Source organism: Sphingopyxis sp. H050 (assembly GCF_001468265.1).
GTDB lineage: Bacteria > Pseudomonadota > Alphaproteobacteria > Sphingomonadales > Sphingomonadaceae > Sphingopyxis.
On record NZ_LNRZ01000002.1, the window covers coordinates 169,174 to 622,836 of the forward strand.

Sequence of the window (453,663 nt, forward strand, 5' to 3'; positions counted from 1 at the left end):
GCCCGCGATCTTCACCGCCAGCGGTTCGGGGCGCAGCCGCGCGCCGTGGCACGTTTCGCACGGCTGCGCGGTCTGGTACTTGCCCAGTTCCTCGCGCATCCACGCGCTCTCGGTCTGCAACATCCGGCGGTTGAGGTTGCCGATGACACCTTCGAACGCCTTGTGCGTCGTATAGGTGCGCTTGCCGTCCTTGAAGGTCAGCTCGACGGGCATCCCGCCGGTGCCGAACAGGATGATCTGCTGCACCGCGCCGGGCAGCTCCTGCCACGGCGTGTCGAGGCTGAAGTCATAGGCTTTGCCCAGGCTTTCAAGCACTTGCATATAGTAGGGCGAGGGCGGGTTAGATTTCGCCCACGGCACCACCGCGCCCTTTTTCAGGCTCAGCGCATGGTTGGGGACGACGAGTTCGGGGTCGAATTCCAGCCGCTCGCCCAGGCCGTCGCACGCGGGGCAGGCGCCCTGCGGCGCGTTGAAGCTGAACAGCCGCGGCTCGATCTCCGCGATCGTGAATCCCGACACGGGGCAGGAGAATTTCTCGCTGAATATCAAACGGTTGGCGGGTATGCCCGCGCCCTTCATGGCGCCCCCGGCATCCTCCTCCTCGCGCCCCGGCACCGCCCCATCGGCCATGTCGACATACGCGACACCTTCGGCAAGTTTCAGCGCCGTCTCGAAACTGTCCGCGAGCCGCGTCTCGATCCCCTCGCGCACGACGATACGATCGACAACGACCTCGATGTCATGCTTGTATTTCTTGTCGAGCGCCGGTGCATCCTCGATCTCGTAGAATTCCCCGTCGATGCGAACGCGCGTGAAGCCTTCCTTCTGCCACTGCGCCAGTTCCTTGCGATACTCGCCCTTACGGCCGCGCACGACCGGGGCGAGCAGGTAGGCGCGCGTCCCGTCGGGCAGTTCCATCACGCGGTCGACCATCTGGCTGACATTCTGCGCCGAAATCGGCTCGCCCGTGACGGGCGAATAGGGGATGCCGACGCGCGCCCAGAGCAGACGCATATAGTCGTATATCTCGGTCACGGTCGCGACGGTCGAACGCGGGTTCCGCGACGTCGTCTTCTGCTCGATGCTGATCGCCGGCGACAGCCCGTCGATATGCTCGACATCGGGCTTCTGCATCATCTCGAGGAACTGGCGCGCGTACGCCGACAGGCTCTCGACATACCGCCGCTGGCCCTCGGCATAGATCGTATCGAAGGCGAGCGAAGATTTGCCGCTGCCCGACAGCCCGGTGATGACAATCAGCGCATCGCGCGGCAGGTCGACGTCGACGCCCTTGAGATTATGCTCGCGCGCGCCGCGCACTTTGATGTGGGTCAGACTCATGGGAGAGATTTGTTCCAGATTTGTTCTATTGGCGCAAGAGGCGGTTTCGCGCCGGTTCTGCGTCAAGATAGGGTGCCGGATGCCGCATCGCAATGCGGTGGCTTTCCACCAACATCCCAAAGGCTTCGACCAATGCCCCGTCCGCCGCTTGACGCTTTCCCGCGTTGGGCGGACAACAATGTTACATGCGCCGCCACCGACCCGGCGGACCGGGGAATCAGGAGACTGGGGAATGAAGACGCTTTTTGCAGGAGCCGCCGGGCTGGCAATTGCCGCCGTATTGGCTGTGGCGCCCGCTGTAGCGCGTGAAGCTGCACCGAACGCAACGTTGGTCGCCCAGGCCGACGGGGAAGTCCCGGCCAAGGATGACGGTTCGCTGAAGGCGCTGACATTCGGCGACTGGGGCGTCGACCTGAACGCCCGCGACACGAGCGTCAAACCCGGCGACGATTTCGACAAATATGCCAACGGCGGCTGGTTCGCGCGTACCGAAATCCCGTCGGACCAGGCGTCGGCGGGCGTCGACTATGACGTCTACAATCTGACCCAGCGCCAGCTGCGCCAGTTGGTAACGAGCGCCCCGGCGACGAGCCAGGTCGGCGGGCTTTACCAAAGCTTCCTCGACGAGAAACGCGTCGATGCGCTCGGCGCCAAGCCGGTGATGGCCGATATCGCCGCAGTCTCGGCGATCAAGGACAAGAGCGCGATGGCGCGATTCATGGGCACGACGCAGGGCGGCTTCGGCGCATCGATCGTCAGCGGTGGCCCCTATGCCGACACCAACGATCCGACGACCAACGTCCTGTGGCTCGGTCAGGCCGGGCTCGGGCTGCCGGAAAAAGACTATTATCTCAACGACAGCTTCAAGGCGCAGCGCGACGCCTATCGCGCTTATATCTCGCGGACGATGAAGATGATCGGCAACGCGGCGCCCGAAAAGGCGGCCGATGCGATCATGGCGTTCGAGACCGAGATCGCCAAGGTCAGCTGGGCGATCGCCGACCGCCGCGACATCGGCAAGATCAACAATCCGATGTCGTCAGACGAACTTGCGGCCTATGCGCCGGGGCTCGACTGGAAGGCCTGGTTCGCAGGCGCCGGGATCGCGCCGCAGAAGCGGATTATCGTGAACGAGAATACCGCAGTGCGGGACATCGCGGCGCTCTATGCCAAGGCCCCGCTCGACACGATCAAGCTGTGGCAGCAGTTTCACGTCGCCGACAATGCGGCGCCCTATCTGTCGAAGCCGTTCGTCGATAGCCGATTTGAATATACGAAGGTGCTGAGCGGGGTCGGCGAGCTGCGCCCGCGCTGGAAGCGTGGCCTGACGCTGGTCGACGGCAGCCTCGGCGAGTTGGTCGGCGAAACCTATTCGAAGCAATATTTCCCGGCGAGCGCGAAAACGAAGATGGAGACGCTCGTCGCGAACCTGAAGCTCGCGATGGGCGACCGCATCCGGGCCAACAGCTGGATGGCGCCAGAGACCAAAGCAGCGGCGCTAGACAAGCTGTCGAAGATGGATGTCATGGTCGGCTACCCCGACAAATGGCGCGACTATTCGGGGCTGAAGATCGATCCCGCCGACCTCTATGGCAATGTGAAGCGCAGCGCGGCGTTCGAATATGCCTATTCGCTGTCGGACCTGAACAAGCCCGTCGACCGCAAGAAATGGTCGATGAACCCTCAGGAGGTGAACGCCTATAACGGCGGCCTCGAGAATAAGATCGTGTTTCCGGCCGGCATCCTGCAGGCGCCGTACTTCAGCGAGAGCGTCGACGATGCGGTCAACTATGGCGCTATCGGCGCCGTGATCGGCCACGAAATCACGCATGGCTTTGACGATCAGGGACGCAAGATCGACGCCAATGGCGCGGTGCGCGACTGGTGGACCGCGGCCGATGCGGCGCGCTTCGAGGCGCAGGCGAAGGCATTCGGCGCGCAATATGCGACCTATGAGGCGGCGCCCGGCGCCTTCATCAACCCCGACCTGACGATGGGCGAGAATATCGCCGATCTTGCGGGGCTGGAGATCGCCTATGACGCATACCACCGCTCGCTGAACGGCAAGGAAGCGCCCGTGATCGACGGGCTGACCGGCGACCAGCGCTTCTTCCTCGCTTTCGCACAGGCTTGGCGCGACAAGGCACGCGAGGATTCGATCAAGCAGCAGGTAGCGAGCGATCCGCACAGCCCCGCGCGCTGGCGGATCATCGGCCCAGTGCGCAACGTCGATGCCTGGTACAAGGCATTCAACGTCACCCCTGACAGCAAATATTATATCAAGCCCGAAGACCGGACGAAGATCTGGTAATCATTCAGAAATGATGGGGGCGGCCGTCGGTCGCCCCCGCACCGTCATCACCGCGAGCGACAGCGCCGCGCCGATAATCACGAACAGCGCGGGCGCACCCCCCAGCACCGACATCATGCGGATGCCGTCGATCCCCGCCGAGGCGACGAGGACGACCGCTACCAGCCCGACCGCGATACCCCACACGCTCTGGACGCCGAACGGCGCTTCGGGCGCATCGGGCGTGATGCCGTGCGTGGACAGCGCGCTCATCGCCGAGACATTGGCGTCCGCTCCAGCGACGTAAGAGAGAAAGATCGTGAACAGCACGATCCCCGTCACCAGCGGGCCGCCGCCGAGCGCGTCGAACAGACGGAACAGCACGGGATCCGGCCCCTGCGCCGACAGGATCGCATACAGACCTGCGCCGCTCTGCTGATCGAATGCGATGGTGGCGCCGGCGATTGCGGTCATCCAGACCGCGCCGAACAGCGCGGGCAGGATCAGGTTGAAGAGGATGAAAGCGCGGACGCTGTAACCCACCGCGAGCCGTCCGAGGAACAGCGCGGTGACCGGCGCCCAGGCAAACCAGTTTGCCCAATTGAAAATCGTCCATTGCCGGTGCCAGTCGCCATCGACGTCGAGTCCCAGATTGCGCGGTACAAAGGTCCGGACGTAGTCGGCGCCGCCATGAAGCGACAGACCGACCATCTCCGCAGTCGGCCCGGCGACGAGCACGAAGACGATGATGCCGAAGAACAGCCACGTGTTGAGCACCGACAGCCCGGCGATGCCCTTTTGCAGGCCGGTCGCGGCTGACATCAGGAAACAGGCGACGATCAGCGCCGCGATGGCCCAGCGCAGCGGCATGCCGCCGCTGAAACCGCCGAGCCCTTCGACCCCTCCGGCCAGCGCCAATATGCCAGCCCCCATCGATGCGGCCATTCCGGCGACGAGCGCATAAAGGCAGATGATATCGATCCCGGTTCCGACCGGCCCGTGCGCACGCGGACCCAGCAAAGGCACGAACAGCGACGACAGGCTGAACGGCTCGCGGCGATTATAATAGACGAGCGCGAAGGCGAGCGCCGCGACGGTGTAGATCGCATAGGGTGTCAGCGTCCAGTGCAGGAACATCGTCGACATGGCGAAGGCAGCGGCTTCGCTGCTGCCCGGCTTCAGTCCCAGCATCGCCGGCGGGGCGTTAAGGTGGAACAGCGGCTCGGCCGCGCCCCAGAACAGGATGCCGGTGGCGATCGTCGTACAGAGCATGACCGCAAACCAGCGCCAGCGATCGAGGATGGGCTTCGCTTGCGGCCCGCCGATGATCGTCTTGCCAAGCGGCGACAGCGCGACGGCGGCGAGCAGGAGCAGGAATGCCAAGCCCGCGACCGCGAACACTGGCCCCAGTCGCAGCAAGATCCAGTCGTTGACCGCCGTCTCGGCCGCAAGGAAATCGGCGCCGAGCCAAAGGCTGCCGATCAGCGCCGCCGACAGGATCGCGAGCGGGACGAAGAAGACCGGGCGATTGATCGGATGGCGCGGTTGGGTTGGCAAGAGCTCCGCCGTTCGAGCAAGAGGAGAGGCGGTCAGCATGGCGGTCGATCGCAGCGCCGTCAAACGCGGAACGCGTTGCGCGATGAAACGTTGAAGGCCCAGGATTTCCTATTGAAGGAGTGACGTCGATGACCAGGATGATTTTGACCGCCGCAACGGCCCTTGCACTGTTCGCTGGCGGGCAAGCTGCGGCGATGCAGAAGCTGCCCGACGGAACGACCGCCGAGGAGCGCGCAAACACCGCGCGCCTCAACGCCGAGCAGCAGGCGAAAGCGAAGGCCGAGCAGGACGCCTATCAGGTGCAGGTCGCCGCTGCCGCGCAGCAGGAAGCCGCCGCGCAGGCGACCTTCGCTGAAGAAACTGCGGCCTATGAGGCTGAGAAAGCACGCGTCGCAGCGATGGGTGCCGAAGAACGGCAGAAGTGGGAAGCCGACGTCGCAGCATGCAAGGCGGGCGACGCCACACGCTGCGCGCCGCCGCCGGCCAAACCCAAGAACTGATCGCTTCCGTTCGCTAGAAAAACGGCTTCGGCGGCTTGCCGGAGCCCTTTGCTATTGCGCCGGCGCTTCGGTCTTTCGGAGCGCTGTTTGGGGCGGCGGCGGAGCGTCCGGTTCAGTGGGCGACGCCTGCGGCGGTGGTACGACGGCCACCGGCGGGACCATCGCGATAGGCTCGGGATCGGGGAAGCGGCCGCCATAACGATAGCCATCGTCTGCCGTATCGATCGGCGCTGCGTCGATATCGACTTGGCCAAGCCGCCGGAACGGTTCGTCCATTCGGCTCCCGCGCTCGGTGCGAAGCTGCAAACCCACACCATAGCTATCGGCGCAATCGAGACAGGCGGGCTGCGGCGAGGAGCCGTCGGCGGCAAGAGCATCGGGATTGGCGCTGAGATCGGCAAAAGAAGCAGGCGCATCGCCTTTGCCGCGAAGACCGCCACCGACGACGATCGCGCCGAGCAACGCGCCGCCCGCAAGACCGGCGACAGCGAGCAGAAGGCCCAGCGTCCAGCGGCGCGTAATGATATTACGACTCACAGGCGGTTTGCGCTTCTTGACCATGCGTCAACAAGGCCATGATGAACGCCAGATTACAAGCGTTCGGCCACTCGTCGGAGCGAGGCCGCCGTTCATCCGGTCAATCGACACGCTTTCCAGCCCTGTCGAACCTTGCATGCGCCCGGCGTCGGAAAGCGGCATTGAGGACCTGCGGGATGCGGGAGGGCTTGATCTTCCCCGGTTTCGACTCCCTCGTGTCCCGCATCATCCCCCCGATGAGAGAGGACTCCCCATGTCGAAACTTTCCCTGACCCTAGCCGCCGTCGCGGCCAGTACCACCTTCACGCCTGCCTTTGCGCAAGGCGATGACGTGCCGCGGGTCGCGGTGCGCTATGACGATCTCAACCTGGACAGCGCCGGCGGCCGCAAGCGGCTCGATCTGCGCGTTCGCGTGGCGATCCGCGATCTGTGCGATACCCGCGCCAATCGCGACCTGAAATTTCGCGCTGCATCGCTCGAATGCGAAGCCCAGGCGAAGCGCAGCATCGAGCCGCAACTGGCCGCGCTTTACAACGGCGCCAGCGCGAAATTCGCGAGCGACAAGCCGCCGGTGGTCGCCGCTCCCTGACGGCTATCGGTTCGATGGTGGCCCACGAGCAGGGGGCGCCACGACGGAGGCGGTCATGCCGGGAACGGCATGGCCGCCTTTTTGGTCAGCCCTGCATGATCGCCTTGACGTCGTGCAGATAGGTGCGGCCGATGCGGTGCACGCCGCCCTCGCCGAGGTCGACGCTCCACGCACCGTCGCCATGGTGTTTCAGGCCGACGATGCCTTCGCGGCGGATCATCTTCGACCGGTGGATGCGCATAAACTGGTCGGGGTCCATCCGCGCCTCCAGCGATTTGATCGTCTGGTGGATCAGCCAGCTTCGTGCGCCGACGTGGAGGCGCATATAGTCGCGCTCGGCCTCGATCAGATCGACCTGGCCGGCGTCGATGCGCAGCATCTCGCCGCGGTTCTGGACCCAGAATTCGCTGATCCACTTGCTCTTTTGCTTGGGGGATCGGTCGGTCGCGCGCCATTCGCGCACCCGCGTCAGTGCCCGGCCAAGGCGATCGGGGGAGACGGGCTTCAAGAGATAATCGACCGCAGCGACGTCGAACGCCGCGACCGCATATTGGTCGAAGGCGGTGACGAAGACGACGGCGGGTGGATTGTCGAGCTTGTCGATCGCCGCGGCGACATCGAGGCCGCTGAGCCCGGGCATCGCGATGTCGCACAGCACGAGATCGGGCGCGAGGGCATCGACCATGCGGAGCGCCGAGGCGCCGTCGCTGGCGGTGCCGACGAGCGAGATGCCGTCCTGCTGGCCGGCGAGGATCTGGAGCCGCTCGATTGCGAGTGGTTCGTCGTCGACAATCAGCGTGCGGAGCGTCTGGAGCATCAGCATCCTTCCTGGGCGAGCGGCAGCCACAGTGACACGAAAAAGCCGCCGGTGTCCGATGCTCCCCATTCGCAGCCCGCGACGGGGCCATAGCGCGTCAGCAGGCGCTCGCGCACATTGCCGAGGCCGAGGCCGGTACCCGATGCGGGAACGGGCGCTTTCGGGTCGATGTCATTCTCGATGCGAACGACGAGCAGGCCATATTCGTTGGTGGCGGTCAGGCGGATCGCGATCGTCCCCTTGCTGGGCGCAACGCCATATTTGATCGCATTCTCGATAATCGGTTGCAGGATCAGTACCGGGACGCAGGCGTTTTTGAGCTCGTTCGGCATATCGACCTCGACCTGCAGCCGGTCGGGGAAGCGCGTTTGCTCGATGTCGAGATAGAGCCGCTGGAGCGCGATTTCCTCGTCGAGGCTGACGAGCTGTTCGGGATCGACCGCGAGGCTGGAGCGGAGGAAGGAGGAAAGGTTCATGATCATCGTTTCTGCCTCGCTCTTCGATCCCTTGAGGACCAGCGTCGACAGCGAATTCAGCGTGTTGAACAGGAAGTGGGGATTGACCTGATAGTGAAGCGCGCGCAGCTGCGCGGTCTGCGCCTCGATCCGGAAATGGTTCGCGCGTCGTTCGACCGCGCGCATCTCGTTGGCATAGCCGAAGGCCACATACAGCGCGGCCCAGACGGCGAAGAAGAAATACCAGCGGATTGAGCTGTCGAGGATCAGCATTGTTTCCCAGGCGACCGGGAATTTCGACTGCACCTCCTTGATGATCTGTGCGGCGTCGGGCGCGGGAAACCAATAGAAGAAGACGAACAGGTTGATCGTTGCATAGACGATGACGAGCGGCACCGCCGCCCCCAGGGCGACGGCAAGGCGGGCGCCGAAGCTGCGCGGCTGAACGCGCTGGATGAGCTGGTAAAGCACGAAGGTGCAAAGGATGCCGGCGACGACGACGATCGCGCGGCGTCCCGCATATTCCCATTGCTCGGCGCCGGCGAGCGTGCCGAGCCCCGTGGTGATCAGGAAATAGAGCAGCCACATCGCCAGGATCGAGCCGATCGCGACGCGCGGATTGACGCGCACATCGGCGGCGCGCCAGTCGGGGGCCGCGGCCAGCATCTTAGCCCGCTGGTCGCGTAGCGCCTCTTTGCGAATGGTCGTATTCATTGGGGCTGCTTTAGCGTCCGTCATCGGGGCAATGCTAGCAGACGCCGGACCGCCAGTCGAAGGGGCGGACGCTTTGGTCGAAGAAAATCGTCATGCGGCGACCGGCTGGGCGAGCGTGCGGCGCCAGTTGCCGCGCTTGTAGACGAACCAGCCCATCGCGAGCGAGGCCAGCGAGGAGAGCGGGAAGCTCCACCACAATATGTCGCTGCCGATCAGCGGATAGCCGAAATAGTAGATACCGAGGCGGATCGGGAACATCGACAGGAACAGGATGACGAGCGGCGGGATGACCGATCCGTTGGCGCGCAGGGTACTGATCAGGACGATCGTCGTGCCGAAGGGCAGGAAAGTCCAAGTCGCGATATATTGGATGTTGCGTGCGACATCGATCGCCTCGCTGCCGCTGCCGAGGAACAGCGCCAGCGCTGCGCGATCGAAAATGAGGAGGAGAATGATCAGCACGCCGGTCATCGCGAGGTTGATCGCGATCCCGCTGTTCGTGACGCCGGCGACGCGGTCCCAGCGTCCCGCGCCGATATTCTGCGCCGCCATCGAGCTGACCGCGGCGCCGACCGCGAGCGCGGGCATCTGGATATAGTTCCATAGCTGGAGCGTCGCACCATAAGCGGCAGCGGTAACCAACCCCTCGCGGTTGACGAGTCCGACCATCACGAGCCCGGCGCCGGAGATCACGAGCATCTGCGCGCCCATCGGCAGGCCGCGGCCGATGATGAAGCGAAGCTCGCTCCATTTCGGGATCAGATAGGTCAGCTCGCGGCCGCGCAGGCGCAGCACGTGATTCTTCACGTAGAACCAGATGATCATTCCGGTCAGGCTGATTGTGCCGGCGAGCGCGGTTGCAAGCGCGCTGCCCGCAATGCCAAGCTGCGGAAAAGGACCGAGGCCGAGGATCAGCACGGGGTTGAACGCGATATCGAGGACAACCGCCAGGATCATGAACCGCAGCGGCGTCATTGCGTCGCCCGCACCGCGTGAGGCCATCATCAGCGTGATCGAGACCATCGAGGCGGGTACGGCAAGGAAGGTAACGCGAAGATAATCGTGGGCGAGCGCGAACGCCTCCGGCGGCGTCTTGAGCCAGTGCAGGATCTGGTCCGACGCGAACCAGCCGAGGATCGCGATCACGATAGAAAAGATCAGCGCCAGCCCGATCACGCCGCCGGTTGCACGGCGCGCCGCGTCAATATCGCCGCGGCCCATCGACTGGCCGATCAACACGGTCGCCGCCATGCCGAAGCCGAAGAAGGCGCCGAACATCAGGAACATGATGATGTTGGCATTGGCGGTCGCGGCGAGCGCGCTTTCACCGAGGAATTGCCCGACCCACACGGAGTTCACCGATCCCGAGAGCGTCTGGAGAATGTTCGAGGCGAGCGTCGGCAGCGCGAAGAGGATCAATGTTTTAGCGATCGGCCCCTGCGTCAGGTCCATCCGCCCGCCGCCACGCGCTGTCTGGCGCGGCGGGACCGGGCTCGCTGCTGGATCGGCAGCGGCCGCGACGGGCGTCGGCGTGACGGGGATTTCGCCATCGCTCACCCCAAGCGCGCCAATGCCGCGGTGAGGCGGTCAGCCTCGGCTTCCTTCGCGGCATGATCGGCGCGGGCCTTTTCAACCGCTTCGGGCTTGGCGCGTTCGACGAATGACGGATTGTTCAGGCGTCCGGCGAGGCCGTCGCGTTCCTTTGCCGCGGCGGCTAGTGCCTTGGTGAGGCGGTCGCGTTCGGCGGCGATGTCGATTACGCCTTCGAGCGGGACGGTGATCGTCTCGCCCTCGACGACGAGCTGCGCCGAGGCGCCCGCAGGGGCGGGTTCGAAGCTGACGGTTTCGAGGCGCGCGAGGCGATCGAGCTGCGCCGCGAGCTTATCGGTGCGGCCTTTCAGCGAAGCTGGGAAATGCGCGGCCAGGCGCGCGCCCGGCGGCAGGCCGAGTTCGGCCTTTGCGGTGCGCAGTTCGCTGACCAGCTTGATCAGCCAGTCGATATCGGCGCTGGCATCGGCATCGCGCTCGGCGCTCGGCGCGGGCCACTTCGCGGTGATCAGCGGATAATCGGCGCGGTCGCCGAGGCCCGTCCACAGCTCTTCGGTGATGAAGGGCATGAAGGGGTGGAGCATGACGAGGATCTGGTCGAGCACCCAGCCCGCGACCGCCTTGGTCTCGTCTTCGATCGCGCCTTTGATGAGCTCAAGATACCAGTCGCAGAAGCGGTCCCACGCGAAGCTGTAGATCGCGTTGGCCGCTTCATCGAAACGATAGGCGGCAAACGCCGTCTCCATCGCCGCGACGGTATCCGCGAGCTCGCCGATGATCCAGCGGTTGACCGGCAGCGTCGCGGCAGGTGCCTCGAAGCTGGTCGAGGCCGCAATGCCATTGGCTTCGCAGAAACGCGCGGCGTTCCACAGCTTGGTCGCGAAGTTGCGATAACCCGCGAGGCGCGCGTCATCCATCTTGATGTCGCGGCCCTGGCTTTCCATCGCCGCCATGAAGAAGCGCAGCGCGTCGGCGCCATATTGGTCGATCAGCCCGAGCGGATCGACGACATTGCCCTTCGACTTCGACATCTTCGCGCCGTCGGGCGCGCGGACGAGGCCGTGGAGGTAGAGCGTCTTCCAGGGCACGTCGCCCATGAACTCCATCCCCTGCATCGCCATCCGCGCATCCCAGAAGAAGAGGATGTCGAAGCCGGAGATAAGGACGTCGTTGGGATAGTGGCGCTTGAGGAGGTCGGTGTTCGCGGGCCAGCCGAGCGTCGCGAAGGGCCAGAGCGCGGAGGAGAACCAGGTGTCGAGGACGTCTTCGTCGCGGGTAAGCGCGACGCCTGTGCCCGCTTCGGCTTGCGCTTCCTCTTCGGTCTCGGCGACGAAGATACGACCGTCTTCGGCATACCAGGCCGGAATCCGGTGGCCCCACCAGAGCTGGCGCGAGACGCACCAGGGCTGGATATTCTCCATCCAGTTGAAGAAGGTCTTTTCCCACGTCTTGGGGACGATGTTGATCCGCCCATCGCGCACCGCCGCCATCGGCGGCTGCGCCAGCGTTTCGGCGTCGACATACCATTGATCGGTCAGCCACGGCTCGATCACCACGCCGCCGCGGTCGCCGAACGGGGTCTGGATCGTGCGCGGCTCGGCGTCATGCTCGCCGCCGTCCTTATCGGTGTACGGGATCAGGAATCCGAGTTCCTTCATCCGCGCTACGACCAGTTCGCGCGCGCCATCGACACCGTCGCGCTTGAAGCGGTGGAGGCCGAGATACTCGTCCGGGATCAGCCCGTCGCTCGTCTGGATGACGTTCGCGTCGCCGTCGAGCATGTTGAGCATCTCGCCGGGCTTGAACCCCGCGCGCTTGCCGACGTCGAAGTCGTTGAAGTCGTGCCCCGGGGTGATCTTCACCGCGCCGCTGCCCAATTCGGGATCGGCATGTTCGTCCGCGACGATCTTGAAGCGGCGGCCGGTGATCGGCTGCAGGATATCCTTGCCGATTACGCTCTTGTAGCGCGCATCGTCGGGGTGGACCGCGACCGCCATGTCGGCGAGCATCGTCTCGGGGCGCGTCGTCGCGACCTCGATATAATCGCGTGCCCCCAAAGGATTATTGGCGTCGAGCGTCACGCCGTCGGCGAGCGGATATTTGAAGTGCCAGAAGCCGCCTTGGACCTCGTGCGTCTCGACCTCGAGGTCCGAGATGGCGGTCTTGAGCTTCGGATCCCAGTTTACGAGACGCTTGTCGCGGTAGATCAGGCCCTTTTTGTGCAGGTCGACGAAGACCTTGACCACCGCTTTGGTGAAATGCGGGTCCATCGTGAACTGCTCGCGCGACCAGTCCATCGAGCAGCCGAGACGGCGGAGTTGGCCGGTGATCTGGCCGCCGCTTTCGGCCTTCCACTGCCAGACCTTCTCGACGAACTCTTCGCGCGTATAGTTCGTGCGCTTGTCCTGCCGCTCCTCGAGCTGGCGCTCGACAACCATCTGCGTCGCAATCCCGGCATGGTCCATGCCGACGACCCACAGCGCATCCTTGCCGCGCAGCCGTTCGTAGCGGATGAGCACGTCCTGCAACGTGTTGTCGAGCGCATGGCCGATGTGCAGCGCGCCGGTGACGTTCGGCGGCGGGTTGACGATCGTGAAGGGGGTGGCGTCGGGACGGTGCGGGCGAAACAGCCCGCGACTTTCCCACTCAGTGGCCCATTTCGCCTCGATTGCGGCGGGATCGAAGGTTTTTTCCATCGGCATAGCCGGGGGGCTTTGCCAGCCGGGGCGCGAGGCGGCAAGGGGGAACGCGTCTCGTTCCCGTTCGCATCGAGCGAAGTCGAGATGCCCGTCATTGGGGCACGCCTTCGGTGTGTCTCGACTTCGCTCGACACGAACGGGATTTGAAAGCTCCCTATTTCTTCAAATAGCTGTCCAGCCAGTTGAAGACCGTCTGGTGCCACTGCACGCTGTTCGCGCCCTTCAGCACCCAGTGATTTTCGTCAGGGAACACAAGCAGCTGCGACGGCACGCCACGGCGCTGGAGGGCGGTGAAGGCTGCGAGCCCCTGCGTGTAGGGGATGCGGAAATCCTTTTCGCTGGTGATGACCAGCATCGGGGTCTTCCACTTGGCGACATGGTTGACCGGGTTCCATTTCTCGAACTCTTCGGGAACCTCGAAATAGGGACCGCCATGCTCCCATTCGTCGAACCACAGCTCCTCGGTTTCATAGGCCATCGCGCGCGCGTCGAAGACGCCGTCGTGCTGGACGAGGCATTTGAAGCCGTCGGTCCACTGGCCCGCGATCCAGTTCATCATATAGCCGCCGTAGGAGGCGCCGAGCGCGCAGGCGTTGGCGATGTCGAGTTGTGCGTCCTGCTTGCCCGCCGCGGCAATGCCGAGCTTCAGATCCTCGAGCGGCTTGCCGCCCCAATCCTTGTTGATCGAGTCGGTGAAGGCTTGGCCATAGCCGGTCGAGCCGTGGAAATCGACGCTGACGACGCCATAGCCCTGCTGCGCGAAGAGGCGCGGATTCCAGCGCGTCGACCAGCCATTGCCGAAGCTGCCCTGCGGCCCGCCATGGACGATGAAGGCGACCGGCAGCTTCGCGGTGGCGTTCGCGGGTTTCAGGATGATGCCCCACACCTTGTCACCATTCGCGCCGGCAAATTGCATCCGGTCGAACTTGACCGGATCGAATTCGGCGAGCGTCGCGGCGTTGACGGCGGTCAGCTGTTTCACCTTGCCCTTTGCATCGCGGGTGTAGAGATCGGTCGGAAGCAGTGCGCTGTTGCGGGAATAAAGGAGGGCCCCGCCCGGCAGCACGGTCACGTCATTGATCGTGCCGTCGAAGGCTTCGGCCGAGGCCTTGAGCTTCTCGACCTTGCCCGTCGCGGCATCGACCTTGAACAGCGGATGGTCTAGCACGTCCTGCGCAGTGACGAACAGCGACTTGCCGTCCGCCGCCCAGCTGATGGAATCGACCGAGCGGTCCCAGGCGTCGGTCAGCTTCTTCGTTTCGCCGTTCTCCAGATTGCGGAGCATCAGCACCTGGCGGTCGGCTTCATAGCCGGGGCGCGCCATCGCGACATAGGCGAGCCACTTGCCGTCGGGCGAGGGGGTCGGGAGGGTATCGGTCGCCTGATTGCTCTCCGTCAGGTTGACCGGCATCATCCGGCTGTCGACCAGCCAGCTATAGATGTCGAGATTGGTCGAGGTCGGCTCGTGGCGGTCGGCCTTGCGCAGCGTGAAGAAGACGGTGCGGCTGTCGGCGCCCCATGCGAGTTCCTCGCCGCCGCCGAAGGGTTTCGACGGGCTGTCGCCGATCAGGCCGGCGTCGACGGGGCGCGCGGCGCTCGCCTTGCCACCGTCGAGATTGAACACGAACGGGCGGCTATAGGTGCCGGGGGTTTCCCAGGCATCCCAGTGGCGGACGAAGCCGACGCCGTCCTTGTAGAGCCGGCCGCTGCCGGGGCCGACCAGCGCCCCCTTGTCCTTGGCATCGCAGCCAAAGTCGGTGCATTCCTTCGGAATGTCGCCCCACGCGAGCAGTTTCTTGCCGTCGGGCGAAATCTTGAAACCGGAGACATCGGCCTGGGTGTCGGTGACCTGCGTTGCGGCGGTGCCCGCCGTAAGGTCGATGCGCCAGATCTGGTCCTTGCCCGATGCGTTCGAGAGGAAATAGAGGCTGCCGTCGGGCGCGAAGGCAGGCGAGGTTTCATTCTTGCCGGCGACGTCGGCGATCTGGGACGGCTTCGCATCCTTGGCCTTGCGGTCGATCAGCCACAGGCCGGTCGAGCGCTTGTAGCTCTCCTTCTCGGTATCGGTCTGCTGGAAGACGACCCAGCGTCCGTCGGGCGAGGCCGTCGGCGCGGCGACGCGCTTCAGCGTCGCAAGATCGACCTCGGTCATCGGGCGGGCGAGTGCCGGGGAGGAAAGGGCGGCGGTGAGCGCGATCGCGCTGGTGAGGAGCATGTTACGCATGGCGGGGGTTTAACGTTGCCGCGCCGGCTTGCAAGTCACCGAATGACGGTGCCGCCCTTCATCACATGGTCGATCCTTTCCAGCGACCGTATGTCCTTCAGCGGATCGGCCTTTACCGCGACCATATCGCCATAGCGGCCGGGAACGATCGCGCCGATATCGCCGCGGCCCATTTCCTCGGACGCGCGGCCGGTCGCGGCCTGGATCGCCTGCATTGGGGTCATGCCGTATTTGACCATATAGGCGAACTGTCGGGCGTTCAGGCCATGCGGATAAACGCCGGCGTCGGTCGCGAAGCCGATGTTCACGCCCAGCTCGACCGCGCGTTTGAAGGCCGCGCGCTGCGCGTCGGTCGTCTCGCGGTTCTTGCGCAGATATTCCTCGGGCCAGCCCTCTTTGGTGCCGACATCATCGATGTAATCGCCATTATAGATGTCCATCGCGAGCCAGGTGCCATGCTTCTTGGCAAGCTGGAGCGTCGCTTCGTCGGCGAGGCTGGCATGCTCGATGCTGTCGACCCCGGCGTTGATCGCGTTCTGGATGCCGATCGCGCCATGCGCGTGTGCGGTGACGCGCTTGCCGCGGGCATGCGCGACCTTGACGATCGCGGCAAGCTGTTCGGGCGTGAGTTCGGGCGCGCCCGGTTCGGTGCCGATCGCGAGGACCGCGCCGGTCGCGATCGTCTTGATGAAGTCGGCGCCATGATCGAGCAGATAGGCGGTCTTTTGCGCCGCTTCCTCGGGCGTGGCCGCGACGCCGAGCCGCATGTCGGGCGGCAGTTCTTCGTTGGGAACGACGCCGTTCAGTTCGCCGCCGCCTTTCGGAATCGTCAGATAGGCCCCGGCCACCCACATGCGCGGGCCCGGAACATCGCCGCGATCGATCGCGTTGCGCAAGATCACATCGACCAGCCCGCGATAGACGCCGACGTCGCGCACGCTGGTGAAGCCCGCCTCGAGCGTGACGCGCGCATTATGCGCCCCGACGAGCGCGGTTTCGGCGGGCGAGGCCTTCATCGGCGCCGCAACGTCGGCGCTCTGGCCGAGGTCGGCGAGGTGCGTGTGGAGGTCGATCAGTCCCGGCAGCACCGTAAAGCCCGACCAGTCGACGATCGTCGCGCCGCCGGGCGCCTTGCCGCACGGACCGACGGCCTTGATATGCTCGGCCTCGATCGTCACGCACTGGCCGGTGCGCACCTCGTTCGAAATCCCGTCGATCAGCCGTCCGGTCTTGACATAGACGACCTGCGCCGCGGCCGGGAGCGCGGCGAAGGCCGCTGCGGCGATCAGAACGACGCGTTGAAGGTGTCGCACTGGCGCGGGTCCCCCGTTTGCAGGCCGCGGCGCAGCCAGGTCATGCGTTGTTCGCTCGTCCCGTGGGTAAAGCTTTCGGGGACGGGGCGCTGGCCGGCCGCGCGCATCAGCGTGTCGTCGCCGATCGCATTCGCCGCGCGCATCGCTTCTTCCATGTCGCCGGGCTCCATGACGGGCTGACCGTCTGCGGTCTTAGCGCGCGCGGCCCATACGCCGGCATAGCAGTCGGCCTGCAACTCCATGCGCACCTGCAACTGATTGCCTTCGCTCTGCGAGCCGCGCTGCTGCGCCTGCCGGACCTGGTCGGAAATACCGCTGATCGTCTGGATGTGATGGCCGACTTCATGCGCTACGACATAAGCCTGCGCCGCATCGCCTGCTGCGCCGAAACGACCCGCGAGTTCGGTGAAGAATGCGGTGTCCAAATAGACACCTTGATCGGCGGGGCAATAAAAGGGACCCATCGCCGATTGCGCGGCGCCGCATCCCGAGCGGTTTTGGTCGGTGAAGAAATTGAGCGTCGGCTTCTGATAGTTGGTGATGAGGCTGCCCCACACCTGATGCGTCGAGCCGAAGACGTTGCAGGCGAATTTCTCTGCTGCCGTGTCGCAGGCGATGCCCTGTTGCGAGCCGCGGCTGTCGGCCATCGGGTCGGTTGTACCGCCGCCGGTCAGCATCTGCGCGCCTCCGCCGAAGAAAACGAAGGCGAGCACGCCGAGCAACAGGATCGTCCCGCAGCCCATCTTGCGCCCGAGCAGCATCGGCAGCAGGCCGATGAGCAGGCCGCCCATGCCGCCGCCGCCGCCGCCGAAACCGCCGCCCCCGCGCCCGAGGTCGCGGATGTCGTCGCCGGGATCATAATCGTCGAGGCGCATCGGGGTCCCTCCAGCGCTAAGTGCCTGTCTCCGCCCGATAGTGGCAGCAGGGCGAGGCAATTGAAAGGGCCTTCGCGCGCACTTCATACCGTTGGTTGACTTGCAATCTTTCCTGTTGCGGTGCACAAATGGCGTGCGGGTGCCGACCGCAGAGAAGGATCGTTTCGACTCCATGCCTCGCCGTGCCGCCCGTGCTGCCCTGCCGCTTCCCGATCTCGTCGTGCTTGTCCTGCAAGGCGGGGGCGCGCTCGGTGCGTTTCAGGCCGGGGTTTATGAAGCGCTGATCGATCTCGGCATTGAACTCGACTGGGTTGCGGGGATTTCGATCGGTGCCATCAATGCGGCGATCATTGCGGGTAATCCGCGCGACGAAGCCGTGGGCAAGATGCGCGAGTTCTGGGATGGCGTGTCATCGGCGCTGCCGTCGCTGCCGCTTGTCGACAATGACCTGATCCGCGAATGGACACATCTGGGGGCCGCCGCTCAGGTAACGACCTTCGGCGTGCCCGGCTTTTTCGTACCGCGCATTCCGCCGCCGATGTTCGCCGAGCGGCAGACGCCCGCGGCCGTCAGCTTCTATGACACCGCGCCGCTGGTGGCGACGCTCGACCGGCTGGTCGATTGGGACCGGCTCAACAACGGCAAGGTCCGCCTGTCGGTCGGCGCGGTCGCGGTCGAGACGGGCAATTTCCGTTATTTCGACACGACCACCGACCGCATCGATGCACGTCACATATTGGCGTCGGGCGCGCTGCCGCCGGGGCTGCCGCCGGTCGAGATCGACGGGGTCTGGTATTGGGACGGCGGCCTCGTGTCGAATACGCCGCTCGAGCATGTCGTCGAGAGCGCGAACGAGGACATGCTCGTCTTTCAGGTCGACCTGTTCCCCGCGCGCGGCGAGCGGCCGCACGATCTGGAAGAGGCGTGGTCGCGCGAGAAGGATATCCGCTATTCCAGCCGCACGCGCCGGATTTCGGACGGGCTGGTGCGGCGGCGCAAGGAGCATCGGCTGATCGACCGGATGTTGGCGAAGTTGCCGCGCGACGTGCGTGACCTGCCCGAGGTGAAGGCGGTCGAGAAGATGGTCGACTGCAAGGCGCTCAACGTTGTCCAACTGATCCATCGGCCCCCCGCCTGGCAGACCGGAGCGCGGGATTTCGAGTTTTCGCGTTCGACGATGGAGGTCAACTGGGCGCTCGGCCGCGATGCGGTCGAGGCGGCGATGAAGGAGGGGCACTTGCTCGCCGAAAGTATCGTCGAGGGGCGGTCCGACAGTTTCGCCGTCCAGTCGGACATGCTGCGCCCCAAAAGCGGCTGAATCTCCCCGCAAATCCCCCCGCCTGAAAGGAAATATCATGCGTCTCCAAGGAAAGACCGCCCTTGTTACCGGATCGACCTCCGGCATCGGCCTCGGCATCGCGAAAGCTTTCGCGGCCGACGGGGCGAACATCATCATCAACGGCTTCGGCGAGGCGGCCGCGATCGAGGCGGAGCGAGCGGCGCTGGAAGTGCTGAACGGCGGCAAGGCGGTCTATGACGGCGCCGACCTCACCAAGCCCGACGAGATCGAGGCGATGTTCCAGCGCGCCGACAAGGATCTCGGCGGGGTCGACATTCTCGTGAACAACGCCGGCATGCAGTTCGTCTCGCCGGTCGAGGATTTTCCGACCGAAAAATGGGACATGATCATCGCGCTCAACCTGACCGCGGCCTTCCACACCATTCGCCATGCGGTGCCCGGAATGCGCAAGAAGGGCTGGGGGCGCATCATCGCCACCGCCTCGGCGCACTCGCTGGTCGCCTCGCCGTTCAAATCGGCCTATGTCACCGCCAAGCACGGGCTTGCCGGGCTGACCAAGACCGTCGCGCTGGAAGTTGCCGATGCGGGGATCACGGTAAACTGCATCAGCCCCGGCTATGTCTGGACGCCGCTCGTCGAAAACCAGATCCCCGACACGATGAAAGCGCGCAAGATGACGCGCGAGCAGGTGATCAACGACGTGCTGCTGGCGGGCCAGCCGACGAAGCAGTTCGTGACGGTCGAACAGGTCGCGGCGATCGCAAGCTTCCTGACCCGCGACGAGGCGGCGAATATCACCGGCGCGAACCTCAGCGTCGATGGCGGCTGGACTGCTGCCTGACAGACGGGTGGCTGACAGGATGCCTTGAGCATTCTCCTTGTCCCTCTTAAGGTTAATCAAAGACCGAACCAGGAGGGACGGAGAATGCGGGGTCGCATCCCAATGATTTCCACGCTGGCGCTGGGGCTTGCCCTTGGCGCCTGCCAGCCGGTGCCGGCGGTGCCGCCTTCGGCCGCCGACCCGCCGCCGGCCGAGGCCGCGCCTGCGGGGAGCTGGCGCGCCACGGCGACCGAGCAGGACAAGGAACGCATCCGGAACTGGTATTCGAGCTGGACCGCCGCGTTGGCCGATGCCCGAGCCAAAGGGTTCGGCGCAAGCATCGACCGCGAGGGCGCGTTGCTCCAGCCGGCCGCGGCGCTGCCTAATCCGCATCTGCCCGCGGGCGAATATCGCTGCCGCACGATCAAGGTCGGCGCGCAGGGTCGCAGCACGCTGGCCTATATCGCTTACGGCTGGTTCCGCTGTAGCGTTTCGGCCGAGCAGGGGCTGATGAGCCTCACCAAGACGACCGGCTCGCAGCGGCCGGTCGGGCTTGTGTTTCCCGACAATCTGAAGCGGCAGGTGTTTCTGGGTACGCTCGTGCTCGGCGATGAATCGCTGGCGGTCAGCTATGGCAGCGACCGGATGCGCGACATGGCGGGCCTCGTCGAGCGTATCGGCGACAATCGTTGGCGGCTGGTGTTGCCGTCACCGGCTTATGAATCCTTGCTCGACGTGATCGAGCTCGTTCCGGCCAGCTAAACAGGGGAGTTTGAAGATGCGGAGTTTGTGGACGGGCGTCGCTGCCCTCGCAATGGCTGTGCCGGCGATGGCGCAGGACATCGGCGGCGAAGTGCAAAAGCAGATGCCGTCGCTGATGACGATCTATCAGGATCTGCACGCCAATCCCGAACTCAGTTTCATGGAGGTGCGTTCGGCGGGCATCCTGGCGGCCGAGGCGCGGAAATTGGGGTTCAAGGTCACCGAAAAGGTCGGCGGGACGGGGATCGTCGCGGTGATGGAGAATGGGCCGGGTCCGGTCGTTCTGGTCCGCGCCGACATGGACGCGCTGCCGGTGGTGGAGCAGACCGGGCTGCCCGGCGCATCGAAGGTGCGCGTGACGACCAAGGAAGGCGTCGAGACCGGCGTCATGCACGCCTGCGGGCACGACACGCATATGACGGCATGGGTCGGGGTCGCGCGGATCATGGCGGCGAACAAGGACAAATGGTCGGGGACGCTGGTGATGATCGGTCAGCCCGCCGAGGAGCGCGGCGCGGGCGCGCGCATGATGCTCGCCGACGGCCTGTATACGCGCTTCCCGCGGCCGCAATATGCGATCGCCTTCCACGATGCGGCTGGCTTTCCGGCGGGAATGATCGGCTACACGCCGGGTTATGCACTCGCCAATGTCGACAGCGTCGACATATTGGTGAAGGGGCTGGGCGGGCACGGCGCCTATCCGCAGGCGACGAAGGATCCGATCGTCCTCGCGAGCCGGATCGTCACGACCTTGCAGACATTGGTTTCGCGCGAAATCAGCCCGCTCGACAGCGCGGTGGTGACGGTCGGCAGCTTCCATGCGGGCGCGAAGCACAACATCATCTCCGATGAGGCGCGGCTGCAACTGACCGTGCGCAGCTACACCGACGAGGTGCGCGCGAAGCTGCTCGACGGCATTGCGCGGATCGCGAAGGGCGAGGCGATCGCGGCGGGAGTTCCCGAGGATCGCATGCCCGAGGTGAAGATCGAAAAGGACGAATTCACCCCCGCGATGTTCAACACGGTCGATTTCACCAACGAAATGGCGGGCTTCCTCAAGACCCGCTTTGGCGAAGCGCGCGTCGTGCAGCAGCCGCCGGTGATGGGCGGCGAGGATTTCAGCCGCTTTTCGCGCGAAGAGAATAAGGACATCAAGAGCTTGATCATCTGGATCGGCGGCGTTCCGCAGGCCGAATATGATGCGGCGAAGAAGGAAGGGCGGACGTTGCCGAGCCTGCATTCGCCGTTCTGGGCGCCCGACGCGCCCGCGGTCATCTCGACCGCGACCGAGGCGCTGACGGCGATGGCGATGAAGCTGATGCCGAAGACATAATGGCAGGCGCCGAACCCGGTGGGGCCGTCAGCCGCTTTGCCGGGCCGCGCCGCCGCGTCCCAAATAAATTGGGATGGACCTGTTCGCGGCGCTGTGGTGAGCAAACGACATGCCTGTCCATGACCCTGCTGTCGGCCTTTCTGCGTGCCTCACCGACCGGGAAAAGGAAATCCTGCGCCTGTTGGCCGCCGGGCATACGGTGAAGACGATCGCCGCGCATCTGGATCGGTCGGAAACGTCGATCAACGAGCGTTTGCGCTCCGCCCGCCGCAAGACGGGCGTCGGCAGCAGCCGCGAACTGGCGCGGCTGCTGGACCTCCAAAAAACTTGTGACGAAAATATCGGTCTTTCGAACCTGCGCGCCGCCGGGAAGGATCCGGGGCACGCCGCGGCCATCGGGGTTCGCGGATCGAAAGGAATGATCGTCATGCTTTTTGCACTACCCATGGCCGCTGCCGGATTGATGCTCGCGGTCGCGCCGTCCGCCGATCCGGCCGCCAAGCGGGACACCGTTTACAGCACGGCGTGGCGGCGGCCGCCGCTGGCCGGACGCTGGTCGCTGGACGCATCGCAGTTGCCGGAGGACGAGCGCCCGCAACGGGTGACAATGACCTTCCACGCGTCGCAGGATGGCAAATGGACGACGCGCGTCGAAATCGTCGCGCCCGACGGCTCCAGCCGTCATGCGGAATCGACCGCTGCCCTGGACGGCGTCCCGGTGCCGGTCACCGGAAATATGGACTTCATCGACAGCGTTGCGCTGCGGCAGCCGGCGCCGAACACGCTGGTCATGACGCTGGGAAAGGCGGGCGCGCGGGTGTCGACGCGCGTCTACACCGTCGCCAAGGATCGAAAATCGATGACGGAAACCATCGTCTGGTCGGGCGATAGTCGGCAAAGACTGGAAACGACGCATTTCAATCGGGTTGATTGATCGCGGGCTGTTTTTGCCGTCGGCATGTGTGATCGGTCGGGCGATGCGGTGATGGATGGCTGCTGAGGACCGGTTACAGACCCGCACGCCTACCTAACCCGTTCGCATCGAGCGAAGTCGAGATGCCCCTCAGTCGTGCATCCCTTCGGGGTGTCTCGACTTCGCTCGACACGAACGGAGATAGGGGACAGTCTGAAAACGACTGGTTGCTGTCATCGTGATCCCCGGCGAAAGCCGGGGCCCAGAGCGGCGCAACTCTGCGCTTGCTTGAGACGTCCCTGGACCCCGGCTTTCGCCGGGGATCAGGGAGAGACGTCAGTTTCCCACCCCTTAGTCGCCGCTCTCATTCATTGTGCAAAGCTGCCGCCGCGGCCCGCGCCCTCGGTGAAGCGTTTGGCCCCCGCCGCCGCGCCCTCGCGAAGCGGCGCGACGCCGGCGTGCGCTTCGTGCGCGAGCGCCGCTTCGAGGTCGAAATCCCACTGGCGATAGGCGCTGAGCCGGTCGCTGTTCATGCAGACCTGCGGGAAAGCGGCGATCTGCTTTGCAAGCTCGACCGCGGCCGCGCGCGCCTCCCCGTCGGCCACCACGCGGTCGGCAAGGCCGATGCGCTGCGCCTCGTCGGCGGCGACGGGCCGGCCGGTCAGGATCATGTCCATCGCGCGGCCCTGGCCGACGATACGCGGCAGGCGCACCGTGCCGCCGTCGATGAGCGGGACGCCCCAGCGGCGGCAATAGACGCCGAAGATGGCGCCTTCCGCCGCGACGCGCATGTCGCACCAGAGCGCGAGTTCCAGCCCGCCCGCGACGGCGTGGCCCTCGACCGCGGCGATCACCGGCTTTTCGAGCAGCATGCGCGTCGGGCCCATCGGACCCGGACCGTCGGGGTCATAGCGCGACGTGCCGACCGCGCCGAGGTCGAACCCCGCGCAGAACTGGCCCGAACTGCCGGTCAGGATGGCGACGCGCGCGTCGTCGTCCTTCGCAAAGGCGCTGAAGGCCTCGCGGAGAGCCAGCGCGGTGAGCGGATCGACCGCATTGCGCTTGCCCGGCCGGTCGATGGTGACGATCGTCACCGGGCCGTCATGGTCGATACGGACGGTCATAGTCTCTCCCCATTGCCCGGCGATCCGGTGCCTTGCCCGGCTAGCACGATGAAAGGGGTAGGGGCAAAGCCTTGCAACGCATCCGCCGCCATCCTATATAGCAGCTATGCGGGCCGGGCCCCTCTGGCGTCGGCGGAAGTCTCTTCCGCCACGTGATGTCGGACCGCATCGGGTGACACCGATGCTTGGCCTACCTCCCCCCTCAATCCCGGGTCCGGCATCGGCGTCACCTGCTTGATTTCATCAATCAGGAGGCCCTTATGACTTTCAAAACGCGCTTTTACCGGCTGACCGAACTGCATCGCCAGATCGATGATGCGCTGCGCCGCGAGAACCACCGCCGCGGCGCCGATCCGTTCCGGCTTTTGCGATTGAAGACGCTGAAGCTCGCGGTGCGCAAGCGCCTCGCGAGCCTGTCGCGCCAGCCCGCGCTGGCGATCTAATCCACCACAAGACAAAGCCGGAGACGCTGCCCCGCTTCCCGCAATGGGAAGGGGCGGCGCCTTTGGCGCATCCCAGGGATCATCATCATGGAATTTCTGTTCGCCGACTGGCTGGGAACCCCGGTCTGGTTCTGGCTCGCCTTCATCAGCCTTGTCGTCGCGCTGACCGCGTTCGACCTCGGGATTCTCCACAAGGAGAATAAGGAGATGGGGATCGGCGAGAGCCTGAAACTCTCGGCGCTCTACATCACGATCGCGCTCGCGTTCGGCGCGTGGATCTGGATCGAGAAGGGCGGCGAGGCCGGCCTGCAATATTACACCGGCTTCTTCATCGAGAAGGCGTTGTCGATCGACAATATCTTCGTCATCTCGCTGATCTTCGCGACCTTCGCGATCCCGCCGCGCTACCAGTATCGCGCGCTCCTCTGGGGCATTGTTGCGGTGATCGTGCTGCGCGGCATCATGATCGCGGGCGGCGCGGCGCTGGTCACCGAATATGGCTGGTTGCTCTATGTGTTCGCCGCCTTCCTCGTCTTCACGGGCATCAAGATGCTGTTCGCGGGCGAAAAGCCGATGGACGTCGCGGGCAATCCGGTCGTCAAATGGCTGTCGCGCCACATCCCGATCACGCACGAACTGCACGGCGAGAAATTCTTCGTGCGCGTGCCCGATACGAAGACCGGCAAGCTCACGCTCGCCGCGACGCCGCTGTTCCTGGCGCTGGTCGTCATCAACCTTGCCGACCTGGTGTTTGCGGTCGACAGCGTGCCCGCGATCTTCGCGATCACGACCGACACGTTCATCGTCTATACGTCGAACATCATGGCCATCCTCGGCCTGCGCGCGCTTTACTTTGCGCTCGCGGCGATGGTGCACCGCTTCTATTACCTGAAATATGCGCTGGCGCTGGTGCTGGTCTTCATCGGATCGAAGATCTTCGTCGCCGACTTCATCCTCGGCGGGGACAAGTTCCCGCCGCTGATCAGCCTGGGCGTCACCGTCGCGCTGATCGCGGGCGGGGTGATCTGGTCGCTGGTGAAGACGAAGGCGGAGGAGCCCTCGGCGGCCTGATACGAGGGGCGGGCGGAAACGCCCGCCTCTTACACCGCCATCAGCAGGACGTCGTCGTCGCGCGGAGCCGCGGCTTCGAACGAGGGCAGGGGCTCGAACTCTTCTTCCTCGACCTGCGCGGCGCCAAGCCCGTCGAGCTTGAAATGGCCGAGCCGGCGCTCGTCGTCGGAGCGCCACGCCTTGTCGAGATTGAGCGCGCTGATGAACAGCGCGCCGTGGCGTTCGAACATCTGGTGCGGGGCCAGCGTCATGCGCGTGCCGTTATACTGGGCGGTGACCCGCCGACGGCGCGCGATGGCTTCCATCACTTTCAGCCGAGTTTCGTCCATGAGAATTGCCTTGGGGAGGGGGTATTGTGCGTTGCAGCAAGAATGCACATTCCACCTTGGGCGGGCAAGTGGAAAACGTTCCCATACACGCAGCTTTCCTTTTCCCCTGCCAATAAAAATGTCCGCCGGAGGCCTCTCGGCTTCCGACGGACAGGCTTTCCTCCCCAGGAAAGCTCGGGAGGCGCGGGGCTTGGGTCGCAAGGGCCCCGCGCCAAGAAAGGTGACGCGAGGGGGTGCAACGGGCCCCTCGCGCCGAACTCGTGTCAGGAGGCGAACGGTTCCCCCCCCCCCCCCCCGCGGCTTTTATGCGGCGAACTGGTTCATCGTATTGTCCTTGCCCGCGGCCTTGAGGGCCGCTTCGCCGGCGAAATATTCCTTGTGGTCGTCGCCGATGTCGCTGCCGCTCATATTCTGGTGTTTCACGCAGGCGATACCCTGGCGGATTTCGGCGCGCTGGACGCCCTTGACGTAGCCGAGCATCGCTTCGTCGCCGAAATATTCCTTGGCGAGGTTGTCGGTGCTGAGCGCCGCGGTGTGGTAGGTCGGCAGCGTGATGAGGTGGTGGAAGATGCCCGCCCGCTTCGCCGCGTCGCGCTGGAAGGTGCGGATGCGGTTGTCGGCCTCTTCGCCCAGCGGCGTCGCGTCATAATCGGCGCTCATCAGCTTGGCGCGGTCATAGGCGGTGACGTCCTTGCCTTCCTTTTCCCAGGCGTCGAACACCTGCTGGCGGAAGTTGAGCGTCCAGTTGAAGCTCGGCGAATTATTATAGGCGAGCTTGGCATTGGGGACGACTTCGCGGATGCGGTCGACCATGCCGGCGATCTGTTCGATGTGCGGCTTTTCGGTCTCGATCCAGAGCAGGTCGGCGCCGTTCTGCAGGCTGGCGATGCAGTCCATGACGCAGCGATCCTCGCCGGTTCCGGGGCGGAACTGATAGAGGTTCGAGGGCAGGCGCTTCGGGCGCATCAGCTTGCCGTCGCGGTTGATAAGGACATCGCCGGGGTTGCCCGCGCCTTCGACCTCTTCGCAATCGAGATAGCTGTTATACTGGTCGCCGAGGTCGCCGGGTTCCTTCGAGAAGGCGATCTGCTTGGTGAGGCCCGCGCCGAGGCTGTCGGTGCGCGTCACGATGATGCCATCCTCGACGCCGAGTTCCATGAAGGCGTAGCGGCAGGCGCGGATCTTCGCGATGAAATCCTCGTGCGGCACGGTGACCTTGCCGTCCTGGTGGCCGCACTGTTTTTCGTCGGAGACCTGGTTCTCGATCTGGAGGGCGCAGGCGCCGGCCTCGATCATCTTCTTGGCGAGCAGATAGGTCGCCTCAGCATTGCCGAAGCCCGCGTCGATGTCGGCGATGATCGGCACCACGTGAGTCTCATGATTGTCGATCGCGGCCTGGATCTGCTTGGCCTTGAGCTCGTCGCCCTCGGCGCGCGCGGCGTCGAGGTCGCGGAACAGCATGCCGAGCTCGCGGGCGTCGGCCTGGCGCAGGAAGGTGTAGATTTCCTCGATCAGCGCCGGGACGCTGGTCTTCTCGTGCATCGACTGGTCGGGCAGCGGCCCGAATTCGCTGCGCAGCGCGGCGATCATCCAGCCCGAGAGATAGATGTAGCGGCCCTTGACCGTGCCGAAATGCTTCTTGATCGAGATCATCTTCTGCTGCGCGATGAAGCCGTGCCAGCAGCCGAGCGACTGGGTGTAGTTCGCGGGATCGGCGTCATAGGCGGCCATGTCGGCGCGCATGATGCGGGCGGTGTAGCGGGCGATGTCGAGGCCGGTGCGGAACTTGTTCTGGGCGCGCATGCGGGCGATGCTTTCGCCGCTGATGCCGTCCCACGTGCCGTCATAGTCGCGGATGAGGCGACCCGCCTGTGCCATGTCTTCCTGATAACCCATCGTCGTATCCTTGTGAGGAGGTGATGGGGGGATGTTGGAGAGATTGCCCCGGAAAGTGAAAAGCTTTGTCAATAATATTTGTGAAATATCGGCATCAGGTGTAAATGAATATGTAAAGCTGTAAAGAAAGTGACAAGAGTGATGGGGGAACGGCGGGTGTTTGCGGGGCCGGCGGTGCGCAAGGTGCGGCGCGGGGCAGGGATGACGCAGGCGGCCATGGCCGAGGCGCTCGACATTTCGCCGAGCTATCTGAACCTGATCGAGCATGGCCAGCGGCCGCTCAGTGCCACGGTGATCGTGCGGCTCGCCGAGCGGTTCGGCTTCGATGCGGCGAAGCTCGGCGCCGACGAAGTGCCGGGCGGGCTTGCGGGGCTGCGGCGACGGCTCGCCGATCCGCGCTTTGCCGATCTGGGGATCGGTTCGCAGGAGGTCGAGGAGTGGTTGCAGACCGCGCCGGCTACCGCGGCGGCCTTTGCGCGATTGTTCGATGCGGCGCCCGAGGGGCGCGCGGAAGGGGAAGGCGATGCGCCCGAAGTTGCCGCGGTGCGCCGTGCGATCGAGAAATGGCGCAACCATTTCCCCGATCTGGACGCGCGTGCCGAGGAATTGGCGGACGAACTGCGGCTGGCGGGCGGCGACCTTTACGGCACGATTTCCGAGCGTTTGCGCACGCGGCACCAGCTCGGCATCCGGATTTTGCCGAGCGACGTCATGCCCGATCGGCTGCGCTGGCTCGACTGGCACGCCCGGCAACTTATGCTGAGCGAATTGCTGCGTCCCGCGTCGCGCACCTTCCAGGCGGCGGCGACGCTGGCGCAGGTCGAGGCAAAGGGTGAGATCGACGCGCTGGTCGCTGGCGCCGAGTTTGCCGAACCCGCCGCCGCGCGCCTGTTCGAGCGCCATTTGATCCACTATTTCGCCGCCGCGCTGATGATGCCCTACGGCCGCTTCCTGCGCGCCTGCGATGCGACAGGCTATGATCTGTTGCTGCTCCAGCGGCGGTTCGGCGCGGGCTATGAGCAGGTCGCGCACCGGTTGACGACGTTGCAGCGGGTGGGCGCGCGCGGGCTGCCCTTCTTCATGCTGCGCATCGACCGCGCGGGGCAGGGGAGCAAGCGCTATGCCGGGGCGAGCCAGTCGCCGCTGGTCGACGGGGACGCGCGCTGCCCGCTGTGGGGCGTCCACGAAGCGTTCGCGCGGCCCGGCGAAGTCATCGCCGATCTGGTCGAGCTGGAGGACGGCTCGCGCTGGTTCACCCAGTCGCGCAGCGTCGCGGCTCCGGGCGCAACGGGCAGCGGGACGCCGGCGCGCTTTGCCGTGTGCGTGGGCGTCGATGCCAAGGTCGCCGCACCGCTGATCGCGGCGCGCGGCATCGACCTGATGCGGAGCGCGACGACGCCGATCGGGCTCGGTTGCCGGCGCTGCACGCGCACGGGCTGCGTCCAGCGCTCGATGCCGCCCTTGGGGCGTCCGCTGCGGTTCCGCGAGGGCGAGCGGGGAATGAGTGCGTTCGATTTTGCAGGGGATTGAGGGGTTTTTTGGCTATTTTGGGGATGGATTCCAGACATTCCTGCTCCAACCCTCGTCATGCTGAACTTGTTTCAGCATCCATGGCCTGAGCTCGAATTAAACGCGGCGCCGAAGGAAACGGTCGACCATGGATCCTGAAACAAGTTCAGGATGACGAAGAAAGACCATGGATCCGGAAACAAGTTCAGGATGACGAAAAAAAGAGCGCATCTCATGTGATCCCCGGCGAAAGCCGGGGCCGGAGTAAGAACGCAAACCTGTTCGATTTCGCCCTGGGCCCCGGCTTTCGCCGGGGATCACATCAAGCATAGCCGAAACCGGTCGCGTTCGGACACCGCCGCATTTAAGAAATCCGTTTCAATGCCGTAGTTTGACGAGGGCGGTGGGCGCTATTGAACTTTGGGACCGTTTTAGAGGATGCTGGTTCGGATCAAACCGGAGGACGCCGCGATCGGCATGTTCATCCACGCCTTTGAAGGGTCGTGGTTCGATCACCCGTTCTGGACGAAGCATTTTCGCATCGAAACCGCCGAACAGCTTGCGCGTATCCGCAGTTCCAGCATCGACGCCGTCGTTATCGACCAGTCGCGAAGCGAGGTGACTCCGGTCGACGAGCCTGCCGCCGAGCCGGCCCCGATCCGGTTCCTGCGCGCCGAACGGTCGCCGCGGCCGATCCGCAGCGAGCCCGTTGTGTTCGGCAACCCGTCCGGCCCGCCCCGCGACGAACCGCGGTCCCGACCCGGCTATGACGCGGAACGACGGCGCGCGGGGCAGATCATCGACAAATCGCGCATTGCCGTGGTCGACATGTTCGAAACGGCGCGACTCGGCCGCGCGATCGAGGCGCGCCGGATGGCGCCGCTGGCCCGCTCGATCGGCAAATCGATCGAACGCGACGCCCGCGCGCTGATCAACCTCGTCCGGCTGAAAGAGAAGGACGAATATACCTATCTCCACTCGGTCGCGGTCTGCGCGCTGATGATGAATTTCGGCCGCCATCTGGGACTCGACGAGGATGTCGTGCAGGATCTGGGCGTCGCCGGCCTGCTGCACGACGTCGGCAAGGTCGCGATCGCCGATGAGATATTGAACAAGAATGGCGGCCTGTCGGCGGGCGAACTGCATTCGGTGCGCGGGCATCCCGATGCCGGGCGCCAGTTGCTGGAAAGCTCGCCGGGGGTGCCCGACGCGGCGCTCGAGGTCAGCCTGCGCCACCACGAAAAGGTCGACGGCAGCGGCTATCCGGGCGGTCTGAAGGGCGACGAACTGTCGCTGTTCGCGCGCATGGGTGCGATCTGCGACGTCTATGACGCGGTAACCTCCGACCGGCCTTACAAAAATGCCTGGGCGCCGTGCGATGCGCTGACCGAGATGCAGTCGTGGACGGGGCATTTCGACGAGCCATTGCTCGCCAAGTTCGCCGACAGCCTGGGCATTTATGCGATCGGCACGCTCGTCCGCCTGTCGACGGGCGAACTCGGGATCGTGATGGGCAATGCGGGCGAGGCGTGCGAAACGGTGGTCGTCCGCGTCTTCTTCGATTGCGAAACGCTGCTCGAATGCGAACCCTTTGACCGCCCTATCGCGCCGTCGGCAGAAAATCCCCGCATTACAGGGCGTGACAGTCCGACCTTCTGGCGCTTTCCCGATTGGGACGCGATGCGGTTTCGCGTGATGGCGGCGCAGCTGACATAGCGCCGAGCGCGCTTATTCCCGCGCCTTTGCGGCGGCGCGCACATCCTGGCAGCGCGACAGCGGGATGACCAAAATATCGTCGCCGTCGACGATCACCGCGACATCCTCCATTCCGACGAGCGAGACGCGCTTGCCGCCTGCGCGGACCAGATTGCCGCGGCTGTCGTGCAGGAAAACGTCGCCTTGTGCCGCGTTTCCGGCGCTGTCCTTGTCTTCGGCGAGCGCGTGGACGCTGTGCCAGCTGCCGAGGTCGGACCAGCCCATCGCGACCGGGACTACGGCAACGCGGTCGTCCTTTTCCATCACGGCATAGTCGATCGAATCCGACGGCGCCTTGGCGAACTCGATCGCGTCGGCGTGCAGCGCATCGCCGTCGCGCATCCCGGCGGCCACCGCGGCGTCGGCGGCTTCGAAGATCGCGCGGCAATGGTCGAGCATCGCCTCCCGCATCCGCCCGGCGCGAAAGAGGAAAATGCCGGCGTTCCAGCTGTAGCCGCCCGCGGCGAGCATCCGCTCGGCCTCATCGAGTGGCGGCTTTTCGACGAACCGGGCGACGGCGAAGCCGTGCTCCAGCGCTTCGCCGCTCGCTATGTAACCGAATCCGGTGTCGGGACGATCGGGGGTGATTCCGAACGTGACGAGCCAGCCCTGCTGCGCCAGCAGCGCGCCCTTGGCGATGGCGGCATGGAAGGCCGGAACATCGGCGATCACATGGTCGCTCGGCATGACGAGCAGCAGCGTGTCGGCGTCGGCCTGCGCGACGGCAAGCGCGATTGCAGCGGCGGTGTTTCGCGGCATCGGTTCGACCAGCAGCTGCGCCTCTTGCGCGCCCATCTGTTCGCGCACCTGGCCGACATGTCCGTCGCCGCAGATGACGACCGGCGGCGCGAAATGCTGGCCCGCCGGGGTACGCGCGACGGTCTGGCGGAAGAGGCTTTCGCGGCTGTTGAGGGCCAGAAACTGTTTGGCGCGCGTACCGCGCGAGGCGGGCCAGAGCCGGGTGCCGGCGCCGCCGCACAGAATGACGGGCTGAATCATCAAGGTCATGCAGTGGCTCTATAGCCTCTCTAGGCGCTGGTCATCCCTCGAATAAGGGCAATAAGTGAGTGTAAAATTAACCGACAGTTGACGCCTGACGACTAGGATAAGTTCCGAAAGGTGCAGGCGCTTCGAATGTTCCGGTTGTTCAAACATTATGTGCCGCACGCCGTCGTCTGGCTGGCGCTGATCGAGTTCATCGCGCTGCTCGGTTCGGCCGAGGCGGCCTGGCATCTTTACGCCCATTTCGCCGATTTCGATGCCGGTGCGCTGCGCGACCGCTGGCTGCCGCTGACGACCTTTGCGGTGTCCAACTCGCTCGCGATGATGGCGACGGGAATGTATGGGAACGAGGCGCTGCGGTCGATGAAGTTCGCGACCGCGCGCCTGCTCGCGGCGATTTCGCTCGGGGTCATATTCCTTGCGGTGGTCGGCTTCCTGCTGCCCACGGCGACCCTGTGGCGCGTCAACAGCCTTTATGCGATGGCGCTGGCGATCGCGGCGCTGTTCGTGACGCGGCTGATCCTGACCCAATCGGCGGGCGCCGAGGCGTTCAAGCGGCGCATTCTCGTGCTTGGCGCGGGAACGCGCGCGGCGCGGCTCCAGGCGCTGGCCGATGCGTCCGGCAGCGGCATCGCGATTGCGGGCTTCGTCGCCATGTCGGCGAGCGAAAAGACGATCAAGGGCGCGGTGCCGCGCGATGCGCTCGCGAATCTGTCCGACCATGTCGTCGCGCTGGGCGCGGGCGAGGTCGTGTTGGCGATGGAGGAGCGGCGCGGATCGCTGCCACTGGCCGACCTGTTGCGCGTCAAGACGACCGGGGTGCATGTCAACGACATCGCGAGCTTTATCGAGCGCGAGACGGGGCGGGTCGATCTGGCGACGACCAACCCGAGCGCGCTGATCTTTTCCGACGGCTTTTCGGCCGGGCAGCGCATCTCGCGCGTCGGCAAGCGATTGTTCGACATCCTCGCCAGCCTGGCGGTGCTGATCGTCGGGCTGCCGCTGATCCTGATCGCGGGGATCGCGGTCAAACTCGATAGCCGGGGGCCGCTCTTCTATCGTCAGGCGCGCGTCGGCCTGTATGCCGAACCCTATCAGATCTGGAAGATCCGCTCGATGCGCACCGATGCCGAGGCGGGGGGGCGGGCCGTGTGGGCGGCGGAGAACGACCCGCGCATCACCCGGGTCGGCAGCATCATCCGCAAGGCGCGGATCGACGAACTGCCGCAGCTCTGGTGCGTGCTCAAAGGCGATATGAGCATCGTCGGGCCGCGGCCCGAGCGGCCGAGTTTCGTCGAGGAACTGGAGCGCGAGCTCCCCTATTATGCCGAGCGGCACATGGTGAAGCCGGGGCTGACCGGCTGGGCGCAGATCAACTATCCCTATGGCGCGTCGGTCGAGGATGCGCGGGTGAAGCTCGAGTACGACCTTTATTATGCGAAGAATTACTCGCCTTTCCTCGACCTGCTGATCCTGCTCCAGACGGTTCGCGTCGTGCTGTGGCCCGAGGGGGCGCGCTGACCGTGGCGCTGGCGACGCTGTCCCAGATCCTCTCGGCGCTCGCGCTTGCCGCTTTTGCGGGCGTGACGCTGTGGCTGGCCGCCCGGCCGCGCCAGCGGATGGCGGTGCTGATGCCGTCGCCGCGCTGGCTGGTCGGGGCGGCGGCCGCGGCAACCGGCTGGTGCGCGGCGCTTTACGCGTTCGGCGCGGGGTCGCCGCATGTTCTCGTCGCGCAGGCGCTGCGCGACGTCGCGATGCTCGGCTGGCTGGGCGCGACCTTCTGGTCGCCGCAGGCGCCGATGTCGCGCCCGCTGCACCTGATCTGGCGCCTGCTCGTCGCGATCAGCCTGGTGACGCTTGTTGCGGGCGGCGCGGCGCCTTGGCGCGAGGGTTCGGCGGACATCGCGCCCGCGCTGGCCATTTCGGCGATGATCGTCGCGATCGGCGGGCTGCTGATCGTCGATGGCGCGGTCCGGCGCGGGGGTGCGGGGCTGCGGATGCCGGTGATGGCGGTCGCGGGCGGCTTTGCGATGCTGTGGGCGTATGAGCTCAACGTTCAATTGATCGGCGCGCTCACCGGCAAGCCCGCGTCGACGCTGATCCTGCTGTTGCCGGCGGTCGCCTTGATGCTGCTCCCGACGTTCGTCGTGGCGGCGATGGACATCGGGCGCGAGCGGATGCGGCTGTCGCGGACCGCGGCGATGCGCACGCTGATTCTGCTCGGCGCCGCGATCTACCTGATCCTGATCGGGCTCGCCGGCGCCGTCGCGCGGCTCGTCGGCGGCGATTATGGCGAGCTGGCGCAGGGCACGTTCCTGATCGTCGCGCTGGGTGCGGGCGGGCTGCTGTTGCTGTCGGCGCGAACCCGGGCGTGGCTGTCGGTGATGATCTCGAAGCATTTCTTCGAGCATCGCTACGACTATCGTGCCGAGTGGATGCGCTTCACCGCGACGCTGGCGCAGGGGGACGTCGGCGACGGGGGCGAGGACGACCGCAATTTGCACCGCCGCGTCGCCAAGGCGCTGGCCGAGCTGACGGGCAGCCCGGGCGCGCTGCTGATGCTGCCCGATGCGATGGGCGCCTTTCGCGTCGCCGAGCAATGGCGCTGGCCCGCGGGAATCGAGGAGGACGCGGAGCTGTCGCTGCGTTCGGCGTTCATGTTGCAGGAAACGCGGCATATCGTCGACCTCGACGCCGAGCGCCGGGGGAAGCGGCAGGGCGAGCAGGATCTGGCGATCCCGGAATGGCTGATCGCGGACACGCGCGCCTGGGTGGTGGCGCCGGTGCTGCATTTCCAGCGGATGATCGCGGTGGCGGTGCTGCACCGTCCATCGGTGTCGCGGGCGCTGGATTGGGAAGACCTGGACGTGCTGCGCATCGCGGGGCAGCAGGCAGCGAGCTATCTGGCCGAATCGCAGAGCCAGGCGGCGCTTTCCGAAGCGAAGCGCTTCGACGAATTCAACCGCCGTTTTGCGTTCATCATGCACGACATCAAGAATCTGGCGAGCCAGCTGAGCCTGCTTGCCAGTAACGCCGAGCGCCACGCCGACAAGCCGGCGTTCCGCGCCGACATGATCGAGACGCTGAAGATTTCGTCGGGTCGGCTGTCCGACCTGCTCGTCCGCCTGTCGCCACGCGAGCGGGGCCAAACGGTGGAAGCGAGCCGGTCTTTCGTCGAGCCGCTGCTCAACAGTATTGCCGCCGAGGTGAAAGCGCGCCGCGCGCTGTTTGTCGGTTGTCAGGCGGGGCTGGCGGCATGGGGCGAAGCGGGATCGATCCGGCAGATCGTCCAGCACCTCGTCGCCAATGCGATCGACGCTTCCGCGGCCGACACGCCGGTTCAGCTCATTGCGGTCGCCGAGCATGGCCGCGTGCGGATCGATGTCATCGACCAGGGCAGCGGCATGAGCCGCGCCTTCATCCGCGACGAGCTGTTCAAGCCTTTCGTGTCGACCAAGGAAGGCGGCTTCGGCCTCGGTGCGTTCGAGGCGTTGCAGTTGGCGCAGGCGATGGGGGGATCGATCGAGGTTGCGAGCGAGCCCGGCAAGGGCAGCAATTTCACGCTGTGGCTGCCGCTCGCCGACGCCCATGCCGATGCCGCAGACCGGATGATGAAAGCAGGATGACGATGAGCGAGGGCGGGACCGACATGCGCAAGCTGCTGGTGGTGGAAGACGACCCCGGGCTGCAGGCGCAGCTCAAATGGGCCTATGACGGCTATGAGGTGCTGATCGCGGGCGATCACGACAGCGCCATCGACCTGCTGCGCGCCGAGGAGCCCGCGGTGGTGACGCTCGACCTGGGCCTGCCGCCCGATCCCGACGGGACACGCGAAGGCTTCCGCATATTGAAGGCGATCCTGGAGCATAAGCCCGACACCAAGGTCATCGTCGTGTCGGGGCACGGCGAGCGGACGAGCGCCCTGGCGGCGATCGCCAACGGAGCCTGGGATTTCTACCAGAAGCCGATCGACATCGAGGAGCTGGGGCTGATCGTACGGCGCGCCTTTCACGTCCGCGAACTCGAAGTCGAGAATGCGCGGCTCGCCGACCAGGGCAGCGGCGACAATCGCGTCCTTGGCGGGATGATCACCGGCGCGCCCGAGATGCTGAAGGTCGCGCGCACGATCGAACGCGTCGCGAACCTGGACGTTTCGGTCATGCTGCTCGGCGCCAGCGGCACCGGCAAGGAATTGCTGGCGCGCGGGCTGCACGAGGCGAGCGGTCGGCGCGACGGCGCGTTTGTCGCCATCAACTGCGCCGCGATCCCCGAGAACCTGCTGGAAAGCGAATTGTTCGGGCATGAAAAGGGTGCGTTTACCGGCGCAGTAAAGACGACCGAGGGCAAGATCGAACTCGCGCATGGCGGCACCTTGTTCCTTGACGAGGTCGGCGACATCCCGCTGCCGTTGCAGGTCAAGCTGCTGCGGTTCCTGCAGGAACGGACGATCGAGCGCATCGGAGGGCGCAAGGCGATTGCGGTCGATACGCGCATCGTCTGCGCGACGCACCGCGACCTCGACGCGATGATCGCCGAGCAGAGCTTTCGCGACGATCTTTATTACCGCCTCGCCGAGATGGTGGTGAAAATCCCCGCGCTCGCCGAGCGGCCGGGCGACGCGGTGCTGCTTGCCCGCCATTTCCTTCACCAATATGCGCCCGAGATGAACCCCGCCATGCGCGGTTTCGCGCCCGACGCGCTGCAGGCGATCGACGAAGGCCGCTGGCCGGGCAATGTCCGCGAGCTGGAGAATCGCATCAAGCGCGCCGTGATCATGGCCGACGGCAAGCTGGTGATGAAGGCCGATCTCGATCTTGCGGGCGGCCAGGACGGCGAGGGCGAGGATTATCTGAACCTGCGTGCGGCGCGCGAGGCCGCCGATCGCGTCGCGATCCGCCGCGCGATGACGCAGAGCGAAGGCAATATCTCGCTCGCGGCGAAGCTGCTGGGGATCAGCCGTCCGACACTCTATGACCTGCTCAAGCAATATCGGATGCAGGCCGCCTGAATGGGCCTCGGTCGACCTTTTATTTTTCGTCATGCTGAACTTGTTTCAGCATCCATGGCCGGTGCTCTCAGCGCGCGCTCCGTGTTGGGAGACGCCGGGCCATGGACCCTGAAACAAGTTCAGGGTGACGAGAGATGAAACATTTTGTGTTGGCGGTGCTCGTGGCGGCCGCGGCTTTGGCCGGGTGCGACGCACCGCCCCCCGAAAGGGCGCGGGCGCAGCTGCAGGAGCGCCGCGCCGAGCTGCAACAGGCGATCGCCGCCGACCCGAAGGCGATGGAAGCGCGCGTCGAGCTGGCGCGCATCTTTATCCGGTTGGGCGACGGGGTCAGCGCCGAAAATGCCGTGCAGGGCGCGCTCGCCGCCGGCGGGAACGGCGACTATCTGCGGCCTTTGCTCGCGCGCGCTTATGCCTTGCAGGGCGAAGGAGCCCGGGCGTTCGAGACGATCGACGCCGGCCCGATCGCACCCGAGATGATCGGCGAGGCGGCTTGGGTCGCAGGCGACGTCCATCTGTCGAACGGCGATCTCAATGCCGCGCGCGATGCCTATGATCGCGCCGTCCGCGAGCTGCCGCGCGAATCGATGCTGTGGGTCGACGTCGCGCGCTTTCGCGATGCCAATGCCGATACGATGGGCGCGCGCGACGCGATCGACTATGCGATCGAGCTCGACGGACAGAATAGCGCGGCGCTGACCTATAAGGCGAACCTCGTTCGGACCGAGGAGGGGCTGACGGCCTCGCTGCCCTGGTACGACAGGGCGCTGGCGGCCGATCCCGACAACGCCGGCGCGCTGATCGAGCAGGCCGCGACGCTGGGCGATCTTGGCCGCTATCGCGACATGCTGGTGGCGGTGCGTCATGCCGCGACGCTGGTCCCGCGCGAGCCGCGCATCTATTATCTGCAGGCAGTGGTCGCGGCGCGCGCCGAAAATTACGGGCTGGCGCGCAGCCTGCTCCAGCGCACGCGCGGCGAACTCGACAACGAGCCTGGCTTCATGCTGCTGAGCGCGATCGTCGAGTTGCAGCTGGGCGGCGAGGCGGTGGCGGCGACCTGGGCCGACCGGCTGCTGGTCGAGCAGCCGAATAATCTTACGGCGCGCCGGTTGCTGGCGGTCGCCGAGTGGGCCGATGGCGACGCCGATGCGGCGGCGGCGGCGATCGCGCCGATCGCCGACCGCGCCGATGCGGACAGCTGGTCGCTGCTGCTGGCAGCGCGTGTTGCGGCCGAACTCGGGCGCAACGCCGAATCCGCGGCTTATGAGGCGCGGGCGGCGGCGCTGTCGCCGGGCGAGGCCGCGCCTTTCGCGGCGAACAACAGCTACGGCCTGGTGTCGATGGAGGCGGACGCCGAGCCGCTCAATCCGGCAAAGGCGATTCCGGCGATCTCGGCGGATATCGCGAGCGGCAATACGGCCCGTGCGATCGAGCGCGCCACCAGGCTCCGCGACGCCAACCGGGGCGTGGCCGACGCGCATATCCTGCTCGGCGATGCGGCGCTGGCGGGCGGCCGCTATGATCTGGCGGTGCAATCCTATCGCGCCGCGCGCGATCTCGACGCAGGAGAACGCACGACGTTGCGGCTCGCCAATGCGCTGTTCCGTGTCGGCGATGCGGCGGGGTCGGGCGCCGCGATCCTGGCGCTGCGCGACAGCCAGCCGTCGAGCATCGCCGCCGACCGGCTTGCCGGGCATCTGGCGATGGATATCGAACATTGGGATCAGGCGATCGCGCATTTCGAGCGCGTGCGACGGCGGATCGGCAACCGCGATGTCATTGTGCTCAGCGAACTGGCGCGCGCGTGGGCGGCGAAGGGCAGGGCGGACCGCGCGCTGCCGCTGATCGCCTATGCCTACCGGCTACAGCCGCTCAACGCCGAGATCATGGAGCGCTATGCCGAACTGCTCGATAGGCAGGGCGACCGGCAGGGTGCAGCGGATCTGCGGGATAAGGCGGCGCAGATCGGGCGATAGAAATTCCGCCCTGCGGCGAAGGCGTTGAGAGGGACCGCGCGCGGAGTGCGTGGTGGAGGGGCCGCTTCATTGCCCCTCGGTCAGCGCTTCGCGCTGCCACCTCCCCATCGCGGCGCGACAGGGGGGCGCAATTGTCACGCCTCGGTGAGGTCGAGCAGCGTCCGCGCGTCGAGACCGACGCGCTTCATCTGCTGCGCGATCGGGGGCCAGACGTTGGTCAGGAAATCCTGGCGCATCAGGTCGCGGAGGCGATCGGTCGCGCCCTCGGCGACGAACATGCCGACGCCGCGCTTGACCGTCACCAGCCCTTCGTCCTGAAAGGTCTGATAGGCCTTCGCCACGGTCAGCGGATTGGCGCCTTCGTCGGCGGCGAGCGATCGGACCGACGGCAGCATGTCGCCGTCGCGATAGGTGCCGTCGAGGATGGCGCTGGCGATGACATCGCGGAGGCGCTGGTAAACGGGCTTGGACTGATCGAGCATGCCGCCTTAATGCCATAAGACAGCAGCACAGTCAAATCCGAAAAATTATAAAATTAGCAGCCGGATTGAAATTAAATGTCCCAGGCTCGGACGACGTCGTTATATTCGGGGCGCGGACGTTCGGACAGCTGGCCCTTCGCGGTGCCGAGGAAGAAATATCCTACAATCGTGTCGCCGTCGCCCGCGCCAAATGCCTTGGCGACGTCGGGGCTGTAGGCCGCCCAGCCGGTAAGCCAGCTGCCCACATAGCCATGGGCATGCGCGGCGTGGAGCAGGTTCATGCCAAGCGCGCCGGCCGACATCTGCTGTTCCCAAATCGGGATCTTGCTGCCCGCGACCGGGGTGGAGATCAGCACGAGCAAGGTCGGCGCCTGATGCGCGAACTGGTCGAGCGCCGACAGGTCCATCCCCGCCGCGCCCGGATTTTCGGCGACCCAGGCGTCCTTGAGCAGCGTCGCGAAGGTCCCGCGCTGGTCGCCTGCAACCGTGACGATCCGCCAGGGGGCTAGCTTGCCATGATCGGGGGTGCGCAGCGCGAGCGCGATGATCTGGCGAAGCTCGGCGTCGTCCGGGCCGGGCGCCACCATGTCGCGCGCCTTGCCCGAGCGGCGGGTGGCGAGGTGCGCGCGAAGCGAGCTGGTGTCGTTGAACATGCGGGCCATTTGGCGGCACGGCGCGGCGCACGCAACCCCTGCAATTGCGCCCGGCCGATGGTTTCTGACGCAATTAGATTCTTCCCATACGCAATTTTCGCGCTAGGTTGCCCCATTCGCGCGGCGGACGGCCGCGGACAAAAATATCCGGGAAAAGGGACGCATTTACATGAAAGATATGGCCTCTTGGGACGAGGGAGACTGGATCGCAGTTATCGCGCTGCTCGTCCTTGGTGTGTTTCTGACGATCGGCGCCTTGATCGCCGGCAGCAAGAAACCCGAGTTCGCCGGGCACCCCAAGGGCCTCTACATGCTCTTCTTCGCCGAGATGTGGGAGCGCTTCTCCTATTACGGCATGCGGGCGCTGCTGATCTTCTACCTGACGCAGCACTGGCTGTTTTCGGACGGTAAGTCGAACCTGATCTATGGCGCCTATACCAGCCTGGTCTATATTACCCCGGTGCTCGGCGGCTATCTCGCCGACCGCTATCTGGGGCAGCGCAAGGCGGTGCTGTTCGGCGGCGTGCTGCTCGCGCTCGGCCATTTGTTCATGGCGTTCGAGGGCGTCGGCGGACAGGAAGACGCGACAATCAACGTCTTCTGGCTCGCGCTCGCGCTGATCATCGTCGGTTCGGGCTTCCTCAAGGCCAATATCTCGGTGATGGTCGGCCAGCTGTATCGCCTGACCGACATGCGCCGCGACGCCGCCTACACGATCTTCTACATGGGGATTAATGTCGGCGCGGCGCTCGGCACGATCCTTGTCGGCTATCTCGGCCAGAAGATCGGCTGGGCCTATGGCTTCGGCCTCGCGGGGATTGGCATGGTCGCCGGCCTGATCGTCTTCGTGCTCGGCAAGAAGGTGCTGCTTGGCGCAGGCGAAGCGCCGGCGCCGCTGTCGAAGCAGAAGGAAACGACGATTTATGCGATCGGCGTCGGCGCCGTCGCGGTGATGTGGGCGCTCGTCCAGTATCAGGATATCATCCAGAACCTGCTGATCGTCTCGGGCCTCGCGCTGCTCGGCTATGTTCTCTACGAAAGCTTCAAGCTCGACAAGGAACCGCGCGAGCGCATGTTCGCGATCCTGTTCCTGATCGCCCTGAATCCGCTGTTCTGGGGCCTGTTCGAACAGGCCGGCGGCAGCTTCAACCTCTACACCGACCGCTATGTCGACAAGGGCGGCGTGCCCGCGTCGGTGTTCCAGTCGATCAATCCGATCTACATCATCCTGTTCGCGCCGATCTTTGCCGCGCTGTGGCAATGGCTCGGCAAGAAGGGGCTCGAGCCTTCGGCGCCGGCGAAATTCGCGCTGGCGCTGGCGCAGGTCGGGCTCGGATTCCTCGTCTTTGTCTGGGGCGCGAACAGCGTCGGGCCCGAAGTCGCGACGCCCGTCCTCTTCGTCTTCCTGCTCTACATGCTCCACACCACCGGGGAGCTTTGCCTGTCGCCCGTCGGCCTCAGCGCGATGAACCGGCTGGCGCCGAGCTACCTCGCGTCGCTGATCATGGGCGCCTGGTTCTACATGACAGCGGTCGGCAATTTCGTCGCCGGCAAGATCGGTGAAGCGACCGGCGGCGAGAGCGGCAACATGACCAAGGAAGCCACGCTGGGCATCTATTGGGAAATCGGCCTCATCACGATCGGCGTCAGCGTCGTCGTGCTGGCGCTGTCGCCGATCGTGAAGAAGTGGATGCATCTCGACACGCTGCGCGACCGGGAAGAGATTCCGGGCAAGGAAGAGCTGGGCGAGCCGCAGGCGGCGGGCACCCATCCGCAGGGGGTTTAAAACATGGTCAGGGGGATCAAGAGCAGCCTGCTGGCTGCGGCGTCGCTGGCGCTCGTTGGCTGCGCGGCTGGCGGCGGGGAAACGGCGTCGGCAGGTGACAAGCCCGCGCCCACCGAAAAGCCGGTCAAGTTCGACAAGGATCCCTATCCCTCGACCTACAAGGGATATCCCACGACGCTGACGGTGGTGAAGAATGTCACCATCTTCGACGGCGAGGGCGGGCGGATCGACAATGGGTCGGTCGTGCTGTCGAGCGGCAAGGTCGACAGGATCGGCGGGCCCGACATGGAGTTGCCGACCGACGCCTATGTCGTCGACGGCACCGGCAAGTTCGTCACCCCCGGCGTGATCGACATCCACAGCCACCTCGGCGACTATCCGTCGCCCTCGGTCGATGCGCATTCCGACGGCAATGAGGCGACCTCGCCGACGACGCCCGAAGTGTGGTCCGAGCATAGCGTGTGGCCGCAGGACCCCGGCTTCAGCCGCGCGCTCGCCAACGGCGGGGTGACGACGCTGGAGATATTGCCGGGCAGCGCGAACCTGATGGGCGGCCGTTCGGTCACGCTGAAGAATGTGCCCGCGCGGACGATGCAGGGGATGAAGTTCCCCGGCGCGCCCTACAGCCTGAAGATGGCGTGCGGCGAGAATCCGAAGCGCGTCTATGGCGCCAAGGGCCGCATGCCCTCGACCCGCATGGGCAATCTCGCGGTCAACCGCGCGACGTGGCAGAAGGCGGCGGCGTACAAGAAGAAGCTGGACGAGGGGAAAGCGGTCGACCGCGACCTGGCGATGGAAACGCTCGCGGGCGTGCTGTCGGGCGAAATCCTGATCCAGAATCACTGCTACCGCGCCGACGAGATGGCCATCGTCATCGATATGAGCCACGAGTTCGGATACAAGGTGTCGACCTTTCACCACGCGGTCGAGGCGTACAAGATCGCCGACCTGCTCAAGAAGGAAGGCATTTGCGCCGCGATGTGGGCCGACTGGTGGGGCTTCAAGATGGAGGCCTATGACGCGGTGCCGGAGAATATCGCGCTGATGTTCAAGGAAGGCGCGTGCACGATCGTCCATTCGGACGACGCGAACCAAATCCAGCGGCTCAATCAGGAAGCGGGCAAGGCGCTCGCCGCGGGCCGCCGCATGGGGATGCAGATCAGCGACGAACAGGCGTGGACGTGGCTGGCGATCAACCCTGCGCGCGCGCTGGGTATCGCCGACAAGACGGGGAGCCTGAAGCCGGGCAAGATGGCCGACGTGGTGCTGTGGAACGGCAATCCGCTGAGCGTCTATAGCCGCCCCGAAAAGGTCTGGATCGACGGCGCGCTGATGTTCGACGCGATGGATCCGAAACGGCGTCCGGTGAGCGATTTCGAACTGGGCCAGCCGGGTGAAGGAGACGTGAAATGAGTAAGTGTTTCACGGCCTCCCTTTTCCGTTCGCATCGAGCGAAGTCGAGATGCCAATCGTCCATACGCGCCTTCGGGGTGTCTCGACTTCGCTCGACACGAGCGGGGCTGGGAGGGGCGCTTGCAGCCGTCGCGCTGGTGGCGCTTCCGGCCGCGGCGCAGGACGTCGCGATCACCAATGCGAAGCTCGTCATCGGCGACGGCAGCGCGCCGGTCGAGGGCGGCACTGTCGTCGTCCGCGGCGGCAAGGTCGTCGCGGCGGGCCGCGGCGTTGCGGTTCCGGCGGGCGTCGAGCGCATCGACGCGCAGGGCCGCTATGTGACTCCCGGCATCGTCGCGGCGTTCAGCCGCGTCGGCCTGACCGAGGTCGATGCCGTCACCGGCACCAACGACCGCTCGGCGACGCGGTCGCGCTTTTCGGCCGGGCTCGACATCGCCCCTGCGCTCAACCCGATGGGCTCGCCCGTCGCGGTGAACCGCGCCGCCGGCGTCACGCGCGCGATCGTCGCGCCGGGCGCCAGCGGCAGCCTGTTCGCGGGCCAGGGCGCGGTCGTCGATTTGGCCGACGACAACGACATGGTGACGCGTCCGCGCGCGCTGCAATATGTGGCGTTCGGCGAGGATGGCTCGGCGAAGGCGGGTGGCAGCCGGGCGGCCTTGTTCCTGCTGTTCCGCGAACAATTGCTGGCGGCGCGCAGCTATGCCCGCAACCCCGCGACGCTCGCCGAATGGGGCAGCGATGCGCTGATCCAGCGCGCCGACGCCGATGCGCTGGTGCGCGTGATCAATGGCACGACTCCCTTGTTCGTGCGCGTCGACCGCGCGGCCGACATCCTAAACGTACTGAAGCTGAAGGGAGAGTTCCCGGCGCTGAAGCTGGTGCTCGTCGGCGCGACCGAGGGGTGGCTGGTCGCTGGCGACATCGCCGCGGCGAAGGTGCCGGTGCTCGTCTCGCCGCTCACGGACCTGCCGGGCAGCTTCGAACAGCTCGGCGCGACGCAGTCGAACGCAGGCCGTCTGAAAGCCGCCGGCGTCGACGTGTCGGTCGGCGTGTTCGACGACGATGATGCGCACAAGATGGGCTATGCGACGCAATATGCCGGCAATCTCGTCGGCCTGTCGAAGCTGCCGGGCGCGAGCGGGCTCAGCTGGGATCAGGCCTTCGCCTCGATCAGCAGCGTGCCGGCGAAAGCGGTCGGCATGGACGGCGCGATCGGATCGCTGCGCGCGGGACGTGCCGGCGATATCGTGATCTGGGACAATGACCCGCTCGAACTCGGCAGCCGCCCGACGGCGATCTGGATCGACGGCAAGCGTCAGTCGCTGGTCACGCGTCAGGACCGCCTGCGCGACCGCTATCTGACGCCGACCGAAGGGGCTTTGCCCAAGGCATATGACAGGTAACGGCCGCGCCTGACCAAAAGCGGTCGACGGGGAAAGGAGAGGGCTCCATGCAACCGCTGTCGCTTTTGATCACGACCTGCGTGTTGTTCGTCGGCACGCATTTCGCGCTGTCGCATCCGCTGCGCGCCGGCCTTGCCGGTCGGCTGGGCGAGCGCGGTTTCCTGATCGTCTATTCGGTGGTCGCGATCGCCACCTTTGTGCTGATCGTCCAGGCGTGGCGTGGAATGCCGCCCGAGCCGCCCTTATGGGCGGTCGACGACCCCCTGTGGATGCTGGCCTCGTTGCTGGTGCTGTTCGCCAGCATCCTCTTCATGGGATCGCTGATCGGCAATCCCGCGATGCCCGCGCCGAACGCTGCCGAGGCGGCGCAAGCCGCGCCGCGGGGGGTCTTTGCGATCACGCGCCATCCGATGATGTGGGGCTTTGCGCTGTGGGCGCTCGCGCATGCGCTGGTGATGCCGACGCCGGGACAGATCGTGCTGTCGTCGGCGATCGCCTTCCTCGCGCTCGTCGGATCGGCGGGGCAGGATGCGAAGAAGGCGCGGTTGATGGGCGACAGCTGGCGGCATTGGGCGGCGCGAACCAGCTTCCTGCCCTTCGGCCGCCAGATCGCCGGCGTGACGCCGTGGGGGGACACGATCCCGCGTGCGCATGCATTAGTGGGTGGGATCGCCCTGTGGCTGATTGCGACCTGGGCGCATGGCGCGCTGGGCTTTATGGTTGCGGGAATATGGCGCTGGGTGGGATAGAAAGGGCATGTCCGCCGATACCCACCTGACCGACCTGTCGCTGCGTCTGCTCGGGCGCGCCTATGACCAGCTCGATCCCGAGGAGTCCCGTGTCGTGCGCGCGGTCGCCGAGCGGGCGCTGACCAGCCGCGATGTCGCCGACATCGACGACGCGCAGGCCTCGCGCGGCGACCGGCTCGCCGATCGCGTCGCCGCGGTCGGTGGCTCGTGGGGCTTCATCATCGTCTTCACGCTGGTGCTGTTCGGCTGGATGCTGCTGAATTCCGAAGTGCTGCAGCGCTTCGGGCTGGCCTTCGATCCTTATCCCTTCATTTTCCTGAACCTGATGTTATCGACGCTGGCCGCGGTGCAGGCGCCGATCATCATGATGAGCCAGAACCGGCAGGCGGCGAAGGACAGGCTGACCGCGAGCGTCGATTATGAGATCAACCTGCGCGCCGAGCTGGAGATCATGCGGCTGCACGAGAAGCTGGACCAGATGCAGTTTCACGAGCTGCGCGAAAAGGTGGAGGAGCTTTGCGATCGGCTGGACGGAAAAGGGTAGGCGATAGGTCGCTTTTGGGGTGGTGAGCGGACATTGCCGATCCTCCCCGGCACGGGGAGGGGGACCATGCGAAGCATGGTGGAGGGGCACGTGCAGTCTGGCGCGGCCTACGGTCTCCCGTGCCCCTCCACCACCCTTCGGGTGGTCCCCCTCCCCCTGCGGGGGAGGCTCTTCGCGTCCGCTTCCGGTCGATTCCGTCGCCCTACAACCGCACCATCCGCATGCCCATTTCGCCATAGCGCGGCCCGCTGGTGCCGCCGCGCGGCGCGGCGGCGTCGATGGCGGCGAGGTCGTCGGCGGTGAGCGTTACGTCGACCGCGGCGACGCTGTCCTCCATCGTCGCGCGGCGCTTGGTGCCGGGGATCGGGACGATGTCGTCGCCCTGCGCGAGCAGCCAGGCCAGCGCGACCTGCGCGTTCGAGACGCCGTGCTTCGCGGCGACGTCGGCAATCGCATCGACGATCGCGAGATTGGCGGGCAGATTCTCCTCCGAATAACGCGGGTCGTTACGGCGCCAGTCGTTCTCGGCAAGCTCGTCGCGGCTGCGGATCGTGCCCGCGAGGAAACCGCGGCCGAGCGGCGAATAGGGGATGAAGCCGATGCCGTTGTCGCGGCAGACGCCGAGGATTTCTTCTTCGATATCGCGCTCCCAGATCGAATATTCGCTTTGCAGCGCGGTGATCGGCGCGGCCTTGGCGGCGCGGCGGATCGTCTCGGGACCGGCTTCGGACAGCGCGATGTGGCGGACTTTGCCTTCCCGGACCAGCTCCATCATCCCGCCGACGGTCTCCTCGATCGGCACCGAGGGGTCGACGCGGTGCTGGTAGAAAAGGTCGATGGTGTCGATGCCGAGCCGCTGGAGCGAGCCTTCGCACGCGCGGCGCGCATTCTCGGGCGTGCCGTCGACGCCGACGATCTGCTTGCCCTCGAACTTGAAGCCGAACTTGGTCGCGATGACGAGGCCGTCGCGTTTGCCCTTGATCGCCTCGCCGACCAGCTCCTCATTGGTGAAGGGGCCATAGATTTGCGCGGTGTCGAAGAAGGTGACGCCGAGGTCGATCGCGCGGTGGATCGTGCGCGTCGATTCGTCGAGGTCGGCCGCCTCGCCATAGAGGACGTTGCCGCCCTGGATCATCGGCATGCAGCCGATGCCGATTGCGGACACCTCGAGGCCGTGGCCGAGGGTGCGATATTTCATGGCGTGACTCCTGCCGAGGGGGCATCGTCTTCTACACCATCGGCGGCGAATTTGGTCGCGGCAACGTCGCCGACGACATTGCCGAGGGTGCGGAAGATGTCGGGGAAGGTCTCGACCGCGACAAGCAGGCCGAGCGGCGCGACGGGGACGCCCATCGAGATCGCGATCGGTGCGATCGAGGTGACGAAGCTGATCGAGCCGGGCAGGCTGACCGAAGACAGCGCCGCGGCGAGCGCGACCGCAAGGCCGACCGCCATTTCCCACGGGCTGAGCTCGATCCCGAACAGCCATGCGACATAGACGACGACCGCGAGGTTCATCGCCGGGCTGGTGAAGCGGAACAGCGCGACCGCGAGCGGCAGGACGATGTCGGCCTTCTTCGGATCGACGCCGAGATCGGCCGAGGATTTCAGCATCGCGGGCAGGCTGGCGAGCGAGCTTTGCGTGCTGATCGCGACCGCGAAGGTCGGCACCATCGCGCGGACGAAGCGCGGCAGCGGCACGCCGACGACGAACACCGCGAGCAGCAGACCAAGGATGATCGTGCAGGCGCCGATCGCCGACAGCATCAGCACATAGTGAAGCAGCCCGCCGAAGGCCGCGACGCCGGCCTTCACGGCGAGGGCATAACCCAGGGCAAATACGCCGATCGGCGCGAGGGCGAGGACCCAACCGATGACGACGAGCATCGCGTCGCCGAGCGCCTTGAAAAAGCCCGAGAGTGTCGCGCGCTCATTCGCCCCGACGCGCGTGATCGCAAAGGCGAAGATGGTCGTGAAGACGATCAGCGGCAGGATCGCGGTGTCAGCGGCGGCGGCGACCGGGTTGGTCGGGATCAGCGACAGCAGGAAGTCGGCGAAGGTCGGCGACGGCGCCGTCTCCGTCGTGCCGCCGAGCCCATGGCGCAGCCCCTCGGCCGCGCCCGCCGACAGCGGAAACAGACGCAGCAGCAGCGGCAGGACCAGCAAAGTCATGAGCCCGGCAAGCAGATTGGCGCCGAGGAAGGTCGCGACCGCGCGCCCGGCGAGCTTGCCGGCGCGCGCCGCATCGGCCGTGGCGGTGATGCCGGTGACGAGCAGCGCGACGACCAGCGGCACGATCGTCATCTTCAGCGCGTTGAGCCACAGTAATCCGATCGGCTCGACATAGGGCAGCGACGCCGTGCCCCAGTCGACCGAGATCATCTCGACCCCGATGCCGAGCAACATGCCGGCGATCAGCGACGAGAGGATGATCCATGCCGATTTCAACTTCGTTTCTCCCCCGGACGCGCCCGCCAACTTGCCAAGCAAATATGTGTGACATAGAGCAGTTTCGGCGCGAAACGGAAACCCGTTTTCGGGCGGGGAATCGCTCCGCGGGAGCCATTCCGGACAGGGGTTTCGCCCCAGGAATCAGATAGCAGAGGTTTCATGCGCAAGTTTTTCGGCACCGACGGCATCCGCGGGCTGACCAACAAGGTTCCGATGACCGCCGAGACCGCGATGCGCGTCGGCATGGCGGCGGGCGCGCATTTCCTGCGCGGCGACCACAAGCATCGCGTGGTCATCGGCAAGGACACGCGCGTGTCGGGCTATATGCTGGAAAATGCGCTGGTCGCCGGTTTCACCAGCGTCGGCATGGACGTGGTGCAGGTCGGCCCGATGCCGACCCCTGCGGTCGCGATGCTGACGCGCTCGATGCGCGCCGACCTTGGCGTCATGATCTCGGCGAGCCACAATCCGTTTCACGACAATGGCATCAAGCTGTTCGGTCCCGACGGGTACAAGCTCTCGGACGAGGATGAGCTGCAGATCGAAAGCCTGCTCGATCAGGCGCCGCGGCTTGCCGCCCCCGCGCAGATCGGGCGCGCCAAGCGCATCGACGACGCGCGCGGCCGCTATATCCACGCGGTGAAGCAGAGCCTGCCCGAGTCGGTGCGTCTCGACGGGCTGAAGATCGTCCTCGATTGCGCCAATGGCGCCGCCTACAACAGCGCGCCGACCGTGTTCTGGGAGCTGGGCGCCGATGTCGTTGCGGTCGGCGTCGAGCCGAACGGCCTCAATATCAACGACAAATGCGGTTCGACCGCGCCGGGCCTGCTGCAGGAGACCGTCGTCGCGAGCGGCGCCGACATCGGCATCGCGCTCGACGGCGACGCCGACCGGCTGATCGTCGTCGACGAAAAGGGCAGACTGGTCGACGGCGACCAGATCATGGGGCTGATCGGCGCCAGCTGGGCGCGGCAGGGATTGCTCAAGGGTGGCGGCGTCGTCGCGACGGTGATGTCGAACCTCGGGCTCGAGCGCTTCCTCGCAGGCGAGGGGCTGCGGCTCGAGCGCACCCAAGTCGGCGACCGCTATGTGCTCGAGCGGATGAAGAGCGGCGGGTTCAACGTCGGGGGCGAACAGTCGGGGCATATGATCCTGTCGGACCATGCGACGACCGGCGACGGCACGCTGGCCGGACTTCAGGTGCTTGCCGAGTTGGTGAGCGCCGGCAAGCCGGCAAGCGAATTGCTCCACCAGTTCGATCCGGTGCCGCAGCTGTTGAAGAATGTCCGTTTCGCGGGCGGCAAACCGCTCGACAACGCCAATGTCCAGGCGGCGATCGCAGAGGGCGAACATGCGCTGAACGGCCGCGGCCGCCTCGTCATCCGCGCCTCGGGCACCGAACCCGTGATCCGCGTCATGGCCGAGGGCGACGATGCGGGCCAGGTAAACCAGATTGTCGACATGATCTGCGACGCGGTGCGCGTCGCGGCAGGAGAATAGATATGCTTGAAATGCGACCCGATTGCGAAAAGTGCGGCCGCGACTTGCCCGCGGACATCCACGGCGCCTTTATCTGCTCGTTCGAATGCACCTTCTGCGCGGACTGCGCCGACAAGCTCGACGAGCGTTGCCCCAATTGCGGCGGCGACCTGCTCGACCGGCCGCTGCGTGAAGGCGCGGCGCTGGCGAAATTCCCCGCCTCGACGGAGCGAAAGTTCAAGCGTTGACCGCACGCGTCCTGATCATCGCCGGTTCCGACAGCGGGGGCGGCGCGGGAATTCAGGCGGACATCAAGGCCGTCACCATGCTGGGCGGCCATGCGATGACCGCGGTCACCGCGATCACCGCGCAGAATACGCTGGGCGTGCAGGGCGTTCACCCGGTTCCGACCGACATGGTGATCGCACAGATCGACAGCGTGGCGGCCGATATCGGCGTCGATGCGGTGAAGATCGGGATGATCGGCAGCGCCGAAACGGCGGCGGCCGTGGCCGTGCGGCTGACGCGGCCCGACCTGGCGCAGGCGGCGGTGGTGTTCGACCCGGTGATGGTCGCGACGAGCGGGTCGGTGCTGGCCGATGACGCGACGATTGCGGCGTTCAAGGCGCTGCTGGACCGCGCAATGGTTGCAACCCCGAACCTGCCCGAACTCGCCGCGCTCGGCGGCGAGGAGGCGGTGCTGGCGCATGGCTGTTCGCTGCTGGTCAAGGGCGGGCACGGCGAGGGCGAGACGGTGATCGACCGGCTGCTCGAAACCGGCGAGGGCGAGGTTGCGCGCTGGGAGGCGCCGCGCATCGACACGATAAGCACGCACGGCACCGGCTGCACGCTGGCGAGCGCAATCGCGACCGGGCTGGCGCAAGGGATGCCGCTGGAACCCGCGGTCGCGCGGGCGCGCGATTTCGTGCGGCTGGCGCTGCTCGATGCGCCCGGGCTGGGGAGCGGGCATGGCCCGATGGGTCAGCAGTTCGTGCGCAACGACGGGCTGTTCACCGGGCCGGCGCTCAATCAGATCACCTTGCCGGCGAACGACTATGCGGTGTCGGTCGCCTTCTACAAGCAGCTTGGCCTGACGCAGATCGTCGATAGTCCGGGCGCTGAAGGAGTTGGGGGCTATGCGCGCTTCGAGGCCGCGAACGGCGTGACGCTGTCGATCCATGTCGGTGACGGCGCGGCGGGCGGGGCGGCGACCTATTTGGAGAGCGGGGCGCTCGATGCATGGGTCGCCTATCTGGCGCGGCGCGGGGTGCCGTTCGAGCAGATGCCGAAGGACGAGGAATGGGGCTGGCGCGAGGCGCGGCTCAGCGATCCGGCGGGCAATCGGCTGTGCCTCTATCAGGCGGGCGAGTATCGCCGGTATCCGCCGTGGCGGGTATGATTTCGCAAGGCGCCCTCTCAGTCCGTTCGTGTCGAGCGAAGTCGAGACACCCTTCGGCGTGGCGCGCCATCGAGGGGCATCTCGACTTCGCTCGATGCGAACGGAAATGGGGTTTCGCCTTGTCGGAGAAATGCACGTGATCGTTGGCGTCGACGAGGCGGGGCGCGGCCCGCTCGCCGGGCCGGTGGTCGCGGCGGCGGTGCTGCTCTGCGAGGGCGGTATCGCCGGTCTGGATGACAGCAAGAAGCTCACCGCGAAACGCCGCGGCGAACTCGAAATCGAGATCAAGGCGCGGTGCCGCTGGGGCGTCGGCGAGGCGAGCGTTGCAGAGATCGACCGCATCAACATCTTGCAGGCGACCTTGCTGGCGATGACGCGCGCGGTCGAGGCGCTGGGGTTCGAGCCGCACGAGGTACTCGTGGACGGCAATCGCCTGCCCAAATGGCGCTATACGGCGCGCGCGATCGTCGGCGGCGACGCGCTGCATCCGTGCATCTCGGCGGCGAGCATCATCGCGAAGGAGCATCGCGACCGTTTCATGGTCGGCGCGGCGCGCGATTATCCCGGTTTTGGCTGGGAGACGAATATGGGCTATGGCACGGCGCAACATCTCGCGGCGCTGCGCAAGCATGGACCGACGCCGCATCATCGCACCAGCTTCGTCCCGGTCGCGCAGCTGGCATTGATCTGACCGACGGGAGACGGACATGCGCAGCGGATTCACGGCCGATGATGTTGCGCAGCAGACCGGACGGCGGTTCCTGATCACGGGCGCCAATGCAGGGCTGGGCTTCGAAACGGCGAAGATATTGGCGGCGCGCGGCGGCCATGTCGTGCTGGCCTGCCGCGACGAAGGCCGCGCCGAGGCGGCGATGAACCGCATCCGCGTCGATGTGCCGAACGCGGAGCTGTCGTTCCAGCCGCTCGACCTCGCCGATCTCGATCAGGTGCGCGACGCGGCCAAAGCGGTGATCAAGGGTCCGCGGATCGATGTGCTGGTCAACAACGCCGGGGTGATGATCCCGCCGAAGACGCTGACCAAACAGGGGTATGAGCTGCAATTCGGGGTCAACCACCTCGGCACCTTCGCCTTTACCGGGCTGGTGCACGGCCATGTCGACGACCGCATCGTCGTGACCGCCAGCATCGCGCACAAGAGCGGCACGATGGACTACAGCGATCTGTCCGCCAGCCGCAGCTATCACCATTGGGCGCGCTATCAGATGAGCAAGCTTGCGAACCTGCTCCATATGTATGAGCTCGACCGGCGGCTGAGCGCCGCGGGCCGCGCGACGCAGGCGATCGGGTGCCATCCGGGCGTCGCGCTCACCGAATTGACGCGGCACCTGCCGCTGCCGTTCCGCACGATGACGCCGCTGGCGGCGCCCTTTTTCAACAGCGCGGCGCAAGGGGCTTGGCCGACCTTGCAAGCGGCGACGGGCGCGAACGTGCAGGGGGGCGACTATCTGGGGCCACAGGGGCTCGGCGAAGTGTCCGGACGATCGGGCCCCGCACGCGCGACGCGCGATGCGCGCGATCCGAAGCTGGCGCGCGAGTTGTGGAAGCGTTCGATCGAGCTGACGGGGGTCGATCCCGGGCTGTAGTTCCTCCCCATGGCTTCGCGGCAGGGAGGATCAAATATTTTTTCCGCGGTGAGTCTTCGCGGCCACACCACCACCGGTTGAGTCCCCGATTCGCGGCAGACTCCATATGGTGTGGCAGACTCGTTTCGTTCCTGCGGCGTTAACCATTGCGATACCCGGAATCCCTAGAATCCGTGACTTGACGGCGGACTCCGCCGGACTCATCAAGGGCTTCTTTCGATCGAGGACGGGGTGGCGACATGGGTGTGATGGAACGGGTCAAGGCGCCCGCGGCGAAGCAGCGTGCGCCTAAAGCGGCGCCGGTCGACCTGCCGCTAGACCGCATTTTGCAGGGCGATTGCGTCGAAATGATGCGCAGCTTGCCGGCAGCGTCGGTCGACATGATCTTCGCCGACCCGCCGTATAATCTCCAGCTCGGCGGCGACCTTCATCGTCCCGACGGCAGCCAGGTCGATGCGGTCAACGACGAATGGGACAAGTTCGACAGTCTGGCGACCTACGACCGTTTCACCCACGCCTGGCTTGCCGAGGCGAAGCGCATCCTGAAACCCGGCGGCAGCATCTGGGTGATCGGCAGCTATCACAATATCTTCCGGGTCGGAGCTGCCTTGCAGGATCAAGGCTATTGGATCCTCAACGACATCGTGTGGCGCAAGGCGAACCCGATGCCCAATTTCAAGGGCACGCGCTTTACCAATGCGCACGAGACGCTGATCTGGGCGTCGATGGGCGAGAAGGCCAAATATACCTTCAACTATCGTGCGATGAAGACGCTGAACGACGAGCTTCAGATGCGGTCGGACTGGCTGATCCCGATCTGCGGCGGTCAGGAGCGGCTCAAGAAGGGCGGGACGAAGGTCCATCCGACGCAGAAGCCCGAAGCCTTGCTGTATCGCATCCTCCTTGCCTGCTCGAACCCCGGCGATGTCGTGCTCGATCCCTTTTTCGGCACCGGCACGACAGGCGCGGTCGCGAAGCGCCTGGGCCGCCACTTCATCGGGATCGAGCGCGAGGATGATTATATCGAAGCCGCCCTCGAGCGTATCGAGATGGCGCTGCCGCTCGACGAAAGCGCGGTAAAGACGATGATGGCGCCCCAGGCCGCGACGCGTGTCGCGTTCGGCACGCTGGTCGAAGGCGGCCTGATCGCGCCGGGTTCGGTGCTCACCGACGCCAAGCGCCGCTGGAAGGCGGTCGTGCGCGTCGACGGATCACTCGATTGCGCAGGGCAGCCCGCGGGATCGATCCACAAGGTTGGTGCAGGCGTGCAGGGCGCGCCGAGCTGTAACGGCTGGACCTTCTGGCACGTCGACGACGGCAAGCAATTGCGCGTGATCGATGCGGTGCGGCAGGATTGGCTGCTGGCGAACGAGGCGTAGCATTTCACAACCGTTTGCCCTGAGATTGTCGAAGCATGTCCTGAGCGACGCCGCAGGCGGCGTCGAAGGGGCCGTCTTGTTCTTCGAGGCAGCACAGGAAGACCGGTGCTTCGACAATCTCAGCACGAACGGATAAGGGAAAGCTGATGTTTGCACCCCTGACCAAGCCCGACTTCGGCAAGACGTGGGAAGATGCACGCGTCTATCTGCGTCCGGCATGCTTCGTCGACCGGCCGCACGAGCTGGACGATGACTGCCTGCGCATCGCCGACACGATGGTCTGGTTTGCGGCCTGGCATCTCAGCCTGCGCGATAATGACGGGGTCAAATCGGCGATCGTGCCGGTTCCCGAACTCGATGGCTGGATCGCGGCGATGCCCGATCGGCTGGCGGACGCGGCGAAGATGCAGCGCGCGGCGGTGATGCGCCCGCGCGGCGCGCTGCAACTCGGTGAGCGCACCGTGCGGCTGAACGAGCCGCAGCTCATGGGCATCCTCAACGTCACGCCCGACAGTTTTTCGGACGGCGGCAAGCATGTCGACACCGCCGCCGCCAGCGAGGCAGGCTATGCGCTCGCTTCGGCGGGCGCCGCGATCATCGACGTCGGCGGAGAATCGACGCGGCCCGGCGCGCCGCTCGTCTGGGAAGGCGACGAAATCCAGCGTATCGAGGGCGTCGTATCGTCCCTGGCGAAGGGCGGCGTCGCGGTGTCGATCGACACGCGCAAGGCCTCGGTGATGGAAGCCGCGCTCGCGGCGGGGGCGAGCGTCGTCAATGACATTTCGGCGCTGCGCTACGACGAGCGGGCGATGGAGGTCGTGGTGCGCGCGGGCTGCCCGGTCGTGCTGATGCATGCACCGTCGGCAAAGAGCGATCCGCACGAGGGCGGCGGTTACGCCCATGTCCTGTTCGACGTCTATGACATGCTCGCCGATCGCGTCGCGGCGTGCAAGGCGGCGGGGGTCGACTCTGCAAAGATCATCGTCGACCCTGGGCTCGGCTTCGGCAAGGGCGTCGCCGACAATCTCGCGCTCATCAACGGACTGGCACTCTTCCACGCCCTTGGCTGCCCGATCCTGTTCGGCGCGAGCCGCAAGCGGATGATCGGCGCGCTCGACAATGAAGCGCCCGCCGACCAGCGGCTCGGCGGCAGCGTCGCGCTCCACTATCAGGCGGCGACGCAGGGCGCGCAGTTGCTGCGCGTGCATGACGTGGCGGAAAACCGGCAGGCGCTCAGGGTATGGCGCGGGCTGCGCGATGCGGCGCTGACGGCCTGATCATAAATATGTGTCCCCGCGAAGGCGGGGATCCATCTTCGGTGGGTTCAAGATGAAGTTGGCAGGAGATGGGCCCCCGCCTTCGCGGGGGAACACATCTTATATTGTGCCGGTGGTTCAGGCCGCCGTATCGATCCCCAGATCGCTCAATTTGCGGTAGAGCGTCGAGCGGCCGATCCCCAAGCGGCGCGCGACTTCGCTCATGCGGCCGCGGTAGTGGCCGATCGCGAGGCGGATGACGTCGGCCTCGATTTCCTCGAGCGGACGGAGGTTGCCGTCGGGCAGGTACAGCGTGACGCCAATCGCTTCGCCGTTGATCGCGACATCGTCGCTGCCGCCGGGCGTGCCGCCGCCGAGCGCAGCTTCGATCGCCTTGAAGTCGGCGCTGGTGAGCACATCGGTCTTGCTCGCGGTCGCGGCGCGGAACAGCACGTCTTGCAACTGGCGGACGTTGCCGGGCCAGGCATAGGCGGCGAGGAGGCGCAGCGCATCGTCGGTGACGCCGATCGGACCCATGCCGGGCAGGCCGCCGATGCGCGCGAGCAGATGGCGCGCGAGCGGACCGACGTCGCCGCGGCGTTCCGACAGCGAGGGCAGGGTGAATTGCGCGGTCGAGAGCGCGTAGAACAGGTCTTCGCGGAAGTGGCCCGCCTCGATCAGCTTGTCGAGCGGGCTGGCGCTGGTCGCGATGATGCGGACATCGACGCTCTGGCGGATCGTGCCGCCGATCATCTGGACTTCGCCGCTGTTCAGAAATTCGACGAGCTTCGCCTGCGTCTCCAGCGGAATGCATTCGACATGGTCGATGATGATGCTGCCGCCGTCGGCCTGGACGAGCCGGCCGACCTGCCGGTCGAAGGCGCCCGGAAAGGCGCCGCGTTCGTGGCCGAACAGGCCCGAGCCGATCAGGCCGGGGGAGACCGCCGAACAGTCGACCATGACGAGCTGGCCGCGGGCGCGCGGGCTGGCGCTGTGGATCGCGCGGGCGAAGACTTCCTTGCCGGTGCCGGGCTTGCCGTTGATCATCACCGGCACGCGTGCGCGCGCGGCCTTGGCGGCGATCGCGAGCGCACTGCGGAAATTGGGGCTCGACCCGATGATCTCCTCGAACGCCAGCGGCGCGCGGAGCTTTTCGGTGAGCGGGCGAAGCTCGCCCTGCGGGCCGCCTTGCGATACGATGCGGTCGAGCGCCTCGAGCAGGCGGTCGGGGGCGATGGGTTTCTGGACGAAATCGCTCGCGCCGGCGCGCATCGCGGCGACCGCGACCTCGACGCCGTTGCGCATCGTGACGACGATCAGCGGCAGCGCGGGGCGCCAGCGGCGGAGTTCGGCGACGAAATCGGCGATGTCCATGCCGGGGGCACCCTGGTCGACGAGGACGGCGTCGAGCGCCATGCCTTCCTGTGTGCCGAGCTTGGCGAGGGCGGTATCGGTGTCGGCGGCCACGATGCTGCGCCATCCGCCGCGCGACACCAGCGCCGACAGGAAGCGCTGCTGTGCGGACTCGCTGTCGACGATCATCACTGTTCGCGTATCGCGCGTGCTGGCCATAATCCCGATTCTGCCCCGTGGTTCGGCGCCGTAGTGCCGTTTCGTCCGCTCAAGCGCAGTGATGTAAGGCACATGGGTAAAGGGGCGATTAAGGCCGTTCCCCTTTTGCCGCGGTTCCGCATGATTTCGGGCACAGCGGCCTTGAGCATGGCGCAAGGCGTGTCTAAGACCTCACCGATGCCCGATTCTGGGTGCGCGGGCGCGCGCTTCGGGCCACAGGCAAAGGGGACAGGTCATGGCAGAACAGGAAATGACGGCGGCGAATGAAACCTATTCGGGTTTTCTCAGCCTCCTGAAGGTCGGATCGATCATTACCGCGATCGTGACCGTCTTCGTCGTCCTCATCATATCCTGACCGGCCTTCCGGCATGCGCATCGCTGTCCTGAAGGAGCTCGCCGCCGGCGAGACCCGCGTCGCCGCGACCCCGGAAACCGTGAAGAAATTCATTGGCCTGGGCGCTGAAATTGCCGTCGAGACCGGGGCAGGAGAGCAGGCGTCGATCGCCGATGCCGACTATGCCGCCGCGGGCGCGAGCGTCGCCTCGCGCGCCGATGTGCTGAAGGGCGCGAACATCATTCTCGGCATCCAGGGACCGGACCCGCAAAGCCTGAGCGGCTTTGCCGACGGCGCCTGGCTCGCCGCGGGCCTCAATCCCTTCGGGGAGCGTGCACGCGTCGACGAGTATGCAAAGCTGGGCCTCGAAGCGCTCGCGATGGAATTCATGCCGCGCATCACGCGCGCGCAGTCGATGGACATTCTTTCCAGCCAGGCGAATCTTGCCGGGTACAAGGCGGTGCTGATGGCGGCGAACGCCTATGGCCGTGCCTTTCCGATGATGATGACCGCCGCAGGCACCGTCAGCGCCGCAAAGGCGTTCATCATGGGCGTCGGCGTCGCCGGGCTTCAGGCGATTGCGACCGCACGCCGCCTCGGTGCACAGGTCAGCGCGACCGACGTGCGCTCGGCCACCAAGGAACAGATCCTGTCGCTCGGCGCCAAGCCGATCTTCGTCGAAAGCGTCGCGGGGATCGAGGGTGAGGGATCCGGCGGCTATGCAACGGAAATGTCAGAGGAATATCAGAAGGCGCAGGCCGAGCTGGTGTCCTCGCACATCGCCAAGCAGGATATCGTCATCACCACGGCGCTGATCCCGGGGCGCCCCGCACCGCGGCTGATCAATGACGCGCAGCTCGCTACGATGCGCTCGGGCAGCGTGATCGTCGACATGGCGGCCGAAAGCGGGGGCAATGTCGAGGGATCGGTGTCGGGCGAAACGAAGAAGATCCACGGCGTCACCGTCATCGGCGCGAAAAACATCGCGGCGCTGATGCCCGCCGACACCAGCGCGCTGTTCAGCCGCAACCTCTTCAATTTCCTTGCGGCCTTTTGGGACAAGGAAGCGGGGAGGCCCGTACTCGACGAAGAAATCGGCAATGCCGTGCGCCTGACGCAGGGCGGGAAAGTGGTGAACGAGCGTTTGCTCGGCTGAGGCCGGCGACGGACAGGGGGCTGTAATGGATTTCATTTCCATCTTTTCGATTTTCATCCTGGCGTGTTTCGTCGGTTATTTCGTCGTCTGGTCGGTGACCCCGGCGCTGCACACGCCGCTGATGAGCGTCACCAACGCGATTTCGTCGGTGATCATCGTCGGCGCGCTGATCGCCAGCGCCGCCGCGGGATCGGCGACGTCGAAATGGCTCGGCCTCGCGGCGGTCGTGATGGCCAGCATCAACATCTTCGGCGGCTTCGCCGTGACGTCGCGCATGCTCGCGATGTACAAGAAGAAGGAGCGCTGAGATGGACATACAGGCCATTCTCTCCGCCGCGACGGGCGGCCATGGCGCGGTAAATCCTTACGCCGCCATCGCCTATCTGGTGGCGGGCATCCTTTTCATCCTCGCGCTCCGGGGGCTTTCGAGCCCCGAGACGGCGCAAAGCGGCAACCGCTTCGGCATGATCGGGATGACGATCGCGGTCGTCACCACGCTGCTGACGCATGTGCCGGTTACCCTCGAAGGCGGCCTAGACACGATCGGGCTTGGTGAAATCCTTATCGCCATCGGCATCGGCGCGGTGATCGGTATCGTCATGGCGCGGCGCATCGCGATGACCGCGATGCCGCAGCTCGTCGCGGCCTTCCACAGCCTCGTCGGCCTCGCCGCGGTCGCGGTGGCGGCGGCGGCCTATCTCAATCCGCTTGCCTTCGGCATCGCCGATGCGGCGGGGCAGATCCATGTCGTCAGCCGCGTGGAAATGGGGCTCGGTATCGCGATCGGCGCGATCACCTTCTCAGGCTCGGTCATCGCCTTCCTGAAGCTCAACGGCAATATGTCGGGCTCGCCGATCATGCTGCCGGGGCGGCATATCATCAATCTCGGCACGCTCGCCGCGATCATCGCGCTGACTGCGTACTTCACGCAGGACCAGTCGCCGTGGGTGTTCTGGACGATCACGGGCCTCAGCTTCGCGATCGGTTTCCTGCTGATCATCCCGATCGGCGGCGCCGACATGCCGGTCGTCGTGTCCATGCTGAACAGCTATTCGGGCTGGGCCGCGGCGGCGATGGGCTTCACGCTCGGCAACACCGCGATGATCATCACCGGCGCGCTTGTCGGCTCGTCGGGTGCGATCCTGTCGTACATCATGTGCCGCGCGATGAACCGCAGCTTCATCAGCGTGATCGCCGGCGGTTTTGGCGCCGACGATTCGGGGGGCGCTGCAGGCGGTTCGAAGGAACAGCGCCCGTGGAAGCCGGGCAGCGCCGAGGATGCGGCCTTCCTGATGAGCCAGGCCGAAAATGTCATCATCGTCCCTGGCTACGGCATGGCGGTCGCCCAGGCACAGCACGCGCTGCGCGAGATGGCCGACCAGCTGAAGAAGGAAGGCGTCAACGTCAAATATGCGATCCATCCGGTCGCGGGGCGCATGCCGGGGCACATGAACGTGCTCCTGGCCGAAGCGAACGTTCCCTATGACGAGGTCTTCGAGCTGGAAGACATCAACGGCGAATTCGCGCAGGCCGACGTCGCTTTCGTCATCGGCGCCAACGACGTGACCAACCCGGCGGCGAAGACCGACAAGTCGTCGCCGATCTATGGCATGCCGATCCTCGACGTCGCCAATGCCAAGACGGTGCTGTTCGTGAAGCGCTCGATGGGCGGGGTCGGCTATGCCGGCGTCGACAACGACGTCTTCTATATGGACCAGACGATGATGCTGCTCGGCGACGCCAAGAAGATGGCCGACGACATCGTCAAGGCGCTGAGCGGTAGCGGGCACTAGACTCTTACCGTCGCCCCTGCGAAGGCAGGGGCCGCTATCAAGCGTTTGCCCCTGCGGCCGCGTCCAGAGTCACGTGCCTCTGAACGCCCTTCGCAGGGGCGACGTGTTTTAAAGAGGGACCATATGCGCAAAATCGGCCTGATCGGGGGAATGAGCTGGGCATCGACCGAGCTATATTACCGCCATCTCAACAAGGGCGTGCAAAAGCGCATCGGAACCGCCTGCTCGGCGCCGATCATCCTCGAAAGCCTCAACTATTGCGATCTGTCGCGGATCACCACGGCTGAACAATGGGCGCACGCCAAGGACGTGCTGATCGCGTCGGCGAAGCGGCTCGAGGATGCGGGCGCCACCGCGCTGATGATCGCCGCCAATTCGATGCACAAGGTCGCCGAGGATGTCGCGGCGGCGATCTCGATCCCGCTGGTTCACATCGTCGACGAGACCGGCGAGAAGATGAAGGCCGACGGGGTCAAGTCGGCGGCGGTGATCGGCACGCGCAACGTGATGACCGAGCCCTGGTTCCGCCAGCGTCTCGTGCGGCACGGGCTGACGCTTGCGCCCTATGACGCGGGCCGGGCGGAGGCGATCGACAACATCATCTACGACCAGCTGATGCAGGGCAAGGTGACCGAAGACGCGCGCCGCCAGATGCGCACCTTCATCACCGACATCGCGAAGCAGGACGTGCAGGCGCTCGTCCTCGCCTGCACCGAACTGGTGATGATCGTCGATCCCGACGCGAACGTCCTGCCGATCTATGACACGACGCGCATTCATGTTGCGGCGGGGGTCGACTGGATTTTGGGCGACGCGTCCTGACGCTTCCAGATTGGCGCTTTCAACCGACAGAAAATTATCCACTCGATAATCTTCGAGGCGTAGATTCCGTTGCGGAGGGGGCTCTTGGAAACGGCCATCTTCCGCTGGAATTTTCTTTCTTAGCGGGTGGTTATGCGTTTGCGAATCGAATGGTTACCCATCGAGGTACGGATCGCGGCGACGATGCTGGCACTGATGCTGCTGTTGTCAGCGCATTACGGTATGCCGATCGTCTTTCCAAGCGGCGGCAGCGCGCGGTTCGTCGGCATCCATTATGTCTATCCGCTGATCGGCGTCGCGCTGCTCGGAGGCGGGTTGGCACTATTCGGCCATCGCCGGGTTGCGTCGCAATATCTCCTTGCTTTTCCGTGCTATACGGTAGTCCTTTTTGCGCATTTCAACATGAAGCTGTGGGTTCCGCACATCAATCCGTTGCACTTCGACGCCTTTTACTGGCGGATGGACATGGCGGCGCGGCCGCTCGTTGACCTATGCTTTTGGCTGCGCGAATCCATGCTGTGGTTGATCCCTTACGACGCAAATTTCTACATGATTTCGTTCATCGGCCTCTTCTATTGTTCTTTCCTCTATCATGCGCTGCGCACGCCCGATCATTTCGGCAAGCTCGTCGTCGCTGTCCTGCTCTTTCAGTCGTTCGGTGCATTCGCCTACCTGATCGCTCCCGCCGTCGGGCCCTTTCTTTATGAACCAGGGATCAATCCCCTAGTCACCGAGAACCAGCGCGCAATGCTGGCCTTTTACCAGCATTCCGTAACAGGCGGCCCGGACTGGATCGCCCGGCATGGCGGCGAAGGCTTCACAGCGGGGCTCGCGGCGATGCCGTCGTTGCACGCGGGGGGCGCGTTTCTGTTCTTGCTGTTTGCCTGGCGGCACGGGCGCTTGCTCGTGCCGCCCTACGCGCTGCTGTTCTTGTTCATCGTCGTCGCAGCGGTGGCGAGCCGCTGGCATTATCTGATTGATATACCGGCCGGAATATTGCTCGCCTGGATCAGCTTCGCCGTCGCTGCCAAGGTGGTGCCCATTCGCAAGGACCAATTATCGGAGGATGCGCCGCTTGCGGGACAAGCCGCGACGGCCTAGACGATCCGTGTCCAGGTGACCGTGCGGCAGAAGACCGCGACGCAGCCCTTCATCGTCAGCTTGTTGCCGTTCACGCGCAGGTGCGCGGTGTAATAGCGACCGTCTTCGGGGCTGTAGCCGGGGCCTTTCCAGCCGCCTTCGTGGGGCACAAGGTCCCAGTAGATTTGCAGGCCGGTGACCGGGCGGCTGCGCTTCTGCTTCTCCGGGTTGCGCTCGTCGAGCTGTCCGCCTGCCGGTTGTTTGATCAGCAGGCGCTCGATCTTGCCGCACATTTTCGTGCCGCATGGCGCCATGGTGACGATGCCCTTGCCGTCGTCGGTTTTCCAGCGTCCCGTCAGCGAAGACGGCGCGGCGGCCATCGACGGCACCGCGGCAAAGGCGGCCAGCGCCAATCCCAATCTATAAATCACTGCGACCCCTCTCCGGTTCTATTAGCTACACCTATGTCAGCAACCCGCTTGGCATCCGTCAAGTCTTGCCGCATGGTTTCAAGAAAACAAGGGAGAGACTTATGCGATTCCCCGGCCTCCGCCACGCGGCGACGCTTTGCATTGTCGCAGCTTTCACAGCCGGTCCGGCTGCCGCGAAAACGATCAGCGTCAAGGCAGGAACGCCCGACGCGAACGAAAAGCTGCAGGAGGCGCTGATCCTGGCCGAACCGGGCGACACGGTGCAGCTCGGCGCGGGGACGTGGACGCTGACCGACGGGCTGTCGCTCGACGTCGCCAATGTCACTGTGCGCGGCGCCGGAGCGGGCGAAGGCGGATCGATCCTCGACTTCTCGGGCCAGCAGGGGGCGGGCGAGGGCCTGCTCGTCACGTCCGACGATGTGCTCCTGACCGACTTTGCGGTGATCAACACCAAGGGCGACGGCATCAAGTCGAAGGGCGCCGACCGCATTGTCTATCACCAGCTGCGCGTCGAATGGACGGGCGGCCCCAAATCTACGAACGGCGCCTATGGCGTCTATCCGGTCGAAAGCACCGACGTGCTGATCGACAGCGTCTTCGTGCGCGGCGCGTCGGACGCGGGCATTTACGTGGGCCAGTCGAAGAATATCGTCGTCCGCGATTCGATCGCGACCGAGAATGTCGCGGGGATCGAGATCGAAAACAGCTTCGACGCCGACGTCCACGACAATATCGCGACGCGCAACACAGGGGGCATCCTGGTCTTCGACCTGCCCAGCCTGCCGCAGCAGGGCGGGCATAATGTCCGTGTCTTCGAGAATGTCGTCAACGACAACAACACCGCGAATTTCGCGCCCGCGGGCAATATCGTCGCGAGCGTGCCGACCGGCACCGGCGTGCTGGTGATGGCGAACCGCAATGTCGAGGTGTTCGGCAATGTGTTCGACCAGAACGGCACCGCGAACGTCATGATCGTCGGCTATCGCTATGAGCATAAGGACCCGAAATACCAGCCGCTGCCGAAGGCTATCGTCGTGCGCGGGAACCAGCATGGCAAGGCGGGTTATGCGCCGGCGTTCGAGGGCGGCGGCATGATCGCCGCGGCGATGGGCGGCGCGATCCCGCCGGTGCTGTGGGACGGGGCGGGCGATGCGATTGTCCTCGACAAGGTCGGGGTGCTGTCGCTGAACCTGCCCGACGTGAAAACGCCGCGGAGTGAAGCGAAGCCCACGCCCGTCGACCTGTCGAGAGCGACGCCGCCAGCCGCGCTGCCGGCGATCAATTTGCCCGACAGCATGGAGGCCAAGGTCAAGTGAGGCGCATCGCGGCAGCACTTGCCGCGGCGCTGCTTTGCGCGGGCGGCGCGTCGCCCGCGCCCCATTTGTTGCCCGATCAGGCGGTGATCGACGGCCCTGCGATGCCGGCCAAACTATCGGCCTTCGGGTTGTTCAAGCCGGGGACGAGCGAGCCGCTCCCCGCCTTGCTGCCGTACAGCCTGCACACGCCGCTGTTCAGCGATTATGCCGAAAAGCATCGCGCCATCTGGATGCCGCCGGGCGCCAATGCGCCGGTCGGCCGCGACGGGGTGCCGGACTTTCCGGTGGGGACGGTGATTGTCAAAAGCTTCGGCTGGCCCGACTGGAACGGCGGGCGTCCGGTCGAGACGCGCCTGCTGATCCGCCGCGCGAGCGGCTGGACCGCGCTGCCCTATATCTGGGATGCCGACGGCAAGGATGCCTCGCTCGCGATCGCGGGGCGGCGCATTCCGGTGCGTTTCAAAAGCCCCGACGGCACGTCGTACAGCATCAACTATGCGGTGCCGAACAAGAACCAGTGCAAGGAATGCCACAGCCTGAAGGGCGAGATCGTGCCGATCGGGCCCAAAGCCAATAACCTGGACTTCAATGGCGCCGATTCCTCGCGTTTCTTCTCGTATCCGGCCATGCGCATCGCTCCGATGCCCAGGTGGGATGATCCGAAGAGCGGGTCGTTGCACGACCGCGCGCGCGCCTATCTCGCGGTTAATTGCGCGCACTGTCACAACCCCGAGGGGAGCGCGTCGAACAGCGGATTGTTCCTGCGCTGGACCGATCCGGTGAACGTCAATTACGGCATCGGCAAACGCCCGACCGCGGCCGGCAGGGGCAGCGGCGGCATGGATTTCGCGGTTGCGCCGGGCGATCCCGCGCACAGCTTCCTGCTCTATCGCCTCGAAAGCCTGGACCCCGGGATCGCGATGCCCGAGGTCGGTCGCTCGACGGTGCATAGAGAGGGCGCGGCGCTGCTGCGGCAATGGATTGCGGAGATGCCGAAAGCATCGCATTAGGACGCGCATGACAAGCCTCGTCCTCCATGATTATTTCCGCTCCTCGGCCAGCTTCCGCGTTCGGGCCGCGCTGAACCTGAAGGGGCTCGCCTATGAGCGCGTCGAGGTCAGCCTGATCGCGGGCGACCAGCGCAGCGACGCCTATCTGGAGCAGAATGCACAGGGCTTTGTCCCGATGCTCGTCGTCGATGGCGAGCCGATTATCCAGAGCCTGGCGATCATCGACTGGCTCGATCGCGCCTATCCCGAACCGCGGCTGATCCCCGACGATCCGATGCCGCGCGCGGTCGCGCTGGCGCAGGCGCAGGTGGTGGCGAGCGACATCCATCCGCTCAACAATCTGCGCGTGCTCAAATATCTCACCAAGGATCTGGGGCTGAACGAGCAGACAAAGGATCGCTGGATCCACGAATGGATCCTGCAGGGCTTCGATGCGCTCGAGGCGATGGCGGGTGAAGGCAGATATCTCGGCGGCGATGCACCGGGGATCGCCGACTGCTGCCTGGTGCCGCAGATGTACAATGCGCGCCGCTTCGAGGTGCCGTTAGACAGCTATCCGCGGCTGGCCGCGATCGACGCGGCGTGCATGGAACTGGACGCGTTCCAAAGGGCGCATCCCGATGGGGTGAAGCCCGCGTGATCCGGCTGCTCGCGGGGGCCGCGCTGCTGGCGGTGCCGGCGGCGGGGATAGCGCAGGAACCTGTTGGTCCGGCCGAAGACGATGATGGGTATTGCTGTATTCCCACAACGCGGCCCAAGGACGTAATAATTGTGAATGGTAGCGGTCAGCTGCCAATCGTCGATGCCGACAAGACGCAGGGCCGGACCTTGATAACCGACATCAGGCCGGGGCTGGGCAATCGAGTCGAGAATATCCTGCGCGACGAAGCCGGTTTGGTTCAATTCCGCCGCTCCGATGGTCGCAGCGCGCATCCGACCAGCCAAGGCATCACACTGCGCGGGCTCGGCGGCAATGCGTCGAGCCGCGCGCTGGTGACGCTCGACGGGATACCGCAGGCCGATCCGTTCGGCGGATGGGTCGCCTGGTCGGCCTATGACGCGATCAACCTGGGCGGCATCATCGTGACGCGCGGCGGCGGGAACGGAGCCGACGGCCCCGGCGCACTCGGCGGCACCATTGGGCTCTATTCGACGATGACCGACGGCATCGACGCCAGCGCGGCCTATGGCAGCCGCGGCAGCTGGGATGTGACGGGCTCGGCGGGCGGTCAGGTCGGGAGCGGGCAGGTCGCCGTCGACGGCCGCTACAGCCGCGGCGACGGCTTCATTCCGATCGCCAAAGGCCAGCGCGGCAGCGTCGACCGCGCCGCGCCCTATGAACAGGGTGGGCTCGGCTTGCGCCTCCGCTTCGACGCAGGCGACGACAGCCGGGTCGAGGCCAGCCTGCGCGGTTTTTCCGACCGGCGCGATCGGGGAACCAACTTCACGCAAAGCAAGGTCGACGGGGCTGACGCCAGCATCCGCTTCGTTCACGATCCCTACGGCGAGACGCGCTGGCTCGCGCTGGCCTATGTCCAGCTCCGCGATTTCGATACCGGCTTCGCCAGCGTCGCGGCGGGGCGCGACAGCGTCGTGCCGGCGCTCTTCCAGCGCGTTCCGGCGACGGGGCTCGGCGCTCGCGTCGAGGTGCGCCCCGGAATCGAGGGCGAAAACCCGCTCCGCGTCGGCGCCGACTGGCGGCGGACGGTCGGCCGCACCGAGGAGGATTTCTTTTTCACCGGCCTCGTGCCGGGGCGCCATCGCAGCGCGGGCGGTAGCAGCGACACCGTGGGCGCCTTCGCCGAATGGACGTCGGGCGACGCCAGCGACGGGCTGCTCTGGACGCTGAGCGGACGGATCGACCGCTGGTCGCTCGGCGAAGGATACCGGCTCGAGCGCAATATCGGCGGATCGACCATCACCAACCTGCGTTTCGCAGCGCGGCAAGGGTGGGAAGGCAGCGGGCGGGCGGGCGTGCGCTGGACCGTGGATGACGTCGCACTGCGCGCCGCCGGCTATCGCGGTTGGCGCCTGCCGACGCTCAACGAACTTTATCGACCTTTCCGCGTCGGGGCGGAGGTGACCACTGCCAACGAGGCGTTGGAGCCCGAACGGCTGTGGGGCGGCGAGGTCGGGGCCGACTGGGAGCGCAGCGATACGAAACTGTCGGTCACGCTGTTCGCAAACCATTTGGCGAATGCGATCGCCAATGTGACGCTGGCCTCCAATCTCAACCAGCGTCAGAATCTGGACGAGATCGACAGCAAGGGCGTCGAAGTCAGCGCCGAGCAGCGGATCGGCCCGGCGACGCTCCGCGCGACTTATGCCTTCACCGACGCCAAGGTCGACGCGTCGGGAATCGCGGCGACGCTTGACGGCCGCCGCCCCGCGCAGATCGCCAAGCAGGCCGGCAGCCTTTCGCTGCGCAGCGACGGTGGCGGGCCGCTCGGCGGTTTCGCGACGCTGCGCTATATCGGCAAACAGAATGAGGATGATCTCGGGCTGTTGCAGCTGGACGATGCGCTGACGCTCGACGCCGGACTGACATGGCGGCTCGCCGATGCCGTCAGCATCGAGGCGCGCGGGGAGAATATCACGAACGCGCTGGTCCCCGCGGCCATCTCGTCAGCGGGAATCGTCGAGCGCGCGACCCCGCGCACGCTCTGGCTGGGCGCGCGCGTCACATTCTGACCTTCACAGCCGCGGATTAGGCGATAGGGTGCGTGCGGCCGGGGATGGCGTCAGGGGGTGTCGAAGGCATGGCTACGAAGAAATTGAATCTCGACAATTTCCTGCCTTATCGCCTGTCGATCGCATCGAACGCGTTGTCCGAGCGGATCGCCACCGAATATCAGAGCCGCTTCGGCCTGAAAATTCCCGAATGGCGGCTGATGGCGGTGCTCGGCGAGGGCAAGCCGCTGACCCAGCGCGAGCTCGTCGCGGCGACGCGCATGGACAAGGTGACGGTCAACCGCGCGGCAAAGGCGCTCGCCGATCGCCAGCTGATCGCGCGCCTCGCGCACGCGGCGGACGGACGCTCGCATCATCTGGAGCTGACCGAGACCGGGCGCTCGCTATATGATGCGATCGCGCCGACCGCGCTTGCGAGCGAAGCGCGGCTGGAGGCCAATATCACCCCCGAGGAACGCTCGACGCTGCTCACCATTCTCGCCAAGCTGACCGCCGCCGCCGAAGATTATGGCTGACCCGGCCTACCGCGCCGCGCCCCCCGACGCGCTGCGCATCGAGGCGCTGGGCGAACTGACCGCGATCTTCGACCGCCGGTCGATGCAGACGCATCTGGTCGTTGCGCCGATGCCCGAGATATTGGCGGCGATGGGCGAAGGGCCCAGCAGCGCCGCGACGCTGGCCCGTCGGCTGGCGGCGGCGTTCGACCTCGACGCGCAGGGTGACGCCGCGGAGATCGTCGCGGAGCGGCTGCGCGAACTGGCGGCGATGGGGCTGGTGGCGGAGGCGTGAGGCACAGCACGCGAATCGCTGTCGGCCCGGTCCAGTTTCGCATCGGCAGCGACTGGCGCGAGCCGATCACCGCGCTCGAACGCCTCTATGCCGGCTATCCCAAGGACGAGGATCGCCCGGCCGACGCCACCGTGCGCCTGTTCGCGGCGCGGCCGTGGCGGCGATGGCTGCGCCCGTCGGTGCATATCGGCGGCGATTTCGTCGTCCCCGACGCGCTGCCGCTGCCGCTGTCGATGGGGCTGCTCGCGGCCGAGATGGGCATGAACCTGCAGGTTGCGCTCGGCTGGCGGCGGCACATGCTGCTGCATGCAAGCGCGGTCGCGCGCGATTGGCGCGCGGTCATCCTGTCCGGCGAATCCGGGTCGGGCAAATCGACGCTCGCGGCGCTGCTTGGCGAGGGCGACTGGCGGCTGATGGGCGACGAGTTCACGCTGATCGAGCCAGCCAGCGGCGATGCGCTGGCTTTTCCGCGCGCGGTCAGCCTGAAGAACGAGGCGATCGCCGAGATGACGGCGCGCGTCGATGCGGCGCGGCTGGGGCCGCTACTCGCCGGGACGCCAAAGGGCAACATCCGCCACCTGGTCCCGCGCGCCGACGCGATCGCGGCGATGCACGAACCGGCGCGCCCGGCGTTGATCCTTTTCCCGCGCTTCGGCGGCGAAGCGGCGATCGAACCGATGGGCGCGGGCGAAGCCTTCGTCCGGCTGACCGAAGCGTCGACGAACTATACAGCGCTCGGCGAGGCTGGTTTTGCGGCGCTGACGCGGCTGGTGCGCGAGGCCCCCGCTTTCGGCATCGCCTATCCCGACAGCGCGACGGGCATGGCGCTGGTCGAGCAGCTTTGGGCGGAGGCGGCACGGTGAGCGCGCTTCGCACGCTTGTCGATCTGCTGGCCGGGCGAGCCGATGCGGCGGCACTGGCGCCGCGCGATTGGGACGGCGTGATCGGGGTAGCGCGCGCCGAGGCGATGCTCGCGACCCTGGCCCATCACCTCGCCGATGCCGACCTGCCCGAGCCGGTCGCCAAGTTGCTCGCCGATCAGCGCGCAGCCGCTGCGGTGGCGCAGGCGCAGGCGCTGTGGGAAGCCGAAATGGCGCGCCGCGCGCTCGCGCCCGAAGGGATCGAGTTTGTTCTGTTGAAGGGCGCGGCCTATGCCGCCGCGGGCTTGTCGTGCAGCGCGGGCCGCCAGATCGGCGATCTCGACATCCTCGTTCTCGCACATGACATTCGCCGCGCCGAAAATGAGCTGCTCGAAGCCGGCTGGGAATGGGTCAAGTCGGACCCCTATGACGATTTCTATTACCGCGAACATATGCACGAGCTGCCGCCGCTCATCCACAAGGCGCGCGACCGGATGATCGACGTCCACCACACGATCCTGCCCAAGACGCACCGGATCACGCCCGACGCGCTGGCGCTTATGAGCGATGCGGTAAGGGCGGAGGGGGGCTTTGCCGTTCTCAATCCCGAAGACATGATGTGCCATTGCGCAGCGCATATGCTCGCCGATGGCGACCTGCAGGGCGGGCTTCGCAATCTGTGGGACTTCCATTGCCTGACGCGCGATTTTGCCGCAGCGGACGCGGACGTCTGGGGCAAGCTCGATGCGCGCGCCGATTTGCACGGGCTACGCGCGCCGGTGCATCGAGCGGCGCGGCTTGCGCGCGATCTCTATGGCGCGCAGCTGCCGTCGGGATGGAGCCGGCAGGATGCGGACGACATATGGTATCGCCGCCGCCTGCTCGCGCGCGACGATTGGGGCCGATCGACGAACGTCGCGCTGCAACAGGCCTTCTATATCCGCTCGCACTGGCTGCGCATGCCGCCGCTGATGCTCGCGAAACATCTGTGGACGAAATGGCGGAAGGGTTAGAGGCGTTCGAGTAGGGGAACCAGCTCGTCATAATGGCCGATCACATGATCGGCGCCGAACTCCTCCGCGGGGCGGTCGAGGAAGCCGAAGCCGACCAGGATGCTCGGCACGCCTGCCGCCCTTGCGGCCATGACGTCGTAGATGCTGTCGCCGACAAAGGCGGCGCGGCCACCACCGCTTTGCTCGATCATCGCCAGAATCGGTTCGGGGGAGGGCTTGCGCGCGCCGACCGTGTCGCCGCCGACGACCGCCGCGAAGCGGTCGGCGAGGCCGAGCTCGGTCAGCAACTGGCGCGCCAGCCCTTCGGCCTTGTTCGTCGCGACGGCGGTGCGGACGCCCAACTCGTCCAGCTGGTCGAGCGTTTCGATGAGGCCGGGGAAGGGGCGGCTGTATATCGCGATATGCGCGGCATAGAATTGCAGCAGATCCGGATAGAGCCGCTCGACCGCGCCGTCTGGAATCCCGCCGGTCGCGGTCAGCCCCTGTTCGAGCATATGCCTCGCCCCGAGCCCGATCATCGGCCGCACCTGGGCTTCGCTCAGCGGCGCGCGATCGAGCCGCGCGAGCGCGTGGTTCACCGCCGCGGTCAGGTCTCCCGCGGTATCGATCAGCGTGCCGCCGAGGTCGAAGCCGACAATGCGGAAGGGGAAATTCATGCGCAAATATATCCTGCCGTTCGGGTCGGGGGAAGTCGAGACACCCATCGATCAAGCCCGCCTTCACGGCATCTGGACTTCGGCCAGTGGCCGAAGTTTATCCTTAGCGCCTGTCAAGGCAGTCGAAGGGCTCGACGCGAACGGGGTTGTGGAAGCGCATGGCGCGATGTGCTGGAAACCGCAATGATTTGCTGGCATGGCGCGGGCATGAGCAATCCCATCGCCGCCATCATCCTCGCCGCGGGCAAGGGCACCCGCATGAAGTCCGACCTGCACAAGGTGCTTCACCCGATCGCCGGGCGACCGATGCTGCTGCACCTGATGGCGGCGGTCGATGCGCTGGCGCCGGCGAGGAAGGTGGTCGTCGTCGGCGACAAGGCCGACCAGATCGAGGCGGCGCTCGCGGGCAGCGCCGATCTGGCGGTGCAGGAGCCGCAGCTCGGCACCGGCCATGCCGTGCAGCAGGCCGAGAGCGCGCTCGCCGGTTTCGACGGCGATGTGCTGATCCTTTACGGCGACGTGCCGTTCGTGCCGACTGCAACGATGCAGGCGATGATCGACCGGCTCGGTGCCGCCGACGCGCCGGCGGTCGTCGTGCTCGCCTTCGAGCCCGCCGATCCGCTGCAATATGGCCGCGTCATCACCGATGGCGATTACGTGACCAAGATGGTCGAGCACAAGGACGCGACAGACGCCGAGCGCGCGGTGAAACTGTGCAATTCGGGGCTGATGGCCGCGAAGGCGCGCGACCTGTTCGCGCTGCTCGCGCGGGTCACCGACGACAATGCGGCAAAGGAGTTTTACCTCGTCGACATCGTCAATATCGCGAACGCCGACGGGCGCCGTTGCGCGGTCGTAAAGACCGATCCCAATGATGTCGCGGGCATCAACAGCCGCGCCGAACTCGCGCGGGCGGAAGCGCAATGGCAGGAATTCCGGCGCGAGGAGGCGATGGCCGATGGCGCGTCGCTGCGCGCACCCGAAACGGTCTGGTTCTCCTGGGACACCGAGATCGGCCGTGACGTGACGATCGAACCGAATGTCTTCTTCGGCCCCGGCGTGAAGGTCGCCGACGGCGCCACGATCCGCGGCTTCAGCCATATCGAGGGTGCGACGATCGCGACCGGATGCGAAGTCGGCCCCTATGCGCGGCTGCGTCCCGGCGCGGTGCTGGAGGAAAAGGCGAAGGTCGGCAATTTCGTCGAGGTCAAGAAGGCGGTGTTGGGGAAGGGCGCGAAGGCGAACCATTTGAGCTACATCGGCGATGCGACGGTCGGCGCAGGGGCGAACATCGGCGCGGGGACGATCACCTGCAATTACGACGGCTATTTCAAATATCGGACCGAGATCGGCGAGAACGCCTTCATCGGATCGAACAGCGCGCTCGTCGCGCCGGTGAAGATCGGCCGCGATGCGATCGTCGCCGCGGGCAGCGCGGTGACGCGCGACGTCGCCGACGGCGAGCTTCGCCTCGTGCGCGGCGAACAACTGGTCAAGCCGGGCTGGGCCGACCGTTTCCACGACGCGATGCGCAAGAAGAAAGCGGCGGAGAAGAAATAGTCGCATGGACGCGCCGACGCTGAACACCGCACGGCTGGTGCTGCGCCGGCTGCGCGCCGACGAGGCCGATGCCATCGCGCTGTTCGCGGTGTTGTCGGACCCGGAGGTGATGATCTGGTGGTCGAGCGGTCCGCACGAGTCGCTGGCCGAAACGAGAGAATATCTGGCGCGCAATGCGGCCGACGAGCAGGATTGGCTTTGCTGGGCCATCACGGTGGGCGACGACGTCGCGCTGGGCTGGGTGATCCTGATGGATCGCAGGCCGGGGGTTGGCGAGATCGGCTATATCCTGCATCGCGACCAATGGGGCAGCGGCATCGCGCGCGAGGCGGTGAGCCGGGTGATCGCCTATGGTTTCGACGATCTCGGTTTCCGCCGCATCTTTGCCGACACCGATCCGGAAAATGTCGGATCGATCGCTTTGCTGGAACGCCTCGGGTTCCAATATGAGGGGCGGCTTCGCGATGAATGGGAAACGCATATCGGCGTCCGCGATTCGCTGATCTATGGTTTGTTGCGCGACGAATGGAACGCGCGGACAGGAGAGAGATGTTGAGTGACCGCTACGAGGCCGCACCCTTTCTGCGCTATGTCGACGCGTGGGTGCTGAATGCGATCGGCCACCTCGACGAGCCAACCCGCGCCTATTGCGCCGCGATGGAGCCGACGCTGCGCCAGAGCCTCGGTCTGACGGGCAGCTGGACGCAGATCGTCGCGACGCAGATGAAATTCGCCCCCGACCTTGCCGGCCAGATTCGCAAGATTTGGGAAGAGGGCAAAGTGCGCTTCGAGCAGGGCAACGGCCGCCCCGCCGATCCGGTGCAATTTGCGATGACGTTCGTCGACAGGAATTTCGGCAGGACTTGATCTGATATCATGATATGATATCATACATTCATGCGCTTTCTCGCCGACCTTCCCGATTCCGACGTCGAGTGGCTCGACGCGCTTGCGGCCGAGCAAGGCGTTTCGCGCGCCGAGCTGGTGCGCCGCGCGGTCGCATCCTATCGCGCCGATGTCTCGGGCGACGCGATCGATAATGCCTTCGGCATATGGAAGGGCCGCGAGGATATCGGCGACGGCCTCAAATATCAGCGGCGCCTCAGGGGCAAGCGCGAATGATCGACGCGCAGTTCGACAGCGACATCCTCATCGATGCGCTCAACGGTATCGAGGCCGCGCGCGGGGAAATCCGCCGGGCGGGGCGCAAGAGCATCAGCCGCGTCAGCTGGACCGAGGTGATGTCCGCTGCCGATGCGCAGAGCCTGAAAGCCGTCGAGGCCTTCCTCGGCTGTTTCCAGGTCGAGGAGATCGGCGACGCTGTCGCGCGCCGCGCCGCTGCGCTCCGCGCCGAGCGCAAGGGCTTGACCCTTGCCGACGCTTTCGTACTGGCGACCGCGCAGATCAGCGGACGCATCCTCGTCACGCGCAATATCAAGGTGTTTCCGGCGTCGATGCCGGGTATTCGCATTCCCTACACGCTCTAGAAGAAAGCATAGCCCCCATGTGCGGAATTATCGGAATCATCGGCAAGGACCAGGTGGCGGACCGGCTGGTCGATGGCCTCAAGCGCATGGAATATCGCGGCTATGATTCGGCGGGCGTGTGCACGGTCGAGGGCGGGCAGCTGATCCGCCGCCGCGCCGAGGGCAAGCTCAATAATCTCGTCAAGGAACTCGCGGGCAACCCCGCGCCCGGCACCGTTGGCATCGCTCACACGCGCTGGGCGACGCACGGCGCGCCGACGACGAGTAACGCGCACCCGCACGCGACGGGTGAGGTTGCGCTCGTCCACAACGGGATCATCGAGAATTTCAAGCCGCTGCGCGAAGCGTTGCAGGCGCGCGGGCGCACATTCGAGAGCGAGACCGACACCGAGGTCGTCGCGCATCTCGTCAGCGAACAGGTCGAGGCGGGCAAGTCGCCGCAGGAAGCCGTGCAGGCGGTGCTGCCGCAGCTTCGCGGCGCCTTTGCGCTCGCCATCGCCTTCCGCCAGCATCCCGATCTGCTGATCGGCGCGCGGCTCGGCTCGCCGCTGGTCGTCGGTTACGGTGAGGGCGAGACCTACCTCGGCTCGGACGCGCTCGCGCTCGCGCCGCTGACACAGAAGATCGCCTATCTCGACGAGGGCGACTGGGTCGTGATCACCCAGGGCGGCGCACAGATCTACGACGCCGCGAACAACCCCGTCGAGCGCGAGATCACGACCAGTGGCGTTACCGCGGCGGCGGTCGAGAAGGGCAATTACCGCCACTTCATGCAGAAGGAGATTTTCGAGCAGCCGACCGTCGTCGCGCAGACGCTTTCCTCCTATATCCGCCCGCTCGAACAGACCGTCGCGCTGCCGCAGATGGATTTCGACCTGAGCAAGATCGAGCGCATCACGATCGTCGCGTGCGGCACCAGCTTCTACGCGGGCATGGTCGCGAAATATTGGTTCGAGACCTTCGCGCGCGTCCCCGTCGACATCGATGTCGCGTCGGAGTTCCGCTACCGCGACCCGGTGCTTGCACCCGGCGGGCTCGCGCTCTTCATATCGCAGTCGGGCGAGACCGCCGACACGCTCGCGGCGCTGCGTCATTGCAAGGCGAACGGGCAGACGATCGCGGTCGTCGTCAACGTTCCCACCAGCAGCATGGCGCGCGAGGCCGACCTGCTGCTCCCGACGCACGCAGGCCCCGAAATCGGCGTCGCTTCGACCAAGGCGTTCACCTGCCAGCTCGCGGTGCTCGCCGCGCTCGCGGCGCACCTCGCGCTCAGAAAGGGCAAGCTGACCGCGGCCGAAGAGCATGAGATCGTGAAACACCTGATCGAAGCCCCCGCCGCGCTCAACGCCGCGCTCGCGCACGACGAAGAGATCGCCAAGATGGCGCACCTCGTCGCCCCGGCGCGCGACGTGCTCTATCTCGGCCGCGGCCCCGACTATCCGCTCGCGCTCGAGGGCGCGCTGAAGCTCAAGGAAATTTCCTACATCCATGCCGAAGGCTATGCGTCGGGCGAGATGAAGCATGGGCCCATCGCGCTGATCGACGAGGCGGTCCCGGTGATCGTCCTCGCGCCCAGCGGCCCGCTGTTCGAAAAGACCGTCAGCAACATGCAGGAAGTCATGGCGCGCGGCGGCAAGGTCGTGCTGATTTCGGACGCCGACGGCATTGCCGAGGCGGGTGACGGCTGCATGGCGACGATCGAGATGCCCAAGGTGCATCCGTTGATTGCGCCGCTGGTCTACGCGGTGCCGGTGCAGCTCTTGGCATACCATGTGGCGGTGGCGAAGGGCACCGACGTGGACCAGCCGCGGAATCTGGCGAAGTCGGTGACGGTGGAGTGAGCTGGGAAACAAACTGCCACTGCGGCTCCGTCACGGTACGGCTCGCCAAGGCGCCCGAGGAACTCGCCGAGTGCAATTGCTCGCTCTGCTTTTCGCACGGCATCCTGTGGGCCTATTATTCGCCGCGCGATGTGGTGATCGAGGGCGAGACGCGGACCTATAACCGCGCCGACCGGCCGAACCCCAATTCGGACCTGCATTTCTGCGTCATCTGCGGTTGCTCGACGCACTGGTCGGCCACCCAAGGCCTGATCGAGCGGATGGGCGGCGCGGTCGATCTGATGGGGGTCAACATGCGCCTGTTCGCGCCGGAGCGGCTCAGCGGGATGAGGCTGAGCTTCCCCGACGGCCGTCGCTGGTCGGGCGAGGGGGCCTGGGGCTATGCGCGCGATGCCGGGGTCATGCCCTGACCGGCGCGGCTTAAGCGGCCGCGTTGGCCTGCGCCAGAATCGACGCGGCGACGTCCTCGATCTTGCCTGCGACCAGCAGCGGCGCGCCGCCGACCATGCCGACCTGCGTCTGGCCATTTTCATAGTCGCGAAGCCAGGCGACATTCTCGGCGACGACCAGGTAATTGCCGCCGCGCGAGTTTAGGGTAATGAATTTCATCTTGCTGTCTCCTGACCCAACCGCCTCTAGGCGCCAAATATGAAGATTGTTGGTTTCCTATGAACCCCGCCGCCATCATCTTCGATTTCGACGGCGTCATCGCCGACAGCGAGGTGCGCGCGAACATGTCGCTCGCCGAGAGCCTGACCGCGGTCGGGATGCTGACGACCTATGACGAGTGCCTGCGCGACTATTACGGCCACAACTGGCAGGAAACGCAGCGGCGGATCGAGGCGCGGTTCGGGCGCGCGCTGCCCGCCGATTTCCGTGAGACGCATCGCACCCGTGCCCGCGTGCGCTTCATGGAGGGGTTCGACGCCGTGCCCGGCGCGGCCGCTTTCCTGGACGCGCTGGGACCGACACCGCGCGCCATCGCATCGTCGAGCCGCGCCGAATATATCGACTGGGCGCTGGGGCTGTTCGGCCTGCGCGATCATTTCGGTGATCATATCTACAGCGCCGACGGCTGGGATCGCGGCAAGCCGCATCCCGACATTTATCTCGCCTCCGCGAAGGGGCTTGGCGTCGATCCGGCAGTGTGCCTCGCCATCGAGGATTCCCCAACCGGCGCGCAGGCTGCGCTTGCCGCAGGGATGACGGTCGTCGGATTCTGCGGGGCGGGGCATATCGTCGACCGCGCTGCGCATGGCGAAATGTTGCACAGCATCGGCGTGCATCATGTGGCGCACAGCTACGACGAAGTTGCTGCCCTGACGCTTGCGACCAGCTGATCCTCCCCATGGCTTCGCCACGGGGAGGATCGGGTGCAAAAAGCGCTGTCCTACATTTGGCTGCTCGGTTAGCCTGATGCTTGAATTTCGCCGGGGAACCCACCGCGCGATGCGAATTGCGAGTGAAGTTACGCAGTTTTCTGCGCATTTCGAAATCAGACGATCGAGGAGAGAGCCATGTGCAATGACATCACCGAAGCCGATCTCGACCGCGCGGGCATCCCCGTAAACCGGCGGAGCTTTGGCACCCTGGTTGGCGCGGGCGCGCTGGCGTCGATGCTGCCCGTATCGGCCGGCGCCGCCGGGCCGGTGAAGGGCCGCGATGTGGAAATCCGCACCGCGGAGGGCGTCGCCGACGCCTATTTCGTCGCGCCCGCGAGCGGCAAGCATCCGGGCGTGCTCGTGTGGCCCGACATCCGCGGCCTGCGTCCCGCCTTCCGCCAGATGGCCGACCGGCTGGCGGGCGAAGGCTATGCGGTGCTGACCGTGAATCCCTTTTATCGCTGGCAGAAGTCGCCCGTCGTCGATGCCGCCAACGACTTCAACGATCCCCCGATCCGCGAGAAACTGTTCGGCTATCTGAAGCAGCTGACCAAGCCGCTGGTGACGACCGATGCGACCGCGCACCTTGCCTTCCTCGACGCGCAGAAAGAGGTCGATACGCGGCGCAAGCTCGGCACCACCGGCTATTGCATGGGCGGGCCGATGACGATCTATACAGCGGCGCTGAAGCCCGACCGCGTCGGGGCGGCGGCGAGTTTCCATGGCGGCGGGGTCGGCACCGACAAGCCCGACAGCCCGCACCTGCTGATCCCCGGGACCAAGGCGGGCTATCTGTTCGCGATCGCCGACAATGACGACAAACAGGATCCCGAAGAGAAGAACCGGCTGAACGCCGTCCTCAACCCCCGCAAGCAATGGCACGAGGTCGAGGTCTATGAAGGCGCGATGCACGGCTGGTGCCCGCCCGACGGCCGCGCCTACAACGAGGCGGCGGCCGAAAAGGCGTGGAGCCGAATGCTGGAGCTGTTCAAGGCCAGCCTCTAGGCAGCCGCCGCGGCCTTAATTGGAACTGCGGGCGATCCCCTCGGTCAGCCCATTGGGTAGAGGATGTCCTTGCCGACCTTGTGCAGCGCCTTCATCAGGTCGTCGCTCAGCACCAATTCCTTCGCGGCGAGGATCGGGTCGACCTGATCATAGGCGCTGACGCCGACGATCGTCGAGGCAACGAAATCGTGCTGCTTCGACCAGGCGGTCGCCATCGTCACCGGGTGCAGGCCATGCTCCTCGGCGATCTTCAGATAGCGCGCGGTCGCGGCGAGGCTTTGGTCGTTGACGAAGCGGCGGCCCATCGCAGCCTGCCGACCCTCCATGCCGAGATAGCGCGAGAAGCGCGCACCCTCGGGCCGGGCGCCATCCTGATATTTGCCCGACAGCACGCCGCCGGCGAGGGGGGAGTAGGGGATCAAGCTGACGCCTTCCTGCCGGCAGACCTGCGCCAGCTCGTCCTCGAAGCGGCGATTGTTCAGGCTGAAGTTGTTCTGGATCGTATGGTAGCGCGCCACGCCGAGGCGTTCGGATGCGGCGATCGACTTCATCAGTCCCCAACTCGTCTCGTTCGAACAGCCGAGGATGCGCACCTTGCCCACGCGGACGAGTTCGTCGAGCGCGTCCATCATCTCATCATAAGGCGCATCATGGTCGGGCCAGTGCGTCTGGTAGAGGTCGACATAGTCGGTCTGGAGCCGCGTCAGGCTGTCGTCGATGGCCTGGAAGATATTCTTGCGGTCGAGCGCGGTCATGCCGCCGCGGCATGGCGACTTGAACCAGACATGGCTCGGCCCCGATACTTTGGTGGCGAGGATGATCGCGTCGCGGTTCTTGGTCTTCAGCCAGCGACCGACGATCTCTTCGGTCCGGCCGACCCATTTGATGTCGGGCGGCACCGGATAGCCCTCGGCGGTGTCGTAGAAATTGATGCCCTCGTCGAAGCAGCGGTCGAGGATGCGGAATGCTTCGGCCTCATCGGTCTGGCTGCCGAAGGTCATCGTCCCCATGCAGATGTCGGAGACGTGGATGGCGCTTTTTCCAAGGCGGCGGCTTTGCATGGCTCTCTTCTCCAATGAGGGGAGCGCCGTCTTTAGGTTGCGGATCGCAACCTTGCAATCGGGTCAGATAAGGAGCGCGAGCGATCCGACGAGCAAGGCGGCCATCGTCCAGTTGAAGGCGCGCAGGCGGGCGGGGCTCGACAGCCAGCCGCGCAGCGACACGCCCATCACCGCCCACAGGCTGGTCGAGGGGAGGTTGATGATGCCGAAGACCACCGCCACGAGCAGCACGGCGGCAAAATTGCGATCGGGCGCGTAAAGCGCGATCGCCGACAATGCCATCGACCAGGCCTTGGGATTGACCCACTGGAACAGCACCGCCTGCAGGAAGCTCATCGGCTTCGCGCGGGCGCCGCCGTCGGTGTCGGGCGCGCCCGCGTTGGCGATCTTCCACGCGAGCCAGAGCAGATAGACGACGCTCATCACCTTGAGCACGATGTTGAGGACGGGAAACATGTCGAACAGCCCCATCAGCCCGACGCCGACGAGGACGATCATCAGCGTGAAGCCGAAACCGACGCCGAGCGCGTGCGGCACCGTGCGGCGCAAGCCGAAGTTGGCGCCCGAGGCCATGAGCATCATATTGTTCGGTCCCGGCGTGATCGACGAGACGAGCGCGAAGGCGGAGAGCGCGGCAAGCGTGGTCTGGTTCATGGCGCGCAATATAATGAGTTACCAAGCGCGACAGGTTGCAAAGATACGTAGTCATCGGATAGATTGTGCAATCCATGATCAAGATCGATGCCATTGGCCGCAAGATATTGCAGGAATTGTCGCGTGATGGGCGAATCTCCAACCTCGAACTCGCCGAGCGGGTGGGACTGTCGCCGTCGGCCTGCCTGCGCCGCGTGCAGGAACTCGAACGCAGCGGCGTGATCAAGGGCTACCGCGCGGTGATCGATCCCGCGAAACTGGGGCTGACCTTCCTCGCCTATGTGACCGTCGGCCTGTCGTCGCATACAAAGAAGTCGCAGGCCGATTTCGAAGCCGCGATGGCCGATGCGCCCGAGGTGCGCGAATGCCACAACCTGACCGGCGCGATCGAATATCTGCTTCGCGTCGAGACCGCCGATCTCGCGTCGTACAAGCATTTCCACACCGAAGTGCTGGGCGTGCTGCCGCAGGTGCATGCGATCACGACCTATGTGCTGATGGAATCACCGAAGGACGAGCGGGCGTGATAGCCCGTGGCCCCGACGATGGCTTCTTGAACCCCGCTCGTACCGACCGCATATCGGTTTCATGACGAAACTCTCCTTCCTCGACCTCGTGCCCGTGACCGACACCGGCACGGTGACCCAGTCGCTCGCCAACGCCGCCGATCTCGCCCGGCACGCCGAGGCGCTCGGCTATTCGCGCTATTGGGTGGCCGAGCATCATGGCATGACGGGGATCGCGAGCGCCGCGACCGCGGTCGTGCTCGCGCATCTGGGCCACGCGACCGATCATATTCGCATCGGCTCGGCGGGGATCATGCTGCCCAATCATGCGCCGATGGTGATCGCCGAGCAGTTCGGAACGCTCGAAGCGCTGTTTCCCGGCCGCATCGACCTGGGCCTGGGCCGCGCGCCGGGATCGGATCAGCGGGTGGCCCGTGCGCTGCGCCGGACGCTCGCCAGCGACGAGCGCCAGTTTCCGCAGGACGTGCTCGAGCTGCAGGCGTTTCTGGCCGGCGACGAACAGCTTGGAATCACAGCGGTGCCGGGGGCGGGCACGCATATCCCGCTGTGGATATTGGGGTCGAGTACCTTCGGCGCGCAGCTCGCGGCGGCGCTCGGATTGCCCTATGCGTTTGCAAGCCATTTTGCACCCGATGCGCTTGACGAGGCGCTCGACATCTATCGCCGCCAGTTCAAGCCGTCGGCACAATTGTCCGAGCCCTATACTGCCGCCGCTTTCAACGTCTTCGCCGCCGATACGCGCGAGGAGGCCGAACTGCTGGCCTCGTCACAGCAGCAGGCGTTCGTCGCGCTGCGCACGGGCAATCCGGGCAAGATGAAGCCGCCGGTCGAAGGCTATAAGGACAGCCTGCCGCCTAACGCGCGCGCGATCCTCGACCATGTGCTGCAATGCTCGGCGGTCGGGACGGTCGACGATGTCGCGGCCGGGCTGAAGGCCTTCAAGGCGCGCACCGGCGTCGACGAGATCGTCGTTGCGTCGTCGATGTACGATCACGAAGCGCGGAAGCATTCGGTCGCGCTCGCGATGGAAGCGGCGAAGTCGCTCTAGGCTGGAGGCTCGCGCGGATCGGGCCGAAAGCTCAAACTGGCGAGCCGCCAGGCCAGATCGTCGCCCATCAATTCGGCCGCGGTCGGAACGTCTGTCGGCGTCGCGCAATCGACCTCGGCGGCGATGTAGCGGCCGGTTTCGCGCAAGCGGACGTCAACTTTGCCGAAGCGCGTGCGAAGCACGGCGATCAACTGCTTCGCATCGTCGGCCAGTTCGTTCGAATCGAGCGCGCGCGGCGTGCCGTCGAGCAGTTCGGCGATCGCCTGCTTTAGCGCGCCCACCGCGTCCTTGATGATCGAAAGCGAGATGAACAGCGCGGCCGTGGCGTCCGCCCACCACCAACCGAGCCCGATACCGATGATGCCCGCCATGCCCGCGATCCCGGTCTGCCAGTCGGCTTTCTGCATCAAGGCGTCGGTATGAAGCACCTTGTCCTTTATCTTCTCCGCCACCGGCTGCTTGAGCCGCCCCAAGATGACGGGTGGGACGACCGAATAAGCAAGCGCCGCAAGCATCAGCCAGCCGAGCCAGATCGTGTGGCCGAACAATGTGATGCCGCCGACGCTCGGATGCTCCTGCTTCACAAGTGTCGTGATGCTTTCATAGGCCAGAAAGGCGCCGACCGAGAGCAGTGCGGTTGCGGCGACGAGGAATGCGAGGCTGTTCGCGCGGCGGTAGCCGAAGGGAAAACGCCGGTTCGGCCGCCGGCGCTCCCAATGCGTCGACAGCAGGAAAACGACCGCGGGGACGAGGCTTAGCACGTCTTCGATGACCGCGGCCTTCATCGCCTGGCTCGCCCCCATGACCAACCACATGACGAGCACGACGCTCGCCATCCAGCCGAGGGTCCAATATTCGAGCCGCTCGCCGCGCCGGACATCGGCCGCGATCGCGCGCGGAATGCCGCCGTGAAGGCTCATTCTTCCCGCTCCGCAACCGCGCGATCGATAGCGAGGATCAAGGCGTTTTCGCCATTGCGCCGGGCGATACGCAGCACGGGCTGCTTCCCGTCCGCTGGCTCGGCGCGGCCGATCGCTTTCGACAGCGAAATATCGGCCATCCATGGTGACGCCTTGGCGAAATGGCCGACGACCGCGTCGAGCCGGCCGTCCTCCAGCCAGTGCGGGGCATGTTCGCCATGGACGGCGATTTGCACGACGCGCGCGCGGTGGTGTGCGGCATAAGCGCGAAGCAGTGTGAGCGCGGGGGCGGCATCGGGTGTCCCGGGGAGCACCGCGACGCGCATCATGCCGCTGCGTTCGATGCGTTCGGTCGTGCCCGACGCGTCGCGGGGCAGGGCGTCGCAGGCGCCGAGCGTCAACGGCAAAGACAGAAGGAAGGCGCGAAGCATCATCGCTGCGAACGCGGCCGGGCGGCTATGGTTGCGCCCATAGGCCCTGTGTTGACGCGGCTCCGCGAGCGGCGGTATAGGAGCGGCCCCACCAAGGGCGGCCCGTCGGGGTCGCCTTTTTACTTTTATCGTTCTGGAAAGGTGCCTGACATGTCGATCACGCCGCTGATGCCCGTTTACCCCCGGTGCGGCGTGCGTCCGGTGCGAGGCGAAGGCGCTTATCTGATCGGCGAGCGCGGCGAGCGCTATCTCGACTTCGCGAGCGGCATCGCGGTCAATTTGCTCGGCCATGGCCACCCGCATCTGACCAAGGCGATCGCCGAACAGGCCGCGACGCTGATGCATGTGTCGAACCTCTACGGCAGTCCGCAAGGCGAAGCCTTCGCGCAGCGGCTGGTCGACAATACATTTGCCGACACCGTCTTCTTCACCAACTCGGGCGCCGAGGCGGTCGAGTGCGCGATCAAGACCGCGCGCGCCTATCATTCGAGCGCGGGCAATGCGCAGAAGCACACGCTGATTACCTTCAACAACGCCTTCCACGGCCGCACGCTCGGCACGATTTCGGCGACGAACCAGGAAAAGCTGCGCAAGGGTTTCGATCCGCTGCTGCCGGGCTTCGCCTATGCGCCGTTCGACGATCTCAACGCAGCGCTCGATCTGGTCGATGACAACACCGCGGGCTTCCTGGTCGAACCGGTGCAGGGCGAGGGCGGCATTCGTCCCGCGTCGCAGCCCTTCCTGCAGGGTCTGCGCGACATCTGCAACGAGCGCGATCTGGTGCTGGTGTTCGACGAGGTCCAGTGCGGCGTCGCGCGCACCGGCAGCCTCTATGCCTATGAGCAGTTCGGCGTCGCCCCCGACATCCTCGCGAGCGCGAAGGGTATCGGCGGCGGCTTCCCGATGGGCGCGTGCCTTGCGACCGAAAAGGCCGCGCGCGGGATGGTGATCGGCACGCACGGTTCGACCTATGGCGGCAATCCGCTCGCGATGGCGGCCGGGCAGGCGGTGTTCGACGTGATCCTGGAGGATGGCTTCCTCGATCAGGTCAAGACGACCGGCGAGCGGCTCCGCGGCGCGCTCGAGCAGCTGATTCCGAACTACGATGCTTTGTTCGAAAGCACACGCGGTCTGGGCTTGATGCTGGGCCTCAAGATGAAGAGCGACAGCCGCGCCTTCGTCGCGCATCTGCGCGACAATCACGGGCTGTTGACGGTGGCGGCGGGCGACAATGTCGTGCGCATCCTGCCGCCGCTCAACATCGAGCAGGCGCATATCGACGAATGCATCGAGAAATTGTCGGCAGGCGCGGCGAGCTATACGCCGCCGGAATCCTGATGCTTTCCGTTACCGTGCAGCGGAGGGTCTGATGCGGCACTTCCTCAACCTGTCCGATGCGGGCGGGGATGCGGTCGCGGCGATGCTTGCCGACGCGATCGATCGCAAGGCGGCGCGCGTGGGTTGGCCGAAAGCGAAGCCCGACGCCGACGCGCCGCTCGCCGACCATGTGCTGGCGATGGTGTTCGAAAAGAACTCGACCCGCACGCGCGCTTCGTTCGACATCGCGATCCGCCAGCTCGGCGGCGTGCCGATGATCCTCGACGCCGGGACGACGCAGCTGGGTCGCGGCGAAACGATCGCCGACACCGCACGCGTGCTGTCGCGCTATGCCGACGCGATCATGATCCGCACCGATCATCATGACAAGATCGAGGAGCTCGCCGAATATGCGAGCGTTCCGGTCATCAACGGCCTGACCGACCTGTCGCATCCGTGCCAGATCGTCGCCGACCTGCTGACGATCGTCGAGAGCGGCAAGGCGCTCCCTGGGCTCGAACTCGCGTGGCTCGGCGACGGCAACAATGTGCTCGCGTCGCTCATCGAAGCGGCGGGCCTGTTCGGCTTCAACGTTCGCGCGGGCGTACCGCAGGGCTATGAGCCAGAGGCGCGCTTCGTCGACGCCGCGCGCGCGAAAGGCGCGCGGATCGACATCGTCCGCGATGCGCGCGAAGCGGTCGCGGGCGCCGACTTGGTGGTCACCGACACCTGGGTGTCGATGGGACAGGATCATGCGCACAACAAGCTCGCGGCGATGGCGCCCTATCAGGTCGACGAGCGGCTGATGGGCCAGGCGAAGAGCGACGCGCTGTTCCTCCATTGCCTGCCGGCGCACCGCGGTGAGGAAGTCGTCGACGCCGTGATCGACGGGTCGCAGTCGCGCGTCTGGGACGAGGCGGAAAACCGCGTGCATGCGCAGAAATCGATCCTGTTGTGGGCGCTAGGCAAGTTATGAGCGAGACGATCGAAACCTGGTTCGACCAGCCCTTGGTCTTCACCATCGCCGAGCGCCATGTGCGCGGGCGACTGGTGCGGCTTGGCCCGGTGCTGAATACGATCATGGCGGCGCACAGCTATCCGCCGGTGGCTGAGAAGCTGCTGGCAGAGGCGCTGGTCCTGACCGTATTGCTCGGCTCGACGCTCAAGACCGAAGGCGGTCAGCTGACCCTGCAGGCGCAGACCGGCGGCGGCCCCGTCGAATTGCTCGTTTGCGACTACCGGGCCGGCGAGCTGCGCGGCTACCTGAAGTTCGATGCCGAGCGCCTCGTGGGCGTCGGCCCCGATCCGACGCTCTTCGCGTTGTTCGGCGAAGGTTTCTTGGCGATTACCTTCGACCAGGAAACCACCGGTGAGCGCTACCAGGGGATCGTTCCCCTCGAAGGCTCGTCGATCGGCGATGCCGCCGAACATTATTTCGAGCAGTCCGAGCAGATCCCGAGCCTGATCAGCCTCGCCGCGCGGCCCGATCATGAAGCCGGGTGCGTCGCCGGCGGTCTGCTGCTCCAGCATCTGCCCGAGGGCGAGGTCGGGCGCGACCGCCTGCACGTTCGTCACGATCATCCCGAATGGGAGCATGCGAAGACGATCGCGGCGACGCTGAAGGATGAAGAGCTGACCGATCCGGCCACTTCGCTCGAAACGCTCGCCTGGCGGCTATTTCATGAGGACGAGGTGCGCGTCGAGCCCGGCGCGATTGTTTCGCGCGGATGCCGTTGCAGCGTTGATTATTTCGCGGGCGTGCTCGCGCAATTCCCCGAGGCCGAGCGCGCCGATATGGCCGACGATGGCAAGATCGTCGTCGATTGCGCCTTTTGCTCGCGGTTCTTCCCGATCCCGCTCGAAGAAATTGCCACGCACCATCGCGCCGATTGAGCGCTGCAAGCCGCAGTTGCGGCGATGAAGTGAGCCATTCCAGCGCCAAGCGGTTGAATTCGCGTTCGGCGCTTGCTACCTATGGTCAAACAGGGTCGCAAATTTGCTCGCTTGCGGGCGGCCGATGGATAGGTGGAATGGCGATCTTCTCTCCCGTAACTCGACTGTCGTTGATTGCGTTCGGCTGCGCCGCCGCAAGCGCGGTGCCGGCGCAGGCGCCGACGCTGGCCATGCTCGACCGGCTTGAAAAGGGCAGCTGGCAGCTGCGCGAGCGCGGCAAGGACGGCGTGCTCCAGACCATGTGTCTGGGCGATGCGCGGCGGATGATCCAGATCGAGCATCCGCGGGCGAGTTGCTCGCGTTATATCATCGAAGACACGCCGAGTTCGGTAACCGTGCACTACACCTGTCCGGGCGCGGGCCACGGCCGCACGACGATCCGCAGCGAAACCAACCGGCTGGTCCAGATCGATACGCAGGGCATTGCCGAGGGCCGGCCTTTCTCGCAGGCGATCGAGGCCCGTCGCATGGGCGCCTGCTCCTAACCGGTTGTTAACCATTCTTCGCTAGACGGGAGTCACGACGCACCGATGTGTGTCCTTCTCCCTAACGGCTTTATGCCGAACTGGGCCGTGCAGCCAACGCCGCGCGGCCCGTTTTCTTTGGTGCGGTGCAGCACTTGCGCGCCCGGCGGCACGGGCCTATCTGGCGCCGATGCAGCAAGTTTCCGGAAAAACGGTGATCGTCCTCCTGTCGGGCGGGCTCGACTCGATGGTTTGTGCCGGGCTGGCGCGTGAGGCCGGCGCGCGGATCGTCGCGCTGACGATCGACTATAACCAGCGCCACCGGGTGGAACTGGAGTCCGCGGCGCGGATCGCCGCCACGATCGGCGCGGGCGAACATATCGTCCTGCCGCTCGACCTTCGCCGCTTCGGCGGGTCGGCGCTGACCGACGACATCGACGTGCCGAAGGACGGCGTCGGGCCCGACATTCCCGTCACCTATGTGCCCGCGCGCAACCTGATCTTCCTGTCGTTGACGCTCGGCCTCGCCGAGGCGCGGCAGGCGCGGGACATTGTGATCGGGGTGAACGCGCTCGACTATTCGGGCTATCCCGACTGCCGCCCCGAATTCATCCAGGGCTTCGAGAATTTGGCTGCGCTGGCAACGCGCGACGGGGACAAGGGTGTCGATTTCCATATCCACGCGCCGCTGCAACATATGACCAAGGCCGACATCGCCGCCGAAGCTGCGCGCCTCGGCCTCGATGCCGGGATGAGCTGGTCCTGCTACGATCCGACGCCTGAAGGACTGCATTGCGGCTCCTGCGACAGCTGCCGTCTGCGCAGCAAGGGCTTTGTCGACGCGGGACTGCCCGATCCGACGCACTACGCATGAGCTACGCGGTCAAAGAGATTTTCCTCACGCTGCAAGGCGAGGGCGCGCAGGCGGGCCGCCGCGCGGTGTTCTGCCGATTTGCCGGCTGCAACCTATGGACGGGCCGCGAGCAGGACCGCGCGCAGGCAATCTGCAAATTCTGCGACACCGATTTCGTCGGCACCGACGGGACGCTTGGTGAAAAATACAGGACGGCTGAAGCATTGGCGGCGACGATCGCCGAGAGCTGGGGCTCGGGCGCCGACGACCGCTATGTCGTGCTGACCGGCGGCGAGCCGATGCTGCAGGTGGACGAGGCGCTGATCGACGCGCTCCATGCCGAAGGCTTCACCATCGCGATCGAAAGCAACGGCACGCAAGTCGTGCCGCGCAGCATCGACTGGATCTGCATCAGCCCGAAGGCAGGCAGCGCGTTGATTCAGAAGAGCGGTGACGAACTCAAGCTCGTCTGGCCGCAACCGGGCAGCGATGTCGAGGCGCTCGCCGAACTCGACTTTGCGCATCGTCTGATCCAGCCGCTCGACGATCCGAACGCGGCCGCGAATGTGCAGGCATGCATCGATCTGGTGATGGCCGATCCGCGCTGGCGCCTGTCGCTGCAGACGCACAAAAGCCTCGGGCTGCGCTAGATCACTCGCCTTTCTTGGCGGGCGTGTCGGTCGAGATTTTCGCAGTCAGCGGTGGCGCGGACTCGACCGCCTTCATATCGTCGGCCGCTGCACCTTCGTCGGCCGCATCGGCATTTTCTTCGGACTTCGTGGCTTCCTTCTTGGTGCCATCGTCCGGAACGCTGTTGTCGACCGCTGTACCGTCGCCCGCAGAATCGTCGAGGATGATCATCGAATCGCTGATCGTACCCGGCTGCACCTCGACCGAATCAAGCTTGGTCGTCGATTTTCCCGAAGGTTCGTTGCCGCAGGCTGTCAGGACAAGGAGGGGCAGGGCGATGAGGAATGTCCGCGTCATGGGTCGTTCCTAATCGCTTGGCGAAAGCTTGTCGAGAAAGGCGGGGAGCGTCTGGGCCAGCGCCTTGTCGACATCGGCGAAGCCCGCTGGATTGCCCAGCGCGGCAAGGCTCGTGACAGGAAACTCGGCAATGCCGCAGGGTACGATTCCGGTGAAATGCATCAGGTCGGGATTCACATTCAGCGAAAAGCCGTGAAGCGTTACCCAGCGCTTCACGCGCACGCCGATGGCGCCGATCTTGGCCTCCCGGCCGCTCTGGTCGTCGGTCCAGATGCCGATGCGTCCGTCGGCGCGGCGCGCCTCGACGCCGAGGACGGCGAGCGCGTCGATCACCCAGCCTTCGAGCGCGGAAACATAAGCGCGCACGTCGCGGCCGCGCTTCGAAAGGTCGAGCTGGACATAGCCGAGGCGCTGGCCCGGGCCGTGATAGGTATAGCGCCCGCCGCGCCCCGCATCGAAAACCGGGAAACGTGGGTCGAGCAGTTCGGCGGGATCGGCGCTCGTCCCTGCCGTATAAAGCGGCGGATGCTCGAGCAGCCAGATGCGCTCGTCAGCTTCACCCGCATGGATCGCGGCTGCGCGCGCTTCCATATCGGACAGCGCTGCCTCATAATCGGTCAGGCCGGGCGAGGATTTCCATTCGGGCGCGGGGAGAGCGGGCATTTCGGCGGCTTCCTGCCCGCTTCAACGCTTCGGCGCAAGAGCGCCGGTCGCGGGGTAACAAGGCTGGACTTTGTGATCGAACAAGGTCAGGTTCGCCGCGCCGGGAAAACAACGGGGTATCAATGGCAAAATTCGACATGGGTGCGGCCTGGGAAGACAGCGTCGTACTGCTCAAATCGCACATAGCGCTGACGGGCACGATCGCGGCGGTTTTCCTGTTCCTGCCGGCCCTGGCGGTCGCTTGGTTCGGCCCGACGCCGATCGAGCCGACGAGTACGGCCACTTTCGAACAGGTCATGACGGCCTTCCGCGAATCCGCGCGGCAATCGCTGCCTTATCAGTTGCTGGTCAGTCTTGTCGGCGCCATCGGCGGTATCGGCATTCTTCGTTTGTGGCTCGCCCGGACCGGCACCAGCGTCGGCGATGCGCTCGGCTTTGCGTTGAAGATGGTGCCCACCGTGATCGCGGTCCAGATCCTCATGGCTTTGGCGATCGCATTGATGGCGTTGGTGCTGATCGTACCGGGCGCAGCGGTGGGTGGCGCGTTCGGGGTGCTGCTGGTGGTGATCGGCTTGCTGTTTTTCATCGGTCTTTGCGCTTATTTGTGGGCACGCTTCTCGACGACTTCACCGGTCATCGCCGATCGCACGCTCCATAATCCCATCGCCGCGCTCAAGGAAAGCTGGGCACTGACGCGCGACAATGGCTGGCGCATATTTCTGTTCATCTTCCTGGTGTTCGTGGTGATCTTCATCGCCGCGCTGCTGCTCGGCGGCGCCGCTTATGCCGTTTTCGGCAACACCGAGGGGACGGGGCGGATATTGTCGGGCCTGATCGAGGCGGGGATCGGCGCCTTGGGCAGCCTTGTATCGCTGGCGATCACGGCGGCGACCTATCGCCAACTCGCGGTTCGCGGCGGCACTGACGTTTTCAACTGATGGCCATGGGGTCGCAACCAGCAGATTGAACGAAGAGGAAAGACTGCACGCTTTACAAAAGGGGGAAGGGACATGAGCAAGATGAGCATCGGTGCGGCCTTTTCGGAGACGTTCGCGTTTCTGAAGGCCAATTGGACGCAAATGCTGGGATGGACCGTGGGCGCGGTCGTCGTGCTGGGGCTGCTCGGCTATTTGTTGCTCGGATCGACGTTCACGGCAATGGCGATGTCCGCCGGGGACCCGTCAGCCGTGATGAGCGGTATCGGCAGTATATTCCTGTTCGCGCTTTTCGCTGCCATCCTGCTCTACGCCGTCAGCATGCTGATCTGGCGCGGCGGGCTTCACCCTGGGGAAGCGCCGAATTTCGGCTGGGCCCTACAGGCCGGACCAGCGTTCGCCTTTGGCATGCTGGTCGTTTTTATTGCAGCCTATATCGTCATCATGATCATCATGTTCGTGCTCGTGCTGATCTTTGGCGCAGCTTTTGCCGGGGCGGGCGGCTTTTCGCCGAGCGCGCTGCAGTCGGGCGCCTTGGGCGGCGGCGCGGTCGCCGTGGTGATCCTGTTCTACATCGCCGTTCTGGTCTTCTTCGCGTGGCTCTTTGGCCGCCTGTCGGTCGCCGGGCCCGTGATGGCCGACCGGCTGACGCGCAACCCATTGACGGGTATTACCGAATCGTGGCGGATCACCGCGGCGTCGCAATGGTCGATTGTCGGCTTCTACATTCTGATCGTGATCCTCTCGCTCCTATATGGTTTTGTCGTCGGCATGATCCTCGGCGGCATCCTGGGCGGGATGGCCTCGGGCGGTTCGGCAGTCGGCGCTGTTATCTCGCTGATCGTCGCGGCGCTGGTGGTCTATGTGCCGCAGCTGCTGCTGTCGTTCGCGATCCCGGTGGGCATCTATCGCGCCATCGCGCCGCGCGCTTCGGGCGACGTCTTCGCCTAATCGCGCGATCCTGAAACAAAGAGGGCGCTCCGGGGACGGGGCGCCCTTTTCCTGTCAGCTCCACTTGGCCAGCGGCGGCAGGCTCATCAGGATGGCGTCGATGTTGCCGCCGGTCTTTAGCCCGAAGAGCGTGCCGCGGTCGTAGACCAGGTTGAATTCGGCATAGCGGCCACGCCAGATCAGCTGCTGTTCGCGCTCGGCTTCGGTGAAGGGCAGGGCCATGCGCCGGCGGACGAGCTGCGGGAAGATATCGAGAAAGGCCTCGCCAACCGCCTGCGTGAACCGGAAATTGCGGTCGAACTCGGCATCGTCGCCGCATTCGAGATGGTCGTAGAAGATGCCGCCGACGCCGCGATGGACGCCGCGGTGCGGTATGTAGAAATAATCCTCGGCCCATTTCGCATAGCGTTCATAGACGTCGGGACCATAAGGCGCGCAGGCGGCTCGAAAGCGCGCATGAAAGGCGTCGGTGTCCTCCTGATAGGGGATCGGCGGGTTGAGATCGGCGCCGCCGCCGAACCAGCGTTTGCTTGTCACCAGCAGGCGCGTGTTCATGTGCACCGCGGGGACGTGCGGGTTCGCCATATGCGCGACCAGGCTGATGCCGGTGGCGAAAAAGCTGGGGTCGTCGCCCGCGCCGTGGATCGATTTTGCGAACTCGGGCGCGAACTCGCCGCCGACGGTCGAGACGTTGACGCCGACCTTTTCGAAGACTTGGCCCGTCATGACGCCCCGGACGCCGCCGCCGCCTTCGCCCGGCGCAATGCCCTCGGCCTCGCGGTCCCATGCTGTATAGGCAAAGGCGGCATCGCTTCCCGCTTCGCGTTCGATGGCCTCGAACGCGGCGCAGATGCGGTCGCGGAGCGATTCGAACCAGCTGCGTGCGGCTTGCTGCTGCGGGTCGAGCGGGATCATGCGGGAAAGCCTTTCGTTTGGCGGAGCGCTTCGGCGAGCGCGATGCCAGCCGCGACCGCGACATTCAAGGATCGAAAGCCGGGCTGCATCGGAATCGCGACCCGCGCGGCGACGGTCTCGTGGACGTGGTGCGGCACACCGGCGCTCTCCGACCCGAAGAGCAGCACATCGTCCCGATCAAAATCGAAGGCGGGCAGGGGCGTCGCGGCCGCGGTCGTCAGCAGCACGATCCGCTGACCGCCGATCTGCGACCATTGCCGGAAGGCGTCCCAGCCCGGATGACGGCGCACATTGGCGCGTACCGCATAGTCCATTCCCGCGCGCTTCAGCGCCGCATCGCCGAACGGGAAACCGCAGGGCTCGATGATGTGCGCCGGCGCGCCGAAGCAGGCGGCGGTGCGCAGGATCGTGCCGACGTTCCCCGCGATGTCGGGTTGAAACAGGGCGATTTCCATGCGCTCGCCATAAAGAGGATGTGGCGGAGAATCGAGAGGCTTGGCGGGCATGCTACAGCCGGGCGAAGGAAGCGGAAATTGCCTGTTGGCAAGCCCGGACAGTGCGGCTATCAGGCCCGCAATTCCCGGAGGGGCCGCCGGGCTGCGCCACTATTCGTGCGCGCAATCGGGGCGGGTCACTCCTTCGAGAACTATTGTCAATTCACCCATGCAAGGGCAGTCGAATGGCCAGTGAAACCGATACTACCGCCGGCATCGAAGATGGCGTGCGGCGCCGGGACTTCATCAACATCGCAGCAGTGAGTTTTGCCGGTGTCGGTGCGGCCGCGGTGGTCCTCCCGCTGGTCAACCAGATGAACCCGTCGGCCGACGTCCTCGCGCTGTCGACCACCGAGATCGACATTTCGGCGATCCAGCCGGGCCAGGCGATCAAGACCAGCTGGCGCAAGCAGCCGGTCTTCATCCGCAACCTCGTCGCCAAGGAAATCGCCGAGGCCAAGGCCGTTCCGCTCGGCGACCTGCGCGATCCCGAAACGATCGACCAGCGCACCAAGCCCGGCAAGGAAAACTGGCTGATCACGCTCGGCGTCTGCACCCATCTGGGCTGCGTGCCGCTCGGCGCGGCCGAAGGCGAGAACAAGGGTGATTTTGGCGGCTATTTCTGTCCGTGCCACGGTTCGCACTACGACACCGCGGCGCGCATCCGCAAGGGTCCGGCGCCCAAGAACCTGGTCGTGCCGCCCTATGAATTCAACAGCGACACCGTCGTGACGATCGGCTGAGGAGCGAGATAAGATGAGCTTTCCCTGGGCCAAGAACTACGAGCCGCAGCATCCGCTGATGAAATATTTCGACGAGAAGCTGCCGCTGCCGCGTCTCGTCTATAATGCCATCGGCGCCGGCTATCCGGTTCCGCGCAACCTCAATTATTTCTGGAACTTCGGCGTCCTGGCGGGCGCCGCGCTCGTCATCCAGATCATCACCGGCATCGTGCTGGCGATGCATTATGCGGCGAATGCGGGTGTCGCCTTCAATTCGGTCGAGCATATCATGCGCGACGTGAACGCCGGCTGGTTCATCCGCTACGCGCATATGAACGGCGCGAGCATGTTCTTCATCGTCGTCTATCTGCACATCTTCCGCGGCCTCTATTACGGGTCGTACAAGGCGCCGCGCGAGATGGTGTGGCTGCTCGGCGTCGTGATCTTCCTGTTGATGATGGCGACCGCCTTCATGGGCTACGTCCTGCCGTGGGGCCAGATGAGCTTCTGGGGCGCGCAGGTGATCACCGGTTTCTTCTCGGCAATCCCGATCGTCGGCGAGCCGGTGCGCGAATGGCTGCTCGGCGGCTTCGTTCCCGACAACGCCACGCTCAACCGCTTCTTCTCGCTGCACTATCTGCTGCCGTTCGTGATCGCGGGTGTCATCATCCTGCACATCTGGGCGCTGCACATTCCGGGATCGAACAACCCCACCGGCATCGAGGTGAAGGACGAACAGGACACCGTCCCGTTCCACCCCTATTACACCGCGAAGGACGGGTTCGGGCTTGGCGTCTTCCTGCTTGTATTCGTGGCGCTGACTTTCTTCAGCCCGAACACGCTCGGTCACGCTGACAACTATATCCCGGCGAACGCGCTTTCGACGCCGGCGCATATCGTGCCCGAATGGTATTTCCTGCCCTTCTACGCGATTCTCAAGGCCTTCACCTTCAACTTCCTGTGGATCGACGCGAAGCTGTGGGGCGTCATCGCGATGTTCGCATCGATCGCGCTGCTGTTCTTCCTGCCATGGCTCGACAGTTCGCCGGTGAAGTCGTCGAGCTATCGCCCGCTGTACCGCATCTTCTTCTGGATTCTCGTCGCCGACGTGTTCCTGCTGGGGTGGTGCGGCATGCAGCCTGCGGAGCAGCCTTGGGTGATCCTCAGCCAGCTGGGGGCGATCTATTACTTCGCTCACTTCCTGGTGATCCTGCCGATCGTGTCGCGGATCGAACGTCCGCTGCCGCTGCCAAACTCGATCACCGAGGCGGTTCTCGCCAAGCATGCCGACAAACCGTCGGACGCCACGGCCTGAGCGCCGGACTTTAATAGGAGCTGATACAGCCATGGTTCGCCCGCTCGGTTTTCTCGTCGGCCTCGGTTTCATTACTGCGCTGGTGCTCGCGATCCTCACGACGCCGCTCAGCAATGAAGAGAATGTCGCCCATTCGTTTCACAAGCATCCGCGTCACCTGAAGCTCGCCAGCGACGGCCTGTTTCCGCACTGGGACAAGGCCCAGCTGCAGCGCGGGATGCAGGTGTACAAGGAGGTCTGCTCGGCCTGTCACAGCCTGCACCTCGTCGCCTTCCGCGACATTGCGGACCTCGGCTATACCGAGGGGCAGATCAAGACCTTCGCGAAGGGCTTCCAGGTGCCGTCAATCAACCCCGATACGGGTGAACCGGCGACGCGCGACGGCCTGCCTTCCGACTATTTCCCGTCGCCCTATGCGAACGAAGTCGCGGCGCGTGCGGCAAACAACAATGCGCTGCCGCCCGATCTGTCGCTGATCACCAAGGCGCGCGAAGGCGGCAAGGACTATGTCTATTCGTTGCTGACCGGCTTCCAGAATCCGCCAGCCAACCTGCCGAAGGAGCTGCAGCCGGGGACGGGGCTTCACTACAACCCCTATTTCGCGAACCTCAACCTCGCGATGGCGCCGCCGCTCAAGGATGGTCAGGTGACCTTTGCCGACGGCAAGCCTTCGACGGTCAAGCAGATGTCCGCCGACGTCACGGCCTTCCTGGTGTGGACCGCCGAGCCGAAGCTGGTGAAGCGCGTGCAGGTGGGCTGGGCGGTGTTCCTGTTCCTGCTGATCTTCACCGGCCTGACCTATCTGTCGTACCGGAACATCTGGGCCGACAAGAAGCATTGAGGCTGTAGGGGAGGGCGATTGCCTGGATGATCGCCCTCCCGCCTCGACCGGATCTCGACCTTGCGTCGCTCGTCCGCACCATCCCGGACTTTCCCAAGCCGGGCATCCAGTTTCGCGACATCACGACGCTGATCGGCGATGCCGGGGGCTTTTCGGAAAGCGTGCGCCGGCTCGCCGAACGCGCCGCGGCGCATCACCCCGATTATATCGTCGCTGTCGAAGCGCGCGGCTTCCTGTTCGGCGCGGCGATGGCGACCGCGATGGGCGTCGGGCTGGTCCCCGTGCGCAAGGCCGGCAAGCTGCCCGGCGTCACCATCGGCGTCGACTATGAACTCGAATATGGCGTCGACCGCCTCGAACTGCACGAAGGCGCGGTGACCACGGGCCACCGCGTCGTGCTCGTCGACGATCTGTTGGCGACGGGCGGCACGATTCTCGCCGCTGCGCAGTTGATGCGTAATGTCGGCGCCGAAGTGGCTGCAGCGCTGTTCGTCATCGATTTGCCCGACCTCGGCGGCTCGCAGCGGCTCGCGGCGGCGGGTCTGGTTTGCGAGACGCTGATCGCCTTCGACGGCGATTAGGTCTTCAAGGCAACCGCCAAAGAACGCGCAAAGAAAAAGCCCGCGCCCGAAGACGCGGGCCGTTCGCCCCTTTTATCCGCCGGGCCTTAGAAGGGGACCCAGTTCTGCTTCTTGCGGAACTTCATATAGCCGACGTTCGCGCCCAGCCGCGCACCGACGCCGACACGGATCGGGATCAGCACGACATCGCCGCGGCGCAGGTAGGAGGCGTTGAAGCCGCCGACCAGATAGGCCGCGCCCTCGCCCGCCGGATAGCGCTTGTAGAGATCGTTGCTGTCGAAGAGGTTATAGACGAGCACGAAGGTGTTGGCGGCATTGGCGCCCGCGTCGAAGCCGACCGACGGCCCGGTCCAATAGGCCGGCATCTCACCCTCGATCTTGTGGAAGAGCGTTCCCGAGCCATAGCGGACGCCGAGCACCAGCGCACCGCCCGCTTCGCGTCCGACGATGTAAGCGTTGGGCTCGCCCTGCTTCTTGAGGATATCCTCGATCAGTCCGGCAAGGCCCTGGGCGCCCTTGCCGAAAACGCCTTCCGCGGCGCCGATCAGATCGTCCTTCTTGTAGGTCGAGCCGGCAGGCGCGGCTGTCGCGGCCGTTTCGGGCGCGGTGGTCGTGCCCGTATCGGGGGTTGTCGCATATTGCTGGTCGCCGGTCGCGAGATCGCTGTCGAGCGACGGGTCGCTGTAGGTTGGCGGGGGAGGCGGCGTCTCGGCACGCGGATTGTCGAGATCGGCATCGATGGCGGTGTTGGGATCGACCGACGTCATTTGCGCGCTCGCAGCGACCGGCGACAGCATCAGGCCGAACGACGCCAAAGCCGTCACGGCGAAAGTGGTGAGCGTCTTACGCATAATTCCCCCAAATCGGCGGGCGCAAGGTGCGCCGCGCGGGTTGATCATGACTCCTATGGTGAATCGCAGGCAATGAATGGGCGATGACTTGAGTCGATTTTGCGCCAGACCGAATCATTTTTGCTGCAAGCCGCGCAATCGAACATCAAAAAAGGACAATGTTTGGCGTTGCGGGGTGCGAAACGCATGGCTATAGCGACCCGCCTAGGCCAGCCTGCCGTTAGCGCGGTAGACCATGCGGAGACGTGGGTGAGTGGCTGAAACCAACGGTTTGCTAAACCGTCGTACTGGTAAATCCGGTACCGAGGGTTCGAATCCCTCCGTCTCCGCCACCTTCTTCCTTCGACTGTAAATCTGCCACGACCGACGCCGCGGCCCGCTGGCGCAATGTGTCACAAATGCTGCCTTTTTTATTGTAATTGCGAATCGTTCTCGATAATGGCGAGCAATCCTTTAAGATTGACGCTCTCCCTATGCACGCACCCCACACAAAGCGACCGGCGACGAAAAAGAGCCGCAAGGCCTTCTGGCTGAAGCAGCTGCACATGTGGCACTGGATGAGCTCGGCGATCAGCCTGATCGGGCTGCTGCTGTTCGCGATCACCGGCTTCACGCTCAATCATGCCGCCGACATCGAAGGGTCGCCCGTCGTCACCGAAAAGGCCGCGCAAATGCCGGGCGCGGTGCTTGGCCAGCTCGACGCTGGTCCATCCGGCGGGAAGGGCGCCTTGCCGAAACCCGTCGCGACGTGGGTCGAGGAGAATTTCCCCGTCAAGGCCTCGGGCGCGGCCGAATGGTCGGCGGACGAAGTCTATCTGCCTGCGCCGCGTCCCGGCGGCGACGGCTGGATCGCGATCGACCGCGCCAGCGGCGAGGTGACGAGCGAAATCACCGATCGCGGCTGGATCTCCTATCTGAACGACCTTCACAAGGGTCGCAACTCGGGCGGCGAATGGAGCCTGTTCATCGACGTCTTTGCCTTCGCCTGCCTCGTCTTTGCGGCCACCGGCCTGGTGCTGCTCTGGCTGCACGCGGCCAAGCGCAGGAGTACTTGGCCGCTCGTCGGCGCCGGGCTCGCCATTCCCGCCGCCATCGCCATCATCTTCATCCACTAGGGAGACCGCCGCCATGTCCATGCCTTATCGCGTCCTGCTGTCTGTCGGCACCGGCGTGTTCGCCGCAGTGCCGGCTGCACTGGCGGCGCCTGCCACGATGGACGTCACCGTCACCATTCCGCAGCTGAAAGTCGCCGAATATCACAAGCCCTATGTGGCGATCTGGGTCGAGAAGGCCGGCGCGCCCGCCAAGACCGTTGCTGTCTGGTACGACCATGACATGAAGGCCAATGAGGGCACCAAGTGGCTGCGCGACGTGCGGCAATGGTGGCGCGCCTCGGGCCGCTCGCTGAAATTCCCGGCGAATGGCATCACCGGCGCGACGCGTGCGCCGGGCCCACAGAAAATCTCGTTCACCCGCGCGCAACTCGGCGCCACCGCGCCGGGCGACTATGTACTTGTCATCGAGGCGGCGCGCGAGGTGGGCGGCCGCGAATTGCTGCGCATTCCCTTCACCTGGCCGGCGAAGGCGGGTGCGGGCGGGCGCGCCGCGGGCAAGACTGAGCTGGGGGCCGTTTCGGTTTCCTTCCGCTAACGGCCAGAAAGGGCAGGAAGATGAAGAAGCGATTTTTGGGTTTCGCGGCTGTTGCCGCGCTCTCGGTCCTCGCCGTATCGCCGGCGAGCGCGCATCGTCAGTGGATGATGCCGTCGTCGACCGTCCTTTCGGGCGATGATGTCTGGGTGACGGTCGACGCCGCGGTGTCGAACGACCTCTTCTATTTCGAGCATCAGCCGCTGCGTCTAGACGGAATGAAGGCGTGGGCGCCCGACGGCACCGAAGTGCCGATCGAGAACAAGGCGACCGGTCGCTATCGCAGCACCTTCGACGTTCATCTGACGCAGCAGGGCACCTATCGCATCGCCTCGATCGCCGACGCGCTGATGGGTAGCTATGATCTGAACGGCAAGACCGAGCGCTTGCCGCGCGGTACGACCGCCGCCAATCTGGCCGAACGCATTCCCGCCGGTGCGACCAATGTGAAGACGGCCGAAGCGAACAATCGCAACGAGCTGTTCGTAACGGTCGGTGAGCCGACGACCACCCTGTTCAAGCCGACCGGCAAGGGGATCGAGCTGGTTCCTGTCACGCACCCGAACGATCTGGTCGCGGGCGAAGCGGCGACCTTTCAATTCCTGCTAGACGGCAAGCCCGCCGCCGACCTGCCCGTCACGATCATTCCGGGGGGCATCCGTTACCGCGACCAGCTCGGTCAGATGGACCTGAAGACCGGCGCCGACGGCAAGGTCGAGGTGACATGGCCCGAGCCCGGACTATATTGGGTGAACGTCACGACGCCGCAGCCGGGTGGTGGCGAGGAAGGCGCGCCGCCGCCGATCGCGCGCCGCGCGAGCTATGTCACGACGCTGGAAGTGCTGGCGCCCTGACCGATCGCATCCTGATCCCCCGCGCGCTGACTCCTGCTGCATTCGCGGCACGGGACGGCGCAGGCGCCATCCGGCGCTTCGCCGGCGAAAGCATGGGGACGAGCTGGTCGCTGCAGGCGGTATCGCCGCCGGCAGAGGCGCCGGCCTGCGTAGAAGCGGCGCTCGACCGCGTCGTCGCGCAGATGAGCCAGTGGGAGGCGGATTCCGACCTCTCGCGTTTCAATCGCGCGCCGGCGGGCGAGTGGCGTGCCATTCCGACCGAGTTCGCCGATGTCGTGGCCGCAGCGCTCGACATCGCGCAGGCGAGCGGCGGGGCGTTCGACCCGGCGCTTGGGGCGATCACCGAACGTTGGGGTTTTGGCGCTTCGCCGGCTGGCGCCCCGGTTGAATGCGGGGATCGGGCGGGTCGAACTATCGAATTCTCACCCGATCCGCCGCGCATTCGCCGCAGCGAAGGGGCCGCGCTCGACCTCTCGGGTATCGCCAAAGGCTATGGCGTCGACCTTGCCGCGGACATGCTGCTTGCGTCTGGCGTCCGGCATTTCCTGATCGAGGTCGGCGGCGAACTGCGCGGCGAGGGCGTCCAGCCCGACGGCCAGCCCTGGTGGGTCGACGTCGAAATGCCGCCCAGCTCGTCGGTTGCCCCCTATCGCGTCGCGCTGCACGATTTGTCGATCGCGACGTCGGGCAATTACCGGCGGCGCGTCACGATCGACGGCAAACATTATTCGCACAGCTTCGACCCGCGCACGGCGCGCCCGATCGCGCACGGTGTATCGTCGGCGACGGTGCTGCATCGCCGGTGCATGATGGCCGACGGATGGGCTACGGCGCTGACCGTCCTCGGCGCGGAACAGGCGATGGCGGTTGCCGACGCGCAGGGCTTGGCCGCATGCCTGATCGCGGGGAATCGCGAATATTTGTCGCGCGAATGGCGCGCGATGCTGGATTAGCTGTCGGCCCAGCGGCGCAGCAGATTGTGATAGACGCCCGTCAGGCGCACGACGGTCGCGTCGCCCTGACCTAGCGCCATCGCGGCCCCTTGGACGCCCATGTCGAGGTCGAAGAGCAGATTGCGCTGCCCCTGATCGCGCACCATCGACTGGATCCACATGAAGCTCGCCACCCGCGTCCCCGCGGTCACCGGCTCGACCCGATGCACGGTGGTCGAGGGGTAGAGCAGCATATGGCCGGCGGGCAGCTTGAGTCCCGGCGCTTCCGTAAAGCCCTCGACGACAAGGCCGCCGCCGTCATAGCTGTCGGGGTCGGCAAGGAAGAGCGTTGCCGAAAGATCGGCGCGCATTCGGAAATCGCTGCCGCGGCGCATCCGGATCGCGTTGTCGATATGATCGCCGAATGTGTCGCCGCCCGAATAGCGGTTGAAAAAGGGGGGGTAGATTTTGAGCGGCAGCGCGGCCGCAATGAACAGCGGCGTGCGGCCGAGCGCATCCAGCACGATGCGCCCGGCGTCGGCCGCCGCTTCACCGAATTCGGGAAGCTGCTGGTTGCGCTTGGCCATCGCCGCCTGCGGTCCGGAGGTCTCGTTGCCGTCGATCCAGTCGGCGGCGTCGAGGATAGCGCGGAGCTTGGCGACGCCTGCGGCGTCGAGCACGTCGGGGATGATGCGGATCATGGGCCGCTTCTAGGCTGAAAAGGGCGGGAACGGCAATCGCCGCGCCCGCCGCTTCGGATCAGAAGTTGTAGAACAGGCTGAACACCGCCGAACGCGAGTCGCCGGGGGTCGCCCAGCCGCCGCTGACGGCGCCCGTCGTCGCGTTCACATTGTTGCGGACGCCGGTGTAATAATCCTCGTTCGTGAAGTTGGTCACGTTGAGCTGCGCCACCAGGCCGTTCTTGAAATCGTACGACACGAAGGCGCGGTGGATCAGATAGTCGTCGACGATGAACTGGGTGCGCTGCAGCAGATTGCGCTGGTTCGTCGCGAACTTGCCCTGATAGGTCAGGCCGTAGCCGACCTGAAGTCCGAACGGAAAGGCGTAGGTGGTGAAGAGGCTGCCCGAATGCTTCGGGGTCTGGATCAGCCGGTCGCCCGCCTGCGGATCGACGATCGCGGCGCTGTTTCCGCAGCCGGTTGCGCCCGGCGTGCGAAGACAGAAGTCCGAGACGCTCTGCCGCACTTCGCTGTCGAGATAGGTGTAGTTGGCGAAAATCGCCCATTCGGGCGTCACATTGCCGGTGATGCCCAGCGCGACGCCGTCGACGCGCGATTCGCCGTCGAGAACCTGCAGCGAATTGGGCTGCGCCGGATCATTCGAGGGTGTGCGGAAATTGCTGCGTTCGTTGCGGAACAGCGCTGCGGTCAGCAGCAGCTTCTTGCCGAGAAGCTCGGCCTTTGCACCGACCTCATAGGTGCGTGCCTTCTCGGGCGCGACGGCGCACGGGTCGGCCGCACCGGCGGCCGGGATCACGCCGCAGCCGAGGCGCACGGTCGCCGACGACGGCGTCTTGGCATTGCCATAGGCGGCATAGAGGCTGACATTCTCGATCGGGTGGAACACCGCGCCGAAACGGTAGGAGAAGAGGTTCTCGTCGCTGATCTGCGGCGCCTGCTGCGCGGGCGTCAGCGCCGTCGTGCCCGGCGGGACCACGAGCAGCGGGATGTTGCGGAAGCGCGCGCGGTTGCTTTCGTAACGGACACCCGCATTCAGCTCGAACATGCTTCCCAGTTCGAGCGTGTCGAACGCATAGATGGCCTTGTTGTGGCTGTAGCCCTTGGACCGCGCGGTGACGGTCAGATTGATCGGGCCGGTATAAGTGGTGTCGGGGTTGAACAAGCTGATTGGCGGCAGGGTGACGGCCGATCCGTTGGGGTTGCGCGCCAGCGACGCGGTCGTGATCTCATAATCCTCGCGGCTGAACGATGCGCCGACGACCAGCGTATTCCGCGTGCCCCCGGCCTCACCCATGGTGACGGTCAGGTCGGTCTGATTGTGGATCAGGTCGTTGACCTGATCGCGGACCAGCCCGCGCGGACCCGATGGCAGATACTGGCCGGGCGCGAGACCCGCCGGGCAGGCGATGCCGACCGTCGAGTTCGGCCCCGATCCCACCGGCTGGAGACCGTTCGCCAGGCAGAAGGTGCCCTGCGGCGCGCTCGTCTGGCTATACGCGCCGACGCGCTGCCAGCGGGTCAGGTTGCGGATCGACACATTCTCGCTGAACGCATGGCGGAAGGTCGCGGTGAGGCGGTCGACCTTGGTCTTCTGCTCGTCGAGATTCACGATGCCGAAATAGTCGCTGTCGTCGACGCCGGGCAGCGGGCCGTTGTTGACCGTGCTCAGGAAGAAGGGAACGCCATAGATCGGCGTATTGTCGTCGTCCTGATGAATATAGGCGAGGGTCAGGCTGGTGTCGCTTTCGACGCCGATCGTGATCGACGGCGCGATGCCCCAGCGCCGGTAGGATTCGACGTCGCGGCCCGGTACGTCATTCTCGTGGTACATGGCGTTGAGGCGCACCGCGATCAGGTCGCTCACGCGCCAGTTGCTGTCGACCGAGGCACGGTAATAATTGTCGGTGCCTACCGCGGCCTGCACCGTGCTGGCGTCGCGGCCGAAGGGGATCTTGCTGACCAGGTTGATCGTCCCGCCGACGCTGCCCGATCCGTTGAAGACCGAGTTCGCGCCGTTGTAGACCTCGATCTGCTGCAGGTTGAAGGGGTCGGTGCGGCTGTATTGGGCGCTGTCGCGGATCCCGTCGAGGGTGAGGTCGTTGTTCGCCGAATAGCCGCGCAGATTGATCGAGTCGCCATAACCGCCGCCGCCTTCGCCCGCGCCGAAGGTGATGCCGGGAATGGTCGTCAGCGCGTCGCGCAGGGTGAGGAGATTCTGCTGACGAAGCTGCTCTTGCGAGATCACCGTGATCGTCTGCGGCGTATCGACGATCGGCGCGGTCGATTTGGGCGATTCCACCTCGGTCGCGAGCGTGCCGGTAACGACGATGTCGCTGCGGCTGCCGGGCGCATCTTGCGCTGCGTCGGTTTCGGCGGCGAGCGCCGGGGCGCTGATCAGGCTGCCGACGCAAGAGAGCGCGAGGAACGAGGTGGACGAAGTTTTCACGAGTAACCCCTTTTTGGTTTGGTTGCCCGTGCCGCTATTGAGAGTCGTTCGCAGAGTCAACAGATATTGATAATCGTTCGCGATATTGTCGCAAATTATGGCGATGTCGAATGTGGCGCCGCGGCGTTCAGTTGCGCCGTTCGAGCCACCAATTCTGGCGCCAGCCATATTGGCTGGGGACTGGCCGCCCTGCCGCGTCGGTGGCGGGCTTGAAACGGAAGCGCTCCTCGATCAGCCGGCATGTCGTGGCATCGAGCGAGGCATCGCCGCTGGACCGCGATACGCGGCATCCGGACACGCGCCCTGTGGCTTCGATCCTGAAGCGCACCTCGACCTCGCCCCCGATCCGGGCACGGCTGGCGTCGCGAGGGTAGTCGCGGTCCCGGATCGCGCCGCTCCGCCAGACGGCCTTCGTGCCGCCGCCGGTTCCGTTTCCGGCCCCGCCGGCCCCCGTGCCGTCGCCGCGTCCTCCCGCTCCCGATCCGGGGCCCAAGGTCGGCGTCGCGCCGGCCGAGGCGTCGCTTCCTAGTCCGGGTTTCGGTGCGGCGGGCAGGGGCAGCGGTTTCGGCGGCGGAATTTTGGGCTTTGGGGCCGCGACGGGCGACGCCTTGGCGTGCTTGTTCGCGGCCGACGCCTTTCCGCTGGCCTGCTCATCTGCTCTTTCCTTGGGTGCGGGCTTCTCTTGCGGCGGCGGCGGAGCGGGCAGGGCGATCGCTTCGATCGCCTCGCTAACGCTGCGGACGACCCTCAGGTCGAGTCCGTTGACGAGGCCAAGCCCGACCCCGAGTGCGGCGAACGCAGCGGCCGAGCCCGCCAAACCACGCTCGCGCGTCGACAATTGCCCCGAATAAACCATGCGTTCGTCCCCGGCGCGCGCGTGTCACGCGCTTCGTTCGCCAGTTTAAAGGAAATCCTCTAACGTGGACATGAACCGGTCGAACTGATCGTGGTGCAGCCAGTGGCCCGCGTTTTCGAACTCGATGATCTTTGCGGTATTGAAATGGACCGCCCGGCCGTCCTCTTCGGGGTTCGAAGCCCAACTATTCGCGCCATAGAGCAACAGCGTCGGACAGGTGATCGCGCGCCAAAGCGCCTCGATATCCTCTTGCGGCAGGTCGACCGTCGGCCAGACGTTCAGATAATTGTCGAACTTCCAGCTCCAGCTGCCGTCTTCGTTACGGTTGATGCCGTGGATCGTCAGGTGTCGCGCCTGTTCCGGCGTGAGATAGCTGTTCTCCGCGGCCATGCGCGCCAGCGCATCGTCGAGCGTGGCATAGCGCTTCGGTTGGCGCCCCGCCGCCTGCCGCTTGTCGTCGATCCATTTGCGGAAGCGCTCGGCGAAGGGCGTTTCGGCCCGCTGAGTCAGAACCTTCGGCGAAGGCCCGAGACCCTCGATCGCGACGAGCGCTTTCACATTCTCCGGATAAAGGCCGGTGTAACGCAGCGAGATGTTGCCGCCCATCGAATGCGCGACGATCGTCACCGGCGCCAGGTCGAGCTGGTGGATCAGCTGCGCCAGATCATAGACGAACGCGCCCATCTCGTAATTGCCGTCGGGCGCCCAGGCGCTATCGCCGTGACCCCGCAGGTCGGGCGCAATGACGTGATAGCGGTCGGCCAGTTTCTCCGCGACCCAGTCCCAGCTGCGGCAATGATCGCGCCCGCCATGGACTAGCAAAAGCGGCGGTGCGCCTTCATTGCCCCAATCGGCATAGTGGAGCTTCAACCGCTGCGAGATGAAGCTGTGCGAGGTGGGGCCGCTTGCCATTATTCTGTCCTTGCTGTCTGATCGGGTTTCAAAAGGCGACCGAATGGCATCCGTCAAGCCCGGTCGCGGCCATCATGGGAAAGGACGAAGGCGCATGACGACGTTTCGGGACAATCTGCTCGCGGGAAAGACGGCCTTTGTCGCAGGCGGCACTAGCGGCATCAACTTGGGGATCGCGAAACGCTTTGCCGAGCTCGGCGCGAAAGTCGCGGTCGCGGGACGCGATCCGGAGAAAGCCCAGCGCGCCGCCGCGGAGATCGGCTCGAGTGCGTTGGGCCTGTCGGGCGACGTCCGCGACTATGCCGCGATTCGTGGTGTGATGGAGACGGTCGCCGACAGACTGGGGCCGATGGACATCGTGATCTCGGGCGCCGCGGGCAATTTTTTGGCGCCGGTGCTCGGCATGTCGGCCAACGCCTTTCGCACCGTGGTCGACATCGATCTCAACGGCACCTTCAACGTCTTTCGCGGTTGCCATGACCTGCTCAATCGCCCCGGCGCGTCGCTGATCGCGGTCACGGCGGGGCAGGCGATCAACGCCTCCGCGCTGCAGGCGCACGCCTGCGCGGCGAAAGCGGGGATCAACCAGCTGATCCGGGTGCTCGCGCTCGAATGGGGGCCCGAAGTGCGGGTAAATGGCATCTCACCGGGTCCGATCGCCGATACCGAAGGCATGAAGCGCCTCGCGCCCGACGCCGAGACCCGGCAGGCCCACTATGACCGCATCGCAATGAAGCGCTGGGGCAAGATCGAGGAGGTCGCCGAATCGGCGGTTTTTCTTTGCTCGCCGGCCGCCGCTTACATTACCGGGACAATCCTCGATTGCGACGGCGGCAGCCAGATCGGCGACGCTTCGCGCGGCGACCTCGCGCGGGGGATGGCCTGAACGCAAAAACGCCGCCAACCCACTGGGTCGGCGGCGTTTTTAATGGTGGGCGTGGCAAGGATTGAACTTGCGACCCCTGCGATGTCAACACAGTGCTCTACCACTGAGCTACACGCCCATCCCTTGGGGTGACGCGCCCCCTAATCCGCTCCGCGCGGCTTGGCAAGCCCTTCGCGCGAAGATGCGTCGTTATTGTTGGCTCGACCGGTCGGCGCGCCCGAACATGGTATCGACCTCGCGGACAAGATCCTTGAGATGGAACGGCTTCGACAGCAGCTTGGCCTGCGGGACATTTTCCTCGGCACGCAGCGACACGGCGGCAAAGCCGGTGATGAACATCACCTGCGTCTGCGGCGCAGCTTTGGCTGTATGTTGGGCGAGCTCGATTCCGTCCATCTCGGGCATCACGATGTCGGAAAGCAGCAGGTCGAAGGTTCCCGAATCGATATAGGGGACCGCCGCCGTGCCGCGGTCGACCGCGGTCACATGATAGCCGGCGCTGGTCAGCGCCCGCGCCAGATACTCGCGCATCACGTCGTCGTCTTCCGCGAGCAAAATGCGAATCATGCTGAAATACGCCCCTTGGTCCCTCGCTGCGCCGGTTCCGGCGGCGCCGCTCTTATATGGTAAAGCCGCCATATAGCATCAGAGATTTAACAAATTCCCGCGCGGCTGGATTCGGGTTCGTTTTTTTGCCACGCTGACGCCATGGCTCCCCACAGCATCCCGTCAGCCGCCATCGCTGTCAACCGGCCCGCGACGCGCGGCCCCGTCGTCGTGTCCGTGCCGCACGCCGGGCGTATCTATCCGCCCGAAATACTGGCGGCGGCGCGCGTGGGTCGTGCAGACCTTGAACGGTTGGAGGATGGCTGGTGCGACCTGATCGCCGCGGGAGCGGTCGATGCGGGGGCAACGGTGGTGCAGGCGCTGTGGGCGCGCGCGGTCTCCGACTGCAATCGCGGCGAGGGTCAAATGGCTCCCGGCGAAGTCGCGCCCGCGATGCGCGCGCAATTTTCGGCGCCCGGGCGCAAGGAACGTGCCGGACTCGGCGTGATCCCGACGCGGCTGTCCGACTGCGGTCCATTGTGGAAGCGGCCGCTCGACGCGGCGGCGATGCATTGGCGGCTCGAATCGCTGCACCGCCCCTATCATTGGGCGCTTGCCGCGGAACTGGCGGCGGCGCGCGATCGCTTCGGCCATGCGATCCTCATTGACCTGCACAGCATGCCCTCGATCCCGCCGGCCCAGCCGGGTCACGGTGCGCGGATCGTCGTCGGCGACCGATACGGAGGCACGGCGGGCGAGTGGCTCGTCGACATGGCGATGGATGCGGCGGAGCGGCTCGGCGAGCCCGTGTCGCGAAACCAGCCCTATGCCGGAGGGCATATCGTTCGCACCCACGGACGTCCTGGCGAGGCGATTCACGCGATCCAGATCGAAATCGACCGCGCGCTTTATCTAAGTGTAGACCGCGCACCCGATGCCCAGCGGCTGGAAAGGCTGAACGGCTGGTTCGCCGCACTTGTACGCCGAGCGGCGGCGCTACGGCCCGGCGACGATATGGTTTTGCTCGCAGCCGAATAAAAAACCACCCCGTACCGAAGTACGAGGTGGCCAGGGTCCAGGGAGGACGCGCCCGCGTCATACGACGGGGCACTCACCGCGATGGAAAGGGGGAAAACCATGGCGGCGTGACACCAATTTAGGTGTTCCGCGTCCAGGATACAAGGGCTGATGATTGCAAAAGAAACTGGTCGGGGAGAGAGGATTCGAACCTCCGGCCCCTGCCTCCCGAAGACAGTGCTCTACCAGGCTGAGCTACTCCCCGACCGATCTTTGCGCCGGCGGGCCGGCGCGAAGGCAGGGCGGTCCTCTAGACGTCCATTTTGCGAACATCAAGCGCCAATCGGCATAGCCCTGACGATTGTTCGGGCTAGATCAACTGGGCATTGCGGAAGCTGAAATGTCCGCTTTCGACGAATATCAGATGGTCCGAGAGATCGATGCCGATGAGGCGGAGGAACTGGCCTGCTTCGCGCGTACACGCGAGGTCGGCCTCGCTCGGCTTCGCGATTCCCGAGGGATGGTTGTGCGCCATGATGATGGTCGCGACATGGCGGCGGAGCAGACGGTTCCAGCATTGCGGCGTGATGACGCAGCGTCCGGTGGCGTCACCCTCTGCGCATTCGAATCCGACGAGGCGTTCATAAGCGTCGAAGCCGGCAAGCAGCATGATCTCATGGTCGCTTGGGAAAAGCGGGCGAAGCAATTGGCGCGCAAGCGCCGCCTCGCCCTCGCGCGACACGAAGCCTGCGGCTACAGCGGATTGCGGCAGGGTGGCTATGGGCTGGGACAGAGGCATTGTCATGGGTGATGCGCCTGCCGCGCATATAGCGAAAGCGGGGACTGCGCCGTATCGGACCCTTGCCGCCCGCCCCTTGTCGCGCCCGGCCGCGCGGCCTAGCAAAGAATGTCCCAGCGAGGAGCGAGTCTTGCCCGATTCCATCCATTATGAACTGCAATATCTCGATCTGATGCGACGTATCTGGGTCGAGGGCGACGAGCGCGTCGATCGTACCGGCGTAGGCACGCGCTCCTTGTTCGGCGAGACGATGCGCTTTTCGCTGCGGGACGATGCGATCCCGTTGCTGACGACCAAGCGCGTCTATTGGAAAACGGCGCTGCGCGAGATGCTGTGGTTCCTCACCGGCGATACAAATATCCGGTCGCTGGTGGCGCAGGGCGTGAAGATCTGGACGGACTGGCCGCTCGACAAATATCGCCGCGCGACGGGCGAGAATATCAGCGCTGAGGATTTCGAGGCGCGGATCATCGCCGACGAGGCGTTTGCGGCACAGTGGGGGGATCTTGGTCCCGTGTACGGGCATCAGTGGGTCAACTGGCCACGCTACGAACCCGTCGGCGACGATCTGTTTCGCCGGGCAGAGCAGGGGCACAACCAGATTGCGGCGCTGATCGATTCGCTGAAGAACAACCCCGGCTCGCGCCGCCATATCTTCACCGGCTGGAACGTCGCCGATCTCGACCGCATGGCGCTGCCGCCGTGCCACATGACCTATCAGTTTCACGTCCGCAGCGACGGCGGGCTGTCGTGCCTGTTGTTTCAGCGTTCGTGCGATCTCGGGCTCGGCTTTGCCTTCAACATCTTCGAAGCGGCGCTGCTCACGCGGATGGTCGCCGATCAGACGGGCCTCCACGCGCACGAGGTGGTGTGGACGGGCGGCGACGTGCATCTGTATCTGAATCACGCAGAACTGGTGGAACAGCAACTCCAGCGCATTCCCGAGGGGGCGCCGAAACTTCGCATCCTTCGCCGGCCACCCAGCATTTTCGACTATAAGTTCGAGGATTTCTCGGTCGATGCTTACGTTCCGCAAGCGCATATTTCGGCGCCTGTGGCGGTCTGATCGCCGCCGTTGCATTCGTATGGCGACCGTAATAAAATGTCGCCAAGTTGAAATATAACTAGGCGCGCGATTCGCGCTCAGAGGGAAGAAGATATGCCTGAGTCGGATAGCCGACCGGCGAGCAATCTGCCGCCGTTGTCGCTTCATATTCCCGAACCGCGTTATCGCCCGGGCGACACGCCCGATTTCGGCAATATCGAGGTTCCGTCCGTCGATGCCACCCCGCGGCCCAGCGAAACGACCAAACCCGACGCGATGCGCGAGCTTTGCTACGGCCTCGTCCGGGTGCTCGATTTCGACGGCGTGGCGAAGGGACCTTGGGACCCGAAGCTCAGCGCCGAACGGCTTCGCACGATGCTCCGCTACATGATGCTCGTCCGCGCCTTCGACGACCGCATGTTTCGCGCGCAGCGGCAGGGCAAGACCAGCTTCTATATGAAGTGCACCGGCGAGGAGGCGACGTCGGTCGCGTCGACGATGGCGCTCGATCGCGGCGACATGTGCTTCCCCAGCTATCGCCAGCAGGGCATCCTGATCGCGCGCGACTATCCGCTGATCCAGATGATGAACCAGATCTATTCGAACCGAGGCGACCATCTGCTCGGCCGCCAGTTGCCGATCATGTATTCGGCGCCCGAGCATGGCTTCTTCAGCGTGTCGGGCAATCTCGCGACCCAATATCCACAGGCGGTGGGCTGGGCGATGGCTTCGGCGTCGAAGGGCGACACGCGCATCGCAACCGTCTGGTGTGGCGAGGGCTCATCGGCTGAGGGCGACTTCCATTCGGCGCTGACCTTCGCGACCGTCTATAACGCCCCGGTCATCTTCAACGTCGTGAATAACCAGTGGGCGATTTCGAGCTTCTCGGGCTTTGCGGGCGGCGAGCGCACGACATTTGCTGCCCGTGCAGTGGGGTACGGCATCGCGGGTCTCCGGATCGACGGCAACGACCCGCTCGCGGTTTATGCTGCGACGCAATGGGCCGCGGACCGCGCGCGGACCAACAGCGGTCCGACGCTGATCGAGCATTTCACCTATCGCAGCGAAGGCCACAGCACGTCCGACGATCCGAGCGCCTATCGCCCGTCGGACGAGCCGACGGTCTGGCCCTTCGGCGACCCGATTGCGCGTCTCAAACAGCATCTGGAAGTGCTTGGCGAGTGGGACGACGAGCAGCATCAGGTGCTGGCAAAGGAGCTCGACGAGCTGGTGAAGACGACGCAGAAACAGTCGGAAAAGCTCGGAATTCTTGGGCATGGCATGCACCAGCCGTTCGAAACGATGTTCCAGGATGTGTTCGAGGAGATGCCCTGGCATCTCAAGGAACAATGCGCGCAGATGCTCGCCGAGCAAGAGGCCAAGTTCGGCCCGAACTGGAAGCCCGAATGATGAGCTCCGATACCAAGACCATGAACATGATCGAGGCGATCAACAGCGCCATGGATGTCATGCTCGAACGCGATCCCAACACGGTGGTGATGGGCGAGGACGTCGGCTTTTTCGGCGGCGTCTTCCGCGCGACCGCGGGCCTGCAGAAAAAGCATGGCAAGACGCGGGTGTTCGACACGCCGATCAACGAATGCGGCATCATCGGCGTGGCGGTGGGGATGGGCGCCTATGGCCTGCGCCCGGTCCCCGAGATCCAGTTCGCCGACTATATCTATCCGGGGCTCGACCAGCTCGTCAGCGAGGCGGCGCGGCTGCGCTATCGCTCGGCCAACGACTATATCTGCCCGATGACAGTGCGCACCCCCTTCGGGGGCGGCATCTTCGGCGGCCAGACGCACAGCCAGTCGCCCGAAAGCATCATGACGCATATCTGCGGCGTGAAAACGGTCATCCCTTCAAATCCTTATGATGCGAAGGGCCTGCTGATCGCGGCGATCGAGGACAACGATCCCGTCGTCTTTCTCGAGCCCAAGCGCATCTACAACGGCCCGTTCAGCGGCTATTACGACCGTCCGGTCGAGCCCTGGTCGAAGCATGATGCGAGCGCGGTGCCCGAGGGCTATTACCGCATCGACCTCGGCAAGGCCGCGACGGTGCGCGAGGGCGAAGCGCTGACCGTGCTCGCTTATGGCACGATGGTCCATGTCACCAAGACGATCGTCGAGGAAATGGGCATCGACGCCGAAATCATCGACCTGCGTACGCTGCTGCCGCTCGATATCGACGCGATCGAAACGTCGGTGAAAAAGACCGGCCGCTGCCTGATCATCCACGAAGCGACACGCACCTCGGGTTTCGGCGCCGAACTTGCCGCGCTGGTGCAGGAACGCTGCTTCTATCATCTCGAGGCGCCGGTCGAACGCGTGACCGGTTTCGACACGCCCTATCCGCACAGTCTTGAATGGGCCTATTTCCCAGGTCCCATCCGTATCGCGACTGCGCTGACCAAGATTTTGAAGGACTGACGCCATGGCCCGCTATTCATTCCGTCTGCCCGACATCGGCGAAGGCATCGCCGAGGCTGAAATCGTCGCCTGGCACGTGCGTGTAGGCGAGCGCGTCGAAGAAGATGCGCAGCTCGCCGACATGATGACCGACAAGGCGACCGTTGAAATGGAGTCGCCCGTTTCAGGGATCGTCGTCGAACTGGCAGGCGAAGTCGGCGACCTGATTCCGATCGGGTCGACGCTGGCGGTGATCGAGACAGACAGCGACGGCGATGTCGAGGCGCCGCCTGCCGACATGCCGGTCGAGGAAGAAATCGTCGCGGAAACGCCGGGGGCTGAAGAAATTGCTCCCCTCCCGCTTGCGGGAGGGGCTGGGGGAGGGCCTGTCGAACCCACTCCTACGCCGGTTGTAACCGAAACAAGCCCTCCCCCGACCCCTCCCGCAAGCGGGAGGGGAGAAGAGGCGAAAGTCCTCGCTTCCCCCGCCGTCCGCGCGCGCGCCAAGGATCTCGGCGTCGACCTCGGCCAGGTGCACGCCGAGGGCGACCGCATCCGCCATTCCGACCTCGACGCTTTCCTCCGCTACAGCGGCGGCCAGGGCTATCACGCCCCCGGTGCCAGCCGTGCGCGCGCCGACGAGCCGATCAAGGTCATCGGCATGCGCCGCAAGATCGCCGAGAATATGGCGGCGTCGAAGCGTGCGATCCCGCACTTCACCTATGTCGAGGAAATGGACGTCACCGCACTCGAAGAGATGCGCGCCGATTTGAACGCCAATCGCGGCGGGCGTCCGAAGCTCACGATGCTGCCCTTCCTGATCGTTGCGATCTGCCGCACGATCCCGCAGTTTCCGATGATCAACGCGCGCTACGACGACGAAGGCGGCGTGGTCACGCGCTACGGCGCCGTGCATCTCGGCATGGCGACGCAGACCGATGCGGGGCTGATGGTTCCGGTGATCCGCGACGCGCAGGACAAGAATGTCTGGCAACTCGCGAGCGAAATCACGCGCCTTGCCGAAGCTGCGCGCGCCGGCAAGGCGAAGGTCGAGGAATTGACCGGCGGCACGTTGACCGTCACCTCGCTCGGCCCGCTCGGCGGCATCGCGACGACGCCGGTGATCAACCGGCCCGAGGTGGCGATCATCGGCCCGAACAAGATCGTCGAGCGTCCGGTTTTCGACGGCGACGACATCCGCCGAGCGAAGCTGATGAACCTGTCGATCAGCTGCGACCACCGCGTCGTCGACGGCTGGGACGCCGCCAGCTATGTCCAGGCGCTCAAGAAGCTGATCGAGACGCCGGTCTTGCTGTTCGCGGATTGAAAAGAGCCGTCGCCCCCGCGAAGGCGGGGGCCGCAATCGGCTTAACGCGAGGTCTCCAGCGGCCCCGCCTTCGCGGGGGCGACGGTTTTTATAGCCCCAGGCCGGCAAAGCTCGTCTGATCGAACTTCAACTTGAAGGTGACATAGACGCCCGAGCGCGAAAAACGCGCGTCTTCGAAGTCGCGGTCGTGGAAGCCCGCGAAATTATAGCCGAAGGTGATGTTGGCGTTCTTCATCGGCGCCAGCGTCACCGTCGGCCCGCCAGCCCACGCGACGGTATCCCCGCCGGTGCCGATCCGCGCCGTGCCCGAAGCGCCGATATCGATAGTCTCGGTCAGGTTGAAGCGCAGGTCGGCGCCGAGCAGGTTCGACCAGCCCTTGACATCGTCCGCGCCGAAGCGGTCGAAATTGTAGCGCGTGCCCCAGAACAGGCCGATTTCGGCGCGTTCGTACCAGCCGTCGCCGCTGCCGATGCCGCGGTCACCGAGCGGTGTCCAGCCCACCGACAGGCTGTTGAGCAGGCGGCGGCTGGTTGCGTCGCCGTCAATCGTCAGCGGGATGTCGCCGACGGGGCCGGCCTGACCGGCGATGGCGTCGCGAACCTTGTCCGAACGGAACTCGCTCTTGTTGAGCCACGCGACCCGTGATTCGGCCGGACGATGCGCCCAGCTCGCCTCGAAGGTGATGACTTCCGTCGTCGGCGTCGTGCCCGCGCCGCTCGCCTTGGCATAGGTGAACAGCGCGCCGAGCGCTTCGCCTTCGCCGAGCTGGCGGAGGCCGCCGAGCGTCAGACCATAGCGGTTGGTCAGTTCGCCATCGCGATATTCGGCGCGGCCCGTGATCGTCCAGCGCTGGGTGCGATAGGTTGCGCCGGCGCTGATCGCGGTGAAATCCTCGCTCAGCGTACCATTGTCGCCGAGGAAGCCCCCAGACGCGACCGGCTGGTCGGCGTTGAGCACGTCGCCGGCGCGGATGCCGCCGAGCGTGCGGTTACCGTCGAGCGACAGGTCGACCGACCAATGCTCGTCGAGCTTCAGCGACTGCGACAGGCCATAGGCGGCGAAGCTGCGTGGGCCATATTCGCCAAGCTCCTGTTGGTTCGCGGTCGCGAGGATGCGGCCGCCGGCCCAGGGCGTCAGATCGAAGCCGAGGCGCGCGGTGCGCGCGCGAACCGTGTCGCCGTCGGCGATTTCATAGCTGCCGACCAGATTGACCTCGCGCGTCACCGCATAGCGCGCGCCGATGCGGTGACGGGTCGGGAAGTCGATGCTCGCGTCCTTGCCGCCAAGCGCGAACTCGGTCTGCGCGTCGAGTTCGAGCTTCTTGTCGAACAGCCGCTGCGTCGCGCCGAGCTGGACGATGTTCGAGATATTGCGCGACCCGTCCGACAGGCGGTCGTCGGCGTGCGTCAGCCCGGCGCGCATCAGCGTGGTGCCATTGTCATATTCGACCAGCGCGCGCGCAGCGCGGCGGCGCGCATCGACGTCGAGATAGTCTTCCTGCCAGGCGCTGCCGGTCACCGACAGGCTGCGCGTCGCGCGCAGGCGCGCATCGACGCCGAACTTGCGCGTGCCGTCTTCGCCGCGATTGAGCTGGCCGGCGCCGAAGCCCGTCTCGCGCTCGCGGATATAGGCGAGGAAGTCGGCATTGCTGCTGTGATGCTCGGCCTCGATCAGCCACGCCTTCGCGGTGCCCGCAGCGGCGGTGGCTGAGCCATTCTTGGCCTTTGCGTCGCTCACCGCATATTCGGCGCGCACTTCGGTGTCGGCATTTGGACGATAGCGCGCGTCGACACCGCCGAGGTTGGTCTTGGCGTTGCTGTCCTCGTCGTGGATGAAGGTCGCGCCGACGCGGATCTTTTCGTCATTCGACGACAAGCTGACGCGACCGCCGGCGTTGAGCACGCGCTCGCCGACGCCATCGACCTCATATTCGGCGACGATGAACTGTGGGTCGAGGTTCGACGAGCGGCTGAGCACCGGCGAACGGAAGCGGATCGTGCCCGCCAGATAGTCTATGTCATAGTCGACATGACGCGTCAGGCTGACGCTCTCGACGATGCGCTCGCTGTGCAGCCGGTCGCGCGTTTCGATGAGGATCCGCTCGCTGTTCGGTAGGATATCGCGCGCGCCGAGCTGGTACGGTCCGGTCAGGCCGTTGCCCTGAATCTCGTCGCGGCGGAAACGGTATGGCGTGTCGGCGACGAACGCCGTCGCGGCGACGTTACGGCCGCGATATTCGGCCTTGCCGCCGTTGAGGGCGCGCTGATAGCGGGCGAGCTCCGGTTCCGAAATGCCGGTCTCGATATCGCCGAACATCGCATAGAATTGCGGGCGTTCGAGGCGCAGGTAGAGCTTGCGCACCGACGCGGCGTCGTAGCGCGTCTCGTTGCGGTCGGCATAGATGGTATAATAGGCGCGCGGATCGATCACGCCGCCGAAACGGGCGTCGTCCTTGTCCTTGTCGCTGTCGTAGGACAGCGTCATCAGCCATTTGCCCTGCACGCGGCCCTTTGCGTAGAGCGCGAGGCGGGCGTCGGCGTTGAGGTCGTCGAGAGTCTCCGCCACGGGCTCCATGCGGTCATCGAGCGTGTTGTAGCCGATCGTGCCCGCAGCAAAGCCGACGACGGTCCACGGACGGTCGCCCGGATCGAGCCAGGTTTCGATCGTCTGCCGGCGCTCGACCTTGTCGTCGCGGAAAGCGAAATCCATCGTCAGCGTACCCGATGCGGTCGTCGGTTCGAGTTCGATATAGGCGATGCCGTCGTCGCCATCGACGCGCCACACGGGCTGCGCGCGCTCGAGGCCCGCAAGCTGGCGCGCCTGCTGGGCATCGGCTTCGACGGCGGGATAGTAAGGTGCGGGGACGCTGAAGTCGCCGGTCAGGCCCGAGCGGACCGGCCTGCCGTCGCGGTCGGTCAAGCGCACCGCGATCACCGGGCGCGTCACGCCATCGGCGATCAGCACCGACTTTTCGCGGATCAGCGCCGCGCGCATCGGGATGTTGGCGTAGTGGACGATGCGGTCGAGCGTCTCGACCACCGCGCCATTTTCGTCCTTCACCTGCGCGACCAGCTTGTTGTTGCCTTCGCCGAGCTCGATGCCGCGCCACAGGCTGACGGCGATCTGGCCGTCCGCGGATTTGCTGACGCCATCGAAAGCGAGCGGATCGACCGGCTTGCCGTTGATCGTCAGCGCGACCGTTTGGCCCGGGGCATGCTTGATCGCGGCGCGCACCGCCTTGGTGCGCGGATTATGATCGACGTCGGGGAACAGCCAACCGATGCCCGGCGCCTGGCCCGCCAGCCAGTCGCGGTTCGCGCCCGCCGCGTCCGGCCCGCCAAGCGGCATGGGCGCCGCGAATTTCGCCTTGTCTGGCGCGGTGCGGGGGGCAGCGGTCGTAGCGCGGAAGTCGGCGCGCTTCAGCGAACCGCCGCGGCCCTCGACGAAGCGCGAGATCGGGCTGCCTGCGCTCGCGGTCGAGCGGGCGCAGTCGATGGGCGCGCGGTCGAGCGGCATCGTCGACGGATCGATCTGGACGACGTGCAGGCCGGGGCGGACGCCCTCGAAATGATAGCGGCCGTCCTCGTCGGTGACGGTATAGCTGCCGTCCTGCAGCATGACGCGGACGCCCGCGACGCCCCGCGTCTTGCCCGGATCGACACCGCATCCGCCGTCGGTGATGCGGCCGATGATCGTCATGCGGTCGCCGAGCTGATCGCGTTTGATCGAGATCGTCGCCTCGGCGATGTTGCTCTGGCTGCCGCGATTGTCGGCGGCCGAGGCACGATTGAGCGCGTTGCCGGGCTGCGCCGATACAACGACCTCGGCCAGATAGGTGAGCAGGACCGTGCCGGAGGGCGCGATCGAGGGCAGGGTGACGGTGAAGTCGCGTCCGTTGGGGTTCAGGGCCGCGTCGATGCGCGTGCCGTTCGCACGCACGGTATCGGCGCGCAGGCGCATGCCGAACGGCAGCGTATCGCTGACCGTCACCGCGCCGGTCGTGCGCCGCGCGTCGCCGTTTGCGACCTCGATCCGATACTGCACGACGTCGCCCGGCACCGCGACCACGGTCGAGGTCGTCTTGCGCAGCGTCAGCGGCAGGCCCGGCTTATCGACGGGAATGTCGACGCGCACGGGTGCAGGGCTGTCGAGCGTGAAAACGCGGCCATAGCTGGCGTCGATGATGGTGAAGGGCAGGCCGTCGTCGGGACGGCGCAGACCCGCGAGATCCGCTGCGCTCGATGCCGAGGGCGCGGTGTAGGGCGCGGGCGGCTCGACCACCAATCGGTAGGAGCCGGGCGCCACAAAGGGGAAACGATAGTCGCCGGGGGGAAAGCTGTAGACCCGCCCGCTCGCGTCGGTGACAGTCTGCCCCGTGACGACCGTCGAGGGATAGGCGGACACGCCGTCGTCGCCGAACACCTGCGCGGGCTGCCCCGTCGCAGTGTTGATCAGGGTAACGCGGCTGCCCGGTACGGCCGCACCATCGCCGCTGTCGAACACGATGCCGAAAGGATCGACGAGGAAGTCGATCGTCGCGATCGCGACCAGGCTGGCGTTCGCGCGGTCGGTCACGCGCAGCTGGATCGGCGATCCCGGGTTGACCGACAGGCGGCAATCGCCCGCCACGACCGGCGGCGGCACGCCGATCGTATTGATGAAGCCGACGAATTCGTCGCTGTTGGTGGCGGTTTCAGTCAGAGTTATCTGCTCGCTGTCGCCGTTGGCGAGGTCGAGCGTGACGGCCAGCGCGTCCCGCGCCTGCGAATCGACGTTGGCCGATGCGAGCGTGACGCCGACGACCAGCACCTCGCCGGCGCGGAACGAATCCGCACTCTGCAGCGAGGCCGGGCTAGTCGGCATGCCGGCATAGGGGCCGGCGAGTTGAATGAGATTGCCGCTGCTGGCGGCCGAAAGGCCCCGCGCCGCGATAACCGAGCCGCCGCACTGCGTCGGCACGAGCGGGACGGACTTGTCGCCGCCGTCGTTCAGCAGGCGATAGGTGCGGATGACGGGCTGTTCGGGCGGACGCGGCCGGACGGTCACGTCGACGCGGTTCGACAGCGTCTGGGCCGGCTGGCCGTTGTCCGTCCATTGCGCCGCGGCGGTATTGGAAATCACTTGGGCAGCCGCCGGCGCCGCAGGCAGCGAAGCTGCCGCGAACAGCGCGGTCATGAAAGACAGATATGCCTGGCGGAGCTTCATGCTGGTCCCGAAGAGGGCAGCGGGGGTGCGCTCTTCACGCTTGCCCTCGCTGCCCCGTTACTCCGTCAGGTCAGTTGACCGTCGCGCGGAACACGAGCGTGCGCGTTGCGCCCGCTGCGATCGTTGCAATGGTGCCCGACACGTTCGGCGCCACATAGCTGCCGCCCGCTGCGCCATCGGCATTGCAGGTGCCGGCGGTGACCGTGCCGTTGAGCAGGATCGTACCGGTGCTGAAGGTCAGCTGGCCGGGAACCGGGTCGTTGATCACGACCGACGTCGCGGCAGCGCCGCCGGTATTCGCCACCTGGATGCAATATTCGACCACTGCCCCCGGGATCAGCTTCGGATTCGTCGTGATATTGAACGGATCCGAAATGACACGGCTGGTCTTGGTGACCGCAAGCGTCGCCGTCTGGACGGTATAGTCGTCGTTATCGCTGTGCGAACCGTCGCGCGCCGCATCGCCCGCCACGCCCGCCGTATCAGCAAAGACGGTGTCCTTGCCCGCGGTGTTCGCGCCGGTTGTTTCGGTGATCGCCGCGCCCTGCGTGCCCGCCAGGCCGCCCTCGCGCGCGGTCGCGCGGAGCGTGACGCCCGAAATCTGCCCGTTCGTCGGCGCGCCGGCGCCGCCCGGTACGTCGGCGACGATGAACAAGGTGACCGACGCGTCGGCCGCCAGTTCATCGATATAGGTCACCAGTGTGTCCGCAGCGTCCCAGCTGCCGACCGTGCCGGTGGTCGCATCGCGATAGATCCGGACGTTCGTCACGTCGAACGCGTCGGTGCCGCCGTGCGCGGGCGTGCCGCCGGTCGCGAGCTGCGAGGCGACGAGCGCGAAATCGAGCACTTCGTTCGACGTGTTGGTCAGCGAGAAGGTCGTCACGGCGTTGGTCTGGCCCGGCACGACCGTGGTCGTGGCATTGCCGGTTTCCGCAACCGTCAGGTTGATCTTGCGGTCGACCGTGAAAGTGTTCGTCGCCTGCTGCTGCGTCTGCGCGACGCCACCGACCTGATAGTCGACGGTGGCGGTATTGGTAATCGAGGTGCCCGCAGTCGTCCCGGCGGCATAGGCCGGGGTGGCAGCGGCCATTGCAACCGCTGCCAAACTGATGGCACCCAAGTAAGTCAGCTTGCTGGTCATAGCTGAGCTCCTAGGCTTGGTTGGCTGCCTGTTTCCCCACCGCTGGCAACCGTTAAGCGGCTTTATTCAAAGGACTATTTTACTACTCCCCGAAACATGAGTTTGCCCGAACCGCCGACGGGAATGGGCTTTTGAAAAGCCCAGCGAATATGCGTGACGTCGGCGGGCTGCGCGGCGCGGCGTGTGCCGTCGGCCGAGGCGATGGTCAGCGTATCGAGCGTGCCCCATTGTTTGCCGCCATCGACCGAAACGACCGGGCCGTTCCCCGCGTCGGCGAACCGGACCGCGGCGGGCATCGGGTTCGTGATCACGAACTTGTCCGCCGGCTGGGCGCCCGCGTTGCGATAAGCGAGCACGAACACCAGCTTGTCGCCGGGCACGACGACCGTCGGCTCTTCGAGCAGTATCCGCTCTTTGCCGTTGGCGTCGGTCGAGACGCGCTCGACGAAGACGCTGTTGTCGAGCGCGACCTGATCGGCCGCGACTGCGGGTGCTGGCGCAAGCGCCGCGAGCAGAAGGAGAAGGAGCTTGCGCATCAGTTGATCCTCGTGCGGAAGGTGACGGTGCGGGTCTGGCCGCCGGCGACGGTGCCGAGCTGCACGCGGATGCGCGAGCCGTTGTAATCGCCGGCATCGGCATCGGCCGCGTCGGTCAGCGGACTGCCGCCGAGCGTGATCGAACCCGTGGCATAGGCGGTATCGGCGGGAATATTGTCGGTGATGGCGAGGCCGCTGACCGATCCGGTGCCGGCGACGGTCGCGGTGATCGTATAGGTGATCGTCGCGCCCGGAACCGGCTCGCTGCCACCGAACGGATCGACAATACTCGCCGATTTGACGAGCGAAACGGTCGCGGCCGCAACCCGATAGGCGCCATTGTCCTGCCCGTCGGCGCCGGTCGAACCGACGACGGCATCGCCGCCGCCTTCACCTTGGCCCGCAAAGCTGGTGCCGGGCGCGCCCGTGCCGGTCTTCGCGGCGGCGACGAGCGTCACGATACCGCGATTGCCGTCGGTGACGGTGCCGGGCGTCGTCGAAAGCACGAAAATGCGCGCGCTCTGGTCCGGATTAAGCACCGGATCGTTCGCGCCGGGCGTATAGAGCGTGTCGGTGCTAGCGTCGAAGACGCCGTCGCCATTGTCGATATAGAGCTGGGTGACGACGGGATCATAATCGTCGCCGCCGACGTTCGCGATCGTGCTGAGCCCGAAGGCTTCCTGGCCGTTGCCGGTGTTGGTCACCGTATAGGTCAGGACCTGTCCGGTCGCTCCCGGCGTCGTCGGGACATCCGACGGGTTGCCGGTGGCGACGGTGACGTCGAGCAGCTCGTCCACGCGCAGGTCGACGCGGTTCGAATCGATCGTTTGCGGGCCGCCGCCGGTGTCGTAGCTGGCGCTGGCCGTATTGCTGATCGTCGTCCCCGCGCGCGTGCCTGCGGCGTAGGCTTGTGATGGCGAAAGGAGCGCTATGGCGAGCGCAAGGGCGGTCGAAGAGGGAAGAAGAAGCTGATGATGCTTCGCGCCCCCCACAGGCGCTTTCATCATGATGTCTGACTCCGATAGCTGGTCTGTGCGCCAGCTTTCGGAGAAAAAGGGTAATTTCCGGTTAAAATACCGGTGCAACACGGCATTTTGCCCCATAAGGGGACAATCGGGCCCCCCGGTTCGGCGCACCAGCGGCGGGCTGGCGCGACCGGTAAAGGTCGCGTAAGATGAAGCGGTTAACCGGGGAGGGCGTTCGAGTGGCTGAAGACAGGGGACGAAAGGACGCCCGCGACGCGCGCGACGATCCCCTGCGCCGGATCGAGATCGACGATTTCCGGCGCGACCGGTTGCTCGCCGCCATGGCGCTGATTTTCGGTGCGAGTTTCTGCCTGGGGCTGCCATTCGCGCTGAAGGCCGGCGCCGAATTCTTCCTGCCGCTGACCGCCGCGATCGTCATTTCGATCGCGCTGGTGCCGCCGCTCGAATGGCTCGAGCGGCGCGGAGCGCCGTCGGCACTGGCCGCTTTCTTGGCGCTGGCAGGGTTTCTGGCGATCGTGAACGCGGCGCTCGCGATCATCGTGCTGCCCGCAACCGGTTGGTTTGCAAGGATTCCCGAATCGATTCCGCGTATCCAGAGCAACCTCGCGCCGCTCATCGACTTCTATTCGAGCCTGCAGAAATTTGTCGACCGAACCTTGATGTCGGTGGCGTCGGGGACCGAGGCCACGGCGCAGGCGGTCGCGGCGCAGGCGCCGTCGTCGGTCGTCGACTATTTCATCTCGGCCGCGCCTGCCGCCGCGATCCAGCTTTTTTTCGCGGTGCTGGTGATCTTCTTCTTCCTCGCCGGCTGGACGCGGCTGCGCAAGGGCACGATCCGCCGTCGTGGCAGCTTCGACGGCGCGCTGCAGACCGCGCGCGTGATTCAGAATGTCGTCGATGCGACCGCCGACTATCTGGCGACGATCACGATGATCAACGCTTTCCTGGGGCTGATCGTCTCGCTTTTGCTCTGGGCGCTGGGCATGCCGTCGCCGTTCATGTGGGGCGGAATCGTCTCCCTGTGCAATTTCGTGCCTTATCTGGGCCCGATCGTCGCCGCGGCGCTGCTCGGGCTGGGTGGGCTGATGACCTTCGACGCGGTGGGAATCGCGCTCCTGCCCGCGCTGATCTTCATCGGCGTGCATCTGGTCGAGGCGAATCTCATTACTCCCCTTGTGCTCGGCAAGCGGCTCACGGTGAATCCGCTGCTGATTCTCGTCTCGCTGAGCTTCTGGGGATGGGTGTGGGGAACGCCCGGCGCCTTGCTTGCGGTGCCGTTGCTGCTCATTCTCCAGACCGTGCTGGCATCGACGGGAACCCCGGATTTGGCGGGTTTCCTTTTCGAGCGCGGAACGCTGACGACGACCGACGAGATGCGCGACCGATTAAATCGCGCAAAGGAAGACAGCGACGGTTGACAGGCCGAAGCGCGGCGCATATTGGCGCTGCTCCCAAGCACACGCGGGTGTAGCTCAGTTGGTTAGAGTGCCGGCCTGTCACGCCGGAGGTCGCGGGTTCGAGCCCCGTCACTCGCGCCATTTCCTGCCCTTTCGGGCGAAATGGCCACCGCAGCTTGGGACCATGCATCAATGGAATATTGCGGGTTGGCGCGGCTTCTCAGCCGCGCCACCGCCCAAGCTCCATCCAGCGCAGCAACGGCTTCAGCGGCAATATCCAGACGATGCCGGCGATGAGGTAGAAGACTGACTGGACGAGGATTGGCCAGCTGCCGACCCACGGCGACAGCGCGACGACGCCCGCGGCCCAGATGCCGATGAGCGCCAGGATCAGAAAGATACCCGCTGGCTTGCGCCAGCTTGGTGGCGGATCGGGCGGAAGCTGGCTCACAGTCGGTCTCCGGTCAGGATATATTCTTGTTCGGTGAGGATCGCGTCGAGCGCGATGTCGGTCGGTCCGGCAGGAACGGCATCGACTTCCTGCACCGACCAGGCAACCCCGATCCGAGGAATGTCGGGATGAAGGGCGAAATAACGGTCGTAATGGCCGCCGCCCTGGCCGAGGCGGCCGCCGCGTCGGTCGAAACCGACGAGCGGGCAGAAGATGAGACCGGGGTTTGCGGCGTCGGCTGTATCGACAGGCTGCCGGGTGCTCCACGGACCGCTATCGAGCGCATCGCCGGGGCTCCAGAGGCGGAAATCCATCACGTCCCCTCGGTGTTGATGATGCGGCAGCGCCAGCGCCGCTTGATCGGCGAGCATCGGAAGTACGTCGGGTTCATCGCCCCAGGCAACATAGGCCGCGACGGGGGTGCTCGATTCGACGATCTCGGCGAGCGCCGCGGGCAAGGCGCGAAACGCCGTCAACTTCGCCAATGGATCGAGGTTTGCGGCGAAATGCTTGCGTCGAAATCGCAATTTCTCACGGAAAAGCTGCTTTTGCCGGGCGAGGTCGTCGGAACCCATATTTTTCCGGCTCCTCGGACGGCAAGTGGCGGGTGGCGGGACCACCGTGGGTCGTTTGCTGGAAGATCCTCTGACGCCAGTAACGTCAGGTGGGGACCATATACGTCGGACCAGGGTCCGGGCAGGGACAGCCCCCTAGGATGATGTATCGCCTCAGGGATTTTCGCAAAAGCTCGTACCGGGCAGTGCCCGCCGCCTCCTATGTAGGGGCGCAGGCGCTCCGCCTCAAGGGATTTGCTCGACCTTCTCCGCCAGCGCCTCGATGCGATCGGCGATCTGGATCAGCGCGCGGTCGTGCGAGGGACGCGGTGCGGCGTTTGCCGGAGCCGCCTTCTTGAGCGCCGCAAGCTCGGCGAGCGCTTCCTTGAGCTCGTCGCGCGCCTGCGCTTCGCGGCTTTCGGCGAGCGCCACGGCGGCGCGGAGTGAATCCGACTGCGGTTCGGCCTTGTCGACCTTGCCCTTTGCGTCTTGCGCTTCGTCGGCAAGCATCAGCGCCGCGAAGAGCAACTGGCGGATTTCGGTGCCGCCGGGCATGCTGCGTACCTTTTCGTCGACGACCGCTGCGAGCTGCACCAGCTGCGGTTCCTGTCCGTCGGCGCAGTGAACATCGTAGACGCGGCCCGCGATGTTGAGTTTGACGTCAGCCATTCTTCGCCTCCGCGATCAGCCGGTCGAGTTCGCCGATAACGGCGGCGACTTCGGCTTTCAGCGCCGACTGGTCGTTGGCGGCGGGTGCGGGGGCGGGGTTCGCCCGTTCGGACAGGGCCTTTTCGATGCGGCTCAACGCCCGTTCGATACGGCCGATGGCCAGGCTGGATTCGTCGAGATCGAGTTCCATGGCGAAGGGGTAGCAGCGCCGGCGGGGGCGTGCAATCGCCTCTCAGTGCCGAAATGCGTGCTAATTTGTGCCGCGGGCGGTTGACTCCTGACCCCGTCACCGCAAAGGGCTGTCCCCACCGCATCCGGCCACCTTCACATGCTTTTCCGGGGGACTAATGACACTGCCCGAACGTCAGCTCGCCAACGCGATCCGCGCGCTTGCGATGTACGCCGTACAGGCCGCGAACAGCGGTCATCCGGGGATGCCCATGGGCATGGCCGACGTCGCCACGGTGCTTTATTCGGATTATCTGAAGTTCGATCCGACCGATCCGAAATGGGCCGATCGCGACCGATTCGTCCTGTCGGCGGGCCACGGCTCGATGCTCGCCTATGCGACGCTGCATCTTGCGGGCTATGCGCGTCCGACGATCGGGGACATTCGCAATTTCCGTCAGCTCCACAGCCCCTGCGCCGGGCATCCCGAGAATTTTGAGCTCGAGGGCGTCGAAACGACGACCGGGCCGCTGGGGCAGGGTCTTGCAACGTCGGTCGGCATGGCGATTGCCGAGCGGCATCTGAACGCGCTCTATGGCGACGACCTCGTCGATCACCGCACCTGGGTGATCGCGGGCGATGGCTGCCTGATGGAAGGCATCAACCACGAAGCGATCGGGCTTGCCGGCCACCTCGGCCTCGGTCGCCTGACGGTGCTGTGGGACGACAACAAAATCACCATAGACGGATCGACCGACCTGTCGACGAGCGAGGATATCGCGGCGCGCTATGCGGCGACCGGCTGGCATGTCGAAAGCTGCGATGGGCACGATCCCTCGGATATCCGCCGTGCGATCGATGCCGCGCTTGCCGATCCGCGCCCTTCGCTGATCGCTTGCCGCACCGTCATCGGTTTCGGTGCCCCAAACAAGCAGGGCACGTCGGCGACGCACGGGTCGCCGCTGGGCACCGAGGAAGTCGCGGCGGCGCGCAAAACGCTGGGCTGGACCGCCGAACCGTTCGTGATTCCCGCCGATATTGCTTCGGCATGGGCGGCGTTTGGCGAGAAGGGCAAGGCGCTTCATGCCGAGTGGAATGATCGCCTTGCAAGCAACGAAAAGAAAAAGGAATTTGAAGATCGTCTGAGCGGCAAGATCGTTCCGGGCGACGCGTTCAAGGCCTATCTCGACGGGCTCGTCGCCGAGCCGCCGACGGTCGCGACGCGCAAGGCGTCAGAGAACGCTCTTGGCGCGCTGACCGCGGATATCGCCGCCCTCGTCGGCGGCAGCGCCGACCTCACCGGCTCGAATAATACTAAAACTTCGTCGACCAAAGCTCTGACGAAGAATGATTATTCAGGGCGCTATATCTATTATGGCATCCGTGAGTTCGGCATGGCCGCCGCGATGAACGGTATGGCGTTGCATGGCGGTGTCGTTCCCTATGGCGGCACATTTCTGGTCTTTGCCGACTATTGCCGCGCCGCGATCCGCCTGTCGGCGCTCCAGCGCCAGCGCGTCGTCTATGTGATGACGCACGACAGCATCGGCCTCGGCGAGGACGGTCCGACGCACCAGCCGATCGAGCATCTCCAGTCGCTGCGCGCGATGCCGAACCTGCTGGTGATGCGTCCCGCGGACGCGGTGGAGACCGCCGAATGCTGGGCGCTGGCGCTCGCGCAGGAAGATCGGCCGTCGCTGCTCGCGCTGACCCGCCAGAACCTCCCGCCGCTGCGTCATGACGTCACGGAAAATCTTTGCGCCAAAGGCGGTTACCGTATTCGCGAGGCCTCGTCCGCACGTAAGGTCGTGCTCGTCGCGACGGGTTCCGAAGTTTCGCTCGCGCTGGAGGTCGCCGACAAGCTGGAAGCCGCCGGGCAGGGCGCCGACGTCGTTTCGATGGTCTCAACCGAGCTGTTCGACGAACAGGCCGCAGCCTATCAGGCCGACATCCTGCCCGACGACGCGCTGATTGTCTCGATCGAGGCGGGCACGACCTTTGGCTGGGAACGCTACACCGGCCGCCACGGCCTGCGCTTCGGCATCGACAGCTTTGGCGCGTCGGCGCCGATCGAAGACCTATTCAAGCATTTCGGCCTTACCGCCGATGCTATCGCACCCCAGATCCTGGCACGGCTCGGCGCGTAAGCCCAAGCCTCCACACGCAGAAAGGACAGCTCCAAAATGGCAGTGAAAGTCGCAATCAACGGTTTCGGACGCATCGGCCGCAATGTGGCGCGCGCCATTCTGGAGCGTACCGACCATGATCTCGAACTGGTGTCGATCAACGATCTAGCCGACGCGAAGGCGAACGCCCGCCTGTTCCAGCGCGATTCGGTCCATGGCCCGTTCAACGGCACCGTCGAAGTCGACGGCAACGACCTGATCGTCAACGGCAAGCGCATTCAGGTGACCGCTGAGCGCGATCCCGCCAAGCTGCCCCATGCTGCCAACGGCATCGACATCGCACTGGAATGCACGGGCTTTTTCACCGACCGCAAGGGCGGCCAGGCGCATCTCGACGCCGGCGCCAAGCGCGTCCTGATCTCGGCCCCCGCCAAGGAAGTCGACCTGACCGTCGTCTATGGCGTGAACCATGACAAGATCGGCGCCGAGCATGTGATCGTCTCGAACGCGTCGTGCACCACCAACTGCCTCGCCCCGATGGCCAAGGTGCTGCACGAGAAGATCGGCATTGAGCGCGGCCTGATGACCACGATCCACGCTTACACCAACGACCAGAAGATCCTCGACCAGATCCACTCGGATCCGCGCCGCGCCCGCGCCGCCGCGATGTCGATGATCCCGACCAGCACCGGTGCGGCGGTTGCCGTCGGCCTCGTCCTGCCCGAACTCAAGGGCAAGCTCGACGGTTCTTCGATCCGCGTCCCGACCCCCAATGTCTCGGTCGTCGACCTGACCTTCACGCCCAGCCGCGACACGACGAAGGAAGAGGTCAACGCGTTGCTGAAGGAAGCCGCCGAGGGCGAACTCAAGGGCGTGCTCGGCTTCACCGACGAGCCGCTGGTTTCGATCGACTTCAACCACGATGCGCACAGCTCGACGATCGACAGCCTCGAAACCGCGGTCATCGACGGCAAGCTGGTACGCGTGCTCAGCTGGTACGACAATGAATGGGGCTTCTCGAACCGCATGATCGACACTGCGGGCGTGATCGCCAAGTTCCTCTGAACCAAAGGAAAGCAGCGATGACCCCGTTCAAGACCCTCGACGACATCGGCGACGTTATCGGCAAGAAAATACTGGTGCGCGTCGACCTCAATGTCCCGATGATCGACGGCGCGGTCGGCGACAAGACGCGGATCGAGGCGGCGATGCCGACGATCCGCGAGCTTTCCGACAAGGGCGCGATCGTCCTGCTTCTCGCCCATTTCGGGCGGCCGAAGGGCGCGAAGAACCCGACGCAATCCTTGAGCCTCGTGATGGGCGGGGTCGAGGATGTGCTGGGCCACTCGGTGATGTTCATTCCCGAATGCGTGGGCGAGGGGGCGAAAGCCGGCATCGCGGTGCTCGCACCGGGTGATGTCGCGGTGCTCGAAAACACGCGCTTCTATCCCGGCGAGGAAAAGAACGATCCGGCCTTTGCCGACGCGCTTGCCGAAATTGGCGACCTGTATGTCAATGACGCCTTTTCGGCGGCCCACCGCGCGCATGGGTCGACCGAAGGCGTCGCCCGTCGCCTCCCGGCCTATGCCGGCCGCGCGATGGAGGCCGAGCTGAAGGCGCTGGACGCGGCGCTCGGCAATCCGGCGCATCCGGTCGCCGCGGTCGTCGGCGGTGCGAAGGTGTCGAGCAAGATCGATGTGCTGCGCAACCTCGTCGGCAAGGTCGACCATCTGATCATCGGCGGCGGCATGGCGAACACCTTCCTCGCCGCGCGCGGGGTCGATGTCGGCAAGTCGCTGTGCGAGCATGATCTGGTCGATACCGCCAACGCGATCTTCGACAGCGCCGACGCCGCGGGATGCACGATCCACCTGCCGTACGACGTCGTCGTGTCGAAGGAATTCGCGCCCAATCCACCGACGCGCACCGTGAACGTCCACGAAGTCGCGGCCGACGAAATGATCCTCGACGTCGGCCCCGCCGCGGTCGAGGCGCTCGCCGATGTCCTCAAAAACTGCCGCACTTTGGTGTGGAACGGCCCGCTCGGCGCGTTCGAGACGCCGCCGTTCGACACCGCGACCGTCGCGCTCGCCAAGACCGCGGCGGCACTGACCCGCGAGGGCTCGCTGATTTCGGTCGCGGGTGGCGGCGATACGGTGGCGGCGCTGAACCATGCCGGCGTGGCGGACGATTTCACCTTTGTCTCGACCGCGGGCGGCGCCTTCCTTGAATGGATGGAAGGCAAACCGCTGCCGGGCGTCGACGCGCTCAAAACCTGATTTTTCCGACGCATTTGCATCCCGCCCGCGGGGTCGCTATGCGCGCCGCCACATACGTATGCAAACAGCCGGAGATTCTATGACCACCGCCAATGCCGAGATGCTGGAACAGATCAAATCGGGGCAGGGCTTTATCGCCGCGCTCGACCAGAGCGGCGGGTCGACGCCCAAGGCGCTGAAGGGCTATGGCATCGAAAGTGACGCCTTCGCGAACGACGAGGAAATGTTCGCGCTGATCCACGACATGCGCTCGCGCATCGTCACGTCGCCCTGCTTCAACGGCGAGAAGGTCATCGGCGCGATCCTGTTCGAGCGCACGATGGACGGCGAAGCAGGCGGCAAGCCGGTTCCTGCGCTTCTCTGGGAACGCGGCGTCGTGCCTTTCCTGAAGGTCGACAAGGGGCTCGAGGACGAAGCCGACGGCGTGCAGCTGATGAAGGCGAACCCCGGCCTCGACGATCTGTGCGAACGCGCGGTCGCGAAGGGTGTGTTCGGAACCAAGATGCGCAGCGTCGTCAACCTCGCGAACCCGGTCGGGATCAAGGCGATCGTCGAGCAGCAGTTTGCCGAAGCCGCGCGCATCGCGGCGCACGGTCTCGTCCCGATCATCGAGCCCGAGGTCAACATCAAGAGCGCCGAGCGCGACGCCGCCGACCGCTTGCTGCTGAAGGAAACGCTCGCGGCGCTCGACGCATGGACCGGCGCGCCGGTGATGCTCAAGCTGTCGCTGCCGACCGAGGCGGGTCTGTTCCAGCCGCTGGTCGACCATCCCAAGGTGCTGCGCATCGTCGCGCTGTCGGGCGGTTTCGCGCGTCCCGAGGCCTGCGCCGAACTGGCAAAGAACCCCGGCATCATCGCGAGCTTCAGCCGCGCGTTGCTGGAAGACCTCCGCCACCAGATGAGCGACGAGGAATTCAACACCTCGCTGGGCGATGCGATCGACGAAATTCACGCGGCCTCCGTGGCCTGAAGTGATGGGAGAGGGGTGGCAAGCGGTCGACGAGTATATCGCCGGCAAATTGCTCGGCGCCGACGACGCGCTTGCCGCCGCCCTCGCCAACAATGCCGCCAAGGGCTTGCCGCCGATCGACGTGTCGGCGGCGCAGGGCAAGATGCTCTTTCTGCTCGCGCAGATGGCCGGGGCGAAACGCATTCTCGAAGTCGGAACGCTCGGCGGCTATTCGACGATCTGGCTGGCGCGGGCTTTGCCTGACGACGGGTCACTGGTGACGCTGGAACTGGAGCCGCATCATGCGGCGGTCGCGCGCGAGAATTTCGAGCGCGCGGGGGTGTCGGGCAAGATCGACCTCCGCGTCGGTCGGGCGGCCGACAGCCTGGCGGCGATGGGCGGCGACGCGCCGTTCGACTTTGCGTTCATCGACGCGGACAAGCAGAATAACGCGCTTTATGTGGACGAAGCGATCCGCCTCGGCCGCAGCGGGATGACGATCATCGTCGACAATGTCGTGCGCGAGGGTGGGGTGCTGGAGGTCGACAGCGACGATGAGCGCATCGTCGGGACGCGCGCGCTGTTCGACATGCTGAGCGCCGATCCGCGGGTGGACGCGACGGCGGTGCAGACGGTCGGGGCGAAGAAGTGGGACGGTTTTGTGCTGGCGCGGGTGCGCTGACCCCGGTCCGCGTTCATCGTCATCCCCGCGAACCCGGGGCCACCGATGTTATAACTCGGGCTTCGGAGTGCGGGTTATCGTTGGTGAAGTCCAATATCCCGATGAGCGAGCCGTGGAGTGTGGCATGAACCTCGCCGCGCTTTGCGCCCGGATGCAGGACGATCTTGCCGACGAGCGATCGGATATCGCTTGAGGCATCAAGCCGGGTTTCGGGGTCTTTGAGCGTGGCGGTGAGCGCCGCTACCTTGCGCTTGTAGATTTCGGCAATGCCGGGATGGACGTCGGGAACGTCGGCGGGCGCCTCGGCAAGGCGCGTGGTGATTTCAATCTTCTCCCGTTCGAGTTCGGCCATCCGCGCTTTCATAGTCGGCTGATACAGCCCATCCTCGATCGCCGCCATGATCCCGGCGATGGCGCGCTCGACCGTCGCAAGCGCCCGCTTGTCGGCATCGACCTGAACACGCTGCTCGCGGTTCTCCCGGTTGATGTGGGCGGCATAGGCGGCAACGGCGGCATCGATCTTGTCAGCCGTGACCAGCCTGTCGCTAATACCCGCGAGCGCTCGGCGCTCCAACTCCTCGCGCCGGATTGTCCGGCCGTTGGGGCAGTTGCTGCTGCGATGATGACCGACGCAGCCATAGCGGTCATCGACGACGATGGCATAGGTGCTGCCGCAGACGCCGCACTCAAGGAGGCCCGAAAGCAGATAGGCGGGACGCCGCGCATTCAGGAGCGCGCGGGCCCGCGCCGCCTCCCTGATCCCGGTATGGCGCTCGGCAAGCGCCGCCTGTTGGCGCTTGGCCGCTTGCCACATCTCGTCGCTGACGATGCGAAGCTCGGGCACCTCGTTCCTGATCCATTCGGATTCGGGATTGAAGCGCGTGACCCGCTTGCCGCTGCCCGGATCGGTGACATAATGTTTGTGGTTCCAGACGCGGACGCCGACATAAAGCTCGTTGTTGATGATGCCGGTGCCGCGTCGCACGTCGCCGCGGATGCTGGTATCGCGCCACGCAAGCCCCTTCGGACCGGGGATGCCATCGGCGTTGAGGTCGCGCGCAATGCCGAGCGGGCTCTTGCCGTCCGCGAACTCGCGGAAGACGCGCTCGACGATCAATGCCTGCATCGGATCGATCTCGCGTTCGCCGCGTACCAGCTCGCCCTCGCTGGTGAGGCGGCGGACCATCCGGTAGCCATAGCCGACCGCACCGGCAGAGAAGCCCTTCTCGACCCGCCCACGCAGGCCGCGATGCGTCTTCTTCGCGAGGTCTTTCAGGAACAATGCGTTCATCGTCCCCTTGAGCCCGACATGCAGCTCGGAGATTTCACCTTCGGCGAGGGTGACGAGCGGCACCCTTGCAAACTGGAGATGCTTGTAGAAGGTCGCGATATCGGCCTGATCGCGCGATATGCGGTCGAGCGCTTCGGCCACGACGATATCGAACTTGCCCGCTTGTGCATCGGCAAGCAACTTCTGGACACCGGGACGCAGGATCATGCTCGATCCCGAGATCGCCGCGTCCTCGAAACTGCCGACAATCTGCCATCCCTCGCGTGCCGCGTGCTCGCGGCAGATGCGCTGCTGGTCGGCGATGGATGCCGGGTTTTGCTGGTCGGAGGAATAGCGGGCGTAGAGCGCGGCGCGGATCATGGCGTCTCCCTTTCGAGTGGCGGGCAGCAGGCCTCCCCAACCGGATAAGACAGTGTCGCGCCCAGAGACCCTAGCGTCAATGCTTTGGCGGGTTTGGCTTTTTCCCGTCCGGCTCATTGTCGTTCGCCGCTTTGCGCGCGCGAATATGCTCGCGGGCGATATGCCGTCCGACCGCTTCGGCGATCCGCGTCAGCGCCACCTCGACTTGAGCGGCGGGCAGAACGGGCGCATTGTCATTGGCGGGAGCGATATTCCCTTTGGGCAGCGGGTCATCCTCGTGCATCGCCGCGCTCCACGTCGTTATCGTTGTCCGGGCGATAGGCGGCGGGGTTGGAAACCCAGCGATCGATCGCCGATTCATGCCAGCCTGCACCATGAATGCCGATCTTCAATTGCGGCGGGAAACTGCCTTCGGCCATCTTGCGATAGATGGTCGAGCGCGACAGGCCCGTGCGGTCGAGGACGGTCTTCAGACGAATGATACGTTCGGGAGAGGGCATGGGGGATTATCTCCGACAGGCGGTGGTTGACGATGCCCCCTGCGAGTAAATCTTGGGCGTGGCCTCTTGCGGCGCAAGCGCCTTTTCGCCGCATTCCAGCACCATCGCACCATAGAGTGCAAAAACAGGCGCTGGCGAACAATGGCGCTCAATCGGCGGCTCCAGGCGCCAATAAGCGACGATAGGAAAGCTCCGAAAAGAACCGGATCGGGTTCTGGCGAAATCGCGGGGTCCGCGATCATGTCGCGATGTCCATTTGCATATCGCCGCATACCTCCTGTTCGGTGGTCTGCCCGCTGTGTGCGACTCTGGAGCACCCCGCCTGACGGGGCAATGGGTGAGGCATTTCAGTGCCGATCATGCCCATTATGATGTCGAGGTGAAGTACTTGGCGTCCCGCCTGCGGCGGTCGCGCTCTATGTCGCTGCGCTCCACCGAGCCGCCGCTACGCGCCGTCTCGTCGGCTGACGCCGTGACGATCGCTGACGCGAAGGGGCCGGAGCCAGGCTCCGGCCCGAAGGTCATCGCGCGTGCCGCGCGATGGCGGTGGCCTCCGGCCGTGCGGTGGGAGCGTCGCTCTCCTCTGAGCCCCGCCCGGCAGAGCGCAACCCCTGCGGGGTTCTCCACTCTGTTCCGACCCTTCGGGTGCGCCCTGCCTTGGTGGCGGGCCTCTCCGGTCGCTCTCGCCGCTCCCCCCGCTCAGCCGGGGCTGCGGTGGTTTTGGAGCTAGGAGAGAAATCATGGATTTCCAGCATATCGAACTGTCGCGGCTTGTCGTGTCGTCCGCCAACATGCGCGGAATCACGAAGAAGCCGGACCTCACGAACATCCTGCCGTCGGTGCGGGCGCGCGGCATCCTCGTACCGCTGATCGTCCGACCGAGCGAAGCGGAAGGCACCTATGAGATCGTTGCAGGCAAGCGGCGCTATCACGCGGCGCTGACCGTGGCCGAGGAACAGGACGGCATCGACCCGCTGCCCTGCGCGGTGATCGAAGCCGGGGACGATGCGGCGGCCTTGGAAGCCTCGCTGATCGAGAATATCGCCCGCCTCGACCCCGATGAGGTGAACCGCTGCGAATCCTTCACGCGGCTTGTCCGTGAAGGGCGGAGCGTCGAGGATATCGGGCTCACCTTCGGGCTGACCGGCTTGCAGGTGAAGCGGACCCTCGCCATCGGCAATCTGCTCCCCCGCATCCGCAATATGTATCGCGCTGAGAAAATCGATGCGGTGACGATGCGGCACCTGACTCTCGCCAACAAGGCGCAGCAGCGCGAATGGCTGGCGCTGGTCGATTGTCCCGAGAAACACGCGCCGACCGGAAGCCAACTCAAATCATGGCTGTTCGGCGGCAGCGTGATCGCCACCAAGGTCGCGATGTTCGACGTCGCAGACTATACGGGCGAGATCGTCTCCGACCTGTTCGGCGAGGACAGCTATTTTGCCGATAGCGAAGCCTTCTGGACCACGCAGATGGCCGAGGTCGAGAAGCAGGCGGACTTTTATCGCGATAGCGGCTGGACCGACGTCATCATCATGGCGCGCGGGGCCTATTTCGATAGCTGGGACTATGAACGCTGCCCGAAGAAGAAGGGCGGCAAGATATTCGTGACCATCAGCCATCGCGGCGAGGTCGCCTTCCATGAGGGCTATATCACCACCAAGGAAGCGCGGCAGCGCGCCAAGGGGGCAGCGGGAGCCGATACACCTAAGCCGGTTCGCCCGGAGGTCAGCGCGGCGCTCGGCAGCTATGTCGATCTTCACCGCCATGCCGCTGTCCGGGCATCCCTGCTGTCCGACACCGGCGTTGCCCTTCGCATGATGGTTGCTCATGCCATTGTCGGATCGCCGCTGTGGCGGGTCGATGTCGAGAAGCAGCGCGCGGTGAGCGATGCGATCACCGAGAGCGTCGAGGTGTCGGCAAGCGAAGCCGCGTTCGATACGAAGCGCCGCGAGGTGCTGGCCCTGCTCGGGTTCGATCCCGAAGCGCCGACTGTCACCGGCGGCTATGATGGCGATCATGGTGTTGCGGGCTTGTTCGCCCGCTTGGCGGCGCTGTCCGACGAGGCGGTGATGCGCATCCTTCCCGTCGTGATGGGCGAGACGCTGGCGGTCGGCAGCGCCGAAGTCGATTATCTCGGCGAGTTGATCGGCACCGACATGCGGACTTGCTGGCAGGATGATGCCGTGCTGCCCGAGTTGATCCGCGACAAGCAATTGCTGGGCGCGGTCGTTGCCGAGGTCGCGGGCGCGGACGTGGCGGAGGCCAATGCCGGGGCCACTACCAAGGTGCAACGCGGCATCCTCGTCGATTGTCTCAGCGGCAGCAATGGCCGGGCGCAGGTGAACGGCTGGCTTCCCAAATGGTTCGCCTTTCCGCCCTCGGGCTACACGGCTCGCGGCGGCATTGGCTGTGTCGAGCGGAGCGAGCGCATTGCGCCGCTGCTCGCCCCGGCACAGGTCGAGGACGAACCGGAAATGCGCGAAGCCGCTTGATGATCGTCGGGAAGCAATTGGGGGGAACGGTATCGCCCGTTTCCCCCAATTTTTCGCCCGGCGCACAGCGCCGGGCATTCTTTTCGCGAAACAGGCAAGGGCCTGGACGCCGCTTATCCGTATTGCAGTAGTGGAAAGCGCAAGAGCCATTTTTTGCTGGCGACACGACCATCGAAAATGTGCCGCTTCGCACCGGTGAATGATGACGTCGGCACGAGGCGGGGCGCGAACAAATCATCCAACCCGAACGGTGCATTGATTTCCAGCCACCCATCGGAAACGAGCCGCACCGCTACGGCCGTGGCCGTTTCCGGCCAGAACCGCATGGCCTCCATCACCGAGGCATAAGGCCTGTCGCCGTTGCGGAGGTGCATCCGCGCCTGATTCTTTACCGACCAATCGAAATCCGGCTGCTGTTGGCGGAGCCGGATTTCGATTTCCCGGTCATGTCTCTCCTCCACGCGGTGGCGGTCGAACCAGACGACATCGACATCGCCCGCGGGCAAGTCGGCCGCCCGGCCATGCAGATAATCCCAGACCGCATCGCGGACGAAGCCGGCCCCAATCCATCCATCAGGCAGCGACAGTTCCTCCACCGCTTTGAGCGCGGCCATTCGACGATGGTCATTTTCGAGAATGCTGGAGAGATGGTCGCCGAAACCCATTGCCCCGCTATAGCATTTGCCCGTCCAGACGGTGGAATTTATCGGGACCGAGCAAAGCCGGTTCCGATTGGCCTTGCCAAGTGGCGGGCATTGCCCGAAGATTCCGGCACCTATGCGAACCGACGTTGATCATCTTCCTGCCGCCAAGCAGCGCGAGCTTGAGCGCATCGTCGAGATATTGTTCGACGAGTTCGGGCAGGCGACCGAAAACGCGACCGGGCGCCGCAAGGGCGCCCGCATCCTCAAGATCATCCTGTTCGGCTCACATGCGCGCGGCGACTGGGTCGATGCCCCGCTGTCGGTGAACCAGTATAAATCCGACTACGACATTCTCGTCATCGTCAGCCAGAAGGAATTGACCGACCGTGCCGCCTATTGGGCGAAGGCCGAGGAACGGCTGATCCGTGCCTATACGATCGAGAAGACGCTTCGCACGCCGGTCAATTTTATCGTCCACTCGCTCCACGAGGTGAACGACGGACTCGCGCATGGGCGCGTCTTTTTCATGGAAGTCGCGAAGGATGGGATCGCGCTCTACGAAGCCGACGATCGTGAACTCCGGGCGCCCCGGCCGAAGACGCCAGACGAAGCCTTGGTGGCCGCGAGGGAATATTTTGAAGATGGGATGGCGGGCGCGATGTCGCGCCAAAAGCTTGCGAAGTATGCCCTCGACGAAGGACTACTGAAAGACGCCGCGTTTGATTTTCATCAGACAACCGAGCGGCTTTATTCCTGCCTGCTGCTCACCCTGACCTATTACACGCCATATAACCATAATATCGCCTTCCTGCGCTCGCTAGCCGAAGGTCTCGACCGACGCCTTTACGGCATCTGGCCCGAGACCAATCGCCGCGAGCGGGCGATGTTCCAGAAGCTGAAAGAGGCCTACACCAAGGCCCGGTATTCGAAGCATTATAAGATCAGCGAAGAGGAACTGACCTGGCTCGGCGAGCGCGTTGAAGAACTCGGTCGCGTCGTCCATCAGGTCTGCACCGACAAGATCGCCGAACTCGAAAAGGCTGCTCGCAGATAGCTGTCATTCCGCACGAGGAGCCTGCGAGAACCCAGGCTAGCCTACTAGCTTCATCCACTCCTCAGGTGATTCCGGTTGTTCATCCAACTGGCGGGCGCCATCCGGGATTTGCACCCAAGGCTGCTTACTGCGGACCCAAAGATGGGCGACAGGTATCACCTCACGGCTCCTGTCGAGCGTGCCGCAACGCAGCGAGCCGAAACCCGGGCGGGTACTATTCTCGGCAAAAATGCGCCCTTTGCAACGCTTGCATCCCCAGATGGATGACTTGGCTCCGCTCGGCTGCAAATAGGTGCCCTCATCGAGTTCGCCCTCGATCAGCAGGTCCTGTTTGGCGAAGAACATGTGCTCGCTGAATGCGCTGCCGGTTCGAGACTGGCAATCCTTGCAGTGACACGCATATGGCTTGAAGCGGAAGCCTTCCTTCAATGTGTAGCGGACGGCACCACAAACGCACCCGCCACTGAGTTCGCCCATCATTTCAGTGCCTCCCCGTAGACCAACTCAGCGCAGGATAAAGAAGGTGCCTGCGGATTGCTATCCGTCGACTCCGAATTCGCCGATCGTCGTCCAACTTGCCGAGACTCCGCGATTCTGGCATGATCCTGCCCACGGGATGGAATGACTGGCGGCCATCCTCGGGATAATCCTGCCAGGCATCATGTAGGTTCGGCCACCACGGTCGGGCAGTTGCTGTAAGCCGCTGACACGGCACCAGACAGCGGACACCGCTTGCACATCCGCGTGATCACGCGCGGACCGCTGGTGTGCGAGCTGCAAATGAATACCCCGAAAGCGAACGACGTTTACGCGCGCGAAGTCGTGATGGCGCGCGTCGGCCATCTGATCCGCCGCAAGCAACAGGAGGTCGAGCGCATCGCGCGCATCCTGCGCGCCTGCTTCGATCCCGATCAGGTGCAGGCACCTGGGCGCGGCCAGATCAGACGCATCATCCTGATCGGCCCCTACGCGCGGAAGAATTGGTATGAAGACGACGATACGATCAATTTTTCCGATTACGAATTCTGGATCGTCGTCAATCATCCGCTGTTCAAGGAACCGGAATGCTGGGCACGCGCCCGCGATGTCATCGACAGCGAGCTTGGCAACCGCTGCGCCGTCGGTCTTGAATTCTACTCCAAAGCCGACATCCGCGTCGCCAAGGCCGAGCGCGACACCTTCATCCTCGACCGGATCGAGGCGGGCATCACCCTCTATCGCGCTTCGCGCGATGCCCCGCTCAATGACCGCGAGCGCAAGGGGGCGCGGCCATGAGCGCGCGCCGGGAAATCGCGACATTCGAGGATGTCTATCGCGCCGAATATCCGCGCCTGCTGCGCAGGCTGAGGCGGCGGATCGGGCCGGACGAAGCGCGCGACTTCGCGCAGGAGGCCTTCGCCCGGCTCCATCACAGCGGCAAGCTGCCGGTGCTGGACCAGCCGGGCGCCTACCTCAACCGGATTGCGCGCAATATGCTGATCGATCGAAGGCGCCGGCAGCAGCGGACGGGCGCGATCTTCTATCCGCTGGACGAAGGGAGAGATGCGCCGACTCGTTCCGAACAGGAATGGCGGATCGAAGAAAGGGATTTGCAGCGCTTCTACCGGCGCACCGTGCGCTCGATGCCGCCCAAGACCCGCCGCGTGTTCGTGATGCACCGGATTCACCGTCTGACCTATAAGGAGATCGCTGCCGAGCTTGGCGTCTGTGTCGAGACCGTCGAATATCATATGATGCGTGCGCTCAGGCTCTGCCGCGCCGCAGTCGCGGCAGAGGTGGCGCCATGACCGGCCTCGATGCCCGTCACCGCAGCGCCGCGATCGACCGATTGCCCGCGCTGCCCCGCGCGCTGTTCCTGCTCCACAACTTCTACGGCGTCGATGTCGATGCGATGGCCGACGCGCTTAGCGTGGATCGGGAGGCTATTGAAACCGGCCTCGCCGATGCCCGCGCGACCGTTCGGGCGCATGTTTGCTATACGGAGCCGGTGCCCGGCGTCGGGCCGGCGACCGGCGCTTTGCAGGCGCGCCTACGGCAGGAGTATCGGCAAGCGCTCGAAGCCGCCTTCGCGGAAAGCGGTTATCCCGGCGAGGTGGAGTGGCCCGAGCCGATGGCCGATATAGCGGCCGATCAGGAAGCGGCGGCGGCGTTCGTCGTCACGGCGTTGTCAGCGGCGCTGCGCAAGGCTGTCACGCGATCGCGCCGGGCCGGGGTCGCGACGGTCGATCAATGGCGCTTTATCGCACCGTGGCGCCGGGTTCGGCGGCGACGCCTGCTGCGCGTCAACGACGCGCTCCATTGCGCAGGCCGGCAGCCGTTCGACGAATGGCTGGGCGAGCGCCTTGTCCCCGACGGGCGCTATCCGCAGGGCTATGTGGTCCATCGACGGCGGCGACGGCCGTTCCCGGAGGAGCGACCACCGACCGAGGCCGAGCAAAATGGCGAGGAGATTGCCGACATCGTGCAGATACCGGAGCGGCTGGTCGAACAGCCGGAGCTGACACGGCATGTGTGGATATTCTTCCATCTTTATGGCCGTCCCTATGACGAGATCGCCCGATTGTTCGGGATCAGCCGCCGACGTGTCAAACGCCTTCGAGAGCAGGCTGAATACGCGATCATCGGCAAGCCTTATCCGTCGCTCGCTTTTCGCATCCGCTTCGCGCTGATGCGGAAGCGCCTGTCGTTCGCGTGGCGTTGGGACATCATCCGGTCCGCCTTTTATGAATAGGTGCTGGCCGCTGGTGCCGGGGCACAATTCATCGCAAAGCGGTCCGGAAATCCATATTTGGTTAACTATTTCGGCGGACGATGACGGCATTCCAGTTCGGATGCCGCCCGCCTTCTTTACCCCCACATACGGCGGCATCACGAAGGGCGGCGCGACATAGCTGGTCCCTTGTTCGCGCCGCCCGCCCGCCCTTGCGGAAGAAATGAAGGGTCCCGCCCCCTGACAGGACCCTTCGACCTCGCTCGCGGGGGGATGGAGCGAGATCATCTTGTGCTGCGTTGCCGCTCTGTAAAACGCCCCGCCGGTTGGCGGGGCGAGTTTGGGTAAGTGATCACGCAGAAAACCCGTGTGTGATCGCTGGACGCAACGCGTCACCGTCGCGCGGGTTCCCTGCGCGGGCTTTGCAATCGCCGTTCTTGAAGCAACGGCCATATGCGTGCATGCCGTCGGACATGGAAATTGCTTTTCCGGACCCGCATGACGAGGGAGTTTGACATGGACGATTCTGAAGCGCTGGTCACGCTGACCGCAGATATTGTTGCCGCGCATGTCAGCAACAACAGCGTCGCCATATCGGATATTCCGCTGGTCATTCGCTCGGTGCATGAAGCGCTTGCTGGTCTTGGCAATGCCGAAGAACCAGAAGTGAAGCAGGAGCCGGCGGTGTCGATCCGGTCGTCGGTGAAGCCCGATTACATCGTCTGCCTCGAAGACGGGAAGAAGCTCAAGATGCTCCGGCGTCACCTGATGACGCATTACAACATGACGCCCGACGACTATCGCGCGAAATGGAACCTGCCGAAGGACTATCCGATGACTGCGCCCGCATATGCCGAGAAGCGTCGCGCGCTTGCCAAGGAAATCGGCCTTGGCACCAAGGGGCGCGGCGGCGGGCGACCGCGCCGCAAGACATAACGCGCTTGGCCACGGTCGCCGATTGCCGGCCGTCCATCAATCTCGTTACCGTTGCAGTCAGGGTTGGCATCGCACGAATATGACAAGCTCGGCGTCGTCGATCAGCTTCGCTTCGAAACCGGCATCACGCCAGGCGCACGATTGCACACCGGTCGGATCGTCGCTCCACCATGCGATATTGGCCGCCGCCTTGGGCAGCGGTGCACCGATCAGGCCTTCGATCTGCGCGAGCGTGAGTTCGACTTCCTGCCCGTCGTTGCGAACCGCCCAGCGGCGCAGGAAGGTGCCAAGGATAGTATATTTGCCCATCACCGATCGACGCGCGGCAGGGACAACAGAATAGCCGGAGGAAAACCTCCTCCGTCGGTAGTGAGATAGGGCCGCCCCGATGCTTCACGCTGCTGGACGATGACGTCGACCTCCTCGTCGCCGACGCGCACCCAGAAACGGTGGGTTCCGTCGTTGATCCAGTCGATGATCTGGTCGACAAGGAACAGGCTTCTGCCGACCTGGACCGCGTGGATATGGTGATTGCGAACATCGATCGGTGTCTGACCGATGGCCACAATCTCGTAATCAGCCATGTTTCACCTCCCTCGGCGTGCGCCGCAAGAAATGATCCGCTGGTCAGACGGGTGCGTTCGCCTGCTGGTCGAGCGCGTCGGCGATCATCGCCGCAAGCGATTCTTCGGCACGGATGCGCGCGACCGGATCTTTCGCATCGAGGTCGCGCCGAATCCATTGCGGCGCGCGTTCGACCACGCGAAGGATCGTGTCGGTCAGCTCCCGTGTCATGGCGCGCCTATGACAGATGGGTCGGAGTCGGGCAAGGCATCGGTCTCGAACGCACGTTTGCCGCGCCTCTTCCAGAGTGCAAAAGCGTGGGCGCCATCTTCGCTTCGCAGCTTGTCGGCCATCCAGAGGAAGGCGCCGTAGAGCATCGCGCGATTATCGTCGGCGAGGTCGACGAGCTCGGCTTTGACGACAAGCCCTCCCAACTCGATGAGCTGGCGCGTGCGCTCGCGCCGCTTGACCTGCCACTCGCGCATTCCGGTTCGTGCTCTCACCAACTCAAGCCGATGCCGCATGGCCGTCAGACGCCGGGTCATTCGCTGCGCCGCGATCAGGTCGCGCCGCAGCCTTGCGTGGCCCGCGCTGAAAGAAGCCCGCGCCTGCCTTGCGCCAACCCTCCTTCGTGCTGGCATCCTTGGCCGCGACTGCGCCGAGCAACGCTCCGGCGAGCATGTCGGCGTCGAGTGCATCGGCACCCGTCGCGATGACGAGTTCGCCGAGCTGGCGAACGCGGCGTTCCTTGAGCAGCTTTGCCTTGTCAGCGAGCGCTTTCAGTTCCGAATCAATATCGCGGGGTTTGCGCATCATAAGTCTCCATTGAGTGACGATGCGGCCATGATAGAAGAAGCGCAGCGCTAGCGCAGTAGAGTCGCCAGGACAGACTGGGACCGCCTAGTCCAGCCCGAGAATTTATTCGAGGAGGGCGCGCTTATACGTCGTGCCGACGTGCGCTTGGTGGCGTAGATGGATTGCCGTCATGGCAATCTTTCACTTCTCCGCGAAAGTCATCGGGCGCGCTGCCGGGCGCAGCGCCGTTGCCGCAGCCGCCTATCGTGCGGGCGAGCGGCTGCACGATGAACGGCTCGACCGCGACCATGATTTCCGCGCCAAGTCCGGCGTCGAGCATAACGAGATCATGTTGCCCGAAGGCGCGCCCGAACGCTTCTCGGATCGGGAAACCCTCTGGAACGAGGTCGAGGGATGCGAGAAGCGCAAGGACGCGCAGCTTGCTCGCGAGGTCGAATTTTCCATTCCGCGCGAGATGAGCAAGGTCGATGGCATCGAGCTTGCCCGCGATTTCGTGCAGTCCGAATTTGTCGATCGCGGGATGATCGCGGATTTGAATGTGCATTGGGACATCGGTGCGGACGGCCAGCCCAAACCCCATGCCCATGTCATGCTCACCATGCGCGAGGTGGGTGAGGACGGTTTTGGGCAGAAGGTCCGCGAGTGGAACCGCACCGAACTTGTCGAGCAGTGGCGCGAGCGTTGGGCCAATCACGTCAACGCGCGGCTTGCCGAACTCGATATAGACGCCCGCATCGATCACCGATCCTTGGAAGCGCAGGGCATCGACCTTGAGCCGCAAGACAAGATCGGCCCCGCAGCCTCGCGCATGGGCGAGCGCGGGCTTGAGTCCGAGCGCATCGAGGATCATCGCGCCGTCGCGCAGCGCAACGGCGAACGCATCATCGCGGAGCCGCGCGTCGCGCTCGACGCAATCACCCACCATCAGGCGACGTTCACCAACCGCGACCTTGCGATGTTCGTGCATCGCCACACCGACGGGAAGGATCAATACGACCGGGCGATGAGCGCTGTTCGCGGTTCGCCCGACTTGATCGAACTCGGCAAGGACGGGCGCGGCGAAGATCGCTTCACCAGCCGCGACATGATCGACACCGAACAGCGGTTGCAGCGCGCTTCGGAATTGATGGCGAAGCGCGAACGACATCGCGTGTCGGAGGGCGACCGGGAAAGCGCGCTTCGCGCGGCGGCGGCGCGCGGGCTGGACCTGTCAGGCGAGCAGCGCGCGGCGTTTGAACATGCGAGCGATGGCAGGGGTTTGAGTGTCGTCGTCGGTTACGCCGGGACCGGCAAGAGCGCGATGCTGGGCGTGGCGCGGGAGGCATGGGAAGAGGCCGGGTTCAATGTGCGCGGCGTCGCGCTGTCGGGCATCGCAGCCGAAGGGCTTGAGAATGGCTCTGGCATCGCCTCGCGCACCATCGCCAGCATGGAACATGGTTGGTCGCAGGGGCGCGACATGCTCACGTCTCGCGATGTGCTGGTGATCGACGAGGCTGGCATGGTCGGCACCCGCCAGATGGAGCGCGTATTGTCCCATGCCGCCGACGCCGGCGCCAAGGTCGTGCTGGTCGGCGACCCGCAGCAGTTGCAGGCCATCGAGGCGGGTGCGGCGTTCCGGGCGATCCACGAACGGCATGGCGGCGTCGAGATTACGGAGGTTCGCCGCCAGCATGAGGGCTGGCAGCAGGACGCTACCCGGCATCTTGCGACCGGCCGAACCGGCGAGGCGATCAACGCCTACGCCGATCACGGTATGGTTCACACCGCCGAGACGCGCGAACAGGCCCGGAGCGATCTTGTCGAGCGGTGGGATCGCGACCGGCAAGCGAACCCCGACGCCAGCCGGATCATCCTCACTCACACCAATGCCGAGGTGCGCGAACTCAACGAGGCCGCGCGCGACCGGATGCGCGCGGCGGGCGAACTGGGCGACGATGTTCGCGTGAAAACCGAACGCGGCGATCGTCCCTTCGCATCGGGGGACCGCATCATGTTCCTGCGTAATGAGCGCGGCCTTGAGGTGAAGAACGGCACGCTGGGCACCGTCGAACAGGTCAATCAGCAGGGCATGACCGTTCGCACCGATGACGGGCGCAACGTCGCATTCGACATGAAGGATTATGCTCATGTCGATCATGGCTATGCAGCCACGATCCACAAGGCGCAGGGCATGACCGTCGACCGTGGCCATGTGCTGGCGACACCCGGCATGGACCGTCATAGCAGCTATGTCGGTATGACACGCCACCGCGACGGCTTGGCCCTTCACTATGGCCGCGACGACTTCAAGGACGATGCCCAGCTTGCCCGCACCCTGTCCCGCGAGCGCGCGAAAGACATGGCGAGCGATTATGCCCGCGTCGATCCGGCCAAGGAGTTCGCCGAGCGGCGCGGCATTGGCGAGCGCGTCGCGGAAATCGCCCGCGCGGGTGCGGAGAAGGCGCGCGGGATCTTCGACGGGTTGCGCCTCTCGCTGCAGGGCCAGCAGCGTGAGCAGGGCATGTTCGCGGGCTTCCGTCCGCCTGAACAGAGGAGTGAGCAGGCACAGACCCAGCCCTCCCATGCCACCGGCCAGCGTCGCGCCGTCGAACGCTATGCGCGCGCGGTGAACGAGGTCGCCCGGATGCGCGACCGGGGCTTGCCCGTGCTGCCCCATCAGCATGACGCCCTGAACAGGGCGGGAGAGGCATTAGACGCGATCCGGCCTCACGCCTCCACCGACTTGCAGAACGCCCTCCAGCGCCAGCCGGAGCTTATCCACGAGGCCGCGGAGGGGCGCAGCCAGGCTGCGGTGCAGGCGATGAACAAGGAAGCGGAACTGCGGGCCGATCCGTTCCAGCGCGCCGATCGCTTTGTCGAGGGCTGGAAGCAGCTCCGGCAGGCGCAGGACGATCTACGGCGCGACGGCGATTTCCGGGGTGCGAAGCGCGTCGGGCAGGAAATGGCGGGCATGGCGAAGAGCCTCGAACGCGACGCGCAGGTCGAATCGCTGCTGCGCGGGCGCAGCCGGGAATTGGGAATTGATGCGGCCATGGGCCGCAGCGTGGCGCGCGATCTCGCGGACTCGGTGCCGTTCGATCACGGCCGCAACCTTGGCATGAGCCGATAGGAGGACAGCATGAATAGTGACAGACAGCTACCCCGACTGCCCTATGACGAGCCGGACTCCGATCCGGCGACGCGGGCGTTCAACCGGCTAGAAGGCGAAATGGCGATGATGCGCCGTGCGGTCGAACATCTCGCAACCGAGAAATCAGAGATCGACATTCCCGATTACAGCAAGACGCTGGGCGAGATGGCGAACCGGCTTGTCTCCATCGAGCGCCAGCCCGCCATGCAGATGACTCCGGAAGACTTCGAGGCGCGGATGACGGCGGCGGCGGCACGAGCGCGACGCGACGACGAGGTCTTGATTGTGGCTGCGAAGCGGGAGCGTGGCGAGGCAATCCGCGATCTGCGGGCGATCATCGGCACGGCCAACTCCATCTACGAGCAAAAAAGACTTCGTTGGTGGTATGTCGGCGGCGGCTTGCTCGCCGGGTGCCTCCTGTGGTCGGTGCTTCCCGGATTTGTCGCGCGCACCCTTCCGACAAGCTGGCACCTGCCGGAACGCATCGCCGCGCGCACCGTTCGTGAGCCGACCCTATGGGAAGCGGGGACTCGGATCATGCACGCTGATAGTCCGGCGGCGTGGCAGGCCATCGCCGAGGCCGCCGACATGCGCCGTGACAACCGCGAGGTGATCGACGCTTGCTTGCAGCGGGCCACCAAGGTCAGGCAGCCGGTGCGGTGCACGATTAGAGTGAGGAACCGGCAACTTTGAGCATATCGCGCGGGGCAGCCCGACGAAGCCTGCTGTCAGCAAACGACCGATAACGGCTTTCCGACAACAAAATCTCGTTGCGCAAAAGCTGCTGTTCGTGACAGCATCGGTGGATGCTAAAACTGCACTTTGCTCCCCTTACTCGCTCCGTCAGAATCAGATGGTTCTTGGAAGAGTTGGGGCTCGAATACGAGTTATTACGTTCAGAGTATAATCGAGACGGTAGCAGGGGATTCACCCAGAATACCCCGTCAGGCCAATACCCATACATTGAAGACGGCGATGTCGCTCTTTCAGAGTCGGGGGCGATCGTCCAATATCTCTTGGAGCGGTATGGAAATGGGCAGCTCGAGCCGCCTATCGGATCAAAGGATCGTGCCGCCTATCTCTACTGGCTGCATTTTGCAGAAGGCACAGCCGCCAATGCCATCAATACGACCGTTTGGTTGACAGTCTACCGGGATGATGCGGATCGACATCAGGAAATCATCAGCGCGGTGCGTGACAGCGCAAACACGGTGTTTAACAAGATTGAAGCAGCCCTCGCTACCCAGCCATATATTACCGGAAACGATTTTTCGGCTGCTGACATCATGATGGGCTTTACACTGGGGTCCGCGAAGTGGCTTCAACTGCTCACCGATGCGCATCCCAAAACGCTTGAGTATGTTGACAGATTATTCGCCCGCCCGGCGTTGCAAAAGTCGCTTAGCTAAATTCGGCAATTTGGCTGCCTTGGTCTGCGATTGGCGATAATTCGACAGTCCAGATTTTACCATTTCCGGTGAGACGTGAGCCAAATAGTTGAGCATCATTCGCTATCCGAACGGCCAGTGGCCTAAAATAAGATTTGAAGCAGCGCTGTTTCCGTCCCGTTGCGTTCCGAATCATATCAATTCGGCCCACGGGAAATGTGGGAACGCCTGTGGTGTCAGGTTTGGGCAATTTTGAAGTTTTCACGTAAAATCAACGCGATAAACCGCTTGACTGGTGACCCCTACGGAAAACCCAAGTGTGTCAAACGGCGTTCAAACGGGACCCCCGATCGGCGTCGAAGAGGGAGCCCCTTTTCGGATATGATGTTGGTTTGTTGAGGTGAGCCTAGCGCTGCGTGCGGCGGAGGGCGGGCGTAGCCCGACCGGAGACGCGCGCAGCGCAAGATAGATTTTAAAGCGGCCGAACCGGGCGGCAATTTGCGGTTTTTGAAGCGCCAGCTGTCGTTGCCGGTCTCGACGATATCGCAATGGTGGGTGACGCGGTCGAGCAGGGCCGTGGTCATTTTGGGGTGGCCGAACACGGTAGGCCATTCGCCGAAGGCGAGGTTCGTAGTGATGATGACGCTGGTACGCTCATAAAGCTTGCTGATGAGGTGGAACAGCAACTGTCCTCCCGAGCGCGCAAAGGGCAGATATCCAAGCTCATCGAGCACCACCAGGTCGAGCCGCGATAGCTGTGCCGCCAGGGTCCCGCCCTTGCTGATCCGGGTCTCCTCTTCGAGGCGTGTCACCATTTAGGGCCAAGTAGCCCTATACGCGTCCGCTATCCGGCCGGAAGCACCCCAAAAAAGAGCTGGCTTCGGCGAAGCCAGCTCGAGTCAGGATGAACAGGTCTGCGAGAGCGCCGACATCATGATCGGCCCCATAGCTAGAATTTCGCCTTGATCGATGCGTAGAAGGAGCGCCCGATCACGTCGTAAGTCGCAGCATCGGTCGTCAGCGGCGAAGCGCTGATGAACGGCGGCGCCTTGTCGGTCAGATTCGTCACACCCAATCCGAAGGAGAAGCGCTTGTCGATATCGAAGTCCGCGTTGAGATCGAGATAATTGTAAGCCGGAACCCCGGGGGTCGCCGAGGCCGGATTGGCAACTACGTCCGAATGGACCATCGCCGAGATATGCCGCCACAGAAGTGACAGGCTGAAATCATCGTTTGAATAGGTGATGCGGGTGTTGATCTTCCACTCGGGATGCGAAATCCCGCCGCCGACACCGCCGAACCCGGCGCTTCCGGCATAGTTGAGCGTGGGTGATCCCAGAAGGCCCGCCACCTTGTACTGGCGCAGGTAGGATGCGGTCGTGCTGAATTCGAGCGCGCCCGCCGACGGCGACATCCCGAGCGCTTCGAGCCCGAAACCCCAAGTGAACTGGGTATCGATGCCTGCGACCGTGTAGGTGGCGAAGTTGAAGAGCCCCTGCTGGCCCAACGCAATCTGCCCGGTCAGAGGATCGCGCGAAATGCGCTGACAATAGGCGTTGTTCACCGAATAGGATGGATTGCTCGCGCCATCCGAATTGAAACAGCGCGGCAGGATATCCGAAAGCAGCAGCGATCCGATCGCGTCCTTGATCCGGATATTGTAATAATCCACCGACAGGCTGACCTTGTCGAACAGCTTGCTGTCGAAACGCGGTGTCAACACCACCCCGAACGAATAGGTCTTGGCCCGCTCCGGCGTCAGATTGACGTTACTGCCATCCTGCCCGGCGACGGTTGAAATGCCATAGGTATAGGTCGGATAGATCGCCGCGGGAACGCCCTGTGCCTGGCACAGCGCCTGCACCTGGCTCGCGCTCCCCCCGGTGCGATAGATGCTGCCGACCGCGCAGGGATCGCCCGCATTCGGGCCCGTCCCGATCGGCAGCTGCGCGACCGACGTCGGCCCGAACAGATTGCCGAGGCTGGGCGCGCGGATCGCGACAGAATAGCTGCCGCGCACGAACACCGGCTCGACGGGACGCCAGCTCAGATCGGCCTTGTAGGTGTGCTGCCCCCCGAACAGGCTATAATCCGAATAGCGATAGCCGAGGTTTGCTGTGAGTTCCTGGAAGAAGGGCGTATCCCTGAGGATCGGCACGAGCAATTCGGCGAAAACCTCGCTGACCTTCTGCTTCCCCGACGCCGCGCTCACAAATCCGTAGCCGATCGAATCGTTGGTCGAGAGTGTCGAATCGGGAAGATAATCGAACGAAGTCTGGCGGTTCCCGGCACCGAGCGCGAAGCTCAGATCACCCGCCGGAAGAGTGAAAAGAGGGCCCTGGATCGTCGCCTCGACGATCCTTTGCGACTGGTCGTTCACGTTGATGTTCGTGCGACCAACATATTCGAGGCAGCCCGGGCTGAGCGGATCGAGACCGAGCGGATTCCAAGCATAGCCGCGGCAGGTGCCAGCGGGGCCGCTGTAGTTGGCGGTCCCGTTGAGTACGCTCGTGACGGCCGCGAGGCTGATATCACCCGCCATCACGTTGACGAATTTCGACTTTCCGTAGGATCCGTAGACATTCCATTGCAACGAGGTGCCCGGAATTTCGCCTTTCAGGCCCAATACGGCTTGCCAGACGTCATTGTCGAAAGACGACAGGCGGTTGCCGAGCGTGGTCAGCGCCTTGGTGACGATGATATTTCCGGTCGGGGTTGGCGTGATCGAATTCAGAATGGCGCGCAGATCGGCGTTGCCCGTCAGGAAGGGATTGTTCTGGGGCACCAGCAAGGGTGCCGACGGTTTCGACGAGCCGGGCCCGGTCCGGCTGAAGGCTTCCGAACGCAGATAGCCGAATTGGGCATAGCCGGTAATTTCGGGGCTGAATTCATAGGTCAGCCGCGCAAAGGCATTGTAGCGTTTCAGCGGGACCTGGACGGCGAAATATTGGCCGAGTGCGATCTGGACCTGGCGGCAGTTGCTGCTGATGTTGAGGCCCACGACGCCCTGGTTGAGGCCGCGATAGTTCTGGACGCAATTGGTTCCGGCAAGGTCGGTGAATATCGTGCCGTCGCCATTGACCCCGATCGCCCCGTTATAGAGGCCGCTGCCGGAAATCGGCGTAGTTCCGGCATATCGCGCCAGAACGGCGTTGACGGCAGCGATCGTCGGCGCGCCGCCGCCATAGTTTCCGGCCGCGATAATGCCTTCCGGAGGGCGGGCAAGCTGCCGGATATTGGCGAAAAAGGGCCGGGCGCTGCCGATCACCGCCCCGCGTTCTGCATATTCCACGGCAAAGAGGAAATTGCCGCGGTCCTCGGCGAAATCCGCACCGAAGGCAGCGCTCACGCTGGTGGTATCGCCGTCGCCTTGGTCGGTAATCCCCTTTTTCGCGGACAGTTCGAGGCCGTCCAGATTTGTGCGCAGCTTGAAATTGGTAACCCCGGCGACCGCATCCGATCCATAGGTCGCCGACGCGCCGCCGGTGATCACCTCGACCGACCCGATCAGCGACGATGGAATGGTGTTGAGATCGATGGCGCCATCGGGGCTCGACGGCATGAGCCGGCGACCATCGAGCAAAACGAGCGAGCGGTTCGGGCCGAGCCCGCGCAGGTCGCTGTAGGACTGGCCGCCGCCAAAGCCGATGGTGCCCTGCGTGTCGCCGACCTCGGCGGCGCCTTGCCCACCCGCAAATTGCGGCAACTGTCCGATCACCTTGTCGAGCGAAGGCTGCCCCGTCGCGGAAAGTTCGCTTTCGCCGACGGTGGAAATCGGGCTAGAAGACCGCGCATCGCGGCGCGCGATCAGCGAGCCCGTTACGATAATTTCCGCATTGCCTGCCGCATCGGATGTTTCCGCACCTTCGACGGCGGTCGCGTCGACCTCCTGAGCGCGAGCGGTACCGGCCGGGACACCGATCAGGCCGGCGACGCATCCCGCGAGCGTCACGCTCGAAAGGCGGACGGCGGGAACGCGCGACACCGCGACCTTCGCCATCATCGCGATCGCAATCGATCCGCTACTGCTTTGCGAATAGGCCCATAGCTTCCGGGCGCGCACCTTGCCTGCCATAAATCCTCCCCTGACCGGTCTTGCCGATCACTTGTTGCGGACCCGATTCTTCGAGCCTCTTTTCCCACATTAGGCACGCAAGCTGTCACCAAGCTGTCGCCGCCCGACATGCAGGGAATCATGTCATAGCATTGATTTTACTAAATTTATTTGAAACGAACATGGCCACACGCGGTCCAAGCGACAAGGCGACCAGAAATCGCATCGCCTGCAACGACATCACGAGCGGCGTGTCGCTGTGCGTCGACACCGCGATGATCGCGATCGAATCGAGCCCGCCGGGACTGGTAGCGAGATAGGCTGTGACCGGATCGATGCCGAGTTGCCAGACCAGAAGGCCGCCCAGCCCGGCGCACATGGCGACCAGCACCAGCGAGGAAAGAATGATCCATGGCAGGCTGCGCGCCGCGCTGGCTACCACGTCGCGGCTGAACGTCAGGCCGATGCGCCAGCCGATGAAGGCGTAGGCGGCGGCGAGGAGCGGAGCCGGGGTTGCCAACGCCGCGCCCGACCACCAGTTCCACGCCGTGCCGATGACAATCGCGCTGATCATCGGCCCCGCCGGGATACGCAGTACCAGGCCGGCGACAACGCTCGCCAGCACGACCAGTAGGGTGACACCCAGCGCCGCGAGATCGAATCCTTGCCACAGCGCCACCGACCTGTCCGGAGCGGTATGGCCGTCGCCTACAAACACCAGCAGAACGGACGCCACAACGACGACGGTCAGGACGCGCATATAGGTAATAACCGCAACCAGACGCGCGTCGGCGCCATAGGCGTCGGCTAGAATCACCATCGGCGCCGCCCCGCCGGGGGCCGATCCCCAGATCGCGGCAGTGCCCGGCACCGCGCCCGACCGCATCAGGAGATAGCCGAGTACAAAACTCGCGGCAAAGACAGCGAAGGTCACGCCGACGAAGACGGGCCAGTCGTTCGCCAGCGTCGCCAGCAACCCCGGCTCGAAATAGCGCGCGATCAGACAGCCGATGACCGCCTGCGACGCGAGGAAGCAGGGGCGCGGCACGGTTACCGTCTTGCCTCGCATCGCAAGGACGATGCCGGCAAGCATCGGGCCGAGCAGCATGGCCGCCGGAACGGCAAGCAGTTCCAGCAATCCGGTCAGCGCGATCGAGAGTGCGAGCAGCGCGGCCCAGCGGGTCAGCGGAGGCCGCGGATATTGCTTCCCGGCCGCCTCGTCCGTGCCGTCATCCACCTGCAGCGACGAACGGGAACGCGCCGGTCAGGATCGCGGCGAAGAAAAAGACGACGCATGAGCCAAGCGCCCATTTGAGAGTGAAGCGCTGATGCTCGCCAAGCTCGATTCCGACGAAGCTCACGAGGAGGAAGGTCGAGGCGACGAGCGGGCTCAACAGATGCACCTGCTGCCCGACCAGCGAGGCGCGCCCCATCTCGACAGGACTGATGCCGTAATGCGTCCCCGTTTCGGCAAGGATGGGTACGATGCCGTAGTAAAAGGCGTCGTTGGAAATGAAGAAGGTAAAGGGCGCACTCAGCACGGCGGTGATCGGCGCCAGATAGGGACCCATGCTTTCCGGCACCGCGTGGGTCACCGTAGCGGCCATCGCATCGACCATTTGCGTCCCCGAAAGGATGCCGGTGAAGATGCCGGCGGCAAAGACCAGCCCGCCCACCGCGAGCGCGTTGCCCGCATGAGCCGACAACCGTTCGCGCTGTTCGTCGAGCGACGGGAAGTTGAGCATCATCGCGAGCGCAAAGGCGAGCATGAAGAGGACGGCTAGCGGCATGACGCCCATGACCAGCATTACCAGGAGCCCGAACGTGAGCGCGAGATTGAACCAGAAGAGCCGTGGACGCCGGGCCTCGACATGGCTTTCGACGTCGGCTGCGAGGATTTCGGATGCGGTCGCATCTTCGTCGATCGCATCGACCGGCAGCTTCGCCAGCCTGTCGCGTTCCTTCAGTCCGAAACGATAGGCGACGAACACAACCCAGGCCGCGGTCGCGATCATCGACGGGATCAGCGGCAGGAATATGTCGCTGACGTCGACATGGAGCGCGCTCGCAACCCGCGCCGTGGGGCCGCCCCACGGCAGCACATTCATCACCCCGCCCGCCATGATCACGACGCAGGCGAGCATCCGGACGTCCATTTTCATATGACGATAGACGGGCAGCATTGCCGCGGTGGTGATCATGTAGGTCGTCGCGCCGTCCCCATCGAGCGATACCATCAGCGCAAGCAGCGCGGAACCGATCATGATGCGGACGGGGTCGCCGTGTACGATGCGGACGATCGCACGGATTAACGGGTCGAAGACGCCGACATCGATCATCAGCCCGAAATAAAGGATCGCAAAGACCAGCATGACACCGGTCGGGGCGAGTTGCTTCACGCCGTTCATCATCATCGTGCCGAGGTCGGTCTGATAGGCCCCGAACAACAGAAATCCGACCAGCGCGAAAGAAACCGGCACGACAATCAGCGCGACAATGGCGGAAAGACGCTTGGTCATGATCAGCGTCATGAAGACGCTGACCATCGCGAAGGCGTAGAGAGACAACATGGTCCTGATCAGCCGAGTGGTGCCGCAGCCGGAGGCCGGACAAGGCCCCCCGCGCTTCGGCGGGCCGGCAAAGATGCCGGCATGTCCGCGCCTTGATGGATAGCCACAAATCCTCCCTCATTGCTGTTCCTGTTCCGGAACCTTGCACACCAACTAGCTCAGGGACCTTTCACCAAGCTGTCAGCGTCTGGCGGGAAAATAATCGTAAGCCGCAAACCGCGATCACCCGGACCGCCGTCGAGCCCGAGGTCAAGGCCGAGAGTCTCGGCGATCGAGTGGGCGATCGACAATCCCAATCCGCTGCCATCGTTCCCGGCGTGCGGGTTCAGCCGAATGAAGCGTTCAAAGACCTTTTCGCGATCTTCGGGCGGAATGCCGGGCCCGTCGTCCTCAACCCGGATCGCGGCGGGTCGCTCATCGACAATCACGCTGACCTGCCCGCCCGGCCGGTTATAGCGAATGGCATTGTCGACGATGTTGACGAGCATTTCCGTCGCCAGCGCCGTGTTGGTCCGGACCTCGACCGCGCGCTGCGGCGCGCCGAGATGCAGTCGAATCTGCCTTGCGCTCGCGACGGCCTCCTGCCCGCTCACGACATCGGCCGCTAACCGGCGAAGATCGGCCGGCTCAAGGATCACCCGTTCGGGATGTCCGCTATCAACGCGCGCCAGTGACAGCAGCTGGTTCAGCAAATGGCTGAGCCGGGCTCCTGCATCGTCGATATCTTCGATCGACCCTTTCGCTTCGGCGCTTCCCGGCTTCGCCCGCTTGAGGACCGCGACATGGGTGCGCAGGACCGACAGCGGTGTACGCATCTGGTGCGATGCATCGGCGGTAAACCGGCGAATGCCCGCAAATCCGCTGTCGAGCCGGGCGAGCATGGTGTTGAATGCACTGACCAGATCGCCGAGTTCGCCCGGAACGCCGGCAGCCGAAAGCGGGGTCAGGTCCTCCGCACCGCGTCGATCCATTTCGGCCTGCAAACGCTTCAGCGGAGCAAGGCCGCGACGCACGGCGATCGGCATCAGCATGGCTGCGGTAGCAATGAGCGCGAGCTCCAGCACCGCGAGCCCGACCAGCAGTCCACGCGCCATACGCTTGCGCGCATCGAGCGTTTCGGCGACCTGAACGACGATCGGCTCGCTGACCTGCGGCACGATCCGGGTAACCGCCACGATACGGACTTCATGTCCCAGGTATCGACTTTCGGCGAAAGTAAACTCCTCCTGCCGCGCCGGGTCGATCCGGATCTGGGGCAGGTCCGTATAGCCGGTCAGGATTTCGCGCCCCCGCCGGACGCTGTAATAGACATTGTCGCGCGCGTTATTCTCCAGCATTCCGAATACGGCAGGTGAAAGATCGAGGGTGATTTCGCCATCGTCGCTGCCCAGCGAGTCGGCTATGCCGCGTGATGCCGCGCTCAATATCCGGTCGTTAACGGCGCCGACCGTGCGGGTAATCGCAAAAGAACCGGCGACCCCGAGGACCAGCGCCAGCATCGCAACCGGCAGGACCAGCCATCCGAGCATCCGGCCCGTCAACGACCCTTCCCGCGGCCGGGCTGACTTCAACGCGGTTCGATCACATAGCCGAGGCCACGGATTGTCCGGATTGCAGGACCATCGGGCTCGAGCTTGCGGCGAAGGCGCGCGACATAAACCTCGATCGCGTTCGGTGACACGGGTTCATCGTAACCGAACACCTCCGCGCTCAACCTTTCCTTTGGCACGACCTTGCCCGTCTGCGCCGAGAGGCGTTCGAGGACGGCCCATTCGCGGCGCCGCAAATCGAGCGTCCGTCCGTCGACCGCCGCGATACGACGAGCAGGATCGATGGTCAGCCGGCCGATCGTCGTCAGCGGCGAGGCCTCGCCCGCCGCGCGGCGCAGCAGCGCGCGAACGCGAGCCTCGAGTTCGCCCGCATCGAAGGGCTTCAGCAAATAATCGTCGGCGCCATGGTCCAGCCCCGCGATGCGGTCCTCGATCGCATCGCGCGCGGTCAGGACCAGTACGGGAACCTTGGATTCGCCGCGCCGGATCGCATTCAGGACGTCGAGGCCGGAAATGTCCGGCAGTCCGATGTCGAGCACCACCAGCGCATAGGGTTCCTCGCGGACGACCATCATCGCGGTTTCGCCGTCCTCGGCAACATCGACCGAATGCCCCGCGCTCCTCAGCAGTGCGGAAACACCGCGCGCGAGGGGCGGATCATCTTCGACAAGCAATATCCTCGCCATCGCTTCAATCTGGCGAAACTCGGCATATTGGTCCACAGGAGATTTAAAGGGAGAGTGACGTGCGAAGGGGAAAGCCCCGATGAAATCACGCGGCATCGTCCGTTGCCTCGGGCTCTGGGTCGGAATTTTTGGGCTTTCGGGTGGCTGTTCCCCGGACACCGACTATGCCGCGCGGGTTCCCGCGGGCTACGACGTTTCTTACGCGAACCTTGTCGAGGACGGCACGAAGGAAGGCCGGCTTGTCATCTGGTCGACGACCGACCGGAAGGTCATGCGCGATCTCCTGTCTGCATTCGAACGCGCCTATCCCGGGATAACGACCGACTATCACGATCTGTCCGCCCGCGATGTCCGCGACCGGTTTCTGGACGAAGAAAAGGCCGGGCGCGGAAATCCCGACCTCCTCCTTTCGTCGTCGATGGACATGCAGATCAAGCTCGTGAACGACGGCTATGCCCAGTCCTATGACTCGCCCGAAAAGGGAAATCTGCCCGATTGGGCGAACTGGAAGAATCAAGCCTGGGGCGTTACCGCCGAACCGGTTGTCATGGTCTACAACAAGGCGCTGCTGTCGCCCGAGCGTGTCCCGCGCAACCATATGGACTTCGTCCGGTTGCTCGAACAGCGCGACACGGAATTGCAGGGACGTATCGCGACCTATGATCCCGCTTCATCGTCGGTCGGCTATCTCTGTCTGTCGCAGGACAATGCCACCAGCGGTCACGTCTGGCAGATGGCTCATGGCCTTGGCGCCAACCGGGCCCGTTTTTTTTCGACTAGCGAAGAGGTGATCAAGGATGTTTCGAGCGGACGGTCGGTGATCGGCTATAATGTCCTCGGATCCTATGCCTTGGACGAGGCGGCTCGCAATCCCGAGCTGGGGGTCGTGTTCCCCGCCGACTACACGCTGGTCATGTCGCGGATCGCCATGATCCCGACCACGTCCGGCCATCCCAACGCCGCGCGGTTGTTTCTGGATTTTCTGTTGTCCGCCAAGGGCCAGGTGCTGCTTACCCGCCATGCGATGCCCTCGGTGCGCAGCGACGTGGAGCGGCCGATGGAACTGCGCGGCACCACGGCACCGATGCGAGCAATACGCGTAGGTCCTGAACTGCTCATCGCGCAGGACAAGCTGACCCGTAACCGATTCATGAAACAGTGGAATCGCGAAATTGAGGCCGGCGCAGCATCAAGCAAGCAGATTGGTCCAACAGGGTGATAGCGGACAACCTCACGGAGCGCTTTGGGCGCATTCTACCACCGATCAATCGGCCTTCTTCTTAGCCTGTAGGCAATACTTGCCGAGGCGTGCGCCAAAGCGGAGCCGCTCGCCTCCGGTAGACTCGGGCAAATCGCCCCAACGTTCAAATAGCCACTTCCAGCGAATTATAATACTGGTGTCTCCGGGAACCCGGGACCACCTTTATTATAGCCCGGCCGGTGTCGGGTTGCAGGTTGTCATTTACGAAGTCGAGAATGCCGATGAGCGACCCATGACGGTGGCGTGGACCTCGCCGCGCTTTGCGCCGGAATGCGCCCTGCAACGACCATATTTGCCACGCGGACGTCGTTGGAATCGATCTCGGCTATGGTGGGGCAAGCGTGCATGGCATTCGCACACGAGCAACCGAATACAGCGGCTAGCAACAGGCGAAATGCTGGTCCTGACGTGACCCCTGTCTTTCATCCAGCTGCAACCAGAGACCGAGGGGTGTTGTCGCGCATAAGCGCAGGTGAAGCAACGGGCGGGGCTAGGCTGCTGAACCGTCTTCGGGGCGCTGCACTGCAATTCGGCCTACGGACGGGCATTTGGTCAACCACGGTGCGTCGAGGGCGGGAGCGCAAGGCACTCCCGCCCTCTCGGCTTGCCGTCAGAACTTCACGCGAGCGGTAAAGCGCGCGTTGATCGGCGCGCCGGGCGTGATGTTATTGTTGTTGTGCGCGTCGGAGAAGTAGCTCTCGTCGAGCAAATTCTCGACGTTGACCTGGAACTCGATCCGCTCGTTCGCCTTGAAGAACAGCGCGGCGTCCACGCGGGTAAAGGCGGGCAAGCGGGTGGTCGTTGCCGATGTCCGGATTGCCGCGAACTGGCTCGACTGATGGATCACGCCGATACCCGCGCCAACGCTGCTGTTGAAGTCATAGCGATTCCACAAGGCGAACTGGTGCTTCGGCACCTGCGCCAGCCGCACGAAACCGTTCCCGCGAAGCTGCGCATCCTGATAGGTATAGCCACCGCTCACTTGCCAATTGGGCGTGATCCGGCCGGTCAACGCCAGTTCGACGCCTTTGGTCCGCGTCTCGCCGACGTTGATCGTCGCGGTGACGTTGTTCGGATCGGGAGTCGTCGCATTGGTCCGATCGAGCTGGAACAGCGCGAGCGTGACATTGAGATCGGGCCGGATGTCCCACTTGGCGCCGACCTCATAATTGGTGAACCTTTCGGGTGCGAGATTCTGCTGCGTCGCCGACATCGTCAGGAACTGGTCGCCCGAGCGCGGCAGGAAGGACCGGCTGTAGCTGCCATAGACCGAGATATTGTCACGTGGCTTCAGGATCAGACCGACGCGCGGGGAAACCTTCTCGTCAGTGCGCGCGAAGGGTCGCGGCGTGCCGACCAGATCGGTGCCCTTGATCTCGAACCGGTCGTAGCGAAGGCCGACCACCAGATCGACATGCGCTCCAAAGCTGATCTGGTCCTGTGCATAGGCCGAGAAGAACTGCACGTCGGACTCGGTGTTCCGGGCGAGCGCGCCAAAGGTGACCGTCGGATAGACGATATTGGCGAGGTTGAGCGTGCTGCTCGATAGCGTTCCGTTCCGGCGCTGGTTGGTGGAATCCTGATCGCCATATTCGAGGCCGAGCAGGATCTTGTTGCCGATCGATCCGAAGTTCACGTCCCACACCAGATTGCTCTGCGCGATGAAGTTCTGCCGCGTCGTCGGATCGGTATAGCTGGACAGTGCGACGGTGCCCGTCTGGCCGGTGGCGGCGCCATTGGCGAAAACATTGGTGTAATATTTGTCATAGTCGCCATAGAGCAGTGTGGTCGACCAGTTCAGGTTTTCCGCGAGTTCGCCATCGAGCCGCGCCTTGACGATATGCGCCTCGAGTCCAGCGCGATTGACACCCGGGACGCCAATGAATGTGTCCCGATAGCCGGTGATCGGGCGGTTCGGCTGGCCCGCCGCAGTGGCGATCGAAGGTACACCGCGGTCGGTGACGCGATCGTCGTTCACATATTCGTACGAGAGGCCGAGCTGCCACTGCCCTAGGTTGACCGCGAAATAGGGATTGATCGCATAGCGCTCGCCCTCGAAGAAATCGCGGTGATTGTCGAGGCTCTCATAATTGGCGTTGAGGCGGAAAGCGGCATTGCCGCTGATCGGCGCATTGATGTCCGCCGTCACGTCCCACGCGCCGAAGGTGTTGACGCTCGCCGAGCCGCCGATCGCCAGCGCCTCTGCGGAAGGCGTCTTCTGCACGCGATTGATGATGCCGCCGCTGCCGCCGCGGCCGAAAATCAGCGCGAAGGGGCCCTTGAGGACCTCGATGCGCTCGATGTTGTACAGGCCGCGATAATATTGCACGTCGTCGCGCACGCCATCGAGGAAGAAGTCGGCGGTCGTATTCTGGCCGCGCAGGGTAATCTGGTCGCGGTTTCCTTCACCCTGGCCGATGGTGGTTCCCGGCACGTAGCGCAGGACGTCGGCGATGCTGTGCTGTGCCTGATCGTCCAGCCGCTCGCGCGTTACCACCGAGATGGTCTGCGGCACGTCGATGAGCGGCGTGTCGGTCTTGGTCGCAGTGACGGAGTTTTCCGCGAAATAGCCGTCGGCTTTGCCGGTGACGATGATCGTGCGGCTGTCGTCCGATTCGGCTTCGGCCGCCGTCGCGGCGGTTGGAAACGCAAGCAAGGCAGCCGACAATAGCAATTTGGATTTCATGAAATTCCCCCTGAGAGCAGCGATGATCGCGGGCCCCTACAGATAATGCGATTGATTTGCAATATTAAGCAGCAGTGAGGAAAATGTGGTGCGCTGATGGCTAAAAAAGGCGGCGGCGGACTACCCCGATCGTCATCGTCCAGGGGCAGGATTTCACGCTTTCATGATGGTAGAGGCTCCTAGGGGGCATCCCCTCACCGCGCTTCTGCTCGAGGAGATAGCCCCAGACTGCGACCGGCGAGCCGACGACGCTCTGACGTGCTCTCGGACATTTCGGCGAACTTCCCGTCAACAATTATCGACGTCGGCTTTCAAACGCTTGCAGGGTAAGTCAGAAAGGCAAGGATCAAGCGAAGGCAGCCGATCCTCCGGTCGGCGGGAGTGCTCAAATGGCTACTTCCAGGGAGTTATAACATAAGTGTCCCCGCGAAGGCCGGAATGACGAGCAAAGGAGGCGGGGTTTACAACCCGCCCGCAAAGCGGAAGCTGAAGCGATAGTCGTCCGGCTTCAACGTCACATTGGTCATCTTTTCGGGGCGCACCGATTCGAGCGTGAACTGGCCGTCGGCAAGCGGCACCGGCTCCCCAAGCGTCACCTCGAACGGCTGTTTCTCGCCATTGCCGCGGATCCAGACCATCTGCAACCGCACGCGGCCCGCCCAGATGCAGCGCGCGTTCATCGGGCAGCGGCTGTCTTCGAGCACTTTAACCGGCTGAACGATCGGGCCATCGACCCTCGCGCGCTGGCCGAGCGCGACGTCGCTGCCGTCGCGCAGCGGGGTCTGCTGGCCGGTGGCGGCGCAGGCGGAAAGGGCGAAAGCGGCGATGAGGGCCGGGGCGGCGAGGCGAGCTGTGTTCTGCATTTGCCCGTCTCTGGCCGCGTCGCTATGAACGCGCCATGAAACCATCCGCTTGCCAGCTTTACCTCATCTCGCCGCTCGATGTCGGGGGCGATTTTCCCGCGAAACTCGAAGAAGCGCTTGCCGCCGGGCCAGTCGCAGCGTTCCAGTTTCGCGTCAAGGGACTCGACCAGCACGAGGCCGCCCGGCTCGCCGCGCCGCTGCAGGCGATCTGCGCCGCGCAGGATGTTGCGTTCATCGTGAACGACGATGTGGCGCTCGCCAAGCGGCTGAACGCCGACGGCGTGCATCTGGGGCAGGGGGACGGCGATCCGCGCGACGCGCGCCGCGAGCTTGGCGCCAACGCACAGATCGGGGTGACCTGCCACGACAGCCGCCACCTTGCGATGGAAGCGGGCGAGGCCGGGGCGGATTATGTCGCATTCGGGGCCTTCTTCCCGACGTCCACAAAGGACGTCGAGCACCGCCCCGAATCCGAAATTCTCACCTGGTGGCAGGGACTTTTCGAGTTGCCCTGTGTGGCGATCGGCGGGATTACGGTGGAGAATGCGAAGACGCTGATCGACGCGGGCGCCGATTTCCTCGCGGTGTCGAACGGCGTCTGGGGGCATCCCGACGGGCCGGCCGCCGCGGTCCGCGCGTTCGACAAGCTGATGGCGGGGTGAAGGGAGCGGGCGCCCGCCTCCTCTGCGCGGCGGCGCTTTTCGCCGCCACCGTCGCGGCTTCCGGATCGGACGTCCTCATCATTCCCGTTGAAGGCTTGCAGCCTTCCGATCTCGTCGACAGCTGGGGCAAAAGCCGCGGCGAAGGCCGCATTCACCGCGCGATCGACATTCAGGCGCCGCTCGGGACGCCGGTGCTGGCCGCAATGGACGGACGGATCGAAAAGCTTTTCACCTCGAGACGCGGCGGGCTCACCATTTACCAGCGCGCCGCCGATGGCCGCCTGATCCTCTATTATGCTCATCTGCAGGCCTATCGGCGCGGACTCGCCGAGGGGCAGGGCGTCGAGCGGGGCCAGGTGATCGCGACCGTCGGCGCGAGCGGCAACGCCGATCCGGCCTTTCCGCACCTGCATTTCCAGATGATGGCGACCGTGCCCGGCAGCGGCTGGCAGGACGGCGAGCCGGTCAATCCCTATCCGTTGCTCACCGGAAGGGCGGCGCTGCCTTAAGCCAGCGGGTTATCCTTGCCGCCCGGCTGCGTCGGTTTGTTATCGACGCGCGCCGGCGCGCCGTCCTTGCGCCACCCGAACAGCCCGGCGCAGGGCGCGGCTCGTTTGGCGAGCTTGCGTGCGCCAGGAGAGGGTGACGGTTGGTTGGGAAGATCGATACTCATCATGCCGGTCTTATGAATCGTGCGGGGACGGCGGGATTGGATCGATACGTCAAATCGGCTTCGGTTCGTCGGCTTTTTTGCTTGCTAAGGCCCCGCGCGCCCGCAACAGGTCGCATCTGACACAGCAGGACGACGAACATGAGCCGCGATGGGACAGCAATGCGCGAACTGACGCTAAGGGCGATTCTGCTGGGCGGCGTGCTGACGCTGATGTTCACCGCAGCGAACGTCTATCTGGGGCTGAAAGTCGGCCTGACCTTCGCCACCTCCATCCCCGCGGCCGTGATCTCGATGGCGCTGCTGCGCTTCATGTCGGGGTCGACGATCCTCGAGAACAACATCGTCCAAACGATCGCGAGCGCCGCGGGCACGCTGGCCGCGATCATCTTCGTGCTGCCGGGACTGATCATGGTCGGTTACTGGCAGGGTTTCCCGATGATCGAGACGACCGCCATCACGATGCTCGGCGGCATCCTCGGCGTGCTTTTCTCAGTCCCGCTGCGCCGCGCGCTCGTGGTCGAGGCCGATCTGCCCTATCCCGAAGGCCGCGCGGCGGCGGAGGTGTTGCACGTCGGCGCAGCCAGCGCCGAGGGCGCGGCGGAGAACAAGGCGGGGCTATCCGCGCTTCTGTGGAACAGCCTGGTCGCCGCAGGCTTTACTCTGCTCACTCAGATGAAGCTCGCCGCGGCCGAAGTCGCGCACTGGTTCAAGGCGGGCGCCGGCGCGACGGGTATCGCGGGCGGACTCAGCTTTGCGTTGTTCGGGGTCGGCCATCTTGTCGGCCTGTCGGTCGGTCTCGCGCAGCTTGTCGGCATGGTCACCGGCTGGTGGATCCTGCTGCCGATCCTGACGCAAGGCGCGACCGGTCCCGATGTCGAGACGATCGCGAACACCGTATTCCGCGCCGACGTCCGCTTCTTCGGCGCCGGTGTGATCGCGGTCGCGGCGATCTGGACGCTGCTCAAGATCGCCGGGCCCGTGATCGGCGGCATCCGGTCGGCGATGGCGGCGAGCAAGGCGCGCCATGCCGGCGAGGCGCTCGCGGTCGGCGAGCAGGATATTCCGATCGGCTGGGTGTTCGGCGGTTCGCTGCTGACGCTGGTGCCGATCGCGTGGCTGCTCTGGTCCGTGCTCGCGGGCGGTCCGCTCGCGGGTTCGGCGGCGATTCTCGTCTCGGGCGCCCTCATATTCGTCGTCGTGATCGGCCTGATGATCGCGTCGGTCACCGGCTATATGGCGGGCCTGATCGGCGCGTCGAACTCGCCCGTCTCCGGCATCGGCATCCTCGCGATCATCGCCTCGTCGCTGTTGCTCGTCGGGCTGCTCGGGCGCGGCGGCGGCGAGGAGGCGAGCGCGGCGATGGTCGCCTATGCGCTGATCGTCACGGGCGTGGTCTTCGGCATCGCAACGATCTCGAACGACAATCTGCAGGATCTGAAGACCGGGCAGCTGGTCGGTGCGACCCCTTGGAAGCAGCAGGTCGCGCTGATCATCGGCGTCTTCTTCGGCTCGCTCGTCGTGCCGCCGGTGCTCAACGTCCTCAACGAGACGCTGGGCTTCGTCGGGGTGCCGGGGGCGGGGCCGAATGCGCTGGCGGCGCCGCAGGCCGGGCTGATCTCGTCGCTTGCGAAGGGGGTGCTTGGCGGCGACCTCAACTGGACGATGCTGGGCTATGGCGTGCTTGCAGGCATCGGCTTCATTATCGTCGACGAACTGCTCGGCCGCGCGCGCAAGCTGCGCCTGCCGCCGCTGGCGATCGGGATCGGCATCTATCTGCCGATGGCGGTGATTCTGCCCGTCGTGATCGGCGCGATCGGCGGCTGGTTCTACGACCGCTGGGCCCGGCGCCGCGCCAACCTCGAATTCGCCCACCGCATGGGGGTGCTGACCGCCACGGGGATGATCGTCGGCGAGAGCCTGTTCGGCGTTTTCTATGCCGGCCTCGTCTATGCGACCGACAGCGATGCGCCGCTCGCGGTGGTCGGCGACGGTTTCCATGTGCCGTCGATCTTCGTCGGCCTGGGCCTGTTCGTCGCCCTCGTCGCGCTGAGCTATGCGCGGACGCGCAAGGCCGTCGCGACGACCGCCTGACGCACGCACCGCTTGCCCTTCGCCGCGCACGCGGCTAAGGGCGCGCTCCTGTGACCGGCGCATCGCGATGCGCTGGCGGCTCTTTCCATCCTTGAACTAGCGAGTGTGCGCGATGAAAATCACCGGCGTTGAAATCCGTCCCGGCAATATTATCGAATATGAAGGTGGCATCTGGAAGGTCACCAAGATCCAGCACACCCAGCCGGGCAAGGGCGGCGCCTATATGCAGGTCGAAGCCAAGAACCTCATCGACGGGCGCAAGCTCAACAACCGCTTCCGCAGCGCGGATACGGTCGAAAAAGTCCGCCTCGACACCAAGGACTTCCAGTTCCTCTACGCCGAGGGCGATGACCTGGTGTTCATGGACAAGGACACGTTCGAGCAGATCAACATCTCCAAGGATGTCGTCGGCGAAGCGCATGAATTCCTGCAGGACGGCATGGACGTCGTGCTCGAGCTTTGGGAAGAGCGCCCGATCTCGGTTGAACTGCCCGAAACGATCGAAGCGACGATCGTCGAGGCGGACGCCGTGGTGAAGGGCCAGACGGCCTCGTCGTCTTACAAGCCCGCGATCCTCGACAATGGCGTCCGCGTCATGGTGCCGCCGCACATCACCAGCGGAACGAAGATCGTCGTGCATGTGTACGATCGCGAATATGTTCGCCGCGCCGACTAAGTAGGTATCGCCGCCCGCATTTCGGGCGGGTGGAGATTTTGACATGGCCATTTCCGGCATCATCACCGTCATGGAACGCGCCGCGCGCAAGGCCGGCACGAAGCTGCGCCGCGACTTCGGCGAGATCGAGCATCTGCAGGTCTCGCAAAAGGGGCCTGCGGACTTCGTCTCGAAAGCCGATCAGGCCGCCGAGCGCACGCTTTATGACGAGCTGACCCACGCGCGCCCGGGCTGGGGCTTCCTGATGGAAGAGGCCGGCGAGATCGAGGGCGAGCCGGGCAAGCCGCGCTTCATCATCGACCCGCTCGACGGCACGTCGAACTTCCTCCACGCGATCCCGCAATTCGCGATCTCGATCGCGGTGCAGGAACCGAAGCTCGGCGGCGGCTGGGGCGAGGTGACCGCGGGGCTGATCTATCAGCCCGTCACCGACGAAAGCTATTGGGCCGAGCGTGGCCGTGGCGCGTGGCTGCACGACCGGCGCCTGCGCGTCGCATCGCGCCGCCACCTCAACGAATGCCTGATCGCGACCGGCATCCCCTTCATGGGCCATGGCGACATGGCGCAGTGGAGCCGCATCTTCGGCGCGGTCGCGCCCGAAGTCGCCGGCATCCGCCGCTTCGGCGCCGCCAGCCTCGACCTCGCATGGGTCGCCGCGGGCCGTTTCGACGGGTTCTGGGAAAGCCATCTCAACATTTGGGACGTCGCCGCCGGCATGCTGCTGGTGCGCGAGGCGGGCGGCTTCGTCAGCGACTTCCGCGGCGGCGACCGCGCGATCGAACGCAGCGAGTTCATCGCAGGCAGCGGCGCGGTGCATTCGAAGCTGCAAAAGCTGGTCGCGGGCGCGCTGCGCAACGCCTGATCCGGCTATTCCTTCATTGCGGTCTCAGGCGCCTTGGTGTTCTTGCCGGAATCTGGCTTGTCAGGATCGGGCGTCGCGAAGACGAACTCGTCGAACATCTGAAATATGTCGAGCCAGAGGCCGAAGGTGTCTTTGAACCAGGCCGCCGACACGCCCCCTTGCGCCATATTGACGTCCATCTCGATCACGGGGTCAAGGTCGGTGTCGACATAACCGCGGCCGAAGCGATATTTCCGGTTCCATTCGTTCATGCGCTCGGGCGGGAAGGGGCGCTTAAGCGTGAAGGCGCCGACGAACTGGATCGACAGGCACTCGCCCATTCGAACCCCGTCGTCGCAGTCGTAAAGATACACGCGGAACGGGCGCTCGTCGCGCTCGGACTGGATAAAGGGCAGCCCCTCGTTGTCGACTTTGATCTCGACCGGGAATTTGTCGGCGCGCATGATCGCTGCGATTTGTTCGACGCTGGCCTTTACCGCTATGTCTGCTGCCGGGGTGGCAACCCGATCGGCGGCGAGAGCCGGCACGGTGGCGAGCCCGAGCGCAAGCGCGAGGGTCATGCTGCCGAAGCGCGGCCATATATGCGTCATCGGGGTCGCCATCACTTTTCGAAAATAAACTCGCGATAGCTGTCCATCAGCGCGGCCCAGGTGTTCAGTGTCTCGCCGAGATTCTCGCGCGGGATGCCCGCGAAATCGACGTCGACGTCCATTTCGAGCACCGGGTCGCCGCTGTCGTCGCGATAGGCGCGGGCGAAGCGCTTTTGGCGGTTCCAGTCGTTGAGCCGGTCGAGCGTCGTGTCCTTCGCGTCGTTGAAGCCCATATAATATTGCAGCGTCTTGCAGTCCTTATGGTCGGTGCAGTTCATGAACAGGACCAGGAATTTGAGCCCGTTCCGGTTGCTTTCCAGATAGGGATCTTCGCCCGCCTTGGTGATCAGCGTTGCGGGCCAGCCCTGCGACTCGACGATCGCCTTGATCGTCGCCGGATTCTTTGCATTGACCAGTTCGGCCTGCGCCGGCGTCGCCGCCCCGGCGCCGATCGCGGCGATGACCAGCGCCGCGCCGAGTGAAATTCGTTTCATGGCCTTCCCCCTTTGCCGTATCCCGGCGAAAACTGTCCCGATGCCGACCCCGATGCATCGGATAACACAGGCTTAGCGGCTGTCGCCAGCGGCCTTTGTGCTTTTGGTCACTGCGGTAACGAATTTCCTGTCCGCAGCGCTTGCGAGGCGCGGCTTGCTGGCCTAAAGCGCGCCCAACAACGGGTGGTAAACGCCTTAAAACAGACTGCGAGCTCCCATGGTCGATCTGACGCAATATTTGCCGATCCTGATCTTTCTGGCCGTCGCCGTCGGCTTGTCCGCGGCGTTCGTGTTCCTGCCGATGGGCGTCGCGCGCCTGACCGGGGCGCACAAGCCCGATCCGGCGAAGCTGACCGAATATGAGTGCGGCTTCCCCGCCTTCGAGGACGCCCGCAGCCAGTTCGACGTGCGTTTCTATCTCGTCGCCATCCTCTTCATCATCTTCGACCTCGAAGCGGCGTTCCTCTTTCCTTGGGCGGTCAGCCTCAAGGAAATCGGCTGGGCCGGCTGGGCCACCATGATGATCTTTCTTGCCGAACTCGCGATCGGCCTTGTGTACGCGTGGAAAAAAGGCGCGTTGGATTGGGAATGAGCAACTCCAGCATCATCATGCCCGGCCAGATGCCGGCCGCCAGCCCTGTCGCTCCGGGAACCAATCCCGATCAGGCATTCTTCGACGATCTCAACAGCGAAGTCGGCGACAAGGGCTTTCTTGTCACCTCGACCGAGGATCTGTTCAACTGGGCGCGCACCGGCTCGCTGTGGTGGATGACCTTCGGCCTCGCGTGCTGCGCGGTCGAGATGATCCACGTCAACATGCCGCGCTATGACATGGAGCGCTTCGGCGTCGCGCCGCGCGCCAGCCCGCGCCAGTCCGACGTAATGATCGTCGCGGGTACGCTCTGCAACAAGATGGCTCCGGCGCTGCGCCGCGTGTACGACCAGATGTCGAACCCCAAATATGTCATCTCGATGGGCAGCTGCGCCAATGGCGGCGGCTATTATCACTACAGCTACAGCGTCGTGCGCGGCTGCGACCGCATCGTGCCCGTGGACATCTACGTCCCCGGCTGCCCGCCGACCGCCGAAGCCCTGCTCTATGGCGTGATGCAGCTGCAGCGGAAGATCCGCCGCACTGGGACGATCGAACGATGAGCGACGTAGTATTTTGTCCGTTCGCATCGAGCGCAGTCGAGATGCCCCTCATGCCAGCGCGGCGTCTCGACTGCGCTCGACGCGAACGGGGTATGAAATAATGGCCAGCCCCGCTCCCCTGATCGCGCCGCGCGACGGCATCGGCGCTGCGCTGCAGAAGCTGCTCGGCGATGACCTGATCGAGCATGTGTTCGCCGTCGGCGAGGACAGCATCACCGTGCGCCGCGAGGCGGTTGCGGGGGTGATGATCGCACTCCGCGACAATCTCGACTATCAGCAACTCGTCGAAATCGCCGGGGTCGACTATCCCGAACGCGCGGAGCGCTTCGAGGTCGTCTATCATCTGCTCAGCGTCACGAAGAACCACCGCCTGCGTGTTCGCGTCAGCACCGACGAAGCGACGCCGGTGCCCAGCATCGTACCCGTTTGGCCCGTCGCGGGCTGGCTCGAGCGCGAGGTGTTCGACATGTACGGCGTGCTGTTCGCGGGCAATCCCGACCTCCGCCGGATCTTGACCGATTACGGTTTCCAGGGGCATCCGCAGCGCAAGGATTTCCCGCTGACCGGCTATACCGAACTGCGTTACAGCGAAGAGGACAAGCGCGTTGTTTATGAGCCGGTGAAGCTGGCGCAGGACTTCCGCAACTTCGACTTCCTCTCGCCTTGGGAAGGCGCCGACTATGTGTTGCCGGGCGACGAGAAGGCCGGCGGCACCGGCGAAGCGCCGGGCAAGGGCGCGCCGACGCCGCTGACCGCGGCAGAGGTCAAGAAGGCCGATGAGGCCGCCAAGGCCCCGCCGCCGCCGACGCCGAAGACCACCGAAAAGCCCGAGCAGACCGGCGCGGGCGCGAAGGCGAACATCAAGGCCGCCAAGACCAGCCGCGATGGCGCCAAGGCGACCACAGCCGCCAAGGCCAAGACGCCGGCGACCAAAAAGGCAGAAAAAGCGCCCGCGAAAGCCCGCGCGCCGCGCAAGCCCAAGACGGGAGGTGACGCATGACCGACTCTCCTCAGGTCAAGCACCACGGCAGCGACATGTTCGAAGGCTATCCGGTCGACACCGCGGACACCGCGGGCGATCAGGCGGTCACCAACTACACGATCAACTTCGGCCCGCAGCACCCCGCGGCGCACGGCGTGCTGCGCATGGTGATGGAACTCGACGGCGAGATCATCGAGCGCGTCGATCCGCACGTCGGGCTGCTCCACCGCGGCACCGAAAAGCTGATCGAGTACAAGACCTATCTGCAGGCGCTGCCCTATTTCGACCGGCTCGACTATTGCTCGCCGCTGGGCATGGAGCACAGCTATGTGCTCGCGATCGAGAAATTGCTCGATCTCGAGGTGCCAGACCGCGCGCAGTATCTGCGCACGATGTTCGCCGAGCTGACGCGCATCTGCAACCACATGCTCAACATCGGGTCGCACGTCATGGACGTCGGTGCGATGACGCCGAACCTCTGGATCTTCGAGCTGCGCGAGGATTGCCTCAACTTCTTCGAACGCGCCTCGGGCGCGCGGATGCACTCGGCCTATTTCCGTCCGGGCGGCGTCCATCAGGACGTCCCCGAAAAGCTGCTCTACGACATCGGGCAGTGGTGCGAGACGCGCCTGCCGAAGCTGTTCGGCGACGCGATGAGCCTGGTCATCGACAACCGCATCTTCAAGCAGCGCAACGTCGACATCGCGACGGTGGGCAAGGAAGACGCGCTGGCGTGGGGCTTCTCGGGCCCGATGATCCGCGGCAGCGGCATTCCGTGGGATCTGCGCAAAGCGCAGCCCTATGACGCCTATGCCAAGATGGACTTCGACATTCCCGTCGGCACGCGCGGCGACTGCTACGACCGCTTCATGGTCCGCGTGCAGGAAGTCTATCAGTCGCAGCGCATCATCCTGCAGTGCATCAATGCGATGCCGACGGGGCCGATCGCGAGCCTCGATCGCAAGGTCGTGCCGCCGAAGCGCGGCGAGATGAAGCAGTCGATGGAATCGCTGATCCATCACTTCAAGCTCTATACCGAGGGCTTCCACGTCCCCGCAGGCGAAGTCTATGTGGCGACCGAGAGCCCCAAGGGCGAATTCGGCGTCTATCTGGTCAGCGACGGCACCAACAAGCCGTACCGCTGCAAGATCCGCCCGACGGCGTTCAGCCACCTCCAGGCGATGGATTTCATGTGCAAGGGGCACATGCTCGCCGACACTACCGCAATCATCGGCGCCATCGACGTCGTGTTTGGGGAGTGCGACCGGTGATGACTTTCTATTTCAACCGTCATGCTGAACTTGTTTCAGCATCCATGGCCTGCGCTCTCCTTTTGCGCGGCGCTTATGGGAAGGGCGGACCATGGACCCTGAAACAAGTTCAGGGTGACGAGGTTATAAATGGCTGACGCACCCCAAATCCCCGATGAAGCCGAGGTCCGCGCGCGCTGGGGCGCGTTTGCCTGGACCGCCGAAAATGCCGAGAAGGCGAAGGCCGTCATCGCGCGCTATCCCGCGGGTCGCCAGCGCTCGGCGGTGATGCCGCTGCTCGATCTCGCCCAGCGCCAGGTCGGGGCCGAGACCGAGACGCAGGGCTGGCTGCCCGTGCCGGTGATCGAATATGTCGCGGCTGAGCTCGATATGCCGTTCATGCGCGCCTATGAGGTCGCGTCCTTCTATACGATGTACAATCTGGCGCCGGTCGGCCGCTATCATGTGCAGGTGTGCGGCACGACGCCCTGCCTGCTGCGCGGGTCGGACGATGTCATGGCCGCGTGCAAGAACCGCGGGATGACCAAAGGCAAGACCACTCCCGACGGCCTGTTCACCCTGACCGAGGTCGAGTGCATGGGCACCTGCACCAACGCGCCGATGGTCCAGATCAACGACGATAATTACGAGGACCTCGACTATGACGCGATGGTCCGCATCCTCGACGATCTCGCCGCGGGCAAGCAGCCGAAGACCGGTCCCCAGAATCCGAAGCGTCACACGAGCGAGCCCGAGGGCGGCCCGACGACGCTGAAGGAAATGGTCAAGGCCAACCATGATTATCGGAAGGAATGGTGATGGCGGTCTGGATCGCATTGGGCGCCGCCTTCATGGGGCTCGCCGTCGTGTTTTTTGCTACATATGCCGCGCGTCAGGGTGGCAAAGGGAAGGGTGAGTAACCATGCTCGCCGACAAGGATCGCATCTTCACCAATCTCTACGGCTTCCAGCCGTGGAACCTCAAATCCGCGCAGGCGCGGGGCGATTGGGACAACACCAAGGACCTGATGAAGCGCGGCCAGGACGCGATCATCGAGGAGATCAAGGCGTCGGGCCTGCGCGGCCGCGGGGGCGCGGGTTTCCCGACCGGCCTCAAATGGTCGTTCATGCCCAAGGAACCGCGCGCCGACCGCCCGAGCTTCCTCGTCATCAACGCCGACGAATCGGAGCCGGGTTCGTGCAAGGACCGCGAAATCATCCGCCACGATCCGCACAAGCTGATCGAAGGCGCGCTGATCGCTGGCTATGCGATGCGCGCGCGCGCTGCCTATATCTATATCCGCGGCGAATTCATCCGCGAGGCCGAAACGCTCTTCGCCGCGGTGCAGGAGGCGTATGACGCCGGCCTGCTCGGCAAGAATGCGGCCAAGTCGGGCTATGATTTCGACGTCTTCGTCCACCGCGGCGCCGGCGCATATATCTGCGGCGAAGAAACCGCGATGATCGAAAGCCTCGAGGGCAAGAAGGGCCAGCCGCGCCTGAAACCGCCGTTCCCGGCGGGTGCGGGCCTCTACGGCTGCCCGACGACGGTCAACAATGTCGAAAGCATTGCGGTCGTCCCGACGATCCTGCGCCGCGGCGCGACCTGGTTTGCGTCCTTCGGGCGCGAGAACAACAAGGGCACCAAGCTCTTCCAGATCTCGGGCCATGTCGAGCGCCCGTGCGTCGTCGAGGAAGAGATGGGCATTCCCTTCCGCGACCTGATCGACAAGCATTGCGGCGGCATCCGCGGCGGCTGGGACAATCTGCTTGCGGTGATCCCTGGCGGTTCGTCGGTGCCGCTCGTTCCCGCGGCGGAGATCATGGACGCGCCGATGGACTTCGACGGGCTGAAGGCCGTCGGATCGGGCCTCGGCACCGCGGCCGCGATCGTGATGGACAAGTCGACCGACGTCGTTCAGGCGATCAGCCGCATCAGCTATTTCTACAAGCATGAAAGCTGCGGCCAGTGCACGCCCTGCCGCGAAGGCACCGGCTGGATGTGGCGCGTGATGGAACGCCTGCGCACCGGCGACGCCGACATCAGCGAGATCGACACCCTGTACGACGTGACCAAGCAGGTCGAAGGCCACACCATCTGCGCGCTCGGCGACGCCGCCGCATGGCCGATCCAGGGCCTGATCAAGCATTTCCGCCCCGAAATCGAACGTCGCATTCGCGAGAATGGCGGCGCGCTGGAGGCGGCGGAGTGACGGACATCGCCGCTCATATATCGCGACCGGTTGTCAAAGTGGGAGCTACGCAATGATCACGCTTGCACTCGCTCTTCTTGCCGCCGCACAGGCGCCTGAAGCACCGCCACAGGTCGACAACACGCCAACCCCTTGGCCCGAACGCGATCGAGGTTTCGGCCCCGGCATTGATCGCGTCGAAGCTTCCGATTCCGAGGCCCGTCAGACTTTGGCGCGGTACGCCGTGTGCGTTGCCGCCAAGAGTCCCGACAAGGTCGCTGACCTGCTCACTCAGGATTTCCGCGAGACCTCTTATGGCAACGGCCTGCGGAATCTTGTCCGCGCCAACGAAGGCTGCGCGCGCCAGGTCGGTTCACGCGGCGAGCGGCTCAAGGGGCAGAATTTGCCCTTCGCTGCCGCGCTCGCCGAAGCGATGATGGCGCGCGAAGCGGCGCCGCTGAAGATGCGCCTCGCCAAGGCCGCCACAGGCAAGGAAGCGCCGACGTTTGCGCCGTCGGACAAGGTTGCGATGTGCGTCGCGCGCTCGACGCCCGACGAGGTGGCAGCACTGTTCGCGACCCAAGTCGGATCGGACAACGAGGAGCAGGCTGCGGCGAAATTGCTGCCCGTCGTCAAGCTCTGTGCGCAGGACCTGAAGCTCGAAACGAGCGTTGCAGGCCTCCGCTCGATTGTCGCCACCGCAAGTTTCCGCCTGCTAGCGGTCCAGGAAAGCTGATATGCCTAAAGTAACCGTAGATGGCGTAGAACTCGACGTTCCGCAGGGCGCGACCGTTCTGCAGGCGTGCGAGCTGGCGGGGAAGGAAATCCCGCGCTTCTGTTACCACGAACGCCTGTCGATCGCCGGCAATTGCCGCATGTGTCTTGTCGAGGTCGCGCCCGGGCCGCCGAAGCCGCAGGCGTCGTGCGCGCTGCCGACCGCCGAGGGCCAGATCATCAAGACCGACAGCCCGATGGTGAAGAAGGCGCGCGAAGGGGTGATGGAGTTCCTGCTCATCAACCACCCGCTCGACTGCCCGATCTGCGACCAGGGCGGCGAATGCGACTTGCAGGACCAGAGCATCGCCTATGGTCGCGGCGCGACGCGCTACGACGAGAACAAGCGCGCGGTCACCGAGAAATATATGGGCCCCATCGTCAAGACGGTGATGACCCGCTGCATCCAGTGCACGCGCTGCGTCCGCTTCGCGGAGGAAGTCGCGGGCGTCGAAGATATCGGCGCGATCTATCGCGGCGAGAATATGCAGATCACCTCCTATCTCGAACATGCGGTTGCGAGCGAGCTGTCGGGCAATATCGTCGACCTGTGCCCGGTCGGCGCGCTGACCAGCAAGCCCTATGCGTTCGAAGCGCGGCCATGGGAGCTGACCAAGACGCTGGGCATCGACATGATGGACGCGGTCGGCACCAACGTCCGCATCGACAGCCGCGGCCGTCAGGTGCTGCGCGTGCTGCCGCGCGTCAACGACGATGTGAACGAGGAATGGGCGAGCGACAAGACGCGCCATCATGTCGACGGCCTGATCCGTCGCCGCCTCGACCGTCCTTATGTGCGCAAGGGCGGCCAGCTGGTCGAAGCCACATGGAGCGAAGCGTTCGACGCGATCAAGGCCGCGAAGGCGGGCAAGTCGGTCGCCGCGATCGCGGGCGACCTCGTCGATTGCGAAACGATGTTCGCCGCGAAGGCGCTGGTGAACGCGCTCGGCTCGGACCTGCTCGAAGGACGTCAGACCGGCCTCGACTATGATGTGTCCAGCCTGTCGGCGGTCAATTTCAACACCACCATCGCCGAGGCCGAGAACGCCGACGTGATTCTGCTGATCGGCACGAACCTGCGCTGGGAAGCGCCGCTGATCAACACGCGCATCCGCAAGGCGGCGTGGAAGAAGGGCGCCAAGGTTTTCGCCATCGGGCCCGAGAAGGATCAGACCTACAAGGTGAGCTGGCTCGGCGACGATGCGTCGCTGGTCGCGAAGCTGCCCGCGGCGGCGCTCGATGCGCTGAAGGGCGCCGAACGCCCGCTCATCATCCTCGGCGGCGGCGGACTTGCCGTTCCCGGCGTGCACGGCGCGGCGCTCGCGCTCGCCAAGGCGGTGAATGCCGTGAAGGACGCCACTTCGACAGGCTCAGGACAGGGCTGGAACGGCTTCAGCGTCGTCCACATGGCGGCGAGCCGCATGGGCGGGCTGATGCTCGGCTATGCGCAGCCGGGCGGCATCAAGGATATCGTTGCGGCCAAGCCCAAGCTCGCTTTCTTCCTCGGCGCCGACGAGGTCGATTTCACCGCCTTCGACAAGACGCTGAAAGTCTATGTCGGCCATCATGGCGACAAGGGCGCGCACGCGGCCGATGTCATCCTGCCCGCCGCGGCGTGGACCGAAAAGGACTTCACGACGGTCAACACCGAGGGCCGCGTCCAGCGCAGCGAAAAAGCGGTGTTCGCGCCCGGCGACGCGCGCGAGGACTGGAGCATTTTCCGCGCGCTCGCCGATGCGCTCGGCGTATCGGTCGGATTCGACAGCTTCGACCAGTGCCGCGCAGAGATGATCGCGGCGGTGCCCGCGCTCGGCAGCGAAGGCCTGGCCGGCTACGGCTGGTCGGCGCCCAAGCTCGACGCCAAGCCGGCGAAGGGGCCGATCCCGTCGCCGATCAAGGATTTCTATCTCACCAACGCCATCTGCCGCGCGTCGCCGACGATGCAGCGCTGCTCGGAAGAGCTGATCCATGGCGCACACTTTGCGGAGGCCGCGGAATGAGCGCGTATCTCCCCGAATGGGTGCAGCGTAGTCCGCGTTACTTCTACGCGGCGGCGGTATTCCTGTTTTTCGCCTACTTCGCGATCGGCGTTTACGAGATCAGGAATCTCACCATGACCTATGGTCAGAATGAAGCGGTGCAGCTTGCCATGCTTCGCGTTCTGCTCGATGCACTGCGTGAGGCGATCTACGCGGTGGGCACGGGCGTCCTAGTCCATATTGCGTTGGCAATTTGGGCGAGCAAACAGCAATCGAAGATTTCGGAGGCCGCGGAATGATCCCGGTACATGCCATCGCCAGCGTGCTGCTGGCCGGGATGAGCTACGCCGTGTGGCGCGGCTTCAATCCGAAGAGCAAATCGGATAAGCCCGGCCCGCATAACGGCTGGCGCAATCAGGATGGGGCCGGGCGATGACCGAGACCTTCATCTCCTGGGGCATGGACCCGAATTGGGCGTGGGGCGTCGCGACGATCGCGGGCATCCTGCTCATCGCGCTGCCGCTGATGCTTAGCGTCGCGATGATCATCTATGCCGACCGCAAGATCTGGGCGGCGATCGCGCTGCGCCGCGGCCCGAACGTCGTCGGTCCCTTCGGCCTGCTCCAGAGCTTCGCCGACGGCCTGAAGGTGTTCCTGCAGGAAACGATCATCCCGAGCTCGGCCAATCGCGGCCTGTTCCTGATCGCGCCGATCATCACCTTCACCGTCGCGCTGATGGCGTGGGCGGTGATCCCGTTCAATTCGGGCGCGATCCTCGCCGACATCAACGTCGGGCTGCTCTACATCCTCGCGATCTCGTCGCTCGGTGTGTACGGCGTGATCCTGTCGGGCTGGTCGTCGAACTCCAAATATCCCTTCTTCTCGGCCATGCGCGCCTCGGCGCAGATGATCAGCTATGAAGTCTCCATCGGCTTCATCCTGATCGGCGTCGTGCTGTTCGCCGACAGCTTCAACATGAACGAGATCGTCAAGGCGCAGATCGGGCACGGCCTCGGTGTCGTGAACGCCTTCGGCTTCAACCTGCTGCTCTTCCCGCTCGCGGTGATGTTCCTGATCTCGTCGCTCGCCGAAACCGCGCGCGCGCCGTTCGACCTGACCGAGGCCGAAAGCGAACTCGTCGCGGGCTATCAGACCGAATATTCGTCGATGAGCTTCGCGCTCTTCTGGCTCGGCGAATATGCCAACGTGCTGCTGATGTGCGCGCTGAACGCGATCCTCTTCTGGGGCGGCTGGCTGCCCCCGGTCGACTGGGCGCCGCTCTATGCCGTCCCCGGCATCATCTGGCTGTTCGCGAAGATACTCTTCTTCTTCTTCGTCTTCAGCTGGGTGAAGGCGACCGTCCCGCGCTATCGCTATGACCAGCTGATGCGGCTGGGCTGGAAGGTCTTCCTGCCGATCTCGCTCTTCTGGGTCTTCCTGATCTCCGGCTATCTGATGCTGACGAGGTATTCATGAGTTACGTCGCCCATCTCGTCAAAAGCTTCACCTTGTGGGAGTTTGTGAAGGCGCACGCCCTCACGCTCAAATATTTCTTCAAGCCGAAGGCGACGATCAACTATCCGTTCGAGAAGAACCCGCTCAGCCCGCGCTTCCGCGGTGAACATGCGCTGCGTCGCTATCCGAACGGCGAGGAACGCTGCATCGCGTGCAAACTGTGCGAAGCGGTGTGCCCGGCGCAGGCGATCACGATCGAGGCCGAGCCGCGCGACGACGGCTCGCGCCGCACGACGCGCTACGACATCGACATGACCAAGTGCATCTATTGCGGCTTCTGTCAGGAAGCGTGCCCGGTCGATGCGATCGTCGAGGGGCCGAACTTCGAATTCGCGACCGAAACGCGCGAAGAACTGCTGTATGACAAGGCCAAGCTGCTCGCCAATGGCGACAAATGGGAACGCGCGATCGCGGCGAATCTTGCCGCCGACGCGCCCTATCGATAAGGGCGCGCGCACATGATTCAGCTCATCGCCTTCTATCTTTTCGCCACCATCGTCATCGCCTCGGCGACGATGGTGATCCTCGCGCGCAATCCCGTCCACAGCGTCATGTGGTTGATCCTCGCCTTCTTCAACGCGGCGGGGCTGATGCTGCTCGCGGGCGCCGAGTTCATCGCGATGCTGCTCGTCATCGTCTATGTCGGCGCGGTCGCGGTGCTGTTCCTGTTCGTCGTGATGATGCTCGACATCGATTTCGCCGAGCTGCGCGCCGGTTTCGTGCGCTATCTGCCACTGGGCGCGCTGGTCGCGATCATCCTCGCGGCCGAGCTGATCTTCGCGGTCGGCGCCTGGCAGGCGGGCGGGGTGGACCTGGCGTCGCGCGCGGCGCCCGCGGTGACCGACAAGAGCAATATCCAGCAGATCGGTGAACTGCTCTACACGCGCTACATCTTCCTCTTCGAGGCGGCGGGTATCGTCCTCCTCGTCGCGATGATCGGCGCGATCGTGCTGACGCATCGCCAGCGCGGCGGCGTGCGCATCCAGAATATCTCGGCCCAGAACCGCCGCCGTCCCGAAGACGCGACGCGCCTGGTCGATCCGGGCGTCGGGCAGGGGATGGAATTGTGATTTCGGTTGTTAAGATCCTCCCCGCTCGCGGGGAGGGGGACCGCCGCGAAGCGGTGGTGGAGGGGGCTGGCGTCCTCGCGCAATGTGGGCGGGCATCGATAGCCCCCTCCGTCAGCCGCTGCGCGTCTGCCACCTCCCCACAAGTGGGGAGGATCGGTCTGTGATTTCGGTCGGCCATTATCTCGCCGTTTCGGCGGTGCTGTTCACGCTCGGCGTGCTCGGCATCTTCATCAACCGCAAGAATATCATCGTCATCCTGATGGCGATCGAGCTGATCCTGCTCGCGGTGAACATCAACCTCGTCGCGTTCAGCGCCGCGCTCGGCGATCTCGTCGGACAGGTGTTTTCGATGTTCGTGCTGACCGTGGCGGCGGGTGAAGCCGCGATCGGTCTTGCCATTCTCGTCATTTACTTCCGCGGCCGCGGCACGATTGCCGTCGACGATGCCAACCGGATGAAGGGGTAAACCGGTGATCCAGGCGATCGTTTTCCTGCCGCTGCTCGCGGCGCTTGTCGCAGGGCTCGGCCAGCGCGTGATTGGCAATGTGCCGTCCAAGATCATCACGACGGGCGCGCTGTTCGTCAGCTGCGCACTCAGCTGGCCGATCTTCCTGTCGTTCGTGACGGGCACCGGCCAGCCCGAAGTTGTGACCGTGCTGCACTGGGTCAGCTCGGGCGCGCTGCAGTTCAACTGGGAGCTGCGCGTCGATACGCTCACCGCGGTAATGCTCGTCGTGATCACGACGGTGTCGGCGCTCGTCCACCTTTATAGCTGGGGCTATATGGAGGAAGACCCGGACCAGCCGCGCTTCTTCGCCTATCTCTCGCTCTTCACCTTCGCGATGCTGATGCTCGTGACCGCGAACAACCTCGTCCAGATGTTCTTCGGCTGGGAAGGCGTCGGCCTCGCATCCTATCTGCTCATCGGTTTCTGGTACAAGAAGCCGAGCGCCAATGCCGCGGCGATCAAGGCGTTCGTCGTCAACCGCGTCGGCGACCTTGGCTTCATGCTCGGCATCTTCGGCACCTTCCTGGTGTTCGGCACCGTCTCGATCCCCGAGATACTGGCGGCCGCGCCCGGCATGGCGGGCAGCACGATCACCTTCATGGGAGGGCGCTTCGACACGATGACGATCCTCTGCCTGCTGCTGTTCATCGGGGCGATGGGCAAGTCGGCGCAGCTGGGGCTGCACACCTGGCTTCCCGATGCGATGGAGGGCCCGACCCCGGTGTCGGCGCTGATCCACGCCGCGACGATGGTCACCGCGGGCGTCTTCATGGTGTGCCGCCTGTCGCCGATGTTCGAGACTGCGCCGGTTGCGCAGGGCGTCGTGATGTTCGTTGGAGCCGCAACCTGCTTCTTCGCCGCAACCGTCGCGACGACGCAATGGGATATCAAGCGCGTCATCGCCTATTCGACCTGTTCGCAGCTTGGCTACATGTTCTTCGCGGCGGGCGCGGGCGCCTATGGCGCCGCGATGTTCCACCTGTTCACGCACGCCTTCTTCAAGGCGTTGCTGTTCCTCGGCGCCGGTTCGGTCATCCATGCGATGCACCACGAGCAGGATATGCGCTATTACGGAAATCTGCGGAAATCCATCCCGATCACCTTTTGGGCGATGATGCTCGGCACGCTGGCGATTACCGGCGTTGGCATCGCAGGCGTCGCGGGCTTTGCCGGCTTCTATTCGAAGGACGGCATTCTCGAGGCGGCTTTCGCGAGCGGCGGCGGCGGCGTGGTGGCCTTCTGGGTCGGCATTTTCGTGGCCTTCCTCACCAGCTTCTATTCGTGGCGCCTCGTCTTCCTGACCTTCTATGGCAAGGCGCGCTGGGAACAGAGCGAGCATATCCAGCACGCGGTGCACGGCGAGCATGAAGATCCGTCCGCCGAACATTCAGGCGACGATCACGCACATGCGCATCACCCCGACGCGCACAGCGACGGCACGGCGGGCTATCACCCGCACGAAAGCCCGCTTTCGATGCTGATCCCGCTGGTCGTGCTGTCGATCGGTGCGGTGTTCGCGGGCATCGCGTTCCACCACCAGTTCATCTACCCCGAAGAGGGTGCTGCGTTCTGGAAGGGCAGCCTCGCGTTCGACGAGCATCTGATGCACGCCGCGCACGAGGTTCCGCTGTGGGTGAAGTGGACGCCGTTCACCGTGATGGCGATCGGCCTGTTCCTTGCCTGGAACAGCTATATCCGCAACACCAGCCTGCCGGCGCGTTTCGTGGCGCAGTTCAAGCTGCTCCACCAGTTCCTGTACAACAAATGGTATTTCGACGAGCTCTACAACATCCTCTTCGTGAAGCCCGCCTTCGCGATCGGCCGCTTCTTCTGGAAGCGGGTGGATGAAGGCACCATCGACCGTTTCGGTCCCGATGGCGCCGCCGCGCTCGTGCAAGGGGGGACCCGGCTCGCGGTCCGGCTGCAATCGGGTTATGTTTATGGATATGCGTTTGTGATGCTGCTCGGGCTTGTCGGCCTTGCCAGCTGGGCCATGGTGAATTTCCTGTGAGCGGGCTTCCCATTCTTTCGCTGATGCTGGCGGTCCCCGCGATCGCCGCCATCGCCTGCCTCTTTGCCGGGGACCGCAACGCGCGCGTCATCGCGCTCGCCGCGACGCTGGTGAATTTCGTCCTTGGCATTGTCATGTGGGCGAATTTCGACATCGGCGGCGCACAATGGCAGTTCCAGGAACGGCACGAGGGGCTTTTCGGCCCGTTCAACTATGCGCTCGGCGTTGATGGCATGGCGCTGATGCTGATCATGCTCAGCGTCTTCCTGATGCCGCTCTGCATTCTCGCAAGCTGGGAAGCGATCACCAAGCGCGTCGGCCTTTACATGGCGATGTTCCTGGTGATGGAAACCATCATGATCGGCGTTTTTGCGGCGCAGGATCTGCTGCTTTTCTACATCTTCTTCGAGGCTGGCCTGATCCCGATGTACTTCATCATCGGCATCTGGGGCGGGGCGAACCGCATCTATGCGGCGTTCAAATTCTTCCTCTACACGCTGCTCGGCTCGGTGCTGATGCTCATCGCGATGATCGTGATGATCGGCGAAGCGGGGACGACCGACATCCCGACGCTGTTGGTCTATAATTTCCCGCCGGAAACGCAGACCTGGCTGTGGCTTGCCTTCTTCGCCAGCCTTGCCGTCAAGATGCCGATGTGGCCGGTGCACACCTGGCTTCCCGACGCGCACGTCCAGGCGCCGACCGCCGGCTCGATGATCCTGGCGGGCGTGCTGCTGAAGATGGGTTCGTACGGGTTCATCCGCTTCATGATGCCGATGTTCCCCGATGCCTCCGGCCAGCTCATGTGGGTCGTTTTCGGCCTGTCGATGGTTGCGGTGGTCTACACCAGCCTCGTCGCGCTGGTGCAGAGCGACATGAAGAAGCTGATTGCCTATTCGTCGGTGGCGCACATGGCGATCGTGACCGCAGGTCTCTATGCTCTCAACCAGCAGGGGATCGAAGGCGCGCTGATCGTCATGCTCAGCCATGGTGTCGTCTCGGCGGCGCTCTTCTTCTGCGTCGGCGTGATCTACGACCGGCTCCACACGCGCGAGATCGACCGCTACGGCGGGCTCGCGGTGAACATGCCGGCCTATGCGCTGTTCTTCATGCTGTTCACCATGGCGTCGATCGGCCTGCCGGGCACCAGCGGATTCGTCGGCGAATTCCTGAGCCTTGCCGGGATCTATGAAGCGTCGAGCACGGTCGCCTTCGTCTGCACGACGGGGATCATCCTCGGCGCGGCCTACATGCTCTATCTCTACCGCCGCGTCGTGTTCGGCGAACTGATCAAGGACGATGTGAAGGCCATGCCCGACCTCAACCCGCGCGAATGGGCGATCCTCGCGCCGCTCGCCGCCGTGGCACTGTGGATGGGCGTCTATCCCGAAAGCTTCCTTGCGCCGATGCGCGGTGATGTCACCACGGTGGTCGCGCGCCTCGCGCCGTCGAAGCCCGCGGGCGATGCGCATCTGGCCGCGGGCAAGCCCAAGGCGGCCGCGGCCGGACATGGCGCTCCGGCCCACGGATCGAGCCATGCGGGAGGCGTCCAATGACCGCCGATCTTGCCCTCATCTGGCCCGAGCTGATCCTGACGATCGGCGGCCTCATCACGCTGATGATCGGCACGTTCACGAGCGATCGTCAGGTTGGCCTCTATCAGGTCGCGTCGCTGGTGACGCTGTCGGCGGCCACCGCCGCGGTCGTCGCGCTGTTCGGCACCGATACGACTGTGTTCTCGGGCACGCTGTCGGTCGACAGCTTCGGCGGCTTCGCCAAGCTGCTGATCTATGCGGCCAGCTTCATGTGCATCCTGATCGCGCCGCGCTTTTTCAAGGACGGGATGCGCGCTGAATATCCGGTGCTGATCCTGTTTGCTGCGCTCGGCATGGGGATCATGGCCTCGGCGCGCGACCTGATGACGCTCTATGTCGGGCTCGAACTGAACAGCCTCGCGGCCTATGTGCTTGCCAGCTTCATGCGGACCGACGAGCGGTCGAGCGAAGCCGGCCTCAAATATTTCGTCCTCGGCGCGCTCGCGTCGGGCATGCTGCTCTATGGCATTTCGCTGCTCTACGGCTTCACCGGCACGACCGATTTCGCCGGCATCGCCAAGGTGATGAGCGGCGAGATGAATATCGGGCTGATCTTCGGCATCGTCTTCGTCATAGCGGGCCTTGGCTTCAAGATCAGCGCCGTGCCATTCCACATGTGGACGCCCGACGTGTACGAGGGCGCGCCGACGCCGGTGACGACCTTCTTCGCCACCGCGCCCAAGGTCGCGGCAATGGCGCTGATGACGCGCGTCGTGATCGATGCGATGGGTCCCGCAGTCGGCACCTGGCAGCAGATCATCATCTTCCTCGCGCTTGCCTCGATCATTCTCGGCGCGGTCGGCGCGATCGGACAGAAGAATATCAAGCGCCTGCTTGCCTATTCGTCGATCAACAACGTCGGCTATATGCTGATCGGCCTGGCTGCCGGAACGCAGCAGGGTGTCGAGGCGATCCTGACCTATTTGCTCGTTTATGTCGTGACGACGCTCGGCAGCTTCCTGATCGTGATGCAATTGCGCGACGATCAGGGCAATCAGGTCGAGAGCATCCCGGCGCTCGCGGGCTATTCGCAGCGCCGTCCGGGTCTGGCTGCGGCGCTCGCGGTATTCCTGTTCAGCCTCGCCGGCATTCCGCCGCTCTTCGGCTTCTGGCCCAAGCTGCTGGTGTTCTGGGCGGCGGTCGATGCGAACCTCGTGCCGCTGGCGGTTGCAGGTATCGTCGCGTCGGTGATCGGCGCCTATTATTATATCGCGATCATCAAGACGATGTACTTCGATGAAAAGTCGGACACCGAGTTTCCGAAGGGAACTGGCACCGTCGTCGAGGATGCGGTGATCACGGCGAGCGCGCTGTGGCTGTCGGTCATCGGCTATCTCTTCATCGGCGTGCTGGCCGCGCTGTCGGCGAGCGCTGCGGCGGTGCTCTTCTGATCCCGCCGATCGAGCGGATCGCGGAGACAGGCTCGACCAACGCCGACCTGCTGGCGCGGCTTGCCAGCGGCGAGCATGTCGGCGAGGGGCACTGGCTCGTCACCGACCGCCAGACCGCCGGACGCGGCCGTCTGGGCCGTGCGTGGGACGACGGGCAGGGCAATTTCATGGGCTCGACCGTCGTCCACCTGACCGCGGGCGATCCGTCGCCCGCGACATTAGCGCTGGTTGCCGGCGTCGCGCTGGCGAAGGCGGTCTCCGCTCTCGCCCCCGGCGTCGCCGTCACGCTGAAATGGCCCAACGACCTGCTGGTGGGCGACGCGAAATGCGCCGGCATCCTGCTCGAACGTACCGGCAATTCGGTCGTGATCGGGATCGGCGTCAATCTGGTCGCGGCGCCCGACCTGCCCGACCGCCCTACCGCATCGCTTGCGGGCGAGGGGCGAGGGATCGACCGCGACCATTTCGCAGAGGTGCTCGCGATCGCGATGGTCGATGCGATCTGGACTTGGCGGCAGGAAGGCGTCGGGAGCATCGTCCGCGCCTGGTCGCCGCTCGGCCATCCCGTGGGCACGCCGCTGCGCGTTTCCGAGCAGGGGATCGACGGGACCTTCGACGGCCTCGCTGACGATGGCGCGCTGCGCTTGCGCTGCGCCGATGGAGCGATCATGCTGATCCATGCAGGCGATGTCGAACTGAACCGACCGCGGCAGGAGGGGATTTAGGGTGCTGTCCGCCAACGATGTCAACGCGCTCGTGCCCGCCGCCAGACTGCCGCGCGTCGCGATCGAGGCGCCAGCCACCCGCCGACTCGCGCGCCAACCCGACCTGATGCACCTTCATCATCAACGAAAGCCAACAACATGACGACTCCGGGCAAGGAGCTGCTTTTTCTCGCGCTGGGGGGCTCGGGCGAGATCGGCATGAACGCCAACCTCTATGGCTGCGACGGCAAATGGATCATGCTCGACCTGGGCGTGACCTTCGGCAGCCAGGATTATCCGGGCATCGACATTGTCATGCCCGATCTTGAGTTCATCGAGGACCGCAAGGACGATTTGCTCGCTATCGTGTTGACGCACGGGCATGAAGATCATATCGGCGCGATCCCCTATCTCGCTGCCGACCTCGGCGTGCCGCTCTACGCCAACCGCTTCACCGCGGGGCTCATCGCGCACAAGCTTGCCGAGGAAGGGCTGGAGAAGGAGGTCGAGATCAAGGTCGTCGACATCGACGACCGTTTCCAGATCGGCCCCTTCGGCATCCGCCTGATCCCGCTCGCCCACTCGATCCTCGAAATGAGCGCGGCGGTGATCGACACGCCTTATGGCCGCGTCTTCCACACCGGCGACTGGAAGCTCGACGAGGAACCGGTCCTCGGCGTCCCTGCGACCGCCGCGGCGCTGGCCGCGGTTGGCGACGAGGGCGTCGACGTGCTCGTCTGCGACTCGACCAACGCCTTCAACGCCGAAGCATCGGGCAGCGAGGGTGGGCTCCGCGATGGCCTGCTCAAGGCGGTCGGTGAGGCGAAGGGCAGGGTGGTCGTGACCACCTTCGCATCGAACGCAGCGCGCCTCGCGACGCTCGGCGCCGTCGCCAAGGCGACCGGGCGCAGCCTGTGCGTGGCGGGCCGCTCGCTCGACCGCATCCTGGGCGTCGCGCGCTCGGTCGGTTATCTGAAGGATTTCCCGCCGACGGTCGATTTCGACGAGGCGATGCGCCTGCCGCGCGACAAGGTGATGGTCATCGCGACCGGCGGCCAGGGCGAGCCGCGCGCCGCGCTGGCGCGAATGGCCGCCGACAGCCATCAGATCAAGCTTGAGCCCGGCGACACCGTCGTCTTCTCGTCGAAGCAGATTCCCGGCAATGAGGTCGCAATCGGACGCATCATGAACCAGCTCGCGGCGAAGGACGTGCTGACCGTCACCGAGAAGCAGGCGCATATCCACGTCAGCGGCCACCCCGGACAGCCCGAGCTTGCCGCCCTCTATGGCTGGCTGCGGCCGAAGCTCGTCGTGCCGGTGCATGGCGAAATCCGGCATATGCACGAGCAGGCGCGCTTTGCGCTCGAAAAGGGCGTTCCCGACGCGCTGATCCAGGAAAATGGCGATCTTGTGCGCCTTGCGCCCGGACCCGCGAGGATCGTCGAGCGCGTGCGCGCGGGCCGCCTGATCCTCGACGGCGACGTGATCCTGCCCGCCGACGGCGAGACGATCAATGAACGCCGCAAACTGGCGCTGCATGGCCAGATTTCGGTCGCGGTGGTGCTGTCCGGCGGCAAGTTCGTCGACAGCGGGATCCAGTATCGCGGCGTGCCGGTCGAGGACGATCGCGAAACCTTCCTCGAAGAGATGAACGAAGCCGCCGAGCAGGCAGCGACGGGCAAGGCGCGCGACCGCGATGCGCTGAAGGAAGCAATTCGCCTCGGTGTTCGCCGCGTCGCAACCGACTGGACCGGCAAGAAGCCCGTCACCGACGTGCTGATCGTGGATATCTGACGCGCATGAAATGGACCTCGATCCTGGCGATCTACACGCTCTTTTGGTGCTTCAGCGCCTTTTTCGTGTTGCCCTTCCACGGCCGCCGCGCCGAGGATGACGCGGCGCCCCTGGTGAAGGGGCAGGATCATGGCGCGCCCGCGGCCTTCCGGCCATCGCGCATCCTGTTGCAGATGACGATCGTCGCGACCATCGGTTTCGTACTGTACTACGTCGCTTATGTGAATGGCTGGGCCGATCCGGACGTGCTGACCGGACGGGCCTGATGAAGGTCGGTTTTGGGGTGGGGAGGGGACGTTCCACCCAACCGTCGCCCCCGCGCAGGCGGGGGCCGCTGGCGGCCTGTTCCTGCGCCGCCAGAGTTAGACCGACTGCGACCCCCGCCTGCGCGGGGGCGACAGCTTATTTCGATCGCTTCCTACCGTCGTCATCCCGGACTTGATCCGGGATCCATTACGACGGCGCGGCTATGGATCCCGGATCAAGTCCGGGATGACGATAAAAGAGACGGCGGCAACCGATCGAAAGCTGCCGCTTCGATATTGCTGTTCCATAGGAGCTTAGCCCCGCAGGCGGTCAATCGCCTGCGCCAGCGCGACGTACAGCTTGCCGATATCCGACGACAGCAAGGTGACGCTGATCGCCGAGCCGTCGCGCGCGCCAATCAGCAGGCGCAGCATCGCCTCGAAATCGTGGATGAACTGGTTCACCGACGCGTGAAAAACGTCATCGGCCTGATAGAGCCGCAGGATTTCCCTGGCTTCGCTGTTCTCGATCAGCTTGACCGCGCGCCGCGCGAATACGCCGCGATCGCCCTTCAGATAGGCGTCCCACGCTGTGTCGCTGACTTCGCTCGACAGGATCTTGGTCATGTCGATCGCGGTCGATTTGAGCGCCTCGGTCAGTACGCCGACCTGCTTCGCGAGCGAGTCGCGGTCCGACGCCGCGATCGCCTGTTCGGCCTCGAGCGCGCGCTGTTCGACGCTCGCGCTGGTATCCATGATCGTGATCAGCTGGCGCATCAGCCGGTCGGCGGCGCCGTTCGCGGCTTCGACCGCACGCCGCGAAGCGTCCTCGATCGCGGTGAGCTGCGTCATGATTTCGGTCTTGAACGCCGCATCGAGCGCCTCGGTCGCGGTCGCCTGCATCGCCTCGCGCGCGCCCGACACCAGCTTCTCCAGCGTCAGCCGCGCTTCTTCGGCGGCGGCATCGGCGGTCTTGCGGACATCGCCCAGCGTCGCGATCATCCGCGCGCCGCCCTGCTCGGCAAACTCGTCCGCTCCGGCGCGAAGCTTGCCGAGCGCATTGTCGGCCTCGGCGAGCGAGTCGTTGATCCGCTGCGTCAGGGCCTGCTGGCTTTTGGCATGGCCCGCCATCTGATCTTCGTTCGCCTGCATCGTCGATTTAACCGCATTGACGTGCGACAACGTCGACTGCGCGATCAGTTCCGACGCTTCGAGCATCGGTTTCATCTGCGCCAGCGTCGTCTGCGTCGCCTTGCCGTGCGCGGCCATCCGGTCGAGCGCGTGCGGCAAGGTCTCGTCGAGCTCGCGCGTTACCGCATCGAGCGCCAGCAGCAACGATTCGGCCTGTGTGATCAGCTGATGCGCCGAACCATTGCCCGTCTGCACCTCGGCCATGAATGCCGCGAGCTGCGCCTTGGTATCGTCGATCGCGCGGCCGATGACGCCCGTGCTCGCCGACACGCTGACGTCGAGGACTTCGAGTTGCTGTGCGACGTCCGCGACATGCGCGGTCAGGCGCGCCGCCAGCGCTTCGCTGGCGTTGCCATGCGCGGCAAGCTGTGCGCCCATCGCATCGCCGGCCTCGCGCGCAGCGGCCAGCCGTGCATCGAGCTGCGCCGCTGCGGCATCGACGCCGTCCCGGAACTGCTTCCAGCTGCCGTCCATCTGCTTGGTCACGGCGCCGATCGTCGATTTAAGGTCGTCGCGCGCCGTCGCGGAGGCCTGCGTCATCTGCGCCAGCGCAACCGCATGCGCATCGGTCACCTGCGAGCCGGTGGCGATCAGCTCGTCCTCGGCTTCCTTCGCCTGCTGCCGCAGCGTGCCGATCGCGTCGTGCAGGCTGGCGGCCGAGGCCGCGCCCGTCTGGGCGACCCTGCTCGCTTCCTCGCCGAGCGCGGCAAGCTTCGCCTCGAGATTGGCGCCCTGCTGGTGCGCGACGAGGCCGGCTTCACGGAAATTGACCGCCAGCCGCTGCGCGACATCGTCGATCCGCGGCAGGCCGGCGAGCAGCCCGTCCATCCGCTGCATCGCGACGTCGCCCGAGCGCGCCAGCTGGTCGTGGGCATTGGCGATGATCGACGCATTGGTGGCGAGCTTATCGCTGCTGTCCGAGAGCCGCGCGACGGTGTCGAGGCCCAGCTGCTGGACGTTCCGTGCCTGCTCGGCCAGTTGGCGCTGCGCGTCCGCCAGATGCAGTCCCAGCGAATGCATCGATTGATTGAGCGCCAGATTTTCCTCACGCAATGCGCCGGCAACGCGCGCGAACCTGGCCTGCTCCGACCGGCTCGACCGCAGCATCGCCATCCACAGCACCAGCAGCAAGGTCAGCGGCATCGCGAGCGTCGCGACCAGCGCGGGCCATTCGGTCAGCGCGGGGCTGCGCGCGAAGCGATCGGTGCCGACCCACGCGGCAAATAGCGTCCAGCCAAGCGCGGCGAGAATCAACAGGGCAGGGGCGATCCGGTCGCGCCAGGCCGAGGGCGCAGCCTCGACCTCCTCGCCATCATCGGCCTCGGCCAACGGCGACATATCGAGCCAATCGCGCTCGGCGGACGACTCGGCCGCGGGCGGCGATGCGGTTTCGGGCACGGCGGCTTCCGCCGGCGCCTGCTGGTCCGCTTCCTGGTTTGCCGCGGAATCCCGCCACAATCCGACGATCTTCTTGTCCCCCGTCATCGGGCCATATTAGCATCAAATGGCCGTCATGGAACGGAAACTTAACCACAAACTGCCAAGACTGTGGAATGTCGTTCGATAGTGGCCCTCTGGACCGGTATATCAGTGCCGCCGTGGGCGACGATCCCGCCATGGCGGCGGAGCTGCGCGCGAGCTTTGCGGAGAGCGCGAACGAGCTTGCCGACCTGATGCGCCGCGCCCGTTGCGATGCCAATTGGCATGTCGCTGCGGAGCGGCTGAAGAGCCTTTCCGCGACCTTCGGCATCATCCCGCTGATTCAGCTCGCCGAAACTGCGATGGAGGGGGCGCCGGGCGACCCCGCGGTGCTTCGCGAGATCAACCGGGCCATCGAAACGATCACCTGACATCGCCCTGACGGGTTCAATTCCGGTTCAGCCGTTTCCCTGCATAAGAAATATCGATCCCGGCCGTCTTGCCATGGCAACGCTACGGGTTTAGCCGCGTATTGACCGCGGCTGAGCCCCCGCTTGCGTCATGGCAAGGCGGCCGTTTCTGAGGAGAGATTTCGATGTTGAAGCGTTTTCGCATGCTGCCGGCCACCGCGATGGCGGTCGCGCTCGGTTGCGCGCTGATGGCGACGGCTTCGGTGCCCGCCGCGGCGCAGGACAAGCCGAAAAAGGAAAAGAAGGGCAAGAAGGAAGAGCCCAAGGGCGCCACCATTCCCGCCAGCAAGGCCTTCGGCCCTGCGGTCAAGAAGATGATGGACGCGACCAACGCGAAGGACGCCGCGGCCCTGCAGGCCGCGCTGACCGAAGGCGAAGGTACGGCCGCCGAACCCGGCGACAAATATTGGCTCAACTATTACAAGCTTCAGCTTGGCATCCTGAACAAGGACAAGAATCTTCAGGCGGCCGGTCTCGACGGGATGCTCGATTCCGGGCTGACGCCGGCGGATAACCTCGCCACCTATAATTTCTTCGCGGGCAATTTTGCTTATTCCGACAAGAATTATCCGAAGGCGATCCAGCGGCTCGAAGCCGCGAAGGCCGCCGGCTCGACCGATCCGGCGCTGCCGGTGCTGCTGATGGACAGCTATCTCAGCAACAACCAGCTCGATCAGGGGATTGCCCTCGCGAAGGCCGCCGCCGATGCGAGCCGCGCCGCGGGCCAGCAGCCCTCGGACCAGCTTTATGTCCGCCCGATCAAGGCGTTGCAGGCGGCGAAGCGTAACGAAGAAGCCCTCGACCTGATGACGCTGCGCCTGCGCGACTATGGTCAGCCGCAGGTCTGGCGCCAGACGCTTTTCTCTGTGCTCCAGACCTCGCCGAGGACCGGTTCGGTGAAAGATCAGGAGTCCGTAACGCTCGACGCGCTGCGCCTGATGCGCGCCGCGGGTGCGATGAGCGATCGTCTCGAATATGACGAATATAGCTCGCTGGCGGCCGCGAATGCGCTGCCGGGCGAGGCTGTTGCGGTGATTGTCGAGGGCGAGCAGAAAAAGGTCTTCACCCCTGAGGATAGCAAGCTCAAGCCGCGCCGCGAGGACCAGAAGGCGCGGGCGGGCAACGAAGCCTCGACCATCGTCGCCTATTCAAAGCAGGCTTCGACCCTTGCGAAGCCGCAGACGGCCGGCGCGACCGCCGACGTGCTGGTGGGATACGGCCATTATGCCGATGCAATCCCGGCCTACCAGGCCGCGATCAACGGGGGCGGCGCCGACACCGAGATGTGGACCTACCGCCTCGGTGTCGCGCAGGCGCTTGCGGGCGACAAGGAAGCGGCAAAGGCCAGCTTCGCCAAGGTGACCGGCGCGCGCAAGCGGCTCGCTCAGCTGTGGGTGGTCAAGTTGGACAGCCCGCCGGCCGCCGCCGCCGCGGCGCCTCCCGCCGGCAGCTGATCGGTCAGCCGGCCAACATAAAAGGGCGCCATTCTCCGCGAATGGCGCCCTTTCCTTATGTCAAATCTCGACAGGAATGCCGGCGAGCTGCTTTGCGGTGCGGATGGTCAGCGACGTCTTCACGCTCGTCACATTGGGCGCGGACGTCAGGTGCGCGGTCAGGAAGGACTGGAAGCTTTGCAGGTCGCGCGCGACGACCTTCAACAGGAAGTCGATCTCGCCGTTCAGCATATAGCATTCGCGCACTTCGGGTAGCTGGCCGACATAATCCTCGAACGCCTTCAGGTCCGACTCGGCCTGGCTGCGCAGGCTGACCATGGCGAAAACGGTGATGCCATAGCCCAGCTTCGCGGCGTCCAGATCGGCATGATAGGATCGGATGACGCCCGATTCTTCCAGCGCCCGCACGCGGCGAAGACAGGGCGGTGCGGTCAGACCCACCATTTGCGCCAGCTCGACATTGGTCATCCGGCCATTTTTCTGCAGCTCTCCCAATATCTGCAGGTCAATCTGATCGAATTTCTGACTCGCCATCGTTGAAACATCCATCCTCGAAAAACTAGGATGACCATAATAATATTTCAGGCGAATGCAATTGTCCCACAATGTGACGTGGCCGCGGAAGGCACTTTCATGACCGGATGATTCACGCTAGCCGCTAAACATACGCTAACCAACAAAACTAGGGTGTGGGGCCGGCCTTGCGTGACTGCTGACTCGATGATCGCGACCATCTTGCGCCAGGCGCCAAAGGATCGCCGCGCAAGTATCGCGGCGTGGCGGCAGATATCCGATATTCTGGCGCAGCGCGGCAATCAACTGCCCGATGACGATATTCGCCGCGGGCTGCATGCGCTGGCGGTTTTGCGGCCTCAGATTCCCGAAAAAGTGCGCCGCGATTGCGCCGAAGCCATCGCTCGCCACGGGCGGTTTGCGCCGCTGGTCGCCTTCTATGCCAATGACGTTCCTGCGGTGTCCAACGCCATGCTGCGTCGGGCGCGGTTGTCCGAGGCTGACTGGCAGGCGCTGCTTCCCGCGACGGGCGCGACGGCACGGTCGATCCTCGCCGGCCGCGACGATCTGCCGCACGATGTCCGCCGCGCGCTCGACAGCCTCGGCGCCGGATCGGTGGCCTTGCCCCAGCCCGAAGAGGCCGCCGCGACCGCGCCAGAACCGACGGCCAATGCGGCTCCGGCGCTGGAGGCCGCGCACAGCCAGATCAGCGAGCTTGTCCGCCGAATCGACAAATTCCAGTCGGCGCGCGAACATCGCCCCGCGGCGCGGCCTGCGCGCACCGCCTTCCTGTTCGAAACCGGCGCAGACGGCGTCATCCACTGGGTCGACGGCATTACTCGCGGCGCGGCGATCGGCCTGACGATCGCCGATGCCGCCTTCGGGGGCGAGCCGGGGACCGACGCGGCGGCGGCGGGCGCCTTTCGCCAGCGCGCCGAAATCGTCGATGCGCGCATGGTCCTCGAGGGACTCGAGAGCGAATCCGGCGAATGGCGCTTTTCGGCGTTGCCATGGTTCGATCCGGCGACGGGCCAGTTCCGCGGCTATCGCGGCAGCGCGCGGCGGCCCAGCCAGCGCGAAATGCCCTATGGCCGCCCCACCGGCCAGGAATCGGGCGATTCGATCCGGCAGCTGATCCACGAATTGCGCAGTCCGCTGAATGCGATTTCGGGATTTTCCCAGATCATTTCGGGCCAGATGTTCGGGCCGGTCAGCGCCGCGTACCGGACGATGGCCGAGCAGATCGTCACCGACGCGAATGCGGTCCAGCAGATCATCGACGATCTGGAGACGGCCGCCCGCGCGTCGAACGCGCCGCCGCCCCGGGAATTGCTGGTCGGCGATGTCGCCGATATCGGGCTGGTGATGACGCAGGTCGAAAGCGACCTGGCGACCCTTCTTGCCGAACACCGCATCGACGTCAGCATCTCGCGCGTCGGCGGCCCGTTCCTGGCGCAGGCGGACGACGCCAATTCGCGGCGCATGATCGGGCGGCTGCTGACCGCGATGGTCGATATTTCGGAGCCGGGCGCGATCCTCGTCGGCCAGCTCGTCACCGAACCCGCGCAGGACGACATGCTGCAACTGCGGATCGTCCGCCCGCTCGCGATCCGGTTCGCGACCGCGGCCGAACTGCTCGACCCCGGCTTCAGCCCCGAAGGCGAGGCGCCGGGAGCCGCCATCCTCAGCCTCGGCTTTTCGCTGCGGCTCGTTGACAGCCTCGCGCGCAGCGTAGGCGGCCGTCTCGACATCGGGCATAACGCCTTGACCTTGCACCTTCCCTCCGCCAACCCAAGGGCCGATACGGAGCTCGGCATCCAGCAGAGCGAGTAAGCCGCGCCCCAAGGCGGGCGGGCAAAGGGGATCGTGGTGGCGCCCGCGGGCAACTTCCAGTCATATCCGCCGGCATCGGAGCTGGTCGCGCTGAATGCTGGCGAGCGCCCGCGCTTCTGGGTCACGATCGACACCGAAGAGGATTTCGACTGGTCTGCCCCTTTCGCGCGCTCGGGCTTCGGGCTCGATTCGGTTCCGGCGCTCGCCATATGCCAGCAATATTTCGAGCGGGCTGCGGTCAAGCCGATCTACCTCGTCGATTGGCCGATCGTGCAGGACGACCGCGCCGTCGCGATATTGGGCGACGCGCTCAGCGGCGGGCGGTGCGATGTCGGCGCACAGCTTCATCCGTGGGTGACGCCGCCGCACGAAGAGGACGTGAACGAGCGCAACAGCTACACCGGCAATCTCCCCGCCGCGCTCCAGCATGCAAAGATGACGGCGCTGCGCGACGCGATCGTGGCGCGGTTCGGAATTGCTCCGACGGTCTATCGCGCCGGGCGCTACGGCCTTGGCGAAGACAGCGCCGCGATGCTCGCCGAACTCGGCTTTCGCTGCGATACGTCGGTTCGTTCGGGTTTCGACTATCGCGGCGGGCACGGTCCCGACTATCGCGCTGCCCCGCGCAAGCCCTGGTGGGTGAAAACCGCATACGGCGCCGTGCTGGAAGTACCGGTCACGACGGTGTTTGGCGGTCTTTTGGGCGAGGCGGGGCGGGGTGTCTATCATGCGATCGCGCGCAACGGCATGCACGCGGGCGCCGCGCTGGCCCGGCTGGGTCTCGTCGAGCGGATCGCTTTGACGCCCGAGGGCATTCCTGCCGAGCGCGCGTGCCGCGGCATTGACATCGCGCTCGATCAGGGGCTGCCGGTCCTCAACTTTTCGTTCCACTCGCCCTCGCTGCAGCCCGGCAACACGCCCTATGTCCGCACGGCCGACGATCTCGATGCCTTCTATCGCTGGTGGGACGTCGTCCTCGCGCATTTGGCCGCGCGCGGGGTCGAGCCGATCGACAGCGCCGGGATCCTGACGCTCGCGTCCCGAAAAGCGCCGCCGGCATAAGCCAAGCCGCTTGCCAATCATCGGCCCGCTCCGCTATCGCCTCTGCAACCCCACGGGGGCCTGTAGCTCAATGGTTAGAGCTGGCCGCTCATAACGGCTAGGTTGCGGGTTCGAGTCCTGCCGGGCCCACCATTTCCCATCTCCATAATCGCTTGCAAAATGAAACTCGTCGCGGTCCAGTGTGGCCCGAAGAGGAGAGGGAATATGGCGGTGATGCGGACGATCCTGCTTGGCGGCCTGGCGGTCGCGGCGGTGGTGGCGGGAACGGTGGCAGTGCGCACGGCCAGCTTCGCACCGAAGGACATCGCCGACGGCCGCGACGTGACGCTTGCCGCTGCGCCGCCCTATGACATCGGCGCTGCGGTGCGGCATTTGAGCGCCGCGGCACAGATCCGCACGGTCTCCAACCAGAATGTTGCGGACAACGAGGTCGCCGAATGGGACCGGCTGCATGGCTGGCTCGCGTCGACCTATCCCGCCGTGCACGCTGCGATGGAGCGCACAATCCTGCCCAATCGGACCCTGATCTATCATTGGGCGGGCAGCGATGCCTCGCTGGCGCCGATCATCGTCATGGCGCATCAGGATGTCGTACCGGTCACGCCGGGGACCGAGGGCGACTGGAAATATCCGCCGTTCGCGGGGATAATCGCCGAGAAGGCGGTGTGGGGCCGCGGGACGGTCGACGACAAGGGGTCGCTGATCGGCCTCTTCGAAGCGCTCGAAGCGCTGGCGAAGGCCGGCTTCAACCCGAAGCGGGGCATCTATCTGGTCTCCGGCCATGACGAGGAGGCGGGCGGCACCGGCGCGATCGCGGCGGCCGCCAAGCTGAAGGCCGCGGGCGTGAAAGCGATCTTCACGCTCGACGAGGGCAGCATCGTCCTTACCGACACGCCGGTGATCGACGGGCCCTCGATCATGATCGGGATCGCCGAAAAGGGCTATGCTACGCTGAAGGTGACGGCCAACGCGCCGGGCGGCCACAGCTCGATGCCGCCCGCCGAAACCGGGGTCGAGACGCTGGCGAAGGCGATCCTCGCGATCACCGCCAAGCCATTCCCGCTCGAAATGCGCGGACCCGGCGCGTCGATGATCGAGGCGCTGGCCGCAAAGAAAGGTGGATCGACGAAGATGGCGGTCGCGAATCAGTGGCTGTTCGGCCCGCTACTGAAGCGGCAGCTCGGGGAAGCGCCGACGACCGCCGCCGCCTTTCACACGACGATCGCCCCGACGATGCTGGAGGGCAGCCCCAAGGAGAATGTCCTGCCGCAATCGGCAAGCGCGCTGATCAACTATCGCATCGCCCCCTGGAACAGGTCGGCCGACGTGATGGCGCGCGCCAAGGCGGCCGCCGGAACCAAGGTCGATCTCGCCTGGGTCAAACCGCCGCGCGAGCCTTCGCGCGTCTCCTCTACCAGCTCGCAAGGCTGGAAATGGATCGCCGCTGCTGCGCGCGCCGATGCCCCCGATGCCGTCCTGACCCCGACACTCGTCGTCGCGGGCACCGACAGCCGCAGCATGGAGCCGGTCTCGGAGGACGTCTATCGCTTCATGCCGATGCATTTCAGCCTCAAGGAATCGGCGATGATCCACGGCACCAACGAGCATATGAAGATCGACAGCTTCAAACGCATGATCGATTTCTACGCCCGGCTGATTGCGACCTCTGCGGGATAGCGGGATAGACTTGCCGTCAAACCCTGTCTAAGGCGCCCGCACGGTCGGGGAGTAGCGCAGCCCGGTAGCGCGCCTGCTTTGGGAGCAGGATGTCGCAGGTTCGAATCCTGTCTCCCCGACCAGTTTCCCGGAAAACTCCCGAGCGATAGCGAGGGCATCCGCCTCCCACATGGCTTAACGCCGCACTAAACATTTGCGATTACAGGTCCTTCCAGAGGACCAGCACGTGACCAAGGTGGGCGACAGACTGAGCAAGCTACTTGCGGCGCTATGCGCGCTGCTTGCGGCGCTGTGCGTGGCGAGCCCCGCTGCCGCAGCGCCCTGCTATTATGCGACGTCGCAAGGCTCCACCGGCCCCGCCGACTGGCAGACCTATTGCTGGCTCGATCTCAGCACCTACAACGACACGACCGCGCGCACAGCGGCTGGCCAGAACTTCTCCTTCACGCTGCCCGACGGTACGGTGATGACCTTCAACATGCGCGTTTCGGGCGCAGCGGCGACCTCGGCGGCTTCGCCGTCATGGACCGGCGCCGCGGTCGGCAATACCGCCTTTCTGGGCATCGCGGGCCGCCCGATCCTGTATCAGACCGCGGCCGGCACCACGACCGTCCAGATCACTGGCATCACGCTGACCCCGCCCACCTCGGGCACGGTCAGCGCCTATATGTTCGTCGGGGCCGACGGCGAATCCTCGAACGGCGGGGAATCGCTGTCGTTTCAGACCAACGGCGGTAACTGGCAATTGCTCGATACGGCCGGGCCGATCAGCGGATCGACCTATCCGACCGCTTCGGGGGCAGGGACGAACACCTTCAGCGTCACCGGCGCCAGCGGCAATGTCGGCGCCTATATCGTCGGTTCGGTGTCACCGACGTCAGTGACGACGACGCTGGTCGGCAGCGGGCTGCAGGGAACGATGTTCGCGGTGCGCTTCGCCTCGATCCGCCTGACGACGCAGATTTCGGGCGCGCGGCTCAGCGCCGCCGACCAGTTCACCTTTTCGATCAACGCGACCAGCGGCGGCGCGACGCTGGCGTCGGGGACGTCGAGTGGCACCAGCCTCGGCCCGTTTACTGCGGCTGCATTGTCGAGCACCGCGGCGATCCCGATCACGCTCAACCAATCGATGGCGGCGGGCAGCAGCAGTGCGATCGCCAAATATCGCTCGTCGCTGTCCTGTACCAACAGCGCGACGGGGACCGGCACGGTGCTGCCGACGAATGCGATCACGACATCCTATAATTTCGGCACACTGGCGTTCGGCGATGCGGTGTCATGCACCTTCACCGAGACGCCTTTCCCGCATCTGACGCTGTCCAAGCTGCTCGGATCGGGCGGTCGGCAGTTTGCGGGCGACCAGTTCGCGTTGGCCATCAATCAGGGCGCGACCGTCGTCGCGACGACCACCACGACCGGCACCGGCTCGACCGTGACCAACGGCGCGACCGCCCAGACACAGGTGGTCGCAGGCACTGCCTACACGCTGACCGAGGCGGCGAGCGGCACGACGACGCTCGGCCAATATACCGCCGTGCTCGCCTGCACCAACGCCGCATCCTCCGCCACTGTCCTGCCCACGAGCGTCGGCGGCAGCGTCACGCCGCAGATGGGCGACGTCATCAGCTGCACCATCACCAACACCCGGCGCGCGTCGAATGCGACCCTCGACATGACGAAGACGTCGGCGCTAGTGTCCGATCCGCTCAACGGCGCGCTCAATCCGAAGGCAATCCCCGGCGCGATCGTGCGCTACAGCTTTCAGGTCCAGAACAGCGGCCCCGCTGCCGTCGACAGCAACACGTTGCTGATCGTCGATACGCTGCCGCTGCAGATCGCGATCGGCTCCGCCGCGGCGCCGATCTTCACCCAAGGCTCGCCGACGAGCGGACTGACCTTCAACAGCGCGACCGACATCCGCTACTCCAATTCGGCGACCAAGCCCGCGACCTTCGCCGCCTGCACCTACACGCCGGTCGCCGCCTATGATCCCGCGGTCAAATATGTCTGTCTGCGCCCCCAAGGCGCGATGGCGGGATCGACGGGTACGCCGACCAGCTTCACGATCAGCCTGCAGGGGCAGATCAACTAGGGCGCCGGCGTATTCGAGGTGGGGATCCGACATTCTCACCATGATCCCCGGCGAAAGCCGGGGTCCAGAGCGGCCCACCGCCAGATTTGCGTCAGAATGCCCTGGGCCCCGGCTTTCGCCGGGGATCACAATGGTCGTTTCCGACCCAGATGCATCTCAGCGACGGCCCATCCGGGCAAAGAAAAAGGCGGCCTTCCCGAAGGAAGACCGCCCGTTTCTCGTTTCAGTCATTGCCCCGAAGGGCTGCGACTTACTTCTTTTCTTCAGCCGGAGCGGCCGGAGCAGCTTCAGCCTTGGCAGCGTCGGCCGGAGCGGCAGCGGCGTCAGCCGGAGCAGCGGCTTCGGCGCCAGCAGCGGCGGCGTCGGCACCAGCAGCGGCGGCTTCAGCGCCGGCAGCGGCGGCGTCAGCGCCTTCTTCAGCAACAGCTTCAGCGGCCGGAGCTTCGGTGGTGGCTTCTTCAGCAGCCTTTTCACCGCAAGCGGCGAGGGCGAACATGCTGGCAGCAACGGCGATAGCAGCAAACTTCTTCATGATGTGTGGGCTCCCTAAAATGCCTTTACGCGCTGGGAAAGGTTTCCCGTGACGCGAGCCGCGGGATTTACCCGGTCCACGCCAATCGTCAACAAAAATAATTGAGATGCCCGCACGCGCGCGGGAATCTGTCATTTCTCCGTCACACTTAGGGGAGCTCGCCGTCGCTGCTGTCGGCGAGAATCGCCAGAGTCGCGGCCCAAACCGCGACATTCTGCCGCAATTGCGCGGGGTCGATCTTGTCGAGCGTGTCGTCCGGCGTGTGGTGGAGATCGAAATAGCGGGTGCCATCCTGCGCCAGGTCGACCGCCGGAACGCCGGCCTGCACGAGCGCCCCGATATCGGCGCCGCCATTGGCGGGCTGCTTGCCGCGCACGACGCCGAACGGCATCACAGCCGCCGCGATCCGGTCGGCGAGAGTCTTGGCGCTGTCGGGCAGTTTGAAATCGACGCGCCAGACGCGATCGGCGCCGAAATCGGATTCGAGCGCGGCGGCGTGCTTTTCTTTGCCATGCTTATCGAAATAGGCCTTGCCGCCGAACACCCCGACCTCCTCGGCGCCCGCCCACAATATGCGGATCGTGCGGCGCGGCTGGCCGGCGCTCATTACATGCTTCGCCGCGGCGGTGATGATGCCGCAACCCGCGGCATCGTCGATCGCGCCGGTGCCGAGGTCCCAGCTGTCGAGGTGGCATGCGACGATGACCGGGCTTGCGGCGGGGTCGCTGCCGGGCACTTCGGCGATGACATTGCCCGAATGCTTGGTGCCGAGATTCTGCGGCGTCAGCACCAATTTCAACCGCAGCGGCTCGCCACTCGGTCCCGCGCGCTTCCACTGGCGGACCAGCTGGTCGGCATCGGGGTTCGATATCGCGCCCGCCGGGATCGGCTTCACACCGGCCTCGAAATTGGTCACGCCGGTATGCGGATTGCGGTGCGCATCGGTGCCGATCGAGCGGATGACGATCGCCGCCGCGCCCTTTTTCGCGGCGACGTTCGGCCCGGTGAAGCGCCCGCGGCCGTAATAGCCATAGCCGCTGCCGTCCTGTGTCGGCTGCATCTTGTGGTCGATGAAGACGATCTTGCCTTTCACCTGGCTGTCCGCCGCCGCGGCGAGCGCGTCGAAGCTGTCGAAATAGGCGACATCGCCCTCGATGCCCTTGGCGCCGGTCGACGCCGAATTGCCGAGCGCGGCGATGGCGAGCTTCTGCGATAGAAACGGACTTGTCAGCCACGCCTGCTCTTCGCCGCGCACCCAGACGGGCATGTCGAACTGTTCCTCGCGGACATTGGCGAAACCCATCGCCTGCAGCCGCGCGACCGCCCAGCGCCGCGCCGCGGCCTCGGCCTCGGTCCCCGCCATGCGCGGGCCGATCTCGGTCGTGAGGTCTTCGGTGATCGACCAGGCGACCCCGTCGTTCTGGGCCAGGTCGACGGCCGTCGTCGGCGGCGAGGCGGAGGCGCTGGTGGTGGCGAGCAACAGTGCGGCGATCCCGGCAAGCCGGGCAGGGGTGGGGGCAATTTTCATGCGGCTTTCGTAACGCGCCGCCTCGCGCGCGCAAGCGTGGATTGCCCCGATGATTGCCAACGCCGCGCCCTTTCGCTAACCGGCGCGCAACTCTCCCGGCCGCACCGCGGCCCAGCCCCCATCGGAGCATATCATGGCCGCCCAATATAGTTTCGTAATGAAGGGTCTGAGCAAGACCTATCCCGGCGCGCAGAAGCCGACGCTGAACAACCTCAGCCTGCAATTCTACCCCGATGCCAAGATCGGCATCGTCGGCCCGAACGGCACCGGCAAGTCGACCCTGATGAAGATCATGGCCGGCATCGACAAGGAATTCACCGGCGAAGCATGGCCCGGCGAAGGCATCACCGTCGGCTATCTGGCGCAGGAGCCGCAGCTCGACCCGACCAAGACGGTCAAGGAGAATGTCATGGACGGCGTCCGCCCCGTCGCCGACATGCTCGACCGTTTCAACGAGATCAGCACGCTGATGGCCGATCCGCCCGAGGACGCCGATTTCGACGCGCTCATGGAGGAAATGGGCACGCTGCAGGAAAAGATCGACGCGATCGACGGCTGGACGCTCGACAACCAGCTCGAAATCGCGATGGAAGCGCTTCGCTGCCCGCCGGGCGACTGGAGCGTCGAGAACCTTTCGGGCGGTGAAAAGCGCCGTATCGCGCTGACCCGCCTGCTGCTCGAAAAGCCGTCGATCCTGCTGCTCGACGAACCGACCAACCATCTCGACGCCGAAAGCGTCGCTTGGCTCGAAAAGCATCTCGTCGACTATCCGGGCAACGTCATCCTCGTCACCCACGACCGCTATTTCCTCGACAATGTCGTGAACTGGATCCTCGAACTCGATCGCGGCCGCTACTTCGTCTACGAAGGCAATTATTCGACCTATCTCGAAAAGAAGGGCAAGCGCCTCGAACAGGAAGCGCGCGAGGACCAGGGCCGCCAGAAGGCGATCAAGGACGAGCTCGAGTGGATCCGGCAGTCGCCCAAGGCGCGCCAGGCCAAGTCGAAGGCGCGTATCAAATCGTTCGACCAGCTCGTCGAGGCGCAGGAAAAGCGTACCCCCGGCAAGGCGCAGATCGTCATCCAGATTCCGGAACGCCTGGGCGGCAAGGTGATCGAGGTCGCGAACATCTCGAAGGCTTATGGCGACAAGCTGCTGTTCGAGAATCTGTCGTTCACGCTTCCGCCCGGCGGCATCGTCGGCGTGATCGGTCCGAACGGCGCCGGCAAATCGACGCTTTTCAAGCTGATTACCGGGCAGGAAACCCCCGACAGCGGCAGCGTCACGATCGGCGACACCGTGCGGCTCGGCTATGTCGACCAGAGCCGTGACGCGCTCGACCCGAACAAGAATGTCTGGGAGGAAATCTCGGGCGGCCATGAGCTGATGAGCATCGGCAAGCACGAGATGCAGACGCGTGCCTATGTCGGGGCGTTCAACTTCAAGGGCGTCGACCAGCAGAAGAAGGTGGGCCAGCTCTCGGGCGGTGAACGCAACCGCGTCCACCTGGCGAAGATGCTCAAGGAGGGGGGCAACGTCCTCCTGCTCGACGAACCGACCAACGACCTCGACACGGAAACGCTCGCGGCGCTCGAGGAAGCGCTCGAGAATTTCGCCGGCTGCGCGGTGGTCATCAGCCACGACCGCTTCTTCTTGGATCGCCTGGCGACGCACATCCTGGCGTTCGAGGGCGACAGCCATGTCGAATGGTTCGAGGGCAATTTCGAGTCATACGAAGAGGACAAGATCCGCCGCCTCGGCGACGGCGCGACGCGGCCGCACGCCACCTCGTACAAGAAGCTGTCGCGCTAAGCTTTGTGGCGGGGGAGGCGGTGCCAATAGCTTCGCCCATATCGTCGAGCGCGATCCGCATGGACGCGGACGCGCTCAACGACTTCCTCGCGGCCGCCTTCCCGCACTCGGAACCCGGCTCGCGCGGCAGCGTCGTCTCGGCTGCGCCCGGCCATATCCGGGCGCGGATGGACCCGGGCGACACGGCGCTGCGTCCCGGCGGGCTGATCTCCGGCCCGACCCAGATGGGTTTCGCCGACATGGCCGCCTATGCGCTCGTCCTCGCGCACATTGGCCCCGTGGCGATGGCGGTGACGAGCGCGCTCAACTATCAGTTCCTCCGTCCGTGCCGTCCCGGCCCGCTGTTCGCCGACGCACATTTGCTGCGCCTCGGCAAGCGGCTCGCGGTGATGGATATCCGCATCTGGACCGACGATGCCGACAAACCCGTCGGTCAGGCGAATGTGACTTACGCGATTCCGTGATTGGGCGATGGTCGGATTCGACCGAAGCGCGACATTTAAAGCATCGTCATCCTGAACTTGCTTCAGGATCCATGGACCGCCATTTCCTCAAGCGCTGCGCCGGGCGAGAATTCAGACCATGGATGCTGAAACGAGTTCAGCATGACGAAAATTGAATGGCTGAAATCCACCCCAGGGCGTCGCCCCAAAATCCCGCTTTCCTACATTATTCCGCTATGCCAGCATCCCTCTGGCTCTTTGATTTCGTGAAAAATCCCGCTCCTCCGCTTAAAGCGACAAAGGAGACACTCTCGACGCGTACATCCGTATCCTTTGTCGCTTTAAGCCCGTCCCGAGCTTGTCGAAGGGGCCACAAAGGACACGATTCGAATGCGTGCATGCGGGGCTTTTGTGGCTCTAAGCCTCAATATTCTAGCGATGGATACCAGTCGGTCCCGCGCCCGGCGGGGGTCAGGTCGAGGATCGTCCACAGGCTCGCAATGTCGGGCGCGTCGCGCGGGTCCTGCCCCGGATCAGCCATTTCGGCGGTCATTTCGCTGCGCCAGAACAACCGCACGCTGCTGCCGGTCTTTTTGAACACGACCAACGCCGGATTCTCGCTGCCGTCCGCGTTCAGCAGATTGAAATCGCGCGCATAGTCGTCGCCGACCGTCTGGACGAAATCGAGCCCCCGCCAGCCGCGCTCGGCCGCAAAGGCCTGTTGCCGCTCGACCGGGCTGCGCCCGAAAATCTTGAGCGCGACGCGCTGTTCGATGTCTTTCGCATTGCCGTCGACCGCTCCCAGCCAGTTGGTGCACATGGGGCAGGGGCGCTCGCGATCCGGCCCGTACATCCAGAAATAGCTGACAAGCGTGTCGTGATGGCCGAAAAGGTCGGCAAGACCGCCTTCGACGCCATTCGCGTCGCGGAACCGATAATCCTTCATCAGCGGCCCCGGCGGCAGCGCCCGGCGCTGCTCCGCGACGCGCGACATCTTGCGGCGCAGGTCGATCTCCTCGGCCAGCAGCGATTTGCGGGCCTTGGTGTAATTATCGTCTTCGCCAGGAAATGCGCGCCGCCGCGACGCCAGGGCCGGCGCGGCGAGTAAGGGTTGGCGAAGCGCCATGGGTTTCTCCGTAAATCTGCGACCTCCAGCCGCTTTGCCACCCCGTCATAAAAGGGCAAAATCGGCTGCCCGCAAATCGCGGGCGGCTGGGCGTCAAATGAGCAGATTCGGCGACGAAATGCGGGCTGGCGCTCAGGCGGGCGCAAATTCTCCCGTCGCGTCGTCCATCACATGCAGCACGCCGTCGCTGATCGCAAAGAAGGCGCCGCGCAGTTTCAGCGTGCCGCGATTTTCCTTCTCCTGAATACAGGGAAAGGTGCGCAGATTGTCTATGCTGACGCGCACCGCCGCCATTTCCATCGCCCGGCCGGCCTCGCGGTTGTCTAAATCGGGATGGTCGGCGCGCACCGCGGCGCTCGCCTCGTCGAGCATCGCGATCCAGTCGGCGATGAAGCCGCCGCGACCGGGCTCGGCGCCCGCCATCGATCGATGGAGCGCAGCATGGCAGCCGCCGCACAGGCCGTGGCCCATCACGACGATTTCCTCTACCTTCAGGAATTGGACGGCAAATTCCAGCGCGGCCGACACGCCGTGGCGGCCCGGCGTCGTCTCGAAGGGCGGCACCAGCGCCGCGACGTTGCGCACGACGAAGATTTCACCCGGATTGGTATCGAAAATTTGCGACGGCTCGACGCGGCTGTCGGAGCAGGCGATCACCATCACCTTGGGCGATTGCCCCTCCGCCAGTTCATCCCAGCGCTCGCGCTGCGTCTGCCAGCCGCCGTTCCGGAAGCGGCGATATCCTTCGATCAGGTCGGTGAAGTGAGTCATGCGCGCGCCTTAGCATAGGATACGAGGTTGAGAAGAGGCGCATGCGCGACTATGTGGGCGGCATGAACGCTCCCGCACAGCCCCCCGTTCCCGCGCAGCGCCAGCGCAAGCCCGACTGGATTCGCGTCAAGGCGCCGACCAGTCCCGGTTATGCTGAAACCAAGCGGCTGATGCGCGACCTCAACCTGCATACGGTGTGCGAGGAAGCAGCGTGCCCGAACATCGGCGAATGCTGGACGAAGAAGCACGCGACGGTGATGATTCTCGGGGACACCTGCACGCGCGCCTGCGCTTTCTGCAACGTCAAGACCGGCATGCCGCGCCCCGTCGACCTGCTCGAGCCCGAACATACGGCGGCCGCGGCGGCTAAGATGGGCCTGACGCACATCGTCATCACATCGGTCGACCGCGACGACCTGCCCGACGGCGGCGCCAGCCAGTTCGTTAAGGTTATCCAGGCATTGCGCCGCGAAACCCCGCAGACGACGATCGAAATTCTGACGCCGGACTTTCGCAACAAGCCCGAAAGTGCGGTCGCTGCGATCGTCGATGCGCGGCCGGACGTCTATAATCACAATCTCGAAACCGTGCCGCGGCTCTATCCGACCATCCGCCCGGGTGCGCGCTACTATGCGTCGCTCCGCCTGCTCGAAAGCGTCAAGCGCCGCGATCCTTCGATCTTCACCAAGTCGGGGATCATGATGGGCCTCGGCGAGGAGCGGATGGAGGTCCATCAGGTGATGGACGATATGCGCAGCGCCGACATCGATTTCATGACGATGGGCCAGTATCTTCAGCCGACGCCGAAGCACGCCAAGGTCGTCGACTTCGTGACCCCGCAGGCGTTCGACGCCTATGCGCAGATCGCGCGCGCCAAGGGCTTCCTTCAGGTCGCCTCGTCGCCGCTCACGCGCTCCAGCTATCACGCCGGCGACGATTTCGAACGGATGCGCGCGGCGCGCGAAGCGCAGCTGGCGCGCGCCAAGGCGGACTGACCGGGTTTTGCCGCGGCACCAAGAGACGCGCGAGCTGCCGTACAGCGCCGAACAGATGTTCGCGCTGGTTACCGACATCGCGCGCTATCCCGAGTTCCTGCCCTGGGTGATCGCGCTCCGCGTCCGCAGCGACACCGAGGATCAGGCGGTCGCCGACATGATCGTCGGCTTCAAGGGCCTGCGTGAGAGCTTCTCGTGCCGCGTCCACAAGGAACGGCCGCGCCTCGTGACCGTCAGCTATATCGACGGACCGATGAAGCACCTCGAAAATGAATGGCATTTCGCGCCGCTCGAAAACGGTGGCTGCCGCGTCGATTTCATGGTCGACTTCTCATTCCGCAGCCGCGTGTTCGAAACGCTCGCCGGGCAGATGTTCGACAAGGCGCTCCGCAAGATGATCGCCGCGTTCGAAACGCGGGCAGGGGAGCTTTACGGCGCCGGAAGCGCAATATCCTCCGACGGTCGCAGCGCGTCCCTTTCGGGCTGAAGCAGGTCGAGTGCAAAGAGAGTCGCGGCCTGGCGGATCGCGGCGCGGTCGGTCGCTTGGAACTGCACACGCTGGGTGAAATAATCGTCGGGATCCTGGCCGCGAAGCGCGCGTGCGAAGACGACAAGGCCCACTGGCTTGCGTTCCGACCCGCCGCCGGGGCCCGCGATTCCGGTGATGGCCACCGCGACATCGGCGTCGCTGTTCGCCAGCGCGCCGGCGGCCATCGCCCATGCCGTCGCCAGCGCTACCTCGCCGAAGGTTTCGAGTATCTCGCTGCTGACATCGAGTTGCTTTTGCTTGGCGTCGGCCGAGTAAGTGATGAACCCCGCGGAAAAGACGTCCGAGCTTCCGGCAATGTCGGTCAGCGCGGCGCTGACCATGCCGCCGGTGCAGCTTTCGGCGACGGCAATCCGTCTGCCCACCGCACGGTTCGCGGCGAGGACAGCCGCGGCCAGTTGATCGCGCTCGGCAAGGCGCGCTTCTGCGTCGAAAACCACTCTCAATTCTCCGGAAGTTCCAAGGTCGCTACGGCCTGGGCGGCGATCCCCTCGCGGCGGCCGGTGAAGCCCAGCCGCTCGGTCGTTGTCGCCTTCACACTAACGCGTTCGACCGGAATCGCAAGGATTTCGGCGATCCGCGCCCGGATGGCGGGGCGGTGCGGGCCGATTTTCGGGGCTTCGGCGATGATCGTCAGGTCGACATGCGCGAGACGCCCGCCGCGCGCCGCGACTCGTCCGCCGGCGAAGGCGAGGAAGCGGTGCGACGCGGCGCCGCGCCATTGCGGGTCGCTGGGCGGAAAATGGTCGCCGATGTCGCCGTCGGCAAGCGCGCCGAGGATGGCGTCGGTGATCGCATGCAATGCAACGTCGGCATCGCTATGCCCTTCAAGTCCATGACTATGTTCGATTTCTATCCCGCCGATCCACAGCGGCTTGCCTGCAACGAGGCGGTGAACGTCATAGCCCATGCCGACCGCGGTTCGCATCGTTCCAGTTCCCAAAAGCCCCGCGAGGATCGCCATATCCTCGGCATATGTCAGTTTGTGGAGCCGGGCGTCGCCCGGCACGGCGGCAACGGCAATGCCAAGCCGCCGGACAAGCTGCGCATCGTCGGTCGCCGCCGCTTCTACGGCCGCGAGGTGCGCGCGTCTGAGGGTGCCGAGGCGGAACGCCTGCGGCGTCTGGACGCGCGCGAGGGCGCTGCGATCGACGACTTCTCCCGCTTCGCCATGCGCCTGTTCGACCAGCGTGTCGGGAACCGGCAAGGTCGGGATCGCCGCCTCGGCGGTTTCCAGCGCCGCGAGCAGGCGGTCGATCACGTCGGCCGTCAATCCGGGGCGCGCGGCGTCGTGCACGAGTACCAGCGCCTCGTCCTCCCAGCCGTCGAGGGCCTGCAAGGCATTGCCGACCGATTGCTGGCGCTCGACACCCGGATCGGCACAAATCCAGCCGTTCGAGATGCCATCCACCGCTGCCACGACGTCACCCTTCGCCACCAGCACGCCCAGCGAAATCGCCGGATGCGCGTCGAACGCATCGACGCTCCAACGCAGAACGGCCTTGCCACCGAGCAATTCGATCTGCTTCGGTTGGTCGAAACCTGCGCGTTTGCCAGTGCCCCCGGCAAGCAGGATCGCGGCGACCCGCGGGGCAGGCAAAGGCGTGGACTCGGTCATCAGCCGCGCCGGTTAGCGCAGCCGCGCCTTGCGGGAAAGCCGCTTAGCGTGTAGGGGCTGCTCAAAATTTAGGCAATTCGAACGAAAGCTTCCCGCCATGGCGCCGCTGCGGCCCATTCAGATCGGCAACATCACCATCGCGGATCCCGTGATCCTCGCGCCGATGACGGGCGTCTCCGACCTGCCGTTCCGCAAGCTCGTGCGCTATTACGGCTCGGGGCTGAACGTCACCGAGATGATCGCCAGCCAGGCCGCGATCCGTGAAACGCGCCAGTCGATCCAGAAGGCGGCTTGGGACCCGGTCGAGGAGCCGGTATCGATGCAGCTGGTCGGTTGCACTCCCTATGAAATGGGTGAGGCGGCGAAGCTCAACGAGGATCGCGGCGCGGCGATCATCGACATCAACATGGGCTGCCCCGTGCGCAAGGTCACGAATGGCGATGCGGGCTCGGCGTTGATGCGCGACCTGAAACTTGCCGCCGCGCTGATCGACAGCTGCGTCAAGGCGGTGTCGGTGCCGGTGACGGTCAAGATGCGCATGGGCTGGGACCACGACAGCCTCAACGCCCCCGAACTCGCCCATATCGCCGAGGATCTCGGTGCGAAGCTGGTCACGGTCCACGGCCGCACGCGCAACCAGATGTATCGCGGCGAGGCCGATTGGAGTTTCGTGCGCAAGGTTAAGGACGCGGTGTCGATCCCCGTCATCGTCAACGGCGACATCTGCTCGCCCGACGACGCCAAGGCCGCGCTCGCGCAGAGCGGCGCCGACGGCGTGATGATCGGCCGCGGCGCTTATGGCCGGCCCTGGCTGCTCGGGCAGGTAATGGCCGCGCTGCGCGGCGAGGCCGAGCGGCCCGACCCCGGCCTCGACGAGCAATATGACGTCATTACATCGCACTACCGCGCGATGATTGATCATTATGGCGAGATGACGGGCGTCAACATGGCGCGCAAGCATCTCGGCTGGTACGTCAAGGGGCTGCACGGCTCGGCCGAGTTCCGCAACAAGGTCAACCAGATCCCCGACAGCAAGGGCGTGCTCGACGCGCTGGAAGCCTTCTATGGCCCGCATTTGACCAAGGCGGCTGCGTGAGCGCGCTGACGTCGAGCATCCCGACGTTCGACCATGACGAGATTATCCAGTCGCACCCGATCGCCACGCTACTCATCGACAAGGGCGGGGTGATTCTGTTCGTCAACGCCGCCGCCGAGCAGCTGTGCAACATCGGTCGCGCCGCAATGGTCGGGCGCGTCGTCTATGACGTGATCGGTATGGATCGCGGTTATCGCCAGCGGATGAACGATCCCGCGACCTCCGCCCTCTTCGCGCACCGCGCCGAAATCTCGCTCGGCGGGCGCAAGTCGGCGTTCGTTGACATGCAGATGGTGCCCTATGGCCGCAGTGGGCATCGCATCCTGACGCTCGTTCCCTCGCAAAGCGATACCGAGCTGATGGGCGGCGCGATCGGACGTTCGGGACGCGCCGCGGGGGCGGCGGCGTCGATGCTGGCGCACGAGATCAAGAATCCGCTCGCGGGCATCAAGGGTGCGGCGCAGCTTCTCGCGCGCAAAACCGATACGAGCGGCGAACGTTTCACGTCTCTGATCTGCGCCGAGGTCGACCGGATCACGACGTTGATCGACCAGATGGAGCATTTCTCGCGCGGCCAGCCGATCGCGTGCGTTCCGCTCAACCTCTACCAACCGATCCATCAGGCGATGGAAACCGCGCGCGCGCGCCAGTTTCCCGGCGTTCGTTTCGCCGAGGACTTCGACCCCTCGCTGCCGATGGTGCAGGGCAATCATGACGCCGTGGTCCAGATCCTATTGAACCTGATTACAAATGGTTGCGAGGCGATCGGTGGACGCGATGACGGCGTGGTCCGCATCGCCACGGCCTATCGTCACGGCCTCTCGATCGACAATGGCGACGGCCGCGGCCGCATTGCGCTGCCGATCGAGGTCAGCGTCAGCGACAATGGCCCCGGCGTGCCCGCCGACATCCGCGGCGACCTGTTCGATCCGTTCGTTACCACCAAGCGCGAAGGTAGGGGACTGGGCCTCGCCCTCGTCGCCAAGCTCGCCCGCGACATGGGCGGCACCGTCCAGCATATGCGCGACGGCGACTGGACACGCTTCCGCGTCCATCTGCCCGCCGTGCCCAAGCGGGGCCGCAGCGAATGAACGGCAAGACGATCCTGCTCGTCGAGGATGATCCGGCGATTGCGCTGATCATCCGCGAGACGCTGACCGGCGAATGCGCGATCTTCGCCTCGGTTGCGAGCGTCGGCGAACGCAATGCCTGGCTGGCCGATAACCGCCCCGACCTGATCATTACCGACGTGGTGCTGCCCGATGGCGACGGGATCGACTCGCTGCCCGGCGCGGGCGTCGATCCGCAGACGCCGGTGATCGTCCTGTCGGCGCAGAACACGCTCGATACCGCGGTGCGGGCGACCGGGATCGGCAGTTACGATTATCTGCCCAAACCTTTCGACCTCGAAGAGCTGACCGCCAGCGTCCGCGCCGCGCTAGAACGGAGCAACCAGCCGCCGACGAAAGCCGACTCAGGGCAAGCCGACAGCCACGGCCTCGTCGGCCGGGCACCCGCGATGCAGGCGGTATACCGGACGATCGCGCGCCTCGCGACGAACGACCTCGCGGTGCTGATCCTCGGCGAGTCCGGGACCGGCAAGGAAGTGGTGGCGCGGGCTATCCATGCCACCGGCCTGCGACGTACAGGGCCTTTCGTCGCCATCAACATGGCCGCCATCCCGCGCGAACTGATCGAAGCCGAGCTGTTCGGGCACGAGAAGGGCGCGTTTACAGGCGCCCACAGCCGCAATGCAGGCAGGTTCGAGCAGGCTGCCGGGGGCACGCTGTTCCTCGACGAAATCGGTGACATGCCGCTGGAGGCGCAGACGCGGCTGCTTCGCGTGCTCCAGACCAACGAATATTCGACCGTCGGCGGCAGTCAGGCGCTACGCGCCGACGTCCGCGTAATCGCGGCGACGCATCGCGACATGCGCACCCTCGTCGCCGACGGGCGGTTCCGTGAAGATCTCTTCTATCGCCTCAACGTCATTCCAGTGACTTTGCCGCCGCTGCGAGACCGGCGCAGCGACATCGCGGCCTTGGTGCGACATTTCGTCGACGCGGGGCGCCATTCGGGACTGCCCGATCGTCAGTTTGCGCCGGACGCGATGCAATTGCTTGAGCGGCACGACTGGCCCGGCAACGTACGCGAGCTCGGGAATGTGGTGCAGCGGCTCGCGGTGCTGTCGCGCGATACCGTTGTGGGGGTCCGTGATGTCGAGTCGGTGCTTCGGGAGAATGGCGAAGGCGTATCGATCGCGGAACCCGCCCATCTCATAGCGCGCGCGATCGACGATTGGGCACGCGAAAAGCTGGCGGTTTCGGAGCATGACGGTGAAATTCACGAACAGCTGGAGGCGATCGTCGAGGCCGCGTTGCTTCGGCGCACGCTTCGCGAAGTTCGCGGCAATCAGCTGGAAGCCGCGCGACGGCTGGGTATCAATCGCAACACTTTGCGCAAAAGGCTCGGCCAGCTGGCCATCGATCCTTCCCACCCCTGACGATTTGATCGTCAAAAGCCTTCATATCGGCGCGCGGGCATAGATTGTGTGTTTTCTATGCAACATGTTTGTCGTAACGCGGCAACAATGGAGCATGCCGCCTCCCTGACCCCAGAAAGTGATTCCGACGCGCCGGACGCGCGTCCAAGCGGCTGGCAATTTGCGGTTCCGGAATATTATACGCTGGCGATCATCGTCAGCGTAGCGGTTGCGACCTATATTTTCGTGACCGGCGACGCGCAGAGCGAGCGGCTGCTGACGCCGGCGCTCGTCGCCGCGATCATGGTCGTCAATCTCGTGCCCGCGATGGCGCTTATCGTGCTCGTGGGCAGCCGGATCGCGCGCGCGCGCGCGGTCCGCTCGATGGCGGGCGGCAACGGACGGCTGCACGTTCGCTTGGTCGCGTTGTTCTCCCTGATCGCCGCGACGCCGACCTTGCTCGTCGTGATCTTCGCATCGCTGCTGTTCCAGTTCGGCGTCGACTTCTGGTTCTCCGACCGGTCGCGCGGGATGTTCGAGAATGCGGCGAGCCTAGCCGAGGGCTATTATCAGGAAAATCAACGCCAGGTGGGAGCCAACACCTTTGCGATGGCCACCGACCTTGGCAAGAGCCTTACCCAGTTCCCGATCGATAGCCCGGCCTTCACCAACTATTATCTTCAGCAGGTCGTCGTCCGCAGCCTCAATGAATCGGCGGTGATCGAGATCGGCAAGGATGGCGTCGCGCGAACCGCAGCGGCGATCAATCCCGACAATCGCGCTGCCGAAAATCGTCTAAGCGCGACGATGATCCAGCGCCTCAACGCCGGCGAAGACGTCGTCGTCGTCCGTCAGGCGAATCGGATCGAGGCCGCGACGAGGCTGCCTGGAACAAATCGCGCTTATGTCTATGCTTCGCGAGATACCAATGTGCCCGGCTTCCAGCAGTCCGCGCGGGCAAGCGCGGTGTTGGCCGATTATAACGACCTGTTCGAGCGATCGCAGCAGCTGCAGCTACGCTTCAACGGTGCGCTCTATCTCGGTTCGCTGTTGCTCTTGGCTCTTGCCGTGATTGCCGCGATCGTCGTCGCTGACCGCATCGTGCGTCCTCTTGGCACGCTGATTGGCGCGACCCGCACGGCTGCTGGCGGCGACCTCTCGGTCCGCGTCACGCCGCCCGCGCGCGACGACGAAATTGCGGTGCTGACCCGCGCTTTCAACCGCATGACCGAGCAACTCGAAGGCCAGACGGGCGCGCTCGTCAGCGTCAACGAACAGCTCGAAACCCGGCGCAGCTTCATCGAGGCGGTGCTGAGCGGCGTGTCGTCGGCGGTCGTGTCGGTCGACGCCGGTCACCGCATCTTGCTCGCCAATGCGGCGGCGGAGCAGCTGATCGGGCAGAGCGCGAGCGATTTGACCGGGCAGCCGCTGGCCGATGTCGCGCCCGAGCTGGCGCGACTGCTCACGGGCGAGGAACGCGAGGGAATCGTCCAGCTCGCGCGGCGTGAGGGGGAACCGGCGACCTTGGCCGCCAAGGCGGTCGCACAGGGCGACGGCTTCGTGCTGAGTTTTGAGGACATTACTCAGCAATTGCTCGACCAGCGCCGCGCGGCCTGGTCCGATGTTGCACGACGTATCGCGCACGAAATCAAGAACCCGCTGACCCCGATCCAGCTTGCCGCCGAGCGTCTGCAACGCCGGTTCGGCACGAAGGTCGAGGGAGACGAAGCCACCTTCAAGCGCCTCACCGACACGATCATCCGGCAGGTCCATGATATGCGGCGCATGGTTGACGAGTTTTCCAGCTTCGCCCGCATGCCAAAGCCGACATTTGGGGTCGAGGATGTCCGCGATATCCTGAAGCAGACAGTATTCCTGTTCGAAGTCGCCAAGCCCGATATCGCTTTCAGCGTCAAAACCCCGAACGAAATCGAGCCTCTCGTGTGCGATCGCCGGCTGCTGTCGCAGGCCTTCACGAACATCATCAAAAATGCGGTCGAGGCGATTGAAGAAAATTCGAAAACCGGCGCGCCGCCGCCGATCGGTCATATTCGTGCGGAGCTCGACATCGGCCAGGGCGATGCGATCGTCATACGCGTTACAGACGACGGGATTGGGCTGCCCGAAGCGCGCGATGCGATTGCCGAACCCTATATGACGACGCGTCAGGGCGGAACCGGCCTGGGCCTCGCGATCGTCAAGAAGATCGTCGAACAACATTATGGCGAGCTTGATTTCTGCGACAATCCTGAAGGGCGGGGGACGTGCGTGACGCTGAGCTTCCATCCCGATCGGCTGCGGCCGCTCGCGGGAACGGGCGGAGAAATGGGTGCAGGACAGGGTGAATCGGTACCCGGACGTGTCCGGAACCGTCAGGATAGAGAAGATCATGGCGCTTGATATTTTGATCGTCGACGACGAGCGCGACATTTGCGAGCTCGTCGCGGGCGTCATGGAAGACGAAGGCTATGAGGCGCGCACGGCGTCCGATAGCGACGCGGCGCTCGAGGCGATCCGCCAGCGCCGGCCATCGCTCGCGCTGATCGACGTGTGGTTGCAGGGGTCGCGGCTCGACGGGTTGGGCCTTGTCGAGGCGATCAAGGCGTTCGACCCGACCTTGCCGATCATCGTGATTTCCGGGCACGGCGGACTCGACACTGCGGTCGCCGCGATCCGCCGCGGGGCATTCGACTTCATCGAAAAGCCCTTTGAGGCCGAGCGCCTGCTCCATCTCGTCTCGCGTGCTACCGAGAATGAGCGGCTGAAGTTCGAATATGAACAGCTCCGCGAAAAAGCCGGCCCGGCCGACGAACTGACCGGGACCAGCGCCTCGATCAACAACGTCCGCGCGACGCTCAAGCGCGTCGCCGGGACGGGCAGCCGCGTCCTGATCACCGGAGCGCCGGGCGTAGGGAAGGAGGTTGCCGCACGCGTTCTCCATGGCTGGAGCGGGCGCCATAATGCTCCTTTCCGCGTCATTTCATCGGCACGGATGGATCCTGAAACGGTCGAGACAGAGCTGTTCGGATCCGAAGCCGAGGACGGCTCGATCCGCGTCGGGCTGCTTGAACAGGCGCATGGCGGCACGCTGTTTCTCGACGAGGTCGCCGATATGCCGATCACGACGCAGGGCAAAATCCTGCGCGTCCTGACCGATCAGAGCTTCACGCGCGTCGGCGGGCGGACGATGATCCGCGTCGACGTTCGCATCATCTCGGGGTCGGCGCGCGACCTGACGACGGAAATAGCCGAGAGCCGCTTCCGCGAGGATCTCTATTACCGGCTCAACGTTGTGCCGGTGCATATTCCGCCGTTACGCGAGCGCCGCGACGATATTGCCAGCCTCTGCGATCATTTTGTCCGCCGCTATGCTGCGGATCGCCGCGTTCCGCCGCCCGAAATCAGCTCGGAGGCGATGGCCGCGCTGCAGGCGCACGATTGGCCCGGCAACGTCCGCGAACTCCGCAACGTGATCGAGCGCGTGATGATCCTCGCGCCGAGCGACCGCCTTGGCCGGATTGATGCGGACATGCTGCCCGGTGAGCTGGTCCGCGGTGGCACCGATATCTTGCCGAACACCGAATCGATCACCGCGATCCCGCTGAAGGAGGCGCGCGAAAATTTCGAGCGCGAGTATCTGCGTATTCAGATCAACCGTTTTTCGGGCAATATTTCCCGCACCGCAACCTTCATCGGGATGGAGCGTTCGGCGCTGCATCGGAAGCTCAAACTGCTCGGGTTGACGGAAAATCCGGATAGCGAGGGCTGACGGCTTTGCGCTAGACCTGCGGCGGCGTTTGCCGCATATTACCAGCGTAAAAAGTGAAAAGATGCCGAGGCAAGCGGCATCAAGACCGCGGCTAAGCCGCCAAAAACATGGAGACAAATATGTCCGATAAAAACCAGAACCTCCAGGATATTTTCCTCAACGCCCTCCGCCGCAGCAAAACCCCAGTGACGATGTTTCTCGTCAAGGGCGTGAAGCTCCAGGGCATCATCACCTGGTTCGACAATTTCTCGCTTCTGCTCCGCCGCGACGGCCAGTCGCAGCTCGTCTACAAGCATGCGATATCGACAGTCATGCCGTCGCATGATTTCGATCTGTCGCTGCTTGGCGACGCAGTCCACAATCCAGCGCCGGCCAAGGGCAAGGCGCTGCAGGACGTGTTCCTGAACGCGGTGCGCAAGTCGGACGAATCGGTGACGATGTTTCTCGTCAACGGCGTGATGCTGCAGGGCGATATTGTGGCGTTCGACCTGTTCTGTATGCTGCTCGAGCGCGAGCGCCAGGTGCAGCTCGTCTACAAGCATGCGATTTCCACCGTTCAGCCGAATGGCCCCATCAACCTCACCGACAACGGCGATGAGGATGGCGACGGCGGCGACGCCTGATTTGACGTCATGATCGACAGCGAAGGCGAGGTTACGCGCGGCGCCGCCGCGTTGCTGGTTGTGCCTGAATGGCATAGCCAGCGGCTACCGCGCGACCTCGATGCGCGCGTCGAGGAGGCGAAGGGCCTGGCTTTGGCGATCGGGTTGGATGTCGTCGCGGCGCACCCGCTGCGACTGCGCCAGACACGCGCGGCGACCTTGCTCGGCGTCGGTCAGATCGAGGCGATCAAGCCCGACATCGCGGCGCACGGCGTGCAACTGGTGATCGTCGATGCCCCGCTGACGCCGATCCAGCAACGCAATCTCGAAACCGAGTTCGGCGCCAAGGTGATTGACCGCACGGGATTGATCCTCGAAATCTTCGGCGAACGTGCTGCGACTGCCGAAGGGCGGTTGCAGGTCGAACTCGCGCATCTCGACTATCAGGCGGGGCGACTGGTGCGCAGCTGGACCCACCTCGAGCGCCAGCGCGGTGGCTTCGGCTTCCTCGGAGGTCCGGGCGAAACGCAGATCGAGGCCGACCGCCGGATGATCCGCAACCGCATGGCGCGCATTCGCAAACAGCTGGAGGATGCACGGCGGACTCGGCAACTGCAGCGATCGAAGCGTCAACGAGCACCTTGGCCCGTGATTGCGTTGGTCGGCTATACCAATGCTGGAAAATCGACATTTTTCAATCGCCTGACGGGAAGTGACGTCATGGCGGAAGATCTGCTGTTCGCGACACTCGACCCGACGATGCGCGAGATTCGGCTGCCGGGCATCGACAAGGCGATCCTGTCGGACACCGTCGGCTTTGTGTCGGATCTGCCGACCGAGCTTGTCGCAGCCTTCCGCGCAACGCTTGAAGAAGTCACCACCGCCGATCTGATCGTCCATGTTCGCGATATCGTCCATCCCGACAGCGACGCGCAGTACGACGACGTTCGGGCAATCCTCGAGTCGCTGGGCGTCAACGGCTCGCAGAACGGGGAGGGGGAGGACACGGCCGATGCCGTCCCCCAAATCGAAATCTGGAACAAGATTGATACCGCCGATCCTGATCGCCGCGTCCAGATCGAGGAAATGGCGGCGCGGCGCCTCGACGTCGCTGTCATCTCGGCGGTCACCGGCGAGGGCGTCGAGGTGGCGCGAACGCTCATGGCGTCACAATTGACCGCGCAGCACCGCGTCGAGCGCATCTTCCTCGGCTTCGATCAGGGCGAGGCCATGGCATGGCTGCACGCGCGTGGTGAGGTGCTGTCGGATGAGGTCGACGGCGAAGGGCATATGCTGACCGTGCGGCTGGATCCCGCAGACCGGGCGCGGTTCGAGCGCCTGTGGCCGCTCAGGAGCGCTCCGACGCCTTGACCGCCTGCCAATGGGCTTCGAGCGTATCGAGCGAAAGGTCGGCGATCGCCGGGCCGGCTAGCCGCTCGACAGCCTGAAAGCGCCGCGCGAACTTGTCGTTGGCAGCGCGTAGCGCGCCCTCGGCGTCGACGCCAAGGTGGCGGGCATAGTTGACCACCGCGAACAACAGGTCGCCGATCTCTTCTGCCCGTGCTGCATCATCAGGTGCTGCTACGACTTCAGCGAGTTCTTCGGCAATCTTGGCTCGCGGGCCGTCAGCATCCGGCCAGTCGAAGCCGACCCGGGCGGCACGACCCTGTAGCTTCTGCGACCGCAGCAACGCCGGCAGCGACAAGGCGACGCCGTCGAGCGCGCTTTTTGGGCCGCCGCTGGCGCGCTCGGCAGCCTTGATGGCTTCCCATTGGCCGCGGACGTCGCCCGTCTTGGCGTCACCGAAAATGTGCGGATGCCGGCGTTCCATCTTGTCGCTGATCGCGGTTGCGACGTCGTCGAAGCCGAACAGGCCTTTGTCGGTCGCGATCTGACTGTGAAAGACGACCTGAAGCAACAGATCGCCGAGTTCGTCGCAAATGGCCGCCGGGTCCCCGCCATCGATCGCGTCGGCGACCTCATAGGCTTCCTCGATCGTGTAAGGCGCGATCGTCGCGAAATCCTGAGCCAAATCCCATTCGCAGCCGCCGTCCGGGTCACGCAGCCTTGCCATCACGCCAAGGAGGCGGTCGATAGGGGATTGCGTTGCGGAAACCTGTGCCTCGGCCATCTAATTATCCGATAATATATATTATGTTAAACTTATATGGCGGTGGGGGACCGAAGATTTCCTTTATCCCCCTCGCGCCGCCTGGAATGTCCAGATCGCCAGAAAGACCACCGCGAAAATCGCCGCCCACGCCAATGCCATCTTGATCCCGTCGGCCAGTTTGATCCGGCGCACGAGCAGCGCGCTCAATACCAGCGCGAAAGCTCCAGCGAACCATATCAGATCGACCGCAGTATCTCCGTTCATAACTGAACCTCCAACCCGTCATAGCCGGGTTCGACGCCCGGCGGCAGTTCCGCCGCAAGGTCGTTATAATCCATCGTATTGTCCATATGGGTGATGATCGCGCGCGGATTGCCGACTTTGGCGAGGCCCTCCAGCGTCATGGCAAGATGCGGATGCGTCGGATGCGGATAACGGCGCAGCGCATCGATCACGAACAGGTCGACGCCCTGAAAAAAATCGACCATTTCATCGGTAAATTTAGAAAAATCCGTCGCATAAGCAATGCGGTGCGCACCGTCGCTGAAGATAAGGCCAGTTGCCTTGATCGGCCCGTGCGGCATCTCGATCGCCGAAACCTCGATCGGACCGATCGATTGATGGTCGTGCAGATCGACGGGGTCGACCGACGCCGGATAGCCGGCATTCCCGGCAAAGGCATAGGTAAAGCGCCATTTGAGGATGTCGATGACATGATCGCGTGCATAGACCGGCACCGCTGAGCGGCGCAGATGCATCACCTGGCGCAGATCGTCGAGCCCATGGGTATGGTCGGCATGCTCGTGCGTCCAGATGACCGCGTCGATGTCGCCGATGCCGGCGTCCAGCAACTGAAGCCGCATATCGGGGCTGGTGTCGACGAGGATGCGAAAGCCGCCCAGCGACACCATGATCGAGGCGCGACTGCGTAGGTTGCGCGGATTGTCGGGGTCGCAGGCGCCCCAGTCGTTGCCGATCCGCGGCACGCCGGAAGACGTCCCGCAACCGAGGATTCTCAGCTTCATAAGCCCCGCGACGTCATGGCGCGGCCTTATTGAAAAGTGAGTAGAAATTGGCACTCGTCGCTGCCCCGAGCGCTCCCTCGTCTTCGCCGCGCAGCGCCGCGAGGAACGCCAGCGTATCCGCGACAAAGGCCGGCTCGCCGGTCTTGCCGCGGTGCGGGACGGGGGCGAGGAAGGGGGAGTCGGTTTCGATCAGCAGCCGGTCCTGCGGTAGCCATTTGGCGGTTGCCTGGAGCTCGGCGGCATTCTTGAACGTCACGATCCCTGATATCGAGATATAAAGGCCAAGATCGAGCGCCTGGCGCGCGAAATCGTCGCTCGCGGTGAAGCAGTGAATTACGCCGGGGAAGGCCTCCCTGCCCATCTCCTCGCCCAACAGCGCCAGCGTATCGGCCTCGGCATCGCGCGTGTGAACGATAACGGGCAGGCCCGTTTGCTGCGACGCATGAATATGGCGGCGAAAACTGTCTTGTTGCCGCGTGCGATCGCTCTTGTCGTAATAATAGTCGAGTCCGGTTTCGCCGATCCCGATTACGCGCGGATGTGCGGCGCGCTCGACGAGCTTCGCGGTATCGACGTCGGGATGATGGTCGGCGTCGTGCGGATGGATGCCGACGCTGGCCCATACATCGTCGTTCGCTTCGGCGGCTGCGAGTACGTCGTCCCATTCGCTTTCGCGTGTCGCGATGTTCAGCATCGCGGTCACGCCGCGGTCGCGGGCGCGCGACAGCACGTCGTCCTGCTGCTCGGCAAGCCCCTTGTAATTGAGGTGGCAGTGCGAATCGACGAGCATCAGGCCTCCCCTTCCCCGTCTCCCTCGGGCAGTTCGAGACGGGGGAAGATGGGGACGGGCTGGCCGACCGCGAAACCGCTGCTGGCCAGTCTCGTAAACCACTCGGCGTCGTCGAGCGCGCCAAAATCGCGCGCGTCGGAGGCAATGCCCATCTGGTCGAGCAACTTGTCGGCCGCTGCGGGCACCACCGGGCGGATCGCAATTGCGAGCGTACGGACAGCTTGGAAAAGAGTCATCAGCACTGCGCGCATCCGCTCGGGATCGGTCTTACGAAGCGCCCAGGGCGCCTGTGCATCGACATACTGGTTGCAGGCGAATACCGCGCGAATCCAGTCCTCGATGCCGATGGAAAATGCCAATTGGTCGAACTCGCGCGGCAGGCGTTCGCTTGCCATTGCATACAGGTCAGCGAGCAGATCGGTATCGTCTTGAGCCGGCGCATAGTCAGCCGAAAGCTTGCCATCCAAATTCTTGAAAATCATCGACAAGCTGCGCTGCGCCAGATTGCCGAAGCTGTTGGCGAGGTCGGCATTGGCGGTGCGCACGATCGCTTCGGCCGAATAGCTGCCGTCCTGGCCGAAGCTGACTTCGCGGAGCAGGTAATAGCGCAGCGCATCGACGCCGAAGCGCTCGGCGAGTTCCATGGGATCCACGACGTTGCCCAGCGATTTCGACATCTTCTCGCCGCGATTGAGCAGGAAGCCGTGACCGAACACCTGCCTGGGCAATGGCAAATTCGCGCTCATCAGGAAGGCCGGCCAGTAAACCGTATGAAAACGAACGATATCCTTGCCGATCATATGGATATTTGCCGGCCAGAATTTGCCCCATTCGCTATCCGGATCGGGGTAGCCGAGCGCCGACATATAGGTCGTCAGCGCATCGACCCATACGTACATCACATGCCCCGGCGAGTCCGGGACCGGCACGCCCCAGTCGAAGCTGGTGCGCGAGACGCTGAGATCCTTGAGACCGCCCTCGACGAAGCGCAGCACCTCGTTGCGGCGGCTTTCGGGGCGGATGAAGTCGGGATTGTTGTTGTAGAGCGCGAGCAGCTTGTCCTGATAGGCCGACAGGCGGAAAAACCAGCTTTCCTCCACGGTCCATTCGACCGGCGTGCCTTGCGGCGAGAGTTTGGCCTCCCCTTCTCCCGGCACGAGTTCGCTCTCGTCGTAAAAGGCCTCGTCGCGAACCGAATACCAGCCCTCGTAGCGATCAAGATACAGATCGCCATTCGCCTCCATCGCCCGCCACAGAGCCTGCGAAGCAGCGTGGTGCGAGCCATCTGATGTTCGCATGAAATGGTCGAAGCTGATATTCAGCTTGGCATACATCTCACGGAAATATCCTGACATTTCGTCAGCGAGATCAATCGTCGCCCGCCCTTGGTCGCGCGCGGTCTGATACATCTTCAGCCCATGCTCGTCGGTGCCGGTGGTCAGCCGCACGTCGCGGCCACGGGCGCGCTGGAATCGCGCCATCGCATCGGTCGCGATCGCCTCATAAGCGTGGCCGATGTGGGGACGGCCGTTAGGGTAGCTGATGGCAGTGGTGATATAAAATGGTTCGGACATGCGCGCGCCTTAGCGGGTGGTGCGCAGAAGGGGAAGCGTCAGCGCGCGGCCTGCCCTTGCCGCGGCGCCAGATCGGCGAGACAGTTGCCGATCTCGAAGCCGACCATCGCGCCGTCATAAGAACCGCGGATCGCGTCGCGCGCATTGCGCTGGATGCGATCCCATTGCGCGAGCACCGGCGCGACATCTTCGATGGGCCGTTCGCGCGCAAGCTGGGAAACCAGCGCCGGCACGATGTCGATCACAAGTTCGAGCCTTGCGCGGTTGCTCGTGCCGCCTACTTCGCGGGCGAGCGCTTCGCGCAGGCGGTTGCCTGGATCGCCGCTCGAAGCGATCGCGAGCAGCTTTTTCTCCATGCCGGACACGTCGCTGTCGATCAGGGCGAGCGCTTTGCCGGGTACGCCGCCCGCCGCGGCGGCGATCGCGCGCACCTCGCTCATGTCGAGCATCGAACGCTGTTCGTGCAGCCACGATGCCATGACGTCACCGCTAACAGGTTGAAACCGCAATGTTCTGCATCGCGAGCGGATCGTCGGCAGCAACCGTCCCGGTGAATGGCTGACGAGCAGGAACAATGTCTGCGCCGGCGGTTCTTCGAGCGTCTTGAGCAACGCGTTGGCGCCGTCGGTCTCCAGATCATCGACAGCATCGACGATGATCACGCGCCAGTCGCCCAGCGACAGCGACAGGTGCAGGCGGCGGATGACCCCGCGCACCTGATCGATCGTGATGTTGCGCGCGAGTTCCTTGCCCTTATCCTTTACCTGGCGTGTCAGGCGGATGATCTCGGGATGATTGCCCGCCTCGACGAGTTTGTTCGCCGCTGCATCTCCTGGATCGTCGAGCGTCGCCACCTGATCGCCGCCGCCGCGGCCGTGGGTCGCCAGAAAACGTGCCACCCGTGCAGCAAAACTGCCCTTCCCCATCCCCTGCGGGCCGGCGAGCAGCCAGGCGTGATGCTGACGCCCGGCGTGCCACGCCTCCAGGAAGGACTTCTCGGCGTCGTCATGACCAATCATAGCCATGGTGCCAGCTCATCCATGATCGCCGCGGTCACGGCGTCCGCCGGTCTACCGGCATCGACCACGCGCCAGCGATCGGGTTCGGCGGCGGCCATTTCGGCAAAGCGCGCGGCCAGACGTGCCTGATAGTCAGCGGGTTTGCTGCCCATCCGGTCGGCACCCGCGGCGTCGCGCACCGCAAGGCGCCTCGCAGCCTCGCCTTCGTGCAGCGTTAGCAGAAAGGTCCGGTCGGGGAGCAGGCCTTGCGAGCCGAAACCATGGAGCGTCAGCAGGTCGGCATCGGTAATGCCGCCGCCGCCGCCCTGATAGGCGCGGCTCGAATCGACGAAGCGGTCGCACAGTACCCACGCGCCGCGTTTGAGCGCCGGGCGGATCGTCCGTGCGACATGATCGGCTCGCGCGGCTGCAAACAGCAGGGCTTCGCTCCGCGCATCCCAGCGGTCGTCGCTTCCTTCCATCAACAGCGTGCGGATCGCTTCCGCGCCCGCGCTGCCGCCGGGTTCGCGTGTCGCAACGACCTCGACACCACGCGCTTCTAGAGCAGCCGTCAGCGCGCGCAGCTGGGTGGATTTGCCAACCCCTTCCCCGCCCTCAAGCGTGATGAAGCGTCCGCGCGTCATTCGGCTATCGCGTCGATGTGGTGCCGCCCGTGCATGGTCTGGCGGTAGCCGCCCGCATGGCCTTTGTCATCAGGGCGTGGACGTCACTTTCTTGCTTTGGCTGCTGCGGCACGCCTTGCTTCTGCAATAGCTGGCGCATTTCCCTGCGCGAAGCCCCAGGTCATCAGCCGCTCGGCCTCCTCGCGGCGCGCCTTCTCGCTCGGCAGGCCCGCGACGACCATAATCAGGCGCCGCCCGTCGCGCTTGGCCGAGCCCAGGAAGCAATAGCCGGCTTCCGACGTGTGCCCGGTTTTGAGCCCGTCGGCGCCGACGAAGCGGCCAAGGATCGGATTGCGGTTGGCCTGGACGATCGGTTTGCCATCGGGTGCGGAGCCATGCTGGAGTTTGGGAATCGCGAAATAACGCGCATAGCCAGCAGGGTGATCGCGGATCAGCCGGTCGGCGAGCAGGATCAGATCGCCCGCGCTGACCTTCGTCACGCCGGCATCGGGCCAGCCGCTAGGGGTGCCAAAACTACTCGAAGACATTCCAAGCTTGCTCGCTACGCCATTCATTCTTTTAGAAAAGGCTTCCTCGCCACCATCGATCCCGACTGCGAGGACTGCGGCGGCATCATTGCCGGACACGGTGATCAGGCCTTTGAGCAAGTCGTCGACTGAGACCTTCTCGCCGGGGCGCAGGAACATGCTGGAACTGCGCGAGCGCGCGCTCCATTTCTTCCAGGTTGCATTGTCGACGGTGAACAGGGTGTCGCGCGACAATTGCCCCTTTTTAATCAGGTCCAGCACGACGTAGGCGGTCATCACCTTGGCCATCGACGCCGGCGTAAAGCGCTTGTCGGCACCTCGCGAGAAGAGAATCTGGCCCGAATCCAAATCCTTCAGCATCACGATCGGCGCTTGCGTGATATAGGGCGCGCGCGCAGCCGGTGCGCTCTTCGGCTTCGCGTCGCCCGCCGAAGCCGCTGGAAAGGCGGTCAGGAGCGCGATTGCAGCGAGCATCGCGCCGGTCGCCTTGGCAGCCGCCGAGCGCGCGCGCAGCTTCATCGGTCGCGGACCACCGCAGCGTCGCGGAAACCCTTGGCCTTGGCCTTGCCAAGCGCGGTTTTGGCATCGGCATCAGTTGCGAACGGACCCATGCGGACGCGCCAGAGATTGCCGACCTTGCGTACGCTGCCGCCGACTGACTTCGCCGCCGCATTGGCGTTCGCTTCGCTGCTGAACGCGCCGACCTGGACCGCATAGGAGCCATCCGTCGCTGCCGGCTTGGAGGCCGGAGCAGGCTTGGCGGGAGCGACCTTCGTCGCCGCAGCCGGCTTTGGCGCGGGCTTGGATTCGGGCTTCTTTGCACCGGCTTTCTCGATGACAAGGCGATCGTCACCCGGTTTCGCGTTTCCCGACGCAATCGGAGCCGCCGGTTCGGTCGCAACGGCGGTCTTCGGCGCCGGCTGGGCCTTGAGTTTGTTACGCAGGATCGACAACAGCGAATCGGGCGTCGCGATCCGCTCGGGTACTGGGTTTCCACTGCGCAGCTGAGTGCGTTCGGCCATCGGCGGATAGGTACGGCGGACGCGCACGGCGGCGGTTCCACCTTCCGAAATTCCCAGTTGTTCGGCCGCGCCGCGCGACAGGTCGATCAGCCGGTCGCCCGCCATCGGCCCGCGATCGTTGACGCGGACCAGGATCGTTCGTCCGGTATCGAGCGCGGTCACCTCGACATAGCTCGGCAGCGGCAGCGTCTTGTGCGCCGCACTGACCGCGCCGGGATTGAAGGTCTCGTCATTCGCCGTCGCCCGCCCTGCGCGCTCTTCGCCATACCAGCTGGCATAGCCGACCTCGTCATAATCGGTGACGTCGGCGGGCGTGTAGGTGACGCCCGCTACGGTGTAGGGTTCGCCAATTTTGACGGGCCCGTCGCCGCTGACGGCCATCGGCGCTGGTGTGGGACCGGCATTAGGACCGCCTTCACGCTTGCCGTCGAAACTTCCGCAACCGGCCAGTAGCAGCGCCGCTGCTCCCGCCATCAAGCCCCCGCCCCTAACGATCGATTTCATCCGCCAGCAACCCCACAGACAGTGCGTAAAAATTGGAACAATTATAGTCCAATATCGCACGATAGTTACCGGTCAGCAAATAAGCGGTCTTTCCGGGGCCGTCGGGTTCGAGCAGCGTCGCCTGCACCTGTCCATCAGGCCAGCGGCCGCCGAGGGTCTGGAAGCCGTCGGCGCGCCATTCTGCCATGCTCCGCCAGCGGCTGTACCGCGCAAAGACGCGTGGGCAGCGGGTCGGCTGCAGGCGGCTTGCCATCGCGGTGCGATTATATCCCGCGGGCACTTGGACCGCGACCCCCCACGGCTGCCCCGCACGCCAGCCGGCGCGGCGCAGATAGGCGCCAATAGATTCGATCGCATCGGCCTCGCTCGACCAGATGCGCGCCACGCCGTCGCCGTCGCCATCCTCGGCAACGTCGAGATAGACCGATGGCAGGAATTGCGGATAGCCGAACGCGCCCGCCCAGCTGCCCTTCAGTACGTCGCGCGGTACACCCTTCTGGACCATCTCGAGCGTCGCGAGAAATTCGGGCTCGAACAGGCTGCGGCGGCGCCCTTCATAGGCGAGCGTTACCAGCGCCTCCGGAAGATCGAAGCTTCCGGTCACTTGACCATAGGCGGTTTCATGACCGTAGATAGCGATCATGATGCTCGTCGGCACCCCGGTGCGTTGCTCTATGCGGGACAGCAGCGGCAGCAACCGGTCGTGGACGCGGCGGCCACCGCCAATGCGCGCGGCGTCGACATGCTTGGCCTTATACGGCGCGAAATTGGGGATCGGCGTGTCGTTGCTTGGCGGTGCGCCCAGATTGTCCCGGTCGAGCGCGACCACGCGTTGATTGTAGCGAAGCCCGGCCGTCACCCGATCGAACGTCGCGCGCGTAACGCCGCGCGCCTGTGCCTTGGGCCACAGCGACTGGACATAGGCGTCGAAGCCCGCGTCGCCGCTTTGCGCGTGGAGCGGCACCGAGGCTGCCATCGTCCACGCCGACAGGACGATACCGGCCAATCCGAAAAGACGTCCGATTCTGAAAGTGCTAGCGCGTGTCATCGTCCCACCCATAGGGATTGTCTGACACAGATGCACGCGGCTTGGCCACCCCCTGCTTGGCACGTCGCGGGATAGGCTGAGTCTTATGCGCGATGGACCGAGTCGGGCAGGTTTCGCTTGCCGACTTGGCGCGGCGCGCTATGGCGGCGCGCGCGGACAGGTGGCCGAGTGGTTTAAGGCAGCGGTCTTGAAAACCGCCGTGGGTGCAAGCTCACCGTGGGTTCGAATCCCACCCTGTCCGCCACATCAAGCCGCGTCGTGAAAGATGATCCCCAAGGTGAAGCGCTCGCCTCGCCGAATTTCGCTGACGCCATGGCGCAGCTTAACGCGATAGGTGCCGCGCGTTCCGGTACGCGGGGCTTGATTGACGGCAAAGATCAGGGCGTCGCCCTGTTGCAGCGGTATGACATGCGGCCGAGACTGCATCCGCGGGCGTTGTTCGCTGATGACGAACTCGCCGCCCTCGAAATCCGTCCCCGGCTGGGAGAGCAGAATCGCGACTTGAAGGGGGAAATGCACCGCGCCGTACAGATCCTGGTGGAGGCAATTATAGTCGCCTGCGCCGTACCGGAGGATCAGAGGCGTCGGCCGCGACTGCCCCGCCAGGGCACATTGGGCAAGAAAAGTGGCATGCTCGGCCGGATATGGCGTCGGCGGACCCAGCTTCGCGGCCCATTGGTTCGCGAGCACGGCGAGCGGCGGATAGAAGGCCGCGCGCAATGCCGCGATCGGGTCGGGCAAGGGATGGCGGAAATAGCGGTACTCGCCGCGGCCGAAGCCGTGCCGTTGCATGACCACCGTGCTGCGATAGCGCGCATCGTCGCCGTAAGCCGATCGGAGCGCAGCGCACTCGTCGCGGCCCAGCAACCGCGGCAGGATGTGCCATCCCTTCTCTTCCATGTTCTGCGCGAGTGCGGTCTGGTCCAGCATGGCCGCGCGATTGGCCAAAAGCATGAGGAATCCTTTCGACGGTTGTCCGATGCCCTGCCAGTAGCTGGATCGCCTCGCTGCCACGCCCCGTTTCTTGCGCTGAAAATTTCGCGGCCCAGATTTTTTCAAGGCGTCGCCAAAGCGTCTCCGTCTTGTGATCAACCCCGGAGCCCCCCGCCCGGGTTACGATCAAAAGAGGGAATTTCATGCGCAAGACTTTGCTGGCCTCCACCTGCTTGGCCGCGATCATCACCACGCCCGTCCATGCCCAAACCACCATCACCACGGCGACGACTGCCCCCGTCCGGACCTCGACGATCCGTTCGGGCGCGCCCGACGACATCCGGATCACCTCGGCTGGGTCCGTGCGCCCGACCACCGGTACGGCCGTTACGGTGGACAGCAACAATCGCGTTACCAACGAAGGTGCGATCGAAATCGTCAATCGCGACGGTGCGACCGGGATTTTTGCGAATGCGGGTACGAGCGGCGGCATCACCAATGCCGCCGGCGGCCGGATCGTGATCGACGAAAGCTATGCGCCGACCGATATCGACAACGACGGCGATATCGACGGTGCCTTCGCGATCGGCAGCAACCGCACCGGCATCGCGACCGGCGGCGCCTTCACGGGTAATATCGTCAACAGCGGAACGATCACGATCGAGGGAAATAACTCGGCGGGCATTCGCCTGGGCGGCGCGCTGACCGGGAATTTCACCAATGACGGAACGACGACGGTCTTGGGCGACAATGCGCTCGGCGTCGGGCTTCAGGACGTCACCGGCAATGTTCGCCTCGCCGGGACGATCACCGCCACGGGGCAGAACGCCACCGCCGCGCGGCTCGCCGGAAATGTGAATGGCGCGGTAGTCCTGCAGGGTACGCTGACGGCCACGGGGTATCGCTATACGACCGTTCCGTCGAACCCCGATCGGCTCGATGCGGACGATTTGCTGCTTGGTGGCCCGGCTGTGTCGATCGAGGGCAACGTGACCGGGGGCATCATCGTCGCCGTCCCGCCCCGTGACAGCCGCGCTGATGACAATGATGAGGATCGCGACGGAATTCCGGACGATCGCGAAGGTTCGGGTGCCATCCGCTCGTTCGGCTCGGCTCCCGCGCTGCGCATCGGTTCTTCGACGCAGGATATCGCGGTCGGCCCGATTTCCGGGACGGGCACCGGTTTCGGGCTGATCGTGGATGGTACGGTCACCGGCAACGGGCTCTATGCCGGTCGCGACGCGACGGCGATTCAGATCGGCGGAATGGGGCGCAATGTCTCCATCGCCGGCGGTGTCAGCATCGGCGGTACCGTGGCGGCCCTGTCCAACGGGGCATCGGCGACCGCGATCCGCGTCGGCGGCGGCACGTCGGCACCGGAACTACGCGTGGCCGGCCGGGTCGAGGCATCGGGCGGCAACGCCGCGGCGGCGATCACGACCGGTGTTCTGATCGAGGCCGGCGGCAACGTCGCCCTGATCCGCAATAGCGGAACGATCTCGGCCCGCGCCGGCGGCGACAATGGCACCGCCCGCGCCATCGTCGATCTTTCCGGCAATGTCGGAGGAATCGAAAACGCGGGGACGATCAGCGCCACCGGCGCGCTTGCGTCGTCGGATCGTAATGTCGCGATCGACCTGTCCGCCAACGGCAATGGCACGACCATCCGGCAGACCGCCGTGGCGGCCGGGATCGCCGCGCCGAGCATCGTCGGCGATATCCGGCTCGGCGGCGGCAACGACATCTTCGACATCGCCGACGGCACGGTTCGCGGGAACAGCTATTTCGGCGGCGGCAACAACCGCCTGTTGCTGTCGGGCGATGCCGTCTACACGGGCAATGCACGCTTCGGCGGCGGGAACGACATGATGGCGCTGGTGGGGACGTCGGTCTTCACCGGCACCGCCGATTTCGGCGGCGGCAGCGACACGCTGACCATCGGCGGATCGTCGCGCTTTGCCGGCCGGCTGGCCAATTCGCAGGGCCTGGCGGTCTCGGTCGATGGCGGGACCTTCGAGATCGGCGGGGCAGCGGCGATCACGTCGTTGGCGGTGAGCAACCGCGGGGCGGTATCGGTCATGCTTGATCGGGGTGCGGAAGGAACCGCTCTCAACGTCAGCGGCAACGCCAGCTTTGGCGCGGACTCGCGGCTGGTTCTTCGTCTGCGCAACATCGAGAACGCCGAGGGATCGCATGTGGTCCTGACCGCGGGCTCGATCACCGGCGCCAGCAATCTGACCGCTTCCTCGACGCTGCTGCCGTTCCTCTACAATGGCACGCTCAGCTCCACCGCCAACCAACTGACTGTCAACGTGACGCGCAAGAGCGTCGCGGACCTTGGTCTCAATCGCTCCGAAGGCGGTGCCTTCAATGCGGTGATCGACGCGGTCTCGGCCGATCAGAAGATCGAGGATGTGTTCCTGGGCATCACCGACGGCGACCAGTTCCGCAATCAGCTGAGCCAGATGCTCCCCGAGCATGAGGGCGGCGTTTTCGAAACCGTCACGTCTGGTTCGCGGGCCCTGTCGCGCTCGCTTCAGGATCCGACTGCGCCCTACCAGGATGAGGGCAAGTGGGGCTATTGGGTCAACCAGGCCGTTTGGGGCACGTCGAAAGGCATTGGCAACACGGCAGGTTATGACGTCAGCGGCTGGGGCCTCTCGCTCGGCGGCGAAATCAAGTCGAACGTCGGCAGCTTCGGCGCATCGGTCGCCTTCCTCAGCGGCAAGGACGGAAACAGCAGCAACGAGAGCGAAGTGACCTCCAGCCAGTTCGAAGGTGCGCTGCACTGGCGCCTCGCCTCGAACGGCTGGCTCGCGAGCGCCCGGGTCTCGGGCGCGCCGATCAGTATGAAGGGCTCGCGCGTCTTCGTCGCCGGTACGGGCGCCGAGAGGATCGAAAAGACGATGAGGGGCAAGTGGGACGCGACCTTGTGGTCGGCATCCGGTTCGCTCGCGAAGGACGCTCGGGTCGGCGGCCTTACGCTGCGTCCGGCGGTCGCGGTGGATTATTTCAAGCTCAAGGAAGACGGTTATCAGGAGACGGGCGGCGGCGACGCGCTCGACCTGAAGGTGCTCGGCCGCGACAGCGACGAATTGTCGGTAACGGGGACGATGACCGTCGGCCTCGAATTCGGCGGCGCCGACCAATATGACGGTTGGACCCGCTTCGAGCTTGAGGGCGGCCGCCGCCAGATCGTCAGCGGCACGCTGGGCACGACGACAGCGTCCTTCAAGGACGGCACGCCCTTCACCCTTACTCCAGAGGATCGCACGAGCGGCTGGGTCGGCCGTCTCCGCGGCATCGTCGGTAATTCGGCCTTCCAGGTCGGCGGCGAAGTGTCTGCGGAAGAACAGCAAAGCCACATCGGCTGGGCGTTCCGTGCGAGCCTGCGGGTCGGCCTCTAGCCCCCTCGGCTGGCCCGCAGCAAGGGGGAAGCACCCTCCCTACCCCCGCTTCCCCCTTGCCAAGGCTCGATATGAAAGAAGCAGATGCAGCGACAGGCGTTCAACTTTTCAGACACTCGCCCGCCTGCATCGGGCGGAAGCGGCGCCCTGCGGTTGCATGGGCGCCGCTTGCCGCTATATGGCGGCGTCATCGGGGGGCCGAATGGCGTGCGACATTGGCTCGCGCGCCAAAAGAATATGGCGTTCCAAAGCAAGCAATCGATGACCGAGGCGAATGACCGGACCGACGCTCTGCAGGGCATCGAGGGCGTATTGCTCGCCAACCGGACGCGCATCGTGCGTTTTCTGCAGGTGCGCGGCGCGGGGGATGCCGCTGAGGATCTGTTCCAGGATTTGTGGATGCGCCTGACCGAACGCCGCGCCGGCCCGATCGCCGATCCGCTGTCCTATGCAATGCGCGCCGCAAACAATCTGATGCTCGACCGCTATCGCTCGGCGCGCCAAAGCGAATTGCGCGATCAAGCTTGGACGGACGCGAACAGTGCAGGAGACCCCTCGGCCGAGCGGGCGCTGATTTCGCGCGAGCAGCTCGCGCTGATCGAACAGGCCATCGTAGCCACCGGCGAGCGTCCCGCACGCATCTTCCGCCGGTTTCGTATGGACGGTGTTCCGCAGCGTGAAATCGCCGGAGAGCTGGGGATCAGTCTCAGCACGGTCGAGGCCGATCTGCGCAAGGTCTATGCGGCCATCGCCGCCGCACGGAGACAGTTCGATGCATGAGGAGGCGAAAACGGCAGCCGAAGCGCGGGCGATCGACTGGGTCATCCGCCAGCGCGATCCGGCATTTGACGATTGGGACGGCTTTGCCGACTGGCTTGCCGAGGATACCGGACACGCAGAGATCTACGACGCGCTCGCAATGCTCGACGAGGATCTTGAGAATTTGCCGCGCGAGGCCGAGCCATCGGTCGTGATCTATCCCGAACAACCTCGGCGCCCGTCGCGCCGGATGTGGTTCGGTGGAGCGATCGCGGCGGCACTGGTAGCCGCGATCACACTTCCCAACATCGGCCTCTTTGGCGATCCGAACCGCATCGAGACGATGGCGGGCGAGCATCGCACGGTTGCTCTTTCCGATGGATCCAAGATCGAGATCAACGGGGCGTCGGTCTTAACGCTCGATGAAGAGCGTCCGCGTTTTGCTCGACTGAAATCTGGCGAGGCGATGTTCCATATCGTCCACCACGATGACGATCCGTTCGTTGTCGAGGCGGGCGGCGCGCGTATCGTTGACCTGGGTACTGCCTTCAACGTCGTACGCCGCGATCGCCAGACGTCGGTCGCGGTGTCCGAAGGCGTCGTGCTCTACAATCCCGGTCGCGAAAAGGTCCGGGTTGTCGCCGGACAGGCGATCGATGCACGCGACGGCGACAGCAAGGTGCCGGAAGTGCGCGCCATCGATGTAGCCAATGTCGGCGGCTGGCGTTCGGGTCTCCTGGTCTATAACGGCGCGCCGCTTTCGGTGGTCGCCGAGGATCTGAAGCGCACGGCGGGGATTGAGATCGACATAGCGCCGGAGGCCGCGTTATCCTCATTCCGCGGCGCACTGATCATCGACAAGGATCTCGCGCGCACCGTCGCCGATCTGGCTGCCTTGTCGGGCACAAAGGCCGAACGGCGCGGCGATGGCTGGGTGCTGACGCGTTAGGCATGGCGGGGCGGTTCTCCCCTGCACTGGCGCTCGCGCTGCTGGCCTTGCCTGCGCAGGCGATGGCGGCCGAGGAGCGCAGCTTCGACGTTCCGCGAGGAGCGCTTTCCGCCAGCCTGCCTCAGCTCAGCCGTCAAGCCGGGGTCAGCATCAGCGTCGTCGATGGGCGCCTTTGGCAGATAGATGTCAAGCCGGTGCGTGGCCGCATGAGCATAGAGGCGGCGATCAAGCGCTTGCTGTCGGGAACCGACGCGCGCGCGGTTCGCGTCAGCGCGACGAGCTGGCGGATCGAGAGCCGTCCTGCGCCACCTCGCATGGTGCGCCGGCCTGCGCCGCCGCGGCTCGCGCCGCGGCCAAAGCCTGATCTCGATCGGGATCATGTCGCCGCGGCGAGCGACGAGATTATCGTTACCGCCACGAAGACCGACCTGCCCTACTCGCGCTTTGCGGGCGTGGCGACGCAGCTCAGCGGCGAGGATCTGGCTTTCGGCGGCGAGCGCGGAACGGAATCCATCCTGTCGCGCATGGCGACCGTGTCTTCGACCCATCTTGGCTCGGGGCGCAACAAGCTGTTCATCCGTGGCATCGCCGATTCCAGCTTTACCGGGCCGACCCAAGCTACGGTCGGTCAGTATCTCGGCGATGTCCGGCTGAGCTACAACGCGCCAGACCCGGACCTTCGCCTCTACGACATCGATAGCGTCGAGATTCTCGAGGGACCGCAGGGGACGTTGTACGGCGCGGGTTCGCTCGGCGGGATCATCCGGACGGTTCCCAAGGCCCCCGAGCCCGGCAGGCAGAGAGTACAGGCGATCGCGGGCTTTTCGCTGACCCAGCATGGCGATCCCGGTGGCGACATCGCGGCGATCGCGAACCTGCCGGTGGGCGAAGCGCATGCGCTGCGGCTCGTCGGCTATATGATCTCCGATGGCGGCTATATCGATAATCCGCTCCGGGGGCAGAAAGACGTGAATCGCGTTCACGTCCGCGGCGGCCGCGGCACCTTGCGGCTTGACCCCGGCAATGATTGGACCATCGACATCGGCGGCGTCTATCAAGCGATAACCGCCGAAGACGCGCAATATGCCGACAAGGATGCGTCGCCGTTGACGCGCAGTTCGATGGTCGAACAGAATTCGTCCGCGCGCTACGCGATGGGTACGCTTGTCGTCATGAAAGATTGGGACGACCTGCATTTTCAGTCGTCCAATGCCTATGTCGATCATCGCTTGTTCGAGCGGTTCGACGCCAGCCTGCCCGCCCATCAGACGGGCGGTGAGGAGGGGAATGGCGGCGCGCTCGGCACGGTCGATGTGGCCCGCCTGTTCGCACCGATTCAGATTGTTCCCATGGGCGACGTGCCCCGGGTGCTCGACCAGCGCAACGCGACGCGCATGTTCGTCAGCGAAAGCCGCCTGTCACGCCCTTATCATGATGGGTTGGGCTGGGTTATCGGCGCGAGCTTCATCGACAATCGCGCGCGGCAGAACCGCCAATATGCCTATGGACCGCTTCGCGCGACCCTGCCCGGCGTATCAAACCGGATCACCGAATTCACCGGCTATGCCGAAGCCACCGTCGAACTGATCCCCGATCTGACCGCCTCGGGCGGACTTCGCCTGTCGCATGCCAAGCTGGGAGGTGAAGCCGAGGGCGTGTCGTTCGCGTTGGCGCAGGCAAACCGAGCAACGACGGCATCGCGCACCGAAACCGACCTTCTTCCCTCCTTTTCCCTGCTCGCGACGCCGTTCGATACGGTCCGGCTCTATGCACGCTATCAGGAAGGGTTCCGCCCCGGCGGCTTGGCTGTCGATGGCGATTTCGTGCGGCGATTTCTCAACGATCAGGTCCGTACCTGGGAGGCCGGGGTGCGCTTCGGGGACCGAGGGCGCAACCTGCTCGACGCCAGCCTCTCGATCTCGCACAGCCGCTGGCGGAATATCCAGGCCGACTTCATCGACGGGAACGGTTTTCCGACCACCACCAATATCGGCGATGGCCGCATCACCAGCCTGTCGGGCGCGATTGCGGTCCGGCCGACATCAAAACTGACGTTCGATCTGGGCGCCGTATACAACCACAGCCGCGTCGACGATCTCTCGCCGCAGATCCTCGCGGTATTCGCCACCGCCCCCGCGCGCCTCGGCCGCATTCCCAATGTTGCGAGTCACGCCGTGCGCGGGTCGATCACCTATGCGACCGTCATCGGCGATCAGGATTTCCGCGCGAACGGCTGGGCCAATTATATCGGACCCTCGCGGCTCGGCATCGGGCCGGTGCTCGGCGAGCGCCAAGGCGACTATATCGACACGGGCCTCGCGATGCGCGTCGGGAGCGAGCGGCGCGGTCTGTCGCTTACCCTCACCAATCTGTTCGATTCGCGCGGCAACCGCTTCTCGCTCGGCACCCCGTTTGTCGAGGGCAACGGGGGGTTCCTGACCCCGCTGCGGCCCCGTACGCTTCGGCTCGCCATCGACGTCGCGTACTGAACGGCGACGCCGACGGCTTGCCGATCATTCCGCGAGCGTGATCTGCTCGAAGCGGTCGAGGTGATAGTCGGCGTTGCCGAACTGGCTTTCGATCATCGTTGCGCGCTTGAAATAATGGCCGATTGCCAGCTCCTGCGTGATGCCGATGCCCCCGTGGGTCTGGATCGCATTCTGGCCGACGAACTTCGCGCCGCGCGCAACCTTGTTCTTCGCCGCCGATACCGCCGCCTTACGCTCGTTTGCCGGCAGGCCCAGCTTCAGCGTGCCCATAATCGTCATCGACCGCGCCTGCTCCACCTCCATGAACATGTCGACCATGCGGTGCTGAAGGACCTGAAATTTGGCGATCGGAACGCCGAACTGCTTGCGCTGCTGCGTATATTCCAGCGTACCATCGTGCAGCTTTTGCATCACGCCGGTCGCCTCGGCGCAGACCGCGACGGTGGCTTCATCGACGATCTGTTCGATCAGGGGCAGCGCCGCGCCTTCGCCGCCAAGCAAAGCGTCGGCGGGGATCGTGACATTCTCGAAGTAAATTTCCGACGCGCGGCTGCCGTCGACCGTGGGATAGTCGCGGCGGACGATGCCGGGAAGATTGGCGTCGATCAGGAACAGCGAAACACCGTCCGCGTCGCGCTGGCCGCCACCGGTGCGCGCGGTGACGAGCAGGTGCGTTGCCCACGGCGCGGCATAGACGACGCCCTTGTGACCGTTCAGCACATAGCCCGCGCCGTCCTTCTTCGCGGTCGTGCGAAGATTGGCGAGGTCGTAACGACCCTGCGGCTCGGCATAGGCGAAGGCGACGATGACGTTGCCGGCGATGATTTCGGGGATGAACTTCTCGGCTTGCGCGCCGCCGACCGCTTTCAGCGCGCCGCCGGCGATGACAACGGTGGGGAGATAAGGCTCGATACCGAGCACCTTGCCCAGTTCTTCCATGACGATCGCATTTTCCAGCGCGCCGCCGCCGAGGCCGCCATGCTCTTCGGCGAAAGCCGCGCCGAGCATGCCGAGTTCCTGCGCAAGGGCGGTCCAGATCGCTGGGTCGCGACCCGCGTCGCTGTTGATGAACTTCTGGCGCGTGTCGAAATCATAGGTGTCGGCCAGAAAGCGCGACAGCGTGTCGCGGATCATGTCCTGCGTTTCGGTGTAGGTGAAATCCATTGTTTATATTCCCTAGCTTCACCGTCACCCCGGCGAAGGCCGGGGTCTCAAGGCCGCGAGGCCGAGATTCCGGCCTTCGCCGGAATGACGCGGATTATTGGATCAGAGGCCGAGCACCATCTTTGCGATGATGTTGCGCTGAATCTCGTTCGATCCCCCGTAAATCGTCGTCTTGCGCATGTTGAAATAGGTCGGCGCAGCGCGATGTGCGTAATCGGGACCGATCGGATGCTCGTTATCGCCTTCGCCGAAGCCGCGAAAATAGGGCGCGCCATAATGGCCGACGGCTTCGAGCGTCAGCTCGGTCAGTCGCTGCTGGATTTCCGAGCCCTTGATCTTGAGCAGGCTCGATTCGGGGCCAGGCCCCTTGCCCGCATTGGCGCCGGCAAGGCTGCGCAACTCGGTGAATTCGAGCGCGGTCAGGTCGACCTCGAGTTCGGCGATCTTGCGCTTGAAGAAGGGATTTTGAAGCAGCGGCTTGTCGCCGTCGAGTTCGGTACGGGCGATCGACTTGACCTTTTCGACCCCGCGCTTCGATGCGGCGACGCCGGCAATGCCGGTGCGTTCGTGCGCCAGCAGGAACTTGGCGCAGGTCCAGCCTTTGTTCTCCTCATAGACGCGCTGCGACTGCGGCACGCGGACATCCTCCAGCCACACCTCATTCACCTCATGCTCCCCGCCCAGCGTGATGATCGGGCGCACGGTGATGCCGGGCGACTTCATGTCGATCAGGAGGAAGCTGATGCCTTCCTGCTGCTTGGCCTCCTTGTCCGTACGGACGAGGAAGAAGCCCCAGTCGGCATATTGCGCCATCGTCGTCCACGTCTTCTGGCCGTTGACGATATAGTCGTCGCCGTCGGGAACCGCCGTCGTGCGGAGCGAGGCAAGGTCCGAACCCGAGCCGGGTTCCGAATAGCCTTGGCACCACCAATCCTCGCCCGACAGGATGCGCGGCAGGAAATAGGCCTTCTGTTCGGGCGTGCCGAAGGTGTAGATCACCGGGCCGACCATCGCGAGGCCGAAGGGCATCAGGCGGATGCAGTCGGCGCGTGCGGTCTCTTCGGACCAGATGAACCGCTGTGTCGGGGTCCAGCCGGTGCCGCCATATTCGACCGGCCAAGCGGGCGCGACCCAGCCCTTCTTGTAGAGCACCTTGTGCCATGCGAGGAAATCTTCTTTGCTGAGCTCTTCGCCCTCATCCTGCTTCCCGCGAAGCTCGGCGGGATAATTCTCGGCGATGAACTCGCGCACTTCTGTCTGGAAGGCGATATCTTCCGGGCTGAATTCCATATCCATTGCGATTCTCCCAAGGGCACTGGCGCCTTTATAGAAGGCGCTCACGTTTACGTAAAGGTAAGTTGCGAACCGCAACCATTGCAGCGAGACTGCGCCGACCGCCGTGGCTTGTCCAGCGGGTCAACCGGGAAAATGACGATGCGCGGAGCTATCGCGCCAATGGCGACGGGTCCATGCGGGGAGAGGCGCGAGCGGTGCGGCGAAAAGGCTAGGCGCGGGTCAGGACGATGACCGCGCCGTCGCTGGCATAGGCGCTGCGGCGCTCCGCGATCGACAGCATCACAGGAATGGCGGCGCCTTCGCGGGTTACCAGCATCGACGCGATGCGCGCCGGTTCGCCGGAGCGGAACACCTCCTCCAAGGCTTCGGCAAAGCCCTGACGGTATGCGACCGCAAGCAGCGCGGAAAAGCGAACCCTTCGGATCGCTGCGGCATCGACCCCGACCATTGCCGTCAGCGCGTCATTGGCATCCTCGATGGCTTCGCGCACCGAAATGCAAGCCCGCCCCACGCTGCCTTGCGCCTCGATCGCGACCGCAAGCGCGCGATGGATGTCGTTGCTCGCCATGCCTTCCATCACCGAGCTGATATCGCGCAACATGATCGCGCCGCCGACCGGCAACGGCACCAGGTCGACGCGCGTCCAATGCCGCGGCCGAAGCAGACCCGGGACCTCGCCCGAAAAGCGTTCGCGATAATCGATCATCCGGTTGATGTGGCTGAGCAGGACGCTCCCGCGTAGGCCGGGAATCGTATCGGCGAGAGGCTTTCCAGAAACATCGGCGGCCGCACATTCGATCATATCGCTCGCTGCCGGATTGAGCGTCGCGATCCGCAAGGCCCGATCGACGATGATCACGCCGTCGCGTGTCGCCTCGAACACGCTGGGGAGCGAGGCTTGCACTTGATCCTGCCCGCAGCCGCCGCCGTCCAGCCGCCGATAGTCGTCGAGCGAGATCAGCACATGTGCGTCCCTGCCATGATGCGTTACGACAACGGGCTTGCGCGCCGCCTGCAAGCGCCAGCTTGCGAAGCCCCTGATGAATTCCGCCGCCGACACGCGCTGCGGCTCCTGCGCACTTGCCACCCCTGCCTCCTCTATTGCCTCTCCTCCCTTATTTGCAGGCCGCGGCAAGCGGTGGCCGGAATGTCGATCCGTTCCGGCATCGATCCGGCGTCAGACCAGCTTGGCCTTGCCGCAGCGCAGGGCATTTACGCGGGCGTCGGCCTCGCCGATATGGACGCCGAGCGTGCCGGTGATGCTCTGGAGCAGCCCGTCGAGCACCGGGGCCGCAGCGCTGACGGTCGCGCCGACGAGAGACGACAGCGAATTCGCGTTGATTCCGCGGCCGAGGACATTGACCTTGAGGTCGATCCGGTCGGCGAGCGATTTGGCGGCGCCCGCTACCAGTCCGGTGCTCTCGACCGTCCTGACCCTGCCCGCATCGATGTCGGCGCGGGAGAAGGGGGCGGGCTTTTCATTGAGATCGGACAGAACCAGCTCTGCCTTGCCCTCGACATTGGCGAGGGGCAGCTTGAGGAGCTTGGCCGGCCCGGGATCGACCTTTCGCTGCATGTCCTGGAAATCGCCGTTGCCGACCTTGCCGATTGCGAGCGTGGCGGGAGAGGTCGTGACGCCCAGCGCCACCGCGGTGCTGCCAATATTCGCGCAATCGATGTCGGTGATGCGCGCCGCCGCCGAACCAAGTTCGGCGAACACCGGGATTTCGACGGTGGCGAGCGGCGTCGCGACCTTGGCGTCCAGCTTGATCCGGACCTGCGCGGTGCGGACGACCACCTGATTGTTGTCGGTGATCGCGATCAGCGGCGAATGCGCCGGCGACTCACCGATCAGGAGTGCAACGTTGACGGCCGTTCCGCCGGGCAATCCCGCAGCGACCGACAGATCGACCTGTCGGTTCGCGTTGGCAAGCAGAAGCATCGAACGCACGAGGCTGAGGGCATTGACGTTCACCGGATTGGCCTCATCGACGCGAATGCCTGACGAACGCGGGCCGAGATCGATTGCGCGCGATGGGAACAGCCCGGTCGGAACGGCGCTTGCCGCCAATTTGCCGATCGCGCGCGCGGCGTCGCCGTCGCTGGACTTTGCCAGCGCCGACAGGACTTGCGGCAGCGTCGCCCGCGCATCGAGCGTCTGGCCAAAGGTCAGCACGTCGGCATCGAGTTCGGCGCGGAGCGCATCGGAGAAGGCGAGCAGGTCGATGTCGGCGTTCGCGAGCGCATTATAATCCATGACCGACAGATTGACCTGACTTCCGGTCAGCGCCGACAGCACCGCGTTGGGAACGCCGCCGTGCACCGCCGCCACGCGCGAGCCCAGCGAAAAGGCGGCATAGCCACGCCGCGCTCCGGTCGCCGACGCGCCGATGACGCTTTCATCGCGCCCGGTCAGGAAGCTGCCGAAATAGAGCGGGCGGTCGCGCGTCAGGCGGATACGAACGGCGTTGGGCGACGCACCACCGGGGGTGAAGCGCTGTTCGGCCTGGATGCCTGGATCGGGCGTGTAGGTGCCGGGCGTCAGCGCAGCAATGCGGATACCGCAATCGCAGTTCGCGGCGATGATCCGTTCGGCCGCGGCGCGTTCTCCACCCGGACGCGCTGCTGCCGCGAGCGCTGCGGCATCGGCGATACCCTGAAGCTTGCGGCGGTCGAGATAATGCGAGCCGAGATCGACCGCAAGCGCGGCCGAGCCAATGAGCATGGTCAAGGCGGCGGCCGAGGCGATGCTGATGCTCGCGCGGCAGTCGCGCCGGAGGGTCCGAAAGAAACGGGTCAGTTTCATGATCAATCCACCGGCAGTTCGAAAGTCGCACGCGCGCGGATGATATTGCCGGGCGACGGGACGAACGACGATCGGAGGAAGCTGACTTCCGGAACGGTGTAGGCGACCGCAACGGTCACAGCTTCGCTGGTTTCCGACACCGCAACCGCGCGCGTCGCGGGCGAAAAGCCGTCGATGCTCGCCATGCTGCGGTCGACTGCACGCGCAGCGATAGCGCGCCGCTCGGCGGGGTCGAGCCCGACGATCGCCGCGCGTGCGCCGTCGTTCGCCGACTGTTGTACCGCATGCGCCAGCATGAAATATTGGCCATAGACCAATATGCCCATGGCGAGCGCGAGGAAGAGCGGCAGCACGAGCGCCATCTCGACGATGGCGGCGGCGCGCTCGTTGCGGCAGAGCCGCGCAAGAAAAATGGAACCCTTCATGCGTCGCACCATGGCGCGGCGGCGATGAAGGTGACGTCGCAGTCTCGCGACAATGAATTTACATAATTTGCGAACGGGAAAGTGCGGCAAAACGTCGAAAAAGCGAAGTCGTCACCGCCGCGTTAATCGCGCGGCGACGACCCGATGGCGAAAATGCGATTATTCGGCAGGCTCTTCGGCCGCGAGCTTGTCCTGCGTGCGCAGGTCGAAATCCGACGCGTCGTGACGCTCGTGAAGCTGACTCGCGGGATCGCCCATTACGCGATTGACCATCCGGCCGCGTTTTACTGCGGGGCGCTCGGCGATCTGATCGGTCCAGCGGATGACATTCTTATACTCCTGGACCTGCAAAAACTCGCCGGCGTCATAAACGAGCCCTTTGACCAGCGCGCCGTACCAGGGCCAGATCGCCATGTCGGCGATCGTATAGTCGGTGCCCGCGATATATTCGCTCTCGGCCAGGCGCCGGTCGAGCACGTCGAGCTGGCGCTTCACTTCCATCGCGTAGCGGTTGATCGGATATTCCTGCTTCGTCGGTGCATAGGCATAGAAATGGCCGAAACCGCCACCGAGGAACGGCGCGCTGCCCATCTGCCACGTCAGCCACGACAGCGTCTCCGCGCGCTTCGCGGTCTCGGTGGGCAAGAAGGCGCCGAACTTTTCGGCAAGATGGATCAGGATCGCGCCCGATTCGAACACGCGGATCGGCTCGGGGCCGCTGCGGTCGACGAGGACCGGGATCTTGCTGTTCGGATTGGCGGCGACATAGCCGCTCGAAAACTGGTCGCCGTCGCCGATCTTGATGAGCCAGGCGTCATATTCTGCGCCGTTATGCCCCGCCGCGAGCAGCTCCTCGAGCAGCACGGTGACCTTCACGCCATTGGGGGTGCCGAGCGAATAGAGCTGGAGCGGATGCTTGCCGACCGGTAGCTCCTTGTCATGCGTCGGGCCAGCGATCGGGCGGTTGATGTTCGCAAAGCGCCCGCCGCTCTCCTTGTCCCAGGTCCAGATTTTGGGCGGCACATATTCGGTCTGGTCGGTCATGGGCGACTCCTGCGCTAGATTTTGTACTGACCGGTATTTAATCACCTGGCGCGACGCCGTCCAGCAGTCGCCGCTCAAATAATCCTTTGGGCGCGCAAAGCCGAAATCGCGTCGGCGCTGTAACCAATTTCGGCGAGGATCGCAGCGCTATGTTCGCCCAGCTGCGGTGCCTGCGCCGCAATTCGTTTCGCGCTGGCGGACAGGGTAATGGGTGCTCGGATGAGGGGGATGTCTTGGCCCGCGCCGGGGTAGGTGACCGGCTCGACCAGACCCATGGCCGCGACTTGGGGCTGATCCAGCGCCTCGCTCGATCGCAGCACCGGCGCTGCGGGCACGCGGGCAGCGCCGAGTTCGGCGATGGCGTCGGCGCTGGTGCGGTCGATGCACCATTGCTGCATGATGACGCTGAGCTCCTCGCCATTGTCGCCGCGCAATATGTCGCTGGCGTAGCGCGGATCATCGACCAATCCGGGTCGGCCCACCAGCTCCGCCCAGCGCGCGAAAATGCCACCGCCGACGATCTGCGTGACGATCCAGCCATCGCGGGTGCGGAAAATATCGGTGGGGCCGGAGCTAAAGCTGCGGTTGCCGATTGGCTGGCGTTCGATACCGTTCAGCGCGTAATCGATCGTGAGCGAGTTCGTCATCGCAAGCGCGGTGCCCAGCAGCGATCCCGAGACGCATTGCCCGTTGCCCGTCGTCTCGCGCTCGCGCAGCGCGACCATGACGCCGAACGCCGTGTGCAGCGCGGTCCCGAAGTCGACGAAATTGACCTGTGCGCGATAAGGCTGGTCGGGCGTGCCGGTCAGATGCACCGATCCCGACATCGCCTGACCGACTGCATCGAAACCAACATTCTTCGCCAGCGGCCCCTCGCTGCCGAAGGCCGACGCGGTCGCCAGAATGATGCGCGGATTGATCGCCGACAGGCTGTCATAGTCGAGGCCGAGCTTAACGAGCGCCTCGTGCGGCAGGTTGGCGACGACGACATCGGCGGTTTCGACGAGCCGTCGCACGATCTCGCGGCCTTCGGGACTGCCCGGTTTCAATGTCAGGCAGCGCTTGCCCCGGTTCATCTGCATGAACATCGCGCCTGAACCGTCATCTGCGACGGGTACGGTGTAGCGATCGTCGTTGCCCCCGGGCGCCTCGATGCGAATGACGTCGGCGCCATAATCGCCGAGCAGCGCCGCGCAATAGGGGCCGGCGATATAGCGGCCGAAATCGAGCACCCTTATTCCCGTCAACGGCACATCCGTCCTCCCCCGATCATTATCTGTACGCGGCGCTAGCAGCCGCCTGTCGACCGTGCCAGTCCTTCGTCGAAACCTGTCCTTGCATGTTCGCCCCTGCGCCATATGGTCGGCGGATAATTTCAACAGGGGATAATTTCATGGCGCGCTTCGCTTTCGCCCTCGCGGCGATTTTGGCCTGTTCGACCTCGGTCTGGGCGCAAACCGCGCCGCCCGCCGCCGACACAAAGCCCGAGAAATGGGACGTGAACGCGCCGCCCGGCATGACGACGCACAAGGTGCCGATCGCGGTCGACGAGGGCAGCTGGATGAACGTCGACGTCGCGCCCGACGGCCGCACAATCGCCTTCGACCTGCTCGGCGACATCTACACCATGCTGATCGAGGGCGGCCCGCCGACGCGCATCGCCGAGGGTCTCGCCTATGAGCATCAGCCGCGCTTCTCGCCCGACGGCAAGCGCATCGCCTTCGTCTCCGATCGCGGCGGCGGCGACAATATCTGGCTGATGAACCGCGACGGCAGCGACAAGCGCCAGCTCAGCAAGGAAGAATTCCGCCTGCTCAACCAGCCGAGCTGGAGCCCCGATGGCCAGTTCATCGTCGCCAAGAAGCATTTCACCACCGGGCGCTCGCTGGGTACTGGCGAGGTCTGGATGTATCACGTCTCGGGCGGTGCGGGCGTACCACTCGTGAAGAAGCCGAATGAGCGGCATCAGAAGGAACTTGGCGAGCCGACCTTCGCGCCCGACGGCAAGGGCGTCTATTACACCCGCAACGTCACCGCGGGGCCGATCTTCGAATATGCGCAGGACAGCAACGGCGACTTGTTCCACATCGAACGCTACGACCTGAACGATGGCGATGTCACGACTGTCGCTGCGGGCGCGGGCGGCGCGGTGCGCCCATCGCCCTCGCCCGACGGCAGAAAGCTCGCTTATGTCCGCCGCGAGGCGGGCGGGTCGAAACTCTATGTGAAAGATCTGGCGTCGGGCGCCGAAAAGAAGGTGTATGACGCGCTCGACCAGGACGTACAGGAAACCTGGGCGGTCACCGGCGTCTATCCGAACATGAGCTGGACTCCCGATAGCAAGGATGTCGTCTTCTGGGCCGGCGGCAAGCTCCGCCGCGTCGGAGCTGCGGGCGGCGACGCGCGCGTCATTCCGTTCAGCGTGAGCGACGACCGCGTCATCATCGACGCGACCCACCCGACGGTCGAGGTCGCGCCCGACCGGTTCGAAACGAAGATGCCACGCTGGGCCGAGGTGTCGCCCGACGGCCGCACCATCGTCTTCGAAACATTGGGCAAGCTCTGGACCAAACCGGCCGCCGGCGGCGCGGTGCGACGGCTGACGGCGGCGAAGGACGATGCGTTCGAACTCTGGCCGAGCTGGTCGCGCGACGGCAAGTCGATCGTGTTCGTGCGCTGGACCGACGCGGGGCTGGGCGAGATCCATGTTATCGGCGCGGGCGGCGGATCGTCGCGGAAGGTGACCGCCGCGCCCGGTCATTATGCCGAACCCCGCTTCTCGCCCGACGGCAGGATCATCGCCTTCGAGCGCCGCGCAGGCGGCGGACTGCGGTCCGAGCGTTTTGGCGACAATCCGGGCATCTATCGCATCGCCGCGACCGGCGGGACGGCGGAGCGCGTCAGCGACAATGGCGCCAAGCCGCAATTCGGCGCCGCGAACGACCGGATTTTCATGGTGGCGGCGTCGGACGGCAAGAACCAGCTGATCAGCACCGATCTCAGCGGGCAGGACAAGCGCGTCCACGCGAGCGGCGATCTGGTGAGCGACTATGAGGTATCGCCCGACGGCCGCACCCTCGCCTTCCGCCAGAATTACGACGCTTATGTCACCCCGCTGATGCCGGGCGGGCAGGATGTGTCGCTGTCGACCTCCGGCGGCGCGATGCCGGTGACGCGGGTCAGTGGCAGCGGAGCCGACTTCATCCATTGGTCCGACGGCGGCAAGCGCCTCCACTGGACGCGCGGCCCGTCGCTGTTCAGCGCCGATCTCGGCAGCTTTTTCGCCAATGCTCCCGCAGGCGACGACAAGCCCGCCAAGTTCAGCCCGCCCACGTCAGGGATTTCCCTGGCGATGACGCAGGCGGCCTCGAAGCATAAGGGCACCGTCGTCATCACCGGCGCGAAGATCGTCACGATGGCGGGCGCCGACGGCGGGGTGATCGAAAATGGCGCCATCCTCATCGAGGGTGACCGTATTGCCGCAGTGGGTCCGGCGGGCGCGATCACCGTTCCCGCAGGCGCCGTGACAGTCGATGCCGCGGGCAAGACGATCGTTCCCGGCTTTGTCGATGCCCACGCGCACGGCCCGCATGGCGACGACGAACTGGTGCCGCAGCAGAACTGGTCGGAAATCGCAAATCTCGCCATGGGGACGACGACGAGCCACAACCCCTCTTCGCGCGCGTCCGAAATCTTCGTTTCGTCAGAGATGCAGCGCGCCGGCCTGATCCTCGCCCCGCGCATCTTCTCGACCGGCGAGATCATCTATGGTGCCAAGGCCGCGGGCATTTACGCCGAGATCAACAGCTATGAGGATGCCGTCGCCCACGTCCGCCGCCTCAAGGTACAGGGCGCGCATAGCGTCAAAAACTATAACCAGCCGCGGCGCGAGCAGCGCCAGATGGTTGTGAAGGCGGCGCAAGCCGAAGGCATGGAGGTCGTGCCCGAAGGCGGCTCGCTCTACACGATGGATGTCACCCTGATCCAGGACGGCAATTCGACCGTCGAGCACAACATCCCGCTCCACACCTTCTACAAGGATCTGGTGCAGCTTTGGGGTCAGACCAAGACCGACTACACCCCGACGCTCGTCGTCACCTATGGCGGCCCCGCGGGCGACCCCTATTGGCGCGCGCATACCAACGTCTGGGAGCAGCCGATCCTCTCGCGCCACGCGCCTCCGACGGAACTGGCGGCGAACAACAAGCGCCGCGTGATTGCGCCCGAGGGCGATTATGTCGACGATGATTCGGCGCGCGAGGCAAAGAAAATTGCCGACGCGGGCCGCATGGTCTCCATCGGCGCGCACGGCCAGCAGGCCGGCCTCGGCGCGCATTGGGAAATCTGGTCGTTCGTGCGCGGCGGGTGGAGTAATATCGACGCGCTGCGCGCCGCCACGATCATGCCCGCCACCTCGCTGGGCTATGCAAAGGATGTCGGCTCGCTCGAGCCGGGCAAGCTCGCCGATATGCTGATTCTCGATGCCGATCCGACGCAGGACATCCGCAATACCGAGAAGATCCACCGCGTGATGCTGGGCGGGCGGCTGTACGATCCGCTGACGATGAACGAGGTCGATACCGGCAATCGCAAGCGCCAGCCCTATTGGTGGGAAGCCGACAAACCCTGATCGCCGATCAATCCCGGCGGCGGATTGCGATTTTGTGACGAGAGGGTTGCAAGTGTCGCGAGCCGCCGCTAGGGGCGTCCACTCTCAGCGAGGAGAGTTGGCTGAGTGGTCGAAAGCGTCGCACTCGAAATGCGAAGTGCCGGCAACGGTACCGAGGGTTCGAATCCCTCACTCTCCTCCATTTTTCTCTGATTTCGACCCCTATGTCACCGCCCCGGCGCCCGGCCGAGGCGGTGGGCAACGTCGTTATCTGATGGTGACGAGCGACGGCGCCGCAAGCGCGCCGATGACTGCCCCGACGATCAGGAACAGCACGATATACACGACCACGACGACGACCGTGTAGACGAGCGCCTTGTCCTGCGGGACTTTCATCAGCACCGGCAGGCCGAGGTAAAGAAGATACAGCCCATAAAGCGCGAACAGAAGGCCGATGACGGCCAAGGCCGGCAGAATGCCGAAGATGCCGCCGACCCAGCCTGCGGTCGCTGAATAGGCCGCGACCTTGAGCGCCTGCACCTGATTTTTTTCGCCACCGAAGTTCGGAGCGATGCCGTCGATCACCAGCGCCAGAATGAAAATCGTCGCTAGCGACAGGCCGTAAGACACAATCGCCGACACGAGCGCGCCCGCTAGCGGCGGATGATAGGTCACGCCGAATACTGTTATTCCGAACACCTGGCCGCCGATGAGGCTGGCCAGCGGGCCGATCGCGGCCAGCAGCACGACATAGGGAATGTAGATCGACTGCGTCGTCGCGGGTTCGGCCGCAATGACCGGCCAGGTTTCCTTTGGTTTCAGCAGGATATTCTTCGCGCGCTCGACAATCCCCGAGGCCGGGCCGGCAAGGTTGGGTGGTACGTCGGTCATGGAATGCGTCTCCCCTTGGTCAAAGACGGCCCGCAACCCGATCCGGTCGCGCGGTGGCCCAAGGAGCAAGCTAGCCCGATAGGCCAACGCATCTGTAACCTTCATCACAGTCCGGATTCGGCCTGCCGCGGTCGGGTGCCAATGTAACGGACTTGAAACAGGCGTAAATAGCCATAGATTGACGATATGACGTCAAAAGCCTCTTCAGATTTCCAGGATTCGGTCCCGCCGCACGGTCACGCACCGCTGATCGAACGCGCGCGTTTCGCGCCGGGCGATATCGTCAAGCACCGCATGTTCGACTTTCGCGGCGTGGTGTTCGACGTCGATCCCGTCTTCGCGAACAGCGACGAATGGTATGAAGCCATTCCCGAGGAAATCCGCCCGGCCAAGGAACAGCCCTATTATCACCTGCTGGCCGAGAACGACGATTCGTCGTATATCGCCTATGTCAGCCAGCAGAATCTGGTCAGCGATGCAGAGCATGGTCCTGTCGACCATCCGCAGATCGATGCGATGTTCGACGGGCTGGTGAAGGGCCGCTACCGCGTCCGCTCAATTCACAGGCATTAAGCCTTCAGCTTCCATCCCGAAACGAGCAGGCGATAGGTGATCGCACCCAGCACCGCGTTCACCGCGATCAGGAACAGCGCGGCAGTCATCACCGGGTTTGCGATCGTCGCGTCAACCGTGCCGATAAAGCCATAACGAAAGCCCATGATCGCGTAATAGACTGGGTTCGCGTGCGCGACTGTCTGAAACCAGGGCGCGAGACGGTCGATCGAATAGAAAGTGCCCGAAAGCAGCGCCAGCGGCGTGACGACGAAATTGGTCACCGCGGCGGCGTGGTCGAACTTCTCGGCCCAGACCGAGGTGATGAGGCCGAGGAAGCCCATCATCATCGCGCCGAGGACGCCAAACAAGGCCACCGCCCACAGATGGTCGGGACCGACATGGACGCCGGGCCAGAGCAGCATCGCGAGCCAGAGCGCAAAGCCCACAAGGATGGCGCGTGTTACCGCCGCGCCGATCAGCGCCATGATCAGCTCGCCGACGCCGAGCGGCGGCATCAGATAGTCGACAATCGTCCCCTGGATTTTGCCGACGAGCAGCGAGAAGCTGGAATTGGCAAAGCTGTTCTGCAGCATCGCCATCATGATCAGCCCTGGCGCGATGAAGTCTGCAAAGGGCACGCCAATGACGGTCCGGCCCGCTCCGCCGAGCGCGACGGTGAAAATGACGAGAAAAAGGAGGGTGGTGATCGCCGGGGCCCAGATAGTTTGGAGCTGGACCTTGAAAAAGCGCCGCACCTCCTTGACATATAGGGCCTGCAGGCCCGGCACGTTCAGTGCCCGGATGTGCGGGACGCCCGGTTCGGCGAATGCCGGCGCCGCGGCGCTATTTGCCGAGTCGGGGCGCGAAATTTGGGGCTGGTCGTTCATGGCGTTCTCGCCTATCGCCTCCCCGATCTTACCGCAAGCTGGGCAGTGACGGTGCCGGTCCTTTCGGGATCGCCGAAGCCGCCCGCTGCGTGAATGATGAGGAATATAGAAGATGTCATGGACCGACGAGCGCATCGAAAGCCTGCGCAACATGTGGGAAAAGGGCCTGACCGCCAGTCAGATCGCTGACGAGCTCGGCGGGGTCAGCCGCAACGCCGTGATCGGCAAGGCGCACCGCCTAGGCCTGAAATCGCGTCCCTCGCCCGTCAAGGCGACCGAGAAAGTGGCGAAGCCCGCCAAGGCGCCCGCTGCGCCGAAACCGGTGACGCCGGCCCCTGCGCCGCGCGCCGCCACGCCCATCCAGCCGCGCCCGGCTCCGGCCGCGCCGAAGCCGGACCAGCGGCCCGCAGCCAACGCTCCGGACGAAGACGGCGTGCAGGCCGCTCCGAAGCCCGACGCGCCGCGCATCGTTTCGATCGGCCCCGGCGGCTTCATCCGTCAGGGGCCCGGCGACCAGCAGGCGCCGATTCCGCCCGCGCCGCCGCGCCGCCTGGTGCCCGCGAAGCCGAGCCCCGAGATTGCCGACAAGACTAGCCTGCTCGATCTCAACGACCGCATCTGCCGCTGGCCGATGGGGCATCCGGGCGAGCCGGATTTCCATTTCTGCGGCGAGCAGGTGAACCCCGGATTCCCCTATTGCGTTGAGCATTGCGGCCGTGCCTATCAGGCGCAGCTGCCCCGCGGCACGCGCCGGCCGCCCCCGCCCCCGCCGTTCGGTGGTCCCCGGGTTCGTTAAGACGCGCGCGTTGAGGGCTTTCGCGCAGGACTTCCCCTTTGCCCAAGCGCTCGGCCTGCAGATGGTCGAGCGCGGCGACGGCCGCTGCGTGATGGCGATCGATATCGAAAGGGCGCAACATTTCAGCCCGCAAGGCGCCGCGCATGGCGGCGTCGCCTACTCGCTGGCGGATTCGGCGATGGGCGGCGCGCTTACCAGCCTGCTGCCCGAGGATCTTTGGTGCGCGACGCTCGAGATCAAGTTCAATTACCACGCGCGCGTGGTTGAGGGGCGGCTGACCTGCGAGGCGACCGTCGTGCATCGGGGCAAGCGGATCGCCAATATCGACGCGCGTCTCTATCAGCACGATCGTCTGGTCAGCAGTGCGAACGGCAATTTCGCTATCTTCCCTGCCCCCGCTGCATAGGCGAAAGGCGCCGGGTCTTGCGACCCGACGCCCTCCTTTTCGCTCCCGAGAGAGGTCAGAAGCGAAAGCTGACCGTTCCGCGGATGCTGTGCGTGCGAAAGTTCGGATCGCTGCGCTTGATGTCCGTTCCCCCGCCGTTGAGCAGGAACGGATTGGTCGGCGCCGCCGTGCCGGGGCCGACGTTGACCGTGTAGTCATTGTCCTTGACGTCGGTGTAGAGATATTCGAGCCCGATCCCGATGTTGTTCGTCACCATCAGTTCGGCGCCGCCGCCGGCAGCATAGCCCCAAGCGTTTGTACGGCCGTTGTCGGCGAAGCTGTTTGCGGTGTTGGTCGTCGTGAACCGGTTGTCCAGCTTTGCATAGGCGCCGCCGCCGGTCACATAGAAGAGCGCGCCGCCGCCGGGCGTGTAACCGAGGCGCAGACGGGCACTAGCTTGGTAATCGGCCTCGCGGCTCATCGTGTAGCTGGCCGGCGTGGTTGAAAAACCGCTGACGCTGTCGCGGGCTTCGCTACGGCCACCCTCGATGAGGGCGCCGACGACAAAATTGCCCATCCGCTTGTCAAAACCGAGGCGGCCGAAATATTCCGGACCATCCTTGTCGTTGCGGCAGCTAAGGTTGGCGGTGCTGGTTGCGGCGCCGTTACAAAAGCCGGGTGAGAAGGCGTTGGCGCCTGCCGCCGTATTGACGGTGTCGCCATAGGTGCCGTCGCGGTTGGTGTCGAAGAGCAAAGTCGATCCTCGGTCATTGCCTTGGATCGTACCGCCGGCGCCGATGCTGATGTACGGACCGTCGAAGTCGCCGGAGGTATCGCGATTATCCTGCGCGATGGCAGGCGCGGCCAGCAAGGAAGCCGCCGAAGCGGCGAGGAGAGCTGCGAATTTCATTATGTTTCTCCACTTTTTGAATGACTTTACAGTCAACGCCGAAACACCCGGATTTCTTCCAGGTTCCTTCGCGTGGCTAAAACAGGACGAGTGGAGTGGGGCGCCGGACCCCAAAACCGCGCTTGCCAGCGGCCTTTCCGGCCCCGTATAGCCTGATCATGAGTCACGATTTGTTCGAGGGCAGCCAGCCCGCAGCCGACAGCTATAACGCCTCGCAGATCGAGGTGCTGGAGGGCCTCGAACCCGTCCGCCGTCGCCCAGGGATGTACATCGGCGGCACCGACGAACGCGCGCTGCACCATCTGGCGGCCGAAGTCATCGACAACAGCATGGACGAAGCGGTCGCCGGCCATGCGACGCGCATCGAAATCACCCTCGACGTCGGCAATCGCTTGACCGTCGTCGACAATGGCCGCGGCATGCCGGTCGATCCGCACCCGAAATTCCCCGGAAAATCGGCGCTCGAAGTTATCATGACGATGCTCCACTCGGGCGGCAAGTTCGAGGGCAAGGCCTATGCCACCTCCGGTGGCTTGCACGGTGTCGGCGTCAGCGTAGTCAACGCGCTGTCGATTGAAACCGTTATCGAAGTTGCGCGCTCCAAGCAGCTGTATCGCCAAACTTTTTCTCAGGGCGCGCCGCAAGGCCCGCTCGAGGAGCTGGGTCCCACGCCGAACCGCCGTGGCACCAGCGTCTCCTTCATTCCCGACGCTGCGATCTTCGGGGAGCACGGGCGGTTCAAGCCGCAGCGCCTCTATCGCATGGCGCGATCCAAGGCCTATTTGTTTGCCGGCGTCGAGATCCGCTGGAAATGCGCGCCCGAACTGATCGGCGACGATACCCCCGCCGAAGCGGTGTTCCAGTTTCCCGGCGGCCTTGCCGATCACCTGAAGGAACAGATCGGCAGCCGAGAATGCGCGACCGCCGAGCCCTTCGTCGGACGACAGGATTTTCCGGGCGATCAGGGGCGGGCTGAATGGGCGATCGCCTGGCCGCTGTGGTCGGACGGCAACTATAGCTGGTATTGCAACACCATCCCCACCCCCGCGGGCGGCACGCACGAGGCCGGGCTGCGCTCGGCGCTCACCAAGGGTCTGCGCGCGTTCGGTGAACTGATCGGGCAGAAGAAGGCCGCGCAAATCACCGCCGAGGATGTGTTCAACTGCGGCGAGATGATGTTGTCGGTGTTCATCCGCGATCCGCAGTTCCAGAGTCAGACCAAGGACCGGCTATCGAGCCCCGAAGCGACCCGCCTTACCGAAAATGCGGTGCGCGATCATTTCGACCATTTCCTGTCGGACAATATGGACCGCGGCCGCGCGCTGCTTGGCCTGATCCTCGAGCGCATGGACGAGCGCCTGAAGCGCAAGGCCGAGCGTGAGGTGAAGCGCAAAACCGCGACCAGCGGCCGCAAGCTGCGGCTACCAGGAAAGCTGACAGACTGCGCGAATGATGGCCCAGAAGGCACTGAATTATTTATCGTTGAGGGCGACAGCGCCGGGGGCAGCGCCAAGCAGGCGCGCGACCGGAAGACGCAGGCGATCCTGCCGATCCGCGGTAAAATCCTGAATGTGGCGAGTGCCAGCGCCGACAAGATCCGCGCCAACCAGGAGATCGCCGATCTGGCGCTCGCGCTGGGGTGCGGAATGCGCAAGGATTGCGACGCCGACCGGCTGCGCTACGAAAAGATCGTCATCATGACCGACGCCGATGTTGACGGCGCTCACATTGCCACGCTTTTGATGACATTCTTCTTTCAGGAGATGCCCGACATCGTCCGCGAGGGTCATGTTTACCTGGCACAGCCTCCGCTTTACCGGCTAACCGCCGGCGCGACCTCGGCCTATGCCCGCGACGATGCGCATCGCGCCGAGCTCGAGGCAACGGTCTTCAAGAGCAAGCGTGTCGAGGTGGGCCGGTTCAAGGGGCTCGGTGAGATGAACCCGAACCAGCTCAAGGAAACGACCATGGACCCGCAAACCCGCAGTTTGCTTCGGGTTACGCTGCCGCAGGAATATGAGGAGCGGCATCAGGTCAAGGATCTGGTCGACCGGCTGATGGGCAAGCACCCCGAGCATCGCTTCCAGTTCATCCAGGCGAATGCCGCGACGCTCGATGAAGCGGCGATCGACGCCTGAGGAGGCGGAGATGCGTGGGACATGGCAGGCTGCAGTAGCGGCGGGATGGCTGGCCCTAGCGGCGCCCCTCGCCGTTTCAGCGCAGACCCCTGAAATCCCTGCGACCGCCACGAGCGCTTTCGACGAACGCGCCGCTCAATTGCCCGATGTTATCAATGGCAACATTGCTTTCACGGACTATTTTGCGCCCTCTTTTCAAACTGCGTTGCCCGAAGCCCAGTTCAAGGCGACGAGTGAGGGTCTGCTCGCGCGATATGGGCGGGCGCTGGCCGTCGCGAGGGCCTTATCGCCCAACGGCCAGTCGGGAACGCTCCAGCTTCGCTTCGAGAAAGGCGTCGCGACGGTGCTGCTCGATGCGGGAAAGGCCCCGGATACCCGCGTCACCGGATTGCGGTTCACGGGCTTCACGATGGCAGACGACAGCCTTGCGCAGGTTGCGGCCGAGTTGGCCGCCCTGCCCGGCCAGACAGGCTTTCTGGTCGCCGAAATCGACGAACGGGCCGTCAAGCCTATCGCCGGGGCCAATGCCGACCGCCAATTCGCGGTCGGCTCCACGTTCAAGCTCTATATTCTGGACGAGTTGGCGGCGCAGATCGCCGCGGGAAAGCGCCGCTGGGCCGATGTCGTGCCGCTCTCGCACCTCAGCTTTTCGTCGGTGGCCACCGCGAACTGGCCGAAGGACACACCCGTCACGCTGCAAACCCTCGCAAACTGGATGATTTCGGTCAGCGACAATGGCGCGGCCGATACACTGCTTCACCTGCTTGGTCGCGACGCGATCGAAGCGCGGATGCGCGCCGCGGGGCACGCCGATCCGTCGCGCAACATCCCCTTCCTCTCAACCGTCGAGGCATTCGCCCTCAAGGGCAATAATTTCGCCGATTTGCGCGAGGCTTTCATCAAGGGTGACGATCGCGACCAGCGCAGGCTGATCGACCGGAACCGCGAACGGCTGATTCTGGCCAATGTTGACGGCGTCAGCTTTGTGCAGGGACCGCGGTTTGTGGACGATCTGGAGTGGTTTTCGTCGCCGAACGACATCGCCCGCCTGATGATCGACCTTCGCGCGCGCGGATCGGAACCGATGATGACCGCGCTTGCAATCAACAATGGCGTGGGGCCGGTCGCCGCCGAACCGTGGCGCTATCTTGGTTATAAAGGCGGCTCGGAAAATGGCGTCATCTCGATGAGCCTGCTCGGACAGCGCAAATCGGACAGCAAATGGATGGTCGTGACCGCGAGCTGGAACAACCCGGCGGCCAATGTTGACAGCAATCACTTTGCTTCGTTGGTGACGCGACTGCTCGATCTGGCGGCCAAATAGGCGATCAGGCCGTCAGCGCCGCGACGAGCGCCTTCACCTTCGCCTGCCGCCACTGCGGCGTGGGCGCAACGAGCCAATAGCCGCGCTTCACGGCGAAGGCTTCACGCACCAGCCGCACGCGGCCTGAGGCGATATCGGCCTCGGCGAGCATCGCGGGGACATTCGCCTGTCCCAGTCCGTTCGCGGCCGCATCGATGGCCAGACCGGCATCGCCGAGCCGCAATGCCGGCTCGCCCTCATCGACCGGGCAGCCGGGCCAGGCAATGAGCGTATCGCTCTCGCTCCCCGGCCCCGCGACGGTGACCATCGTCGCCTCGGCCAGCGGCACGCCCTCATGCTCCCCTGCCCCGTCGGTCCAGAAAATCGCCAGGTCCAGATTCGCCTCGGTAAAATCGATGCCGCCGTCAGCCGATACCAGTGTGAAACGCACGTCGGGCGCCTGCTGGCTGTAACGCGCGAGCCGCGGAGCGAGCCATTTGGCGGTCAGATCGCGCGGCGCGGCGATGGTCAGCGACTGCGACGACTGCCCCGCCTGCATCGCCCGCACCGACTCCTCGAACTGCAGGAAACCCTGGCGCAGCGCATCGAGGCCGGCATTGGCCTCTCCGGTCAACTCCAGCCCCTTCGGCGTGCGGCGGAAGAGAACGACGCCGAGCATATCCTCGAGCGCGCGAATCTGTTGCCCGACCGCCGCAGGCGTGACCGCGAGTTCGTCGGCGGCGCGCGTAAAGCTCAGATGCCGGGCAGCGGCATCGAAGACGCGAAGCGCGTTGAGGGGCAGGTGCGTGCGCTTCATGACGCGGTCGCAGGCGCCACGAGCGGGAAATGCGGGATGGCGACGAGGATCTGCGATCCGTCGCCGAGCTCCATCGTATAGCTACCGACCATCGACCCCTCGGGGGTCGGCAGCGGGCAACCCGAAACATAGTCGAAAGCGCCGCCCGGCGGGATCAGCGGTTGTTCACCGACGACACCTTCGCCCTCGACCTCGCTCACCTGTCCGCGGCCGTCGCTGATCCGCCAATGACGGGTCAGCAGTTGCGCGGTGGCCTCGCCGTGATTTTCGACGCGGACATGATAGGCCCAGAACCAGCGGCCGAGCGCCGGATGCGACTGTTCGGGCAGGTAGCTGACCGACACCCGCACGGTGATCGCCCCCGTGGTGGCCGAAAAAGGAAAGAAGGAGTCGATCATCACGCCCATAGCGTCGCCTAAAGCCCGACCTTGGTCAATGCCTGGTCCAGATCGGCGATCACGTCGCGCGGATCTTCCAGCCCGATGTTGATGCGCAGCATCCCCTCGACCACGCCCATATCGGCACGGGCTTCGGCGCTAACGCCATAGTGGGTGGTCGATGCGGGATGGCAGCACAGGCTGACCGCATCGCCGATATTGTTGCTGATATCGACGAGTTCGAGCGCGTTGAGCATTGCCATCGCCTGCGCGCGGTCTTCGAGAATGAAGGAGAAGATCGGGCCGCACGCCTCCATCTGGCTCATCGCCAGATTATGCTGCGGATGGCTCGAAAGGCCGGGGTGCAGGATTTTCGGCACCCGGCTTTCGACGAATTTCCCGACGGCGAGCGCATTTTCCGACTGGCGTCGCGCGCGCAGGTCGAGCGTCTCGAGACCCTTCAGCACCACCCACGCATTGAACGGCGACAGGTTCGGCCCGGTGTTGCGCTGGAACGGCAACAGCACGTCGTCGATAAACGTCGCAGTCCCGCAGACAGCTCCAGCCAGTACGCGGCCCTGGCCGTCCATCAGCTTTGTCGCCGAATACGCCACCACGTCGGCCCCGAAATCGAGCGGCCGTTGAAGCGCGCTGGTCGCGAAAGCATTGTCGACGACCGTCGTGATGCCATGCGCCCTAGCAAGCTCGCACACGAATTTCAGGTCGACGATGTCCATCGTCGGGTTCGCAGGCGTTTCGAAGAAGAAGACTTTGGTGTTTGACTTGATTGCCTTTTCCCAGGCATCATTGTCGCGGCCGTCGACGACAGTGGTCTCGATAGCGAAGCGCGGACATAGGCTGTCGATCAGCCAGCGGCACGAGCCGAACGCCGCCTTGGCCGCGACGATATGGTCGCCCGCCGACAGCTGACACAGCAAAGCGGTGGTCATCGCCGCCATGCCGGTCGCCTGCGCGCGGCACGCCTCGGCGCCCTCCATCAGCGCGATGCGCTCCTCGAGCATCGCGACAGTTGGATTCTGCAAGCGCGAATAGGTCATGCCGGGAGCCTCCCCGGCAAAGCGCGCCGCAACTTCCTCGGCGCTGTCGTAGGTGTAGCCCGAGGTGAGGAACAGCGCCTCCGACGTCTCGCCATGCTCGCTGCGCCAAGTGCCGCCGCGCACCGCCTGGGTCGCGGGATGCCAGTTCTTCGTCTTGCTGCGATCGAAACCGGTGGTCTTCTTCATCGCCTTATCCGTTCAAAGCCGCCACGACCGCGTCACCCAGGGCCGTCGTGCTCATGTTTCCGCCAAGATCGGCGCCGCGGCAACCGTCGGCGAGTATTTTCGCCACCGCGGCCTCGATCCGCGCCGCGCTCGTCTCGTCGCCGCCCGAATGGCGGAGCAGCATGGCGAGCGACAGGATCATCGCCAGCGGGTTGGCGACGCCCCTGCCGGCGATGTCGGGCGCGCTGCCATGGATCGGCTCATACAGCCCCTGCATGCCTTCGCTCAAGGATGCCGATGCGAGCAATCCGATCGACCCAACGCACATCGATGCCTGGTCGGACAGGATGTCCCCGAACAGATTTCCCGTCACGACGACGTCGAACTGGCCCGGATTGCGCACCAGCTGCATCGCGGCATTGTCCACATACATGTGGTTGAGCGCGACGTCGGGATAATCCTTCGCAACTTCGATCACCACATCGCGCCAGAGCTGCGAGGTTTCGAGCACATTCGCCTTGTCGACCGAACACAGCCGCTTCTGACGGCCCTGCGCCGCCTTGAACGCGACATGGGCGATACGGCGCACTTCGCTCTCGCTGTACGACATGACGTCATAGCCTTCGCGTTCGCCGCTGGCGGTCGTGCGCGTGCCCTTCTCGCCGAAATAGACGTCACCGTTGAGCTCACGGACGATCAGCAGGTCGATCGCCGAGGCGACTTCGGGCCGGAGCGCCGAGCTGTCTTCGAGACCCGCGAACAGCTTGGCGGGGCGGAGATTGGCGAACAGCCCGAGTTCCGACCGCAAGCCGAGGATTGCCTGTTCGGGGCGAAGATGGCGTTCGACAGCATCGAAGCGCGGGTCCCCGACCGCGCCAAAGAGGATGGCGTCGGCTGCCTTCGCCTTGGCGAGCGTTTCGGGAGGCAGCGGATGGCCCGTGGTCTCATAGGCGACCCCGCCGACCAGCGCGCGGTCAAGCGTCACCGGCAGTGCGAGCGCCGCGAGGACCTTTTCGGCCTCCGCCATGATCTCCGGACCGATACCGTCGCCGGCCAACAGCAGGATTTTCAACGCCTATGCCTTTCCCGTCTAAAAAGCACCGTTCGCCCTGAACTTGTCGAAGGGCCGCTCTTTTCTTCTGGCGCCGTCGAGGGGAGGACGGTGCTTCGACAAGCTCAGCACAAACGGAATGGGGCGGATGGCCTTGGTTTGATGCTGCCGCTCTAGACAGCGGCCGCGCGTCACGCAACCGCCCTGCCCAGCCGTCCAACCAATCTTTCCCTTACGCCAGCCAAGTCGCGGTTGCGGCCGTCGAGGACGTCGCGGTCGAGGAAATGGCCGGTGATCGTCAGGCCGTCGAGCACCTCGGCGAGCGACGGGCTGGCATCCGCGCCGTGCAGGAAAGCGGGGAGCGGGAACATCCGCGCTTCATACCCTGCCGCAGCCGCCCCGCTCACGGCCGCGCCGGTTTTCGGGCTGACGAACGCCAGATCGTCGCGCGAACCCGTCGCGACGCACTCCTCCAGATTAAGGCCGAAGCCGAGTTCGGCGAGCAGCAGCAGTTCGTACCGCGCGAGGGCGGCCGCCCATTGGCGTGCCGATGCTGCGACCCCGATCGCCTCCAGCACTGCCGACAAAGCGCGGTAGAGCGCCGGATAGGGCTGACTTTCAGGCAAGGTCGCCGCCGTCAGGCTCGTGACCCAGTCGATCGCCGCGACCGCCAGCGGCTCGGCCAGCAGCGGCGCGCGGCTCGCCAGCAATTCTGCGGTTGCTCCCGCCAGCTGCTCCTCGGTCCGCGAACGCAGCTCAAGCGCTACCAAATTGCCTGGCATCAATATCGGACGCAACCGCCGCGAGCGGCCGCCACGGACATAGCCCGCGACCAGCCCCGCCTCCTGCGTCAGCGCGCGCAGGATTGCGCCATGCTCGCCATGCGCGCGGACCGCGCAGACGATGGCGTCGGCGGTCAGGCTGGCCAAAGCACCAGCTGCGTCTGCGTCACCAGCGCGACCTCGGCGCCTTCTTCGGTGCGGATGCGCGTTTGCCAGACCGACAGCCGCTTGCCGATCTTCACCGGGGTCGCTTCGCCGACAAGCATCGTGCCGACCGGGCCGCCGCCCAGAAAGTTGGTCTTGCTCTCGATCGTCGTCGTCCCGCTCGCGCCCTCGGGCAGCGTCAGGAACGCGCCGACGGCGCCGAGGCAGTCGGCAAAGGCCATGATCGCGCCGCCATGGACGATCCCGCCCGCGGTGCAGATTTCGGGTCGTACCGGCAGCTTGCCCGCGACGCGCTCCGTGCTGCCTTCATGGATGGTGACGCCCAGCGTTCCCGCGAGCGGCATGCTTGCCGCGAAATCCATATGCTATCCTCCTGGTTCGTTACCCCGGCGAAGCCCGGGGTCTCGCCGATGCGTCCTGATGCAAGGGAGAGATCCCGGCCTTCGCCGGGGTGACAAAGCGATATTCAGCTCCCCGGATTGTAGAAATCATAGACCGCCTGCGCGACTCCTGCACTGACCCCGGGGGCCTTTTTCAGATCCTCCAGACTCGCACTGCGGATCGCGCGCGCGGTGCCGAAGTGCATCAGCAGCGCCTTCTTGCGCGCCGGACCGATGCCCGGCACCTCGTCGAGCGGCGACGATCCCATCGCCTTCGCACGCTTTTGCCGGTGCGCGCCGATGGCGAAGCGATGCGCTTCGTCGCGCAAGCGCTGGATATAGAAGAGCACGGCGTTGTTCGTCGGCAGCGTGAATTCGCGGCCGTCGGGCAGGTAGAAGGTCTCGCGCCCGGCGTTGCGATCGGGTCCCTTGGCGACGCCCACATAGGGTAGATCGTCGATTCCAAGCTCAGCGAGCACCGATCCTGCCGCCGACACCTGCCCCTTGCCGCCATCGATCAGAACGAGGTCGGGCCATTCACCCTTGGTGCGCTCAGGATCTTCTTCGATCGCGCGCGCGAACCGGCGCTGGAAGACCTCGCGCATCATCGCGAAATCGTCGCCCGGCTGGGTTTCGGCGCGCTTGATGTTGAACTTGCGATACGCGCCCTTGATCCAGCCCTCGGGCCCCGCGACGACCATCGCGCCGAGCGCGTTGGTGCCCTGAATATGGCTGTTGTCGTAGATCTCGATGCGCTTCGGCACCTCGTCGAGGTCGAACAGGTCGGCAAGCTCACGGCCGAGCTTCGCTTGCGTGCTGCTCTCGGCGAGCCGCCGGTCGAGTTCCTCGCCCGCGTTGCGCACCGCCTGATCGAGCAGGCGTTTGCGGTTGCCGCGCTGCGGCACGCTGATCTCGACCTTGCGCCCGGCGATCTCGCTCAAGGCTTCGGCCAGCAATTCGGCCTCGTCGGGCTCGCGGTCGACGAGGATCGTCTTGGGCGGGGGCACGCCTTCGTAGAATTGCATCAGGAAGCTTTCGAGCACTTCGCCCTCAGGCACCCCGGCGACATGCGCAGGAAAGAAGCTGCGATGCCCCCAATTCTGTCCGCCGCGGATGAAAAAGCCTGCAATGCAGAGCTGTCCGCCCTTGGCGGCGAGCGCGAAGACGTCGGCATCGCCGAGCCCGTCGGCATGGACCGACTGCGTGCCCTGGATGAAGGTCAGCGACTTCAGCCGGTCGCGCAGCACAGCTGCCTGTTCGAAATCCATCGCCTCGGCCGCCTTGGTCATGGCGTCGCCGAGCCGCTTCTGCACCGCAGTCGAGCGGCCTTCGAGGAAGTCCTGCGCATCGCTCACCAGCCCGGCGTAATCCTCTTTCGAGATGCGATCGACGCATGGCGCCGAGCAGCGGCGGATTTGGTAAAGCAGGCACGGCCTCGAGCGATTGGAAAAGAAGCTGTCGGTGCAGCTTCTCAGCAAGAAAGTTTTTTGCAGCGCGTTGAGCGTCCGGCCCACCGACCCGGCGCTCGCGAACGGACCATAGTAGCGCCCTTTGGCGCGCCGCGCGCCGCGATGCTTCTGGACGCGCGGAAAATCATGGTCGGTTCGCAGCAGGATAAAGGGAAAGCTTTTGTCGTCGCGCAACAGCACGTTGTACGGCGGGCGATAGCGCTTGATTAGCTGCGCCTCGAGCAGCAGCGCCTCGGCCTCGCTGTTCGTGGTGACGATCTCCATCGCGCGCGTCTGCGCGACCATGCGTTGCAGCCGCTGCGGCAGGCGTGCGACCTGCGTGTAATTGGTGACGCGGTTCTTCAGCGCGCGCGCCTTGCCGACGTACAGCACCTCGCCGCGCGCATCGAGCATGCGATAGACGCCGGGTCGCACCGGCAGCTTTCGCACCACCGCGCGGATCGCCTCGGCGCCGCGTTCGAGGTCGGGCTTGTCGGCACCCTCGCCGTCGCCGCGGACGACATAGGCGGATTTCTCTTCGTTGAATCGGTCGGGAGCGTTCGGACGAACCATGATTTTGCATGTAGGCGAGGACGATGCGACCCGCCATAGTGCACGAGGTAAAACATGGGAGGGGTCTTATGGAACTTCGCGGCAAACTTGCTCTGGTTACGGGCGGCAGCGACGGGATCGGGCGCGAGATCGCGCTGCAATTGCAGGGCGCGGGCGCGGATGTGATCGTCACCGGGCGCTCGGCGGAAAAGCTGCAGGCGATGGCCTCGCTCGGCTTCGGGACGATTGCCGGCGATCTGTCGACGTCGGCGGGCGTCGATGCAGTCGTCAACGGCGTCGTCGGCAAGCCACTGGCGGTGCTCGTCAACAACGCCGGGGTCGGCAGCGACTATGAGCTCGACAAGCCCGAGACGCTCGACAACGCCGCGCATTGCATCCGCACCAATCTCGATGCGCCGATCGCGCTCTGCACACGATTGCTGCCGACATTGCGCGCGCAACCGCAGGCGGCGATCGTCAATGTTACGTCCGGCCTCGCCATCGCGCCGCGTGCCGGCGGGTCGATCTATTGCGCGACCAAGGCGGGGCTGCGCAGCTATACACAGGCGATCCGGCACCTTTTGAAGGACAGCAATGTCCGCGTGATCGAGGCGCTGCCGCCTGTTGTCGAAACCAACATGACCGCGGCGCGCGGCGGCAAGAAGATGAGCGCGCATGATTGCGCCGCCGAGATCGTCGGCGGTATCCTGAGCGACAAGCGGGAGGTCAATGCCGGGATGGTGAAGATATTGCAGCTGGTGAACAGCATCTCGCCAGCGCTCGCGCGGCGGATCATGATCCGGTTCTGAGGATCGTGCAGATGATCACCCTTTATGGCGAGGGCCGTGGGTTTCGCGTCGCCTGGCTGCTGGAAGAGATGGGGCTCGCGTACCGGCTGCGGCAGGTCGACCTGCTCGATGGAGTCGAAAACGACAGCGAGTTTCTGGCAATCAATCCCGCCGGCTTCATTCCAGCGATCGTCGATGGCGATACGGTGATGGTCGAGTCGATCGCCATCATGGAATATCTGCTCGCGCGACATGGCCCCGGCCCGCTTGCGCCTTCACCGGGCGACGCCGACTTCCCCGCCTACCTCCAGTTTCTGCATATGGGCGAGGCGGGGCTGGCCGGCCCGATCAACGCGATCGTCGCCACCCTCATCCTCGCGCCCGAGAGCGAGCGGGCGAACTGGACGACCAAATGGGCGCATGAAACATTTGAAAGCCGCCTCGGCCTCGTCAGCCGCCAATTGTCGACGACGCGTTATATCGCTGGCGACCGGTTAACCGCCGCCGACATCTCCGTGACTTACGCCTTGCAATTCGCCCAGCGCACGATCGGCTATGCCTTGGGCGACGTCGAGCGCGCCTATGTCGCCCGGACCACCGCCCGCGAAGCCTATGCGCGCGCGATGGACCGATGCGCCGCCACCAAGGCGTGGGTCGCCGGCCTCACCATTCCCTAGTCTCCAAAAGCAAAACGCCCGCGGAAATCCGCGGGCGCCTTGTTTCAGCGATGCCGGAGGGCTCAGCCCTTGGTGACTGCCGCGATCGCGCTATCAACCAGCGCCTTGTCGGCCTTGGCGTCATGTTTGTCGGCAATCAGCCTGGCTGCGGCGTCGGTCGCCGCCTTGGCGGCCGCGGTGCGGACGTCGGCGAGCGCTGTGGCTTCGGCCGCGGCAATGCGGTCCTCGGCCATCTGCTTGCGGCGCGCGATCAGAGCGGTTGCATCTGTCTTCGCTTTGGCGACAAGCGCCTCGGCTTCGGCGTCGGCGCGGGCGCGCAGTTCGTCGGCTTCCTTGGCGGCGCGCGCGAGCTTCGCTTCATATTCGGCCTTCAGCGACTCCGCGTCGAGACGAAGCTGTTCGGCTTCCTTCAACTGCTTCGAAATCTCGGCAATCTTGTTGTCGAGCATGGCGGTTATCGCCGCCGGCACCTTCTTCCACAGCAGGATGCCGATGAACGCCAGCATGGCGATCGAGACCCAGACGGTCGCGTTCAGGCCGAACGCGGTCGGTTCCGCATGCGCTTCGCCAGCCGCTTCGGCCAGGAGAAACAGGACATCAGCCATGAAGCACCGCCTTTACCGCCGCCTTGGCGTCCGCCGTCGCGACCTTAGCACCCGACAGTTTGGCGACGAGTTCGCTTGCTGCCTCCGCGGCGACCGATTCGATTTCGGCCATCGCCGACTTGCGGGCAGCGGCGACCTCGGCTTCCGCCGCGGCCAGCTTCTCACCAAGCTCGGCGTCGATCTTGGCGAGACGCTTTTCGGCGTCTTTCGCCGCCTTGTCCTTCGCATCGGCAACCGCCTTCTGCGCGGCGGCGCGGCTCGCGTCGCTTTGCTGGCGGTAGCTTTCCTCGAGGTTGTCGGCGGCTGCATGGGCCGCCTTCGCCGCCGCCAGATCGTCGGCAACCTTGCGGTCGCGCGCGTCCACCGTCGCTTCGATCTTGGGCAGCATGCCGCGGCCGATCACGACATAAATGCCGGCGAACACGACCAGCAGCCAGAAGAGCTGCGAGGCAAGATACCAATTGTCAGCGGTGAGCTGGGCTATCTGGGGCATGGAAGGCGAACCCTAAAATTTAAAACCTGCAGATGGTGCAGCCGGCCTCGCGGGGAGACCGGCGTCACCGGCTCGTCGAAATCAGACGACGAAGAGCAGGATCATCGCAACGACGAACGCCAGCAGGCCGAGAAGCTCGGCTGCGGCGAAGCCGATGAAGAGGCGACCCTGCTGGCCGTCGGCGGCTGCAGGGTTGCGCAGCGCGCTTTCGAGGAAGCTGCCGAAGACATTACCCACGCCGATGGCGGCCATGCCGGCACCGATGGCGGCGAGACCTGCACCGATCAGCTTTGCTGCTTCTGCGTCCATTATACTACTCCTTGGTGTAACCGTTTATCATCAAACGAAATTAGTGAAGGTTGACCGCGTCGTTGATGTACAGCGAGGTCAACAGGGCGAAAACATAGGCCTGGATGCCGGCGACGAGCAGTTCGAGCGCGCTGATGCCAATCATCAGGGTGAAGCTGAGCACCGATACGACCGAGCCGATGACGATATTGTCGGCGTTGAAGCCGTTGATCACGAAGCCCGACAGCACCTTCAACAAGACGTGACCGGCGGTCATCGCGACGAAGAGACGCAGGCCGAGGCTGAAGGGGCGGATCATGAACGAAATGAACTCGATCACCGCGATAAAGGGGATCATCGGCAGCGGCGTGCCATGCGGCACGAAGAGCGAGAAAAAGTGCAGACCGTGGCGCCAGAAGCCGACGACGAGAACGATCGAGAAAGACAGCAGAGCGAGAACACCGGTGATCGCGATATGGCTCGTGACGGTAAAGGGATGCACCCCAAGCACCCCGAGCGGCAGCATGCCGAGCAGGTTGCAGAAGAGGATGAACATGAACAGCGAGAAGACGTAGGGCGTATATTTGCGGCCCTCGGTGCCGATATTCGCCATCATCATGCTCGAAATGAAGCCGGTGAAGCCTTCGACGGCGGCCTGCCAGCGGCCGGGCACGAGCTGGCGGCGCATGCCGCCCCACATGAAGATGCCGAGGGCGACCGCCGCGATCACCATCCACAGCGCGCTGTTGGTGAACAGGACTTCGTGCCCGCCGAGGTTGAACCCGCCACCAAGCGGGGTCACTTCGAACTGGTGCATCGGGTCGATCTTGCCGGATTCCGCCGCCACTCTTCACTCCACGCGCATTGCGGGGCGGCGCATTCGGCCGTCCCGCGGAAATTTCCATTTGCGACCCGCTATTTGCGGGGCGTCGATGTCAGGCGAATGATGTTCCGGAACGCCACAACGATCCCCAGGAACAGCATCACCAACAGACCCCAGGGCGACGTGCCGGCGAAGCGATCAATCAGCCAGCCAAACAGGCCGCCCCCGATCAATCCGCCCAGCAATTCGGCCAGAACGCGGTTGCCGAGCCGGTAATTGGCATCGGATTCCGGTCCGGCGTTCACCGCGGTCCGCTTCGCTTCTGCGGCTTCGGCCCGGTCCAATCGCTCTTCGAGCGAGACCAGGCGCGAATCCTCCGAGCCAAGTTCCGGATCGCTGCCGTTCCCCGTCATCTGCGCCATCCTCCTGAAACAAAACCGGAATATTCCGATTCAGCTTGCGAAAAAAGGCCCGAAAATTCGGGGGACCCCTAAGGCGCGGCCCGTTTAGGAACGACGCCAGATTAAGTCAATGCCTGCGCCATGCGCGGCATCAGTCTTTTCGCGGGCGCACAAAAATGCCGCCGCGTTTAGGGGCGCGGCGGCATGGTCGGCCCCGAAAGGCCGGTATGATTATCGCCGATCAGGGGCAGCGGCTGTCGCGTTCGGGCGGCCCGCTGTCGCGGGTCAGCCAGCGGCCGTCGGGGGTCTTGTATTTCTCCCCCGGCCTCGTCTTCAAAATCAGGTTGCACCCGGTGATGAAGGCGAATTGCTCGACAGTGCTGCCAGCCGGCGCGCCGCTGGTATAAGCCGCCTTGCGCTTGATATTGATGTCGCTGACGATGTCGCGCACCGCCGGGGTCGGGCTCGATACGAAGCCCAGATAGCCGTCGGGCTGCTCGCCGATAAGGCCGCCCGAGCGGGCGGCTTCATAAGCAGGATCGCGCTGCGCCATCGCCGGGGGTACGGCGATCGCAACCGCTGCCGTGACCGCAATAGCGGCCATCGCCCATCCTGCCGGTTTCAACTTTTTTACCATCGTCGTTCCTACCTCGTCAGAATATTTCGCTATTCTGCTCAATGAGCCTCTTGGCGTCGCCATCCAGCTTGTACACGATTTCCTGCCGGATGTTGATGTTCAGGTTGATCTCGATTGGCTTGTCGGGGGTGTCGATCTGGACGCAGCCGGCAAGCGCCGCTGTTCCCATGATCACCGCCGCGCACCGAACACCGATACCTGGCCTCCTCGCTCCATTCTTCCTGGTCTTCATCGCACGGGCTCGCTTTCTGGGGGCTGAACGGTGGCTGCGCCGGATGTCGCGGCTTCTTGCTGTTGAATGAGCTGATTCAAATTCTGCTCGATCCAGACTGTCGGGTCGTAGAGCCCCTTGGCCGATGTCACGAGCTGACGGAACGGTCCCTTGACCTTCACATTGAACACCAGCGGGATCTTGGCGATCTGGTTGGTCAGGAAGTTACGGGTGGCCCCCTCGCCCTGCCCTATGCCGCCGAAGCGAATATCGGTCACCATCTCGCCGTCCAGATTCCCGTTCAGGATGATCGAGAGATCGTCATATTTGAGGCTGCGTAGCGCGCCAAAGGCAAAATTGGCGATCGCGCCGAGGTTATGGTTCGACAATTCGCCGACATAGGCGAGCGTGCCGCCGCCATTGCGGGCGTCGATGCGGCCGTTCTCTATCCGCCCGCCGAGACCGTCGAAGACAACGGGAAGCGTCCCATCGAACTTGCCGGTCGCGTTGATATTGTCGAAGCCGAAATTCTGGAGGAACACCGCTGCCTCGACCCCGACGAGGTCGAAGGTGAGCCGCCGCGGCTGATCGGCGTTGAAGTCGAGCGTCGTCGGATGAAGCAGCAGCTCTCCGCCCGCGAACGGCCAGCGTCCGCCCTCGACCTGAACGCGGTTGTCGCCAAGCAGCCTGTATTCGATCTCGCCGTCGACCACCGGAATGCCCGGATTGATCTCCTTGATCTGCGCCTTCTGCCCCGGCCCCGTGCGCAGCCCGATCAGGTCGTCGAACATGATCGTCGTCGTCAGCCCGGTGACCGGACCGAATGCCGCCGCGAGGTTGGTGTTGGCGGTCGCAAAGGTACCGCGGCTCGTCACGCCTGCCGGCGACCAGTCGATATGGCCGTCGCCGACCACCGATCCCTGGACGTTCGCGACAACGCCGAGCGCAAGAGATGTCAGCTGATCGGGCTGAAAACCGTCATTGAAGCGAAGCTCACGGACGAACAGATCGGCCGAACCGGCGCCTTCGCCCAGGTGGTGACGGATCACCGTGTCGAGGATCTTGGTTCCGGTCTCGCGTTCCTGGAAGCCCGCGGCCGCATCGATGACGCCGTCGGCGAAGCGCAGCGAGGCATTGCTGCTGACGAGCGGCTGGAAGCGGGCGACGGGGGCCGAATCGGTCAGTGTCAGGCCTCCGTCGAGCGTCAGCACGCCCTTCGCAAAGCGCCACTGGCCTGCGATTTCGTCCATGTTCAGCGGGACCGCCCCGATTTTCCCGTTTGCGCTCGTCAGTTCGCCAGCCATCCCCTGCGCAGCCTTTCGGCCCGTGATTCGCTGGGCGGCGAAGCGCGTCACGCTGTCGCCCTGCCCCAGCCGTACATCGACCAGCGCCGCTGTCCAGCGCAGCGATGCGAGGTCGATTTCGGCGTTGCGGGCGTCGAAGGCGAAGGGGGACGATCCGCTCGTCCCGCGCAGGCGCAGGCCCGGCACGCGCACGAACCCGCGCAGTCCGCCTGGCCCGGCGCTCAGCAGGGGCGCACCGGGCCGGCTGCACAGGTCGACGCCGGTGCGGCCGAGCCGGAAACCCGACACCGCGATCCGGTCGATGCCAACGCGGGTGCAGCCGCCATTGAGCGCGAGAGTGCCGGTCGGCGCCAGTGCCCCGGCGAGCGGAATGCTGAGGCCATCGACGCGCCCGCCCGCTAGCGGCCCGGACAGCTCGGCGCGGGTCACAAAGCGCAGGATGCTGCTCCGCCCACCGCCGGAGAAGCGGGTCGGCGCAAGCGCAAGCCGTGCGCCGCCCGCTTCGTATGTATCAAAGCTTGCCTCGCCCGACAGGACCCCATCGGCGTCGCGATCGAGCGCGATCGATCCCGACGGCAGATCGCCGCCGCCGAAGCTCCAGCGCCCGGTGGCGAGCACCGCGGGCTGATCCATGCCGAAGATATAGGTCAGGCGGCTGTCGGCGCTGCTGGTCAGGCGTGCGCCGCTTGCGCTGGTAAGTTCGAGGGCTGCAAACTCGACGCGAGCGTTCCTGCCCGCGCCTTTCAAAATGAAATCCGTTTTGCCACCGGCATCGCCCAGCATGCGCGCGGCGGCTGCGGTGGCGCGATTGGCAAGCGGCCCGAACGGCGAGCCCTCGAGGCCCTTGGCGCTGTCGGCAATCGAACGCCGCAGCGCGGCGCTGCCGCTGGCGCGCGCAAAGCGGAAACTGCCTTCGGCCGAGGGCGCCTTGTCGCCGACGCGGGCTTTGGCTTCGAGATTGACCGACTGCGCCACGAAATCGGTGACCGCAAGGCGCGCCATGTCGGCGCTGAGGTCGAGGTTGGTCTGCGCCGCCGTTCCGGCGAAACGCGCCGCTACGCCCAGGCGATCGGCCGCAAAGCTGCCGCTGGACAGCGAACGCAGGCTGGCGTTGGCCGATCCGTCCCATCGCTTTAGATTCTCGGCGAATGCAACGTCGAGCGCGATCTGCGGCGACACGGCTGTAAAGCCGTCGCAGGTGATAGCGTCGCCGCGCAACGGCCCGGTGACGCGGGGCTTTATATTGCGGACCTCAACTGTCCCATAGAAGCTGATGTCGCGGCCGCTGCATCCGGCGGCGGCAATGGCGGGCGCGACCATGCCGAGCTTGCCGGTGAAGTCGCGGCGCAGGTTGCCGCTGCCGGCGAGCACCGCCCCCAAATTGCCCCACGGCGTATCCACGCGCGCCCGCCCGTCTGTGAGATGCACCCACAGGTCGGGCAAGGCGAAGGGCGTCGTGTCGGTCGGATCGCGGAATTTGTCGAGCGAGCCCAACGACAGCTGACCGTCAATGAAGCGGCCGTAGAGTCGTACGCCATCGGCACGTACGCCAGAAACATAAGGCCCGGACCAGCCATAACCGATCAACACTTCGAGATGCTTCGCGGTCAGATCCGGGCGCCGCGGGTCGCCGATGACGACGTTCGACAATCGCTCCGAGTGAATGCCGATCGAATCGATCGTATATGTCGCGGGAATGTCGCGGCTGGCGAACTGATCGCGGAGGACGCGGTCGGCAATCGGTTCGCGCGCCAGCCATGACGCCCCCACCAGCACAACGACCGCGCCCGCCGTGAGCCAGCGCTTCTTGAAGAATATCTTTCGGATGCGCCGCCGGCGCGGTGGCGGAGCCCTGTCTTCGCTCATGGGAACGCCGATGATGGAAACGCATCCGATGACGTCATGACGCTAATGCTCGATCCTCATGCGCCTCGGTGGGCTTGCCCTGTTTAACCGGATAACGCCGAAATGGCGCAAATAGCTGCAGGAAACAGGACGGAGCCATCGGGTCGGAACCTTATGGCCGTTGAGTGCGCCCCACAAGGCGGTTATCGACACCCGCATGGGGGACGCGGATCATCATCATGGGCATCGTTCACGGCTGCGCGGACGGCTGCTCGGCGGCGACGCCGAAGGCATGGCGGATTATGAGCTGGTCGAGTATCTGCTCGCCCTTGCGATTCCCCGCCGAGATACCAAGCCGCTCGCCAAAACCCTGCTCCGGGAATTCGGGTCGCTGGCGCAATTGATCAGCGCCGACCCCCAATCGTTGCGCCGCGTCGAGGGTATGGGCGATACGGCGGTTGCGGCGCTGAAGATCGTCCACGCTTCAAGCCTGCGAATGTTGAAAGGCCAATTTCGAGACAAGCCGTTGCTCTCGAGTTGGGATGCGCTGCTGGACTGGCTGCGGGCCGATATGGGACCGATCGATATCGAGCGTGTCCGCGTTCTCTACCTCAATTCGCGCAATATGCTGATCCGCGACGAGATTACGAGCGAGGGCTCGATCGACCAATCGGCGATCTATGTGCGCGAGGTCGTGAAGCGCGCCCTCGAACTCGGCGCAGCGGCAATCATCATTGTCCACAATCATCCGAGCGGAAATGCCGAGCCGAGCCGCCAGGATATCGCTATCACCCGTGATATCGCGGATGCAGCGGGAAAGCTGGGGATCGCGCTCCACGACCATATCATAATCGGCGGCACCGATCATCGCAGTCTGCGGGCCATGGGCTTGCTCTGATCCTGAAACAGATGCAGCCGCCGAATGTCTCCGACGGCTGCACCGCTCCTTCGTGCGACATTCCTATATTAGGCGCCGCGCGACAAGAAACCCGTGAGTTCTTCCTTGCTGATCGCGCCCGACTTGTCGGCGTCCGCCACCGTCCAAGCCTGACCAATCCAAGTCTTCACCTGCTCCGACTCGGTGTCGATCGTCGGCTCGGTCGCTGCGCGTAGCTTCTTCATCCACGCGGCGAACTCGCCCTGATTGAGATCGCCGTTTTTGTCCGAATCATAGGTCGGGAATTCGGTATTGACGATCTGCGCGATCTGCGCTGGCGTCGCAGCGGCGCTGCTCGACGGGGCGGGCTGAGCTGCGGCAGGCGCGCCCGGGGTCGTATTGGGCTCGGTCGGTCCCGGAGCCGTCGTATCGGTCGGCGCGGGGTCTGCAGGCGTCGGGGCCGGCTGGCTCGCCGAGGGATCGGCCTGCTCGGTCGGGGGAGGCGCAGCAGTATCGGCGGGGGGCGTATTCTGCGCCAGCGCCGGGAAACTGATGGCGGCAGCGCCGATTAAAAGAGCTTGTTTCAACATGATTTTTCTCCTGTAGCGACAGCCGACCAGCGGATGCGATCGACCACCTGTCATGAAGGGGCATAGGGTCAACCACGGGCGTGCGGGCTAGTTGCAGTGCGGCGCCAATTGGCGAAGCGGCTTGCCCCTGCTAGGGGGCGCCTGGTCGTGATTCCGCTGCGAAGCTGCGATGAGCCGACATAAATGGAAGGAATATCAATGGTCCCGCGTTACGCTCGCCCGGACATGACCGCGATTTGGTCGCCGGAGAATCGCTTTCGCATCTGGTTCGAGATCGAAGCGCATGCCACCGACGCGCTCGCCGAACTGGGGACCGTACCCAAATCCGCCGCCAAGGCGCTGTGGGATTGGTGGGCCACCAACCCGAAGATCGACGTCGAGGCGATCGACGCGATCGAGGCCGTCACAAAGCATGACGTGATAGCGTTTTTGACCTGGGTAGCCGAGAATGTTGGCGATGAAGCGCGCTTCATGCATCAGGGCATGACCAGCAGCGACGTGCTCGACACCTGCCTGGCCGTCCAGCTCAGCCAAGCGGCCGACATATTGCTGGCCGACCTCGACGCGCTCCTGGAAGCCATCAAGCGCCGCGCCTATGAGCATAAGTTGACCCCGACGATCGGGCGCAGCCACGGCATCCATGCCGAGCCCGTGACCTTCGGCTTGAAGTTGGCCGAAGCTTATGCCGAATTTTCGCGCTGCAAGCTGCGCCTGCAGGCCGCCCGCGCCGAGATCGCGACCTGCGCCATTTCAGGCGCAGTCGGCACCTTCGCGAACATCGATCCGCGCGTTGAGGCGCATGTGGCGGCGAAGCTCGGCCTGTCGATCGAGCCGGTCTCGACGCAGGTCATCCCGCGCGACCGTCACGCGATGTTCTTTGCGGTACTCGGCGTCATCGCCTCGTCGATCGAGCGCTTATCGGTCGAGGTCCGCCACCTCCAGCGCACCGAAGTGCTGGAGGCCGAGGAATATTTCTCGCCGGGGCAGAAAGGCTCGTCGGCGATGCCGCACAAGCGCAACCCGGTGCTGACCGAGAATCTCACCGGCCTGGCGCGCGTCGTGCGCAGCGCCGCGATCCCCGCGATGGAGAATGTCGCACTGTGGCACGAGCGCGACATCAGCCACTCGTCGGTCGAGCGTTTCATCGGTCCCGACGCGACGATCACGCTCGACTTCGCGCTCGCGCGCCTGACCGGCGTCGTCGACAAGCTGCTCGTCTATCCCGATCGGATGCAGAAGAATCTCGACCGCATGGGCGGGCTTGTCCATTCGCAGCGCGTGCTGCTGGCGCTGACGCAAGCGGGTGCGAGCCGCGAGGAAAGCTACGTCCTCGTGCAGCGCAACGCGATGAAAGTATGGGAAAGCGACGGCCAGCTGTCGCTGCTCGAACTGCTGAAGTCCGACGCCGACGTCACCGCAAAGCTGTCGGCCGACGAGCTGACCGCGCTGTTCGATCTCGGCTATCATTTGAAGCACGTCGATACCATCTTCGCGCGGGTCTTCGGCTAGCGCGCCACTGGAAACGCGCGGCAATCTGTCTTAGGGTCGCCGCAACGGGCCCAAAGAGGAGCAAGGCAAAGTGGGAATCCTGAGGACGATCATCTGGGTATCGCTTACCGCTGTGCTGGTCATCTTTGCGATGGCAAACTGGATTCCGGTGACGATCACGATCTGGCCAGGCCAGGTGCTCGATACGAAGCTGCCCGTGCTCATCCTCGCGAGCTTCCTGATCGGCGCGGTGCCGATGTGGATCGCGTTGCGCACGACGCGCTGGTCGCTGAAGCGCCGGCTCGACAGCAGCGAACGCCAGCTCGCCGACCTGCGCGCGCTTGCCAATCGTTCGCCCGATCCGGCCCCCGCAGCGGCCGCGGTCAACGACGTTCCTCCTCCCCCGACCGACCTCTTCTCGACGGACAAGCCATGACATCGCCCATCTATCTTGCCATCGACACGACACACCTCGACGCCGCGCTCACGCTGGCGCAGAAAGTTCGGCACCATGTCGGCGGATTAAAGCTGGGCCTCGAATTCTTTTGCGCCAACGGCCATCACGGCGTCCATGAAATGGCGAAGCTCGGCCTGCCGATCTTCCTCGACCTGAAGCTGCATGACATCCCCAACACCGTCGCCAAGGCGATCCAGGCGCTGCGAACGCTGGAACCGGCGATCCTGACCGTCCATGCCGCCGGCGGCCGCGCGATGATGGAGGAGGCCAAGGCCGCGGCGGGCACGCATACCAAGGTTGTCGGCGTCACGGTGCTCACCAGCCTCGATGCCCCCGATCTCGAGGACATCGGCGTTGCCGGCACTCCGCACGATCAGGTCGTCCGGCTTGCGGCGCTGGCCCGCGAATCCGGTCTCGACGGCATTGTCTGCTCGGGGCAGGAAGTGAAATCGGCACGCAAGGCATGGCCGGGCGGCTTTTTCGTCGTCCCCGGCGTGCGTCCGTCGAACGGCAAGGCCGGCGATCAAAAGCGCATCGTCACGCCGGCGCAAGCGATGACCGACGGCGCTTCGATCCTGGTGGTCGGGCGCCCGATCAGCCAGTCGCCGGACCCCGACCTCGCCGCGCGCGAGATTGAAGCCACGCTGTAAGCAACATCCGTCATCCCGGCGAAGGCCGGGATCTCGACCTCGCACTATCGCGCACCGTTGAGGTCCCGGCCTCCGCTGGGATGACGACAGGATAAATGACCATGCCCCCATTCGTCAAAATCTGTGGCCTGTCCACGCCCGAAACGGTCGATGCCGCCATTCGCCATGGCGCGACGCACATCGGCCTCGTCCACTATGAGCCGAGCCCGCGCCATGTCGACCTGGCGACCGCCGCCGACCTGCGCCGCCGCGCCGAGGGCAGCGGCGTCAAGGTCGCGCTGCTGCTCGTCAATGCGTCGCAGCAAGTAACAGGACAGGCGCTCAACCTCGTTCGCCCCGACATCATCCAGTTTCACGGCAACGAAACCCCCGAATGGCTCGCCGCGGTCAGGCGGCTCGTTCCGGCGGAGGTCTGGAAGGCCGTGGGCCTGCGCGACGCTGGGACGCTGGAGCGCGTGAAGCAATATGAGGGCTCCGCGCATCGCATCCTCTACGACGCGCCCGCGGCCGACTTGCCCGGCGGCACGGGCACCCGCTTCGACTGGTCGTTGCTCAAGAATCATCGCCACACGATGGCGTGGGGCATTGCCGGCGGCCTGACCCCCGACAATGTCTCCACGGCCATTGCGGAGACCGGCGCGCCGCTTGTCGATGTCTCCTCTGGCGTGGAAAGCGCGCCGGGCGTTAAGGATATGGACAAGATCGCTGCTTTCCTTAAAGCCGCGGGACGATGACCCAGCTCCCCAACAGCCTTCGCACCGGGCCGGACGATCGCGGCCACTTCGGACAGTTCGGCGGCCGCTATGTCGCCGAAACGCTGATGCCGCTGATCCTCGACCTTGAACGCCACTATCGCGCCGCGCAAGCCGACCCGGCGTTCAAGGCCGAGTTCGATTATCTGCTGGCGCAATATGTCGGCCGCCCCAGCCCGCTGTGGCTCGCGCAGCGGCTTACCGATGCCCTCGGCGGCGCAAAGATTTATCTCAAGCGCGAGGATCTCAACCACACCGGCGCGCACAAGATCAACAATTGCATCGGCCAGATCCTTCTCGCCAAGCGCATGGGCAAGACCAAGATCATTGCCGAAACCGGCGCGGGCCAGCATGGCGTTGCAACCGCGACCGTCGCGGCGCTGTTCGGCCTGCCCTGCACCATCTTCATGGGCGCGGTCGATGTCGCGCGGCAGCAGCCCAATGTGTTCCGCATGAAGCTGCTCGGCGCCGAAGTCGTCGCGGTCGAAAGCGGGGCGAAGACGCTGAAGGACGCGATGAACGAGGCGTTGCGCCACTGGGTCGCGAACGTCCACGACACCTTCTACATCATCGGCACCGTCGCCGGCCCGCACCCCTATCCGCAGCTGGTCCGCGATTTCCAGTCGGTTATCGGCGATGAGGCCAAGGCGCAGATTCTAGAAGCCGAGGGCCGCCTCCCCGACATGCTGATCGCCCCCGTTGGCGGCGGATCGAACGCGATCGGGCTTTTCCATCCCTTCCTCGACGATACCGATGTCGAGATCGTCGGCGTCGAAGCCGCGGGCGAAGGGCTGGAAGGCAAGCATGCCGCCAGCCTGGCAGGTGGCAAGCCGGGTATCCTCCACGGCAACAAAACTTATTTGCTGCAGGACGAGGACGGCCAGATCACCGAGGCGCACAGCATCTCGGCGGGGCTAGACTATCCGGGCATCGGCCCCGAGCATAGCTGGCTTCACGATATCGGCCGCGTCCGCTACGAGCCCGTTACCGACGCCGAGGCCCTCGCGAGCTTCCAGAAGCTGACCAAGCTCGAAGGCATCATACCCGCGCTCGAAAGCGCCCATGCCATCGCTGCGGCCGAACGGATCGCGCCGACGATGGGCAAGGACAAGATTATCATCGTCAATTGCTCGGGCCGGGGAGACAAGGACATCAATACGGTGGCGGATGCGTTGGGGGTAGCGCTGTGAGATTTGATCGAAATCGTTTCAATGATGCCCTTCTTGGCTGGATACTTTCGACGCTCGTTCTTGCGGGCACCCTAGTGCCCGCATATTTTCTGCGAGACCGCGACGACGATCTCTTCTCAAGCAATTGGCTATTATTCGGAAGCCAAGACAAAATTTCATTCATTACCGTGTTTGATTATGTCGCGGTGGCCTGGATTGTCGCAACCCTATATCGGCTTTGCACACTCATTTTTCCGGCTGCGACGGACCACCCTTCGCGACTGGAAATGTGGCTCTATCGCGGTTCAATAGCATTCTTCGCCCTAGGTTATCTGAATTTCCTCTATAACTGGCTTCCTAAAATCTCGGTTTGCAAGAGCTTGCCGACAAAGGGCGACTATGTGTTCGCCAGGACATGCGTTGGCTATCAAGCGGGCCTTTTTGTTGTTTGCATTATTGCCGTTGCCCTGCTTGTTGCGAGCTTATTGGCCCGTGCTCGTCAGGCTCGACGCCTCGAAGGCGCCTTCGAATGACCCGCTTCGCCGCCGCCTTCGCCAAACCCCGCCCAGCGCTCGTCACCTTCATCACCGGCGGCGACGGCGATACCGCCGCGAACCTCGACGCGCTCGTTGCGGGGGGCGCCGATGTGATCGAGCTCGGCATGCCCTTCACCGATCCGATGGCCGACGGCCCGGCAATTCAACAGGCGAACCTGCGCAGCCTGGCCAAGGGAACGACGACCGCCGACATTTTTGCGCACGCGGCCGCCTTTCGCCGGCGCCACCCCGCCATCCCGCTCGTCTTGATGGGCTATGCCAACCCCATGACGATCCGCGGCGGCGACTGGTTCGCGGCCGAATGTGCGAAGGCGGGCGTCGACGGGGTCATCTGCGTCGACGTTCCTGCCGAGGAAGACCCTGAGCTTGGCCCGGCGCTTCGTGCGGCAGGCGTCGATTTGATCCGCCTGGCGACGCCGACGACCGACACCGCGCGCCTACCCACCGTGCTCGATGGCGCGGGCGGTTTCCTCTATTATGTGTCGGTCGCCGGTATTACCGGCCAGCAGCAGGCCGCGCAGGCGAGCATCGAAGAGGCCGTTGGGCGCCTGAAGGCTGCGACCGACCTGCCCGTCGCGGTCGGCTTCGGCGTCCGCACGCCTGAACAGGCCGCGCAAATCGCCGAGGTCGCCGATGGGGTTGTGGTCGGATCGGCCTTCATCGACATCATCGCCGAGCATGGCGACGCCGCGGCGCCGCATGTCGAAGCCTTCACCCGCGCCCTTGCCGATGCTATCCACGGCGCAAAGGAGATCGCCGCATGAGCTGGCTCGACCGCGTTCGCAACGCCATTCCGTTCACGGCCAAACGCGATACCGCCGACAATCTTTGGCACAAATGCCGCCAGTGCCAGCAGATGGTGTTCGTCAAGGAATGGGAAGACAATCTGAACGTCTGCCCGCGCTGCGATCATCACGACCGCATCGGCGCCAAACAGCGTTTTGCGCAGCTGTTCGACGGTGGCATTCACGAGATGATCGCGGCGCCCGCGGCGCCCGAGGATCCGCTGAAGTTCCGCGACACCAAGAAATATGTCGACCGCATCAAGGCGGCGCGCGCCCAGACCGGCGACCGCGACGCCTATCAGAACGCGTTCGGCCGCATTTCGGGCAAGGGTGCGGTGATCGGCGTGCAGGATTTCGCTTTCATGGGCGGGTCGATGGGCGTCGCGGTCGGTGAAGCCTTTGTCGCGGGGGTCGAGGATGCCATCCGCCGCGGCGTCCCTTACATTGCGATCACCGCCGCGGGCGGCGCGCGCATGCAGGAAGGTACGCTGTCGCTGATGCAGATGCCGCGCGCGACCGTCGCACTGGCACGCCTCCGCCGCGCCGGACTGCCCTATATCGTGCTGCTGACCGATCCGACGACGGGCGGCGTTACCGCCAGCTACGCGATGCTCGGCGACGTTCAGATCAGCGAGCCCAAGGCGCTGATCGGCTTCGCGGGCCAGCGCGTGATCGAGAATACGATCCGTGAAAAGCTGCCCGAGGGCTTCCAGCGTGCCGAGTATCTGCTCGATCACGGGATGATCGACATGGTTGTGCACCGCAAGGACCTGCCCGAGACGCTGGGACGGCTGATCGGTTATCTGGCGCCGGAGAAGGCAGCGTAGCTTTCGACGCTATCCCTTCGTCCCGTTCGTGGCTGAACTTGTCGAAGCACCGACCTTTTCCTCCAGGTCGTTGAAGGAAGGAACGGCCCTTCGACAAGCTCAGGGCGAACGGTTTTGAGAACAGCCCGATGCCCGACCACGCCCACTCCTCCGACCCTGCGGTGCAAGCGCAGCTCGATCGCCTCGCCGCGCTGTCGCCGGGGCGCGACATCTTGGGGCTCGAGCGGATTGCGGAGCTTTGCAACCGGCTCGGCAATCCGCAGAACCGCCTGCCGCGAACCTTTCATGTCGCGGGGACCAACGGCAAGGGGTCGACCTGCGCCTATCTACGCGCGATTCTGGAAGCCAGCGGGCGCCGGGTCCATGCCTATACCAGCCCGCATCTGGTGCGTTTCAATGAACGCATCCGCCTCGCGGGAACGCTCATCGACGATGCGCTGCTGGCGGCATTGCTCAAAGAAGTGCTCGACCGAGCCGAGGGTCTGCAGGCCAGTTTTTTCGAGGTGACGACGGCCGCCGCGTTCCTCGCCTTCGCCCGAACGCTAGCCGACGATTGCATCATCGAGGTCGGCCTTGGCGGACGGCTCGACGCGACCAATATTATATCGCCACCGGCCGTTTGCGGCATCGCGTCGCTGGGCATCGATCACGAAGCCTTTTTGCTCGCCCCCGAGCCGGGAGCGCCCGCAGACCCGGCGACGCGCATAGCGTGGGAAAAGGCGGGCATCATCAAGCCGGGGACGCGGCTTGCCTGTCTCGATTACCCGCTGCCGTTGGCGAACATCATTGGCAAGACCGCCGCGGCGGCCGATGTCATGCCCTTCGCCGAAAACGACGCCTGGGCCGTCGTCCCCGACGGCGAGCAATTCTTCTGGCGGTCGAAATTCGGCTCGATCGTCCATCCGCTGCACAGCAGCATGCCCGGCGCGCACCAGCGGCGCAACGCCGGCCTCGCGATCGCGATGCTCCGGTTGGCCGACGGCCCCCGGCCGAGCGACGACGCGATCGCGCGCGGCGTGGCGAGCGCCTTTTGGCCGGGACGGATGCAGCGGCTCGGCCCTGGGCCGTTGACCGCGCTGCTGCCCGCCGGCGCCGACCTGTGGCTCGATGGAGGCCATAACCCCGATGCGGGAGCGGCGCTGGCCCGCGCGCTCGACGACCGGGCGCCGCTGCACATCGTCTGCGGCCTGCTTGCCAACAAGGATGCGATGGGCTTCCTTCGCCCTTTCGCGAGCAGGATCGCGTCGTTCCAGGCGGTGCCGATTCCCGGCCACGAGCATCACGATCCCAACGCGCTCTGCCGTCGGGTGCAATCGGACCTCGGCATAGCGGATGCTCAGCCCTGCGGTGACGTCACCGCCGCGCTCCGCCATATCGCAGACCTATGCGGCGATGGCGACGTTCTGATCTGCGGCTCGCTCTATCTCGCCGGCATCGTACTCGATCTCAACGGCGAGCATCCCGTCTAAGCTGCCGCTGGGGCCGCCTTGCCCTTCCACGCCAGCAACGCGCCGGCGACGAAGACGGCAATCGAGATGGCGAGGATATGGTTGGCAAGCTCGAGCGGCTGCCAGAGCAATATTCCGACGAGCCCGATTACGACCAGAACAAACCCCGCGATACGTATTGCTCCGACGGGTTGTTTGAGCTGCTGCTCGTCGACCGCCTCGGTCTGGCGAATGCTCTGGACGACATAGCCCTTGCTCCAGAGCAGCCAGAGCAAGATCATGCCCGGGATCGCCGCGACGACGGTAAAGCCCCAAAAGCCGACCCAGCCGATCTTGTCGGCAACGATGCCGGCGGGGCCGGCCATGAAGGTGCGGCCGACACCGGCAAAGGACGACAACAAAGCGAACTGCGTGGCGGTGTAGGCGATGCTCGACAGGCCGGAGAGATAGGTTGTGAACACCGTCAAACCGATGCCGCTCGTCACATTTTCGGTCACGATCGCCGCAACGAGCATCCAGTAGTTGTTGCCGGTTGCCGCCAGGATCATGAACATGACGTTGGAGAACATCATCAAAAGTCCCGATATCAGCAACGCGCGGCCCATGCCGAGCCACAGAATGAAGGGCGCCCCCATCGCCGATCCGACAATCAGCGCGCCGAAACCCCAGATCTTGCTGGCGGAAACATAATCGAGATCGGCAAATCCCATATCGACGATCATCGGGCTCAGCATCGCCTGGCCCATGGCGTCACCTACCTTGTAAACGAGGACGAACCCGAGGATCAGGAAAGCGCCGTGCCGGGTCAGGAACTCGCGGAACGGGTTGACCACCGCCTCGGTGAGCCACTGGGCGGGCTTCATGCCGCTGGCATGCTCGAACCGGTCGACGAATTTGCCCGGCCCCACCCACAGCGCGCCGATGATCGCGGGTATGATGCAAAAGCCGGTCAGGCCATAGGCGGTCGCCCAGCCAAGTCCCAGCCCTTCGTTCGATGCGAAATAGATGGTCCCCGCGCCCGCGATCAGATTGCCGGTGCGATAGCCGAACTGGTTCGCCGCCGTGCCGTGTGCGAACTCATCCTCTTCAAGAATTTCGATGCGATAGGCGTCGATGACGATGTCCTGCGTTGCCGACAGGAACGCCGTGATCAACGCCCAGACCGCGAACAAGCCAAGGTCGCCGGGCTTCGGATCGCTGGCGCCGAGCTGCCACACCGAGACGAACAACAGCGCCTGAATCAGGAACAGCCAGCCGCGCCGCTGCCCGAAGGTGCTGGTCAGAAACGGCAATGGCAGCTTGTCGACCAGCGGCGCCCACAGGAATTTGAGCGTGTAGGGAATGCCAAGCGCCACTGCGAAACCGATCGTCGCGGTGTCGATCCCGACCTTTGCGAGCCAGAAGGTCATCGTCGCGATGAGCAAGGTTAGCGGAAAGCCGCTCGATATCCCGAGCAGAAAAGCGACGAGCGGGTTCTTGCGCAGATACGGGCGCAACGCCGGAATCGAAAATGCGCCGATCACCAGACCGCCCAAAACGGCCACGAAAATGATGAAACGGATTAGGTCAACTGACATGCGTCGCTCCCCGCAGAGCCGCTTGTTGCGGATGCTGTTGTTCTGGACGACCGGCCTAATGGCTCGGCGTCAAATTGGAAGCGGGATTGTATCGGACGGCCGAATAGGCCGACGAGCGCGCTCAGGCCGCCTCGGGCCGCCAGAAAGTGGTGAGCCCGCTGACCTTGCGCGGTGTCTGGTTCTTGCAAGCCATCATTTCGAGCGCCTTCAGCGCCGAGACGAGCGCCGCCGGGTTGTGCGGCTTGCCGAGGCAGGCAATCGCAATGTCGGCCGCGTCGGCGGGGCACTGCCCGGTGACGAGCAGGACGACGATCCCGCGGTCGCGAGCAATCCGGGCGACTTCGCGGCCCGTCATGTTGCCGGCAAGGCCCAGGTCCAGAACCAGCGCATCGATCTGTTCCGAGGCGATGACGGCGACGGCCGCCTCGCCCGAATCGACCGTCGCGACGATGTCATAGCCGCTGTGCTTCAGCGTATGTTCGTTGTCGAACGCCGTCAGCGGGTCATCCTCGATAACCAGCAGGCGCTTGATGCACGAAGGGCGGGACGCGAAGAGCATGGATACTCCCTTTAAAGTCGCCATGACTCGCTCCGCGCCTTCCTGCAATATCCTTCGTCCTTGCCATCGACGAACCGACACGTTTCCGGCTATGAGCGTGATCACAACGCAACACTTTTGTCTCCCAAAACGACAAGAAAGCCACATCCGTTCCCATGACGACGCGCCGTCCGCCCCGCCCCACGCCTCGCTCCGGCGCCAAACCCGATGCACCGCGCGGGCGCCGCGCCGCGCGCGCCGACGTGCCACCGCGCAAATTGAAGGCCGAGCCCGAGCATGAGGACGGGCCGCAGCGTATCGCAAAACTGCTCGCCCGCGCCGGGGTCGGGTCGAGGCGCGATGTCGAACGGATGATCGAGGAGGGCCGCATCGCGCTCAATGGCGAGGTTCTGTCCCAGCCCGCGCCGCTGCTTACATCGCTCGACGGGCTGACCGTCGATGGCAATCCCGTGGCCAAGCCGGTGTCGACGCGCCTCTACCGCTTTCACAAGCCCGCGGGTTGTCTGACCGCGGCGCGTGACCCGAAGGGCCGCAAGACGATCTACGACATCTTGCCGAAGGGCCTGCCGCGGCTGATGCCAGTCGGTCGCCTCGATTATAATACCGAGGGCCTGCTGCTCCTCACCAACGACGGCGAATTCAAGCGTCAGCTGGAACTGCCCGCAAGCGGCGTCGAGCGCACCTATCGCGCACGCGCGTTCGGAGACGTCAGCCAGGAGCAGCTTGAGGAGCTGGTGATGGGGATCGAGATCGACGGCATCCGCTATGGCAAGATCGACGCGAACCTCGAACGCCGCACCGGGCGCAATCAGTGGATCGAGATGACGCTGACCGAGGGCAAGAATCGCGAAGTCCGCCGCGTGCTCGAACATCTGGGCCTGCAGGTCAGCCGGCTGATCCGCACCCGCTATGGAGAGTTTACACTTGCCGGGCTCGAAATGGGCGCGGCCGAGGTCGTCCCGCGCGACGAGTTGTTCAAATTCCGCCGGCATCTCGGCTGATGCGAGTCATTGCTGGCGAATGGCGGGGCCGCAAGCTGCTCGCGCCGAAGAACGACGCGACGCGTCCCACCGCGGACCGGACGCGCGAGACGCTTTTCTCGATGCTCGCGAGCCGGGTAGGCAGCTTTGAAGGCTTGCATGTCGCCGACCTGTTCGCCGGTTCGGGCGCGCTTGGAATCGAGGCGCTCTCGCGCGGCGCGGCGCATTGCCTGTTCGGCGAGCAGGATCGCGAAGCGATCGATGCGCTCCGGAGAAATCTTGCGACGCTTGATGCCACGGAACGGGCAGATGTTCGGGCCGGATCGGTACTGGGCCTTGGTCCCGCGCGACGCACGTTCGACCTGCTGCTGTTCGACGCGCCCTACAACACCGGCGCGGGCAGCGTTGCGCTCGACAAGCTCAATCGCTTGGGCTGGGTCGGCACCGACAGCTGGATTTCGATCGAGACGTCGGAGAAGGAAATCGTCGAAGTCGCGGGCTTTGAGGCTCACGCCGAACGCAAGGTCGGCAAAGCCAAGGTGACGTTGCTGCGCCCAGCCTAGCTTTCTTTGGGCTAATTATACGCGATTGGGGTGTTGGCGTACCATCAGCAAACCGAGCCAACTAAGGATCCCTGCCAGCGCCAGATACAGCCCGACCAACGCCGTCCCGCCGCTGTCGGCGAGCGCCTGCGCGATGATCGGCGCCATCGCACCGCCCAATATGCCGCCCGCATTGAAGGTGACAGACGCGCCGGTGTAGCGGACGTGCACGGGGAACAAGCCGGTCAGCCAGCTACCGAGCGGGCCATAGACCAGGCCCATCACGAACAGGGCGGCCGCGAGGCCGAGGAAGATGAGAAGCCAGCTCCCCGAGGCCAAGGCCGGTCCGAACAGGAAACCGACGAGGATGGTCGCGCCGCAGCCCCAGGTCAGCACGCGATGCGCGCTCGTTGCGTCGCTAACATAGCCCGCGAATATGATTCCTCCCGCCATGAACAGAATCGCGCCGAGCTGGATGAGCAGGAATTGCTCTTTGGGATAGCCCAGCGTCGTCGTTCCATGCGCCAGCGCGAAACTGGTTGCGAGGTAGAAGATCGCGAAGCAGGCGACAACCGCGAAGGTGCCCGCCAATGTCGGCAGCAGATGATGGCGAAGGAGCTCGCCGAGCGGCACGCCGACCGGCGCTTGCGTCTCCAGCGCTTCCCTGAAATCGGGCGTCTCGCCGATCTTGAGGCGCACCCACAGGCCCAGGCCGACGAGCAACGCCGAAAACAGGAAGGGGATGCGCCAGCCCCAACTCGCGAAGGCCTGATCGCTGAGCCCAAGCCCGAGCAGCAGGAAAAGCCCGTTCGCCGCGATGAAGCCAACCGGTGCGCCGAGTTGCGGAAACATGCCGAAGCGCGATTTCCATCCCGGCGGAGCATTTTCGACTGCGAGCAGCGCCGCCCCGCCCCACTCGCCGCCCAGCCCGAAGCCCTGTCCGAAGCGCAGGATGCAGAGGAGGAGCGGCGCGAGCCAGCCGACCATCGCATAGGTCGGCAGAAAGGCGATCAGCAGGGTCGATGCCCCCATCAGCATCAGCGAGGCGACGAGCGTCGACTTGCGCCCGATGCGATCACCATAATGGCCGAACACGATCGCCCCGACGGGCCGCGCGAAGAAGGCGAGACCGAAGCTCATGAAGCTCAGCATCAGCTGCGCGGACGGCGACTCGGACGGAAAGAAAAGCGGCCCGAACACCAGGGCTGCAGCGGTGCCGTAGATATAGAAATCGTAGAATTCGACCGCGGTGCCGACGAGGCTCGCGGTCAGGATGCGCCGGTTTGCACGATAGGGTGCCAGATCCACGGACGATGCCCCTCCCCTTGTTTGTCGGCGCGCTTTGAGCGCCTTTGCCACTGCTGTGCAAGACGTATCACATTGGCGAAGAGTCACGGCTCGCGCTAAGCTCGGGGTGATGGAAGGCATTCGCATACAGCAACTCGGCATCATCGGGGCTGGGCGCGTCGCTCAGGCACTTGCGCTCGGGCTTGCCAGGCATTCGGTCGAGCCGCCGCTGATGTGGGGGCGGTCGCTCGAGAAGCTGGGCGCGGCGTCCGCCGCGACCGGGAGCGAGGTTGCGGTATCGATCCACCGGATTGCGGTCGATTGCGATGTCATCGCGATTGCGGTGTCCGACGATGCGATCGCCGGGGTCATCGACGAACTGGCGCCGATGGTAATGGCAGGTGGCGCGCCCTTCGTTTTTCATGTCAGCGGACGCAGCGGCGCAGCGATTCTCGAACCGCTCCGGTCGCATGGCGCGCTGACGGCGGCGATTCATCCGGCGATGACATTTACGGGACATCCCGAGCGCGAAGTGGCGCGAATGACCGAGGCGCGATTTGCGATCACAGGCTCATCAATCGAAGCAACCGCGCAGGCGCGGCGCATCGTCACGATGCTGGACGGCATGGCGGTCGAAATCGAAGAGGCGCAGCGCACACTTTACCACGCCGCCCTCTGCCACGCATCGAACCACCTTGTGACGCTGCTTGCCGGAGCCTCGCGCGCGTTGACCCAAGCCGGCGTCAACGATCCGGCAGCATTGATCGCTTCGCTGGTCCGCGCGGCACTGGAAAACAGCCTCGATCGCGGGTTCTATGCGTTGTCGGGCCCGCTGCTGCGCGGCGATGCGCGGACAGTCGCGAGCCATGTTGCCTCGCTCGCGGCCGACTGCCCCGAGCTACTGCCCGCCTATCGGGCCATGGCGCTTGCGACCGTCGACGAGTTGGAGCGCACGGGAGCGTCCATCGACTTCGCGGCGCTCCGCAACGCGCTGGGCTGAGCCTCCCCGCACTGGACAGCGCCGCCGCTGTTCCCTAATCGTTCGCGCGTGACCGACCTCCCCGCCTCGACGTCCGATCTGACCCGCCCCGACCCGTCCGATCCGCCCTACCTTCAAGGTCTGAACGGCCCGCAGCGCCAAGCCGTGCTGACGACCGAAGGACCCGTGCTGATGCTGGCCGGCGCCGGTACGGGCAAGACCGCGGCGTTGACGGCGCGACTAGCGCATATCATCGCGACGCGGCGCGCGTGGCCGTCCGAAATCCTGGCCGTCACCTTCACCAACAAGGCTGCGCGCGAGATGCGCGAGCGCATCGGTCGGATGATCGGCGACGCGGTCGAGGGCATGCCCTGGCTTGGCACCTTCCACAGCATCGCGGCGAAGATGCTCCGCCGCCACGCCGAACTTGTCGGCTTGCAAAGCAATTTCACCATCCTTGACACCGACGACCAGCTGCGCGTCCTCAAACAGCTTATACAGGCCGAAGGACTGGACGAGAAACGCTGGCCCGCGCGGCAACTCGCCGGCCTTATCGACAAGTGGAAGAACCGCAGCCTGACGCCTGCCGATCTCGATGCCGCGGACAAGGAATCCTATGCCGACGGCAAGGGTCAGCATTTCTATGCGCTCTATCAGGCGCGGCTCAAAACGCTCAACGCTTGCGACTTCGGCGATCTTCTGCTGCACATGCTCGTCATCCTGAAGACACACCGCGACGTGCTGGAGCAGTATCAGCAGCGCTTCAAATATATCCTCGTCGACGAGTATCAGGACACCAACGCCAGCCAATATCTGTGGCTGCGACTGCTCGCGCAGGCGCGCAAGAATATCTGCTGCGTCGGCGACGACGACCAGTCGATCTATTCATGGCGCGGCGCCGAGGTCGCGAACATCCTGCGCTTCGAAAAGGATTTCCCCGGCGCGACGGTGATCCGCCTCGAACAGAACTACCGCTCGACGCCGCAAATCCTCGCCGCCGCCTCGGCGCTGATCGCGCAGAACAGTGACCGGCTCGGCAAGACGTTGTGGACCGACCTTGATGCGGGCGACAAGGTCCGCGTCGTGGGCGTATGGGATGGGCCCGAGGAAGCAAGGCGGATCGGTGAAGAGCTGGAGACGCTCCAGCATCGCAAGGTCAGCCTCGATCGCACCGCCATCCTGGTCCGTGCGCAGTTCCAGACGCGCGAGTTCGAGGATCGCTTCATCGCGATCGGCATGCCGTACCGGATCGTCGGCGGCTTCCGCTTCTACGAACGCGCCGAAATCCGGGATGCCCTCGCCTATCTGCGGCTCGTCCAATCATCGGCCGATGATCTGGCGTTCGAGCGGATCGTCAACGTTCCGAAACGCGGGCTCGGCGACAAGGCGCTGGCGCGCATCCACCAGTTCGCACGGATCGAGCGCGCGCCGCTATTCCATGCCGCATCGCGGATCACCGAGACCGACGAGCTGACGCCGCAGGCGCGCCGCCAGCTTGCAAACTTCATCGCACAGATGCGCAGCTGGCAGGGAAAGGCGAACGAGCTTTCGCATCCCGAACTGACCCAGCTGATCCTCGATGAATCGGGCTATACCGCGATGCTGCAGGCCGATCGCAGCGCAGAGGCCGCGGGCCGGCTCGAAAATCTGTCCGAACTCGTGCGCGCGATGGAGGAATATGAGTCGCTCGAAGCCTTCCTCGAGCATGTCAGCCTCGTCATGGACCGCGACAACGACGACCAGACCGAAACGGTCACGATCATGACCATCCACGCCGCCAAGGGGCTGGAGTTCGACCATGTCTTCCTCGCGGGCTGGGAGGACGGCGTCTTTCCGTCGCAGCGGTCGATGGACGAGGGCGGCACCGCCAGCCTGGAGGAGGAGCGCCGCCTCGCTTATGTCGCGATCACCCGCGCCCGCCAGCGGGCGAGCATCTATCATGCCGCCAACCGCCGCATCTATGGCCAGTGGATGAGCAGCATCCCCAGCCGCTTCATCGCCGAAATACCGCCCGAGCATGTCGACAGCGAGAACAGCTTCGGCGGCGGCCAGAGCCTGTGGCGTGCGAACTGGGCTGCGCAGGGCGATCCCTTCGCGCATGTCGCCGAGCGTCAACCCTCTCGCACGATGACGCGCGGGCCAGCGTGGCAGCGGGCGGTCGCAGCGTCGTCGACAGTGACGCGGGCGCCTGCCCCGTCCGAGCGAGGTCCCGCCGCCTCGGTTGGCGCCAAACCGCGCTCCGATCTCGCGATAGGGATGCGCGTGTTTCACGAGAAGTTCGGCTATGGCGAGATCGTCGATATCGACGGGAACAAGCTCGACGTCGAATTCGATCAGGCGGGCAGCAAGAAGGTGCTCGACGGTTTCGTACGCGCCGCGTGAAATCTATTGTCAACTAGATCAGTTATGATATGCCGTCTCCCGCGACCAACGAGTCGCGTTTTGGGAGAATCTGCATGCGAAATAAGCTCTTAGCGGGCGCGATGGCGCTCGCCCTGGTCGGCTGCTCTCAACAGCCCGCCGATGACGCAGCATCGAACGAGGCCCCCGCCGCCGAAAGCGTCGCAGAAGAAGGCGCTTCTGCCGACGCCGCCGCGACTCCCAGGATCGGCACGGAAGCGGCCCCGGGCGTCGCCTTCGACTACGCCTACACCTTCCGCCTCGCCGACAATCGCATAGCGAAGGTTCAGGGAAAACATGCGGCCGCGTGCGAGTCGCTAGGCGTGAAGCGATGCCGCATCGTCGATGTCCGCTACCAGCTCAGCGACGAGAAACTCGTCGAGGCGCAAACGCAGTTCAAGCTGGAGCCCAGCATCGCCCGCCGGTTCGGCGCCGGCGCGATCGAGAGCGTCGAAAAGGCCGAAGGCGTCCTCGCCGACGCAAGCGTCGCGGGTGAAGACGTCGGCGCCGAAATCCTCGCCTCGCAGCAGCGCAGCGCCGGGTCCGAAACCGAAATCGCGCGCCTCGAAGAGCGGCTGAAGGCCGGCGGGCTCAGCAAGGGTGAGCGCGCCGAAATCCTGTCTCAGATCGGCCAGCTGCGCGGCCAGGTCGGCGACGAGCGCCAGAGCCGCCGCGCCGGCGAAGCGCGTATCGCGTGGACCAGCGTCGCGTTCAACTATGTCAGTGATGGCGGCCTTCCCGGCATCGGTCACGAGAATCCGTTCGCCGACGCCGGCGAGACCCTGATGAAGAGCGGCAGCACCGCACTTTCCTTCATCCTGACGCTGGCGGCGGTCCTGCTGCCATGGGGTATCCTTGCGGCGCTGATCGTGGCGATCTGGCGCAGCCGCTTCATGGTCGCCGTGCGCCGGCAGATGCGGGAGAAGCCCGGGGCGACCGACGCCGCCCCGCCCGTGGGCTGACGCACGGCCGGGCGTCGCTTGCAAAGGTTCGGTGCTGCGGTATGGCATAGCCGATGATGCAGCAGACGACATGGCTGGACCAGGCACGCGACGCCCACCAGCGCGGTGATATCGCCGCCGAGACCGCGGCAATCGAAACTGCGATCCGCGCCGATCGCTCGAACATCGCAGCGATCCTTGCGATGGCGGAGCTGAAGCGGCGGTTGGGCGACGCGCGCGCGGCGAGCAGCTTTTACCGCCTCGCGCTCGGCACCGCCGCCAACGCCCCCTCCGTTCCCGCCGCGCTGCATCCCGAGCTTCGCCGCGCCGAACACTATCTGGTCGCCACCGAGCGCGCCTACGCCGACCATCTGGTGTCCCAGCTTCGCAGCAGCGGGATCGATGCCCGCAATGCGACGCCGCGGGTCGCCGAGGCGCTGCGCATGCTGATGGGCGAGCAGCCACTGTATGTGCAGCAACCGAATATGTTCTATTTCCCCGGCCTCGTGCAGCGGCCCTTCTTCGACCGCGCCGACTTCGACTGGGTGCCTGAACTCGAAGCGGCGACCGATGCGATCCGCGCCGAGCTGCAGGCCCTTGTCGAGACCGCAGCCGACCGCTTCGGTCCCTATGTGACAACCAGCTCCAACCGCCCGCCGCCGAACAACCCGCTGCTCGACAAACCCGATTGGGGGGCGGCCTGGCTGTGGAAGGACGGCGCCATAGTCGAGGGTGTCGAGGCGCTATGCCCGAATGCGCTGGCGGCGCTTGCATTGGCGCCGCAGCCGATCATCCCCGCCCGCTCGCCCCTCGCCCTTTTTTCACGGTTGAAGCCCGGAACGCATATCCAGCCGCATCACGGCATGCTGAATACGCGCCTGATCTGCCACTTGCCGCTGATCGTTCCGGAAGGTTGCGGCCTTCGCGTTGGCGCGGAAACGCGCCAGTGGCGCGAGGGCGAACTGACAATCTTCGACGACAGTTTCGAGCATGAAGCCTGGAACCGCGGCACGAGCGACCGCACGGTGATGCTGTTCGAAATCTGGCGTCCCGACATCGACTCCGACGAGCGCGAGCAGCTGACGCGCATCTTTTCCGCCATCGACAATTATAGCGAATCGTAAAGAATTTCGGTGGAGAAAGGTCGCTGGTGGAGCCGAGGGGAATCGAACCCCTGACCTCTGCAGTGCGATTGCAGCGCTCTCCCATCTGAGCTACGGCCCCGCGACCGGGCGGCTCTTAACGGCACAGAATGACAGTGGCAACGGCTTTTCTGACCTTCGCCGCTGCGACCGGCAAAAAGGGGGTGTGGCGACTATGGCCAAGGCATGGCATCTGACCAGCCGTCCGCTGGGACTACCGACGATCGACAATTTCGCGCTGCGCGAGCTTCCCGAAGGCCCGCTCGAAGCCGACCAACTGCGCGTTCGCAATCTCTGGCTGTCGGTCGATCCCTATATGCGCGGGCGGATGAACGACGCGAAAAGCTATGCCGCGAGTTTCCAGATCGACCAGCCGATGACGGGCGGCGCGATCGGCGAGGTGCTCGAAAGCAGGATCGACGGCTTCGCGCCCGGCGATTTGATCCTTCACATGGGCGGCTGGCGCGAGGGCGGGATCATCGGCCTTGACATGATGCCGAACAAACTGCCGGCAGACCTGATTGCCAGCGGCATGTCGCCGCAGACCTTCCTCCACAATATGGGGCTCACGGGCGGTACGGCATGGATCGGCCTGCTGCGCGTGGCGGCAGCCAAGCCTGGCGATACCGTCTTCGTGTCGGCGGCTGCCGGCGCGGTCGGTTCGGCGGTCGTGCAGATCGCCAAGGCGCGCGAGATGACGGTGATCGGTTCGGCGGGCGGCGCAGAGAAATGCGCGTGGGTCGGCGATCTCGGCGCCGATGCGGTTATCGACTATAAGGCGGGCCCGGTCTTGCCTCAGCTAGCGGCCGCCCTGGAGGCAATCGGCAAGCCCGGCATCGACGTCTATTTCGACAATGTCGGCGGCGAGCATCTCGACGCGGCGTTCGCGGTCGCCAATGATTTTGCGCGTTTCGCGATCTGCGGCATGATCGACGTCTACAACGAGGGCAAGCCGCAAGAGATGAAGTATATCATCCGATCGATCCCGGCGCGCATCCGCATGGAAGGCTTCATCTACACCGACCAGTTCATCCAGTGCATGGACGAATTCTATGCTGACATGGGCGGTCTAATCGCAAGCGGCGCGGTGTCGATCCGCGAAACGGTGAAGACCGGCATCGAGGCGACCCCTGCAGCGTTTCTCGGCCTTTTCTCGGGCGACAATATCGGGAAAATGCTCGTCCGGCTTTGACGCCGGGCAGCTTCATTCGCTACCGAAACCCACCGAAAGAAAGCCCGGCATCGGGCCATTCCAGCCGTCGTCGGGACCGTCGTCATCGTGCCGCGACGCCGGCGCGGACTTGCGGCCCGAACCCTTCTTCGGCGCCGCGCGCTTCTCTTCGGCGCGTGCCGGTTCCTTATCGGCTTTTGCCGGTCGGCGCTCGCCGCGTTCCGGGCGGCCGCGGCGCGGTTCGCGTTCTTCGCTCTCGCGCTCGGGTTTGGCCTGCCCTTCGGCCGCAGCGGCGTCATGGACCGGAATCTTGTAGCCGGTCAGCTTCTGGATATTGTCGACGGCCTCGTCATCCGACGGCGTGACGAGCGTGAACGCCCGTCCCTTGGCGCCAGCGCGCCCCGTGCGGCCGATGCGGTGGACATAATCGTCGGGGTGCCAGGGCGCGTCGAAGTTGAAGACGTGGCTGACGCCCTTCACGTCCAGGCCTCTAGCCGCAACGTCCGAGGCGACGAGAATGTTGATGACGCCGGTCTTGAAGCGGTCGAGTTCTGCGGTCCGGCTCGACTGGTCCATGTCGCCCTGGATTTCGCCGGCCTTGTAACCGTCGCGCTGCAGCGCTTTGGCCAGTTCGCGCACCGTCGTCTTGCGGTTGCAGAAGACGATCGCGGTGTGGACCTTTTCGGCTTCTATGAGGCCGCGGAGCGTGTCGCGCTTGCCGCGCTCGCTGGTTTTGACCAGGAACTGCTCGATATTCTCGTTGCGGCTCGCCGGGCGCGCCACTTCGATCGTCTTCGGGTTCGACAGGAATTTGTCGGCCAGCTTCTTGATCGGCGGCGGCATCGTCGCCGAGAACAGCAAGGTCTGCCGATTCGCAGGCAGCTTGGTGCAGATATTCTCGATGTCGGGGATGAAGCCCATGTCGAGCATGCGGTCGGCTTCGTCGATGACGAGCAGGTTGCAGCCGGTGAGCAAAATCTTGCCGCGTTCGAACAGGTCCATCAGGCGGCCCGGCGTCGCGATCAGCACGTCGACGCCCTTTTCGAGCGCCTTGACCTGGTCGCCCATCTGCACGCCGCCGATCAGCAGCGCCATCGAGAGCTTGTGATATTTGCCGTATTTCTCGAAATTTTCGGCGACCTGCGCGGCGAGTTCGCGCGTCGGCTCGAGGATCAGCGAGCGCGGCATCAGCGCGCGGGCACGGCCATGCGCCAAGATGTCGATCATCGGCAGCACGAAGGAAGCGGTTTTGCCCGTCCCCGTCTGGGCAATGCCGATCATGTCGCGCATCATCAAGACAGATGGGATGGCGCCCGCCTGAATCGGGGTCGCTTCGCTGTAGCCCGATTCGTCGATCGCGCGCAGAAGTTCGTCGGAAAGGCCGAGGTCGGCAAATTTCATAAGGTCAATATGTCCGGAAAAGATGACAGCGCGACGTCCCACGCCAGCCAACGCTGCGCGGCCCCTACGGGAAGACGCGATGAAAAGTCAAGAAAAGGCGACGAAATGCCGCGATTAATCGTCGTCGCGCGGCACGGCGACGAGCAGGCGGAACTTGTCGATCTCGCATTTGGCGCCCGTGCGGGCGTGGATCTGGTCGCGATCCTCGCAAAGCTGGCCGTCCTTGCTGCCCTGCATGTAGAAACCGGCGTAGAAATCGAGCGCGCGGCAACCGCGGTTGAGCTGGGCGCGGAGGCGCTGCTTTTGCCGGGTGATGATGTCGATGCTGTCCCGCTGCGCCGCCTGCATGCCCAGGATATTGCGCATGGCGACGCATTTCGGCGCTTTCTTTTCCTTCCACTTCATCGGCACCTGTCGCACGCGCATCTCGCCGATGGGTGCGGCGCCAAAGTTGTTGAGCGACGACCGCTGCGCGGGCACGCGAATAATCAGCTGCTGCTCGATCACGACCTGCCAGAACGAGGTAGGCGCATCGGGTTCGGGCATCGACACTGGCATGAGTATGTCGGGGCGCGCCGGCGCCATCGGCGCATCGGCCGCGGGCGCCGCGGCCATCATCCACAGGGCGGCGATCGTCAGCACAGCCGTGCTGCCGTCCCTTCGGCACCCTGGTCGAGGATGATATGCACCTGTGGCTCCCGCATCGACGCTGGACGAACGATCATGCTTCGTCCAAGGCTCGCTTTAGCGCCGATGATTGAACATCAAATGAATTGCTGTCGACCCTCTTCGCACCAGCGGTCGATGTTTTTGGACGAGCAACCGGCATGACCAGCCCGCCCTCACCCGCCCTGCTTCAAGCCCTCGCAGATCTCTTGGGTCCGAAGGGCTTCACCACCGACGCCGAAATCATGGCGCCATGGCTGACCGATTGGCGCGGCAAATATCATGGCGCCGCCCCGGCGATGCTGTCGCCTTCTACCACCGAAGAGGTCTCCGCGATCGTGCGACTTTGCGCCGGCGAGCGGGTCGCGCTGGTGCCGCAGGGCGGCAACAGCGGCATGGTCGGGGGTGCGACGCCCGATGCGTCGGGGAGCCAGCTGTTGCTGAGCCTTCGCCGCATGAACCGCGTGCGGTCGATCGATCGGGATGCACGGATCGCTGTGGCCGAAGCCGGCGTCATCCTCGAAAACTTCCACAATACGGCCCTGGCCGAGGGCCTGCGGTTCCCGCTGACGCTGGGCGGCAAGGGATCTGCGACCATCGGCGGCCTCGTCTCGACCAACGCCGGTGGGACGCAGGTGCTCCGCCACGGAACGATGCGCACGCTGGTGGCGGGGGTCGAGGCGGTGCTGCCCGACGGCAGCATCTTTGACGGCCTTGCGCCGCTCAAGAAGGACAATCGCGGTTACGACCTCCGGCACCTTCTATGCGGCGCCGAGGGTACGCTCGGGGTCGTGACGGCCGCCAGCCTGCGGCTCGTCCCCGCCAACGCCGCGCGCCAGACCGCATGGGTGGGCCTCGCCTCGCCCGACGACGCGCTAGTCCTGCTGCGCCGGCTCGACGCCGCGCTGGGAGGGGCGCTCGAAGGCTTCGAAATCATCCCGCACAGCTGCGTCGCGGCGGTCCTCCGTCATATTCCGCAAACCCGCCACCCCCTCGCCGAACCGCAAGCCTGGTATGCGCTGGTCGAACTCGCCGGCGACGACCGCGACGAACTTGGCGCCCTGATCGAAGCCGAGCTCTCGGCCGCCCTCGATTCCGGACTGGTCCGCGATGTCGCGCTCGCCCAGAGCGAACGCGAGAGCGAAGACTTCTGGCGCATTCGCGACGCGATATCCGAAGCCGAGCGCGCCGAAGGCCCCGCGTTGCAGCACGACGTCAGCGTCCCGGTCGAACTGATGCCGCGCTTCATTGCCGAAAGTCCCGCGCGGCTCGCCGGCGTCTTTCCCGGTATCCGGGCGTTGTCGTTCGGCCATCTCGGCGACGGCAACATCCATCATCATGTCCAACCGCCCGCCGACACCGATGGCGCCGCATGGCTGGCTGCGCATGGCGCCGCGGCAAGCCGCCTTGTCTATGCCCATGTCATCGAACTTGGCGGCTCGATTTCGGCCGAGCATGGGATCGGCCAGATGAAGCGCGACATTTTGGCCGAGTTGGACAGCCCCGCCCGCCTCGCGGCGCTGCGCGCAATCAAGGCGGGGCTCGATCCGCTCGGGCTGTTCAATCCCGGCAAGCTGATCGACTGATTGCCCCGGCGGATCGTGCCATCGCCCCTTGCGCCGCGCCGCGCGGGTCAATAAGGCGCCCCATCAGCTTTTTTTGCCCCCGATGGTTTCGGGGGCATTTGTTCCGGAGTTCAATCATGGCCACTGCGCCCAACAACGACCTGCCGCTTTTTTACAAGGAACTGGTCCCGCTTTCGAGCATCGATCACGCCGATTTTCATGCCCGCGCACTCGACAGCGCCACGTTCCTCGTTAACCAGCACGCCGTTCCGCTGACGTCGGACGAGTTCGTCTCGGCCTGCCGTCATTACCCGATCGTGTTTTCGGCGGGCGACAACCCGGTTCCGCTGGCGCTGATGGGTCTCAACGAGGGCGTGAACACCTTCGTCGATGACGAGGGCAAGCTCAAAAATCCGGTCTATGTCCCGGCCTATATCCGCCGCTATCCCTTCCTGCTCGCGCGCCTGAACCCGCAGAGCGAAGACCTGTCGCTGTGCTTTGACCCAACGTCGGACGCGATCGGCAAGTTCGACGAAGGCGATGCACTCTTCAAGGACGGACAGCCGACAGAACCCGTCAACAATGTCCTTGAATTCTGCAAGAATTTCGAGGAAGCGGGGCAGCGCACCGGCTTCTTCATCGAGGAACTGAAAAAGGCCGACCTGCTGATGGAAGGCGAAGTCGCCATCCAGCCCGAAGGCAGCGACAAGCCGTTCGTCTATCGCGGTTTCCAGATGATCGACGAGAACAAACTGCGCGAACTGCGCGGCGACGTGCTCCGCAAGATGACGCAGAACGGCATCCTCGGGCTGATCTTCGCGCATCTCTTTTCGTTGCAGCTGATGCGCGAAATCTTTGCCGAACAGGTTCGTTTGGGCAAGGTGCCGCAGGTCGTGGAACTGCCCACGCGGTAAGGAATAGCCTATGGCCGCTTTTGCAGATGACGGAACAACCGCAGCTCCGCGTTATACGAGAGTGGCCATTTGGCTCCATTGGCTGATCGGCCTTGCGGTGATCGCCAATATCGGCCTCGCGATGCTGACCGAGGATCTGCCGCGCGAGGCGCATCGCGCCGCTATGGGCGTTCACAAGTCGCTTGGCATGACGATCCTTGCGCTGACCGTGCTGCGCATCCTGTGGCGCCTCACGCACAAGCCGCCGCCGCGTCCGCCAAGCGTGAAGACATGGGAACGCTGGGCGAGCGGGCTCGTCCATTTCCTCTTCTACGCGCTGCTGATCCTGCTCCCGCTGTCGGGCTGGGTCTGGATGTCGGCGGCCGATCGTCCGATCGACTTCTTCGGGCTGTTCACCATCCCGTCGATCGTCACGCCGGACAGGGAGGTCGCCGACGTGCTGCACGACCGGCACGAAACGCTGGGGATCACGATGCTGGCCTTGGTTGCCCTACACATTTTGGCGGCGCTCAAGCACCAGTTTGTCGATCGCGATCGCCTGACTTCGCGGATGAACCCCTTTTGAGGGGGTCAGAAATCGATCGCGATACCTTTGAGTTCCCAATCGCCATAGCGCACTGGGTTGCGCCCGCCGGGCTGGTCTTCGGCTTTGTCCTCGCGGATAGGCTTTGGCGCGGGCAGCGGGCTGTTCGTCCAGCCGGACGGCGGCTTGACATGCGCCGGGCGTTTGGTCGCGCGCGGCGTCCCGCCCATATCGTTCGTTTCGTTTCCATCGGCCATGACCCGGCCAACATAGGACGTCCTTTGCCCTACGCCAAGCTCTCCCATGGCTGACCGCCGTCTCCGCCGCGGCCGCGGACCCGCCGAGGCTGACCCTCCGGGCACGCCGCTCCGCCGCGCGGCGCTGCGCCTGATCGACGCCGTGCTGCGCCGCGGCGACCCGCTCGACATCGCGGCGCATGCCGCGACGCAGGGGCTCGCGACCGCCGACCGCGCCTTTGCGATTGCGATCGTGACGGAGACGCTGCGGTGGATGGGCGATATCGACGCGCTGATCGACGGCGCCACGGCGCAGCGCCTGCCCGAGGATGTAAAGTCGCGCGCCGTGCTGCGGATCGCGCTGGCGCAGCTTCTGGTGCTGAAGACGCCACCGCACGCCGTGGTCGCAACCGCGCTGCCGCTCGTCGACGGGGGACCGCGGCGGTTGGTGCACGCCATCCTGTCGCGCGCGCAACAGGAGGAGTGGCAGCTTCCCGACGCCGCCAACCTTCCGGAGGCTGTCGCCGAACGCTGGGCGGATCAATGGGGCGACGACATCGTCGCCAAAGCAGCAATTTCGTGGAGCGCGCCGCCTCCCATGGACCTCAGCTTCGCTTCGGAACCCGATGCGGGGCAATGGGCCGAAGCGCTCGCACTCGCACCGCGTCATCGCCGCTTGCCGCGCGGCCAGGCGGTCGAGGCGATGCCGGGCTTTCGCGAAGGCGGCTGGTGGGTCCAGGATCTCGCGGCCAGCCTTCCCGCGCGCCTGCTAGGCTCTGGCGAAGGGCGCACGATCCTCGATCTTTGCGCTGCCCCCGGGGGCAAGACGATGCAGCTTGCGGCAGCGGGCTGGAAGGTCGTCGCCGTCGATGCGAGCGCGAAGCGGCTCGCGCGACTGTCCGACAATCTGGCGCGCACGGGGCTTTCGGCCCAGGTCCTGCAGGGTGACGTCCGAACATGGGCTCCCGATGCCCAGGTCGATGCGATCCTGCTCGACGCGCCTTGTTCGGCAACGGGCATTCTCCGTCGCCATCCCGATGTGCTGCACCGGATCGAGCCGCGCCAGATCGCGGAGATGGCGGACTTGCAACGTGAATTGCTCGATCGCGCCGCCGACTGGCTAAAGCCGGGGGGAACGCTCATTTACGCAACCTGCTCGCTCGAACGCGCCGAGGGCGAGGACCGGATTAGTGCTTTCCTCGACACCCATATGGGCTGGTCGATCGACCGCGTGCGCGCCGACGAGCTTCCCGCCGGGATACTGCCCGACGAGAGCGGCTATATCCGCACACTCCCCGGCATGTTGAGCGATGCGGGGGGTCTGGACGGCTTCTTCGTGGCGCGGTTGCGCGCGCCTTCAGGCTGACCGGCGCGACAGGCGGTGCAGCGCGAGGTGGCATCAATCCTTGGCGAGGCCCTGCCGCCGTCGCGGTGCCGATCGCAAGCACCCGCCGAAACATCCCAACCCTCTCCCCTGAAGGGGAGAGGGTAAATCCATCGTCTCAAAACACAGCCTTCGGCGTGTCTTCCTTCATCATCGCCGCACGCACCATCGGGATCGGCGGACCGCCGTAGGACAGGAACTCGTCGTGGAAGGCCTTCCACTTGGTCTTGTCGCCCTTGGTCCAATCTTCGCGGAGCTTGCGGATCATCAGCTTGCCCATCGTGTAGTTGAGATAGAGCGGATCATAAGTGCCGCGCGCCGCCTGCTGCCGCGCATTGCCCTCATCCTGATAGCATTGCTCCTTGAACAGCTTTTCCGAGTCCGCGACGGTCATGCCCTTTGTGTGCAGCCCGATTGCCGAGAGATAGCGGCAGTCGCGCAGCAACGCGTTCGACAGCTGTCCGATATGCGTTTCGGGATCGCCGTCGCCCAGCCCCGCATCCCACATCATTTCCTCGGTATAATGCGCCCATCCTTCGGCGAAGGCATAGCCGACGAACAGCTTGCCGAAGATGCTCTCCGCGCGGTTCGAATGGAGGAAATTGAGGAAGTGGCCCGGCCACACTTCATGGACCGAAGTGAACATCAGATCCTTGCGTCCCGGCACGAAATCATTCTGGGTCTGCTTGTCCCAGGTCGGATCCGGCGGTGAGATATAATAGACCGACGGCAGGCCCTTCTCATACGGCCCGGGAATGTCGATATAGGCGCTGTTCTGCCGGTTATATGGGGGCGATTCCTCGACCTGCGCCTGTTCGGTGCCGGGAATCGTCACGAGATCCTTTTCGACCAGGAAGGCGCGGAGCATGGGAAGCTGGCGGCGCGCTTCGGCGACCGGACCGTCGGCGGGCTTGTCCGCGTTCATCTTTTTCATGCAGTCGGCGATCGTCATGCCGGCGGCATAGGTCGCGCATGCCGACTTCAACGCGTCCTGGTTACGCTTCAGGTCGGCCTGGCCGATCCGTTCGAGCTCGTCGAGCGGGGTGTCGACGGCTTCGTTCGTCAAAATCATTTTCGCGAACTTGTCGGCTCCCAAGGCATATCCGTCCGGCGTGCCGGGCTTCGAGCCGACATAGGCGGCAAGGTCCTTCATCGCCGCGCTGGCCTTGGCGGCTGCTTCGTCGAACTGCTTCTGCAGTTCCGCGTCCTTGACCTCGGCGAAGGCCTTTTTCGCATCGCCGGTGTAATAGTCGGCAAAGCCGCCAAAGCCCGCGGTGCCATATTTGACGAAGGTCGCGGGCAGCGGGAGCTTGAGATTCGCCTTGATCTGCTCGGCGGCCGCAGGAACCTTTTGCGCGTAGGCGATGAACGCCCTCATTCGCGTCGTCGCATCCGCATAGGGTCGCGCGATATAGACATTGGGGTCGAGCGCGCCGACATAAAAGGCCGGGTTCTTCTGTGCGAAATCGGTGTCGCGAAGGAAAAAGAACTGGCCCTGTGCGACATGGACCAGATAGTCGCGCTCGAACTTCTCGGCGTCGGTCATCTGCCCATCGAACGCTTTCGCGTCGGCGATCGCCTTTTCGAGGAAGGCGGCCTGCTTCTCGATGCCCTCCGGCGACCAGTCCGGAAGCTGACCATCGAATTCATGCTTGCCCTGATACACCGCGAAATTCGGATTGAGCGGGAAATAGCCCTTCAGGAAATTGTCGCGGAACTCGGTCCAGTCTCTCGCGCCCGACGCCGATACGGACTTGTTGTCGGAAGCGTTGCAGGCCGACAGGACGAGCAGCGTCGCGGCCATCGCTGCGCCGCCGAAGCGGGCAAATTTACGTGTCATTCGATGATCTCCCTCAATCGATCTCGAGTTTCTGCCACTCCATCCCGTCGATGACATCCGATAATCGACGAACGGCATAGGCATGCGCTCTGGACAGAGGCGAAATGCCCAGTAGGGCGGATGGCCATGGCGACGATCCTCCCTCCCGATGGCGACGAACCGGTAATGCCGGACGCGACACCCAAAGCCCCTTCCCCGCTCAGCTTCGCCGACTATCGCTATTACTGGATCGCGCGTTTCACCGCGGTGATGGCAACGATCGCGATGGTCGTGGTCATCGGCTACCAGCTGTATGACACCGCGCGCACCGATTACGGAATGTCGATCAAGGAGGCGTCGTTCCAGCTCGGGCTGCTGGGCCTCTTCCAGTTCGTTCCGCTCGCGGTATTGACCCCCGTCGCAGGCTGGGCCGCCGACCGTTTCGAGCGGCGCAGCGTCGCGATCTTTTCGAACCTGATCGACATCGTCATCGCTGCCACGCTCGGCTGGTTTACCCATAGCGGCGGGCTGACGCTGCCCCTGCTGTTCGGTCTTGCCGCGCTGCATGGTGTCGCTCGCGTCTTTTCGGGACCGGCGATGAGCGCGATCGCGCCGAACATCGTTCCCCCGGCTGTGCTGCCGCGCGCCATCGCGATGAGCAGCATCGCGTGGCAGTCGGCCTCGGTGATCGGCCCGGCGGCGGGCGGATTGATTTACGCTGCCCATCCGACGTCGGTCTACATCTTTGCGGTGGTCCTGCTCGCGCTGTCGGCGTTCATGATCAGCCGCGTCCGCCCTGTCCTGCCGCCGCCCGCCGAGGTCCGGAGACATCCCCTTCGCGAAATGGCCGACGGGATGAAGTTCGTCTGGGTCGAGCGCTTCCTGCTGGGCACCATCACGCTCGACCTGTTCGCGGTGATCCTGTCGGGCGCGACCGCGATGCTGCCCGTCTATGCCCGCGACATATTGCATGTCGGCTCAGAAGGTCTCGGTCTGCTTCGCGCGGCGCCCGCGCTCGGCGCAGCGATCGTTGCGCTGGGCCTTGCGATCCGTCCGATCGAGCGCAACGTCGGCGTAAAGATGCTTTGGGCGGTGGTCGTGTTCGGCGTCGCCACGGTCGCCTTCGGGCTGTCCCAGAATCTGGCGCTGTCGCTCGCGATGCTCGCCCTGCTGGGGGCGGCGGATATGTTCTCGGTGTTCGTGCGCGGCACGCTGATCCAGCTCAACACGCCCGACCATATGCGGGGGCGCGTCAGCGCCGCATCGGGGCTTGCAATCTCGGCCTCGAATGAGCTGGGCGAGATGCGCGCGGGCGCGATGGCCGCCGCGCTCGGCCCGGTTCCCGCCGTGGTGATCGGCGGCGCGGCAGCGGTCGGCGTCACGGCGCTCTGGGCATGGCTCTTCCCCGAACTTCGCCGCGCCAAGACCTTCGAGCCGCAGTTCAAACAGGCCGACTGACGCATTTCCGCGGTCAGCAAAAAACCAAAATCAACTCGTCGCAAACTGCCTTCCTTTCGCCACAAAGTCATTGCCAACTAAATTAGTTGAGTTATCTCTGTTGCACCCGTCACCGCGGTTCCCCTCCCCCTCTTCGATGGAGAACCTCCGATGTCCAATGCAACGATACGCCACAAAATCCTGACGATTCCGGGCTTGCACAACAGCGGCCCCACCCATTGGCAAAGCTTGTGGGAGCATAAATTCGCCGACTGCGAGCGAGTCGAACTCGGCCGCTGGTCGAACCCCGACAAGGACGAATGGGTCAAGCGTATCGGCGAGGCGATCGAAGACCAGCCCGAGCCCGTGCTGATCGCGGCGCACAGCCTCGGCTGCCATGCGTTCGCCCACTGGTTTGCCGCCGCCAGCGCGGTCACGCGCACACGCATCGCCGGCGCCCTGCTGGTCGCGCCACCCGAATTGTCGCGTCTGCGGCACGAAAACCGGGTCTATGGTTTTGGCGACACGCCAGGCTTCACCTCGCGGACGCCGATGGTGGTCGTCGCAAGCGACAACGATCCCTATGCCAAGACCGCGCATGTCTGGCGCCTGTCGCGGCAATGGGATGCGCGCTTCGTCAATGCCGGGCCGTTCGGGCACATCAATGCCGACTCGGGGATCGGCGACTGGCCTTATGGACAGTATCTGCTCGCCTCGTTACAACCCGCGCCGCTGCCCGCCCTGGCTGACGAGACCCAGTGGCTGCGCGCCGGAGACTGGCCGAACCGCGTCCGCCTCGACCCGCGGTTCGAATATAAAGAAAGAGCACAGCGACCATGAAAGCCAATTCCATCCTCGATACCATTGGGAACACGCCGCACATCCGCGTGGCCAAGCTGTTCCCCGACGCCGAAGTCTGGGTGAAATCGGAGCGCAGCAATCCCGGTGGGTCGATCAAGGATCGGATCGGACTTGCGATGATCGAGGCGGCCGAACGCGACGGCAGCCTGAAACAAGGCGGCACCATCGTCGAGCCGACGTCGGGGAACACCGGCATCGGGCTCGCGATGGCCGCAGCAGTCAAGGGCTACAAGCTCGTCCTCGTCATGCCCGAGAGCATGTCGCTCGAACGCCGCCGGCTCATGCTGGCCTATGGCGCGACCTTCGACCTGACGCCGCGCGAAAAAGGCATGAAGGGCGCGATCGAGCGCGCCATCGAACTGGTCGAGACGACCCCCGGCGCGTGGATGCCCCAGCAGTTCGAGAATGAGGCGAACATCGACGTTCATGTCCGCACGACCGGCCCCGAAATCCTCGCCGACTTCAAGGACACCCCGATCGACGTCCTGATTACCGGCGTCGGCACCGGCGGCCATATCACCGGCACCGCGCAGTTCCTTAAAGCACATTGGCCGAACCTGAAGGTGTTCGCGGTCGAGCCCGAAGCCTCGCCGGTCATTTCGGGCGGCCAGCCCTCCCCGCATCCCATCCAAGGCATCGGCGCCGGCTTCATCCCGCGCAACCTGCATACCGACCTGCTCGACGGCGTGATCAAGGTCGATGCCGCCGCCGCGAAGGATTTCGCGCGCCGCGCCGCGACCGAAGAAGGCATGCTCGTCGGTATCTCGTCGGGCGCGACGCTTGCCGCCATCGCACAAAAGATCGCCGAGCTGCCCCAAGGCAGTCGCGTTCTCGGCTTCAACTATGACACCGGCGAGCGCTATTTGTCGGTTCCCGATTTCCTCCCCGAAATCTGATCCCCATAATGCCCCTTGCAGGCGAACAGGCGATGCCGCTGCGGCGCGACTGGACGGGCTGGCTGTTCGTCCTGTTGACCGTCGCGGCGATCGTCGCCGTGCTCTATGCGAGCAACCACACGGGCGCAGGCAAGCATGGCGTGCGGCCGCACCCGGTTGCTCCGCCCGCCGACGTCGTTCCCGAGGTGGCGCCGATGGAACTGGCGCCAGTCACCGAAGCCGACGCCAAGGCTCAGAATGCCGAGATCCCGCTCGTTACCAAAGGTTTCGTTGCGGCACGGCCGTTCGTCTATGCCGGCAGTGGCGACGGGCGCGCCCGCGCGCGCGACTGCCTTGCCGCGGCGATGCTCTATGAGGCCGGCGACGATGCGAAGGGCCAGCAGGCGGTCGGCCAGGTCGTGATCAACCGCGCGCGTCATCCCGCCTTCCCCAAGTCGATCTGCGGCGTCGTGTTCCAGGGTTCGGAACGTACGACCGGTTGCCAGTTTACCTTTACCTGCGACGGCGCGCTGAGCCGCCGCTATTCCGATGACGCGTGGGCGCGCGCGCAGGCCAACGCGGAGATGATGTTGTCGGGCACCGTCTATTCGCGCGTAGGCTTGGCGACGCACTACCACACGGACTGGGTGCGCCCCTATTGGAGCGACAGCCTCGAGAAGATCGCGATCGTCGATACGCACCTGTTTTTTCGCTGGCCGGGCTTTTGGGGAACGCCGGGCGCTTTTCGCGGCGCGGTCTCGGGCAACGATGTCGGCATCGCGAAGATGGCGGCGCTGTCCCATGCGCATGCGCTAGCCGTCGGAACGCTGCCGGTGACGGCAGTCGCGGGCGTCGACGCCAATGCTGCGGTCGAAACCAAGGTGGTGGCGGGGGCAGGCGAGCGCGCAGGCCGCGACACCATCTATGTCGCGCTCGACCGCAAGGCGGCGCCCGAAAGCTTCGTGACGACCGCCCTGCGCCTGTGCGGCGAAAAGCCCTATTGCAAGTTCATGGGCTGGACCAACCCGACGCTGAAACCCGACAGCGACGCGATGAGCGACATGCAGCGATCCGCAATGAGCTTCTCTTACCTGCGCGACGACAAGGCGGGGTTCGAAAAGGCGCTGTGGAACTGCGGCGAGTATAAGCGCGACGATCTGCGTCAGTGCATGAAGCGCTAGCGGCCGACTCCTCGGGATGTCGGCTTTATATTGGCAGATTCAACGGGGTCATCGCGGCCCGGATCTTCAAAGTTCAGGAAAGTTCAGCGCAGTGCATCGCCCGATTTGGGGCGGGAGGATTGCCGAACGCATCGCGCACGCCGCGACCGCAAGCTGGAGCGCAACTCCGGTCATCCACCAGATGAAAGAGCCGGATAAAGGCTGACCCAGCCGGATAATAGAGGGAACGCCTATTTTCAGGCGGTTCGGCTTTGGGGTGGGAAGCAGAAGTTAAAATAGTCCGTCGCCCCCGCGAAGGCGGGGGCCGCAGTCGGCCTTGCGCAACGGCTCCAGCGGCCCCCGCCTTCGCGGGGGCGACGGCAACTTCCGGTCGTTAGCGGTCACCTCCCTTTTCCGTTCGTGTCGAGCGAAGTCGAGACACCCATCAACCTCGCGCCACGCCGAGGGGCATCTCGACTTCGCTCGATGCGAACGGCGGTAGGTTAGGCAGCTTCCGGTCGCAACCGGGCGTAACCTTCCCTACCCGTGCGGCTTGATCAGATATTTCTCGCCCGTGCGCTTCGCATTGTACGCATGCGCGACATCAACGTTCAGCGCCTCCGTCAGCGAGATTTCGTGGCTGTAGTGGCTCTTGAACGTCGTCGTTAGCTCGTCGACCACGCGCTTGCGCATCTGGCCCACCGTTTCCATGCCCGCCTTGGCCATAAAGGGCGTCAGCAGGAAACCGCCCAGCCCCCAGGTCAAGCCGAAGCTGCGCGCCGAGAAGGTGGTCGGCGACAGGTCGAGCGCGCCATAGATATAGACCTGCTTGAACGTATCCGAACCATAGCGGCTGTAGGTCGTCATCTTCCGCACCGCCGCAGCTTCCATCGCGGTCAATATCTGCCCCGCCAGCTTGCCACCGCCGGTCGCGTCGAAGCCGATCGTGGCGCCGGTCTCGGCGATCGCATCGACGAGGCGATCCATGAAATCGTCGGCGCCGCTGTTGACGACATGCTGCGCGCCGATGCCCTTCAGTATGGCGACCTGCTCGTCGCTGCGCACGATATTGACGAGCGGAATCCCGTCCTTCGCGCAAATCTTGACGAGCATCTGGCCGAGGTTCGATGCCGCGGCGGTGTGGACGATCGCGCTGTGGTTCTCCATCCGCATCGTTTCGGTGAAGGCCAGGCTGGTCAGCGGATTGACGAAGCAGGAGGCCCCGTCGACCGGGTCGGTGCCGTCAGGCAGAGGCATCGTCATCTGAACGGGAAGGCAGCGATATTCGGCGTACATCTCGCCGCCCAGCAGCGCGACGGTCTTGCCGACCAGCGCTTGCGCTTCCGGCGAGTCGCCAGCTTTCACTACCACGCCGCACCCCTCGTTGCCGATCGCCAGCGCATCGCCGATGCGGCCGCCCATCGCGCGCATGCCTGCTGGCGGCACGTCGGCGGAGATCATCGGCAGGCCGTCGCGTTCCCCCGCCCGCGCGGTCGACATGTCCGCCCCGCCGAACAGCAGGCCGAGATCCGAGGGATTGATCGGCGTCGCGAGCACCTTCACCAGCACCTCGTGCGGCTTGGGCTCTGGCATCGGGCGGCGCTCGAAATAGACCTCGAGCTGCCCCTCGGGCTTCACGAGCGTCATCATGACGGTGTTGGTGGTGGGCAAATCGGTCATCGCGCATCTCCCGTTGTTCGGTTTTTGGATGCAACCGAATTAGGGCGCGCCGGCTGTGCTGGCAATGCCCGGCAGATCAGCCCGGCGAATATTCCGCAGCGAGGCGCAGCACCTCTTCGGCCAGTTCTTTCCGACAGATCAGCAGGTCAGGCAGATAGGGGTCTGCGCAATTATAGACGAGCGGCGAGCCGTTGACGCGGCTGACGTGCAGACCTGCCGCGACGGCCACCGCTGCCGGTGCGCAATTGTCCCACTCATATTGCCCGCCGGTATGAAGGTAGATGTCGGCCTCGCCGCGCACGACCGCCATCGCCTTGGCGCCTGCCGAGCCCATCTCGAGCAGTTCGGCGCCCAGCTTCTCGGCTACATAAACGGCTTCGGCGGCGGGTCGGGTGCGGCTGACCAGCATTTTGAGGGGGACATTTGCAGGCTCGAGCGGCTTCGGGGACCCTGAGGTCAAGGTTAGCCCCAAGCCGGGTAACGCCACCGCGCCGACCTTCGGCACGCCCTGGATCGCGAGCGCGACGTGCACCGCCCAGTCGCTGCGGCCCTCGCTATACTCGCGCGTACCGTCGAGCGGATCGACGATCCAAGCGCGCCTGTTGTCGCAGCGGACGACATTGTCCTTCTCTTCTTCGGACAGGATCGCGTCGTCGGGACGCGCCGCGCGCAGTTCGTGCATCAGCATCGCGTTGGCGCGCGCGTCGCCGGCCTGTCCCAACGACTTGCCGACAAATTTCCCCGATGCCTGAAGGTCGAGCAGCATCAGGCCCGCCGCTGTGGCGAGCAGTTCGGCCAGTCGCTCGTCACTTTCTTCCGCGGCCATGACTTACCCCAGCAAGCGATCGATGATCAGGTCTGCCGCTTCATCGGGCGTCATCGCGGTCGTGTCGATCCGGATTTCAGGCTGCTCGGGTGCTTCATAGGGACTGTCGATGCCGGTGAAATTCTTAAGCTGGCCTGCCCGCGCCTTTTTGTAGAGGCCCTTCACGTCGCGCTTCTCGGCTTCGGCGAGTGGCGTGTCGATGAAGATTTCGAGGAACTCGCTCTCTGGCAGCATCGAGCGCACCATCTCCCGCTCGGCCCTGAACGGCGAAATGAAAGCGGTGATCACGATGAGCCCCGCGTCGGTCATCAGCTTCGCGACCTCACCGACGCGGCGGATATTCTCGATCCGGTCGGCCTCGGTGAAGCCGAGGTCGCGGTTGAGCCCGTGGCGGACGTTGTCGCCATCGAGCAGGAAGCTGTGGCGGTTCATCCGGTGCAGCTTCTTCTCGACGATGTTGGCAATCGTCGACTTGCCCGACCCCGACAGGCCGGTGAACCACAGCAAGGCGGGCTTCTGGTTCTTGAGGTTCGCGCGCATATCGCGGCTGATGTCGGTCGCCTGCCAATGGACATTCTGGGCGCGGCGAAGGCTGAAGTGCAGCATCCCCGCCGCGACGGTGGCGTTGGTGAGCTTGTCGATCAGGATGAAGCCGCCGAGCGCATGATTGTCCGCATAGGCTTCGAACACGATCGGCTTGTCGGTCGACAGTTCGACGACGCCGATGCCGTTGAGGTCAAGCGTCTTCGCCGCGAGATGGTCGAGCGTGTTGACGTTGATCTCGTACTTCGGCTGCTGGATCGTTGCCGAGACCGTCTGCGTCGCAAGCTTCAGCCAATAGGCGCGGCCCGCGATCATCGCCTCGTCGGCCATCCAGACGAGTGTCGCCTCGAACTGGTCGGCCGCTTCGGGCGGATTGTCGGCTGCCGCGATCACATCGCCGCGCGAGCAGTCGACCTCGTCGCCAAGCGTCAATGTGACCGACTGACCGGCGACAGCTTCGTCGAGATCGCCATCAAGAGTGACGATGCGATCAACGGTCGTGGTCTTGCCGCTCGGCAGGATACGCACTGCATCGCCGGGCTTGATGGTGCCGCTCGCAAGCTGCCCGGAGAAACCGCGGAAGTCGAGGTTCGGACGGTTTACCCATTGCACCGGCATACGGAACGGCTTGGCTTCATCGGCAGCGGCGCCGATTTCGACATTCTCGAGGTGCTCGATCAGCGCCGGTCCCTTGAACCAGGGCGTATTGTCCGAAAGCGCGGTGATATTGTCGCCCTTGAAGCCCGAAATCGGGATCGCGGTGAAATTGGTGATGCCGATCTCGCTCGCGAACGCCCGGTAGGCAAGCGTGATGCGGTCGAACACGGTCTTGTCGTACCCGACAAGATCCATCTTGTTCACCGCGAGCACGATGTGCCGGATGCCGAGCAGGTGCGCGAGGAAGCTGTGCCGCCGCGTCTGGGTGAGCACGCCCTTGCGCGCGTCGATCAGGATGACGGCGAGGTCGGCGGTCGAGGCCCCCGTGACCATGTTGCGTGTATATTGCTCATGCCCCGGCGTGTCGGCGACGATGAACTTGCGCTTCTCGGTCGTGAAAAAGCGGTAGGCGACGTCGATCGTGATCCCCTGCTCGCGCTCGGCGGCGAGGCCGTCGACGAGCAAGGCGAAATCGATCTCCTGCCCCTGCGTACCGACGCGCTTGCTGTCGGCTTCGAGCGCGGCGAGTTGGTCCTCGAAGATCATCTTCGAGTCATAGAGCAGCCGGCCGATCAGCGTCGACTTGCCGTCGTCGACCGATCCGCAAGTGATGAAACGCAGCAGCGATTTCTTTTCGTGGCCCGCGAGATAGGCGTCGATATCCTCCGCAATGAGGGCGTCGGTGACGTAAACAGGATCGGTCATTTAGAAGTACCCTTCCTGCTTCTTTTTCTCCATCGACGCGTCGCCGCCATCCTTGTCGATTATGCGCCCTTGGCGTTCGCTGGTCGTGGTGAGCAGCATTTCCTGAATGACTTCGGACAGCGTCGTCGCCTCGCTCTCGACCGCGCCCGTCAGCGGGTAGCAGCCGAGGGTACGGAAACGCACCGAGCGTTCGACCGGCGTCTCGCCGGGCAGCAGCGGGAAGCGGTCGTCGTCGACCATCAGCAACAGGCCGTCGCGCTCGACCGTCGGACGCGGCGCGGCGAAATAGAGCGGCACGATCGGGATGTTTTCGCGCGCGATATATTGCCAGATGTCGAGCTCGGTCCAGTTCGAGATCGGGAAGACGCGGATGCTCTCCCCTTTCGCCTTGCGGGCGTTGTAAAGATTCCAGAGCTCGGGCCGCTGCTTCTTCGGATCCCAGCCGTGGCTTGCGGTGCGGAAGGAGAAGATGCGTTCCTTGGCGCGGCTTTTCTCCTCGTCACGCCGCGCACCGCCAAAGGCCACGTCGAAGCCGTGGAGGTCGAGCGCTTGTTTGAGACCTTCGGTCTTCCACATGTCGGTATGCAGCGGGCCGTGGTCGAACGGATTGATCCCGCGCTCCTTCGCCTCGGGATTCTGATAGACGATGAGTTCCATGCCGCTCTCTGCCGCCATGCGGTCGCGCAGTTCGTACATCGCCTGGAATTTCCATGTGGTGTCGACGTGGAGCAACGGGAACGGCGGTGGCGAGGGATAGAAGGCCTTGCGCGCGAGATGAAGCATCACCGCGCTGTCCTTGCCCACGCTGTAGAGCATCACGGGCTTCGCCGCGTCGGCCATCACTTCGCGCATGATATGAATGCTCTCGGCCTCCAGCCGGTCGAGATGGGTCAGCGTATCGGTCATGCCTTGCCCTTGCCGACGCGGATGACGGCGGGCAAGCAGTATGGCCTTTCGGGGGTGCAAGCCAGACTTGAAAGGTCAGCCATTGGCGCGTGCATCCTGCCAGTCCGCCGCGGCGCGTTGCAACGCCGCGAGCGCGCGGGAGAGGCGCTGTTCCATCTCGGGCTGTGCAAGCCAAGCCGGATCGACCAGCAGGCCAAGCTCGCGCCGGAAGTCATAGCCGCTGACCTTGATCGCAACGACGCCATCGATGGCAAGCGATGCCGGCGCCGTCGTGATTCCCACCCCTGCGGCCACCATCCGCAGGCAGCGATCGTCGCTGTCGCTGCGAAGTGCAAAGCGCGGGCGCACGCGGTGGCGGGTGAAGAAACGGCTCGTCGCATCGAGCAACTCGCATGAGCGACGCGCAATCATCGTTTCGGTGGCTAATTCCTCGGGGCCGACCTCGCCCTGCCCCGCCAGCGGATGGTCGGCAGCGACAAGCATGACGAAAGGTTCCTCATAAAGCGGAATGACGCTCGGTTCGCGTTCTCCCTGACGCAGCGGCACAAGGGCAATGTTGAGGCGCCCGCCATGGATCGCGGCGCGGAGTTCGGAGTCGCTATTCTCGCTGATCTCTAGCGCAAAGTCGCGCGATAGCAGCGTAGCAACGATCTGGAAGAACTCGCCCGGCACCGAACGGATCGTTCCGAGCTTGAGCACCGGCTTATCGCTTTCCTCAGCGCGGCCAAAGCCGTCGGCGGACCGAAAGCCCCGTTCAAGGTCGCGCGCGATCGGCAGGAATCGCCCGCCGGCTTCAGTGAGCCTGATCTGGCGACGGTTACGGATGAAGAGCGGCGCGCCGACAAGGCGTTCGAGGTCCGCGATGCCGGTCGACAACGCCGGCTGGGTGACGCGGATTTGTTGCGCGGCGCGCGTGAAGCTGCCGGCATCGACGACGGCGAGGAACTGCCGGATATGCGAACGCTTTATCATAAGAATTTCTTATGCTGAAACGCGTGAAGTTTCAATTTTCATATGAAGGCGCTTTGAGGCAAAACCGCGACCTGTTCCGCCGCTGACCGAAGGGACCCTCATGCGCGCCACCCCCGATTTCGATTTCGCGCTCGGCGAAACCGCCGACATGATCCGCGACACGACCGCCCGCTTCGCCGACGAACAGATCACTCCGCTTGCCGCCAAGGCCGACGCCGAAGACTGGTTCCCGCGCGACGAATTGTGGACGCAGATGGGCGCGCTCGGCCTGCACGGCATCACCGTCGAGGAAGAGTTCGGCGGGCTCGGCCTCGGCTATCTCGAGCATGTCATCGCGGTCGAGGAAGTCAGCCGCGCCAGCGCCGCCATCGGCCTCTCTTACGGCGCGCACTCGAACCTCTGCGTCAACCAGATCCGCCGATGGGGCAATGCCGAGCAGAAGGCGAAATATCTGCCCAAACTGATCAGCGGCGAGCACGTCGGCAGCCTCGCGATGTCCGAAGCCGGCGCCGGCAGCGACGTCGTGTCGATGAAGCTGAAGGCGGACAGAGTTCAGGGCGGCTATGTCCTCAACGGCACCAAATTCTGGATTACCAACGCCACTTACGCGGACACACTGGTCGTTTACGCAAAGACCAGCCCGGACGCAGGGTCGCGCGGCATCACCGCCTTCCTGATCGAAAAGGATATGCCGGGGTTCAGCATCGGTCAGAAGATCGACAAGGTGGGGATGCGCGGATCGCCAACCGCCGAGCTGGTTTTCACCGACTGCGAGGTGAGCGAAGAGCAGGTCATGGGGCCCGAGAATGGCGGCGTCGGGGTGCTGATGTCGGGCCTCGATTACGAACGCGTCGTGCTCGCGGGGCTCCAGCTCGGCATCATGCAGGCGTGCCTCGACACGGTCATCCCCTATGTTCGCGAGCGCAAGCAGTTCGGCAAGCCGATCGGGTCGTTCCAGCTGATGCAGGCGAAAGTCGCCGACATGTATGTGATGCTCCAGTCGGCGCGCTCCTATGTCTATAATGTCGCCAAGGCGTGCGACGCGGGGCAGACGACGCGCTTCGACGCCGCGGGCTGCATCCTTCTCGCGAGCGAGAATGCGGTGAAAGTCGCGGGCGAGGCGATCCAGGCGCTGGGCGGCGCGGGCTACACGAAGGACTGGCCGGTTGAGCGCTACTGGCGCGACGCCAAGCTGCTCGACATCGGCGCGGGGACGAACGAGATCCGCCGTATGCTGATCGGCCGCGAGCTGATCGGCGCCGGCGCGTGATCTGGCTCTGGCTGTCGGCCGCCTGCATGGTGACGACGGCCGCGGTGCACGGCTTTCTGGGCGAGCGGCGGCTGATCCGGCCGCTGATGATGCTCGACCAGGGCGTGATGGGCGTCGATCTGGCGCGCAGGGTATTCCGGCTGGCATGGCATGCCCTGTCGCTGCTGATGCTGGTATCGGCGGCGTCGGTCGTCTGGCCGGGCACGCCGCGCGAGCTGATCCTTCTGATCGGCGCCGCGTGGACCGCCACCGGCCTGTTTGACGCTCTCTATACGCGCGGCCGGCATATCGGTTGGCCGGTGCTGACGGCCTCAGGCATCTTCGCGCTGGCAGGCGCGTTGGCTTAGCATGCGCGGGCTCGTCCATCACATCGACCTGACGGTCACCGACAAGGAGCGCTCGCGCGCCTTCTACGACGCCGTACTCGGCTTCATGGGGTATCGGCGCGCTGCCGATTATGACCATGGCAGCGACTGGGACCGCGCGGGCGAGCCCTTTCATTCGATTGGCATCCTCGAAGCGTGCGGCGACGGCGCAGCGCGAGTCCACGACCGCTATTCGCCGGGCTTGCACCATCTCGCCTGGGCCGCCGACAGCCGTGAAGATGTCGATGCGCTCCATGGTTTGCTGCGCAGCATCGATGCAACGGTGCTCGATCCGCCCGCCGATTACCCGCAGTACGGCCGCGTCTATTATGCGGTTTTCTTTGCCGATCCCGACGGGCTGAAACTGGAATTTGTTTTCGGAGCGACCGGCTCATGAGCGAGACGATGCTGGACGTGCTGCAATATTATGGCGCCGCCGCCTCGACGCTCGCGGCGCTACTCGTGTCGCTGAACCTCGGCGAGCGCTGGACCGGCTGGGCTTTCGTGATCTTCGTGACCAGCAGCCTCGCGCTGATCGGCTGGGGCTTCCTGCAGCCCGACAGCGAAGGCATCGGCTGGCAGAATGTCGCGCTGCTCTGCATCAACCTCGTCGGCGTCTACAGCCATCTGATCCGAAAGAAGCCCGCCCGAAAGAATGAGGGCGGAGCATGATGCTCCGCCCCGTCGGCTCAACCCCAGACCCGCACGCGCTTGTCGGGCGCGAGGTAGAGCTTGTCGCCTTCCTTGACGTCGAATGCCTTGTACCAGGCGTCGAGGTTGCGGACCGTCAGCGCGCGGTACATGCCCGGCGCATGGCCGTCGGTCGCGACGCGCGCGCGCAGCGCCTCGTCGCGCATCTTCGTTGCCCAGGTCTGCGCAAAGGCGATGAAGAAGCGCTGGTCGCCGGTGAAGCCGTCGATAACCGGCGCCTCCTTGCCGCCGAGCGACGCGCGGTACGCGTCATAGGCAGCCTGCAGGCCCGCAACGTCCGCGATATTTTCCCCCAGCGTCAGCTTGCCGTTCACGGCAAGGTCGGGGAACGGCTTGTAGGTGTCGTATTGCGCCGCGAGCGCAGCGCCCGCGGCGTTGAACTTCGCCAGATCTTCGGCCGTCCACCAGTTGCGCAGCGCGCCGGTGGAGTCGAACGCCGCGCCATTATTGTCGAAGCTGTGGCTGATCTCATGCCCGATCACCGCACCGATCGCGCCATAATTATACGCCGGGTCGGCCTTGGCGTTGAAGAACGGCGGCTGCAGGATCGCAGCGGGGAAGTTCAGCGCGTTCTGGACCGGCAGATTGACGGCGTTGACCGTCTGCGGTGTCATCCACCATTCGGCTTTGTCGAACGGCTTGCCGATCTTGGCAAGCTGGTGGACATATTCGGCCTTCTCGCCCGCCACGACATTGCCATAAGCGTTGTGGGGGCTGACGGTGTAGCTGCCGTAGTCGCGCCAGGTTTCGGGGTAGCCGACGCCGACGACGATCGTCTCCACCTTCTTGACTGCTTCCTTCTTGGTTTCGGGCGCCATCCAGTCGATCGCGTTTACGCGCTTGGCGAAGGCGGCCTTGATGCCCGTCACCATGTCGCCAACTTCGGCCTTCGCCGAGGCCGGGAAATATTTCTCCGCGTACACGCGGCCAACCGCGTCGCCGAGGTCGGTGTTCAGCGCGTCGAGCGCGCGCTTGTCGCGGCTGCGCTGCTCCGGTGTGCCCGAAAGCGTCGTGCCGTAAAAAGCAAAGTGCGCGTTATCGAGCGCGGTCGGCAGCACATCGGTGTGCGTGTTGATCTGGTGAAACGCGAGCCAATCCTTCCAAGCATCGAGCGGCTCCGACGCCACGAGCGCCGACAAGCCGGCAATCGCCTTCGCGTGATAGGCGCCGAACTTGCTCGCCTTGTTGAGCCCCGCGGCGGCAAGATAAGCGTCCCAGTCGATGCCGGGCGCCTTCTTCGCGAAATCGGCCTTGGTCCAGACGCCCGCCGATTTGGCAAAATCCTCACTCTCGGCACGGTCCGCATGGGCCCGGGCGATCTTGGCTTCCAAATCATAGATCCGCTTCGCCTTCGCTTCGACATCCGTCTGCCCCGCAGCGGTCAGCAGCTTGGCGATATAAGCCTGATACTGCGTACGGATCGTCGCCATCTTCGGATCGGCAGAGAGATAATATTCGCGCTCGGGCAGACCCAAACCGCCCTGCAGCACATAGGGGATGACTTCGCCGGGGGTCGCGAGGCCCTGCGTGACGAAGATTCCGAAGAGGTTTTCGGTCGCATAGTCGGTCGCGTTCAGCGGATCGACGTCGGCGCGCGTCTGCTCGCCGAGCACCTTCGAGAGCGAGGTCTTGTCGGTGATCGCGTCGAAGCGCGCGAGATCGGCCTGGACCGGCTTCATTCCTGCGGCGTCGATCGCCTTGGTGTTCATATAGGCGTTATAAAAGGCAGCGATGCGGCCATCGTCCGTATCCGGCTCGCCCCCGCTTTTGACGATCGCGTCGACCAGTTCGCGGGTGCGCTTCTCGGTCTCAAGGAATGCGATGTAGAAGGCGCCGATCGAGGAGCGGTCGGCCGGGATCGCGGTCGTCTTTTGCCAGTTGCCGTTGGCATAGGCGTAGAAGTCGTCGCCCGGCTTCACGCTGGTGTCCATCGCCGCCTTGCTGATGCCGAGTTCGGTGCCGACGGTATAGCTGGCGTCGGCCTTGTCGCCCTTGGAACAGGCGACCGGCCCGGCGACGATCGCGGCGGTCGAAAGCAAAATGGCAAAGACGGCTTTTTTCATGGGAATAACCTTATTCTCAGGGACGCACACAATTGGGATAGGCCTGGGGCGAAGTGGTTTCAATGCAAACCAAAGTCTGCGTGTGGTCCTTTCCATTCGACGAGCCGCGGGGTAATCCCGCTCGACTTCAAAGGGAGAGTTTAAGACGTGAGCGCACCTGTTCTGGGCACGATGGTCAACGCCGACAGCGACGCCTATCGCGCCAATGCTGCGCACAATCGCGGACTGCGCGACGAGCTGCATGCGCGCGTCGCCGAGGCGGCGCTGGGCGGCAACGAGAAGTCGCGCGAGCGGCATACCAGCCGCGGCAAGCTGCTACCGCGCGAGCGCGTCGAGCGGCTTCTCGATCCGGGCTCGCCCTTCCTCGAGATCGGCCAGCTCGCGGCGTGCGACATGTATGAGGGCGAGGTTCCGGGCGCCGGGATGATCGCCGGCATCGGCCGCGTGTCGGGCAAGCAGACGATGATCGTGTGCAACGACGCCACGGTGAAAGGCGGCACCTATTATCCGATGACGGTGAAGAAGCATCTTCGCGCGCAGGAGATTGCCGAGGCGAACCGCCTGCCCTGCGTCTACCTCGTCGACAGCGGCGGCGCGAACCTGCCGCACCAGGACCAGGTCTTTCCCGACCGCGACCATTTCGGGCGCATCTTTTTCAATCAGGCGAATATGTCGGCGAAGCGCATTCCGCAGATCGCCTGCGTGATGGGAAGCTGCACCGCGGGGGGTGCCTATGTCCCGGCGATGTCGGACGAGACCGTCATCGTGCGCAATCAGGGCACGATCTTCCTCGCTGGCCCGCCGCTGGTGAAGGCCGCGACGGGGGAAGAGATCAGCGCCGAGGATCTGGGCGGAGGCGACCTGCATGCCAAGAAATCGGGCGTGGTCGACCATCTGGCCGAGAATGACGAGCATGCGCTGACGATCGTGCGCGATATTATGTCGCACCTCTCTGGTCCGTTCGTGTCGAGCGAAGTCGAGACACCGGGAGGTCATGCGCGTACGATGGGCATCTCCACTTCGCTCGATGCGAACGGAATGAGGGAGCCAAGGCCGCCGAAATATGATGCCGAAGAGCTGTATGGCATCATCCCGCAGGACGTCCGCGCGCCCTATGATGTGCACGAGGTGATCGCGCGGATCGTCGACGGCAGCGAGTTTCACGAGTTCAAGGCGAACTATGGCGCGACGCTCGTCTGCGGTTTCGCGCATATCTGGGGCATCCCGGTCGCGATCCTCGCCAACAATGGCGTGCTGTTCAGCGAGAGCGCGGTCAAGGGCGCGCATTTCATCGAGCTGGCGCAGCAGCGGCGCATTCCCCTGCTCTTCCTGCAGAATATCAGCGGCTTCATGGTCGGCGGCAAATATGAAGCCGAGGGCATCGCGAAGCATGGCGCAAAGCTGGTGACGGCGGTGGCGACCGCGACGGTGCCGAAGATCACCGTGCTGATCGGCGGCAGCTTCGGCGCGGGCAATTACGGCATGTGCGGGCGCGCTTACTCGCCGCGCTTCCTCTTCACCTGGCCCAATGCGCGGATCAGCGTGATGGGCGGCGAACAGGCGGCAAGCGTGCTGGCAACGGTCCACCGCGACGCCGACAAATGGACGCCCGAGGAAGCCGAAGCCTTCAAGGCGCCGATCCGCCAGAAATATGAGGATGAGGGCAATCCCTATCACGCGACGGCGAGGCTGTGGGACGATGGCATCATCGACCCTGCGCAGACACGCGACGTGCTGGGGCTGGCCTTTGCCGCGACGCTGAACGCTCCGGTCGAGGACCGCGGGTTCGGCGTGTTCAGGATGTGATCATGCACCGGCAGATCGAAGTGATCCTCCCCGGTACGGGGAGGGGGACCATCCGTAGGATGGTGGAGGGGCACATGCCATGATTACCGGCCCCCGCGACACACTGAAACGTGCACGCAAACTGCGCAGCGAAATGAGCCTCCCCGAACGGATGCTTTGGCGTATCCTGCGGGAGCGACCGGAAGGTTTCAAATTCCGGCGCCAGCATCCGGCAGGCATCTATATTCTCGATTTCTATTGCCCGGCGGTGCGCCTTGCTGTCGAGGTCGACGGATTGACACATGACGGCGAGCATGCCGTGCGACACGATGCTGCTCGGTCGAGCTTTCTGAAGTCGCAACATGTCGCAACGCTGCGTGTACCGGCACCTGCCATCATGACAAATCTGGAGGGTGCGGTGACGAGAATAACCGAAGTGTGCAAGGAACGCGCGATGAAGATCAGTGCACGGCAAGGCGAGCCGCCTGTGCCCCTCCACCATCCTGCGGATGGTCCCCCTCCCCGTGCCGGGGAGGAGCGGCTGTGATCATCTCCCTCCTCATCGCCAATCGTGGCGAGATCGCCTGCCGTATCATCCGCACCGCGCGCGAGATGGGCATCAGGACCGTTGCGGTCTATTCGGACGCCGATGCCAAGGCGCTGCATGTGCGCGAGGCCGACGAGGCCGTGCATATCGGGCCATCGCCGGCGCGCGAATCCTATCTGATCGGCGAGAAGATCATCGCGGCAGCAAAAGCGACCGGCGCCGAGGCCATCCATCCGGGCTACGGCTTCCTGTCCGAGAATGCCGAGTTCGCGCAGGCGGTCGCCGATGCCGGGCTCGTCTGGGTCGGACCCAAACCCTCGTCGATCACCGCGATGGGGCTGAAGGACGCCGCCAAGAAGCTGATGGCCGATGCCGGGGTGGCGGTGACGCCGGGCTATATGGGCGTAAATCAGGATCCCGCCCACCTCGCCGAACAGGCCGCGCAGATCGGCTATCCGGTGCTGATCAAGGCAGTCGCGGGCGGCGGCGGCAAGGGGATGCGCAAGGTCGATGCTGCGGCGGACTTCGCCGACGCACTGGCCTCGTGCCAGCGCGAGGCGGCGGCGTCGTTCGGCAACGACCATGTGCTGATCGAGAAATATATCCTGACCCCGCGCCATATCGAGGTGCAGGTGTTCGGCGACACGCACGGCAATGTCGTTCACCTGTTCGAGCGCGATTGCTCTCTGCAGCGCCGACACCAGAAGGTGATCGAGGAAGCCCCCGCCCCCGGCATGGACGAAGCGACGCGTGCCGAGCTCTGCGCCGCCGCGGTGCGCGCCGCGAAGGCCGTGGACTATGTCGGCGCGGGGACGATCGAGTTCATCGCCGACGCCTCCGAGGGCCTGCGCGCCGACCGCATCTGGTTCATGGAAATGAACACGCGCCTGCAGGTCGAGCATCCGGTCACCGAGGAAATCACCGGCGTCGATCTGGTCGAATGGCAGCTGCGCGTCGCGAGCGGCGAGCCGATCCCGCTGTCGCAGGACGAGCTGGCGATCAACGGCTGGGCGATGGAAGCACGGCTTTACGCGGAAGACCCGTCGAAAGGCTTCCTGCCTTCGATCGGCACCCTCGAACTCTTCCAGCTTCCCGAACATCTCGGCCGCATCGACACCGGCGTTTACGAGGGCGCCGAGGTCTCGCCCTTCTACGACCCGATGATCGCAAAGGTGATCGCCTATGGCGAAGACCGCGAGGAAGCGCGCGAGATGCTGTCGGAGATGCTGGAGGACAGCGCGATCTGGCCGGTGAAGACCAATTCGGCCTTCCTGATCGCCGCGCTCGACCATCCCGATTTCGTTGCGGGCACGGTCGACACCGGGCTGATCGGCCGCGATGGCGACAGCATGACCGCCGAGCCGATGCCTTCGGAACAAGCGCTCACAAACGCCGCGATGGCAATGGTGCGGCGCTCGCTGCAATCGGGTTTCCGCCTCAATGCCCCCGACGTGCGGACCGCGCCCTTCCTGCTCGACGGCAAGCGCGTCGATGTGACGCTGCACGGGCCGGGCGCCGAGGAGCCTGCGCCCGCGATGCTCGTCGCCGAGAGCGGCGCCGTGTGGCAGCTCACGCCCTGGCGCGCCGCTGGCGGATCAGGCGGCGGCGTCAGCGACGGCGCGATCCTGTCGCCGATGCCGGGCAAGATCATTGCGGTCGATGTCGTGGCGGGCGACAAGGTGACCAAGGGCCAGAAGCTGCTGACGCTCGAAGCGATGAAGATGGAGCATAGCCTGACGGCGCCGTTCGACGGCGTGGTCGCCGAGCTCAACGCCATCGCCGGGGCGCAGGTTCAGGTCGAGGCGCTCCTCGCGAAGATCGAGGCGGCCGAGTGAGCGAGATGATCTTCCGCGATGCGACGGTGACGGACCTTCCCGCCATCCTCGCCATGCTTTCGGAGGATACGATTCCGGCGAACCGCGAGGCCGATCCCTCGGATCCGCGCTACCTGGCGGCGTTCGAGGCGATCGACGCCGATCCGAACCAGCATCTGATCGCTGCGGAACTGGGCGGCCGCGTCGTCGGGACGATGCAGCTCAGTTTCCTGCCGGGGCTTTCCTTTACCGGAAGCTGGCGCGGGCTGATCGAGGCGGTGCGGATCGCGGCCGACCTGCGCGGCCAAAAGCTCGGCGAGCGGATGATCCGGTGGGCGGTCGAGCAATGCCGCGCGCGCGACTGCAAGCTTGTCCAGCTCACATCGTCGGCCAAACGCACCGACGCGCACCGCTTTTACGCCCGGCTCGGCTTCGTGCAGAGCCATGTCGGCATGAAATTGCATTTGAGGGACTGAAAATGGCAGGCAAGTTTTTCGACGAATGGCAGATCGGCGAGACGATCACCCACGAAATCCGGCGCACGGTGACTGAGACCGACAATCTGCTCTTTTCGACGATGACGCATAACCCGCAGCCGCTGCACCTCGATGCCGAGGCGGCGAAGGCGTCGGAATTCGGCCAGATCCTTGTGAACGGCACCTTCACCTTCAGCCTGATGGTCGGGCTGTCGGTCGGCGATACGACGCTCGGCACGCTCGTCGCGAACCTCGGCTATGACAAGCTCGTCATGCCGAAGCCGGTGTTCATCGGGGATACGCTTCGCGCCGAGACCGAAGTGATCGGCCTGAAGGAATCGAAGTCGCGCCCCGGTTCGGGGATCGTCACCTTCCTCCATCGCTGTATCAATCAGCGCGGCGAGATCGTATGTCAGTGCGAGCGGGCGGCATTGATCAAAGGAAAGATTGTCTAATGCGCCTGCGTTCGCTCCTCTTCGTTCCCGGCGACCGGCCCGAGCGCTTCGCCAAGGCGGCCGCATCGGGCGCCGATGCGATTATCCTCGACCTTGAGGATTCGGTCTCGCTCGCCAACAAGGAAGCGGCGCGAGCGGCGGTTGCCGAATATCTCCTCGGCGACCGCGAGGTCGTGACGCTGGTCCGCGTCAATCCGCTCGACGGGCACATGACCGCCGCCGACGTTGCTGCGATCGCCGCCGCCCGGCCCGATGCGATCATGCTGCCCAAGGCCGAGGGCGCGCCGAGTATCCTGCAGCTCGACACGATCCTGCGCAGCGAATCCGAGCGCGATATGTCGCTGCCCCCGGTCCTGCCGATCGCAACCGAAACGCCGGCTGCAATCTTCACGCTCGGCAGCTACCGCGACGTGCAGGACCGGCTGCTCGGGGTCACCTGGGGCGCCGAGGATTTGCCCGCCGCGATCGGCGCGACGAGCAGCCGCCACGACGATGGCAGCTATACCTCGCCCTATGAGGTCGCACGCGCGCTCACCTTGTTTGCGGCGCATGGGGCCGGCGTTGCGGCGATCGACACGGTGTTCCCGGCGATCAAGGACGAAGCTGGCCTCGCCGCCTATGCCGCAAGAGCCCGCCGCGACGGTTTTACGGGCATGATGGCGATCCATCCCTCGCAGGTCGAGGCGATCAACGCCGCCTTCACGCCTGCCGACGAGGAAGTGCAGCGCGCGCAGGCTATCGTCGATGCCTTTGCCGCCAATCCCGGCGTCGGCGTGCTCCAGGTCGACGGCAAGATGGTCGATGCGCCGCATCTGAAGCAAGCTCAGCATATCCTTTCGCTGGCAGATTGACGCAAACGCCCAACCCGTTCGTGTCGAGCGAAGTCGAGACACCCATCGAGACAGGGCCAAGCCGACGGGCATCTCGACTTCGCTCGATGCGAACGGAATTCTAAGTTTGCCTACGCCGAAACGGCCGGTGCCGCCGCATCCAGTTGCGGCCGCGGTGCCAGCTTTTCCTGAGGCCGCGCTCGGTCAGACTTTCGAACATCGCGTCGGGGCTGGTGGGATCGAGCAGTTCGTTCTCGGCAATAAACTCATCCATGGGTCCCGGCGGGACCAGGTCGAGCCATTCGAGCGAGCGGCCGCCGCTCCGCAACGCCTCGATCGTTTCGATGAGCGAGCCGTTGGTTTCGTAGCGACTGGCAACCTCGGCGGGCTCGACATCGAGATGCTCGGCGATCAGCGATTCCCGTAAGCGGCGGATCGTGGGCTCGGCGCCGTGATTCGCCGGCAGCGCCGTGTCGATCGTCACGTCGCACTCGCTGTCGAGGCCCATGGAGCGATTGTTGAGGTTCGCCGAGCCGATGCGGATCAGCCGGTCATCGACGATGGCGGTCTTGGCATGGACATAGATGGACTCGCCGCCCCTGGTCCGCGGATAATATACCCGCAGCCGGTCGCCGTGCTTCGTCTTGGCGATTTCGCGGACCAACTGCACGCGCGCGGCGTCCATCGCCATCTGCTCCAGCCAGCCATCCGCGGTTTCGGGCATCACCATGACGAATTCGGGCGGGTCGTCTTCGTTCAGCCGTTCGGCGATCGCGGCGGCGATCTTGCCGCAGGTGAAATATTGATTCTCGAAGTAGATGAAGCGTTTGGCGGCCGCGATCATGTCGAGATAGAGCTGCTCGATCTCGCGGATTTCCTCATAGCCGTCATATTCGGCGCGGGTGCGCGAAATGGCGACATCGACGCCCTCGAAGTCGGGTTCGAGATCGTCGGGCCAGTTCTCACCCGTGCCGTTGAGATCGCGCAGCGGCTTTTTCGTCGCGCGCTGCCAGCGCTCATTGCCCAGATCGGCAAGCGCATTGCCCACCGGACCCGCGAGCAGCATCGTGCTGTCATGCCACGGCATATAAGGTTTCCCGTCGGGCGCCGTCCGGCGCGGCTCGTCGTCGGTGTGATCGCGCGTGTCCCAGCGCCGCGCGCCGACGTCGATCCCGCCGCATACCGCGAGATGGTCGTCGAATACGGCGACCTTCTGGTGGTGGCTGCATCCCAGCGGATGCGCGCTGTCGAGGCGAAAGCTGATCGAACGCGTGAATTTCCACCGTGCGATCATCGCCAATATGCTGGGCAACACGATCTGCTTCAGCCCGCCGAAATTCCAACGAAGGATGTCGATATCGCGGTCGGGGCAGTTTTTCGCGAGGCGCAAAAGATAATGGCCGAGCGGTTCGCCCTTCCCTTGTCTGTCGGGCTTCAGCGATATGCGCGGATCGAAGTCCCAGCCGATAAGCAGGATGCGTTCCTTGGCATCCGCCATCAGCTGTTCGAGCAGCGCGTAATAGTCCGCCGCATCGACGATCATCCGCGCCTTGTCCGCGCGTTCGATCCGCCAGCAATTGCGGCCCTCGACGACAATGGGGGAAAGCGCGCCCTCGCTCATGCGGGCTCACACGCGCTTCGGGCGATTTGGTTGCCGGTCGCCGGCGCGGGCTCGAAAAATGCCCTTAAGGAGACAAAGGATACGGACGTGCGCGTCCGAAATGTCTCCTTTGTCGCTTTAAGCGGATGGCGCGGCGCTGACATTGGCGGCACGACGTGGAACGGGGGCGTGGCTATCATCCCGCAGGGTAGATCATGGCCGGATTTAATAGGAAAGGATTTTTTGTTCGCCGATTAGATGGCGGTTTTCGGGCGGAGGAGGAGGTTGCCCCCCTCCTCTTGCACGAAGCGAACGACCTGGATCCACCCGAAGCGAGGTGGAGCCACTCGATCGGGCGCGGTCAGGCCGCGAAGAACTGTTCGGGGGTCAGTTCCATCATCGCTTCGCTGCCCGCCTCGATCTTGCGGCGGAGCGCGCCGGCATCGGGGAGGAAGCGCTCGCCGAAGTGGCGCGCGGTGACGATCTTGGCCTCAAGGAAGTCCTTGTTGCCGCGGCCCTCGGCGAGCGCCTTCCGCGCTGCCTGCGCCATCATCAGCCACATCGAGCCGAGCGCAACGATGCCCATGATGTGCATATAGTGATGCGCGCCGGCGCCGATATTGTTCGGGTTCGCCATGCCGTTCTGCATGAACCACATGGTCGCGGCCTTCAGCTCGCCATTGGCCTTTTCGAGGCGGCCCGCGAAATCGGCGAGCGCTTCATTGCCCCTTGCCGCGGCGCATTCCTCGTCGATGATCGCAAAGAAGGCCTGGATCGCGCGGCCGCCGTTCTGAGCCAGCTTGCGGCCGACGAGATCCATCGCCTGCACGCCGTTCGCGCCTTCGTAGATCATCGTGATGCGGGCGTCGCGGACATACTGCGACATGCCATGTTCTTCGATATAGCCGTGGCCGCCGAAGACCTGCTGCGCGTTCGTCGCCACCTCATACCCCTTGTCGGTGCCATAGCCCTTGATGACGGGGGTGAGCAGGCTGACGAGATCGTCCGCCCGCTGGCGTTCTTCCTCGGTCTCGGCGGCATGCGCGAGGTCGACCTGCAGCGCCCCCCAGAGGCAGAGCGCGCGGAGGCCCTCGACGACCGCCTTGCCGTCCATCAGCATCCGGCGGACGTCGGGGTGGACGAAGAGAGGATCGGCCTTTTCCTGCGGATCCTGCGGGCCAGTGAGCGCGCGGCCCTGACGACGGTCCTGCGCGTAGCGGACGGCGTTCTGAAACGCGATATCGGCCTGGCCGAGACCCTGGATGCCGACGCCGAGGCGCGCGGCGTTCATCATCACGAACATCGCGGCGAGCCCCTTGTTCTCCTCGCCGACCATCCAGCCCTTCGCGCCGTCATAGTTCATGACGCAGGTCGAATTGGCGTGGATTCCCATCTTGTGCTCGATCGAGCCGCACTGGAGCGTGTTGCGTTCACCCAGCGAGCCGTCCTCGTTCACGAGGAACTTCGGCACGATGAAGAGCGAGATGCCCTTGACGCTGTCGGGTGCATCGGGGGTCTTGGCCAGCACGAGGTGAATGATGTTGTCGGTCAGGTCATGCTCGCCAGACGAGATGAAGATCTTCGTGCCGGTGATGCCATAGCTGCCATCGGCATTCGGCACCGCGCGGGTGCGGATGAGGCCGAGGTCGGTGCCGCAATGCGGCTCGGTGAGGTTCATCGTCCCGCCCCACTCGCCCGAGATCATGCGCGGCGCATAGGTCGCCTTCTGCTCTTCCGAGCCCTTGACCAGGATGGCGGCGACCGCGGCCTGCGTCAGGCCGGGATACATCGAAAAGGCCTGGTTCGCGGCCATGCGATATTCCTCGACCGGGAAACCGATGACGTGCGGCAGGCCCTGCCCACCGAACTGCTCGGGCTGGGTCAGCAGCGTCCAACCAGCGTCGCAATAGGCCTTATAGGCTTCCTTGAAGCCCTTGGGCGTCGTGACGGACCCGTCTTCGTGCCGCGTGCAGCCCTCCTGATCGCCCGAATAGTTGATCGGGAACAGGACTTCCTCGCAGAATTTGCCCGCTTCGGTCAGCACCGCCTCGACCATGTCGGGCGTGGCGTTGGCGAAGCCGGGCAGGTTCGAATAGCGTTCGATCCCGAGGACGTCGTTGATGAGGAAGAGAGTATCCTGAACGGGGGCACGATAGGCGGGCATGACTCATCTTTCTGGAAAGCGGCGGTTGGCAATTATCTCACCCGGGGAGGCTGGAGCCGAAGCTCAGCGCACTGTCTGGCCGGCTTCGACCTTTTTCACCATATCGATGAAGCGTTTCAGTTCCTCGACGGCGCTGTCGATATCGTCGCGCTGGCGCTGAAGCAGACTGATCCGCTGCTGGCACTTTTCGATCGTCACCTGACGCTGCAACTTGCGGCCGTCGCCGACGTCGTAAAGATCGATCATCTCGCGAATGTCGGCCAGGCTGAATCCCGTGCGTTTCGCGCGCAGGATCCACGCGAGCCTGGCCCGATCGCGCTTCGAATAAATGCGCGACAGACCCTTGCGCGACGGACTGATGAGGCCTTCGTCCTCATAGAAGCGGAGCGCGCGGGCGGTAACGCCGAATTCGGTCGAAAGATCGGTGATGCTGAACTGGTCACGACCGAGATGATCGGGCGTATCGATATGGGCGTGGCCGTATTCTTCGGTCATGGCGCGAGAATAGTTTCCGTTGACGTGAACGTCAAGTCTGACCCGCTTTTGGAGAATCGTCCGCGTCAAGCACCGCAGGGCCGGACGACATTGCCCCGTCTGTCGCGCATCTGCAAGCGTTTCGCGTCATCCTCCGACCAGCTCGCGCGCGGCAGGAACAGCCCCGACAGCGAGGCGCGCGACGGACAAAGACTGTCGCACTGCGACGGCAGGCTGCCTGGCATCCGCAGTTCGTCCTCCTCCTCATGCACGACCGCCTCGCAGCCTTCGGCGCCCGCAAAGCGCATCCGCCAGCTATCGCCGTCGCGGACGATGGTGCCGCTCGCGGTGCACGACAGGCCGGGACCATAAGACGCTGTCAGCGCGAAACGCCATTGGCCGGCGCCATCGGGAACGGCGCACATGGCATCGCGGCCGAGATCGTGCGCGCGTTCGAAGACGCCGGTCGGCGTCGCGGTATCGGGCCTGACCACACCGCGTTCGCGTGCCGCCATTTCGAGCGGGTTGTCGGCGTCGATCGGGCCATCGCCGGACGGCGTGCCCCGTTCGCAGCCCGCGAACAACAGGGGGAGCGCCAGCCACAGGACGCGCCGATCAGGCGTCATCGCCGAGGAAGGTGATCGAGCCATCGGCCTCGACGCGGCGATAGAAGCAGGAACGGCGGCCCGTGTGGCAGGCGGGGCCTTCGGGCGTGACGCGCAGCAGCAAGGCATCCTGATCGCAGTCGACGCGCATCTCGGCGAGCGCGAGCCGGTTGCCCGACGTCTCGCCCTTGAGCCAGAGCGAACGGCGCGAACGCGACCAGAAATGCGCGAATCCGGTCTGGTGCGTCAGGCGGATCGCGTCGGCGTTCATATGGGCGACCATCAGCAGCGCGCCACTTGCCGCATCGACCACGATCGCGGTTACGAGACCCGCCGCATCGAAGTGCGGCAGAAAGCGGTCGGTTTCGTCCCTGTTCTGGTCCATGGTCAAGCGCTTTAGATCAGGATTGCCGCCGCTGTCACCCCTCACGCCGGGGCGGTGTTGCAATAGTGTGAAGTTGGGGGGCGACATTTGGAACAACCCTCCCTATATGCGCGGCAGTCATCGCCCCTCGCTGCCGGAACGACATGCTGACGACCCACCCTTTCGACGACGACAAGCTCCGCGAGGAGTGCGGCGTTTTTGGTATTCATGGCGCCGAGAGCGCCGCCGCGGTCGTTGCTCTGGGGCTCCATGCCCTGCAGCACCGCGGACAGGAGGCCGCGGGCATCACCGCCTTCGACGGCAAGGACTTCCATACGCATCGCGCCATGGGACATGTTGCGGGCAATTTCGACCGCGACGACATCATGCGCCAGCTCGGCGGCCCGTCGTCGATCGGCCATGTCCGTTATTCGACGACCGGCGAAACCGCGCTCCGCAACGTCCAACCGCTGTTCGCGGATCTCGCGACCGGCGGCTTCGCGGTCGCGCATAACGGCAATATCTCGAACGCGACAGCGCTGCGCAAAATCCTGGTTCGTCGGGGCTCGATCTTCCAGTCGACCAGCGATACCGAGGTGATCATCCACCTCGTCGCGACGTCGAATTACCGCACCCTGCTCGACCGTTTCATCGACGCGCTGAAACAGGTCGAGGGCGCCTATTCGCTGATCTGCCTGACCGCGGAGGGCATGATCGGCTGCCGCGACCCGCTCGGCATCCGCCCGCTGGTGATCGGGAAGCTCGGCGACGCGCATATCCTGGCGTCCGAAACGGTTGCGCTCGACGTGGTCGGCGCCGATTTCGTCCGCTCGGTCGAACCCGGTGAGCTGGTGATCATCCGGGACGGCCAGCTGACCTCGCACCGCCCCTTCGCCGAGCGCGATCCGCGGCCGTGCATCTTCGAATATGTCTATTTTTCGCGTCCCGATTCGATCGTCGAGGGCACGAGCGTCTATTCGGTCCGCAAGGCGATCGGCGCCGAGCTGGCGCGCGAAAATCCGGTCGAGGCCGATCTGGTCATCCCCGTGCCCGATTCGGGGACGCCGGCGGCGCTGGGCTATGCCCAGGAATCGGGCATTCCCTTTGAGCTGGGGATCATCCGGTCGCACTATGTCGGACGCACGTTCATCCAGCCCGGCGACAAGGTCCGCCACCTCGGCGTCAAGCTGAAGCATAATGCCAACCGCGCACTCATCCAGGGCAAGCGCATCATCCTGATCGACGATTCGATCGTGCGTGGGACGACCAGCCTGAAGATCGTGCAGATGATGCGCGACGCCGGCGCGGCCGAGGTGCATATGCGCATCGCCAGCCCGCCGACGCAGCACAGCTGTTTCTATGGCGTCGATACGCCCGAGCGCGCGAAGCTGCTCGCGGCGCAGATGACGATCGGACAGATGGCGAACTTCATCAACGCCGACAGCCTAGCGTTCCTGACGATCGACGGCCTGTACCGCGCGCTCGGCGAGGTCGATCGCAACGATCGCAAGCCGCAATATTGCGACGCCTGCTTTACGGGCGATTATCCGACCACCTTGACCGACTTCGACGAGAATAGCGTCGATGACCAATTTTCGCTGCTTGCCGAGCGGGTTGTCTGACGACATGACCAATGCGTCTCAAGAGCTTTTGGGCCAGGTCGCGCTTGTCACCGGCGCAAGCCGCGGCATCGGGGAAGCCATCGCCTATTCGCTGGCGACGCGTGGCGCCCATGTCGTGATCACGGCGCGCACGGCGGGCGGGCTCGAGGAACTCGAAGACCGCATCCACAATGCCGGCGGCAGCGCGACGATCGCGCCGCTCGATCTGACCGATGGCGACAGCATCGCCCGGCTCGCGAGCGCGATGGCCGAGCGCTGGCAGAAGCTCGACATGCTGGTGCTGAACGCGGCGATGCTCGGCACCCTGACCCCGGTCGCGGCGATCGACGGCAAGGAATTCAACAAGCTGCTGACGCTCAACCTGATCGCGCAGCAAGCGCTGATCGCCAATTTCGATCCCCTGCTCCGCCGTTCGGACCGCGGCCGGCTGGTCGCGCTGACGAGCAGCGTCGCGCGCGAACCGCGCGCCTATTGGGGCGCCTACGCCGCGTCGAAGGCAGCGCTGGAGGCGCTCGTCACGAGCTATGGCGCCGAAATGCGCAATATTTCGACGGTGCGCACCGCGATCCTCGATCCCGGCGGCACCCGGACGCAAATGCGCGCCCGCGCCTATCCGGGCGAGGATCCGAAGAGCATCAAGGACCCCGAAGCGGTCGGCGAGTTCGTCGGCAATCTGATGGTCGAAGGATTCGACAGCACCGCTTTCCATGCACTGCCGAAGGTCATGGAAAAAGCTTAACACCATGTTCGTGTTCCTGCACTAAGAGAGCCGCATAAGAGGGCTTGCGAGGGCGCGGGAATGACCAAGAATATTTTGCGGACGGTGATTGCCGCGGTGATCGGCATCGTTGTGGCGTTCGGGCTGCTGACTGTCTTCTGGATTGCCGGCAATGCAATATCGCCCAGCGTCGAAAATCTCGATACCGGTGAAACCTTCGTTCCGCTGGCACCTACGTTAGCGCTTATCGTTGGCTGGTTCGTCGGCACGTTTGCTGGTAGCTGGCTTGCGATGCGGGTTTCGGTCGGCACCGGCGCAGGCTGGGTCGTTGCGGGCTCCGTTATTGGCGCCGCACTCTATCGTGCCGTCACACCTCTCGACGAATGGTGGATTCTCGTTCTCGCCGTCCTTGTGCCCGTCGCTGCCGCATGGCTTGCGCAACGCGCGACTAGAATCATTAGCGAATAAGTCCGTCGCCCCCGCGAAGGCGGGGGCCACAATCGGCATAGCGCAAGGCTGCCAGCGGCCCCCGCCTTCGCGGGGGCGACGTTCTAACTTATCTGGCGCCTTCCCTGTCGACGGCCACCTGCACGGCCTTGTAAAACGCCTCGCGCGCCTTGCCGACACCCTCGGGGTCGGTTGCCGTCGGCCAGTTGCCGTTCGATGCGATCACCAGCTTGCGCTTGGGATCGATGAATATCCCCTGACCGAAAATGCCCTGCGCGGCGAAACTGCCGTCGTCGTTGGTCCACCATTGATAGCCATAACCGCGACCCGGCTGATCGATTCCCGCCTGCTTGGTGGTCGCGGATGCGAGCCAGTCTTCGGGCAGCACCTTCTGCCCGCCCGCGACGCCGCCATTCAGGATGAATTGGCCCAATCGCGCATAGTCCTTCAGGCTCGCCGAGATGCAGCAGCCGCTGATCTCGTGTCCCGTCGGGCCAAGCATCCACACTGCATCCTGCTCCATCCCGAAAGGCTTCCACACCTTTTCCGAGAGATAGTCGGAGAGCGTCTTGCCCGTCGCGCTGGACACGAGCACGCCGATCAGATTGGTCTCGCCGGTCTTGTACACCCATTTCGACCCGGCGGGCGCTTCGCGCGGCAAGGTCTTCATATAGCTGACGGTTATGTCCTCCCCCGCGACCGGCTTTTGCAGGTTGAACTGCGCGACATCGGACTTGGGATCGGTATAATCCTCGTTCCATTTGACGCCCGACGTCATGGTGAGCAGCTGGCGCACGCTGACATCGTCATAGGCCGAGCCCTTGAGGCCCGGAATGTAAGCGGTGACCTTGTCGTCCAGGCTCTTGATATAGCCGTCCTTTACCGCCGCGCCGACGAGGGTCGACGTGAAGCTCTTGGCGACCGAGAAGCTGGTCCAGCGTCCGCCGCCGTCATAACCCAGCGCATATTTTTCGAGCCGGATCTGGCCGTCCTGCACGATGATCAGCCCGGCGTTGCGCTGCTTCGCCATATGCGCATCGACGTCGAGGCCGATGTCGAGCGGCTTGCCCTGCGGCAGCGGATAGACGGTGCCGCCGGCCCTGATCGTGTTGACGACGACCTTTGGAACCGTCTCCATCGTGCGAAAGGCGACGTCGCGTTGATCCTGGGTCCAGAAGAGCACGTTGAGATCCTTTGGCAGATTATCGGTGGTTTGCGTGGATGCGGGAACGCCGGCTCCCGCTGCCGCGCACAGGAGCGCGGCCGCCAATAATCGTCGCATCTGTCTCTCCCCTCCTGTTTTCAGGCTGTTTTTTCGAGCGTAACCTGCGCGACGTCGATGCCGCCGCCGCGGAAACCCCCTTCGCAATATTGCAGATAATAGCGCCAGAGCCGCACGAAGCGCTCGTCGAAGCCCGCCGGAAGCTGGCCTGCACCGACCGCGGCATCGAACCGCTCGCGCCACTGACGCAGCGTCTCGGCATAACAGCCGCCGAAATGCTTCACGTCGCGCCAGACAAGCCCGCGCTCGGCAGCGAGCGCGCGGAAGCGGCTTTCGGAGATCAGGCAACCGCCGGGGAAGATATAGGCCTGGATGAAGTCGCTGCTCGCCGCATAACGCTCGAACAGCGCATCGTCGATGAGGATATACTGGATCGCGGCGCGCCCGCCGGGACGCAGCATCCGCGCGATCGCATCGAGATAGGCGGGCCAATAGGCCTGGCCCACTGCCTCGACCATCTCGACGCTGACGATCGCGTCATAGGGGCCCTTGGCGTCGCGATAATCGCGGATTTCGATGCGCGAACGGCCGGTCAGATCGATGGCGCGCAGTCGGTCGTCCGCGACCTCCGCCTGGGAGGGCGACAGGGTGATGCCGGTATAGAGCACATCGTGCCGCTCCACCGCGCGTTCGGCAAGCGCCCCCCAGCCGCAGCCGATTTCGAGCAAGCGACCGCCCGAGCGGAGGTCGAGCCGGTCGAGAATGGCGTCGATCTTGGCCGTCTGCGCCTCTTCGAGCGACATGCCGGCATCGTCGAACAACGCGCTGGAATAATTCATCCCCTGATCGAGCCAGAGGCGGTAGAAGTCGTTGCCGAGGTCATAATGCGCGTGGATATTCCGCCGCGAGCCCGCCCGGCTGTTGCGGTTCAGAAAATGCGCGGCGCGGTTAAGCCAGCGGAGCGGCCCACGGGCACGTCCGGCGTTGCCGAGCGTCTCGCCGTTGCGCATGAACAGGTCGAACAGCGGCACCGGATCAGGCGACGACCATTCGCCCATATCCCAGGCGCGATACCAGCCCACCGATCCCGACAGCGCCAAACGGACGATCGCCGCCCAGCTGTGCAAATGCACGACCGCCGTCGGCCCCTTGCCGCGCCCGCCCAGGATGCGGACGCTGCCGTCGGGCAGGTGCCCTTCCAGGGTGCCGTAAGCGAGGCCGCTGTCGATCTGGTCGAGCCGGTGATGGAAAAAGCCCGCGGGCGCCAGCGACATCAACTGCGCCAGTCCCCCGCCCGAGCGAAAGACCCGGTCGGCCCGCAGCAATTCCTTGCCGCGACGAGGGCTGACATGCGTGTTCATTGTCGCCTCCTGCCGCAAATGCGGCCGCCTGACAATCAGTTGTCGTGCGCCTTCATGACGTCATACGCGGCCAGCGCGCGGGCGCGCGCCTCGCGATGTCCGATGATTTTCGCCGGATAGCTGGCGGGCCGCCGACCGGCCTCGTCGGGATCATGAATCGTCCCGTTGTCGAGCGCCGCCAGTTCGGGCACCCATTGGCGAATATAGCTCGCCGCGTCGAACTTCTCCGACTGGGTCAGCGGCGCCATGATGCGGGGAAACATGTTGCTGTCCACGCCCGTACCCGCCACCCACTGCCAGTTGACGCTGTTGTTGCCGTAATCGGCATCGACCAGCGTATCCCAGAACCATTGTTCGCCCCGGCGCCAGTCGATCAGCAGATGCTTGATCAGGAAACTGGCCGCGATCATCCGGACGCGATTGTGCATCCAGCCCGTCGCCCACAGCTGGCGCATCCCCGCATCGACGATCGGGTAACCCGTCTGGCCGCGTTGCCAGCGCCGCATGTCCCGGTCGGCCTGCTCTCCCGTCCGCCACGGCATATGATCGAAGGCTTCGCGCGCGCTGCGGCCGCCATAGTCCGGAAATTGCAGGATGACATTCTGCGCATAGTCGCGCCAGCCGACCTCGCCGAGAAAAACGTCGACCGACCCGCCGGCATCGGCGAGGCGGTGCCAGACATAAGCCGGCGAAACCTCGCCGAAATGCAGGTGCGGCGACAGGCGCGAGCTGCCTTCTTCGGACGGGAGGTTGCGGCGTCGGTCGTAATCGGCGGCTTCATCGACGAAATCGGCGACCCGGCGGCGGGCGCCGTCTTCGCCGGGTGTCCATTCCGTGGCGAAGCCGGCAGCCCAATCGGGATTGACCGGCAGCAGCTTCCACCCGGAAAGCTCGTCCGATTTCGGCCATTTGGGCGCCGCTGCAATCTCGCGCGGGCGGTTTGCGGTCGGCGGCGGCGGCATTTGCTCTTTCAGCGCGCGCCAGAACGGCGTGTAAATCTTGTAGAGACCACCGCTGCCGGTGGTCACCGATCCGGGCGGCGCGAGGTAGTTCCCGTCGTGACAGATGAGGTTCAGCTGCTTCGAAACAGCGCGTTCTGCGTTCCGCCACCAAGGTTCATAGTGGCGAAGGCAATGGACGTCGCTGGCCCCCGTTTCCTTGGCGATATCAGCCAACTGCTCATCGGCCTTGCCGCGGCGCAGGATCAGCCGCGATCCCATTTCGCGAAGGCCGGCATCCAGGCTGGCAAGGCTATGGTGGAGCCACCAGCGCGACGCCCCGCCCATGGCACGATGTTTGGGCGTCTCATCGTCGAGAATATAGACGGGAATGACCGGACCTGCAGCGGCGGCGGCGGCGAGCGCCGCCTGATCCGACAGGCGGAGATCGCGGCGGAACCAGATGATGCTGGGCTTGGTCATTCGGGATGGCTTGCGGTGTCGGGCGCCGTCACACGGACAGTAAAGCGGTCGCGCGCCAAAGGTTGCATATATCGCTGATCGCGCAGAACGATCGCGTCGCCTTCGGGTTCGGCGACGGGCATGCGCGACCAGAACAAAAACGCGCGCGCGGCGGGATCGGCCTTGATCCAGCTTTCCAGCCGCAGGTCGTTCATGCCGTCAGGGACGCCTGGCTCGACCGTACTGCCCGCGCCAAGCGCATAATTGCCGCTGCCGTAAAATCCATGGCGCCGCCAGAAAATATCGCGTTTCCAGAACGCCAGCGGGGGCGGGCTAGCCACGACGAGCGCGCCGCCCTGCCCGCTTCTCCGGAGCAATTCCGACGCTTGGGCCTCGGCATGGCCCGTCATCGCCCCGTTGGCGAAGATATAGGCGCACACGGCCGTGAAACCGGCCCATGCCGGCCGCTGCCAGGCGGGCGAGCCCTTGCGCTCCCGGCGCAACGATAGCCAGAGCGACGCGCCGAGCGCCAGCCAAATCCAGAGGTCGATGATGAACAGCGTGTCGCCATAGAACCAGCGATGGCTGAACGGCTCGAGCAGGCGGATGCCGTAAGTGTTGAGCCAGTCGAGCGCAGGATGGCTGAGGCAGCCGATATACGCAAGCGCGAGGAGCCAACCCTTGTGGATCGGCAGCCGGTTCGCGGGGCGCTTGCCGCGCTTGGTCTGCCACCGATCAAACGCGATCATCAGCGCCCAGAGAATCAGCGGCAGGACGAGCAGCGCGATCGGCCCATGCGTGATCCCGCGGCGCATCGAAAGCGAAAGCTGGCCGTAGACGGTGCAGGCGGCGTCGATGTCGGGAATATTCGCGGCGACGATCAGCGTGGGCATCGCGAGCCCGGTCTTGTTCTTCAGCCCAAGTTGGCCGATGATCGCGCCGACGAGGCTGTGCGTCAGATTGTCCATGAGTTCCGGCCTTGGGGAATAAAAAGAATAAAAAGACGTTTCGAGCAAAGACGCAAAGACACAAAGAAGAAAAGAAAATCAGGCCCTTTGGGCATAGTTGTTCACAACGCGGCGAACACCCTCCTTGAAGGTCGCCGTTCCGAAATTCATGAGCAATCCCAGGGGCAAGCGCATGAGGCGCAGATAGGTGAGCAGTTGCTTCGCGTGGACAGGGGCGTGCTGCTCGGTCGATTTGATTTCAATGAGCAGTGTGTGTTCGACGATCAGATCGGCTCGAAAGGCATTGTCTATGACGATGCCATTGGCGCTGAGGGGAACCGAAACCTGACGCTCGACCGCCAATCCTCGTGACGCAAGGCTTTCGGCGAGCAGCAGTTCATAAGCCGATTCCAACAGCCCTGGCCCGATATCGCGATGGATATGAAAACCGCAATCTACCGCGACATTTGCCAAGGACTCGATGTCGGCCGGCAATCCCCACCCCTTCTTAGTGTCTTTGCGTCTTTGCGCGAAACCCTTCAACGCGCGACGTTAAAGCTCCGGACCGCCATCAGTCACGGTCCAGGTTTGGCCCTTCTTCAGCAAGCTCTGCAGATCGGCGGTCTTGCCCTCGCTAGCCGCCTTGTTCTGGCGGACGACATCGGCTTCGAAGGTCGGGCGCGGATCGTCATAGAGGACGCCGAGCGCCATCGGGAATTCGCCGAAGCGCATTTCGACGAGCATGTGGGCGACGCTGCGGTTCGTCACGTCGTGGACGATCACGCCCGCCGCTTCCCAGTCGCCATTGACGACATCGACGGTCTTGAGATGCAGTTCATCGGCGTCGAGCGCGATGCCCTTGGTGCCCTTGGCATAGAGCATCGGTTCGCCATTCTTGAGCCAGAGCTGGCGGTCCTCGGCGCCCTTCGGCGCGGCGAAATCCTCGAAAACGTCCTTGTTGTAGACGATACAGTTCTGAAAAATTTCGATAAAGGCTGCGCCCTTGTGGGCATGCGCCGCCTTCAGCACATTCGGCAATTCCTTCGACACGTCGAAGCCGCGCGCGACGAACCGAGCGCCGGCGCCGAGCGCGAACGCCGCAGGCTGCGCCGGGCGATCGACCGAACCGTAAGGCGTCGACGGGCTCGTCGTGCCGACCCGGCTGGTCGGCGAATATTGCCCCTTGGTCAGGCCATAGATCTCGTTGTTGAACAGCATGATCTGGCAATCGAGATTGCGGCGGATCAGGTGCATCGTGTGGTTGCCCCCGATCGACAGCCCATCGCCGTCGCCGGTGACGATCCAGATGTCGAGGTTCGGGTTCGCGAGCTTCAGTCCCGTCGCGAATGCCGGCGCGCGGCCGTGGATCGTGTGGAAGCCATAGGTCTCCATATAATAGGGAAAGCGCGACGAGCAGCCGATGCCGCTGATGAACACGGTATTCTCGGGCGTCGTGCCGATCTCCGGCATCGTGCGCTGCACCGCCTTCAGAATCGCATAGTCGCCGCAGCCGGGGCACCAGCGGACTTCCTGATCGGTTTCCCAATCCTTGAGCGTCGTCGTGCGGGCGATGGTCGTCATCTCGTTCATGCGAGCGCTCCTTCGATCGCGGCTTCGATTTCGGCAATGGTAAAGGGCTGGCCGGATACCTTGTTCACGGGCCGGGCATCGACCAGATACTGGTCGCGCAGCACAGTCTTGAGCTGGCCGGTGTTCATTTCGGGGACGATCACCTTGTCGTAGCTCTTGAGCAGCTCGCCGAGATTGGCGGGAAGCGGCCAGATGTGGCGGATATGGATATGGCTGACGTCCTTGCCCTCGGCGCGCTTGCGGCGCACCGCCTGGTGGATCGGGCCGAAGGTCGAGCCCCAGCCGACGACCGCGAGCTTGCCGCCCTCGGCGCCGAGTTCGACGATCTGGTCGGGCACCTTGACGCCGTCGACCTTGGCCTTGCGGATATCGGTCATCGCCTGGTGGTTCGAAGATTCATAGTTGATGTGCCCGGTATCGATTTCCTTCTCGATCCCGCCGATGCGGTGGAGCAGACCAGGGGTGCCGGGCTTGACCCATGGGCGCTTGAGCTTTTCGTCGCGGCCATAGGGTTTGAAACCGTCCGCCGGCGCTTCGGTCAGAAATTCGACCGGGAACGCCTCATAGCTTTCAAGGTCGGGGACCGCCCACGGCTCGGCCGCATTGGCGATATAGCCGTCGGTCAGCAGCATCACCGGGGTCATATATTGCACCGCAATGCGCACCGCCTCGATCGCGCATTCAAACGCGTCGCCGGGCGAGCGCGCGGCGATCACCGGCATCGGCGCGTCGCCGTTGCGGCCATAGACCGCCTGATACAGGTCCGACTGCTCGGTCTTGGTCGGCAGCCCGGTCGAGGGGCCGCCGCGCTGCGAATTGACGATGACCAGCGGCAGCTCGGTCATGATCGCAAGGCCCATCGCCTCGCCCTTCAGCGCGATGCCCGGGCCCGACGAACTGGTCACGCCAAGCGAGCCGCCGTAGCTGGCGCCGATGGCCGAGCAGATCGCGGCGATTTCGTCCTCGGCCTGAAAGGTCGTGACGTCATATTCCTTGAGCCGCGACAGATGGTGCAGAATCGCCGACGCAGGCGTGATCGGATAGCCGCCGAAGAACATCGGCAGCTTGGCAAGCTGGGCGCCCGCAACGAGGCCGAGCGCGATACCCTCGGCGCCGGTCAGGGTGCGATAAAGGCCTGGCGCGACGGGCGCGGGATCGACATGATGCTGCTTGAGCGGCCCCGCCAGTTCCGCGGTCTCGCCATAGGCGTGGCCGGCGTTCAGCGCCGCGACGTTGGCGGCGGCGAGGTTCGGGTCTTTTGCAAACTTGGCGTTGAGCCAGTCGATCAGCGGCTGGCGGTCGCGGTCGAACATCCATAGCGCGAGCCCCAGCGTCCACATATTCTTGCAGCGCAGCGCTTCCTTGTTGCCGAGGCCGAAGGGCTTCACCGCGTCCATCGTCAGCTGGCTGATGTTGAGCTTGAGCAGCTGCCATTTGGCGAGGCTGCCGTCGTCGAGCGGGTTGGCGTCATACTTCGCCTTGGCAAGGTTGCGGTCGTTGAACTCGCCCTCGTCGGCGATGATCAGGCCGCCCTGCTTCAGTTGCGGCACGTTGGTCTTGAGCGCTGCGGGGTTCATCGCGACCAGCACGTCCGGCGCGTCGCCGGCGGTCTCGATCGCGGACGAGCCGAAATTGATCTGGAAGGCCGAGACGCCGAACAGCGTTCCCTGCGGCGCGCGGATTTCGGCCGGGAAGTCCGGGAAGGTCGCGAAGTCGTTGCCCGCCAGCGCCGACGACAGCGTGAACTGACCGCCGGTCAATTGCATCCCGTCGCCGCTGTCACCTGCAAATCGAACTACCACTGCATCCGAAAGGGGGGACGGCCGATTGTCGGCCCTGTCCTCTACCGCTGTCGCCATTTTCTGTATCTGCCTTTGAATCTTGCGAACCTGTGACATGGGCCTAGGCCCGTGCGCGCGTCGCCGCAATTCAGAAAAAATTGTGCGCTGCAAAGGACGAGCGCCCGGTGGGTTTCATTTCGCGATTGAATTTGCGCCGCCGATGCCGAATAGCAAGGTCCCATAACGGATAAGGGATGGACAGGATGACCGACGGCACGACGCACTATACCCGCCCCGATGTGGCCGCCTTTCTGGCTTTCCTCAACGCGCAGGAGGGGCCCAAGATGGAGGAGCTGCCCGCCGGGGCTGCGCGCGAAATGTTCCGGGCGATGGCGCAGATGGCCGACAGCCCGCGCGGCGAGATCGCCAGGGTCGAAGACCGCACGATCCCCGGTCCCGCGGGCGACATCCCGATCCGCATTTATGACAGCCGTCCCGACCGCGAGGCCGGCCCGGTACTGGTTTTCTATCACGGGGGCGGCTGGGTGATCGGCGATCTCGACACGCACGACGGCTGGTGCGCCGAAGCCGCGCGGCAGCTCGACATGCCCGTGGTCGCGGTCGATTATCGCCTTGCGCCCGAACATCCCTTCCCCGCCGCGCCCGACGACTGCGAGGCCGCGACGCGCTGGGTCGCCGACAATATTCCCTGTACGGGTCTGGTGCTGGCCGGCGAAAGCGCCGGCGGCAACCTGACCATCGCCACCGCGCTGACCCTGCGCGACAAGCCGGCATCGAAGCCCGTGCTGGCGATCCATCCCATCTATCCTGCGGTGGCGACGCACGACGACTGGCAAAGCTATCGCGATTTCGGCGAAGGCCATTTGCTGACGCAGGGCAGCATGGCCTGGTTCGGCAATCATTATGCCGCCGATCCCGCCGACTATCGCGCCGCGCCGCTCGACTTCCCCGCCAAGGGTATGCCCCCGACCGTGTTGGTGACCGCCGGGCTCGACCCGCTGCGCGACCAGGGCCGCGCCTATGCCGCCAAGCTGGTCGAAGCGGGCGTCACGACCGTCTATCGCGAGGGCGCCGGAACGATCCACGGCTATATCAACCTGTCGCAGGCCATTCCGAGCGCCAGGGATGACATCCGCGGCGCCTTGACAGCATTGAAGGCGCTCGTCACCGAAGCCGCTGCATGAGTGACGACAATCTCCCCTACCGCCCCTGCGCCGGCGTGATGCTGGCGAACCGCGACGGCCGCATCTTCGTCGGCCAGCGCCTCGATTCCTCCTCCGAAGCGTGGCAGATGCCGCAGGGCGGAATCGACCCCGGCGAGGATGCCGAAGAGGCCGCGATCCGCGAACTGGGCGAGGAAACCGGCGTTCATGGCGGGCTGGTCGAGATTATCGCGCGCAGCAAGACCGAGCATTTCTATGACCTGCCCGATCATCTTATGGGCAAGATGTGGGGCGGCAAATATCGCGGCCAGCGTCAATATTGGTTCCTGATGCGTTTCATGGGCGAGGACAGCGATATCAATATCGCGACGAAGCACCAGGAATTCCGGGCCTGGCGCTGGGCCGAACTCGACGAACTCGAAACGCTGATCGTTCCCTTCAAGCGCCAGCTCTACCGCGCGGTGGTCGAGGAGTTCCGTCCGCTCGTCTGACCGCGCAGCGAGAGCGCCGTCCGGAACACGTCGGCGAACATCTCGGGCGTCAGCCGACCCGTGTTCGTGTTGTAGCGCGAGCAGTGATAGCTATCGACCAGGTGGCGACCGTCGGGCAGCGCATGCGTCGCGCCATGCGCGAAAGGATAGGCGGCTAGCCGGACACCGGCCGCGCGCAACACTGCTTCATGGGCAATGCGGCCGAGCGCGACGATGACGCGCACCGTCGGCAGAGCCGCCAGCTGCGCCTCGAAATAGGGGCGGCAGCTCGCGATCTCCTTTGGAGTCGGCTTGTTCTGCGGCGGCAGGCATTTGACGCTGTTGACGATGATCGCGCCGTCGAGCGTCAGCCCGTCGTCGACACGCGCATCATAGGCTCCGCGGCTGAGCCCGAATTGGGCGAGGGTCGCGAACAGCAGGTCGCCCGCATAATCGCCCGTGAACGGCCTGCCCGTGCGGTTGGCGCCGTGCTTTCCCGGTGCGAGGCCGGCGAATGCAAGCCAAGCCTCCGGGTTCCCAAAGGCGTAGACCGGCGCATTCCACCAGTCGGGATATTCGGCCCGGCATTGGTGGCGAAATGCGGCGAGACGCGGACAGCGCGCGCAGTCGCGCGGCGGCTCGGTTCCGGGCAAAGGGCTTACAATCTCCACCGCACTGCGATAGTCGCCCCATGATGACCAGTGCAACGCCAGCTTGCCATGGCCCTTTGCCGCTTTACGCGATCGGCCTCGGCTCGAACCGCCGTCATGCGCGCCATGGCGATCCGCGGCAGGTCCTGCTCGCTGCGCTGGACGCGCTCGAAGCCGCCGATGTCGAACCCGTCGATGTCAGCCCGATCATCGCGAGCGATCCGATCGGCCCCTCGCGGCGACGCTACGCGAACGCCGTCGCGCTCGTGGCCTCGCCGCTTAGCCCGCCGGAGATGCTCGAACGGCTGCAGGCCATCGAAGCCGAGTTCGGCCGCCGTTCGGGCCAACGCTGGAGCGCGCGGACGCTCGATCTCGATATCCTGCTCTGGTCGGGCGGCGCATGGAGCGACCCCGACGTCACGATCCCGCATCCCGCGCTCGCCGAACGCGCTTTCGTGCTCGGCCCCCTGCGTATGATCGCACCCGAATGGCGGCATCCGCTGACGCGCCGATCCATCCGCCAGCTCGCCGCGCGGCTGATCCGCCCCAAGCCGGTTGACCGCAGCGCCGAGGCGCACTAGGGCGGCGGCTCCTTTTCCGGGATGGGCCCTTAGCTCAGTCGGTAGAGCAACTGACTTTTAATCAGTAGGTCGCTGGTTCGAACCCAGCAGGGCTCACCATCTTGGGAAATGATCACGGATTTTCAGGCGAATTCCTCGCCGGGAACCGGACGATCCGCGACGTACCGTGTCATACGGGCATGATCTGGACGGATCAGGCGAAATGGAGGCGGCGGTACTTGCCCCGGAAATACAGCAGGGGATCGCGGTGTGGCTCGAACTGGGCGCGGACGACGCGGCCGATCAGGATGAAATGATCGCCCGCCTCGTGCAGCGACTCGCGCTGGCATTCGAACGATACGAGCGAGCCGCCGAGCAAAGGCACCCCCGTTTCACCGGGCGCCCAAGGCAGGTTGGCGAAGCGATCCTCGCCCTTGGTCGCGAAGCGGTTCGACGCGGGCTGCTGCCCGATCTGAAGCACGTTGACGCCAAAGTGCGACGCGTCGCGCAAGACGGGCGCGGTGCCCGAGGTGTTCGCCACGCACACGAGGAGCAGCGGCGGATCGAGCGAGACCGAGGTGAAGCTGTTCGCAGTGAGCCCGGCCGGCATCCCGTTGCCGTCGAGCGCGGTCACGATGGTGATCCCCGTCGCGAAACAGCCCATCGCATCGCGCAGCGTGCGCGGGTCCGACCCGGCGCGAAACTCGACCGCTTCGCGGGGCTGACGGCGCTCGATGAAATCGAGCAGCTGCCCCAGCAATGCTTCGGTGCGATCCGCCGCAAGCGCCATGTCGGCGTCCTCGATGTCGACGCTTTCGCCGATCGGCAGCGCCGCGTTGAACGCATCGCCGGCTGGCGTGCATTCGGAGGGACTGAAACCGCCACGGATCACAAGAGTCGGCAGCGCCAGCCGCGCGGCCGTCTCCGTCGAGGCCTGATCGACCGGCATATCGACGAGCACCAGGCCGGCGGCAAGAAACGCGCCATCTGTCACGAGGGCATTGAGAGCGATCCACCCGCCGCGCCGCGCCGCCACGACGACGGGCCGCGACCCGAGCTGCGCCAGAACGGCGCGCAGATCCTCCACATGCGCCGCCCGGTCGGCGCTACTCCAATCGGCGGCGCTGCCGCGCAGATCCAGGCTGATGACCCGCCGCCCCGACAGGACGAGCGCTTCGGCAACCTTCTGCCAGCCCGCCTGGCCTTCGCCGGCATCGGGAAGCAGCAGCACCGCAGGATCATTCTCGTCGCCGCGCACGTCGGCGGTCAGGCGGACGCCGACAAAGCCCTTATGTTCGGTGGTGATCAAAACGCCCTCTTGCGATCCGGCGGGTAGCCTTGCCGGCTTGAACGATAGCGGCAGCATAGCGGCACCGGCCGCGGGGCCGCAAGGAGGCGTCGACGATTTTCGCGATCAGGTCCGGAAATTGGCGAGCCGCTGGTCGATGATGGCCTCGGCATCGCCGATGATGCGGTCGATCAGTTGCTGGCAGGTCGGGATATCGTGGATCAGCCCCTGTACCATGCCCGCCCAGAAAACGCCCTTCGACAGGTCCCCGGTTTCGAGCAGTTCGCGACCCGCCTGCCCGTTCACCAGTTCGGCGACGTCGGCAAAGGTCGCGTCGGGCTGCGCCAGACGGCGTACCACCTCTTCGGACACCGCGCTCTTGCCGACCCGCGCCGTATTCTTGAGGCTGCGAAAGATCAGGAAGCTGCCGCGCTCGTCATTGTCGACATAGGCCTGTTTCACATTGTCGTGGATCGGCGCCTCCACCGTCGCGCAGAAGCGCGTGCCCATATTGATGCCCTCGGCGCCGAGGGTCAGCGCCGCGACGAGGCCGCGGCCGTCGCCGAAACCACCCGATGCGAGCATCGGTATCTTCACCTTGTCGGCCGCCGCGGGGATCAGGATCAGACCCGGGATGTCGTCTTCGCCAGGATGGCCGGCGCACTCGAAGCCGTCGATCGAAATGATGTCGCAGCCCGCTTTCTCCGCCGACAGCGCATGGCGGACGGCCGTGCATTTGTGCAGGATGGTGACGCCATGCGGCTTCAGCATCTCCCAAATCTCCCGCACCGCCTGCGTGCCCGCCGTTTCGACGATCTTGACGCCGCCGTCGATGATCGCCTGTGCATAGGCTTTGTAGTCGGGCGCGTTGATCGTCGGAAACACCGTCATGTTGACGCCGAAGGGCTTGTCGGTCATCGCGCGGCAACGCTCGATCTCGTCGCGCAGCGCCGCGGGGCTCGGCTGGGTCAATGCGGTCAGGATACCGAGGCCGCCGGCGTTCGACACCGCGCTGGCCAGTTCGGCATAGCCGACGCTCTGCATCCCGCCCTGAACGATCGGGTGCGCGATGCCTAGCATTTCCGTGATGCGCGTTTTGAAAGCCATGCCCTATCCCTTCTTCAGATTGTTGCCCCTACGGCAGCATCGGCTTTGCCCATGAATTAACTTGACGCTTACGTCAACGTCGGGTTGATCGGTATGGATTTGGGAGAGGGAAATGGTGATGAGCGAAGGCGTATCGGACCGGGCGTTGGCGATTGCGGATAAGGTCGAGGCTTTTGTCCGCGAAATCGTCGTTCCCTATGAGAAGGATCCGCGCCGCGACCATCATGGCGCGCCGACCGACGAGCTGGTCATGGAGATGCGCGAGCATGCCCGCGCCGCGGGTGTGCTGACGCCGCATATCCTGAGCGACGGCAGCCACCTCAACCAGCGCGAGACTGCGGTCGTGCTGATCAGGAGCGGCCTCTCCCCTCTTGGCCCGCTCGCCTGCAACACGATGGCGCCCGACGAGGGCAACATGTATCTTCTGGGCAAGGAAGGCAGTCCGGAGTTGAAGGAGCGTTTCCTGAAGCCGATGGTCGAGGGGCGCGTGCGTTCGGCTTTCTTCATGACCGAGCCGGCCGACGAGGGCGGCGCCGGGTCCGACCCGTCGATGATGAAGACGACGTGCCATCTCGACGGCAATCATTGGGTCGTTAACGGGCGCAAGACGTTCATAACCGGGGCGCAAGGTGCACGCGTCGGCATCGTGATGGCGAAGGCCGAGCAAGGCGCGTGCATGTTCCTGGTCGACCTGCCCGATCCCGCGATCCGCATCGACGAGGTGCCGAACACGATCGACAGCTCGATGCCCGGCGGCCATGCGACGCTGACCATCGAAGACTTGCGCATCCCCGCCGACCAGATGCTGGGCGAGGCGGGCGAAGGCTTTCGCTACGCCCAGGTGCGGCTGTCGCCTGCCCGCCTGTCGCATTGCATGCGCTGGCTGGGCGCCTGCATGCGCGCGCACGAGATCGCCACCGACTATGCCAACCGCCGCGAGGCGTTCGGCAAGCCGCTGATCGACCATGAAGGCGTCGGCTTCATGCTCGCGGAAAATATGATCGACATCAAACAGGCCGAACTGATGATCGACTGGTGCGCCACGGTGCTCGATACGGGCTCGCTCGGCACCGTCGAAAGCTCGATGGCGAAGGTAGCGGTGTCCGAAGCGCTGATGCGCGTCGCCGATCGCTGTGTCCAGGTGATGGGGGGCACCGGCGTCACCGACCGGACGATCGTCGAACAGGTCTTTCGCGAAGTCCGCGCCTTCCGCATCTACGACGGCCCGACCGAAGTCCATAAATGGAGCCTCGCCAAGAAGATCCGCCGCGACTGGAAAGCCGGGTTGGTCTGATGATGTGCCAGCTGACGGTCGTCCATCCGTAGCGCCAAAACGCTTGACGTTTACGTTAACGTCCGGATGATGGGCGGAAACGATAAGGGTAGAGGAGTCGGGCCGGTGTCGATTTTGCACGACGAAGGACAGCAGGCGATCGCGAGCGAGTCGCGCCGCATTCTTGAGGCGCGGATCAGCAAGGACGACCTGCTCCCGCTGCTTGAGGAGAGCGGGCGCTATCATGAAGGATTCTGGACCATTGCGAAGGAGCAGGGCTGGACGGCGCTCGCCCTGCCCGAAGCTTATGGCGGCCTGTCGCTTGGCCTCGTCGAAATGGGTCTCATTGCACATCAGGCGGGGCGCACCCTCAGTGGCGCGCCCTTCCTCACATCTGGCTTCGGGGTTGCGAAGGCTATCCAGCTCTATGGTTCCGAAGCGCAGAAGCATCGCTGGCTGCCCGGCCTCGCGAGCGGCGAGATTATCGGCGCGATCTGCTTCGCGGCAGGAGCCGACCCCCTGCCCTCCACGCCTCCGCTCGCGTTGGTCGATGGGCGCCTGAATGGCGTCGCCAGCGCAGTTTCGGGTGGCAACGCGGCCGATGTCGCGGTCGTCCTGGCCAACGCCGGCGGCCAGCCCGCCTTGGCGCTCGTCGAACTGAGCGGCGTCAAGCGCGAGCTGGTCGAGAGCTTCGACAATAGCCGCCTCATCGCCGACCTGCACTTTGCCAGCACGAACGCCGAAGCCATCACCACGGGAGAGGCCGCGCGTGCCGCGGCGCTTCATATCCTCGCGCTACAAGCGGTCGTCACCGCGCACGAACAGACCGGCGGCGCCGAGGTGCTGATGGAAATTGCGCGCGATTATGCGCTCACCCGCAAGGCGTTCGGCCAGCCCATCGGGGCGTTCCAGTCGATCAAACATCGGATTACCGAACTCTACGGCCTCGTCGAACTCGCCCGCGCGAATGCCATCCACGCCGCGGCGCGCGAAGGTCAGCATGATTTCATCACGGCCGCGGCTGCCGCACGCCTGTCGGCGACCGAAGCCTATGACACCGCGGCACGCGACTGCGTCCAGATCCACGGCGGCATCGGCGTGACGTGGGAAATCGGCCTGCACCTCCATATGCGCCGCGCCCGCACGCTCGCGCTCGAACAGGGAGGCCCCTTCTTTTGGGAGGATGTGCTGGTCGACCGTATTGCAGGAGCCGCCGCATGAGCGATCTCGAAGCCTATCGTACGAAGGCCGCCGCCTGGTGCGCATCGATGGTGCCGGATTTCGGCCGGGCGGCGCGCAAGGGCCTGACCGTCGACGAAGATCTCGCGCTTGGCCGCCGCTATCAAAGGGCCAAGTTCGACGCGGGCTATGCCGGGATCAACTGGCCAACCGAGTTCGGTGGCCAGGGCCTTGGCCATATCGAAAAGATCACCTTCGAGGCCGAGGAGATGCAGCACGGCTTCCCGAACGTCTATTTCGACATCTCGCTTGGCATGCCGGTTCCGGTGCTGATGCAGTTCGGCAGCGACCGGGACTTCGTCAAGGAACGCGTCCTGAAAGCGCTGCGGGGCGAGGAAATATGGTGCCAGCTCTTTTCGGAGCCGTCGGGCGGCACCGACCTTGCCGGTCTGCGTACCCGCGCCGAGACCGACGGCAACGGCTGGAAGATCAACGGACAAAAGGTCTGGACCAGCTGGGCACAATATAGCGATTACGGGGTCATCGTCGTACGCACCGACCCGACCGTCGCCAAGCACAAGGGTCTCACCTACTTTTGGGTCGACATGAAGGCGCCCGGCGTCACCGTGCGTCCGATCAAGCTCGCGGGCGGCGACAGCCATGTGAACGAGGTTTTCTTCGACGATGTGAAGATCAGCGACGATCATCGCATGTCGCCCGTCGGCGGCGGCTTCGCGGTCGCGATGACGACGCTCATGATCGAGCGCTATATTGCGACCGACAGCGCCGGCTTCGGCCCGCACCTCGACTTGTTCGTCGACCTCGCGAAAGACCTTAGGATCAACGGCAGGCCGGCGATCGAGGATGGCCGCATCCGCCAGCAGATCGCGCGCAATTATGCGATGCGCAGCGGGCTCGATTCGATCAATCGCCGCGCGCGGCTGATGATGGAAGCCGGGATGACCCCCGGCCCCGAGGGTTCGCTGAACAAGCTGGTCGCGGTTCGCTCGCGCCAGAAGCTGTCCGAACTCGCGCTCGACCTGCAGGGCACCGGCGCCTTCCTGTTCGACGAGCATGCCTCGCCGAAAGACGATTGGGCGTCGAGCTGGATCAATGCGCCGACGGGCCGCATCGCGGGCGGCTCAGACGAGACTTTGCTGAACACCATCGCTGAACGCATCCTCGGCCTGCCGCAGGACCATCGCCCCGACAAGGGCGTGCCGTTCAACCAGATTCCCGCATAAAGGAGCCTTCCTGTGAAATTCGATTCCAGCACAGCGGCTGTCGTCACCGGAGGCGCTTCGGGGCTTGGTCGCGCGACCGCTGAAGCGCTTGCGGCCGCGGGCGTGAAAGTGACAGTCTTCGACATCAATGACACGCTTGGCGAGGAGGTCGCACAGTCGATCGGCGGGCTGTTCGTCCATGTCGACATTACCGACGAACAATCGGTGCTCGACGGCTATGCCAAGGCGCGCGCCGCGCATGGACAGGAGCGCATCTGCGTTCACTGCGCGATGACCTCGCGCCGCGGCAAGACGCTGGCCTTCGACAAGGAGACGGGCAGCTATCGCCGCACGCCGACCGCGGACTATGCTTTTGGGGTCGAGGGTATCCTGACCGCGAGCTACCGCGTCGCGTCCATCTCGGCCGAAGGCATGGCGACGCTGCCCGAGATGGAGGATGGCGAACGCGGCGCGATCGTGCTGACCGCCTCGGTCGCCGCGCAGGACGGCCAGATCGGTCAGGTCATCTACGGTTCGGCGAAAGCCGGCGTTAACGGCCTCGTCCTCCCGATGGCGCGCGACCTGATGGACCTTGGCATTCGCGTCAACTCGATCATGCCCGGCGTGTTCGGAACGCCGCTGCTCAACAATATGAACCCGAAGGTGAAGGAAAGCCTCGAAGCCTCGGTGCCCTTCCCCAAGCGCCTCGGCAAGGCGGAGGAATATGCCAGCCTGGCCATGGAAATGATCCGCAACACCTATTTCAACGGCCAGGCCGTCCGCCTCGATGGCGCGATCCGCATGGCGCCCCGCTAAACGCTTCCGAAAGGATTATCTCATGACCGAAGCCTATATCATCGACGCCGTCCGCACCCCGCGCGGGATCGGCAAGCCCGACAAGGGCGCGCTGTCGCACCTGCATCCCCAGCATCTTGCCGCAACGGTGCTCGGCGCGATCCGCGACCGCAACAATCTAGACACCGCAACCGTCGACGACATCGTCTGGTCGACTTCGTCGCAGAACGGCAAGCAGGGCGGCGACCTCGGCCGCATGGCCGCGCTGTCGGCGGGTTATGATACCAAGGCATCGGGCACGACGCTCGACCGCTTCTGCGGCGGCGGCATCAGTTCGGTGAATTTCGCGGCAGCATCGGTGATGTCGGGGATGGAAGATTGCGTCATTGCCGGCGGCACCGAGATGATGAGCTACACCGCCGCCTATGCCGCCGAACAGGCGAACGCCGGCCTGCCGCCGCGCCTGATGGGGTCGGGCCACGAAGCGCTGGACGAACTCCACCCGCAGTCGCACCAAGGCGTTTGCGGCGACGCGATCGCGACGATCGAGGGCATCAGCCGCGAGGACCTCGACGCGCTCGCACTGGTCAGCCAGCAGCGCGCCGACCGCGCAATCAAGGAAGGCCGTTTCGCAAAATCGGTCGTCCCTGTGCTCAACCCCGACGGTAGCGTCGCGCTCGACCATGAGGAATTTCCCCGGCCGGAAACCACCGCCGAAGGTCTTGCCGCGCTGAAGCCCAGCTTCGCCGGGCTTGCCGATTTCGACCTTGGCGGCGGCTTCACCTTCCGCAAGCAGATCAATCGCCGCTATCCCGATCTCGAAATCCAGCACTTCCACCATGCAGGCAATTCGTCGGGCGTCGTCGACGGCGCCGCCGCAGTGCTGCTGACGTCGAAGGCCTATGCCGAAAAGAACGGACTGAAGCCCCGCGCGCGCATCGTCGCCTATGCCAATATCGGGGACGATCCGACCCTGATGCTGAACGCGCCGGTTCCCGCAGCGAAAAAGGTTCTCGAAAAGGCGGGCCTGACCAAGGACGACATCGACGTCTGGGAAATCAACGAGGCGTTCGCCGTCGTTGCCGAGAAGTTCATTCGCGACCTCGACCTCGATCGCGAGAAGGTGAACATCAACGGCGGCTCGATGGCGCTCGGCCATCCGATCGGCGCCACCGGATCGATCCTGATCGGCACGGCGCTCGACGAGCTGGAGCGTTCGGGCGGCCGCTATGGCCTCGTCACCATGTGCGCAGCGGGCGGGATGGCGCCGGCGATCATCATCGAGCGTGTTTGATCGCGCGTCCTCAGAACGGCCCGCGCACGGCGATCGTCCGTGCCGGGTTGTACAGGTTGAGGAACATTGTCTTGCCGTCGGGCGCGAAGCACACGCCCGAAACCTTGGTCTGCGCGGTCACCCGCGCGAAGGGATAGACCTTCCCTTCGCGCGTGACGCCGCGCAGCCAGTTGTCGGGCTTGCTGCCGCGCCGGTCTTCGCAAACGACAAGGTCGCCATTCGGCGCGACGCTGAGGTTGTCGCCGAAACTGAAATGTTCGGGGTCGGTCGTCTCGACGAACAATTGCAGCTGCCCCGGCTGCGCCGCTTTGTCCGCCGTACCTTCGGTCGGCGAAGGGCGATAGCGCATGATCTGGCCACGCCGCGCCGGACCGCCCGATGTACAGGTGAAATAGATTTCGCCGTCGCCGGCATGAACGCCCTCGCCGCGCGCGAAGATCGACGCACCGGCCCGCGCGCCCCGCTTGCGAAGGTCGTCCTTGGGGCTCTCGACCTCGTCGAGGTCGACCCAGCGGACATCGTGCCAGCCGCCGCTCGCCAACGCGGGGCGCGACCAGTTGCGCGTATCGGCCAGCGCCGGATCGACAAGTGCGAGCGCCTGCAAGCGGCCGCCCTTGTGGAGCTGACCCGGGACGGCGGGCAGGAAGCGATAGAAGAGGCTGTCCTGCCGGTCCTCGGTCATATAGATCGCGCCGCTCTTCGGATCGCAAACGGCGGCCTCGTGGTTGAAGCGCCCCATCGCCTTGATCGGTTCCGCACTGACCAGCCTTCCCGGAGCGACCGGAATTTCGAACACCCAGCCATGGTCTTCCTTATGCAGCCCGCCTCCGCGAGAAACATCTTCCTCGCAGCTCAGCCAAGTGCCCCACGGCGTCATCCCGCCCGAGCAATTATAGATGGTGCCGACCAGCGCGAGATACTGTTCCTCGACTGCAAGGCTCGCAGGGTCGAGGATCAATGTCGAGACACCGCCGGGGAGCGCTTCGCCGCTGCCGGCGCGATAGCAGTCGAACGCCGCCGCATCGCCGCTCGCTCCGACCGGGCAGGCGCCCTGCTTCAATTCGTCGGCGCCGAGCTCATGGTTGCGCATCAGGCACAGGCGGCCATCGGACAGCGTCGTGCAGCCCATGCCATCGGCGCTGTTGGGGACGCGGCGACCGTCACTCATCGTCTGCCCGAATTGCGAAACTATCTTGTACGAAAAGCCCGGCGGCAGATCGAGGATGTGTGCAGGATCGGGGATCGGCGTCCCGAAACCCTGTCCTTCGGCCAGCATCGCGGCGGCGACATGGCGGCTGTGAAGCGCGAGGCCGGCGAAGGCGGTGGCCATCAGGCCCCTGGCAAAGCCCCGGCGGTCGAGTGCGATGGATGCCCGTTCCATGGCGGCGCGATAGGGGTGCACGGTGACATGCCGACTGCAAAAGTCTGACAGTTCGGCGACATTTTGAAGTTCATTGGCATATTAGCGCAACATTCAGAGGGCCCAAAGGCCCCGCAAAGGAGACGAGAGACATGACCGGACCGCTGCAAGGCATACGCATCATAGAGTTCGCCGGGATCGGCCCCGGGCCTTTCTGCGGCATGATGCTCGCCGACCATGGCGCCGAAGTAATCCGCATCGATCGTCCGGGCGGCTTTATGGATCCGCGCGACCCGCTGTCACGGAGCCGCGCCTCGATCGTGCTCGATATGAAGAACCCCGACGCTGTCCAGGCGGCGCGCGACCTCTGCAAGAGCGCCGACGGGATCATCGAGGGCTTTCGTCCCGGCGTTATGGAACGGCTCGGCCTTGGTCCCGAGGTGCTGCTCGCCGACAATCCTAAGCTGGTCTATGGCCGGATGACGGGCTGGGGCCAGTTCGGTCCCTACTCGCAGGCTGCCGGTCACGACATCAACTATATCGCGCTCTCGGGTGTGCTGCACACGGTGGGCCGCGCGGGTGAGAAGCCCGTGCCGCCGGTCAATTATGTGGGCGACTTCGGCGGTGGCGGCATGATGCTCGCCTTCGGAATGGCCAGCGCGCTCGTCCATGCCGCGAAGACCGGCGAGGGTCAGGTGATCGACTGCGCGATGACCGACGGATCGGCGCTGCTCGCGGGCATGACGTGGGGCTTCCTCGCCGCAGGACGCCTCAAGGATGAGCCCGGCGTCAACCTGCTCGATACGGGCGCGCATTTCTATGACACCTACACCTGTTCGGACGGCAAGTTCATCTCGATCGGGTCGATCGAGCCGCAATTCTATGCCTTGCTGCGCGAGAAAACCGGGCTCGACCAGGATCCGTCGTTCGACCCGCAGATGGATCCGTCGCAATGGGGGCCGCTGAAGGACAAACTCACCGCATTGTTCGCGACGAAGACCCGCGACGAATGGTGCGCGCTCATGGAGATGACCGACGTGTGCTTTGCGCCGGTCCTGTCGCTCGCCGAAGCGCCGCAGCATCCGCACAACGTCGCGCGCGAAACCTTCCTGACCGTGGGCGGCGCTACGCAGCCCGCCCCGGCGCCGCGCTACTCGGCGACCTCGAATGACGCGCCGCGCCCAGCCCCCGCCGTGGGCACCGACAGCAATGCCGTTCTGGCCGCGATCGGCTACGACGCAAGCCGTATCGCGATCCTGCGCGAAAGCGGCGCGGTGCGCTGACCGGCTTTCGATGGCCGGGCGCCGTAGCGCGTCCGCTCGCCATCCTTGGCTTGCAACCATGTCCCGCGAGGCATAGCCTGCTCCGCGCAACAGGAGAGATTTTGATGGGTGAGTTTCTGAGTGTCGAGCGGCGGGGCAAGATCGCGATCCTGACGATGATCAAGCCCGAGAGCATGAACGCGATCGGCACGCACGAGGATTGCCAGGACATCATCGAAACGCTCCGCGCGCTGGGCGACGACCGCGGCGTCAGCGCGATCATCCTGACCGGCAGCGGCAAGGCCTTCAGTGCCGGCGGAAATCTGAAAGGCATGAAGGACCGTCAAGGCATCGGAGTTCTCGACCAGCCCGATTCCACCCGCAGCAATTACCGCAAGGGCGTGCAGGCGGTGATCCGCGCGCTGATGGACTGCGAAGTGCCGATGATCGCCGCGGTCAACGGCCATGCGATCGGGCTCGGCTGCGATCTCGCTTGCACCTGCGACATCCGGATCGCCGCCGAGAGCGCGAAGTTCGCGTGCAGCTTCATCAAGGTCGGGATCGTCCCCGGCGACGGCGGGGCTTGGCTCCTCCAGAAGGTCCTCGGCTATCCGCGCGCCGCCGAACTGTTCCTGACCGGCGACCGCTTCGACGCGGCGACCGCGAAGGATTATGGCCTCGTCACCGAAGTCGTTCCCGATGCCGAACTGCTCGACCGCGCCGTTGCGATCGCCGAGCGCATCGTCTGCAACCCGCCGCGCGCGCTGCGGCTGACCAAGCGGCTCCTCCGCGAGGCCCAGCATAGCCGGATGAGCGACATCCTCGAGCTCAGCGCCGCCTATCAGGCGATCGTCCACGAAACCGCCGACAACCGGGAGGCGATCAACGCCTTTGTCGAGAAGCGGGATCCGGTGTTTACAGGAGACTGATCATGCTCGCCGAGCGCGTCCTGCCCCTGTCGGGCATTCACAATTTCCGCGACTATGGCGGCTATGCCGTCGAAGGCGGCGGACGATTGCGCGATGCGACGCTATGGCGCTCGGCGCACCATGAGGCCGCCAGCGACGAGGATCTGATCGCGCTCGACAAGCTGGGCATCCAGACCATCATCGACCTGCGCGGCGACGACGAGCGCGAACTGCATCCGTGCCGCCGCTCCGAGAATTTCGCAGGGCGCGTGCTGTTCGCGGGCGGGATCACCGCGGGCCTCGCGCCGCATTTGCAGGCCGCGGGCGGTGCGATCGATGCCGAGACGGCGCGCGCGCGGATGATTGATACCTACGCCGGGATGCCGTACCGGCCCGCACTGGTCGCGACGCTGCGGCTCTATCTGGCGGCGCTGGCAGACGCCGACGCGCCGACCCTTGTCCACTGTGTGGCGGGCAAGGACCGCACGGGCTTTGCCGTCGCGATCGTCCACCGGCTGCTCGGCGTCCACGAGGACGATCTGATGCAGGACTATCTGCTCACCAACACCGCCGGGAAGATCGACGAGCGGATTGCGCAGGGCGCGGCGCATATCCGCATGCGGTACGGCGCCGAGATCAAGGACGATGCGATCCGCGCGCTGATGTCGGTCAACCCCGCCTATCTGGACGCGGCGCTGGCGACGGTGCGACGCGATCACGGCGATGTCGCGACCTATGCCGAGACGGTACTCAATCTGACGCCGAATAGGCGCGAGGCGATGATCGACAAGCTGGTGGCGTAGGCCGGGCGCGGGGCGGGCTAGCCCCCCTTGACCAGCACCCCGCCCTTCACCACCGCGTCGACGCTTTCGAGCTGGCGGACATCGGTCAGCGGGTCGCCGTCGACAGCGATGATGTCGGCGTAGCGGCCGACCTGAATGGCCCCGACGTCTTTCTCGCGTCCCAGCGCTTCGGCGCCGTTGCGCGTCGCGGCCTGGATCGCCTGCAGCGGCGTCATTCCATATTCGACCATCACGCGGAACTGCTTGCCGACGTCGCCGTGCGGCATCACGCCCGCGTCGGAGCCGAACACCATCCGCACGCCCGCCTTGTGCGCCTTGCGGAAATTGTCGCGCTGAATCTGCGCGATCTCGCGGTCCTTGCGAAGATTGTCCTCGAGCACGCCGTTCTTCGCGCCCTCGGCCTGCGTATATTCGGTGTTGTAGATGTCCATCGAAAACCACACCGGCTGTTTGCGCGCCAGCGCCATGCGGATGCCCTCGTCGTCGAGCAGGCTCACATGTTCGATCGTATCGATGCCGGCGGCGATGGCCGCGCGGATGCCCGCCGCGCCATGCGCGTGCGCGGCGACGCGCAGGCCCCATTGATGCGCCTCATCAGCGATCGCGCGCAGTTCCACCTCGGAAACCTGTAGCTGCCCAGGCTCCGTATTGCGCGAGAAGACGCCGCCGGTGGCGCAGACCTTGATCACCTCGGCGCCATATTTACGCTGGCGGCGGACCTGATAGCGGAATTCTTCGGGGCCGTCGGCAACGCCCTCTTCCTTGCCGTCCTTCTTTTCCAGGCTTGGCGGCAGATAGGTGCTGTCGCAATGCCCCCCGGTCGCGCCCAGCGCATAGCCCGCGGGAACGATCCGCGGACCCGTCGCATAGCCGGCGTCGATGGCCTGCTTCAGGCCGATGTCGTTGCGGTCGCCCGACCCGACGTTCCGCACGGTGGTGAAGCCTGCGCCCAACATGTCGTTCGCATTCTTGACCGCCGTCATGCCCCAGAAGCTGTCGGTGAATTCGAGCCCGCGATAGCCGCCGATGTCGGCAGGTCCATCGAGGTGGACATGCATGTCGATCAGTCCGGGCAGCAACGTCTTGTCGCCCAGATCGATATGCTTGACGTTCGACCCCCAACGCACCGTGCGCGCGTCGGCAATGCCGGTGATACGGCCGTCGGCGCCGACGAAGATCGCAGGATAGTCGACCGTCTTTCCGGTCAGCACATCGACATAGCGTGCGGCGGTGATCACGGTCTGTCCGGCGCCGTCCTGTGCCTGCACCGAAACCGCAAAAAGCGCCGACGAACCCAAAGCGATTCCCCGCAGAAAACTGCCGAACTTTACTTGCGATTGCATATTTGATCCGCCTGTTGTGTGTGCCCTGCCAGAGGAATGGCAAATCGGGACTTTTTAGGACAGCGGAATTTTCAGGCGGCCGCGATTTTATGCTGCGCCAGATAATCATAGCCGGGTCGGCAGGCATCGGCGACGGCCCGCGCCGCGGCGGTCAGTTCGGGCTGCGGCTTGTCGGGCGCGCCGAAACCGGTACTCGATGCCACTGCGTCGTACCAATGCGAGGCCCACACCCCGTCGGTCTGGTGAATGCCGGGCTCCCAGCGCAGCATGGCCGGGTTCCAGTCGATCCCGAGCGCGGCGCACAATTTCTGCAGCATCGCAGACGGATCGCGCAGGATGTCGGCGCTGTCGATCACCGGCGGTGCATGGCCAAGCCGATCGGCTTCGCGATCGAAGAACTCGACCTGCCTGTCGGTGCCAAGATGATCGGGCCGCACGGCGACGCGCTTCGCCGCATAGCTCGCGACGACGCGCGCGGGATCGCGGATCAGGAAGGCGTGGCGAAGCCCGGGCAGGTCATGGTGCGCGATCGGTCCGACCATATGATGCGCCATATGCTTCTGATACCAGATCGGCGTGCCCGCGGGATTTGGTCCCGACATGCTGCGCGCGACACGATGCCAGTCGCAGTCCATCGACGCCATCACGTCGTCCATCATCGGCTGCGGATCGCCGGTTTCGCGAAGATACGCGCCGTAGAAGGGTTCGTCGGTCACGAAGGTATCGGCGCGACTGCCGAAGCTGCGCATCATCGCGGTCGACAGGTTGCGCGGTCCCGACCACATTGCGATGCGGATACAGTCGGTCACGGACGGCCGCGGCCTGTGATGTCGCTCTCGATCAGCGTCTTGTAGAGCGTCTGCAATCGCTCGACCATCGGCCCCCTGCCCTCGGTCAGCTTTCGCCCGTCGATCGTGTGCGCTGGGACGACACCAGCGAAGGTGCCCGTGACGAACGCCTCGTCGGCACCATAGACATCGGTGAGCGAGAAATTCTTCTCATACACCGGAATGCCATTCTCGCGGCAGATACGGATGACATTGCCGCGCGTGATACCGCCGAGGCAGTAATCGCCGCTCGATGTCCACACTTCGCCTCTGCGCACGATGAAGAAATGGGTCGAATTGCACGTCGCGACGAAGCCGTGCGGATCGAGCATCAGTCCCTCGTCGGCACCCGCCTGCGCCGCCTGAATGCAGGCGGTGATGCAGTTGAGCTTCGAGTGCGAATTAAGCTTCGGATCCTGCACCGCCGGGTCGCCGCGACGGACGTGAACGGTAAACAGCGACAGGCCTTTTTCGACCGTGGCGGGCAGCGGATCCTTATGCTCGGCGATGATGACGATCGTCGCGGGCGAAATAACGACGCGGGGGTCCTGATAGGGGGTCGAGCGAATGCCGCGCGTGACCATCAGCCGGATATGGCAGGCGTCCATGCCGTTCGCATCGATGGTGTCATAAAGCCGCTGTTCGAGCTGAGCGCGCGATATGCCGATGTCCATCGCGATCGCTTTCGCACCCTCCCACAATCGGTCCAGATGCTGATCGAGGAAGGCCATCCGCCCTTTGTGGACGCGAATTCCCTCCCACACGCCGTCGCCGAGCATGAAGCCGCTATCGAAGACCGATACCGTCGCCTGCGCGCGCGGGATCAGGTCGCCGTTGACGTTGATGAGGATTGCGTCGTTGCGCGGATCGGGGACGAAGTCGTGCGTGCCTTGAGCCATGCGGCGACACTAGCCGCCGCGGCGCGCGTGTCGAGGGGTCAGACGCCCTTGCGGCCGAAACCGCCCGGTCGCGGTGCGAAGGGACGCAGGTCGTCGCTCACCGCATCACTCGCGATCGGCGGCGGCAGCGCGCTGTCGCGATTGCGCATATAGTTGGCGAAGGCCGCGTCGGCGTCGAAGCCCTCGGTTTCGAGCGGGGGATCGCCGCCGGCGGCGGCGCCGGGAACGCGGTTCGCGCCGGTCAGGATGCGGATCAGCTTGACGATCACGGGCAGCGACAGAATGACGCCGACAAAGGTAAGCCCCATGACCGTCGGGCCAAGCCCGATGTTGGCGATGCCTTCCGCAGAGCCGCCGCCGACGCCCGTGAAATACCACAGCATCACGCCGATATAGGCCGCCGGGATCAGGGCAAAGGCCCAGCTGAACGCACCGCTGAAAAAGCGCATCGGAAATCCTTCCTGCCGATACAGCTCCCTCTAACCAAGAATGCTTACGATAATGTTTTCGCCGGGCGCGAGGCCCACCAGACGCCGAGCATCGCAAAGGCTGCGCCGAGCATCGTCCCGCCGGCGATATCGCTGGCCCAATGAACGCCAAGCATGATGCGCGAGAACGCGTTGAGAACGATCACCGCGAGAGCCAGCGCCCAGGCGAAGGGCCGCCAGCGCGGCGGCGCCAGCCAGGCGAGCAGCAGATAGACGACCGCGGCGCTCGTCGCGTGGCCGCTGGGATAGGAAAAGCTCGTCTGATGGTCGAGATGCTCGATCAGATCGGGCCGCGCACGGCCGAAGCCCAGCTTGATCAGGCTCGATGCAAGGTTCGAGAGCAAGGACGCACCGCCCAGCGCCACGGCGCAGCGTGGGCCGCACCAGCGCCACACGACGCCGCAGAGCAGGATGACGATAATCCAGCGCGGCGTCCCGCCGCCGATCCAGCTGACGGCCTGCATGAAGGCGATGACCGCGGGGCTGCTCGTGCCGACATGCAGCACCAGCCCGGTCGAGATGCTGAGGTCCATCGTCTGCGTCCACCCCGCGACGACTGCGAAGCCGAGCAGGACGACACCGACGAACAATAGGGCGGCGGCGATGAGGAAGCGCGCGGATTTGGTGATGGGCCTGTTCCTCAAGTCAGAGAAACTCGCACAAAGCCACAAGGCCACAAAGGATCTCTAAACCCGTTCGCCCTGAGCTTGTCGAAGGGCCGTCCTTTCTTCGGCGGTGAAAGAAGAACGGTGCTTCGACAAGCTCAGCACGAACGGCAATGGGGGTCTCTTTGTAGCTTCGTGGCTTCGTGCGGGTCAAAATCAGATATGCAAAGGCCGTCCGAATGCCGCGAGCACACCCTCATGCATCGTTTCACTCAGCGTCGGGTGCGGGAAGACGGTGCCTATGAAATCATCCTCGACCAGCTCGGCGGTCTTGCCGATCGTATAGCCCTGAATGAGCTCGGTCACCTCGGCGCCGATCATGTGCGCGCCGAGCAGTTCGCCGGTCTTGGCGTCGAACACCGTCTTGGTGAAGCCTTCGGATTCGCCGAGCGCAATCGCCTTGCCGTTGCCGATGAAGGGGAAGGTGCCGGCCTTGACCTCGTAACCGAGTTCCTTCGCCTTCGCCTCGGTCAGTCCGACGCTGGCAATCTGCGGGCGGCAATAGGTGCAGCCCGGGATGTTGCGCGGGTCCATCGCGTGCGGGTGATTGCCCGCGATCGCCTCGACCGAAATCACCGATTCGTGCATCGCCTTGTGCGCGAGCCACGGCGGCGCGGTGACGTCCCCGATCGCCCAGATGCCGGGGACATTGGTGCGGCACATCGCGTCGGTGTCGATATGGCCCTTGGTCGTCTTCACGCCGAGCGCTTCGAGGCCGATATTCTCGGTGTTCGGGACGATGCCGATCGCGACGATCGCGTGGCTGAATTCGGCGCTTTCGACCTTGCCGTCCTTGCCCTTGATCTTCGCCGACACGCCGGTTGCAGTGGCTTTCAGTTCCTCGACCCCGGCGCCGGTGTAGATCGTCATGCCCTGCTTCTTGAGCTGCTTTTCGAGGAAAGCCGAAACGTCGGCATCCTCGACGGGCACGAGCCGGTCGAGCATTTCGACGACGGTCACGTCGCAGCCCATATCGCTGTAGAAGCTCGCAAATTCGATCCCGATTGCGCCCGATCCGATGACGAGCAATTTCTTTGGCATTTCGGGTGGGACGAGCGCGTGGCGATAGGTCCAGATGCGCTTGCCGTCGGCGGGCGCGAACGGCAGGTCGCGGGCGCGGGCGCCGGTCGCGACGATGATGTTCTTGGCGGATAGGGTCTCGCTGCCCTTCTCACCCTTCACTTCCAGCTTGCCCGGCGCGGTGAGCTTGCCCTCGCCCATATGGACGGTGATCTTGTGCTTCTTCATCAGGAAGGCGACGCCCTGACTGAGCTGCTTCGCAACGCCGCGGCTGCGTTTTACGACGGCGTCGATGTCGGCGCTGATCTGCTGTGCGATCAGGCCGTAGTCGCCGGCATGCTGCATATAATGATAGATTTCGGCCGAGCGCAGCAGCGCCTTGGTCGGGATGCAGCCCCAGTTGAGGCAGATGCCGCCGAGATTCTCGCGCTCGACGATCGCGGTTTTCAGGCCCAATTGGGCCGCACGGATCGCCGCGACATAGCCGCCGGGGCCCGAGCCGAGGACGATGAGGTCGTAATTGGTGTCGGCCAAGCGACTATTCCTTTCCGCGAAACATGGTCATTGAAATGTTGCCCAGGCGCCAAATGCCAAGGCCGGGGCAAGCCAGAGGCGAGCGAATAGGATCGACAGCGAGCCGGCTTCGCCCTTCCGGAGGCGAAGGCCCAGCCATGCCGCGATGATAGCCCAGCAACCGATAGCCACGATCCAGGGTCTCGATTCCGCCCAGTCGGGCTCGGTCAGCATCTGCGGCGTAATCACCATCAGCGCCACCAAGGTGCCCGCGCCAAAAAAGGCGAGCACCAAGCCGAGCGCCGATTGACGCGACCCGAGATAGTCGGGCAGCGCCGGATCGCTCTCCGTCATTACGCCACCAGCCCCAGCGGGCTTTCCACCAGTTCCTTGAAGGTCTTCATCAGCAGCGCGCCGTCGGCGCCGTCGATCGCGCGGTGGTCGAAGCTGCCGGTCGCCGACATGACGGTCGCGATCGCCAGCGCATCGTCGACCACATAGGGGCGCTTCTCGCCCGCGCCGATCGCCATGATCATCGCTTGCGGCGGATTGATCACCGCGGTGAACTGCTTGATCCCCATCATGCCCATGTTCGAGATCGAGGCGGTGCCGCCCTGATATTCGCTGGGCTGGAGCTTGCCTTCCTTCGCCTTCGCCGCGAGTTCGGCCATTTCGGTCGAGATTTTCGACATCGACTTGCCGCCGGCATCGACGATGATCGGGGTGATCAGGCCGCCGGGGATGCTGACCGCGACCGAGATGTCGGCGCGCTTGTAAAAACGCATCACGTCGCCCCCGAAGCTGACGTTGCACGACGGCACGCGCTCGAGCGCGACCGCGAGCGCCTTGATCAGCATGTCGTTGACGCTGAGCTTGACGCCGCGGCCTTCGAGGCTGGCGTTGAGCTCCCCGCGCAGCTTCAGCAGCGCGTCGAGGCGGATATCGACGGTCAGGTAGATGTGCGGCGATTCCTGCATCGACTGGCTGAGGCGGCGCGCGATGGTCTTGCGCATGCCGCTGAGCTTTTCATCCTCGTGCGGGATGCCGAAATCGGGGATCGGGCCGGCCGCAACGGGTGCCGGTGCGGCGGCAGGGGCGGCGGCGGGCGCCGCGGCGGCAGGCGCTGCTGTCGCGGCAGGAGCGGCCGTGCCAGCCGGGGCGCCTTCCAGGTCGTCCTTGACGATGCGGCCGCCGGGGCCGGTGCCCTTGATCGTCGAGAGATCGATCCCCCTTTCGGCGGCGAGGCGCTTGGCGAGCGGGCTGGCCTTGATGCGGTCGCCCGATGCGACGGGCGCAGCCTTCTCCGTCGCCCCCGCGAAGGCGGGGGCCGCTGGAGTTGGTGCACTATTGCTAGCGGCCCCCGCCTTCGCGGGGGCGACGTCTTTAGTTTCAACGGGAGCAGGCGAAATCGCCGCGGGTGCAGCCTTCGCACTCGATGCATCCTCACCCTCGCCCGCGATCACCGCGATGACGGTGCCGACCTTGACCCCATCGGTGCCTTCGGGGACGAGAATCTGGCGGACGACGCCCTCGTCGATCGCTTCGAACTCCATCGTCGCCTTGTCGGTCTCGATCTCGGCGAGCAGGTCGCCCGATTTGACCGCGTCCCCCTCTTTCACCAGCCATTTGGCGAGCGTACCCTCCTCCATCGTCGGCGAAAGGGCGGGCATTTTGAGTTCGATCGGCATCGTCGCTATTTTCCCTCGATCTTTATAGGCGCGAGTCTTGCAGGCGGTGCCTGCCGCTACGGATTGTTCCTCGCCATAAGACTTGCTCGGGTCAAGGTCCAGCGGGGCAACTTGCCTTTCATACGAATGTGACGCACTCTCCACGCACAAAAAGCATAGCAGGGGTCGGGGCGATGCGGACGTATCTGGTGGTGATCGACGACAGCCCCGAGGCGAGTCTGGCGCTGCGTTTCGCGGCGCGGCGCGCGGCGCGGACGGGCGGCGGGGTTGCGGTGCTCGCGATCATCGCGCCACAGGATTTTGTCGCCTTCGGCGGCGTCCAGGCGACGATCGAGGCCGAAGCGCGCGAACATGCCGAACACCTGATCGCCGCCGCCGCCGACGCCGTGCAGCAGGACGCGGGGATCACTGCGCAGACGTGGATCCGGTCGGGCAAGCCGGTCGAGGTCGTACGCGAGGCGATCGGCGAGAATGACGAGATTGCGGCGCTGGTGCTGGCCACGGCGGCAAGCGGCGCGCCGGGGCCGCTGGTCGCGCATTTCACCGGACAGGACGCGGGAATCCTCCCCTGCCCGGTGATGATCGTGCCGGGCGGGATCGATATCGCCCGGCTCGATGCGCTGAGCTAGGGTCAGGACCCACTAATTACGCGATCGAGGCGTCGAAATGGCGAAGATATTGGGTTCGGGCGGGCGCAGCGGGTAGCATCGCTACCCGCAAGGCCGCACGGACCCAAGATCGAAGCCATTTCGGCGTCCCTGCGGGATTTGGCCAATTTTGTCCATGGCCGCGTCGGCGAGCCTAGGAATATGCCTATATGCCTGCGTCTCGCCTCCTAGCCCTGAACAAAATTGGCTCAAACCTCGATCGCGTAATTAGTAGGTCCTGACCCTAGGCAGCCGCCGCGCGCGGCAGGGCGGCCGCGCCCTTTGCTTCCAGAAGGGCCAGATCGAGGACAAGGAGCGCCTGCACCGCGACGACCGCGATGCCGAGCCAGCTCATCTGCCCGGCAAAGACCGCAAGCACCGCGAAACTGGCGACGACCCACCCAAGATTGCCGACCGCGATCAGGTTGGCGAGCCCCTTGCTCGGCGGCTTCTGGTTCGCGACGAACAGCATGAGCGCCGCCGACGGCAGCCCGATCCAGCCCGCGACGGTCACGACGCCCGAGGGGAGGCCGAGAAGCGCGGCGACCGTCGCGGTGGCGAACACGCACAGCAGGAACAGCGCCCCGCACGTGATCGCATCGATGATGAGAATATTCTTGAGGTTGAAATAGGTCATGGCGGTTCTCCTTTCGACCCCAGCCAAATGGAACCCGAATTGAATGGCGTCGATTACGCGCGAGGTAATGGAAATCGGAAAGGCGCTGGGCTAGCGGGACTGGCGAAGGAGATGGTCATGCAAGTCGCACCGCTTGGCGAACAGCTTCGCGAATGGCGCACGCGCCGCCGAATGAGCCAGATGGACCTGGCGCTCGACACCGAAATGTCGACGCGGCACCTGAGCTTCATCGAAACCGGGCGGTCGAAGCCGAGCGCCGCGATGCTGCAACGGATCGCCGACTGCCTGGAGGTGCCGCACCGCGCGCGCAACGCGCTGCTGCTCGCGGCGGGCTATGCGCCCGACTATGCCGAGCGCCCGCTCGACAGCCCCGAGATGGCGGGGATGAAGACGATCGTCGAACATGTGTTGAAGGGGCATGAGCCGTACCCCGCGCTAGCGGTCGACCGGCACTGGAACATGGTCTCGGCGAACGATGCGATCGCGATCCTGATCGAGCAGGTGGCGCCTGCGCTGCTAGCGCCGCCGGCAAATGTGCTGCGCATCGCGCTGCATCCCGACGGGCTCGCGCCGCAGATCGTCAACCATGCGATGTGGCGCGCGCATATCCTGCACCGGCTCGACCTGCAGGTCGAGGCAAGCGCCGATGCGCAGCTCGCCGCGCTGCGCGAGGAGATTGCGGGCTATCCAGCCCAGGCGAACGACAATGATGTCGGCGCGGTCAGCAGCATCGCGGTGCCGCTGGTGCTCGACACGGTCGCGGGGCGGATCAGCTTCGTGTCGACGGTGACGATCTTCGGCACGCCGGTGGATATTACCTTGTCGGAGCTGGCGATCGAAGCCTTCTTTCCGGCGGATGCGGAGAGTGCGGCGTTGCTCGCGCGGTTGCCAGCCAAATAGCCAAACATTGTCATTCCCGCGAAAGCGGGAACCCAGTTTGCAAAGGCCGTCCGCCCAACTCCGGGTTCCCGCTTCGCGGGAATGACGAATAAGGGCGTTAGCGCTTTCGCCCCTGATGGCGGATATTGCCCGGCCGCCCGCGTTTGCCGACCATATGCTTGCCGGCCTTATCCTTGCCCTTCACCCCGTCACGGCGCGGCGGGCGGTTGCGGAAGCCACCCTCGGGCGCGTCCGGGAGCTCGAAGCGCAATGCGCCACTGATCGGATTGGCCTCGATCAAGCGCAGATCGAGCCGCTGGCCGATCGAATAGCTCACCCGGCCATGCTCGCTGTCGAGCGTCCGCGCCGCCTCGTCATAGAAAAAGCGCTCGCTGCCCAGCGTTGAGACCGGCACCAGCCCGTCGCCGCCGAGCCCGTCGACGGTCGCGAAAAAGCCGAACGGCTGCACGCCGGTGATCCGCGCGGGCACGATCTCACCCGTCTTCGTCGCGAGATAGGCCGCGACATAACGGTCGATCGTCTCGCGCTCGGCCTCCATCGCGCGGCGCTCGAGCGCGCTGATCGCTTCGCCGATGCGCGACAGGCCTTTGCGGTCGGCTTCGCCCAGTCCCGTCCGCTCGGGCAAACCCTTGGGCTTGCCCGGAACTTCGAGGCGATAGCTGTCGACGAGCGCGCGGTGGACGATCAGGTCGGCGTAGCGGCGGATCGGCGAGGTGAAATGCGCGTAGGAGCCGAGCGCCAAACCGAAGTGGCCCGAGTTAGCGGGACCGTAATAGGCCTGCGTCTGGCTGCGCAGGATCGCTTCCATCAGTTGCGGCAGGCGGTCGTCGCCCGAGAAGCCGTCGATCAGCCGGTTGAACACCGCGGGCGTGATCACTTGCCCCAGCGCAAAGCTCTGTTCGAAGGTTTCGAGATAGTCCTTCAGGCTGACCAGCTTCTCGCGGCTCGGCGGCTCGTGGATGCGGTACATCACGGGCGATTTCTTCGCCTCGAGCGCCTTCGCCGCGGCGACGTTCGCCGCGATCATGTAATCCTCGATCAGCCGCATCGAATCGAGCCGCTCGCGCACGCGGATTTCGGCGATGTTCCCGGCCTCGTCGAGCCGCACCTGCCGCTCCGGCAAATCGAGGTCGAGCGGCGCGCGAGCGGCGCGCGCCTTCGCGAGTACCGCCCAGCAACCCCAGAGATTCCGGAGCGTGGGTAGCACGTCGGCGTCCCAGCCCTCGTCGGGCGCATCGGCATCATAGGCCGCCTGCGCGCGCTCATAGGCGATGTTTGCGCGCAGCCGCACCAGCGCCCGCGTGAAACGCCACGACGTCACCTTGCCATGCCTGTCGATCGTCAAATGGCACGCCATCGCCGCGCGATCCTGTCCGGCTTTCAGCGAGCAGACGCCCGCAGACAAGGTTTCGGGAAGCATCGGCACGACCTGATCGGGGAAATAGACGCTGTTGCCGCGCCGCCGCGCCTCGCGGTCGAGCGCGCTGTCGGCGCGGACATAGTAGCTGACGTCGGCAATCGCGACGATCGCCTTCCATCCGCCCTTGTTCTTCTCGTCCTCGTCGGGGATCGCCCAGACGGCATCGTCATGGTCGCGCGCGTCGATCGGGTCGATCGCTACAATCGGCAGGTCGCGCAGATCCTCGCGGCCGTCGGGGGTGAGCGGAAGTTTGGCCGCGCGTTCGGCCTCGTCCAGTGTTTCGTCGGTGAAGACATGCGGGATTTCATGCCGGGCGATCGCAATCATGCTCAGCGAACGCGGCGCGAAGGGATCGCCGATGACAGCGATCACGCGCGCCTTGGTCGCCGGGCCGCGACCCGAAAGCTCGGCCCGTACGAGATCGCCGATTTGCGCGTCGCCCATCTCGGACACCGCGAAATCGAAGCGCGCGCGTTTGTCGGCAGGACGGAGCCAGGTCATCGGCTTGCCGCCGGGGCCGGTGTCGGTCACCAGCACGCCGATAAACGTCTCGCCGCCTGCCTGCAGCTTCTTCATCGGATGCGCGACATGGCCGCTGCCGCGCTCTTCGGTGCGCGACAGGATACGATCGCCGATCCCGAGCGCGCCTTTGCGGCCCTTTTCCATGACGCGGAGGCGCGGCGCAGGACCGGCGCCTTCCCAGCGGTCGGGCACCGCCCAGACGACATCGCCCTCGACCGCGGCCACCCGCAGCACGGTAACCTTCGGCAAGCCGCCATGCTTGTGGAAGGCCCGCCCCGGCGCCATGTCGACGAACCCCTCGTCGGTCATGTCCTTGAGCAGCGCCTTCAGCGCGATCTTGTCGGCGCCGTGCAGCCCGAAGTGCTTGGCAATCTCGCGCTTGCCGACCGCGCCCGGGCTGTCGGCGATGAGGCGCAGGATCTGCTCGCGCGAAGGAAGGCCGGGTTGCGGCTTGGGTTTTTTCATCGCGCGATGCTTAGAGGATTCACGCGAAGACGCGAAGACGCGAAGACGATGGTTGGGGCTGCGAGGCCCAATTCTCCATCAGGCGATGCGGAGAAACGCGGCGCCAAATAGGTAACGCCGCTTTGCGGCAACCACGCCCTCTTCGCGCCTTCGCGTCTTTGCGCGAACAAAATCAATAGGTCCGCCCGATGAGCACGCGTTCGACGGCGGGCTCGCCGGTGAAGAAGCAGGGGCCGTCGGCCGGCGCGGCGTCGAGCGGGGTGTTGCGCATCGTGAGTTTGAGCGCCTTCAACTGCTCGACGATCCCGTCGAGAACCGCGCCGGTCGGACGCGACCATTGCACCTCCACCCAGCCGACAAACTTGTCCTCGCCGGCATAATGCGCCGCAAGATCGGTCACGTCGCGGCGGATATTGGCGTGCAGACGCTCCTTCGCCTCCGCGTAGAGATTGTCCTGAATCTCGCCGAGCGTCGCGACCGCGGAGGCGACGAAATCGCCGCGCGGCACAAAGGCGCTGTTGAGCTTGCCATCATCCTTGTATAGCCGATCGCGGCGGATCACCGCGACATTGCCGCCGGCGACATCGCGCGGGCCGATTTCCAGGATGATCGGCGCGCCCTTCTTGACCCAGCCCCAACGCTTGGTCTGTGCCTTGTTGGCATTTGTGTCGAGCAGCACGCGCACGGGCTCGCGAAACGCATCCAGCGCCTTCAGCTCCCTTTCGAGCGACGCGCAATAGTCGAGGATCGCCTGATCCTCGTCATTGTCGCGCAGCATCGGCACGATCACGATCTGGTGCGGCGCGATGCGCGGCGGACAGCGCAGGCCGTCGTCGTCGCCATGCGTCATGATCACCGCGCCGATGGTGCGGGTCGAAAAACCCCAGCTGACGGTGTGACACAGGCTGTGGCCGCCTTCCTTGTCCTGGAAGCGGATATTGGCGGCTTCGGCGAAACCGGTGCCGAGATAATGCGAGGTGCCGGCCTGCAACGCCTTGCCGTCCTGCATCATCGCCTCGATCGAATAGGTTGCGGCGGCGCCCGGGAAGCGCTCATTTTCCGGCTTTTCGCCCGCGATCACCGGCAGCGCGAGCGCTTCCTCGGCGACCGAACGATAGAGTTCGAGCGCGCGCATCGTTTCGGCGAGCGCGTCTTCCTTGCTGTCGTGCGCGCTATGGCCCTCCTGCCACAGGAATTCGGCGGTGCGCAGGAACATGCGGGTGCGCATTTCCCAGCGCACGACATTCGCCCACTGGTTGACGCGCAGCGGCAGGTCGCGCCACGATTGCACCCAGCGGCTCATCGCGGCGCCGATCACGGTTTCGGACGTCGGGCGGACAATCAGCGGCTCCTCGAGCTTCGCCTCGGGATCGGGAATCAGCTTGCCCTTGCCGTCGGGGATCAGGCGGTGGTGGGTGACGACCGCCATTTCCTTGGCGAAACCATCGACATGGTCGGCTTCCTTTTCAAAGAAGCTCAAGGGGATGAAGAGCGGAAAATAGCAGTTGCGGACACCCATGTCCTTGATGCCCGCGTCCATGATCGTCTGGATGCGTTCCCAGATGCCATAGCCCCACGGCTTGATCACCATGCAGCCGCGCACGCCCGATTCCTCGGCAAGGTCGGCCTCGGCAATGACATCCTGATACCAGGCCGCAAAATCGGCCTGGCGGGTTACGCTGAGCGCATGCTTGATCATCTGTCCTGTTTTCTGGTCTGGGGGGCGGGAGAGCAGCCCCGATTATTTCTTGTTGGCGAGTTCGGCCTTGAGGTCGGCGATTTCGGCCTTGAGCGCGGCGATCTCGGCGTCCTTGGCCTTGGTATTGCCGGCGCCTGGAATGAAGGCGCTGGTCGCCTGCTGGAACATCTCGAGGTTGCGGCGGGTCAGTTCGGCCAGCGGATTAGAGCCGAGCGCGCCTTCGAGCGCCGCCCGCACGTCCTGCTGGTTCTTGCGGAAGGTCGCCATCGAGGCTTCGAGATATTGCGGCACCATGGACTGCATCTTGTCGCCGTACATGCCGATCAGCTGGCGCAGGAAGTTGACGGGCAGCAACGTCTCGCCACGTGTTTCCTCGTCCATGATGATCTGGGTCAGCACATTATGCGTGATGTCCTCGCCGCTCTTGGCATCGACGACGCGAAAATCTCGGCCATCGCGGACCATCGCGCCGAGATCGTCGAGCGTGATGTAGCAGCTACGCTCGGTATCATAGAGCCGCCGGTTGGCGTATTTCTTGATGGTGACGGCATCGCCGTCCGCTGCCGTCTTCGACTTGGCCATGCTGACCCGCGCTCCTCTATCCCATGGCAAAGGCGACCCCGCCACGGCCATTATGCTTGCTGCGTGAAGCTCTGGCATTAGCATCAAATAATGATGCATCGCAACATGCCCCGCGGGCGGCCCCGCTATCGCGCGATTCGCTCGGCGGGCGGCACCCTTCCGACAGCAGCGGGTTGATGGCCACCGAACTATGAGCCTGACGGCGCAGAGGAGCCCCCTACGCAACTTCGTTACATCAGAAACCAGTATTCCGCATGTTTTTTCCCTCCAGCCGCATGCACGAGTCAATTCATGTCGCATTGCAGCAATCGGGTTACGAGGCGACCCAGCTTCCTCCCATTCTCATCTGTTGCCAAAATGCCACATCGATGCGCGGTTGGACGCAATTCTGCAAAAAAATTGCAGCACGGGCTTGTGCGCCCGGAACTTTCCGTCTTTTTAGATGCCAATCCGTTCCTCGTGTTTTTTTTGGGAACGGCTAACGGGGAAATACATCATGAAAAAGTCTAGCCTGATGGTTCGGGGCTCCGCCCTGACGCTCGCGCTGTTCAGCGCGCTTCCTGCGGTCGCACAGGATACGGTTCCCGCCGATGAAGCCGTCGCCGAAGAAGGTGGTACGATCATCGTCACCGGCTCGCGCATCCGCCAGCCCAATCTTGAATCGACCGTGCCGATCACGACCGTGTCTGGCGAAGAATTCTTCGAAACCGGTCAGGTTTCTATCGGCGACGTCCTCAACGACCTGCCGCAGCTCCGTAGCACCCTCAGCCAGTCGAACGGTACGCGCTTTCTCGGTACCCGCGGCCTGAACCTGCTCGACCTTCGCGGTCTCGGCACTGCCCGGACGCTGGTTCTCGTCAATGGCCGCCGCCACGTCGCCGGCGACATTCTGTCGAACGGCGTGTCGACTGACATCAACACGATTCCGACCGATCTGATCGAACGCGTCGACGTCCTGACCGGCGGCGCTTCGTCGATCTATGGGTCGGACGCGGTCGCCGGTGTGGTCAACTTCATTCTGAAGGACAATTACGACGGTATCCAGCTGCGCGGGCAGGCGGGCGTCAATCTCGACTATGGCGATGCGGGCAACCAGTATGTTTCGGCTCTCGTCGGCAAGAACTTCGCCGACGGACGCGGCAACGTCGCGCTCAACGTCGAATATGCCTATCAGTCGCAATATGCGGCTTCGGGCCGCGGCCGCAACATCCGCCAGAACAATAACTTCGTCGTCGTCGACACCGACTCGGCCACCGGCCCGACGCCGAACCGCGACGACGTGTTCGACCGCATCTTCTATGAAGATATCCGTTCGGCCACGATCTCGACGGGCGGCCAGCTCGGCTTCACCAGCCCGACCGCAGCTTGCGGCCGCGACCCGCTGGGCTCCGCCTACACCTGTACCTTCCTGTTCCGTCCCGACGGTACACTGGCCCAGCAGACCGGCACCCGCATCGGCCTTGGTCCGAACGGCAACTATGTCGGCGGCAACGGCTACTCGGGTCGCGAAGGCCGTCTGGTCACCCTGACCCCGACGCTCGAGCGCATCTCGGCGAACCTCGTCGGTCACTTCGACATCAGCGAGGCGCTGGTTCCATTCATCGAGGCGAAGTACGTTAAGACGACGGCCGTCGGTTCGCAGAGCGGCCCGTTCTTCTCGCAGGGCACCACGCTCGGTACGCTTGACGCGCGTGAGCGTCCCCGTCTTGACAACCCCTACCTCAACCCGCAGGCGCGTGCCATCATCGAGCAGCAGCTGATCGCTGGCGGCGGTGCGCCCACCGGCGCGACGCGCTTCGCGCTGCGCAAAAACTGGACGGAGTTCGGCATTCGCGACGAAAATCTGGTTCGCGAAACCTGGCGCGTTGTCGGCGGCTTAAAGGGCGACTTCAACGACGACTGGAACTATGAAATCTCGGCGAACTACGGCAAGTTCAAGGAAAGCAACGAGATCAAGGGCAACGTCAACGTTCAGCGCTATCTGTTGGGCCTCGACACCGTTCGTGACGGCAGCGGCAACATCGTTTGCCGTGCGACCACGAACCCCGGCGGCACCAGCGGCTATCTGAATATCGATGGCCGCACGCTCTCGCAGCTCCAGGCGCTGCCCAACCCGACGGCCGAAGAGCGCTATATCCGCGACCGCCTGGCCTCCGATATCGCATCGTGCGTTCCGATCAATCCGTTCGGCGACGGCTCGTCGTCCGCCGCGGCTCGCCAGTATGTTCTCCAGAACACCAAGGCGCAGGGCGAAATCACCCAGTTCGTGGCCTCGGGCTTCGTTGCGGGTGACCTCAGCCAGCTGTTCGAACTGCCGGGCGGTCCGATCGCTTTCTCGGTCGGTGCGGAATATCGTCGCGAGACGAACTTCTACGATCTCGACGACGACACGCAGTTCGGCTATGCTTTCTACAACGCGATCCCGGCGTTCCCCAAGTCGACCTTCTCCGTCAAGGAAGTCTTCGGCGAAGTCTCGATCCCGCTCCTGAAAGACATGCCGTTCGCGCACGCCCTGACCGTCAACGGGTCGGGCCGTATCGCCGACTACAAGGGTTCGACCGGAACGGTTTACACCTATTCGGGCGGCGTCGACTATGCGCCGATCGAAGACATCCGCTTCCGCGCCAGCTACTCGAAGTCGGTGCGCGCACCGAACCTGTCGGAGCTATTTTCGGAGCAAAGCCAGAACTTCGCCCCGGCCTTCAGCGATCCGTGCTCTGCACGTAACCTCGGTGCCGGCTCTCAGTTCCGTGCCGCCAACTGTGCAGCCCAGGGACGCCCGGCGAACTATGACTTCGTCTATGTCCAGTCGCTCGAAATCGTCAGCGGCGGCAACCCGAACCTGACTGAAGAAACGTCGAAGAGCTTCACGGTCGGTGGTGTTCTCGAGCCGCGCTTCGTCCCGGGCCTGTCGCTGTCGGTCGATTATTATGACATCAAGATCAACAACGTCATCACCGCCGTTGCTGCTCAGACGATCGTCAACCAATGCTACGACCTGCCCGACCTCAACAATCCGTTCTGCGCGGCCTTCAGCCGCGTCGGCGTGGGCGGGGCGACCGGCAACGGCGAAGAAAACTTCCGCATCATCGAAGGCTCGCTGCTTCAGTCGACGCTGAACTTTGCGAAGCTGACGGCGCGTGGTCTCGACATCAACCTGAACTATCGCAAGACGTTCGATTGGGGTGGCGTGTCTGTCAACGGCATCTGGACGCACGTTCTCGAGCGGAGCAACTTTGTCAGCCCGACAAACCCGAACTTCGAGAACCGCATCCTCGAGGAACTGGGCGATCCGAAGGACGCCTTCAACCTGCGTACCAAGGTTGATGTCGGCAACGTCGGCTTCACCTACGAACTGCGCTACCTCGGTGCGATGTACCTGAACACCTACGAAGACTTTAATTCGCTTCAGGGCCGTCCGCCTGAAAACCCGGACTACGCCCAAGTGAAGAAGTATCCGGCGGTGTGGTACCACAACATCCGTGTCGATGCGGACGTGAACGATCGCTTCAACGTCTATCTGGGTGTGGACAATCTGTTCGACCGTCAGCCGCCCTATGGCCTGACCGGTGTCGGCGCGGGCTCGGGTATCTATGACGTCCGCGGACGTTATGGTTACGCAGGCTTCGTGGCCAAGTTCTGATCCTCAAAGATCGGTAAATCAGGGGTCGGACGAAAGTCCGGCCCCTTTTTTTTGCCCGCGCTTCCCGGTACGAGGCGTGATGATCGCGATGAACTCAATTCCCCTTCAGGCAGCGCGCCTCCTCGACAGCGGGGCGGTCGAGCAGGCGGTAAAGCTGGTGTCCGGCGCGGCGCAGCGCGGCGATCCCGACGCGCTCAACCAACTGGCGCTCTGGCATGTCTATGGTCAACCGCTACGCCGCGATTTCGCGATGGCGCGCCTGCTGTTCAGCCGGGCTGGCGATGCAGGACACAAACCCGCGGCGATTACTCATGCCGTTTTCGTCGCACTCGGCGCGGGAGCCGATCCCGACTGGCCCGCAGCGCTTTCGCTGCTTGAGGCGGCCGCCCGCCGCGACGCAAAGGCTGCCCGGCAACTCGATCTCCTCATGGCGATGGACATCAATGCCGACGGACGACCGATTTCGCTCCCCCAGCGGGACCGGCGGTCGACGGACCCCGGGATCGACGTGCGACAATCTCTCTTTTCAGCCGAAGAATGCCAGCACGTCATAGCACTTGCGTCCCCCCTGCTCGCGCCATCGATCGTCGTCGACTCCCGGACAGGCCGGTCGACGCCCAACCCGGTCCGCACCTCGTGCGATGCTGTGTTGGGGCCGATCCAGCAGGATCTTGTCGTGCATGCCCTCAATATACGCATAGCCGCAGCAACCGGCACCGCCCTCGATCGGGGCGAACCCCTCGTCGTCTTGCGCTACGAGCCAGGCCAGCAATATCGCATTCATCACGACTGCCTGGCCGGCGAAAGCAACCAGCGCGATACGACTGCGATCATTTATCTCAATAGCGACTATGAAGGCGGCAAAACCGTCTTTCCTACGCTCGATATCGCCATCAAAGGCGGCACGGGGGACGCCCTGTCTTTCGCAAACACCCTGCCCGACGGACGCGCTGACGCGCGCAGCCGACATGCGGGCGAATCTGTCACCGCAGGAAGCAAATGGATCTGCACCCGCTGGATCAGGCGGACACGTTTCGATCCTTGGGGTTTGCGGACGCCGTCACCCTTGATCAAAAGCTAGACCCAGATGCACTCGAACCGCGCGCCGAGCCCTGTCAGCAATTCATATTGCGACAGTCCGCTCCGCGCGGCGGTCGTGGGCAAATCATAGTCTAGCGCCAGCCAGTCGCCTTCGCCGATCGAACCCGCGTCGCTGGCGTCGAACGCGATCAGGTCCATCGACACCCGTCCGATCAGCTGCAGGGTGGAACCGTTGAACATCGCCCCGCCGACACCGGCGTGGCAGCGCAGATAGCCGTCGGCATAGCCCATATTGGCAATCACTATCCGGCTCGCACGCCGGGCGGTCCACGTTGCGCCATAGCCGACCGTCTCGCCCGGCTGGACATCGCGAACCTGCAATATGCGCGTTTCGGGATAGACGACCTGCCGAACATGGCCATGCGCCTCGTCGCGCGGGACGCCGCCGTAGAGCGCGATGCCGGGCCGGGTCAGGTCGAAGGCATAATCGGGGCCAAGGCAAATGCCCGCGCTGTTCGCGAGGCTGTAGCGCTTCGCGGGGACCTGCTCGCGCAAGGTTCGAAACGCCTCCAACTGAGCTGCATTCTGGGCGCTGTCCTCGTCGGCCGACGCGAGATGGCTGAGCAACGTCTCGATCGCAAGGCCGTCGAGCGCGCCGCCCAAAGCTTGCTCGGGACGCAGCCCCAACCGGTTCATGCCGGTGTCGATCATGACATCGCAGGGGCGTCCCTCGCCGCCCTCGCGCCAGCGCGCGACCTGTTCGAGGCTGTTGAGCACGGGGCGGGCGGGCAAGGTGCGGGCTGCGACCATGTCGCTGTCGCCGACGCCGTGCAGCACCGACAGCGAGACGTCACCCGCCAGCGGCATCAGCGCAGCGGCCTCCGCCCAGGTCGCGACGAAGAAGTCGCGGCAGCCGGCGGCGGCAAGATGCTTCATTACGCCGCGCGCGCCGAGGCCATAGCCATCGGCCTTGAGCGCCGCGCCGCACGCCGCATCGCTTTGCGCCGCGAGCCAGCGCCAGTTGGAAACGAGCGCGGCGGAATCGATGCGGAGACGGAGCGGTGATGCAATGTCGATCATGCCCCGCCCCTAGACGGCTTTACCGGCAGCGCCAACGGTCACGCAGCGCCAGGCTTGTCCCACTGCCCTTCGACCGGATCCTTGAGCATGAAGGCCGAGACGAGAAAGGCAACCAGCACGACGCCCCAAGTGTACCAGAGGCCAGCATAGGCGTCGCCGGTCTTGGCGATGATGAAACTGGCGATCAGCGGCAGGAACCCGCCGAAATAACCCGTGCCGAGGTGATAGGGGATCGACAGCGACGAGTAGCGGACGTGCGGCGGGAACATTTCGGATAGCAGCGCCGCGACGGGGCCGTAGGTGAACCCCGAAAGCGCGCTCAAACCGAGCAAGGCGACCAGGATGACCGCGATGCCCATCGGACCGGGAATCTGCTTTTCAAAATCATAGCCCATCGCTTCGAGCGCGGGTTTCAGCACCGCCGGGTCTTCGCCGGCGACTTCGCGCGAACCGATCGTCACCGTGACGCTATCGAAGCTGCTGCCGCTGGAAACGACCGTGTAGGGAACACCCAGCTTGGTAAGTTCGCCGAGCGTCCTGCCGCAGGCGGTTTCCTGCTTTTGCGCGAAGGGATCGAAGCTGCACAGCGACCCGGTGACGACAACGGGCGCCTTTTCGGCCGCAGCCGTGAGCGCCGGATTGCCGACGCTGCCCATCAGCCAGAAGAGCGGAAAGAGCAGCACCAGCGTTGCGGCATAGCCCCAGACGATCGGTTTCTTGCGGCCGATCCTGTCGGAGATGTGCCCGGCCCACAGAAAGAAGCCCATCCCAAGCGCCGCCGCAATGCCGACGATGATTTCGGCGGCGGTATCATCGACCTTCATCGGTCCCTTCAGGAACGATAGGCCCGAGAACATCGCGGTGTACCAAATCACCGTCAGGCCCGCCGCTATGCCGAACAGCGCGATGAAGATACGGCGCGGATTGCCGGGGTAGGTGAAGCTTTCCTTGAGCGGATTTTTCGCCAGCTCGCCCTCGGCCTTCATCGCCTGGAACACCGGACTTTCCGAGAGTTTGAGCCGCATCCAGAGCGAGATCGCGAGCAGGATCAGCGAGAGCAGGAAGGGCACCCGCCAGCCCCAGCTTTCCCAAACCGCGTCGGGCATGATCGCCTTGCAGCCGAGCACCACGATCAGGCTGAGCACGAAGCCGCCGACGACGCTCGCCTGGATGAAGCTGGTGTAGAAGCCGCGCTTTTCGGGCGGCGAATGTTCGGCCACGTAAACGGCGGCGCCGCCATATTCCCCGCCGAGCGCGAGACCCTGCAGCACGCGGAGCAGGATGACGATGATCGGCGCGGCGATCCCGATGGTCGCGGCGGACGGGATCATGCCGACGCCCGCGGTCGCGATGCCCATCAGCGTGACGGTGACCAGAAAGGTATATTTGCGCCCCAGCCGGTCGCCAAGAAATCCAAAGAGGACCGCGCCGAGCGGGCGGAAACCGAAGCCGACCGCGAACCCGGCCCAGACGAGCAGGATTTCGAGCGTCGCATTGTCGCTGGGAAAGAAGGCCTTGCCGATGATCGCCGCGAGCGTGCCGTAGATGAAGAAATCATACCATTCGAAGATCGTCCCCGCCGACGAGGCGGCGATGACCATGCGGATGTCCTTCGCGGTCGGCTGATAGCCAGCGGCTTCACTCATAAACCCTGCATTCCCCCAAAGCTTTCTTATCCGCTACGTCATAGCCGCTGTTGCCCCTTGCACAAGCGGGCGCGTGCGCGCAGCATCGGGCCATGACGCAGTTCATCGACCTTTCGATCCCGATCACCAACGACGTCGTCTCAGACCCGCCGGTGATGCGCCCGCAGATCACCTATATGACCCACGAAAATACGTGGGAGCAGATCGCGATGTTCTTCGCCGGGCTGACAAAGGACGACCTGCCCGACGGCGAAGGCTGGGCGGTCGAGAGCCTGACGCTGAGCACGCACAACGGCACGCATATGGATGCGCCGTGGCATTTCCATTCGACGACCGACGAAGGAGCCCACGCCGCGCCGAGCATCGACGAGGCGCCGCTCGACCTGTTCTTTCGCCCCGGCGTAAAGCTCGACTTTTCAGATCGGCTTGCGGGGCATGTCGTGAGCGGCGCCGAGGTGGAGGCCGAGCTGGCGCGGATCGGCCACACGCTTCAGCCGCTCGACATCGTGCTCGTCCAGTCGGGCGCGGTCTACGGCACCGACAATTTCACCGATCAGGGCTGCGGGATGGGCGCTGAGGCGACGCTGTACCTTACAACACGCGGCGTGAAGGTCGTCGGAACCGACGCATGGAGCTGGGACGCGCCGTTCAGCCACACCGCGAGGCGCTGGGCCGAAACGCGCGATCCGTCGATCATCTGGGAAGGCCACAAGGCGGGCCGCATCAAACCTTATTACCAGATCGAAAAGCTGACCAACCTCGCCGCCCTGCCCCCGACCGGCTGGACGCTGAGCTGCTTCCCGGTGAAGATCGAACGCGCCAGCGCCGGATGGATTAGAGCGGTGGCGCTGATCAACTAGAGGTTCTGCGTCCCCAGAACCCAGAGCGTCCACAGGCTCAGCGCCGCCAGAACCCCGAAGGTCGCGACGACACCGACCTGCCGCCCAAGCGGCGCCTTGCCGGGTTCCGACGGTGTGTAGAGCCCGACGATGTGGCCGACGCGGCCGATCAGGAAGATCGCGCCGAGGATCATCAACACCATGTGATTGGCGCGCACGGTTTCGAGTAGCCCGAGCAGGATGATCGTGATCGGGGCATATTCGGCGAGATTGCCGTGCGCGCGGCTCGCGCTGATCAGCTTGGCGTCGCCGTGGTCGCCGAACGCGGCTTTCAGCCGCAGGCGCTGGCGCACCGTATCGATCGCAGTGACGAGCAGCAGCAGCGCGCAGACGGCGGCGACGAATGCGGTAACCGGTAATGTCATGATCCCTCTCCCTCTTCCCGTGCGCAGCCTAACCCGCAACGCATGCGGGCGAAAGGGTCAGAACAGCCGCGACCCATTCGGGAGGGCGCGGTCGGGCGCAAAGAGGATCACCGCGCCCTCTTCGTCAGCGAACCCCAGCGTCAAAACTTCGGACATGAATTTACCGATCTGGCGCGGCCGAAAGTTGACCACCGCCGCGACCTGCCGCCCCGCCAGTTCTTCCGGCGCATAACGGTCGACGATCTGCGCGCTGCTCTTCTTAACCCCGATGGCCGGGCCGAAATCGATCTTCAGCTTGAACGCGGGCTTGCGCGCCTCGGGAAAAGGCTCGACCTCGACGATCGTGCCGATGCGGATGTCGACACGGAGGAAGTCGTCGAACTCTATCGTCTCCGCTGCCGGCGCATCCTGATCGTGATTGAGGTGCATCTACCCAACTCCGTTCGCCCTGAGCTTGTCGAAGGGCCGTTCTTCTCGTCAGCGTCGTAGAAGGAAGGGCGGTGCTTCGACAAGCTCAGCACAAAGGGAAAAGCACTACTCCATCTCGAGGATCACCGCGTCGACCGCCAGGCTGTCGCCCTGCGCCGCGTTGACCGTCTTCACCGTTCCCGATTTCTCGGCGCGGAGGATATTCTCCATCTTCATCGCCTCGACCGTCGCGAGCGGCTGGCCCGCTTCGACCTTGTCGCCCGCGCCGACATGCAGCGCGACGAGCAGGCCCGGCATCGGACAGATGAGGAATTTCGACAGATCGGGCGGGATCTTCTCGATCATGTGCGACGCCAGCGGCGCGACATGCCAGGGCAGAACGCGCACATCGTGAATGTGCCCACGCGTCGTCATCCTCCACCCGGTACGCGTCTTCGCGACCTTCACCGCGAGTTCGCTGTCGTCGATCTCGGCGACAACGAGCCGGTCGCCCGGCGTATATTCGAGCGCGATGTCGATCCGCTCGCCCTCGACCTTGATATGCTTCGCGCCGATCTTGACCTTGTGCGACGTACCGTCGATCGACACCTGCCACTTCGCTGGCGGTTCGAGCCGGTCGCCGAGTTGGCCGTCCGTCCGGCGCGCGCGGTCGGCTTCGGCGCTCGCCATGAAGCCCGCGATCGCGGCCAGCGCGCGCGCGATCGTCGGGTCGGTCGGCGCGCCGTGGAAGCCTTCGGGATATTCCTCGGCGATAAAGCCTGTCGTCAGCTCGCCCGAGCGGAAGCGCGGGTGCTGCATGATCGCCGAGACGAAATCGATATTGTGCCCGAGCCCTTCGAGCTCGAAGCGGTCGAGCGCCGCGATCTGCAGGTCGGCGGCTTCGTCGCGCGTCGCGCCCCATGTCACCAGTTTGGCGATCATCGGGTCGTAGAAGATCGACACCTCGCCGCCCTCCTCGACCCCGGCATCGACGCGCACGCCATCGACGCCGCGTTCATCACCTTCCCACGCCGGAACCGGCGTGCGGTAGCGCACGAGCCGCCCGGTCGAGGGCAGGAAGCCGCGGTACGGATCTTCGGCATAGACGCGGTTCTCGATCGCCCAGCCGTCGATCTTGATGTCTTCCTGCGTCAGCTCAAGCTCTTCCCCGTAAGCGACGCGGATCATCTGTTCGACCAGGTCGATGCCGGTGATCGCCTCGGTCACCGGATGCTCGACCTGCAGGCGCGTGTTCATTTCGAGGAAGTAGAAGCTCTCGCCCGTCGGATCGGCGCCCGACACGATCAGTTCGACCGTACCCGCGCTGTAATAGCCGACCGCGCGCGCCAGCGCGACGCACTGCTCGCCCATCGCCTGGCGCATCTTGGGCGTGACGAAGGGCGACGGCGCCTCCTCGACCACCTTCTGGTGGCGGCGCTGGATGCTGCACTCGCGCTCGTTGAGGTAGAGGATATTGCCGTGCTGGTCGCCGAGGATCTGGATTTCGATGTGGCGGGGGTTGAGGATGAATTTCTCGATGAAGACGCGGTCGTCGCCGAAGCTGTTCAGGCCCTCCCGCTTGGTCGCCTCGAAGCCCTCGCGGACGTCCTTTTCGTCATAGGCGAGGCGCATCCCCTTGCCGCCCCCGCCCGCCGACGCCTTCATCATCACCGGATAGCCGATCTCGTTACTGATCTCGACCGCATGCTCGGTATCGCGGATCTCGCCGACGAAGCCGGGGACGACGTTGACGCCCGCTTCCTTCGCGAGCTTCTTCGACTCGATCTTGTCGCCCATCGCGGCGATCGCACCCACCGGCGGGCCGATGAAGGCGATGTTTTCTTTCGCCAGCGCCTCGGCGAAGCTGGTGCGCTCCGACAGGAAGCCATAGCCCGGATGCACCGCCTCGGCGCCCGTCGCCTTGCACGCGGCGATGATCTTGTCGGCGATCAGATAGGATTCGGATGCGGGCGACGGCCCGATATGCACGGCCTCGTCGGCCATCTGCACAAAGGGCGCGCGCGCGTCGGCGTCCGAATAGACGGCGACGGTCGCGATGCCCATGCGCCGCGCGGTCTTGATGACGCGGCAGGCGATTTCACCGCGGTTGGCGATCAGGATTTTCTTGAACACTTACTTCTCCCCTCCCGCTTGCGGGAGGGGCCGGGGGAGGGCCTGTCCGCAACCGAAAATCGAAACTTGTGGAGGGAACAAGCCCTCCCCTAACCCCTCCCGCAAGCGGGAGGGGAATCTTACTCCGCCGCCTCCATCGCCGCGCCCTGACGCATCGGCTCCTCGCTCTCCATCGGCCGCAGCCCCAGCTTGGCGAACAGCGCCGCGTCGGCATTGTCGCCGCGGTTGCCGGTGGTGAGCAGCTTGTCGCCGGTGAAGATGCTGTTCGCGCCCGCCATGAAGCAAAGCGCCTGCGTCGCCTCCGACATGCTCTCACGCCCCGCCGACAGGCGGACCATCGATTTCGGCATGGTAATGCGCGCGACCGCGATTGTGCGGACGAACTCGATATCGTCAATCTTCGCGAGCGGGGTGCCCTCCAGCATGTCGCCGAGCACAGTGCCCTTCACCGGCACCAGCGCGTTGACCGGCACGCTTTCGGGGTGGCGTTCGAGTGTCGCGAGCGCGTGGATGAAACCGACGCGGTCGGCGCGCGTCTCGCCCAGCCCGACGATCCCACCCGAGCAGACGTTGATCCCCGCGTTGCGTACTTCCTCCAGCGTGTCGAGCCGGTCCTGGAACGTCCGCGTCGAGATGATGTTCGCGTAATTCTCGGGGCTCGTGTCGATATTATGGTTGTAATAATCGAGCCCCGCGACCGCGAGCGTCTGCGCCTGCTCCTTGCTGAGCATCCCCAGCGTCATGCAGGTTTCCATTCCCATCGCGCGCACGCCCTCGACCATCTCGACAATCGCGGGCATGTCGCGGTCCTTGGGGTTGCGCCAGGCGGCGCCCATGCAGAAGCGCTTCGATCCCGAATCCTTGGCCTGCGCCGCCGCCTGCAACACCGCGCGGACGTCCATCAGTTTGGTAGCTTTCAGGCCGCTGTCGGCATGCTTCGATTGCGAGCAGTAGCCGCAATCCTCGACGCAGCCGCCGGTCTTGATGCTGAGCAGGGTGCAAAGCTGCACTTGCCCACGCGCGTGATGGCGGCGATGGACGCCCTGCGCCTCCCACATCAATTCGTCGAACGGCAGGTCGAACAGCTCGGCGATCTCGTCGCGCGTCCAGTCGGTGCGGATGGTATCCTCGGTCATTCCTGTTCCTTCAATCCTTCGTCATGCTGAACTTGTTTCAGCATCCATGGCCTGTGCTCTCGTCTCCCGCCCTGCCGAACGAAACGGCAGACCATGGACCCTGAAACAAGTTCAGGGTGACGAGGGAAGCAAAGGCAGCACTCAACATCACGCCGCATCCTCCAGTGGGGGCATATTGTGTCCAAGCAGGCGCAGCACATCGACGGCGCATTCGACGACATTCGATCCGGGGCCATAGATGCCCTGCACCCCCGCGTCGCGGAGATAGTCGTAATCCTGCGGCGGGATCACCCCGCCCGCGATTACCTTGATGTCGCTGCGGCCCGCTTCGCGGAGCTTGTTGATGAGTTCGGGGATCAAAGTCTTGTGCCCCGCCGCCAGGCTCGACGCGCCGACGACGTCGACCTCGTTTTCGAGCGCCAGCACGACGGTTTCCTCGGGCGTCTGGAACAGCGGTCCGGACACGACATCAAAGCCCATGTCGCCAAAGGCCGAGGCGATCACGTTCGCGCCGCGATCGTGCCCGTCCTGCCCCATCTTGGCGACGAGCAGCTTCGGCTTGCGCCCCATGCGGCGTTCGACCGCCGCTACGCCGTCGAGCACCTGCTGCCAGCGCGCATCGCCTTCGTAGGGCGCCGCATAGACGCCTTTCACCGGCGTCGGCTGGGTCGCATAACGCTGGAAGCTCTCTTCCATCGCCGCACTGATCTCGCCGAGCGTCGCGCGCGCGCGCGCCGCCTCGACCGCGTGGGCGAGAAGGTTGTTCTCGATCGACTGCTCGCCCGCCGCGGCATCGCGCAGCGCCTTCAGCGCCGCCTGACACGCCGCTTCGTCGCGGTTCGCCTTGGTCTTGTTGATCCGCGCGATCTGGGCCTCGCGGACCTTCGTGTTGTCGACCTCGAGCGTTTCGAGCAGGTCCTCGTTGGCGAGGCGATATTTGTTGACGCCGACGATCACATCGTCGCCGCGGTCGACGCGCGCCTGACGCGCGGCGGCGGCGGTCTCGATCATCGCCTTGGGCCAGCCCGCGGCGACGGCCTTCGCCATCCCGCCTTCCTTTTCGACGCGCTCGATGATCTCCCACGCCTTGTCGACCAGTTCCTGCGTCAGCGCCTCGACATAATAGGAGCCGCCGAGCGGATCGACGACCTTGGTCATCCCGGTCTCTTCCTGGATGACGATCTGCGTGTTGCGCGCGATGCGGGCGGAGAAATCGGTCGGCAATGCGATCGCCTCGTCGAGGGCGTTGGTGTGGAGCGACTGGGTGCCGCCGAGCATCGCCGCCATCGCCTCGATCGTCGTGCGCATGACATTGTTGTAGGGGTCCTGTTCGGTCAGGCTGACCCCCGACGTCTGGCAGTGCGTGCGCAGCATCTTGCTGCGCTCGTCCTTCGCGCCGAGGTTGGTCATCACGCGGTGCCACAGCACGCGCGCGGCGCGCAGCTTGGCGATCTCCATGAAGAAGTTCATGCCGATCGCGAAGAAGAAGCTCAGGCGCCCGGCGAACTTGTCGATGTCGAGCCCGGAGGCGACGCCGTAGCGTACATATTCGGCGCCGTCGGCGATAGTGAAGGCCAGCTCCTGCACCTGCGTCGCGCCGGCTTCCTGCATATGGTAGCCGGAGATCGAGATGCTGTTGAACTTCGGCATCTCGCGGCTGGTATAGCCGAAAATGTCGCTGATGATCCGCATCGAGGGCTCGGGCGGGTAGATGTAGGTGTTGCGGACCATGAACTCCTTCAGGATGTCGTTCTGGATGGTCCCGTCGAGCAATTTGCGGTCGACCCCTTGCTCCTCGCCCGCGACGATGAAGAAGGCGAGGATCGGGATCACCGCGCCGTTCATCGTCATCGACACCGACATCTGGTCGAGCGGGATGCCGTCGAACAGGATCTTCATATCCTCGACGCTGTCGATCGCGACACCCGCCTTGCCGACGTCGCCGACGACGCGCGGGTGGTCGCTGTCATAGCCGCGGTGGGTGGCGAGGTCGAAGGCGACCGATAGACCCTTCTGCCCCGCGGCGAGGTTGCGGCGATAGAAGGCATTCGATTCCTCGGCGGTCGAGAAGCCCGCATATTGCCGGATCGTCCACGGCCGCCCGGCATACATCGACGCGCGCACGCCGCGGGTGAAGGGCGCGAAGCCGGGCAGACCCGGATCTTCGCGCACGTCCTCGGCCGTGTAGAGCGGCTTGACGGCGATCCCCTCGGGCGTCGCCCAGGTGAGGTCCTTGCCCTTCACTTCCTTGGCGGCGGCTTCGGCCCATTGGTCGAGGGTGGGTTTGTCGGTCATATGCAGTCTCGTTCCATATCTCCTCTCCCACCGGGAGAGGGCACGAAGCCTTGGCCACAGGCCTAGGCGGAGTTGGTGAGGGTTGCCGCCCTCTAAAACTCGTCATGCTGAACTTGTTTCAGCACCCATGGCCGGAGTTCGAATTTTACGCCGCGTCCAAGGAAACGGTAGGCCATGGACCCTGAAACAAGTTCAGGGTGACGAAGCAAAACAGGTCAATGCGCCGCTTTCGGCGTCTCCATAATTTCGGTCAGCACCCCGCCCATATCCTTGGGGTGCAGGAAGAAGATCGGCGTCCCATGCGCCCCGATGCGCGGCTCGCCGAGCACCCGCTTGCCCATCGCCTCGAATTCGGCCTTCGCGGCGTGGATATCGGGCACTTCGTAACAGACATGATGCTGCCCCCCCGCCGGATTCTTCTCCAGAAACCCCGCGATCGAGGTGTTGCCGGGCAACGGCTCGATCAACTCGATCTGCGTGCCCGAAAGCGCTCCATCGGCTCCCGGCGTATCGACAAAACAAACCTTCACCCCCTGCTCGGGCAGGTCGAACGGCTCGTGAATCTGCGTCGCGCCCATCACGTCGCGGTAGAAGACGATGCTCTCGGCAATCGACGGCGTCGCAACGCCGATGTGGTTCAGACGGCCTAGTTTCATCTCAAACTCTCTCCAACTTCGTCATGCCGGACTTGATCCGGCATCCATTCGCTCAGCGCCGGAGGAATGGACACCGGATCAAGTCCGGGGTGACGAAAAAGAACTAAAGCGGGATATTGTCGTGCTTCTTCCACGGGTTCTCTAACTGCTTGTTCCGCAGCTTTCTCAACCCCAAGGCAATCCGCCGCCGCGTCGAGTGCGGGTAGATCACCTCGTCGATATAGCCCCGCTGCGCCGCCACGAACGGATTGGCAAAACGGTCCTCATATTCCTTCGTCCGCTGCGCGATCTTTTCGGGATCGCCCATATCGGCGCGGAAGATGATCTCGACCGCGCCCTTCGCGCCCATCACCGCGATCTCGGCGGTCGGCCAGGCATAGTTCAAATCACCGCGCAGATGCTTCGACGCCATCACATCGTATGCGCCGCCATAGGCCTTGCGCGTGATGACCGTAATCTTGGGCACCGTCGCCTCGGCATAAGCGAAGAGCAGCTTCGCGCCATGCTTGATGATGCCATTATATTCCTGCGCCGTCCCGGGCAGGAAGCCGGGGACGTCGACGAAAGTGATAATCGGAATCTCGAACGCGTCGCAGAAGCGCACGAAGCGCGCCGCCTTCTTCGACGAATTGATGTCGAGCACGCCCGCGAGCACCAGCGGCTGGTTCGCGACGATGCCGATCGTGCGCCCCTCGATCCGCCCGAAACCGCAGATGATATTGCCCGCATGCGCCGGCTGCACCTCGAAGAAATCGCCCTCGTCGACGGTCTTGCGGATCAGCTCGTGCATGTCGTACGGCTGGTTCGCATTGGGCGGGATCAGCGTGTCGAGGCTCATCTCGGCGCGATCGAACGGGTCGCTCGTCGGGCGCACGGGAACCCCGGCGCGATTGTTTTCGGGCAGATAGTCGAAGAAATCGCGCGCCGCGAGCAGCGCCTCGATGTCATTCTCGAACGCCAGGTCGGCGACCGAGCTTTTGGTCGTGTGCGTGATCGCGCCGCCGAGTTCTTCCTGCGTCACCACCTCGTTGGTCACCGTCTTGACCACATCGGGGCCGGTGACGAACATGTAGCTCGAGTCCTTCACCATGAAGATGAAGTCGGTCATCGCCGGGCTGTAAACCGCCCCGCCCGCGCATGGACCCATGATCAGGCTGATCTGCGGCACCACGCCCGACGCCAGCACATTCTTCTGGAACACATCGGCATAGCCGCCAAGGCTTGCGACCCCCTCCTGGATGCGCGCGCCGCCGCTATCGTTCAGGCCGATCACCGGCGCGCCGACCAGCATCGCCTTGTCCATCACCTTGCAGATCTTCTCGGCATGGCGTTTCGACAGCGAGCCGCCGAAGACGGTGAAATCCTGGCTGAACACATAGACCAGGCGGCCGTTAATCGTCCCCGATCCGGTGACGACGCCGTCGCCGGGGATCTTCTGGTCCTGCATCCCGAAATCGACGCAGTCATGCTCGACATAGGTGTCGAGCTCCTCGAACGAGCCCTCGTCGAGCAGCACGTCGAGCCGCTCGCGCGCGGTCAGCTTGCCCTTGCTGTGCTGCGCATCGATACGCTTCTGCCCGCCGCCCAGCGCAGCGGCGGCGCGGCGGCGTTCCATTTCGGCGATATTGGCGGACATCCGGCTCTCCCAATGAACTTAAAGCGTCGTCTGCCCGCTTTAGGCGGCGCGAGCAAATGCGAATTTGTAAAGTTGCAAAGTGAGTGTTTGCAAAGTAGAGCAGCGCTACTGCCGTTTGTGTCGACCGACCTTCGGTCTGGCGTAAGGTCGATAGGTGTCTCGACGTCGCTCGACGCGAACGGGCTAAGGACGATTGCTATGAGCCGCCAACGCATCTTCGCCGGAAGCAGATTGAAGCAAATCCGTCATGAGCGCGGTATCCGACAAGCGGATTTCGCGACACAGCTCGGCATCTCTGCATCCTACCTCAGCCAGATCGAGCATGACGACCGTCCGCTGACCCCCGCCCTCCTCGACCGGCTGCAAAAATTGTTCCCGCTCGAATGGGAGCACGTCGCGGCCGACGCGGGCGACCGCCGCGCCGGCGCGCTGCGCGAAGCCGCGGCCGATCCGTTGTTCGCCGCCGCGCCGCTGCCGCCCGAACAGCTGGAACGCGCGGCGCTCCAGCAGCCGCAGCTCGCCGACCAGTTCGTCGCGCTCCACGCCGCCTATCGCCGCGCGGGGCAGCGCCTCCAGATCATCGACGAGGCGCTGACCGGCGGCACCGCCGAGGGCAGCCGCCTGCCGTGGGAAGAGGTGCGCGACTGGTTTCACGATGCCGGGAATTATGTCGACAGCATCGACCGTGCGGCCGAGGCGTTGGCGCGGCAATTGCGCGGCAAAGACCCTTCGCCTGCAATCGAAACGATCGAGCGGCGACTGCGCGATGCGCTCGGCATCTCGATCGTGTACAGTCAGACGCAGGCGCTGCGCGATTACGACGCGACGATGCGGCATCTGGTGATCGATCCGTCGCAGCCCGCCGAAAGCCGGCGGTTCCAGCTCGCGCACCAGCTTGCCGCGCTCGCGCTGGCAAACGAGATCGCTGCGGTGGTCGAAGCCTCACCACTCCGCACGGCCGCCGCCCGCCAGCTCCTGCACGTCGGGCTTGCCAATTATGCCGCGGGCGCGGTGCTGATGCCCTATGCCCCATTCCGCGCCAGCGCGCGGGCTGTGCGGCATGACATCGACCGGCTGCGCCTCGAATATGGCGTCAGCTTCGAACAGGCGTGCCATCGCCTCTCGACGCTCCAGCGCCCCGGCGCGCGCGGGATTCCGATGTTCTTCTGCCGCGTCGACATGGCGGGCAATATCACCAAGCGGCACTCGGCGACGCGGCTGCAATTCGCGCGCTTCGGCGGTGCTTGTCCGCTCTGGATCGTCCATGAAGCGGCCGCAATCCCCGACCGCATCCTGTTCCAGCTCGCAGAGACACCCGATGGCCTGCGCTATGTGTCGATGGCGAAAGGCTTGGTGAAACCGTCCGGAAGCTATGCCCGCAGCCCGCGCCGCTACGCCGTCGCACTGGGGTGTGAGGCGCAATATGCCGCCGACTTCGTCTATGCCGATGGGGTCGATGTGACGGCACCGCAAGCGGCGACGCGTATCGGCCTGTCGTGCCGCATCTGCCCGCGCGACGATTGCGACCAGCGTGCTTTTCCGCCGAGCGACCGTCCCATCCTGGTCGACCCCGACCGGCGCGATGTGGTGCCCTACCGGATCGGCTAGTTCCCTTCCCGGGGACACGGCCGTTATCGACCCGCAATCACCAATTCTTCGTCGAGGAAATCGAGGAAGGCGCGAATTCGCGCTGCGGCGCGATCCTCGGGCGCGTAGAGCGCGTGAATATCCTCGCCGTCGCCGGGGTTGAAATCCGGCAGCACTTCGATGAGGCGGCCAGCTTCCAGATCCTGCGCGACATGGAAATGGCCGTGCCGCGATATGCCGCCGCCGGCGACCGCCATCTGGCGCACGACCTCGCCCGAATTGCCGAAGAAGCTGCCGTGGACGGGCCGGTGCACGAGCTTGCCGCCGACGCGGAACGGCCAGCTGTCGACCGAGCGGCGGAAGCTGAAACGCAGGCAGTCGTGTGTGTCCAGGTCGTCGGGTGACGTCGGCGTACCCCGGCGCGCGAGATAGCCGGGGCTGGCGACCAGCACCATCCGGCTATGCCCCAGCTTCTTTGCGCGCAGGCTGGTGTCGCGCAGCGGCCCGATGCGGATCGCGACGTCGGCGCGCTCTTCGACCAGATCGACGATCGTATCGGAAAGCGTGAGATCGACGGTGATATCGGGATAGCGCCCGGTAAATTGCGGCAGGATCGGCAGCAGGCCCATCGTGCCGATCGACGGCGAGGCGTTGATGCGGAGCAGGCCGCGGGGGCCCTGGCCTTCCAGGCCCAGCCCCGCCTCGACGCTCTCGATATCGGCTAGCAGTACCGTCATTCGCTCGCGATACGCCTGCCCCTCGGCTGTCAGCGCCAGCGACCGCGTCGTGCGGCGCATCAGCGTAACGCCAAGCCGCTGTTCGAGCCGGGCAATGCTGCGGCTGACCGCCGACGGTGTGATGCGCAATGCTTTCGCCGCCGCCGCAAGGCTGCCGCCATTCGCCACCGCCAGAAACGTCTCGATATCGCCGAACCGGTTGTCCATCGCTATTCCTGATTTTGAATCAACACTGAAATGACGAAGCGCATCCTAATCAATAATCCACCGAGACGCTATCTTGACCCCATCAAAGCCAAACCGACGTGAAAGGCATTCCATCATGGACCTGAAACTCAAGGGCAAGACCGCCCTCGTCACCGGATCGACCGCCGGCATCGGCTTCGCCATCGCCAAGCGTCTCGCCGAAGAAGGTGTCGATGTCGTCATCACCGGACGTAACCGGCAAAAACTCGACGAAGCGGCCGCCGAACTGGCGCAGTCGGGCACGATCCGCGCGGTGCTTGCCGACCCCGCCACGGCCGAGGGCGCCGAGACGCTGATCGCTGCGGTTCCAGCGGTCGATATCCTCGTCAACAATCTCGGCATCTATGAGGCCAAGCCCTTCGCCGAGATCAGCGACGCCGACTGGCACCATATCTTCGAGGTCAATGTCGTCAGCGGGGCTCGGCTGTCGCGGCATTACTTCCCGAAGATGCTTGAAAACAACTGGGGCCGCGTCATCTTCATCGCGAGCGAAAGCGGCCTGCTGCCGCCCGCCGAGATGATCCACTACGGCATGACCAAGACCGCGCAGCTCACGATCGCGCGCGGGCTCGCCGAGCAGACCAGGGGCACGGGCGTGACGGTCAATACGGTGCTTCCGGGACCGACCCGCTCGGAAGGTATCGTCGACTTCATCAAATCGGTCGTCTCCAACCCCGACGCGCCCGAAGCCGAGCGCGAACAGGCCTTCTTCAACGAGCTGCGTCCGCTGTCGCTGATCCGCCGTCTGATCGAGGCCGACGAGATCGGGGCGATGGTAACCTATCTCGCGAGCCCGCTCGCCGCGGTCACCAACGGCGCCGCGATCCGCGCCGAAGGCGGGATCGTTCCGACGATCGCCTGATTGCCTTCTCCCCTCCCGCAAGCGGGAGGGGTCGGGGGAGGGCCTGTGACTGGACATGCCCTCCCCTAACCCCTCCCATAAATGGGAGGGGAACCTTAGACCTTCACAATTCCCCGCTCGATCAAACTCTGCGCCGTCGCGAGGATCGCTTCCTCGGGCGGCCGCATCGTCCAGCCAAGGCGCCGGACGGCATGACTGCTGTCGCCGCCGCGGACGTTGCCGAGCTCGGCGACGACCTGTTTGAGTTCGGGGCGGACGATAGCGAGCAGCTTGAGCAGCCAGGCCGGCATCTTGCGCGTCGGCACCTTGCGCGCCCGACTGCCGAGGTTGGCGGTCAGGATGTTCGCGACATCGACAAATTTCAGGAACGGCCCCGAGCAGACGAAGCGCTCGTCGCGGATCGCATCGGCCGTCAGCGCGCGATAGTGCAGGTCGGCGACGTCGCGTACGTCGATGATGCCGAAGCCGACATCGGGGCACAGCGGCACCTTGCCCTCGAGCAACTGCTTCACCACCTCGATCGAGGTCGACAGATCGTCGCTCAGCAGCGGCCCGAACACCGCGGCCGGATTGACCGAGGCGAACTCGATCCCGGGCGCCTCGGCCTTCGCCCACTCGCGTGCGGCGCGTTCGGCGACGGTCTTCGAGCGCGGATAGGGCATGACCGCCGGGTTATCGAGGTTGGTCCAGTCGGCCTCGTCATAGAGGTCGCGCCCCTGGCCATGGCCATAGGCGATCGCCGCCATCGACGAGGTCAGGACGAAGCGTTTGACGCCCGCCGCCTTCGCGAAACGCAGCGCGCGGAGAGCCCCATCGCGCGCCGGGATCACCAACTCGTCGGCATGTTTCGGGACGCCGAGCGGAAACGGCGACGCGACATGCGCGACATGGCTGCACCCCGCCATCGCCTCGGCCCAACCGGCGTCCTGTTCGAGGTCGGCGGCGAAGAAGGCGAGCTTGCCGTCGTCGACCTGGAGCCAGCCGCGCACTTCGGCCTCGCGCTTCAGGCTGCGCACCGTGGTGCGGACCTGCCAGCCGTTTTCAATCAGCTGCCGGATCAGGAAGCCCGCGATATAGCCGCTGCCTCCGGTGACCAATACCGTGCCCGCCATGCGTCCCTCCCCTCGCTTGCTAGGGGGAGTATAGGGCATCGTCGGCCAATAAAAAACCGTTCGCCCTGAGCTTGTCGAAGGGCCGCCCTTTCTTTGCGACGCCGAAAAATAAGAACGGTGCTTCGACAAGCTCAGCACGAACGGAATTGGGGTGGTCCCGCCTACTTCAGCAGCACCAGCTCCTCGGCCATGCTTGGGTGCAGCGCCACGGTCGCGTCGAAATCGGCCTTGGTCAGTCCTGCCTTCACCGCAATCGCCGCCGCCTGCAAAATCTCCGGCGCGTCCGGGCCGATCATGTGGAGCCCGACCACCTGATCGGTCGCGGCGTTGACGATCATCTTGTAGAGCGCGCGCTCGTTGCGGCCGGCGAGGACATTCTTCATCGCGCGGAAGTCGCTGGTGTAGATGCGCACCATACCCAGCTTGTTCCGCGCCTCGGCCTCGGTCATCCCGACCGCGCCGATCGGCGGATGGCTGAACACCGCGCTCGGGACATTCTGATAGTCGACGACGGTCGGCTTGCCGCCGAACACCGAGTCCGCAAACGCCTGACCCTCGCGGATCGCAACGGGTGTGAGCTGGATGCGGTTGGTGACGTCCCCGACGGCGTAGATGCTCGGCACCGAAGACTGGTTCGTGTCGTCGACCTTGATCGCGCCCTGCTCGTCGAGTTCGACCCCGACCTCTTCGAGGCCGATGCCTCTGGTATTTGGAACGCGCCCGGTCGCCATCAGCACCGCATCGACAATGAACGGCTCGCAGTTTTCCAGATGCACGGTCAGCGTGCCGTCGTCATTCTTCTCGATCGACCGGAAGGGCACGTTGAACTTGAAGTGGATGCCCTTGGTCATCGAGATCTGGAGCAGCCGGTCGCGGATCTGCTCGTCATAGCCGCGCAGGATCGTGTCGCCGCGATTGACGATCGTCACCTGGCTGCCGAACTCGTTGAAGATCCCCGCAAACTCGTTGGCGATATAGCCGCCGCCCGCGATCATGATCCGCTTGGGCAGCGTGTCCAGATGAAAGACCTCGTTCGAGGTGATGGCATGCTCGCTGCCCGGAAAGTCGGGGACGTGCGGCCAGCCGCCGGTCGCGACCAAGATGCGCCCGGCGGTCAGCTCGGTCCCGTCGGCGAGGCGCACCTTCTGCGGGCCGACGATCGTCGCGCGCGTCTTGAAGACCGTGACCTTGTGGTTGTCGAGCGTCTGGCCATAGAGGCCTTCGAGCCGGTCGACCTCGGCGAGCACATTGTCGCGCAGCACATTCCAGTCGAAGCGGAACTCGGGCACGTCCCAGCCGAAGCGGCGCGCGTCGTGGATATCCTCGGCGAAATGCGCGCCGTACACGAGCAGCTTCTTGGGCACGCAGCCGCGGATCACGCAGGTGCCGCCGACCCGATATTCCTCCGCCACCGCAACGCGCGCGCCGTGCGACGCCGCGATCCGCGACGCGCGCACACCGCCCGAACCCGCGCCGATGACGAAAAGATCGTAGTCGAACTCGCTCATGAAGGACCCCTGAAGATGACGGCTGGCATTCGCAGCGGCCGCCTATGTGGTTACGCGGGCGCAGCTTGCCAATCGAATTTTGCGCTCAGACTTATTCGGCGATGGCGGCCTGCATCAGCGCCTGCGTCGCAGGGTCGAATTCGGTCGTGCCTTCGGCGAGCCCTTTCGCCATCTCCTTGCCCAGCTCGACGCCGAACTGATCGAAGGGGTTGATGCCGAGCAGCACGGCGTTGGCGAAAACACGGTGCTCGTAAAAAGCGATCAGCGCGCCGAGGCTGCGCGGCGTCACCTGATCGAGCAGGATCGTCGTCGACGGTCGGTTGCCCGGATAGGCGCGCGCGCCGTCGTCGCTCGCCCGCCCCGTCATCAACGCCGCGCCCTGCGCGATGCAGTTCGCGACCAGCGTTTCGTGATGCGCGTCATCGAGCAGATGGTCGGGCTCGCGCGCGACGACGAATTCGACCGGGGTCAGGTGCGTACCCTGATGGAGCAGCTGGAACACCGCATGCTGCGCGTCGGTGCCCACGCCGCCCCAGGTAATCGGGGCGCTTTGCTGCGCCAGAGGCTTGCCATTGAGGGTTACCGACTTGCCGTTCGATTCCATCTCGAGCTGCTGAAGATAGGAGGGCAACAGCCGCAGCCGCTCGTCATAAGCGAAGACCGCGCGCGTCTGGCAGCCGAGGCGATTGGCGTAGATCTGATCGGCAAAAGCAGCGAGCAGGCAGATATTGTCGGCGCCGTCGGCGAGCCGGAAATGACGGTCGACCTCGGCCGCGCCCTCGAGCAGGTCGGCGAACGCGTCCCAACCGAGCGCCAGCGCCGCGGGGAAGCCGATCGACGACCAGAGCGAATAGCGTCCGCCGACAGTCTCGCTGAACGGCAGGATACGCGTCTCGTCGATCCCCCACTCCATCGCGCCTTCAGGATTGGCCGTCAGCGCGATGAAACGCCCGACCGGATCGTCGACCCCCGCCTCGTCGAGCCATTGCAGCGCCGAATTGGCGTTGAGCAAGGTTTCGGTCGTGGTGAAGGTCTTCGACGCGACCGCGACGAGCGTATAAGCGGGATCGAATTTCGCGAACGCCTCTTCAAGCGCGGCGCCGTCGACGTTCGACACCACCGCGACGTCGTAACGGTCGCTATGCCGCCCGAGCGCATCGATCAGCAGGTCGGGGCCCAGCGCCGACCCACCGATGCCGATATGGAGCAGATGGCGGATCTCACCGAAGGCTCCGGCCTCGATCGCATCGACCATCATCCGCATCCGCTGGTGGAGCGCCTGCGCGACATGCACGGATTCGGGCGCCCCCTCGCCGCGCTCGGCGCTATGCTCGGCAGCGCGGTTTTCGGTCGGGTTCGCGATCCCACCCGAGAACAGCGTCTTGCGTCGATCCGCGAAGCCCTGCGCGGTCGCGAGGCCGTTCAGAATCTCGATCGCGGTCTCGTCGAGATGCGTCTTGGCGAAGTCGAAGCGGATGTCGGCGACATTGCGCACCAGCGCCTGCAAGCGTGCCTCGGGGTTGGTCGCGACCAGATCGGTCAGCTTCCGCGGCTGCCATTCGGCGAGCGCCTGCCAGGACTGATCGGCGGTCGTCATGTCGCAAACTCCTTGGTTATGGGCCCTCGCCTCTACGCCAGCGACGGGCGCCGCGCCAGCGCCATCCGCCGATATTTGCTTGACGTGCAGACCTATTCGTCGCCAATGCGCGGGCATGACCGACGCCAGCATTACCGCCGCGAATTCGCCCGCCAGCGAACCCGGCCCGACGACGCCCGAACCCGCACCGATTTCGGCGAAGGAAGAGGCGGTCGACACGATCCGCTTCCTCGCGCTGCTGGCAATCGCGGTCCTGATTTTCCGCAGCTTTTTCCTCTCGCCCTTCAATATTCCGTCGGAATCGATGCAGCCGCGCCTGCTGATTGGCGACTATCTGCTCGTGAACAAGATGGCCTATGGCTATTCGAGATACAGCCTGCCCTTCAGCGTCCCGCTGATCCCCGGTCGCATCTTCGCGCGCACGCCCGAACGCGGCGATGTCGTCGTGTTCAAGGCGCCGCCGGTTAACGACAATGATTATATCAAGCGCGTCATCGGCCTGCCCGGCGACACAGTGCAGGTGAAGGACGGCATCGTCTGGCTGAACGGCCAGCCGCTCAAGCGCGAGCCGATGGCCGATTTCGTCATCCCGGTGACGCAAAACATGATCGACGCGTCGCGCACGACGGGCACCCTGCCCTGCTTCGCGCCCGAATTCGAGGAATTGCGCGCCGACGGTCAGCGCCAGTGCCGTTACCGGCAGTTCCGCGAAACGCTGCCCAGCGGCAAGAGCTACGCGATCCTCGACATCACGACGATCGCGGCAGACAATACCGATCCGATCACCGTGCCGGAGGGCCGCCTGTTTCTGATGGGCGACAACCGCGACCGCAGCGCCGACAGCCGATTCCCCGCGGTCGAAGACCAAGGCATCGGCCTGGTTCCCGAGGAAAATCTGGTCGGCCATGCGATGGTCAGCATGTTCTCGACCGACGGGTCGGCGAGCTGGATCAACCCGATCAGCTGGTTCACCGCAGCGCGCTGGAGCCGTATTGGGGACGGCTTTTGAACGACCGCGTTTCCGCGGAGACGATCGCAGCCATTACCGGCGCCGCACCCCGCGACCTTGGCCTCTATCACGAGGCGCTGACCCACGGCAGCAGCGGTGCGGGCGATTATCAGCGCCTTGAGTTTCTGGGCGACCGCGTATTGGGCCTCGTTATCGCTTCAGAACTGTTTCGCCGCTTTCCGAAAGCCGCCGAAGGCGAGCTGTCGTCGCGGCTGCACGCGCTCGCCTCGGGCGAAACCTGCGCGCGGATCGCGCAAGGCATGGATCTGAGCGCTCACGTCCATTTCGGGAGCCAGGCGATCGGCGACGGCGGCCGGCATAGCGACAATATCGCCGCCGACGTGCTCGAGGCCCTCATCGGCGCGCTCTGGCTCGACCTTGGCGAAGAAGCTGCGCGCGCGTTCATCGTCACCAAGTGGGGGCCCATGATCGAGGGTCAGGTCGCCGCGCCCAAGCACCCCAAGGCGGCGCTCCAGGAATGGGCGCTCGCGCGCAAGCGCAAGCCGCCCGAGTATCGCCTCGTCCGCCGCGACGGTCCGGACCATGCCCCGCGCTTTCTTGTCGCCGTCGCAGTCGGCAAGCTCGCCGAGGCCGAAGGCGAAGGCGCGTCGAAGCAGGCGGCAGAGAAAGCGGCGGCGGCGGCGCTGCTCGAACGACTGACACAGGAAGACATTAAATGACCCAGCGCTGCGGTTTCGTGGCCGTCGTCGGCGCGCCCAATGCTGGCAAATCGACCATCGTCAACGCCCTCGTCGGGCAGAAGGTCGCGATCGTCAGCCCCAAGGCGCAGACGACGCGCACCCGCCTGATGGGCGTCGCGATGGAGGGCGACACGCAGATCGTCCTGATCGACACGCCGGGTATCTTCGCGCCGACGCGCCGCCTCGACCGCGCGATGGTCGCGGCGGCATGGGGTAGCCTCGAGGAGGCCGAAGCGATCCTTGTCATGGTCGACGCCGCAGCCAAGCTGACGGGCCGCGTCGAGCGGGTGCTGGAAGGCGTCGCCAACCGGCCCGAAAAGAAATATCTGATCCTCAACAAGGTCGACCTGACCAAGAAGGACAAGTTGCTGACGATCGCGACCGAGCTCAACGCCAAGGTCGCGTTCGACGAGACGTACTTCGTCTCGGCGAGCAGTGGCGACGGGGTCGCCGAGCTCAAGGCCAATCTCGCGGCGCTGATGCCCGAGGGGCCGTGGCATTTCCCCGAGGACGAGGTCAGCGATGCGCCCGAGCGCATGCTCGCGGCCGAAATCACGCGGGAGCAGCTTTATCGCCAGCTCCACGAGGAACTACCTTATCAGTCGACGGTCGAGACCGAACTGTTCAAGACGCGTCCCGACGGCAGCGCTGAAATCCACCAGCAGATTTTCGTCGCGCGCGACACCCAGCGCGCGATCGTGCTCGGCAAGGGCGGCGCGCGCATCAAGGAAATCGGCGCCCGCGCCCGCGCCGAACTGACCGAACTGATGGGCCGCAAGGTCCACCTGTTCCTGCACGTCAAGGTCAAGGAAGACTGGGACGAAGACCGCGGCGTCTATCGCGACATGGGGCTCGACTGGGTCGACTAAATCCGTCTGCAGTCGTCGGGGGGCGGAGCCCCGTCGAAGCGCGCACTGATCCAGCTCAACGTTTCGCCGACGCTGTCTTTCGCGCTCGCGCCATGTTCGGTGCCGCGCATCTCGATCCAGCGCAGCTTCGTCTTGTTCCGGCAGACGGCCTTGGCGAACTTGCGCGTCACCGTGGGCGCGACGATCACGTCCTTGTCGCCCTGCGCCAGCAGCAGCGGCCCCGGCACCCGCGCCGGATCGACGCTGTTCGCGCGGGCGAGCGACTTCCACGGCTCGATCTGGCCGATGTCCTTGTTCCGCGTAACGCGCGCGACGGTCAGGATGCCGAGGATCGTGCCGAGCTTCGGCTTCTTCTCCAAACTGACGCAATTATTCTCGGCAAGGCGGTGGATGACGCCCGCATTGGTCTTGTTGACGATGGTGTCGAGCGAATAGCCGTAGAGCGTCGACCAGCTATGCAGTGCGAACGACAGCAGCAGCGCGCGGGCATTCTTGTCGCTGCCTTCGCGCAGGTTCGCAGCGAGATCGGTGGGCGGCGCCGCGGCGGCGGCCCCGACCAGCGTCAGGTCGGGCGCGTAGCGGCGCGCGTTGGTCGCAGTCCATAGCGCCGCATGCCCGCCCTGTGACTCGCCCCACACGGCAAAGCTGCTGCCCGCCGCCGCACCAGGAATGCCTCGCGCCGCACGCACGGCGTCGAGCACCGCGTAGGAGGTATCGTCGCCGATCAGGAACGGGTGCATCGTCGGATTGCCGAGCCCGATATAGTCGGGAGCGACGACCACATAGCCCTGCCGCACCGCGGGCTCGACCCCCGCAGAAGCACCGAAGAAATTGGGGCTGAGCGATGGCGCGCACTTCTCGGCGACGCCCCATGCGCCGTGCGTCCACGCGATCACGCGGCGCGGGCGCGGCGGGATCGCTTCCATCGGTGCGGCGACGAGTCCCGTCACCTGCATGCGCGCACCCTGCCCGTTCGTGGTCCAGTAGCTGACGCGCCACGCCTGCACGCCGGGCGGCGCGGTTGCAACCGGATCGGCGGAAATGAGCGTTCCGGGCTGCTGCGCCAGTGCGGGTACGGCGGCAACGGCAAGGAGTGTGAGCAAGGCGGCAAGCAAACGGCGCATCGAATGTCCTCCCGATGCGCCGATGCTAACATGATAAGGCGGCGGCGAAAATGCCGCGAATTAACGCTATTCCGTCGCGGCCTTCTTTTTCGCCGGGGCCTTTTTGGCCGGCGCCTTCTTGACGGCCGCTTTCTTCGCAGGAGCCTTCTTCTTGCCCTTCGCCGGTCCCTTCGCCGCGCGGGCGTCGATCAGCGCGATGGCCTCTTCCTCGGTCAGCGCGTCGGCTTCGACCGTCTTGGGCAGCGTCGCGTTGGTCGTGCCGTCGGTCACATAAGGACCGAAACGCCCTGCCATCAGCTTCATCTCGCCCCCGCTCGTCGGATGCGGGCCGAAGGTCTTGAGCGGCTCGGCCTTCGCGCGACCACCACGCCCACCGCCATTCGCGGCATCGGCGATGCGCGCCACCGCGGCGTTCATGCCGATGTCGAAGATTTCGGCGGTGCCGGTCAGCTTCGCATATTTGCCATCGTGGAGCAGATAGGGGCCATAACGACCAAGCCCCGCCATGATGACCTTGCCGCTCTCGGGATGCGTGCCGACCTCGCGCGGCAGACTCAGCAGCCGCAGCGCATAGTCGAGGTCGAAGTCTTCCGCGGGAATATCCTTCGGAATCGACGACCGCTTCGCCTCCTTGCCGTCGCCGAGCTGGATGTACGGGCCGAACCGCCCGCTGCGCTTCGACACTTCCAGCCCGCTTTCGGGGTCGGTGCCCATGACCTCGGGGCCGGCATCGCCATTGTCGGCGCCGCCCGGCTGGGCAAATTTCCGCGTGAACTTGCAGTCAGGATAGTTGCTGCACGCAATGAACGGCCCGAACTTGCCGCCGCGCAGCGCGAGCCGCCCTTTCCCGCAATTGGGGCAGAGCCGGGGATCGCTGCCGTCGCCCTTGTCGGGGAAGAGATAGGGGCCGAGAAACTCGTCGAGCGCCGCAGTGATCTCCGACGGCTTCTGCTCCATCACCTCGCCCGTGCGCGGCTTGAAGTCGCGCCAGAATCGTTCGAGCACCGCCTGCCACTGCGCGCGGCCGCCCGACACATCGTCGAGCTCTTCCTCTAGACCCGCGGTGAAATCATATTCGACGTAGCGATTGAAGAAGCGTTCGAGGAACGCGGTCAGCAGCCGCCCGCTCTCTTCGGGAATGAAGCGGTTCTTCTCGACGCGCACATAGGCGCGGTCCTTCAGCACCTGCAGGATCGCGGCATAGGTCGACGGGCGCCCGATCCCGAGTTCCTCCATCTTCTTGACGAGGCTCGCTTCCGAATAGCGCGGCGGCGGCTGCGTCTCATGGCTTTCGACCTCGACGCCGGTCTTTGCGGGCGCGTCGCCCTTGTCCATCGCCGGGAGCAGGCGCGCATCCTCGTCTTCCGCATCGTCGCGGCCTTCGTCATAGAGCGCGAGGAAGCCGGGGAATTTCACCACCTGGCCGGTCGCGCGCAGCACCGTCTTGCCGGTGCCGTCGCTCAGATCGACGCTGGTCCGCTCGAGACGCGCCGACGCCATCTGGCTCGCGAGCGCGCGCTTCCAGATCAGATCGTACAAGCGCGCATGATCGCCGCCGCCAACCTTATCCTTGCCGAAATCGGTCGGACGGATCGCCTCGTGCGCTTCCTGCGCATTCTTCGCCTTGGTCTGATATTGGCGCGGCTGATCGGGGACGTAACCGCCGTCGTAGCGCGTCGCGATCGCCTTCCGCGCCGCGCTGATCGCGCTGCCGTCCATCTGGACGCCGTCGGTCCGCATATAGGTGATCGCGCCATCCTCATAAAGGTCCTGCGCGACGCGCATCGTGTGGCTCGCGGAGAAGCCGAGCTTGCGCGCCGCCTCCTGCTGCATCGTCGAGGTCGTGAAGGGTGGCGGCGGGTTACGCGTCAGCGGTTTAGTCTCGACCGTATCGACGGTGAAATGCCCCGCCTGCACATCGGCTTCGGCAGCGCGCGCGTCGGCCTCGGTGCCGATCGACAGCCGCTCGATCTTGTCGCCGCGCCAGCGCGCCAGCCGCGCCTTGAACGGCGTCCCCGCCATCTCGAACAGCCCCGTGACCGACCAATATTGCTGCGCAACAAAGGCCTCGATCTCGCGCTCGCGCTCGACGATCATCCGCAGCGTCACCGACTGCACACGGCCTGCCGATTTGGCGCCGGGCAGCTTGCGCCACAACACCGGCGACAGGGTGAAACCGACGAGATAGTCGAGCGCACGGCGCGCACGATAGGCGTCGATCAGGTCAGTATCGAGCTCGCGCGGATGCGCCATCGCGTCGGTCACCGCCTGTTTGGTGATCGCATTGAAGGTCACGCGGTCGACGGCCTGCGGCAGCGCCTTTTTCTGGCGCAGCAGTTCCTGGACATGCCAGCTGATCGCCTCGCCCTCGCGATCGGGGTCGGTCGCGAGGATCAGGCGGTCGGCCGACTTGGCCGCGTCCTGGATGTCCTTCATCCGCTTCGCCTTGTCGGGATACATCTGCCACTGCATCGCGAAGCTGTCGTCGGGATCGACCGATCCGTCCTTGGGAGGAAGGTCGCGGACGTGGCCATAGCTGGCCAGCACCTTGAAATCACGACCGAGATATTTCTCGATCGTCTTCGCCTTGGCGGGCGATTCCACAATTACCAACTGCATTGAAAATTCGTTCCCCGGAAACTCTTACGTACGTACGCGCGAGGGTGGCGGGCGTCCGCCCCTCCCGTCAAGGGAGAAATCGGACGCCCGCTCCGGGAGGCGTGCTCAGCTATTCTGCCATTTGAAATCCGCAGGCAGGATGCATTTGCCCGCGTCATACTTGCCCACGCTGCGGATGATTTCCTGGTCCTCGGGCTCGATGCGGCGGCCGCTGATCTGGCTGTCGATCACCCGGCGAACCAGCGCGTCGAGCTTCGTCACCAGATAGCAGTCGATCGCCGGCGGCGCGTGCGGATTGCCGACGCCGCTGTCGTCGGTCAGGAACAGATAGCGCGACTGGGTCGCCGCCGCCATCGCGCGCATCGCATATTCGGCCTTGTCGGCAACGCCCGACGCGGCGACCGGGGTGATGTGGATGCGTTTGGCGCGCGCGGCCTCGGCCGCCTGCCACGTCCGTCCGAACAGCTCGTCGTGCGGCGGGGCGTCGGCCACCAGCAGCAACGACTTCACCGCATCGGGCCGCCAGTCCTGCCCCACCGCGCGGATCAGCGCCTGATCCATCGCTTCAGGATAATCGCCGCCACCGTTCGCGTCCTGTCGCGCGAGCGCACCCTGTACGCGCCCAATGTCGCGGTCGAAGGCCACGGTGCGCGTGACATAATCGTCGCCGAGATCGCGATAGAAGACGAAGCCGATCCGGATGTCGAGATCGCGATGCTTCGCGGTGATCGACGAGATGATCGAGCGCAGTTCCGACTGGAGGTAGCGGATCTCGTCGCCCATGCTGCCGGTCGTATCGACGACGAGCATCAGGTCGAGCTTGGTCGCCTTCGCCGCCGCCTGGTTCGCGGTCAGGCCGACCGTCTGGCCGCCCGGCGCATCGGCGACGAGCACCGGGCGCGCATCGGCGATTGTCCGCCCGCCCCGTCGCGCCGAAATGGTGATCCGCTCGCTCAGCCGGTCGAGGCCGGGGAAGAACACCGCGCTGCCGTCGGCTTGCGTCGCCAAGGTGATGCTGTTGCCGTCGCTGCACGTCACCACGACGTCGGCGAAGGGGATCGGCTGACCGCTGCGGTCGTTCACTTTCACCGTCACGACGCGCATCGTGTCGACCCCCGGCAGGCTGCGGATCTCCTGCCCCATATTGCCGCTGCGATTGACATAGCTCGCATAGAGTTCGGGATTGAGCAGGTCGTCATGCTCTCCCGCGGTCAGGATGCCCGACTGCGGCTGGGGCTGCGGATAGGGCCGCGGCGGCACGCTGGCGATCTTTTCCTCGCTGTAGTCGGCGGACGATCCCGGCACCGGCGGTGCGACGGCCGCTGCCGGCGACGCTTCGACGGCGCCCGACCCGCTGGCCGCGGAAACCACACGCGATCCGGTGACGACGACGTCGCGCGCGCTGCTTTCATAGGCGGCGGAGCCATCGGCGGTTCGGGGGCTATCGCCGTATCGGCGCGGACGCGACCTCCCTTGGTCTTGGTATCGACGGCGTCCATCTGTTGTTGCTGCGGCCGCGCTTCGGGATCGAGGCGCGGCAGCGGGTCGGCGTTGCGGCAGAAGCCGTCCTGCCGTGGCGGCGTCGTCGCGTTGGCGGCCGCGATCGGCAGCGGCGCCGGCGCTGCAGCCAATATCGCAGCCATCGTCACGCCGGTCAGAAGTCGGCTTCGCATCATCAATCTCCCCGTCATGTGATACAATATCATCAGCCTGTGGGTCCGTCGCTGAACCGTGGCTGAACCAAGACGAAGCGTTAGATTGCAATCGCTTGCCGCGCAGTGCGATCGATCACAGAAGCGAGACGCGCGCGCCGGCATGGCGCTCGACCCGCCCCGCCAGCTCGAGTTCAAGCAGCACGAGCTGCACCGCGGCGGCGGGCTGGCCGGACTGGCGGACGATCTCGTCGACTGCGACCGGCGTGGGGCCGAGCAGCTCGGCGATGCGGCCGCGATCGCCGTCCGAAGCCTCGCCCGATGCCGCCGGAGCTGCGAATCCGCGAACCGGCTCGCGCACCATCCGCCCGTCGATCGGCCCCACCGCTTCCAGCACATCGTCGACGTTCTGGATCAGCGTCGCGCCCTCGCGGATCAACAGATTGCAGCCCTGCGCCCGCGGGTCGAGCGGCGATCCCGGCACCGCCATCACCTCCCGGCCATAGTCGCCGGCCCGGCGGGCGGTGATCAGCGAACCGGATTTCGGCGCGGCTTCGATCACCACGGTGCCGTGGGAAAGGCCCGCGATGATGCGGTTGCGCGCCGGGAAATGCCGTGCGAGCGGCTCGGCGCCCGGAGGCTGCTCGGCAATCAACAGTTGGTCTGTCGCGATCTTTTCCTGCAGTTCGGCATTCTCGGGCGGAAACGCGACATCGATACCGCTGCCGATCACCGCGGCGGTGGCGCCGCCGAGCGCGCCGACATGCGCCGCGGTGTCGACCCCGCGCGCCAGACCGCTGACGACGGTCGCGCCGCGTGATGCCAGGTCGGCGGCGAGCTGGCGTGCAAAGCGGCACGCGACCGCCGAGGCGTTGCGGGCGCCGACGATCGCGACGCACGGCTGCCGCAGCATCGCCGTATCGCCGCGTACGGTCAGGACCGGCGGCGCGCCCTCGACTTCGCGCAGCTGGGGCGAATAATCATTCTCGTCGATGAAGACATGCCGCGCGCCCAGTTCGGCGACGCGCTCGATCTCGCGTTCGACGCTATCGACCGATGCAATGTGCAGCTTCGCGCGTCCGCCGCGTTGCGCCAGATCGGGAAGCGCCTCGATCGCCGCCTCTGCCGACCCGAAGCGCTGCATCAACTGCTGCCAGCTGACCGGGCCGACATGCGATGTGCGGATCAGGCGCAGCCGCGCCAGCCGCTCGGCAGGCGTCACGCAGACGCGTCCTTCTTCGCCCCGATGCGCGGCTCTGTCCCGGCGCGCAGCCGCGCGATATTTTCGCGATGCCGCCAGAGCACGACGACGGCGAGGCACGCGAGTCCGATGGCATAGGCCCGATGGCCGAGCGCCGCCGCCGCAATCGGCGCGGCGACAGCGCCCACCATGCCGCCGAGCGAGGAAATGCGCGTGATCAACGCAGTGCCAAGCCACGCAACCGCAAAGATCACGCCGATCGGCCAAGCAAGCGCCAGCGACAGGCCGAGCAAGGTCGCGACGCCCTTCCCGCCCCGGAACTTCAGCCACACCGGATAGCAATGACCAATCATCGCCGCCGCGCCCGCGATCATGGCGCCGTCGGCGCCGGCCTCGGGTAGCCACAGCCGCGCGAGCGCGACCGCGACCGCGCCCTTCGCCCCGTCGAGGATCAGCGTTGCCGCCGCCAGTTCCTTGCGCCCGGTCCGCAGCACGTTGGTCGCGCCGATATTGCCCGATCCGATCTGGCGCAGATCGCCCGCACCGAACAGCCGCGTCAGGATGATGCCGAACGGGATCGAGCCCAGAAGATAGCCCATCAGCACCAAAGTTGCGATCAGCATGCGCGGCGTCCCCTGCCCGCCGGAATCGCTCCGGCCTTCGTCGGGCCTTTTGGCGGCAGATAGGGGCATGGGTCAACGCCGCGCTTGCCGCAAAGCGCGCGTTTGGCGTATCGCCGCGTCCGATATGGATCATTCCCTCCCGCCCGATGCACCCGCCCCCGATGCGCCCATCCTCTTCTTCGACAGCGGCCTCGGCGGACTGACCGTGCTCGGCCCGACACGCGCGCTGCTGCCGACCGCGTCGATCGTCTATGCCGCCGACTATGCCGGTCTGCCTTATGGCCAGAAGGGCGATGACGAACTGGCGGCGCGCGTTCCCGCCCTGCTTGGCCGGCTCGTCGAGCGCTATCAGCCGCGGCTTGTCGTGATCGCCTGCAACACGGCCTCGACGATCGCGCTCGCGCACGTCCGCGCCGCGCTCGACGTCCCGATCGTCGGCACCGTTCCCGCCATCAAGCCCGCTGCCGAGATGACGAAGAGCGGGGTGATCGGCGTCCTCGGCACCGAGGCGACGGTGCGCCAGCCCTATGTCGACGACCTCAGCGCCAAATTCGCGGCTGGCAAAACCGTGCTGCGTCACGGCAGCCCGGGCCTCGTCACCGGCGCTGAAGCGAAGCTGCGCGGCGAGGCCGTCGACCCGGCGGTGATCGAGCGCGCCATCGCAGGACTGCGGGGCCAGTCCGGCGGCGAGAAGCTGGACGTCATCGTCCTTGCCTGCACCCATTTCCCGCTATTGCAGCAGGAATTGCAGGCTGAGGCAGGACCGGATATCGCGCTGATCGACGGCGCGGCGGGGATCGCGCGCCGCATCGCTTACCTGACCCGTGGGCAGAGTTGGCCCGCCGAAGCCCGGCCCGGCATCGCGGTGTTCACGCGCAGCGCCGAGCGCGCACCCCCGCCGCTCGCGGCGCTGGCGCCCTATGGCATCGGGTCGATCGAGACGATCTGAGAGGACAATTTGTCCCATAGCTGCGAATCGTTCGCACTGGCTTTCGCGGCTTTTCAACGTTATTGCGGCCCCGAATACCGTCGCCGGAGGGAGCGGCGAAGCACCTGAATTGCGGGGCTGGAACGTGAATTACAACGACATCTTCGCTCGCGCGATCGACCGGCTGCACGAAGAGGGACGCTACCGCGTCTTCATCGACATTTTGCGCAATAAGGGCGCCTTTCCCAATGCGCGCTGCTTTGCCGGGCACAACGGCCCGAAGCCGATCACCGTTTGGTGCTCGAACGACTATCTCGCGATGGGCCAGCACCCAAAGGTCATCGAAGCGATGGAGGAGGCGCTGCACGACGTCGGCGCGGGCTCGGGCGGTACGCGCAACATCGGCGGCAACACGCACTATCATGTCGATCTCGAGGCCGAACTCGCCGATCTGCACGGCAAGGACGGCGCGCTGCTCTTCACCTCGGGCTATATTTCGAACGAGGCGACGCTCGGCACGCTCGGCAAGCTGCTCCCGAACTGCATCATCTATTCGGACGAGCTCAACCACGCGTCGATGATCGCGGGCATCCGCAACTCCGGCTGCGAAAAGCGCGTATTCCGCCACAATGACCTTGAGCATCTCGAAGAATTGCTCGCCGCCGACGATCCCGAGGCGGCGAAGCTGATCGCGTTCGAGAGCGTCTATTCGATGGACGGCGACGTCGCGCCGATCCACGCGATCTGCGACCTTGCCGAGAAATATAACGCGCTCACCTATTGCGATGAAGTCCACGCCGTGGGCATGTACGGCCCGCGCGGCGGCGGCATCACCGATCGCGACGAAGCCGCGAGCCGCGTGACGATCATCGAGGGCACGCTGGGCAAGGCGTTCGGCGTGATGGGCGGCTATATCGCCGCCGACAAGAATATCATCGACGTGATCCGCAGCTATGCGCCGGGCTTCATCTTCACGACCAGCCTGTCGCCGGTGCTCGTCGCGGGCGTGCTGGCCAGCGTGCGCCATCTCAAATCCTCAAGCGTCGAGCGCGACGCGCAGCAGGCGGCCGCGGCGTACCTCAAGCAGAGCTTCCGCGACGCTGGCCTGCCGGTGATGGATTCGACAACGCATATCGTGCCGCTGATGGTCGGCGACCCGGTGCGCGCGAAGAAGATCAGCGACATCCTGCTCGCCGAGTACGGCGTCTATGTGCAGCCGATCAATTACCCCACCGTGCCGCGCGGCACCGAACGCCTGCGCTTTACGCCGGGTCCGGCGCATGACGAGGCGATGATGCGCGAGTTGACCGAGGCGCTTGCCGAAATTTGGGATCGGCTTGAGCTGCGCAAGGCCGCGTGACGACCGCACCGGGTTTTGACGAGGTAGTCAGGGGACGCCGCTCGATCCGCGGCTTCCTCGACAAGCCCGTTCCGAAAGCATTGATCGCCGAGATCCTCGAGGTCGCGATGCGTGCGCCCTCGTCGTTCAACAACCAATGCTGGAATTTCTCGGTCGTTACCGGCGCGCCGCTCGACGCGATCCGGCGCGGCAATACCGAGGGCATTCTGGCCGGCAAACCCGACAGCCGCGAGTTCCGCCGTTTTGACGGCATTGCCGAGGCGCATCGTTTTCGGCAGGTCGAGATCGCCAAGCAGCTGTTCGGCGCGATGGGCATCGCCCGCGACGACAAGGACGCGCGGCAGGACTGGGTGCTACGCGGCTTCCGCCAGTTCGACGCGCCGGTCAGCATCGTCGTGACCTATGACCGCGTGCTGCTGGGCGGCGACATCGCGCCCTTCGACTGCGGCGCCGTCACCAACGCGCTCGTCAACGCCGCCTGGTCGCGGGGGCTCGGCTGTGTGATCAACAGCCAGGGGATCATGCAATCGCCCGTCGTGCGCGAGCATGCCCGCATCCCCGACGATCAGGTGATCATGATCTGCGTCGCGCTCGGCTGGCCCGACGAGAGCTTTCCCGCCAACACCGTCGTGTCCAACCGCAAGACCGTCGAAGAAGCGGTGCGGTTCGTGGGTTTCGAGGACTAGCCCGCGAGAAACGTCGCGATCCGGGCGCCGTCCACGGTCGGTGCTAGTCGCGGCAATAGCCCTCGCCCGCCTTGACGATCAGGCATTCCTTCTTTCCAGCCAGATATTTGAGGCCGGTCTCGTCCCCGCTGCCCCGGTGCAGGCTCAGCTCTTCAGCGCCGCGCTTGAACTTGATGCCATGCTCGCTGTCCTCACCATCATAGGTGCCTTTTGTGTCCAGGTCGGACTGCATGTCCAGCTTGTATTTGCCCGGCTCTCCCGGCGTGATCGTGACGTACATCCCCTCGACGCCAGTCCACTTGCCCGCCCAGCTTGCGAAGCGGTGCGGCGCGGTTGCGGGGTCGGTCGTCTCGGCTCCCTCAGCGGGGACGGTTTCGACCGGGACTTCTTCGGTGGTCGAGGCCGTATCGGCGGGAGCAGGCGCTTCCGCCTTTTCGCAGCCGGCCAGCAATACCGCGGCCACGGCACTGGCCAGAATGATCCTCTTCTGCATCATGCTTCTCCTTTCCGGTCCAAACGCTTCGGCTTCGATAAGTTTCCTACTCGGTGATGATCTCCGCGAACTTCAACGGGTCGACATTGCCGCCGGACAGCGTGACGAGCGTAGCGTCAGTGATCGACACCTTCCCCGCGAGGACCGCTGCGAGCGCCGCCGCGCCGCCGGGTTCGACCACCAGATGCAGTTTCTCGAACGCCAGCCGCATCGCATCGCGCACTTCGCTGCGCGTCACGACAACGCCTTTCACCCCGCGGGCCTGCAGGACCGCGAAGTTGATTGGCCAGGTCTCGGGCGTCTGCAACGCGTCGCACTCGGTCGGATACGCCATATCCTCGACCGACAGAATCCGCCCCGCGGCAAGGCTGCGCGTCACATCGTCCCATCCCTCGGGCTCGACCGCGACGACCTCGGCCTCGGGCAGCGCGAGCGCCAGTCCGGCCGACAGGCCGCCGCCGCCGCAGCACGCGATGACCTTGTCGGGACCGCTCAGCCCGCGCGCCTTCATCTGCGCCGCCGCCTCGATCCCGGCGCTGCCCTGCCCCTCGATGATCCATGGATCGCCATAGGCATGGACGAGCGTCCCGCCGCGGTCGGCCAGCAGCTTCGCCGCGACCGCATCGCGCGATTCGGTGACGCGGTCGTACAGCACGACCTCGGCCCCCAGCTTGCGCGTCGCCGCCAGCTTCATCGCCGGGGCATTGCTCGGCATCACGATCGTCGCCCTGATTCCCAATCGCTTGGCCGCCCACGCGACGCCCTGCGCATGATTGCCGCTCGACACGCCCACCACACCCTCGTTCGCCTGCTCGGGCGTCAGGTCGGTCAGCCGGTGCCAAGCGCCGCGTATCTTGAACGCCCCGACGGGTTGCACGCATTCGGCCTTGCACCAGACGGTCTTGCCGTCGATCTCGAGCGGCAGCAGTGGGGTTTGCGGCAGCAAGGCAGCGACTTTCGCCGCCGCGCGTTCAACCCCTGCCAGTGTCGGCGCGCGAGCGGGGTCGATCAGGGCATCGGGGCTTTGCTGTGTCATCGCTTCGTCCTATAGGCCGCGGCATACAACACAAGCCGCTTGGGCAGGCGCAGGAGATTTTTCACATGAGCAAGGTTCTGGTGATCGGCGCAGGCGGCGTCGGTTCGGTCGCGGTGCACAAGATGGCGATGAACCCCGACATCTTCCCCGACATCACGCTCGCCAGCCGCCGCAAGTTCAAATGCGACGCGATCGCCGAATCGGTCAAGGAGCGCACCGGCGTCACGATCAAGACCGCCGAGGTCGACGCCGACCATATCGATGCCACCGCGGCCCTGATCCGGTCGATCGGCGCGACGCACGTCGTGAACCTCGCGCTCCCCTATCAGGACCTCACGATCATGGAGGCGTGCCTGTCGACCGGCGCGCATTATCTCGACACCGCCAATTACGAACCGCGCGACGAGGCGAAGTTCGAATATCACTGGCAGTGGGCCTATCACGACCGCTTCAAATCGGCGGGCCTGATGGCGCTGCTCGGTTCGGGTTTCGACCCCGGCGTGACCAGCGTCTTCACGACCTGGCTCAAAAAGCATCATTTCGACCGCATCGACACGCTCGACATTCTCGACTGCAACGGCGGCGATCACGGCCAGCATTTCGCGACCAACTTCAACCCCGAGATCAACATCCGCGAAGTGACAGCGGTCGCGCGTCACTGGGAAAATGGCGCCTGGGTCGAAACCCCGCCGATGTCGGTAACGCAGACGTTCGACTTCGAGGCGGTGGGCGAAAAGACGATGTACCTCATGTATCATGAGGAAATCGAAAGCCTGAAAACCCACCTGCCCGAGATCAAGCGCATCCGTTTCTGGATGACCTTCGGCGAAGCCTATATCACGCACCTCACCGTGCTGCAGAATGTCGGCATGACCCGCATCGACCCGGTGATCTATGAAGGCAAGGAAATCATCCCGCTCCAGTTCCTGAAAGCGGTGCTCCCCGAGCCCTCGAGCCTCGGCGAGACGACGAAAGGCAAGACCAACATCGGCGTCATCGCGACCGGCCTGGCCAAGGACGGAACGGAAAAAACGCTCTACCTCTACAACATCTGCGACCATGAAGAGGCCTATGCCGAGACCGGCAATCAGGCGGTCAGCTACACCACCGGCGTCCCTGCGATGATCGGCACCGCGATGATGGTTACCGGGACATGGAGCGGCGAAGGCGTGTTCAACATGGAGCAGTTGGACCCCGATCCCTTCATGGACATGCTGAACAAGCATGGCCTGCCCTGGCAGGTGAAGGAACTGGACGCACCGCTCGATTTCTGACGGCGCCCGATCCAAAATTGCCGCTTGCGATATAAAACCCCGTTCGTGCTGAGCCTGTCGAAGCACCGTTCTTTCTTTCGATGGCGCAAAGACAGAATGGCCATTCGACCAGCTCAGGGCGAACGGTGTATTTTTGTGCCCGAATAGTTGAGAGGCATATCATGAGACTGGTCTTCGCGATCATCACGGCGATCGCATTATCCCTCCCCGCCGCCGCCCAAACCGACGACGCCTACGCCCCGGCGCGCGCCATTGTCGCCGACATCGGCAAGATCGTCACCCCGAACGGCGTACAGGAGACCTTCGAGGTAACCCTTGGCGGCGCTCGCCAAGTGGTCAGCGTGCGCGGGTCGGACCGCGACAATCCGATCCTGATCTTCGTCCATGGCGGCCCGGGCGCGGTCGAGATGCCCTTCGCCTGGGCGTTCCAGCGGCCATGGGAGGATGTCTTCACCGTCGTTCAGTACGACCAGCGCGGCGCCGGGCGCAGCTATCCGCTGAACGACCCCGTAACGCTCGCCCCAACGATGACGCCCGAACGCTACCGCGACGACGCCATCGAACTGATCGAACTGCTCAAGAAGCGCTACGGCAAGCGCAAGGTCGTGCTGATGGGCCACAGCTGGGGCTCGATCGTCGGCCTGTCGGTCGCGGTGAAGCGCCCCGACCTCCTCTACGCCTATGTCGGCGTCGGTCAGGGCATCGATTTCCGCGACGGCGAAAAAGCCGGCATGGCTTGGACGCGGGCCCGGGCAATGGCGGCAGGCGACAAGAGAGCCGTCGCCGCGATCGACGCGCTCGCCCCCTATCCCCAAGGCGATTTCACCATCGCCAAAGCCGACGGCTGGCGCAAATATGCGATCCCCTATGGCTCACTCATCTACAACAAGCCCGACCTCACCTATTATTTCCAGACCCCCCGCCTCTCGCCCGAATATACGGAGGCCGACCGGCAGGCGTGGGGCAAGGGCAGCGAGTTTTCGGTAACTACGCTCTGGCCGCGCCTCGCCGACGTCAGCTTCAAGCCCATCCGCAAGCTCGACGTGCCGCTGATCTTCCTGCTCGGACGCCACGACTATACCGTTCCCTCGCCCGTCGCCGCCGCGTGGTTCGCACAGGCCAAGGCGCCGTCGAAAAAGCTTATCTGGCTGGAACATTCGGCCCATATGCCGATGGTCGAGGAGCCGGGGCATTTCTTCGCCGCGCTGCTCGCCGACGTACTGCCGCTGACGAAAGAGAAGAAATGACCGCCTATCTCGCGCCGATTGGCCTCCTGTTCATCTCGAACATTTTCATGACCTTGGCCTGGTACGGCCAGCTCGGCGAGGTGTCGCGGCCGATCTGGCTCGCGGTGCTGATCGCCTGGGGCATCGCCTTTTTCGAATATTGCCTCGTCATCCCGGCGAACCGCATCGGCTATGGCGTGTACAGCGCCGCCGAACTCAAGACCTTGCAAGAGGTGATCACCTTGATCATATTTGCCGGGTTCGCGGTCTTCTGGCTCGGCGAGAAGCTGACCGTGAACCATCTCGTCGGCTTCGGACTGATTGCGGCGGGGGCGTTCTTCATCTTCAAGGGGCCGATTGCGGTCTCGTAGGAATCTATAGCGACATGGAAACCCGTGCCGGCGACCCCGGAGCCTTTGCCCATTTCGACCTCAACCGCGTCCCGTCGCCCGCTTTCGTGGTCGATGCGGCAAAGGTGCGCGCGAACCTCTCGGTCCTGCGCCACATCGGCGACCAGTCGGGCGCGCGCGTGCTTGCAGCGCTCAAGGCCTTTTCGATGTGGTCGCTCGGGCCCACCGTCGCCTCCTATCTCGACGGCGTCTGCGCCTCGGGGCTCTTCGAGGCCAAGCTCGGCCGCGAGGCCTATGGCGGCCCCGACGGCAGCAAGGAGGTCGCCACCTATTGCGCCGGCTATAAGGAAGCCGACCTGCCGGAGATCGCGGCGCTGTCCGATCATCTGATCTTCAATTCGCCCGGCCAGATCGCCCGCTTCCGCCCGCTCCTCGACGCGCTGCGCGCCCAGGGCGAAAGATTCGACGTCGGCCTGCGCATCAATCCGATGCACAGCGAGGGAGAGGTCGCGAAGTACGACCCGGCCGCTCCATGCAGCCGCCTCGGCTTTCCGGTCACCCAATTGCTTCCCGAGCATATGGAGGGCGTCGACGGCATCCATATGCACAGCCTCTGCGAACAGGATTTTCCGCCGCTCGAGCGCACCTGGACCGCGGTGCAGCCGATGCTGCGTCCCTTTTTCGGTCAGCTCAAATGGATCAACTTCGGCGGCGGCCATCATGTGACGCGCGCCGACTATCAGACGGGCGACCTGATCGCCTTCCTGAAGCAGGTCCGCGCCGCGACGAATTGCGACGTCATGATCGAACCCGGCGAAGCGATCGCGCTCGACGCTGGCATCCTTGTCGGCGAGGTGCTCGACCTGTTCGACAATGGCATGCCGATCGGGATTACCGACATTTCGGCGACGTGCCACATGCCCGACGTGATCGAAGCGCCGTACCGTCCCGCGATGCTGGGCGAGGGCACCGAGGGAATGGTGACGCGCCTTGGCGGTCCCTCATGCCTCGCGGGCGACGTGATCGGCGACTATCGCCTGCCCGGCGGCGCGCGCATCGGCCAGCGCTTCGCCTTCCTCGACCAGGCGCATTATTCGATGGTGAAAACGAACACCTTCAACGGTGTGCCGTTGCCCTCGATCTGGCTGTGGGACAGCGAAACCGACGAACTCAAGCTGATCCGCGAATTCGGCTACGAGGATTTCAAGACGCGGCTGAGCTGACGTCCGCGGCCACCTCCGCCAGCGCCTGATGGATGTCGCTGACCACGACCGACCCTTCGCCGACCGACGAGGCAACGCGCTTCACCGATCCCTTGCGAACGTCGCCGATGGCATAGATGCGCGGCCAGCTGGTTTCATAGCGGCTCGGCATGCGATCGAGCGACCAGCCCGCCTTGACGAGCTCGATCGGGGCGATGTCGGCGCCGGTCTTCACGAACCCCTTGTCGTCGCAGACCATCTCCTTTGGCAGCCACATCGTGTTCGGGCTGGCGCCGAGAAAGAGAAACAGGAATTTGCAGTCGCACAGATCCTCGGCTCCCGTGTCGCGGCAGCGATAGGTCAGGCCGTCGAGCTGCCCCTCGCCGCGCAGCGCGACGACGTCGGTCGATCCGATGATCTCGATATTCGGATGCTCTTCCAGCCGCTTGACCAGATATTCGGACATGGTCTCGCGCAGGCTCTTGCGGCGAAAGATGACATAGACCTTCTTTGCGACGTCGGCGAGGTAGATCGCCCCCTGCCCCGCCGAATTGCCCGACCCGACCACCGTCACCTCGGCATTGCCGCACAGCTGGGCCTCCATCGGCGTCGCGCCATAATAGATGCCGCGGCCCTCGTAATTCTCGATCCCCTCGATCGGCAGGCTCTGATATTTCGCACCGCTCGCGACCACGACCGCTCGGCTCCGCAGCTTTCGGCCGTCGGCAAGGTGCAGGCAATAGGCGTCGCCGTCGCGCCCGATCGACGCGGCACGCACAGGCGAGACCAGCCGCGCGCCGAATTTCTGGGCCTGCACCGTCGCGCGGCGCGCCAGCTCGTTGCCCGAAATACCGGTCGGGAAGCCCAGATAATTCTCGATCTTCGACGAGGTGCCAGCCTGACCGCCCGGCGCGAGCGCGTCGAGCGCGATCACCGTCAGCCCCTCGGACGCGGCATAGACCGCCGCGGCCAAGCCTCCGGGGCCGCTGCCCACCACGAGCACGTCCGCCGTCGCGCCGTCGGGAAGCAGATCGAGTCCAAGCCCCGCCGCCAGCTGCTCCGGCGTCGGCTGGATCAGCACTTCGGCCGCACCCAGAATCGCGACCGGCAGCTGCTCCTCGGTCAGTCCGCGTTCGGCGAGCAAATGCCCGGCGACCGGCCCGTCGGCCGGGTCGAACCAGCGATGCGCGACGCCATGCTTCATCAACAGGTCGCGCATCGCATAGACGCTGCGGTCCATCGCATCGCCGATGATGATCGTCACCGCAAAGCCGCGGTGCTTGCTGAACTCGCGCCGCGCCGACAACACGCGGACAAAGATATCGGAGAAATGGGAATTGCCCGCGATCATGCGCTGGAAATCGGCATGCGCGATACGGATGATCTCGCCGTCGGCGCCCATCTCGACGCGCGACAGGTGGCGCTGTCCGGTCAGCACCGACAGGTCGCCAGCAAACTGCCCGCGCTCCATCCAGCCAACGCGCTTACGCCCGTCGTCGGTCGATGCATATATGTCGGTGTGGCCCGACAGGGTAATGATGCAATCGGGCGCCATGGCGCCCTCCTCGACAAGCAGATCGCCCGCCTTGTGCGACTCGACCGTCCCGAACGCCTTGAGCTCCTCGAGCTCCGCGTCGGTAAAATCATAATTGACGTCGGCGCGGGAGGTCATGGCGATTCTATCCTTTCGTTGGGCAGTCCTGTCTAACGCCGCCGCACGTTCTTGTCTCGGTTTTGCGCTGGTAAACGCAGCTCTGCCCCGGCTCGGCGCGCCTATCACCGCACTGTTACAAAATTGCGCGATAGGGTCTTTACAGGGGGGACCCCCCTCCATATATGCGCTCTCCGCTGCCCCAGGGGGACTTCCAATAACCGCAAGGCAGCCTTGGATGTTTAACGTATTTTTTGGGGGTCCCTTGAGTTGCACCAGCATCATAGCGCCCACGGGCTGATTCAGGCACTTTCGCCGGTCGAACCTGTTACGCTTGTCCGCCCGCATGCCGCGCGGCGCGCAGCGCGTTTCTTCATCGAGCGATTTCCCGGCACGACCATGTATGCGGTCAAGGCGAATCCGTCGCCCGATCTGCTGCGCGTGCTGTGGGATTCGGGTCTCACCCATTTCGACGTCGCCTCGATCGCCGAGGTGCGCCTCGTTGCGCGCGAACTGCCAAAGGCAACGCTCTGCTTCATGCATCCGGTGAAGGCCGAGGAAGCGATCTCCGAAGCCTATTGGAAGCATGGCGTGCGCACCTTCTCGCTCGACACGATGGAAGAGCTGGAAAAGATCGTCCGCGCGACCGAAGGGGCCACCGACCTCAACCTGCTCGTGCGCCTGCGCGTCTCGTCCGACCATTCGAAGCTCAGCCTTGCCGCCAAGTTCGGCGCCGAGCCCGAGGAAGTCGGCGAGCTGCTGATGGCGACCCGTCAGGCTGCCGACGCGCTTGGCATCTGCTTCCACGTCGGCAGCCAGGCGATGACGCCGCATGCCTATGCGCAGGCCATGGAGCGCGTGCGCGCCGCGATCGTGGCGGCCGCAGTGACGGTCGACATCGTCGATGTCGGCGGCGGCTTTCCGTCGACCTATCCCGGCATGGAACCCCCGCCGCTGGGCGCCTATTTCGAGACGATCCACCGCAGCTTCGAAAGCCTGCCGATCAGCTATTCGGCCGAACTCTGGTGCGAACCGGGCCGGGCGCTGTCGGCCGAGTATAGCTCGCTGATCGTGCGCGTCGAAAAGCGCCGCGGCGACGAACTCTACATCAACGACGGCGCTTATGGGGCGCTGTTCGACGCTGCGCATGTCGGCTGGCGCTTCCCGGTTTCGCTGCTGCGCGAGCCGGAGAGCGACGCCGAACTGGTGCCGTTCAGCTTCTATGGCCCGACCTGCGACGACCTCGACCATATGACCGGCCCCTTCTACCTGCCGGCGGACGTCAAGGCGGGCGATTTCATCGAGATCGGCCTGCTCGGCGCCTATGGCTGCGCAATGCGGACCAGGTTCAACGGCTTTGGCGCCGAGGAAATCCACGTCGTCAGCGACGAACCGATGGCGAGTCTCTACACCGGCGAAGTCGAACAGGAACGCCGCAGCGCAACGGTGACGAAGCTGTTCTGATCCCGTCGGAATGAACGAATGCAGAGGGCCGACGCAGCGATGCGCCGGCCCTTTTCGTTTGTGCGGATTGCCTTTTCCGTTTTCTTCCGCAACCATTCTGTCGTGCGCGAAACAGGGAGAGGCAATTACCGCATGACCATGCTCGCCGGCATCCGCATCATCGACCTGACCACGGTCATCTTCGGCCCTTATGCGACCCAGATGCTCGCCGACCTTGGCGCAGAGATCATCAAGGTCGAAGCCCCCGGTATCGGCGACGTATCGCGCTATCTCGGCTCTGGCATTCCCGATCCGACGATGGGATCGACGCACCTGACCGTGAACCGCGGCAAGCGCTCGATCGCGCTCGATCTCAAAAATCCGGGCGATGCGGCAACGCTGCGCGACCTGATCGCGACCGCCGACGTCTTCTTCCACAATGTCCGCGGCAAGGCGATCGCCCGGCTCGGCTTCGATTACGAAGGCTGCAAGGCGATCAAGCCCGACATCATCTATGTCCACGGCACGGGCTTCGGGCAGGACGGCCCCTACGCCGATCTTCAGGCCTATGACGACGTTATCCAAGCCGCGACCGGCACCACCAGCCTGCTCCCCCGCGTCGACGGCGATCCGCGCCCGCGCTATTTCCCCTCGCTGATCGCCGACAAGATCGCTGGCCAGTTCGGCGCGCAGGCCATCCTCGCCGCACTGGTCCACAAGCTTCGCACGGGCGAAGGCCAGCAGGTGGAAGTGCCGATGTTCGAATGCTTCGCGGCGTTCATGCTGACCGAACATCTGCGCGACGCGACGCTCGACCCGCCCATCGGCCCCGTGGGCTATCCGCGTCAGCTCGATCCGGCGCGTCAGCCCTTCCCGACCGCCGACGGCCATATCGCGGTCGTCCCCTATACGCCCGAATCGACGGCACGGCTGATGGGTCTGCTCGGCAGCGAAACTTTGCTCGGCTCTCCCGAATTCGAGGCAGCGAAGGCCAAGGGCAAGCATATGCCGCTGGTCTATCGCGAGATCGCGCGCAAGACGCCGGCGAAGACCACGGCCGAATGGCTCGATCTCTTCGCCGCAAACGACATCCCCGCCATGTCGGTCCGCGACCTGCAAGATATCAAGGACGACCCGCATCTCGTCGCCACCGGATTTTTCCGCCACCGCGAGCATCCGCAAGTCGGCGGTTTCTGGGAAATGCAGCCGCCGGTCAAATATGGCGCCGCCCCGCCGCGCGACCTGGGCTTTGCGCCGACGATCGGGGGCGACGGTGACTCGATCCGGGCGGAGATCGCGAACCGCCGCTGAACTTCGACCGTTGCATTGTCGGCCGCGCGCCTTAGCATCGCGGGAAAATCATAAGGGGGAGGCACATGTCGAATGGTTTGCTCGCACCCGGCGCGGTGCTCGCGCTGTGGACGATCGTCATGCTGACCTGGGCGGGTGTGACGCGCTTTCAGGCTTTTTCCAAGATCGGCATCGACATCAAGGCCGCGCCGCCGGGCGGCCGCGGCGTCGACCTGGAGGGCGTGCTGCCGCCCGAAACCAACTGGAAATCGCACAATTATACGCATCTGTGCGAACAGCCGACGATCTTTTACGCCGTGCTCGTCTTTCTGCAGCTGTCGGGCGGCGATACCGATCTGACTCGCGGACTCGCCTGGGCCTATGTCGTGCTGCGCATCGCCCACAGCCTGTGGCAGTCGACGGTGAACCGCATTCCGGTGCGCTTCGCGATTTTTTCGGTGGCGACCTTGTGCCTGCTCGCGCTGTCGGGGCTGGCGGTAATCGCAACTCTGGGTTGAGGGGGGAGAGAATATGGACACGAATGCAATATTGGGACCGGTCGCCACGCTGGCGCTCTGGTCGATGGTCATGTGGCTGTGGATGTACGCGACGCGCATCCCGGCGATGCAGCGCGCCAAGATCGACGCCAAGAACCTTGTCGGCACGACGGGCCGCGGCCTCGACGAGGTATTGCCCGCCGAGGTCCAGTGGAAGGCGCATAATTACAACCATCTGATGGAGCAGCCGACGGTCTTCTATGCGGTCGCCTTGGCGCTCGCGGTCGGCGGCATGGGCGGCGGGCTCAATACGCAGCTCGCCTGGGCCTACGTCGGCCTGCGCATCCTGCACAGCATCGTGCAGGCGACGGTGAACCGTGTGATGTGGCGCTTCGGCATCTTCGCGCTCGCCAGCCTCGCGCTGATCGCGCTCTGCCTGCACGCCTTCATCGGCTTCGTGCTGCACTAAGCCCTAGCGGGAAAAGCGCGCGGCCAGTTCCACATGGGTCGACCAGCGGAACTGGCCGACGGGCTGGACCCAGTCGAGCGTATAGCCACCCGCGATGAGGATTTTCGCATCGCGCGCAAAGCTTGCGGGGTTGCAGCTGACATAGGCGATCGCGGGCGTCGTCGCTTCGGCCATTTGCTTGACCTGCTCCTCGGCCCCCGCGCGCGGCGGATCGAGGATCACGGCGCCGAAACGATTGAGCTCGGCAGGCACCAGCGGCCGCCGGAACAGGTCGCGATGCTCGGTCGCGACAAGCGCGCGGGCGCGATTCGCGGCGCCGGTCAGCGCCGCGATCGCATCGCGCGCGCCTTCTGCGGCGTAGACCTTGCGCCCGGCCTGCACCGACAGCGCGAAGGTGCCGACGCCCGCGAACAAATCGGCCACCGCCGGCGCATCGCCGATCGCGCGCCTTACCGCATCGACCAGCGCCGCCTGCCCCGTCGCGGTCGCCTGCAGGAAAGAAAAGGGCGGCACCTCGACAAAAATCTCACCGAAGCGCACGGTCGGCGGCTCGGGCTGCCACACGGTCTCCAGCCCGTCGCCCTGGTCGATCTCGAGCCGCGCCAGCCGGTGCTCGCCGGCGAAATCCTGAAGCGCCATTGCGGCGTCGAGCCCGTCCGTCTTCACCCCTTCGAGCACCACCTCGGCGCCCTGATCGAGCATTTGCAGCTTGACCTTCACCGGACGGCGCTGCGGCGCGATGGTTTCGAGGAGGGTGCGGATCGGTGCGACGAGCGCGAACAATTCGGGCAGCAGCAGCGGGCACATCCGCATATCGACGATCTGGTTGCTCTGCGCGGCGTTGAAGCCCAGCGCCACCTGCCTGCCGGTCCGGAGTGCGGACAGCGTCGCGCGGCGGCGGCTCTGCGGCGGCGACAGCAGCGCGGGCAGCACCTCGCCCGCCGCGATATGCTGGCCTTCGAGGGCGCCGATGACGCGGTCGCGGACGAAATCGGCTAGCGCGGGTTCCGCCACATGCTGAAGCTCACAGCCGCCGCACTTGCCGAAATGGCGGCACACCGGATCGGCGCGGTTCGGGCCGGGGATCAGGATGCCGTCATCGCGGACGCGATCGCCGGGGACCGCCCCTGCGACATGGCGACCGTCGGCGGTCACGCCGTCGCCCCGCGCGGCGATGCGCTCGATCAGCGCTGGTTCGCTCATGTCAGTCCCTAATCAGATCGTCTGCTACAAGGCCGGGGCCTATACGCGCGGCCTGCGCAATATGCCAGCCCACCGCCGCGACCGCTGCGTCGAAGGGATCGCCGCCGCGGGCCATCATTGCCGCGCAGGCGCCGGCAAGCACGTCGCCCGTCCCCGCCGTGGCAAGCCATGGGCTGCCGGGCCAAGCGGCGACGACGCGGCCATCGGGCGCCGCGATGACCGTGTCGGCCCCCTTGTAGATCAGGACCGCGCCGCTGTTGGCCGCCGCCGCCTGGGCCCGCTCGATCTTGCTGCCGCGCAGATCGGGAAAGGCGCGCGCGAACTCACCTTCGTGCGGCGTCAGGATGACGGGTATGTCACCGCGTTGTCGGCGCAGCCTCGGCAGCGCCGCGTCGATCGCCGCCGCGTCGAGCACGACCGGCTTTCCGGCATCGAGCGCGGCCGCCACGTCGGCGGCGAGGCGGTCGCTTGCCGGATAGCCGGACCCGATCACCACCGCGCCGAGCCGTTTGTCGGCCAGACGCTCGCCATAGCCCGCCGCATCCTCGGCGATGATCGCCGAAAAGGGCGCGCGCGTGGCACCACTCAGCACCACATAGCCCGCACCTGCGCGCAATCCAGCAGCCGCGGTGAGTCCCGCAGCGCCCGCCATCGGGCCGGCCTTCACCAGCATCATCCCGCGGTTGAATTTGTGGGACCTTGCATCGGGCAAGAGCGCCGCGGGCTGCGGCAGCGTACGCATCGTCCGATCCGCTACAATTCCGATCGGCGCGAGCTGCACCGTTCCGCAATGCTGCGCCGAGGGGAGCAATATGTGCGCGGGCTTGAGCGCGCCAAGCGCAACCGTCGCGCTCGCCGCCAGCGGCGGATCCCAATCGTGCACCCCGTCGGCATCGACCCCGCTCGGCACATCGACGGCAACAATGCGCTTGTCCGAAAATCGGCCCAGACGCTGCACCAGCTCGCCCGCAAGCGGCCGGCTGAGGCCGACGCCGAACAGCGCGTCGATGATGACAGGTGCGGGCGACAGATGCTCGTCCAACGCATCGATGTTACCCGTCCACCGGTCCCGCGCCGCCTTCGCCAGATCGGTAGCCGGCGGCGCAAGCGCGGCGACGCGCACCGCCGCGCCCCGCTCTGCCAGCAACCGCGCCGCGACATATCCATCACCGCCATTATTGCCCGGACCGCACAGGATGAGGATCGGCGAACCCGCCGCCATGCGCCATGCGACATCGGCAACCGCCGCGCCCGCACGGTCCATCAGTTCGGCCAGCGAGGTTCCCGACGCCGCGCACGCCGCCTCGGCCGCGCGCATCGCGTCGCTCGTCAGGATCGGGGCGTCGGCGGGAACGGACATGGACAAAGCCTAACACGCCCGGGGCAAAAGTCGCGCTACTTCGCTCCGCGGGTGTTGGCGGGCAGGCGATAGCGATCCATGCCGACCGCCACTTCGATCACCCCGTCGCCGACGATCGTGACCTTCGCGGGCAGCGCGCCGTCGGCCGAGACCACGCCGCGTCCGTCGGTCGTGATCTGCAGGCGGCGGTATCCGACGTCGGCCTTGCCGACGATCAGCACCGTGCCGTCGGCGCCGCGCATTTCCTCAACGGTGCAGGTGCGGTCGAACAGCTTCGCGCCCTCGAGCGCGCATTCAATGCGGCCGCTCTCGGCGGCTTCCTTCGATCCGCGCGCTTCGGCTTCGGCCAGCCTCTCATTGTCGGGTCCGCCGCAGCCCGCAAGCAGCAGCGCGCCCCCGATGATCGCCCCCGGCCTCTTCATCCCTTGCCCTTCAGCTGCGACAGGTCGCGCACCGCGCCGCGCGCCGCGCTGGTCGTCATCGCGGCATAGGCCTGAAGTGCTACCGAAACCTTGCGCGGGCGGGGTTTGGCCGGCTGCCACGCAGCCTCGCCCTTCGCCTCCATCGCGGCGCGGCGCTCGGCCAGCACGCTGTCGGCGACCGCCAGCACGATCGTCCGCGACGGGATGTCGATGTTGATCAGGTCGCCATTCTCGACCAGCCCGATCGTCCCGCCTTCGGCCGCTTCGGGCGAGACATGGCCGATCGACAGCCCCGACGTGCCGCCCGAGAAGCGCCCGTCGGTGACCAGCGCGCAGGCCGCGCCCAGCCCCTTCGATTTGAGATAGCTCGTCGGATAGAGCATTTCCTGCATGCCCGGCCCGCCCTTGGGCCCTTCATAGCGGATCACGACCACGTCGCCCGCCTCAACTTGCCCGGTCAATATGCCCGCGACCGCCGCATCCTGGCTCTCATAGACCTTCGCCGGGCCCGAGAATTTCAGGATGCTTTCGTCGACGCCCGCCGTCTTCACGATGCAGCCGTCGAGCGCGATATTGCCCGACAGCACCGCAAGCCCTCCGTCCTGGCTGAAGGCATGCTCGGCCGAGCGGATCACCCCGGTTTCGCGATCAAGGTCGAGCGACTCCCATCGCCGGTCCTGGCTGAACGCCGTTTGCGTCGGTACTCCGCCGGGCGCCGCCATGAAGAATTTCTGCACCGCCGGGTCGTTGGTCCGCGAAATGTCCCATTTGTTCAGCGCATCGCCCATCGTCGCGCTGTGCACCGTCGACAAATGCGCATGGAGCAGCCCCGCGCGTTCGAGCTGGCCGAGGATCGCCATGATGCCGCCGGCGCGGTGGACGTCCTCCATGTGGACGTCGCTCTTCGCCGGCGCGACCTTGGACAGGCACGGCACGCGGCGCGACAACCGGTCGATGTCGGCCATCGTGAAATCGACGCCAGCCTCGAACGCCGCCGCAAGCAGGTGCAGCACGGTGTTCGTCGACCCGCCCATCGCGATGTCGAGGCTCATCGCATTCTCGAACGCCTCGAACGTCGCGATATTGCGCGGCAAGACGCTGTCGTCGCCTTCCTCATAATGGCGGCGGCACATCTCGACGACGATCCGCCCGGCGCGCAGGAACAGGTCTTTGCGGTCGGCGTGGGTCGCGAGCGTCGAGCCGTTGCCCGGCAGCGACAGCCCCAGCGCCTCGGTCAGGCAATTCATCGAGTTGGCGGTGAACATGCCCGAGCACGACCCGCACGTCGGGCACGCCGATCGCTCGATTTCGGCGACTTCCTCGTCGCTATATTTCTCGTCCGCCGCGGCGACCATCGCGTCAACGAGGTCCAGCGCGACCTCCTTGCCCTTGATGACGACCTTGCCCGCCTCCATCGGCCCGCCGGAGACGAACACGACCGGGATGTTGATGCGCAGCGCCGCCATCAACATGCCCGGCGTGATCTTGTCGCAGTTCGAAATGCACACCATCGCGTCGGCGCAATGCGCATTGACCATATATTCGACGCTGTCGGCGATCAGATCGCGGCTCGGCAGCGAATAGAGCATGCCGTCATGCCCCATTGCGATCCCGTCATCGACCGCGATCGTGTTGAATTCCTTCGCGACTCCGCCCACCGCCTCGATCTCGCGCGCCACCATCTGGCCGAGATCTTTAAGATGAACATGCCCCGGCACGAACTGGGTGAAGCTGTTGACCACCGCGATGATCGGCTTGCCGAAATCGCTGTCTTTCATCCCCGTCGCGCGCCACAGCCCGCGCGCGCCCGCCATATTGCGGCCATGGGTGGTGGTGCGCGAACGATATGACGGCATTTTGAGCAATCCTGATAATTTTATTTCACAAATAAGCGAAGAGACGCGCCTCTACACACCTATCCTGCCAGATTCAATGCAACTTTGCTGCACAGACGCGCAAGCCGCGCCGCGAACAGCGCCTGCCCCGCCGCATCGCTCACCAGATCCTGCCGCATCTCGATCCCTATGTAGGGAACCCCGTTCGCCTCGGCATGGCGGTTCATCGTCGCGTTGAGCAGCTTGCCCGAATAAGGCAGCTGGTCGCCGACCGTCAGCCCTTCCTCGCGCAGCGCCGCAATCGCCGGCCCGGCAAGCCGGTCGTCCTCATTGTAGAGCACCCCGACATGCCACGGCCGCTCCTGTTCGGGGTCGCTGGCGAGCGACGGTGTGAAACTGTGCAGCGACAGGATGAACGCGGGCCGGTGCGCCGCGATCGTCGCCGCGATATGCGCGTGATAGGGTCGGAAGAACCGCGCCATCCGCGCCTCGCGTCCGGCATGATCGAGCGCATTGCCCGGGATCGCATGGCCATCGCTCGCGATCGGCACCGCGCCCGGCGCATCCTCGTCGCGATTGCAGTCGACGACGAGCCGCGACACGCCGCCGAGGATCGCCGCATCGACCGCGCCGTTCTCGACGAGCAACGCCGCCACTTCGGCAACGCTGATGTCGATCGCGATATGCTGGCGGAGCAGCGCCCGATCGATGCCGAGATCGACATCGTCCGGCACACACGCCGACGCATGATCGCCGATCAGCAGTACGCCCCCTGCCCGCGGCGCGCCCAGTTGCCGCCACGCTTCACTCATCGCAGCAGCCCCGTCATCGTCCACCATGCGGGGTGCCGCTGCGCAATTTCGGCCGCCGCCGTATCGCGCTCGGCGGGCGAATCGAACAGCGCAAAGCAGGTGGCGCCCGATCCCGACATGCGCGCCAGCCACGGCCGCAAGGCGCCCAATTCGGTCAGGACGTCGACGATCGCCGGGCATTGCGCGATCGCAGCCCGCTGAAGGTCGTTGCGCGACGCGAAGAGCTGCGCGCGCAAATCGGCCCCCGTGAACAGGGGTCCGCGGTCGATCCCGTCCCAGGCCGCGAACACCGGCCCCGTTGCGACGGGCTGCCGCGGATTGACCAGCAGCACCGGCGTTCCGGTCAGATTGAGCTGCGGCACCGGGCTCAGCTCTTCGCCAACTCCGACGCCGAGGCAGGTCGCGCTCGCCACGCACGCGGCAATGTCGGCGCCCAGCGTCCCGGTCAGCCGCGCCAGCGTCGCGTCGCCAAGCTCCGGCAAAAACGTCGCCCGCACCAACCGCGCCATCGCGGCCGCATCCGCCGACCCGCCGCCGATCCCGGCCGCCACCGGCAAATGCTTGGTCAGCCGGACGGCAAGCGGCGGCACCCGGCTTGCCCCGTACCGCTCGCGCAGCAGCGCCAGCACGCGCAGCACCAGATTGTCGGCTCCGGCGCTCAGCCCCTCGGCGAACTCGCCGTCGATGGTCAGCCGGTCGGCGTGGGCCTCCGTCGCTTCGATCGCATCGCCGCCGTCGACGAAGGCGAACAACGTTTCGATCTCATGATAGCCGTCGGCTCGCCGCGCGCGGACGTGCAGCGCCAGGTTGATCTTCGCCCAGCCGGTGTCGTTCAGCGCCGCCATCAGGGCGCCGTCGTTGCCGGGGTCAGCCCGTCGCGCAGCTTCGTCTCGATCCGCGTCGCCATGTCCGCCTCGGCAAGCAGCGCTGCCGCGCGCCAAGCATAGCGCGCCTGGACCTTGCGTCCAGCCTGCCAATAGGCGTCGCCCAGATGTTCGACGATCACCGCGTTGGTCGGGTCGCCGCGCTCCGCCTGTTCGAGCAGGGGGATCGCATCGGCGGTGCGTCCGGTCAGGAAATAAGCCCAGCCGAGCGAATCGGTGATGCTCGAATTCCCTGGCTCGGCATTCCATGCGGCCTCGATCCTCGCGAGCGCCTGACCGACATTCCTGCGCCGCTCGATTGCCGAATAGCCGGCGAAATTGAGGATCGTCGGGTCGTCGGGCCGCAGCGCGACCGCTTGCTCCATCAGCGCGGCGCCGGCCTCCCAATCGCCCGCCTTCAGCAACAGGTCGGCGCGCGCGATCAGCAAGGTTCCGCGCAGCGCCCTATCCCCCGGTCCGTCGCCCAGCGTCGCCTCGATCGCCGCATAGGCGCGCTCGGTCGCGGCGCGGTCGTCGGAGCGGCGCGCGATATCGGCCGCGCGCACGAGCATGCTCCGCGCGGGCGAGGCCCCTGCCACGGCCGCCTCGGACATCCTGACCGCGCCGGCGAAGTCCCCCGCATCGGCCAGGAATTCGGCGCGGCGCATCTGCAGCGGCGCCGGCAGCGGACGGGTCGCGGCGAGCAGCGCCGACGCCTGTTGCTTTTGCCCGTTGCGGTCGAGCGCCTCGACCAGCGCCGAACGAACCGTCCAGTCTTTATCGTCCAGCCAATAGGCGGCGCGCGCGAACAACAGCGGCAGCTTGGGGCTGCCGTTCGGTGTCCGCGCCAGTCCATCGGCGAGCAGCCCCAGCCAATGCGCCATCCCCGCACGCGGCATCGTCACCGGCTGGCTCGACAGCAACAGCAGCGGGTCTTCGCGCCCGTCGGCGGCAAGCGCAGTGCGCCCGCGCAGCGCCTTGGCCGCCTCACCCTGCCCCGAGGCCTCGAGCGATGATGCGAGCCGCAGCGCGACGAGCTGGCTCGTGCGATCGGTCAGGATCGTGTCGGCCGCCAGCTTCGCGGCCTCTTCGGGCCGCCCCGCCGCCACCTGCACCAGCGCCGCTTCGAGCGCCAGCGCGGGTTCGGGACGCGCGCGTCCGGCCGCGGCGATCAGGTGGCGCTCGGGCGCCTTCTCCCGCGCGCCGACGTCGATCCAGCTGTTGAACGCCGGCTGGATCAGCTTCGCGATCGCATCGCCGCCGGTCTTGTCGGGACGATCGTTCAGATAGCCGCGCGCCGCCTTCCAGTCCGCCCGGCGCATCGCATCGACGAGCAGCACCAGCTGGGCGTCGAAACGGCGGTCGCCAGCCTGCCACAGCTGCGTTGCCGAACTGCGCGCGACCGCCAGATCGCCCGCCTGGATCGCCTGCTCGAGCAGCCGGCCACGCAGCCCCGGCAGATCGGGTTGCTCGCTCGCCACGATCGCCAGCTGCGACACCGCTGTGGCGGGATCGCCCGCATCTTCGGCCAGCCGCGCATTCACCAATGCGCCCAGCGCCGATCCGTTCACGGCCTTGGCGGCCTGCACGGGCAGCGCCGCCGCAAGCAGCCCGGCGGTCAGAACGAAACGGGCGGGCTTACATATTGGGGTAATTGGGGCCTCCGCCGCCTTCGGGAGTGACCCAGTTGATATTCTGGGTCGGGTCCTTGATGTCGCACGTCTTGCAGTGGACGCAATTCTGCGCGTTGATCACGAATTTGGGATCGCCGACGTCCTGCCCGACAATCTCATAGACCCCCGCCGGACAATAGCGCTGCGCAGGCTCGTCATAGATCGGCAGATTATATTCGACCGGGATCGACGGGTCCTTCAGCTGCAGATGGACTGGCTGATCTTCTTCATGGTTGGTGTTGGAGATGAACACCGAGGAGAGGCGGTCGAAGGTCAGCACGCCGTCGGGCTTGGGATAATCGGGCTTCGGCATGATGTCGGCACGGTACAGCGTCGTATTGTCGGGATGATGCTTCATCGTGAAGGGCACTTTGATCTTCAACGTTTCCAGCCACATCGTCATGCCCGCGAAGATCGTGCCCGCAAGATCGCCCCATTTCTCGACGAGGGGCAGCACGTTGCGCACGACGCTGAGTTCCTTCTTGACCCAGCTGTCGTCATAGGCCGCCTGATAGGCGTCGAGCGCGTCGTTGCCGCGGCCGGCGCTGACCGCAGCAAAAGCCGCTTCGGCGGCCATCATGCCCGACTTCATTGCGGTATGCGTGCCCTTGATGCGCGGCACGTTCAGGAAACCGGCGCTGTCGCCGATCAGCGCGCCGCCGGGGAAGGACAGCTTGGGCACCGACTGGTAGCCGCCGTCGCTGATCGCGCGCGCGCCATAGGAGACGCGCTTGCCGCCCTTCAGGATCTTGGCGATCTCGGGGTGCGTCTTCCACTTCTGCATTTCCTGGAAGGGGGAGGTGTGCGGATTGCGATAGTTGAGCCAGGTCACGAAGCCGAGCGCGACCTGGCCGTTGGCTTGATGATAGAGGAAACCGCCGCCGTTCGAATTATGATCGAGCGGCCAGCCCTGCGTATGGATGACGCGGCCTTCGGCATGGTTTTCGGGCTTGATGTCCCAAAGCTCCTTGACGCCCAAGCCATAGACCTGCGGCTCGCAATCGGCGTCGAGCGCGAATTGCGGCTTTAGCACCTTGGTCAGATGCCCGCGTGCGCCTTCGCCGAAGAAGGTATATTTGGCGTGGAGTTCAAGGCCGGGCGCATAGTCCGGCTTGTGACTGCCGTCGCGCGCGACGCCCATGTCGCCGGTCGCGACGCCCTTAACCGACCCATCCTCATGGTAGAGGATTTCGGCGGCCGGAAAGCCGGGAAAGATTTCGACACCCAGCCCCTCGGCCTGCTCTGCGAGCCAGCGGCACAGATTGCCGAGGCTGCCCGTATAAGTACCCTTGTTGTGCATGAAGCCCGGCGAGATGAATTCGGGCAGGTTGAATTTCTTGGCTTTGGTCAGCACCCAATGCTGGTTGTCGTTCACCGGAACCTGCGCCAGCGGACAGCCCTGCTCGCGCCAATCGGGGATCAACTCATCGAGCGACTTGGGGTCGATGACCGCGCCCGACAGGATATGCGCCCCGACCTCGGACCCCTTTTCGAGGATACAGACCGACAACTCGCTGCCCGCCTCGTTCGCCAGCTGTTTCAAACGGATCGCCGCCGAAAGACCCGCAGGGCCCGCCCCGACGATCACGACGTCATAGGGCATCGATTCCCGTTCGCTCACCGCAAGTACCTTTCTGCCGTCCCCGCGCGGGATCATTCATCGTGTCCCGCGCTCATTCTGTCACGAATTGCGATGCCTTCCAATTGACGCGTCCGTCAACTGTCTGTTTGAAACAAATTCATGGGTGGGCAAAATTCCGCGTTGCTGGCCGCGAGCTATCATGACTGGTGGTCGCTGGCCGGCGTCGATGCGCTGGTCGGCGAGGCGCCGGCGGGCTGGCTCGACGTGCCCGCCGCCAACGATGTCGCGGCAAAACCCAAAATCACGCCGTCCGCCGAGCCCGAGGCAGCACCGTTGCCCGTCGCGCTGCAGCGGCGTGAGGCTCCCGTCGAGGCCATATCCAGTGGCCCGGTCGCGCTTCCCGACGAATGGGACGCGTTCCAAGCATGGCTGGCGACGAGCGCCGACGTTCCCGGCAGCCAATGGGATGCACGCCGCGTCCTGCCGGTCGGTCGCGTCGAGGCGCCGCTGATGCTGATGACCGCCTGGCCCGAAATCGACGACCAGCGCGAGGGCGAACTCTTCACCGGCCCCGCCGGCCGGCTTCTCGATGCGATGCTGCGCGCGATCGGTCTGGCCCGCGCCGACTGCTATCTCGCCAGCCTCGCGATCACGCGGCCGCCCGGCGGGCGCATCGACGATCGCGACGCCGCCGAGCTCGACCGGCTGCTCTGGCACCATCTGCGGCTCGCGAAGCCCGGCCGCCTGCTCCTGGTCGGCAGCGAGATCACGCGCATGGCCGCCGGCTTGCCGCTCGCCGACACGCGCGGCAGGTTACTCGATATTAACCAAGATGGCGGCAAAGTGGACGCCGTGGCAATCGCGAGCCCCGCGATGCTGCTGTCCCGGCCGGCGCAGAAAGCCGCCGCGTGGGACAGTCTGAAACTGTTCAACCGGGGACGTTGACAGATGCAGGATATGACCAGGACCCTTCTTTCATGCGCGTTCGCTGCGCTGGCCATCGGCGCAACGCCGGCGCTGGCCGCCGACGCCAACCCGGACTTCCTGTCCGCGCCGCAGACCGTGCCCGACACGCTCTCTTCGAAACAGAAGCAGCTTTACACGCAGGTGCTGACCGCGATCCGTGGCCAGCGCTGGGCCGAGGCCAAGTCGCTGATCGGCGACGATACGGGTCCGCTCGCCGACTTCCTGCGCGCCGAACTGCTCACCGCCGCGAACAGTCCGCGCGCCGAAATCGTCGACATCCTGCCGATCCTCTCGCGTTCGCCGCAGCTTCCGCAGGCCGAACAGCTCGGCCGCCTCGCCGCGAAGCGCGGCGCCACCGATATCCCGATCTTGCCGCTGCAGGCGCGCCTCAGCTGGGCAGGCAGTGCGCCGCGCCGCGTCGGCGCCGACAGCGTCGGTGATCCCTCGGCTGCCGGCCTCGCGCGCACGATCCCCGACCGGATCAAGAATGACGACCCCGCGGGCGCCGAAGCGCTCTATCTCGCCGCCGCCGACAAGCTCAGCCCCGAGGCGCGCGACGAATGGCGGCAGAAGATCGCCTGGTCCTATTATATCGAGAATGACGACGCAAGCGCGCTCCGCCTCGCGTCCGAATGCGCGTCGGGCCGCGGCGCCTGGGCGACGCAAGGCGCATGGGTGCAAGCGCTCTCGTCTTGGCGTCTCCGCGACTATCGCACCGCGCTCGCCGCCTTCGACCGTGTCGCGCGCGAGGCGCCCGACAGCGAACAGCGCGCCGCCGCCTATTACTGGTCCGCGCGCGCCGCGATCGCGGTCGGCGAGCCCGCCTCGGTCCAGCCGCGCCTCCGCGCCGCCGCGGCGAACGAGGAGACCTTCTACGGCCTCCTCGCCGCCGAAACGCTCGGCGTCGAGGCCAAGGCCCAGCGCGAGAATGTCCGCGCCGACCGCAGCGCCTGGCGCGCGCTGGAAGATCTGCCCAACGTCCGCGCCGCGATGGCCTTCGCGGAAATCGGCGAGGAAGCCTATGCCGACGAACTGCTGCGCCATCAGGCGCGCATCGGCGACGTCCGCCAGCACGAGCAGCTGATCGGCATGGCGCAGGCGCTGAGCCTTCCCGAAACCCAGCTCTGGCTGGCGCACAACACGCCGCAGGGCCGCAAGCTCGCGGCCGCCGCGCGCTATCCGCAGCCTAAATGGGAGCCGAACGGCGGCTGGCGCGTCGATCCCGCGCTTGTCTTCGCGCACACGCTCCAGGAATCGCGCTTCCAGCGCAAGGCCGTCAGCCCGGCGGGCGCGATGGGCCTCATGCAGGTTCGCCCCGGCACCGCGAACGACCTCGCCCGCTGGAACGGCGACGGCCGCGGACCCGGCGACCTCAAGGTTCCCGCGGTCAACATGGATTTCGGCCAGCGCTATCTGCAATATCTCAGCAAGGACAGTTCGACCGGCGGCCAGCTGCCCAAAGTCATCGCCGCGTACAACGCCGGCCCGGCGCCCATCGCGCGCTGGCAGACCGAAATCCGCGACGGCGGCGACCCGCTGCTTTACATCGAGTCGATCCCTTATTGGGAAACGCGCGGCTATGTGGGCATCGTGCTGCGCAATTACTGGATGTACGAGGCGCAGCAGGGCAAGCCGTCGGTCAGCCGCGCCGCGCTGGCGCAGGGCAAATGGCCGCGCTTTCCCGACGGCAAGGACCGCGTCCGACTGACTTACGCTGGCCCCGCCGGCCTCGCCAATGCCGATTGACGAAAGCCTGCCCTTCCGGCCCGTCCGGATCGCGCTGCTGACGGTGTCCGACAGCCGCAGCGTCGCGACCGACAAGTCGGGGGACAAGCTCGAAGAATTGCTCACCGCCGCCGGCCACATCCTCGCCGCGCGCGCGATCATCCCCGATGAGGGCGATCTGATCGTCTCGCGGCTTCACAACTGGATTGACGATCCCGAAGTCGATGTCGTCATCACCACGGGCGGCACCGGCGTCACCGGCCGCGACGTCACGCCCGAGGCGCTCCACCGGATCAACGGCAAGGACATCCCCGGTTTCGGCGAGCTGTTCCGCTGGCTCAGCTATCAGAAGATCGGCACCTCGACGATCCAGTCGCGCGCCTGCGCGATCGTCGCGCGCGGGACCTTCATCTTCGCGCTGCCGGGCTCGACCGGAGCGGTCACCGACGCCTGGGAAGGCATCTTGTCGACCCAACTCGACAGCCGCCACAAGCCCTGCAACTTCGTCGAATTGATGCCGCGGCTTACGGAATGAGGCATTTCGTGGCGCTTGCGCTTCTCTTCGTTCTGGCCGGATGCGCCGCGATGACGGCATCTCCGTCGGCCCCGTCATCTGCCGGCCAATGTCGCCTTACCAACGAAGACCTGATAGCCAATCGCTCGCTTTCGTGGCCCGAATTCGATCAGCGCCAGAATAGCCGCACCACATGGAGCGCACTCGGATCGGCAGGGTGCCACGAGGCGGCGGCGGTCGCCTATGCCGACTATCTCGCCTTCGGTCCGTCGATATCGGGCGAGCGATACCAGACGACGGCACGCTTTCATCTCGGCAGGTCGCTGGCTTATGCAGGCCGTACCGAGGAAGCGGCTCGGATGATCGCGACAGCTCGCCGCGAGACCGAAGTCGGCGGCCTGCACTGGAACGACTATGTTCAGGGAACAGTCGCCTTCCTTACCCGCGACCGTGAAACGCTGGTCGCTCGGCAGGCATCGCTCGCTGCGCAATCGGGTTTTGCTAACCGGATCAACGCTGGGGTCCTCGCCGGGCTACTCCATTGCTGGAACCGCCCGTATCTGGAAGCGGCAGCCCCGGCTTGTACGACCGCCAGCGGATATCAAATGCCCGCCGAATAATTTTGTTCTTCATTTGTTCCAATGATCGCGCTACGATCCGAGAGTGGAACGAACGAAGCCTCTACCCCCAATGTCAGGCCGCGGCGCGCCGACCAATTTGCGCCCGACCCGCACCGGATCGCTCGATCGCGAGGCCGATGGCGACTGGCTCGACGCGGCCGAAGATATCGACGGCACCCCGCCTCCCCTGCGCACGACCGTCACTATCGAGCACCCGAAGACGATCATCGCGCGCAACACCTCGCCTGACATCGGCTTCGACCGCTCGATCAACCCCTATCGCGGCTGCGAGCATGGCTGCATCTATTGCTTCGCGCGCCCGACGCACGCTTTCCACGACCTGTCGCCGGGGCTCGATTTCGAAAGCAAGCTGTTCGCCAAGCCCGACGCGGCGAAGCTGCTTCGGCAAGAATTGGCGAAACGCAATTACAAGGTCGCGCCGCTCGCGATCGGAACCAACACCGACGGCTACCAGCCGATCGAGCGGGAATGGGGAATTACGCGATCGATCGTCGAGGTTCTGGCCGAAACGAAGCATCCGCTGCTGATCACGACCAAGTCCGATCGCCTTCTCCGCGACATCGACCTGCTCGCCGCGATGGCACGCGACAATCTGGTCGGCGTCGCGATTTCGGTCACGACGCTCGACGCAAGGATCGCGCGCACGCTCGAACCCCGCGCGCCGCACCCCCGCCGCCGCCTCGCTGCGATCCGCAAGCTGATCGACGCGGGTGTGCCGACCCAGGTCAATATCTCACCGGTCATCCCCGCGATCACCGACCACGAGATCGAGGCGATCATGGCCGCCGCGGCCGAGGCCGGCGCGATCCGCGCCTCCTACATATTGATGCGCCTGCCGTTCGAGGTCGCGCCGCTTTTCCGCGCCTGGCTCGCGGCGCATTATCCCGACCGTGCCGACAAGGTCATGCACATCGTACAGGACATCCGCGGCGGAAAGGACAATGATCCCAATTTCTTCACGCGCATGAAGGGGCAAGGCATCTGGCCGCAGCTGATCCGCCAGCGCGTCAAGCGCGCCGCGCGCGAACATGGCATGGACAGGAGCTTCCCGCCGCTCCGCAGCGACCTGTTTCGTCCGCCCGAGCGCGACGGGCAGATGGAGATGTTTTAGGCCGCCGTCAGCGAGCGAAGCTTGTAATCCTTGTAATCGTCGCGGATCTGCCGCTTCAATATCTTGCCCGTCGCGGTGTGCGGCAGTTCGTCGACGAAGACGACCTCGTCGGGCAGCCACCATTTGGCGACCTTGTCCTTCAGATAATCGACGATGTCGGCATCGCTCACTTCGGCGCCCGGCTTCTTCACGATCAGCAGGATCGGCCGTTCGTCCCATTTGGGGTGATAGACGCCGACCGCGGCGGCCTCCTGCACCCCCGGCGCGCCGACCGCGGCATTTTCCAGTTCGATCGAGCTGATCCATTCGCCGCCCGACTTGATCACATCCTTCGCGCGGTCGGTGATCTGCATGACGCCGTCGGGATGGATGACCGACACATCGCCGGTGTCGAACCAGCCGTCGCTGTCCGCCGCATCGGCGTCGGCCTTGAAATAGCGCTGGATGATCCAGGGCCCGCGAATTTGCAGCCGCCCGCTCGTCACGCCGTCGCGGGGCAGTTCCTTGTCCTCGTCGTCGACGATGCGCAGTTCGACCCCGAACGGCGGACAGCCCTGGCGGCAGACGATGTCGACACGCTCGTCGAAGCTCAGCTCGTCCCAGTTCCAGGGACGCTTGCCCATCGTCCCGATCGGCGAGGTTTCGGTCATCCCCCACGCATGGCCGACATCGACGCCGGCTTTCATGAAACGCTCGATCATCGCGCGCGGCGCCGCCGACCCGCCGATGATCACGCGGTAGAGCTTGCCATAATCGATCCCCGTCGCATCCATATGCGCGAACATCGCCAGCCAGACCGTCGGCACCCCCGCGCTGTGCGTCACGCCCTCGTCGCGCATCAGGTCGCACAGTATCTTCGCATCGTTGGTCGCCGAGAAGACCAGCTTCGCCCCGACGGTCGCCGCGGCGAAGGGAATGCCCCAGCTGTTGGCGTGGAACATGGGCACGATCGGCAGGATGACGCTGCGGTTCGACATGTCGAACACGTCAGGCTGAATTTCGGTGATCGCGTGGATGACGTTCGAGCGATGCTCGTACAGCACGCCCTTCGGATTGCCCGTCGTGCCGCTGGTATAGCAAAGGCCTACCGGATCGCGTTCGTCGAGTTCGACCCACTGAAAACTGCCGTCCTCGGCGTCGACCAGATCGCGGTACGACTTATAGCCGCCCTGCGCCGGCGCATCGAACAGGATAAAATGCTCGACGGTCGGAAGCTGGTCGCGCAGCCGCTCGACGATCGGCAGGAACATCGCGTCGAACAGCAGGACGCGGTCCTCGGCGTGATTGATGATATAGATCAGCTGCTCGTCGAACAGCCGCGGGTTAACGGTATGAAGCACTCCGCCCATCCCGGCGGTGCCATACCAGCTGACGAGATGGTGGCCGTGGTTCATCGCCAAGGTCGCGATGCGGTCGCCCTTCCTGATGCCCAGCTTCGCCATCGCCGCGGCGAAGCGGCGCGCGTCGGTGCCGACCTCGCCCCATGTCGAGCGCGTGATGCTGCCGTCAGCCCAGCGCGAAACAATCTCGCGCCCGCCATGCTCGCGCGCGGCATGGTCGATCAGGCTCGTGACGAGTAGCGGCTGGCCCTGCATAGACATTTCGGCATCCTCTTTGTGGTGTTTGCCCTTGGATAAGGCGAGGAATGCGGTGGGCGCAAGCCTTTAGCGGCACCGGACCCTCCCTGTGGCGAGGCCATGGGGTGGATCCGGAATGCTTACCCCCGCACCCTGAAATCCTTGGGGGCCGCGAGCGACAGCTTCGGCTCGATCACCCCCGCGACCAGTTCGAGCCGCGCGACAAGGTCGGGATTGAGCGCGAAGCGGCGGCCGAGGTTGATGCGAATGTCGCGCCCGGTATCGGGGTCGGGCGTCGTGACGATGATCGCGCCGCGCGCATCGTCGCGCCGCTCAGCGAGCCTTGCCAGTTCGGCGATCGCCTCCACCGCCTCGATCCGGCACTCGAGCTGCAGCGCCGCGGTCGCCGCAATATCGGCGAGCGCTTGCGCCCCGCGCACCGTCACGCGCGGCGTCTCCTCGCCTTCCAGCAGGTCGAGCTCGACCGACAGCATTGCGCAGCCGCCATCCTCGGCCAGCGCCTCGAGTATCTTGCCCGCCTGCTCATCGAAGCAACTCGACTGGAATTGCCCGCTCCGGTCGGACAGCGTCAGGTTGAGAAACCGATTGCCGCGCTGCGACACGCGCGGCCGCGCACTTTCGACCATCGCCGCCATGACCATCGGAATACGCGTGCCAGGCGTCATGTCGACATTATCGCAGATGTCGCCGTACGAACGCGCCCCGCGCGCCGCGACGATCGCCTCATATTGCTCGACCGGATGCGCAGAGAAATAGAAGCCGAACGCCTCTTTCTCGCGAGTCATCCGCTCGGCCTGCGTCCACGGCTCGGCCGCGGGCAGTTGCAACACCGGCATGATCGCGATGTCGCCGCCGAACAGCCCGCCCTGCCCCGTCGACCGCTCGTGCGCCGAACTGTTTGCGCAGGCGAGCAACGCCTCGGCCCCGGCATAGGCGCGCGGCCGGTCGGGCTCGATACAGTCGAACGCCCCGCCCGCCGCCAGCGCCTCGATCTGGCGCCGGTTGAGCTGCTTCGGGTCGATCCGCGCCGCGAAATCGTCGAGGCTCGCAAAATCGCCTTTCGCATGGCGCTCGGCGACCAGCGCTTCCATCGCCTTCTCGCCGACGCCCTTCAGCGCGCCGAGCGCATAGCGCACCGTCAGCCCTTCATCGCCGCGCCCGACCGAGAAATCGGCCTCGCTCTCGTTGATCGACGGCGCCGAGACATCGATCCCCAGCCGCCGCATATCGTCGATGAAGATCGACAATTTGTCGGTCTGGTGGCTGTCGAACGACATCGACGCCGCGAAGAATTCGTGCGGATAATGCGCCTTCAGCCATGCGGTCTGATACGACAACAGCGCATAGGCCGCGGCGTGGCTCTTGTTGAAGCCATAGCCTGCGAATTTATCGATCAAGTCGAACAGTTCGTTCGCCGCCTTCGCGTCGATGCCGTTATGCTCGCCGCAGCCCTTGACGAAGGTGTCGCGCTGCGCGTCCATCTCCGCCTGCACCTTCTTGCCCATCGCGCGGCGCAGCAGGTCGGCGCCGCCCAGGCTGTAGCCGGCGAGGATCTGCGCCGCCTGCATCACCTGTTCCTGATAGACGAAGATGCCATAAGTCTCGGCGAGGATGCCTTCGAGCAGCGGGTGCGGATAAGCGATCGGCTCGCGGCCGTTCTTGCGTGCGCCGAACAGCGGAATATTGTCCATCGGCCCGGGGCGATAGAGCGCGACGAGCGCGATGATGTCGCCGAAATTGGTCGGCTTCACCGCCGACAGCGTGCGCCGCATTCCTTCGGATTCCAGCTGGAACACCCCGACGGTGTCGCCGCGCTGGAGCAGCTCGTACACCGCCGTGTCGTCCCACGCGAGCGTGTCGAGATCGACGTCGACCCCGCGGAGCGCGAGCAGCCGCTTCGCCTCCTTCAGCACCGACAGCGTTTTCAGCCCGAGGAAGTCGAACTTCACCAGCCCCGCGGTCTCGACATATTTCATGTCGAACTGCGTCACCGGCATGTCCGACCGGGGGTCGCGATAGAGCGGGACGAGCTGGTCGAGCGGCCGGTCGCCGATCACGACGCCCGCCGCGTGCGTCGAGCTGTGCCGCGGCAACCCTTCCAACTGCCGCGCCATGTCGAACAGGCGGCGCACGCCATCGTCCTGCTTATATTCCGTCATCAGCTCGCTGACGCCATTCAACGCGCGTTCGAGCGTCCAAGGATCCGTCGGATGGTTCGGCACCAGCTTCGCGAGCCGGTCGACCTGGCCATAGCTCATCTGGAGCACGCGCCCGGTGTCCTTCAGCACCGCGCGCGCCTTCAGCTTACCGAAGGTGATGATTTGTGCCACGGTATCGCGGCCGTACTTTTCCTGCACATAGCGGATCACTTCGCCGCGCCGCGTTTCGCAGAAATCGATGTCGAAGTCGGGCATCGACACGCGCTCGGGATTGAGGAAGCGTTCGAACAGCAGGCCCAGCTTCAACGGGTCGAGGTCGGTGATCGTCAGCGCCCAGGCGACGACGCTGCCAGCGCCCGACCCGCGCCCCGGGCCCACCGGAATATCGTGCGACTTCGCCCATTTGATGAAATCGGCAACGATCAGGAAATAGCCCGGAAAGCCCATCTGGGTAATGACGTCGACCTCGAAGTCGAGGCGCTCGACATAGGCTTGCCGGTCTTCATCGGACAGATCGGAATAGAGCGCCAGCCGCGCCGCCAATCCCTCATGCGCGTCGCGCTTGAGCTGCGCCGCCTCGCCCTCGCGGTCGCCCGCAAGGCTGGGCAGGATCGGCGCGCGCTTCGGCGCCATGAACGCACAGCGCTGCGCGACGGTCAGCGTATTGTGAATAGCCTCGGGCAGGTCGCTGAACGCATCCTCCATCGCCTCGGCGGGCTTCAGCCATGCCTCGGGGCTCGATACGCGCCGGTCTTCGCTTTCGACATAGGCCGATTGCGCGATGCACAGCATCGCATCGTGTGCGGCGTGGAATTGCGGTTCGACGAAATTCGCCGGATTGGTCGCGACGATCGGCAGCGCCCGCGCATAGGCGAGATCGATCAGCGCATTCTCGGCCGCGATCTCGGTCGCATCGTTGCGCCGCGACAGCTCGATATAGAGCCGCCCACCGAACAGCGCTTCCAGCTGCTCGACATAATCCTCGGCCGCGGTCCGCTGCTCGCCCGCGAGCAACCGCGCCAGCGCGCCTTCGCCGCCACCGGTCAGGCAGATCAGCCCGTCGGTCTTGCCCGCGAGGTTCGCCAGCGTGACATGCGGATCCTGCTCGACCGGCCGGCCCAGGTGGGCCGCAGACACGAGCGCGCACAGATTGTTATAGCCCGCATCGTCCTGCGCATAGAGCGCCAGCCAGTCGATCATCGGCGCGCCGTTGGCGAGCCGTTGCCCCGGCCGCGCAACGCTCAGGAAGGCGCCGACGATCGGCTGCACCCCCGCCGCCTTGCACGCCTCGCCAAAGGCCATGACGCCATACAGCCCGTTGCGGTCGGCCACCGCAATCGCCGGAAAACCCCGGTCGCGCGCGGCTTTCGCGATCGCCTTGGGCTCGATCGCCCCCTCCAGCATGGTGTAACTGGAAAAGACGCGCAGGGGAACGAAGGGGCTGTAGGCCATCGAGCGACGCTAGGCATATGTGACGATTCGGGGAAGGCCCATGCAAACCGCTGCCGTCATTTAATCGCGCCCCGTTCCTCTCATCGCCGTCGAGCGATTGGCCAGAAAAACCCGACCGCGAAACCGACTGCCAGAAGAGCGCCGACGCCCGGCCAGCCGAACCGATCTTTGACCACGAGGGTCAGCAGCAGCGTGACGCATGTGATCACGATCTGCCTCAAGACTAATCTTAAATTGCGCCGTATCCCAGCCACCGACTGCCCCTACCCCAGCAATTCCTCGATCTCTTTCCTCAGCTGTTCCGGCTTCGTCGTCGGCGCATGGCGCGACACGACTTTCCCGTCGCGGCCAACCAGGAACTTGGTAAAATTCCACTTGATCCCGCTGCCGAGCAACCCGGTCTTTTCCTTCTTCAGATATTTGAAGATCGGATCGGCATCGTCGCCGTTGACGTCGATCTTCGCCATCAGCGGGAAGGACACGTCATAGGTCAGCGAGCAGAAATTCTTGATTTCCTCGGCATCCCCCGGCTCCTGCGCGCCGAACTGGTTGCACGGAAAGGCGAGGATTTCGAACCCGCGATCCTTGTAGTCGCGGTACAGCTCCTCCAGCCCCTCATATTGCGGGGTAAAACCGCATTTCGACGCGGTGTTGACGATCAGCAGCACCTTGCCGCGATAGTCGGCCAAGGATTGCGTCGCCCCGCCCGGCAGCTTCGCGGTCAGATCGTACAGCTCCATTCGCCATCTCCCCAAAAAATCGCAGCCTAGGCTTCGATATGTCCTTCGTGCAAGCGCAGCACCCGGTCCATCTTCGCGGCCAGCCGCTCATTGTGCGTCGCGACCAGCGCCGCCGAGCCATGGTCCCGCACCAGCTTCACGAACTGGTCGAACACGCGGTCGGCGGTCGCCTCGTCGAGATTGCCCGTCGGCTCGTCGGCAAGCACCAGGAGCGGCCGGTTCGCCAGCGCGCGTGCCACGGCGACGCGCTGCTGTTCGCCGCCCGACAGCTTGCTCGGCTTGTGATGCAGTCGCTCGCCGAGCCCCAGACGCCCGAGCAGGTCGGCGGCGCGCTCCTCGGCCTCGGCCTGCCCTGCGCCGCGGATCAGCTGCGGCAGCACGACATTCTCGATCGCGGTAAAGTCGGGCAACAGATGGTGGAACTGATAGACGAAGCCGATCTTCTCGCGCCGCGTCTGCGTCCGGTCGCCCTGATCGATCCGCGTCACATCCTCGCCGTCGATGCGTATAAGCCCCTCGAAACCGCCTTCGAGCAGGCCGACGGCTTGCAGCATCGTCGACTTGCCCGACCCCGACGGCCCGAGCAGCGCAACGATCTCACCCTTGCGCAGCGTCGCATTGACCCCGCGCAGCACGTCGATCGTGACATCGCCCTGCGTGAAGCTGCGCTTCAGGTCGGTCAGTTCCAGCGCGAGATCACTCATAACGCAGCACCTGCACCGGATCGGTATTCGCCGCCTTGTACGCGGGGTATAGCGTCGCAAGGAAGCTGAAGACGATCGTCATAGCCGATATCCCCAGGATCTCGAACGGGTCGGGCTTCGACGGCAGCTCGGTCAGGAAACGGATCGAGGGATCCCACAGCGGCTGGCCGGTGATGAACTCGATCCCGCGCAGCACGCCCTGCCGGAAGAACAGCAGGCTGAACCCGATCGCCAGACCCGCGAGCGTACCCGCGACGCCGATCGACAGCCCGATCGCGATGAAGATGCGCATCACCGCGTCGCGCGGCGCCCCCATCGTGCGCAGGATCGCCATGTCGCGCGTCTTCGCGCGCACCAGCATGATCAGCGACGAGATGATGTTGAACGCCGCGACGAGGATGATCAGCGACAGGATCACGAACATCGCGACGCGCTCGACCGACAGCGCCTCGAACAGGCTGCTGTTCATCGACCGCCAGTCGGAAATAACCGCCTGCGCAGCGACCTTCTCTGCCAGCGGCTGCAAGATTTCGCCGACCTTGTCGGGATCGGTGGTCTTGAGTTCGATCATCCCGACCTGATCGCCCAGCAACAGCAGCAGCTGCGCATCCTCCATCGGCATCACGACATAGAGCTTGTCGAAATCATAGACCCCGACCTCGAAAATCGCCGACACGCGGTACGCGATCTCGCGCGGCACCGTGCCGAAGGGGGTCGAGCGGCCCTGCGGGTTGATGATCGTGATCGTCGAGCCGACCGTCGCACCCAGATTTTTCGCCAGCTCGCTGCCGATCGCCACATTGCCCGAACCGGGCGTCAACGTGTTCAAGCTGCCCTGCAGCACCTTGCCGCCCAACACCTCATTCTTGCGGATGTCCTGCACGGTCATTCCGCGCAGCAAAATCCCCTCGACGCGGCCCGAGAAGGTCGTCAGCAGCGGCTGCTCGATCAGCGGGGTCGCCGACGTCACACCGGGCGTCGCCCGCGCCTCCTTCAGCACCTTCTGCCAGTCGTCGAGCCGCCCGCCGAAGCCCTGCACGACCGCATGGCCGTTGAGCCCCACGATCTTGTCGAACAGGTCGGAGCGCACGCCGTTCATCACGCTCATCACGACGACCAGCGCCGCCACCCCCAGCATCACCGCGGTGAAGCTGAACGCCGCGGCAACAAAGATGAAACCCTCGCCGCGCTGGGGAAGCAGGTAACGTTTGAAGATGGTGCGTTCGTAAGGGCGCAAGATCATCGGGTCGGCGGCCTTTTCGGCGCGATGCGCGGTGCGGTCATGGCGTCCGCTTTAGGGGGCGCTCACGAAGCTGGCAATGCCCGCGCCAATCGGTCGGCAGTTGAGAGTGATTCGCACAATCTGTTGCCGATTCGTCACAGGCGGCGGCAAAAGGGCCGCGCCATGTTCGCCAGAGGGTGACAAAGCCCCCCCTTCGACCTAACCCCATGACTTCTGGTTCAACGCGGCCAAATGGCCCGGCTCCAGGGAGTGCAGATCCTTCGCCGGTCTGTGCACAAGGGGGATGGCGAGTGTTCGTCACAGGCGCCCGGGTTTCGCAAAGCGAGGCCCGGGCGTTGTGATTCCGGCGCGTAGCGCCGCCCCCGCGCAGGCGGGGGTCCAATTCAACCTTCAGATTCGCTGATATCCTCGAGCATGTCGGCGTCGAGCACGCGCACGCGGCCCTGCTCCAGCGAGATCACGCCCGATTCCTCCCAGCTTCTCAGCTGACGGTTGATATGCTCGCGGCTCATCCCCGCAAAGTTTCCGAGTTCGGTCTGGCTGAGTTCGACGCGATGCGTCTTCTCGAGGCTGTCCTTGCGGATCAACCGCTTGAGGTAGCGCGCGAGCCGCGGGCCCGAAGCATAGGCGCGGTCGCTTTCGATCGTCTGGTCGGCGGTGCGCAGTCGGCGTGCAAGCTGCTGCATCAGCGACCAGGCGAACTCGGGATGGCTTGCAGAGAAGTCCTTGAGCGCATTGCGGCCGAGCTGAAGCGCCGACCCTGCGCTTGTCGCGGTAACCGACGCCGTCCGCTCGCCCCCGTCAAGCAGCGCGATCTCCCCCAGCACCGCGCCGGGTTCGGCATAGGCCAGCACGATCTCGCGCCCGCCGGCGGTCAGCATCGACACGCGCGCGGTGCCTTCGGTCAGGATCAGCATCATGTCGCCGGGATCGCCCTGGACGAGCAATTCCTTGCCCTTGACGAAATTGATTTGCACCGCGCGTCTGGCGATTTCGGCCCAATCCTCGACGGTCAGGCCGGAAAAGATGCTGTCGGGACCCTGAAGCGCGGCGAGTTTCGCGTGATCCATAAGCCCCGATTGCCCCCTTGTCGCGCGGCTAGACCAGCCGGCTTTGTTTGACCGCCGCCTCGATGAACCCGGCGAACAGCGGATGCGGATCGAAGGGTTTCGATTTCAGTTCAGGATGGAACTGCACCCCAATGAACCACGGATGATCGGGTCTTTCAATGATTTCGGGCAACATTCCGTCGGGCGACATGCCCGAAAAGACCAGTCCGCCCTTCTCCAGCCTGTCACGATAGGCGCCGTTGACCTCGTACCGATGGCGATGGCGCTCGCTGATGTCGTTCGCGCCATAGACGCTCGCGACATGGCTGTTGGGCGACAATTTCGCCTCATAAGCGCCAAGCCGCATCGTGCCGCCCATATCGGTGTCGGCGCCGCGTTTCTGCAGGCCCTCGGCGCTCATCCATTCGGTGATCAGGCCGACGATCGGCTCGTCGGTCGGTCCGAATTCGGTGCTCGACGCGCCCGCAATGCCGCTCGTGTTCCGCGCCGCCTCGATGCACGCCATCTGCATGCCGAGGCAGATGCCGAAGAAGGGCACATTGCGCTCGCGCGCGAACTGGACGCTTGCGATCTTGCCTTCCGAGCCCCGCTCGCCGAAGCCGCCGGGCACGAGAATACCGTGCAGCGGTTCGAGGTTCGCGGCCAGATCTTCCTTCCTCTCGAACATTTCGGCGTCGAGCCAGCGGATATTGACCTTCACCCGGTGCGCCATGCCGCCGTGCACCAGCGCCTCGTTGAGCGACTTGTACGCGTCGGGCAGCGAGACATATTTGCCGACGACGCCGATCGTCACCTCGCCCTCGGGATGCTGCTTGCGGTCCATGATGTCGTACCAGGCCGTCAGGTCGGGATCGGGCGCATCATGGATACCGAACGCGCGCAGAACCTCGCTGTCGAGCCCCTCGCCATGATATTGCACCGGCACCGAATAGATGCTGTCGGCGTCGAGCGCCGGGATGACCGCTTCCTTCCGCACGTTGCAGAATTGCGCGATCTTCGCGCGCTCGCTCTCGGGCAGCGGCTTTTCGCAGCGGCAAAGCAGGATGTCGGGCTGGACGCCCAGCGACGCGAGTTCGCGCACGCTGTGCTGCGTCGGCTTGGTTTTCAGCTCACCCGCGGCGGCGATGTACGGCACCAGCGTGACGTGGACCGACAGGGTGCGGTCGCGGCCTTCCTCGTTGCGGAGCTGGCGGATCGCCTCGATGAAAGGCAGCGATTCGATGTCTCCGACGGTGCCGCCGATCTCGCACAGCACGAAATCGAGGTCGTCGAGTTCGGCGCGCGCGAACGCCTTGATCGCGTCGGTGACGTGCGGGACGACCTGCACCGTCGCGCCCAGATAGTCGCCGCGGCGTTCCTTGGTGATGATCTGCTGATAGATGCGGCCCGAGGTGACATTGTCGCTCTGCCGCGCCGCAACGCCGGTAAAGCGCTCGTAATGGCCGAGGTCGAGGTCGGTCTCGGCCCCGTCGTCGGTCACATAAACCTCGCCATGCTGATACGGCGACATCGTGCCGGGATCGACGTTGAGGTAAGGATCGAATTTCCGGATACGGACACGATAGCCACGCGCCTGCAACAAGGCCGCGAGGCTAGCCGCCATCAAACCTTTGCCAAGCGAGGAGACCACGCCGCCGGTGATAAAAATGAACCGCGCCATGGGAGGAAAGACTTACTCAACAGGAGGGGGACGGCGCAAGCCGTCGAATCGCGCCCTCGGGAAAAAATTCCGAAGGCGCGGGGTTCGGGGGTCGAGGGCCGAAGCCCCCGTTTACTTCTTGGCCGGAGCCGGAGCCGTCGGGGCCGGAGCCGCATCCTGCGCAGCGGCAGCGGCCGCTGCGGCCGCCAGCGGATCATCGCTCGCCGGCGCCTGCGCCGGGGCTGCGCCCTGCGCGGGTGCGGTCTGCGCCGGGCCGGTGAGCGACGACGAGGCCGGAGCAGTCTGCGCGGTCTTCGACAGCGAGGTGTCGATCGTCGATCCGCTGCGACCGACCGAAGCCATCGCCGCAAGCAGGATCGACAGGCCGACGAACAGGCAGGCCAGGATCGTCGTCGCCCGGGTCAGGAAATCCGCCGCGCCGCGCGCCGAAAGCAGGCCCGCAGGGCTGCCGCCGACACCAAGGCCGCCACCTTCCGACTTCTGCATCAGGATGACGCCGATCATCGCCGCGGCAACGAGCGCCTGGACGACGAGCAGGAAGGTGAAAAGGCTGGACATCATATTTTCCCGGACTTGCGCGGCCCCATGCGGACCACGCCCGCGGCGCACATAGAGATGAAGCGCCTTGGCTTCAACCCTGCATACCGTCGCCCCCGCGAAGACGGGGGCCGCAAGAAATGTTGCACCAGCTTGATAGCGGCCCCCGCCTTCGCGGGGGCGACACCTAAAGCGCAGCGCCCGCCGCGATGATCGGCACGAACTTCACCGCCGTCAAGCTCGCGCCGCCGACCAGCGCCCCGTCCACGTCACCGGCGCCCAGCAATTCCGCGGCATTGTCGCCATTGACCGAGCCGCCATAGAGAATGCGCATCGTCCGCGCCGCGCCCTCGCCCGCCTGCTCGGCAAGCTTCGCACGGATCGCCCCATGCATCGCGGCGACATCGCCCACGGTCGGCACCAGCCCCGTTCCGATCGCCCAGATCGGCTCATAGGCAATCGCCAGGCGCGCGGCGTCGAAATCGGCGGGCAGCGATCCGGCGATCTGCGCCAGCACATAGTCGACCGCCTCGCCCGATTCGCGCACTTCGCGCGGCTCGCCGACGCACAGGATCACGTCCAGACCTGCGCCGAGCGCCGCCTCGGCCTTGGCCTGCACGTCGGCGTCGCTTTCGCCGAAGCCTTCACGCCGCTCGCTATGTCCGACGATGGTCAGCGTCGCGCCGATATCTGCCAGCATCGGCGCTGCTACCGATCCGGTGAAGGCGCCCGATGCCGCGGCATGGCAATCCTGCCCGCCGACCGCCGCACCGGGAACCGCGGCGATCATCGGCCTGATCAGCGTGAAGGGCGGACACAGCGCGACATCGACGCCGGCATGATCCTTCGCCGCGGCAAAGATCGCGGCGGCCTCGCCCAGCGCGGCCAACAGCCCGTTCATCTTCCAGTTGCCGACAATATATTTGCGCCGCGCCATCGCCCGTCCCCTTGCATATCCAGGTCTCGCCATCCCCTAGCGGCGCGGGGGATGCAAAGGCAAGCCGTGCGCCCGGCTCGCTTTCCCGCCTTGATGCTTCGTGGCCGCCCGCCTAAAGCAGCGCCAAACCGCGCGCCCGCGCCCGCCGAAAGAATGCCAGTTTCATGATCACTGCCCTTCGCCGCCTTTTCTCGTCGACCGTCGGAAAATTCATCGCGCTCGCCTTTGTCGGGTTGATCGGCGTCCTCTTCGCGCTCGGCGATGTGACGGGCAACGCCTCCTTCGGCGGCCTCGGCGGCGCGAATGTCGCGAAGGTCGGCGATACCGAGATCGGCGTCGGCGAACTCCGCCAGAAGGTGCAGCAGGCTTATGATCAGGCGCGTCAGCAGCAGCCGGGCCTGACGCGTCAGGCGTTCGTCGAATCGGGTGCGCTCGATCAGTTGCTCGACCAGCTCGTCAACGATGCGGCGGTGCGCCAATATGCCCGCGACATCGGCTTCGGGGTCAGCAAGCGGCTGATCGACGGCCAGATCGCGGATGCATTCGCGGGCGTTTCGGGCACCTTCGACCAGAAACGCTACGAGGCCTATCTTGCCGACAACGGCGTCAGCGAGGCACAGTTGCGCCGCGAAGTCGAAACCTTGTTGCTCACCCAACAGCTTGCCGCGCCGATCGGCAACCTGCCGAACGTCAGTCCCGGCCTCGCGCGTCCCTACGCGGTGCTTCCGCTCGAGCAGCGCCGCGGCCAGGCGGTCTATATTCCGTCCAGCACCTTCGCACCGGCAGGCGATCCCGGCGACGCCGTGCTCAAGACCTTCCTGGCGCAAAACGCCGCAAAGTTCACCGTGCCCGAGCGCCGGGTGCTCCAATATGCGCTGTTCGACCGCGCTGCCGTGCCCATCCCGGCGGTGACCGACGCCGAAGTCGCCGCCGCCTACAAGGCCAATGCCGCGCAATATACGGCGGCCGAAACGCGCCGTATCGCACAGGTGATCGCCCCCGATCAGGCCACCGCAAACAGCATCGCCGCCAAGGTCCGCGGCGGCACGCCGCTCGCCGCCGCCGCCCAGAGCGCCGGCCTGTCGGCTTCGACGACCGGCGAACTGACGCAGTCGGCCTATGCCGCGACAAGCAGCGACGCGGTGGCCAAGGCGGCCTTCGCCGCCAAGCGCGGCGACCTCGTCGGCCCGACGCAGGCCGGCCTCGGCTGGATCGTCGCCCGCGTCGAGAGCGTGACCGCCAAGCCGGCCCGCACGCTCGCCCAGGCGACCCCCGAACTTCGCGCCGAATTGGGCAAGAACAAGGCCAACGAGGCGATCGTCGACTATTACAACAAGGTGCAGGACGCCGTGAACGGCGGCGCCTCGATCGAAGAAATCGCCGCCGACCGCAAGCTCAAGGTCGAGGAAACGCCCGCCCTGCTGCCCAGCGGCCGCGCGCCCGGCCAGCCGGCCTTCGCGCTCGCCCCCGAGCTCGCGCCGATGATCGCGCAGGCGTTCCAGGGCGGCGCCGAGGGCGAAGCCGCCATCGCCACGCTGGTCGAGAACGAGAAGTTCGCGATCGTCTCGGTCAAGTCGGTGATCGAAGCTGCCCCGCCGCCCTTCGCTCAGATCCGCGGCGACCTGCTTGCCGAGTGGCGCTTCGCCGAGGGACAGAAGGTCGCCCGCGCCAAGGCGCGCGCCATCGTCAAGGCGGTCGAGGGCGGCAAGAGCTTCGCCGAGGCCATCGCGGCAGCCGGCCCGAACATCGGCACCGTCCAGACGATCGGCGGTCGCCGCGGTGACCTTGCGCGCAGCGGCCAGCGCGTCCCGCCCGAACTCGCCCTGCTGTTCTCGATGGCCGCGAACAGCGTCAAGACGCTCGAAATCCCGGGCAACCGCGGTTGGATGGTGATCTCGCTCGCACAGGTCAATCGTCCCGACCCCAAGTCCGTCAACGATCAGATCGTCGCCTCGGTGGCGCGTCCGCTTGCCGGGGCCATGGGCAGTGAGCTGGTCGGCCAGCTGATCGCCGAAGCCAAGCGCCGGGTCGGCGTCACGATCAACAAGGGTCTGGTCGAGCAGCTCCGCAAGGAACTGACCGGCAACGCGCCGGTCAACGAATAAGGGTGGGCCTGGAGGGTAGAGCCGCCGCGCTCGAAGCGCTCGCCGGGGGCCGCGGCGCGGTCGTCTGGCAGCGACTGATCGCCGACATCGAAACCCCCGTTTCGGCGGCGCTCAAGCTCATCGAGCCGGGCCGCGGCGACTGGGTCCTCGAATCGGTCGAAAGCGGCGAGACGCGCGGGCGCTACAGCCTGATCGGGCTCGACCCCGACCTGCTCTTCGAAGTCACCGGCGACGCCGCGCGCATCAACCGCGACTGGCGCGCCGACCGGCAGGCTTTCGAGCCGCTCGAAGCCGGCGCACTGCAGGCGCTGCGCGACCTTGTCGCCGAATGCCGCTTCGACGTGCCCGAGGGCCTGCCCAAGGCGCTCGCCACGCTCGTCGGCTTCTTCGCCTATGAAACCATCGGCCTCGTCGAGCGCATCCCGCGCGCGCCGGGCAAGGGCCTCGGCCTGCCCGACATGGTGTTCGTGCGCCCGACGGTGATCCTCGTCTTCGACCGCCTCGCCGACGAGCTGTTCCTGATCGCGCCGATCTGGCCCGATCCCGACGGCGCGATCGATCGCATGATCGACGCCGCCCAGGACCGGCTCGATACCGTCGCTGCCCGCCTGTCGAGCACCAGCGCCCACGGCGAGCGGGCGACGACCGAAACGCTCCCTACCGACATCGCCGCCAACCCGGCGACGAGCCCGGCCAAATTCGCCGGGATGGTCGCCGCGGCAAAGGAATATATCGCCGCGGGCGATATCTTTCAGGTCGTACTGTCGCAGCGCTTCTCGACCCCGTTCGACCTGCCGCCCTTCGACCTCTACCGCGCGCTCCGCCGCATCAATCCCTCGCCCTTCCTCTATTTCCTCGACCTGCCCGGCTTCGCGATCATCGGCTCCTCGCCCGAAATCCTCGTGCGCGTCCGCGACGGCGAGATCACGATCCGGCCCATCGCGGGCACCCGTCCGCGCGGCCGCACGAGCGCCGAGGATGTCGAGAACCGCGAAAGCCTGCTCGCCGATCCCAAGGAACGCGCCGAACATCTGATGCTGCTCGACCTTGGCCGCAACGACGTCGGCCGCGCCGCCATCGGCGGCAGCGTCGCGGTGACCGACAGTTATACGGTCGAATTCTACAGCCACGTCATGCACATCGTCTCGAACGTCATCGGCCGCATCGCGCCCGACAAGGACGCGATCGACGCGCTGTTCGCAGGCTTCCCCGCGGGTACGGTCAGCGGCGCGCCCAAGGTGCGCGCGTGCCAGATCATCGCCGAGCTCGAAGCCGATGCGCGCGGGCCCTACGCCGGCGGCGTCGGCTATTTCGCCCCCGACGGCAATATGGACAGCTGCATCGTGCTGCGCACCGCGATCGTGAAGGACGGCGAGATGCACGTCCAGGCCGGCGCCGGCATCGTCGCCGACAGCGATCCCGCCTACGAACAGCGCGAGTGCGAAGCGAAGGCCGGCGCCCTGTTCGCCGCCGCGCGCGAGGCGGTGCGGCTCGCGGGGACGCCGGGCTACGGGCAGTAGGACGAAGATTCGCCGGACTGCCTATCACCGCTTTGGGGTGGTGAGCGGACTTTAAAATAGTCCGTCGCCCCCGCGAAGGCGGGGGCCGCAGTCGGCCTTGCGCAACGGCTCCAGCGGCCCCCGCCTTCGCGGGGGCGACGGCAACGTCCGGTCGCAACCCGCCATCCGCCGATCCGGCGGCGCAGACAAGGCTTACGGTGCGCCGACAAACCCGCTAGCCTCGCGCCATGCGCAAACTCCTCGCCCCCCTCGCCCTGCTGCTCGCCAGCGCCGCCCCAGCTCACGCCCAGACGGTCGAAGGCGCCGTCGAGGGCGACGCCATCCTCAAGGATTTCACCTTCCACACCGGCGAAAAACTGCCCGAAATCCGGATGCACTATACGACGCTGGGCACGCCGCAGCGCGACAAGAAGGGCGTCATCACCAACGCGGTGATGATCCTCCACGGCACCGGCGGCACCGGAAAGCAGTTCTTCCAGCCGCAATTCGCGAACGAGCTTTTCGGCCCCGGCCAGCTGCTCGACACCGGCAAATATTATGTCATCCTGCCCGACAACCTCGGCCACGGCGCCTCGTCAAAGCCGAGCGACGGCTTGCGAATGCAGTTCCCGAAATATGACTATGACGACATGGTCGCCGCGCAATACCGGATGCTCACCGAAAAGCTCGGCGTGACGAAGCTGAAGCTCATCCTCGGCACCTCGATGGGCTGCATGCACGCCTTCGTCTGGGGCACCACGCGTCCCGGCTTCGCCGAAAAGCTCGCGCCCTTCGCGTGCCAGCCGGTCGAGATCGCGGGCGAGAATCGCATGTGGCGCACGCTGTCGATCGACGCGATCAAGGCCGATCCCTTGTGGAAGGACGGCAATTACACCGAGCCGCCACTCTCGGGCCTGCGCACCGCCGCCTCGCTCACGATGATCGCCGGCGCGAATCCCTATGCGCTGCAGGCGCAATATCCGACGCGCGTCGCGGCCGAGAAATACAAGGACGAGGCCTTCGCGCGCACCTTTGGCCGCAACGATGCCAACGACACCATCTACCAGCTTGATTCGTCGCGCAATTACAACCCGTGGCCCAACCTCGAAAAGATCACCGTTCCCGTCCTGTGGATCAACTCGGGCGACGATTTCATCAACCCGCCAGGCTATTCCTACCCCCAGGACGGCGTAAAGCGCATGCCCCGCGCGCGCTACATCCTGATCCCCGCGAGCGCGGAGACCAAGGGCCACGGCACGCACACCTGGGCCAAATTCTGGAAGGACGACCTCGCGAAACTGATGGCGGAGTAGTCGATCCGCCCTGTGGCGAAGCCATGGGGAGGGGGAGTGCAGGGTTGGATTGCCCCCGGCAATCCAAGTCCAGTCCGGGGGACTGGACGACCCAGCACTCTCGCGAAGCGAGTGGTGGAGGGGCGCGACCTCGCGCCATGGCCCCTCCGTCAGCCCTGCGGGCTGCCACCTCCCCATCGCTATGCGACAGGGAGGATCAGCATCCCAACCACTTCTCGCATGCCGCAAAGGACATATTGCTTCACTCATGGTCGTTGACCCATTAGGGCCACCCCATGATCCTCGTCATCGACAATTATGACAGCTTCACCTTCAACCTCGTTCACTATCTGATCGAGCTGGGCGCCGACGTGCGCGTCGAGCGCAACGACGCGCTGACCGCGTCGCAGGCACTCGCGACGGGCGCATCGGCTTTCCTCATCTCGCCCGGCCCCTGCACCCCGAACGAGGCGGGCGTCAGCCTCGATCTCGTCGCCGCCTGCGCCGCCGCGAACAAGCCGCTGCTCGGCGTCTGCCTCGGCCATCAGGCGATCGGCCAGCATTTCGGCGGCACCGTCCAGCGCGGCCACCTGATGCACGGCAAGACCTCGCCCGTCTGCCACGACGGCACCGGCCTCTTCACCGACCTGCCCTCGCCGCTCACCGCGACGCGCTATCACAGCCTTGAGGTCGTCGATATTCCCGCGGACCTGCTCATCAACGCGACCAGCGACGACGGCGCGGTGATGGGCTTTCGCCATGCCGTACTGCCGATCCACGGCGTGCAATTCCACCCCGAAAGCATCGCGACCGAGCACGGCCATGCGATGCTCGCCAACTTCCTGACGCTTGCAGGATTGCCCGTCGCGGCGCGACAGGCGGCATGAGCCGCTTCGGCCCGCTTCCCGATCCCGCCGCGCTGCTGGATCATGACGAGGCCGCGGCCGCCTTTTCCGCCATCCTCGACGGCACCGCCAGCGACGACGCCATCACCAGCTTCCTGGTCTCGCTCGCCGAGCGCGGCGAGACGATGGTCGAAATCGCCGCCGCGGCGCAGGCGATGCGCGAGCGGATGATCCCGATCGAGGCCCCCACCGGAGCCATCGACGTCTGCGGCACCGGCGGCGACGGCCACCACACGCTCAACGTCTCGACCGCGGTCGCGATCGTCGTCGCGGCGTGCGAGGTGCCGGTCGCAAAGCATGGAAATCGCGCCGCTTCTTCCAAATCGGGCGCCGCCGACACGCTCGAAGCGCTTGGCCTCGACATGGAACGCGCCGCGCAGATGGCCGAGGCGCAGCTCGCCGACCTCGGCATCTGCTTCCTCTTCGCCGCCTATCACCACCCGGCGATGAAGCGCATCATGCCGATCCGCAAGGCGATCGGCCGCCGCACCATCTTCAACCTGATGGGCCCGCTCGCCAACCCCGCGCGCGTCGCGCGTCAGCTCGTCGGCATCGCGCGCCCTGCCTATGTCCCCGTTTACGCCGAGGCGCTGCACCGGCTCGGAACCGAGCACTCGCGCGTCATTTCGGGCGACGAAGGCCTCGACGAACTCTCGCTCGCCGGCGGCAACGAGGTCGCGGTGGTCACGCCCGAAGGCGTCCGGATGCAGCGCAGCACTGCCGCCGACGCCGGGCTGCCGACGCACCCCATCGTGGCGATCCGCGGCGGCGATGCGCAGCACAATGCCAAGGCGCTTCGCGGCCTTCTGCTCGGCGAGAAGAGCGCCTATCGCGATGCCGTCCTCTACAATGCCGCCGAAGCGCTTGTCGTCGCGGGGGCCGCCGAAACCCTCGTCGACGGGGTCGAGGAAGCCGCCGAGGCAATCGACAAGGGGCTTGCCAACGCGCTCCTCAATTGCTGGATCGCCTATAAATGAACAAGCTCACCGAAATTCTCGCCACCAAGGCCGAAGAGGTCGCGACGCGGCGACAGGCCTATTCGGTCGCCGACCTCGACCGGATCGACGCCGGCGCCCCGCGCGGCTTTCAGGCGGCCTTGCAGGCGAAGATCGAAGCCGGCGGCTATGGCCTGATCGCGGAGATCAAGAAAGCTTCGCCATCCAAAGGACTGATCCGGGAGGATTTCAATCCCGCCGACCACGCCCGCGCCTATGCTGCCGGCGGCGCAGCGTGCCTCTCGGTTCTCACCGATGCGCCCTATTTCCAGGGCCATGAGGAGTTCCTCATCGCGGCACGCACCGCATGCGGCCTGCCCGTTCTGCGCAAGGATTTCATGATCGATCCCTGGCAGGTCGCCGAAGCGCGCTCGATCGGCGCCGACGCGATCCTGATCATTGTCGCCGCGCTCGACGACGGTGCGATGCGCGAAATCGAGGCCGCGACCCTCGAACGCGGGATGGATGTCCTCGTCGAGGTCCACGACGAAGCCGAACTCGACCGCGCGCTGACGCAGCTCAAATCACGCCTGATCGGCGTCAACAACCGCGACCTCCGGACCTTCGAGACCGATCTCGCCGTCACCGAACGCCTCGCCAAGCGCGTCCCGCCGGGCACGCTGCTCGTCGGCGAAAGCGGCATCGCAAGCCATGCCGACTGCCAGCGGCTCGCGAAAAGCGGCGTGAAAGCGTTCCTCGTCGGCGAAAGCCTGATGCGCCAGGATGACGTCGCGGCGGCAACGAAAGCGCTGCTGGAAGGCTGACCGATGCTTTGGGGTGGGGATCATCATGCATGGCGGTTCGTTAGCGCCCCTTCATCACAATCGCGCACTAACTGCCATTCCCCTTGCCTTTCCACGCGCGCCTTGCTTCGCTCGCGAGCGATGACACCCAAACCGACTCATCTCGACGAAACCGGCGCCGCGCATATGGTCGATGTGGGCGCCAAGCCCGCCACCGAACGCCGCGCGGTCGCGGCCGGTCGCATCACCATGTCGGCGGGCGCGCTCGAAGCGGTCCGCAGTGGCAACGCGCCCAAGGGCGACGTCCTGTCGACCGCGCGTATCGCCGGGATCATGGCCGCCAAGCGCACCGCCGATCTCATCCCGCTCTGCCATCCGCTCGCGCTCACCAGGGTGTCGGTCGAGTTCGAATGGGAAAGCACAGGCATCGCCGTGCGCGCGATCGCCGCCACAACCGGCCCCACCGGGGTCGAGATGGAGGCGCTCACCGCCGCCTCGGTGGCTCTCCTTACTCTTTACGACATGGCGAAGGCGCTCGACCGCGCGATGGTTCTCGGCGACATTCGCCTCCTCGAAAAGAGCGGCGGCCGCTCAGGCGACTGGCGCGCAGGATGAGCGCGCTGCTGCCGGTCGAGGAAGCGCAGGCGCGCTTGCTCGCGCTCCGGACGCCGCTCGAATCGGAGAATATTGCCTTTTCGCAATCGCTTGGGCGCTATACTTCCGAAGATGTGGTTGCCCGCCGCGACCAGCCCGCGGCGCCGCTGTCGGCGATGGACGGCTATGCCGTCCGCGTCGCCGATCTTCCCGGCCCGTGGACGATTACCGGCGAAAGCGCCGCGGGAGGGGTGCCCTCCGCCCCCGTCGCCAAGGGCGAAGCGATGCGCATCTTCACCGGCGCCTGGCTGCCCGATGGCGCCGACACGGTCATCATTCAGGAGGATGTGACGCCCGAGGGCACGACCTTACATCTGTCGACCGCCGACCCAATCCTGCCGGGCCAGCATATCCGCACCCGCGGCAGCGACTTCGCGACCGGAACGACGCTCGTCCCCGCCGGAACCCGCCTCACGCCCGGCGCCATCGCCGCCGCGATCATGAGCGGCGCCGAGCAGCTCACCGTCGGCAAACGCCCCCGCGTCGCGATCCTCACCACCGGCGACGAGCTCGTCCAGCCCGGCCACACCCTCGCCCCCGGCCAAATCCCCGACAGCAACGGCACGATGCTCGCCGCCATGCTCGCGATCGAACCCACCGTCGTCACGCTGCCGCTCCACATCCGCGACGACAGGACGATCTTGTCGCGCGTACTCAAGGACTTGGCGCGACGTCACGACGTCATCGTGACCGTCGGCGGAGCCTCGGTCGGCGATCACGACCATGTCCGCGGTGCGCTCGAGGACGCGGGCGGCCAACTCGATTTCTGGAAGATCGCGATGCGCCCGGGCAAGCCGCTCATCGCCGGCAGGATCGGCGACGCGCTGCTGCTCGGGCTGCCCGGCAATCCCTCGTCGGCCTTCGTCACCGCGACGCTCTTCCTGATCCCGCTTGTCCGCCACCTCGCCGGTGCCGCGAATCCCCTCCCCGCAATCCACCAAGCGCCGCTCGCGACGGCTCTTGGCCAGGGCGCCAAACGCCGCGATTATCTTCGCGCCCGACTCGAGCGCGGCGCGCTCACCCTATTCGAGGGTCAGGACAGTGGCCGCACCTTCCCCCTCGCCCAGGCCAACGCCCTCGTCATCCGCGAAATCGGCGCGCCGCCCCGTGCGGCCGGAATGCCGGCGGACTATATCGCGATCGCTTGACAAGTTCCTATTTGTTCCACTATCGTTCTCCCTATGTCCGGAACTGACATCATGGAGAACGACCGATGTTGACCGCGAAGCAGCATGAACTGCTCCACTTCATCCAGCAGCGCCTCGACGCGAGCGGCATCTCACCCTCGTTCGAGGAGATGAAGGAAGCGCTCGGCCTCAAGTCGAAATCGGGCATACACCGCCTGATAAGCGCCTTGGAAGAAAGGGGTTTTCTCCGCCGCCTCCCCAATCGCGCCCGCGCGCTCGAGGTGCTGAAGGCTCCCGAAGCCGCCAGGACGCCCGTGCGCAACGATAATGTCGTTCCGCTCCGCAAACCCGCCCCTGCGCTCAAGCCGATCGCCGCGAACGACGTCATTGAGGTGCCGCTGCACGGCAAGATCGCCGCGGGCGTTCCGATCGAGGCGTTCGAGGATCACAACCAGCTCGCGGTTCCCGCCGCGCTGCTCGGCGCCGGCGAACATTATGCGCTCGAAGTCTCAGGCGATTCGATGGTCGAGGCGGGCATTTTCGACGGCGACTATGCGCTGATCCAGAAGGCCAGCACCGCGCGCGAGGGCGACATCGTCGTCGCGCTCGTCGATGGGCAGGATGCGACGCTCAAATATTTCCGCCGCGAGGGCAAGATGATCCGGCTCGACCCCGCGAACAGCGCCTATGAACCCCAGCGCTACGAAGCCGAGCGCGTCATGGTGCAAGGGCGGCTGTCGGGACTGCTTCGTCGTTACCACTGACCCCCGGCGCATTGCGCCACGGATGGCCGTCGCCGGCATTCAGCGTGGCGACGGCCTTCGGCTTTTCGCCCAGATAGATCGCCAGTCCGCCGCTCTCCGCCAAGCTGTCGCGGTCGATCGTCAGCCAGCGCCCGACGCATTCGCGCGGCAGCCAGCGATCGCTGATCACCACATCGGCGGCGGCGCACGCCGCGGCCATGTCGACCCCTTCGATCTTGTCGATGCCCCGCGAGGCGAGGATAACGCGCCCATCCTGCCGCCAGCGGCAGAAATCCCGGTTGCATTCGACATGATCGAGATCGGCGAGCGCGCCAAGCGGCGCGTCGATCCCCCCCGCCTCGCTCATCGTATCGCGCACGAAATCGCCCGCGCGGTCGCGTAGCAGCGCATAGCTGCCGTCGGGCGCCGCAGCTGCGATATTACGCCCGTCACCGGTCACCAGCAGGTCGGGTCGCGGTTGCGCAAGCAAGGTCGCCATACCGACAGCCAACGGAACCGCTCCCCACCAGCGCCAGCGCGTCCGCCAGATCAAGATCCACAACCCGCCCGCCGCCGCGAGCGCAAAGCCGCCCGAAGGAAAGCGCGGCAGTGTCGCGACCGCGCCCGGCGCATCGGCGACCAGATGGGCAAGACCGATGAGGAGCGCGAGCGCCTTCTCGGTCACCCACCAGAAAGGCGCGCCAAGCCCGACGCTATCGACCAACAAGGCCAGCGCCTCGGCGGGCATGATAACGAAGGTCGTAAGCGGAATGGCGACCACGTTCGCGAGCGCGCCGTAGAGCCCGGCCTTGTGGAAATGGAACAGCGCGATCGGCGCCAGCGCGACCTCGACCACGATCCCCGTGATGAGCAAACCCATAAGTCCCCGCCCGAGCCTGAGCGGCAAGGGCTCCTCGCGCCGGGCCATGAAACCTTGCATCGCCCGGCTCTCGTGAAGCGAGACGATCGCCGTTACCGCGGCAAAGCTCAGTTGAAAGCTCGGCCCGACAAGCGATTCGGGCCGCCAGAGGAGGACGATCAACGCCCCCGCCGCGACAAGCCGCAGCGTCAGCGCCTCGCGCCCCATCAGAAATGCCACCAGCACCAGCAGGGCTGCAATCAGCGACCGCAACGTCGGCACCTCCGCCCCCGCAAGCCAGGTATAGCCCGCCCCCGCCAACGCGCCGACGGCGGCAGCGACCGGCAGCACATAACCCGCCAACGCGACGCGGCGATCCAAGGCGAACAAGCGCATCGCCAGAAACATCGCAAAGCCGATCACCGCCGTCACATGCAGCCCGCTGATCGACAGCAGATGCGCCAGTCCGCTTCGCCGCATCGCCTCTTCGTCTTCCGCTGAAATCGCTCCGCGGTCGCCGGTGACGAGCGCCGCAGCGATGCCGCCGGGCGATCCGTCGATCTGGTTATGGATATGCGCGCTCAGTCGCGCCCGCAGCGGCTGGCCTCTCCGCCCGGCGCCCGGCGTCCGCGAAACCTCCCCCAACACCGTTCCGACCGCGCCGATCCGGTCGAACCAGGCGCGCTGCGCGAAATCATAGCTTCCCGGCAGACTTGCGGCCGGCGGGGGCATCAGCCGCGCCCGCAGACCGATCCGCTCGCCCGGAACGATCGCGCTACCCTGATCGCCGCGCAGCGTTACCCTGATCCGCGGCGGCAGGTCATCGCGCCCCTGCGGCCGCAGGATCAGCCGTGTCTCGCCCTTCGCCGGCAAGGGTTCGGCGGCTTCGACTTCGGCCGAAAACGCCGTAACGACCGGCTGCGCGAGCACCGGCGCCGCGACCCACGCGGCCCGCGCCCAGATCAGCAGTATGCCGCACGCCGTCGTGCCGCACCCGATCGCGGTCATCCGCCCGATCCGGCTTTGCCACCCCAACAGCAGCCCGCCGAGCGCGCCGCCGGCCAGCAGGAACAACATTCCGGTCCAATGGGCCGCGGCTGGCAGCGCGAACCAAGCAGCGATTCCAGCGCCCAGCGCCACCGGCAACCATAGCCCGATCCGCTCGCGCTCGGCATCCAGCCGCGCCTCCACGCCCGAAAAGGCACGCCGCGACGCCGCTGCGATCCGCGCGCCAATGGGCGTTTGAAGCGCTCTTGTCGCCATGCTAGGGGCTGCCCCGACCTCCGACCCTCAAGGGCGGCAAAATTGATGAAAGAGGCCAAGGTGGCAACCGAAAATCCGACCAATCTGGCAGAAGCGACCGGCGAGGCGACGGGCGCCGCCGTCGTAACGCGCTTCGCGCCCTCGCCGACCGGCTATCTGCATATCGGCGGCGCGCGCACCGCGCTGTTCAACTGGCTGTTTGCGCGCCATCACGGCGGCAAATTCCTGCTCCGCATCGAAGACACCGACCGCGCGCGCTCGACCGACGCCGCGATCGACGCGATTCTCGACGGGATGCAATGGCTGGGTCTCGACTGGGATGGCGAGACCGTGTTTCAGTTCGCGCGCGCGCCGCGCCATGCCGAGGTTGCGCATGAACTGCTCGCCAAGGGCGACGCCTATCGCTGCTATCTGACGCAGGACGAGCTCGCGGCGATGCGCGCCGAGGCGCAGGAAAAGCGCGTTCCCTTCCGCGTCCGCAGCCCTTGGCGCGACCGCGACGATGGCGATCCCGCGGCCCCGCACGTCCTTCGCCTGAAGGCGCCGCAGGAGGGCGAGGTGACGATCCGCGACAAGGTGCAGGGCGACGTGACCGTCCAGAACGCCGAGCTCGACGATTTCGTCCTGCTGCGCAGCGACGGGACGCCGACCTATATGCTCAGCGTCGTTGTCGACGACAATGACATGGGCATCACCCACGTCATCCGCGGCGACGACCATCTCAACAATGCCTTCCGCCAACTCGCGCTCATCCGCGCGATGAGCTGGCCCGAGCCCGTCTATGCTCACGTGCCGCTGATCCACGGCGCCGACGGCGCCAAGCTGTCGAAGCGTCACGGCGCCCTCGGTGTCGATGCCTATCGCGACGAGATGGGCTATCTGCCCGAAGCGGTGAACAATTACCTCCTCCGCCTCGGCTGGGGGCACGGCGACGACGAGATCATCAGCCGCGAACAGGCCGTCGAATGGTTCGACCTCGACCATGTCGGCCGCTCGCCTTCGCGCTTCGACTTCAAAAAGCTCGAAAATCTCAACGGCCATTATATCCGCGAGGCCGACGATGCCCGCCTCGCCGGCCTTGTTGCGCCGCGCGTCGAAACGCTCGTCGGCCGCCCGCTCGGCGATGCGGACCGGGCGCTGCTCACCCGCGCGATGGAATCGCTGAAGCCGCGCGCCAAGACGCTCGACGAGATCGCCGACGGCGCAACTTTCCTCTTCCAGCCCGACCCGTTGCCAGTGGACGAAAAGGCGGCCGAGGTGCTAAAGGCCTCGCCCGAGGGCCTGCTAGCCGCTGTGACAGAGCGGCTGCGGGGCCTGAACGATTGGACGACAGAAGAGCTGGACGCCGCCGTACGTGCCGAAGCCGAAGCCGCCGAACTGGGCCTCGGTAAATTGGCACAGCCCTTACGCGCGGCGCTAACCGGCCGGACCGTTTCCCCGGGGATTTTCGACGTGCTGTTGTTGCTCGGACGTGACGTGAGTCTCGCACGACTTGACGCAGCGCAACATTATCCGGCAGGGGCGTAACCATTCGCACTCCTGCCGTCAGAACAGGGAAAATAATATGACCGACACCGCGAAAATCACCCTGGGCGACACGACCGTCGAAAATCCCGTGCTCAAGGGCACCGTGGGCCCCGACGTCGTCGACATCCGCAAATTCTACGCCCAGACCGGGGCCTTCACCTATGATCCGGGCTTTACCTCGACCGCCAGCTGCGAATCGCAGATCACCTACATCGACGGCGACGAGGGCGTGTTGCTCCACCGCGGCTATGCGATCGGCGACCTTGCCGAGCATTCGAGCTTCATGGAGACCTGCTACCTGCTGCTGAACGGCGAGCTGCCGAACGCGGCGGAACTCGAGGAATTCGACACCACGATCACCCGCCACACGATGCTGCACGAGCAGCTGGCGACCTTCTATCGCGGTTTCCGCCGCGACGCGCACCCGATGGCCGTGATGTGCGGCGTCGTCGGCGCCCTCAGCGCCTTTTACCACGACTCGACCGAGATCCACGATCCGCGCCAGCGCATGATCGCCAGCCACCGCCTGATCGCCAAGATGCCGACGATCGCCGCGATGGCGTATAAATATTCGATCGGTCAGCCCTTCGTCTATCCCAACAATTCGCTGAGCTACACCGGCAATTTCCTGCGCATGACCTTCGGCGTCCCCGCCGAGCCGTATGAGGTGAACCCGGTCGTCGAGCGCGCGCTCGACCGCATCTTCATTCTCCATGCCGATCACGAGCAGAACGCCTCGACGTCGACCGTCCGCCTCGCGGGTTCGTCGGGCGCCAACCCCTTCGCGTGCATCGCCGCGGGCATCGCCTGCCTCTGGGGGCCCGCGCATGGCGGCGCGAACGAAGCCGCGCTCAACATGCTGCGCGAGATCGGCCGTCCCGAGCGCATCCCCGAATATATCGCGCGCGCGAAGGACAAGGACGATCCGTTCCGCCTGATGGGCTTCGGCCATCGCGTCTATAAGAACTACGACCCGCGCGCGACCGTCATGCAAAAGACGGTGCGCGAAGTGTTCGCGGCGCTCAAGGTCAACGACCCCGTCTTCGAAGTCGCGCTGCAGCTCGAGGAAATGGCGCTCAGCGACCCCTATTTCATCGAGAAGAAGCTGTTCCCGAACGTCGATTTCTATTCGGGCGTGATCCTGTCGGCGATCGGCTTCCCGACCACGATGTTCACCGCGCTCTTCGCGCTCGCGCGCACCGTGGGCTGGGTCGCGCAGTGGAACGAGATGATCTCCGACCCCGCGCAGAAGATCGGCCGCCCGCGCCAGCTCTACACCGGCCCGGCGCACCGCGAATTTGTGCCCGTCGACAAGCGCTAAGCGCCTGTTTCAGACAGTTTCGAACGGCGGTGCGGGAAAAATCGCGCCGCCGTTTCGATTCAGACATCCCGCGCCGGCAGGCTCAGTGTGAAGCGCGCACCCTGCCCCGGCGCGCTCTCGACGGTCAACTCGCCGTCCATCGCCCGCGCCAGTCGCCGCGCGATATAGAGGCCCAGCCCC

423 protein-coding genes, 10 tRNA genes and 1 pseudogene (2 of these 434 cut by a window edge) are annotated in these 453,663 nt (G+C 65.0%); 239 read left to right on the forward strand and 195 right to left on the reverse strand.

Annotated elements, in window-relative coordinates:
- Positions 1-1,341, reverse strand: partial view of an excinuclease ABC subunit UvrA gene (gene uvrA / locus ATE67_RS03915; RefSeq protein WP_058815340.1) — the start only. Its footprint begins 1,551 nt before the window's first position; only the first 1,341 of its 2,892 coding nucleotides appear in the window; its start codon is at positions 1,339-1,341; its stop codon lies off the left edge, out of view.
- Between the two features lie 232 nt (positions 1,342-1,573).
- On the opposite strand from uvrA, the gene ATE67_RS03920 reads away from it, so the two are divergent.
- The gene (locus tag ATE67_RS03920; protein WP_058815341.1) at positions 1,574-3,652 is read left to right on the forward strand and encodes a M13 family metallopeptidase; all 2,079 of its coding nucleotides are present in this window, start codon (positions 1,574-1,576) and stop codon (positions 3,650-3,652) included.
- Here the strand turns inward: ATE67_RS03920 and ATE67_RS03925 are convergent, their stop codons facing one another.
- A complete protein-coding gene (locus ATE67_RS03925) occupies positions 3,653-5,188 on the reverse strand; it encodes a BCCT family transporter (RefSeq protein ID WP_231728041.1) in 1,536 nt (511 codons plus the stop codon).
- 128 nt (positions 5,189-5,316) lie between these two features.
- Between ATE67_RS03925 and ATE67_RS03930 the strand changes: the two genes are divergently transcribed.
- The gene (locus ATE67_RS03930; RefSeq protein ID WP_156416902.1) at positions 5,317-5,688 is read left to right on the forward strand and encodes a hypothetical protein; all 372 of its coding nucleotides are present in this window, start codon (positions 5,317-5,319) and stop codon (positions 5,686-5,688) included.
- Positions 5,689-5,739: 51 nt separating this feature from the next.
- Here the strand turns inward: ATE67_RS03930 and ATE67_RS03935 are convergent, their stop codons facing one another.
- The gene (locus tag ATE67_RS03935) at positions 5,740-6,225 is read right to left on the reverse strand and encodes a hypothetical protein (RefSeq protein WP_156416903.1); all 486 of its coding nucleotides are present in this window, start codon (positions 6,223-6,225) and stop codon (positions 5,740-5,742) included.
- Positions 6,226-6,478: 253 nt separating this feature from the next.
- Here ATE67_RS03935 and ATE67_RS21635 point away from each other — a divergent pair, with 253 nt between their 5' ends.
- Positions 6,479-6,814: a UrcA family protein gene (locus tag ATE67_RS21635; protein WP_058815344.1), complete on the forward strand. Its 336-nt coding sequence runs from the start codon at positions 6,479-6,481 to the stop codon at positions 6,812-6,814.
- A gap of 85 nt (positions 6,815-6,899) precedes the next feature.
- On the opposite strand, the gene ATE67_RS03945 is transcribed toward ATE67_RS21635, so the two are convergent.
- From ATE67_RS03945 to ypfJ, 7 genes are all read right to left on the reverse strand, one after another.
- Positions 6,900-7,631, reverse strand: a complete 732-nt coding sequence (locus ATE67_RS03945) for a LytR/AlgR family response regulator transcription factor (RefSeq protein WP_082660225.1) — start codon at positions 7,629-7,631, stop codon at positions 6,900-6,902.
- Complete coding sequence (locus ATE67_RS03950; RefSeq protein ID WP_058815346.1) at positions 7,631-8,800, reverse strand: sensor histidine kinase; 1,170 nt, start codon at positions 8,798-8,800, stop codon at positions 7,631-7,633. Before ATE67_RS03950 ends, ATE67_RS03945 begins: the two co-directional genes overlap by 1 nt.
- Positions 8,801-8,890: 90 nt before the next feature.
- Positions 8,891-10,357, reverse strand: coding sequence for an MATE family efflux transporter (locus tag ATE67_RS03955; protein WP_231728042.1), 1,467 nt, complete (start codon positions 10,355-10,357; stop codon positions 8,891-8,893).
- Positions 10,354-13,050, reverse strand: a complete 2,697-nt coding sequence (locus tag ATE67_RS03960) for a valine--tRNA ligase (protein ID WP_058815347.1) — start codon at positions 13,048-13,050, stop codon at positions 10,354-10,356. Before ATE67_RS03960 ends, ATE67_RS03955 begins: the two co-directional genes overlap by 4 nt.
- A 151-nt stretch (positions 13,051-13,201) precedes the next feature.
- Positions 13,202-15,271, reverse strand: coding sequence for an alpha/beta hydrolase family protein (locus tag ATE67_RS03965; protein ID WP_058815348.1), 2,070 nt, complete (start codon positions 15,269-15,271; stop codon positions 13,202-13,204).
- A 35-nt stretch (positions 15,272-15,306) separates the two neighbouring features.
- Complete coding sequence (locus tag ATE67_RS03970) at positions 15,307-16,584, reverse strand: metal-dependent hydrolase family protein (protein WP_058815349.1); 1,278 nt, start codon at positions 16,582-16,584, stop codon at positions 15,307-15,309.
- The gene (ypfJ, locus tag ATE67_RS03975; RefSeq protein WP_058815350.1) at positions 16,557-17,459 is read right to left on the reverse strand and encodes a KPN_02809 family neutral zinc metallopeptidase; all 903 of its coding nucleotides are present in this window, start codon (positions 17,457-17,459) and stop codon (positions 16,557-16,559) included. Before ypfJ ends, ATE67_RS03970 begins: the two co-directional genes overlap by 28 nt.
- A 172-nt stretch (positions 17,460-17,631) precedes the next feature.
- Here ypfJ and ATE67_RS03980 point away from each other — a divergent pair, with 172 nt between their 5' ends.
- The 5 genes from ATE67_RS03980 to ATE67_RS04000 all read left to right on the forward strand — a co-directional run bounded on the left by ATE67_RS03980 (position 17,632) and on the right by ATE67_RS04000 (position 22,608).
- Entirely contained in the window at positions 17,632-18,777 is a 1,146-nt protein-coding gene (locus ATE67_RS03980) for a patatin-like phospholipase family protein (protein WP_058815825.1), read from the forward strand.
- A 37-nt stretch (positions 18,778-18,814) separates the two neighbouring features.
- Positions 18,815-19,600 (forward strand): 3-hydroxybutyrate dehydrogenase, encoded by a 786-nt coding sequence (locus ATE67_RS03985; protein WP_058815351.1) that lies wholly within the window; start codon positions 18,815-18,817, stop codon positions 19,598-19,600.
- Positions 19,601-19,684: 84 nt separating this feature from the next.
- A complete protein-coding gene (locus ATE67_RS03990) occupies positions 19,685-20,341 on the forward strand; it encodes a DUF4893 domain-containing protein (protein ID WP_058815352.1) in 657 nt (218 codons plus the stop codon).
- Positions 20,342-20,357: 16 nt separating this feature from the next.
- Positions 20,358-21,674 carry an amidohydrolase gene (locus ATE67_RS03995; protein WP_156416904.1) on the forward strand — a complete coding sequence of 439 codons (1,317 nt, stop codon included), beginning with the start codon at positions 20,358-20,360 and terminating at the stop codon, positions 21,672-21,674.
- A gap of 109 nt (positions 21,675-21,783) precedes the next feature.
- Complete coding sequence (locus ATE67_RS04000; RefSeq protein ID WP_082660195.1) at positions 21,784-22,608, forward strand: response regulator transcription factor; 825 nt, start codon at positions 21,784-21,786, stop codon at positions 22,606-22,608.
- 347 nt (positions 22,609-22,955) lie between these two features.
- Here the strand turns inward: ATE67_RS04000 and ATE67_RS04005 are convergent, their stop codons facing one another.
- Complete coding sequence (locus ATE67_RS04005) at positions 22,956-23,711, reverse strand: crotonase/enoyl-CoA hydratase family protein (protein WP_058815355.1); 756 nt, start codon at positions 23,709-23,711, stop codon at positions 22,956-22,958.
- 260 nt (positions 23,712-23,971) lie between these two features.
- Between ATE67_RS04005 and ATE67_RS04010 the strand changes: the two genes are divergently transcribed.
- Together ATE67_RS04010 and ATE67_RS04015 are read left to right on the forward strand one after the other, a co-directional pair.
- Positions 23,972-24,154, forward strand: coding sequence for a DUF465 domain-containing protein (locus ATE67_RS04010; protein WP_058815356.1), 183 nt, complete (start codon positions 23,972-23,974; stop codon positions 24,152-24,154).
- Positions 24,155-24,241: 87 nt separating this feature from the next.
- Positions 24,242-25,225: a TerC family protein gene (locus tag ATE67_RS04015; protein WP_058815357.1), complete on the forward strand. Its 984-nt coding sequence runs from the start codon at positions 24,242-24,244 to the stop codon at positions 25,223-25,225.
- A gap of 29 nt (positions 25,226-25,254) precedes the next feature.
- Here the strand turns inward: ATE67_RS04015 and ATE67_RS04020 are convergent, their stop codons facing one another.
- Together ATE67_RS04020 and ATE67_RS04025 are read right to left on the reverse strand one after the other, a co-directional pair.
- Positions 25,255-25,554, reverse strand: coding sequence for a WYL domain-containing protein (locus tag ATE67_RS04020; protein WP_058815358.1), 300 nt, complete (start codon positions 25,552-25,554; stop codon positions 25,255-25,257).
- Positions 25,555-25,857: 303 nt separating this feature from the next.
- Complete coding sequence (locus ATE67_RS04025) at positions 25,858-27,450, reverse strand: isocitrate lyase (RefSeq protein ID WP_058815359.1); 1,593 nt, start codon at positions 27,448-27,450, stop codon at positions 25,858-25,860.
- Between the two features lie 141 nt (positions 27,451-27,591).
- On the opposite strand from ATE67_RS04025, the gene ATE67_RS04030 reads away from it, so the two are divergent.
- Both ATE67_RS04030 and ATE67_RS04035 read left to right on the forward strand, forming a co-directional pair.
- The gene (locus ATE67_RS04030) at positions 27,592-28,980 is read left to right on the forward strand and encodes a helix-turn-helix domain-containing protein (RefSeq protein ID WP_058815360.1); all 1,389 of its coding nucleotides are present in this window, start codon (positions 27,592-27,594) and stop codon (positions 28,978-28,980) included.
- A 417-nt stretch (positions 28,981-29,397) separates the two neighbouring features.
- A complete protein-coding gene (locus ATE67_RS04035) occupies positions 29,398-30,675 on the forward strand; it encodes an HD-GYP domain-containing protein (RefSeq protein ID WP_058815361.1) in 1,278 nt (425 codons plus the stop codon).
- A 12-nt stretch (positions 30,676-30,687) separates the two neighbouring features.
- Here the strand turns inward: ATE67_RS04035 and ATE67_RS04040 are convergent, their stop codons facing one another.
- Complete coding sequence (locus tag ATE67_RS04040) at positions 30,688-31,722, reverse strand: mannose-1-phosphate guanylyltransferase (RefSeq protein ID WP_058815362.1); 1,035 nt, start codon at positions 31,720-31,722, stop codon at positions 30,688-30,690.
- Between the two features lie 126 nt (positions 31,723-31,848).
- Between ATE67_RS04040 and ATE67_RS04045 the strand changes: the two genes are divergently transcribed.
- The 4 genes from ATE67_RS04045 (at position 31,849) to ATE67_RS04060 (ending at position 38,697) form a co-directional block, all read left to right on the forward strand.
- A complete protein-coding gene (locus ATE67_RS04045) occupies positions 31,849-33,237 on the forward strand; it encodes a TIGR03013 family XrtA/PEP-CTERM system glycosyltransferase (protein WP_058815363.1) in 1,389 nt (462 codons plus the stop codon).
- Positions 33,216-35,342, forward strand: a complete 2,127-nt coding sequence (gene prsK / locus ATE67_RS04050; RefSeq protein WP_058815364.1) for an XrtA/PEP-CTERM system histidine kinase PrsK — start codon at positions 33,216-33,218, stop codon at positions 35,340-35,342. The genes ATE67_RS04045 and prsK overlap by 22 nt, the downstream gene beginning before the upstream one ends.
- A gap of 2 nt (positions 35,343-35,344) precedes the next feature.
- Entirely contained in the window at positions 35,345-36,724 is a 1,380-nt protein-coding gene (prsR, locus tag ATE67_RS04055) for a PEP-CTERM-box response regulator transcription factor (RefSeq protein WP_058815826.1), read from the forward strand.
- 134 nt (positions 36,725-36,858) lie between these two features.
- On the forward strand, positions 36,859-38,697 hold the full coding sequence (locus ATE67_RS04060) for a tetratricopeptide repeat protein (RefSeq protein ID WP_058815365.1): 1,839 nt from the start codon (positions 36,859-36,861) through the stop codon (positions 38,695-38,697).
- A gap of 134 nt (positions 38,698-38,831) precedes the next feature.
- On the opposite strand, the gene ATE67_RS04065 is transcribed toward ATE67_RS04060, so the two are convergent.
- On the reverse strand, positions 38,832-39,179 hold the full coding sequence (locus tag ATE67_RS04065) for a GntR family transcriptional regulator (RefSeq protein WP_058815366.1): 348 nt from the start codon (positions 39,177-39,179) through the stop codon (positions 38,832-38,834).
- 71 nt (positions 39,180-39,250) lie between these two features.
- Positions 39,251-39,832 carry a nitroreductase family protein gene (locus ATE67_RS04070; protein WP_058815827.1) on the reverse strand — a complete coding sequence of 194 codons (582 nt, stop codon included), beginning with the start codon at positions 39,830-39,832 and terminating at the stop codon, positions 39,251-39,253.
- A 169-nt stretch (positions 39,833-40,001) separates the two neighbouring features.
- On the opposite strand from ATE67_RS04070, the gene ATE67_RS04075 reads away from it, so the two are divergent.
- The 5 genes from ATE67_RS04075 (at position 40,002) to ATE67_RS04095 (ending at position 45,727) form a co-directional block, all read left to right on the forward strand.
- Positions 40,002-41,618 (forward strand): peptide MFS transporter, encoded by a 1,617-nt coding sequence (locus ATE67_RS04075; protein WP_058815367.1) that lies wholly within the window; start codon positions 40,002-40,004, stop codon positions 41,616-41,618.
- 3 nt (positions 41,619-41,621) lie between these two features.
- Entirely contained in the window at positions 41,622-43,031 is a 1,410-nt protein-coding gene (locus ATE67_RS04080; RefSeq protein ID WP_082660196.1) for an amidohydrolase, read from the forward strand.
- 137 nt (positions 43,032-43,168) lie between these two features.
- On the forward strand, positions 43,169-44,434 hold the full coding sequence (locus ATE67_RS04085) for an amidohydrolase family protein (RefSeq protein WP_231728044.1): 1,266 nt from the start codon (positions 43,169-43,171) through the stop codon (positions 44,432-44,434).
- A 47-nt stretch (positions 44,435-44,481) separates the two neighbouring features.
- The gene (locus ATE67_RS04090; RefSeq protein ID WP_058815368.1) at positions 44,482-45,183 is read left to right on the forward strand and encodes an NnrU family protein; all 702 of its coding nucleotides are present in this window, start codon (positions 44,482-44,484) and stop codon (positions 45,181-45,183) included.
- Between the two features lie 7 nt (positions 45,184-45,190).
- The gene (locus ATE67_RS04095; protein ID WP_058815369.1) at positions 45,191-45,727 is read left to right on the forward strand and encodes a DUF1003 domain-containing protein; all 537 of its coding nucleotides are present in this window, start codon (positions 45,191-45,193) and stop codon (positions 45,725-45,727) included.
- Positions 45,728-45,929: 202 nt separating this feature from the next.
- Here the strand turns inward: ATE67_RS04095 and ATE67_RS04100 are convergent, their stop codons facing one another.
- Both ATE67_RS04100 and ATE67_RS04105 read right to left on the reverse strand, forming a co-directional pair.
- A complete protein-coding gene (locus ATE67_RS04100) occupies positions 45,930-46,925 on the reverse strand; it encodes an aldo/keto reductase (protein WP_058815370.1) in 996 nt (331 codons plus the stop codon).
- Positions 46,922-48,175, reverse strand: a complete 1,254-nt coding sequence (locus tag ATE67_RS04105; RefSeq protein WP_082660197.1) for a dicarboxylate/amino acid:cation symporter — start codon at positions 48,173-48,175, stop codon at positions 46,922-46,924. Before ATE67_RS04105 ends, ATE67_RS04100 begins: the two co-directional genes overlap by 4 nt.
- A gap of 162 nt (positions 48,176-48,337) precedes the next feature.
- Here ATE67_RS04105 and glmM point away from each other — a divergent pair, with 162 nt between their 5' ends.
- The 7 genes from glmM to folP all read left to right on the forward strand — a co-directional run bounded on the left by glmM (position 48,338) and on the right by folP (position 55,316).
- Entirely contained in the window at positions 48,338-49,678 is a 1,341-nt protein-coding gene (glmM, locus tag ATE67_RS04110) for a phosphoglucosamine mutase (protein WP_058815371.1), read from the forward strand.
- Between the two features lie 2 nt (positions 49,679-49,680).
- Positions 49,681-49,905 carry a DUF1272 domain-containing protein gene (locus ATE67_RS04115; protein WP_058815372.1) on the forward strand — a complete coding sequence of 75 codons (225 nt, stop codon included), beginning with the start codon at positions 49,681-49,683 and terminating at the stop codon, positions 49,903-49,905.
- Positions 49,902-51,056 carry a bifunctional hydroxymethylpyrimidine kinase/phosphomethylpyrimidine kinase gene (thiD, locus tag ATE67_RS04120; RefSeq protein ID WP_058815373.1) on the forward strand — a complete coding sequence of 385 codons (1,155 nt, stop codon included), beginning with the start codon at positions 49,902-49,904 and terminating at the stop codon, positions 51,054-51,056. The genes ATE67_RS04115 and thiD overlap by 4 nt, the downstream gene beginning before the upstream one ends.
- Positions 51,057-51,186: 130 nt before the next feature.
- A complete protein-coding gene (locus tag ATE67_RS04125) occupies positions 51,187-51,747 on the forward strand; it encodes a ribonuclease HII (protein WP_231728045.1) in 561 nt (186 codons plus the stop codon).
- 16 nt (positions 51,748-51,763) lie between these two features.
- Positions 51,764-52,660: an oxidoreductase gene (locus tag ATE67_RS04130; protein ID WP_058815375.1), complete on the forward strand. Its 897-nt coding sequence runs from the start codon at positions 51,764-51,766 to the stop codon at positions 52,658-52,660.
- Positions 52,661-52,899: 239 nt separating this feature from the next.
- A complete protein-coding gene (locus tag ATE67_RS04135; protein WP_058815376.1) occupies positions 52,900-54,039 on the forward strand; it encodes a site-specific DNA-methyltransferase in 1,140 nt (379 codons plus the stop codon).
- A 146-nt stretch (positions 54,040-54,185) separates the two neighbouring features.
- Complete coding sequence (folP, locus tag ATE67_RS04140) at positions 54,186-55,316, forward strand: dihydropteroate synthase (RefSeq protein WP_058815377.1); 1,131 nt, start codon at positions 54,186-54,188, stop codon at positions 55,314-55,316.
- A gap of 117 nt (positions 55,317-55,433) precedes the next feature.
- Here the strand turns inward: folP and ATE67_RS04145 are convergent, their stop codons facing one another.
- Complete coding sequence (locus ATE67_RS04145; RefSeq protein ID WP_058815378.1) at positions 55,434-56,867, reverse strand: sigma-54-dependent transcriptional regulator; 1,434 nt, start codon at positions 56,865-56,867, stop codon at positions 55,434-55,436.
- Positions 56,868-57,102: 235 nt separating this feature from the next.
- Between ATE67_RS04145 and ATE67_RS04150 the strand changes: the two genes are divergently transcribed.
- From ATE67_RS04150 to ATE67_RS04175, 6 genes are all read left to right on the forward strand, one after another.
- Entirely contained in the window at positions 57,103-57,222 is a 120-nt protein-coding gene (locus ATE67_RS04150) for an aa3-type cytochrome c oxidase subunit IV (protein ID WP_058815379.1), read from the forward strand.
- A 13-nt stretch (positions 57,223-57,235) separates the two neighbouring features.
- A complete protein-coding gene (locus ATE67_RS04155; protein WP_058815380.1) occupies positions 57,236-58,357 on the forward strand; it encodes an NAD(P) transhydrogenase subunit alpha in 1,122 nt (373 codons plus the stop codon).
- 25 nt (positions 58,358-58,382) lie between these two features.
- Positions 58,383-58,664, forward strand: a complete 282-nt coding sequence (locus ATE67_RS04160; RefSeq protein ID WP_058815381.1) for a proton-translocating transhydrogenase family protein — start codon at positions 58,383-58,385, stop codon at positions 58,662-58,664.
- A gap of 1 nt (position 58,665) precedes the next feature.
- On the forward strand, positions 58,666-60,150 hold the full coding sequence (locus tag ATE67_RS04165) for an NAD(P)(+) transhydrogenase (Re/Si-specific) subunit beta (protein WP_058815382.1): 1,485 nt from the start codon (positions 58,666-58,668) through the stop codon (positions 60,148-60,150).
- Positions 60,151-60,273: 123 nt separating this feature from the next.
- Positions 60,274-60,972, forward strand: coding sequence for an aspartate/glutamate racemase family protein (locus ATE67_RS04170; RefSeq protein WP_058815383.1), 699 nt, complete (start codon positions 60,274-60,276; stop codon positions 60,970-60,972).
- Between the two features lie 132 nt (positions 60,973-61,104).
- On the forward strand, positions 61,105-62,073 hold the full coding sequence (locus tag ATE67_RS04175) for a phosphatase PAP2 family protein (protein ID WP_058815384.1): 969 nt from the start codon (positions 61,105-61,107) through the stop codon (positions 62,071-62,073).
- Here ATE67_RS04175 and ATE67_RS04180 read toward each other — a convergent pair.
- Positions 62,070-62,465: a DUF2147 domain-containing protein gene (locus tag ATE67_RS04180; protein ID WP_058815385.1), complete on the reverse strand. Its 396-nt coding sequence runs from the start codon at positions 62,463-62,465 to the stop codon at positions 62,070-62,072. The two genes, ATE67_RS04175 and ATE67_RS04180, sit on opposite strands and share 4 nt — an antisense overlap.
- A gap of 119 nt (positions 62,466-62,584) precedes the next feature.
- On the opposite strand from ATE67_RS04180, the gene ATE67_RS04185 reads away from it, so the two are divergent.
- From ATE67_RS04185 to ATE67_RS04220, 8 genes are all read left to right on the forward strand, one after another.
- A complete protein-coding gene (locus ATE67_RS04185; RefSeq protein ID WP_058815386.1) occupies positions 62,585-63,799 on the forward strand; it encodes a parallel beta-helix domain-containing protein in 1,215 nt (404 codons plus the stop codon).
- Positions 63,796-64,809 carry an SO2930 family diheme c-type cytochrome gene (locus tag ATE67_RS04190; protein ID WP_058815387.1) on the forward strand — a complete coding sequence of 338 codons (1,014 nt, stop codon included), beginning with the start codon at positions 63,796-63,798 and terminating at the stop codon, positions 64,807-64,809. The genes ATE67_RS04185 and ATE67_RS04190 overlap by 4 nt, the downstream gene beginning before the upstream one ends.
- Before the next feature lie 7 nt (positions 64,810-64,816).
- The gene (maiA, locus tag ATE67_RS04195; protein ID WP_058815388.1) at positions 64,817-65,449 is read left to right on the forward strand and encodes a maleylacetoacetate isomerase; all 633 of its coding nucleotides are present in this window, start codon (positions 64,817-64,819) and stop codon (positions 65,447-65,449) included.
- A complete protein-coding gene (locus tag ATE67_RS04200) occupies positions 65,446-67,500 on the forward strand; it encodes a TonB-dependent receptor (protein WP_058815389.1) in 2,055 nt (684 codons plus the stop codon). Before maiA ends, ATE67_RS04200 begins: the two co-directional genes overlap by 4 nt.
- Positions 67,501-67,568: 68 nt before the next feature.
- Positions 67,569-68,015, forward strand: a complete 447-nt coding sequence (locus ATE67_RS04205) for a MarR family winged helix-turn-helix transcriptional regulator (RefSeq protein WP_058815831.1) — start codon at positions 67,569-67,571, stop codon at positions 68,013-68,015.
- The gene (locus ATE67_RS04210) at positions 68,008-68,289 is read left to right on the forward strand and encodes an HPr-rel-A system PqqD family peptide chaperone (RefSeq protein WP_058815390.1); all 282 of its coding nucleotides are present in this window, start codon (positions 68,008-68,010) and stop codon (positions 68,287-68,289) included. Before ATE67_RS04205 ends, ATE67_RS04210 begins: the two co-directional genes overlap by 8 nt.
- Positions 68,286-69,152 (forward strand): HprK-related kinase A, encoded by an 867-nt coding sequence (locus ATE67_RS04215; RefSeq protein ID WP_058815391.1) that lies wholly within the window; start codon positions 68,286-68,288, stop codon positions 69,150-69,152. Before ATE67_RS04210 ends, ATE67_RS04215 begins: the two co-directional genes overlap by 4 nt.
- Complete coding sequence (locus ATE67_RS04220) at positions 69,149-70,162, forward strand: nucleotidyltransferase domain-containing protein (protein ID WP_058815832.1); 1,014 nt, start codon at positions 69,149-69,151, stop codon at positions 70,160-70,162. Before ATE67_RS04215 ends, ATE67_RS04220 begins: the two co-directional genes overlap by 4 nt.
- Here ATE67_RS04220 and ATE67_RS04225 read toward each other — a convergent pair.
- Positions 70,159-70,818, reverse strand: a complete 660-nt coding sequence (locus ATE67_RS04225) for an HAD family hydrolase (RefSeq protein ID WP_156416907.1) — start codon at positions 70,816-70,818, stop codon at positions 70,159-70,161. The two genes, ATE67_RS04220 and ATE67_RS04225, sit on opposite strands and share 4 nt — an antisense overlap.
- Between ATE67_RS04225 and ATE67_RS21310 the strand changes: the two genes are divergently transcribed.
- Genes ATE67_RS21310 through ATE67_RS04260 form a run of 8 tightly spaced genes read left to right on the forward strand, consistent with a single transcriptional unit; the run spans position 70,817 to position 76,116 of the window.
- Positions 70,817-71,005, forward strand: a complete 189-nt coding sequence (locus tag ATE67_RS21310) for a hypothetical protein (protein WP_156416908.1) — start codon at positions 70,817-70,819, stop codon at positions 71,003-71,005. The two genes, ATE67_RS04225 and ATE67_RS21310, sit on opposite strands and share 2 nt — an antisense overlap.
- Before the next feature lie 20 nt (positions 71,006-71,025).
- Positions 71,026-72,378: a bifunctional UDP-N-acetylglucosamine diphosphorylase/glucosamine-1-phosphate N-acetyltransferase GlmU gene (gene glmU / locus ATE67_RS04230; RefSeq protein WP_058815833.1), complete on the forward strand. Its 1,353-nt coding sequence runs from the start codon at positions 71,026-71,028 to the stop codon at positions 72,376-72,378.
- A 4-nt stretch (positions 72,379-72,382) separates the two neighbouring features.
- Positions 72,383-72,934 (forward strand): GNAT family N-acetyltransferase, encoded by a 552-nt coding sequence (locus ATE67_RS04235; protein ID WP_058815393.1) that lies wholly within the window; start codon positions 72,383-72,385, stop codon positions 72,932-72,934.
- A complete protein-coding gene (locus ATE67_RS04240) occupies positions 72,931-73,245 on the forward strand; it encodes a hypothetical protein (RefSeq protein WP_058815834.1) in 315 nt (104 codons plus the stop codon). Before ATE67_RS04235 ends, ATE67_RS04240 begins: the two co-directional genes overlap by 4 nt.
- Positions 73,246-73,275: 30 nt before the next feature.
- Complete coding sequence (locus ATE67_RS04245; RefSeq protein ID WP_058815394.1) at positions 73,276-73,500, forward strand: CopG family transcriptional regulator; 225 nt, start codon at positions 73,276-73,278, stop codon at positions 73,498-73,500.
- Entirely contained in the window at positions 73,497-73,865 is a 369-nt protein-coding gene (locus ATE67_RS04250; RefSeq protein ID WP_058815395.1) for a PIN domain-containing protein, read from the forward strand. Before ATE67_RS04245 ends, ATE67_RS04250 begins: the two co-directional genes overlap by 4 nt.
- Before the next feature lie 17 nt (positions 73,866-73,882).
- Positions 73,883-75,706 carry a glutamine--fructose-6-phosphate transaminase (isomerizing) gene (gene glmS / locus ATE67_RS04255; RefSeq protein WP_058815396.1) on the forward strand — a complete coding sequence of 608 codons (1,824 nt, stop codon included), beginning with the start codon at positions 73,883-73,885 and terminating at the stop codon, positions 75,704-75,706.
- Positions 75,703-76,116 (forward strand): GFA family protein, encoded by a 414-nt coding sequence (locus ATE67_RS04260; protein ID WP_058815397.1) that lies wholly within the window; start codon positions 75,703-75,705, stop codon positions 76,114-76,116. The genes glmS and ATE67_RS04260 overlap by 4 nt, the downstream gene beginning before the upstream one ends.
- A gap of 10 nt (positions 76,117-76,126) precedes the next feature.
- Here the strand turns inward: ATE67_RS04260 and ATE67_RS04265 are convergent, their stop codons facing one another.
- Entirely contained in the window at positions 76,127-76,315 is a 189-nt protein-coding gene (locus ATE67_RS04265) for a hypothetical protein (RefSeq protein ID WP_058815398.1), read from the reverse strand.
- A gap of 59 nt (positions 76,316-76,374) precedes the next feature.
- Here ATE67_RS04265 and ATE67_RS04270 point away from each other — a divergent pair, with 59 nt between their 5' ends.
- The gene (locus ATE67_RS04270; RefSeq protein WP_058815399.1) at positions 76,375-77,046 is read left to right on the forward strand and encodes an HAD family hydrolase; all 672 of its coding nucleotides are present in this window, start codon (positions 76,375-76,377) and stop codon (positions 77,044-77,046) included.
- A gap of 177 nt (positions 77,047-77,223) precedes the next feature.
- Positions 77,224-78,093, forward strand: coding sequence for a dienelactone hydrolase family protein (locus ATE67_RS04275; protein ID WP_058815400.1), 870 nt, complete (start codon positions 77,224-77,226; stop codon positions 78,091-78,093).
- 44 nt (positions 78,094-78,137) lie between these two features.
- On the opposite strand, the gene ATE67_RS04280 is transcribed toward ATE67_RS04275, so the two are convergent.
- Together ATE67_RS04280 and ATE67_RS04285 are read right to left on the reverse strand one after the other, a co-directional pair.
- Complete coding sequence (locus ATE67_RS04280; protein WP_058815401.1) at positions 78,138-79,154, reverse strand: aldo/keto reductase; 1,017 nt, start codon at positions 79,152-79,154, stop codon at positions 78,138-78,140.
- 63 nt (positions 79,155-79,217) lie between these two features.
- Entirely contained in the window at positions 79,218-79,808 is a 591-nt protein-coding gene (locus ATE67_RS04285; protein ID WP_058815402.1) for a LysE family translocator, read from the reverse strand.
- A 74-nt stretch (positions 79,809-79,882) separates the two neighbouring features.
- Between ATE67_RS04285 and ATE67_RS04290 the strand changes: the two genes are divergently transcribed.
- Positions 79,883-80,335, forward strand: a complete 453-nt coding sequence (locus ATE67_RS04290) for an Lrp/AsnC family transcriptional regulator (protein ID WP_058815403.1) — start codon at positions 79,883-79,885, stop codon at positions 80,333-80,335.
- A gap of 61 nt (positions 80,336-80,396) precedes the next feature.
- Complete coding sequence (locus ATE67_RS04295) at positions 80,397-81,383, forward strand: LLM class flavin-dependent oxidoreductase (protein WP_058815404.1); 987 nt, start codon at positions 80,397-80,399, stop codon at positions 81,381-81,383.
- On the opposite strand, the gene ATE67_RS04300 is transcribed toward ATE67_RS04295, so the two are convergent.
- Positions 81,380-82,303, reverse strand: coding sequence for a cation diffusion facilitator family transporter (locus ATE67_RS04300; protein ID WP_058815405.1), 924 nt, complete (start codon positions 82,301-82,303; stop codon positions 81,380-81,382). The two genes, ATE67_RS04295 and ATE67_RS04300, sit on opposite strands and share 4 nt — an antisense overlap.
- Positions 82,300-82,737, reverse strand: coding sequence for a hypothetical protein (locus ATE67_RS04305; protein WP_058815406.1), 438 nt, complete (start codon positions 82,735-82,737; stop codon positions 82,300-82,302). Before ATE67_RS04305 ends, ATE67_RS04300 begins: the two co-directional genes overlap by 4 nt.
- A 147-nt stretch (positions 82,738-82,884) precedes the next feature.
- Here ATE67_RS04305 and ATE67_RS04310 point away from each other — a divergent pair, with 147 nt between their 5' ends.
- The 6 genes from ATE67_RS04310 to queE all read left to right on the forward strand — a co-directional run bounded on the left by ATE67_RS04310 (position 82,885) and on the right by queE (position 87,971).
- Entirely contained in the window at positions 82,885-84,072 is a 1,188-nt protein-coding gene (locus ATE67_RS04310; protein WP_058815407.1) for an aspartate aminotransferase family protein, read from the forward strand.
- 28 nt (positions 84,073-84,100) lie between these two features.
- Entirely contained in the window at positions 84,101-85,027 is a 927-nt protein-coding gene (argF, locus tag ATE67_RS04315) for an ornithine carbamoyltransferase (protein ID WP_058815835.1), read from the forward strand.
- Positions 85,024-85,944, forward strand: a complete 921-nt coding sequence (gene hslO / locus ATE67_RS04320) for an Hsp33 family molecular chaperone HslO (RefSeq protein WP_058815408.1) — start codon at positions 85,024-85,026, stop codon at positions 85,942-85,944. The genes argF and hslO overlap by 4 nt, the downstream gene beginning before the upstream one ends.
- 137 nt (positions 85,945-86,081) lie before the next feature.
- Positions 86,082-86,489 (forward strand): DUF3617 domain-containing protein, encoded by a 408-nt coding sequence (locus ATE67_RS04325; protein WP_058815409.1) that lies wholly within the window; start codon positions 86,082-86,084, stop codon positions 86,487-86,489.
- Positions 86,490-86,658: 169 nt separating this feature from the next.
- Complete coding sequence (gene queC, locus ATE67_RS04330; RefSeq protein WP_058815410.1) at positions 86,659-87,342, forward strand: 7-cyano-7-deazaguanine synthase QueC; 684 nt, start codon at positions 86,659-86,661, stop codon at positions 87,340-87,342.
- Positions 87,339-87,971, forward strand: coding sequence for a 7-carboxy-7-deazaguanine synthase (gene queE, locus ATE67_RS04335; protein WP_058815411.1), 633 nt, complete (start codon positions 87,339-87,341; stop codon positions 87,969-87,971). The genes queC and queE overlap by 4 nt, the downstream gene beginning before the upstream one ends.
- A 1-nt stretch (position 87,972) precedes the next feature.
- Here the strand turns inward: queE and ATE67_RS04340 are convergent, their stop codons facing one another.
- Together ATE67_RS04340 and lipB are read right to left on the reverse strand one after the other, a co-directional pair.
- Positions 87,973-88,308, reverse strand: a complete 336-nt coding sequence (locus tag ATE67_RS04340) for a hypothetical protein (RefSeq protein WP_058815412.1) — start codon at positions 88,306-88,308, stop codon at positions 87,973-87,975.
- A 9-nt stretch (positions 88,309-88,317) separates the two neighbouring features.
- Positions 88,318-88,971 (reverse strand): lipoyl(octanoyl) transferase LipB, encoded by a 654-nt coding sequence (gene lipB / locus ATE67_RS04345; RefSeq protein WP_058815413.1) that lies wholly within the window; start codon positions 88,969-88,971, stop codon positions 88,318-88,320.
- Positions 88,972-89,093: 122 nt separating this feature from the next.
- Here lipB and ATE67_RS04350 point away from each other — a divergent pair, with 122 nt between their 5' ends.
- A complete protein-coding gene (locus ATE67_RS04350; RefSeq protein ID WP_058815414.1) occupies positions 89,094-89,909 on the forward strand; it encodes a hypothetical protein in 816 nt (271 codons plus the stop codon).
- Positions 89,910-89,981: 72 nt separating this feature from the next.
- Positions 89,982-90,857: a hypothetical protein gene (locus tag ATE67_RS04355; RefSeq protein WP_058815415.1), complete on the forward strand. Its 876-nt coding sequence runs from the start codon at positions 89,982-89,984 to the stop codon at positions 90,855-90,857.
- A 54-nt stretch (positions 90,858-90,911) separates the two neighbouring features.
- Here ATE67_RS04355 and hemF read toward each other — a convergent pair whose 3' ends face one another.
- The gene (gene hemF, locus ATE67_RS04360; RefSeq protein ID WP_058815416.1) at positions 90,912-91,772 is read right to left on the reverse strand and encodes an oxygen-dependent coproporphyrinogen oxidase; all 861 of its coding nucleotides are present in this window, start codon (positions 91,770-91,772) and stop codon (positions 90,912-90,914) included.
- Positions 91,769-92,227, reverse strand: a complete 459-nt coding sequence (locus tag ATE67_RS04365; protein ID WP_058815417.1) for a tRNA (cytidine(34)-2'-O)-methyltransferase — start codon at positions 92,225-92,227, stop codon at positions 91,769-91,771. The genes hemF and ATE67_RS04365 overlap by 4 nt, the downstream gene beginning before the upstream one ends.
- 224 nt (positions 92,228-92,451) lie before the next feature.
- Between ATE67_RS04365 and petA the strand changes: the two genes are divergently transcribed.
- The 4 genes from petA to ATE67_RS04385 are packed head-to-tail and all read left to right on the forward strand — an operon-like array spanning position 92,452 to position 95,725.
- Positions 92,452-93,009, forward strand: a complete 558-nt coding sequence (gene petA / locus ATE67_RS04370; protein WP_058815418.1) for a ubiquinol-cytochrome c reductase iron-sulfur subunit — start codon at positions 92,452-92,454, stop codon at positions 93,007-93,009.
- Between the two features lie 13 nt (positions 93,010-93,022).
- Positions 93,023-94,303: a cytochrome b gene (locus ATE67_RS04375; protein WP_058815419.1), complete on the forward strand. Its 1,281-nt coding sequence runs from the start codon at positions 93,023-93,025 to the stop codon at positions 94,301-94,303.
- Positions 94,304-94,334: 31 nt separating this feature from the next.
- Positions 94,335-95,144, forward strand: coding sequence for a cytochrome c1 (locus tag ATE67_RS04380; protein WP_058815420.1), 810 nt, complete (start codon positions 94,335-94,337; stop codon positions 95,142-95,144).
- Between the two features lie 26 nt (positions 95,145-95,170).
- Positions 95,171-95,725, forward strand: a complete 555-nt coding sequence (locus ATE67_RS04385; protein WP_058815421.1) for an adenine phosphoribosyltransferase — start codon at positions 95,171-95,173, stop codon at positions 95,723-95,725.
- Positions 95,726-95,811: 86 nt separating this feature from the next.
- Here ATE67_RS04385 and ATE67_RS04390 read toward each other — a convergent pair whose 3' ends face one another.
- Entirely contained in the window at positions 95,812-96,576 is a 765-nt protein-coding gene (locus ATE67_RS04390) for a DUF1134 domain-containing protein (protein WP_058815422.1), read from the reverse strand.
- Positions 96,577-96,815: 239 nt separating this feature from the next.
- Between ATE67_RS04390 and ATE67_RS04395 the strand changes: the two genes are divergently transcribed.
- The 5 genes from ATE67_RS04395 (at position 96,816) to ATE67_RS04415 (ending at position 100,030) form a co-directional block, all read left to right on the forward strand.
- Positions 96,816-96,908: transfer RNA gene (locus tag ATE67_RS04395), tRNA-Ser, on the forward strand.
- A 141-nt stretch (positions 96,909-97,049) separates the two neighbouring features.
- Positions 97,050-97,691, forward strand: coding sequence for a PepSY-associated TM helix domain-containing protein (locus ATE67_RS04400; RefSeq protein ID WP_058815423.1), 642 nt, complete (start codon positions 97,050-97,052; stop codon positions 97,689-97,691).
- 13 nt (positions 97,692-97,704) lie between these two features.
- Complete coding sequence (locus ATE67_RS04405) at positions 97,705-98,226, forward strand: DUF2271 domain-containing protein (protein WP_058815424.1); 522 nt, start codon at positions 97,705-97,707, stop codon at positions 98,224-98,226.
- A gap of 20 nt (positions 98,227-98,246) precedes the next feature.
- Positions 98,247-99,077: a DUF4198 domain-containing protein gene (locus ATE67_RS04410; protein WP_058815425.1), complete on the forward strand. Its 831-nt coding sequence runs from the start codon at positions 98,247-98,249 to the stop codon at positions 99,075-99,077.
- Between the two features lie 92 nt (positions 99,078-99,169).
- Entirely contained in the window at positions 99,170-100,030 is an 861-nt protein-coding gene (locus ATE67_RS04415; RefSeq protein WP_058815426.1) for an FAD:protein FMN transferase, read from the forward strand.
- Here ATE67_RS04415 and ATE67_RS04420 read toward each other — a convergent pair.
- The 4 genes from ATE67_RS04420 to ATE67_RS04435 form a co-directional block, all read right to left on the reverse strand.
- The gene (locus tag ATE67_RS04420; RefSeq protein ID WP_058815427.1) at positions 100,027-100,710 is read right to left on the reverse strand and encodes a Fe2+-dependent dioxygenase; all 684 of its coding nucleotides are present in this window, start codon (positions 100,708-100,710) and stop codon (positions 100,027-100,029) included. The genes ATE67_RS04415 and ATE67_RS04420 overlap by 4 nt on opposite strands.
- Before the next feature lie 58 nt (positions 100,711-100,768).
- Entirely contained in the window at positions 100,769-103,156 is a 2,388-nt protein-coding gene (locus ATE67_RS04425; RefSeq protein ID WP_058815836.1) for a TonB-dependent receptor, read from the reverse strand.
- A gap of 127 nt (positions 103,157-103,283) precedes the next feature.
- Positions 103,284-104,012, reverse strand: a complete 729-nt coding sequence (locus ATE67_RS04430; protein WP_058815428.1) for an energy transducer TonB — start codon at positions 104,010-104,012, stop codon at positions 103,284-103,286.
- A 45-nt stretch (positions 104,013-104,057) separates the two neighbouring features.
- On the reverse strand, positions 104,058-104,924 hold the full coding sequence (locus tag ATE67_RS04435) for an alpha/beta fold hydrolase (RefSeq protein WP_058815429.1): 867 nt from the start codon (positions 104,922-104,924) through the stop codon (positions 104,058-104,060).
- Positions 104,925-105,018: 94 nt separating this feature from the next.
- Between ATE67_RS04435 and ATE67_RS04440 the strand changes: the two genes are divergently transcribed.
- The gene (locus ATE67_RS04440; RefSeq protein ID WP_058815430.1) at positions 105,019-105,810 is read left to right on the forward strand and encodes an SDR family oxidoreductase; all 792 of its coding nucleotides are present in this window, start codon (positions 105,019-105,021) and stop codon (positions 105,808-105,810) included.
- A 43-nt stretch (positions 105,811-105,853) separates the two neighbouring features.
- Here the strand turns inward: ATE67_RS04440 and ATE67_RS04445 are convergent.
- Together ATE67_RS04445 and cpdR are read right to left on the reverse strand one after the other, a co-directional pair.
- A tRNA-Val gene (locus ATE67_RS04445) sits at positions 105,854-105,928 on the reverse strand.
- Positions 105,929-105,999: 71 nt separating this feature from the next.
- Positions 106,000-106,377 (reverse strand): cell cycle two-component system response regulator CpdR, encoded by a 378-nt coding sequence (cpdR, locus tag ATE67_RS04450; protein WP_058815431.1) that lies wholly within the window; start codon positions 106,375-106,377, stop codon positions 106,000-106,002.
- A 141-nt stretch (positions 106,378-106,518) separates the two neighbouring features.
- Here cpdR and ATE67_RS04455 point away from each other — a divergent pair, with 141 nt between their 5' ends.
- Entirely contained in the window at positions 106,519-107,394 is an 876-nt protein-coding gene (locus ATE67_RS04455) for an N-formylglutamate amidohydrolase (protein ID WP_082660200.1), read from the forward strand.
- A 167-nt stretch (positions 107,395-107,561) separates the two neighbouring features.
- Here the strand turns inward: ATE67_RS04455 and ATE67_RS04460 are convergent.
- Positions 107,562-107,638 (reverse strand) — tRNA-Pro (locus tag ATE67_RS04460).
- A gap of 105 nt (positions 107,639-107,743) precedes the next feature.
- A complete protein-coding gene (locus tag ATE67_RS04465) occupies positions 107,744-108,178 on the reverse strand; it encodes a JAB domain-containing protein (protein ID WP_231728046.1) in 435 nt (144 codons plus the stop codon).
- Positions 108,179-108,302: 124 nt separating this feature from the next.
- On the opposite strand from ATE67_RS04465, the gene thyA reads away from it, so the two are divergent.
- The 4 genes from thyA to ATE67_RS04485 all read left to right on the forward strand — a co-directional run bounded on the left by thyA (position 108,303) and on the right by ATE67_RS04485 (position 112,958).
- On the forward strand, positions 108,303-109,238 hold the full coding sequence (gene thyA / locus ATE67_RS04470) for a thymidylate synthase (protein ID WP_269433428.1): 936 nt from the start codon (positions 108,303-108,305) through the stop codon (positions 109,236-109,238).
- A gap of 93 nt (positions 109,239-109,331) precedes the next feature.
- On the forward strand, positions 109,332-110,627 hold the full coding sequence (locus ATE67_RS04475; protein WP_058815433.1) for a thiamine pyrophosphate-dependent enzyme: 1,296 nt from the start codon (positions 109,332-109,334) through the stop codon (positions 110,625-110,627).
- 20 nt (positions 110,628-110,647) lie between these two features.
- A complete protein-coding gene (locus ATE67_RS04480; RefSeq protein ID WP_058815839.1) occupies positions 110,648-111,652 on the forward strand; it encodes an alpha-ketoacid dehydrogenase subunit beta in 1,005 nt (334 codons plus the stop codon).
- A gap of 4 nt (positions 111,653-111,656) precedes the next feature.
- Complete coding sequence (locus ATE67_RS04485) at positions 111,657-112,958, forward strand: dihydrolipoamide acetyltransferase family protein (RefSeq protein WP_058815434.1); 1,302 nt, start codon at positions 111,657-111,659, stop codon at positions 112,956-112,958.
- Positions 112,959-113,046: 88 nt separating this feature from the next.
- Here ATE67_RS04485 and ATE67_RS04490 read toward each other — a convergent pair whose 3' ends face one another.
- The 4 genes from ATE67_RS04490 to ATE67_RS04505 form a co-directional block, all read right to left on the reverse strand.
- Complete coding sequence (locus ATE67_RS04490; protein ID WP_231728047.1) at positions 113,047-118,134, reverse strand: DUF11 domain-containing protein; 5,088 nt, start codon at positions 118,132-118,134, stop codon at positions 113,047-113,049.
- A gap of 100 nt (positions 118,135-118,234) precedes the next feature.
- Positions 118,235-119,305 (reverse strand): DUF11 domain-containing protein, encoded by a 1,071-nt coding sequence (locus ATE67_RS04495; RefSeq protein WP_058815436.1) that lies wholly within the window; start codon positions 119,303-119,305, stop codon positions 118,235-118,237.
- Between the two features lie 74 nt (positions 119,306-119,379).
- Complete coding sequence (locus tag ATE67_RS04500) at positions 119,380-119,841, reverse strand: DUF11 domain-containing protein (protein WP_058815437.1); 462 nt, start codon at positions 119,839-119,841, stop codon at positions 119,380-119,382.
- Positions 119,841-120,848 carry a DUF11 domain-containing protein gene (locus tag ATE67_RS04505; protein ID WP_058815438.1) on the reverse strand — a complete coding sequence of 336 codons (1,008 nt, stop codon included), beginning with the start codon at positions 120,846-120,848 and terminating at the stop codon, positions 119,841-119,843. The genes ATE67_RS04500 and ATE67_RS04505 overlap by 1 nt, the downstream gene beginning before the upstream one ends.
- Positions 120,849-121,147: 299 nt before the next feature.
- On the opposite strand from ATE67_RS04505, the gene ATE67_RS04510 reads away from it, so the two are divergent.
- Together ATE67_RS04510 and ATE67_RS04515 are read left to right on the forward strand one after the other, a co-directional pair.
- Positions 121,148-122,245, forward strand: a complete 1,098-nt coding sequence (locus tag ATE67_RS04510) for an AI-2E family transporter (protein ID WP_058815840.1) — start codon at positions 121,148-121,150, stop codon at positions 122,243-122,245.
- A gap of 43 nt (positions 122,246-122,288) precedes the next feature.
- A tRNA-Asp gene (locus ATE67_RS04515) sits at positions 122,289-122,365 on the forward strand.
- A gap of 79 nt (positions 122,366-122,444) precedes the next feature.
- Here the strand turns inward: ATE67_RS04515 and ATE67_RS04520 are convergent.
- The 4 genes from ATE67_RS04520 to ATE67_RS04535 all read right to left on the reverse strand — a co-directional run bounded on the left by ATE67_RS04520 (position 122,445) and on the right by ATE67_RS04535 (position 124,088).
- Entirely contained in the window at positions 122,445-122,675 is a 231-nt protein-coding gene (locus ATE67_RS04520; protein ID WP_058815439.1) for a DUF2842 domain-containing protein, read from the reverse strand.
- Complete coding sequence (locus ATE67_RS04525; RefSeq protein WP_058815440.1) at positions 122,672-123,250, reverse strand: 5-formyltetrahydrofolate cyclo-ligase; 579 nt, start codon at positions 123,248-123,250, stop codon at positions 122,672-122,674. The genes ATE67_RS04520 and ATE67_RS04525 overlap by 4 nt, the downstream gene beginning before the upstream one ends.
- 225 nt (positions 123,251-123,475) lie before the next feature.
- The gene (locus ATE67_RS04530; RefSeq protein WP_058815441.1) at positions 123,476-123,898 is read right to left on the reverse strand and encodes a cell division protein ZapA; all 423 of its coding nucleotides are present in this window, start codon (positions 123,896-123,898) and stop codon (positions 123,476-123,478) included.
- Entirely contained in the window at positions 123,891-124,088 is a 198-nt protein-coding gene (locus tag ATE67_RS04535) for a hypothetical protein (protein ID WP_058815442.1), read from the reverse strand. The genes ATE67_RS04530 and ATE67_RS04535 overlap by 8 nt, the downstream gene beginning before the upstream one ends.
- Before the next feature lie 157 nt (positions 124,089-124,245).
- On the opposite strand from ATE67_RS04535, the gene tkt reads away from it, so the two are divergent.
- From tkt to ATE67_RS04560, 5 genes are all read left to right on the forward strand, one after another.
- A complete protein-coding gene (gene tkt / locus ATE67_RS04540; RefSeq protein WP_058815443.1) occupies positions 124,246-126,213 on the forward strand; it encodes a transketolase in 1,968 nt (655 codons plus the stop codon).
- A gap of 36 nt (positions 126,214-126,249) precedes the next feature.
- A complete protein-coding gene (gap, locus tag ATE67_RS04545) occupies positions 126,250-127,257 on the forward strand; it encodes a type I glyceraldehyde-3-phosphate dehydrogenase (protein ID WP_058815444.1) in 1,008 nt (335 codons plus the stop codon).
- Positions 127,258-127,274: 17 nt separating this feature from the next.
- Entirely contained in the window at positions 127,275-128,471 is a 1,197-nt protein-coding gene (locus ATE67_RS04550; protein WP_058815445.1) for a phosphoglycerate kinase, read from the forward strand.
- 79 nt (positions 128,472-128,550) lie between these two features.
- Positions 128,551-129,441, forward strand: coding sequence for a fructose bisphosphate aldolase (locus tag ATE67_RS04555; protein WP_058815446.1), 891 nt, complete (start codon positions 128,551-128,553; stop codon positions 129,439-129,441).
- Positions 129,442-129,445: 4 nt separating this feature from the next.
- The gene (locus ATE67_RS04560) at positions 129,446-130,102 is read left to right on the forward strand and encodes an O-methyltransferase (protein WP_058815447.1); all 657 of its coding nucleotides are present in this window, start codon (positions 129,446-129,448) and stop codon (positions 130,100-130,102) included.
- Between the two features lie 19 nt (positions 130,103-130,121).
- Here ATE67_RS04560 and ATE67_RS04565 read toward each other — a convergent pair whose 3' ends face one another.
- The 3 genes from ATE67_RS04565 to ATE67_RS04575 form a co-directional block, all read right to left on the reverse strand.
- Complete coding sequence (locus tag ATE67_RS04565; RefSeq protein WP_058815448.1) at positions 130,122-131,753, reverse strand: recombinase family protein; 1,632 nt, start codon at positions 131,751-131,753, stop codon at positions 130,122-130,124.
- A gap of 76 nt (positions 131,754-131,829) precedes the next feature.
- Positions 131,830-132,036, reverse strand: a complete 207-nt coding sequence (locus tag ATE67_RS04570; protein WP_058815449.1) for a hypothetical protein — start codon at positions 132,034-132,036, stop codon at positions 131,830-131,832.
- Positions 132,023-132,253, reverse strand: a complete 231-nt coding sequence (locus ATE67_RS04575; RefSeq protein WP_058815450.1) for a helix-turn-helix transcriptional regulator — start codon at positions 132,251-132,253, stop codon at positions 132,023-132,025. Before ATE67_RS04575 ends, ATE67_RS04570 begins: the two co-directional genes overlap by 14 nt.
- 740 nt (positions 132,254-132,993) lie before the next feature.
- On the opposite strand from ATE67_RS04575, the gene ATE67_RS04580 reads away from it, so the two are divergent.
- Positions 132,994-134,748, forward strand: a complete 1,755-nt coding sequence (locus ATE67_RS04580) for a ParB/RepB/Spo0J family partition protein (RefSeq protein WP_058815451.1) — start codon at positions 132,994-132,996, stop codon at positions 134,746-134,748.
- A 113-nt stretch (positions 134,749-134,861) separates the two neighbouring features.
- On the opposite strand, the gene ATE67_RS04585 is transcribed toward ATE67_RS04580, so the two are convergent.
- A complete protein-coding gene (locus tag ATE67_RS04585; RefSeq protein WP_058815452.1) occupies positions 134,862-135,413 on the reverse strand; it encodes a nucleotidyltransferase family protein in 552 nt (183 codons plus the stop codon).
- A 112-nt stretch (positions 135,414-135,525) separates the two neighbouring features.
- On the opposite strand from ATE67_RS04585, the gene ATE67_RS04590 reads away from it, so the two are divergent.
- Positions 135,526-136,446, forward strand: a complete 921-nt coding sequence (locus ATE67_RS04590; RefSeq protein WP_058815453.1) for a nucleotidyltransferase and HEPN domain-containing protein — start codon at positions 135,526-135,528, stop codon at positions 136,444-136,446.
- A gap of 36 nt (positions 136,447-136,482) precedes the next feature.
- Here ATE67_RS04590 and ATE67_RS04595 read toward each other — a convergent pair whose 3' ends face one another.
- Positions 136,483-136,926 carry a GFA family protein gene (locus tag ATE67_RS04595; RefSeq protein WP_058815454.1) on the reverse strand — a complete coding sequence of 148 codons (444 nt, stop codon included), beginning with the start codon at positions 136,924-136,926 and terminating at the stop codon, positions 136,483-136,485.
- Positions 136,927-137,190: 264 nt separating this feature from the next.
- On the opposite strand from ATE67_RS04595, the gene ATE67_RS04600 reads away from it, so the two are divergent.
- The 4 genes from ATE67_RS04600 (at position 137,191) to ATE67_RS04615 (ending at position 140,092) form a co-directional block, all read left to right on the forward strand.
- Positions 137,191-137,721, forward strand: coding sequence for a hypothetical protein (locus tag ATE67_RS04600; RefSeq protein WP_231728048.1), 531 nt, complete (start codon positions 137,191-137,193; stop codon positions 137,719-137,721).
- The gene (locus ATE67_RS04605; RefSeq protein ID WP_058815455.1) at positions 137,718-138,233 is read left to right on the forward strand and encodes a sigma-70 family RNA polymerase sigma factor; all 516 of its coding nucleotides are present in this window, start codon (positions 137,718-137,720) and stop codon (positions 138,231-138,233) included. The genes ATE67_RS04600 and ATE67_RS04605 overlap by 4 nt, the downstream gene beginning before the upstream one ends.
- Positions 138,230-139,177 (forward strand): sigma-70 family RNA polymerase sigma factor, encoded by a 948-nt coding sequence (locus tag ATE67_RS04610; protein ID WP_058815456.1) that lies wholly within the window; start codon positions 138,230-138,232, stop codon positions 139,175-139,177. The genes ATE67_RS04605 and ATE67_RS04610 overlap by 4 nt, the downstream gene beginning before the upstream one ends.
- Positions 139,178-139,672: 495 nt before the next feature.
- The gene (locus ATE67_RS04615) at positions 139,673-140,092 is read left to right on the forward strand and encodes a MucR family transcriptional regulator (protein ID WP_058815457.1); all 420 of its coding nucleotides are present in this window, start codon (positions 139,673-139,675) and stop codon (positions 140,090-140,092) included.
- A 57-nt stretch (positions 140,093-140,149) separates the two neighbouring features.
- On the opposite strand, the gene ATE67_RS04620 is transcribed toward ATE67_RS04615, so the two are convergent.
- Genes ATE67_RS04620 through ATE67_RS04635 form a run of 5 tightly spaced genes read right to left on the reverse strand, consistent with a single transcriptional unit; the run spans position 140,150 to position 141,469 of the window.
- Complete coding sequence (locus tag ATE67_RS04620; RefSeq protein WP_058815458.1) at positions 140,150-140,401, reverse strand: DUF7662 domain-containing protein; 252 nt, start codon at positions 140,399-140,401, stop codon at positions 140,150-140,152.
- Positions 140,401-140,676, reverse strand: coding sequence for a DUF3892 domain-containing protein (locus ATE67_RS04625; RefSeq protein WP_058815459.1), 276 nt, complete (start codon positions 140,674-140,676; stop codon positions 140,401-140,403). Before ATE67_RS04625 ends, ATE67_RS04620 begins: the two co-directional genes overlap by 1 nt.
- Before the next feature lie 43 nt (positions 140,677-140,719).
- Positions 140,720-140,887 carry a DUF6771 family protein gene (locus ATE67_RS21640; RefSeq protein ID WP_171013392.1) on the reverse strand — a complete coding sequence of 56 codons (168 nt, stop codon included), beginning with the start codon at positions 140,885-140,887 and terminating at the stop codon, positions 140,720-140,722.
- Complete coding sequence (locus ATE67_RS04630; protein WP_058815460.1) at positions 140,884-141,141, reverse strand: conjugal transfer protein TraD; 258 nt, start codon at positions 141,139-141,141, stop codon at positions 140,884-140,886. The genes ATE67_RS21640 and ATE67_RS04630 overlap by 4 nt, the downstream gene beginning before the upstream one ends.
- Positions 141,142-141,163: 22 nt before the next feature.
- Positions 141,164-141,469 carry a conjugal transfer protein TraD gene (locus ATE67_RS04635; RefSeq protein ID WP_058815842.1) on the reverse strand — a complete coding sequence of 102 codons (306 nt, stop codon included), beginning with the start codon at positions 141,467-141,469 and terminating at the stop codon, positions 141,164-141,166.
- A gap of 172 nt (positions 141,470-141,641) precedes the next feature.
- Here ATE67_RS04635 and traA point away from each other — a divergent pair, with 172 nt between their 5' ends.
- From traA to ATE67_RS04650, 3 genes are all read left to right on the forward strand, one after another.
- A complete protein-coding gene (gene traA / locus ATE67_RS04640; protein ID WP_058815461.1) occupies positions 141,642-144,581 on the forward strand; it encodes a Ti-type conjugative transfer relaxase TraA in 2,940 nt (979 codons plus the stop codon).
- A gap of 9 nt (positions 144,582-144,590) precedes the next feature.
- Positions 144,591-145,295, forward strand: coding sequence for a DUF6118 family protein (locus ATE67_RS04645; protein ID WP_058815462.1), 705 nt, complete (start codon positions 144,591-144,593; stop codon positions 145,293-145,295).
- A 113-nt stretch (positions 145,296-145,408) separates the two neighbouring features.
- Positions 145,409-146,011, forward strand: a complete 603-nt coding sequence (locus tag ATE67_RS04650; protein WP_058815463.1) for a glutathione S-transferase family protein — start codon at positions 145,409-145,411, stop codon at positions 146,009-146,011.
- 479 nt (positions 146,012-146,490) lie between these two features.
- Here the strand turns inward: ATE67_RS04650 and ATE67_RS04655 are convergent.
- The 6 genes and pseudogenes from ATE67_RS04655 to ATE67_RS04680 all read right to left on the reverse strand — a co-directional run.
- A pseudogene (locus ATE67_RS04655) lies at positions 146,491-146,805 on the reverse strand (ATP-binding protein); the annotation flags it as partial.
- A 134-nt stretch (positions 146,806-146,939) separates the two neighbouring features.
- Positions 146,940-150,065, reverse strand: a complete 3,126-nt coding sequence (locus ATE67_RS04660; protein ID WP_058815464.1) for a TonB-dependent receptor domain-containing protein — start codon at positions 150,063-150,065, stop codon at positions 146,940-146,942.
- A 118-nt stretch (positions 150,066-150,183) separates the two neighbouring features.
- Positions 150,184-151,281: an AbrB family transcriptional regulator gene (locus ATE67_RS04665; protein WP_058815465.1), complete on the reverse strand. Its 1,098-nt coding sequence runs from the start codon at positions 151,279-151,281 to the stop codon at positions 150,184-150,186.
- On the reverse strand, positions 151,274-152,614 hold the full coding sequence (locus ATE67_RS04670) for a CitMHS family transporter (RefSeq protein WP_058815466.1): 1,341 nt from the start codon (positions 152,612-152,614) through the stop codon (positions 151,274-151,276). Before ATE67_RS04670 ends, ATE67_RS04665 begins: the two co-directional genes overlap by 8 nt.
- 158 nt (positions 152,615-152,772) lie before the next feature.
- The gene (locus ATE67_RS04675) at positions 152,773-154,155 is read right to left on the reverse strand and encodes a sensor histidine kinase (RefSeq protein ID WP_137889389.1); all 1,383 of its coding nucleotides are present in this window, start codon (positions 154,153-154,155) and stop codon (positions 152,773-152,775) included.
- A 26-nt stretch (positions 154,156-154,181) separates the two neighbouring features.
- The gene (locus ATE67_RS04680) at positions 154,182-154,850 is read right to left on the reverse strand and encodes a response regulator transcription factor (RefSeq protein WP_058815843.1); all 669 of its coding nucleotides are present in this window, start codon (positions 154,848-154,850) and stop codon (positions 154,182-154,184) included.
- Positions 154,851-154,929: 79 nt separating this feature from the next.
- Between ATE67_RS04680 and ATE67_RS04685 the strand changes: the two genes are divergently transcribed.
- Entirely contained in the window at positions 154,930-156,069 is a 1,140-nt protein-coding gene (locus ATE67_RS04685; protein ID WP_058815468.1) for an ABC transporter substrate-binding protein, read from the forward strand.
- A gap of 652 nt (positions 156,070-156,721) precedes the next feature.
- Here the strand turns inward: ATE67_RS04685 and ATE67_RS04690 are convergent.
- Positions 156,722-158,797 (reverse strand): TonB-dependent receptor, encoded by a 2,076-nt coding sequence (locus tag ATE67_RS04690; protein WP_058815469.1) that lies wholly within the window; start codon positions 158,795-158,797, stop codon positions 156,722-156,724.
- Positions 158,798-159,258: 461 nt separating this feature from the next.
- Positions 159,259-159,660 carry a hypothetical protein gene (locus ATE67_RS04695; protein WP_231728049.1) on the reverse strand — a complete coding sequence of 134 codons (402 nt, stop codon included), beginning with the start codon at positions 159,658-159,660 and terminating at the stop codon, positions 159,259-159,261.
- A gap of 35 nt (positions 159,661-159,695) precedes the next feature.
- Here ATE67_RS04695 and thiE point away from each other — a divergent pair, with 35 nt between their 5' ends.
- Together thiE and ATE67_RS04705 are read left to right on the forward strand one after the other, a co-directional pair.
- Positions 159,696-160,322 (forward strand): thiamine phosphate synthase, encoded by a 627-nt coding sequence (gene thiE / locus ATE67_RS04700; protein ID WP_058815470.1) that lies wholly within the window; start codon positions 159,696-159,698, stop codon positions 160,320-160,322.
- Entirely contained in the window at positions 160,319-160,831 is a 513-nt protein-coding gene (locus ATE67_RS04705; protein ID WP_058815471.1) for a M23 family metallopeptidase, read from the forward strand. The genes thiE and ATE67_RS04705 overlap by 4 nt, the downstream gene beginning before the upstream one ends.
- Here the strand turns inward: ATE67_RS04705 and ATE67_RS21315 are convergent.
- On the reverse strand, positions 160,828-160,998 hold the full coding sequence (locus ATE67_RS21315) for a hypothetical protein (protein WP_156416909.1): 171 nt from the start codon (positions 160,996-160,998) through the stop codon (positions 160,828-160,830). The genes ATE67_RS04705 and ATE67_RS21315 overlap by 4 nt on opposite strands.
- A 135-nt stretch (positions 160,999-161,133) precedes the next feature.
- Between ATE67_RS21315 and ATE67_RS04710 the strand changes: the two genes are divergently transcribed.
- The 3 genes from ATE67_RS04710 to ATE67_RS04720 all read left to right on the forward strand — a co-directional run bounded on the left by ATE67_RS04710 (position 161,134) and on the right by ATE67_RS04720 (position 164,624).
- Positions 161,134-163,086: an OPT family oligopeptide transporter gene (locus ATE67_RS04710; protein WP_058815472.1), complete on the forward strand. Its 1,953-nt coding sequence runs from the start codon at positions 161,134-161,136 to the stop codon at positions 163,084-163,086.
- A 112-nt stretch (positions 163,087-163,198) separates the two neighbouring features.
- Entirely contained in the window at positions 163,199-163,762 is a 564-nt protein-coding gene (gene efp, locus ATE67_RS04715) for an elongation factor P (protein ID WP_058815473.1), read from the forward strand.
- Between the two features lie 43 nt (positions 163,763-163,805).
- Entirely contained in the window at positions 163,806-164,624 is an 819-nt protein-coding gene (locus ATE67_RS04720) for an inositol monophosphatase family protein (protein WP_058815474.1), read from the forward strand.
- A 5-nt stretch (positions 164,625-164,629) separates the two neighbouring features.
- Here the strand turns inward: ATE67_RS04720 and ATE67_RS04725 are convergent, their stop codons facing one another.
- Both ATE67_RS04725 and ATE67_RS04730 read right to left on the reverse strand, forming a co-directional pair.
- Entirely contained in the window at positions 164,630-165,214 is a 585-nt protein-coding gene (locus tag ATE67_RS04725; protein WP_197411882.1) for a YbjN domain-containing protein, read from the reverse strand.
- Positions 165,215-165,225: 11 nt separating this feature from the next.
- The gene (locus ATE67_RS04730; RefSeq protein ID WP_058815476.1) at positions 165,226-165,708 is read right to left on the reverse strand and encodes a YbjN domain-containing protein; all 483 of its coding nucleotides are present in this window, start codon (positions 165,706-165,708) and stop codon (positions 165,226-165,228) included.
- 217 nt (positions 165,709-165,925) lie between these two features.
- On the opposite strand from ATE67_RS04730, the gene ATE67_RS04735 reads away from it, so the two are divergent.
- From ATE67_RS04735 to ATE67_RS04825, 20 genes are all read left to right on the forward strand, one after another.
- Positions 165,926-166,300: an NADH-quinone oxidoreductase subunit A gene (locus ATE67_RS04735; protein ID WP_058815477.1), complete on the forward strand. Its 375-nt coding sequence runs from the start codon at positions 165,926-165,928 to the stop codon at positions 166,298-166,300.
- Positions 166,301-166,317: 17 nt separating this feature from the next.
- On the forward strand, positions 166,318-166,863 hold the full coding sequence (locus ATE67_RS04740) for a NuoB/complex I 20 kDa subunit family protein (RefSeq protein ID WP_443028734.1): 546 nt from the start codon (positions 166,318-166,320) through the stop codon (positions 166,861-166,863).
- A gap of 100 nt (positions 166,864-166,963) precedes the next feature.
- Positions 166,964-167,863: an NADH-quinone oxidoreductase subunit C gene (locus tag ATE67_RS04745; protein WP_058815478.1), complete on the forward strand. Its 900-nt coding sequence runs from the start codon at positions 166,964-166,966 to the stop codon at positions 167,861-167,863.
- 35 nt (positions 167,864-167,898) lie between these two features.
- The gene (locus tag ATE67_RS04750) at positions 167,899-169,116 is read left to right on the forward strand and encodes an NADH-quinone oxidoreductase subunit D (protein WP_197411885.1); all 1,218 of its coding nucleotides are present in this window, start codon (positions 167,899-167,901) and stop codon (positions 169,114-169,116) included.
- Between the two features lie 129 nt (positions 169,117-169,245).
- A complete protein-coding gene (locus ATE67_RS04755) occupies positions 169,246-169,914 on the forward strand; it encodes a complex I 24 kDa subunit family protein (RefSeq protein WP_058815480.1) in 669 nt (222 codons plus the stop codon).
- Between the two features lie 103 nt (positions 169,915-170,017).
- Positions 170,018-171,307: an NADH-quinone oxidoreductase subunit NuoF gene (gene nuoF / locus ATE67_RS04760; protein WP_058815481.1), complete on the forward strand. Its 1,290-nt coding sequence runs from the start codon at positions 170,018-170,020 to the stop codon at positions 171,305-171,307.
- A gap of 52 nt (positions 171,308-171,359) precedes the next feature.
- Positions 171,360-172,022, forward strand: coding sequence for a hypothetical protein (locus tag ATE67_RS04765; protein ID WP_058815482.1), 663 nt, complete (start codon positions 171,360-171,362; stop codon positions 172,020-172,022).
- Position 172,023: 1 nt separating this feature from the next.
- On the forward strand, positions 172,024-174,060 hold the full coding sequence (gene nuoG / locus ATE67_RS04770) for an NADH-quinone oxidoreductase subunit NuoG (protein ID WP_058815483.1): 2,037 nt from the start codon (positions 172,024-172,026) through the stop codon (positions 174,058-174,060).
- The gene (locus ATE67_RS04775) at positions 174,057-174,338 is read left to right on the forward strand and encodes a hypothetical protein (protein ID WP_058815484.1); all 282 of its coding nucleotides are present in this window, start codon (positions 174,057-174,059) and stop codon (positions 174,336-174,338) included. Before nuoG ends, ATE67_RS04775 begins: the two co-directional genes overlap by 4 nt.
- On the forward strand, positions 174,335-174,475 hold the full coding sequence (locus ATE67_RS21320; RefSeq protein ID WP_156416910.1) for a hypothetical protein: 141 nt from the start codon (positions 174,335-174,337) through the stop codon (positions 174,473-174,475). Before ATE67_RS04775 ends, ATE67_RS21320 begins: the two co-directional genes overlap by 4 nt.
- Positions 174,472-175,515, forward strand: a complete 1,044-nt coding sequence (gene nuoH, locus ATE67_RS04780; protein ID WP_058815485.1) for an NADH-quinone oxidoreductase subunit NuoH — start codon at positions 174,472-174,474, stop codon at positions 175,513-175,515. The genes ATE67_RS21320 and nuoH overlap by 4 nt, the downstream gene beginning before the upstream one ends.
- On the forward strand, positions 175,512-176,000 hold the full coding sequence (nuoI, locus tag ATE67_RS04785) for an NADH-quinone oxidoreductase subunit NuoI (RefSeq protein ID WP_058815486.1): 489 nt from the start codon (positions 175,512-175,514) through the stop codon (positions 175,998-176,000). Before nuoH ends, nuoI begins: the two co-directional genes overlap by 4 nt.
- Positions 176,001-176,012: 12 nt before the next feature.
- Positions 176,013-176,624 carry an NADH-quinone oxidoreductase subunit J gene (locus ATE67_RS04790; protein ID WP_058815487.1) on the forward strand — a complete coding sequence of 204 codons (612 nt, stop codon included), beginning with the start codon at positions 176,013-176,015 and terminating at the stop codon, positions 176,622-176,624.
- A 160-nt stretch (positions 176,625-176,784) separates the two neighbouring features.
- Positions 176,785-177,090: an NADH-quinone oxidoreductase subunit NuoK gene (nuoK, locus tag ATE67_RS04795; RefSeq protein WP_003051614.1), complete on the forward strand. Its 306-nt coding sequence runs from the start codon at positions 176,785-176,787 to the stop codon at positions 177,088-177,090.
- A 4-nt stretch (positions 177,091-177,094) separates the two neighbouring features.
- Entirely contained in the window at positions 177,095-179,143 is a 2,049-nt protein-coding gene (nuoL, locus tag ATE67_RS04800) for an NADH-quinone oxidoreductase subunit L (protein WP_058815488.1), read from the forward strand.
- Positions 179,140-180,699 carry an NADH-quinone oxidoreductase subunit M gene (locus tag ATE67_RS04805; RefSeq protein ID WP_058815489.1) on the forward strand — a complete coding sequence of 520 codons (1,560 nt, stop codon included), beginning with the start codon at positions 179,140-179,142 and terminating at the stop codon, positions 180,697-180,699. Before nuoL ends, ATE67_RS04805 begins: the two co-directional genes overlap by 4 nt.
- Positions 180,696-182,129 (forward strand): NADH-quinone oxidoreductase subunit NuoN, encoded by a 1,434-nt coding sequence (gene nuoN / locus ATE67_RS04810; RefSeq protein WP_058815490.1) that lies wholly within the window; start codon positions 180,696-180,698, stop codon positions 182,127-182,129. The genes ATE67_RS04805 and nuoN overlap by 4 nt, the downstream gene beginning before the upstream one ends.
- Positions 182,051-182,854, forward strand: coding sequence for a biotin--[acetyl-CoA-carboxylase] ligase (locus ATE67_RS04815; RefSeq protein WP_082660203.1), 804 nt, complete (start codon positions 182,051-182,053; stop codon positions 182,852-182,854). The genes nuoN and ATE67_RS04815 overlap by 79 nt, the downstream gene beginning before the upstream one ends.
- A 138-nt stretch (positions 182,855-182,992) precedes the next feature.
- The gene (locus ATE67_RS04820) at positions 182,993-184,627 is read left to right on the forward strand and encodes a ribonuclease J (protein WP_058815491.1); all 1,635 of its coding nucleotides are present in this window, start codon (positions 182,993-182,995) and stop codon (positions 184,625-184,627) included.
- 5 nt (positions 184,628-184,632) lie between these two features.
- Positions 184,633-184,893 carry a DUF1467 family protein gene (locus ATE67_RS04825; RefSeq protein ID WP_058815492.1) on the forward strand — a complete coding sequence of 87 codons (261 nt, stop codon included), beginning with the start codon at positions 184,633-184,635 and terminating at the stop codon, positions 184,891-184,893.
- Positions 184,894-185,187: 294 nt separating this feature from the next.
- Here ATE67_RS04825 and ATE67_RS04830 read toward each other — a convergent pair whose 3' ends face one another.
- On the reverse strand, positions 185,188-187,548 hold the full coding sequence (locus ATE67_RS04830) for a hypothetical protein (protein ID WP_058815493.1): 2,361 nt from the start codon (positions 187,546-187,548) through the stop codon (positions 185,188-185,190).
- A 68-nt stretch (positions 187,549-187,616) separates the two neighbouring features.
- On the opposite strand from ATE67_RS04830, the gene ATE67_RS04835 reads away from it, so the two are divergent.
- A complete protein-coding gene (locus ATE67_RS04835) occupies positions 187,617-187,913 on the forward strand; it encodes a hypothetical protein (RefSeq protein ID WP_058815494.1) in 297 nt (98 codons plus the stop codon).
- 164 nt (positions 187,914-188,077) lie between these two features.
- Positions 188,078-189,406: a hypothetical protein gene (locus tag ATE67_RS04840; RefSeq protein WP_058815495.1), complete on the forward strand. Its 1,329-nt coding sequence runs from the start codon at positions 188,078-188,080 to the stop codon at positions 189,404-189,406.
- A gap of 60 nt (positions 189,407-189,466) precedes the next feature.
- Here ATE67_RS04840 and ATE67_RS04845 read toward each other — a convergent pair whose 3' ends face one another.
- On the reverse strand, positions 189,467-189,940 hold the full coding sequence (locus ATE67_RS04845; RefSeq protein ID WP_058815847.1) for an Lrp/AsnC family transcriptional regulator: 474 nt from the start codon (positions 189,938-189,940) through the stop codon (positions 189,467-189,469).
- Positions 189,941-190,126: 186 nt separating this feature from the next.
- Between ATE67_RS04845 and ATE67_RS04850 the strand changes: the two genes are divergently transcribed.
- From ATE67_RS04850 to ATE67_RS04875, 6 genes are all read left to right on the forward strand, one after another.
- Positions 190,127-191,752 (forward strand): sensor histidine kinase, encoded by a 1,626-nt coding sequence (locus ATE67_RS04850; protein WP_058815496.1) that lies wholly within the window; start codon positions 190,127-190,129, stop codon positions 191,750-191,752.
- A 36-nt stretch (positions 191,753-191,788) separates the two neighbouring features.
- Positions 191,789-192,814 (forward strand): polysaccharide deacetylase family protein, encoded by a 1,026-nt coding sequence (locus ATE67_RS04855; protein WP_058815497.1) that lies wholly within the window; start codon positions 191,789-191,791, stop codon positions 192,812-192,814.
- A gap of 56 nt (positions 192,815-192,870) precedes the next feature.
- A tRNA-Ile gene (locus ATE67_RS04860) sits at positions 192,871-192,946 on the forward strand.
- Between the two features lie 72 nt (positions 192,947-193,018).
- On the forward strand, positions 193,019-194,491 hold the full coding sequence (locus ATE67_RS04865) for a M20 family peptidase (RefSeq protein ID WP_058815498.1): 1,473 nt from the start codon (positions 193,019-193,021) through the stop codon (positions 194,489-194,491).
- A gap of 45 nt (positions 194,492-194,536) precedes the next feature.
- Positions 194,537-194,613, forward strand: a tRNA-Pro gene (locus ATE67_RS04870).
- Between the two features lie 104 nt (positions 194,614-194,717).
- Complete coding sequence (locus ATE67_RS04875; RefSeq protein ID WP_156416911.1) at positions 194,718-196,583, forward strand: CshA/CshB family fibrillar adhesin-related protein; 1,866 nt, start codon at positions 194,718-194,720, stop codon at positions 196,581-196,583.
- Positions 196,584-196,833: 250 nt separating this feature from the next.
- Here ATE67_RS04875 and ATE67_RS20945 read toward each other — a convergent pair whose 3' ends face one another.
- The gene (locus ATE67_RS20945; RefSeq protein ID WP_082660204.1) at positions 196,834-197,115 is read right to left on the reverse strand and encodes a hypothetical protein; all 282 of its coding nucleotides are present in this window, start codon (positions 197,113-197,115) and stop codon (positions 196,834-196,836) included.
- A gap of 148 nt (positions 197,116-197,263) precedes the next feature.
- Positions 197,264-198,643: a M20/M25/M40 family metallo-hydrolase gene (locus tag ATE67_RS04885; protein WP_058815849.1), complete on the reverse strand. Its 1,380-nt coding sequence runs from the start codon at positions 198,641-198,643 to the stop codon at positions 197,264-197,266.
- A gap of 133 nt (positions 198,644-198,776) precedes the next feature.
- Between ATE67_RS04885 and ettA the strand changes: the two genes are divergently transcribed.
- Both ettA and ATE67_RS04895 read left to right on the forward strand, forming a co-directional pair.
- Positions 198,777-200,456 (forward strand): energy-dependent translational throttle protein EttA, encoded by a 1,680-nt coding sequence (ettA, locus tag ATE67_RS04890; RefSeq protein WP_058815500.1) that lies wholly within the window; start codon positions 198,777-198,779, stop codon positions 200,454-200,456.
- A gap of 20 nt (positions 200,457-200,476) precedes the next feature.
- Positions 200,477-200,920 (forward strand): PaaI family thioesterase, encoded by a 444-nt coding sequence (locus ATE67_RS04895; RefSeq protein ID WP_231728050.1) that lies wholly within the window; start codon positions 200,477-200,479, stop codon positions 200,918-200,920.
- Positions 200,921-201,323: 403 nt separating this feature from the next.
- Here the strand turns inward: ATE67_RS04895 and ATE67_RS04900 are convergent, their stop codons facing one another.
- Both ATE67_RS04900 and ATE67_RS04905 read right to left on the reverse strand, forming a co-directional pair.
- Positions 201,324-202,025: a DUF899 family protein gene (locus tag ATE67_RS04900; RefSeq protein WP_058815502.1), complete on the reverse strand. Its 702-nt coding sequence runs from the start codon at positions 202,023-202,025 to the stop codon at positions 201,324-201,326.
- Positions 202,026-202,157: 132 nt separating this feature from the next.
- Entirely contained in the window at positions 202,158-202,796 is a 639-nt protein-coding gene (locus ATE67_RS04905) for a carbonic anhydrase (protein WP_058815503.1), read from the reverse strand.
- Positions 202,797-202,837: 41 nt separating this feature from the next.
- On the opposite strand from ATE67_RS04905, the gene lipA reads away from it, so the two are divergent.
- Both lipA and ATE67_RS04915 read left to right on the forward strand, forming a co-directional pair.
- The gene (gene lipA, locus ATE67_RS04910) at positions 202,838-203,791 is read left to right on the forward strand and encodes a lipoyl synthase (protein WP_058815504.1); all 954 of its coding nucleotides are present in this window, start codon (positions 202,838-202,840) and stop codon (positions 203,789-203,791) included.
- 7 nt (positions 203,792-203,798) lie between these two features.
- Positions 203,799-204,278 carry a type II toxin-antitoxin system RatA family toxin gene (locus ATE67_RS04915; protein WP_058815505.1) on the forward strand — a complete coding sequence of 160 codons (480 nt, stop codon included), beginning with the start codon at positions 203,799-203,801 and terminating at the stop codon, positions 204,276-204,278.
- Here ATE67_RS04915 and ATE67_RS04920 read toward each other — a convergent pair.
- Entirely contained in the window at positions 204,221-204,778 is a 558-nt protein-coding gene (locus ATE67_RS04920; RefSeq protein WP_058815506.1) for a CinA family protein, read from the reverse strand. The two genes, ATE67_RS04915 and ATE67_RS04920, sit on opposite strands and share 58 nt — an antisense overlap.
- 2 nt (positions 204,779-204,780) lie before the next feature.
- Positions 204,781-205,956, reverse strand: a complete 1,176-nt coding sequence (locus ATE67_RS04925) for a bifunctional 2-C-methyl-D-erythritol 4-phosphate cytidylyltransferase/2-C-methyl-D-erythritol 2,4-cyclodiphosphate synthase (protein ID WP_058815507.1) — start codon at positions 205,954-205,956, stop codon at positions 204,781-204,783.
- A gap of 97 nt (positions 205,957-206,053) precedes the next feature.
- Between ATE67_RS04925 and dusB the strand changes: the two genes are divergently transcribed.
- The 7 genes from dusB to hflX all read left to right on the forward strand — a co-directional run bounded on the left by dusB (position 206,054) and on the right by hflX (position 215,276).
- Entirely contained in the window at positions 206,054-207,052 is a 999-nt protein-coding gene (gene dusB / locus ATE67_RS04930) for a tRNA dihydrouridine synthase DusB (RefSeq protein WP_058815508.1), read from the forward strand.
- Positions 207,049-208,143, forward strand: coding sequence for a two-component system sensor histidine kinase NtrB (locus ATE67_RS04935; protein WP_058815509.1), 1,095 nt, complete (start codon positions 207,049-207,051; stop codon positions 208,141-208,143). The genes dusB and ATE67_RS04935 overlap by 4 nt, the downstream gene beginning before the upstream one ends.
- Positions 208,140-209,555 carry a nitrogen regulation protein NR(I) gene (gene ntrC / locus ATE67_RS04940; protein WP_058815510.1) on the forward strand — a complete coding sequence of 472 codons (1,416 nt, stop codon included), beginning with the start codon at positions 208,140-208,142 and terminating at the stop codon, positions 209,553-209,555. Before ATE67_RS04935 ends, ntrC begins: the two co-directional genes overlap by 4 nt.
- A gap of 87 nt (positions 209,556-209,642) precedes the next feature.
- On the forward strand, positions 209,643-211,934 hold the full coding sequence (locus ATE67_RS04945; protein WP_058815511.1) for a sensor histidine kinase: 2,292 nt from the start codon (positions 209,643-209,645) through the stop codon (positions 211,932-211,934).
- Positions 211,924-213,303 carry a nitrogen assimilation response regulator NtrX gene (ntrX, locus tag ATE67_RS04950; RefSeq protein WP_058815512.1) on the forward strand — a complete coding sequence of 460 codons (1,380 nt, stop codon included), beginning with the start codon at positions 211,924-211,926 and terminating at the stop codon, positions 213,301-213,303. The genes ATE67_RS04945 and ntrX overlap by 11 nt, the downstream gene beginning before the upstream one ends.
- Before the next feature lie 119 nt (positions 213,304-213,422).
- Positions 213,423-213,926, forward strand: a complete 504-nt coding sequence (gene hfq / locus ATE67_RS04955) for an RNA chaperone Hfq (protein WP_058815850.1) — start codon at positions 213,423-213,425, stop codon at positions 213,924-213,926.
- A gap of 9 nt (positions 213,927-213,935) precedes the next feature.
- Positions 213,936-215,276 (forward strand): GTPase HflX, encoded by a 1,341-nt coding sequence (gene hflX, locus ATE67_RS04960; RefSeq protein ID WP_058815513.1) that lies wholly within the window; start codon positions 213,936-213,938, stop codon positions 215,274-215,276.
- Here hflX and mazG read toward each other — a convergent pair.
- The 10 genes from mazG to ATE67_RS05010 all read right to left on the reverse strand — a co-directional run bounded on the left by mazG (position 215,254) and on the right by ATE67_RS05010 (position 224,150).
- On the reverse strand, positions 215,254-216,036 hold the full coding sequence (mazG, locus tag ATE67_RS04965) for a nucleoside triphosphate pyrophosphohydrolase (RefSeq protein ID WP_058815514.1): 783 nt from the start codon (positions 216,034-216,036) through the stop codon (positions 215,254-215,256). The genes hflX and mazG overlap by 23 nt on opposite strands.
- 63 nt (positions 216,037-216,099) lie before the next feature.
- Positions 216,100-216,282 (reverse strand): hypothetical protein, encoded by a 183-nt coding sequence (locus ATE67_RS04970; protein ID WP_058815515.1) that lies wholly within the window; start codon positions 216,280-216,282, stop codon positions 216,100-216,102.
- Positions 216,279-217,043 carry an MBL fold metallo-hydrolase gene (locus tag ATE67_RS04975; protein ID WP_058815516.1) on the reverse strand — a complete coding sequence of 255 codons (765 nt, stop codon included), beginning with the start codon at positions 217,041-217,043 and terminating at the stop codon, positions 216,279-216,281. The genes ATE67_RS04970 and ATE67_RS04975 overlap by 4 nt, the downstream gene beginning before the upstream one ends.
- A 13-nt stretch (positions 217,044-217,056) precedes the next feature.
- Positions 217,057-217,833, reverse strand: coding sequence for a TatD family hydrolase (locus ATE67_RS04980; protein ID WP_058815517.1), 777 nt, complete (start codon positions 217,831-217,833; stop codon positions 217,057-217,059).
- Entirely contained in the window at positions 217,833-219,407 is a 1,575-nt protein-coding gene (metG, locus tag ATE67_RS04985) for a methionine--tRNA ligase (protein WP_058815518.1), read from the reverse strand. The genes ATE67_RS04980 and metG overlap by 1 nt, the downstream gene beginning before the upstream one ends.
- Positions 219,408-219,445: 38 nt before the next feature.
- The gene (locus tag ATE67_RS04990; protein ID WP_231728051.1) at positions 219,446-220,432 is read right to left on the reverse strand and encodes a DNA polymerase III subunit delta'; all 987 of its coding nucleotides are present in this window, start codon (positions 220,430-220,432) and stop codon (positions 219,446-219,448) included.
- Positions 220,423-221,049 carry a dTMP kinase gene (tmk, locus tag ATE67_RS04995; protein ID WP_058815520.1) on the reverse strand — a complete coding sequence of 209 codons (627 nt, stop codon included), beginning with the start codon at positions 221,047-221,049 and terminating at the stop codon, positions 220,423-220,425. The genes ATE67_RS04990 and tmk overlap by 10 nt, the downstream gene beginning before the upstream one ends.
- Positions 221,050-221,132: 83 nt before the next feature.
- Positions 221,133-222,095 carry a D-alanyl-D-alanine carboxypeptidase family protein gene (locus tag ATE67_RS05000; RefSeq protein WP_058815521.1) on the reverse strand — a complete coding sequence of 321 codons (963 nt, stop codon included), beginning with the start codon at positions 222,093-222,095 and terminating at the stop codon, positions 221,133-221,135.
- Positions 222,092-223,072 carry a septal ring lytic transglycosylase RlpA family protein gene (locus tag ATE67_RS05005; protein ID WP_231728052.1) on the reverse strand — a complete coding sequence of 327 codons (981 nt, stop codon included), beginning with the start codon at positions 223,070-223,072 and terminating at the stop codon, positions 222,092-222,094. The genes ATE67_RS05000 and ATE67_RS05005 overlap by 4 nt, the downstream gene beginning before the upstream one ends.
- 13 nt (positions 223,073-223,085) lie before the next feature.
- Positions 223,086-224,150: a lytic murein transglycosylase gene (locus tag ATE67_RS05010; protein WP_058815851.1), complete on the reverse strand. Its 1,065-nt coding sequence runs from the start codon at positions 224,148-224,150 to the stop codon at positions 223,086-223,088.
- 154 nt (positions 224,151-224,304) lie between these two features.
- Here ATE67_RS05010 and ATE67_RS05015 point away from each other — a divergent pair.
- Positions 224,305-224,394 (forward strand) — tRNA-Ser (locus ATE67_RS05015).
- Between the two features lie 2 nt (positions 224,395-224,396).
- Here ATE67_RS05015 and ATE67_RS05020 read toward each other — a convergent pair.
- The gene (locus ATE67_RS05020; protein WP_058815523.1) at positions 224,397-225,104 is read right to left on the reverse strand and encodes a 2OG-Fe(II) oxygenase; all 708 of its coding nucleotides are present in this window, start codon (positions 225,102-225,104) and stop codon (positions 224,397-224,399) included.
- A 182-nt stretch (positions 225,105-225,286) separates the two neighbouring features.
- Here ATE67_RS05020 and ATE67_RS05025 point away from each other — a divergent pair, with 182 nt between their 5' ends.
- The 4 genes from ATE67_RS05025 to ATE67_RS05040 all read left to right on the forward strand — a co-directional run bounded on the left by ATE67_RS05025 (position 225,287) and on the right by ATE67_RS05040 (position 232,687).
- Entirely contained in the window at positions 225,287-228,490 is a 3,204-nt protein-coding gene (locus tag ATE67_RS05025; RefSeq protein WP_058815524.1) for an autotransporter domain-containing protein, read from the forward strand.
- Between the two features lie 261 nt (positions 228,491-228,751).
- A complete protein-coding gene (locus ATE67_RS05030) occupies positions 228,752-229,270 on the forward strand; it encodes an RNA polymerase sigma factor (protein WP_058815852.1) in 519 nt (172 codons plus the stop codon).
- The gene (locus ATE67_RS05035) at positions 229,263-230,198 is read left to right on the forward strand and encodes a FecR family protein (protein ID WP_058815525.1); all 936 of its coding nucleotides are present in this window, start codon (positions 229,263-229,265) and stop codon (positions 230,196-230,198) included. The genes ATE67_RS05030 and ATE67_RS05035 overlap by 8 nt, the downstream gene beginning before the upstream one ends.
- Before the next feature lie 2 nt (positions 230,199-230,200).
- A complete protein-coding gene (locus ATE67_RS05040; RefSeq protein WP_058815526.1) occupies positions 230,201-232,687 on the forward strand; it encodes a TonB-dependent receptor in 2,487 nt (828 codons plus the stop codon).
- 24 nt (positions 232,688-232,711) lie between these two features.
- Here ATE67_RS05040 and ATE67_RS05045 read toward each other — a convergent pair whose 3' ends face one another.
- The 7 genes from ATE67_RS05045 to ATE67_RS05075 form a co-directional block, all read right to left on the reverse strand.
- Positions 232,712-233,851, reverse strand: coding sequence for an acyl-CoA dehydrogenase family protein (locus tag ATE67_RS05045; protein ID WP_058815527.1), 1,140 nt, complete (start codon positions 233,849-233,851; stop codon positions 232,712-232,714).
- 102 nt (positions 233,852-233,953) lie between these two features.
- Positions 233,954-235,147 carry an acyl-CoA dehydrogenase family protein gene (locus ATE67_RS05050; RefSeq protein WP_058815528.1) on the reverse strand — a complete coding sequence of 398 codons (1,194 nt, stop codon included), beginning with the start codon at positions 235,145-235,147 and terminating at the stop codon, positions 233,954-233,956.
- A gap of 208 nt (positions 235,148-235,355) precedes the next feature.
- Positions 235,356-236,234 carry a PAS domain-containing protein gene (locus ATE67_RS05055; RefSeq protein WP_058815529.1) on the reverse strand — a complete coding sequence of 293 codons (879 nt, stop codon included), beginning with the start codon at positions 236,232-236,234 and terminating at the stop codon, positions 235,356-235,358.
- 90 nt (positions 236,235-236,324) lie between these two features.
- Entirely contained in the window at positions 236,325-237,953 is a 1,629-nt protein-coding gene (locus ATE67_RS05060; protein ID WP_058815530.1) for a TadG family pilus assembly protein, read from the reverse strand.
- 2 nt (positions 237,954-237,955) lie between these two features.
- On the reverse strand, positions 237,956-238,378 hold the full coding sequence (locus ATE67_RS05065) for a TadE/TadG family type IV pilus assembly protein (RefSeq protein WP_231728053.1): 423 nt from the start codon (positions 238,376-238,378) through the stop codon (positions 237,956-237,958).
- A 159-nt stretch (positions 238,379-238,537) separates the two neighbouring features.
- Complete coding sequence (yghU, locus tag ATE67_RS05070; protein ID WP_058815532.1) at positions 238,538-239,422, reverse strand: glutathione-dependent disulfide-bond oxidoreductase; 885 nt, start codon at positions 239,420-239,422, stop codon at positions 238,538-238,540.
- Positions 239,423-239,496: 74 nt separating this feature from the next.
- Positions 239,497-240,675 (reverse strand): CaiB/BaiF CoA transferase family protein, encoded by a 1,179-nt coding sequence (locus ATE67_RS05075; RefSeq protein WP_058815533.1) that lies wholly within the window; start codon positions 240,673-240,675, stop codon positions 239,497-239,499.
- A 140-nt stretch (positions 240,676-240,815) separates the two neighbouring features.
- Here ATE67_RS05075 and ATE67_RS05080 point away from each other — a divergent pair, with 140 nt between their 5' ends.
- Complete coding sequence (locus ATE67_RS05080; RefSeq protein ID WP_058815534.1) at positions 240,816-244,052, forward strand: amidohydrolase family protein; 3,237 nt, start codon at positions 240,816-240,818, stop codon at positions 244,050-244,052.
- Between the two features lie 91 nt (positions 244,053-244,143).
- Positions 244,144-244,233 (forward strand) — tRNA-Ser (locus ATE67_RS05085).
- A gap of 65 nt (positions 244,234-244,298) precedes the next feature.
- Here ATE67_RS05085 and ATE67_RS05090 read toward each other — a convergent pair.
- Positions 244,299-244,922: a Yip1 family protein gene (locus tag ATE67_RS05090; RefSeq protein WP_058815535.1), complete on the reverse strand. Its 624-nt coding sequence runs from the start codon at positions 244,920-244,922 to the stop codon at positions 244,299-244,301.
- 186 nt (positions 244,923-245,108) lie between these two features.
- Here ATE67_RS05090 and hspQ point away from each other — a divergent pair, with 186 nt between their 5' ends.
- Positions 245,109-245,495, forward strand: coding sequence for a heat shock protein HspQ (gene hspQ, locus ATE67_RS05095; protein ID WP_058815536.1), 387 nt, complete (start codon positions 245,109-245,111; stop codon positions 245,493-245,495).
- Here the strand turns inward: hspQ and ATE67_RS05100 are convergent.
- Positions 245,492-246,364 (reverse strand): ABC transporter permease, encoded by an 873-nt coding sequence (locus ATE67_RS05100; protein ID WP_058815537.1) that lies wholly within the window; start codon positions 246,362-246,364, stop codon positions 245,492-245,494. The two genes, hspQ and ATE67_RS05100, sit on opposite strands and share 4 nt — an antisense overlap.
- A 112-nt stretch (positions 246,365-246,476) precedes the next feature.
- On the opposite strand from ATE67_RS05100, the gene ATE67_RS05105 reads away from it, so the two are divergent.
- On the forward strand, positions 246,477-247,160 hold the full coding sequence (locus tag ATE67_RS05105; RefSeq protein WP_058815538.1) for a GcrA family cell cycle regulator: 684 nt from the start codon (positions 246,477-246,479) through the stop codon (positions 247,158-247,160).
- A gap of 10 nt (positions 247,161-247,170) precedes the next feature.
- Entirely contained in the window at positions 247,171-247,566 is a 396-nt protein-coding gene (locus ATE67_RS05110; protein WP_058815853.1) for a PaaI family thioesterase, read from the forward strand.
- 55 nt (positions 247,567-247,621) lie between these two features.
- Here the strand turns inward: ATE67_RS05110 and ATE67_RS05115 are convergent, their stop codons facing one another.
- Positions 247,622-248,455, reverse strand: coding sequence for an outer membrane protein (locus ATE67_RS05115; protein WP_058815539.1), 834 nt, complete (start codon positions 248,453-248,455; stop codon positions 247,622-247,624).
- 158 nt (positions 248,456-248,613) lie between these two features.
- On the opposite strand from ATE67_RS05115, the gene parE reads away from it, so the two are divergent.
- Positions 248,614-250,593 (forward strand): DNA topoisomerase IV subunit B, encoded by a 1,980-nt coding sequence (parE, locus tag ATE67_RS05120; RefSeq protein WP_058815540.1) that lies wholly within the window; start codon positions 248,614-248,616, stop codon positions 250,591-250,593.
- Positions 250,594-250,798: 205 nt separating this feature from the next.
- The gene (locus ATE67_RS05125) at positions 250,799-251,917 is read left to right on the forward strand and encodes a serine hydrolase (protein ID WP_231728054.1); all 1,119 of its coding nucleotides are present in this window, start codon (positions 250,799-250,801) and stop codon (positions 251,915-251,917) included.
- A gap of 4 nt (positions 251,918-251,921) precedes the next feature.
- On the opposite strand, the gene ATE67_RS05130 is transcribed toward ATE67_RS05125, so the two are convergent.
- From ATE67_RS05130 to uvrC, 7 genes are all read right to left on the reverse strand, one after another.
- On the reverse strand, positions 251,922-252,713 hold the full coding sequence (locus ATE67_RS05130) for a LysR substrate-binding domain-containing protein (RefSeq protein WP_058815542.1): 792 nt from the start codon (positions 252,711-252,713) through the stop codon (positions 251,922-251,924).
- On the reverse strand, positions 252,710-253,111 hold the full coding sequence (apaG, locus tag ATE67_RS05135) for a Co2+/Mg2+ efflux protein ApaG (RefSeq protein WP_082660230.1): 402 nt from the start codon (positions 253,109-253,111) through the stop codon (positions 252,710-252,712). Before apaG ends, ATE67_RS05130 begins: the two co-directional genes overlap by 4 nt.
- 17 nt (positions 253,112-253,128) lie before the next feature.
- Complete coding sequence (locus ATE67_RS05140; protein WP_058815544.1) at positions 253,129-254,334, reverse strand: trans-sulfuration enzyme family protein; 1,206 nt, start codon at positions 254,332-254,334, stop codon at positions 253,129-253,131.
- A gap of 4 nt (positions 254,335-254,338) precedes the next feature.
- A complete protein-coding gene (gene leuB, locus ATE67_RS05145) occupies positions 254,339-255,385 on the reverse strand; it encodes a 3-isopropylmalate dehydrogenase (protein WP_058815545.1) in 1,047 nt (348 codons plus the stop codon).
- Between the two features lie 170 nt (positions 255,386-255,555).
- Positions 255,556-256,293: a DNA repair protein RecO gene (recO, locus tag ATE67_RS05150; RefSeq protein ID WP_058815546.1), complete on the reverse strand. Its 738-nt coding sequence runs from the start codon at positions 256,291-256,293 to the stop codon at positions 255,556-255,558.
- Positions 256,281-256,673 carry a PaaI family thioesterase gene (locus tag ATE67_RS05155; RefSeq protein WP_058815547.1) on the reverse strand — a complete coding sequence of 131 codons (393 nt, stop codon included), beginning with the start codon at positions 256,671-256,673 and terminating at the stop codon, positions 256,281-256,283. Before ATE67_RS05155 ends, recO begins: the two co-directional genes overlap by 13 nt.
- A gap of 104 nt (positions 256,674-256,777) precedes the next feature.
- On the reverse strand, positions 256,778-258,712 hold the full coding sequence (gene uvrC, locus ATE67_RS05160) for an excinuclease ABC subunit UvrC (RefSeq protein ID WP_058815548.1): 1,935 nt from the start codon (positions 258,710-258,712) through the stop codon (positions 256,778-256,780).
- Between the two features lie 68 nt (positions 258,713-258,780).
- On the opposite strand from uvrC, the gene ATE67_RS05165 reads away from it, so the two are divergent.
- Together ATE67_RS05165 and ATE67_RS05170 are read left to right on the forward strand one after the other, a co-directional pair.
- Positions 258,781-259,500: an SDR family oxidoreductase gene (locus ATE67_RS05165; RefSeq protein ID WP_058815549.1), complete on the forward strand. Its 720-nt coding sequence runs from the start codon at positions 258,781-258,783 to the stop codon at positions 259,498-259,500.
- A gap of 11 nt (positions 259,501-259,511) precedes the next feature.
- Entirely contained in the window at positions 259,512-260,156 is a 645-nt protein-coding gene (locus ATE67_RS05170; RefSeq protein WP_058815550.1) for a glutathione S-transferase family protein, read from the forward strand.
- 62 nt (positions 260,157-260,218) lie between these two features.
- On the opposite strand, the gene ATE67_RS05175 is transcribed toward ATE67_RS05170, so the two are convergent.
- The 8 genes from ATE67_RS05175 to ATE67_RS05210 all read right to left on the reverse strand — a co-directional run bounded on the left by ATE67_RS05175 (position 260,219) and on the right by ATE67_RS05210 (position 266,784).
- Positions 260,219-260,761 carry a F0F1 ATP synthase subunit B family protein gene (locus ATE67_RS05175; protein ID WP_058815551.1) on the reverse strand — a complete coding sequence of 181 codons (543 nt, stop codon included), beginning with the start codon at positions 260,759-260,761 and terminating at the stop codon, positions 260,219-260,221.
- Entirely contained in the window at positions 260,754-261,254 is a 501-nt protein-coding gene (locus ATE67_RS05180; RefSeq protein ID WP_058815552.1) for a F0F1 ATP synthase subunit B family protein, read from the reverse strand. Before ATE67_RS05180 ends, ATE67_RS05175 begins: the two co-directional genes overlap by 8 nt.
- 81 nt (positions 261,255-261,335) lie before the next feature.
- Positions 261,336-261,563 carry a F0F1 ATP synthase subunit C gene (locus ATE67_RS05185; RefSeq protein ID WP_003044110.1) on the reverse strand — a complete coding sequence of 76 codons (228 nt, stop codon included), beginning with the start codon at positions 261,561-261,563 and terminating at the stop codon, positions 261,336-261,338.
- Between the two features lie 40 nt (positions 261,564-261,603).
- Complete coding sequence (locus tag ATE67_RS05190) at positions 261,604-262,389, reverse strand: F0F1 ATP synthase subunit A (RefSeq protein ID WP_058815553.1); 786 nt, start codon at positions 262,387-262,389, stop codon at positions 261,604-261,606.
- A 68-nt stretch (positions 262,390-262,457) separates the two neighbouring features.
- On the reverse strand, positions 262,458-262,778 hold the full coding sequence (locus ATE67_RS05195) for an AtpZ/AtpI family protein (protein ID WP_058815854.1): 321 nt from the start codon (positions 262,776-262,778) through the stop codon (positions 262,458-262,460).
- A 229-nt stretch (positions 262,779-263,007) separates the two neighbouring features.
- The gene (locus ATE67_RS05200) at positions 263,008-263,370 is read right to left on the reverse strand and encodes a YdbL family protein (RefSeq protein ID WP_058815554.1); all 363 of its coding nucleotides are present in this window, start codon (positions 263,368-263,370) and stop codon (positions 263,008-263,010) included.
- A gap of 49 nt (positions 263,371-263,419) precedes the next feature.
- Positions 263,420-263,635, reverse strand: a complete 216-nt coding sequence (locus tag ATE67_RS05205) for a YnbE family lipoprotein (RefSeq protein ID WP_058815555.1) — start codon at positions 263,633-263,635, stop codon at positions 263,420-263,422.
- A complete protein-coding gene (locus ATE67_RS05210; protein WP_058815556.1) occupies positions 263,632-266,784 on the reverse strand; it encodes a YdbH domain-containing protein in 3,153 nt (1,050 codons plus the stop codon). The genes ATE67_RS05205 and ATE67_RS05210 overlap by 4 nt, the downstream gene beginning before the upstream one ends.
- Before the next feature lie 196 nt (positions 266,785-266,980).
- On the opposite strand from ATE67_RS05210, the gene radC reads away from it, so the two are divergent.
- Complete coding sequence (gene radC, locus ATE67_RS05215) at positions 266,981-267,661, forward strand: RadC family protein (RefSeq protein WP_058815855.1); 681 nt, start codon at positions 266,981-266,983, stop codon at positions 267,659-267,661.
- Positions 267,662-267,729: 68 nt separating this feature from the next.
- On the opposite strand, the gene ATE67_RS05220 is transcribed toward radC, so the two are convergent.
- Positions 267,730-268,230 carry a hypothetical protein gene (locus ATE67_RS05220; RefSeq protein ID WP_058815557.1) on the reverse strand — a complete coding sequence of 167 codons (501 nt, stop codon included), beginning with the start codon at positions 268,228-268,230 and terminating at the stop codon, positions 267,730-267,732.
- 198 nt (positions 268,231-268,428) lie between these two features.
- Between ATE67_RS05220 and purB the strand changes: the two genes are divergently transcribed.
- The 9 genes from purB (at position 268,429) to ATE67_RS05260 (ending at position 276,384) form a co-directional block, all read left to right on the forward strand.
- Positions 268,429-269,739, forward strand: a complete 1,311-nt coding sequence (gene purB / locus ATE67_RS05225) for an adenylosuccinate lyase (protein WP_058815558.1) — start codon at positions 268,429-268,431, stop codon at positions 269,737-269,739.
- Between the two features lie 70 nt (positions 269,740-269,809).
- On the forward strand, positions 269,810-270,154 hold the full coding sequence (locus ATE67_RS05230) for a lipopolysaccharide assembly protein LapA domain-containing protein (RefSeq protein WP_058815559.1): 345 nt from the start codon (positions 269,810-269,812) through the stop codon (positions 270,152-270,154).
- Positions 270,151-270,825, forward strand: coding sequence for an orotidine-5'-phosphate decarboxylase (gene pyrF / locus ATE67_RS05235; RefSeq protein WP_058815560.1), 675 nt, complete (start codon positions 270,151-270,153; stop codon positions 270,823-270,825). The genes ATE67_RS05230 and pyrF overlap by 4 nt, the downstream gene beginning before the upstream one ends.
- 101 nt (positions 270,826-270,926) lie before the next feature.
- Entirely contained in the window at positions 270,927-271,559 is a 633-nt protein-coding gene (locus tag ATE67_RS05240; protein ID WP_082660209.1) for a phosphoribosylanthranilate isomerase, read from the forward strand.
- Positions 271,556-272,767 (forward strand): tryptophan synthase subunit beta, encoded by a 1,212-nt coding sequence (gene trpB, locus ATE67_RS05245; RefSeq protein WP_058815562.1) that lies wholly within the window; start codon positions 271,556-271,558, stop codon positions 272,765-272,767. The genes ATE67_RS05240 and trpB overlap by 4 nt, the downstream gene beginning before the upstream one ends.
- Positions 272,764-273,279 carry a hypothetical protein gene (locus tag ATE67_RS21325; protein ID WP_156416913.1) on the forward strand — a complete coding sequence of 172 codons (516 nt, stop codon included), beginning with the start codon at positions 272,764-272,766 and terminating at the stop codon, positions 273,277-273,279. Before trpB ends, ATE67_RS21325 begins: the two co-directional genes overlap by 4 nt.
- Positions 273,276-274,067: a tryptophan synthase subunit alpha gene (gene trpA, locus ATE67_RS05250; RefSeq protein WP_058815563.1), complete on the forward strand. Its 792-nt coding sequence runs from the start codon at positions 273,276-273,278 to the stop codon at positions 274,065-274,067. The genes ATE67_RS21325 and trpA overlap by 4 nt, the downstream gene beginning before the upstream one ends.
- Positions 274,064-274,915, forward strand: a complete 852-nt coding sequence (accD, locus tag ATE67_RS05255) for an acetyl-CoA carboxylase, carboxyltransferase subunit beta (protein ID WP_058815564.1) — start codon at positions 274,064-274,066, stop codon at positions 274,913-274,915. Before trpA ends, accD begins: the two co-directional genes overlap by 4 nt.
- A 128-nt stretch (positions 274,916-275,043) precedes the next feature.
- Entirely contained in the window at positions 275,044-276,384 is a 1,341-nt protein-coding gene (locus tag ATE67_RS05260; RefSeq protein WP_058815565.1) for a bifunctional folylpolyglutamate synthase/dihydrofolate synthase, read from the forward strand.
- Here the strand turns inward: ATE67_RS05260 and ATE67_RS05265 are convergent.
- Together ATE67_RS05265 and ATE67_RS05270 are read right to left on the reverse strand one after the other, a co-directional pair.
- On the reverse strand, positions 276,381-277,940 hold the full coding sequence (locus ATE67_RS05265; protein ID WP_082660210.1) for an AmpG family muropeptide MFS transporter: 1,560 nt from the start codon (positions 277,938-277,940) through the stop codon (positions 276,381-276,383). The genes ATE67_RS05260 and ATE67_RS05265 overlap by 4 nt on opposite strands.
- A gap of 121 nt (positions 277,941-278,061) precedes the next feature.
- Entirely contained in the window at positions 278,062-278,499 is a 438-nt protein-coding gene (locus tag ATE67_RS05270) for a response regulator (RefSeq protein ID WP_058815566.1), read from the reverse strand.
- 155 nt (positions 278,500-278,654) lie between these two features.
- Between ATE67_RS05270 and ATE67_RS05275 the strand changes: the two genes are divergently transcribed.
- On the forward strand, positions 278,655-279,500 hold the full coding sequence (locus ATE67_RS05275) for a pseudouridine synthase (protein WP_058815567.1): 846 nt from the start codon (positions 278,655-278,657) through the stop codon (positions 279,498-279,500).
- Positions 279,500-280,042, forward strand: coding sequence for a 16S rRNA (guanine(966)-N(2))-methyltransferase RsmD (gene rsmD / locus ATE67_RS05280; protein WP_058815568.1), 543 nt, complete (start codon positions 279,500-279,502; stop codon positions 280,040-280,042). Before ATE67_RS05275 ends, rsmD begins: the two co-directional genes overlap by 1 nt.
- A 15-nt stretch (positions 280,043-280,057) precedes the next feature.
- Here the strand turns inward: rsmD and ATE67_RS05285 are convergent, their stop codons facing one another.
- Positions 280,058-281,323: an MFS transporter gene (locus ATE67_RS05285; protein ID WP_058815856.1), complete on the reverse strand. Its 1,266-nt coding sequence runs from the start codon at positions 281,321-281,323 to the stop codon at positions 280,058-280,060.
- A gap of 115 nt (positions 281,324-281,438) precedes the next feature.
- On the opposite strand from ATE67_RS05285, the gene ATE67_RS05290 reads away from it, so the two are divergent.
- The 4 genes from ATE67_RS05290 (at position 281,439) to ATE67_RS05305 (ending at position 286,752) form a co-directional block, all read left to right on the forward strand.
- Positions 281,439-282,308, forward strand: a complete 870-nt coding sequence (locus tag ATE67_RS05290) for a Rossmann-like and DUF2520 domain-containing protein (protein ID WP_058815569.1) — start codon at positions 281,439-281,441, stop codon at positions 282,306-282,308.
- 48 nt (positions 282,309-282,356) lie between these two features.
- Positions 282,357-284,669 (forward strand): ATP-dependent helicase, encoded by a 2,313-nt coding sequence (locus ATE67_RS05295; protein ID WP_231728055.1) that lies wholly within the window; start codon positions 282,357-282,359, stop codon positions 284,667-284,669.
- Between the two features lie 74 nt (positions 284,670-284,743).
- Positions 284,744-285,649, forward strand: coding sequence for a DUF4349 domain-containing protein (locus tag ATE67_RS05300; protein WP_082660212.1), 906 nt, complete (start codon positions 284,744-284,746; stop codon positions 285,647-285,649).
- A gap of 53 nt (positions 285,650-285,702) precedes the next feature.
- The gene (locus ATE67_RS05305) at positions 285,703-286,752 is read left to right on the forward strand and encodes an aspartyl/asparaginyl beta-hydroxylase domain-containing protein (RefSeq protein WP_058815571.1); all 1,050 of its coding nucleotides are present in this window, start codon (positions 285,703-285,705) and stop codon (positions 286,750-286,752) included.
- A 24-nt stretch (positions 286,753-286,776) separates the two neighbouring features.
- Here the strand turns inward: ATE67_RS05305 and ATE67_RS05310 are convergent.
- A tRNA-Ala gene (locus ATE67_RS05310) sits at positions 286,777-286,852 on the reverse strand.
- A 93-nt stretch (positions 286,853-286,945) separates the two neighbouring features.
- Between ATE67_RS05310 and ATE67_RS05315 the strand changes: the two genes are divergently transcribed.
- On the forward strand, positions 286,946-287,962 hold the full coding sequence (locus ATE67_RS05315; protein ID WP_058815572.1) for an NADP-dependent oxidoreductase: 1,017 nt from the start codon (positions 286,946-286,948) through the stop codon (positions 287,960-287,962).
- A 12-nt stretch (positions 287,963-287,974) separates the two neighbouring features.
- Here ATE67_RS05315 and ATE67_RS05320 read toward each other — a convergent pair whose 3' ends face one another.
- Positions 287,975-289,342 carry a DEAD/DEAH box helicase gene (locus ATE67_RS05320; protein ID WP_058815573.1) on the reverse strand — a complete coding sequence of 456 codons (1,368 nt, stop codon included), beginning with the start codon at positions 289,340-289,342 and terminating at the stop codon, positions 287,975-287,977.
- A gap of 114 nt (positions 289,343-289,456) precedes the next feature.
- Positions 289,457-289,984: a hypothetical protein gene (locus ATE67_RS05325; RefSeq protein WP_058815574.1), complete on the reverse strand. Its 528-nt coding sequence runs from the start codon at positions 289,982-289,984 to the stop codon at positions 289,457-289,459.
- A 185-nt stretch (positions 289,985-290,169) separates the two neighbouring features.
- Between ATE67_RS05325 and ATE67_RS05330 the strand changes: the two genes are divergently transcribed.
- The 3 genes from ATE67_RS05330 to ATE67_RS05340 all read left to right on the forward strand — a co-directional run bounded on the left by ATE67_RS05330 (position 290,170) and on the right by ATE67_RS05340 (position 293,052).
- On the forward strand, positions 290,170-291,594 hold the full coding sequence (locus ATE67_RS05330; RefSeq protein ID WP_058815575.1) for an FAD-binding oxidoreductase: 1,425 nt from the start codon (positions 290,170-290,172) through the stop codon (positions 291,592-291,594).
- Between the two features lie 116 nt (positions 291,595-291,710).
- Positions 291,711-292,487 carry a SapC family protein gene (locus ATE67_RS05335; RefSeq protein ID WP_058815576.1) on the forward strand — a complete coding sequence of 259 codons (777 nt, stop codon included), beginning with the start codon at positions 291,711-291,713 and terminating at the stop codon, positions 292,485-292,487.
- 61 nt (positions 292,488-292,548) lie between these two features.
- Entirely contained in the window at positions 292,549-293,052 is a 504-nt protein-coding gene (locus ATE67_RS05340; protein WP_231728056.1) for a cytochrome b, read from the forward strand.
- A gap of 5 nt (positions 293,053-293,057) precedes the next feature.
- On the opposite strand, the gene ATE67_RS05345 is transcribed toward ATE67_RS05340, so the two are convergent.
- Entirely contained in the window at positions 293,058-293,267 is a 210-nt protein-coding gene (locus ATE67_RS05345; RefSeq protein ID WP_058815578.1) for a DUF1674 domain-containing protein, read from the reverse strand.
- A 46-nt stretch (positions 293,268-293,313) separates the two neighbouring features.
- Here ATE67_RS05345 and ATE67_RS05350 point away from each other — a divergent pair, with 46 nt between their 5' ends.
- Entirely contained in the window at positions 293,314-294,612 is a 1,299-nt protein-coding gene (locus tag ATE67_RS05350) for an RsmB/NOP family class I SAM-dependent RNA methyltransferase (RefSeq protein ID WP_058815579.1), read from the forward strand.
- Positions 294,613-294,748: 136 nt separating this feature from the next.
- Here ATE67_RS05350 and ATE67_RS05355 read toward each other — a convergent pair whose 3' ends face one another.
- A complete protein-coding gene (locus tag ATE67_RS05355) occupies positions 294,749-296,470 on the reverse strand; it encodes a DUF885 domain-containing protein (protein ID WP_156416915.1) in 1,722 nt (573 codons plus the stop codon).
- A 126-nt stretch (positions 296,471-296,596) separates the two neighbouring features.
- On the opposite strand from ATE67_RS05355, the gene ATE67_RS05360 reads away from it, so the two are divergent.
- The 4 genes from ATE67_RS05360 (at position 296,597) to ATE67_RS05375 (ending at position 300,803) form a co-directional block, all read left to right on the forward strand.
- The gene (locus ATE67_RS05360; RefSeq protein ID WP_082660232.1) at positions 296,597-297,907 is read left to right on the forward strand and encodes an MFS transporter; all 1,311 of its coding nucleotides are present in this window, start codon (positions 296,597-296,599) and stop codon (positions 297,905-297,907) included.
- A 150-nt stretch (positions 297,908-298,057) separates the two neighbouring features.
- On the forward strand, positions 298,058-298,726 hold the full coding sequence (locus ATE67_RS05365; RefSeq protein WP_058815580.1) for an RBBP9/YdeN family alpha/beta hydrolase: 669 nt from the start codon (positions 298,058-298,060) through the stop codon (positions 298,724-298,726).
- A complete protein-coding gene (gene cysK / locus ATE67_RS05370; protein ID WP_058815581.1) occupies positions 298,723-299,643 on the forward strand; it encodes a cysteine synthase A in 921 nt (306 codons plus the stop codon). The genes ATE67_RS05365 and cysK overlap by 4 nt, the downstream gene beginning before the upstream one ends.
- A gap of 8 nt (positions 299,644-299,651) precedes the next feature.
- Complete coding sequence (locus ATE67_RS05375) at positions 299,652-300,803, forward strand: cell wall hydrolase (RefSeq protein WP_058815582.1); 1,152 nt, start codon at positions 299,652-299,654, stop codon at positions 300,801-300,803.
- 519 nt (positions 300,804-301,322) lie between these two features.
- Here ATE67_RS05375 and ATE67_RS05380 read toward each other — a convergent pair.
- From ATE67_RS05380 to ATE67_RS05400, 5 genes are all read right to left on the reverse strand, one after another.
- Positions 301,323-302,462: a zinc-binding dehydrogenase gene (locus tag ATE67_RS05380; RefSeq protein ID WP_058815583.1), complete on the reverse strand. Its 1,140-nt coding sequence runs from the start codon at positions 302,460-302,462 to the stop codon at positions 301,323-301,325.
- A gap of 76 nt (positions 302,463-302,538) precedes the next feature.
- Positions 302,539-303,288 carry a 3'(2'),5'-bisphosphate nucleotidase CysQ gene (locus ATE67_RS05385; protein ID WP_058815584.1) on the reverse strand — a complete coding sequence of 250 codons (750 nt, stop codon included), beginning with the start codon at positions 303,286-303,288 and terminating at the stop codon, positions 302,539-302,541.
- A gap of 3 nt (positions 303,289-303,291) precedes the next feature.
- Positions 303,292-305,193 carry a sulfate adenylyltransferase subunit CysN gene (gene cysN, locus ATE67_RS05390; protein ID WP_058815585.1) on the reverse strand — a complete coding sequence of 634 codons (1,902 nt, stop codon included), beginning with the start codon at positions 305,191-305,193 and terminating at the stop codon, positions 303,292-303,294.
- Positions 305,194-306,138 carry a sulfate adenylyltransferase subunit CysD gene (cysD, locus tag ATE67_RS05395; RefSeq protein ID WP_269433432.1) on the reverse strand — a complete coding sequence of 315 codons (945 nt, stop codon included), beginning with the start codon at positions 306,136-306,138 and terminating at the stop codon, positions 305,194-305,196. It lies immediately after the preceding gene.
- 36 nt (positions 306,139-306,174) lie between these two features.
- Entirely contained in the window at positions 306,175-307,071 is an 897-nt protein-coding gene (locus ATE67_RS05400) for a LysR family transcriptional regulator (RefSeq protein WP_058815587.1), read from the reverse strand.
- A 100-nt stretch (positions 307,072-307,171) separates the two neighbouring features.
- Here ATE67_RS05400 and ATE67_RS05405 point away from each other — a divergent pair, with 100 nt between their 5' ends.
- From ATE67_RS05405 to ATE67_RS05420, 4 genes are read left to right on the forward strand one after another with little or no spacing between them, the layout of a single operon-like run.
- A complete protein-coding gene (locus ATE67_RS05405; RefSeq protein WP_058815588.1) occupies positions 307,172-308,341 on the forward strand; it encodes an isovaleryl-CoA dehydrogenase in 1,170 nt (389 codons plus the stop codon).
- A complete protein-coding gene (locus ATE67_RS05410; RefSeq protein WP_058815589.1) occupies positions 308,338-308,688 on the forward strand; it encodes a hypothetical protein in 351 nt (116 codons plus the stop codon). The genes ATE67_RS05405 and ATE67_RS05410 overlap by 4 nt, the downstream gene beginning before the upstream one ends.
- 1 nt (position 308,689) lies before the next feature.
- Positions 308,690-309,103, forward strand: a complete 414-nt coding sequence (locus tag ATE67_RS05415) for a VOC family protein (protein WP_058815590.1) — start codon at positions 308,690-308,692, stop codon at positions 309,101-309,103.
- Entirely contained in the window at positions 309,100-309,378 is a 279-nt protein-coding gene (locus ATE67_RS05420) for a hypothetical protein (RefSeq protein ID WP_058815591.1), read from the forward strand. The genes ATE67_RS05415 and ATE67_RS05420 overlap by 4 nt, the downstream gene beginning before the upstream one ends.
- 17 nt (positions 309,379-309,395) lie before the next feature.
- Here the strand turns inward: ATE67_RS05420 and ATE67_RS05425 are convergent, their stop codons facing one another.
- Complete coding sequence (locus ATE67_RS05425; protein WP_058815592.1) at positions 309,396-311,480, reverse strand: M13 family metallopeptidase; 2,085 nt, start codon at positions 311,478-311,480, stop codon at positions 309,396-309,398.
- 225 nt (positions 311,481-311,705) lie between these two features.
- Here ATE67_RS05425 and ATE67_RS05430 point away from each other — a divergent pair, with 225 nt between their 5' ends.
- The 6 genes from ATE67_RS05430 to ATE67_RS05455 all read left to right on the forward strand — a co-directional run bounded on the left by ATE67_RS05430 (position 311,706) and on the right by ATE67_RS05455 (position 317,408).
- Positions 311,706-313,286: a carboxyl transferase domain-containing protein gene (locus tag ATE67_RS05430; protein ID WP_443028735.1), complete on the forward strand. Its 1,581-nt coding sequence runs from the start codon at positions 311,706-311,708 to the stop codon at positions 313,284-313,286.
- Between the two features lie 79 nt (positions 313,287-313,365).
- Positions 313,366-313,812 carry an endonuclease domain-containing protein gene (locus ATE67_RS20950; protein ID WP_082660213.1) on the forward strand — a complete coding sequence of 149 codons (447 nt, stop codon included), beginning with the start codon at positions 313,366-313,368 and terminating at the stop codon, positions 313,810-313,812.
- Complete coding sequence (locus tag ATE67_RS05440; RefSeq protein ID WP_058815595.1) at positions 313,809-315,647, forward strand: acetyl/propionyl/methylcrotonyl-CoA carboxylase subunit alpha; 1,839 nt, start codon at positions 313,809-313,811, stop codon at positions 315,645-315,647. The genes ATE67_RS20950 and ATE67_RS05440 overlap by 4 nt, the downstream gene beginning before the upstream one ends.
- A 5-nt stretch (positions 315,648-315,652) precedes the next feature.
- On the forward strand, positions 315,653-316,102 hold the full coding sequence (locus ATE67_RS05445; protein ID WP_231728066.1) for a GNAT family N-acetyltransferase: 450 nt from the start codon (positions 315,653-315,655) through the stop codon (positions 316,100-316,102).
- Between the two features lie 2 nt (positions 316,103-316,104).
- Positions 316,105-316,557 carry a MaoC family dehydratase gene (locus tag ATE67_RS05450; RefSeq protein ID WP_058815597.1) on the forward strand — a complete coding sequence of 151 codons (453 nt, stop codon included), beginning with the start codon at positions 316,105-316,107 and terminating at the stop codon, positions 316,555-316,557.
- Positions 316,557-317,408, forward strand: a complete 852-nt coding sequence (locus ATE67_RS05455; protein ID WP_058815598.1) for an HpcH/HpaI aldolase/citrate lyase family protein — start codon at positions 316,557-316,559, stop codon at positions 317,406-317,408. The genes ATE67_RS05450 and ATE67_RS05455 overlap by 1 nt, the downstream gene beginning before the upstream one ends.
- Positions 317,409-317,508: 100 nt before the next feature.
- Here the strand turns inward: ATE67_RS05455 and ATE67_RS05460 are convergent, their stop codons facing one another.
- From ATE67_RS05460 to hisI, 5 genes are all read right to left on the reverse strand, one after another.
- Positions 317,509-319,008 carry a phospholipase D-like domain-containing protein gene (locus ATE67_RS05460; protein WP_058815599.1) on the reverse strand — a complete coding sequence of 500 codons (1,500 nt, stop codon included), beginning with the start codon at positions 319,006-319,008 and terminating at the stop codon, positions 317,509-317,511.
- 340 nt (positions 319,009-319,348) lie between these two features.
- Entirely contained in the window at positions 319,349-321,151 is a 1,803-nt protein-coding gene (locus ATE67_RS05465; RefSeq protein WP_058815600.1) for an acyl-CoA dehydrogenase C-terminal domain-containing protein, read from the reverse strand.
- Between the two features lie 63 nt (positions 321,152-321,214).
- Entirely contained in the window at positions 321,215-321,646 is a 432-nt protein-coding gene (locus tag ATE67_RS05470) for a MerR family transcriptional regulator (protein ID WP_058815601.1), read from the reverse strand.
- Between the two features lie 65 nt (positions 321,647-321,711).
- On the reverse strand, positions 321,712-322,251 hold the full coding sequence (locus ATE67_RS05475; RefSeq protein WP_058815602.1) for a hypothetical protein: 540 nt from the start codon (positions 322,249-322,251) through the stop codon (positions 321,712-321,714).
- Positions 322,241-322,615 carry a phosphoribosyl-AMP cyclohydrolase gene (gene hisI / locus ATE67_RS05480; protein WP_058815603.1) on the reverse strand — a complete coding sequence of 125 codons (375 nt, stop codon included), beginning with the start codon at positions 322,613-322,615 and terminating at the stop codon, positions 322,241-322,243. Before hisI ends, ATE67_RS05475 begins: the two co-directional genes overlap by 11 nt.
- A 143-nt stretch (positions 322,616-322,758) precedes the next feature.
- Between hisI and purF the strand changes: the two genes are divergently transcribed.
- The 3 genes from purF to ATE67_RS05495 are packed head-to-tail and all read left to right on the forward strand — an operon-like array spanning position 322,759 to position 325,402.
- The gene (gene purF / locus ATE67_RS05485; protein ID WP_058815604.1) at positions 322,759-324,216 is read left to right on the forward strand and encodes an amidophosphoribosyltransferase; all 1,458 of its coding nucleotides are present in this window, start codon (positions 322,759-322,761) and stop codon (positions 324,214-324,216) included.
- Positions 324,217-324,220: 4 nt separating this feature from the next.
- On the forward strand, positions 324,221-324,955 hold the full coding sequence (locus tag ATE67_RS05490) for an SDR family NAD(P)-dependent oxidoreductase (protein ID WP_058815860.1): 735 nt from the start codon (positions 324,221-324,223) through the stop codon (positions 324,953-324,955).
- A 60-nt stretch (positions 324,956-325,015) separates the two neighbouring features.
- Positions 325,016-325,402: a hypothetical protein gene (locus ATE67_RS05495; RefSeq protein WP_058815605.1), complete on the forward strand. Its 387-nt coding sequence runs from the start codon at positions 325,016-325,018 to the stop codon at positions 325,400-325,402.
- 88 nt (positions 325,403-325,490) lie between these two features.
- Here the strand turns inward: ATE67_RS05495 and ATE67_RS05500 are convergent, their stop codons facing one another.
- The 7 genes from ATE67_RS05500 to ATE67_RS05530 all read right to left on the reverse strand — a co-directional run bounded on the left by ATE67_RS05500 (position 325,491) and on the right by ATE67_RS05530 (position 333,760).
- Positions 325,491-326,663 (reverse strand): serine hydrolase domain-containing protein, encoded by a 1,173-nt coding sequence (locus ATE67_RS05500; protein ID WP_058815606.1) that lies wholly within the window; start codon positions 326,661-326,663, stop codon positions 325,491-325,493.
- Between the two features lie 20 nt (positions 326,664-326,683).
- A complete protein-coding gene (locus tag ATE67_RS05505; RefSeq protein ID WP_058815607.1) occupies positions 326,684-327,964 on the reverse strand; it encodes an SAM-dependent methyltransferase in 1,281 nt (426 codons plus the stop codon).
- A gap of 35 nt (positions 327,965-327,999) precedes the next feature.
- Positions 328,000-329,385, reverse strand: a complete 1,386-nt coding sequence (locus ATE67_RS05510) for a cryptochrome/photolyase family protein (RefSeq protein WP_058815608.1) — start codon at positions 329,383-329,385, stop codon at positions 328,000-328,002.
- Positions 329,382-330,332 carry a metal-dependent hydrolase gene (locus ATE67_RS05515; RefSeq protein ID WP_058815609.1) on the reverse strand — a complete coding sequence of 317 codons (951 nt, stop codon included), beginning with the start codon at positions 330,330-330,332 and terminating at the stop codon, positions 329,382-329,384. Before ATE67_RS05515 ends, ATE67_RS05510 begins: the two co-directional genes overlap by 4 nt.
- Positions 330,333-330,410: 78 nt before the next feature.
- Complete coding sequence (locus tag ATE67_RS05520) at positions 330,411-330,806, reverse strand: GxxExxY protein (RefSeq protein ID WP_156416916.1); 396 nt, start codon at positions 330,804-330,806, stop codon at positions 330,411-330,413.
- A gap of 57 nt (positions 330,807-330,863) precedes the next feature.
- A complete protein-coding gene (locus ATE67_RS05525) occupies positions 330,864-331,901 on the reverse strand; it encodes a 2-oxoacid:ferredoxin oxidoreductase subunit beta (protein WP_058815610.1) in 1,038 nt (345 codons plus the stop codon).
- Positions 331,898-333,760 (reverse strand): 2-oxoacid:acceptor oxidoreductase subunit alpha, encoded by a 1,863-nt coding sequence (locus ATE67_RS05530; RefSeq protein ID WP_058815611.1) that lies wholly within the window; start codon positions 333,758-333,760, stop codon positions 331,898-331,900. The genes ATE67_RS05525 and ATE67_RS05530 overlap by 4 nt, the downstream gene beginning before the upstream one ends.
- A 185-nt stretch (positions 333,761-333,945) precedes the next feature.
- On the opposite strand from ATE67_RS05530, the gene ATE67_RS05535 reads away from it, so the two are divergent.
- A complete protein-coding gene (locus ATE67_RS05535) occupies positions 333,946-334,887 on the forward strand; it encodes an alpha/beta hydrolase (protein ID WP_058815862.1) in 942 nt (313 codons plus the stop codon).
- On the forward strand, positions 334,884-335,357 hold the full coding sequence (locus tag ATE67_RS05540; protein ID WP_058815612.1) for an RNA pyrophosphohydrolase: 474 nt from the start codon (positions 334,884-334,886) through the stop codon (positions 335,355-335,357). Before ATE67_RS05535 ends, ATE67_RS05540 begins: the two co-directional genes overlap by 4 nt.
- On the opposite strand, the gene ATE67_RS05545 is transcribed toward ATE67_RS05540, so the two are convergent.
- Entirely contained in the window at positions 335,318-336,007 is a 690-nt protein-coding gene (locus ATE67_RS05545) for a uracil-DNA glycosylase (protein ID WP_058815613.1), read from the reverse strand. The genes ATE67_RS05540 and ATE67_RS05545 overlap by 40 nt on opposite strands.
- A gap of 20 nt (positions 336,008-336,027) precedes the next feature.
- Here ATE67_RS05545 and folK point away from each other — a divergent pair, with 20 nt between their 5' ends.
- Both folK and ATE67_RS05555 read left to right on the forward strand, forming a co-directional pair.
- The gene (folK, locus tag ATE67_RS05550; protein ID WP_443028733.1) at positions 336,028-336,567 is read left to right on the forward strand and encodes a 2-amino-4-hydroxy-6-hydroxymethyldihydropteridine diphosphokinase; all 540 of its coding nucleotides are present in this window, start codon (positions 336,028-336,030) and stop codon (positions 336,565-336,567) included.
- Between the two features lie 23 nt (positions 336,568-336,590).
- A tRNA-Lys gene (locus ATE67_RS05555) sits at positions 336,591-336,666 on the forward strand.
- Positions 336,667-336,760: 94 nt separating this feature from the next.
- On the opposite strand, the gene ATE67_RS05560 is transcribed toward ATE67_RS05555, so the two are convergent.
- Together ATE67_RS05560 and ATE67_RS05565 are read right to left on the reverse strand one after the other, a co-directional pair.
- On the reverse strand, positions 336,761-337,855 hold the full coding sequence (locus ATE67_RS05560; protein ID WP_058815614.1) for a flavin reductase: 1,095 nt from the start codon (positions 337,853-337,855) through the stop codon (positions 336,761-336,763).
- 105 nt (positions 337,856-337,960) lie between these two features.
- Positions 337,961-338,941, reverse strand: coding sequence for an NAD(P)H-dependent flavin oxidoreductase (locus ATE67_RS05565; RefSeq protein ID WP_058815615.1), 981 nt, complete (start codon positions 338,939-338,941; stop codon positions 337,961-337,963).
- Positions 338,942-339,059: 118 nt separating this feature from the next.
- On the opposite strand from ATE67_RS05565, the gene ATE67_RS05570 reads away from it, so the two are divergent.
- The 5 genes from ATE67_RS05570 to ATE67_RS05590 all read left to right on the forward strand — a co-directional run bounded on the left by ATE67_RS05570 (position 339,060) and on the right by ATE67_RS05590 (position 344,705).
- A complete protein-coding gene (locus ATE67_RS05570; protein ID WP_058815864.1) occupies positions 339,060-340,235 on the forward strand; it encodes an acyl-CoA dehydrogenase family protein in 1,176 nt (391 codons plus the stop codon).
- Between the two features lie 105 nt (positions 340,236-340,340).
- On the forward strand, positions 340,341-341,435 hold the full coding sequence (locus tag ATE67_RS05575; RefSeq protein ID WP_058815616.1) for an acyl-CoA dehydrogenase family protein: 1,095 nt from the start codon (positions 340,341-340,343) through the stop codon (positions 341,433-341,435).
- Entirely contained in the window at positions 341,432-342,637 is a 1,206-nt protein-coding gene (locus tag ATE67_RS05580) for an acyl-CoA dehydrogenase family protein (protein WP_058815617.1), read from the forward strand. The genes ATE67_RS05575 and ATE67_RS05580 overlap by 4 nt, the downstream gene beginning before the upstream one ends.
- Positions 342,638-342,649: 12 nt before the next feature.
- The gene (locus ATE67_RS05585; protein ID WP_058815618.1) at positions 342,650-343,432 is read left to right on the forward strand and encodes an SDR family NAD(P)-dependent oxidoreductase; all 783 of its coding nucleotides are present in this window, start codon (positions 342,650-342,652) and stop codon (positions 343,430-343,432) included.
- 22 nt (positions 343,433-343,454) lie between these two features.
- Complete coding sequence (locus ATE67_RS05590) at positions 343,455-344,705, forward strand: acetyl-CoA C-acetyltransferase (protein ID WP_058815619.1); 1,251 nt, start codon at positions 343,455-343,457, stop codon at positions 344,703-344,705.
- 10 nt (positions 344,706-344,715) lie between these two features.
- Here ATE67_RS05590 and ATE67_RS05595 read toward each other — a convergent pair whose 3' ends face one another.
- Positions 344,716-346,086, reverse strand: coding sequence for an alkaline phosphatase PhoX (locus tag ATE67_RS05595; protein WP_058815620.1), 1,371 nt, complete (start codon positions 346,084-346,086; stop codon positions 344,716-344,718).
- Positions 346,087-346,217: 131 nt separating this feature from the next.
- Between ATE67_RS05595 and ATE67_RS05600 the strand changes: the two genes are divergently transcribed.
- From ATE67_RS05600 to ATE67_RS05610, 3 genes are all read left to right on the forward strand, one after another.
- Positions 346,218-347,348, forward strand: coding sequence for a CaiB/BaiF CoA transferase family protein (locus ATE67_RS05600; RefSeq protein WP_058815621.1), 1,131 nt, complete (start codon positions 346,218-346,220; stop codon positions 347,346-347,348).
- 104 nt (positions 347,349-347,452) lie between these two features.
- Complete coding sequence (locus ATE67_RS05605) at positions 347,453-348,256, forward strand: crotonase/enoyl-CoA hydratase family protein (RefSeq protein ID WP_058815622.1); 804 nt, start codon at positions 347,453-347,455, stop codon at positions 348,254-348,256.
- Positions 348,257-348,258: 2 nt separating this feature from the next.
- Entirely contained in the window at positions 348,259-349,038 is a 780-nt protein-coding gene (locus tag ATE67_RS05610; protein ID WP_058815623.1) for a tyrosine-protein phosphatase, read from the forward strand.
- Between the two features lie 17 nt (positions 349,039-349,055).
- Here ATE67_RS05610 and ATE67_RS05615 read toward each other — a convergent pair whose 3' ends face one another.
- The 8 genes from ATE67_RS05615 to ATE67_RS05650 form a co-directional block, all read right to left on the reverse strand.
- A complete protein-coding gene (locus ATE67_RS05615; protein WP_058815624.1) occupies positions 349,056-350,381 on the reverse strand; it encodes a Xaa-Pro dipeptidase in 1,326 nt (441 codons plus the stop codon).
- 71 nt (positions 350,382-350,452) lie between these two features.
- A complete protein-coding gene (locus tag ATE67_RS05620; RefSeq protein WP_082660215.1) occupies positions 350,453-351,190 on the reverse strand; it encodes a sulfotransferase family protein in 738 nt (245 codons plus the stop codon).
- Positions 351,187-352,107, reverse strand: a complete 921-nt coding sequence (locus ATE67_RS05625; RefSeq protein ID WP_058815625.1) for an aminotransferase class IV — start codon at positions 352,105-352,107, stop codon at positions 351,187-351,189. The genes ATE67_RS05620 and ATE67_RS05625 overlap by 4 nt, the downstream gene beginning before the upstream one ends.
- A gap of 38 nt (positions 352,108-352,145) precedes the next feature.
- The gene (locus ATE67_RS05630) at positions 352,146-352,556 is read right to left on the reverse strand and encodes a hypothetical protein (RefSeq protein ID WP_058815626.1); all 411 of its coding nucleotides are present in this window, start codon (positions 352,554-352,556) and stop codon (positions 352,146-352,148) included.
- A gap of 44 nt (positions 352,557-352,600) precedes the next feature.
- Complete coding sequence (locus tag ATE67_RS05635) at positions 352,601-353,239, reverse strand: phosphatase PAP2 family protein (protein WP_156416917.1); 639 nt, start codon at positions 353,237-353,239, stop codon at positions 352,601-352,603.
- 177 nt (positions 353,240-353,416) lie between these two features.
- Positions 353,417-354,814 (reverse strand): dihydrolipoyl dehydrogenase, encoded by a 1,398-nt coding sequence (lpdA, locus tag ATE67_RS05640; protein WP_058815628.1) that lies wholly within the window; start codon positions 354,812-354,814, stop codon positions 353,417-353,419.
- Positions 354,815-354,841: 27 nt separating this feature from the next.
- Entirely contained in the window at positions 354,842-355,147 is a 306-nt protein-coding gene (locus tag ATE67_RS05645; protein WP_058815629.1) for a hypothetical protein, read from the reverse strand.
- Positions 355,147-356,481, reverse strand: a complete 1,335-nt coding sequence (locus ATE67_RS05650) for a pyruvate dehydrogenase complex dihydrolipoamide acetyltransferase (RefSeq protein WP_058815630.1) — start codon at positions 356,479-356,481, stop codon at positions 355,147-355,149. The genes ATE67_RS05645 and ATE67_RS05650 overlap by 1 nt, the downstream gene beginning before the upstream one ends.
- Before the next feature lie 173 nt (positions 356,482-356,654).
- Between ATE67_RS05650 and ATE67_RS05655 the strand changes: the two genes are divergently transcribed.
- Entirely contained in the window at positions 356,655-357,110 is a 456-nt protein-coding gene (locus ATE67_RS05655; protein WP_058815631.1) for a universal stress protein, read from the forward strand.
- Positions 357,111-357,372: 262 nt separating this feature from the next.
- On the opposite strand, the gene ATE67_RS05660 is transcribed toward ATE67_RS05655, so the two are convergent.
- Complete coding sequence (locus ATE67_RS05660) at positions 357,373-357,765, reverse strand: hypothetical protein (RefSeq protein WP_058815632.1); 393 nt, start codon at positions 357,763-357,765, stop codon at positions 357,373-357,375.
- A 117-nt stretch (positions 357,766-357,882) separates the two neighbouring features.
- On the opposite strand from ATE67_RS05660, the gene ATE67_RS05665 reads away from it, so the two are divergent.
- Positions 357,883-358,665 (forward strand): helix-turn-helix domain-containing protein, encoded by a 783-nt coding sequence (locus ATE67_RS05665; RefSeq protein ID WP_058815866.1) that lies wholly within the window; start codon positions 357,883-357,885, stop codon positions 358,663-358,665.
- Positions 358,666-358,762: 97 nt separating this feature from the next.
- Here ATE67_RS05665 and ATE67_RS05670 read toward each other — a convergent pair whose 3' ends face one another.
- The 3 genes from ATE67_RS05670 to phaR form a co-directional block, all read right to left on the reverse strand.
- The gene (locus tag ATE67_RS05670) at positions 358,763-361,072 is read right to left on the reverse strand and encodes a ribonuclease R family protein (RefSeq protein WP_058815633.1); all 2,310 of its coding nucleotides are present in this window, start codon (positions 361,070-361,072) and stop codon (positions 358,763-358,765) included.
- Positions 361,073-361,244: 172 nt separating this feature from the next.
- Positions 361,245-362,771: an aminoacyl--tRNA ligase-related protein gene (locus ATE67_RS05675; protein WP_058815636.1), complete on the reverse strand. Its 1,527-nt coding sequence runs from the start codon at positions 362,769-362,771 to the stop codon at positions 361,245-361,247.
- A gap of 42 nt (positions 362,772-362,813) precedes the next feature.
- Positions 362,814-363,353 carry a polyhydroxyalkanoate synthesis repressor PhaR gene (gene phaR, locus ATE67_RS05680; RefSeq protein ID WP_058815638.1) on the reverse strand — a complete coding sequence of 180 codons (540 nt, stop codon included), beginning with the start codon at positions 363,351-363,353 and terminating at the stop codon, positions 362,814-362,816.
- Between the two features lie 496 nt (positions 363,354-363,849).
- Between phaR and ATE67_RS05685 the strand changes: the two genes are divergently transcribed.
- Together ATE67_RS05685 and ATE67_RS05690 are read left to right on the forward strand one after the other, a co-directional pair.
- On the forward strand, positions 363,850-366,996 hold the full coding sequence (locus ATE67_RS05685; RefSeq protein WP_058815640.1) for a TonB-dependent receptor domain-containing protein: 3,147 nt from the start codon (positions 363,850-363,852) through the stop codon (positions 366,994-366,996).
- A gap of 79 nt (positions 366,997-367,075) precedes the next feature.
- Positions 367,076-368,077 carry a prolyl hydroxylase family protein gene (locus ATE67_RS05690; protein WP_058815642.1) on the forward strand — a complete coding sequence of 334 codons (1,002 nt, stop codon included), beginning with the start codon at positions 367,076-367,078 and terminating at the stop codon, positions 368,075-368,077.
- Here ATE67_RS05690 and alr read toward each other — a convergent pair.
- The gene (gene alr / locus ATE67_RS05695) at positions 368,074-369,117 is read right to left on the reverse strand and encodes an alanine racemase (RefSeq protein ID WP_058815643.1); all 1,044 of its coding nucleotides are present in this window, start codon (positions 369,115-369,117) and stop codon (positions 368,074-368,076) included. The two genes, ATE67_RS05690 and alr, sit on opposite strands and share 4 nt — an antisense overlap.
- A 38-nt stretch (positions 369,118-369,155) precedes the next feature.
- On the reverse strand, positions 369,156-370,763 hold the full coding sequence (locus ATE67_RS05700) for an MFS transporter (protein WP_058815645.1): 1,608 nt from the start codon (positions 370,761-370,763) through the stop codon (positions 369,156-369,158).
- Positions 370,764-370,855: 92 nt separating this feature from the next.
- Between ATE67_RS05700 and ATE67_RS05705 the strand changes: the two genes are divergently transcribed.
- Entirely contained in the window at positions 370,856-371,623 is a 768-nt protein-coding gene (locus ATE67_RS05705) for a cyclase family protein (protein WP_058815647.1), read from the forward strand.
- On the opposite strand, the gene ATE67_RS05710 is transcribed toward ATE67_RS05705, so the two are convergent.
- The 7 genes from ATE67_RS05710 to ATE67_RS05740 all read right to left on the reverse strand — a co-directional run bounded on the left by ATE67_RS05710 (position 371,620) and on the right by ATE67_RS05740 (position 380,291).
- Positions 371,620-372,027: an MAPEG family protein gene (locus ATE67_RS05710; protein ID WP_058815649.1), complete on the reverse strand. Its 408-nt coding sequence runs from the start codon at positions 372,025-372,027 to the stop codon at positions 371,620-371,622. The genes ATE67_RS05705 and ATE67_RS05710 overlap by 4 nt on opposite strands.
- Positions 372,028-372,084: 57 nt before the next feature.
- Entirely contained in the window at positions 372,085-372,456 is a 372-nt protein-coding gene (locus tag ATE67_RS05715; RefSeq protein ID WP_058815651.1) for a tRNA-binding protein, read from the reverse strand.
- Between the two features lie 105 nt (positions 372,457-372,561).
- Positions 372,562-374,568, reverse strand: a complete 2,007-nt coding sequence (locus ATE67_RS05720; RefSeq protein WP_058815653.1) for an acetyl-CoA carboxylase biotin carboxylase subunit — start codon at positions 374,566-374,568, stop codon at positions 372,562-372,564.
- Positions 374,569-374,687: 119 nt separating this feature from the next.
- Positions 374,688-375,704 (reverse strand): biotin synthase BioB, encoded by a 1,017-nt coding sequence (bioB, locus tag ATE67_RS05725; protein WP_058815654.1) that lies wholly within the window; start codon positions 375,702-375,704, stop codon positions 374,688-374,690.
- 147 nt (positions 375,705-375,851) lie between these two features.
- Entirely contained in the window at positions 375,852-377,999 is a 2,148-nt protein-coding gene (scpA, locus tag ATE67_RS05730; protein ID WP_058815656.1) for a methylmalonyl-CoA mutase, read from the reverse strand.
- 215 nt (positions 378,000-378,214) lie between these two features.
- Complete coding sequence (gene mce, locus ATE67_RS05735) at positions 378,215-378,655, reverse strand: methylmalonyl-CoA epimerase (protein WP_058815659.1); 441 nt, start codon at positions 378,653-378,655, stop codon at positions 378,215-378,217.
- A gap of 103 nt (positions 378,656-378,758) precedes the next feature.
- On the reverse strand, positions 378,759-380,291 hold the full coding sequence (locus tag ATE67_RS05740; protein ID WP_058815661.1) for an acyl-CoA carboxylase subunit beta: 1,533 nt from the start codon (positions 380,289-380,291) through the stop codon (positions 378,759-378,761).
- Positions 380,292-380,489: 198 nt separating this feature from the next.
- Between ATE67_RS05740 and ATE67_RS05745 the strand changes: the two genes are divergently transcribed.
- Complete coding sequence (locus ATE67_RS05745) at positions 380,490-381,899, forward strand: helix-turn-helix domain-containing protein (RefSeq protein ID WP_058815663.1); 1,410 nt, start codon at positions 380,490-380,492, stop codon at positions 381,897-381,899.
- A 23-nt stretch (positions 381,900-381,922) separates the two neighbouring features.
- On the opposite strand, the gene ATE67_RS05750 is transcribed toward ATE67_RS05745, so the two are convergent.
- Positions 381,923-382,822, reverse strand: a complete 900-nt coding sequence (locus ATE67_RS05750; RefSeq protein WP_058815665.1) for a LysR family transcriptional regulator — start codon at positions 382,820-382,822, stop codon at positions 381,923-381,925.
- 115 nt (positions 382,823-382,937) lie between these two features.
- Between ATE67_RS05750 and ATE67_RS05755 the strand changes: the two genes are divergently transcribed.
- Positions 382,938-383,723, forward strand: a complete 786-nt coding sequence (locus ATE67_RS05755; protein WP_058815666.1) for an SDR family NAD(P)-dependent oxidoreductase — start codon at positions 382,938-382,940, stop codon at positions 383,721-383,723.
- Positions 383,724-383,818: 95 nt separating this feature from the next.
- Here the strand turns inward: ATE67_RS05755 and ATE67_RS05760 are convergent, their stop codons facing one another.
- From ATE67_RS05760 to pgi, 3 genes are all read right to left on the reverse strand, one after another.
- Positions 383,819-384,835: an SDR family oxidoreductase gene (locus ATE67_RS05760; RefSeq protein ID WP_058815669.1), complete on the reverse strand. Its 1,017-nt coding sequence runs from the start codon at positions 384,833-384,835 to the stop codon at positions 383,819-383,821.
- Between the two features lie 161 nt (positions 384,836-384,996).
- Complete coding sequence (gene gor / locus ATE67_RS05765) at positions 384,997-386,343, reverse strand: glutathione-disulfide reductase (protein ID WP_058815671.1); 1,347 nt, start codon at positions 386,341-386,343, stop codon at positions 384,997-384,999.
- Between the two features lie 91 nt (positions 386,344-386,434).
- Complete coding sequence (pgi, locus tag ATE67_RS05770) at positions 386,435-387,940, reverse strand: glucose-6-phosphate isomerase (RefSeq protein WP_058815674.1); 1,506 nt, start codon at positions 387,938-387,940, stop codon at positions 386,435-386,437.
- 190 nt (positions 387,941-388,130) lie between these two features.
- Between pgi and lepB the strand changes: the two genes are divergently transcribed.
- Genes lepB through era form a run of 3 tightly spaced genes read left to right on the forward strand, consistent with a single transcriptional unit; the run spans position 388,131 to position 390,519 of the window.
- Positions 388,131-388,949, forward strand: a complete 819-nt coding sequence (lepB, locus tag ATE67_RS05775) for a signal peptidase I (RefSeq protein WP_058815867.1) — start codon at positions 388,131-388,133, stop codon at positions 388,947-388,949.
- On the forward strand, positions 388,946-389,629 hold the full coding sequence (rnc, locus tag ATE67_RS05780) for a ribonuclease III (protein WP_058815675.1): 684 nt from the start codon (positions 388,946-388,948) through the stop codon (positions 389,627-389,629). The genes lepB and rnc overlap by 4 nt, the downstream gene beginning before the upstream one ends.
- A complete protein-coding gene (era, locus tag ATE67_RS05785; RefSeq protein WP_058815677.1) occupies positions 389,626-390,519 on the forward strand; it encodes a GTPase Era in 894 nt (297 codons plus the stop codon). The genes rnc and era overlap by 4 nt, the downstream gene beginning before the upstream one ends.
- Here era and ATE67_RS05790 read toward each other — a convergent pair.
- From ATE67_RS05790 to plsY, 5 genes are all read right to left on the reverse strand, one after another.
- Positions 390,516-391,643, reverse strand: coding sequence for an alpha/beta fold hydrolase (locus tag ATE67_RS05790; protein ID WP_058815679.1), 1,128 nt, complete (start codon positions 391,641-391,643; stop codon positions 390,516-390,518). The two genes, era and ATE67_RS05790, sit on opposite strands and share 4 nt — an antisense overlap.
- 66 nt (positions 391,644-391,709) lie before the next feature.
- Positions 391,710-394,262 (reverse strand): type I DNA topoisomerase, encoded by a 2,553-nt coding sequence (gene topA, locus ATE67_RS05795; RefSeq protein WP_058815681.1) that lies wholly within the window; start codon positions 394,260-394,262, stop codon positions 391,710-391,712.
- Positions 394,263-394,367: 105 nt separating this feature from the next.
- Positions 394,368-395,633, reverse strand: coding sequence for a vWA domain-containing protein (locus ATE67_RS05800; RefSeq protein WP_058815683.1), 1,266 nt, complete (start codon positions 395,631-395,633; stop codon positions 394,368-394,370).
- 417 nt (positions 395,634-396,050) lie between these two features.
- Positions 396,051-397,136 (reverse strand): DNA-processing protein DprA, encoded by a 1,086-nt coding sequence (gene dprA / locus ATE67_RS05805; RefSeq protein ID WP_058815685.1) that lies wholly within the window; start codon positions 397,134-397,136, stop codon positions 396,051-396,053.
- Positions 397,133-397,738 carry a glycerol-3-phosphate 1-O-acyltransferase PlsY gene (plsY, locus tag ATE67_RS05810; protein WP_058815868.1) on the reverse strand — a complete coding sequence of 202 codons (606 nt, stop codon included), beginning with the start codon at positions 397,736-397,738 and terminating at the stop codon, positions 397,133-397,135. The genes dprA and plsY overlap by 4 nt, the downstream gene beginning before the upstream one ends.
- A 124-nt stretch (positions 397,739-397,862) precedes the next feature.
- On the opposite strand from plsY, the gene murI reads away from it, so the two are divergent.
- From murI to ATE67_RS05825, 3 genes are all read left to right on the forward strand, one after another.
- On the forward strand, positions 397,863-398,687 hold the full coding sequence (gene murI / locus ATE67_RS05815; protein ID WP_058815687.1) for a glutamate racemase: 825 nt from the start codon (positions 397,863-397,865) through the stop codon (positions 398,685-398,687).
- Positions 398,688-398,811: 124 nt separating this feature from the next.
- Complete coding sequence (gene hemA, locus ATE67_RS05820) at positions 398,812-400,026, forward strand: 5-aminolevulinate synthase (protein ID WP_058815869.1); 1,215 nt, start codon at positions 398,812-398,814, stop codon at positions 400,024-400,026.
- A complete protein-coding gene (locus ATE67_RS05825) occupies positions 400,023-400,712 on the forward strand; it encodes a nitroreductase (RefSeq protein WP_058815689.1) in 690 nt (229 codons plus the stop codon). Before hemA ends, ATE67_RS05825 begins: the two co-directional genes overlap by 4 nt.
- Before the next feature lie 43 nt (positions 400,713-400,755).
- On the opposite strand, the gene ATE67_RS05830 is transcribed toward ATE67_RS05825, so the two are convergent.
- On the reverse strand, positions 400,756-401,205 hold the full coding sequence (locus ATE67_RS05830; protein WP_058815870.1) for a hypothetical protein: 450 nt from the start codon (positions 401,203-401,205) through the stop codon (positions 400,756-400,758).
- 46 nt (positions 401,206-401,251) lie between these two features.
- Positions 401,252-402,241: a threonine ammonia-lyase gene (locus ATE67_RS05835; RefSeq protein WP_058815691.1), complete on the reverse strand. Its 990-nt coding sequence runs from the start codon at positions 402,239-402,241 to the stop codon at positions 401,252-401,254.
- Positions 402,242-402,306: 65 nt separating this feature from the next.
- Here ATE67_RS05835 and ATE67_RS05840 point away from each other — a divergent pair, with 65 nt between their 5' ends.
- The 4 genes from ATE67_RS05840 to ATE67_RS05855 all read left to right on the forward strand — a co-directional run bounded on the left by ATE67_RS05840 (position 402,307) and on the right by ATE67_RS05855 (position 406,314).
- Positions 402,307-403,515, forward strand: coding sequence for a saccharopine dehydrogenase family protein (locus ATE67_RS05840; protein ID WP_058815693.1), 1,209 nt, complete (start codon positions 402,307-402,309; stop codon positions 403,513-403,515).
- A gap of 161 nt (positions 403,516-403,676) precedes the next feature.
- Positions 403,677-404,762 (forward strand): alpha/beta fold hydrolase, encoded by a 1,086-nt coding sequence (locus ATE67_RS05845; RefSeq protein ID WP_058815695.1) that lies wholly within the window; start codon positions 403,677-403,679, stop codon positions 404,760-404,762.
- Entirely contained in the window at positions 404,759-405,112 is a 354-nt protein-coding gene (locus tag ATE67_RS05850; RefSeq protein ID WP_058815697.1) for a DMT family protein, read from the forward strand. Before ATE67_RS05845 ends, ATE67_RS05850 begins: the two co-directional genes overlap by 4 nt.
- A 14-nt stretch (positions 405,113-405,126) precedes the next feature.
- Entirely contained in the window at positions 405,127-406,314 is a 1,188-nt protein-coding gene (locus ATE67_RS05855; RefSeq protein WP_058815698.1) for a carboxynorspermidine decarboxylase, read from the forward strand.
- Here the strand turns inward: ATE67_RS05855 and ATE67_RS05860 are convergent.
- Positions 406,295-407,965 (reverse strand): FAD-dependent oxidoreductase, encoded by a 1,671-nt coding sequence (locus ATE67_RS05860; protein WP_058815699.1) that lies wholly within the window; start codon positions 407,963-407,965, stop codon positions 406,295-406,297. The two genes, ATE67_RS05855 and ATE67_RS05860, sit on opposite strands and share 20 nt — an antisense overlap.
- A gap of 249 nt (positions 407,966-408,214) precedes the next feature.
- Between ATE67_RS05860 and ATE67_RS05865 the strand changes: the two genes are divergently transcribed.
- From ATE67_RS05865 to ATE67_RS05880, 4 genes are all read left to right on the forward strand, one after another.
- Positions 408,215-409,408 carry a type III PLP-dependent enzyme gene (locus tag ATE67_RS05865; RefSeq protein ID WP_058815701.1) on the forward strand — a complete coding sequence of 398 codons (1,194 nt, stop codon included), beginning with the start codon at positions 408,215-408,217 and terminating at the stop codon, positions 409,406-409,408.
- 132 nt (positions 409,409-409,540) lie between these two features.
- A complete protein-coding gene (locus ATE67_RS05870) occupies positions 409,541-410,698 on the forward strand; it encodes a CaiB/BaiF CoA transferase family protein (protein ID WP_058815871.1) in 1,158 nt (385 codons plus the stop codon).
- A gap of 65 nt (positions 410,699-410,763) precedes the next feature.
- Positions 410,764-411,195, forward strand: a complete 432-nt coding sequence (locus tag ATE67_RS05875; RefSeq protein WP_058815703.1) for an MAPEG family protein — start codon at positions 410,764-410,766, stop codon at positions 411,193-411,195.
- 13 nt (positions 411,196-411,208) lie between these two features.
- The gene (locus ATE67_RS05880; protein WP_058815705.1) at positions 411,209-411,643 is read left to right on the forward strand and encodes an MAPEG family protein; all 435 of its coding nucleotides are present in this window, start codon (positions 411,209-411,211) and stop codon (positions 411,641-411,643) included.
- Between the two features lie 3 nt (positions 411,644-411,646).
- Here the strand turns inward: ATE67_RS05880 and ATE67_RS05885 are convergent, their stop codons facing one another.
- The 8 genes from ATE67_RS05885 to ATE67_RS05920 are packed head-to-tail and all read right to left on the reverse strand — an operon-like array spanning position 411,647 to position 421,432.
- Entirely contained in the window at positions 411,647-412,846 is a 1,200-nt protein-coding gene (locus tag ATE67_RS05885; RefSeq protein WP_058815707.1) for a class I SAM-dependent RNA methyltransferase, read from the reverse strand.
- Position 412,847: 1 nt separating this feature from the next.
- Entirely contained in the window at positions 412,848-414,206 is a 1,359-nt protein-coding gene (locus ATE67_RS05890; protein WP_058815709.1) for an NAD(P)H-hydrate epimerase, read from the reverse strand.
- A gap of 35 nt (positions 414,207-414,241) precedes the next feature.
- Positions 414,242-414,628: a hypothetical protein gene (locus ATE67_RS05895; protein WP_058815711.1), complete on the reverse strand. Its 387-nt coding sequence runs from the start codon at positions 414,626-414,628 to the stop codon at positions 414,242-414,244.
- The gene (ilvD, locus tag ATE67_RS05900; protein WP_058815713.1) at positions 414,625-416,484 is read right to left on the reverse strand and encodes a dihydroxy-acid dehydratase; all 1,860 of its coding nucleotides are present in this window, start codon (positions 416,482-416,484) and stop codon (positions 414,625-414,627) included. Before ilvD ends, ATE67_RS05895 begins: the two co-directional genes overlap by 4 nt.
- A 59-nt stretch (positions 416,485-416,543) precedes the next feature.
- Positions 416,544-417,275 (reverse strand): N-formylglutamate amidohydrolase, encoded by a 732-nt coding sequence (locus ATE67_RS05905; protein ID WP_058815872.1) that lies wholly within the window; start codon positions 417,273-417,275, stop codon positions 416,544-416,546.
- The gene (locus ATE67_RS05910; RefSeq protein WP_058815715.1) at positions 417,272-418,120 is read right to left on the reverse strand and encodes a 4-(cytidine 5'-diphospho)-2-C-methyl-D-erythritol kinase; all 849 of its coding nucleotides are present in this window, start codon (positions 418,118-418,120) and stop codon (positions 417,272-417,274) included. The genes ATE67_RS05905 and ATE67_RS05910 overlap by 4 nt, the downstream gene beginning before the upstream one ends.
- Entirely contained in the window at positions 418,120-419,727 is a 1,608-nt protein-coding gene (locus ATE67_RS05915) for a tetratricopeptide repeat protein (protein ID WP_231728058.1), read from the reverse strand. Before ATE67_RS05915 ends, ATE67_RS05910 begins: the two co-directional genes overlap by 1 nt.
- Positions 419,728-419,776: 49 nt before the next feature.
- Positions 419,777-421,432 (reverse strand): electron transfer flavoprotein-ubiquinone oxidoreductase, encoded by a 1,656-nt coding sequence (locus ATE67_RS05920; protein ID WP_058815874.1) that lies wholly within the window; start codon positions 421,430-421,432, stop codon positions 419,777-419,779.
- 120 nt (positions 421,433-421,552) lie between these two features.
- Here ATE67_RS05920 and ATE67_RS05925 point away from each other — a divergent pair, with 120 nt between their 5' ends.
- The 5 genes from ATE67_RS05925 (at position 421,553) to ATE67_RS05945 (ending at position 426,350) form a co-directional block, all read left to right on the forward strand.
- Complete coding sequence (locus ATE67_RS05925; protein WP_058815717.1) at positions 421,553-422,338, forward strand: uracil-DNA glycosylase family protein; 786 nt, start codon at positions 421,553-421,555, stop codon at positions 422,336-422,338.
- 12 nt (positions 422,339-422,350) lie between these two features.
- Positions 422,351-424,105 carry a lytic transglycosylase domain-containing protein gene (locus tag ATE67_RS05930; RefSeq protein WP_082660234.1) on the forward strand — a complete coding sequence of 585 codons (1,755 nt, stop codon included), beginning with the start codon at positions 422,351-422,353 and terminating at the stop codon, positions 424,103-424,105.
- Positions 424,095-424,619, forward strand: a complete 525-nt coding sequence (gene moaB / locus ATE67_RS05935; protein WP_058815721.1) for a molybdenum cofactor biosynthesis protein B — start codon at positions 424,095-424,097, stop codon at positions 424,617-424,619. Before ATE67_RS05930 ends, moaB begins: the two co-directional genes overlap by 11 nt.
- A 50-nt stretch (positions 424,620-424,669) precedes the next feature.
- Positions 424,670-425,218 carry a hypothetical protein gene (locus ATE67_RS05940; protein ID WP_156416918.1) on the forward strand — a complete coding sequence of 183 codons (549 nt, stop codon included), beginning with the start codon at positions 424,670-424,672 and terminating at the stop codon, positions 425,216-425,218.
- 70 nt (positions 425,219-425,288) lie between these two features.
- Positions 425,289-426,350, forward strand: coding sequence for a PA0069 family radical SAM protein (locus ATE67_RS05945; protein WP_058815725.1), 1,062 nt, complete (start codon positions 425,289-425,291; stop codon positions 426,348-426,350).
- On the opposite strand, the gene ATE67_RS05950 is transcribed toward ATE67_RS05945, so the two are convergent.
- The 9 genes from ATE67_RS05950 to tpiA form a co-directional block, all read right to left on the reverse strand.
- Positions 426,347-427,951 (reverse strand): long-chain fatty acid--CoA ligase, encoded by a 1,605-nt coding sequence (locus ATE67_RS05950; protein WP_058815728.1) that lies wholly within the window; start codon positions 427,949-427,951, stop codon positions 426,347-426,349. The genes ATE67_RS05945 and ATE67_RS05950 overlap by 4 nt on opposite strands.
- A 116-nt stretch (positions 427,952-428,067) precedes the next feature.
- The gene (gene dnaE / locus ATE67_RS05955) at positions 428,068-431,559 is read right to left on the reverse strand and encodes a DNA polymerase III subunit alpha (RefSeq protein ID WP_058815730.1); all 3,492 of its coding nucleotides are present in this window, start codon (positions 431,557-431,559) and stop codon (positions 428,068-428,070) included.
- 263 nt (positions 431,560-431,822) lie between these two features.
- Positions 431,823-432,299, reverse strand: a complete 477-nt coding sequence (locus ATE67_RS05960; RefSeq protein WP_058815732.1) for a glutathione peroxidase — start codon at positions 432,297-432,299, stop codon at positions 431,823-431,825.
- A 26-nt stretch (positions 432,300-432,325) separates the two neighbouring features.
- Positions 432,326-433,003, reverse strand: a complete 678-nt coding sequence (locus tag ATE67_RS05965) for an ABC transporter ATP-binding protein (protein ID WP_058815734.1) — start codon at positions 433,001-433,003, stop codon at positions 432,326-432,328.
- On the reverse strand, positions 432,996-434,246 hold the full coding sequence (locus ATE67_RS05970; RefSeq protein WP_058815736.1) for a lipoprotein-releasing ABC transporter permease subunit: 1,251 nt from the start codon (positions 434,244-434,246) through the stop codon (positions 432,996-432,998). The genes ATE67_RS05965 and ATE67_RS05970 overlap by 8 nt, the downstream gene beginning before the upstream one ends.
- 383 nt (positions 434,247-434,629) lie before the next feature.
- On the reverse strand, positions 434,630-435,316 hold the full coding sequence (locus tag ATE67_RS05975; RefSeq protein WP_058815738.1) for a Crp/Fnr family transcriptional regulator: 687 nt from the start codon (positions 435,314-435,316) through the stop codon (positions 434,630-434,632).
- 28 nt (positions 435,317-435,344) lie between these two features.
- A complete protein-coding gene (locus ATE67_RS05980; RefSeq protein ID WP_058815740.1) occupies positions 435,345-436,976 on the reverse strand; it encodes a CTP synthase in 1,632 nt (543 codons plus the stop codon).
- Positions 436,977-437,087: 111 nt separating this feature from the next.
- Positions 437,088-437,537, reverse strand: a complete 450-nt coding sequence (gene secG, locus ATE67_RS05985) for a preprotein translocase subunit SecG (RefSeq protein ID WP_082660217.1) — start codon at positions 437,535-437,537, stop codon at positions 437,088-437,090.
- 163 nt (positions 437,538-437,700) lie between these two features.
- A complete protein-coding gene (gene tpiA / locus ATE67_RS05990) occupies positions 437,701-438,450 on the reverse strand; it encodes a triose-phosphate isomerase (protein ID WP_058815742.1) in 750 nt (249 codons plus the stop codon).
- 164 nt (positions 438,451-438,614) lie between these two features.
- Here tpiA and ATE67_RS05995 point away from each other — a divergent pair, with 164 nt between their 5' ends.
- The 9 genes from ATE67_RS05995 (at position 438,615) to lexA (ending at position 448,534) form a co-directional block, all read left to right on the forward strand.
- Complete coding sequence (locus ATE67_RS05995) at positions 438,615-440,555, forward strand: peptidylprolyl isomerase (RefSeq protein WP_058815743.1); 1,941 nt, start codon at positions 438,615-438,617, stop codon at positions 440,553-440,555.
- Between the two features lie 2 nt (positions 440,556-440,557).
- Positions 440,558-442,075: an anthranilate synthase component I family protein gene (locus ATE67_RS06000; RefSeq protein ID WP_058815745.1), complete on the forward strand. Its 1,518-nt coding sequence runs from the start codon at positions 440,558-440,560 to the stop codon at positions 442,073-442,075.
- Between the two features lie 227 nt (positions 442,076-442,302).
- Positions 442,303-443,367, forward strand: a complete 1,065-nt coding sequence (locus ATE67_RS06005; protein WP_058815747.1) for an alpha/beta fold hydrolase — start codon at positions 442,303-442,305, stop codon at positions 443,365-443,367.
- A gap of 275 nt (positions 443,368-443,642) precedes the next feature.
- Positions 443,643-444,233 carry an anthranilate synthase component II gene (locus ATE67_RS06010; protein ID WP_058815749.1) on the forward strand — a complete coding sequence of 197 codons (591 nt, stop codon included), beginning with the start codon at positions 443,643-443,645 and terminating at the stop codon, positions 444,231-444,233.
- The gene (gene trpD, locus ATE67_RS06015) at positions 444,230-445,228 is read left to right on the forward strand and encodes an anthranilate phosphoribosyltransferase (RefSeq protein WP_058815751.1); all 999 of its coding nucleotides are present in this window, start codon (positions 444,230-444,232) and stop codon (positions 445,226-445,228) included. Before ATE67_RS06010 ends, trpD begins: the two co-directional genes overlap by 4 nt.
- Positions 445,225-446,010 (forward strand): indole-3-glycerol phosphate synthase TrpC, encoded by a 786-nt coding sequence (gene trpC, locus ATE67_RS06020; RefSeq protein WP_058815753.1) that lies wholly within the window; start codon positions 445,225-445,227, stop codon positions 446,008-446,010. Before trpD ends, trpC begins: the two co-directional genes overlap by 4 nt.
- A gap of 120 nt (positions 446,011-446,130) precedes the next feature.
- Positions 446,131-446,604 carry a cyclic pyranopterin monophosphate synthase MoaC gene (gene moaC / locus ATE67_RS06025; RefSeq protein WP_058815754.1) on the forward strand — a complete coding sequence of 158 codons (474 nt, stop codon included), beginning with the start codon at positions 446,131-446,133 and terminating at the stop codon, positions 446,602-446,604.
- On the forward strand, positions 446,601-447,791 hold the full coding sequence (locus tag ATE67_RS06030) for a molybdopterin molybdotransferase MoeA (RefSeq protein WP_058815755.1): 1,191 nt from the start codon (positions 446,601-446,603) through the stop codon (positions 447,789-447,791). Before moaC ends, ATE67_RS06030 begins: the two co-directional genes overlap by 4 nt.
- A gap of 65 nt (positions 447,792-447,856) precedes the next feature.
- Positions 447,857-448,534: a transcriptional repressor LexA gene (gene lexA / locus ATE67_RS06035; RefSeq protein ID WP_058815756.1), complete on the forward strand. Its 678-nt coding sequence runs from the start codon at positions 447,857-447,859 to the stop codon at positions 448,532-448,534.
- On the opposite strand, the gene ATE67_RS06040 is transcribed toward lexA, so the two are convergent.
- Complete coding sequence (locus tag ATE67_RS06040) at positions 448,488-450,635, reverse strand: ComEC/Rec2 family competence protein (protein ID WP_058815757.1); 2,148 nt, start codon at positions 450,633-450,635, stop codon at positions 448,488-448,490. The genes lexA and ATE67_RS06040 overlap by 47 nt on opposite strands.
- A gap of 60 nt (positions 450,636-450,695) precedes the next feature.
- Between ATE67_RS06040 and gltX the strand changes: the two genes are divergently transcribed.
- On the forward strand, positions 450,696-452,162 hold the full coding sequence (gene gltX / locus ATE67_RS06045; RefSeq protein WP_058815876.1) for a glutamate--tRNA ligase: 1,467 nt from the start codon (positions 450,696-450,698) through the stop codon (positions 452,160-452,162).
- 37 nt (positions 452,163-452,199) lie between these two features.
- Positions 452,200-453,483, forward strand: coding sequence for a citrate synthase (locus ATE67_RS06050; protein ID WP_058815761.1), 1,284 nt, complete (start codon positions 452,200-452,202; stop codon positions 453,481-453,483).
- Positions 453,484-453,542: 59 nt separating this feature from the next.
- Here ATE67_RS06050 and ATE67_RS06055 read toward each other — a convergent pair whose 3' ends face one another.
- Positions 453,543-453,663: the final stretch of a sensor histidine kinase gene (locus ATE67_RS06055; protein ID WP_058815763.1), read on the reverse strand. 1,250 nt of this gene lie beyond the right edge of the window; 121 of the gene's 1,371 nt are visible here — the last part of the coding sequence; its start codon lies beyond the right edge, outside the window — the gene reads right to left on this strand; its stop codon occupies positions 453,543-453,545.

Excerpts from the sequence above, each read along its gene's own strand:
- ATE67_RS03920 (WP_058815341.1), top strand. The coding sequence starts at position 1,574 with ATGAAGACGCTTTTTGCAGGAGCCGCCGGGCTGGCAATTGCCGCCGTA.
- ATE67_RS03930 (WP_156416902.1), top strand. The coding sequence starts at position 5,317 with ATGACCAGGATGATTTTGACCGCCGCAACGGCCCTTGCACTGTTCGCT.
- ATE67_RS21635 (WP_058815344.1), top strand. The coding sequence starts at position 6,479 with ATGTCGAAACTTTCCCTGACCCTAGCCGCCGTCGCGGCCAGTACCACC.
- ATE67_RS03945 (WP_082660225.1), bottom strand. The coding sequence starts at position 7,631 with ATGCTCCAGACGCTCCGCACGCTGATTGTCGACGACGAACCACTCGCA.
- ATE67_RS03950 (WP_058815346.1), bottom strand. The coding sequence starts at position 8,800 with ATGAATACGACCATTCGCAAAGAGGCGCTACGCGACCAGCGGGCTAAG.
- ATE67_RS03960 (WP_058815347.1), bottom strand. The coding sequence starts at position 13,050 with ATGCCGATGGAAAAAACCTTCGATCCCGCCGCAATCGAGGCGAAATGG.
- ATE67_RS03965 (WP_058815348.1), bottom strand. The coding sequence starts at position 15,271 with ATGCGTAACATGCTCCTCACCAGCGCGATCGCGCTCACCGCCGCCCTT.
- ypfJ (WP_058815350.1), bottom strand. The coding sequence starts at position 17,459 with ATGCGCCTCGACGATTATGATCCCGGCGACGACATCCGCGACCTCGGG.
- ATE67_RS03980 (WP_058815825.1), top strand. The coding sequence starts at position 17,632 with ATGCCTCGCCGTGCCGCCCGTGCTGCCCTGCCGCTTCCCGATCTCGTC.
- ATE67_RS03985 (WP_058815351.1), top strand. The coding sequence starts at position 18,815 with ATGCGTCTCCAAGGAAAGACCGCCCTTGTTACCGGATCGACCTCCGGC.
- ATE67_RS03990 (WP_058815352.1), top strand. The coding sequence starts at position 19,685 with ATGCGGGGTCGCATCCCAATGATTTCCACGCTGGCGCTGGGGCTTGCC.
- ATE67_RS03995 (WP_156416904.1), top strand. The coding sequence starts at position 20,358 with ATGCGGAGTTTGTGGACGGGCGTCGCTGCCCTCGCAATGGCTGTGCCG.
- ATE67_RS04000 (WP_082660195.1), top strand. The coding sequence starts at position 21,784 with ATGCCTGTCCATGACCCTGCTGTCGGCCTTTCTGCGTGCCTCACCGAC.
- ATE67_RS04005 (WP_058815355.1), bottom strand. The coding sequence starts at position 23,711 with ATGACCGTCCGTATCGACCATGACGGCCCGGTGACGATCGTCACCATC.
- ATE67_RS04010 (WP_058815356.1), top strand. The coding sequence starts at position 23,972 with ATGACTTTCAAAACGCGCTTTTACCGGCTGACCGAACTGCATCGCCAG.
- ATE67_RS04015 (WP_058815357.1), top strand. The coding sequence starts at position 24,242 with ATGGAATTTCTGTTCGCCGACTGGCTGGGAACCCCGGTCTGGTTCTGG.
- ATE67_RS04020 (WP_058815358.1), bottom strand. The coding sequence starts at position 25,554 with ATGGACGAAACTCGGCTGAAAGTGATGGAAGCCATCGCGCGCCGTCGG.
- ATE67_RS04025 (WP_058815359.1), bottom strand. The coding sequence starts at position 27,450 with ATGGGTTATCAGGAAGACATGGCACAGGCGGGTCGCCTCATCCGCGAC.
- ATE67_RS04030 (WP_058815360.1), top strand. The coding sequence starts at position 27,592 with ATGGGGGAACGGCGGGTGTTTGCGGGGCCGGCGGTGCGCAAGGTGCGG.
- ATE67_RS04035 (WP_058815361.1), top strand. The coding sequence starts at position 29,398 with ATGCTGGTTCGGATCAAACCGGAGGACGCCGCGATCGGCATGTTCATC.
- ATE67_RS04040 (WP_058815362.1), bottom strand. The coding sequence starts at position 31,722 with ATGACCTTGATGATTCAGCCCGTCATTCTGTGCGGCGGCGCCGGCACC.
- ATE67_RS04045 (WP_058815363.1), top strand. The coding sequence starts at position 31,849 with ATGTTCCGGTTGTTCAAACATTATGTGCCGCACGCCGTCGTCTGGCTG.
- prsR (WP_058815826.1), top strand. The coding sequence starts at position 35,345 with ATGAGCGAGGGCGGGACCGACATGCGCAAGCTGCTGGTGGTGGAAGAC.
- ATE67_RS04060 (WP_058815365.1), top strand. The coding sequence starts at position 36,859 with ATGAAACATTTTGTGTTGGCGGTGCTCGTGGCGGCCGCGGCTTTGGCC.
- ATE67_RS04065 (WP_058815366.1), bottom strand. The coding sequence starts at position 39,179 with ATGCTCGATCAGTCCAAGCCCGTTTACCAGCGCCTCCGCGATGTCATC.
- ATE67_RS04070 (WP_058815827.1), bottom strand. The coding sequence starts at position 39,832 with ATGTTCAACGACACCAGCTCGCTTCGCGCGCACCTCGCCACCCGCCGC.
- ATE67_RS04075 (WP_058815367.1), top strand. The coding sequence starts at position 40,002 with ATGAAAGATATGGCCTCTTGGGACGAGGGAGACTGGATCGCAGTTATC.
- ATE67_RS04080 (WP_082660196.1), top strand. The coding sequence starts at position 41,622 with ATGGTCAGGGGGATCAAGAGCAGCCTGCTGGCTGCGGCGTCGCTGGCG.
- ATE67_RS04090 (WP_058815368.1), top strand. The coding sequence starts at position 44,482 with ATGCAACCGCTGTCGCTTTTGATCACGACCTGCGTGTTGTTCGTCGGC.
- ATE67_RS04095 (WP_058815369.1), top strand. The coding sequence starts at position 45,191 with ATGTCCGCCGATACCCACCTGACCGACCTGTCGCTGCGTCTGCTCGGG.
- ATE67_RS04100 (WP_058815370.1), bottom strand. The coding sequence starts at position 46,925 with ATGAAATATCGCACCCTCGGCCACGGCCTCGAGGTGTCCGCAATCGGC.
- glmM (WP_058815371.1), top strand. The coding sequence starts at position 48,338 with ATGCGCAAGTTTTTCGGCACCGACGGCATCCGCGGGCTGACCAACAAG.
- ATE67_RS04115 (WP_058815372.1), top strand. The coding sequence starts at position 49,681 with ATGCTTGAAATGCGACCCGATTGCGAAAAGTGCGGCCGCGACTTGCCC.
- ATE67_RS04125 (WP_231728045.1), top strand. The coding sequence starts at position 51,187 with ATGCACGTGATCGTTGGCGTCGACGAGGCGGGGCGCGGCCCGCTCGCC.
- ATE67_RS04130 (WP_058815375.1), top strand. The coding sequence starts at position 51,764 with ATGCGCAGCGGATTCACGGCCGATGATGTTGCGCAGCAGACCGGACGG.
- ATE67_RS04135 (WP_058815376.1), top strand. The coding sequence starts at position 52,900 with ATGGGTGTGATGGAACGGGTCAAGGCGCCCGCGGCGAAGCAGCGTGCG.
- folP (WP_058815377.1), top strand. The coding sequence starts at position 54,186 with ATGTTTGCACCCCTGACCAAGCCCGACTTCGGCAAGACGTGGGAAGAT.
- ATE67_RS04145 (WP_058815378.1), bottom strand. The coding sequence starts at position 56,867 with ATGGCCAGCACGCGCGATACGCGAACAGTGATGATCGTCGACAGCGAG.
- ATE67_RS04150 (WP_058815379.1), top strand. The coding sequence starts at position 57,103 with ATGGCAGAACAGGAAATGACGGCGGCGAATGAAACCTATTCGGGTTTT.
- ATE67_RS04155 (WP_058815380.1), top strand. The coding sequence starts at position 57,236 with ATGCGCATCGCTGTCCTGAAGGAGCTCGCCGCCGGCGAGACCCGCGTC.
- ATE67_RS04160 (WP_058815381.1), top strand. The coding sequence starts at position 58,383 with ATGGATTTCATTTCCATCTTTTCGATTTTCATCCTGGCGTGTTTCGTC.
- ATE67_RS04165 (WP_058815382.1), top strand. The coding sequence starts at position 58,666 with ATGGACATACAGGCCATTCTCTCCGCCGCGACGGGCGGCCATGGCGCG.
- ATE67_RS04170 (WP_058815383.1), top strand. The coding sequence starts at position 60,274 with ATGCGCAAAATCGGCCTGATCGGGGGAATGAGCTGGGCATCGACCGAG.
- ATE67_RS04175 (WP_058815384.1), top strand. The coding sequence starts at position 61,105 with ATGCGTTTGCGAATCGAATGGTTACCCATCGAGGTACGGATCGCGGCG.
- ATE67_RS04185 (WP_058815386.1), top strand. The coding sequence starts at position 62,585 with ATGCGATTCCCCGGCCTCCGCCACGCGGCGACGCTTTGCATTGTCGCA.
- maiA (WP_058815388.1), top strand. The coding sequence starts at position 64,817 with ATGACAAGCCTCGTCCTCCATGATTATTTCCGCTCCTCGGCCAGCTTC.
- ATE67_RS04205 (WP_058815831.1), top strand. The coding sequence starts at position 67,569 with ATGGCTACGAAGAAATTGAATCTCGACAATTTCCTGCCTTATCGCCTG.
- ATE67_RS04210 (WP_058815390.1), top strand. The coding sequence starts at position 68,008 with ATGGCTGACCCGGCCTACCGCGCCGCGCCCCCCGACGCGCTGCGCATC.
- ATE67_RS21310 (WP_156416908.1), top strand. The coding sequence starts at position 70,817 with ATGCGCAAATATATCCTGCCGTTCGGGTCGGGGGAAGTCGAGACACCC.
- ATE67_RS04225 (WP_156416907.1), bottom strand. The coding sequence starts at position 70,818 with ATGAATTTCCCCTTCCGCATTGTCGGCTTCGACCTCGGCGGCACGCTG.
- glmU (WP_058815833.1), top strand. The coding sequence starts at position 71,026 with ATGAGCAATCCCATCGCCGCCATCATCCTCGCCGCGGGCAAGGGCACC.
- ATE67_RS04235 (WP_058815393.1), top strand. The coding sequence starts at position 72,383 with ATGGACGCGCCGACGCTGAACACCGCACGGCTGGTGCTGCGCCGGCTG.
- ATE67_RS04245 (WP_058815394.1), top strand. The coding sequence starts at position 73,276 with ATGCGCTTTCTCGCCGACCTTCCCGATTCCGACGTCGAGTGGCTCGAC.
- ATE67_RS04250 (WP_058815395.1), top strand. The coding sequence starts at position 73,497 with ATGATCGACGCGCAGTTCGACAGCGACATCCTCATCGATGCGCTCAAC.
- glmS (WP_058815396.1), top strand. The coding sequence starts at position 73,883 with ATGTGCGGAATTATCGGAATCATCGGCAAGGACCAGGTGGCGGACCGG.
- ATE67_RS04265 (WP_058815398.1), bottom strand. The coding sequence starts at position 76,315 with ATGAAATTCATTACCCTAAACTCGCGCGGCGGCAATTACCTGGTCGTC.
- ATE67_RS04270 (WP_058815399.1), top strand. The coding sequence starts at position 76,375 with ATGAACCCCGCCGCCATCATCTTCGATTTCGACGGCGTCATCGCCGAC.
- ATE67_RS04275 (WP_058815400.1), top strand. The coding sequence starts at position 77,224 with ATGTGCAATGACATCACCGAAGCCGATCTCGACCGCGCGGGCATCCCC.
- ATE67_RS04280 (WP_058815401.1), bottom strand. The coding sequence starts at position 79,154 with ATGCAAAGCCGCCGCCTTGGAAAAAGCGCCATCCACGTCTCCGACATC.
- ATE67_RS04285 (WP_058815402.1), bottom strand. The coding sequence starts at position 79,808 with ATGAACCAGACCACGCTTGCCGCGCTCTCCGCCTTCGCGCTCGTCTCG.
- ATE67_RS04290 (WP_058815403.1), top strand. The coding sequence starts at position 79,883 with ATGATCAAGATCGATGCCATTGGCCGCAAGATATTGCAGGAATTGTCG.
- ATE67_RS04295 (WP_058815404.1), top strand. The coding sequence starts at position 80,397 with ATGACGAAACTCTCCTTCCTCGACCTCGTGCCCGTGACCGACACCGGC.
- ATE67_RS04300 (WP_058815405.1), bottom strand. The coding sequence starts at position 82,303 with ATGAGCCTTCACGGCGGCATTCCGCGCGCGATCGCGGCCGATGTCCGG.
- ATE67_RS04305 (WP_058815406.1), bottom strand. The coding sequence starts at position 82,737 with ATGATGCTTCGCGCCTTCCTTCTGTCTTTGCCGTTGACGCTCGGCGCC.
- ATE67_RS04310 (WP_058815407.1), top strand. The coding sequence starts at position 82,885 with ATGTCGATCACGCCGCTGATGCCCGTTTACCCCCGGTGCGGCGTGCGT.
- hslO (WP_058815408.1), top strand. The coding sequence starts at position 85,024 with ATGAGCGAGACGATCGAAACCTGGTTCGACCAGCCCTTGGTCTTCACC.
- ATE67_RS04325 (WP_058815409.1), top strand. The coding sequence starts at position 86,082 with ATGGCGATCTTCTCTCCCGTAACTCGACTGTCGTTGATTGCGTTCGGC.
- queC (WP_058815410.1), top strand. The coding sequence starts at position 86,659 with ATGCAGCAAGTTTCCGGAAAAACGGTGATCGTCCTCCTGTCGGGCGGG.
- queE (WP_058815411.1), top strand. The coding sequence starts at position 87,339 with ATGAGCTACGCGGTCAAAGAGATTTTCCTCACGCTGCAAGGCGAGGGC.
- ATE67_RS04340 (WP_058815412.1), bottom strand. The coding sequence starts at position 88,308 with ATGACGCGGACATTCCTCATCGCCCTGCCCCTCCTTGTCCTGACAGCC.
- lipB (WP_058815413.1), bottom strand. The coding sequence starts at position 88,971 with ATGCCCGCTCTCCCCGCGCCCGAATGGAAATCCTCGCCCGGCCTGACC.
- ATE67_RS04350 (WP_058815414.1), top strand. The coding sequence starts at position 89,094 with ATGGCAAAATTCGACATGGGTGCGGCCTGGGAAGACAGCGTCGTACTG.
- ATE67_RS04355 (WP_058815415.1), top strand. The coding sequence starts at position 89,982 with ATGAGCAAGATGAGCATCGGTGCGGCCTTTTCGGAGACGTTCGCGTTT.
- hemF (WP_058815416.1), bottom strand. The coding sequence starts at position 91,772 with ATGATCCCGCTCGACCCGCAGCAGCAAGCCGCACGCAGCTGGTTCGAA.
- ATE67_RS04365 (WP_058815417.1), bottom strand. The coding sequence starts at position 92,227 with ATGGAAATCGCCCTGTTTCAACCCGACATCGCGGGGAACGTCGGCACG.
- petA (WP_058815418.1), top strand. The coding sequence starts at position 92,452 with ATGGCCAGTGAAACCGATACTACCGCCGGCATCGAAGATGGCGTGCGG.
- ATE67_RS04375 (WP_058815419.1), top strand. The coding sequence starts at position 93,023 with ATGAGCTTTCCCTGGGCCAAGAACTACGAGCCGCAGCATCCGCTGATG.
- ATE67_RS04380 (WP_058815420.1), top strand. The coding sequence starts at position 94,335 with ATGGTTCGCCCGCTCGGTTTTCTCGTCGGCCTCGGTTTCATTACTGCG.
- ATE67_RS04385 (WP_058815421.1), top strand. The coding sequence starts at position 95,171 with ATGATCGCCCTCCCGCCTCGACCGGATCTCGACCTTGCGTCGCTCGTC.
- ATE67_RS04390 (WP_058815422.1), bottom strand. The coding sequence starts at position 96,576 with ATGCGTAAGACGCTCACCACTTTCGCCGTGACGGCTTTGGCGTCGTTC.
- ATE67_RS04400 (WP_058815423.1), top strand. The coding sequence starts at position 97,050 with ATGCACGCACCCCACACAAAGCGACCGGCGACGAAAAAGAGCCGCAAG.
- ATE67_RS04405 (WP_058815424.1), top strand. The coding sequence starts at position 97,705 with ATGTCCATGCCTTATCGCGTCCTGCTGTCTGTCGGCACCGGCGTGTTC.
- ATE67_RS04410 (WP_058815425.1), top strand. The coding sequence starts at position 98,247 with ATGAAGAAGCGATTTTTGGGTTTCGCGGCTGTTGCCGCGCTCTCGGTC.
- ATE67_RS04415 (WP_058815426.1), top strand. The coding sequence starts at position 99,170 with ATGGGGACGAGCTGGTCGCTGCAGGCGGTATCGCCGCCGGCAGAGGCG.
- ATE67_RS04420 (WP_058815427.1), bottom strand. The coding sequence starts at position 100,710 with ATGATCCGCATCATCCCCGACGTGCTCGACGCCGCAGGCGTCGCCAAG.
- ATE67_RS04430 (WP_058815428.1), bottom strand. The coding sequence starts at position 104,012 with ATGGTTTATTCGGGGCAATTGTCGACGCGCGAGCGTGGTTTGGCGGGC.
- ATE67_RS04435 (WP_058815429.1), bottom strand. The coding sequence starts at position 104,924 with ATGGCAAGCGGCCCCACCTCGCACAGCTTCATCTCGCAGCGGTTGAAG.
- ATE67_RS04440 (WP_058815430.1), top strand. The coding sequence starts at position 105,019 with ATGACGACGTTTCGGGACAATCTGCTCGCGGGAAAGACGGCCTTTGTC.
- cpdR (WP_058815431.1), bottom strand. The coding sequence starts at position 106,377 with ATGATTCGCATTTTGCTCGCGGAAGACGACGACGTGATGCGCGAGTAT.
- ATE67_RS04455 (WP_082660200.1), top strand. The coding sequence starts at position 106,519 with ATGGCTCCCCACAGCATCCCGTCAGCCGCCATCGCTGTCAACCGGCCC.
- ATE67_RS04465 (WP_231728046.1), bottom strand. The coding sequence starts at position 108,178 with ATGACAATGCCTCTGTCCCAGCCCATAGCCACCCTGCCGCAATCCGCT.
- ATE67_RS04475 (WP_058815433.1), top strand. The coding sequence starts at position 109,332 with ATGCCTGAGTCGGATAGCCGACCGGCGAGCAATCTGCCGCCGTTGTCG.
- ATE67_RS04480 (WP_058815839.1), top strand. The coding sequence starts at position 110,648 with ATGAACATGATCGAGGCGATCAACAGCGCCATGGATGTCATGCTCGAA.
- ATE67_RS04485 (WP_058815434.1), top strand. The coding sequence starts at position 111,657 with ATGGCCCGCTATTCATTCCGTCTGCCCGACATCGGCGAAGGCATCGCC.
- ATE67_RS04490 (WP_231728047.1), bottom strand. The coding sequence starts at position 118,134 with ATGACCGCGCTGTTCGCGGCAGCTTCGCTGCCTGCGGCGCCGGCGGCT.
- ATE67_RS04495 (WP_058815436.1), bottom strand. The coding sequence starts at position 119,305 with ATGACCAGCAAGCTGACTTACTTGGGTGCCATCAGTTTGGCAGCGGTT.
- ATE67_RS04500 (WP_058815437.1), bottom strand. The coding sequence starts at position 119,841 with ATGCGCAAGCTCCTTCTCCTTCTGCTCGCGGCGCTTGCGCCAGCACCC.
- ATE67_RS04505 (WP_058815438.1), bottom strand. The coding sequence starts at position 120,848 with ATGATGAAAGCGCCTGTGGGGGGCGCGAAGCATCATCAGCTTCTTCTT.
- ATE67_RS04510 (WP_058815840.1), top strand. The coding sequence starts at position 121,148 with ATGGCGCTGATTTTCGGTGCGAGTTTCTGCCTGGGGCTGCCATTCGCG.
- ATE67_RS04525 (WP_058815440.1), bottom strand. The coding sequence starts at position 123,250 with ATGGGTTCCGACGACCTCGCCCGGCAAAAGCAGCTTTTCCGTGAGAAA.
- ATE67_RS04530 (WP_058815441.1), bottom strand. The coding sequence starts at position 123,898 with ATGGCTGACGTCAAACTCAACATCGCGGGCCGCGTCTACGATGTTCAC.
- ATE67_RS04535 (WP_058815442.1), bottom strand. The coding sequence starts at position 124,088 with ATGGAACTCGATCTCGACGAATCCAGCCTGGCCATCGGCCGTATCGAA.
- tkt (WP_058815443.1), top strand. The coding sequence starts at position 124,246 with ATGACACTGCCCGAACGTCAGCTCGCCAACGCGATCCGCGCGCTTGCG.
- gap (WP_058815444.1), top strand. The coding sequence starts at position 126,250 with ATGGCAGTGAAAGTCGCAATCAACGGTTTCGGACGCATCGGCCGCAAT.
- ATE67_RS04550 (WP_058815445.1), top strand. The coding sequence starts at position 127,275 with ATGACCCCGTTCAAGACCCTCGACGACATCGGCGACGTTATCGGCAAG.
- ATE67_RS04555 (WP_058815446.1), top strand. The coding sequence starts at position 128,551 with ATGACCACCGCCAATGCCGAGATGCTGGAACAGATCAAATCGGGGCAG.
- ATE67_RS04560 (WP_058815447.1), top strand. The coding sequence starts at position 129,446 with ATGGGAGAGGGGTGGCAAGCGGTCGACGAGTATATCGCCGGCAAATTG.
- ATE67_RS04565 (WP_058815448.1), bottom strand. The coding sequence starts at position 131,753 with ATGATCCGCGCCGCGCTCTACGCCCGCTATTCCTCCGACCAGCAAAAC.
- ATE67_RS04570 (WP_058815449.1), bottom strand. The coding sequence starts at position 132,036 with ATGCACGAGGATGACCCGCTGCCCAAAGGGAATATCGCTCCCGCCAAT.
- ATE67_RS04575 (WP_058815450.1), bottom strand. The coding sequence starts at position 132,253 with ATGCCCTCTCCCGAACGTATCATTCGTCTGAAGACCGTCCTCGACCGC.
- ATE67_RS04580 (WP_058815451.1), top strand. The coding sequence starts at position 132,994 with ATGGATTTCCAGCATATCGAACTGTCGCGGCTTGTCGTGTCGTCCGCC.
- ATE67_RS04585 (WP_058815452.1), bottom strand. The coding sequence starts at position 135,413 with ATGGGTTTCGGCGACCATCTCTCCAGCATTCTCGAAAATGACCATCGT.
- ATE67_RS04590 (WP_058815453.1), top strand. The coding sequence starts at position 135,526 with ATGCGAACCGACGTTGATCATCTTCCTGCCGCCAAGCAGCGCGAGCTT.
- ATE67_RS04595 (WP_058815454.1), bottom strand. The coding sequence starts at position 136,926 with ATGATGGGCGAACTCAGTGGCGGGTGCGTTTGTGGTGCCGTCCGCTAC.
- ATE67_RS04605 (WP_058815455.1), top strand. The coding sequence starts at position 137,718 with ATGAGCGCGCGCCGGGAAATCGCGACATTCGAGGATGTCTATCGCGCC.
- ATE67_RS04610 (WP_058815456.1), top strand. The coding sequence starts at position 138,230 with ATGACCGGCCTCGATGCCCGTCACCGCAGCGCCGCGATCGACCGATTG.
- ATE67_RS04615 (WP_058815457.1), top strand. The coding sequence starts at position 139,673 with ATGGACGATTCTGAAGCGCTGGTCACGCTGACCGCAGATATTGTTGCC.
- ATE67_RS04620 (WP_058815458.1), bottom strand. The coding sequence starts at position 140,401 with ATGGGCAAATATACTATCCTTGGCACCTTCCTGCGCCGCTGGGCGGTT.
- ATE67_RS04625 (WP_058815459.1), bottom strand. The coding sequence starts at position 140,676 with ATGGCTGATTACGAGATTGTGGCCATCGGTCAGACACCGATCGATGTT.
- ATE67_RS21640 (WP_171013392.1), bottom strand. The coding sequence starts at position 140,887 with ATGACACGGGAGCTGACCGACACGATCCTTCGCGTGGTCGAACGCGCG.
- ATE67_RS04630 (WP_058815460.1), bottom strand. The coding sequence starts at position 141,141 with ATGCGCGAGTGGCAGGTCAAGCGGCGCGAGCGCACGCGCCAGCTCATC.
- ATE67_RS04635 (WP_058815842.1), bottom strand. The coding sequence starts at position 141,469 with ATGCGCAAACCCCGCGATATTGATTCGGAACTGAAAGCGCTCGCTGAC.
- traA (WP_058815461.1), top strand. The coding sequence starts at position 141,642 with ATGGCAATCTTTCACTTCTCCGCGAAAGTCATCGGGCGCGCTGCCGGG.
- ATE67_RS04645 (WP_058815462.1), top strand. The coding sequence starts at position 144,591 with ATGAATAGTGACAGACAGCTACCCCGACTGCCCTATGACGAGCCGGAC.
- ATE67_RS04650 (WP_058815463.1), top strand. The coding sequence starts at position 145,409 with ATGCTAAAACTGCACTTTGCTCCCCTTACTCGCTCCGTCAGAATCAGA.
- ATE67_RS04660 (WP_058815464.1), bottom strand. The coding sequence starts at position 150,065 with ATGGCAGGCAAGGTGCGCGCCCGGAAGCTATGGGCCTATTCGCAAAGC.
- ATE67_RS04670 (WP_058815466.1), bottom strand. The coding sequence starts at position 152,614 with ATGTTGTCTCTCTACGCCTTCGCGATGGTCAGCGTCTTCATGACGCTG.
- ATE67_RS04680 (WP_058815843.1), bottom strand. The coding sequence starts at position 154,850 with ATGGCGAGGATATTGCTTGTCGAAGATGATCCGCCCCTCGCGCGCGGT.
- ATE67_RS04685 (WP_058815468.1), top strand. The coding sequence starts at position 154,930 with ATGAAATCACGCGGCATCGTCCGTTGCCTCGGGCTCTGGGTCGGAATT.
- ATE67_RS04690 (WP_058815469.1), bottom strand. The coding sequence starts at position 158,797 with ATGAAATCCAAATTGCTATTGTCGGCTGCCTTGCTTGCGTTTCCAACC.
- ATE67_RS04695 (WP_231728049.1), bottom strand. The coding sequence starts at position 159,660 with ATGCAGAACACAGCTCGCCTCGCCGCCCCGGCCCTCATCGCCGCTTTC.
- thiE (WP_058815470.1), top strand. The coding sequence starts at position 159,696 with ATGAAACCATCCGCTTGCCAGCTTTACCTCATCTCGCCGCTCGATGTC.
- ATE67_RS21315 (WP_156416909.1), bottom strand. The coding sequence starts at position 160,998 with ATGATGAGTATCGATCTTCCCAACCAACCGTCACCCTCTCCTGGCGCA.
- ATE67_RS04710 (WP_058815472.1), top strand. The coding sequence starts at position 161,134 with ATGAGCCGCGATGGGACAGCAATGCGCGAACTGACGCTAAGGGCGATT.
- efp (WP_058815473.1), top strand. The coding sequence starts at position 163,199 with ATGAAAATCACCGGCGTTGAAATCCGTCCCGGCAATATTATCGAATAT.
- ATE67_RS04720 (WP_058815474.1), top strand. The coding sequence starts at position 163,806 with ATGGCCATTTCCGGCATCATCACCGTCATGGAACGCGCCGCGCGCAAG.
- ATE67_RS04725 (WP_197411882.1), bottom strand. The coding sequence starts at position 165,214 with ATGACGCATATATGGCCGCGCTTCGGCAGCATGACCCTCGCGCTTGCG.
- ATE67_RS04730 (WP_058815476.1), bottom strand. The coding sequence starts at position 165,708 with ATGAAACGAATTTCACTCGGCGCGGCGCTGGTCATCGCCGCGATCGGC.
- ATE67_RS04735 (WP_058815477.1), top strand. The coding sequence starts at position 165,926 with ATGGTCGATCTGACGCAATATTTGCCGATCCTGATCTTTCTGGCCGTC.
- ATE67_RS04740 (WP_443028734.1), top strand. The coding sequence starts at position 166,318 with ATGCCCGGCCAGATGCCGGCCGCCAGCCCTGTCGCTCCGGGAACCAAT.
- ATE67_RS04745 (WP_058815478.1), top strand. The coding sequence starts at position 166,964 with ATGGCCAGCCCCGCTCCCCTGATCGCGCCGCGCGACGGCATCGGCGCT.
- ATE67_RS04750 (WP_197411885.1), top strand. The coding sequence starts at position 167,899 with ATGTTCGAAGGCTATCCGGTCGACACCGCGGACACCGCGGGCGATCAG.
- ATE67_RS04755 (WP_058815480.1), top strand. The coding sequence starts at position 169,246 with ATGGCTGACGCACCCCAAATCCCCGATGAAGCCGAGGTCCGCGCGCGC.
- nuoF (WP_058815481.1), top strand. The coding sequence starts at position 170,018 with ATGCTCGCCGACAAGGATCGCATCTTCACCAATCTCTACGGCTTCCAG.
- ATE67_RS04765 (WP_058815482.1), top strand. The coding sequence starts at position 171,360 with ATGATCACGCTTGCACTCGCTCTTCTTGCCGCCGCACAGGCGCCTGAA.
- nuoG (WP_058815483.1), top strand. The coding sequence starts at position 172,024 with ATGCCTAAAGTAACCGTAGATGGCGTAGAACTCGACGTTCCGCAGGGC.
- ATE67_RS04775 (WP_058815484.1), top strand. The coding sequence starts at position 174,057 with ATGAGCGCGTATCTCCCCGAATGGGTGCAGCGTAGTCCGCGTTACTTC.
- ATE67_RS21320 (WP_156416910.1), top strand. The coding sequence starts at position 174,335 with ATGATCCCGGTACATGCCATCGCCAGCGTGCTGCTGGCCGGGATGAGC.
- nuoH (WP_058815485.1), top strand. The coding sequence starts at position 174,472 with ATGACCGAGACCTTCATCTCCTGGGGCATGGACCCGAATTGGGCGTGG.
- nuoI (WP_058815486.1), top strand. The coding sequence starts at position 175,512 with ATGAGTTACGTCGCCCATCTCGTCAAAAGCTTCACCTTGTGGGAGTTT.
- ATE67_RS04790 (WP_058815487.1), top strand. The coding sequence starts at position 176,013 with ATGATTCAGCTCATCGCCTTCTATCTTTTCGCCACCATCGTCATCGCC.
- nuoN (WP_058815490.1), top strand. The coding sequence starts at position 180,696 with ATGACCGCCGATCTTGCCCTCATCTGGCCCGAGCTGATCCTGACGATC.
- ATE67_RS04820 (WP_058815491.1), top strand. The coding sequence starts at position 182,993 with ATGACGACTCCGGGCAAGGAGCTGCTTTTTCTCGCGCTGGGGGGCTCG.
- ATE67_RS04825 (WP_058815492.1), top strand. The coding sequence starts at position 184,633 with ATGAAATGGACCTCGATCCTGGCGATCTACACGCTCTTTTGGTGCTTC.
- ATE67_RS04830 (WP_058815493.1), bottom strand. The coding sequence starts at position 187,548 with ATGACGGGGGACAAGAAGATCGTCGGATTGTGGCGGGATTCCGCGGCA.
- ATE67_RS04835 (WP_058815494.1), top strand. The coding sequence starts at position 187,617 with ATGTCGTTCGATAGTGGCCCTCTGGACCGGTATATCAGTGCCGCCGTG.
- ATE67_RS04840 (WP_058815495.1), top strand. The coding sequence starts at position 188,078 with ATGTTGAAGCGTTTTCGCATGCTGCCGGCCACCGCGATGGCGGTCGCG.
- ATE67_RS04845 (WP_058815847.1), bottom strand. The coding sequence starts at position 189,940 with ATGGCGAGTCAGAAATTCGATCAGATTGACCTGCAGATATTGGGAGAG.
- ATE67_RS04850 (WP_058815496.1), top strand. The coding sequence starts at position 190,127 with ATGATCGCGACCATCTTGCGCCAGGCGCCAAAGGATCGCCGCGCAAGT.
- ATE67_RS04865 (WP_058815498.1), top strand. The coding sequence starts at position 193,019 with ATGGCGGTGATGCGGACGATCCTGCTTGGCGGCCTGGCGGTCGCGGCG.
- ATE67_RS20945 (WP_082660204.1), bottom strand. The coding sequence starts at position 197,115 with ATGAAGAAGTTTGCTGCTATCGCCGTTGCTGCCAGCATGTTCGCCCTC.
- ATE67_RS04885 (WP_058815849.1), bottom strand. The coding sequence starts at position 198,643 with ATGAAAATTGCCCCCACCCCTGCCCGGCTTGCCGGGATCGCCGCACTG.
- ettA (WP_058815500.1), top strand. The coding sequence starts at position 198,777 with ATGGCCGCCCAATATAGTTTCGTAATGAAGGGTCTGAGCAAGACCTAT.
- ATE67_RS04900 (WP_058815502.1), bottom strand. The coding sequence starts at position 202,025 with ATGGCGCTTCGCCAACCCTTACTCGCCGCGCCGGCCCTGGCGTCGCGG.
- ATE67_RS04905 (WP_058815503.1), bottom strand. The coding sequence starts at position 202,796 with ATGACTCACTTCACCGACCTGATCGAAGGATATCGCCGCTTCCGGAAC.
- lipA (WP_058815504.1), top strand. The coding sequence starts at position 202,838 with ATGCGCGACTATGTGGGCGGCATGAACGCTCCCGCACAGCCCCCCGTT.
- ATE67_RS04925 (WP_058815507.1), bottom strand. The coding sequence starts at position 205,956 with ATGACCGAGTCCACGCCTTTGCCTGCCCCGCGGGTCGCCGCGATCCTG.
- dusB (WP_058815508.1), top strand. The coding sequence starts at position 206,054 with ATGGCGCCGCTGCGGCCCATTCAGATCGGCAACATCACCATCGCGGAT.
- ntrC (WP_058815510.1), top strand. The coding sequence starts at position 208,140 with ATGAACGGCAAGACGATCCTGCTCGTCGAGGATGATCCGGCGATTGCG.
- ATE67_RS04945 (WP_058815511.1), top strand. The coding sequence starts at position 209,643 with ATGGAGCATGCCGCCTCCCTGACCCCAGAAAGTGATTCCGACGCGCCG.
- ntrX (WP_058815512.1), top strand. The coding sequence starts at position 211,924 with ATGGCGCTTGATATTTTGATCGTCGACGACGAGCGCGACATTTGCGAG.
- hfq (WP_058815850.1), top strand. The coding sequence starts at position 213,423 with ATGTCCGATAAAAACCAGAACCTCCAGGATATTTTCCTCAACGCCCTC.
- hflX (WP_058815513.1), top strand. The coding sequence starts at position 213,936 with ATGATCGACAGCGAAGGCGAGGTTACGCGCGGCGCCGCCGCGTTGCTG.
- mazG (WP_058815514.1), bottom strand. The coding sequence starts at position 216,036 with ATGGCCGAGGCACAGGTTTCCGCAACGCAATCCCCTATCGACCGCCTC.
- ATE67_RS04970 (WP_058815515.1), bottom strand. The coding sequence starts at position 216,282 with ATGAACGGAGATACTGCGGTCGATCTGATATGGTTCGCTGGAGCTTTC.
- ATE67_RS04975 (WP_058815516.1), bottom strand. The coding sequence starts at position 217,043 with ATGAAGCTGAGAATCCTCGGTTGCGGGACGTCTTCCGGCGTGCCGCGG.
- ATE67_RS04980 (WP_058815517.1), bottom strand. The coding sequence starts at position 217,833 with ATGCTCGTCGATTCGCACTGCCACCTCAATTACAAGGGGCTTGCCGAG.
- metG (WP_058815518.1), bottom strand. The coding sequence starts at position 219,407 with ATGTCCGAACCATTTTATATCACCACTGCCATCAGCTACCCTAACGGC.
- ATE67_RS04990 (WP_231728051.1), bottom strand. The coding sequence starts at position 220,432 with ATGGCTATGATTGGTCATGACGACGCCGAGAAGTCCTTCCTGGAGGCG.
- tmk (WP_058815520.1), bottom strand. The coding sequence starts at position 221,049 with ATGACGCGCGGACGCTTCATCACGCTTGAGGGCGGGGAAGGGGTTGGC.
- ATE67_RS05000 (WP_058815521.1), bottom strand. The coding sequence starts at position 222,095 with ATGAAGCTGCGCGCGCGCTCGGCGGCTGCCAAGGCGACCGGCGCGATG.
- ATE67_RS05005 (WP_231728052.1), bottom strand. The coding sequence starts at position 223,072 with ATGGCGGGAGCAGCGGCGCTGCTACTGGCCGGTTGCGGAAGTTTCGAC.
- ATE67_RS05010 (WP_058815851.1), bottom strand. The coding sequence starts at position 224,150 with ATGACACGCGCTAGCACTTTCAGAATCGGACGTCTTTTCGGATTGGCC.
- ATE67_RS05020 (WP_058815523.1), bottom strand. The coding sequence starts at position 225,104 with ATGCTTTTGGCCAATCGCGCGGCCATGCTGGACCAGACCGCACTCGCG.
- ATE67_RS05025 (WP_058815524.1), top strand. The coding sequence starts at position 225,287 with ATGCGCAAGACTTTGCTGGCCTCCACCTGCTTGGCCGCGATCATCACC.
- ATE67_RS05030 (WP_058815852.1), top strand. The coding sequence starts at position 228,752 with ATGACCGAGGCGAATGACCGGACCGACGCTCTGCAGGGCATCGAGGGC.
- ATE67_RS05035 (WP_058815525.1), top strand. The coding sequence starts at position 229,263 with ATGCATGAGGAGGCGAAAACGGCAGCCGAAGCGCGGGCGATCGACTGG.
- ATE67_RS05040 (WP_058815526.1), top strand. The coding sequence starts at position 230,201 with ATGGCGGGGCGGTTCTCCCCTGCACTGGCGCTCGCGCTGCTGGCCTTG.
- ATE67_RS05045 (WP_058815527.1), bottom strand. The coding sequence starts at position 233,851 with ATGGATTTCACCTACACCGAAACGCAGGACATGATCCGCGACACGCTG.
- ATE67_RS05050 (WP_058815528.1), bottom strand. The coding sequence starts at position 235,147 with ATGGATATGGAATTCAGCCCGGAAGATATCGCCTTCCAGACAGAAGTG.
- ATE67_RS05060 (WP_058815530.1), bottom strand. The coding sequence starts at position 237,953 with ATGAAACTGACCCGTTTCTTTCGGACCCTCCGGCGCGACTGCCGCGCG.
- ATE67_RS05065 (WP_231728053.1), bottom strand. The coding sequence starts at position 238,378 with ATGAAGGGTTCCATTTTTCTTGCGCGGCTCTGCCGCAACGAGCGCGCC.
- yghU (WP_058815532.1), bottom strand. The coding sequence starts at position 239,422 with ATGACCGACCAGACCGAATATGTGCCGCCCAAAATCTGGACCTGGGAC.
- ATE67_RS05080 (WP_058815534.1), top strand. The coding sequence starts at position 240,816 with ATGGCGCGCTTCGCTTTCGCCCTCGCGGCGATTTTGGCCTGTTCGACC.
- ATE67_RS05090 (WP_058815535.1), bottom strand. The coding sequence starts at position 244,922 with ATGACCGACGTACCACCCAACCTTGCCGGCCCGGCCTCGGGGATTGTC.
- hspQ (WP_058815536.1), top strand. The coding sequence starts at position 245,109 with ATGACGTCAAAAGCCTCTTCAGATTTCCAGGATTCGGTCCCGCCGCAC.
- ATE67_RS05100 (WP_058815537.1), bottom strand. The coding sequence starts at position 246,364 with ATGAACGACCAGCCCCAAATTTCGCGCCCCGACTCGGCAAATAGCGCC.
- ATE67_RS05105 (WP_058815538.1), top strand. The coding sequence starts at position 246,477 with ATGTCATGGACCGACGAGCGCATCGAAAGCCTGCGCAACATGTGGGAA.
- ATE67_RS05115 (WP_058815539.1), bottom strand. The coding sequence starts at position 248,455 with ATGAAATTCGCAGCTCTCCTCGCCGCTTCGGCGGCTTCCTTGCTGGCC.
- parE (WP_058815540.1), top strand. The coding sequence starts at position 248,614 with ATGAGTCACGATTTGTTCGAGGGCAGCCAGCCCGCAGCCGACAGCTAT.
- ATE67_RS05130 (WP_058815542.1), bottom strand. The coding sequence starts at position 252,713 with ATGAAGCGCACGCACCTGCCCCTCAACGCGCTTCGCGTCTTCGATGCC.
- apaG (WP_082660230.1), bottom strand. The coding sequence starts at position 253,111 with ATGATCGACTCCTTCTTTCCTTTTTCGGCCACCACGGGGGCGATCACC.
- ATE67_RS05140 (WP_058815544.1), bottom strand. The coding sequence starts at position 254,334 with ATGAAGAAGACCACCGGTTTCGATCGCAGCAAGACGAAGAACTGGCAT.
- ATE67_RS05155 (WP_058815547.1), bottom strand. The coding sequence starts at position 256,673 with ATGGATTTCGCGGCAAGCATGCCGCTCGCGGGAACGCTGGGCGTCACC.
- uvrC (WP_058815548.1), bottom strand. The coding sequence starts at position 258,712 with ATGGTTCGTCCGAACGCTCCCGACCGATTCAACGAAGAGAAATCCGCC.
- ATE67_RS05165 (WP_058815549.1), top strand. The coding sequence starts at position 258,781 with ATGGAACTTCGCGGCAAACTTGCTCTGGTTACGGGCGGCAGCGACGGG.
- ATE67_RS05170 (WP_058815550.1), top strand. The coding sequence starts at position 259,512 with ATGATCACCCTTTATGGCGAGGGCCGTGGGTTTCGCGTCGCCTGGCTG.
- ATE67_RS05175 (WP_058815551.1), bottom strand. The coding sequence starts at position 260,761 with ATGGCTGATGTCCTGTTTCTCCTGGCCGAAGCGGCTGGCGAAGCGCAT.
- ATE67_RS05180 (WP_058815552.1), bottom strand. The coding sequence starts at position 261,254 with ATGCCCCAGATAGCCCAGCTCACCGCTGACAATTGGTATCTTGCCTCG.
- ATE67_RS05185 (WP_003044110.1), bottom strand. The coding sequence starts at position 261,563 with ATGGACGCAGAAGCAGCAAAGCTGATCGGTGCAGGTCTCGCCGCCATC.
- ATE67_RS05195 (WP_058815854.1), bottom strand. The coding sequence starts at position 262,778 with ATGACGGGGAACGGCAGCGATCCGGAACTTGGCTCGGAGGATTCGCGC.
- ATE67_RS05200 (WP_058815554.1), bottom strand. The coding sequence starts at position 263,370 with ATGGCCGCTATTGCGGTCACGGCAGCGGTTGCGATCGCCGTACCCCCG.
- ATE67_RS05205 (WP_058815555.1), bottom strand. The coding sequence starts at position 263,635 with ATGAAGACCAGGAAGAATGGAGCGAGGAGGCCAGGTATCGGTGTTCGG.
- ATE67_RS05210 (WP_058815556.1), bottom strand. The coding sequence starts at position 266,784 with ATGAGCGAAGACAGGGCTCCGCCACCGCGCCGGCGGCGCATCCGAAAG.
- radC (WP_058815855.1), top strand. The coding sequence starts at position 266,981 with ATGGGGGACGCGGATCATCATCATGGGCATCGTTCACGGCTGCGCGGA.
- ATE67_RS05220 (WP_058815557.1), bottom strand. The coding sequence starts at position 268,230 with ATGTTGAAACAAGCTCTTTTAATCGGCGCTGCCGCCATCAGTTTCCCG.
- purB (WP_058815558.1), top strand. The coding sequence starts at position 268,429 with ATGGTCCCGCGTTACGCTCGCCCGGACATGACCGCGATTTGGTCGCCG.
- pyrF (WP_058815560.1), top strand. The coding sequence starts at position 270,151 with ATGACATCGCCCATCTATCTTGCCATCGACACGACACACCTCGACGCC.
- ATE67_RS05240 (WP_082660209.1), top strand. The coding sequence starts at position 270,927 with ATGCCCCCATTCGTCAAAATCTGTGGCCTGTCCACGCCCGAAACGGTC.
- trpB (WP_058815562.1), top strand. The coding sequence starts at position 271,556 with ATGACCCAGCTCCCCAACAGCCTTCGCACCGGGCCGGACGATCGCGGC.
- trpA (WP_058815563.1), top strand. The coding sequence starts at position 273,276 with ATGACCCGCTTCGCCGCCGCCTTCGCCAAACCCCGCCCAGCGCTCGTC.
- accD (WP_058815564.1), top strand. The coding sequence starts at position 274,064 with ATGAGCTGGCTCGACCGCGTTCGCAACGCCATTCCGTTCACGGCCAAA.
- ATE67_RS05260 (WP_058815565.1), top strand. The coding sequence starts at position 275,044 with ATGCCCGACCACGCCCACTCCTCCGACCCTGCGGTGCAAGCGCAGCTC.
- ATE67_RS05265 (WP_082660210.1), bottom strand. The coding sequence starts at position 277,940 with ATGTCAGTTGACCTAATCCGTTTCATCATTTTCGTGGCCGTTTTGGGC.
- ATE67_RS05270 (WP_058815566.1), bottom strand. The coding sequence starts at position 278,499 with ATGCTCTTCGCGTCCCGCCCTTCGTGCATCAAGCGCCTGCTGGTTATC.
- ATE67_RS05275 (WP_058815567.1), top strand. The coding sequence starts at position 278,655 with ATGACGACGCGCCGTCCGCCCCGCCCCACGCCTCGCTCCGGCGCCAAA.
- rsmD (WP_058815568.1), top strand. The coding sequence starts at position 279,500 with ATGCGAGTCATTGCTGGCGAATGGCGGGGCCGCAAGCTGCTCGCGCCG.
- ATE67_RS05290 (WP_058815569.1), top strand. The coding sequence starts at position 281,439 with ATGGAAGGCATTCGCATACAGCAACTCGGCATCATCGGGGCTGGGCGC.
- ATE67_RS05300 (WP_082660212.1), top strand. The coding sequence starts at position 284,744 with ATGCGAAATAAGCTCTTAGCGGGCGCGATGGCGCTCGCCCTGGTCGGC.
- ATE67_RS05305 (WP_058815571.1), top strand. The coding sequence starts at position 285,703 with ATGATGCAGCAGACGACATGGCTGGACCAGGCACGCGACGCCCACCAG.
- ATE67_RS05315 (WP_058815572.1), top strand. The coding sequence starts at position 286,946 with ATGGCCAAGGCATGGCATCTGACCAGCCGTCCGCTGGGACTACCGACG.
- ATE67_RS05320 (WP_058815573.1), bottom strand. The coding sequence starts at position 289,342 with ATGAAATTTGCCGACCTCGGCCTTTCCGACGAACTTCTGCGCGCGATC.
- ATE67_RS05330 (WP_058815575.1), top strand. The coding sequence starts at position 290,170 with ATGACCAGCCCGCCCTCACCCGCCCTGCTTCAAGCCCTCGCAGATCTC.
- ATE67_RS05335 (WP_058815576.1), top strand. The coding sequence starts at position 291,711 with ATGGCCACTGCGCCCAACAACGACCTGCCGCTTTTTTACAAGGAACTG.
- ATE67_RS05345 (WP_058815578.1), bottom strand. The coding sequence starts at position 293,267 with ATGGCCGATGGAAACGAAACGAACGATATGGGCGGGACGCCGCGCGCG.
- ATE67_RS05350 (WP_058815579.1), top strand. The coding sequence starts at position 293,314 with ATGGCTGACCGCCGTCTCCGCCGCGGCCGCGGACCCGCCGAGGCTGAC.
- ATE67_RS05355 (WP_156416915.1), bottom strand. The coding sequence starts at position 296,470 with ATGACACGTAAATTTGCCCGCTTCGGCGGCGCAGCGATGGCCGCGACG.
- ATE67_RS05360 (WP_082660232.1), top strand. The coding sequence starts at position 296,597 with ATGGCGACGATCCTCCCTCCCGATGGCGACGAACCGGTAATGCCGGAC.
- ATE67_RS05365 (WP_058815580.1), top strand. The coding sequence starts at position 298,058 with ATGTCCAATGCAACGATACGCCACAAAATCCTGACGATTCCGGGCTTG.
- cysK (WP_058815581.1), top strand. The coding sequence starts at position 298,723 with ATGAAAGCCAATTCCATCCTCGATACCATTGGGAACACGCCGCACATC.
- ATE67_RS05375 (WP_058815582.1), top strand. The coding sequence starts at position 299,652 with ATGCCCCTTGCAGGCGAACAGGCGATGCCGCTGCGGCGCGACTGGACG.
- ATE67_RS05380 (WP_058815583.1), bottom strand. The coding sequence starts at position 302,462 with ATGACCGATTTGCCCACCACCAACACCGTCATGATGACGCTCGTGAAG.
- ATE67_RS05385 (WP_058815584.1), bottom strand. The coding sequence starts at position 303,288 with ATGGCCGCGGAAGAAAGTGACGAGCGACTGGCCGAACTGCTCGCCACA.
- cysN (WP_058815585.1), bottom strand. The coding sequence starts at position 305,193 with ATGACCGATCCTGTTTACGTCACCGACGCCCTCATTGCGGAGGATATC.
- ATE67_RS05400 (WP_058815587.1), bottom strand. The coding sequence starts at position 307,071 with ATGATAAAGCGTTCGCATATCCGGCAGTTCCTCGCCGTCGTCGATGCC.
- ATE67_RS05405 (WP_058815588.1), top strand. The coding sequence starts at position 307,172 with ATGCGCGCCACCCCCGATTTCGATTTCGCGCTCGGCGAAACCGCCGAC.
- ATE67_RS05415 (WP_058815590.1), top strand. The coding sequence starts at position 308,690 with ATGCGCGGGCTCGTCCATCACATCGACCTGACGGTCACCGACAAGGAG.
- ATE67_RS05420 (WP_058815591.1), top strand. The coding sequence starts at position 309,100 with ATGAGCGAGACGATGCTGGACGTGCTGCAATATTATGGCGCCGCCGCC.
- ATE67_RS05425 (WP_058815592.1), bottom strand. The coding sequence starts at position 311,480 with ATGAAAAAAGCCGTCTTTGCCATTTTGCTTTCGACCGCCGCGATCGTC.
- ATE67_RS20950 (WP_082660213.1), top strand. The coding sequence starts at position 313,366 with ATGATTACCGGCCCCCGCGACACACTGAAACGTGCACGCAAACTGCGC.
- ATE67_RS05445 (WP_231728066.1), top strand. The coding sequence starts at position 315,653 with ATGATCTTCCGCGATGCGACGGTGACGGACCTTCCCGCCATCCTCGCC.
- ATE67_RS05450 (WP_058815597.1), top strand. The coding sequence starts at position 316,105 with ATGGCAGGCAAGTTTTTCGACGAATGGCAGATCGGCGAGACGATCACC.
- ATE67_RS05455 (WP_058815598.1), top strand. The coding sequence starts at position 316,557 with ATGCGCCTGCGTTCGCTCCTCTTCGTTCCCGGCGACCGGCCCGAGCGC.
- ATE67_RS05460 (WP_058815599.1), bottom strand. The coding sequence starts at position 319,008 with ATGAGCGAGGGCGCGCTTTCCCCCATTGTCGTCGAGGGCCGCAATTGC.
- ATE67_RS05465 (WP_058815600.1), bottom strand. The coding sequence starts at position 321,151 with ATGCCCGCCTATCGTGCCCCCGTTCAGGATACTCTCTTCCTCATCAAC.
- ATE67_RS05470 (WP_058815601.1), bottom strand. The coding sequence starts at position 321,646 with ATGACCGAAGAATACGGCCACGCCCATATCGATACGCCCGATCATCTC.
- ATE67_RS05475 (WP_058815602.1), bottom strand. The coding sequence starts at position 322,251 with ATGACGCCTGATCGGCGCGTCCTGTGGCTGGCGCTCCCCCTGTTGTTC.
- hisI (WP_058815603.1), bottom strand. The coding sequence starts at position 322,615 with ATGGACCAGAACAGGGACGAAACCGACCGCTTTCTGCCGCACTTCGAT.
- purF (WP_058815604.1), top strand. The coding sequence starts at position 322,759 with ATGCTGACGACCCACCCTTTCGACGACGACAAGCTCCGCGAGGAGTGC.
- ATE67_RS05490 (WP_058815860.1), top strand. The coding sequence starts at position 324,221 with ATGACCAATGCGTCTCAAGAGCTTTTGGGCCAGGTCGCGCTTGTCACC.
- ATE67_RS05495 (WP_058815605.1), top strand. The coding sequence starts at position 325,016 with ATGACCAAGAATATTTTGCGGACGGTGATTGCCGCGGTGATCGGCATC.
- ATE67_RS05500 (WP_058815606.1), bottom strand. The coding sequence starts at position 326,663 with ATGCGACGATTATTGGCGGCCGCGCTCCTGTGCGCGGCAGCGGGAGCC.
- ATE67_RS05505 (WP_058815607.1), bottom strand. The coding sequence starts at position 327,964 with ATGAACACGCATGTCAGCCCTCGTCGCGGCAAGGAATTGCTGCGGGCC.
- ATE67_RS05510 (WP_058815608.1), bottom strand. The coding sequence starts at position 329,385 with ATGACCAAGCCCAGCATCATCTGGTTCCGCCGCGATCTCCGCCTGTCG.
- ATE67_RS05515 (WP_058815609.1), bottom strand. The coding sequence starts at position 330,332 with ATGGACAATCTGACGCACAGCCTCGTCGGCGCGATCATCGGCCAACTT.
- ATE67_RS05525 (WP_058815610.1), bottom strand. The coding sequence starts at position 331,901 with ATGAACGAGATGACGACCATCGCCCGCACGACGACGCTCAAGGATTGG.
- ATE67_RS05530 (WP_058815611.1), bottom strand. The coding sequence starts at position 333,760 with ATGGCGACAGCGGTAGAGGACAGGGCCGACAATCGGCCGTCCCCCCTT.
- ATE67_RS05535 (WP_058815862.1), top strand. The coding sequence starts at position 333,946 with ATGACCGACGGCACGACGCACTATACCCGCCCCGATGTGGCCGCCTTT.
- ATE67_RS05540 (WP_058815612.1), top strand. The coding sequence starts at position 334,884 with ATGAGTGACGACAATCTCCCCTACCGCCCCTGCGCCGGCGTGATGCTG.
- folK (WP_443028733.1), top strand. The coding sequence starts at position 336,028 with ATGATGACCAGTGCAACGCCAGCTTGCCATGGCCCTTTGCCGCTTTAC.
- ATE67_RS05565 (WP_058815615.1), bottom strand. The coding sequence starts at position 338,941 with ATGGCTTTCAAAACGCGCATCACGGAAATGCTAGGCATCGCGCACCCG.
- ATE67_RS05570 (WP_058815864.1), top strand. The coding sequence starts at position 339,060 with ATGAGCGAAGGCGTATCGGACCGGGCGTTGGCGATTGCGGATAAGGTC.
- ATE67_RS05580 (WP_058815617.1), top strand. The coding sequence starts at position 341,432 with ATGAGCGATCTCGAAGCCTATCGTACGAAGGCCGCCGCCTGGTGCGCA.
- ATE67_RS05590 (WP_058815619.1), top strand. The coding sequence starts at position 343,455 with ATGACCGAAGCCTATATCATCGACGCCGTCCGCACCCCGCGCGGGATC.
- ATE67_RS05595 (WP_058815620.1), bottom strand. The coding sequence starts at position 346,086 with ATGGAACGGGCATCCATCGCACTCGACCGCCGGGGCTTTGCCAGGGGC.
- ATE67_RS05600 (WP_058815621.1), top strand. The coding sequence starts at position 346,218 with ATGACCGGACCGCTGCAAGGCATACGCATCATAGAGTTCGCCGGGATC.
- ATE67_RS05605 (WP_058815622.1), top strand. The coding sequence starts at position 347,453 with ATGGGTGAGTTTCTGAGTGTCGAGCGGCGGGGCAAGATCGCGATCCTG.
- ATE67_RS05610 (WP_058815623.1), top strand. The coding sequence starts at position 348,259 with ATGCTCGCCGAGCGCGTCCTGCCCCTGTCGGGCATTCACAATTTCCGC.
- ATE67_RS05615 (WP_058815624.1), bottom strand. The coding sequence starts at position 350,381 with ATGCAATCGCAAGTAAAGTTCGGCAGTTTTCTGCGGGGAATCGCTTTG.
- ATE67_RS05625 (WP_058815625.1), bottom strand. The coding sequence starts at position 352,107 with ATGGCTCAAGGCACGCACGACTTCGTCCCCGATCCGCGCAACGACGCA.
- ATE67_RS05630 (WP_058815626.1), bottom strand. The coding sequence starts at position 352,556 with ATGCGCTTTTTCAGCGGTGCGTTCAGCTGGGCCTTTGCCCTGATCCCG.
- ATE67_RS05645 (WP_058815629.1), bottom strand. The coding sequence starts at position 355,147 with ATGACGGAGAGCGATCCGGCGCTGCCCGACTATCTCGGGTCGCGTCAA.
- ATE67_RS05650 (WP_058815630.1), bottom strand. The coding sequence starts at position 356,481 with ATGCCGATCGAACTCAAAATGCCCGCCCTTTCGCCGACGATGGAGGAG.
- ATE67_RS05655 (WP_058815631.1), top strand. The coding sequence starts at position 356,655 with ATGCGGACGTATCTGGTGGTGATCGACGACAGCCCCGAGGCGAGTCTG.
- ATE67_RS05660 (WP_058815632.1), bottom strand. The coding sequence starts at position 357,765 with ATGACCTATTTCAACCTCAAGAATATTCTCATCATCGATGCGATCACG.
- ATE67_RS05665 (WP_058815866.1), top strand. The coding sequence starts at position 357,883 with ATGCAAGTCGCACCGCTTGGCGAACAGCTTCGCGAATGGCGCACGCGC.
- ATE67_RS05670 (WP_058815633.1), bottom strand. The coding sequence starts at position 361,072 with ATGAAAAAACCCAAGCCGCAACCCGGCCTTCCTTCGCGCGAGCAGATC.
- ATE67_RS05675 (WP_058815636.1), bottom strand. The coding sequence starts at position 362,771 with ATGATCAAGCATGCGCTCAGCGTAACCCGCCAGGCCGATTTTGCGGCC.
- phaR (WP_058815638.1), bottom strand. The coding sequence starts at position 363,353 with ATGGCCAAGTCGAAGACGGCAGCGGACGGCGATGCCGTCACCATCAAG.
- ATE67_RS05685 (WP_058815640.1), top strand. The coding sequence starts at position 363,850 with ATGAAAAAGTCTAGCCTGATGGTTCGGGGCTCCGCCCTGACGCTCGCG.
- ATE67_RS05690 (WP_058815642.1), top strand. The coding sequence starts at position 367,076 with ATGATCGCGATGAACTCAATTCCCCTTCAGGCAGCGCGCCTCCTCGAC.
- alr (WP_058815643.1), bottom strand. The coding sequence starts at position 369,117 with ATGATCGACATTGCATCACCGCTCCGTCTCCGCATCGATTCCGCCGCG.
- ATE67_RS05700 (WP_058815645.1), bottom strand. The coding sequence starts at position 370,763 with ATGAGTGAAGCCGCTGGCTATCAGCCGACCGCGAAGGACATCCGCATG.
- ATE67_RS05705 (WP_058815647.1), top strand. The coding sequence starts at position 370,856 with ATGACGCAGTTCATCGACCTTTCGATCCCGATCACCAACGACGTCGTC.
- ATE67_RS05710 (WP_058815649.1), bottom strand. The coding sequence starts at position 372,027 with ATGACATTACCGGTTACCGCATTCGTCGCCGCCGTCTGCGCGCTGCTG.
- ATE67_RS05715 (WP_058815651.1), bottom strand. The coding sequence starts at position 372,456 with ATGCACCTCAATCACGATCAGGATGCGCCGGCAGCGGAGACGATAGAG.
- bioB (WP_058815654.1), bottom strand. The coding sequence starts at position 375,704 with ATGACCGAGGATACCATCCGCACCGACTGGACGCGCGACGAGATCGCC.
- scpA (WP_058815656.1), bottom strand. The coding sequence starts at position 377,999 with ATGACCGACAAACCCACCCTCGACCAATGGGCCGAAGCCGCCGCCAAG.
- mce (WP_058815659.1), bottom strand. The coding sequence starts at position 378,655 with ATGAAACTAGGCCGTCTGAACCACATCGGCGTTGCGACGCCGTCGATT.
- ATE67_RS05740 (WP_058815661.1), bottom strand. The coding sequence starts at position 380,291 with ATGTCCGCCAATATCGCCGAAATGGAACGCCGCCGCGCCGCCGCTGCG.
- ATE67_RS05745 (WP_058815663.1), top strand. The coding sequence starts at position 380,490 with ATGAGCCGCCAACGCATCTTCGCCGGAAGCAGATTGAAGCAAATCCGT.
- ATE67_RS05750 (WP_058815665.1), bottom strand. The coding sequence starts at position 382,822 with ATGGACAACCGGTTCGGCGATATCGAGACGTTTCTGGCGGTGGCGAAT.
- ATE67_RS05755 (WP_058815666.1), top strand. The coding sequence starts at position 382,938 with ATGGACCTGAAACTCAAGGGCAAGACCGCCCTCGTCACCGGATCGACC.
- ATE67_RS05760 (WP_058815669.1), bottom strand. The coding sequence starts at position 384,835 with ATGGCGGGCACGGTATTGGTCACCGGAGGCAGCGGCTATATCGCGGGC.
- gor (WP_058815671.1), bottom strand. The coding sequence starts at position 386,343 with ATGAGCGAGTTCGACTACGATCTTTTCGTCATCGGCGCGGGTTCGGGC.
- pgi (WP_058815674.1), bottom strand. The coding sequence starts at position 387,940 with ATGACGACCGCCGATCAGTCCTGGCAGGCGCTCGCCGAATGGCAGCCG.
- era (WP_058815677.1), top strand. The coding sequence starts at position 389,626 with ATGACCCAGCGCTGCGGTTTCGTGGCCGTCGTCGGCGCGCCCAATGCT.
- ATE67_RS05790 (WP_058815679.1), bottom strand. The coding sequence starts at position 391,643 with ATGCGCCGTTTGCTTGCCGCCTTGCTCACACTCCTTGCCGTTGCCGCC.
- topA (WP_058815681.1), bottom strand. The coding sequence starts at position 394,262 with ATGCAGTTGGTAATTGTGGAATCGCCCGCCAAGGCGAAGACGATCGAG.
- plsY (WP_058815868.1), bottom strand. The coding sequence starts at position 397,738 with ATGCTGATCGCAACTTTGGTGCTGATGGGCTATCTTCTGGGCTCGATC.
- murI (WP_058815687.1), top strand. The coding sequence starts at position 397,863 with ATGGATCATTCCCTCCCGCCCGATGCACCCGCCCCCGATGCGCCCATC.
- ATE67_RS05830 (WP_058815870.1), bottom strand. The coding sequence starts at position 401,205 with ATGCAGAAGAGGATCATTCTGGCCAGTGCCGTGGCCGCGGTATTGCTG.
- ATE67_RS05835 (WP_058815691.1), bottom strand. The coding sequence starts at position 402,241 with ATGACACAGCAAAGCCCCGATGCCCTGATCGACCCCGCTCGCGCGCCG.
- ATE67_RS05840 (WP_058815693.1), top strand. The coding sequence starts at position 402,307 with ATGAGCAAGGTTCTGGTGATCGGCGCAGGCGGCGTCGGTTCGGTCGCG.
- ATE67_RS05845 (WP_058815695.1), top strand. The coding sequence starts at position 403,677 with ATGAGACTGGTCTTCGCGATCATCACGGCGATCGCATTATCCCTCCCC.
- ATE67_RS05850 (WP_058815697.1), top strand. The coding sequence starts at position 404,759 with ATGACCGCCTATCTCGCGCCGATTGGCCTCCTGTTCATCTCGAACATT.
- ATE67_RS05855 (WP_058815698.1), top strand. The coding sequence starts at position 405,127 with ATGGAAACCCGTGCCGGCGACCCCGGAGCCTTTGCCCATTTCGACCTC.
- ATE67_RS05860 (WP_058815699.1), bottom strand. The coding sequence starts at position 407,965 with ATGACCTCCCGCGCCGACGTCAATTATGATTTTACCGACGCGGAGCTC.
- ATE67_RS05870 (WP_058815871.1), top strand. The coding sequence starts at position 409,541 with ATGACCATGCTCGCCGGCATCCGCATCATCGACCTGACCACGGTCATC.
- ATE67_RS05875 (WP_058815703.1), top strand. The coding sequence starts at position 410,764 with ATGTCGAATGGTTTGCTCGCACCCGGCGCGGTGCTCGCGCTGTGGACG.
- ATE67_RS05880 (WP_058815705.1), top strand. The coding sequence starts at position 411,209 with ATGGACACGAATGCAATATTGGGACCGGTCGCCACGCTGGCGCTCTGG.
- ATE67_RS05885 (WP_058815707.1), bottom strand. The coding sequence starts at position 412,846 with ATGAGCGAACCAGCGCTGATCGAGCGCATCGCCGCGCGGGGCGACGGC.
- ATE67_RS05890 (WP_058815709.1), bottom strand. The coding sequence starts at position 414,206 with ATGTCCGTTCCCGCCGACGCCCCGATCCTGACGAGCGACGCGATGCGC.
- ATE67_RS05895 (WP_058815711.1), bottom strand. The coding sequence starts at position 414,628 with ATGAAGAGGCCGGGGGCGATCATCGGGGGCGCGCTGCTGCTTGCGGGC.
- ilvD (WP_058815713.1), bottom strand. The coding sequence starts at position 416,484 with ATGCCGTCATATCGTTCGCGCACCACCACCCATGGCCGCAATATGGCG.
- ATE67_RS05905 (WP_058815872.1), bottom strand. The coding sequence starts at position 417,275 with ATGAGTGAAGCGTGGCGGCAACTGGGCGCGCCGCGGGCAGGGGGCGTA.
- ATE67_RS05910 (WP_058815715.1), bottom strand. The coding sequence starts at position 418,120 with ATGGCGGCGCTGAACGACACCGGCTGGGCGAAGATCAACCTGGCGCTG.
- ATE67_RS05925 (WP_058815717.1), top strand. The coding sequence starts at position 421,553 with ATGGGTGGGCAAAATTCCGCGTTGCTGGCCGCGAGCTATCATGACTGG.
- ATE67_RS05930 (WP_082660234.1), top strand. The coding sequence starts at position 422,351 with ATGACCAGGACCCTTCTTTCATGCGCGTTCGCTGCGCTGGCCATCGGC.
- moaB (WP_058815721.1), top strand. The coding sequence starts at position 424,095 with ATGCCGATTGACGAAAGCCTGCCCTTCCGGCCCGTCCGGATCGCGCTG.
- ATE67_RS05940 (WP_156416918.1), top strand. The coding sequence starts at position 424,670 with ATGACGGCATCTCCGTCGGCCCCGTCATCTGCCGGCCAATGTCGCCTT.
- ATE67_RS05945 (WP_058815725.1), top strand. The coding sequence starts at position 425,289 with ATGTCAGGCCGCGGCGCGCCGACCAATTTGCGCCCGACCCGCACCGGA.
- ATE67_RS05950 (WP_058815728.1), bottom strand. The coding sequence starts at position 427,951 with ATGTCTATGCAGGGCCAGCCGCTACTCGTCACGAGCCTGATCGACCAT.
- dnaE (WP_058815730.1), bottom strand. The coding sequence starts at position 431,559 with ATGGCCTACAGCCCCTTCGTTCCCCTGCGCGTCTTTTCCAGTTACACC.
- ATE67_RS05960 (WP_058815732.1), bottom strand. The coding sequence starts at position 432,299 with ATGGAGCTGTACGATCTGACCGCGAAGCTGCCGGGCGGGGCGACGCAA.
- ATE67_RS05965 (WP_058815734.1), bottom strand. The coding sequence starts at position 433,003 with ATGAGTGATCTCGCGCTGGAACTGACCGACCTGAAGCGCAGCTTCACG.
- ATE67_RS05970 (WP_058815736.1), bottom strand. The coding sequence starts at position 434,246 with ATGATCTTGCGCCCTTACGAACGCACCATCTTCAAACGTTACCTGCTT.
- ATE67_RS05975 (WP_058815738.1), bottom strand. The coding sequence starts at position 435,316 with ATGGATCACGCGAAACTCGCCGCGCTTCAGGGTCCCGACAGCATCTTT.
- ATE67_RS05980 (WP_058815740.1), bottom strand. The coding sequence starts at position 436,976 with ATGGCGCGGTTCATTTTTATCACCGGCGGCGTGGTCTCCTCGCTTGGC.
- secG (WP_082660217.1), bottom strand. The coding sequence starts at position 437,537 with ATGATGTCCAGCCTTTTCACCTTCCTGCTCGTCGTCCAGGCGCTCGTT.
- tpiA (WP_058815742.1), bottom strand. The coding sequence starts at position 438,450 with ATGGCGCGGCGCAAATATATTGTCGGCAACTGGAAGATGAACGGGCTG.
- ATE67_RS05995 (WP_058815743.1), top strand. The coding sequence starts at position 438,615 with ATGATCACTGCCCTTCGCCGCCTTTTCTCGTCGACCGTCGGAAAATTC.
- ATE67_RS06005 (WP_058815747.1), top strand. The coding sequence starts at position 442,303 with ATGCGCAAACTCCTCGCCCCCCTCGCCCTGCTGCTCGCCAGCGCCGCC.
- ATE67_RS06010 (WP_058815749.1), top strand. The coding sequence starts at position 443,643 with ATGATCCTCGTCATCGACAATTATGACAGCTTCACCTTCAACCTCGTT.
- trpD (WP_058815751.1), top strand. The coding sequence starts at position 444,230 with ATGAGCCGCTTCGGCCCGCTTCCCGATCCCGCCGCGCTGCTGGATCAT.
- trpC (WP_058815753.1), top strand. The coding sequence starts at position 445,225 with ATGAACAAGCTCACCGAAATTCTCGCCACCAAGGCCGAAGAGGTCGCG.
- moaC (WP_058815754.1), top strand. The coding sequence starts at position 446,131 with ATGACACCCAAACCGACTCATCTCGACGAAACCGGCGCCGCGCATATG.
- ATE67_RS06030 (WP_058815755.1), top strand. The coding sequence starts at position 446,601 with ATGAGCGCGCTGCTGCCGGTCGAGGAAGCGCAGGCGCGCTTGCTCGCG.
- lexA (WP_058815756.1), top strand. The coding sequence starts at position 447,857 with ATGTTGACCGCGAAGCAGCATGAACTGCTCCACTTCATCCAGCAGCGC.
- ATE67_RS06040 (WP_058815757.1), bottom strand. The coding sequence starts at position 450,635 with ATGGCGACAAGAGCGCTTCAAACGCCCATTGGCGCGCGGATCGCAGCG.
- ATE67_RS06050 (WP_058815761.1), top strand. The coding sequence starts at position 452,200 with ATGACCGACACCGCGAAAATCACCCTGGGCGACACGACCGTCGAAAAT.